This is a genomic window from Geothrix sp. PMB-07 (assembly GCF_030758935.1).
GTDB lineage: Bacteria > Acidobacteriota > Holophagae > Holophagales > Holophagaceae > Geothrix.
Window position 1 is genome coordinate 57672 of the sequence record NZ_CP132333.1, and the last position, 454258, is coordinate 511929.

Here is a 454258-nt window from a genome sequence, read left to right on the forward strand (position 1 = left end):
TCACGGCGCGAATGCGGCGGCTGAGCTTGCGCACAGGCACCACGACCAGGGGGCCCGCGATGAAGAGGGTGAGCGACAGCTTCCAGTTCATCCACATCAGCCAGCCCACCATGGAGGTGGCCACGCAGATTTCGCGCACGGCTTCGGCCAGCTGGTTGCTGGCGATGCCCTGCACGGCGCCCACGTCGGAAATGCAGCGGGTGATGAGTTCGCCCACCGGGTGCTTCTGGAAGAAGCCGGGCTCCTGGGTGAGCAGGTGGGCGAAGAGCCGCTCCCGCAGAGCCTGGGTGGCCCGGATGCCGGAGCGGACCATGAGCAGGGTGCCGCTGTAGGTGAGCAGGCCCTTCAGCAGGAAGAGGCTCACCATCAGCAGGGGAACGAAGCGCGTGCTCTGCTGGAGCGACTCACGCTGCGGCAGATGGGCCATGAGCCAGAGCTTCATGTGCTCGAGCGCGGCGAAGGCGCCCACGGCCTTGGCGCCCGGAGGCGCCATCTGAAGGTTGTCCTTGAAAACGAAGTTGAGGCTGCCGATGAGCAGGCCCTGGCAGAGCCCGGCGGCCAGCAGGAGCAGGGTCCCCCCCAGGATGGCGGGAATGAACCGGAGCAGGTGCTCCTGGTAGAAACGGCGGATGCTGGACATGGACCCTCGGCCTTCCAGCTTAACGGAACAAGGCTATTCGACCGTCACCGTGACCGTGCTCTTGCCGTCATCGAGGCTGAAGAGTTCGGTGCCCTTGGGGGCGTTGAGGGCCTGATCCATGAGCCGTTCCAGGTCGATGCCCTTCTTCTTGGCCTGTTGCAGCTGCTCGTCCGAAAGGTAGCCGCCCACGGCCCGGGCCAGCCCGAGGGCCAACCGGATGGTGAGGGTTTCGGATTTGCCGCGCTCCTTCACCCGTAGCGAGAGGAACCGCCCCTGGGCAGGCCCAGCGGCCTTGGGTTCGACGCCCATGCTTTGGAGCGCCAGGCGGCAGGCTTCGGAGGAGCTGTCCAGGCGCAGGCCGATCTGAAGCACGGGCACCGCCCGCTTGTCCTTGCGCTTGGCCAGTTGCAGGGCGGCCGCCACTCGGACTTCTTCGCGATCATCGGACAGGGCGCTGGCCAGGCCAGCGGTAGCGGTGGGGCTGTCCCATTGGCGGATGCCCCAGCAGCGCACGCGGTTGAGGCGCGCTTCCTTGCCCAGCAGGCGCTGGTCAGGATGCTTGGTGAGGAAGTCGGTGTAGGCCTCGATGGCGTCATCCCAGCGCTGATCCTGTTCCAGGCTGGAGGCCAGCCAGTAGCGGGCGTCGGCGGCGCGCGGCGAGGAGGGGAAGTCCCGCAGGAGAGTCCGGTAGGCCTGGGCCGCGTCGAACCAGCGCTGGGCGTAGCGGAAATCCCGGCCCTGCCGGAACAGGGTTTCGGAAGGGGATTCCAGCGCCACGAGGGGGGCGGGTTCCAGAGCCCCGGGCAGGGTGGGTGTGGAGATCGCCATCAGGAGGGCCAGCATCATGCGCCCTCTCCGCGGAGGCGGCGTTCCATGCGCTCGGACTGGGTTTCCAGGTTGTGGGCCGCGGCCATCTGCCGCAGTTCCTGGGCCCGTTCCACGCTGAGGCAGCTGTCTTCAGAGGCGACTTCAAAGAGCCAGGCATGGAGGCTGGCGCGGATGACCTCGGCCTCCTTGATGGGCGCTCCCTGGGCCGCCAGCTGGTGGCTGGACTCGAGCAGGGCCATGGCCATGTCCCGTTCCTGGCGTCGATCCTCTTCGCCCTTCTTGCAGAGGGCGGGATTCTGCTCGAAGTCCTGAAGCAGGGTGGCGCTCTGTTGGAAGAAGGCGATCCAGGCGCGATCCTGGCTGCGCTTCTGGGCCAGCATCTCGAGGCGAGCCGTGTCCTGGGCCTGGGCCTGAAGGCTCCGGGTGCGCTGCAGGGTGGTGAAGGCGGGCACGAGGGCCACCAGGAGCACCGCAGCGGCGGCCAGGGCCCAGGAGGCCTTCCAACGGGGCGCCGGCGCGGGCGCGAGGCCCTCCGCCAGGTCGCTGGCATGGCTTCCGAGGGCCAAATGCAGTTCGAGCAGGTCCGCCAGTTCGGCCTGGACGGCAGGATCCTCAGGCCAGGCTTCGGGCTGTTCGAGCAGCTCGAAGAAGCGGGCTTCGTCCAGGGAGCTGGAATCGAGGCGCTGGGGGTCGTGGGAGGCGGTCATGGCTGGGGTCCAAGGGTTTTACGGAGTTTCTGGAGGCTTTGGAAGAGGGTGGCTTTGACGGTTCCTTCGGCGCAGTTGAGATCCTGGGCGATGCGTTTCACGGGATGTTCCTGCACGTAGTAGGCCAGGACCATGGCCCGTTGCCGGGGGGTCAGGCCTTCCAGAGCCCCTCTTAGGGCCTGGATCCGCCTGCCTTGGTCCACGGACTCCCAGGGTGAAGGTTGGTGGGGGTCCGGTGCGTCAAAGGTCTCGGGAGGGGGTACCTCTCGCCCTCTTCTACGCAGGTGGTCGGTCGCCGCATTAGCCGCCAATGTAAAAAGCCAGGCGGCCACCGGTCTGCCCTCTTCAAACCGCTGGCAATGCTGGAGGCATTTGAGAAAAACCTCCTGCGCCAGTTCCTGGACCACCCCGGCCTCGCCCTGGAGGCGGCGGTGGAGGAAGGCAAAGAGGGGCCGCTCGAAGCGGGCCATGAGGTGGGCCAGGGCCTCCTCTTTTCCCGCCTTGAGTTGAGCCATCCAGTATTCGGGCGACAGCTCCTCCGGCGCCGGGAAGGCGCCATCGGCCGTCGTGGGAAGGGCCGGGCTCATGCCTTGCGGCCTCCAAGGGCGCGGCTATAGGAGATGCCCGGCTGTCCGAGCTTCTCCATCACCAGTTTGAGCTGTTCCGACGTGAGGGTGCAGCGCAGGCCCACGCGGCGCTTCTCCTGCATCAATTCCGGGGTAGCGCCCGGGGCGGATTGGACGGCATTGGCGGCGGCGACCAGGCGCTGAAGCCATGGCGAGACTTGGTTGATGCCTTCAGGGCTGCCCGCCAGGGCGAGCTCGAAGCGCACAGGCTGATCCTTGTCCTCGCCGGGGGTGATGCTCCAGAACAGGGCCGTGACCCCCTTGGGAAGGTCCTTGATGAAGTCATTTTCAAAATTCCGCTTCAACCCCCCAAGAAGGGCCTCGGGCTGGAGGAAGCCCTGGAAAGGGGCCCGGGGGCTGATCCACTCGGCGGCCAAGGCCGCATCGGGCTGGGTGCTGAGGCTGTTGTGGGCGGCCATGCGGTTGAGGGCTTCGAGGGAGCCGATCCAGACCTGGCCCTTTTCATCACTGGCGGCACGGATATGGGCCTTGGTGCCCTTGGCTTCCATATCGAGGATCACGTAGAGAGGCCAGTCGTGCCCCTGAAGGTGAAGGCTGCCCTCCTGGGGGAAGGATTCCGACAGGGCCCCCACCAGGGCGGCGGGATCCTTGAACTGGTTGAGCTGGATGAGGGCGTGTTCGATGCCCTGCTGGATGCCCTCTTCCCCGCTCTGGGGGAGGCCGACCAGGTGGAAGGTGACCCGGCCTGTTTCGGTGCGGGGGTTGATGTGGGCCTTTTGAAGGAAGAGGTCGAGGGCCCGTTCCACCATGGGATCCCGCGAGATCAGGGACTGGACATCCTTATGGGTGAGCATCCAGCCCGCCTCACCCGAAAAAGCGGCCAGGCTGTCGCCGGGGGCGGCCTGCACCCAGGTGGACACGCGGGCCTTGGGGCGGCAGGACAGGGCCGTGCCGAGGCAGATCAAGGCCACCGCGGCGGGAATCAGGATGGCTGCGGGGCGTCGCATGGGATCTCCTGAAAGGGCTACGGGGTCTTGCCATCCGCGTTTACCGGAGGGCCAGGGTGGCCTCAACCCAGGGCCCGAAGGGCGGCGGGAAGATGGGGGCTGCGGAGCAGTTGTTGCTGCTCCGCCTCAGAAAGCAGGCCCCAGATGCGCATGGAGGCATCCCGGGGGGTTTTGGGGTTAAGCAACAGCTCCGACATGATGGCCGCATGGGCCATGAGCACGGGATGGCCCGCGATCTGTTCCAGCACCGCCCTGGGGGTGAGCTTGTTCCGGGCCAGGCGGAGGAGGATGCCCGGATCCAGCTGCCGGTCCGCCACAAGGCTGCGCAGGGTTTCTTCATCCTGTAGCACTTCCTGGGGCAGATGGCGCAGCAATTCCCCGCCGGAGGAACGAATGGCTGAGATGCGCTCAGACACATCCATGTCCTGGTAGAGGTTGCGAAGGGTCACGAGGGCCTGGCGTTTGACTTCCAGGTGGAGGAGCCGCGGATCGCGAAGCACCTCGATGGCGGGCTTCACCCCCTTCAGCCGCCCCAGGAGCCGGAGGGCTGAGGCTTCGGAGATGAGGGGATGGTGCACCAGGGCCTCGGCCACCAGGGGATCTTCGGACCAGCCCATGTGGGAGGCGATGGTTTCCACGCGATCCCGGTCGAGACCCAGAGCCGTGGCGGCCAGCAGGCGCGGGCTCAGGGCAGGGTTCTCCAGGGCCAATTGGAAGACCTGGGGATTGGGGTCTTTGAGCACAAGGCTGATCTGCTCTTCCTGGGTGGCCTGGGTGGCGAGGAAGACCCGTTCTTCCATGGTGGCCCAGCGGCCCTCTTCGCCCCGCTCGGGCAGCGCCGTGGCGATGCCTGAGCGCTCGCGCTGCAGGCGGTCATAGAAGTACTTCACCACACGCAGCAGGTGCGGCGACTGCCGCTTGGCCCAGTAGGTGATGAACTGGTACTCGCTCTCATCCAGCTGGGTGAAAAAACTCACAATGCGGCGCAGGGCAGCGCGATCAGAGGCACCCTGCTCCAGGGCGGAGACCAGGTGCCCTGAGAGGGCCACCCGACGAGACAGATCCGCCGGACTGCCGGGCGCTTCCTGAAGGCCGGTCCGGATGGGTTCACGGAAGTACCAGCGGGCCTCGGCGTAGACCTCTTCGAAGAAGGCCGACTCGACGCTTTCGGCCAGGGCGCGGCAGATCAGATCCTCGGAGACCAGGGGGTTCTGGAGGGCTGTTTGACGCAGCTCCGCATCCGCGTTCACGAGGAAGGCGAGGAGTTCTTCCGGCTGAGCTGTCTGCCGGGCTCGTTCCAGGCTCCGGGCCCGGTCCAGGCCATCGGTGGGTGGTTGCTGGGGCAGGGCGGCAGGTAAGCTGGCAAGGGCCTCCCAGTCGGGATGCTCCTCGGGCAGCGGCGGCAACTCCAGCGTGCTGCCGGTGGCGGAGACCGTCTTCGCCAGTTGCTTGGCCAGCAGCTTCGCCACGGGCTTCAGGCTCGAGTTCAGCTGTGAGTAAAGGGCCTTCACCGATTCAGAGCGGTCCGCTTTTTCGGCGGCGGGGGCCTGATCCATCTCCCGCATCTGATCGAACAGCGAGACCACCATTTCGAGGTCGCGGCGGATGGCTTCAGGCGTGGATTCGTTTTCCGCCAGGCCCAGCAGGATGGGCCAGTGGGCCAGCCAGTGCGGCGTGCGGGCCATGAGGGTGAGCAGCCTCGGAGAGGCCAGGGACCGGGCCAGCCCCTCGAGCATGTGCACTTGACCTTCGGAGGGCAACTGGGGGCGCACCAAGGCCAGGTGATGAAAATGAATCCGTTCGGATTCCGCGAGGGTCTCCAGGAACGCGGACTCCTCTTCCCTCACGGCTCCTCCCAAATCAGGCGCAGGCGCCCTGGAGGAAGGCGAGAAGCCTGGGTTCCTGCTGGAACAGGAGGGCGTCCACCAGGGCACCCTTGAGGGCAGGGTGGTTCTGGACCGCTTCCAGGTGTTCTGGCGTGGTGATGCTGCCGCCCATGACCATGGGCAGGCCCGTGGCCGCCCCCAATTCCCGGGCAGTCTGGAAATCGGGTTCGGTGGAGCCCTGATCGGGAATGTCGATGAAGAGGAGGCGTTTGAAACCGTAGGCTTTCGCGCGCAGGGCCAGGTCGAGGGCCGTCAGGCCATCGGCATCCACCCAGCCGGAACGGTGCACCTTGCCCGCACGGGCATCAATGGCCGCTGTGAGGAAAGGCTGGAACCGCGCCATGAGCTGCTCGGCCACCATGGGCGACTTGTGGAGAATGGTGCCCGCCACCAGCCAGGTGGCGCCGAGATCGATGAAGTACTGGGCCTGGTCGGAGCTGCGGATGCCGCCGGCGATCTGGACGCAAACCTTGCGTTCCCGGGCATGGCAACGCTGGAGAATCTGGCCGATCAGCTCGCGGTTGTTGCCACGGCCCATGGCCGCATCCACATCCACCAAGGCCAGTCGGGTAGCCCCTTCCTCGATCAGTCGGCCGGCCAACTCCCAGGGTGTCAGCAGGCAGGACTCTCCCATGCCCGCGGTTGAAACCACACGGCCATTCTGGAGATTCAAGGTCGGGTAGATCTTCAAGCGCACATCCCCGTTGAGAGGCAAAGGGGAGTGTAACGCAAGGGTCACCGATCTGTGTGGGTTCCGAGCTGATCCAGCAGCAACTGGGCCGCCGTTCCCTCGGCCCGCTTGCGCGTGGGGCCCTCGGCCTGCGCCGTATGGGTGCCCACGGACACTTGCACCTTGAACCTGGGCGCATGGCCCGGGCCGGTCTGATCCAGCAGGAGATACTCGGGGGCAGGCAGGCCCAGCCGGGCGACGGTTTCCTGAAGGTGGGTCTTGGGATCCGTGCGGGTCCAGCTTTCGGGTTGGGCCTGGCGGATGGTCTCCAGGAACCGGGCCTCCACAAGGGATTGCACGGTCGAGGCGCCGTTCTGGCCGCTGGCCTGGGCATCCAGATAGATGGCGGCCAGGACAGCCTCCAGGGCATCCGCCAGGGGCTTGGGCCCCATGGGCGGCGCCTTGCGGGGGTGCGCGGCCTTGAGGGCCTGGTCGAGCCCCAGGGCCAGGGCCCAGTCGCGCAGAGCGTCCGTGCGGACCAGGACGCCGCGGAACTTGCTCATGGCGCCCTCCTGCCAGTCCCCGCGTTCCCGGTGCAGAACCAGCGCGACGGTGAAGTTCAGCAGGGCATCGCCCAGGAACTCCAGCCGCTGGTTGTCGCGGCCCGCGCCAGCGGACGTGTGCGTGAGCGCCTCCCGCAGAAGGGTTTGGTCTTTGAACGTGTAGGCCAGCCGGGCTTCCAGATCGCCCAGGTCATCCTTGCGTCGGGTCATCATCAATCCGCAAGGTCGGAGGGCAGTTTCCGGTTGAACCGGGCCTGATTGAGCACCGAGCGGAAGCGCACATTGCGTCCAGCCATCTGGCTGAGAATGCCCTGGCGGCGGGCCTCCCGCAGCTCCTGGACAAACTCCTCGTGGCGCCCCCGATCATAGAGCACCACCGCCAGCCAGGCGTGGGCGTTCACGTTGTAAGGGTCGGCCTTCAGCGCCTGCCGGAAGCCCTGGACGGCCTTATCCGGCTGGCTGTCCACCATCTGAATGGCTTCGCTCAGGGAAACATTGCCCAGGTTCTTGCGCTCATGGACTTCCAGCTTGTCGAGCTTCTCGGGCTGGTAGAGCTCCGGCTGGTCAATGGCTTTGGCGTCCACAGGCCTGGGCGGCAGGGGCCGGGATGGCTCGGGCCCGGGATTGCCCTTGGGCTCTGGCCGGGAGGGCAGGTCCACTGAAGGATGCAGGGGGCTGTCGGGTTTCTGAGGCGCGGCGGGCACGCCCTTGGCCGCGGCGACCGCTGTTGGTTGGGCCTTGGTGTCCTTGGGGGCGGGATCCTGATCGTGTGTGGGATCGGCCTTGGCTTCGGCTTGAAGGTTGGGGGCGGGGTTGACCCCGCGATCCTTCAATATCCACCAAGCCGTGCCGCCCACGCCGACCAGCACCAGGGCGGCGAGGCCAATCCAAAGGCCCTTTCCACCACCGCTGGACGGGGCCAGGGGACGGGGGGAGGGGACCGCTGGAGCGGCTGCCACGGGGGGCGCCGGTGGTACCACGGCGGGCCCGGGTGCCGTGATTTCCGGGGCTATGGGGCGCACCTGGGCAGTGGGCGCCGCATGAAGCTGGGTGGTGGCCTCTTCCAGTTGCCCCATCCAGGAAGGATCCTTGGCGGCGCGCAGGGACTTGGCGAGATCCTCGGCGGTCTGGAACCGTTCATCGGGATTCTTGCAGAGGGCGCGGTCCATGACCGAGCGGATGGCGGGGCTGATGCCGCGCAGCTTTTCCGTTTCGATGGGTTCGGGCGCTTCGTTGACAATCTTGTAAAGCACTGTGGGGGTCGTGTCCCCGGCGAAGGGCTTCCGGCCGCTCAGGCACTCATACAGCATCACGCCCACCGCGAAGAGGTCGCTGCGCGGATCGGGTTTGCCGGTGCGGATGTACTCCGGCGCCATGTAGCTCACAGTGCCCATGACCATGCCCGTGGCGGTCATGTCGGAATTGCTGATCTTGGCCACGCCGAAATCCATGACCTTGGCATGGAGGCGCTTGCCGTCCCGCTGGACGCGGACGTTGGTGGGCTTGATGTCCCGGTGCACGATGGCCTGCCGGTGGGCGAAGCCCAGGCCGTCACAGACCTGGGCGAGGATCTCCAGGGCCTCGGAGCGGGTGAGCGACTGCTCTTGGAGCAGTTCGTCCAGATCGTGGCCCCGGACGAACTCCATGGCGATATAGAGCACGCCCTGGTCCTCGCCGAATTCATAGATGGTCACCAGATTCGGGTGGTTCAACACGCCCGCGGCGCGAGCCTCCCGGGCGAAGCGCTCCTTGGCCTCGCCGCCCTGGGCCGCTGAAGGAAGGATGGTCTTGATGGCGACTTCGCGGCCGATGGAAGGATCCACGCCGAGGTAGACCTCGCCCATGGCGCCGTTCCCGAGGACGCGCTTGATCTCGAATTTCCCGAGTTTCTCGAACATGGGCGGACCCTTCCGGGTGCAGGTGATGGACAGTAGGACAGGATAGGTCCAGATGGCCACCTGGCCAAGGATTCGGCCATGGACTTGGGATAATTCGGCATGACCCCCCTGCTTTCAGGGCTGGCGAACTGGGCTGGAACATGCAAACTAGATCCCACCAGCTGGAGTGTCAGTGCCCGAAGTGCGCGTTCACCATTTTCTTCCAGCCCTCATGGGCTCCCTCCATCAGCAGCGGGCGGAGGGTGAGTTGGTGCTGGAGCAGAACGACGGCACCCGCCGCATGTACTGGGTGGAAGGCTCATTGAAGTACCTGCGCAGTGATGCGGTGGGCGAGCAATTCGGCAGCTTCCTGGTGCGCCGGGGCGTACTGGATATGGCCGCCCTGAAGGAACTGCTCGCGGATGGCGACGGGGCACGGGTGGGCGACCGAGTGGTGCAGTGGGGCCTGATGTCCCTGCGTGAGCGCGATGAGCGCCTCCACGAGTTGTTCGGTTCCCTGCTGCTGCATGCCATGGAACATCCCATTCTGAAGCTGACCTGGATTCCCGGTCCCCTCGCTGAAAACTTGGCAGGGGACATGCTGTTTCAGCTGGATCACCGCCGGGTGGTCTGGGAGATCTTCCAGAGCGCACAGGTGGACCAGGAGCTCGTGCAGATGTTCCTGAGCGAGCCGAACTGGCGCTGGGAGGCGGTGCCGAATCTGCTGGACGCGCTCAGCGATCTCCCCCTCACCCCGACCCTGGCTTACGCCCTGTCCCTGCTGGGGACAGAGCCCCTCGGCTGCGACACCATCTCCTCCCTGACGGGCTTGCCCCAGGAAAAGGCCGCCCGTCTGGTCGCGACCCTCTGGGCCCTTGGCGGCATGAACCTGGTCCAGGGCGACCTGCCCTTGGTGGAAAAGGCCGCGCTGGAAGCACCGGGCCCCGTCGCTGTGCCCGACATCGAGATCGAGCTGGAACCCGAACTGGAGCAGGACATTCAACTCGATCTCGGGGTGGATGATCCCATCTCCTCCGAAGGCTTCGGTTCCCAGGAGATCGACATCAGCCAGTCGGTGCAGGGGGCCACGCCAGCTCCAACGCTCGGCTCGGTTCTGGGGATGTCCTCGTCCGGTCCTCACGAGGACGAAGAACCGCCCGTTGGGGAAAGGGCCAGACGCCTGCTGATCAAGGCGAAGTCCTACATGATGCAGGATCGCACCAGTGAGGCCATCCGGGCCCTCGAGCAGGCCATCAAGCTGGATGGGGACACGCCCGGGGCCTATGAAACCTGGATGCTCCTGGGCCGGTTGAGGCTCAGCAATCCCGCTTGGTCCACCCGCGCCATCGAAGCGCTCCAGGTGGCCTCACGCCTGAACCCCCGCGCCGCGGAGCCCTGGGCCCTGATGGGTGAGCTCTATCACCGAAAGGGCTTCCACGCCAACGCCCAGGGCTGCTTTCGCCGGGCCCTGGAATTGGATCCTTCCGTGGCGGTCCCAGTGGGATGGTCGATGGTGGAAGAGACCGATCAGTCTCAAGGGGGCAAGGATGGTCAGGCGGGGCTCATGGGCCGCCTGAAGGGCATGTTTGGACGCGAAAAGGGCTGAGCGAACTCTGCCGGGTCCGACGGGTACGAATCCTGCAAAATTCGGTTTCTTCGACATGCCCTTAAAGGGCTCGAATGCCTTTGCCGGTTCCGCACCGGCTGATCCCACGTAACACCCATGACCTCCGGACGGGAGCAAGCATGAAAACCGATGTTTCAGTGGTCATGACGACCGTTTGTCGGGACTCGGTCTACCGGGCCGCAAGGTCTGTCTTTCAGCAGGACTATGAAGGGACGATCCAACTCATTCTTGGTGTCGATGTCGAGAAGTTCGGGGACTTCTCCGAAATCATTAGAAACCTGGCCGCGGAATGTCCTCCTCGCCGTGTCTTGACCCCCATCAACCTCGGCTATTCGACTTCGGCCCGGCATGGCGGGGTGCACAGCAGCTGGTACGGCGGCTCCTTGCGCACCGCCCTGAGTTTTTTGGCCTCGTCGGAATGGATCGCCTACCTGGATGACGACGACTGGTACGAGCCGCAGCACCTTCGCACCCTGCTGGCAGCCGCGCAGGGCAACAGCTGGGCATTTGCCCTGTCGAACTATGCGGATTCAAACGAAAACAGGATTCTCGGTGTGGACACGATCGAAAGCGTGGGCCCCAATCGCGGCGTGTATCGCGAAAAATTCGGCGGATTTGTGAGGCCATCGGCTTTGATGATCAACAAGATCAAACTCTCCCTCATCCTGCACCTGTGGTCGGTGGCTCCCTTTGCCACGGGCGATGGGGAAGACCGGCTGATCTTCAACGAACTCCGGAAATTCCCCGATTTCGGAGAGACGGGACTTCCAACCGTGAACTGTGCTCTGGATCCGGCGGATGGCATGCATGCGCACCGCCTGGCTTCCTTGTCGGCTCCTGTGGCCGCTTCTGGCCCCAAGCATCAGTCGCTGCGGAACCAGGCCTAGGCGTTTTGCCCTTGCCAACTCTGCGCCAGGCGGGAGCCCCAGGTTCCTCGCAGGCCCTGGATCACCTTTGAATCGGGGCGCACCCAGCTGACCTGCTGGAAGGCGCGGAGGTGTTGCCAAAGATCCGCGGCCTGCTCAACCCACACGATGGATGGAGGAGTGGCCTGCCCCCTTGGCTTCAGGGCCGCGTCGAGGGAGGCGCGGGCAGAAGCCGGATTCGCCAGCAGGAGCAGCGCCACAGGATCGTCTGCGGTAAAGGCCTGCACATAGCTGAGCAGGACGGCTTCCCAATCGGCGGACCCCCTATCCGGTTCGAGCAGGAAGGCTTGGGATTGGGGCGTGGGAGTGGTTCCGGCGACGCCTGGCGCTGTTCCACCGGCAGCATCAGCCAGGGTGTCGTAGGTTCCCAGGGTGGAGGCCCATGCCTGCTTGGCATAGACCGGCCCACTGCCCGTATAGGTCAACCCGGTGTAATGCTCGGGCATGAAGAAGTGGCTGGGGAGCACGGTGAGGTTGGAATAATTCTCGGCGATCCAGGTTTGAGTGAGGTAGAGCGGGCCCACGGACTGCCACGCGTCACGATCGGTGACGGTGGGCTGCTTGCGGAGGCCTTCGATCAGGGTGGCGAGAAAGCGCGTGCCGGGAATGGTTCCGAAATACCCGGCGGCGATCAGCCTGGGGCGGGCCAGTTCGTTTTCCCAGCTGGCGAAGGCTTCGCATTCCAGCAACCAGGCCGGGAGCGGCCGGACACAGCAGCTGTCGGCATCCACCAACACGCCGCCCTCTTCATGCAGGATCTCCCAGCGCATCATGTCCGCGACGCCATTCCATTCGCGCTTGGCCATGGCTTCCATGTGGTGCCCATTGATCCAGCGGCGGCCAGCCAGGTCTTCATTGCCCCAGAGTTTGACTTCCCAGTCGGGGTGGTGATCCACCCAGGTCTGGATGAATCGGTTGGGCCGCTTGGATTCATCCCCGACCCAGATGAGGTGGATGATCTTGGGGATCATGCCCTTCCCCGTTGAAGCAAAGCCCGGTTGAACCGGGCACCCATGGGCCCATCGAGCGGCGCGTCGGCAGAAGGTCCTGAGGCGACCCACTGCGCGTGATCGTAGTTCCGGAGGGTCTCCAGGAGCTCTTCCGGTTGATCGACAAGCACGATGTCCGGGAAGGCTTCGATGCCAGCCTGAGTGGCCAGCTCGAGGATGGCCTGCTGAACCGTTTCCAGCGGGTGGCCATGGGGATCGCTTCCATGCAGAAGCAGAATCAGGGCCACCGGCTCTCCCTGCCGGAAGGTCTCGAAGTAACTCAGGATGACTTCGAGCCATTCATCCCTGTCCCAGGCGGGGTCGTGGATGAATGCCTCGCGAACCGGCTGGATCTGGGGCCCAAGGGTTTTCAGCCAGAAGGAGCAACCGTTCCTTTCAATGCCACGCAGGGGGCCACCGGTCCATATCTCATCGAGAATGGAAATCAGTGGCTGGTCATAAATGATGAATTTACACGGTAAAATGATTTCCAGCTTAGGGCCCTGGGCCAAAAGATAACAAGCTAGACCGTATTGTTCAGAATAATAACGGTTTACCCAATCAGCAGGATAATCATAGGGGAGACAGATATCGTGGAAGTGAACCAGCACACCTGGAGAGAGCATGGGAAGGATGTCCAGGAAGCTGACCGTCGAATCGGAATTCATAAACATGCGGTGCGAGTTGTCGAAGAACAGAATGTCGCCTTCGCCGAGTAGCGAAAACACTTCGAGATCAACCTCCTCGCAACGCTTCCGGATGACCTGATCGCAGAGGGCATCGATCTCGGCCCGCGGATCCGGATCAATGGAGATGATTTTGGTTTTGAGGCCATGGTCTGAGATGGCCTTCCGGGCGAACTTGGTCGAATTTCCGGATCCAACCTCAATGTAATAATTGGGATTGTTTTTTGCGAGAAAGCAATAGAGTGCCATGCTGTCCAGCGGCGGGATCCATCCGTTCTCCCAGTTGGGTTGAGCGGGGGTGTTGGCCGGAGTGACCGGAATTTGCTTGAAATGAGGAATGAGCGATCGAATCTCTTGGAGCCACTTCGCGTACACCTCGCGGTTTTGATTGATGATGGCGTACAGGTGACGATTGGGCTTCTCGACGGGGTACCTGGGCTTGGAAACGAAGGGATAATCCAAAGTGATTTGATACATAACGGGCGGCGCTCCAGGGGCTTCAATGCAATTCATTCAGACATAGGTGGTTATAACAAATGAGGCTTTTCCTCTGTAGAAGTTTATCTAGGCGTGATTTTTCAGGGATTGAGAGAGTTGTTGGCCCAGGATACCCCTCAGGCTTTCGACATTCCACTGACCAGAGCGTACCCAGCTGATGTGGGGGTAGGGCTTGATCTGCTCGAGGATCTCTTCGGGCCGATCCACGAGGACCACTTTGGGAAAGGCTTCCTGGTTCATGCTGGCCATCACTTCGAGTACGGATTGTCCCGCCTCCGCCGGGTCGATCTGTCCGGGTTGGGTAGGATCGATGAGGATGATCAGGGCCACGGGATCGTCTGGGCTGAATGCGGTGAGGTAGCCGTGCAGCACTTCGACCCATTCATAGGCGTTCCACTCGGGCTCGAACAGGAAGGCCTGAGCGGCGGGTTGGGACGCGTGGAAATCTGACGCGCCCGGGGCTGGATGAAGGCGCGCGAGGGCCTGCTTGAAAAAGCGCCGGTAGTCCTCCATGCGCGCGCGCCAATCGAAATGGCCGCAGACGGATTCCCGGGCCCGGGCACCCAGCCTTTGGCGCAGCGCCGGATCATCCCGCAGACGAAGAATGGCCTGGGAGATGGCCTCGAAATCACGGGGCACGATGAGAGCACTGAGACCGTCTTCCAGGAATTCAGGCACCGTGCCCACGTCGGTGGTCACGATGGCCCGGGCCATGGAAGCTGCCTCCATCAAGGAGTTGTTGTGCCCTTCGCTGGCCGATGTGCAGATGTAGACATCGATTGACTCATAGAATCCCCGCATCTCGTCGAGGGTCAGCATGCGGTCGCTGTAGCCGCAGATCTCAAGCTCGACGCCTGGCAGGGTGGCCAGGGGGGCGATGAAGGCGTCATAACCTTTGATGGCCGCAGCCCGGTTGCCGGCCCAGCCCACCCGGAGCTTGCCCGGCGTGGCCTGGGGGGCATGCCGTGAGGAGAAGAACTCCGTGTCCACGCCATGGGGAAGGGCCAGCGCGGCGGGAAGCTCCGGCTGGAAGATGCTCAGCAGGCGCTGCGACACCACGTAGACGCCGCCCTGGTAGAGCTGGTTCAGATGCTGCGCCAGCGCGGAAGGCTCCCAGCCATCCCAGCTCGTATGGGAGCGGATGCCCGCCACCCACTTGGCTGGAGTGCGCACATGTTCCGGATTGACCATGTGCCACTCCAGGGGGTGGATGAGGTCATAGCGCGCCTCGTCTACGGGCTGGCCCCGGAATTTGATGTCCATGCCGTAGGCGATGTCGATGTCGAACTCGTCCGCCAGGCGTTCCTGCATCACGTGGGCGTGGCGGTCGAAGATCCAGTTGGGCACGTCCGCGATGATGAGGAGACGGGGCCGGCGGGGTGGTGGCCCCGGGGGATTCAGGGCCAGCCACTGGGACCCGATGATGCCCGCGGGGGAATGGGGCCACTGCGCTACGAGCTGTCTCAGCCCCCGGCGGGCGGCGCGCAAATCGCCCCTTTCCGCGGCTTTTGTCACGAGATCAGCGGCCTGCACGGGCGTTTCGGCCCTTTCCTCGGCCGGGGCTTTCGAATGGATTTCAGCGGGCTGCGCCTTCGACGGAAGGGGCAGATCCCGGTGCTGGCGCAGCCATTCTTCCAGGAAGAGCAGCAGCCAGAGGGTCGGTGTGGCCGCACCCTCCAGCAGGGTCTTCATGACCGTTGGGCGGAAGTACTCTCTCAGGGAAGAATCCTCGCCCAGCAAGCGCGCCATCAACTTGCTGTAGGCCTCTCCGCCAGGGGCGAGCCACCGCGCCACAGGCATGGCGAAGCCCATCTTGGGGCGGTTGAGGAACGCATCGGGGAAGAAGCGACGGGCCACCCGTTTCAGCATGGCCTTCCGGTTCCAGGAACCGTCTCCGGCTCGGATCATGGAAAAGGAGGAAGGCAGTTTCGCGGCCTCTTCGATCACCCGGAGATCCACGAAGGGCGTCCGGACTTCGAGCCCGTGCATCATGCTGGCGATGTCGACCTTGGTGAGGATGTCGAAAGGCAGGTAGGTGTTGATGTCCATGTACTGCACGCGGGCCAGGCCGGAAAACGATTGGGACTCCGACCACAGCTGCTCGAAAAGCTCCTGGCGCGGCTGGAAGGCGGACTGGAATTCGGGCCGCCACAGGGCGGACCGGACGGGCCCATCGGTGTAGTGGATGCACCGGATCCAGTCGTAGACGTTGGAGGTCGGGTTGGACATCCAGGAGGCCTGGGTTCCATAGCCCGCGAACAGCTCATCGGCGCCATCACCCGAGAGCACCATGGGCACGCTGGCCCGGGCCAGCTTGCACACGTGCCAGGTGGGCAGGGCCGAGCTGTCGCCGAAGGGTTCGCCGTAGTGCTGCACCAGGCTTGGCAGGAGCGACAGTGCATCGCTGCCCATTTCGCCCCGCGTGTGGATCGTTGCGCAGGTTTTGGCGGCGAAGGCCGCATAGCTGGTTTCGTCGAATTCCGATTCCTTGAACCCGATGCTGAAGGTGCGCACGCGGTCGCTGAGGAGTTCGCTCATTTCGGCCACGACAAGGCTGGAATCCACTCCGCCGGACAGGAAGGCGCCGAAGGGCACATCGGACATCAGGTGGGCATCCACCGATTCCTTCACCACGGTGGCAATGCGCTCCTCCCAGTCGGCGGCCGATACGCCGGGTTCGGGGTCGAAGCGCATGGACCAGTAGCGGCGGGGCTTTTCCACCGCTCCGTCGAAACCCACCCGCAGGCGGTGCGCCGGAGGCAGCTTCCGGATCTGGCGATAGGCGCTGCTCGGGGAGGGGATGTATTGCAGCCAGAGGTACTGGTCGATGGCGGTCAAATCCAGGGACCCGTTGAAGCCTGGTGTGAGCAGCAGCGGGCTGATCTCGGAGCCGAAGGAGATGGCCTCCTCGGTCTCGCACCAGACCAGGGGCTTGATGCCGAAGTGATCCCGAGCCAGGAAGACGCAGCCCTGGCGATAATCCGCAATGCCAAAGGCGAACATGCCCCGGAAGCGATCCACGCAGCAGTCGCCCCACTCTTCCCAGGCGTGGATGACCACCTCGGTGTCCGAGCGGGTCTTGAACTGGTGCCCGCGGCTCTGGAGCTGGGTCATCAGTTCCTTGTAGTTGTAGATCTCGCCGTTGAACGTGATCCAGACCGACCCGTCCTCGTTGCTCATGGGCTGGTGCCCGCCGGTGGGATCGATGATGGAGAGGCGGCGATGGCCAAGCCCCACCGGGCCTTCGATGCGAACGCCTTCACCGTCTGGTCCGCGGTGGGCGATCCGGCGGGTCATGTTCCGGAGGATGTCCTCGGGGTAGATTCCGCCCTTGGTGATCAGGCCGACGATTCCACACATATCAGCGCTCCGCCTTCCCGGCTTCGGTCAGCACACGGTCCATGGTCGCCACCAGGACCTGTTGAACGGCCTGGGGGGAGTGGCAGGTTCGGGCGCGCTGGAAGGCCCGGGAGGCCAGGCCATCCAGCCAGGCAGAATCCCGCCGCGCCCGGTTCAGCAAAGCCAGGAACCGGTCCACGTCGCCGTGGGCGCTGGCCGCGCAACCGTGATCGGCGCACCAGCCATCCGGATCGGCGCTGAGAAAGAGGGTGGGGCAGCCCACCATGGCGCCCTGGAGCATCAGGTTTGGAAAGCCTTCCAGGGGGCTCGTGTTGACCATGGCGCGGGAGGAAACCATGAGTGAGCGTAGCTCCTCCTGGCTGCCGAGACGGTCTGACAGGATCACATTCGGGGGCAGGTTGGAGCGCCAGGGCTCTGGAAGGGCCTGGAGCCCTCCGTTGCTGACCATGCGGAACGTGGCGTGTTCCATGTCCCGCGCCAGCTCGAAGAGGATGTCGGGGTTTTTGTCGGCGAGGGGACGGCCCACCCACAGGAAATCGAAGGCTGGATTCCCACTCCGGGCCGGTGCGTCGCGCTCCTGTTCCCAGCCCGCTGGAATGGGATTGGGCACCAGGGTGGCGATCCTGCCCACCTGGCGGTACAGCCGATCCTTCTGCCACTGGGTCTGGGCGAGCACCTCGGTGGCCCGGTGCAGGGCCTCCCAGGCGTGGAATTCCGGAACGAGGTATTCGTTCAGGATCATCGATCCGTTGAAGACCGAGTCGCGCAGGCTCTGGTCCGAAGCGATGCCCACCACGGCGGGAAGCCCCAGCTGCCGGGCCTGCCGGGTCATCTCGTAGGACACCTCGTTCGCGCCCAGCGACACGAAGCAGTCGGCCTGAAAGCCTGCGTACAGGTCTGTGATTTCGGGATTCGCCTGGAGGCTGTGGAAGGCGTGACGGGGGATCTGAAACAGGCCCAGGCCCTCCTTTGAGGTTTCAGGGAAGGGCAGATCCGGTTCGTTCAGCACGGCAAAGGAAACCCTGAAGCGGCCTGAGTCGATCAGCATCCGGGCGAAGGTCAGGGCGCGCACTTCGGCCCCGCCAAACGGCATCTTCGCGCCAGGGGTCAACAGACCCAGGGCGTTGATTTGGACGAAACAGATGCTGGGTTTGCCGGGTGCAGTCATGGGGCGTACCTTGGCGCAGATAGACCCTTTCCGTCAAAAGGACGATGGAGCCCTCAGGAGTTAGCAACCTTCGCGCCACCATGCGGTTCGCAACTGGTCGAAGCAGGCCTGCAAGGCATCTGGGGGGATGGGGTCCTTGGGAAGCCACGTGGCCCAGGGGTGATCCGGCAATTGATCCAGGAGCTCGGAGGGGTGGTCGAGGAGGATCACCACAGGGAATGTCTCTCGGCCCGTTTCGGCCAGCACCTGCATCACGGCCTCCCCCACCTCGGCCGGAGGCGGTGAAGACACCAGGCCGCCTGGATCCGGCACGAGGATCAGGGCCACGGGATCGCTGGGCGCGAAGGTCTCAAGGTAGGCCCGCAGCGTTCGGGTCCATCCGGGGTTCTCCCAGCGTGGCGCATACAGGAGGGCCGTTGAAGTGGGTCTGGGGCCTGCTGGGTGGCCGGTGTCGCAGGCGGCTCGGAACCAGGGGCCTGTGAAAGGGGAACAGAGGTCTTCGCCAGGTGCCGGGGCAGGGGGAACCCAGTGGAGGCACTGAAAGGCTCGGAGGCTTGTCAGCAGGTCGTCGGACCTTTCGAGCAGCGCAACGACGGGTGCCGCGCCTGGTGTCGCGGCACCGATGGCTGAGGCTAAGGCCTGCCCGGCGGCCTCTGCCGTGGGTGTCCCAGGTAGGCTTTCGTCGTGGAGGAGAAAGAGGGCCACCGGTTCCTCCGGATGGAAGGCGTTCAGATAGCCATTCAGTGCAGCCTCCCAAGAAGCGGAGGCCCAGTCAGGGGATAGCAGGAAGGCATCGCCGGTCGGGGGTGCTTCCGCCGTGCGCATCTGGAAAACCACGTCCAGATGGGTCGCGAGGAGTGCTTCATCGGTTGGGAAGATCCGAAGCATGGCCTCCAGCCCCTCCCTGGCGGCATGGAGGTTGTTCTCAGCTAGGGCCTTCCGCGTGGTTTGATCCAGCTCCTCCAGGGTGCGCTTCCTGAGGAAGAGCATCAGGTTGGGGGTTTCCATGATGAGCAGGAAGGTGTTCCAGAACTCGCGGGAATCCTTGATCAGCCTGAGCAGGTAGTGTGTCAGCCCGCCCCGTTCCGCCAGCACGTACTCGACCTGATAGCGTTCGGCGAGGGCGTGGAAATCCCCGCCCGGATAGGGGTAGTTGCCACAGGCTTCGAGCAGCTCGTCCAAAGGCAGCAGCCTTGTGTCGATCATGGCCGCGGTCAGGACGGGATGGGGCGCACGGTGCAGGGCCTGCCAGTAGACGTTGCCCAGCGGCAGCAAAGGGCCCGGCGGAAGCTGGCGAAGGCGGTCAAAGAGGGCTTCGGATTGGTGGTAGTCCTCCTCGACCGGGCGCAGGGCATTCAGGTAGTCGCGCACGAAATAGACCGCGGACAGGACGGAGTAGGCGCCGAGCACCACGAGCAGCCAGGGCGCCGCAGTCCAGGCACCGAGCGTGAACAGCAGCAGGGAAGGAAGGGTGATGGCCTCGAGGTACCGCTCGCCTTCACCCAGGAACAACAGGCCCTTCTGCTTGGTGAGCAGGGCCCAGAGGACGCCGCATCCTGCCCAGACGAGCAGGAATCGCGCGTCGCCGTGAACCAGGTGCTTCCAGGGTGTGAGAAGCGGAAAGAGGACGATCTGGGGAAAGACCGTGACGAGCAGATGCAGGTAGTGCCTCGAGTGAAAGTACCAATCGAGGAAGGCGTGGAACTCCCCGCGGACCAGCTGCCCCACGGCCGTTCGGAGGCCTTCCAGGTAGCTTCGGAACGTCAGGATGTGCGGGTAAAGGAAGATTTTTTGGAGATGGGTGAAGTAGACGGTGGAATGCGCAAGGCGGCCTCGGAGAATGTGCAGCGTCTTTCCGCCGGTTATCAGGGCCGAGGTCAGGAGGCAGGTGGCCATCAAGAGCAGGTGAAGCGGCGATATGAGCAGAGTGAAACCCAGCCCGAAGAGCAGAAACACCTGAGTGGAGAAGGTGGCCGTAAAGAGGAGCACGGCCCCGGCGAGCACGCTCACCCCGAGCCAGGCGGGGTGGCCAGTGGTCCAACCCACATAGGCGGATAGGATGTGGGTGAGGAACAGGGCCTGCCCAGGGACCCGCGCACTGCCGTTGTAGGCTCGGGGGCCGGAGCCGATGCGCAGGAGGGCAGGGGCGAAGGCGTAAAGGCTGGCCGTGGTCAAAGCGACCCAAGGCGCGTTTGAGGCACCACCCCGCGTGGCGAACCACGAGCTGGCGGCGTAGACAATGACGAGAATCAGAGTGTCGAAAACGGCCCCCGTCGCGCGTTCCACCCAGGCCCGGGCGGAGGAAGGGAAGAGCGCGAGAAGGAAGTGGTAGCCGCAGGGATAGGTGTATTCGTTCTTCAGCAGCACGCCCGGGAGGGTGGGGGGAAGGCGGAACCGCCGCGATCGAATGAGCTCTGCACAGTACAGGTGATAGTAGGTATCCGACACGATGGCATTCTGCCGGAAGCACCGGGGGAGGAACCGGATGAGAAAGGTCACCACGGCCAGAAGCGCGAGAAGGCTCAAAGGCATGTGCGCTCCAGGCTGGAACTCAGATCATTCTGTCGCGTCGAGGCTGGCTTCCTGGATGGACTCATCCTGTGGCTCCCTCAAATACGTATCCGGGCTGGCCGCGGAATTCACAGCACTCCCCATCGGCACCCAGGGTCCACGCCGCTCTCACACGCAGGGGGCGGTCTGCGCATTGCACGAGCAGGCCGTTGCCATTGAGGCACGCCAGCAGGGAGCCAGGCTGGATCTCAGAAGGAGGCTCTGGGGTCCACTCGCTGGGACCGATGAACACGGGGATGCCTTGAAGGAGGGTGAAGGCGCCCCGGGTGTACGGCGGTGCCTGGGACCGGATGAAGTTGTGGATGGCCAGGGCCGACCGGTTCCAGTCGATCCTGCCATCCGCCAAGGTCCGCTTGCGAAACCTGGTTGCCTTGGATTCATCCTGGGGGGTGAAGGAAAGTTCGCCCCGGCCGAATTGTGCGAGCGATTCCGGAATCCACGCAGGCAACAGGGCATCGGCCTTCTGAAACACGTCGTTGATGGTTTCATCGAGGCCCACCTGGAAGGCACGCTGGCATAGGATGGGGCCTGCGTCTGGAACGCGGCCCGCGCGGTGCAAGGTGTAGCCCACCTGCGATTCACCATGGATGAGGGCCCAGGTGAAAGCGTGCAGGCCCCGGTAGGCGGGCAGCAGCGAATTGTGGCAGTTGAGGAAGAGCTGCCGGTCCAGCAGCTCGGGTTCGATGAGCTCCGGATAGGACAGCAACAGCACACAGTCGACGGGGGCGCGCGTCAGGAGCAGGGCGGGTGCCGTGTCTCCGGCGCAGCAGGGAACCACTCCCGCCGCCGTGCGAAGGCCCGCCAGACAGGCGTTATCGGTGCAGAGAACATGGCCGAGCTCGACACCGGCACGGCGGATGGCCGCCACGACGGCCGCTGCGGGTCCGCGCCCGGAGGTCCAAACCCCGAACCTCACAGCGCCACCCCGAAGGTGTCGCGGAAATACCCTGAGGCGCCGAAGCTTTCCTTGAACTCGCTGAGGCTGGCGTTGACGACCATCTGGCTCGAGGAGCACCCAAGGTCGAGGTGGGTCCGTCCCGTCTCAAGGCACCACTGGATGGCATCGAGGGTGAGGAGCGTGAGGGCACTGGTATGCGCGTATTCCCGTGGACAGCTGGGATAGAAGGAGGTGATGCAGGTAGGACTGCAAAGGAAGACGTTGGCGGCCACGGGCACCCCTTCCAGCCAGGCGAGATCGACCTTGAGAAAGTTGGGATCGATGGTCCGGATGGCCCTCAAGTCGGCTTCTGAATGGGTGATGCCCTCACGTCCCAGCTGCTGCTTGGCCCGGACCACCAGCGCGTAGGCCGTTTCGAGAGGCGCGTTCCGCTGGAGGGTCACTCCAAGCCTCCGCGCTTTGCGGGCCTGCGTCCGAGTGGATGAGTCGAGAGGGAGGAAGGGGTCGCTCACCCCCCCGAGATTGATGGCGTGGGTGATCTCGCGGTTCCTCAAGGTGAACCCTCGGCTGCAGAGGGCGAACTCTGCAGCATTGGTGTAGGACCTCGCATAGCAGGCAGGGGGCGTGGTGATCAGGCACTCATGAACGCCCTGGTCCCGAAGGTGTTCCATCAATTGATCCACCAGCTCCAGCGCGTATTTGAGCCGCAGCTTGGGGCCGTGCACGAATCCACCGATGCTTGCGCCGAAGGGTGACCGTGCGACCTTCCGACCCTCCTCCAGAAAGATGCCCAGCGGGAGGACGGCGAAGAGGGTGCTTCCCTTCCGCCAGACCAGGTGATGGGCGGTCTCCTTGAATCGAGCACTGTGGTATCCCAGGAAATCCTGCCGGTGGAAGAGTGAACCGTTGACAGCGCCTGCCACGAAGGCATCCCAGGCCTGTGCCTCGCCGGGCGCCAGGCGGCTAAGCGACAGGCCGGCCATGCCGGGCCTCCGTGGGACCGGGAAACCCGGCCATGCCTGCGAAGCGGCTCATGGGCACGACTCCTCGAATGACCCCTCGGTCAATGCACCAAGGCACGTCGGTCGCAGATCCAGATGGGCAGCCTCCTTCAGAAGGGAGAGGAGAAGGTCGCGAACGCCGGGAACAGTGGAGCGGTTGCGGTGATCCAGCAGGGCCTTGGGATTCTGGAAGTGGGGGCGTGCGGTTTCATAGCGGTCGAGGGTTTCGGTGTTCAGGTAGATGTGAATGGGGTGGAAGTTGAGGATGTTCAGCCCCCGGCCGAGATCCAGACCCAGGGCATCGAAGGGCCTGCCGTAGAGGCAGTGCACATCGTCCTCCCAGTTGAAGGGGATGCGGAGCAGTCCGTTCCAGAGCCGCACCGGCGAGAGCGAACGAGCATAGGGGAGCAAGGTGTTGGCCTCGTAGGCCAGGCCCTGCTCTCGGAAGAGGGCGGCGAGACGGGAACTGGAGGTCAGGGAATGGGAACGCACCCCGATTGCGCCGGGGTAGTGGTGCTGGAGCTCTGCGAGAATGCTGGAAGCATGGCCGGTTCCGGCGCCCTCCAGAAGCGGGTTGAAGTTGGGGTGCAGGCCCACTTCGATTCCGGAGGCGGTCCGTTGAAGGAGCGGCGTGGCATGCGTGGCGAATACCGTGCAGAGCACCCCGTGGTGGGCGAAAAGCTCGAGGGTGTCGGCCAGCACGGCATCTGGGGCCCAATCGAGGTCGCAGGTAAAGGCGATCACGGCACCACCTCTGCATCCCACAGGATGACCTTTCGGCCTTCGATAAAGGTGAAGGCCCCTGGGTAGGGACGGGTCTGCGCGCGGATGAAGTTCCGGATCCGCCGGGAATCCCAGGTCCAGTCGATGAGCCCATCCTCCGGGGAGCGCTGGGGCATCCGGAAGGCCTCCTCTTCCCGCTGGACGATGCGCAGTGCGGTCCCTTCCTTGATTCGAGGAAGTGCTTCGGAAAGGAGATCGAGAGACGCGGCTTCAGCGGACTTCAAGACCTCCTTGATGGTGTCACCCTCGCCGATCTCGAAGGACTTTTGGAGGATCAGGTCGCCGTTATCGACGCCTTCTCCGAAATGAAACAGGCTTACCCCGGTCTCACGTTCTCCTTGGATCATCGCCCAGACCAGCGGCGCTCCCCCGCGGTACTTGGGCAAGAGCGAGGCGTGGATGCCGATGCACCCCAGAGGTGCGAGATCCCGCATGGATTTCGGGATCATGTGGTACCAGCCAATGCAGATGATTAGATCCGGGGCCATGTGAGTCAGGTGGGGTTGGCATTCCCGCATCCCGTGCGCGGCTTCAACCACGGGAATCCCGTGTTGGGCGGCCAGCCCATGGAAGTCGGCGTGCAGGACATTGACCACCGGCTTCGAGGAATAGGAGATGTTGAATGCGGCGGGAAGGGTGAAGATGCCCACTATCTCGCCCAGGCCCTGGTCAAGGATGTGGGCGCAGCAGCGCCGCCCCAGTTCGGAAGCTCCGAAAAAGGCGATTCTCATAGCCTTTTCTCCGCAACCATCGTGATGCCCGCCTCCTCCACCGCCACGCGGGCAGGAAAGAGCCCCGCCTCGCAGGTCCAGGCCTCCACCTGCTCTGGGGTTTGCCGATGGCAGTTCAAGGGGCGGAACCAGTCAAAGTTGACATGGTTCATCTCATCCTGCGACCAGTCGGGGCGGAAATAGGCTTTGCAGATGTGCCAATAGAAAAACCGCTGCAGATCCATCCTTCCCTTTCGGATGCCCAAAATGGGGATGTCGGCGGGGATGTCGATTTCCGCTTCCATCTGCCCCAGCGCCATCCCGAGTTGGGTCAGGCCCTGGAGGGCCTCCCAGGCTTCTGCATCCGGCAAGGGACGGAGGTGTTCACGGATCAAGTCGTCGGTGAATTCCCGGATGGGCGCCTTCTTGGCGTAGACATAGAAGAGGAAGCGCCCACCTGGCTTGAGCTTCTTCGCCAGGGCCTTGATGGCCCGTTCGGTGCTGTCGGTGTGGTGGAGCACGCCTTCGGAAAAAATGAGGTCAAAGGTGTCGTCTGGCACGGGTAGATCCATGAGGTCGCAGCGGAGGAAGTCGCCGGGAAGGCCTTGCTCCTGGAATCGCTGCCGACCCACATCTACCGCTGCGGACAGATCCACACCGAGGTAGTCGTGATCCCGCAGGCGTTGGCCGAAAAAGAGAAGGGCCGAATGTCCGGCACCGCAACCGGCATCCAGAATCAGCCGCCGGCCGCTGGCTGGATCCAACCACTGGTCGAGCTGAGTCGCATCACCGCCGCAGTACCGGTCAAACAGCCAGGTCTGGGCGGCTCGTTGGACGGCCTCGCTCTCGTAGGTGTGGCGCTTGGCCCATTTGAATCCGAAGGCCTCTTGGGTTTGTTCCTGATCCCCCGACCGGGGGTTTTCCGGAGCTCTGAGGCGCTCGAGGTGGAGGCGGGCCAGGGCAGACATGCTTCACACCTCCTTGGCCAAGTTGAGCAAGGATTCCACCACGAGGTTGAACTCCCCGTCCGTCATCCCGACGTACAAAGGGAGCGCAATGCTGAGTCGATCAGCGGCGTAGGCCTTCGGGAAATCGGCATCGGCCAGGCCATATCGCGCCTGGTAGTACTCCAGGGTGGGAACCGCGTGGGTGCCCTGCCGGGTGGCGATGCCCAGGGATTCCAGGCGGGCCATCAGGGTGTTGCGACGGCGGTTCAGCCGATCCACGCCAGCGAGGCTCAGCTGATCCACGGCTTCGCCCCCGTGGTAGAGGCAGACGTAGGACTGGTAGCCGTGGACATGGCCGGGAGGAACGAGGGTGGGGCTGAGGGCGCCGCAGCCCTGGAGCGCCGCGTCATAGCGGGCCGCTAGTGTGGTCCTGGCCTCCAGAATCCGCGCGACCTTGCCCATCTGGGCCACCCCGAGGGCACCTTGGAGATCGGTCATACGGTAGTTGTAGCCCCGCGCGGCGAAGCCCGGAAGGAGGGATCCGCCCTCTTCCTGATGGCGCTGAAGGTCGCTCTTCCCAGCGCCGTGATCACGCAACGAGGAGAGGGTGCCAGCTAGGCGGCCATCGGCCGTGGTGACCATGCCGCCCTCGCCCGTGGTGATGCTCTTTCTGGGATGGAAGGAGAAGCATCCGGCATCGCCGAAGGTGCCCGCATGCTGGCCGCCCAGGCGTGCGCCCAGCCCGCAGGCGGCATCCTCCACCACCTTCAGTTGGTAGCGGCGAGCCAGATCCATCACCCGGGGCATGTCCACGCAGAGGCCGAAGAGGTGGACGGGCATGATGGCGCGAATGGTGCGGCCGCCATCCGCTTCCAGCAGGGCCTCGGCCTGGTTCAGGTCGAGGTTGAAGGTCGCGAGGTCGATGTCGCAGAAGGCCACGCGGGCGCCGGTGTATTCCACGGCATTGGCGCTGGCGATGTAGGTGAAGGAAGGTACGATCACGCGATCACCCGGGCCGATGCCCAGGCCTTCCAGGGCCAGGTGCAGGGCCGTGGTGCAGTTGGAGGTGGCCTTGGCGAACGGCGCGCCGGTGAAGGCTCCAAAGAGTCGCTCGAACTCCGCCACATAGGGCCCCTGCACCAGCCATCCGCTTTCCAGGGGCTTCCGCACGAGCTCGAATTCGGTCTCATCGAAGCAGGGGCGGGTGATGGGAATGGGCACGGAGTCTCCCTAGGGCATGAAGGTCTTGAGCCACCATTCGAAACAGAGGAATGACCATATCAGGAGGCGGCGATTCGCCTGGCCGTTGAAATGACCGTTCATCAGTTCCTGGGCGGCGCTGGGCTGGATGTAATCGTAGATGCGCGCCTTGCGGCTGAAGAGGAGTGATCTCACGTAGTCGATGCTCTCTCCCTTGAACCAGCTGGCATCGGGCGCGGAGAACCCCTGCTTGACGCCGTTGGCATACGCATCGGGAACATAGCGGGCGAAGGCCTTGCGGAGAAGGATCTTGCCGTCGCTGGAGGGATCCAGAAAGCGCCGCGATTTCGGGCCCAGTTCATTCTCGTTGATGCCGACCACTTCCTTGAGGTCCCGCAGCTTGTGCCGCACGGGCAAGCGCATGGCGAAATCCACCAGATCGTTGTCCAGGAATGGCACCCGCGTTTCCAGGCCATGGGCCATGCTCAACTTGTCTTCCACGACCAGGAGGCCATGCAGGAAGGTGCGTGCTTCCAGGTACAGCGATTGGTTGACGTAATCTTCTGGTGTGTGCAGCGGGTTGGGGCGATCCGCCAGGATGCCTCCAAAAATGTCCTTGCAGGGGTGTGACTGGATGGCCGGTTGGAGATGCCCCTGGTAGAAGGACGGTTTCAGGCTGTCGGGAATGAGGCGTTGCCAGTAGCGGTAGTACTTATCCGCGTAGTGCTCAGGTCCGTCGTTCACGACCGCCCGGTAGTAGCGCCACGGGTAGCCCGCGAACAGCTCATCGCCCCCGGCGCCCGAGAGCACGACCTTGACGAACTTGCTGGCGAGCCGGGCCACATAGTAGTTGGGGTAGCTCTGGCCGACGCGAGGATCTTCCATGTGCCGGATGAGGTCGGGCATCACCCGTTCCATATCGCCGGCCTTCAACACCACCTCGTAGTGCTCGGTGCGGAAACGGCTGGAGAGGAATTCGGCCTTGGCGCGCTCGTCGAAGCCCAGTTCCAGGCCTGAAGCCGAGGATAGGTCGAAGCCTCCGGTGAAGGATTTCAGATTCGGAAAGTTTCGGGCGGCGATGCAGGTGATGGACCCGGAATCCATGCCGCCGCTCAGGTAGGCCCCCACTTCCACATCGCTGACCAGCTGCCGGTTCACGGCCTGCTCAAAGAGGCGTTCGAGCTCTTCGAGATACTCGCGTTCATCCTTCAATCCGGCATCTTCCTCGAAGGCGAAATCCCAATAGCGCTCCACGCGTGGGGGGGTGGTGCTGTCCAGGTCCAGGGTCATCGTGTGGGCGGCGGGCAAGAGGCGGATGCCTTCGAAGAGCGTGAGATCCGAGAAGACGTTCTGGAAGGAGAAGTACTCGTTCAGGGCCGGGACACACACCCTGACCCCGACATCTGGATGGCGGAGAATGGCCTTGATCTCCGAGGCGAACACCAGTGTGCCGTCCTGGAACCAGTAGTAGAGGGGCTTGATGCCGTAGCGGTCCCGGGCCAGGAAGAGCCGGTTCCGCTGGGTGTCCCAGATGGCGAAGGCGAACATGCCGTTGAAGCGGTGAACACAGTCCGCGCCCCATTCGCGGTAGGCGGCGAGGACCACCTCGGAATCACTGCGGGAACGGAAGGCGTGGCCCCGGGCCTCCAGCTCCACCCGAAGGTTCTGGAAGTTGTAGATCTCGCCGTTGTAGGTGAGGACGCAGGAGCCATCGCGGGTCTGCATGGGCTGGTGCGCGAGGGGCGAGAGGTCGAGGATGGCCAGCCTGCGGTGGCCAAGCCCGATGAAGGAATGGATCCAGGCGCCTTCACCATCAGGGCCCCGGTGGGCGATGGCATCGGTCATGCTCTTGAGCGCCGCCACGGCCACGGAGCGGCCGTCGGTATTGAAGATCCCCGCGATCCCGCACATGGATTCACCCGTGCCGTTCACGGTGGGCGCGGCGCCAGGCGATGAGTTTCTGCAGGCCTTCGCGCAGTCCGATGGTGGTGCGGAAATCCAGATCGCGCTTGGCGCGGTCCGTACTGCCGATGCGGTTGGTGACGAAGGTGGGCCCGGCGGGTTCGTACTGGATGGAGAGGTTCGATCCAGTCAACTCCAGCAACAGTTCGCAGACTTCCTTGATGGAAGTTCGCGTGCCGCTGCCGATGTTGTAGAAGCGGTCACTGGCGTCGCTCTTGAGGGCACACACGTTGGCCCTGCCCACTTCCGAGACGTAGATGAAATCGTAGCTCTGGCTTCCGTCGCCGTAGACGATGGGGGGAAGGCCCTGGTCGATGCGGTCGAGGATTTTCATGATCACGGCGATGTAGGCGCCCTTGTAGTCCTGGCGGGCACCATAGACGTTCATGTAGCGCAGGCCCGCATAGGGGAGGCCATAACGCTCGTTGAAGGCGCGGCACATGGCTTCGCCCGCGATCTTGGTGGCCCCGTAGAAGGTGCGGTTGTTGAAGGGGTGCTCTTCGGTCATGGGGATGTCGACGGCATCGCCGTAGACCGAGGCGGAGGAGCTGTATACCAATCGCTTGATGTGGTGATCGCGGCAGGCCTCCAGCACGTTGAAGGTGCCACGGATGTTCACATCGAAGGCGGAGCGCGGGTATTCGTGGCACTGCAGCAGCCAGAGGGCGGCGAGGTGGATGACGTGGTCGGATTCCTTCATGGCCTGGCCCAGGATGTCGGTCTGCAGGATGTCGCCCCCGATTTCAAAGATGCGCACCCGGGGATCCTTCAAGGCCTCGGCGAGGTTCTCCCGGGTGCCCCGGCAGAAGTTGTCGTACACGATGATCTGGGCGACGTCTTCCTGAAGCAGGGCGTCCACGGCATGGGAGCCGATGAGGCCGGCGCCGCCGACGACCAGTACCCGGGAACCACGGATGTCAGGCACGGTTCACTCCAGCAGAGGTGGAAGCATTGGGATTCAAAGGCTGGTCCTCGGGCCAATCGAGGCAGCGGAGGGTACCGGCCGGCTGCTCCAGGTAGCGCCATCCGCTCAAGGGGCAGTGCCGCACGCCTTCCGCATCAGGATCGGGGAGGCGGGCCCCGTGGCGGCTCATCCAGCCGGCTTGCCGGGCGGGCACACCAAGCATGAGGCCATAGTCGGGCACATCGGAAGCCACCACGGCGCCTGCGCCGATGAAGGCGTAGCGGCCCACGGTGACGCCGCACACCAGGGTGGCGTTGGCGCCGATGGAGGCACCGCGGCGCACAAGGGTGCGGCGGTTGTGCTGGGCTCCACTCTGGGGGAATTCACACCGGGGGTTCGGGATGTTGGTGAACACCATGGAGGGGCCGCAGAAGACGTAATCTTCAAGTTCCACGCCGTTGTAGAGCGACACATTGTTCTGAATCTTGCAGTGATTCCCGATTTTGACATCTGGCCCGGCCATGACGTTCTGGCCCAGGGTGCAGCCCGATCCGATGACCGTTCCGGGCAGGATGTGGCTGAAGTGCCAGATGCGGGTGCCTTCGCCGATGAGGGCACCTTCGTCGATGACCGCGGTGGGATGGATGAATCTGGGCATGGGCGCTCCTTCAACCCAAGTCTTGCCGGAAGCCGACAAGGGCCTTCGCGTCGGAAGCGGCTGGCGTGGCATGGCGGATCCGGTGGGCCAGTTCCACGGATGGGCGGGCGTCTTCTACTCCGTAGCCGCCCCCGGCCAGCACCTCCTGGTAGACGGCCGTGTGCAGGCCCGTGAAGCCGTCCGAAAATTCATACACGTCGCCATCCACGGCCAGGCGCCGGAAGGCCGGTTGGTTGGCTTCGCGCGCTGACGCCGGAAGGTCGTCCGGATCCACGGACAGGAACCAGCGCACCCGGGCCTTCTCCAGATCGAGGTACCCCGCACTCCTCCGGGCATCCTGGAAGTGCACCCGGACCTCCAGCGCCCGGCCGAAGATCCACTGAAGCATGTCGAAGAAATGGACACCGATGTTCATGGCGACACCGCCTGATTTGGACGCGTCGCCCTTCCAGGAAACGTGATACCAGGGGCCGCGTGCTGTGAGATAGGTGAGATCCACCTCATGGATGGTCCCGGGGCCCTCCTGGTCGATGCGTGCCTTCAGGGCCCGGATGGCAGGATGCAGCCGGAGTTGGAGCACGGTGCAGATGCGTCGTCCGCTCTCGGCCTCCAGGGCGGCAAGGGCATCCAGGTTCCAGGGATTGAGGACGAGGGGTTTTTCGCAGATGGCATCGGCCCCGATGCGAAGCGCGAACCGGATGTGGGCATCGTGGAGGTAGTTGGGGGAACACACGCTCACCCAGTGGATCCGGTGATCGGGGTCGCCCCGGCGGAGTTTTTCCGCGTGCCGGTCGAAGCGTTCAAATTCGGTAAAGAAAGCCGCATCCATGAAGTAGCGGTCCAGCACACCCACGGAATCGTTCTTGTCCAGGGCCGCCACCAGCCGATGGCCCGACTCCTGGATCGCCTGAAGGTGCCTGGGCGCAACAAAGCCGCCAGCGCCAATCAGGGCGAAATTCAGAGGCATGTCGGGTCTCCAGGCGTCGGAACAGGGCTTCCCCTCACTGGGGGCAACGAATGAATGGGATGGAGCAGGCATGCATTTTCCATTCCAGGGGGGGCAAAGGGGTAGGGTTTGCGCGAGGAGGCCTCCATCCTCTGCCTATGGCCATCGCCCCTGGGCCAGCCTCAAGGGTGGTCCGCAGTGCCCTGGACCTGGGTCTGCCAATTTCATGGCGCTTCCACGGGGAAAGGTCCTGTGGCGCCGAAAGGGCGTTTCGGTTTCCATGAAGCATCAGATCGACAACCAGGTGCGACGTGACCGAACCGATTTCCGAATCTCTGCCCAGTGCTGGCGCGGTGAACCCTGTTGAGGAGGCGGATCAAGCCGAGCTGGACTTGAGGGAAGCCTGCCGGTGGTTCGACCTGGGGAACCTGCCCCAGGCGGAGCTCTTCGCCCGACGCTGCCTGGCGCGGGATGAAGGGAATCTGGGGGCAGCGGCCCTGATCGAGGCCTTGCGGGAAGCCTATGGCCTCCCCCCGGGATTCAACCTCTCGGAGCGAACCCCTGCACCTGGTACCTGGCCCGACGATACCGAGGAGCGATTCCTGGTCATCAAGGCCTGGGGCTACGGTTTCTGGAGTGAGGGCCACCACCTGGCAGGCCAGCTGTTGCTGGCGGAGCTGACTCAGCGGACGCCGGTGATGCTCTGGGGAACGAACTGCCTGTTCCGCCGGGAGGCGGATATCGATGCCAGCAGGCATTTCTTCGAGGGCCTGTCGAGCGTCAGGGTGGAGGATCTTCCCCGCACCGCCGACCTCTATCCGCCCAAGTGGACCTGGGACAACCTGCTCGAGGAGAATCACCACAAGTGGGAGGGCGAGGGGTCGAGGCTGGCTGCCCAGTTCCTCTTCGCGAGGCCTGAGCAGGTGGTGGTCAGCGATTTCTACTCGACAGTGGCTTCCATCCGGCCGTGGATCGGCCCCACTTCGCGGTTCTTCGGGCTCTCCGACGACGAGATCTATGCGGAGATCTTCCAGAACCGCCTGAGGCCGGTGGCCGCCATCGCCGACCGGGCCGAGGCCTTCCATGAACGCCACATGCAGGGGCGGAACTGGATCGGGGCTCACGTGCGGGGTTCGGACAAGGTGCTCGAGTCACCGTCCCTCCCTAAGACGAACGCGGCCTACTTCGGAATCATCGACCAGATTCGTGAACAGAACCCGGGCCTTGGTGTGCTCCTCCTGACCGACTCCCTGTCTGTGGTGGACGAATATCGGGGTCGGTATGGAGGCGACCTGCTCTTCGCCGAGGCCACCCGCACCGACAGCCAGGTCGGCGTGCATCTGGCGGGTCACGATGGCGTGGCGCTGGGTGAAGAGGTCTACATCGATGCGCTGTTGGCCCTCAAGTGCAGCTTCTTCGTGGGCAATCAGATGTCCAATGTCTCGTTGGCCGTGGCGAGCCTGCGGGACTGGCCGGAAGGCTGCCTCCACCTGTTGGGCGAAACCAACGGGCGCGGTGAGAACGAGTTCCTCCATCGCCGCAAACCCCAGGCTGGTCCTCCCTGCCGTCTCTGCCAGTCCGCGACCGCGGCGGTCTTCTCCCGACTGGTGCTCTCGAGGCATGAAGTCACCTACTTCGAATGCAGCGGCTGCGGCTCCCTGCAGACCGGAGCCCCCCATTGGCTGGAGGAGGCCTACAGCTCCGGGACCGAGCCCTTCGAGGCGGAACGGGCCTCCCGGACCCTCCTGAACTTTCTGGCCCTGCAGCGGCTTTTCGAGCTGATCGGCATCCGGATGGATGATCGTTGTGCCGATTTCGGCGGCCGGGATGGCTTGTTCGCGCGCTACATGCGCGATGCCGGCTACAACTTCTACACCTTCGATCCGCAGGGGGATGGCTCTCTCTGCCGCGGATTCAGCTGGGAGGCCTTCGACAAGCCTCTGAAGCTGGCCACCACCTTTGAACATGCGGAACCCTTCGTGAACCCCACCGTGAAATGGGATGCGTTGTTCGCGACGGATCCCGATTTTGTGGTGGGAACCACCAGCCTCTACCTGGGCCAGGGTGCCGGGTGGGAGGAACTGGCCCCGGAATGTGGCCGCCATCACTTCTTTTACGCCCCCAGCGCCCTGGGGGAGATCGCCTCCCGGTACGGGCGGGATGCCTATCTGTTGGGCGGGTACTTTCTGTTCTCCCGCTTCCCGCTTTCAGAGCGGGCGCTGGCGGATGCCGAGGAATGGGCGCGGAATCCCCGCGGAGCCATGAATGATGGACTCTACGAGTGGATGAAGCGGCCACTGGAGGCCGCCTCGGGGGACAACCAGCACCTGGCATCTCTGGCACAGCTGCGGAAGGCGGGCGTCCGGATCGCCTTGGATGGCGTCTTCTTCCGCTTCACCTCAGGCATCGCCCGTGTATGGAAGAACCTGCTGGCGGAATGGTCGGCCAACGGGTTTGGCGAATTCATCGTGGTGCTCGACCGCGACCACACCGCCCCGCGCTTCTCGGGCATCGCCTACGTCGATGTTCCGCCCCACAGCTACCTGGATCTCGAGGCTGATCGCGCCATGCTGCAGGAGGTCTGCGATAGGGAAGGCATCTCGCTGTTCGCCTCGACCTACTACACGAGGCCCCTCACCACGCGGGCTGCGCTGATGGTTTACGACATGATCCCGGAGGTGATGGGCTTCGACTTGGAAGAGGCCCAGTGGCGGGAGAAGCGCGATGCCATTGGCTACGCCCGCCATTTCCTGTCCATTTCCCATTCGACGACAAGGGATCTTGGGCGCTTCTACCCGAAAGTCGTCCAGGCCGAGGTGGTCACCGCCTACTGTGGAACGGATTTCCGCACCCCTTCGCCGGAAGGGGTCGAGGCCTTTCGGGCGCGCTTCGGCATTGACCGACCCTACTTCCTGATTTCAGGGGTGAAGACGAGCTACAAGAACGCGCTGCTCTTCTTCCAGGCCTTCGAGCGGTTGGGAGACAGCCGGGATGGCTACGCCATCGTCTGCACCAACTCCCGGCCCGTGCTGGAGCCCGAGTTCGCCGCCTGTGTGGGCGGGGCGAAGGTCCACCTGCTGGTCCTGTCCGATGCGGACCTTCAGTGCGCCTACGCGGGGGCGCTCGCCCTCGCCTACCCGTCGCGCTACGAGGGGTTCGGCCTGCCCATTCTGGAGGCCATGGCCTGCTCCTGCCCCGTGATCACCTGCGAGAACAGCTCCATCGGCGAGGTGGCCGGAGATGCGGCGATCTATGTGGAACCGGATGATGTCCAGGCCATGCTCGACGCTCTGATGGCCGTGCAGGATGATGCGGTGCGAGGTGATTTGATTCTTGAAGGGCAGCGGCGGATCGAGGCCTTCTCCTGGCGGGATATGGCTGGGCGGGTCGCGGAGGCATTGACGGGCTGGTCCCTGGATGCGACCGCGGAAGCCGCTGCTCAGGCAGCGCCTCCAGCGATGCCGGTGCCCTCTTCGCTGACAATGCCTCCCCCGGCAGCACAGGTTTCGGCCGAGCCTTCCACCCGGCGGCTGCACATCGGCGGCAAGACGAAGGCGGAGGGGTGGGAAATCCTGGACGCCTTGCCGGGGCCAGCTGTGGACCATGTCTGCAATGCCAACGACCTGTCTCGTTTCGCCGACGGCACCTTCACCGAGGTCTACGCCTCGCACGTGGTCGAGCACTTCGACTACAACGGAGAGCTGGCGAAGGCACTGCAGGAATGGTATCGCGTGCTCAGGCCGGGCGGGCGGGCCTACATCAGTGTTCCCGACCTCGATACCCTCGCGAAGTTGCTGCTGGACAAGGAGGCCTACAGCCTCGAAGAGCGCTTCAAGGTGATGCGCATGCTCTTTGGCGGGCACATTGATCGCTACGACTACCACGTGGTGGGGCTCAACGAGGAATTCCTGGCCTCGTACCTGCTGCGGGCCGGATTCAAGCATCTGAAGCGGGTTCCTGGTTTTGGGCTCTTCCAGGACACCAGCGCCACCACCTTCCATGGCATTCCCATCAGCCTCAATTTTGTGGCGGAGAAATAGCCGCGAAACAGGGCCCCTTTCCTCTCCGTCCTCTTGCAAGGCCTGCCCATGAAACGGTCCATCCTCCTCACCGGCGCCTCAGGGTTCGTGGGCCAGCACATGGCCCGGCTGCTGCTGCGCCGGGGCTTCGAGGTGTCGGCTCTGCAGCGCGGATCTCTGGGAGTTTCGCTTCCGCGCGGGGTCAAGACCATTTACGCCGACTTGATGGATCCGGCCTCCTTGGCGGGGATTCCAAGACGCTGGTACGGGGTGATCCATCTGGCTGGAGCCTCCATACCGGCGTCCTTTCGGACCATGGCGCCGGTGGTGCAGAACGTGGCGATGTCCCTGAACCTGCTGGAGCACCTGGAGGAGGCGAGGATCCTGCTCATCTCCAGCTGCCATGTCTATGCGCCTTCCAACCAGCTGAGGATGGAGGAGGCCGCCCTGTTGCCCCAGGGTCGCTACGGGCTCAGCAAACACCTGGTCGAACAGATGGTGCCGCACTACGCAGGCCGTCTCGACATCCGCGTGGCTCGGCCCTTCAACCACCTTGGACCGCGGCAGCGGCCGGAGCTGGTGATTCCTTCGCTGCTGCGCCGCCTTTCGGCCACTCGGGAGGATGGTTCACCCGTGCTCATGCGAGGCATGGACAGCGTCCGGGATTTCATCGATGTGCGTGATGTGGCGGAGGCCTACCTGGCCATCCTGGGTTTGGAGCCGCAGCGGGGCGCGACCTACAACGTATGCAGCGGCAAGGCTCGGAGCATTGGAGAGCTTGTGGCCACCGTGCTGAGCCTGCTCGGCTCGAAACGGGAGGTGCTGTTCGAGGGAAATCCGAACTCCGCAGACGATATCCCCTGGCTGGTGGGCTCTCCTGAGCGGCTCATGGCGGCCTCGGGCTGGGCCCTCCGTTGGGGCTTGGAGCAGAGTCTTCGGGCCATGCTGGAGTCCCTCCCTGAGGAGGACCAAGCCTGAAGGAGGTTTGTCAGAACTGAATTTGAAGCATCTCTCGATAGGCCTGTTCGAGGCCCTTCGTGAAGCGGGTACGATCGCAAAGCGGCGAGCGGGCCACGCGTCCACGCAAGTTCATCCGCAGGGTGGCGAGTTGATCCAGATCCTCCGAGAGTCCGGCAGCCAATGCCACGTACTCCTCCGCATGGGACACAGCCAGGCCGTCGAGGTCCACCGCGGATAGGATGCTCAGCCCCACCCGCGCGGCATGCAGGTTTCCGACCAGGGAAATGACGGGAACGCCCATCCACAAGGCTTCGCAGGTGGTGGTCGTCCCGTGGTACGGGTAGGTATCGAGGGCGATGTCGACCTTTCCGTAGGCGGAGAGGTGGTCTTGGGCGCCCTCGGTGTGGCCTGCCAACGTCAGTCGGTCGGCGGCGATGCCGCGTTGAGCGAATCGTTGGACGTAGAGTTCACGCACAGCCGCATTGGAAAAGGCGCGGGCCTTGAGAAAGAGGCGTGAATCGGGAACGTCGACGAGCACCTGCGACCAGAGATCCAGGGTGTCCTCGGAGATCTTGGAGGAATGGTTGAAGGAGCCGAAGGTGATGAAGCCACGGTCAAGGGCGGGCAACGGCGCCACGTCAGGACAGACGGGATGAGGGTCGTAGCACAGGAAGGGCTCAGGCAGGCGCACCAGGCGCTCGGAGGAGAAGGGCTCACTGCCTTCTGGATCGGTGAGGCTGTCCACCAGGCGGACATCCATGAAGGGGCATCCCGTGGTGGCCGGGTAGCCCAGGTAGGTGACCTGGATGGGCGCGGGACGGAGCGCGAAAATGTCCAGCCGGTTGCCCGAGGTGTGGCCGCCCAGATCCACGAGAATGTCGATGTGGTCCTTCTCGATGTGGCGGGCGGCTTCCGCAGCGGTGGTGGTTGAAAGGTCGATGAAGTGATCCGCCAGATGGCGGAAGCTTTCGGTGCGCTGGTCGGGCGCATGGGTGGTGGAATAGCAAAACACCTCGAAGGCGCTGCGGTCGTGCGCGTGGATGATCGGAGCCATGAAAAAGGACACGGAATGGCTGCGGAAATCACCCGATACATAGCCGATTCGAATGCGCCTGGAATCCCGGGCGTCAGTCCGTTTTGGTGGAGATGACGGCAGCTGGCCACAAAGCAGGAAATGGATGTGCGCCAGGTCGGCGCCATTCGTGGCGACATAGTTGAGGTGCAGCAGGAGGTTGTCGCGGATGAGGCGATCCTCGGGCGCTAGGGCGAGTGCCTGCTGCAAGGCGTCCAGGCCTTCGGAAACGCGCCCTTGATGGCTGAGGGCCAGGCCCAGATTGGTCCAGGCGGCGTGATCCTCAGGATGCGCTGCGAGGATGAGCCGACAGGCCTGTTCCGCCGCGCAAGGATCACCCAGCCGCAGGTTCGTGCCGGCCAGGTTGTTGAGCGCCTCCAATGAGCTTGGCTGCAGCCTCAGGGCCGCCTCCAGCTGATCACGGGCGGCTTCATAGCGGTTGCAGCGCATGAGCGCCGTGCCGTAGGTGACATGCAGATCGTAGCTGGATTCGCCGAGGGCGCTCAGCGCCGCGAAAGCCTCAGCCGCCTCACGCCAGCGCCCAGCCTTGGCCAGAGCGGTTGCTTCTTCCATGCGGCGCGCATTCCCCGAATTTTCCGGCTCCACCACTTACGTCCCCCTTGTGGAATCACATGGCATGCACGTTTCGGCTGGCCCAAGGGAAGAGGTTCCGCGCCGGGCCCCGCTCAGTCTATTCACTCGGCACTCACACGAGGGTGCCGCGGGACCTTTAGGTCGGGGGCGGTCTCTCGCCTGACCCTGTAAACCGAGGCAAAGGCAAAGGAAGGGAGTTGACGATTTCGAATTTTTAAACATCTTATAATTAATAATTTACAAGTTGCCGAGAAAAAAAGTTAAAGGTTTTCGGAGGCATTTCCGAAAGAGGGAGGGTCGGGGATTTCCCCTACACAACCTGGCAGCACGGATGCTGCCAAACAACATCACGGAGGATGTTATGGTTACCATTCTGAGCAACGTGTCCGCGTTGGCCGCCAGCCGTCAGCTTGGCGTGAGCAAGATCGGACTCAACACCGCCATTGAGCGGCTCACCACTGGTCGTCGTGTCAACCACGCCAACGACGATTCCGCGGCCCTCACGGCCGGCAACACGGCCATGGCCAACTCCCGCAGCGCTGCGGCGAAGGTCTATGCCAACAACGCTGCTTACTTCGCCGCGTTGAATGCTGACGGCGCGAACGCGCAGAAGACCCAGGACGCCTACCGCATGGCCGAAATGGAAGGCGCCGGCACCACCTCTGACGCGGAATATGCCACGCTCCAGACCTCGACTGGCGGCACCACTTCCGCTGCGGCCCTCACGGCCATCGCCGCAAGCCAGGTGACCAATGCCAACGCCATGGCTTCGGCCCTGACGTCTGCGCAGACCAATGGCATCCAGGCTGAAACGTCCCAGGGCATCGCGGATGCGTGGCTGGGCGCTGACATGGGCGCCGAAATGGCGAACCTGACCAAGTACCAGATCCTCATGCAGGCTGGCACCAGCGCTCTGAACAACGCGAACCAGTCCGCGAACTCCGTCCTCGGCCTCTTCCGGTAAGTAGGCAATCTCTAGCTTCTGGAGGGGGCGGATCTGATCTGCCCCCTCCAGTCGTCTGAGTTTGGAAAGGAGGGGTTATGACGAGTCAGGTAAGCGCTGTGGGCGGTTCAATGTCGAGTGTTGTCTTGACCCAGGTGGCTACCGCCCCACCTAATGCTTCCGTCGCGAAACCTGCCCCATCGGTGGCAGGCAATGATCCAATCCAAGCAGGCGAATCCAATCAGCGCGTCTCCGGACCAACCGAGACGGCTTCCGCAGTGGCGCACATCAATCAGCATCTCGGGCAGGCCCAGTCCGACCTGAAGATGCACATGGACCCCGCCTCAGGCCGTCCGGTCTACCAGGTGATTCAGCAGGGCACGGGCCAAGTACTACTTCAGGTTCCTTCCGCGGAAGTGCTGGGCATGTCTCGCCGCATGCGCGACCTGGAAGGCCAAGCGGGTGGCCTCGTCGATAAGCAGGGCTAGGAACGGCACTGTTCCTGCATGGGGTGAGTCATGGCTACGACGAATGCGTCCTCGAATTCTCTGAATGGTGTTGCGACTGGTATCGACACCACGGCTCTGATCAACGCCATGGTGGCCCAGAAGAGCGGCAACCTGAACCGGTTGCAGGCCAAGAAAACCCAGAATGATGCGCGGTCGACCGCGCTGACCGCCATGCGAACCAGCCTGTCTGCGCTGACACTCAGCATGGCGGCGCTGCAGGACAGGCTCAACAACAACGCCGTGGCGAGCACTGACATCAACAACACCTATGTCACCGCCACGGCCAAGGCCTCCCTTGGGGCGGCCTCGGGTTCGTTCGACATCAACGTGGCGAGCGTGGCCACCAAGGCGCGGATCTCCACCACCTCTACGTTTCAGGGTTCGTCCTCGAATCCGGCAGTTCTGACCTACACCAGTTCGACCGCGAAGACGACGACGAGGGCCATCACTTTCAACATCACTGCCAATGATGGCGCTGGCAATGTCGCGGGTACCTTCACGGTCGGTGGCAACACCTACAATTTGACGGGGACCAATGGCACCTTGAGCGGGCAGGCGGGAACGCCATTGGAGGGCCTCAAGGTCTCCGTGACGGGCTCCGCGACCGGTGCCGGGACGCTGACCCTTTCGACGACCACGACCATGGCGGCAAGTGATCCCACCGCGGCCATTTTCAGCGGGGGCAATGGCACGGCCAGCTTTGCCATCAAGGGGACCGATGGCACTGTTACCGCCTTCAACCTGACGGACAACAGCCTCAACGGCCTGCGCTCCGCCATCAATGCCAACAGCAAGACGGTCACTGCCACCATCATCAACACGGGAGCTGGGGCGAACCCCTATCAGCTGGTGCTGACGGCCAAGGATACAGGCACCGGAAAGACCGGTGGTGTCATCACCCTGGCCGATGTCACAGCACCAGGTGGTGCCACCGTGAACGCAAGCCTGGGCATCACCGCGGGAACCCTGACCGGTACGATCAGTGCGCCCACCGGCCTCACAGGGGGCCTTACGTCTGACATGTCCGGCGCCTCGGCGAAGGATGCGGTCTTTACGCTGAACGGCATCCAGCTGACCCGTCAATCGAACGTGGTCAGCGACGCCAGTGATGGCATGACCTTCACCCTGAAGCAGGGTGGACAGACGGGTACGACCACCCTGACCGTGACCCCGGACAAGATCAACGCCACCACGGCCATGCAGGATTTCATCGCCAAGTACAACCAGTTTGTGAAGGACTACAAGGCGGCCTCCCAGGCCACCAAGAACACGGATGGATCGGTGGCTCTGGCGCCGCTGTCGAATGACCCCAGCGCCCGCGCGTTCATGGCAGACCTCAAGGCGGCCTTGGCAAGCACTGCCGCCGGCATCCCGGGCACGGATGGCTACAAAACCTGGGCGAGCCTGGGAGTCACCAACCTGGCGGACGGCAGCCTCATGCTGAACAATGCCACCTTCCAAAATGCACTGACCACCGACCTCACCAATGTCCAGAAGCTTTTCACTTTCTCGGGAACCACCACCAATCCGAATGTGACTTTCAAGAGCGCTGGTCCGAGTACGGTCACGGGACCGGTCGATTTTTCGATCACGAAAGATGGGAACGGAGCTTTGTGGGGGACTTTCACCAGGAACGGCGTGACCAGCTCCCCGGTGCAAGTAAGTTCGGACGGCACCCTTACGGGCACAGGTGACTATGCCGGGCTGGTGCTGAACGTGACGGGAACGGGCACTGGCACTTTGAATTTGGTGCGCGGCCCGGGGCGGACCGCCGTGGACCTGATCAACAAATTCACAAACACGAATGGCACCATCACCACGCTTTTGAATTCAATCACGACGCAGAATGCTGGACTGGCAAAGCAGATCCAGGCGGCGCAATCGTTGGTGGATTCTCAGACAACCCAACTGAAGGCGAAGTTCGCCGAAATGGAACGGGTGGTGGGTCAGATGAAGGCTTCGGCCGGCTCCTTGATTGGTGGCTAAACGCCCGCCGGTACTCACGTTTTGGCGAAATCAGCCGATATGACTTTGTAGGGAGGGCAACTCGTGAACGCTTATGCCAAATCGGCCGATGCCTATCTCGTACAACGCATCATGGGTGCCAGCCCTGAGCAGCAGGCCGCGCTCATCATGGAAGCCGGACAGCTTCACATGGGCCGTGCCATCCATGCCATGGGCCAGAACAACATGTCCGCCGCGTTCAACAGCTTTATCCGGGTTTCTGAGGTCATCATGGAAGCCACGGTCCGCCTTGATCTGGAAGAGGGGGGCGAGCTGGCGCACAATCTGAAAAAGCTCTATGACTGGTGGTCCTGGGAGATCAAAGTAGCCAGCAAGTCCAGGGACCGGGCGCGCCTGGAGGCGGTGGCCCGGGACATGGGCGAGATCCGGATGGCCTGGGAGCAGTACCACACCAAGAAGTCGGCGCTCGACGGGCAATCAGACCTCCTCCTGCGGGACCGGGTGGTATGAGCGATGCAAGGGTTCGCGCCGCCATCGAGCAGATGGAGGCGTGGCTGGATAGCCCTGAATGGGTGCCTGAGGCTCAGTTCCTGGCCGAATGGAAAGCAGGTTTCGATGCGGCGCTCACGCAGGCGGAGAAGGCACCGGGATGGCCGGACATGATGATCCGCGCCCATGCCGCAGGTGAGCGCTTGCTGGAGCGCAGTTTGGTGTTGGAGAAGGAACTGAACCGGCTGAGGCTGGAAATTCAGGCGCAGGAACGTGGAAACCGGGCACTCAAGGGGTATGGCGCGACTGTCCGTTGACCTTCATGCGCCCTGCGAGAGGTCCTCGATGACTTGGCAGATGACAGATGCCCAGTCTCCGTACACCGGTTGCCGGTAGAGATGCAGAGACGGGTACCAGGGACTGTCGCTGCGATCGAGCAGCCAGCGCCAGTCCGGCTGAAAAGGAAGCAGCAGCAGCGTGGGAATGCCCAGGGCTCCGGCGAGATGCGCCACCGAGGTATCCACGGTGATGAGCAGATCCATGCCACTCAGGGCGTAGGCCGTATCCGAGAAATCGCCGAGCAGGGGAGCCAGGTCGATGAGGCCAGGTAAAGGCGGAGCCTCCTGTCCACCCACCTGCAGACTGTACCAAGTCACGCCTTCCAGGGCGCCCAGGGGCGCGAGCGAGGTTGCGGGTATCGACCGCTCGAAATCGCGGCCGTACTCAGGGCGGCCGGCCCACACCAGGCCGATCCTAGCCCTTCCTTCCGCCAGGGCCAGGCGTTCCAGAATTGCCGACTGGTGGGGAACTCGCTCAGGGACGTCGAGGTACGGAATCTCGGCCGGAATGGTGGCGAGGTCCGTCTGGAACACCCTGGGCAAAGACATGAGGGGGAGTTGGATATCGAAGGCTGGCAGCGGCGTGCCTGCCGGGAGGATGGCATCGGCGCCATCGCAGGTGGCCACGAGATGGACAAGAGCCGACTGTGCTTCGAGGATGACCGTTCCGCCCAGAGCCTTCACCATCGGAAGGTACCGCACGAACATCAAGGTATCGCCCAAGCCTTGTTCGGCCCACAGCAGAAGCGTCTTGCCGGCGAAGGGTGCTCCATCCCATGTCGGTGCCGTAAAGGTTCGGGGAGGCTCGGCCCCGAGGGCAAGTTTCAAGCGCGCCTCGTAACGATTCCAGCCGCGGGGCAACTCACCGGAGAGCAGTTCCAGGAAACTGTGTTCATAGTCGGCCTGGGGAGAGGCGGGGTCGACCTTTCGGAACCGCTCGATTTCCGCGAGGTATTCCGCCCAGCGGCCATGCGTGTAGTGGGTTGCCAATACGCTCTTGTGGACGGTGGAATCCTTGGGGGCTTGACGGATGACTTTGGCAATCTCCTGGTCCGCGCGGAGGAGGTCGCTCATTCTGGAAAGGCAGGTGATCCACAGCAATCGGCCCCGTTCCCGGTGCGGGTGCGCCGCGACCAGGCTGCCGAAGACCTTCTCGGCTTCAGTCAGGCGGCCTTCGGCCATTCTGATGGAGCCGAGGTTCGCCTTGGCTGTGAAGTTGCGGGGGTCGATCTGGAGTGCCTTCTCGCAGGCCTGTGCGGCCTGCGAGAAGCGGCGTAATTCGAACATCCCGAGGCTGAGAATGCCCCAAAGCTCCGCGTGGTGGGACTGAAGCGGCCCTTGGATAGGAACCTGCTGTCCAGCGGCTTCCAAGGCGCTTTGGGCCCCATCGAGATCCCGCCTGTAGAGCTTGCACTCCGCCCAGAAAAGCTGGGCATCCAGCCGCTGGCCATCGATCTTCAGGACGGCAGAAAGGTGGTTTTCCGCCTGATCCAGCTGACCCAACTGCATCAAGGCCCGACCCAGATTGGCGCGAGCCGCCAGGTGATTCACGTCGAGACCGAGGGCTGTTTCACACGCTTTTCGGGCGTCATCTGGTCGGCCCAACATCAGACATTTGGCCGCGCAGGCGGACCAGGCATCGGCGTGGTTCGGCTCCCGAGCCAGGAAGGCCTGATAAGCGGCAAGTGCATCACTGGGGGTTCCCGAACGGTCCAGGGCCTGGGCTTTGTGCAGCAGCTTCTGATGGCTCGGATTCACGGATGGCTCCGGTTTCGGCAGGGCGCTCCCTTTGTCTCACGGAATGGCTCCGGGTGGAGGCCTGATCCTCGGGCCATGGGCAGACCTGGCGGCATCAAGTTTCATCGTCGCTTTGCCGATGGGCAGATTGGGAAGCAATGGGGCGATCCCAGGAATTCGTGTCGCCAGGACGATTCTGGAGGGAGAGCCATTTCTGATGACCAACTCAGTCCATGGCGAAGGTTCATCGTTGGCCGAGTCAGGGGCCATCCCCGAACATGTGGTCGTGCTGCTTCTGGAGGCGGCTCAGCGCTTCTTGGTGAAACTGGAAGAGGCACTCCCTGGCGGTGATCCGAGGCCTAGGGAGTACTTCGTCAAGAAGCTCCTGGCCATTCTGGATGCGCTGCACCAGCGGTTGAATCACGAAGCGGGCGGAGAGCTTGTGGGCAATCTGATCCGGCTCTACGCCTGGTGGGGGCACGAGATTATCGAGGCCAGCGACGCCGCGGATGGGCCACGCTTGAAACGGGTCTGTGCCCAGATGGGTGACATCCGTCAAGCTTGGGAAAAGGTGCTCTTCCAAGGCGAAGGCATGTCCGAGGGGCCATCGCTCTTTCTTTAGGTTCCGTGTTCAAGAGTGCATGGCCTTGGGGGCTTGTGGGCGTACAGATGAGGCCCTTGGCTTACATGGATCTAGTGTGGATAGCCTCGGCCCGGCAGGCTATGCGGTGCCGAAGAGCCGATCTCCCGCGTCTCCGAGCCCCGGAAGGATGTAGCCCTTCTCGTTGAGCTGGCGGTCCACTGCGCCCACCCAGATGGTGAGGTCAGGATGATCGCCTTGTAGCCTCTCCAGGCCCTCGGGCGCGGCGAGGAGGGCCACCAGGGTGAGGCTGATGGCACCCGCGCCCTTCAACTGGCGCACGGCCTCGGAGGCACTGCCACCGGTGGCGAGCATGGGATCGAGGATGAACACCGGACGCGCTTCGAGAAGCGGAGGAAAGTTGCGGTAGTAGGGCACCGGCACCAGCGAGTCGTGATCACGGTAGAGGCCAAGGTGACCTACTTTCGCCGTGGGCAGCAGCTGGAGGAAGGGAGGCAAGAGGCCCAGGCCAGCGCGCAGAACCGGCACGAGGACGGGATCGAGGGAGCGGAGGCGCTGGGTGCCCGTGCGTTCGAGGGGCGTTTCCACCACGACGGATTCGGTGGGGAGGGTGCGCGTTGCCTCGGTGGCCAAGATCAATCCAGCTTCCTCGATCAAGGCGCGGAACAGGCTGCCAGGCGTCTTGCGGTCGCGGATCAGGGAAAGTTTGTGGTGGACGAGGGGATGGTCAACGACGTGGATGGTCATGGGGCCTCACGAAGCTTCCGGCAGGTTCCGAGGTACCGTTCGCACGGCGCCGGGGAGCGGAAGGCGCGTGTTGAAGCCTAGCAGGGGAGCGGCCTTCCTGGAGGGGTGAAGGTGGGATGGCGATCCCTCCCGGTGAGGCCTTCCGATGATCGACGCAGCTGATTCTCAATGAACAAACGACAAGGAGTGAATCGTCGCAGATCCTTTGACTGCGCGGATTCGACGGCTGATGACTTCAGTCGTCGCGATGGAGCTTCCTTGCACATCTGCACTCAAGATCGTTCGCATCGAGCCGAAAGGGGTGGAAACGAATGATGGGTTGTGGGAGAGGTAGCGACAAAAAAAATGATGATTTTTGATATTTCTCTGTTGACCTCATCCAGATCGCTGGTTTCATGTTGAATCAGAGGAAAAACGGCCGATCATCTTCCCCATAGGGCCATTAGCGAGGTATCTGAGATTTGGAGCGTGGGAAATGCTAAAGAAAGTCGCCATCTTCAAGGCCCTGGATGTGGAAATCAAGAAGCAGAAGGGCCCCGTGGCGGTAAAAGATGCCTACAAGGGCCATCATTCCTTGAAGGAGGAGCTCAGCCAGCCTGGAATCACCATTTTGGGAGAAGTCGCCGGGGGTGACCCCGGCCGTGGTCAGGTCCGGGACTCTTATAAGGCTTCAACCCACGCCAAGAGCTTGGCGGAGAACGGTGCCCGGGCCCTTTCGGTGGCAACCGATAAGTTCCTCTACTTTGGCGAGGACAAACACCTCTCTGAGGTGCGAAGCCAAGTGAAACTTCCTCTGGTGCGGAGGGAGTTCATCTTCGAGGAGTACCAGGTCGAGGAAAGCAAAATCCTCGGCGCCGATGCCATCTTCCTCATGCCTGCGCTGCTCACCCAGGATCGTTTGCAGACCCTGCTGAAATTCGCCACCAGCAAGGGTTTGGACGTGGTCGTCGAAGTGACCTCCGAGGCTGAACTCGCCCGAGCTGTGGAGGCGGGTGCGGACATCGTCTGCGCCGTGGGTCGCAATCTGGATACCTGGGAAGCGTCCTGGGAGCAGGCAGTGGCACTCGTGAAAAAGGTCCCCAAAAGTTGCCTCAAAATTGTTGAAGGTGGCATTCATAAACTGGATCAAATCAAGCAAATGGAAGTCCTTGGGGTCCATGGTTTGTTGATCGGAGATGCCCTTCTCGATGACTACTATCCCGGCAAGCGTCTGGCCCAGATCCTGGCAGGCGTTGAGCCCCCGAAAAAAGCCGCGAAGCCCAAGGGCAAGACCGGCTCTGCCGCTGATGCGGCGCTAGCCCCCACGGCCGCTCCGGCGACCAAGGAACGCATATCCACCCAGCGTGAAGTCCAGGCCCAATCTGGCGCGAAGGATGCCAAAGGCAAGCCCGCTTCCCGCACGACCCCTTCCAACCCCGCCCAAAAGGGCGTAAAGGAGCCACCCATGGCCGAACTGACCAACCCGGTCGCCACCACCGAAGCCCCCGCCGCCAAGAAGCCGGCGAAGAAGGCTGCCCCCAAGAAGAAGGCTGCTGCGAAGAAGCCCGCCGCGAAGAAGGCCGCGCCGAAGAAGGCTGCTGCGAAGAAGCCCGCCGCGAAGAAGGCCGCCCCCAAGAAGGCCGCCGCGAAGAAGTCGGCTGCGAAGAAGGCCGCCCCCAAGAAGGCTGCCGTGAAGAAGGCTGCCCCCAAGAAGGCCGCCGTGAAGAAGGCTGCCCCCAAGAAGGCCGCCGTGAAGAAGGCCGCCCCCAAGAAGGCCGCTGCCAAGAAGGTCGTGAAGAAGGCCGTGAAGAAGGCCGCGCCGAAGAAGGCCGCTGCCAAGAAGCCGGCGGTGAAGAAGGTTGTGAAGAAGGCCGCGCCGAAGAAGGCCGCTGCCAAGAAGCCGGCCGCCAAGAAGGTTGTGAAGAAGGCCACGAAGAAGTAGGCCCATTCAGGCAACACAACCTGGCTAATATCAGAGAGGCGCGGTGTCGCGCCTCTCTGAGCCGGGTGCTTTTATGAACATCATCGACCGTGTCACCGCTCTTGAAGTACTGGACAGCCGTGGGAATCCCACCGTGCTGGCCCGAGTGCTCCTCTCCGATGGGACGGTTGGCAAAGCCATCGTTCCTTCCGGCGCTTCGACGGGAAGTCGTGAAGCTCTGGAACGCCGCGATGGGGACAAGAAGCGCTACCTGGGCAAGGGTGTGCTCGGCGCCGTGGATGCCATCAATGTCGAACTGGCCGCGGCTCTGCAGGGCATGGACCCGCTGCAGCAGGCCGAACTCGATGAGCTGATGTGCGATCTGGACGGGACCGAGAACAAGGGCCGTTTGGGTGCCAACGCCATCCTCGGCGTGTCCATGGCCCTTGCGGATGCCGCGGCCCAAGCCTCGAAGCTGCCCCTCTACCGCTACCTGGGCGGGGCCACGCCCCGTCTCCTGCCCGTGCCGATGATGAACATCCTCAACGGCGGGGCCCACGCGGACAACAACGTGGATATCCAGGAGTTCATGGTGCTGCCCGTGGGCGCTCCGAACTTCCGGGAGGCCCTCCGCTGGGGCGCCGAGGTCTACCACTCCCTGAAGGGCGTTCTGAAGGCCCGCAAGCTGGCCACTGGGGTGGGTGACGAGGGCGGCTTCGCCCCGAACCTGGCCTCCAATGAAGAGGCCCTGGAGCTCATTGGCGAGGCCATCAAGAAGGCGGGCTACAAGCTGGGCAAGGACGTGTTCCTGGGCCTGGACTGCGCCGCCAGCGAATTCCATGACGGCAAGGGCTACGCCCTGGACGGTGGGAAGAAGACCCCTGCCCAGCTGGTGGAGTACTACCAGGGCCTGGTCTCCCGCCACCCCGTCATCTCCATCGAGGATGGCTTCGCGGAAGGCGATTGGAAGGGCTGGAAGGCCCAGACCGATGCCATGGGCGCCAAGACCCAGCTGGTGGGCGACGACCTCTTCGTGACCAACCCGGCCATTCTGGCCAAGGGCATCACCGAGGGCGTGGCCAACGCCATTCTCATCAAGCTGAACCAGATCGGCACCGTGACCGAGACCCTGCGCGCCGTGGAAATGGCCCACAAGGCCGGCTACCGGGCCATCATCAGCCATCGCAGCGGTGAGACGGAGGATGCCTTCATTGCGGATCTGGCTGTGGCGACCGGGGCCGGGCAGATCAAGACCGGCGCCCCCTGCCGCACCGACCGGGTGGCCAAGTACAACCGTCTGCTCGAAATTGAATGGGAACTGGGCGCCGCGGCCCGCTATGCCGGTCGCGAAGCCTTCGGATCCCGTCTCGCCTAGTAGGAACCCTGGATGAACGCCAACTGGCTCCTGAAGTCCTCCACCCTGTGGGGAGTGCTGGGAGCCTCTGGCTTTTTGTCCCTCCTGGCCGTCCTCTTTTCCCAGGGTGGGCTGCCCGAGCTCCGCAAGCGCGAGGCGGAGCTGCAAACGGCCCGGACCCGGCTGCTGGAGCTGAACCACCGCAACCGCGAGCTGCTGGAGGAAGTCCAGCGGCTCGCGGCCAAGGATCCTGAACTGATGGAGGCCCTGGCCCGGCGCCAGGGCTATGCGCGCAAGGGCGAGACGGTCTACACGTTCCGCAACAGCCGGGAACGGTGACTTGGAGCTCCACCTGGCCTCTGCCTCGGGCAATGTCTTCGGCTACCTCTGGCTGGAGGAGGCTAAAGACTGCCCTTGCGAGGATTATGCTAAATTGCTCTGTCCGAAGGGGCACGGGTTTGGATTAGATGGCCTTTTTTTGATGCAAAGGCCTGGTTCGGGCCCCTGGCGGCTGGAGCACTGGGATACCGATGGGGCTAAGACCTTTTGTTCCAATGGTAGCAGGGCATCCATGGTTATTCCCGGAGCGCCCTCCGAGGCGGAAATCCGGGTGAGCTCCAATGGCGAGGAGATTCTGCTTCGACGTTCGGATGACCACATCGGCATCCGCATGCCTGAAGGAGAAGGCTTCGGTCTGCGCGCCGTACCCATGGCGACGACCTCGCCCGCGGGCTTTGGTTGGATCGGAAATCCGCAGCTGGTGCTGCGCGTACCTTCCGTCTCTGCTGTGGACCTGCCGGTGTTCGCGCCGCCGCTGCGGCATCACGCGGCGCTGCAGGGCGGCACCAACGTGAACGTGGTCGAGGTGCTGGCGCCGGGCGAGGCGCGGATCCGCTCTTGGGAGCGGGGCGTGGAAGGAGAGACCCTCTGCTGCGGTACGGGCTGCGCGGTGGCTGCGGCGTGGCTGGCCAGCACCGAAGGGATCACCACGTGGCAGCTACACACCGCCAGCGGCGAAGTGGTGACGGTGAAGCTGGAGCTGGATGCGAAGGGTGCGTGGCGCAACCTATGGCTCTCCGGTCCTGTCCGAAGACTTGGCGTGGTGCACCCAGATCCAGCGCTGCTGCAGCGGTTGCGGAGCTGATCACAGCGGGCCTCCGCCGTGGAACCCCGACCTGCTAGACTGGCATGTTCCACACCCGAGGGGATGCCGAGATGGTTGGTTCCACCAGCACCTGCGCGATGAAGAGGGCCGCCTGATGCGCGCCCGGGTGGTGGTGTTGGCGAACCAGAAGGGCGGCGTGGGCAAGACCACCACCGCCATCAACCTTGCCGCGTCCCTCGCGATGATGGAGAAGATGGTGCTGCTCGTGGATTTCGATCCCCAGGGCCACAGCACCACCGGTCTTGGCTTTCCCAAGCCGGATCACCGCGCGGGATCCTACGCGCTGATGAAGGGCGCCCCCGCGGAAGCCCTGCTGCTCAGCACGGAAGTGCCCATGATGCAGGTGATCCCGGCGGGCAAGGACTTGGCGCAGTTGGAATTCGAGCTCTTCGAAATGCCCCAGCTCCAGGTGCTCAAGCAGGGGTTGGCGCCGATCATGGACAAGTTCGACTACATCCTCATCGATCCGCCCCCGAGCCTGGGCATGATCACCCTGAACGCGCTGACGGCGGCGGATGAGGTCATCGTCCCCATGCCTTGCGAGTTCTTCGCGCTGGACGGTTTGGCCGAGCTCACCGAAACGCTGCGCCGCATCCAGTCCGGTCCCAACCCCCAGCTTCAGCTGGGCGGCATCCTCCTCACCATGGCGGAGGAACGCACCAACCTGGGCGCGGCCGTCGCCAATGAAGTCCGCCACGCCTTCCCGGGCAAGGTCTTCCAGACGATCATCCCCCGCAACATCCGGCTGGCCGAAGCCCCCAGCCATGGCAAGCCCGTGGCCTTCTATGATCTGCGCTCCAAGGGCGCCCAGGCCTACCTCAGCCTCGCGAAGGAATGGCTGGGCCTGGAACTCCCCGCGAGGAGGGAAGCCTAATGAATCAGTTGAAGCGTCCGGCGCTGGGCCGGGGACTCACGTCGCTCATGAGCCAGATGGCCCCTGAGGATGCCAATCAGCGTGAGCTGCCCCTGGGCAGCATGGTGCCCAACCGCGCTCAGCCCCGCACTCACTTCGACGAGGCGGCGCTGGTGGAGCTGGCCGAAAGCCTGAAGCAGCACGGCATGGTGCAGCCCATCGTGGTGCGGAAGGTGGGCGACAAGTTCGAGATCATCGCCGGCGAGCGGCGTTGGCGGGCCGCCCGCAAGGCGGGCCTGGCCATGGTGCCGGTGATCATCAAGGAAGTGCCCGATGACAAACTGCTCGAGATCGCCCTGGTGGAGAACATTCAACGGCAGGAGCTGAATCCCATCGAAGAGGCCACGGCCTACTGGCAGCTGGGCGAGCACCTGCGGCTCACCCAGGAGCAAGTGGCCGATCGGGTGGGCAAGTCCCGTCCCCAGGTGGCCAACACCCTTCGCCTGCTGAGGTTGCCGGCGGAGCTGAAGGCGGAGGTGGCGGATGGCCGCCTGAGCACGGGCCACGCGAAGGTGCTGCTGGGCGTGCCCGACCTGCGTCTTCAGGAGCAACTGGCCCAGGAAGTGGTGGACCAGCAGCTCAGCGTTCGTGCCCTGGAAGCCCGCATCCAGCAGCTCCAGAAACAGACCAAGGCCAAGTCCAAGAAGAAGCACCCCCAAGAGCTGTTCATCAAGGCGGCCGCCGAGGAACTCACCCAGTCCTGGGGCACCCGCGTCGAGATCAAGGCCAAGGGCAAGACCGGCACCCTGGTGATGCACTACGGCAGCGAAGGTGAACTGGATCGCCTCTTCGAGGCCCTCAAGCACGGTCCGGCGAAGCGCCGCTAGGTCCGGGTTCAAGCAAGGAGTCCCCATGTCGTCATGGTTCGTGAAGAAGCGCCAGCAGAAGACCGCCGTCGAAGAAAAGACTGTCCGGGTGCCCGAGGGCCTCTGGATCAAGTGCGAGGCCTGCAAAGAGCTGATCTACCGGAAAGAGCTCGTCAACACCCACAACGTTTGCCCCAAGTGCGGCTATCACTTCCGCATCGGCGTGGATGAGCGGCTGGAGAACCTCATGGACGAGGGGTGGAAGCCGCTGTTCGGGAACCTGCGCAGCAGCGACCCCCTGGGCTTCGTGGCCATCAAGAGCTACCAGGACCAGCTGAAGAAGCTGGACGAGGCGGGCCAGACCGATGACGCCGTGGTGGTGGTGGAGGGCACCCTCTCGGGCCACCCCGTGGTGACCGCCATCATGAACTTCGACTTCCTGGCCGCCAGCATGGGCAGCGTGGTGGGCGAGAAGCTGCGGCTGGGGGCCGAGCGCGCCCTGGAAAAGCAGTGCGCCTTCATCATCGTCAGCTGCAGCGGTGGCGCCCGCATGCAGGAGGGCACCCTGTCGCTGATGCAGATGGCCAAGGTCAGCGCGGCCCTGGCCAAGCTCGACAAGGCTGGGTTGCCTTATCTCAGCCTGCTGACGGATCCCACCACCGGCGGTGTCAGCGCCAGTTACGCCATGCTGGGCGATCTGAACATCGCCGAGCCCAAGGCCCTCATCGGTTTTGCCGGCCCTCGCGTCATTGAGCAGACCATCAAGCAGAGTCTGCCCGAAGGCTTCCAGCGCTCGGAATTCCTCCAGGCCCACGGCATGGTGGACAAGGTGGTGAACCGCGACCACCTCAAGGATTTCATCGCCGCCTGCCTGGCGTGGATGATGCCCGCAGCCAGGGACTGATGGACGAAGCCTTCACGCCCATCCACATCCCGCGTCTCCAGGAGCGGGGGCACATGGGCATCAAATGCGGCCTGGAAAACATCCGGGCCCTCCTGGGCGCCTTGGGTCGGCCCGATGAGGGCTTTCCCGTGGTGCTCATCGCGGGCACCAACGGCAAGGGCAGCACGGGCGCCTTCCTGGCGCACATGCTCAGGGCCGCGGGGTTCACGGTGGGCTGGACCACCTCGCCCCATCTGGCCGATGTGACCGAGCGCATCTGGGTGGATGGCGAGCCCATCGGCGAAGGGGCCCTCGACCTGCTGCTGGGCGAAGCCTTCGACGCGGAGGCGCGTACGGGCATCCAGGCCACGTACTTTGAATTGATGATCACGGCGGCCCTCCTCGCCTTCCGCATGACCGGCGTGGAAGTGGCGCTGCTGGAGGTGGGCATGGGTGGGCGCTGGGATGCCACCAATGCCACCGAGCCCATCCTCACGGTGCTCACCACCGTAGGGTTGGACCATCAGCAGTACCTGGGCGACACGCGGGAAGCCATCGCCCGGGAGAAACTCTGCACCGCCCGCGACGGCAAGCCGCTGGTGCTCGGCCCTTCCCTTGATCCCGAGTGGATCCGCCCACTGCTCGCCTGCGAGCCCAGCCTGCACGTGGCGCCACGGCTGGGACCGGCGGACATCCGCTGGGATCATTCGCGGGTGGAGGGCAAGCGGGTGGGGCTGGCAGGCCTCCACCAACTGGACAACCTGGCCACGGCCTTTGAAGCAGTGCGGCAACTCCGAGCACAGGGTTTCCCCATTCCCGAGGACCGGCTCTGGGCAGGCGTGGCGCAGGCCCGCTGGCCTGGCCGTCTCTGGCAGGTGCCGGGGCTGGAGGGGGTGTGGATGGATGGCGCGCACAACGTGGATGGTGCCCGCGCCCTGGCTGAGCATGCCCTGGCCTGCGGGGTGCGTCCGCACCTCTACGTGGGGGCCATGGGCGACAAGGATCTGGCCGGCGTGGCGGAGGAACTGAAGCGCATCCGCCCCCTGTCGGTGACCTTCGTGCAAGGGGACGCGCCCCGCTACGCCACGCTGCGTCAGCTCCAGGAGGCTTGGAACCTGGACGCGCCGCTGCTCACACTGCGCCAAGCGGCGACCCACCTGCGGGCCTCGGCCGAGGCTCCTCGCCTGGTCACGGGATCCCTCTACCTGATCGGGGATCTGTTGCGGGAGCTGGGCATCCGGCCATTCTAAGGATTCGGACCCCTTTGGGCCGATGAGGAACCCATGCGGCGGTGTCTTCTCGGTTTCAGCTTGGTCGGCCTCCTCGGTGCTCAGGCGCCCCTCCACATTGTGTCGGTGGAGCGCCGGGGGCTGCCACCCTATGAGGCGACGGACCGGATATACGGGCTCGATGGGGGGCTGCCCCAGGGCCTTCATGTGGGGGACCGTCTTCGGGTGAAACGGGCGGGCGACTACCAATTCATCGGCCGCCTCTGGATCACCGAGCTGCGGGGAGAGCAATCCGCGGCACGCTTCGAGCCGGTGGGAACCTCCTTTCCCATGAAGGGTGACCTGGTGTTTCCGGAGGTGCTGCTGTGGCCGCCGGCGGTGCGGCCCGTGAACCAAGATCCCCTGGCGCTGGTGCAGGCGCCGCTGGCCACCGCCGAAGCCCCGCCTCGGGAAGGCATCATTTATTTCTTGCCCCAGCAAACCGAGGTGAGTCCCGCAGGGGTTCGCAAGCTGGAGGGCTGGGTGAAAGCCTGGGGTGCCTCAGGGCGTTGGTCGGTGCAGGTGCCGTCCACCAAGGCTTTGAGTGCCTCGCTCCTGAAGCAGCGGACGGAATCCCTGCAGGCTGCGCTGCGGGCCTTGGGCATCCAGCAGGTTGGCGTCGAAACCGAGGCCCGGACCCTGGAGAGCAAGTTCGATCCCACTTGGATCCGCCACTGGGACTGAGGCGCTAAGCTGGGCGGATGTCCACCGGATCCACCCGTGCCGTCGCCCTCGCCTTGACCGCCAATGGCGGCATCGCCCTCTCCAAGTTCGCCGTCTTTCTGCTGACGGGCAGCTCCAGCCTCCTGACGGAAGCCATCCACTCGGCCGCCGACTGTGCCAACCAGGTCTTGCTGTTTCTCGGCATGCGCCAGGGCGCAAGGCCCCCCAGCGCGAAGCATCCGCTGGGCCACGGGCAGGCCGCCTTCGTGGCCAGTTTCCTCGTGGCCCTGCTGCTCTTCAGCGTGGGCGGCCTCTATTCACTGGTGGAGGGCCTCCACAAGATCCGGCACCCGGAGCAGCCCCATCACCTGAGCTGGGCTGTGGCACTGCTTCTCTTTGCGGTGGCCTTGGAGGGCTGGTCCCTCCGGGGCGCGCTGCAGGCGGCGGCGACAGAGCGACACGGCCGCTCTCTCCTCCGGTACCTTCGGCAGTCCAGCAGTACCGAGCTGGTGGTGGTGCTGGCAGAGGACATCGCGGCACTGGTCGGCCTGCTGTTCGCGCTGGCGGCGGTGCTGCTGACCATGGCCACGGGGAATCCTGTGTGGGATGGCGTCGGCAGCGTGGCCATCGGCCTTCTGCTCATCGCCGTGGCGGCCTTCGTGGGCGTGGAAGTGACCAGCCTGCTGCTGAACGAGGCGCCACCTCTGGCGTTGCGCGCCCGCATCCGCGCGGCGGTGAACGAGGATCCAGCTGTGAACCACGTGCTGAACCTGGTGGCGGTGATCGTGGGCAGTGATCGACTCATGGTGGCTCTGCAGGTGAAGTTCCATGAGCAGTCCAGTGGCGCGGCCTTGGTGGAGGCCATCAACGCTTTGGAGCGGCGCCTTCACGAGCGCTTCCCCCAGGTCCAGCACCTCTTCGTGGAGCCGGACGAGGGCTGAGGCCTTTCGCATTCAATCCCCATCCCGTGCATCCCCTTCATCCAGGCTAAACATTGTTTTCTTTTGCCAGGATGGAGGGGATGAAGGGGATCTGGATAAGGGTCATTCGGCGGACCCGCCACTTGGCAGCCAGGAATCCCTGTTTATCCGCGTGAATCCGTGGTTGCCCCGTTTCACGGCAGTTCGGAGGGGCCCAGACGGAAGGTCTGGCCCAGGGTTCCGTAGTTGGGCCCGGCCACGGAGGCCAGGCGGGACAGGGGCGTCCACCGGCTCGCATCGGCGCAATCATGCTCCTCGCTCCAAATGCGATCGGCCGCATGGATGCGCACCACGTCCAGCAGGACCAGGGTACTGCCCGGACCCAGCTCAAGCTCACGGTTGAGGCGACATTCCAGGGCCACCGGCGCATCCTGCAAGCGAGGCGGCGCGACGCAATCTGAAGCTTCGATGTCCAGTCCCAGCCGATCCACTTCGCTGATCTCGGGCCCCACTTCGTCGGCACTGGCGTGGAGGGCTTCCAGCAAGGGCAGGTCCGCCAGATGCACCACGGCCTCCTGGTTCTCCCGCAGGTTGCGGTGGGTGTCCTTTAATGATCCATCCCGACGCCGTCCCAGGGTCACAGCCAGCATGGGCGGCCCGAAGATGCCCATGAAGCTGCTGAAGGGCGCCAGGTTCAAATGGCCCTCCGCATCCACGGAGGTGATCCAGGCAATGGGCCGGGGGATGACGAGGCTGGACAGGATGCGGTAGACATCACGCTTGGGCAGGGCACTCAGATCGCGGGTGATCATGTTCAGGCTCCGATGATCTTAATAAGGACGCGCTTGTCGCGGCGACCGTCGAACTCACCATAGAAGATCTGCTCCCAGGTACCGAAATCCAGGCGGCCATTTGTGATCGCGACCACCACTTCGCGGCCCATGATCTGGCGCTTGTGGTGGGCATCGCCGTTATCTTCGCCCGTGCGGTTGTGCAGGTATCCGCCCTGGGCGGGATCGCTGCCCTCGTTGAAAGGCGCCAGCCGCTCCAGCCAGCGGAGGTAGTCCTGCTTCAGGCCGGATTCCTCATCATTGATGAAGATGCTGGAGGTGATGTGCATGCTGTTCACCAGGCAGAGCCCCTCCTTGACGCCGCTTTCATGGACGGCGCGGGCGACTTCCTCGGTGATGTTCACGAAACCGGAGCGTGCGGGAACGTGCAGGGTGAGGACTTTGCGATGGCTTTTCATGGGCGAAGCATAGCCGGGACCGCTCTTCACACCAATTAACAGCTGGGGGCGCCCTGAAGTCACGGCACACTGGAGTCCCCATCAGGACATCCCATGTTCATGCTGCCCGCCCTTGCCTTCCTTCAGGCCCCGGTTCCCGCTCCGGCTCAGGCTCCCAAGCCGGATCCCGTGCCCCCCGCTCGCATCACCCTCACCACGCCCTTCCCGGTACACCTCGGTAAAGTGGGCCCGCGGGAAATCCGGGAAGCGGCCTACGGCATCCGCAGCACCCACGACCGGCCCTTCCACTTTCGAGTGCTGGACCTTTCTCCGGGCGTCACCCTCGACGAAACCCAATTCGCCGAGCCCATGAAGCCGGGGGAATTGCGCACCATCCGGCTCAAGGTGGATCCCTCCGGAATGGTGGGGCACATCAAGGGCGCAGTGCGCCTTGGTACGGATGATCCCACCCAGCCCAGCTACATCTTGCGGTTGGACATGGAGGTGCGGCCGGAAGTGGCGGTGGACAGCGAGCGGAAGAGCCTGGGCGAGGTGGCGCCCCACGAGCGGCCCGAGGCGCGGTTCCATTTCACCCGGGAAGGTGGGGATCCCCTCAAATTGGTGCTGGCCAGTGCGGTTCCCGACTACCTCAGTGCCGACCTGGCCCACGAAGGCACCGCCGCGGACCTGCGCCTGGTCCTGCATCCCGAGCGTCTCAAGCCCGGCGTGGTGGCCGGCCTGGACATCTTCAAGGTGGCCACCAACGGGCCCCAGCAACCCCTCTTCACCCTCTACCTGGATTGGCGTGTGGTGACCCCGGTGATCCCCACGCCCTCGCGCCTGGTGTTCGCCGATCTGGCCACCACCCAGCTGACCGTGGAGCTGGCCGCGCGGGATGGCAAACCCTTCCGCATCACCAAGGCGGACATCCAGGGCAGCGGCTTCGAGCTGGTGGAGGCCCCAGGGCCCGAAGCGGCCAAGCAGGTGTTGAGGGTCCGCCGCGTGGGCCACGATCCCGAGGCCATGCTGGTGCTCACGTGTTCCAACCAGGAGGGGCCCTTGCACATTCCCCTCCGCTTCCTGGATCCCACAGTCAAACCTGCCGATCCAAGTGCCCCTGCGGACCCACGACCTTAGCGGAATATTAACGGTGGTGCGGCTGAGCCCCGGACAGTGGGCCTGTTAACCTGACGCGCCCCTTGGAGGTGCCCTTTGATTCTCTTGGCCGTTCTGCTTCTCGTGGTGGGTGTCCTGGCCTGGCGTTGGAAAACCAAGGTGGGGTTCCCCTTGTCGGCCCGCCTGGCCATCGTGCAGTGGGTGGGCCTGGGCCTGGGCGTCCTTGTCCTGCTGGCCTCCATGGCCGTGGTGGTGCCGCCGGGACAGGCGGGCATCCAGGTGCTGTTCGGCAAGGTGAATTCGGAACCCCTGCCTTCCGGCCTGCACTTCATCAATCCCTTCAGCCAGGTCGTGGAGATGGAGGTCCGCACCCGGAACTACACCATGTCCAACGTGGCGGATGAGGGCCAGCGCAAGGGGGACGATTCCATCGCGGTCATCAGCAGCGACGGCCTCACGGTGAAGCTGGACGCCACCATCTTCTACTCTCTGCAGCAGGCCCGCCTGCCAGAGATCTACCGCACCATCGGTCCGGATGTGGAAGAGCGCATCGTCCGCAGTGAGATCCGCGCCAGCCTCCGCGATGCTGCCGCGGCACTCTCCGCCACGGAACTCTACACCTCCAAGCGCCAGTCCTTCGTGGATCAGGTGACCAAAACCCTGAAGGCCGCCTTCGAGGCTCGCGGCATCAACCTTGAACAGATGCTCCTGCGCAACGTCATCCTGCCCGACCAGATCACCAAGGCCATCAACGACAAGATCAGCGCCGATCAGGACGCCCAGAAGATGGCCTTCGTGCTGCAGAAGGAAAAGCAGGAAGCCGAGCGCAAGCGCATCGAGGCCGAGGGCCAGGCCCGGGCCCAGCAGATCGTGAGCCAGAGCCTCACGCCCCAGATCATCGAGTACCAGCGTATCCAGGCGCTGCGGGACATCGGCGCCAAGGGCAACCTCATCATCACGCCCATGGGCGGCGCCACGCCCATGATCCAGGTGTCCGCCAAGAAGTGATTCAGATGCTGGCGGGCTGGGGTTTAACCGGCTCGCCAGCTTTGGACCCTTTGAGATTGAGCTTCACCTTGATGACCTCTCCACTGCGAAGGACATCGAATTCGATTTCATCCTTGGGGGTCTCCACCTCCAGCATGGCCATGAACTGGCCTTCGCTTTCAATGACGCGGCCCTGATAGGCCAACAGGATGTCACCCATCTCCTTGACCCGGCCCTGGGCATCCACGGAAAGAGGCCGGAGTCCGGCCCGACCCGCCGGAGAGGCTGGATCCACCGATAAGACAAGCAGGCCTTGGGTGATTCCAAGAGACTGTTGAGCAAGGGCGGACGTCATGACCTCGAAGCCCATGCGGGGCGGCTCAAGCCGTGTCCGGGCGATGAGCTTGGGAACGATGTCGTTGAGGGTATCCACGGGAATGGCAAAGCCGACGCCCACGGAGCCCTCCCCTTTGGTGGCCACAATGGCGGTGTTCATGCCCACCAGTCGACCACCGCTATCCAGGAGGGGGCCGCCGGAGTTGCCTGGGTTCACGGCCGCATCGGTCTGAATGGCGTTCAGGATGTGGGTGCTGTAGCCGGTGTCGATCTTCCGGTTTTTCGCGGAGACCACACCCTTGGTCAAGGAATGATCAAGACCGAAGGGGTTTCCGATGGCCATCACGGACTGGCCCACCTGAAGAGATTGGCTGCGGCCGATGGGAATGGGGCGCATGGCTTGGAGGGGGGCGAACACCTGGATGACGGCGATGTCGTAGGCGAAGCTGAACCCAATGACACGGCCTTTGTAGGTTTGCCCATCGGCGAGTGTGACTTCCACCTCCTGGACTTCCGTGATGCGCTGCCCTCCTTCTTCGACCGTGACCACATGATGGTTGGTGACGATGTGCCCCCATTCATCCCAGACGAAGCCTGTGCCTGCTCCGAACGGGATCTTGGCAGAATCCTGTGTTCTGAGATCGTGCCCCTTCAGGATCGCGGATACGAACACCACGCTGGATTTCGCCTCCCTGAAGCGTCGAATGGTGTTCCGTTCCTCGGCACTGAGCGGGGCTTCGGGCGCCACGACCCGGGGCTTGGCGTGGGCCCGGAAGCGTTCAATGGTGGAATCTTCGGTGGGCGTGGCCGGTTTCTGCGCCTTCTGGGCGGCCAAGGGCAGGGACCAGATGGCCAGCAGCGCGATGAGGGTGGCACGAATCATGGGAGCTCCGGGATCGATTATGGGGTCTTGCAACGAAGCCCGCTCCCCATAGCCGTGGACTTGGGTTACCTTGAGCCACATTCCTCCATGGACCCCAGTCATGCCGGACCCCCCAGATCCACGCATGCCCCGCCGCCTCCCCTTGGCTGCGGCCTGCTTGCTGGTGCTGCTGTTGCTGGCAGGGCTGGTCACGGCTTGGCTGCTGAATCGCCGCGGTTTCGGGCAACCCATTCAGGTGCTGCTCGTCCGAGTGGAAACCACCCAGGCCCCGGGGCTCACCCAGGGGGCCCGGCGCACCTTGTGGGATCTCATGACCTGGGATCTCGAAACCCTCGGTCCGGTGTCGGTCACGGACCTCGTCCAATCGCCTGGTTCCGTGCACCTCGAACGCCTGCCGGACACCGCCCTTCTGTTGGAAGTGCTGCCCCGGAAAGAGGGATCCCTTCTGGCCCTGACCATCCGGTCCACTCGGGTGGACCAGCTGAAGTGGAACGGGGACGCCGCTTGGCGCACCACGGAAATCTCGGCCCGCCCACCCGCCGAGGCCTTCAAGGCCATGAGGGGGCGGCTTCCCTTCAGCCTCAGCCCCCCCTTCGATCCGAATCGTTTGCTTCCCGAGGACACCGAGGCGTTCTGGACCCTCCTAGAAGCCATGGAGTGGCGGGAGCATGACGATGGCCTGCTGGGCGCCATGAAGCTGGCCGAGCAGGTCACCAATGCCGAACCCCGGTGCGCCATGGCCTGGATGGCGCGGGGGGACCTGCTCTACCGCCACCTGCTCATCCAGCCCAAAGGCCACCCACAGGGGCAATCCGAAGCGGAACGGTACCTGCGCATTGCCCTGGATCTCGCGCCCAATCACCCGCAGTGTGGATTCCTGCTGGGCCAGCTGAAGACGGATTCCGGCGACCAGCGGGAAGCCTTCTACGTTTTGCAAGGATGCCTCCAGGCCCATCCCCAGAACTCCACGCTTTTCAAGGGACTGGCCTACGCGGCCCGTTGCGCGGGTTTGCTGGATGTGGCGAAGGGAGCCCTCAAGCGCCGGAATCAATTGGTCTTCTCGGAATTCATGCCTGATTCCACGGAGAACACCTATCTCTATTGCGGGGACGTGGCGCATTTCGAGGCGGGATTGGTGGAATTTCCCGGCGATCCCCGGACGGCCCTGGTGCGGTTCTACCGCGGCTACCTGGCCCTGATGCGGGGGGATCGGGCCATGGCGCGGTTCTGGTTCGCCCAAACGCAGTCGCAAAAGGAAGGTTTCACGCAGTTCAAGCAATTGGCGGGCGTGTACGAAGCCATCGCTGAGGGGAACTCAGCCGTGGCCGCTGACCGCCTCAAGAGGCTGGAGGCAGACCGGGTGGGACTGCGCGTGCCCGATGGGGAATTCACCTTCAAGATGGCCGAAGCCTGTGCGCTCATCGGGGATGCGAATCAGGCGATGGGCATGGCATCGCGGGCCTTCAGCCAGGGATTCGGGTGTCTCCGCTGGTACCAGGAGAGTCCGTTCCTCCGGTCCATTCGCGGGACGCCCCGATGGAATGCGCTCATGCAGCACGTGGAGGCGCGGCAGCGCCTGCTGCAAGGCCACTTCTCGCCAGCTCAGTTCGGGATCTACTCCTAGACGCCACAGAGCGTCTTCATTCTACAAGCATGCTTGACCACCATCGGGGGTCTGTGACCGGTTCGACGCGGGTTACCTGATAGGCTTTGACTCGCTTTTGCCCAGCCCGTCCAGTGTTTCGGCGCGGCATGGTGGAGGCCTGTGACGAGATTTTATGCCTCAGCCTGTATCCCGTACCCCTTCCCAGCCCACCAGCCTCCTCCTTGGATTGGCTTTCCTGCTGCTGCTAGGTGGTGGAGGGGCCGTGGCTTGGCTGCTCGCCCGCCAAGGCGTCCGCGCACCTTTGCGCGTGTTGCTGGTGGCACCTGAGGTGGCGGCACCCAGCGGCCTGGATGAGGCTCAGGGCAGAGCCCTGAATGCCATGATCCAGGACCACCTGGAGCACCTGGGCGGATTCGCGGTGACCGTGGTGGGCGAGATGCCTTCGGATGTGAGTCCGCTGCAGGGGCAGGCCCGGACCCTGGTGGTGCAACTGCAGCCACGCCGGCGGGACCAGGCATTGGATCTCTCCTACCGCTTCGTCTGGGGAAGGCGCCTCCAGCCGAAATCGGCTTCGCCGTGGGAGGAGCGCCATGCGAAGGTGCTGCCGCCGGATCGGGCTTTTGAAACCTTCCTAAAAGACTTCCCCCGATCCGTGGACCGGCCTGGGGTCAACCTGGTGCCCAAGACCCCCAGTGTGTTCTGGGATCTGGTGCAGGCCGCCGCCTGGCGGCTGCAGAACCAGCACCTGGAGGAGGCCATGAACCTCGTCGAGAAGACCACCCGCCAGGAACCGGACTGCGCCTCTGCCTGGATTCTCCTGGGGAACCTCCGTTACCGCTGGATGCTCAACAGCACCACGGCCTTCCGACAGGATCAAGTGGACGCCGAGGCCGCCCTGCAGCAGGGGCTGAACCTGGCGCCGGGCCACCCCCGGGGCGTCTTCCTGCTGTCGCTGCTCAAGACGGATATCGGCAACCAGCGCGAGGCCCTCGACCTGCTTCTGCGGACGAGGCACAAACAACCGCACAATCCCACCCTCCTCACCGGCATCGCCTATGCCGCCAGGGGCGCCGGATTGCTGCCTCTGGCCAGGAAGGCCATGGATCTGCGTGACAACCTCGCCTTTGCCAGTCTCCAGCCCCAGGCCGTGGACATCACCTGCCTCTACACAGGTGAAATTTCACGCTTCGAGGCCAGCCTTCAGGAGCAGCCGGGGCATCTTCGGAGTACCTCCGGCGTGCTGCCCTTCTACCGTGGCTACCTGGCCTTGGTGCGCGGCGACCAGGCTCGCGCCCACAAAGAATTCCAGGCGGCAGAGGGATTGGCCAATGGTTACCCGAACATCATGCGCCTCAGCGAGATCTACGATTTGATCCTCCGGGGGGAAAAAGATCAGGCCTGGGTGAAGCTGCGGGAGTACGACCAGGAGCGCATCGGCATGCGCGAACCCGATGGCGAATTCACCATCCGCTTGGCCGAGGCCTATGCCCTCGTGGGTGACCGTGCCAGCGCCATGGAGATGGCCTCTCGTGCGTTTGCCCGGGGCTTCGGCTGTACCGCCTGGTACGAACGCAGTCCCATGCTGGAGCCCCTGCGAACCTTGCCGAAATGGAAGGCTTTGCTGCAGCACCTGAAGGAACGGCAGGCGCTTATGGAGGACCAGTTCCCCCTGGGCCTCCTGGAGGACAACTGACCTTGGGTCAGCCTCTGCTTCGGTTGGAGGGGGATGCCCGGTAGACTTGGACCTCGCCCCACCGGGAGTATCCATGTCCACACATTCGACGGTCAGCGCCGCTGACCATCTGAGCGAAGGCTACGTGCCTCGGCACAAGGTGCGCTTCGTGACCGCCGCCAGCCTGTTTGATGGCCATGACGCCAGCATCAACATCATGCGGCGCATTCTCCAGGCCACAGGCTGCGAAGTGATCCATTTGGGCCACAACCGCGCCGTACAGGACATCGTCGACACCGCCATCCAGGAGGATGCCCAGGGCATCGCGCTGTCGAGCTACCAGGGTGGCCATGTGGAGTATTTCAAGTACATGGTGGACCTGCTGCGGGAGCGCGGTGCGGGTCACATCCAGGTCTTCGGCGGTGGCGGGGGTGTGATCTCCCCGGACGAGATTCGTGAGCTGGAAGCCTACGGTGTGGGTCGCATCTACAGCCCGGAGGACGGCCGCCAGATGGGCCTGCAGGGCATGATCGATGACATGGTGCGCCGCTGCGACATTGATCCCCGCACCACGCCGGAATTCCATCCCCTGGCCCGCCGCATCACGCGCATCGAGCTGGGCGACGTCGCTGCGCTGCCCTCCTCCACCACCTCTCAGCGCATTCCCGTATTGGGTATCACCGGTACCGGCGGCGCGGGCAAGTCCTCGCTCATCGACGAGCTGCTGCGCCGCTTCCTGGTGGACTTCCCCGACAAGCGCGTGGCGGTGCTCAGTGTGGACCCCACCAAGCGCAAGACTGGCGGCGCCCTGTTGGGCGACCGCATTCGCATGAACGCGCTCTACCACCCCGAGCTGCGCGATCGCGTCTTCATGCGCAGTCTGGCCACCCGCAGCGCCGCCCATCGCGCCACCAGCGAGGCCCTGGTGGCCAGCATCGCCGCGGCCAAGGCCGATGGCTTCGACTTGGTGATCGTCGAGACTGCGGGCATTGGCCAGAGTGACAGCGAGATCGCCGACATGGTGGATCTGGCCATGTACGTGATGACCCCTGAGTACGGCGCCGCCAGCCAGCTCGAGAAGATCGACATGCTGGATTTCGCCGATCTGGTGGTGCTGAACAAGGCCGACAAGCGAGGCGCCGAGGATGCGCTGCGCGATGTGCGCAAGCAGTACCAGCGGGCCCACAAGCGCTTCTCGGAACCTGTCGATGAGATGCCGGTCTACGCCACCTGCGCCAGCCAATTCAACGACCCCGCCACCAACTGGCTCTTCGTGAACCTGGTGAAGGTCATCGCCGCGAAGGCCGGTTTGGACTGGGTGCCCAAGCTTGAAGCCGAGGCCGTGAATCCACGCCGTGCCGCCATCATCCCGCCCGAGCGAGTGCGCTATCTGGCAGAGATCGCCGATACCGTGCAGGGCTACAAAGCCTGGGCCCGCCGCCAGGCCGATACCGCTGAGTTGTCCTTCGCGCTCTGGACCAGCCTCAAGGCCCTGGGGGACAAGGTGCCGCCCGCAGGCGCCTTCTACGACAGCAGCCATCTCACCGAGGCGGTGGCGGGGGACCAGGGGGCCGCCATCCTACTGCTTCGCCAGCGCTACCAGGAACACCTGGGCGAACTGAACAACGAAAGCCGTCGCCTCATCCACGACTGGGCCGAGGTGAAGCGCAGCTACGCCGAACCCGAGAACATCTATGTGGTGCGTGGCCGGGAAATTCGAACCGCCAACTACACCACCTCCCTCAGCGGCTCGCTGGTGCCCAAGGTGGCCCTGCCGCCCTATTCCGGCTGGGCCGAGCTGCTGCGCTGGCAGCTGCTGGAGAACCTGCCGGGCCGCTTCCCCTTCACGGCAGGCGTCTTCGAATACAAGCGCGTGGGGGAGGATCCCACCCGCATGTTCGCCGGCGAGGGCACGCCCGAGCGCACCAACAAGCGCTTCCACTACGTAAGCAAGGGTCAGCCTGCCGTGCGGTTGAGCACGGCTTTCGACAGCGTGACCCTCTACGGCGAAGATCCACATGTCCGGCCCGACATCTACGGCAAGGTGGGCAACAGCGGCGTGTCGGTGTGCACCGTGGACGACGCCAAGAAGCTGTACTCGGGCTTCGATCTGCTCTGCCCCACCACCAGCGTGAGCATGACCATCAACGGCCCTGCGCCCACCATGCTGGCCTTCTTCCTCAACGCCGCCATCGACCAGCGGGCCGAGCAGTGGCTGAAGGAGCACGGCCAGTTCGAGGCGGCTCAGGCGAAGATCGATGCCCTCTACGGGGCCAAGGGCCTAAGCCGACCCCGCTATGAAGGCGATCTGCCCGAGGGCAACAACGGCCTGGGGCTGGCCCTGCTGGGCGTGACCTCGGATGAGCTGCTGCCGCCGGAGGTCTACGCCAAACTGCGGGCCGAGGCCCTCCAGACCGTGCGCGGCACCGTGCAGGCCGACATCCTGAAAGAAGACCAGGCCCAGAACACCTGCATCTTCAGCACGGAGTTCAGCCTCAAGGTCATGGGGGACATCCAGGCCACCTTCATCGAGGAGAAGGTCCGCAACTTCTACTCCGTGAGCATCAGCGGCTATCACATTGCCGAGGCGGGGGCGAACCCCATCAGCCAGCTGGCCTTCACCCTGGCCAACGGCTTCACCTTCGTTGAGTACTACCTGTCCCGCGGCATGCACATCGACGACTTCGCGCCGAACCTCAGCTTCTTCTTCAGCAATGGCCTCGACCCCGAATACAGCGTCATCGGCCGCGTGGCCCGCCGCATCTGGGCCGTGGCCATGAAGGAGAAGTACGGTGCCAACGACCGCAGCCAGAAGCTGAAGTACCACATCCAGACCTCAGGCCGCTCCCTGCATGCCCAGGAGATCGACTTCAACGACATCCGCACCACGCTGCAGGCCCTCTACGCCATCTACGACAACTGCAACAGCCTGCACACCAACGCCTACGACGAGGCCATCACCACGCCCACCGAGGAGAGCGTGCGCCGGGCCATCGCCGTGCAGCTCATCATCAACCGCGAGCTGGGTCAGGCGAAGAACGAGAACCCCCTGCAGGGCGCCTTCCTCATCGAGCAGCTGACGGAGCTGGTGGAGGAGGCCGTGCTGTTGGAGTTCCGCCGCATCGCCGACCGCGGCGGCGTGCTGGGCGCCATGGAGACCATGTACCAGCGGGGCAAGATCCAGGAAGAGTCCATGCACTACGAGCACCTCAAGCACAGCGGGGAGCTGCCCATCGTCGGCGTGAACACCTTCCTCAACCCTCAGGCCGCCGAACCCGGCACACCCGAGCTCATCCGCAGCACCGAGGCGGAGAAGCAGCAGCAGATCGCGAACCTCGCGGCCTTCCATGCCCGCAACGCCGACCGCGCCCCGGCGGCCCTGCTGCGGCTGAAGGAGGTCTCCCGCGCCAACGGCAACCTCTTCGAGGCCCTGCTGGACGCCGCCAAGGTATGCAGCCTCGGCCAGATCAGTCAGGCCCTCTACGAGGTGGGCGGGCAGTACCGGAGAAACATGTAGGCGGCCAGCCAACAAAAAACCGGGGCCCGAAGGCCCCGGCCCTGTCGCGCTTCGCGACCTACTTCTTGAGCTTGGCCAGTTCCGCAATGAAGGGCTTGGGGCCGCCCTCCATGTAGCCCAGTTTGCCGACGGGCATGCCGCTGCCTTCCAAGACGAAGATCGTCGGGTAGCCCTTGATGCCGTACTTGGCGGCCAGTTGCTGGTTCGTGGCCTTCTGCTGAGCGCTCATCTCCTTCTTGCGGGGGAAGTCGACTTCCACGAGCACCAGGTTCTTGGCGGCATAGGCCTCGAATTCCGGGGTGTCGAAAACTTCCTTCTTGAGCTTGATGCACCAGCCACACCAGTCGGAACCGGTGAAGTCGAGCACGACGAGTTTGTTTTCGGCCTTGGCCTTGGCAATCGCCTTGGGCACGTCGGTGCCCCATTCGGCCGCGTGGGCGGTGCCGAGGGTGGAAAGGATGATCGCGGCAGTCGCGAGCAGGGACTTCATGGACTTCCTCCTGTGGGTGATCGTCCCTTGCCATCGGTAGCGCCAGGGGGTCTTAGTATTCCATCCCATGCCCCAATCTTCCTACTGGTGTACCCGCTCACACTAAGATTTCCGAGGATCGACCTTGGATCAGCCGTGAGGGATTCCAGCCTCAGGCGCTGCCCTCCTCGGCCGATCCACCCTATGGACGTATCATGGTCCCAGATGCTGCGTCGCGTTCTGATCCTTTCCGCCTCGGTCCTGGCGCTCGCCGGGACGCCGAAGGCCGCGCGGGATTTCCGGAAGCCCCAAGTCACCTACCTCTATACCTACTACGACAAGCAGGGCCGCCTGATCATCAACAACCTGCCGCCCAGCTACATGAAGGGTCAGGGGCTGGTGCTGAAGCATGTGGGCGTGGGCAAGGTGCAGCTGGCCATCACGCCGGCGGAGATGGCGAAGGCCCTGAAGAGCCCCGAACTCATCGCCCTGGTGGATGAGATTGCCCAGGCCGAAGGCGTGGACAACCACCTGGCCCGGGCCATCATCCAGACGGAAAGCGCCTTCAACTACAAGGCCCGCTCCAAGGCCGGGGCCCTGGGACTCATGCAGCTGATGCCCTCCACGGCGGAGCGGTTCGGCGTCATGGATCCCTTCGATCCCCGCCAGAACATCAGCGGGGGTGTGAAGTACCTGAAGTGGCTCCACGACTACTATGCGGGGGATTTGATCCGGGTGGTCGCCGCCTACAACGCGGGTGAAGGGGCCGTGAACCGGCACAAGGGCATCCCACCCTTCCGCGAGACGCAGGCCTATGTGCCCCGCGTGCTGAGCCTCTACCGCAACAAGGCCGTGCAGGCTGATCCCAAGCTGGCGGGCAGCATGGCCCTGCTGCAGAAGGGGCGCGGCGGCTTCACCGTGGATGAGCAGAAGGTGGTGCCCGAACCCACGCCCCAGCAGCGGGCTTCCACGCGCATCTACCAGTGGACCGATGCCAACGGCCGCATCCAGATCAGCGACCAGCCGCCGCCCAAGGGCGCCACGGCGGTGCGGCCCTTCGGGGCGCCCTGACTTCGCTAGCGAAGTTTGGCTGCATAGGCTTCCAGGGCGGCCAGGGAATCCAGGAACAAACGCTCCAGGTCAGCCTGGAGATCCGGGCCCGCCTCCACGGAGCCGCTGCGGCCCAGGGCTTCGATGTCCGCCGCATAGCGGCGCATGGCGGCAGCGCCGAGGGCCCCGGCTCCACCCTTGAGGGCGTGGCCCGCATGGGAGAATTCCAGAGCGTCGCCTTTGGCTGCGGCGGCGAGGATGTCGTGGATGCGCCGGGGGGTGTCCTCCCGGAAGATCTCGATCAATTCCGACAGCAAACCACTACCGCCATCATCGAGCTCCACCAGATTCTGGAGGGTGGCGTGATCCAGCATGTCCTGGGGCAGGTCGCGGGGGGGTAGGGATTCATCCCTGGGGGCTGGGCACATGGGAGGCTCCTGGGTCCAATGCTGGATTACTCGGGCCAATTCGTCCAACCTAAGCGGCTTGGTCAGGTAGTCATCCATGCCTGCGGCCAGACACCGGGCCCGCTCCCCGGCCATGGCATGGGCGGTCAGCGCCACGATGGGAATCCGGGGGGCGCCAGCCTGGGATTCCTGTGAGCGCAGGGCCACTGTGGCTTCAAAGCCGTCCATTTCGGGCATCTGGCAATCCATGAAGATGAGGTCGTAGGGCAGTCGGGCGCAGGCCTCAAGGGCTTCCAGGCCGTTCGCGGCCACATCCACCCGGAAGCCGAGCCGTTCCAGGTAGCGCACTGCCACCTTCTGGTTGACGGGGTTGTCTTCGGCCACCAGCAGCCGCCCCTGACGGGGCATGGCCAGAAGGTCGGCGCTCGGCGTATCCGCAGTCAGAGGCTCGGGCGTGAAGCCCAGGGCCCCGGCCAGGGCTGCCATGAGGGGACGCTGTCGGATGGGCCTGACGAGGGTCGCCCTGTGGGAGGCGTGGCGGGCCGGATGGCTCCAGGGCACCACGTGGATGAAGGGCAGCTGGTCCGTCTCCCAGCCGTCGGGCAGGTCGCCCTGCAGGAGAACGATCTGGAAGGCACGCGGGTCAAGCGCCTTGATGGCATCTGAAGAGGCCACGGTCAGGACCAGACCCATGGCCTGCAGCTGCTCCCGCGTGGTCTCGCGGGTGGCGCTGGGGGGTCCCACCCAGAGGACGGTGGCCCCTTGCAAACGATTCGGGACCGTAATGGCCTCCGGGGCCGTCTCCAGTCGGAGCGAGAAGGTGAAGGTGGAGCCTGACCCCGGGCCGCTGTCCACCTGGATCTCTCCGCCCATCATCGTCACCAGCTGGCGGCAGATGGCCAGGCCAAGCCCGGTGCCGCCGAAGCGGCGGGTCATGGAGCCATCGGCCTGGGAGAAAGATCGGAAGAGGCGCGCCTGAGCCTCCTTGCTGATGCCGATGCCGGTGTCCTTGAGAGAGAACTGGATGTCCACGGCCTCTGCTTCCCGCTGCTGAAGGAAGGCGTGGATGGTGACCGAGCCGGAGGCCGTGAACTTGATGGCGTTGCCCACGAGGTTGATGAGGATCTGGCGGATGCGCCCGGGATCGCCCCGCAGGGGTGAGGGAATGGCCGGATCCAGGAAACAGGCCAGGTCCAGGCCCTTGGCCTCGGCCTGGACCGCGAACATGGCGAGCACTTCGTCGGTGCAGTCCCGCAGATCGAAATCCAGAATTTCCAGATCGAGCATGCCCGCTTCGATTTTGGAAAAATCCAGGATGTCGTTGATGATCTCCAGCAGGCCGCTGGCGCAGGCGTGCACAGTCTCGGCATGTTCGCGCTGTTCGGGATTCAGGGGCGTGTCCAGCAGGAAGCCGGTCATGCCCAGCACACCGTTCATGGGCGTGCGGATTTCATGGCTCATGTTGGCCAGGAAATCGGATTTGGCCCGGGTGGCGGCCTCGGCATCGTCCTTGGCCTTCCGCAGCTCATCCTGCTGCTCCTTGAGGCGGGTGACATCGGTCCGAAGGCTGACGATGCCGCCATCGCTGGTGCGGCGATCACTGATGCGGACCCAGCGATTGCCGATCCGGCGCTCGATGGGCGCGGTGGGGTTCTGGTGCGCGCGGCGCCGGTTCTGGATCCAGGCCTCAGGAGTGAGCCCCGTCCCGAGGTTCACGCCGCTTTGCACATAGCGGGTCAGGAGGGTCTCGTGGGAGGTGCCTGGGACAAGCAGAGGGGCAATCTCCGGATAGAGATCCCGATAGGTCTGGTTGCACTTCACCAGTCGATCCTCGGCATCGAACATGGCAAAACCCGAATCCAGCGATTCGATGGCGTCCTCGAGCTGGCGCTCCTTGGTGTGGGCCTGGTTCTCGGCCTGCTTGCGCTGAGTGATGTCAAGGCTGAACCCCAGCAGCAGGGCCTCATGGCGGGTGTGGGCCTGGATGAGCGTCTTTCCGGCGAGGAACCAGCGGGTTCCCGAGGGACTGTGGTGGGCTTCTTCGCTGGTTCGCAGCTCTCCGGATTCCCACACCCGAAGGTCTTCCTGCCTCAGCTGGGCGGCCAGATCCGGCGGGAATACATCCTCGTCCGTGCGGCCGGTGATGGCTTCCGCGGGCAGCCCCAGGGTGCGACAGGTCTCCTCATTGACGAACAGGAAGCGCCCCTCGGCGTCCTTCAGGTAGATGTTGATGGGCAGGGTGTCCAGGATGCTGGCCAACTGTCGCTGCTGCTTCTGGACCTGTTCCTCGGCCTCCCGCCAGTCGTGGATGTCGTTGAGCGTTCCACTGGCACCGGTCAGCACGCCATCCGCATCCAGCAGGGGCCGCGCATGGACCTCCACCCAGCGGAACCCATCCCTGGTGATGAAGCGCACCGCATGGCGGGACTGCCGGGTGGGGTTGCGCAGCGAGAGGGCCACCTCGGCCAGGGCCGATTCCCGATCTTCGGGCAGCACAGCGTCGAGGTAGTAACTCCCCAGGCTCTCCTCGACGGTGAAGCCTGTCAGCTCCTTCCAGGCGGGATTCAGGAAGACCCACCGGCCCCTCGCGTCTGTGTGGAAGATGACCTCCTGCACGGTCTCCACCACCGAGCGGTAGCGCTGCTCACTTTCGGCGAGGCGGCTTTCCGAGGTGCGCTTCAGTTCCTCGTACAGGGTGCGCATCTCCTCGCTGGACACAGCCAGGCTCCGCTCCAGGGTGTAGCGGTCCTGGTCGGCTTCGGCGTAGGAACGGCTGATCCGCTCGAGCAGGTCCCTCAGGGGACTGCCTTCCGGCAAGGCGTCGGCGTCGAGGCCGGAGCGCTTCAGCTGCCGCTGGAGAAGGGAATGGAGCATCAGGCTTCCTGGAACACCGTCAGCGTCATGGTCTGGTTGTGGAGGCCGCAGGCGCCCGTCGCCTGGGGGCAGAGTTCGCCGTAGGAGTAGAAGCCCAGCTGGAGGGTGCCCAGTGGCAGGGCCTCCAGGGTGGCCTCGACCTCTTCGTCCACCCGTTCACCCAGCACGAGGCGGCGCCCCACACAACTCACGGCCACGGCCAGGGTCGGTGACAACCGTGGATCGCCGAGCCCCTGAGCCGCGGCACCGGCGCCGTCCACGAGTCGGTCGAAGTTGGCCCGCATGAAGTGCACCAGGTGGCCCTCGGGGATATCACCCGCAAAGGTCAGGCTCTGGGCCTCCTCATCCACCGAGAGAATGGTGCGTACGATGTCCTCGTTGCGCCCTTCCGGATCCTGCAGGCTCAGGGGAAACAGAAGCGCCGTGGCGGGCAGGCCCGAGGCGCGCTCACCCAGGTAGCTTTTGTACAGAGGCAGGGCGGGCTTGCCGTCCAGCTCAAAGAGAACGTTGCCTTTGGCCCGGGTCACCTGGCGGGCCGGGCCAAAGGTGTCCCAGCCACCTTTGCTGCCGTGGCAATGCCGGAGGGCGTTGCCATAGAAGCCGACAGCGCAGAAGTGGCCGGACTGGGGGCCCTCTGCGGTCAGGACCCAGGTTCTCTGGAAGCGGGCCCCGTCTCCAGCCAGACCGCCGGTCACGGCGACGCCGGGGCCGAGGTGCTGGCTCAGGGAGCGCGCAAGCTCGCTGCCGTTCACCCGGAGGCCGTCGGAGAGCACCAGCACGGCCCGGAGGCCGGGGCCCCGCAGCTGATCCGCCAATGCGGCTCCGGCAGCCTCCGAGTCCTCCGGTCCTGATACGGCGGTGTCAGCAAAGCGCAGGCGGGTGTTCGCGAACCTGGCCACGGCCACGCTGAGTTGGTGGTCGTGGACCAGGGTGCCGTGGATCTCACCGGCGGTGGAGCAGCCCAGGAGGCAACTGGAGGGGTAGGTGGCCTGCAGATGCCGCAGGGGGCCAGGGGCATCCATGAGCTCGGGACTGCCGAAGGCCAGCACCAGGGTGTCGGGGCCATCCCAGCGGGGCAGCGCGTCGGCTTCCCAGGGGCGGTCAATGGGCTGCAGGAGCGTGGCCAATTCCATGAGCCCTCCCCTGGGCGCGGACATCTGCGATTCCTTCGGCGGAATGGCTGTCCTCCATGAATCCGTGAGGTACGCTGGAACCATGACCGAAGCCGTTCCCATGACCCCCGCAGAGACCGCCCTTTCGCTGTTGTTCCGCAAACTCCATCCGCACCTGGAGGATGCCGCCCACGCGCTGTCCCGCGGCGCCGCCCGGCGGGAGCTGGAGCGCCTGCACTTGAAGCTCATCACCGCGCGGCTCAAGACCGTGGAGCTGCTCGAAGCTGAAGCCGAAGGGCTGCCGGAGGATGCTCCTCTGACGGAAGTGCTGGACACCCTCGCCGCCAACCTCACACCCGTGGGTGAAAGCTACCGGCAGGCGCTCATCCTCACCCAACTATGCCTGGAGGAGGCACCGGCAGACCTGCTGCCCCATGCCCCCGAAGGCTGCGTGGCCGCCTCCAGCTGGGGGCCGCGCATGACGGATTTCCTGGGCCACCTGAAAGACCCCGCCTACCAGGCGCGAAACCGCTGGGAAACCGTGGAAGAAGACATTGGCGAAACGGAAGAGGGCGAATAGGGCTGCGCCCACAGGCCATGCCCCGTCAGCCGCATGGGGGCCAAGGCCCCCGGCGGGCATCAGACCTCGGCGACGAGCTCGATTTCGACCTTCGCGCCCCGCGGCAGCGCGGCCACCTGCACGGTGCTGCGGGCGGGCTTGGCCCCTCCCAGCGCCTTCTCGTAGAGGGCGTTGAAGGCGGCGAAATCGGCCATGTCCGTGAGGAATACCGTGGTCTTCACCACGCGGTCCCAGCTGGTGCTGGCAGCGGCCAGCACGGCGCTGAGGTTCTTCAGCACCTGTTCCGCCTGGGCCTCAATGGGGCCGGTGACCATCTCCATGGTTTCGGGAACGAGGGGGATCTGGCCGGAGGTGTAGAGGTGGTTGCCCGAAATCTGGGCCTGGCTGTAGGGGCCGATGGCGGCGGGGGCGGTCGGGGTCGAAATGGTGCGCATGGTCGCTCCTGGGAACATCATTGTCCTGCTTTTTTGCCCCAGCGTCGCTTCTTGTGTCGCCAGTTGCGGCCGGTCTTCGGGGCGGGCTGAAGCGGTGCGTCGAAGGGAGAAGCGGGCTGTTCGGATTCTCCCTCTTCTTCGCCTTCTTCCAGGCGGCGGGGGCCGTCCTCGATCTGCTGCTGCACCCACTGGGCGGTGCGGTGCATGAGCGCGGCCAGGCAAAGGCTGGTCTCGATGCGGGCGTGGGGAAGGGGCCCCAGCTGCGTGAACACCGAAGGATCGGGAGGGATCATCCGGGGGATGGTGATCTCCGGGAGCGGCATGGGCAGGGCGTCGTAGGCTTCTTCGGGCAGCCGCCGCCAGGGCTCGGGCTCGGGCACCTCGCGGCGCAGCAGGTCGGCCACGGTCTGCTTCTTTTTGGGAGGGCGCCCCCGCTTCTTGGGCGCGGCCACGGCGGCGGCATCCAGCGCGGACTGCAGGGCGGTCAGCACCTCATCGCGGCTCTTGCCGCGCAGATCGAAGAGCAGCCAGGGATCGCGGTCGAGGGCTTCGGCCATGACGTAGCACACGGCGGCCACATGTTTGCAGGGGTTGGCCCAGTCGGGGCAATCGCAGTGGGTCTGCAGCTCCTTGGGCACCCGCGGGTAGAGGCTGGCGCCCGCTTCACGGAAGGTTTCGTCGAGTCCCTGCGGCATCTCACCCGCCAGCAGGGAGGCCACGAAGCGGCTCTCCAGGGCGATGCGGTCGAGGGCCTTTCCCCATTGCGCCGAAGTGAGCGCGGGCAGGCCCAGGGTCACGTTGTAGGTCTTGCGCCCGTGTACGCGGGCCTGGATCTCGCCGGGCTGCACGCTGAAGTGGGAGACATGGCCATCCTCCGCGTATTTCTTGCCGCGGGGCAGGCGGTTTTCGTAGTCATCACCCAGTTTCTCGAGACCTTGAATCCAGAGGCGGCCCCACCAGGTGGCGCCGAAACGGTCGGCGTGGCTGATCATCCTGCCACCTCCTTCGCCTTCCGTTTGACGGGCCTGTGTGCAGGCTCTTCGGCGGCTCCTTCATCCGACTCCATGAGCTCGGCATCGGGATCCAGCGCCACCAGGCGGCGCAGGGCGTCGTCATCCAGTTCTGTGAGCCAGCCTTCGCCCGTGCCCACGACACGGTCGGCGAGGTCGCGCTTGGATTCCAGCAGGGCGTCGATCTTCTCCTCCAGGGTGCCGATGGTGACGAGCTTGTGCACCTGCACGTTCTTGGTCTGGCCGATGCGGTAGGTGCGGTCCGTGGCCTGGTCCTCCACCGCCGGATTCCACCAGCGGTCGAAGTGGAAGACATGCGTGGCGGCCGTAAGGTTGAGGCCCACGCCGCCCGCCTTGAGGCTCAGCAGCAGCACCGGCGAGGACTTGGGATCTTCCTGGAAATTGCGCACCAGTTCGTCGCGGCCTTCGCGGGTGGTGCCGCCGTGGAGGAAGGGCGGCTCGAAGCCGAGGGCCTCCTGCAGGTGAACCTGGAGGCGGTCGCCCATTTCCTTGAACTGGGTGAAGACGATGGCGCGTTCGCCCGCCTCCACCACCTCTTCGAGCATTTCCGTGAGGCGGTCCAGCTTGCCGCTGCGTCCGCGGTAGGGCCCCTGCTGCTTGAGGAACTGGCTGGGGTGGTTGCAGATCTGCTTGAGATGCGTGAGCAGCGCCAGGATGCGGCCCCGCCGCTCGATGCCGGAGACGGCATCCAGTTCCTCATCCATCTTCTCCACGCGGTACTGGTAGAGCTCGGCCTGCTCGCGGGTGAGGGTGGTGAAGACCTTCATCTCGTTCTTTTCGGGCAGGTCCTGGATGATGCTCTTGTCGTTCTTCAGGCGGCGCAGGATGAAGGGCCCGATGCGCTGACGCAGCTCGTTGGCGGCATCGGGATCGCGATACTTTTCGATGGGTGTGGCGAAGCGATCCTTGAACTGGGATTCGCTGCCCAGGTAGCCGGGCAGGCCCGCGCTCATGATGGCCCACAGCTCCGTGAGGCGGTTCTCGATGGGCGTGCCGGTGAGGGCCAGGCGGAAGGCGCCGCGCAGCTTGCGGATGGCCTTGGCCTGGGCGGACCCGGCGTTCTTGATGGCCTGGGCCTCGTCCACCACGATCATGCCCCAGGGCCGGTTGGCGAAGGTGTCCTCCTCGCGGCGCACCACGCCGTAGGTGGTGAGCACCAGGGTGTGTGGCTTAAAGGTGTTGGGCAGGCGATCACGGTTGTTGCCGTGGTGCACGAAGACCGGCACCGTGGGCGCGAACTTGGCCAGCTCGCGCTCCCAGTTGCCCAGCAGCGAGGTGGGGCAGACCAGCAAAGTGGCGGGGCCGAACTCGGGGCTTTCGGTTTGGCGGTGCAGCAGCAGCGCCAGCACCTGAATGGTTTTGCCCAGGCCCATGTCATCGGCGAGGATGCCGCCGAGCCCATGGCGGGACAGGCCTTCCAGCCAGGCGAGGCCCCGCAGCTGGTAGGGCCGCAGCTGGCCGCGGAAGCTGGCGGGCTGCGTGATGGGCTTGTCGGGCAGCACCTTCAGATCTTCCAGGGCGGCGCCGAAATCGCCGGCCACTTCCACTTCAATGGCTTCGCTGACACCGGGAATGCGGGCAGTGCCGGTGAGGGCTGCGGCCAGCGCCTCGCCCTTGGTCATGCTCTCGAAACCGGCACCACGGCTGGCCTGCATGACGGTGGAAATCTGCTTGAGGGTTTCGGGATCCAGCGCCACCCACTTGCCCTTCCAGGCCACCAATGGGTGTTTCAGGCTGGCTATCTGGGCGAAATCTTCCACGCTCAGTGCATCGTCCCCCAGCATGAGCGACCAATCGGCGCTGACGCTGCCTTCCAGACCCACCTGGGCCATGGGGGCGGAATCCAGCACGTTGCGCGCGCCCAGGCGCACCTTGGCACGCAGGCGCTTGGCGCCGCCGAAATCGGCGAGGCCTTCGGGGATGTGAACCAGGAAGCCAGCCTCTTTCAGCTGGGCGGCGCCGCGCGTGAGGAAGCCCCAAGCCTCAGTGGGCCGAAGGACGAGATCCTCGGGCTTCTGCCCGGAGAGGGCCCGCTCCAGGGCGGGGAAGAAGGGAACGGCGCGGGCCAGGCCGCGCAGCAGCACCTGGCGCGCCTGCAGCACCTCTGCCTCGGTGGAGGGCTCCCAGAGCTTGGCCACGCCGATGTCGGCGCCAGCCTCGGTTTCGAGGCCCACCTTGAGGATCCAGCCCTCTTCGGCCAGGCGGTCGGCGTCCTGCACGGCCTGGGTGGCCTTGGGCACGTCCGGTGCCTCCAGGCGCAGGCTGGGCCGCAGCCACTGGGGATGGGCGCCCTCGCTCCACTGGGCCAGCTGCTCGCCCAGGGTGCGCTCGGTGATGCCCGTGGTGGGGAATTCCGGCAGCTGGTGGGAGAGGGCCACCATGATGCGCTCGTCCCAGGGCAGGCGGTCGCGTTTGTGGCCCCGCAGCCGGTGGATGAGGCCCAGGCGGGGATCATCACCCGCCCGCAGGCCGCCGGAAACGAAGCGCATGATGAAATCGGCGCCGTCTTCCAGGAAGGCCGTGAGCACCGCATCCGCGGCGGGGGGCATGGCCAGGTCATCTTCGATGTCGAAGGCATCCAGCTCGCCCAGGGGCACAGTCTTGGTGAAGGCCCAGGTGTCGTTCTCGGGGAAGGCCAGGGCGGCGGGCGGCATGGCCTCCGCCAGCTGGCGCAGGGCCGCACGGTCCGAGGGGCTGGTGAGGCTCACGCCCCAGCGGGCCTTCCAGGGATTGCCGCGGGTATCGAGCTGCGGCAGCACCGCGCCGCGCACCACCAGGGACTGCAGCAGCCGCAGGGCCATGGCCCAGTAGCGCAGGGTGGGCCCCGCGTGGCCTGGATTCAGGGCGAGGGAGGACAGCCAGGGATAGGCCCGCTGCCAGCGCAGGGGCAGGGCGTGCATTTCCACCAGGGTGCCGTCGGCCAGGAAGATCTGGGCCTTGGCGGGGGTCAGGCGCTCCCGGCCCTGGAGTTCCCCGGGCAGGCCGCGGAGGGCGCGCACCCATTCGGCAGGCTCCACCGCCTCGGGCATGCAGAGGAGGAAGCCTCGGTCTTGCGGGCGGTATTGGATGAAGGGATTCAGCATGAGAAGGGGGCAGTCGCTTGGCGGTAGGATGCAGGGTGGGGGGAGTGGCGATGAAGCTCGGTTTCGCAAGCGATCATGCGGGGTTCGACCTGAAGGAACGGCTCAAGGCCTGGGCGCTGGAGCAGGGTCATGAAGCGGTGGATTTCGGCACGGACGGATTGGCCTCGGTGGATTACCCGGATTTCGCGCACCGGGCGGCGGAGGGCAGGGATCAGTGGGAGCGCCTGGTGCTGGTCTGCGGATCGGGCATCGGCATCAGCATCGCGGCCAACCGCCATGCCGGCATCCGCTGCGCGCTAGTGACCTCCCCTGAGCACGCGGCACTGGCTCGACAGCACAATGACGCGAACGCCATCGCTTTCGGCCAGCGGCTAACGGATCCGCTCCAGGCAGAATCCTACCTCAAAACCTTCCTGGAAACACCATTCGAAGGTGGAAGGCACCAGGGACGGGTGGACAAGATTGAAATCAAGGGCTGTTAGCCTGGGCCGCAAGGAAGGCCCGGGCCCTTAAATGAGTCTGAGCCAAAAGCCCACCTCATGGGCCATGCTGCGCAAGGGCGGTTCCGGCAAGGTATCCTTGCCTTTGATCCGAACCATGATTCAGCCGCGACTTTTGGGTGAAACGTTGTCGGCCATTCCAGGTCCCCAGGCCCTTTAGGGTGAACGATGCCGCACCTCTCTTCTCTTGAAATCTGCGCTGGCGCCGGGGGACAGGCCCTTGGCCTGGACATGGCTGGATTCGAGCACGATGCCTTGGTTGAAATCGACCGAGACGCCTGCTCCACGCTCCGGCTGAATCGTCCACACTGGAAGGTCTTCCAGCAGGATCTCAGGGAATTCTCTGGAGGGGACCACAAAGGGTTAGACCTCCTCGCGGGCGGAGTCCCTTGCCCCCCCTTCTCAGTTGCAAGCAAGCAACTGGGTGAGAGTGACGAGCGAAACCTTTTCCCGGAAGCGATCAGGCTGGTGGATGAAACCAGACCCAGGGCGGTGATGCTCGAGAATGTGCGCGGGTTGCTGGATGCGGTCTTTGAAGACTACCGGAAGCACATTGCACAGCAGCTTGGCGCCCTTGGATACGTTACGGATTGGCGGTTGTTGAACGCATCGGATTTCGGCGTGCCGCAGTTGCGCCCGCGGGTGGTCTTTGTGGCAATCCAACGGCATCTCTCGGAGCATTTTGAGTGGCCCATGCCGTTGCTGGTCCCTCCTCCGACCGTGGGGGAGACTCTGGCTGATCTAATGGCGTCTGGTGGTTGGAAAGGTGCCTCGCATTGGGCGCTCAGGGCGGATGGAATCGCGCCGACATTGGTGGGCGGATCGAAGAAGCACGGCGGCCCGGATCTAGGGCCGACTCGATCCCGTAAAGCCTGGGAATCGCTCTGTGTGGACGGAAAGGGCCTTGCGGATGAACCCCCACCTCCCGATTTCCTGGGGATGCCGCGTCTAACGGTTCGCATGGCGGCGAGGATCCAGGGCTTTCCTGATGACTGGCGTCTGGTTGGGGGCAAAACCTCGTCATACCGACAGGTTGGAAACGCCTTCCCCCCGCCTGTAGCTAAAGCGGTGGGTGAGCGAATCGCGGCCTGCTTCCAAGCGGCCAGCAGGCGGCAGGTTGTTGTGGCGGGCCTATGAGCTCCGGAAAGAGGGAAGCGTCCCGGGCGTTGCTGGCCGAGGCAAGGCGCGCGTTTCACGTGGCCCTCCTATCGAGTGTGCTCACCGAGAAAGAAGGTGTCCCCTCCAACGCGGATCGATCCAACGGTCCGAGTGTGGCCATTGCCAAGGCCATCCTGTCGAAGCTGGGCATGGGGCGCGAGTCGGCCAAAGCCGCAGGGCAGACGGCAGGGAATGTGTTCGAGCTTCTATGCAGGGACTTTCTGGGAGTAACTTTTCCTCGCCTTGGCCATCTCCGCCCAGGGATATGGGAGATCCTTCATGGGGAGGGGAGATCCATGGCCATCGAAGGCTATGAGCAATTCGCCCATCTCGGGGATCTGGAAAGGCTCGCCAACAGTCACCCGGAATTGAAAGCCTTTCTGGGAAACGACTACACCATCAAGCCGGACATTCTGGTGATCAGGCACCCTGAAGAGGACGAGGCGATCAACCGCTTCGGAGCGGTTGTCGACGATGCGACCGCCCTGAAGGCCAGCCTGCGGAAAAGCAACAAGGGCCTTCCGATCCTCCACGCGAGCATCAGCTGCAAGTGGACGATGCGGAGCGACCGCGCCCAGAACGCCCGCACCGAAGCGCTGAACTTGATTCGGAACCGGAAGGGTCGGCTGCCCCACATTGTCGTGGTGACCGCCGAGCCAACGCCTTCGCGATTGGCTTCCATCGCCCTCGGCACCGGTGACATTGATTGTGTTTACCATTTCGCCCTGCACGAGCTCGTCGGCGCTGTTGCTGAATCCGCTTCGGATGATTCCAGAGAGCTCCTTCAAACCATGATCGAGGGGAAGCGGCTGCGGGACATTTCGGACCTTCCCCTGGACCTCGCCACCTGAATGGGTTCATTTCGCTTTTGGAGATCCGATGCGTCAGACCGAGGAATTGCGTCCTCTTTCCTTTGAAACCGGCATCCAGCTTCACGCCGCCGGTTCCTGCCTGATCAAGGTGGGCCGCACGCACGTGTTGTGCTCGGCAAGTCTGGAAAACAAGGTGCCCGGCTGGATGAAGGGTCGGGGCACGGGCTGGCTCACGGCAGAGTACGGCATGCTCCCGGCGGCCACTCACACCCGCTCCGACCGTGAAGCGGCGCGGGGCAAGCAACAGGGGCGCACCGTGGAAATCCAGCGTCTCATCGGGCGCAGCCTGCGCCAGGCTGTGGATCTGGCCGCCCTGGGTGAGCGAACCCTGGCGGTGGATTGCGATGTGCTGAATGCGGATGGCGGCACCCGCTGCGCGGCCATCACCGGCGCCTGGGTGGCGGTGGCCCTGGCCCTGAAGTCGCAGGAACTGTCCGCAGCTTTGATCCGCCAGGTGGCGGCGGTGAGCGCAGGCATCGTGGAAACCGGCGATGGCCGCCGGGGCCTCGTGCTGGATCTGGAATATGAGGAAGATCACCTCGCCGCCGTGGACTGCAACCTGGTGGCCGCAAGGCCTATCGTCGTGGGCGGGGCGGGCGGCGAACTGGACCTGGTGGAACTTCAGGGCACGGGAGAAGGCCGTTCCTTCAGTCGAAAAGAGGCCACGGCCCTGATGGACTTGGGCCTGGCGGGCTGCGCAACCCTGATGGCCGCCCAGCTCGCGACCCTGGCCTGAGTGTGCCTGCATGAAGGCGCTTCTCGTCCTGGCGCTGCCAGCCCTGCTGGGGGCCCAGGGCGTGGGGGTTGAAACGTCCGCGCCCACGTCGTCTCGGCGCATCGATGTGACGGTGCTGCCGCCGGACATGGTGTTCCGCTTCAGCCCCCGGGTGGAGATCCCGGGCATGCCGCGGGTGGCCCTGGCCCTTAGCGGGGGCGGGGCCCGGGGCCTCGCCCACATCGGCGTGTTGCAGCGCATCGAGGAGGTGGGCTATCCCCTGGACAGCATCACGGGCACCAGCGCCGGAGCCCTGGTGGGGGCCCTCTACGCCAGCGGCTTCTCGGGGCGGGAGATTGAAGACCTTTTCAACCGGCTGGATCTGACGCGGGCCTTTCTTGAACCCCTGTGGCGCAATCCGGGGGAGACTCTGGGTGAGCAGGAAGACCGCAACGACACCTTCCTGTCCATTGAGCGGCATGACGGCCACGCCACCCTGGCCCAGGGCCTTCGCAGTGGCGTAGAAGTGCAGCACACGTTGCAGGCTTTGCTGGCCCGCGGCGCCTATTTCTCGGGCGGCGATTTCAACCGCTTGCAGCGCCCCCTGCGGGTGCTGGCCACCAATCTGGAAACCGGCCAAGGGCGCGTCTTCGGCAGCGGCGACCTGGTGGAGGCCGTGCGGGCTTCCATGTCCATTCCCGGCGGCTTCCGGCCCGTGGTCATCGAGGGCCAGCAGTACGTGGATGGCGCGTTGGTGGAGAACCTGCCCGTGCAGGTCGCGAAAGAGGCCTTCCGCTCTGACTTGGTGGTCGCCGTGGACATCAGCGCGCCCCTGGAACAGCGGCCTTCCACGAACATCCTGTCGGTGGCGGCCCGCAGCCTGGATCTGGTGGTGGAGCGACGCCAGTGGGAAAGCCGCGCCGCCGCGGACTTCCTCATCCGGCCCAGCATTCATGACGTGCCTTTCCTGGAATACGGCTCCGAGGGGGCCAAGCTGGTGCGCCAGGGGCGAGAGGGTTTCGATGCCCGTCGCGATGCCATGGATGCGCTGCTGCGCAGCCGCATGAGCCAGGAACGGCTGGACGTGGCGCGGGTGGTCTTCGAGTGCCCTGGCGGACTCAGCCCGGCGTTGGCGGGGCTTCTGGCGGAAACCCTGAAGCCCAACGAAGTGGACCTGCGCGTGCAGGACATCCAGATCCTGCTTCAGCAGGCCCTGGTCCATGGCTTGGCGCAGGAGGCCTGGGCCACGGTGGATCCGGAGCGTGTGCTCTCCATCCATCTCCGCCTTTATCCGACGATCAAGACGGTGGACATCCAGGTGCCCGACAACTGGCAACCGGTGGTGAAGGCGGCGGTGGCCGAGGCCATCCAGGTGGGCGAGCGCTTCAACCCCCATACCTTCGGCACCATGATCGGCCACCTGGTCTACCGCTCCCTCATGGCGGGCGGGCCCCTGGTGGATGTGCGGGGGTCGGGTTTCGATCCTGAAGATGGGCTTCTCATCATCTGTGTTCATGAACCTCTGGTGACCAAGGTGGAAGCGCGCATCCCGGCCGGATCTGCGGTGGACGAGGCCCACCTCCTGCGCCTGCTGGGTCAGCTGAAGGGCCGTCCCTTCCGTCCCGACGATCTGCAGAAACGCATCGCCCTGGCCGAGCATCGGCTGCACCTGGCGGAGCTGCGCTACCAGATCCGGCCCGATGGCGAGGGGGGCACGGCGCTCATCCTCATCCCCGTGCCGCAGCAGCGGGAGCGCATGGACATCTCCCTGGGGTATGAATCCACCCTGGGCGGGCAGCTGGGCCTGGCCTACCGGGCCCTGAACCTGGGCTTCAAGGGCACGGAGGTCGAGCTGAGCGCCGCGCGCAACCGCCTGCAGGAGCGGGCAGCCCTGGTGCTGAGAAGCCCCTTCGGATTCGCTCCAGGAACGGGCATGGAACTGGAAGCCAACTACTGGCAGCAGCGCCTTGACATTCCCCTTCCCTGGCAGACCCGCGAATTGCCCGGCGACGGGCTGGATGCCCGCATCAGTGCCTCGGATGTGACCGCGAGGGCCTACTTCCGCTTCAGCAACCTGGGCACCGGCAAGGCGAGCCTGGAGCTGAGCCGCCGCAACTCGGCTTTCCGGGAGTTCGGCCAGCGGATCACCCAGCAGCAGGATGCGGCCTTTCTTTCCAGCGAATGGGACAACTTCGACCGTTACGCCATGCCCCGGGATGGCCTGCTACTGCGGGGCCGCTTCGGCATGGGCCGCACGCACGAGGATGAACTGCCCGGCGCCACCTTCCAGCAGGGCTACTTCCGGGCCCGGGGCGTGAAATCCCTGGGGGAATTCCTCGGCGCGGATCTGGATCTGGAATGGGGCCAGGGCCGTCGCCTGCCCCTGGACCGCTGGTGGGTGCTGGGCGGCCCCTCCTTTGTCATCGGTTCGCGTTCCCTGGGCTTCATGGCGCCGAATTTCGCCGCAGTGCGATTCGGGATTCCCATCCGGTTCTATGTGGGGCTGGGCCTCACGGTGGAGCTGGAGCCCCGCTATGACCTGGCCTGGGTGTCATCTGAGGCCTCCAAGCTGCTCCGCTCGGATGTTTCGCCGCGGGCCCAGGGCACGGGCCTGGTGCTCCGCACCACGCTGTCCAATTTTTATGTGGAGGCCTCGTACGGCTTCCTGAAGGTCCGCAATCCGTTTGAAGCAGGCCGGGCCGTCGGCAGTTTCAATGTGCTCATCGGCACCCAGCCCTTCGACCTCTGGAAGCGGCACTGATGTTGTCCGGGGGTTCCTTGCTCCGCTGCGCTGCGCGCCTCCATGTGACGGGACGCTGAGCGTCCCTCCCACGCGCTGCAGCGCGTGGACATGGAGCCTCCCCCCGGGCCCCCGCACTCGACCCGGCGGAGCCGGGCCTCGCTGAAAGCCTGGCTCCTGACGCTCCGCTGCGCCGAGCGTCCCTCCCACGCGTTGCAGCGCGTGGACATGGAGCCTCCCCCCGGGCCCCCGCGCTCGACCCGGCGGAGCCGGGCCTCGCTTCCTCCCCACGGGGCCCGAGAAGGTGCCCTGAGCTGGTTGGCGGTCTGTGCTGGTGTGGCCTGTGACCCATTGCATATTGGGTTTCCAGGGCTGCCTGATACCCTGGAGCGTTGGCATTTCAACGCTCTTTGCCGAGGCCGCCATGCGCTACCTGCCCTCTTCCTCTGTCGAGGATCAAGCCCTCCTGGACACCATCGGGGTGCCCAACGCTGAAGCGTTGCTGGCGGGCATCCCAGAGCCGCTGCGCCTGCGCCGGGAGCTGGATCTTCCGCCCACGGGCTCTGAGCAGGAGGTGCTCTGGCAGATGATGGGCATCGCCAACAAGAACATGCGCTTCTGTGCGCAGTTCCTGGGCGCCGGTGCCTACGACCACTTCGTGCCCTCGGCCATCGATGCCATGTGCGGCCGTCAGGAGTGGTTCACGGCCTACACGCCCTACCAGCCCGAGATCAGCCAGGGCACCCTGCAGCACATCTTCGAGTACCAGACGCTCATCTGCGACCTCACGGGCCTCGAAGTGACCAATGCCAGCCTCTACGATGGCGGCACCGCCTGCGTGGAAGCCGCCCTCATGGCCGTGCGCGTGGCCAAGAAGCGCAACACCGTGCTGGTGAGCCGCGGCCTGCATCCCATGTACCGCGACGTGCTCAAGACCAACTTCGCGCCCCACGATAACCTCAAGCTGGTGGAAGTGGAGCTCAAGGATGGCGCCACGGACATGGCCGATCTTCAGGCCAAGCTCAACGGCGACGTGGCCGCGGTGCTGGTGGGCTATCCCAACTTCCTGGGCGTGGCCGAGGACCTCACGGCCCTGGCCGGTCCCATTCATGCCGCCGGTGCGTTGCTGGTGAGCGTCACGCAGGAAGTCTTCGCCTTCGGTTGGTTCGAGGCCCCGGGCAAGGTGGGCGCGGACATGGCCTGCGGTGAGGCCATGAGCTTAGGCAACAAGCCCAATTTCGGTGGCCCCTTCCTGGGCTTCCTGGCCGTGAAGGACGCTCACAAGCGTGAGATCCCCGGCCGCGTGGTGGGCCAGACCAAAGATTTGAACGGTGAGACGGGCTACGTGCTGACGCTGACCGCCCGCGAGCAGCACATTCGCCGTGACAAGGCCACTTCCAACATCTGCTCGAATCAAGGTCTCGTGGCTCTGCGCGCCAACATCTTCATGCAGCTGGCGGGCCCCGAGGGCTTCCGCGGCCTGGCCGAACAGAACGCCGCCAAGGCCCAGTACCTGCGCCAGCGCCTGCTGGAACTGCCGGACATGCAGCCCGTGGCCGAGGTGCCCTTCTTCAATGAATTCGTTCTGCGCTACACCGGCGACTACGCGGCGCTGGAAGAGGCCTGCAAGAAGGAGTGCCTGCTGCCGGGCCTCGACCTGGGCCGCTTCTACCCCGAATACAAGGGCTGCATCCTCTGGTGCGCCACTGAACTGCATACCCGCCAGATGATCGAGAGCCTCGTCGAGATTCTCGCCCGCGTTCCGGCCACGGTCTGAGGAGATTCGACATGTTCCTTCGTCAGCGCGAACCCCTCTCCTTCGAGCGTTCCGTCCCCGGCAAGCGGGGCATGGATCTGCCCAAGCTCGATGTCCCGGCCGCCCAGGACACCCGTCCCGCCCACCTCAAGCGCAGCGGCTTTGACGCCCTGCCTGAGCTGAGCGAAGTGGAGGTCATCCGCCACTTCACCCGCCTGTCCAAGTGGAACTACGGCGTGGATGACGGCATGTATCCGCTGGGCTCCTGCACCATGAAGCACAACCCCCGGCTCAACGAAAAGATCGCCGGGCTGCCGGGTTTCACGGACAGCCATCCCATGGCCCCCGACGAGCTGGTGCAGGGCAACCTGGAGATGCTCTACACCCTGCAGGAGTGGCTGAAGGAGATCACGGGCCTGCCCGGCGTCACCCTGCAGCCCAGCGCCGGCGCCGCTGGCGAGCTGACGGGCGTCATGCTCATCCGGGCCTACCACCTGTCCAAGGGCGCCAAGCGCCGCGTCATCCTGATCCCCGACAGCGGCCACGGCACCAACCCCGCCACCGCCGCCATGGCGGGCTACGAGGTGGTGGAACTGCCCTCGCGTCCCGACGGCACCATCAGCTTCGAGGATGTGACCGATCCCGTGACCGGCAAGACCCGCAAGGGCCTGCAGACCCTCGTGGCCGAACTGGGCACCGAGATCGCGGGCGCCATGATCACGAACCCCAACACCGTGGGCGTGTTCGAGTACCGCTTCAAGGAGATCAGCGACCTGCTGCACAGCGTCGATGCTCTGGTCTACATGGACGGCGCCAACATGAACGCCCTGGTGGGCGTGGCGCGCCCCGGCGATTTCGGCGTGGACGTCATGCACCTCAACCTGCACAAGACCATGTCCACCCCCCACGGCGGTGGCGGTCCCGGCGCCGGTCCTGTCTGCTGCGGCGCCAACCTGATGCCCTTCCTGCCCGTGCCCGTCGTGGTGCGTGACACGGTGAAGGTGGGCGAGGGCGAGGTGCCCAGGCACAGCTACCGCATGGACTGGAACCGTCCCCAGAGCATCGGCAAGGTGCACACCTTCTATGGCAACTTCGGCATCCTGGTCCGCGCCCTGACCTACTGCCTGAGCCACGGTGGCGATGGCCTCAAGAACGCCACGCTGCGCGCCATCGTGAACGCCAACTACGTCCGCGCGCGCCTGAAAAATGCCTACGCCTTGCACATCGATTCGCCCAGCCTCCATGAGGTGGTGTTCAGCGACACCAACCAGGCCAAGCACGATGTCCACACCCTCGACATTGCCAAGCGGCTCATTGATCACGGCTACCATCCGCCCACGATCTATTTCCCCCTGATCGTGCCCGGGGCGCTGATGATCGAGCCCACCGAAAGCGAGGACAAGGGTGAGCTGGACGCCTTCTGCGACACCATGCTGGCCATCGCCAAGGAAGCCGAGGAGAACCCGGACGCGCTGCATCAGGCGCCTGTACTCGCCCCCCTTCGCCGCATGGACGAGACCACGGCCGCCCGCAAGCCCGTGCTGCGCTGGACCAAGGGATAGGGACTGCGAACGGTTGAAGGCCCTGGCCCGCTATGGCGCGGCCGGGGCTTTCGCCTTTTCCTGCTTCAGGATCCAGGCCGCGGCCTCCGCCAGGGGGGCTGAGGTGAGATCGTGCCCGCCAACATAGGGCTCGAAGGTGGTGGGCACCCCCGCAGCCTTCCAGTAGTCAAGGCGGGCGGGCAGGTCCCCGAAGGGCACCAGCCGATCATTCCGGCCATGGGACAGGAAATGAGGCAGACCCTTGAGGGCGGCCCGCTCTTCATCACCCAGCAGGGCTTCGGGCTTGCCCGCCCCGAAGGCCAGCACGCCGGCCACCTCGTTGCGGTGGCGGGCCGCGGAGAGGTAGGCCAGGGCGGCACCCTGGGAATGGCCCAACAGGTAGACGCCGCCTAGGCGATACCGCTCCTTCAGGGTGCGAATGGCGCGCTGGATCAGATCCACGGCCTGGGCATCGGTGAAGCGCCAGAGCTTGGGGTCGTCGTAGGCTGGGTACCAGCTGTGGCCAGGCCCAACCGGATAGGCTCCTTCCGGCGCCGCCAGGATGAAGGTGGCCTCTCCGAGCCGGGGCTGCAGGGTCAGCATGGACTCGGCGGAACCGCCGCGCCCATGGAGGAGAATCACAAGCGGATAGGCCCGCGTGGCCTCGTAATCCTTCGGCAGAACCACGCGGAGTGGTGTGAGAATCCGCGCCTCCAGCCACACATCCTGGGCCCGGGCGTCCGCGGGCAGCAGGGCGAGGAGAAGGCTGAAAACCACAGATGATGGGCGCATGGAACCAGCTTGAAGGCGGAGATGGCCGGGTCAAGGTCCGCAGGGACCAACTCCTGTCTCCAAGGGGTCAACGGCCACTGTGGCGCAGGATGCCCCGGCGAACCCTGCCCAGGAGGGAATTCCTCTCCCCAGATGGCGCCCAGGGGTTCCAGAATGAAGGGTTCCAAGGAGCCCCCATGCGCCTTCTCCCAGCCCTCATCCTCGGTGTGCCGCTTCTGGCGCAGGTGACTGCACCCCTGCAGGACCGGGCGGATCGGTTCCTGAAGCTGGTCAACGCGGGCTACCAGTCCCTCACCTACGTCAACCAGCAGGCGACCTGGGTGGCCTCCACGGATGTGAGCCCCGAGCACGATGCGGGCGCCGAGTGGGCGGGCAAGGCCTTCGCGGCCTTTAACGGCAATCCGGCCCTCATCACCGAGGCCCGCGAGCTGCTGCAGCACCGCAAGGAACTGAAGGATGTCACCGTGCGCCAACTGGAGCGGGTGCTGCTCAATGCCGCCGAAGGGCCCATGACCAAGCCCGAGCTGGTGGCCGCCCGTGTGACGGCGGAAACTGCTCAGAACAGCACCATGAACGGCTTCACCTGGAAGCTGGACGGTAAGCCGATCTCCGCGAACGCGATCGACGAGATCCTCGCCAAGAGCACCAACCTGGCTGAGCGGCAGAAGGTTTGGGAAGTCTCGAAAGAGAACGGTCCAGCCCTGAAGGACGGGCTGCTGAAGCTGCGCGACCTGCGGAATGCCTGCGCCAAGGAGCTGGGCTACTCCGACTACTTCTCCCTGCAGGTGGCCAAGTACGGACTGACCACGGACGAGATGCTGGCCTTCAACCGCAAGTTCATGGCCGAACTGAAGCCGCTCTACCTGCAGCTGCACACCTGGGTGAAGTACGAGATGGCGAAGAAGTACGGCCAGCCCGTGCCCAAGGCCATCCCCGCCCACTGGATCAACAACCGCTGGAGCCAGAACTGGACCGGCTTCGTGAACGCCGTGGACTTCGATCCCTACTTCAAGGGCTGGCAGCCCGAGCGCATCGTGAAAACCGCCGAGGCCTTCTACACGGGCCTGGGCTTTGAGCCGCTGCCCGCTTCGTTCTGGGCCAAGTCCGACCTCTATCCCGTGAAGGCGGGCGATCCCCGCAAGAAGAACAGCCACGCCTCCTGCTGGCACCTGGACCTGGACCATGACATCCGCTCGCTCATGAGTGTCGAAGCCAATGCCCAGTGGTTCGAGACCTGCCACCACGAGCTGGGCCACGGCTACTACTTCATCAGCTACACCAACCCGAACGTGCCGCCCCTCCTGCGCGATGGTGCCAACCCCAGCTTCCATGAGGGCGTGGGCGAACTCATCGCCCTGGCCACCCGCCAGATCCCCTACCTCAAGGGTGCGGGCGTGCTGCCCAAGGACTACAAGGTTGACGAGATGCAGGTGCTGCTGAACGACGCGCTGGAGGTCGCCATCCCCTTCATGTTCTGGGCCTGTGGCACGATGCCCGAGTGGGAGGCGGATTTCTACGCGAAGAACATGCCCGCCGATCAGATGAACGCCCGCTGGTGGAAGCAGGTGCGCGACCTGCAGGGTGTGGAGCCCCCGAGTCCGCGCGGCGAGCAGTTCTGCGATGCGCCCACCAAGACCCACATCAACGACAATCCCGCCTACTACTACAGCTACGGCTGGGCCACCGTCTTCAAGTTCCAGATGCACGATCACATCGCCCGGAAGATCCTTCATCAGGATCCCCGTGCCACCAACTACGCGGGCCACAAGGAAGTGGGCGACTTCCTCAAGCAGGTGCTCTCCAAGGGCGCCACGGAGGACTGGCGCAAGGTCCTCAAGGATGCCACCGGCGAGGAACTTTCCACCCGCGCCATGATGGACTATTTCAAACCCCTGATGGCCTGGCTGGAACAGCAGAACAAGGGTCGCCAGATCGGCTGGTAAGGATTCACCACGGAGACACGGAGGACACGGAGAATGAATTGGAAGCGTGTTTCCTCTGTGAACACCTCCGTGCCTCTGTGGTGAAGCATTTTCTTGAAGGAAACCATGAACGAATCCATCCGCCGGGCCCGGGTCATCAAGGCCCTCACAAAGGACCGGCACATTCGCCTGTCCTCGCTGGATGCCAGCCCTCTGTGGGATGGCGTCCGGCGGGGGCACCCGCACCTGGATCCCGAAGCCTGTGCCTGCCTCACGGAGCTGCTCGCGGCCACAGCCTTGCTGCAGGGCCGCACGGTCTTCGAGGAGCGGCTGCAGCTGCTGGTGAAGGGCTCGGGCAAGGCCAGGGCGGTGGTGGCGGACAGCTGGCCCGATGGCACCATCCGCGGGGTGCTGGACCTCGGCGATCCGAACACTGAGGACTGGATCGTTGCCCCCGGTGTGCTGCAGGTCATGCGCTCCAACGTTGCGGGTCAGCCCTACATTGGCAACCTCGAACTCGTGGAAGGCGGCATTCAGACTCAGGTGGAGCACTACCTGCAGAATTCAGAACAGATCCAGGCCAGCCTCAGCCTCTGGTGCGATCCCGGCACCGGCGAGGCCGGTGGCCTGCTGGTGGAACCTCTGCCCGATTGCCCGCCGCTGCGCCTTGCCCGTCTGGTGCAGGCCATCGAAGGTCTCGACGTGGTGCCCTTCTGGGAACGCACCCCGGAATTCCTCGCCAACTGGGTCTCTCAGGGCGAAGGCACCGATGAACTGGCGACCGTGGATTTGGACTACCGCTGCCGCTGCACCCGTGAGGCCCTGCTGGAAACCCTGCGCGGCTTTTCCGAAGCACAGAAGGCGGACCTCTTCCAGACCGAGGGCCCCCTGGAAGTGCGCTGCGACTATTGCGGAACCCTGTATCCCATCACCAAGGCGGACCTGCTGACGGGAGAGGCCTGATGGCGGTCCGCGTGGCCATTGCGGAGCGGGGCCGCCCCCTGGGCTCGCCCCTGTCCGTGTGGTTGAGCTTCCGCATGATGCCCTTTCTGGCGGCGGGGCTGTCCAAGCTGTGGTCCTACACCCTGCGGGTGAAGCGGATCGGCTTTGAGGGCGTGGAAGATCTGGTGGCCCGTGACGAGCGGTTCATCCTCAGCTTCTGGCACCGGCGCCTCTTCATGATGCCGCTCTCCTATCCTTTCATCCGCAAGGAAAGGGGCGTGGCCATCCTCTCCAGCGACAGCAAGGATGGCGAACGCAGCGCCGCCACCTGGCGCTGGTTCGGCATCCACGCCGTGCGCGGCACGGCCAGCGACGATGGCGCCAAGGCCCTGGTGCGCATGATCCAGGCCGTGAAGCAGGGCTGGGATTTCGGCATCACGCCCGATGGCCCCCGCGGGCCGCTCATGGAACTGAAACCTGGCGTCACCGCCCTGGCGCGCAAGACCGGCGCCTGGATTGTGCCCGTCACCCTGGCCTTCGACCAGCAGTTCGAATTGAAAACCTGGGACCGCATGGTGATCCCCATGCCCTTCTCGACCTGCACCATCCGCTACGGAACCCCGTACCGCATTCCACCCAAGGCCGATGATCAGGTTGAAGGCCAGCGGCTTCAACGCGAGATGGATGACCTTGAAGCTTGGGCCGAGGAGATCACCCATGGCTGAACTTGCGGTTGTTTCCCTATCCGGCGGCATGGACAGCTGTGTCACCGCTGCCATCGCCCGCGCCCAGGGGTACGAACTGGCGCTGCTCCACGCGGACTACGGTCAGCTCACCCAGGCCCGGGAGCGCCAGGCCTACCGGGACATTGCGGACTTCTACGAAGTGCCAGCCTCCCGGCGCCTCATCATCGGCTTCGACACCTTGAAGGCCATCGGCGGGTCGGCGCTCACGGATCCCAGCATTGCCCTGCCTGATGGCGATCTGGACAACCCGGGCGTGCCCGTGAGCTATGTGCCCTTCCGCAATGCGCACCTGCTGGCCACCTGCGTGAGCTGGGCCGAGGTGTTGCGGGCGCGGGCCATCTTTGTGGGCTTCGTGGAAGAGGACAGCAGCGGCTACCCGGATTGCCGAGAGGCCTTCCTGCGCAGCTTCGAGCAGACCGCCAACCTGGGCACCAAGCCCGAGACGCAGCTGGCCTTCCACGCCCCCCTCATCCACCTGCGCAAGGCCGAAATCATTCGTCGCGGCCGGGAGCTGGGCGCGCCCCTGCACCTCAGCTGGTCCTGTTACCAGGGCGAAGCCGAGGCCTGCGGCCACTGCGACAGCTGCCACCTGCGCCTGCGCGGATTCAAAGAGGCCGGCTTCCCCGATCCGATTCCCTACGCATTCATCCCTGACCACTTGAAATGAGGGTCCACAGATTCCACCGATTCACACCGATTCAAATGGCTTTCTATCATCTGTGTAATCTGTGAAATCTGTGGATCAAAGAAAAGGACCAAGCCATGGCCACCAAGAAAACCCCCAAAGCCTCCCTCCCTGACCAGTTGCCCAAGTTCGTGGTGACGCGGCCCACGGGCAAGCTCGACACCTTCACGAGCCCGCGACCGGGACGCCCCTTTACCATCACCTTCGAGACGGAGGAGTTCACCTGCCTCTGCCCGCTCACGGGCCAGCCGGACTTCGCGAAGCTCCGCATCGTCTACCAGCCCGACCAGCTCTGCGTGGAATCGAAGTCGCTCAAGCTCTACCTCTGGAGCTTCCGCGACCAGGGTGCCTTCCACGAGGCGGTGACCAACCAGATCCTGGATGACCTGGTGAAGGCCCTTCAGCCCCAGTGGATGCGCATCGAAGGTGACTTCCTCATCCGTGGCGGCATCCGTACGCTGGTGGTGGCTGAACACGGGAAGAAGCATTAGCCGCGGATGAACACCGATGAACTCAGATAAAAAGAACCACGCCTCCATCCGTGTTCATCTGTGTTTATCTGTGGCTTCTTTTAGGGCCTTTCCATGAAAGCCGTCGTTGCCCTTGGCTCGAACCTCGGCGATCGCCGGGCGCATTTGGAGGCGGGATTGGCGGCGCTGCGCATGCTGGGCGCAGTGCTGCCCTCGCCGCTGGTCATGGAGACCGCGGATGAATCAGGACTCGGCCCCGCCTACCTGAATACCGTGGCGATTCTGGTATCGGATGAGACGGATCCCTGTCGCCTGCTGGAGGCCCTGCTTCGATTGGAGCTGGCCGCCGGCCGGGATCGTCAAGCGGGGAAGAATGCGCCTCGCACCTTGGATCTGGACCTCATCACCACCGACGGGCCCGGCGGCCGTTGGACGTGGGAAGCGCCGGCGGATCTGCGGATCCTCGGTCCGGAATTGAGCCTGGAGCTGCCCCATCCCCGCGCCTTCAGCCGTCCCTTCGTGCTGGAACCCTGGAAGGCACTGTCGGATCCGGGCGCCTGTGGGGGTGTGATCCCGAAGGCCTGAATGCATGAGGCCCCCATGGCGGGGGCCTCATGGGCGAATCCAAGTGGGACTACTTCGTCCACTTCTCGCACCAGCCCAGCACGGTCTCGTACCAGAGCTTGCTGTTCTGGGGCTTGGCGACGAAGTGGGCCTCGTCGGGGAAGTAGAGCAGTTGGCTGGGAATGCCGCGCACCTGCAGCGTGTTGTAGAGCTGGAAAGCCTCGGTGACAGGCACGCGGTAGTCCAGTTCGCCGTGGATGACGAGCATGGGCTTGGTCATGTTCGCGATCCCGGTGGTGGGGCTCTGCGACTGCCAGCGGGCCTTGTTGGCGGCGCTTTCCCAGGGCCAGCCCTTGAACTCCCAGTGGGGGAACCACAGCTCCTCCGTGCCCAGCTGCATGGATTCGGTGTTGAAGATGCTGGCGTGGGTGACGAAGGCGGCGAAGCGGTCCGCGTAGTGGCCGGAGATCCAGTTCACGGCGTAGCCGCCGTAGCTGCCACCGGCGGCCACCACGCGCTTGGGATCGGCGTTGGGAACGGCCTTCAGGGAGGCGTCCAGGGTGTTCATGAGGTCGGTCATGACGGCGCCGTTCCAGTCGCCGCTGATGGCATCGCAGTAGGCCTGGCCGAAGCCCGTCGACCCGCGGGGGTTGGGCAGCACCGTGATGAAGCCGCGGCTGGCCCAGGCCTGGGCGTTCCAGCGGGGATGCCAGGCGTTGGCCCAGGCGCCCTGGGGGCCGCCGTGGATGACGAAGGCCACGGGATACGTCTTCTTGGGGTCAAAGCCCAGGGGCTTCACGATGTAGGCGTGGGTTTTCGTCGGCTTGCCGTCCACGGGCAGCGTGTCCACCCAGAGGGGCTCGCCGGCGTTGAGGCCCAGCTCCTGCGCCAGGGCCTCGTTGTGGCGGGAGGCGCGGGTGGCCTGGCCGGTCTTGAAGTCCACGGTGTAGAGGTCCGGCGGGGTGTTCAGGCTGCTGCTCACCACGGTGGCGGCGTTCTGGCTGAGCGCAAACCCTTCGATGTGGAGGCCCGTGCTGAGCTGCTTCAGACCCTTGCCATCCCAGCGGAAGAGCTCGGCCTGGCCCTGCTTCTCGCTGACAGCCACCAGGTCGCTGCCCTGCCATGCGAAGTCGCCGAAGCTCTGGTCGAAGGCCGCGGTGGTGCGCACGACCTTGCCCGTGCTGCGGTCCATGACCCAGAGCTCCCACTTGTCGGCCTCGAAGCCCTCGCGGCGCTGGGCGCGCCAGGCCAGGGATTTGCCATCGGGTGAGTAGCGCGGGCTGTTGTCCATGGCCGGATTGGTTGTGAGCTTCCGGGCGGGACCGCCACTCAGGGCCACTTCGTAGATTTCACCGTTGGTGCTGGTGGCTTTGGGCTGATCGGGGGCGGATTCAAAGGCCAGGGCCTGGCTGTCCGGCGCCCAGGCATAGCCATCGCCCGCAGAGACGCCCGCGTAGTTGGGCACATCGGTGGTGAAGCCCGCGGTGAGATCGCGGGGTGCGGCGCTGCCATCGGCGGGCACCACGAAGAGGTGGCTCACCTGCCGGGCATCCTTCCACTCGTTCCAGTGACGGTAGGTCAGCGTGGTGTAGAGACGGCCCGACACCTTGGAGGCCTCCTTGGCCTTCAGGTAGGCGGCGTTCTCGGCATCGTTGCCGCTGGGCACGGTGGTGCTGAGGAAGGCGATCCACTTGCCGTCGGGGCTCCAGAGCTGGCCTTCGGCGCTGCCACTGAGCTTGGTGAGCTGGCGTTTCTCCTTGGTGGAGAGATCGACGATCCAGATCTGACCGCCGGACTGGTAGGCCAGGCGTTTGCCGTCGGGGCTGAAGCGGGGGCGGGATTGGCTGCCGCTGCCGAGATCGAGTTCCTTGGCCTCGCCGGTGGTCGCCTTGAGCCAGATGCGGTTCACGGTCTTGTTGGCGGCGAAATCCACGGTGCCCACCTGGTAGGCGAGGTCAGCCTGGCTGGAAATCTGCGGATCGCCGACCCGCTTGACCTTGAACAGGTCGTCGACCTGCAGGGGGCGGCTGGCCTGCAGGCTGCTCGCAGCCGCCAGAAGGGAGAAGCCAACAAGGAGGGGTGCGGCGCGTCTCATGGGATGCCTCATGTTTAGAGGCCCCATCCTAACGCAGACCCTCCGGGTGGGGGATCACAGCCGGATCGGCGCGATTTCAGTATTCGGCCAGCAGGTAGCGGGCGATGACGGTGCGTTGGATTTCGCTGGTGCCCTCACCGATGGTGCAGAGCTTCACATCCCGGTAGTACTTCTCCACGGGGTAGTCCTTGATGTAGCCGTAGCCGCCCAGGATCTGCACGGCCTCGTCGGCCACGCGGCAGGCCACTTCGGAACTGTAGAGCTTGGCCATGCTGGCGGCCTTGGCGTAGGGCAGGCCCGCATCCTTCAGCCCGGCGGCGCGGGTGATGAGCAGGCGGGCGGCTTCGATTTCAGTGCCCATGTTCGCCAGCTTGAACTGGATGCCCTGGTGATCGGCCAGGGGACGGCCGAAGGTGTGGCGGATCTTGCTGTAGCGCACGGCCTCCTCGAAGGCGCCCTGGGCCATGCCAAGGCCGAGTGCTCCAATGCTGATGCGCCCGCCATCCAGGGTCTTCATGGCCTGCTTGAAGCCCAGGCCGTCCTCGCCCAGAAGGTTGGCTTCAGGCACTTTCACGTCCTCCAGGATGAGTTCGGAGGTGTCGCTGGCCCGCAGGCCCAGCTTGTTCTCCTGCTTGCCGGGGCGGAAGCCGTTCATGCCCTTTTCCAGAACGAAAGCGCTGATGCCGTCGGCACTGCTGCGGCTCGGCAGGGGCGCGCGGGTGCGGGCCATGACCACGAAGATGTCGCCCACGGTGCCGTGGGTGATGAAGGTCTTCGAGCCGTTGAGGATGTAATGGGACCCCTCCTTCCGGGCTGAGGTTCGCAGCGAACCCGCGTCGCTGCCCGATCCGGGCTCCGTAAGGCCCCAGGCGCCGATGGCCTTGCCGCTGGCCAGGGGCACCAGGTAGGCCTGCTTCTGCCGCTCATCGCCCATGGCAAAGATGTGGTTGCTGCACAGGCTGTTGTGGGCCGCCACGGTGATGCCCACGGAGCCATCCACCCGGGATAGCTCTTCGACCACCACGGCGTACTCCAGATAGCCCATGCCCGCGCCGCCATACTGCTCCGGGAAGATGACGCCCATCATGCCCATCTCGCCCAGTTGTTTCACCACGTCGAAGGGAAAGGTCTTGGCTTCGTCCCAGACCATGACATGGGGGCGGATTTCCTTCTCGGCGAACTTGCGGACTTCCTGGCGCAGGGCTTCCACGTGCTCGGGCAGCGTGACGTCCATGGGGACCTCGCGGGTGGGCTATCGGCTTAGAGGGTTGTTCCCACTGTAGCCGGTGCGCCGCGCGAAAGGAGTTGCTTCTTGTGGAGCAGGGTCTCGGCCTCGGGCATGAGTTCCAGGGCCCGGAGGATCACGGGGTCCTTTTCGCACTGGATCTTGAAGCCGGCCTCGATGCCGTAGGCCACGTTCTGCATCTCGATGGAAATCTGTTCCTGCATGATGTCGTGGTTGGCCTCCCAGTCCTTGTCGGAGATGGTCAGCTTCTGGTCCAGGGCCCAGGCGCGGAAGCGGGCCATGACGACGTCGTCGGCATGCTGACCAGGCTTGATGCCAAAGTGCTCCTTTTCGTGGACGGCGAAGCGGAAGAAGGCCGAATGCTGGAAGCGGAGGCTGATCATGAACTCGTTCAGCTTGGGAACGGTGACCGGGTAGTCGGGGTTGATGCCGCCCCCGCCGTAGACCGTGCGGTTGAGGTCGGTCTTGAAGGCCGGCCCCTGGGGCTTGGCATCCTTTTCGTCCTCGGGGTTGTAGTAGTCGTCCAGTCCGTGGCTGTAGTCACGCTGGATGCTGCGGCCCGAGGGCGTGTAGTAGCGGGCGGTGGTCAGCGCCAGGCCCCGGGAGCGGTTGATGGTGAGCAGGCTCTGGACGAGGCCCTTGCCCCAGCTGGTCTGCCCGACGACCAGGCCCCGGTCGTGGTCCTGCACCGCACCGGTGACAATCTCGCTGGCGCTGGCGGAGCCGCGGTTGATGAGAATGGTGAGCGGGAAGGGGTCGAGCTGCGCGCCCTTGCTGGTGCGGGTCTGGTTTTCCTCGCGCCCGTCGCGGCCCTTCTGGCTGACGATGAGCTGGTCGGGGCCCAGCAGCTGGCGGCAGATGCCGATGGCCGCATCCAGCACACCACCGCCATTGTTGCGGAGGTCGAGGATGAGCTGCTTCATGCCCTGCTTCTTCAGGCTGGCCACGGCCCGCTCGAATTCCTCGGAGGTGGTTTCGCCGAAATCCTTGATGAGGATGAAGCCCGTGGTGGGGTTCAGCATGAAGCTGTAGTAGACGCTGTTGGTGGGCACTTCGGCCCGGGGAATGGAAAAACGCAGCAGGTCGGCGATGCCCGCCCGCTGCACGGCCACTTCCACCAGGGTGCCCTTTTCCCCACGGAGCTTTTGAAGGGCGGCATTGGAGGTCATGCCCTCGGTGCTGGCGCCGTCGATTTCTTTGATGATGTCGCCGGAGCGGATGCCCATGCGCTCGGCGGGGCCGCCCTTCATGGGGCTGATGATGGCGATGCCCTGATCGTGCTGCTGGATGATGGCGCCAATGCCGAAGAACGAGCCCTTCTGCTCTTCGCGCAGGAGGCGGAATTCGCTTTCATCCATGTAGTTGGAGTGGGGATCCAGCGTGTGCAGCATGCCTTGGATGGTGGCGTGGGTGAGCTGCCGCGGGGCCGGGGGTTCCGGCGTCTGCTTCTGCACCAGCTCCATGATTTCGGTCAGGGTATCCAGGGTGCGCTGGCGGGCCACCTCGCCGCTGGAGCGGGCCAGCAGGGGCCCCGCCACGACCACCGTGGCCGTCATGATCATCCACATCCAATTGCGCTTGAAGAAACGGGCCATGAGGCTCCCGGAGAGAGTGCCTCAAGGATACGCCCGGGTGGCCCGGGCGGCGACTGATGGTTCGGGAGGGCAGGGGGCCATCGCCGCCCGCAGGCCGAGGGGCCGAAAGGGAAAGCCCCTGGATGGTTCGCTTCCGAGGGTTTCCCGGGGGGTGCTAGAAGCCTTCCAGAATCCGGTCTGCCACCGGGGTCATGCGCTCTCGGGCCGCGCGCGTGGCGTGGATGATGCTCTCGAATTGCCGGTAGGCGAGCTCCAGGGCGTCGTTGAGGATCAGGTAGTCGTATGTGCGGTAGAGCTCCATCTCGTGCCGGGCATGCTGCATGCGGATGCGGATCTGCTCATCGGTGTCCTTGCCGCGGCTGCGCAGGCGTGCCTCCAGGGCGGCCGCCGAAGGGGGCAGGATGAAGATCATGCGGGCATCGGGGATGGCCTGGCGCAGGTTCTGGGCGCCGGTGGTCTCGATGTCGAGCAGGACATCGCGGCCCGTGGCGAGGACGCCCTCGAGCCACGCTCGGCCCGTGCCGTAGCGGCGGCCGTAGACCTCCACCCATTCCACGAAGCCGTTCTCGCGGACCATGGCGTCGAAGCGTTCGTCGTCGATGAAGAAGTAGTCCTGGCCATCCACTTCGCCGGGGCGGGGTTTCCGGGTGGTGAAGGAGATGGAGAAGATCAGGTCCGGCACGGACCGCACCAGCCTTTGGGCGAGGGTCGACTTGCCCGCGCCCGAGGGCGCAGAGACCACAAACACGTTGCCTGGATGGTGGATCAAGGGGCCCTCCAGGTTCTACTTTACCGGAAGCGCCGGGGCAGCAGATGCCGGGTGGGAGGGCCCTCAGGGTTGGTATTCCTCCGGCTCTGGCGCAGGTTTCGGCATCCGCTTGAAGATGGCGGAGGCACTGCGGCGCCCATCCATGACGATGTGGACGGGTTCTTCCAGGCGGCTGTGGACCAGGCAGCCGGAGCGTGAAATTTCGGGCTGGCTTCGGAGCCAGTCCCAGTCAAGGAGGCTGCTGCCCCGTGGGTAGGGCACGGTGAAGTAGCCGATGTTGAGCGAGGTCACGTTGTGGAAGAAGTGGGAGCCCAGCGAGGCATCCGCCTGGAAGTTCTCCATGGCGTACTCCACGATCACCTGGGCGCAGGAGATCATCGACCAGGTGATGGGGATGCCCAGGTGCCGGTCATGGCTGCCCCAGCGGCCCGGGCCCAGCAGCACGTACTTGCCGCCCTCGGCGCGGAAGCGGTCATTGAGCTGTTCCAGCTGGGCGGCCAGGGCGGGCGTCTCGAACTTGTCGAAGCCTTCGGGATCCACCCAGACCACGTCGCGCAGGCCTTCCACCATGCCGTTGCCCACGCACTTCTCGGAGAACAGAAACAGCTCTTCGGGTTTCAGGTCGGCGGGGGACAGGTTCACTTCGCCGTTGTCCAGAAGCTGGTGCTTGATCTGCAGCAGCGTGAAGGTGGGTTTGCCGTTGTCGGGATCCCTGTTCAGGTTCACGGCGAATTCGATTTCCACCGGCGTTTCCATGGCGTCGCGGATGAGCTCGAGCAGGTGCTGGAGGATCCTCGCCAGGGGGAACTGGTCGTATTTGAGGATGTTCCGGAAGTTCACGATGCGGGGCCCGGGGCTGTCCAGGCCGTCGCGGATGCGGTCATCGTTGTTGTCCCACACCGAGGCGCAGTGCTGGAGGGCTCCGTCCTTCTCAGCCTCCTGGATGTCGAGCACGAGCAGGGTGGCGTCCTCGCCACTGTAGAGGTCGACGGCAGTGCGGCTCATGTCCAAGGCGTAGAAGTTCTTCTGGGTGGTGCGCAGCTGTTCCTTGGGCGGGAGCATGTCCATCTCGGGATAGGGCGGCGCGAAGCGGTAGGTCTTGCCACCCTCCACCACGTACTTGCCCAGCCCCACGGCCAGGTTGGCGATGCCATCCTGAGGCTGGGTGTAGGCCACGGGGTAGTAGTTGAACGACTGGGCCACGCCGGAGATGTGGGGGTAGAAGCGGTCGCCGAAGCGATGGCCCACCACCTCCTGGATGAGGATGGCCATCTGCTCCTCTTCGATCTTGTAGTCGATGGCCTGGAAGTAGGAGCGCGAGCCCTTGGAGTAGACCGAGGCGTAGACCAGCTTGATGGCTTCGATGAGCTGCGATTCCCGCACGCCAGGATTGGGATCGTTGTTGGGCAGGAAGAAGGTGTTGTAGAGCCCTGCGAAGGGGTGCGACAACGCATCTTCCAGCAGGCCGGAGGACCGCACCGCCAGGGGCACCTTGCCCACCTTGGCCAGGAAGAGCTGCAGCTTGGTCATGAGGTCGGGCGACAGCGAGCCCATGAGGAAGCGGCGCTTGATGGCATCGTCATCCACGTCGTTCTGAAGCATCTGGCGCAGGCCGTGGCGGTCGATGTACGAAGTGAACTCCTCGGTGCCGATGATGGCCGAGCGGGGAATGCGGATGTTGGCCTCGGGCAGCAGGCTGGTGAGGTCCATGCGCGAAAGCAGGCTGTGCATGAAGGCCACGCCTCGGCCCTTGCCGCCCATGGAGCCCGGCGCCAGGCGCAGGATGTTGGGCTCGTCCTTGGGCGTGGATTCCGTCAGGGGCACCACCTTGCCCAGGGTCTTCATGCGCTGCACGTAGTCGCCCACGTTGATGAGGAAGGTGCGCATCTCCTCGGGATCGCGGTAGTCGGTGATGCGGAACTTGGCCAGCACCTTGGCCACCTGCACCTCGCCGCGGGCCATGATCCAGGCGGAGAAATGGTTGCGCGAGGCGTGGTAGACCAGGGATTCCACAGGCACGGTGCGCAGCTTGTCCTGCAGATCCTCCATGTCTGTGGCGCGACAGATCTCCACGCCTTCGGCATCACGGAAGATGAAGTCGCCGAAGCCCAGGCTTTCGTAGAAGAAGTTGGAGAGTTCGGCGCCCAGGGTGTAGGAGTTCTTGTTGAGGAAACCGCTCTGGATGGCCGTGGCCCAGGATTCCTTGAAGGGATCAGAGGACTGCAGCAGGGTGGGCAGGTAGGGGTTGCGCTCCTTCACCGCCTTGATGAGCTTGATGCCCGCCTCACGGTCCAGCACGCCGTCCTTGGGATATTTGCGGTCCGTGATGAGGCAGAGCAGGTAGTCCTGGTACTTGTCGCAGAAGGCGATGGCTTCTTCGTAGTTGGTGGCCAGGATCACCTTGGGGCGTACCCGCATGGAGAGGGTGCGGGTCATCCCGTCCATGCTCTGGTCTTTGGCGAGGCGAGTGACCTGCTTGAGGATTTCGGCGTAGAGGATGGGCAGGTACCGCGAGTAGTAGCGGATGCTGTCCTCCACCAGGAGGATGACGCGGGTAAGGCCCACACCCGTGTCGTTCTCCACGTTGGCGCGGTCCTCCATGAACTTCACCATGGCCATGAAGATCTCGGGATTGCCGTTCCACACGAAGATCTGGTCGTAGTGCTTCTGCAGCTCCTGGCGGCGCCGGTCCATGGCGCCCACTTCCACGTTGTCGTTGAGCAGCAGGTAGATGGGGAGGCGCGGCGCGGCCTTCTTCAAGGCCTTGGACAGCTCCACATGGCCACCCTGGCCCAGGCGGCTCATGACGATGATCATGTCGAAGTGGCGGTTGGAGCACTTCTCCAGGGCCTCTTCCACGGTGGAGACATTGGTGACCCGGGGCGGGTTGCTCATGTTCAGCTGGTAGTAGCCGTCGAAGAGGATCTCCGTGAGCAGGCCGTCCTGCTCCAGGGTGAAGGCGTCGAAGGCCGGCGCCACCAGCAGGATCTCGCGGGCCCGCAGGGGCATCAGGTCGTGGAAGATCTCCTTGTCGGAGGCGTACTTCCGGAAGATCTCATTGAATTCGTGGCTGATCATTGTCATGGCCTCATCTTCACGGCAGTGTACTTCCAACACAGAAAAGGGGGCCGTTTGCGGCCCCCTTTTCTGTGCATGCGAAAGGCTGGTGCTTACACGAGGCCCTGATCGATCATCGAATCGGCCACCTTGAGGAAGCCGGCGATGTTCGCGCCGTTCACGTAGTTGCCGGGGGTGCCGAAGCGGGCGGCGGCGTCCACGCAGGACTTGTGGATGTTGATCATGATCTGGTGCAGGCGGGCGTCCACTTCCTCGGCGGTCCAGCCCAGGCGCATGGAGTTCTGGCTCATCTCGAGGCCGGAGGTGGCCACGCCGCCGGCGTTGGAGGCCTTGCCGGGGGAGAAGATGATCTTGTCCGTGTTGGCCTGGAAGAACTCAACGGCGTCCAGGGTGCTGGGCATGTTGGCGCCTTCCACCACGGCCAAGCAGCCGTTGGCGAGCAGGCCCTTGGCCTCGTCGAGGTTCAGTTCGTTCTGGATGGCGCAGGGCAGGGCCACGTCGACCTTCTGCTCCCAGGGGCGCTTGCCAGCGTGGAACTGGGCGCTCTTGAACTTCGCCGCGTAGGGGGCCACGGACATGCGGTCGATGCGGAGCATCTCTTCCATGTACGCGATCTTCTCGCCGCTGATGCCGTCGGCGTCATAGATGTAGCCGTCGGGGCCGGAGATGGTGACCACCTTGGCACCCAGCTGGGTGGCCTTGGTGACGGCGCCCCAGGCGACGTTGCCGAAGCCGGACACGGCCACCCGCTTGCCGGCGATGGTGTTGCCCTTGGTCTTCAGCGCCTCTTCGGCGAAGTAGACCACGCCGAAGCCCGTGGCCTCGGGGCGGATGAGGCTGCCGCCCCAGTACTGGCCCTTGCCGGTGAGCACGCCGGTGAACTCGTTGGCGAGCTTCTTGTACATGCCGAACATGTAGCCCACTTCGCGGCCGCCCACGCCGATGTCGCCGGCCGGCACGTCGGTGTCAGGGCCGATGTGGCGGAAGAGTTCCATCATGAAGGACTGGCAGAAGCGCATGACTTCGGCGTCAGACTTGCCGTTGGGGTCGAAGTTGGAACCGCCCTTGCCGCCGCCCATGGGCAGGCCGGTGAGGCTGTTCTTGAAGATCTGCTCGAAGCCCAGGAACTTCAGGGTGTCGAGGGTGACGTTGGGGTGGAAGCGGATGCCGCCCTTGTAGGGCCCGATGGCGCTGCTGAACTGCACACGCCAGCCTGGATTGACGCGGATGATGCCCTTGTCGTCCACCCAGGGCACACGGAAGCCGATCGCACGCTCGGGCTCGAGGATGCGCTCGAGGATGGCGTGCTTCTTGTACTTGGGCTCCTTCTCGAGGACGGGAGCCAGGGAGTGCAGGATTTCGGTGGCAGCCTGGATGAAGAGGCTCTCCCAGGGAGCCTTCTTCTTGAGGCCCTCAAGGACTTCGTTGACGTACTGGCTCATGGTTCCTCCAGAAAGGAGTGTGTTGAGAAAGAAGGGCGTGGGCCCGGGGTCATCAGGGTGGTCTGGAAAGGTTTGCCGGAAGCCCGTCCCAAGGCTGGATCGGCAGGGTTCAAAGGCCCGAAACAGGACGACATGACTCTAGCCGGAGGAATCCAACGGGGGGAATGCCGTGGGCTCAAGAGGTGATGAGAAGCACTAAAAGGACCCCCATTTGACGGAGGGCCCCATGGTTTGTTGACGAAATGTCAAGTTATTAAATACCGATTCATCAGCTATCAACAGGGGGCGCTCCAGGGTCCCCGAAGGAATCCTGCGACCATGGGGGTCTTTCACTTTGGTTTGGATCCCATGTCCCGAGCCGAACGGCTGCTCCAGCTCATGCAGGTCCTCCGGCGCCACCAGGCCCCGGTGCGCGGCCAGGTGCTGGCGGAGCAACTGGCCGCGCACCCTCTACAGGGATATCGCCTCGCTCCAGGCCCAGGGTGCCCACATCGAAGGGGAGCCTGGCCTGGGCTACCTGCTGCGCCCCGGCTTCCTGCTGCCACCCCTCATGTTCACCGAAGATGAAATCGAGGCCCTGGTGCTCGGCTCACGCTGGGTGGCCGAGCGGGCGGATGCCGATCTCGCCGAGGCGGCGCGCAGCGTGACCGCCAAGGTGGCGGCCGTGATTCCCGCCGAGCTGCGGCGCGAGCTGGAAGCTTCATCCCTGCTGATCGGCCCGACGGAGCGGCCGGCCCTGGGGGATGCTGCTCTGGCCCAGATCCGGCGGGCCATACGGGCGAGCGCAAGCTCACCGTCACGTACCGCGACCTGAAGGGCGACGAGACGGTCCGCACCCTTTGGCCCTTTGCCCTGGGCTTCTTCGAGCGCAGCCGGGTGGTGGTGGCCTGGTGCGAGCTGCGAGACGGCTTCCGCCACTTCCGCACGGACCGCATCCAAAGCCTCACCGTTCACGGCGAGCGCTATCCCCGCAACCGCCGGGCCCTGCTGCAAGCCTGGCGGGAGGCAGAGGGCATCCGCCCCTCGGGTGTGACTGCTGACGGAATCTGACAGGAGGCCGCCCTAGGCTGGGATCAGGAGGTTCCCATGCCGGATCCCATGTTCTTCATCCTCTACGTCGACCAGCCGCAGCGCAGCGCCGAATTCTACGGGAAGCTGTTGGGACGCGCTCCAGTCGAAGCATCGCCCACCTTCGCCCTCTTCGTGCTGCCTTCCGGCCTCAAGCTGGGGCTCTGGTCCAGGCACACGGTAGAGCCGAAGGCCCAGGCCATGGGGGGCGGCGCCGAGCTGGTGTTTACCCTGGACAACCGCGAGGCGGTCGACACGGCGCATGCCAGCTGGCGGAAGGCGGGCCTGCCGATTCTCCAGCCCCCGGTGGCCATGGACTTCGGGTACACCTTTGTGGCCCTGGATCCCGATGGCCATCGCCTGCGGGTGTACGTGCAGGAGGGGGCATGAGCCTGGTCTGGCTCTGAAGCGGGTAGACTGCCCCAAACCAACCTGGGGGTTCCATGGCAGACATGCCTTCGCATGCGGGACATCGTCACGGCTTCGCCTTGCACCGCGTGGAGGGTTTCAGCGACGCGGTGTTCGCCTTCGCGGTCACCTTGCTGGTCGTGTCGCTGGAAGTGCCCAAGTCGGCCCAGGAACTCTTTCACACCCTTTGGGGTTTTCTCGCGTTCGGCATCTGCTTCGCATTCCTGATCCTCATCTGGTTCGATCACCACACCTTCTTCAAGCGCTACCCGCTCACCGATACCACCACGCTGGTGCTCAACATGGCCCTGCTCTTCGTGGTGCTGCTCTACGTCTACCCCATGAAATTCCTCTTCACCCTGCTGGTGAACGGCATGCTGCTGAAGCATTCCATCGAGGGTGTGAAAACGGTCGCTGAAATCAAGACGCTGATGGTGGTCTACGGCGTCGGTTTCCTGACCGTCAACACCGTGCTGTTCCTGATGCACCTGCATGCCTGGCGGAAGCGGGAGGGGCTGAGGCTGTCGCCCGTCCAGCGCCTCGAACTGGGAGAAAGCCTGCGCCGCTTTCTCATCAACGCCCTGGTGGCCCTGCTTTCGATCTTCCTCGCCCGCTTCACCTCGGATACGGGACAGTTTGCGGGCTGGTGCTACGCGCTGCTGGCTCCGGCCCAGACCTTGAATGGTGTGCTCACCCGCCGCCGCCAGCGGGCTGCCGAGACAATCGCTGAGGCGTGATGCCCCGGTGCGTCCAGAGCCACGACCGTGGCGGTATTTCATGAGATGTGGTCGCCGAGTCGATAACGAGCCTGGCCATCGTGGGTATGCCAGGTGGCGATTCCATGGGGTGCGGCCATGTTGACGGGACTCAGCATCGCAAGGCGGCTCAGCCTGGGCTTTGGAGCCATGCTGGCCCTCATCATCCTGGCGGTGGGGGTGGCACACCTGCAGTCGCGCAGGGCCCAGGCGACCCTCAAGGACATTGTCGAAGGCGATCAGCGCACCATGGCACTGGGGGCCCTCATGGGATCGTCAGATGCTTCTGACAGGGCGCTTCATTCGGGCCTACGCGCTGGAGGAAACGGACCAGGCGCGAGCCATCCAGAAAGATAAAATCGCCAAGGCCAAAGCCACTTACGACGATGCCGAGAAGAAGCTGGTGACCCTGCTCGGCTCCGACGATGCCGAAACCCTGGCGATCCTGCAGAGCACAGATCCTCAGCGGCAACAGGCGGAGGTCATCCATGCCCGGTTCATCGAACTGGTGGACCGGGGGCGGAAGGAGGAGGCTGTGCACCTCATTTTTGGGGAGGGGCGCAAAGCCATCACCGCCTGGCAGGACGGCCTGGAGAAACTCCTGGCCCTCCAGGAAAAACAGGCCAACGAAAAGAGCGCGGCGGCTGTCAAAGCAGCGGACCGCGCGGATGTGGTTCTGCTGGCCCTTGGACTGGGGGCAGTGATCGTCGGCATCTGGCTCTCGATGGCCATCTCCCGAAGTGTGGCGGGGCCTGCTGAAGAGATGTGCCAGGCCATCGAACAGGGGTTGGCCCGGGGCGATCTGCGTGTGAATTTGCCTGTTCACTCTCAGGATGAGTTGGGTCGTGTGGCCCTTGCCTTTAATGAGTTTCTTGTGAAACTCCGCGGGATTTGGAGAGGCCTGGCCGATGCCTCCGCGCGCACGGCCAGCGGGTCCATGGAGCTTTCGGCAGGCGCAGAGCAGATGTCTGCCACCACCGATCAGATTGCGAGAAGCACCGAATCCCAGCGCCAGAGCTCTGAACGCCTCGCTGCGGCCGTGACGGAGTTCTCCGCCTCTGTTCAGCAGGTGGCCGGCAATGTCCGGGAGGCGCGCCATCAGGCCGATAGCGCGGTTCAGGCCACGGATCGCGGCCATCGTGCCGGCGATGACACCACGGCAGCCATGCATGAGATCCAGACCGCCACGGAGCAAATTGTCCGGGCCGTCCAGGTCATCCAGGAGATTGCGCGGCAGACCAATCTGCTAAGCCTGAATGCCGCCATCGAGGCGGCCAAGGCCGGAGCCCAGGGCAAAGGCTTCGCCGTGGTCGCCGAGGAAGTTCGGAAACTGGCGGAACGTTCGGGCCTCGCGGCCAAGGAGATCGCCGAACGGATCAACAGCTCCAATGAGGCCGTGGCCGGTGGGCGGGAAACCGTGACGGCCACCGTGACCGCCCTGAACTCCATCCGGGCCAGTGTCACGGGCCTGTCTTCCTTGATCAGCGAAATCGGCAGCGCCACAGAGGAGCAATCCCACACCAGCGATGAGGTGGCTCAGGCCGTGGATGAAGGCGCTCAGCAGGCCACCCAGAATGCCACCGCGACCACGCAACTGGCCCACACGGTGAGCGAAGTGGCGCGTACGGCCAATGATCTTGCCCAGGTGGCGGATGAATTGGCCCAATCGGTGGCGCAGTTCCAAACCTAGGCCTTCGGGAGGCCGGGCACTTTGGCCATGCCCACCAACCTGTAGAGCCGGGGCAGGTGGGTGAGGGTACGAGGTTCCCCGCTCAGGCCCTTCCATGGGGTGGTTCTGGATTCCCTGGCGAGGACCACGGCGATGGTTTTCTTCACCTCGATCACCAGAATTTGGTGCTGCTCAAGGCGGGGATCCTTCATGGCCCACACTTGGCCTGGCTGAACGTGGCGCGCCTCGGCAGGCAATCCATTCCAGGTCGCCAACTCCTTGGCCTCCCTGGCCTGAGCGCGGGCGGTTTCGCGAGCCTGGTGGGCGGCGCGTTTGGCCTTCCGTTGCTCCAGGGCTTGCTGAGCCTCATCCCGGGCTTTCTGCTGGGCCGCCTGATGCTGTTCCCGGAAGGGCTCCTCGGCCCATCTCTGCGCAGCGCCGGGGGTGCGGAAGGGGCCCTTGATGCCCTCGGTGCCCTGGCGGGACGCCCACCAGCCCTTCTTCCCCTTCCAATAGGCCGCTTTGCGCCCCCACTGGAAGATGTCCGCCCCGGCCTGGATCCAGTCGGCGGTGAAGGGGGGTTTCGGCATGGGATCCTCCGCGGCGCATGGACAGTGGATCCATTGTGGCGAAAATGGCTGCTGAAGGCGAAGGCTGGGGGTTGACATGAAGGCTTGTGGGCAGGCATTCCTCTCTGTTCTGCTGCTGTCGGGAGCCTGCGGCCATCTTTTGGCCCAGGACCCGGCCCAGGGCCCGGTTCAGGCGCCGGTTCAGACGTCGCCGCAGGAGACGGTTCCCGCTGGCGCCATCCAGCTCCGCATGGATGCCTCGGAGGCCAAGGCCGTCCTGGACATCCTCGAGGCCCGCGCCTCCGGGAGGCCCCCCACGGAAGCCGATTGGCAGCGCCTCTTCTCGACCGAGCCCTACCTCAGCCTGGAACGGCGCGAGTCGGCCATGCATGTGCCCTTCACGCGGGATGAGTTCAAGGCCTTCGTGCTTTCGGCGGACCTCGCCAAGAGGGCCGAGTCCCTGCGGCTGGCCCTGGAGGCCTGGAAGAAGGCGGACCTGGCCGCCGCGGCGCGGAGAATCCTTCCCTACCTGCCGGCGCGCGCCCGGATCCGCGCGAAGGTCTTTCCCGTGATCAAACCCAAGGCCAACAGTTTCGTCTTCGAGACAGAAACCGATCCGGCCATCTTCCTCTACCTGGATCCGGCGCTGCCCGCCGCCAAGGTGGAGAACACCGTGGCGCACGAGATGCACCACATCGGCTTCGCCAGCCTCGAAGACGAGAATGCCGCCCTGCTGAAGGACCTGTCGCCCGCGGCCAGGGCCGCGGCGGAATGGGTGGGCGCCTTCGGCGAAGGGTTCGCCATGCTCGCGGCGGCGGGGGGGATGGAGGTGCATCCCCATGCGGTCGGTTCCCGCGAGGATCGGGCGCGATGGGACAAGGAGCTCGGGAACTTCAATGCCGACCTGAACGCGCTGGAAACGTTCTTCCTGGAAGTCATCCACCAGAAGCGGAAGACGAAGGCGGAGATTTCGGAAAAGGCCTTCACCTTCTTCGGCGTCCAGGGCCCTTGGTACACCGTGGGCTACCAGATGGCCATCGTCATCGAGCGCCAGTTCGGGCGGGCGGTGCTGGTGGAATGCATGGGCGATCCCCGCAAGCTCCTGCCGACGTTCAACCGCGCCGCCCGGGAGGAAAACAAGCAGCGGAAGAAGCCCCTGGCCCTGTGGTCGCAGGAGCTGGTCGACGCCTTGGCCGGGGCTCCCCCCAAACCCTGAAGCCGAGGGGCCGTCTCCTGCGGAACCGGAGTGGAGAGCGTGCAGGAGGGCATTCCCGAGGTGATTCCCACCGAGGCCTGCTGCCTGGGCTGGCAGGAATCCCTCACGTTGCTGGCTCAGCTCGTCGAGGCCGACATCGCTGGATGGCCAGCCGTCGGAGGCAGGTCGGCGGGATCCCGGTCACGGGACACCGGGCCAGGTGCGGATCGGAACCGTGGAATCTGGCTGGAGACGCGGTCCAGGGGGCTCTGGATGCCCTTCCCGCCGCGGTTGAGCACATGGGTGTAGATCATGGTCGTCTCCACATCCTTGTGGCCCAGAAGCTCCTGGAGGGTTCGGATGTCGGTGCCGGCCTGGAGCAGGTGGGTGGCAAAGGAATGGCGGAGGACATGGGGGGTCACCGGCTTCGACAGGTCGGCACGCCGGGATCCCTCGCGCACGGCCCGCTGAACGCTTTCCGGATAGATGTGATGCCGGCGCGTCACCCCGGCCCTTGGATCCACGGACCGCAGGTGGGAGGGGAACACCCAGTGCCAGGCCCAGGATCGGCCCAGGCCCTTGTACTTGGCCGCAAGCCCCTCGGGAACCCACACCTCTCCCACGCCCTCGGCGAGGTCCCTTTCGTGGAAGGAGCGGGCGCGCCGGAGCTGCAGCCGCATGGGCTGGATCAGAACCTCGGGGAGCAGGGTGACCCGGTCCTTGAACCCCTTCCCCTCCCGGACAATGATCTCGCGCCGTTCGAAGTCGATGTCCTTCACGCGCAGCCGCAGGCCTTCCATGAGCCGCATGCCCGTTCCGTAGAGCAGGTGGGCGATGAGCCCGAGGGTTCCATTCAGCTGGTTGAGCAGGCTGACAACCTCCTCCAGGGTGAGCACCACGGGCAGCCTCCGCGCCCGGCGGGCCTGGGCGATGTCCGAGAGCCAGGGAAGAGGGGCCTCCAATACGTCCTTGTAGAGAAAGAGGAGCGAGGCCTTGGCCTGATTCTGGGTCGAGGGCGAAACCATTCGGTCCATGGCCAGGTGGGACAGGAAGGCTTCGACCTCGCGGGCGCCCATGTCCTTCGGGTGGCGTTTCTCATGGAAGAGGACGAAGCGCTTGATCCAGCGGACGTAGGCCTCTTCGGTCGCCGGGCTCAGGTGCCGCAGGCGGATGGCCTGCCGCACCAGGTCGAGGAGTTTCGGGGAGCGGGTGGCATCGTTGGGATTCATCGGCACGAAGCTAGGTTCGAGGGCCGGGGCAGGCCAGCAACAAGGATGTGAATTCTGGAATACTTGCGGGGCCCTCCCACGCCATCCGCCCGCTGTTCCCGACGCATGCTTTCCTGAACACCCGATCAAGAACCTTTCAAACCCGACAGCCGTTCCCGGAGCCGAACGACATGGGCCCTTCCTTCCATTGGGCTGCGGCGGCGATGAGCGCCGTGACCTTCTGCGTGCATACCTTCGTGGGTGGGCCGCGGGTCGCGGGCCCGCTCCTGGCCGACACCCAACTGCCCAGGGCCTCGAAATGGTTGAATTACTACTGCTGGCACATCACGACCGTGTTCACCTTCGCCATGGGCCTGGGATTCGCCCATGTGGCGGGGCATCCGGACCGGCCCGAGCTGGCGGTGTTCCTCACCCCCCTCACGGCGGCCCTGTCGATCCTGAGCGCGGCCGTGGCGCTGAAGGGCGGTATCCACCCGCTCCGCTTTCCCTCGACATCCCTTTTCGCGGCGGTCGCCCTGCTCGGTTTCCTGGGCCTGGTGGTTCCTTAATCCGTGGGCCAAGACAGTCCCTGCGCGTGCGTTCCAATCCTTCGCGTTTACCCGGCATCACATGACTCTGGAGGGTGACCCATGGTGGCCAAAGCCAAGCCCAGTGGATTGGACATGACGAAGCCCAAAGCCAAAGTTCAGAACAAGACCAAGACCGGGGTTGGGGCTGGATCTGAGGCCGGGGCAGCTTCAAAGAAAGCGACCGGCCCTTCTGCCCGCGTCGACGAAAAGCTTCAGTCCCTCGGCGATTGGCGGGCCCACACGCTGGCGGAGGTGCGCAGGCTCATCCACGAAGCGGTCCCTGACATCGAAGAGGACTGCAAGTGGGTTAAACCCACCAACCCCCTGGGCGTGCCCACCTGGTCGTGCGGCGGGATCGTCTGCACCGGCGAGGCCTACAAGCAGGCGGTCAAACTGACCTTCGCCCGGGGCGCCGCCCTGGAGGATCCCAGCGGCCTCTTCAACGCCAGCCTGGAGGGCGGCACCCGCCGCGCCATCGACCTCCGGGAAGGCGAACGCCTCGAAGCCGCTGCCTTCAAACGCCTGGTACAGGCGGCCGTGGCGGAGAACCGCCGCAAGGGCGCGAAATAGGCGGTCAGGGCGATGGGCCGATTTGGGTACTGCGCCGATGTCGGCTTGTCCGTGCGGTCTTCTCGCCACACGCAAAAGCCCCGCGCGCGGGGCTTTTGGTTGGTGGAGGTGGTGGGAGTCGAACCCACGTCCAAGACATGCCGAATGGCGGCTCTTCCACAGGCTTGGTCCGCTCTTGAATCCTTCCGGCGGGGAACGGACGAGCCGCTCGGAACGAGTGTCCCCTGATCTCGGCTGCCGTCAGGAGACATCGCGGCAACCTATCTGGTGCCTCTGTCAGGCAGGCCGAAGCCACCCCTTCAAAGGTTTAACGAGCTCGGTACCCAGAGATCCCGAGGACTCGCTCGGAACCTAGGTTGCCCTAGGCAGCGAGAGCCAGTTCGAAGTTATCGTTGGCAGTTTGATGTGGGCGGATTGATAAGGGGGCCATCCGTCCAACCCCCGCCTGCACCGTGCACCCGGATCACGACCTGTCGAAACCGGTCACCCCCGTTTGTCTGGTGTCTGCCACGAACGCTTGCGGCTTCTTCCGGCGTGACTCCCTTCCTGTGGGGCCCCACTTCGCAAAGCCCACTGGGCTTTGCTGCGTGACCCACATGGTCGGGACCTGTCGAAACCGGTCACCCCCGTGGCTTGGTGTGCTTCCCGGGGCCCCGCGAGGCCTCGCACGAAGCGGAGATTGAGTATGCAGGGCGGTGCCGCGATGCACAAGTCGAGGGATCAGATTCCCTGCTTGCGCCTGGAGGTGACGCTTTCGCCGCCGATGCCCCAGTTGTCGGTGTCCACCTCATCGATGATCACGACGGTGGTCTTGGGGTTCTTGCCCAGCACGTCCACCAGCAGCTGGGTGGTGCCCTGGATGAGGGCGGCCTTCTGTTCGGCGGTGGCGCCGTCTTTGGTGATGCGGATGTTCACGAAGGGCATGGCGGCTCCGGGGTTCGGCGGATGGCGGTGGCCATTCGACGGCGAGGGTCAGGGCTTCCAGGGTGCCAGATCCGAACGCTTCAAGACGGCGGAACTGTCCCCATCGGCAAAGCGCCAGGGGCGGGCCTGATCCTCGGGGGAGGCGAAGCCGATGCCCAGTCGGGGCCCGGTCACAATCCGCTTGGGGACTTTGGCGGGGGCCAACTCCAGTCCACCGGGGACCAGCAGATCGTGGCCATCGAAGGTCTTGTCCAGGCCCAGGGCCTGAGCCACTTTGCCGGGGCCAGTGCAGAGTTGCGGGGTGACCTTGGTCGCTTTGCGGCGTATGAGGACGGTATCCAAACCCGACAGCACTTCGGCGCCGCGGATGAGCACGGCGGAGGGATGGCCTTCGGGCCCTGTCGTCACGTTCAGCATCCAGTGCATGCCGTAGCAGAAGTAGAGGTAGGCCCGGCCCGGCGGCCCCCACATCGGTGCATTGCGGGAAGTCCGGCCATGCCGCGCGTGGCTGGCCGTATCGTTGGGGCCGTCGTAGGCCTCCACCTCGGTGATGCGCAGAACGACCTCGTCTCTGCGGAGCAGCTGGCCCAGCAGGCTGCGGGCAGCGCGATCCACGGGGGCCTCAAGTTTCATCGGGACAGCTTCATCGGGCGAGGATCCCTCGGCCGCGCAGGAAGGCTTCCAGCTCTGCGTTGGCAGCTGGCTCGAAGGCGCGCTCAGGCACCAGCACCGCCTGGGTGTGGTCCATGCGGAAGATCCAGAAGCCGCTGCGGCGCCGGATTTCGCTGAAGGCCTCCCAGGGCAGTCCACCTTCGCTGACCTCGGTCTCCAGGCGCAGGCCGTCGTCATCCAGCTGCAGCGTGATGGGGGAATAGGGCGCGGAGCCGCGCCGACGACGGCCCCAGCGGAGCACCAGCTCCGGCATGGCGACGAAGAGCAGTCCGTTGAAGATCATGAAAAACCCGAAGGCGGGTGAGCCTTCGGAGGCGACCACGACAAGGCCCAGCAGGGCCACCAGGGCGCCCGAGCCCACGGATACGGCATACCGCAGCCGCTTGAAGGTGCGGGTGCCGCGAAGGGCTTCATCGGGGGTGAGGGTGTATTGGGTGGTGAGGAGCATGGGGATCCAAAACACCAGCATTCCATCAAAAAAGGCCTGCGTTGGGCCCTTTTATCGGGGAGGGCGGCCCCACCTGGTCAGGCCGCTTCCTGGCCAGGTAAGGGGCCCCGCAACCGCTGGGCTGACATCCGGGACAGCAGCAGCAACAACAACAACAGGTCCAAGCCCACGGCCAAAGCGGAGGCCTCGGGCCCGGTCGCCTCGCCCGTGAGCCAGGCAGGCCCGGTGATGGTGGGCCGGATCCAGCCCTGGAGGGCCAGCCCGCTGTTGGCCATGCCCAGCACGCCGTTCATGGTGAAGTTCCAGGAGAAGTGCAGGGCCCAGATGGTCCAGAAGCGATCAGTGCGATCAAAGGCGTAGTACATCACCATGCCGCTGGTGACGATTTCGGCGATGCCCAGCACGCTCTCGTTCGGATTGCCCATGTGGGCCAAGGCAAAGAGCAGGGGTGCCACGACCAGGGCTGGCCGACGGCCGATGCCCTCCCGCAGGGGGCGGAAGAGGATCAGGCAGAAGAAGAAGTCCTCGGAGAAGGATTGCGGGAGATAGAAGATGGCCGCTCTGAGGAGCAGCCAGGGCGAGTGGAAGCCCTCGATACGGTAGGCCCCGGCCAGGGCCAGGATGGCGGTGATGAGCAGCATGGCGCCGCCGCCCAGGAGGAAGCCCAGTCCCACGTGCCAGGGCGTGTTCGGATCCACCTGCGCCTCAAGGGGAACCCGGTGCTCCACGCGGTGGATGAACCAGCGGTAGATGGCGAGGGCACCCAGGATGAGCGCCAGGCCGAGCAGCGCCCTGGCCGCGGGCAGCCAGGGGCTCGGCACATGGCGACGGGCCAGGGTCACGAGCCCGCTGATGGCCACGACGAGGGGCAGCACCCACAGGATCAGCCAAGGGATGCGCCAGCCCGGCCGTAGGATCCGTGTCTCGGGATGGATGAACAGGTTTTTAAAGGTCATGGCACGGCTACGGGGGGCTCACTCAGGTACTTAGTGATGTGTCGAGTGGGCTCGGGCCGCTGCGCGGCCCGAGTTTAGAAAGGGCGTTGATGAAAGAGGGCCCGCTCTGCGGGCCCTTCCAACTCGAATCGAGAAGCGATTCGAGCCTTCATCACACTTCGTCAAAGAAGAAGGGCTTGAGCACCTGGATGCGCTGCTCCCAGTCCTCGGGGTGGATGAAGTGCAGGGCCGCCGACACGCTGGAGAGCAGGCTGTTGCCGTCTTGGGGCGTGAAGCAGAAGCCCACCACGCGGTGGGGGTTGGGCATGGTCATGGTGCTGAGGGGGATCACGGTCTGGTTCATGATGCGACCGTAATGGCCCTGGTCGCGGCCGAAGGAGAACACGGTGTTGGCGTCCTTCTTCTCGGTGATGGCGATGCGGTCGTTGGCCTTCACGCGCAGCTTGAGCGCATCCAGGGTGGTGGCCCGCTTCAGGCGCAGGTCGAACCAGAGGCTGTGCATGTACTGGGTGGGCAGCTTCACGGCGCTGCTGAAGAGGTTCAGCTCCAGGCCCTTGGTTTGGAACAGGTGGTAGGCATCGCGGGCGTGGTGGGTGCCGAAGCGGCCGTCCTTGTGGGTGCCGACCTGGGGGGCGGGGCAGAAGTCCTTCACTTGGCTGATGTCGTTGGCGCGGCGCATGCAAACGAAGCTGCCCTCGACCAGGTTGTCGTCGCCCTCGGCCAGGGCCAGGGTCTGCAGGATGCAGGAGAGGTTGTGGGTGTTGCAGCTGACCACCTGCACGTACTTGTCCTTGCCGGTGAGCACCTCGTCGTTGACGCCCCGGGCGTACATGGTGCCGAAGCCGAACTCGCTGCCCTGGGCGATGAAGCCCAGGGTGTTGTGCTCGTACTTGCGGTAGAGCTGATCCTTCATCTCCAGGCCCTTGGGGCTGCAGTCGATGACGACGCTGGCCTCTTCCAGGGCCTGGTCGTGCAGCATGTGCGGCTCGATGCCCCAGGAGCGGAAACCCTCCACATTGGCGGGATCCACGGAGAGCTTGGCGCCGCGGCGCAGCAGCGCCTTCACCTTGGGGCGGTCGGTGACGCTGTTCTTGTGGAAGGTCACCTCGTCGATGCCCAGTTCCTTCGCGTATTCGATGAGCAGTCCGATGAGGGGTTCGCCGATGGTGCCCGTGCCGACGATGTGGATGACGTTCTTCTTGGCCATGGATCCTCCGCGGCTGGATTGTGTTGGGACGCCCCGCCAGCCGAATCCATAGATTTTTTCAGGCAGTACAATGAAAAGCCATAGGGATTTAAAGAGTCTTCAAGTCCGCTAAGGCCGACCGATCCGCCCATGCACCCAGACATGAAAAGGCCGCGCTGAACAGCGCGGCCTTTGGGGAATCGCTTGGTGCTAGTCCTGCTTCAGGTTCTTGGGGTTGATCTCCCAGCGCAGCAGGGTGACGCCGTAGGTGCCATCGGGCTTCTTGAGGCAGCTGACGGTGAGGATCTTCTGGCCGTCGATGCCGAGGGCCATGTCCTTGATGACCGCCTGAGAGCCGTAGGCGCGGCCAGCGTTGTTATCGGTGATGCCCATGTGGCGCATCTTGCCCCAGGACTTGGCCGTGAGGGCCTTGGTCATGCGGTAGATGCCGGAGTTGAACGCCAGGCGGGCGTCCTTCACCGGGTAGTCATCGGTGGGGCCGCCGGACAGGGTGTCGAGCTTGTCGGCCAGGTGCTCGATGCCGAGGCCCTTGATCTCCTCGGGGGTCAGCGTGAGGCCCAGGGACTTGGCGTCCAGGTGCAGCTGGCGGGCGGAGGGGTAGACCACGTCCGGGGTGATGGGAGCGATGAGGGCGACGTGCTTGTAGTCCTTGCGCACGGCCACGTACTGCAGGTGGTAGAGGATGTCAGCGGGTTCCTTGGCGGCGGCCGGCGCGGTGGTCGGGATGTCATCGCCACCACAGCTGATGAAGGCGGGCACGAGGAGCAGGCTGGCAAGGGACAGCATCAGGGAACGACGCATGGGCATACCTCCGGAGGTTCTGGATGCTATGGATGGTGTCGCCTTCCCGCTGCGCTGCCAAGGGAAATTCATCACAATAGGATCATGTATCCGATTCACCTCCTCGCCTTCGGCCGCCTCCGCCTGGAACCCTGCCGCAGCCTTGAGCGGCATTATCTGGACATGCTGCGCGCCTATGCCCGCATGGAGGTCACCGAATTGCCCGAAGGCAAGGGGGACGCCACCCGCCAGCTGAAAGAGGAGGCCGACCGGTTGCGTCCGAAATTGGCCGCGGTGCGCTGCCCCGTGTTGCTCACCCCGGAGGGCAAGATGCGAGATAGCGAGGGCCTGGCCCAGTGGCTGGTGGAGCGCATGAACCGGGGGGAGAGTCTGGCCTTCGCGCTGGGCAGCAGCCACGGTTTTGATCCGGCCTTGAAAAAAGAGATTCCCGAACAGATGAGTCTGTCGCCCATGACCTTCCCCCACGAGCTGAGTCGGGTCATGTTTCTGGAGCAGCTCTACCGGGCCTTCACCATCATCCGCGGCAAGGACTATCACAAATGACTTGAACCGCGAATGGATGCGAATCGTCCTTCGGGTGCGCGACATTAAGAACGATTTCCCATTTCGGGTCTTTTCATTCGCGTTCATCCGCGCCATGCGCGGTTCAATTCGCCCTTTTTCCGCCTTTGCTCCACACTGGTCGGATGGCGCACCCCATGGACCGCTATTTCGCCCCGGAGGTGGGCCGGATTTTCGCCTGCTTCCCGGGGGCGGAGGATCGGCCTGGGCAGCGGCGCATGGCGGAGCTGGTCTTCAACGCGGTGGCTGATGGCGGGGCCCGTTTTGACCAATGGCGCAACCGCGGCGCAGAACCTGAATCCAAACCCGAGGCGGTGATCCAGGCCGTGGAGGCGGGCACCGGCACGGGCAAGAGCCTGGGCTACCTGATTCCGGCCCTGTCGGCGGGCCGCCACCCCATCCTGGTGGCCACGCGGACGAAGCAGTTGCAAAGGCAGCTCCTGGAGGAGGATGTGCCGAGGGCCGCGGGCATCCTGGGGCGCCCCATCAAGGCCGTGCTCGCCAAGGGCCGGGCCAACTACCTCTGCCGCACAGCCTGGGAGGCGGTGGCCTCCGATCCGCACCTGGAATTCAGCCGCTCGGATCAGCAGCTCTGGCTGGCCCTCCAGCGCTGGACCTTGGAAACCCAGGATGGCGACCGCGAAGGCCTGGGCCGCTTCGGCGAGGGCGAGTCGCCGCTGTGGGACAAGGTCAACGCCCGCGCCGAGCGCTGCACGGGCAGGCAGTGCCCCCGCTTCGAGGATTGCTACCTCACCAAGCTGCGGGCAGAGGTGGCCGAGGCCGATCTCATCATCGTCAATCACGCCCTGCTGCTGGCCGACCGGGTGCTGCGGGAATCGGCCTTCGGCCAGGTACTGCCCGATGCGCCAGTGCTGATCCTGGATGAGGCCCACGACCTGGAGGAGCAGCTCACGGAGAGCTGCGCGGAGAGCTGGTCGAGCCGCGCCATGAATATGCTCTTCACGGATCTGCGGGATGCGGCGGGTCAAACCTCGGGATCAGGCCAGGGGGCGGCCATCGCGGGGCTGCTGGAACCCTGGGAGCAGGCCTGGTCCGAGATCATGACCTGGGTGCCCGTGGAGGGCGGCGTCCTGCCGCTGCTGGCACCGGGCCCCGAGATGAAGGCCCTGGCCGATGCCGTGGGCGCCTGGGTGGAAGCGGGTCATCCCCTCTGGGTGGAGGCCCGGCGCCTGGCGGCAGCCGATCCCGAAAACCCCATCTGGATGCGCCTGGCCGAGCGGGTGGGCACGGCCTTCTCGCGCATGGAGCAGATCTTCGCCCAGCCCGATGGGTGGGTGTCCACCTTGAGCCGCGAAGGGCCGAACCTCGTCCACTTCAAATCAAACCCCGTGGATGTGCGCCCCTTCTTCCACCAGCACGTGCGCCGCGGTTTCGAGTGCGTGGTGATGACCAGCGCCACCCTGCGGGATGGCCGCGGCTTCAACGGCCTGGGCCTGCGTCTGGGCTTGACGAAGCCCGAGGTGGAAGTGGCCGAGCACGTGGAAAGCCCTTTCGACTTCGAGGGCCAGGGCCTCCTCTTCGTGCCGCCGGGCCTGCCGGAGCGCCGACCTGGCGCAGGGGGCGGCGTGGGGGATCCCGCCTGGGTGGAGGCCTCCCTCTCGGCCATGGAACGCATGCTGCGCGCCAGCCGCGGAAGGGCCCTGCTGCTCTTCACCAGCCGCAAGATGCTGGCGGCCTTCCGCCCGCGCCTGGAAACGGCGCTGCCCGAGATCACCTTCTTCGTGCAGGGCGAAGGGCTCTCGCGCACTCAGCTGCTGGACCGGTTCCGCGCGACGCCCTCGGCGGCCCTGCTGGGGCTCGCCAGCTTCTGGCAGGGCGTCGATCTGCCGGGCGACGCACTCAGCCTGGTGGTGGTCTCCGCGCTACCCTTCGCGCCACCGGATGATCCCGTGCTGCAGGCCCGCATCCGCGAGGCCGACGCCCAGCGCGAAGGCCTGGGCTTCATCGGCATCCAGGTGCCCCAGATGACGCTGAAGCTCAAGCAGGGCATCGGCCGCCTCATCCGCACCCGTTCGGATCGCGGCGTGGTGGCGGTGATGGATCCTCGCCTCATGCTGCCTAGCGAGGATCGTCTTGGGAAGCGTTACGCCGCCCAGGTGCGCGCCGCCCTCCCGCCCTTTCCGCTGACGCGGGACTGGGAGCGGGTGGAAGCCTTCCTCGGCAACCTCTAATACGGATTTGAATTCAAATAATAAGGAACACTACCAAGACACCAAGACACCAAGAAAAACCGGAGCCGCATTCATGCAGTTCTTGGTGCCTTGGTGGTGAAGGTTTCTTTTTTGGATTGAACGCAGCTTGATATAACGGCTATTCCGGCGGCAGCACGCGCAGCTTGGCCAGAAAATCCGCCTCGCATTCCGCCACGGCCTTGGCGTAGCCAGCCGGATCCTCGTAGTTCCCCGCCGCGTGCTTTTCCGCCAAGCCGCATTGCGAGGCATGAGCGGCCACCCAGAAGTCGGGCCTGAGGGCCTTCAGGCGCACGAAACTGGTTTCCAGATCCTTCACGATGCTCGGGTACTTCGCGTTGTTCAGGGGCATCACCACGGTGGGCAGGTTGACAAAGAGGAGTGTTTTCTTCTGGCCGTGACCCTGCACGGTCATGAGATAGCTCACGCTACCCGGGGTGTGGCCCGGCGTGGCGATCACGGTGAGCGAGAGGTCGCCCAGGGTGATGACTTCGCCATCCTTCAGTACCCGGTCCACCTTCACAGCCTTGAAGCGGGACAGGCCGCCGGGATCGGAGACGCCGCCATCCCTCAGCAGGGGTGCATCCGCAGCGGTGGCCCAGACCTTCGCACCCGTGAGTTTCTGCATCTCAGCGAAGCCACCCACATGATCGAAGTGGGCCTGGTTGGTCAGCAGCACACGGATGTCTTTGGGAGGGATCTTCAGGGTTCGCAGACTCGCCATGATAAGGGGTGGAGAATCCGCGAGTCCCGTGTTGATGAGGATGTGCCCCTGGGAGCCGGTGATCAGGTAGCAGCCCAGTTCCGCCGTGCCGACATAGCAGACGTTCTCCGCGATGCGGTGGGCCGGGTAGGGCTTGGACCACTCAGCAGGGGTTTCGGCGGCGACCCGTTGAGGAGCCAGCAGAAGGAGTGGGAGCAGATAGCTGGGCTTGAGCACGGAAGGCTTTCCCCGAAGAATCACCACCCAAGGGCCCGCATCGCGGGCCCTTGGGTGGAAGGTCAACTCATAAGCTCGGTGGCGGGGGCGGAGGTGGGGGGGGCGCAGGTGCCGCTGGAGGGGGCGGGGGCGGCACATCGGGCGCGGGTGGTGGGGGTGGGGCCGGAACGGCGGGATGAACAGCCTTGGGTGCCATGGGCGGTTTGGGTGGCTTGGGTGGTTTGGGCGGAGTGGCGATCTGACGTTGCAGCTGATCCAGCCGCGCCTGGAGGGCCTTCAGTTCCGCCTGGATTTCGACCATCTCCATCTTGGCGTCGGCTTCTGTGCCATGGGATGAGGACCGCAGGCGGATCCGGGGAACGTGCAAGGAGGGAATGTTGATGGGCGGGATGTGGATGTCCTGCGCGATATCCAGGTTCATGTCGTCACCCATGTCCCCATCGCCTTCCCGGTCGATGGTGAAGGGGTGCGATTCGCCGGGTTTGTCGCCCTGGTGGGAGTTGAATCGCTTGAGGATTACATCCTGGCCATGGTCATCGTCCCCGCCCTTCAGAATGACTGTGTCTGGTGCGCCATGCCGTCGTCGCACTTCCATCTCGACGCGGTGACCTTCCTTTTCCGCCTTGGCGATGAGTGCCTTCAACTCGGGGTCGTTGCGGAGGCGTTCGGCTTCGATCTTGAGCCGCTCACCCTCGGTCTTGAGCTTGTCGCCTTCGGCTTTCAGCCGCTGCGTCTTCTCCTGCAGCTTGGCGAGATCTTCCGCATTCATGAACTGGCCTTGCCGTTCGAGTTCCCGCATGTTCGCTTCCATGGAGCGGGCCGCTGCCTCCATCGACCGGGAGCGGGCCTCCATCGCACGGCCCCTGTCTTCCGCCTGGCGCATCTTGATTTCCATCGCCCGCTCACGGGCGTGATGACTTCGCTTGACGTTGCGAAGGATGTCCCGGAGCCAGTCGCGGACTTCCTTGTCGATGGGCTTATCCACGCCATCCACGGTGTAGGTCGTCTTGCCTTTGACGGCTGAATAGACGCGCTTCTTGCCGTCCTTCTTCTCCTCGGCCGTGAAGCTGCCATCCCCGTTCACCACCACGGGTTCCGGGGCTTCGCCATTGATCTGGACGTCGCCCTTCATGGACACGTTCAGGTTTCGGTTGTCATCGGTCACGCGGATGCGGGTGGTCTTGTCGGGTTCAGAGCCATCCTTCGGTTTGTCTTGCATGGCGACGCCGGCAGCGCCGAGCAGGGAGGCGGCCAGCACAGCCAGGGCGGTGGCGCGGGCACCGCTGGTGATGGGCAGAGCGGGGTGGAGCAGGTGGCGGACGCGGTGCATGAGAGAACCTCCATTGGCGGCCATGGCCAGAGGGGTGGGAGATGGGGCAAGGGGCTCGCGCAGGGCCTCGAGGTCGGTCAGGGCGCGGGCCAGGATCAAGGGGTCGCCGCAGAGGCCGGCGGCCACGTCATCGCAGCAGAGCTCTCGCTCGGCGCGGATGCGGGCGGACAGCCACCACACGGCGGGATGGTAGAAGAGCAGCACTGCCACCAGGGACTGGAGCAGGTTCACGAGGAAGTCGCCGCGCCGGATGTGGGCCAACTCGTGGGCCAGGATGGCCTCCAGCTGCAGGGGGCTGAGGCCGGCCAGGGCGCAAGCGGGCAGCAGGATCACGGGCCGCAGCCAGCCCAGGGCGGTGGGCACCTCTACCGCCGCGGATTGCAGCAGGCGCACGGTGCGGGATAGCTTCAATTCGCGGCAGAGGCGGGAAAGGACCAGGTGCCATTCTGAGGGCACGGGTGTGGCGCTGCGCCTGCGCAAACGCTGGACGCGCAGCCAACTGCCCAGGAAGCGCAGAGACAGCACCAGCACACCGGCGGCCCAGGTGGTCAGCAGCCAGGGCAAGGAGGGATCCAGGGAAACCTTCACCCGCTGGGCCAGCGAGGCCGAAGGCACCCGCTCGCTGGATGGCTCACTGGCTGGCGGCGTTGTGTCCAGGCCCGGGCGGAGCACGGGCGCCGTCGAGGGCTGGACCTGCAGCACCCGATACGTGGCCAGGGGACTGGCCACCATCAGCACGAGGAAGGCGCAGGCCACGCCGTAACGGGCCCGGGCGCTGCTGCCCCGCATGAGCGCCAGGGTTCCCCAGGCCAGAAGCCCCAAGACGAGGCCCTGCCAGAGGAAGTGGAGCAGCGTCCAGCTCAGGGCCTGGGCCCAGGGCTGCAGCACGAGCGACAGGAGCGTGGTCATCGCTTCCTCCCTTCTGCCTGGTCGAGCATCTTTCGGATTTCCGCCAATTCAGTCTTGCTGGTCTTGCGGGTGGCAAGGGCCTGCATCACCAGGCTCTTGGAGGAACCGCCAAAGGCCTTGTCGAGCAGGTCGTCCAGCAGCGTCTGCTGGGTCTGGGTTTGCGTCTGCGTGGTGGAGAAGGTGTGCACGCGATCCGTGATCTCGCGCTGCACCAGGCCTTTTTCCGTCATGATCTGCAGCATCTTGAGAACGGTGGTATAGCCCAGGTCCTTTTCCTCGGAGAGCACCTCGAAGACCTGCCGGACCGTGCTGGGCCCGCGCTCCCAGAGCACACGCAGAATGGCGAGTTCAGCATCGGTGGGACGGGTCACAGGGGACATCGGCAGGGGCTCCAGATTGAGGGGTGACGAAAAGATACGATAGGTTTCGTAGTAGTCAACGAAAATCTTCGTAATCGGTTTAGCACCCTCTTGTGACATCTCATTCCAAATACTACGAGCCGAGCTACTACAGCCCAACCCACCCATTCCGGATGGGCCGCATCACAGTGCGGGCCTACTCCCCCTATGCGGCTGTGCGCTGGGAGCGGAAGTGGATCGAGGTCGAGGAGGGTGGACTATCGACGATGTTCGAGCAGATTGCTGGGTCCTTGGCCGCACGGCAGGCTCAGTGGCTCACACTCATCGGTCACTCCAGATCTGCCCACCGGATCTGGCACCATCAGGGCATGCGCCGAACCCTCTTCGCTTCCATCCTGGTCCTAAGCTGTCTGGCCCTGACGGCTGGGGAGGACCCGCCACCAGCAGATCTCGCCGCACCTCCGGCAGAAGCATTGAAGGCCCCGAGCGGTCTGGCCCATCGGGTGCTCCGTCCGGGCCAGGGCAGAAGGCACGTGGAGGCCGATGCCCTCGTGGTCGTTCACTTTTCGGGCTGGACCCTGGATGGCAAGCGGGTGCTCCACTCCGAACGGAACGAGGCGCCTCCGCACCTGTTCCTGACCAACCTCATGCCCGGCATGCGGGAGGCCTTGCTGGATATGACTGAAGGGGAACAGCGGCGCCTCTGGATTCCAGAGGCTCTGGCTTTCAATGGGGCCAAGGGCAGGCCGGTGGGCCCCATCACCATGGATCTGGAATTGATCGAAGTGCAGGCGCATCCCAGCAAAGCTCCGCAGGATGTGGCCGCGCCACCGGTTGATGCGCAGCTGTTGAAATCGGGCCTGGCCTACAAAATCCTGCGTCCGGGAACGGGTCGGGAGCATCCCACCCGTTCGCACTGGGTGAACGTCCACTATAGCGGCTGGACCACCGACGGAAAGCTCTTCGACAGCTCTCTGCTGCGGCGGGAATCAGCGGGCTTCAAGGTGGCGGACGTCATCCCCGGTTGGATCGAAGGTCTGCAGCTCATGGTGGCGGGTGAGCGCCGCCGGTTCTGGGTTCCTGAAAAGTTGGCTTATCGGGGCGAACGGGGAAAACCGGCGGGGATGCTCGTCTTCGATGTGGAACTGTTGAGCATGAGCAAGTAGAGACGGTGAGTGGGAGGCCGGATGAGTGCTTGCCCGCGGATGGAAGGGGCTTCAACATCGGTTCCACCCGGGATGTAACCCTTTGGGGTTCTGGGCCGTCTAACAGGATGGAGGTGCTGCAATGAAGCCCTGGGCAGGTATGTTGGCCGTGATCACCACCCTTTCTGGCCTGCAGGTCGGGGCGCAGGAGCCCGGGAATCCCGCACCCCCTTCGGAAAGTCAGGAGCAGGCACCCGCCAAGCCCACGGTGCCCGAACCCAAAACCCCACCGCCCCCGCCTCCGGCAGAGTTGCCCAAACCACCCGCAGGCTCGACGCAGGTGCAGCCGCCCCAGGAGAAGGGCAGCGGCCAATGGGTCTACACCGAGCAGTACGGGTGGGTGTGGATGCCCTACGGCGACCGCTACACCCATGTGCCGCCGGATGGATCGGTGCCGCACATGTACGTGTATGAAGAGGAAACGGGTTGGTGCTGGGTGGCCGCGCCTTGGCTGTGGGGCTGGGGGCCCATGCCCTACTTTGGGGTGTTCGGCCCCCGCTACTACGGCTGGTTCGGCATTGGCCTGGGCCACTGGTATGGATTCAGGCCCCACTACGGCTATCGCAGCTGGGGCGGCCCCCGCTACTGGCGCGGAGGTGGTTGGAGCCATTGGGGAGGGCGTGGCGGCTTCCGCAGCTTTGGCGGCGGCGTCCGCCGCTAGGAGCCGCCTCTGGGACGACTGTCCCGATTCTGGGACGGCTCGAAACGTTGGTAAAATCATAAAATAAATTATAACAAGTCTTAAAACATGGCATGTCTCTGGCTGTGACCGGGCCGGAGACGTTCATGGACATTCCGCTTTCCCAACCCAAGCGCCACTGGAAATACGCATGGATGGGTGGCGTCGCTTTGGGCGTGCTGGCCCTGCTGTTCGGTCTGGGCCGCCTGAAGCCGGCGGCACCGGAGGTGGACCGCCAGAGCCTGCTGCTGGACAAGGTCCAAGAGGGGGCCATGGTGTTCCAGGTGCGGGGCACGGGCATCCTGGTGCCCGTCGACGTGCGCATGATCACCGCCCAGGTGCCCTGCAAGGTGGAGCGCATCCTGCTCTACCCCGGCACGGAGGTCCGCGAGGACAGCATCATCGCCGAGCTCTCCAGCCCCGAGCTGCAGCAGGGGGCGCAGGATGCCTTCTGGAACCTGAAGCGGGCGGAGTCCGACTACAGCGTGGGTGCGCTGAACCAGAAGGGCACGGTGGCCTCCGCCCGCGCCGCCTTCAAGGAGGCCGAAGCCACGCTGAAGGCCTTCCAGCGCTTGTTCAAGGAAGGGCTCCAGTCCGAGAGCGATGTGCTGCGCGCCAATGCCCGCTACGAGGACTGCGCTGCGCGCCTGGCCACCGAAGAGGCCCGCATGGCGCTCTTCGAAGGGAAGGGCGCCGAGCTGGCGCCCGCCCGCGCCGCGCTGGAGCAGGCCCGCGCCCAGTACGCGCTGAAGCAGGCCCAGAGCGCCTCCCTGCATGTGCGGGCGGGCATGGCGGGCATGCTGCAGCAGGTGCCCCTGCAGGTGGGCCAGCAGCTGGCCCCCGGTGCGAACCTGGCGAAGGTGGCCAAGCCCATGCCGCTCAAGGCCGAGCTGAAGGTGAGCGAGACCCAGGCCAAGGACATCCAGATGGGGCAGAGCGTCGCGGTGGACACCCGCAACGGCATCGTGCAGGGCCGCGTCATCCGCATGGATCCCAGCGTGCAGAACGGCACGGTCACGGTGGATGCCAGCCTCGAAGGCGCGCTGCCCAAGGGGGCCCGCCCCGACCTCAGCGTGGAGGGCATCATCGAGCTGGACCGGGCAGAGCACACGCTGCGCGTGGGCCGTCCCGTGCAGGCCCAATCCTTCGCCACCATTTCCCTCTTCAAACTCACACCCGATGGCCGCGAGGCCAACCGCATCAAGGTGAAGCTGGGCCGGGCCTCGGTGAGCACGATCGAGGTGCTCGAGGGCCTCCGCCCCGGCGACCAGGTGATCCTCAGCGACACCAGCGCCTGGGATGGCGTCGATCGCTTGAGGGTGAAATGATCCCCGGCGCCTTCCAGGCGCTTCGCTCACTGCTGCGCCGGCCCTGGTTCTTCGCAGGGACCGTGACCCTGCTGGCCCTGGGCATGGGTGCAGCCCTCGCGCTCTTCACCCTCTTCGATGCGCTGCGCATCCGGCCCCTGCCGGTGGCCGAGCCTGATCGGCTGGTGCTGCTGAGTGTGGAACCGCCCCCCAGGATGGACTTTCCGAAGGGCATGACGCCTCCCACGGCGACGCTGGTCTCCTGGCCGCTCTTCGAGCGCCACCGGCAGGAGAATCCGGTCTTCCAGGGCCTGGCCTACTTCCAGGGGCGTGAAGTGTTCCTGGGGCACGGGGCCGAAGGAGGCCATCAGGTGGCAGGGTTTGCCAGCGGCGACTACCTCCGCACCCTGGGCCTCAAGCCCACACTCGGGCGCTTCTTCGCAGATGCAGAGACCTGGGACGCCGAGCCGAAGGTGGTCCTGAGCCACGCGCTCTGGATCTCGCGCCATGGCGCCGATCCCGGTGTCATCGGGCGGGAAGTCCTGGTGGATGGGCAGCCCTGTGTCGTGGTGGGGATTGCGCCCCGGGGCTTCTTCGGCCTCCTCCCCAAGCGCCCAGAGGCGCTCTGGATCACCCTGGGCGCCCTGATCCGCTACGACCAGCCCGACGAGCCAGGTTTCCGAATCAGTGAACATCCGACCTTCGAGTTCAATGCCGTGGGCCGCCTGCAACCGGGGCTCAGCGTCGCGCAGGCCCAGCGCCAATCCCAGACGGTGACCCGTCGTCACCCGGGGATTCCCGCCATGGCGCGAACCCTGCTCTCGCCTCTCACGCGCAGCCAGGACATGTCCCTCGACGCCTACCTGCCCAGCCCGGGCCTGCTCTTCGCCGCGGTGGGGCTCTGCCTGCTGCTGGCCTGCCTGGTGGTGGCAAACCTGCAGCTGGCCCACCAGGAGCACCAGCGGCGCGAAAGCAGCACCCGCGTGGCTCTGGGGGCCAGTGCCTGGCAGCTGGCCCGCGGCATGTTCATGGAGCACCTCTGGCTCACGGGCCTCGGGGCCGCTCTGGGTTGGGGGTTTGCCCGCCTCGCGCTGCCCTCCCTGCTGGCCTTCGATGGACGGAGTCCCTTCGCCATGCTGGAGATCCCCATCCTGCGGGCTTCCTCGGTGGGCTTCGCCCTGGGTCTGGCCCTGCTGCTGGCCGCCCTCACCACGGCGCTGCCCCTGTTGCGGGCCCTCCGTCAGGCGCCCATGGAGGCCCTGAAGGAAAGCGCTCCCACCGCGGGCCGGCGCAAGCTGCAGGCGGCCCTCGTCGTGGCGCAGGTGGCCCTCTGCCTGTCGCTGCTTGGCCCTGTGGCCAGCGTGGTGCAGTCCCTTCAGCGGGTCCTGTCGATGCGGCTCGGGGTCGGCCGCGAGAATGTGGAAGTCCACGTCACCCTGCCACCGGAGCGCATGGCCCAAGCCCCGGCGCTCCTGACCCGGCTGCTGGAGGAGGCTCGCCACCTGCCCGGCGCCACGGGTGCCGCCATGGGCGGGGATACAGGCGCAGGCAGCATGGGGCCCAGTGGCGTGGCACAAATGGGCGCGGTGGCCACCGAGGACTACTTCCAGGTGCGGAACCGGGTGCTGGTGGCGGGGCGCGGGTTCCTGCCCAGCGATGGACCGCAGCAGATCATTATCAGCGAGGCCATTGCCCGCGCCAACTTCCCGGGCCGGTCGGCCCTGGGCCAGGCGCTGGATGGACGCGAGGTGGTGGGCGTGGAAAAGGATGGGCCGCTGCCTGTGGACCTGCCCATGGGCTACCTCTACACGCGGATGCAGCCCGCGCAGATGGCGGGCCAGCCCCTCTTCATCCGGGCCAGCAGCAAGGCTGAAGCACTCCTGCCTGCTGTGCGCGATCTTGTTCAGCGCGTGCTGCCGGATGCCGCCGATCTGAGGGTGGAGACCCATGCCCAGGCCTTGGCCCGCGAGGCGGCGGCGCCGCTCATGGCCATCTCCCTGCTGGGCTTCCTGGGCGGGCTCTCGCTGATCCTCGCCCTCCTGGGCATCTCCTCCATGCTGGCTTTCACGACCGCCCAGCGCCGCCGCGAGGTGGGCATCCGCATGGCCATGGGCGCCCGTCCCACGGCCATCGTGGGGCAGTTCCTCCGCCAGGGTGGAGCCCTGGTGGTCGGGGGCTTCATCGTCGGCGCCCTGGGCGCCTGGGCCATCCACCGCCTCATGGATCACCTGTTCTTCGCCCTGCCGGCCAGCCGTGCCTATGACCAAGCGCTGGGCGCCAGCCTCCTCCTGCTGGCCAGCCTCATCGCGTGTCTGATCCCAGCGCTTCGCGCCAGCCGGACCGTTCCGGCCGAAGCCCTCCGAACGGAGTGACTGCCATGAACAACGCTATTCGGGACCTCCGCATCGCCCTGCGCAACCTGCTTCGCATGCCCCAGTACACCCTCCCCGTGCTGCTGGTGCTGGCGCTGGGGCTGGGTGCCACCGCCGCCATGGTGGGGGCGCTGCGCACGGTGATGTTCACGGATCTTCCCTATGCGGAGTCCCAGCGCATCCAGCAGATCTGGTGGGCGCCTCAGGATGGAAAGAACTACCGGTTTCCGGCCTCCTGGCCCATGTACGAAGAACTGACACAGCGGCTCCACACGGTCTCCGCGGTGGCTGGCTTTGGTTCGTACCGCATGAATGTGACGGGAGATGGCGAACCGGAGCAGGCTCTGGTGGGCACGGTCACCCCCGGCTTCTTCGACGTCTTCCAGGTTCAACCCCTTTTGGGCACGGTGCATTGGGCTCCGGAATCGCCCCGGGGCGTGGTGCTCACCGAAGGTTTCTGGACCTCCCATTTTGCCCGGGACCCCCAGGTGCTCTCACGGACCCTGCGGCTCAACGGGCTGGATCACCCGGTCCTGGGCGTGCTTCCCGGCAGCGTTTCCCTCAACAAAGTGCAGCTCTTCGCGCCTCTGGTTTTGACCGAAAGCCAGCGGAACGGGCGCTACAACCGCTTCCTTCCGATGTTCGTGCGACTGGCTCCGGGCAGGGGACCCGCCCAATTCCAGGCTGAACTCGCCGCCCTCGGTCAGGCTCTGGCCTCAGAGCATCCGGGCCAGCAGGAGGCCGTCACCCATCTGGTGGGAACGCCGTACACGGAGCTGCTTCGGAATCAGAACAAGATCGTGGGGACCATCCTGGCCCTGGCCACGGGTCTTCTGGTCGCCATCACCCTGGTGAACCTGGGCAACGCCGTGCTGGCCCGGGCCATGGCCGCCGCCGAAGAGACGGCCCTTCGCATGGCCCTCGGCGCCAGCACGTGGACAGCCTTGCGGCCCCGCCTGGCGGAATCCCTGCTGCTCGCCGCAGCCGGTGCCCTGCTGGGCGTGGGCGTGGCGAGTGCCACCCTCGGGATGCTGAAACCGGTGGTGAGTGCGGCTTTCCAGGCAGCCCATCCCCTCGCAGTGGACGCAGGTCTGCTGGCAGGCATGGCGGGCGCATCGGTGCTGGTGGCCCTCCTCATGGCAGGCCTGCCGGGATTGCTGATGTCAAAGCTGCGTCTCAGCATGCTGCTCAACGCCAGCGGGCGCGGCCTGGCCCGAGGCGCTTCGCGGCACCTGCGCGTCACCCTGGTGGTGGCCCAGGTGGCTCTGGCCCTCACGCTGCTGGCCTCCTTCGCCTCGGCCCAGAGTACCCTTCGCCGCTTGTTGGCCACCAACCTGGGCCTGCGCATCGACGGCGTGGCGGTGTTCACCTGCGACACCAGCGTCAAGGACGAGGCGGCCGCGGAGAAGGCCGCCCGCCAAGCCGAAGAACTGGTCGCGCGCCTCAAGACCATTCCTGGTGTGAAGCAGGCCGGCAGCATCGCCATGCTTCCGGTGGATGACTGGGGCTGGAATTTCGGCAGCGAGACCCCGAAGCGTCCCCACCGGGACGACGAGTGGGTGGAGCTGCGCACCATCAGCCCCGAGGCTTTTGAAGTCTTCGGCATCCGCCTTCTCCAAGGCAGGACCTTCAGCCCCTCCGAACGCAAGGGTGAGGATTCCCCCACGGCCCTCATCAGCGAAAGCCTGGCGCGCACCTTCTTCCCCGGCGAATCCCCTTTGGGTCAGACCTTCCGTTACAACGACCGCTGGGTGGAGGTGGTGGGCGTGGTCTCGGACGTGCGCAACGCGGGGCCCGGCAGCGACCAGGCCCAGATGGTGGCCTACTTCCCCTCCTATCTGGGCATGCTCACCACCACCTTCGTGGTGCAGTTCGACTCGACCAGTGTCATGAACCTGAACGCCCTCCGGAAGGTGGCGCGAGAGGTGGCACCCCAGTGGCCGCCCAAGGGCCTTCGTCCCATGCGTGAGGTGGTGAACGAGAGCGTGGAGGGCGTCTCCATCCAGATGCGTCTCATGGGCCTCGCGGGGGGCTTGGCCCTGCTGCTGGCTTTGGCAGGCCTCCACAGCCTGTTGAGTTACATCGTGGCCCAACGCACCAAGGAGTTCGGCATTCGTGTGGCCCTGGGCGCGACGGCGCTGCAGATCTTCCAGCTGGTGCTGCGTCGCGGGGTATTCACCACGGCGCTGGGCGTGCTGATCGGCCTCGGCGCGGCGTTCGCGGCGGGCCGCCTGCTGGCCGCCACCCTGGGGGATGCCCAGCCCGCCGAGCCCACCAGCCTGGTGGGCGGAGCCCTGGTGCTGCTGCTGGGTGCCAGTGCAGCCAGCCTGCTGTCGGCCTTCCGGGCCGCCACCCTTCCCCCCTCCGATTCCCTCCGTCAGTCCTAGCTGAGATCCCATGACACTGCGACGTTTCCTCACCTCCCTGTTCCGCGACCCGCGCACCCTGGTGCCCGCCTTGGTGTTGATGGCCCTGGGCGTGGGCGGCTTCGCGTGGATGCTGGCCCTGCACCGCAGCGTGATGACGCGCAGCTTCGCCGCGCCGAGGCCCGACCGTCTGGTGAGCCTCTGGAACGGCATGGTGTCCGAGCCCCTCCAGCACGGCACCCCCTCGCCCGGCGACCTGCAGCTCATGCGCCAGTTCCCCGATGTCTTCTCCGGTGTGGCGGCCTACTATCCCGGGCACGCCGCGCTGGGCCGGGAGCTTCCCGCCCACGTGGCCCTGGATGACGTGACGGGCAACTACTTCGATGTCCTTCAGGTGCGTCCGGCGCTGGGGCGCAGCTTCACCACCGCCGATGATGCGCCGGGTGCCGCGGCCACGGTGCTGCTCTCCCACCGGGCCTGGGGTACGCATTTCGGCGGCGACCCTTCCGTGGTGGGCCGCAGCCTCTCACTGGATGGCAACCCGGCCGAAGTCATCGGCGTGTTACCTGCCAGCTTCCACACGGCTCACGGCACCGAGGTGTTCCGCCCCTTCCGGTGGAGCGTGGCACGCAGCCAAAGCCACCAGGGCAACTTTCTCCGCGTGGTGGCGCGGCTCCAGGACGGCGCCACCCTGGCACAAGGCCAGGCAGCCATGGATCAGGTGACGGCGCGCATCAAGGTGCTGTTCGCGGGCGAGGCACCCCGGGACATCCTGGATCAGATCCGCTACGGCTTGAACCCGCTGGTGGACGATGTGCTGGGCCAGGGCCTGCGGGTGCTGCGCCTTCTGCGCTGGGCCACCCTGCTGGTGCTGCTGCTGGCGGCCTACAACGCCGCGGCGCTGCTGCTGGCGCGGAGCCTGGGGCGTCGCACGGAGATGGCCGTGCGCAGCGCCCTGGGCGCGGATCCCGCCCAGCTGCGGCGCCAGCTCCTGGCCGAAGGCGCCGTGCTGGGCCTCCTGGGCGCCGGGGCCGGTCTGGCGCTGGCCTGGTTCTGCCTGCCGCCCACGAGCCAGGCCCTGGCCTGGGCGTTTCCCGAGCTGAGCTGGGAAGGCTTGTCCCTGGATGGTGCGGTGGTGGTGGCCTCGCTGGCGCTGGGGCCTGTGCTGGGCGCCCTCTGCGCTCTGGTGGGCCAGCCGGGCGCCAGCCTGTCCGAGCTCCTGCGCAGCGCGGGCCGCCAGCCGGGCCTCGCGGGCCCCGGACGGGCCCGGCGCTGGCTGGTGTCAGCCCAGCTGCTGGTGGGCGCCAGCCTCCTGCTGGGGGCCTTCTCCCTGCAGCACAGCCTGGGCCGCCTGCTCAGCACGGACCTGGGCCTGGACCGGGCCCAGGTGTGGACCTTCCGCCTCCAGTCCCGCGTGAAGCTCGACGAACGCACACGCCTGGCTCAGGCCCTCGCGGAGCGCCTGGCGGCCCTGCCCGGTGTGGTGGCGGCCGGTGCCAGCAACGGCCTGCCCATGAGCGGCTTTCGCAGCGACTTGAATCTGCCTGCGGAGGATGGCCGCCGGGTGGATCCCCAGGCACGGGCCCTCACGCCGGGCCTGGTGAAGGCCCTGGGCCTGCGCCTGCTGCGGGGCCGGGATGTGGCCAGCACCGACACGGCCACCTCCGAGAAGGTGGTGCTGGTGACCCGGGCCCTGGCCCTGGAGGCGTTCCACACCGACGAGGTGGTGGGTCGCCGGTTGGTGGTGGATGACGAACCCCGCACCGTGGTGGGCGTGCTGGCTGACGTGCGGGAGTTCGGCCCCGCCCAGGCGCCGCCGCCCCTCTTCTACCTGCCCATGGCCCAGTCTGGTGCCGTCTGGCACGAGGACCTCTGTCTGGCCTTCCGCGTGGCGGGCCCCGCACCCAGCCCGGGCCAGATTCAGGCGGTGCTGAAGGAGGCGGCGCCGGGGTTGGCCCTGGCCAATTACCAGCCCATGGACGCCCTGCTGCAGTCCCAGCTGGGGCCCCAGCGCATGGCCCGGGCCTTCATGGCCGCCTTCGCGGCCCTGGCCCTGGTGCTGGCCGCCGGCGGCGTGTTCGGCATCATGGCCGCCGCTGTGGCGGCGCGCCGCACCGAGTTCGGCGTGCGCTCGGCCCTGGGCGCCACGCCCCTGGCCATCCTGGGCCAGGTGCTGCGCGAGACGCTGAAGCTGGCCCTGGTGGCGAGTGTGACCGGTTGGTTGCTGGGCCTGGGGCTGGAGCGCCTGGGCCGTGCGACCCTCGGCGCGTTGCCCGAGCCGCCCCTCTATCTGGGCCTCTTCGTGGTGTTCGCCCTCGCCGTTGCTGCCCTTCTGGCTGCCCTCCTGCCCGCCCTGCGGGCCGCCCGCATCCCTCCGGCCGAAGCCCTTCGCCAGGACTGAAAGGAAGTCATCGTGATGCCGATCCGACTGCACTTTCAGAACGCCAACCGCGCTTTGCGCCAGCGACCGGGCTTCACCGTGGCCGCGGTGCTGACGTTGGCTCTGGGCATCGGCGCCACCACGGCCATCTATTCGATGTTTGATCGCATCGTGGTGAACCCCAGCATCATGCCGGAGCCCAGCCGCGTGGTGGCCATCTGGGAGCAGGGGAAGCCCTGTGATGAACGGGACGCCTTCTCCCTCGCCCAGTTCAGGGATCTGCAAGAGCAGAACACCTCTTTTGAAAGCATGAGTCTCTACCGCCGGATACCCCTCTCCCTGGCGGGCGATGGGCCTGCGGAGGCCTATGATGGCGGGCAGGTTTCCTGGAATGTGTTTTCCCTGATGAACGTGAAACCCCTGCTGGGGAGAACGTTCACCCAGGCCGAGGGCACCTTCGGTGGGCCCGATGCCGTGGTATTGGGATACGCCATGTGGAAGCGCCGTTTTGGCTCGGATCCCACGGTGATCGGTCGCCGCCTGCGCCTGAATGGTGTCTCGCGCGAAGTGGTGGGCGTCCTCGGGCCAGAATCGCTGCGCGACATGCTGCTGTTCGAGGTCGATGGCTACATCCCTGTGGCCCCCTCTCCGGCTCAGCTGGCAGATCGCATTGCGCCATTTGGCCTGCTTCTCGCGCGCTTGAAGCCGGGCGTGACCATGGCTTCGGCCCACCAGGACCTCAAGCGTGTGATGGAGGAACTGGGCGCGCGCTTTCCGGTTGCGGTTGGAAAGAAGACGGCTTGGCTCGAACCCATCACCCGTGCCATCACCACCCAGTCTGCAACCCCCATGGCGATCGGGCTGGGCCTCGCGGCCCTGGTGCTGCTCATCGCCTGTGCCAACGTGGCGAGCCTCCTGTTGGCCAAGGGGCTGGAGCGGCAACGCGAGATGGCCACGCGCATCGCTCTGGGCGCCAGTCGCTCGCAGTTGGTCGGACAGATGCTGGCCGAGAGTGCCCTCCTGGCCCTGCTGGGTGCGCTGGGTTCGTTGGGGGTGGCGCGGGCGGTCATGGGCGTATTCCCCGCAGTGATGGCGCCCCTGGGCGATCTGCTCGCCGTCCGCATTGATGGACGGGTGCTGGTCTTCACGATCAGCCTTTCCATCCTGGCGGTCCTGCTCTTCGGCGCGTTGCCCGCCTGGCGGATTGCGCGGCTGGATCCCGGCGCGTTGATGAAAGAGGGAACGAAGGGAAGCGAAGGCCGCACCCATCACCGGCTGCGCCGCGCCCTGGTGGTGCTGGAGGTGGCCATGGCCTCCTGCGTCCTGATCGGCGCCAGTCTATTGCTGCGCAGTCTCTCGAAACTCAATGAGGTGCCTACGGGGCTCCAGCCTGGGGGCCTCCTCACGGCGGCGTTCATCCTGCCGAGCAGCAAGTACGCGGTTCCAGAGGCCAGGCAGGCCTTCCTGGATGTCACCCTGGCCAAAGTGGCCAGCCTCCCGGGTGTCCAAGCCGCAGCCCTCACAACGAATCTGCCCCTGGGGCAACGCGAGGGCGGCAGCTACGACATTGAGGGACAGTCGCTGCCCAAGGGACAGGTGAACAGCGGTGAAGAACGGGGGATCACCCCTGGCTACTTCTCGGCCCTGGGCATTCCTTTGCTCCGGGGCCGGACGTTCATGGATCAGGATGTGAACGGCGTGTGCATCATCAATGAAACCTTGGCTCGGAAGCACTGGCCTGGCGAGGATCCGCTGGGGAAGCGGCTTTCCGTCGAAGGGCCCAGCGGGCCCTGGTTAAGCGTTGTCGGCGTATCCACACCGGTGCGCCAAACGATGGGACAGCCCCTTGTGCCCGAAGTCTTCGTCCCCTTGTCACGCAAGGTTGCGGCTGATGGAACCTACATCGCCCTCCGAACTTCGGGGTCGCCCCAAACCCTCATTCCCGCCCTTCGTGAAGCCATGCGAAGCCTGGATCCGGACCTGGCCCTGCTTCAGGCACGAACGGGAGACGAACTCCTCACCCACAACATGGTGATGATGGTGGGCAGGGTGTCCGGCTACCTCACAGGGGGACTCGGCCTGCTGGCGCTGCTGCTTGCGGGGGGAGGCCTGTACGGCATCCTCAGCTTCCAGGTGGCCATGCGCACCCGGGAGATTGGCATTCGCATGGCCATGGGCGCCACAATCCAGGCGGTGATCCGCATGGTTCTCAGCGATGGCCTTCGCATGGTGGGCTGGGGCCTGGCCCTGGGTGTGCCCGGTGGCTTCGCCCTCGGCTACGCGATCTCCACTCAGCTCTTCGGCATCGTGCCCGCCGACCCCTTGACCTTCATCGCGGTGCCCCTCGTGCTGGCGGCGGTGGCTGTGGCGTCCTGCCTCGGTCCCGCCCGCCGGGCCGCCCACCTCGAACCCTCTGCAGCCTTACGTGAAGGATAAGCATCCTCACCTCTTCCCCACATCACCTGGAGCCATCATGTCTGACCCCATCATCCACCTCGAAGCCATCAAGAAGGTCTTCACCACCGACGAGGTGGAGACGCACGCCCTATCTGAAGTGCACCTCGACATCCGCGAGGGCGAGTTCGTTTCCATCGCAGGCCCTTCGGGCTGCGGCAAGTCCACGCTGCTTTCCATTCTGGGCCTGTTGGACACGCCCACCGGCGGCACCTACATCCTGAACAAGAAGCCGGCGTCGGGCCTGAAGCTCGCCGAACGCGCCCGCATCCGCAACCGCGAGATCGGCTTCATCTTCCAGAGCTTCAACCTCATCGGTGATCTCACGGTGTTTGAGAACGTGGAGCTGCCCCTGGTCTATCGCGGCATGCCCGCCGCGGAACGCCGCACCCGCGCGCTGAACGTGCTCGAGGACGTGGGCATGAGCCACCGCGCGCGCCACCTGCCCAGCCAGCTCAGCGGCGGCCAGCAGCAGCGCGTGGCCGTGGCCCGCGCCCTGGCGGGCAAGCCCAGCATCCTGCTGGCGGACGAGCCCACGGGCAACCTCGACAGCGCCAACGGCGAATCCGTGATGGAACTGCTGAAGGAACTCCACCGCCGCGGCTCGACCATCTGCATGGTGACGCACGACACGCGCTTCGCCGGCGCCGCCGACCGCACCGTGCATCTCTTCGATGGTCGCATCGTCAGCGAAGAAGAGGCCCGGAAGCAGCACACCGCCTAGAGGCGCATCCCCCAAAGCCCTCCCATTCCCCACAGGAATCCCATGAGCGCCTTCCTCTTCAATCTCCGTTGGGCCTTTCGTAGCCTGCTGCGGGCACCGGCCTTCAGTCTGATGGTGGTACTGACGCTGGGTCTTGGCATCGGTGCCAACACCACGGTGTTCAGCCTCATGGAGCGGCGACTTTTCCGCTCAATGACCCTGCCGGATCCCTCGCGGGTGATGGTGGTGACGGAGTTCAAGGATGCGGGCTTCGACAACCTGTCGTGGCCCGACTACCAGGATGTGGCCCGCGAAGTGACCACCTTCTCGGCCACGGCGGCGGTGGCCAGCGGCTCGGTCAACCTCACGGGGGATGGTGAACCGGAGCGCGTCCGCTCGGGGCGGGTGACGTGGCGATTCTTCGAGGTGGCGGGCATCCAGCCCTTCCTGGGGCGGGGGTTCTCGGCCGCGGAGGGTGAGCTGAATGGTCCCAAGGCCGTGGTGCTGACCCACGGTTTCTGGAAGCGCCGTTTTGGCTCGGACGTGAGTCTGGTCGGCCACAGCATCCGCCTGGATGGCGAGGATGTGCCCGTGATCGGCATCCTCCCCGCGACATTCAGGGTGCCCTACCAGGTGGGATCGTCCGAGGTGTTCGTGCCCCTGCGTCTGACTCCCGTCCAGCAGGAACAGCGAGGTTCCCACTTCCTGGGGGGCATCGGCCGCGTGAAGCCCGGGGTCGACCCGCAGGCGGCCCGGCGCGAGGTGGAGGGCATCATCCAGCGTCTGGCTGCGGCCTATCCCGGCACCAATGCGGGCCACCGCGCCAAGGTGGTGCCCATGCAGGAGGAAGCCACCCGCAACGCGCGGCCGCTTCTCCTTGCTTTGACAGGCGCTGTTCTTTTCGTACTGCTCATCGCCTGCGCCAATGTGGCCAACCTGATCATGGCCCGGAGCGCCGCCCGGGAGCGGGAAGTGTCCATCCGGGCGGCACTGGGTGCGGGGCGTTCGCAGCTCGTGGCCCAGATGCTCACAGAGGCGGCGCTCCTGGCGCTGGGTGGGGCTGCGGCGGGCCTGCTGGTGGCCCGCTACGCCATGGTGGCGCTGCAGCGCATCATTCCGCCCTCGCCCCTGGATGGGCCGCCCATGGATGGCACCATGGTGAGCATCAGCCTGGTGACGGCCCTTGTCTCGGTGTTTCTCTTCGCCCTCCTGCCCGCCTGGCAGGCCAGCCGCGTGAACCTGGAATCGAGCCTGCGCGAGGGGGCCAAGGGTACCGGCGCGCAGGCCCAGAAGCGGATGCGCCGCGCGCTGGTCACGGCCGAAGTGGCCTTGGCCACCACCTTGTTGGCCGGCGCGGGGCTTATGATCCGCAGCGTCTCCGTCCTTCAACAAGTGGACCCCGGATTCCGGGCCGAGCGGGTGCTGACCGCCGCCTTCGCGTTGCCGCGGGCCAAGTACGGCACGCCCGAACTTCAGCGGGGTTTCGCTGAACGGCTGCTGCGCCGGGCGAAGGAGACGCCTGGGGTGTTGTCGGCGGCCGTGGTGGATACCCTGCCCCTCGGGGGAAGCACGTCCACATCCACCTACCAGCTGGACGGGCAGGTGTCCTCCGGCGACAGCCCTCATGCCCAAGTGATGGAAATCGGCGGCGAGTACTTCGAGGCCCTGGGCATTCCGCTGCTCCGGGGGCGTTCTTTCCAAGGCCCGGAAGCGGGCTCTGCCGTCGTGTCGGCGGCCTTCGCCAACCGCCACTGGCCCGGACAGGATCCCACAGGCCGAAGGCTCTCCTTCGATGGCACGGGCGGGCCCTGGCTGACCATCATCGGCGTCGCGGGGGATGTGCGGGCGCGGCGCCTGGCAGAAGCGCCCGGGCCGCAGGTCTACCTGCCCATGCAGAATCCAACCGGCGGCAACATCGACTTCTTCACCCTGGTACTGCGAGGTGACGCCGCGCCTGAATCTCTGATCCCTGGGCTCAAGGCGGCCATGCGGGATCTGGATCCGGACTTGCCTGCCTCCCAGGTGCGCAGCATGCCCACCCTCATCGCCCAGGGCATGGATGAATACCGCGCCCAAGGCGTGCTTTTCGGTGCTTTCGGGCTGGTCGCGTTACTGCTCTCGGCGGTGGGCGTGTATGGCGTCACGAGCTTTCTGGTAGCCCAGCGCCGACGGGAGATTGGCATCCGCATGGCCCTTGGTGCCCAGATCCGGGATGTCCTGGCGCTCATCGTTGGCCAGGGGGCTCGCACGCTGGGGCTCGGCCTGCTGATCGGACTGGCCGCGGCCCTGCTGCTGGGGCGGCTGCTGCAGGCGCAGCTCTATGGCGTCACCCCGCAGGATCCGGCCATCCATCTTCTGGTGCTCGCCGTCCTGGGCCTGATCGGCCTCACGGCCTGTCTCATTCCCGCCCTGCGTGCGGCGCGGGTGGACCCCAGCCAGGCGCTGCGCGCGGATTAGGCCACCCATCTGGGAATCGCCTCTCTTTCCAGGACCGCCATGAACCCACTCGTCTCCACGCTCCGGGCCTCCCTCCGCTCCGTCCGACGCAGCCCCGGGTTTGCCCTGTCCGCCATCCTCACCCTGGCCCTCGGCCTTGCCGGGGCCTTGGCCTTGGCCACGGTGGTGCACGGCGTGCTGCTGCGGCCCCTTCCGTACCCAGGTGCTTCCCGCCTGGCCGCAGTCACGGTGCGGCTCGGCGGCGAGTCTCTGGAGGCCGTCAGCCCCACGGACATGCCTGACCTCGAGATGGGATCCCAGGTCTGCGAGGAGCTGCTGCTGTTCGGCAGTTCAAGCACGCTGGAGCTGGAGGCAGGCAGCCGCTTCTGTCTGACCAGCGCTCAGCCCGTGGACATCAACCTGCTCGCGGCGCTGGGTGCGCGGCCGGAGCACGGACGTCTCTTCCAACTCGGGGACGGCCCGGATGTGGTGGTGCTCACCCACGAGGCCTGGCACCGTGAATTCGGAGGCGATCTCCAGCTCGTGGGCCACAGCGTTCAGTTGGATGGACGGCCCCGTCTGGTGGCGGGGATCACGGCGCCGGGTTTCCGGATGCCCGATTCGCAGCCCATGCCGGATGCCTTCCTGGTGCTGGATCGAACGCAGGGGAACCGAGGTGGCTTCATGCTGAAGGCCCTCGCGCGCCTTCGTCCTGGGGTCTCCCTGGCCCAACTCAACGCGGATTTCGCGGCGCGATCCCAGGCCATGGCCCAGGCCCATCCCGACACGAATCAGCAGGTGGTCTACCGGGCCGAGGACCTGCAGACGCACCTGCTGGGCGACCGCTCCAAGAGCCTGCTGCTGGCCCTGGGGCTGGCCGGCCTGCTGCTGCTCATCGCCTGCGTCAATGTGGCTCACCTCTTCCTGACCCGCAGCCTGGAGCGTCGGCAGGAATTGGCCCTGCGCTGGGCCCTGGGGGCGGGTCCCGGGGAGATGCTGCGGCTGCACCTGGCGGAAGGGCTGGTGGTGGGCCTGCCCGCCGCCGCGCTCGGCCTCGCAGGCGCCTGGCTGGCCATGCGCTTGCTGCCGGTGTTCCTGCCTCAGCAGCTGACCCTGCGGGAGGTCCGGCCAGATGGCTGGGAAGTGCTGCTGGCCCTGGTTCTGGTTCTGCTCACGAGCCTGCTGTTCGCCCTGCTTCCCCTCCGCCAGGGGCAGGATCCAGACCTGGGCACCGACCTGCGCAGCGGCACCCGCACCAGCACCCCGGGCGGACGGCGCCTCCGCGGGGTGCTGGTGGCCGCGCAGAGCGCGCTGGCGGTGGTGATGCTGGCCATGGGAGGCCTGTTCACGGCGAGCTTCCTCAGGGCCCTGCGGCGCGAGCCGGGCTACCACCTTCGGGAGGGCGTGGCCTTCACCCTCACCCTGCCCAAGCGCCGCTATTCCACGGCGGCGTCGGTCGAAGCCATGCGATCGAACCTCCAGGCGCGCCTGGAGACGCTTCCGGGTGTGCGCAGCGCGGTCTTCTGCACCGCCCTGCCCAACGGGAGGGGTTTCACCATGATCACCTGTGTCTCGTCGCTGCCGGTTTCGGGCCCCATGGGGGACTGGCCCACGGCCACCATGGTGGGCACGACCCCCGGCTAGTTCGAGCGCATGGGCATTCCGCTGAAGGAGGGGCGTGACCTCCAGGCCTCCGACCGCCCCGGCGCCCCGCTGGTCACGGTGCTGAGCGAGATGGCCGCCCGCCAGCTGTTCCCAGGCCGATCGGCCCTGGGGCAGGTCGTTCAGACCGGCATGGGCTCCGCAGAGCATCCCGACGGCATGGCCTTCGAGGTGGTGGGCGTCTGCGGCGATGTGATCCACGGCGACGTGCGGGAACAGCCCACACCCCACTGCTACTTCCCTGCGGTTCAATCCTCCCGCAGGCGCTACGAGGTGGCGCTGGCGACGGATCAGAGTCCCCAGGCCCTGCGACCCCACCTTCAGGCCCAGTTGAGGGATCTGGATCCGCGGCTCTCGGTGGAGGGTCTCGCGTCGCTGCGGGAGCTGAATCTGAAACGCCTGGCGGATCTGCGCCAGGCGACCTGGCTGTTGGGCCTATTCGCGGGCCTGGGTCTGTTCCTCGGGTTTTCCGGTGTGGCCAGCGTGGTGTCGAGCCAGGTGGCCCGACGCACACACGAGATCGGTCTTCGCATGGCGTTGGGTGCTGGCCTGGCCGCCCTGCTGATGGCGATCCTCAAGCGCCCGCTGGTCCAAGTGCTGGCAGGCTCCCTGGTGGGCGCAGGGGTGGCTGGGATCCTGGGTCGTCTGGTGGCTTCGCGGCTCTTCCAGACCCCGCCTACCGATCCGCTGATCCTGGTGCTGGCCGTCCTGGCCTTCTGCGCCGCCGCGGCCCTGGCCAGCCTCATCCCCGCCCTGCGCGCCGCAGGCCTGGATCCAGCCACGGCCCTTCGTTCGGAGTGATGTCATGTCGAACCTGGCTCCCCTCTTCCGTCAGGCGTTGCGCGCCCTCTACCGTTCACCGGGGTTCACCTGGCCCATCGTGCTGGTGCTCGGCCTGGGCCTGGGCGCCAACGTGGCGTTGCACGCCATCCTCCAGACCGTGCTGCTGAGGCCGCTCCCGGTGGCTGCGCGGGAGGAGCTGGCCACCCTTCGCCTGGAGAAAAAGGGTGAGCGGGGCCTGGAGAACTTCTCCATGCCCCAGGTCGAGGAAGTGGCGGCTTCCGTGACGCCCTTCGCGGGGCTGGTGCCGATCGTGATGGATTCCGATTCCACACTGCCCGCCGGGGAGCGCAAAGTGCCGGTCCGGATTCCCATGGTGGGGGCGGGTTGGCAGTCGCTCCTGGGCCTGCGGATGAGCCTGGGGCGTGGCTTTACGGCGGATGAAGAAGCCTCGGGGGCGCCCGTCATCATTCTTGGCCACCGGCTGTGGAAGACGGCCTTCCATGGGGATCCCGGCGTCGTCGGCCGAGCCCTTCCCATCGGCGAGCAGAACCAGCCGGTCACGGTCGTGGGGATCGTGCCCGCCGGTTTCGAGGGTCTGGAACTGGGCCGTCGGGAGGACTGCTGGATGCCCCTGAAGGCCCTTCCGAGCTTGGCCCCTAATCTGCCGCCGGCCTTCTTCAGCAGCCGCGACATCCCGGCCTTTCAAGCCCTGGTGCGCCTGAAGCCAGGGCTCAACCTGGCCCAGGCGCAGGCCTCCCTGGAAGGCCTCAGCACGCTGCATGCGAAGCTCCACCCCGAGTCCAACTCCGGGCGACGCTATGTGGCGGCGGATCCCGCCCAGGCCGAGCGGGCGTTGCTGGACCGGGTGCTGCCGCAGCGGTCGCTGCTGCTCTTGGCGGCGGGAATGGCGCTGTTCCTGGCCGTGGTGGCGGCCTCCGGGCTGTTCGCGGCCCGCGCGGCGCGGCGTGAACGGGAGCTGGCCACCCGCTGCGCCCTGGGCGCCAGCACGGGCAGCCTGCTGGGCATCCAGTTGCTGGAGGCCTTGCTGCTGGCGCTGCTGGCTGCACCCGTGGCGCTGGGTTCGGGCCTGGTGCTGGCGCGGCGCTTCGTGCTCCAGCCGGGCGAAGCGACTTCACAAGCCCTCCTGCTGCCGCGGCTGGACCTGCGCCTGCTGGCCTTTGGTGTGGGCCTGAGCCTGGCAGCGCTGCTCGTCGCGGCCCTGATTCCGCTGCTGCGGGTGCGGCGTCTGGATCTGACGCGGGTCCTGGCCGGGCAGGGGGGCCGTGGGCACACCCGTCAGGGTGGCGGCTGGTTTGTGGCCGCCCAGGTGGCGCTGTCGCTGCTGCTGCTCGTGGCCTCGAGCATGGCCCTGGGCGCCTTCCGCCGGGCGGCCAAGACCGGCTATCCCACCGCGCACCGCGCCTTGTTGTCCGCAGATGCAGGCGAGGACAAGGGGCTGGGCCTGCGTGTTCTGGCGCGTCTGCGGGCCACGCCCCAGATCACGGCGGCGGCCCGGGGCATCGTGGCGCCCCTCGACGCCAGTGGCCGCGCGACCTTCAGCCTCTCCGGCGGAGACCGGGGGGAAACCCTGTTCCTTCCGGCCTGCCTGGTGGGCTCGGATTGGTTTCAGGCCCTGGGAGTGCCTCTGCTTCAGGGACGGGGGTTTCGGGAGGGTGATGGGCACGATCCCGTGATCCTCAACGAGACACTGGCCCGCCGCTTCTTCCCTGAGGGCGGGGCCATCGGACGGAAGGTGACGAACGGTGCCGACGAGTCCCACGACGTGATCGGTGTGGTGGCGGATCATCGGATGCGGGTGGATCCCGATTTCCACCTGCCGATGATCTGGCTCTCGGACGCCTACCTTGCGGATATCCCCACGGGACACTTCTGGATTCTGGCCTCGGGATCTGGTTCGGGCCATCAGGTGGCGGCGCGGCTTCGCGAGGCGCTTCGCGAAGAGGCACCCAGCCTCGAGCCCGACAAGGTGATCACACTGGAAGATCACGTGGCGGCCACCCTCCATCACGAGAACCAGAGCGTGCGGCTGCTGGGTAGCCTGGGCCTGGGTTCGCTGCTGCTGGCCTGCTTCGGCCTCTGGGCGGCCCTCAACCTGCAGGTGGCGCTGCGCGGTCGGGAACTGGCCATCCGCATGGCCCTCGGCGCCACGGCGCGGCAACTGGCGCAGCGCGTGCTGAGGCTTGGCACCCGGCTGCTGGCCCTGGGCCTGATCTCTGGTGTGGTGCTGATCGCGGTGCTAGCCCGCCTGGCGGCGTCCCATTGGGCCGGGCTTCCGGCTGTGTCGTCTCTGGATCTGCTCGCGGCCATGGGAGTGCTCACCGCCACGGGGCTGCTGGCCTGCCTCATTCCGGCCTTGCGAGCTGCCCGCGTGAACCCGGCGGAAGCCCTGCGCTCGGAGTAGCGTGATGTCGAACCGTTGGCCTCTCCTCCGTCAGACCCTGCGCGCCTTGAGGCGGGCGCCGGGCTATGCCGTGGCGGCCTGTCTCACCCTGGCCGTGGGGCTGGTGGCGGCACTGGCGGCCCTTGCGCCGACCTGGGACCTGCTGGCCATGCCCTTCGAGCTGCGGGATGCGGGCCGCATCGTGAGCCTCTCCGGGGAAGGTGCGGGCGGCGCGAGCTTCCTGAGTCCGGTCTCCTTCCCGGATTTCCAGGATCTCGCCCGGGAGTTGAGGCACGTGGAAGGCCTGGCTGCCTGCCGGGATGCCGGGCCCCTGGTCGACTTCGCCGACGGCCCGCGGCAGGTGCGCACGGGCCTCGTGAGCCCTGGCTTCTTCCAGGTGATGGGCATGCCGCTGCGGTTGGGGCGGGACTTCGAGGCCAGGGAGACCGAAGGCCGAGGGGCACGCGTGCTCATCCTCGAACACGGCTTCTGGCTGCGCCGCTTCGGCGGCGACCCCCAGATTCTGGGGCGGACGCTGGACCTGGACGGCATGCCCTGGCAGATCGTGGGCGTTCTGGCGCCGCAGCAGCGGCTGCCCTTCTTCCTTGATGACGCCATCGCCTTCCAGCCGCTGGTGCTGCAGGGAGGTGACCGGCGCCGCGAGGTGGCCTGCTGCTGGCTGTTCGGGCGGCTGGCCGAGGGATCGAGCTTGGGCCAGCTTCAGGCCGAAGTGGCGCGACTGGTGCCGCAGTTGGGGCCCGCCCGGCCCTCGGGGGATCCAGCTTGGGGTATCCGGGTCCGCGGCCTGGTCGCCTACTGGCGTGGCCGCGTGGCGCCGGAGTTGGCGCTACCTCTCGCAGCAGGTTTGCTGATTCTGCTGCTGGCCTGCGCCAATGTGGCCCACCTGATGTTGGCCCGACACCTGGGCCGCACCCGGGAGTGGGGCTTGCGCGCCGCCCTGGGGGCGGGCCGGGGCGGTCTGAAGGCGCCCCTGCTGATGGAGGCCGCGCTCCTGATCCTGGCCGCTTCGGCGCTGGCAGCGCTCGCCCTTCTGGGGCTCCACCGAAGCGGCGCTCTTCCGGAAGGGATGCTGCGAGGGTCGGTCTGGGTGCCCGTGGCACTGACGCTGGTGGCAGCCCTGGGAGCCACGGCCCTGCTGCCCCTGCGCTGGGCGGGGCGGCTTGATTTGAACGAGGCGCTGAGGGAGGGGGGCGCCGCCTCCGCTTCCCGGGGCAGCAACCGCTTGCGCGGTGGGCTGGCGGTGTTCCAGTTGGCACTCGCCTTCGCATTACTGGTGGGTGCGGGGTTGGGTTTGCAAGCTCTGGAGCGCCTCCAGGGGGTGAACCCGGGCTATGACCTGAAACAGCTTCAGGTGGCCATCCTGCTTCTGGAAATGCGTCCCGGCGAGGACTTCCGTGCGCGCAGCGCCGCCTTCCAACGCCAGGTGTGCCAGAGCCTGGCCCAGGTGCCTGGTGTGGAAGGTGTGGCGCTGTCGAACACGCGGCCCCTGGTCGATCAGGGCAATGGCTGGCAGATCTGGCCCGAAGGGCAAGGGGCGATCCAGGCGGACCAGCACGGGATTTCGCCTGAGTACCTGCGGACCCTGCGCCTGCCCCTGCTGGCCGGACGGAATCTAGAGGACGACGAGGCAGGGGTCTGCCTGGTGAGTGCCAGCCTGGCCCGGCGTTGTTGGGGTGAGGCGTCGCCCCTTGGTCGGCGACTGCGGATCGAGAGCGTCGAGGGTCAGGCGCTCACGGTGGTGGGCGTGGTGGGCGAGGCCCGCATGAGCCGCCTGGCCAAGTTCGCCGTGCCCACCTTCTACACGGCTCTGGCACGGGAGGGCTCATCTTTCCTCACGGTTTATGTGCGCAGTGGAGCCACGATTGAGGCGCTGCGGGCTCACGTGCAGGAGGCCGCGCGGCAGGCGGAGAGCAGCGCGCGGTTTCTGGAGCTTCAAAGCCTGGAGACTCTGGCGGCGCGCGAGCTGGAGGGGCCGCGGGCTCTGCGGCGCATGACGTTGGGTGCAGCCGTGCTGGCGGCCTTCCTGGCGGGCATCGGCCTGGCAGGCACGTTAGCCCAGGCCGCCGCCCGTCAGCGGCGGGAGTGGGCCATCCGCAGCGCATTGGGCGCCAGTCCGCTGGCCCTGGTCGGGCTGGTGTTCCGGCGGGTGCTCAGCCTGCTGGCCCTTGGGCTGACCCTGGGCAGCGGCCTGGCCTGGGTTCTGGGGCGCGTCCTGCAGCAACAGCTCCAGGACGTGAGTCCCGCCGATCCCGGCCTACTGGCCTTCGCGCTGCTGGGTCTCGGCCTCACGGGACTCCTGGCGGGCCTGATCCCCGCCCTCCGAGCCGCGCGGGTGAACCCAGCAGAAGCGTTGCGAAGCGAGTGATACTGGAGCATGCCCGCCCGCATCCTCATTGCCGACGACCAGCCCGATGTGCGGGAGAGCCTGCGGCTGCTCCTGAAATCGGAAGGGTTCAAGGTGGATGCGGTGGCCAGTCCGCCTGCGGCTTTGGCGGCACTGGAGGTGGCACCGCCGGACCTGGTGCTCATGGACATGAACTACGCGAAGGACACCACCTCCGGCCAGGAAGGGCTGGATCTGCTGGAGCGCATCCGGGCCATGGAGCCCACGGTGCCGGTGGTGGTGATGACCGCCTGGGGCAGCGTGGAACTGGCCGTGGAGGCCATGAAGCGTGGGGCCAAGGACTTTGTGCTGAAGCCCTGGGAGAACGCTCGTCTGCTGGCCACGCTGCGCACGCAGCTGGAGCTGGCCTCGGCCCTGAACCGATCCCGACGCCTGGAAGCCGAGAACGCCCTGCTTCGGGGCGAGAGCGCGGCGCCGCTGGTGGCGCGTTCCAAGGCCATGCAGCAGGTGGTGCAGTTGCTGGAACGGCTGGGCCCTTCGGATGCGGGCGTGCTCATCACGGGTGAGAACGGCACGGGTAAGAGCCTGGTGGCCAAGTGCCTGCATGCCGCTTCCAGCCGAGCCGCCCAGCCGCTGCTGACCCTCAATGCGGGTGGCCTCTCCGAGGGCGTGCTGGAATCGGAGCTCTTCGGCCATGTGAAGGGCGCCTTCACGGATGCCCGGGAATCCCGCGCGGGCCGCTTCGAGTTGGCCCACGGCGGGACGTTGTTTCTGGATGAGATCGGCAACGCCCCGCTCAGCCTGCAGGCCAAGCTGCTGCGCGTGCTGGAAACGGGAGAATTCGAGCGCGTCGGCTCCAGTCGTACGCAGAAGGCCGATGTGCGCGTGATCGCGGCCACCAACATCGATCTGGAAGCCGAGATCGCAGCTGGGCGCTTCCGCCAGGATCTGCGCTACCGCCTCAACACCTTCGAGATCCACCTGCTGCCCCTGCGGGAGCGCCGCGAGGACATCGCGCCCTTGGCTTCGCTGTTCCTGGAGAGGCATGCCCAGCGTTATCGCAAGGCCGTTACCGGCATCTCGGAGGCCGCGTTGCGCCTCCTGGAACACCATCCCTGGCCCGGCAACGTGCGGGAGCTGGATCACGCGGTGGAGCGGGCCGTGCTGATGACCACGGGCTCTGCCCTGGGGGCGGCGGATCTGCTGCTGGCGCCCAATGCCGCGCGTCCGACTCTGGATGATCTGGGGCTCGAAGACATGGAGGCCCTGCTGATCCGCAAGGCGCTCACCCGTCACGGCAGCGCCACCCAGGCGGCCGAGGCCCTGGGCCTGAGCCGCAGCGCCATCTACCGCCGCATGCAGAAGCTCGGCATTTCCGGATGAACCACGCCCGCTCGCTCCAGCGCCGGGCCCTGGTGGCGGTGCTGCCGGCCTTTCTGGGCGCCGGGTTGGCCTTTACGCCCCTGCCGCGGTGGGCTATTGGGTTGGGGCTTTTCGCTGCTCTGATCGTGTCGTTGTGGCGCATCCGCAAACTGGGGCCCGCGGCGGAGCGTCCCCTCCAGACGCTCTCCAACCTGCTGGCGGCCATCCGCGAAGGTGACTTCAGTTTCCGCGCCCGCACCCCCACCACGGATGATGCGCTGGGCGATGTGTTCCGGGAGTTGAATACCCTGTCGGAGCTGCTGCAGCAGCAGCGCGCCAAGGCCATGGAGGCCACGGCCCTGCTGCGATCCGTGATGGAGGAGATCGACGTCGCCGTCTTCGCCTTCGACGAGGCGGGTTGCCTGCGGCTGGTGAACCGCGCCGGCGAGGCCTTCCTGGGCCAATCCCAGGAGCAGCTGCTGGGGCTTCCCGCCAGCGATCTGGGCCTGGGCGAGGCGCTGGCGGACGAGGGGCCGCGGTTGATGGACCTCGCGCTGCCCGGACGGGTGGGCCGCTTCGAGCTGCGGCGCAGCGCCTTCCGGCAGGCGGGCCGTCCGCATCAGCTGCTGGTGTTGTCCGACCTCACGCGCCCGTTGCGCGAAGAAGAGCGCCAGGCCTGGCAGCGCCTGATTCGTGTGCTGGGCCACGAGATCAACAATTCGCTGGCGCCGATCCAATCCCTGTCCGGCAGCATCGCCATGTTGCTGGAACGGCAGGGCCCGGAGTGGCAGGAGGACGCCGCCCAGGGGCTGGCCATCATCGAATCCCGGGCCCAGGCCCTGGGCCGCTTCATGGAGTCCTACACGCGACTGGCCCGCCTGCCGGAACCGCGCCTTGGGGCCGTGAATGCGGGCCCTCTGGTCCAAAAGCTGGCGGCGCTGGAGGCACGTCTCTCCGTGCAGGTGGAACCAGGGCCAGAGGTGGTATTCCAGGGGGATTCCGATCAACTGGAGCAGGCCCTCATCAACCTGCTTCGCAACGCGGTGGACGCGGCCTTGGAAACGGGCGGCGGCGTGCGCGTGACTTGGCACCCTTCCGGAAGCTGGGTGGAGTTCCTGGTGGAGGATGAGGGGCCGGGGCTGCCGCACAGCGGCAACCTCTTCGTGCCCTTTTTCACCACCAAACCCGGCGGCAGCGGCATCGGTCTGGTGCTCGCCCGCCAGATTGCCGAGGGCCACCGGGGCTCCCTGCACCTTGCCAACCGCCCCTCAAAGGGCGCTTGCGCGGTGCTGCGTCTGCCTTATTCCGCCTGAGCTACTCGGCGGTCTTTTCTTCGGTCGCGGTCAGTTCCTGCAACTGGGCCTTGATCTTTCGTTTGCCCAGGCCGCGCAAGGTGGCGATGGCGCCCAGCTGCTGCTGGCGGGGCCGCGATTTGCCCGCTTCCCAATTGTAGATGGTCTGGGCGGAGACGTTCAGCAGCAGGCCCATTTCGGCAGCCGAGATGCCGAGCTTCTGCCTCTGTGTGGCCAAGCCCTTGGCGCTGAAGCGCACGCGGAGGCCGCCTTCGGCATCCGTGGGCGCGGCAGCCTTGGAAGCATCCTTCTTGGCGACGTGTTGGAGCTGTTTTTCGAGGCTGGCCGCGCGGCGTTTGAGGGCGGCGATTTCTGAGCGGTACTGCGCCGAAGCCTTCTTTAACCCCTCGGTTTCGTTCCGCACTTCCTTGCGGGCCAGACGGAGGATTTCCTCTTTTAGGACAGATGCGATGTTTGGCATGACAGTGCTCCTATTCAATGAATCGGCATCAACCATCACCATCTGGAATAATGGATTAGCCCCTCAAGGCAGATGGATTGAAACCCTCAGTGCAAGCAAAAAGAGTATCAGGTCTATTATATTGCGCGAACCATCAATTTCCCTTTTAGATCCTGAATACCCGAGGTCAATGCTAACCGTTTCGAGGAAATTCCCGTCGGCATTCTCTGCCTGAAATCTGTCGGGAGGGCAGAACAGGGTTTTGGAAAGACGATGCCTGGCATTCTGACCGCATCAGCCGCTTCTGGAGTTGCATCATGACCCTTAAGTCACTGCCCATTTTCCTGGCCTTCCTGCTGATGGGCGTGGCCGACGCCATGGGGCCGCTCTCCAGTGCCGTATCCGCCAATCCCGTCATGGCGGCCCTCATGCCCTTTTTTGTATTTATCGCTTTTGCGTTTTTCAGCGTTCCCGCGGGGGTGCTGGCCACGCGCATCGGCAAGAAGAAACTGCTTCTTGCCGGGCTGGGCTTGAACGTGGTGGCAGTGGCGGTACCCACCTTCCTGGACCCCCCTTTCCCCTTGTTGCTTTTCTGCATCTTCCTGCTGGGCGTGGGCACCACCCTGCTGCAGGTGGCGGGTAATCCCATCATGCGGGATGTCAGCGCACCCGGGGCCTACAGCCGCAACCTGGCCCTGGCCCAGGGCATCAAGGGGGTGGGTTCGACCGCCTCGGCCTATCTGGTGACCGCCATATCCTCCCTGGCAGTCTTTGCCGCCCTGAGTTGGCGAGCTGCTTTCCCGGTCTTTTTCGCCTTGATGCTGGTGGCCCTCTTGTCGGTGAGCACCCTGCGCATCGAGGAAAGCCCTGCGGAACATCCGCCCAGCGTGGGCAGCTGTCTGGCGCTTCTGAAGGTGCCCGTCTTCGCCCAGGCGGTGCTGGGCATCTTCCTCTACGTGGGCGCCGAAGTCTGCATGGGCACCTTCCTGAAGCCCGCTTTCATTGCCCATGGCTATGCGCCGGACCGCGCCGCCCTGTTGGGGCCTGCGCTCTTCTTCGGGGCGCTCACGGCGGGTCGCCTGGTGGCGGGCCTGCTGAAGGTGAGCGCTCAGACCTTCCTTCGCATCAGCGCCACGTTGGGCACCGTGGGGCTGGCGCTGCTGATGACAGGCCTGAAGGCGGCGCTCCTGCCTGCGGTGGTCTTGGGTGGCCTGGGCTTCGCGAACATCTGGCCCATGCTGTTTGCCCTCACGGTGGAAGAAGATCCAGTACGGGCTTCGGAACTTTCTGGCCTCATGTGCATGGCCATTTCAGGCGGCGCGGTGCTGCCGCTTCTCATGGGCCGACTGGGCGGCGGCGCGTCGCCGCTGGCGTTCATCGTTCCCCTCGGCGGTTTCGCCTTCCTTCTTTTCCTGTCGCTCAAGGGCGGCCGAAGGACGGAGTCCTAGATGAGCCTGACCCAGGATTCGCGCATGGTTCTCACGCTGGATGCGGGGGGAACCAACCTGGTCTTCGGCGCCATGAAGGGTGGCGAGGAACTGCTGGAACCGCTCTCTCTGCCCACCCACGGTGAGGATCTCACACGCTGCCTCGCGACCATCACGGAAGGTTTCGAGCAGAGCCGCTCCCGGCTGGATGGCCCCGCTGCGGCCATCAGCTTCGCCTTTCCGGGGCCCTCGGATTATCCCGCAGGCATCATCGGCGACTTGGCCAACCTTCCCGCCTTTCGGGGCGGCGTGCCCCTGGGGCCCCTGCTGGAGGATCACTTCGGCATTCCGGTGTTCATCAACAACGATGGCGACCTCTTTGCCTACGGCGAGGCCATGGCAGGCCTGCTGCCCGAGGTGAACCTGGCCCTGGAGGAAGTGGGCAGCCCCAAGCGCTACCGCAACCTGCTGGGCGTCACCCTGGGCACGGGCTTCGGCGGCGGCCTGGTGCAGGGTGGCCGACTTTACCGGGGCGACAACGGTGCAGGGGCGGAGATCTGGTCCATGCGGAACAAACTGGATCCCGGCGCTACCGCCGAAGAGGGCATCAGCATCCGTGCGGTGCGCCGGGCCTATGCGGAAGGCGCGGGGCTGTCTCTGGAAGCCTGCCCGGAACCTGCGGCGATCCATCGCATCGCCCGGGGAGAAGGGAAGGGCGATCAGGCGGCCGCCATCGAGGCCTTCCGGCGCCTGGGCGAAGTGCTGGGAGATGCCTTGGCCAACGCCACCACCCTGGTGGATGCCCTGGTGGTGGTGGGCGGCGGCCTTTCCGGCGCGGCGGACTTGATCCTGCCGGCGGCCGTGCGGGAAATGAACAGCGAGCTCCGCTGCGCCGCGGCGACCTTCGGGCCCCGCCTGGAATCGGCGGCCTTCAATCTGGAGGATGCCACCGGGCGCACCGCCTTCCTGCGCGGCGAATCCCGGCTGTTGACGGTGCCCGGCAGCGGGCGGCAAGTGCCCTACGATCCGCTCAAGCGCGTGGGCGTCGGCCTCTCCCGCCTGGGCACCAGCCGAGCCACAGCCCTGGGGGCCTACGCCTTTGCCTTGACGGAACTGGACCGGATCACCTCCGGTCATAGGGACGTTGCAAACCTGGCCTAAACTGGCCATTCATTCCCGCGGAGCAGCCATGGCCGAAGCCCTCGACAAGATTCAGGATGAGGTTTCTGAACACGCCGATGAAAGCCGCTTCAACGGCTACATCGCCCTTTTAGTGGCGGTGGTGGCCACCTTCATGGCCCTGTGCAACGTGAAGGACGGCAACGTGGTGCAGGCCATGCAGCAGTCCCAGGCCAAGGCCATCGATCAGTGGGCCTTCTACCAGAGCAAGAGCACCAAGCAGCACATCGCCGAGAACTCCGCCGACATGCTGCGCACGCAGCTGGAGATGAACCCGGGCCTGAAGCCCGAGGTGAAGGCCAGGGTGGAGGCCAAGATCCAGGCCCAGGAGGTGGCGGCGAAGAAATACGAGAAGGAGAAAGAGCAGATCAAGGGCGAAGCGGTGCAGGCCGCCAAGGACTACGACAGCATGAACATCCACGATGACCAGTTCGATCTGGCCGAGGCCTGCCTGAGTGTCGCTGTGGCTTTGGCGGGCGTCACGGCCCTCACGAAGAAGCGGTGGCTCTTCGCTGTGGCTTGCGTGTTCGCCTCCCTGGGCATGCTCTTCGGCCTGGCGGGCTTCTTCCACTGGAATCTGCACTCCGATCTCATGGCGAAGGTGCTGGGCTAGCTCGGTTGCCCGCAGCCTTGATTCAGTGGGTGCATGAAGAACTGAAATCGCTTCGGGGACTGGACCGGTTGGAGGAACGGGTCCGGGGCTTCCTCATGGCGAAACTGGGCGCCGTCGAGGATGCGGTGGGCTTCAGCGGAGTGGATTTGCGGGAGCTCACGTTGGACAGGCTGCGGATTGCAAGCCTGGCACTGGCCCATCTCGACAGCGGTCTCTACGATCAATTCGATCCGGAAGAGCGGCTGGGGCCATCCGCGAAAAACGGGCCTACCTGCAGGATGCCGGTGCCACCTTTCTGGGGCTGCTGGATCCCCGCAAGAACCATCGCCTGGAGGGGATCGTCATCCTGCTCATTCTTTCCGAGATCCTGCTCTTCATCGGAAAGGACCTGGCCCGGCTCCTGCCTTCCTGGTTGCGGTAACCTCTTAGGCCGAAGGCGACGATATCCCCCGGTGCTGCGGAGCGACCCATGCCAGCCACCCAGACTGCTGAGCAACCCGTATCAAGCGAAGGCTTCGAGGCCTTCCTCACCGAAGTCGAGGCTGGTGTCAGTGACGCCGCCCACGTGCAGTTGTTCCACGGGGCGCGGCTGCGGCTGGAGATCACCCTGCTGAAGCACGAGCGGAATCCCCGCGTGATCTGGGGCCTCAAGGGCCACGAAGATTGGGCCTTCAAAGCCACCCTCCTCCGTTTTGCCAGGGGCGCCGAACCCACCCACCTGGTGCTGGCTGCAGAGCAGAATGGCAGCGCCAAGGTGCGCGGCTGGGAGGTGAGCCGGACCATGGATGCCTTCCGGTCGAAGGCGCTGCCCGAGAGCCAGCTGGCGCAGCTGGGCTGCCCGGTTGGGGAGACGGTTCGGTCTCACTGAGGCTTAGTGCGTGTGCGCCTTTCCCAGCAGGCTCCACCGCCCGCCCAGGCGGGAGCGCAGCAGAGCCACGCATTCGAGGGCGCCCCAAAGCGCAGCGCCACCCAGCGCAAGGATGGGCAGGAGGATGAATCGGGCCGAGGCGGGTCGCAAGGTTCCTCCTTCTGCGGACTCCAAACCATAGACCCCGACCCACCCTCCCGTGTGTCCTGCGGGTGACAGTTGTGTGACTCGATAGAAAACCGCCAAGCGTGGGGATGGCGCGGGCTATGCTGCCCACTGCGCGCCCTTCCTGACCGAATGGAACCATGCCCCGGCTGCCCCTTCTCGAAGACCTGGCCAAGACCATCGATATCGGCGGCGCCCACTTCGAGGCGCGGGTGGTGTGCGAGGTGCTGTGCCGGGAGGAACCCATGCCGGTGCATGTGGTTTCCGTCGGCAACCCCGATCCGGCCCTGCCGGCGGTGGGCTTTTTCGGCGGGGTGCACGGGCTCGAGCGCATCGGCGCAGAGGTGGTGCTGGCCTACCTGCAGAACCTCGCGGGTCGGCTGAAGTGGGACGACACCGTGCATGCGCTGCTGGATTCCGTCCGGCTGGTGTTCATGCCGCTGGTGAATCCAGGCGGCACCTGGCTGGGCACCCGCGCCAATCCCAACGGGGTGGATCTCATGCGCAATGCCCCTGTGGAATCCGCGGAGCGCGTGCCCTGGCTGGTGGGTGGCCAGCGTCTCAGTCCGCGCCTGCCCTGGTTCCGGGGGCACCTGGGACAACCGATGGAAACGGAAAGTCAGGCCCTCTGCGAGGTGGTTCGCAGCGAGTTGCTGACGCGCCGTTTCTGCATCACCGTGGATTGCCATTCGGGCTTCGGCATGGCCGACCGCATCTGGTTCCCCTACGCCCACACCCGGGCGCCCTTCCATAACCTGCCGGACATGCACGCCCTCAAGGACCTGCTGCAGGAGACCCTCTGCAACTACAACTACATCTTCGAGCCGCAGAGCCGCCAGTACCTCACCCACGGCGATCTCTGGGATCACCTCTACGCCGATCCACAGCGGCGGCCCGAGGATGTGTTCCTGCCGTTGACGCTGGAGATGGGCTCCTGGAGCTGGGTCAAGAAGAATCCGCGGCAGTTCTTCTCCCTGTTGGGCAACTTCAATCCCCTGATCGAACACCGCCAGCAGCGGGTGCTGCGGCGCCACGTGCCCTTGCTGGAATTTTTCGCACGGGCCGCCTGCAGTCACGCCCGCTGGCTGCCTTCGGGCGGCGCCCGGCAAGACCACCAGGACCGCGCCCTGGCCCACTGGTACCCCACCTGGCCGCCTGAGGTTCAGCCGTGAGCACCTGGATTCTGCTGCGGGGCCTCACCCGCGAAAGCCGACACTGGGGGGATTTCCCCGGCCAGCTGCAGGCGGCGCTGCCACTGGCCCGCATCCTCGCCGTTGACCTTCCAGGAAACGGCACCTTCCATCAGGAGGCCAGCCCCCTCACCGTGCAGGGCATGGTGGCCCATGCCCGTGCCCAGCTGGTGGAACTGGGAGCCGCACCGCCCTTCCACCTGCTCGCGCTCTCCATGGGCGCGATGGTGGCCACGGCCTGGGCCGAGGCGTTTCCCGGTGAGGTCGCGGGCTGTGTGCTCATCAACACCAGTTTCCGCGGCTTCAGCCCGCCACACCGAAGGCTGCGGCCCCGGGCCTGGCCCAGCCTGCTTCGGATGCCCCTCACGCCTTCGGCCGAGGGGCGGGAGCGTCTGCTGTTCTCACTGACCAGCCGCCGGGAAGCTGGCCCCGTGCCGCCCTGGAAAGCCTGGGTCGAGATCCGTCGTTCTCGCCCAGGTCACCTGCGCAATGCCCTGCGCCAGTTGTTGGCGGCAGCGCGCTTCAAGGCGCCCGCCCAAGCCCCGGCTCCCACCCTGGTGTTGACCAGTGCCGGTGATGGCTTGGTGGCAAGCCGCTGTTCTCTGGATATCTCCCGGCGCTGGGCCTGTGCCCTGGCCATCCACCCATGGGCGGGCCACGATCTGACTCTGGATGATGGGGCCTGGGTGGCCCACCAAATCCGGCAATGGCTGAACGCCGGAGCGGGTTGATTCACAGGGCCAGAGGGCAGGGCCCTCATCTGTTAGGCACAACCGGGCCGGTTCTGGAAGGATGGAGGGTGGGGGTTTTCCATGAAACAGAGCAAGGTCATCGCCCTGGTCGCTCACGATAACCGCAAGCGCGACCTCATCGAATGGGTGTCCTGGAACCACGCCCTGTTGGCCCAGCACAGCCTGGTTTGCACGGGCACCACGGGACGCCTGGTGGAGGAAGCCCTGGTCCGCAAGGCCCGCGAGGCCAAAAGCCTCACGCCCACTTCTCCGATCCGCAAGCTGAAGTCCGGCCCCTTGGGTGGTGATCAGCAACTGGGCGCGTTGATTGCCGAGGGCCACATCGACATCGTGATCTTCTTCTGGGATCCCATGGAACCTCAGCCCCACGACGTGGACGTGAAGGCGCTTCTGCGCATCGCCGTGGTCTACAACATCCCCATGGCCTGCAGCCGGAGCTCTGCGGATTTCCTCATCTCGTCGCCGCTCCTGAACAAGGTGTACAAGCCTGCACTCACCGACTATTCGGGCTACATCAAGCGGAAGGTCGACGGCGATTAATCGCGGAGAACCTGCTTGAAGGCTGATTGAGGCTGTTGGCACAGCCTCTTTCCCGCGTTGTCACAGGTTGGTCGCCGGTGGGTGGGACAGTCAGAACTGCCCCCCACTGCGCAGCCGTCGCGGAGCTCTAGGGAATGACGGCTGTTTTCGTGCTTCGTCTCCTTCTCGGGTTCCCGTGGCTCCCCCGGAAGCGATCAGTGGCCCCGTGCCCTGGAGTTCCCATGTCCGTTCGATCCTGGCGTCCGGTCCTGTTGACCGCCCTCGCCTGCGCCACCATCGCCCAGATCGCCCAGGCCCAGAGCTCCGCGGGCTCCATCCATGGCCGGGTCCGGACCCAGAGCGGGAAAACCATCGCGGGCGCCAATGTGCTGCTGCGGCACTTGGCTGCGGGGCAAACCTACACTCAGGACAGCGACGCCACCGGCCAATTCCGCTTCACGTCGGTTCCCGAAGGCGAGTACGAGATCGTGGTGGTGGCGTCGGGCATGAAGCCCATGAACGGCACACGGGTGAACGTGGCCCCGGGCCAGCCCACGGAAACAGTCATCAGGATGGACCAGGACAACGCCAGCGCGGTGGTGAGCGTGGTGGCTGCGGAAGATACGGTGGCCGCGCGCACGGCGCCTTCCCAAGGCTCCCTCACCGCCCGTTCGGCCCAGTCCGATGTGCGGGACGAGTTCGTCCGCAACTTCACGGCCCCGGTGGTGGACTACACGCAGGTGGTGCAGATGGCCCCCGGCATGTTCAGCTACAGCCCCAACGGGCCAGGTCTCGGCGACACCAAATCCTTCTTCCGGGGCTTCTCGGATGGCGATTACACCATCACCTTCGATGGGATTCCCTTCCAGGACACCAACAGTCCCACGCACCACTCCTGGGCTTTCTTCCCTGGCCAGTTCCTGGGCGGAGCCAACATCGACCGCAGCCCTGGTTCGGCGGCCACCCTTGGGCCCACCAATTTCGGTGGCTCCATCAACCTGCTTTCCCGCATTCTCGAACCTGATCAGCGCATCAGCGCGGAGGGCTCGTTCGGCACCTGGAACACGTCGCTGTACAGCCTGGAATACGAAACAGGGACTCTGGGCCGGTCGAACCTCATGGTCAATGCCCATGAAATGAAATCCGATGGCTACCAGACCTTCAACAAGCAGCACCGGGATGCGGTATCCGCCAAGTACCAGTTCGCCGTATCCGAGAACACCCAGCTTACGGCCTTCGGATCCTACATGGACCTGCGGGCGAACACGCCCAACACCAAGGGCGGCACCCGTGCCCAGATCGCCCAGTTCGGCGACAACTACCTGATTAGCGGTGATCCGACCCAGGCGAACTACTGGGGCTACAACAACTACCACGTCAAATCCGACTTCTCCTACGTGGGTCTGTATTCCAACCTGGGGGACGGCTGGAAGCTGGACGACAAGCTCTACACCTATGCCTACTTCAACAACCAGAACTACAACGGCACCACCATCACCGCCACCAGCGGCACCGACAAGCTGAACAGCTACCGCACCACGGGCAACATCTTCCGTCTGAGTCAGGAATCTGGCGCGGGCACCCTGCGAACGGGCCTCTGGTCTGAAATTGCGAACACCAACCGCTTCCAGACGCCCGCGGATCCCCGTACCTGGGTAGATGCTGTGCTCCCCAATTTCCACGAAAAATTCAAGACGACCCTGCTGCAGCCCTTCGTGGAATACGAAATCAAGATCACCGCCGATCTGAAGCTGACACCGGGCGTGAAGTATTCCTCCTACAAGCAGGATCTCACCCAGTTCGCAGACAACGGCAAGACCGTGGGCAACCTCGGCGGCGCGGCCTCCATCGAGCATTCCGCGACCTACACGGCGGTGTTGCCCTCCCTCGACCTTCACTACCTGGTGCAATCGAACTGGTCCCTCTATGCACAGTTCTCCACCGGTGATGAGATTCCGCCCTCCAACGTGTTCGATGTGAAGAACGCCAATGTCACCGTTCTGCCGAAATCCACCCGGACCAAGACCTTCCAGGCGGGCTCGGTGTTCAAGTCCGATGCCTTCACGCTGGATGTTGATGCCTACCACATCACCTTCGACAACGCCTACTCGTCCACCACCGATCTGGCTGGCAACACCACCTGGTTCGCCAATGGCACCTCGGTGAGCCAGGGGCTCGAAGCTGAAAGCAACCTGGTTCTGGGTGGCGGGTTCAACCTCTATGCCAACGCCACGTTTGGAAGCGCGAAGTACTCTGATTCGGGCAAGTGGATTCAGAACGCTCCGCGGGACACCGAGTCGCTGGGCCTCTACTTCCAGCAGGGCGGGTGGAACGCTGGCCTGCTCGGCAAGCGCGTCGGGAAGATGTTCAACGACAATGGTGCCGTGCATGAAGCCATTGCCATCGATCCCTTCATCATCCCGAACCTCTTCGTGAACTATACGGTGAAGAACCTTACAAGCTGGCTGAAACAGGCCCGGTTCAAGCTCTCCGTCACCAACCTCACGGACAAGCACAGCATCGTGGCCGTGTCGCCCTTCGCCAAGACCACCTCGGCACCGGCTCCAGGCGATGTGCTCACCTTGCTGCCTGCGCGGAGCACCTCGCTCTCGGTGGGCTTCGACTTCTAGCGTTTCCGTTGGATGAATGCGCCGACCCTCCCGGATGGGGTGTCGGCGTGTGGTGGCGCCCTGGCAGACCGCACCTGCCAGGAAAGATCGAACACCACCCCACTCGCCTTCGGGCCGAGAACCCGGCAAAGTGGAGGGAATGCCAACCGTCCCCAGGATTCTCCCCGCATGAACCCCCTTCTCGACTTCAGTCGTTTTCGCTCCAACGATGATCTGGGTTTGGCTCTGAAAACCGGATCGGGACGCAGCGTCAACAAGGACGGCACTTTCAATGTGCGCCGGAAGGGACTGCCGCTGGTGCGCAGCTATGAGCTGTACCACCGCCTGATCACCATGGGTGGGTTCAAGTTCCTGGGCCTGCTGCTGCTGGGCTTCCTGATCGCCAATGCCCTCTTCGCCTCGATCTACCTCTGGATCGGCATGGAGCATTTCGTGCGCCCTGGTGGCGAGGGATTGCTGGATCGCCTGCTGGATGCCTTCTTCTTCAGCACCCAGACGTTGACGACCGTGGGTTATGGGCACATCAGTCCCAAGAGCCATCTGGTGAGCGCGGTGGCAGCCTTCGAGTCACTGTTGGGCCTGCTCAGCTTCGCGCTGGCCACGGGCCTGCTTTATGGCCGCTTCTCGCGGCCCCACGCCCAGATGTGCTTCAGCCACCACGCTCTGATCGCGCCGTACCGGGGGCACACGGGTTTCATGTTTCGCTTCGTCAACCGTCGCAGCAACCAGCTCATCGAGGTCGAAGCCACCGTGGTGTTCACGCTTCTCGATGCCGCCACGGGTAACCGTCAGTACTTCACGCTCCCGCTGGAGCGCAGCAAGATCAACCTGTTTCCCACCAGCTGGACGGTGGTGCACCCCATCGACGAGGCCAGCCCGCTCCACGGCCTCACCGCCGAGGATCTGCGCCAGGCCGAGGCCGAGTTCATCATCCTCATCAAGGCCTTCGACGATACCTTTGCCCAGACCATCTACCAGCGCACGTCGTACATCGCGGACGAGCTGCTCTGGGGCGTCCGCTTCCGGCCCATGACCAGCCCTGCGGCCGACGGGCACCTGGTGATGGAGGTGGGCCTGGTGGATGCGACAGAGCCGGGCTAGCGGAGGCTGACCAACACGGCGCTGGCCGGTGCCACCAAGAGCTTCAGCGTGGTGCCGGTGACGGGCTGACTGGAAGTGGAGGCGGGTGCCCAGGAACCATCGGCACCGATGGGCGCCCCATTGAGCAGGATCCCCGTGGGGCTGTCCAGGCTGGGGCCGCTGAGGGTGGTCAGTGAGGCAGTGCTGGCGGAGGCGCCCAGGCTGGCAGTGACACTGGCCGCCTGCGTGCGATCTTTGTTCACGATCACAAGGTTGGTGCTACCGCTGTCGGCCGCGACGGCATAGGCGCTGACGGCGAGGCCGTTGGCGGCTACGGTGGCGGGGAGGAGGGCCCCGGGTCCCGCCTGGGAGACGATGAATAGGCCGTAATATTCGGGGCGGGCTTCCACCACATGGGTGCCGTCATCGGCGATGGGAGTGTACCCCGTGCCGTTGCCGCCGCCGTGGAAGTTGACGCCGGCCGAGCCATTGAGGGCGTTGGTGAACAGGAAGTCGATGGCCCAGAGCGCCGTACCGAAGGCATCGCTCACATTGGGCGCGCCGCCGTTGTAGAAGGAGTTGGCTTCGGCCAGGCGGAAGCCCCGGGGGAGCGTGGCTGAGGCCTTCTGGAGGGCCTGCAAGGTCGTCGGCAAGGCCGGGTCGGGGGTGAGCAGCAGGTCGATGGTGGAGGTCGCGAGCTGGCCGTTGGCGCGGTAGTAGTGCTGAGTGAGCAGGCTGATGCCTGTGGCCTCATCCTTGGCGAAGGGTACCGTGAAGCCGGCGGTGTTGTAGGCGGAGGCTGGGCCCGTCAGCACGGCCCCGGGCACCTTGGCCTGGATGGCTGCGGCGTAGGCGCGCCACTCCGTCAGGAAATCCGCGTAGGTGAAGGTGGTCGCCCGAAGGCCGTTGGAGTGGTAGAGGTCCACTTCGTTGCCGATCTCGAAGCCGAAGAGGTGCGTGCCGAAGGCCTTGGCAGCGTAGGCGGCCTCGTCGGCCATCTGGGCGGGCGTGTTGGTGGCGTAGTTCATCGCATAGATCACCTGCCAGTTGGCCGCCTTGAGGAAACCAGCGAGCCGATCCACATCCGCCGACGCGACCTTGCCGGGGGTGAGGCCCGGCCCGGTTGGGTCCCAGGTGGTCTTGTCGACGCTGTTGCCCCCCACGCGCAGCACGCCGGGGCCGAGGCGCTTGAAGAGGGTCACCAGTCCAGCGTTCGCACCATCGAAGAGCGGGGAATTGAGCTTGCTCTTTTCATAGCTGAAGCCCACGAACCCGTTCTCAAGGCGAAGGCCCGTGTTGGTGCGCTGAATGGTGACGGCGACGGGGACACCGGTCACGGACGGCGGGGCCGGGGCGCTGGTGGCGGGCGAGCTGGAGCCGCCGCACGCAAGGGTCAGGCAGGCCATGAGGGGCAGGGCACCCCAGGTTAGGAGATGGGGACGAAGGCTCATCAGGGTTCCATTGGAGGGACGGATGCAAACATGGAAGGTTCGGGAGCCATGTCTCGCAGGATCAGACCAGCTCCAGGTCGCGGGTCTTCACGCGCGGGAAAACCTGATTCGCCTGGGCCTCGCTGAGCCCATAGATGCGGCGGAAGAGACCGCCCATGAGTGCTCGGTACTCGTTGAGCACAGGGTAGTCGCGGTCCTGGAATAGGGTCTTGCGCTCGATGGCAATTTGTTCACCCGCCACACGCTTGCCCTTCACACCGCCGCCCAGGATCCAGGCCACGCTGCCGTGGCCGTGGTCGGTGCCGCGGGTGCCGTTCTCGCGGAAGGTGCGGCCGAACTCGGAGATCACCACCACCGTGGTGCGGGCCCATGCGCTGCCCATCTCCTCGGCGAAAGCGGCAAGACCCTTGCCCAGGTTGCCCAGGTTGCCGTTGAGGATGGCCGCCTCGTTGGTGTGGGTGTCCCAGCCGCCGATGTCGAGAAACCCCAGGCCGAAGCGGTCGCGCAGCATGCGGCCCATGCGCCGAGCCTCCAGCTCGAAGCCCTTGGGCGAAATGGCGCTGCGGTTGGCTTCGTTCTGTTCGCGTGCGAAGTCCTGCGCGACCTCCTTGCGGAGCTGCAGCCCCTCCACCACCGATGCCTCCAGGGGATGGCCCTGGTACATCTCCGCCAGGAGGGCCATCTGGCGGTCGTCGAAGGCCGCCTTGCCCACCTGCTTGAGCGAGACGTTGGGCACTGAGAGGCTGCCCTTCATGGCCAGGGGCAGGCCGTCCGTGAAGGCGATGGGATTGGCGTTGCCCAGCACCTCGGCCAGGCGGTTGAGGAATCCGGAGCCGTATTCCTTCGGGCCATCCAGGGGCTCGCCGCCCTCGATGCTGTCCTGGGTTTCAAAGTGGCTGCGCGAGGTGTCGTGGGTGCCCGCAAAGGGCACGAAGGCCACCTGGCCCTGTTTCCACAGGGGCAGGATGGAGTCCTTCAGTGCCGGGTGCAGGCCCCAGGTGCCATCGAGCGCTGCACAGGACTGGGCGTCGGCCGCATCGGGCTTGGCCAGGGCCAGCGTGGGACGGGCTTCGTAGTAGAAGGAGCTGGCGTAGGGCACCAGCACGTTCGCGCAGTCGTAGCCGCCGCGCAGGAAGATCACAAGGACCTTGGGACTGGCGGCGGGCGCGGCGAAGAGTTGCATCCCCTTCAGCGCAAGGCCGGTGGAGGCAAGGCCCAGGAGGAACTGCCGTCGCTGCATGGGAACCTCACCGGGCCATGGATTCGGGGGAAGCCAGCAGGAAGGTGTTCCATTCCTGCTGCGAGGCGGCGTGGTCCAGGGCCTTCCGCGTGGCGGGGGAAAGCAGGGGTTCCACCACCTCGAAGTAGAGGCGCGAGGACAGCTGCGGGAAGCCGGTGACCGGGCCGGGCTTGCCGTCATCGCCATCGAAAAGGCCCGCAGAGCCATTGCCAATGGCACGGGCGATCTCGAAGCGCTTGGCCAGCTGGCCGGGACTGCTCCAGGCCTGCATCGTCAGGGCGTAGCCGTCGGGCGTTCCGTGGCCGTAGAGGGGCTCGCCAAGGGCATTGAGCCAGTTGGCCACGGGTTTCATGTTGAGGGGATGCTTGCCGTCATAGGCGAAGCGGAGGGTGCTCATCACGTAGTGCATGGGATCTCGAAAGCCGTTGCCCAAGCTGTCCGTGAAGGTCTTGGAGCTGAGCAGCACCCTCAGCACGGAGGGAATGTCGCCATGGGTGCGCGTGAACTCGCGGGCCAGCTGGTCCACCAAAGCGGGAGGGGGCGGTCCGCCCAGCCAGTAGGTCGCCAGTTTGCGGCTCACGAACCGGGCGGTGGAGGAGTGGGTTACCAGCAGATCGACGGCGCGTTCCACCTCGGCGAAGCCAGCACCTTGAATGCGGGTGCCCAGCAGCACCTTGTCGCCGAAATCGTGGCGGCCTGGATGGAACTCGAAGGCGCCCTCCTGGCGGTAGAGGGCCTGCCACTCGGGTCGGACCTTGCGGGGCTTGCCGACGTTCACCCCCACACCCGTCAGCACCCGCGCCAGCTCCTGCACGTCCTGCTGGGTGTAGCCGCCGTCGACGCCGAGGGTATGCAGCTCCAGCAGCTCTCGGGCGTAATTCTCATTGACCTTGCCACCGGCGCTCTGGGCGTTGTCGAGGTAGACCAGCATGGCGGGATGGGTGAGGGTGGCCATGACCAGGTCGCGGAAGCGACCCAGCGCGTGGGGCCGGATGGCCCGTTCCTCGTAGTCGCCCACGGTCCAACGCAGGTTGCCCTTGCCTTGAAACACGCTGAAGTGGTTGAGCCAGAACCAGGTCATCTGCTCCTGCAGCTGGGCGGGAGACCACAGGGCGCGCAGCAGGTGGCGGCGCGCGGCCTCCGAGGCCATCTGATTGGCCGCCTGGTTCTGGGCCTGCCGCGCCAATTGCTTCGCCTCTTCGTCCGTCAGCGACTGGATGCGCTTGTTTTCGGCGTCGACGTCCATCAACATCTCGACCAGCGGTTTCCGGGCTTGCGACTGCGCATCGAGCACTTCTCGCACATCGGCTGGCAGGATCAGGCCGCTGGGTTTCAGTTGCTCTTCCAGAAACCGCTTGCGGCCCAGCTGCCGATACCGCTCAACGGTGGCGGCATCCAGGCCGTAGGTGATGCGGTTCAGCCACCGGGCATCCTCAGCGGTGAGGCGAGTCGGCGCTTCGGCGGCAAAGGCCGCCCAGGAAGCCAGGAGGAGGAAAGCCACAATGAGGCCCCAAAGTCGCCAGGGCAGGCGCTGCAGATGGCGGGTTCGTTCCTGGCTTGCCATGGCGACCTCAGGCTAGCGGTGGGAGTTGGCGATGCCTTCTTCCGTGAACCGGATGGCTTCCTTGATGTGCTGGATGGCGCGCTTCTGGAGGCCCCGGGCGAAGTTGTTATCCTCCTCCTCGCGGCAATCCTTCTCGGCCTTGCGCAGCAGCTCCAGGGCGCGGTGGAGCTGGCCGCGGTAGTCAAGCTTCGCGTCGACGGGTGGGTGGTCGTTCAGGTTCTTGCCGTCGTCGATGGAGGCCTCCTTGATTTCGCGGATCGCGGCATCCACTTCGCGGATGGCCGTTTTCTCATCCCACTTCATTTCGGCGTTGCCGCCCCGGCGCTCCAGATGGGCGCGCGCGTGCCGCAGATCGGTGAGCGCATGCAGGTAGGCGGGGTGGTGGCCCGGCTGATCGGCGCGTGCCGCCATGGGGGCGGCCAGTGCGATGCAGACGATGGCCGCGTGGAGGGCGGGGCGGTTCATGGTGGCTCCTGAAAGGCGGGGGGAATCCCCGGAGGTGGAAATCGGATGGCACTGGTGCTTTTAACGCTTCTTCGGATTCAGCTCTGCCTGGGGGCCGTGACGCAGGGAGTGTTTCAGTCCTGGAACAGTCCTTCGTTATGGCCTTTGCTCGGAGGTTTCCCGCGGGTGTGAGGGCTTGGAGAGCAGCCTCCATGCCAGGTCTTAAGTCCTCTGACAGAAGTAGAAAGAAAAGGTTGAAGCGAATGGGTGTGGAACTTTGCCGCAGCCGCCTTGAGGCGACGTCGTGGATTGCCACGCTCTGCGGAAGGGCCATCGCTGCGGGATCTCGTTCGAGGTCGCCAACGCAGCCAGGGGTGCGGCTGGACGGCGCCTCTGGCGCGGCCACACCCCACTTTGAGAACGGGCCCTAGTCCTCGAGGTAGAGCCGGTACCCCACGCCCGGCTCCGTTTTCAGGTAGCGGGGTTTGGAGGGTTCTTCTTCGAGCTTGTGCCGCAGCTGGGTCATGTAGACGCGGAGGTAGAGCGGCTGGGCGCCGACGGCGCCACCCCAGACCTCCTTCAGCAACTGGCGCTGGGTGACCACCTTGCCCGCGTGGCGGATGAGGGTGGTGAAGAGGCTGTATTCGAGAGGGGTGAGGTGGACTTCCTGCCCGTCCACCAGCACCTGGCGCTTGGCGAGATCCACGCGCCAGCGGCCCAGCGTGAACACGGGTTCGGCGGTGGCCTCCGGGCCGCCGTGCCGCAGGGCCACACGGATCCGCGCCAGCAGCTCGCGGGTGCCGAAGGGCTTGGTGAGGTAGTCGTCGGCGCCTGCATCCAGCGCATCCACCTTGTCGGATTCCTGGCCCCGGGCGGAAATGACGATGACGGGCGTGGCGCACCACTCCCGCAGGCGTGCCACCACCTCCAGGCCATCCATGTCGGGCAGGCCCAGGTCCAGCAGGATGGCATCAGGGCGATGCTGGGTGGCCAGGGAGAGTCCTTCCTGCCCGCTGGCTGCCTCCAGGTAACGGTAGCCGCTGCCCTCCAGGGACACCCGCAGGAAGCGGCGCATCTGGGGCTCGTCCTCCACCAGCAAAATCAATGGGCCGGGGCTGCTCCCAGCGCTGCTCATGGCGCCTCCTCAGGCATGTCGGGCGGTGTGCCCAGGGGCAGGGTCACCAGGAATTGCGCGCCGCCCTGCGGATGGTTTACGGCCTGGATGCGACCGCCATGGGCTGTGGCGATCCCCTTGCAGATGGCCAAGCCCAGGCCCGCGCCGGGGCGGTTGGAGGCCGCCTGGCCCCGGGCGAGTTTTTCAAAAATACGGTCTTCTTCACCGGCTGGAATCCCGGGCCCCTGGTCGGAGATGGAGAGCGTCAGCGACTTCCCGGCGGCCCAGGCCTTGATGTCCACCGGCGAGCCGGAGGGCGAGTACTTCAGGGCATTGTCGAGGAGGTTCAGCAGCAGCTGCTCCATGAGCACGCCATCCATGGCCACCAGGGGCAGATCCTCCGGCAGCGAGACCCGCACGCGGTGGACTTCCGCAGCCATCTCCCGGCGGTTGAGGGCGGCGCCCACCACTTCCTCCACCGGTGTCCACTCGGTGCGCAGGTCCAGTGAGCCGGATTCCAGGCGCGTGATGTCCAGCAGGTTGCTGACCAGGCGGTGCAGGCGCTGGGCCTCCTCCTGGGCGGATTGCAGCAGCTCGCGGCGGGCCGGTTCGGACAGATCGGGGGTTTCCAGGGCCGTGCTTACGGCGCCGGTGATGACGCCCAGTGGGGTGCGCAGGTCGTGGGAGACGGAGCTCAGCAGCGCGTTGCGCAGTCGCTCCTCATCGGCCCGGCGGCGATCCACCGCGCTCCGCTCGGCCAGCAGGGCCCGCTCCAGGGCCAGGGCTGTCTGGTTGGCGAAGGCCTCCAGCAGCTGCCGTTGATCGGGCTCCGCCCAGCGCGGGGCGCCCTCGGGAAGCACACCCATCACGCCGATGGCACCTTCGGTACCCTTAAGAGGAAGGTAGGTGGCGCGGGCGCCGGGCAGGGTGAGGGTGCCCAGGCCTGCGGGCTCCGCATGGTCGAAGACCCACTGGGCCACGCCCAGCTCCTGATCGTTGAGGGGGAAGGCCAGCGGGTGGTCGGGGCGCTGCAGGCGCCCGTGCTCGTCGGGTTGCAGCACCACGCCCTGGCCTTGGAACTGCGTGGTCACATTCTGGATGGCCGATGCCACCAGGGCGGCGGAACCGGCGCTGCGCGCCAATTCCTGCCCCAGGCGGTAGAGCGCGTGGGTGCGCTGCTCGCGGCCCCGGGCGAGGCGGGCCTGGGCGCGGATGCGCTCCGTGAGGTTGCCGATGACCACGCCCATGAGCAGCATCACGGCGAAGGTGCCCACGTGCCGGAAATCGCTCACATTGAACGTGAGGTAGGGGGGGATGAAGAGGAAATCCAGGGCCGCCACGCTGAGGATCGAAGCCAGCAGGGAGGGGCCGCGGCCGAACCGCGTGGCCACGACCAGGATGCCCAGCAGGTAGACCATGACAATGTCAGCCAGCTCGGTGCGACGGAATACGAGGCCAGCCGTGCCGCTGGCCAGGACCACCACCAGGCCGCTCAGCAGGTAGTTGCGCGCGGGGCTGGTGATGTTGCGCCGCAGCAGGGGCGCCGCAGGCTCGCGGCCCGGTTCGCCGCTGATGACGTAGACATCGATGTCGCCGCTGTGCCGGATCAGGTCATCCACGGTGGAGCCCAGCAGCAGCTCCATCCAGCGTGGCCGCGAGGGTTTGCCCACGACAATCTTGGTGATGTTCCGGTCCCGGGCGAAGGTGAGGATATCCTCCTCCAACGTCCCTGCCCCTTCGATGACGGCGGTCTCCGCGCCCAGCTTTTCGGCCAGCCGCAGATTGTGTTCGATGCGCGCCCGGTCCTCCTCCGTGAAGCGCAGGTGCTGTCGGGATTCCACGTATAAGGCCATCCAGGGAGCGCCCAGGGAACTGGCCATGCGCCGGGTACCGCGAATGAGCCGCTCCGACAACTCGCCAGGGCTCACGCAGACCAGCAACCGGTCGCCGGCAGCCCAGGTCTTGTGGATGCCTTCAGACGCCATGTAACGCCGCATCTGGGCGTCAACGCTTTCGGCGGTGTGGCGCAGGGCCAGCTCGCGCAGAGCCAGTAGATTGCCCTTGCGGAAGAAGTGCTCCTGCGCGTGGCGGGCCTGTTCAGGCATGTACACCTTGCCTTCGCGCAGGCGCACCAGCAGGTCATCCGGGGGGAGGTCGACCAGCTCCACTTCGTCGGCCCGCTCCAGCACCGTGTCCGGCACGTTCTCGCGCACCAGGACGCCCGTGATCTGGGCCACCACATCCTTGAGGCTTTCCAGGTGCTGCACGTTCAGGGTGGTGTAGACATCAATGCCCGCATCGAGCAATTCGAGGACATCCTGCCAGCGCTTGGCGTGCCGGGAACCCATGACGTTGGAATGGGCCAGTTCGTCCATAAGGATCAGGGCGGGCCTGCGGCGCAACGCCGCATCCAGATCGAACTCGGGGAGGAACTGGCCGGCGTAGGCCAAGTCGATGCGCGGCAGGATCTCCAGCTCCTGGACGAGGGCTGCCGTTTCGCTCCGGCCATGGGTTTCCACCACGCCCACCAGCACGTCGCAGCCTTCCTTCCGGCGCTCCTGGGCTTCGGAAAGCATCGCGAAGGTCTTGCCGACTCCGGGGGCGGCTCCGAAGAAGACCTTCAGCTTGGCCCGCTTGGCTCGCGCTTCCTCCTCCTGCACCTGACGGAGCAAGGGTTCGGGATCGGGGCGCCGGGGTTCACGCATCGCGCCAGCCTAGCGCAGCTTGGTCTGATTTGAAGGCCCGCAAGGGAGTTGGATGAAGTCCTAACGCTTTCTTAACACCTATTCCGGCCACCCTATGAGGTTGGCTCGGGTTCGGGTTGATAATAACCACCAGGGCCATGTTCAACCTCATTGACTGGGCCATGTCCAGCCAGCTCACAGCCCAGGATTCCACAGCCCATGCCCAATTACCGATCATTCCTCCTGGGGCGGCGTCTCTCCAACGAGGAGAGCCATGAAACCCGCATCAGCAACCCCATCGCCCTGGCGGTCTTCAGCTCGGATGCGCTGTCCTCTGTGGCCTATGGCACCCAGGAAATCATGGCGCCCCTCACGGCGGCCATCGCCATCTTCGGCGCGGGCGTGCTGGGCTGGTCCTGGTGGGTGGCGCTGGGCATTGTGGCCCTGCTGCTGGTGCTCAATGTGAGCTACCGGCAGACCATCCACGCCTACCCCAGCGGGGGTGGCGCCTACCTGGTGGCCAAGGACAATCTGGGTGAGGTCGCTGCGCAAACGGCGGGCGCTTCGTTGCTCATCGATTACATCCTCACCGTGGCCGTGTCCATTTCGGCGGGCGTATCGGCCATTGTGTCCGCCTTCCCTGGCTTGGAAGCCCACCGCGTCTTCCTGGCCGAGGGGATCATCGCCTTCATCGCCCTCATGAACCTGCGCGGCGTGAAGGAAAGCGGCCTCGTCTTCTCCCTGCCGACCTATGGCTTCGTCATCTGCATCGTGGGCCTGTTGCTGAAGGGCTTCTGGAATGTGGCCACGGGTCATGAAGTGGTGGTCGCCCACCAGGCCGCGGTCCACATGGAGGGCACCTCGAAGCTGGCGGCCCTGTGGCTGCTGGCCCGGGCCTACAGCGCTGGGTGTACGGCGCTCACCGGGGTGGAGGCCATCAGCAACGGTGTCACGGCCTTCAAGGAACCTGTCTCGCGAAATGCCTCCAAGACCATGACCTGGATGGTGGTGATCCTGGGCTCCATGTTCTTGGGCATCACGTACCTCACCAACCACTACGGGTTGACCTACCATCCCGATGCGCCCGAGACGCTGCTCTCCCAGCTGACCCGGATCATCCTGGGCGGCGCCGAGCATGGTTTCCCCAAGCTGGTCTACCTGACGACCACGGGCTTCACCATGGCCATCCTGGCCCTGGCGGCGAACACCGCCTACGCGGATTTCCCCCGATTGGCAGCGCTGCACGCCCGGGATGGCTTCCTGCCCCGGCAGTTCACCAGCCAGGGTGATCGGCTGGTCTTCTCCAACGGCATCTTCATCCTGTCCCTGGCGGCGGGTTTTCTGGTGCTGCTCTTCGGAGCCAAGGAAGACCATCTGCTGCCGCTCTACGCGGTGGGCGTGTTCCTGGGCTTCACCATCAGCCAGACCGGCATGGTGCGGCGGTGGTTCAGGCTCAAGGGCCGGGGCTGGCAGCTGAAGGCGCTGATCAATGGTCTGGGCGCGGTGACCACCCTCATCGTCATGCTGGTGATCGCCGTGACGCGCTTCGCCCACGGGGCCTGGATCGTCATCGTGCTGGTGCCCATCATGGTGATGACCTTCTTCAACATCCACCGCCATTACATCCGCATCAAATCCATTCTGGCCGCCAGCCGGGTGGATTTCATCGGCCCCCGCCGCAACCGCGTGGTGGTGCTGGTTTCGGGCATTCATGCGGGTGTGGTGCAGGCCCTCAACTACGCGAAGGTCATCGCCGACCACGGCGAGGTGGAGGCCCTCACGGTGGACTTCCCCGATGAGCATGGCCGCGACAGCGCCGCGCTGGAGAAACTGCGGAGCGATTGGCCGCGCTACTGCGAAGGCATTCCCCTTCGCTCCATCCGCAGCCCTTACCGGAAGATCGTCGAACCCATCGTGGACGAGCTGGAGCGCATGCGCCGCGTGGAGCCGGAGTACACCATCACGGTGATCCTGCCCGAATTCATCACCGGCCACTGGTGGGCGAACCTGCTGCACAATCAGACCGCCTGGCGCATCAAGGGCACTCTGCTGCTCATGCCCAAGATCATCGTCATCTCCATTCCGTACCATGTGGAGCCGACGGTCGAGTAGCCCGCCCGACCGGCTGGAGGAATCCGGACTCACGGGAATCACTCCTTCGCGGCCAAGAGCAGGGTTGTTTGTTTCTTTACCTTGTCGCCGTAGTCATAGATGAAATCCTCCGAGGTGCGGGAGGCCACCACCAAGCGCTGGCCCAGGACCTTGAACGTGGTCGTGACGAGGTTCCGGCCGTGGATGCGGCCATAGAGTCGGCTGTGCTTTCCGGTGTAATCGAGCAGGGCGTCCATGGCCAAGGGCGCGCCGTCTTCGCCAATCCAGATTTTCAGGCTGGCCTCAGCCTGCGAGATCCGGCCTTGGAACTGAGGGAGAATCACCGGCTTGCAGACGTAGGTCAGCACGCGGAGGGACTGCCCCTGGCGGGTTTCGCGGCCTTCGGCCTTGAAGTGTGCTCCTTCGACCAGACTGGATAGCGCGCGGGCTTGATCGAGAAGTTGGCCCAGTACGTGGGTGTCGAGATCCTTCATGGCCTCGCCCGACGGCGTCGAACCACGGGATCCAGAGAGGGGGGGTGCTGCGAAAGCAGGCTTCCAATCCACATGCAGACCGGATTCATCTTCACGCACCCGCAATCGCAGCGAATCCTCCCGAACGGCAGATTTCAGGAAGGCGGTTTGTTCCTGCCGGACCGAATAGGCCAGGTCCACGTCGATGGGTGTGCCCCCTTGGAGGCGTTGCAGGCTGGCACGAAGATCTGTCGGCCCATCGGCCCAGACCAGGGTGGACAGCAGAAGAGGGGTGAGGCGTTTTGGTGAGAAGCGCATACGTCAGCATTGGCGAACGGGCGTTAAGGCCGTGTTGGGATGGGGCCTGTCCACGTTAAAAACGCGTGAAGGTCCTCCGCAGAAGTGGGCGGGCGGCGGGACTCGCAATGATTTCTTAACGGGAAGGGGCTTGGTATTAGCGCCGTCCTAACGCACGCCTTGGCGATTCTGTCTGGCTGGCGAATGCTCGCCGGATTCTTGGAGCTCTGATGAAACACCCCCTCCTGCTTCTCCTGCTCGTCGGGCTGCCAGGCCTGGCGCAAACTCCCACAGGGCCTACGGCTACAGCCGCTGCCACCGCACCCCAGGCCGCGCCCGTGAAGGCCGCGGAGCCCTTTGCCTTCGCCGATTTCACCTGGCTCAATGGCAACCCGCGCACCAAGGATTCGGTCCTCGACACCAAGGCATTCACGGGTGAATTCCGTGCCGATGTGAACATGGTGTACGACTTCAATCACCCGCAGGACCACACACTGGTTGGCTCCAGCGAATTGGGCCGCACCAATGAAGTGACCGTTCAGCAGCTGGGCATCGGGGGCGACTTCCACTGGGACAACGTGCGCGGCCGCCTCATGACCCAGTTTGGAATGCTGTCCACCATGACGCCGCGCAACGATGCGAGCCCCTCGCGGGGCCAGTGGCAGACGGACAACGCCTACCGCTACATCTCCGAGGCCTACGGCGGCTACCACTGGGATGTCATGAACGGCGTCAATCTCGACGCCGGCATCTTCATGTCCTACATCGGCCTGGCCAGCTTCTACAATTTCGACAACTGGGCCTACCAGCCCTCCTACGTGTCGTCGAACACGCCTTGGTTCTTCAACGGCCTGCGCCTGCAGGTGTTCCCCAGCGACAAGCTGAAGGTGGAACTGTGGCTCACCAATGGCTGGCAGTCCTACGCCATGTTCAACAACACGCCAGGCGTGGGTGCGTCCTTCAATTGGCGGCCCAACGGCAACATCAATGTCATCTCGAACAACTACATCCTAGGGGCTGATGCGCTGGGCAATCAGAAGCGCACCCGCCGCCACACGGATGACAGCATCCAGGTGAAGTACTACGATCACCCCGGTGCCTTCATCTCCAAGGCGGCCTTCACCTTCACCTTCGACCTGGGGGATGAGCAGGGCGGCGGGGTAAGCCGGAGTGGTAACGACCCCGCCAGCCCCAAGCAGAATTTCACCGGCTGGATGGCCTATCACCGCGTGTGGTTCGCGGAGGAACGGCACGCCATCACCATCGGTGGCGGCGAGATCACCAATCCTGGCCGGTACCTGGTGCTCATGCCTCCCATCAATGGCGCCACCGCGGCTTCAGGAACACCCTATTTCACCGAGAACCCCGGCGACAAGTGGCATTCCTGGGACTACTCCATCACCTACGATTACATGCCCAGCCAGTTCCTCACCATGCGCAGCGAGTTCAATCGCCGCGGGGCCAACGTGCCTTACTTTGCGGGCCCTGGAGGCGTGACACCTCCGGGTGGCAACCAGGGTGCGCCCGGCTCCGTGGTGGCCGGCTGGGCGCCGGACCTGCGTAAGACGGAAAGCCGCCTTACCCTGGCCATGTTGGTGAAGTTTTAGGGCCCTCCGGGGCCCCTCGCCTGGATCAGTTCTTCTGTCACAAACCGAGGCCCCTGGAATCAGGGGCCTCGGTTTGTGCGGTTCCAATTGTGGATGGACGAAGTCCTGGCTATCGGGGGAGCGCCTCCAGAGCCAGGTTGAGCTTCAGCACGTTCACGCGGGCATCGCCCAGAACGCCCAGCTGGGCGCCTTCGGTGTTCGCCGCCACGACATCGCGAACCTTGGCTTCATCCAGGCCGCGGGCCTTGGCCACGCGATGCACCTGGTAGGCGGCGGCGGCGGGGCTGATGTGAGGGTCCAGACCGCTGGCCGAGGCGGTTACCAGGTCGACCGGAACGGGGCCGGTGGCCTCGGGATCGGCGGCGCGCAGGGCGGCGATGCGTTCATCCACGGCCTTCTTCAGATCGGGATTGCTGGGGGCCAGGTTCGAGCCACCGCTGTTGGCGCCGTTGAAGGGCAGGGGCTTGCCGTTGGCATCCACCGTGGCCGAGGGGCGACCCCAGAAGTCTTTGGGTGAGGTGAAGGATTGGCCGATGAGCTCGGAACCGATCACCTTGCCGTCGGCCCGGATCAGGCTGCCCGCCGCCTTATGCGGGAACAGCACCCTGGAGAAGCCCGTGATGACGAATGGGTAGGCGAGGCCCGTGATGACGCTGAGGGCGATGAAGGACACGAGGGCAGGACGGAGTTGCAGGTTCATGGGATTTCCTTAGGCGGCGAGATGCAGGGCGACGAGCAGCCAGTCGATGAGCTTGATGCCAATGAAGGGCACCACCAAGCCGCCCGCGCCGTAGAGCAGCAGGTTGCGTTGGAGCAATTGGGCGGCCCCGACGGCCCTGTATTTGACGCCGCGCAGGGCCAACGGGATGAGCACCACGATGATCAGCGCGTTGAAGATCACAGCCGACAGGATGGCGCTTTCGGGGCTGTGCAGGCCCATGATGTTGAGTGCCCCCAGGGCGGGGTAGGTGGCCACGAAGGCGGCGGGCAGGATGGCGAAGTATTTGGCCACGTCGTTGGCGATGCTGAAGGTGGTCAGCGAACCGCGGGTCATGAGCATCTGCTTGCCGATCTCCACGATCTCGATGAGCTTGGTGGGATTGGAATCCAGATCCACCATGTTCCCGGCCTCCTTGGCCGCCTGGGTGCCGCTGTTCATGGCCACGGCCACATCGGCCTGGGCCAGGGCGGGCGCGTCATTGGTGCCATCGCCGGTCATGGCCACGAGACGGCCGCCGGCCTGGTACTCGCGGATGAGCTTGAGCTTCGCCTCGGGCGTGGCCTGGGCGAGGAAATCATCCACGCCCGCTTCGGCGGCGATGGCAGCGGCGGTGAGCGGGTTGTCGCCGGTGATCATCACGGTCTTGATGCCCATGCCGCGCAGCTCGGCGAAGCGTTCCTTGATGCCGCCCTTCACGATGTCTTTGAGTTGAATGACGCCCAGTGCCTGGGAACCCTCGGCCACCACCAGCGGCGTGCCCCCGGCCATGGCGATCTGATCCACGGTGCGGCGCAGGTCATCGGGGAACTTCCCGCCCCTGGATTGAACGTAATCCTCGATGGCAGAGGCCGCGCCCTTGCGGATCTGACGGTCTCCCAGATTCACGCCGCTCATGCGGGTCTGGGCGGTAAACGGCACGAAGTGGGCATCCAGGGCATGCAGATCCCGCTCACGGAGCCCGTACTGTTCCTTGGCCAGAACCACGATGCTGCGGCCTTCGGGGGTCTCGTCGGAGAGGGAGGAGAGCTGGGCGGCGTCGGCGAGCAGCTGGAGGTCGATGCCCTCGGCCGGTACGAAGGCCACGGCCTGGCGGTTGCCCAGGGTGATGGTGCCGGTCTTGTCCAGCAGCAGCACATCCACATCGCCTGCGGCTTCCACGGCGCGGCCCGAGGTGGCGATGACGTTGGCCTGGATCATGCGATCCATGCCCGCGATGCCGATGGCACTCAGCAGCCCGCCGATGGTGGTGGGGATGAGGCAGACCAGCAGCGAGACGAGCACCGTGAGGCTGACGGGAAGTCCCTGGCCCGCGGCCTTGGTGGCAAAGATGGAGAAGGGCAGCAGGGTGGCCGTGGCCAGGAGGAAGACGATGGTGAGCCCCGCCAGGAGGATGTCCAGGGCGATCTCGTTGGGCGTCTTCTGGCGCTTGGCACCCTCCACCATGGCGATCATGCGATCCAGGAAACTCTCCCCGGGGTTGGATGAAATGCGGATGACCAGCCAGTCGGACAGCACCAGGGTGCCACCCGTGACGGCGGAGCGATCGCCACCACTCTCGCGGATGACGGGCGCGCTTTCGCCGGTGATGGCGCTTTCGTTGACGGAGGCCACGCCTTCCACCACCTCGCCATCACCGGGAATGGTTTCGCCTGCCTCGACCAGCACGAGGTCGTTGATGCGCAGATCCGGGGCATCCACCACCTGATGGGCCCCCAGACGGTCGGTGCCGACGAGCCGCTTGGCTTTCACATCCCGCTTGGATTTTCGCAGCGAATCCGCCTGAGCCTTGCCTCTGCCTTCGGCCATGGCCTCGGCGAAATTGGCGAAGAGCAGGGTGAACCACAGCCAGAGCGAGATGGCCAGGATGAAGGTGGGTCGGCCTTCCCCGTGACCACCCCCACTATTGATCTGGGCCTGGATCCACAGGCCCGTGGTGAAGGCGCTGCAGATCCACACGGTGAACATCACGGGGTTGCGAAGCTGGTGCAGCGGGCTCAGCTTCCGGAAGGAATCGAGCACCGCGCGGCGCACGATATTGGGTTCGAAAAGGGGGCGGGCTTGGGCATCCTGCCTGGAATGGGAAACCATGAATGGCCTCGCTGAAGGAGCGTGTGAGCTAGCGGGTGAGGGATATTCCGAGGAGAAGCAGCAGGACTGGTACAGCCATGACCACGAGCAGGCGGGCCCAGGGATGGCGAAGGTTGGGATGACCCTCCGCGGGCTGGAGGTCTGTTTCAGGGCAAGACAGCGAAGCGGGCATGGTCCACCTCAGCGCAGGGCCAATTGTTCGGCGATGGGTCCCAGGGCAAGGGCGGGCAGATAGGTGAGGGCGCCCACCAGCAGGACCACGCCCACCAGAACCGCCACGAAGAGCGGGGTGTGCGTGGGCAGGGTGCCCAGGCCTTCAGGTGTGTGCTTCTTGCGGCCCAGGGAACCCGCGATGGCCAGCACGGGGAAGATGACGCCGAAGCGGCCCACCAGCATGGCCAGGGCCAGGCCGTAGTTGTAGAAGGGGATGTTCACATTGAGGCCGCCGAAGGCGCTGCCGTTGTTCTGGGCGCAGCTGCTGAAGGCGTACAGGATCTGGGTGAAGCCGTGGGGGCCCGGATTAGAGACCGAGGCCGAGGCCGTGGCGGAGAGCACGGCGGCCGCGGTGCCGATGAGGATGGCCGCCGAGGGCAGCAGGATGGCGATGGAGGCCATCTTCATCTCGAAGGCCTCGATCTTCTTGCCCAGGTACTCCGGCGTGCGCCCCACCATGAGGCCGCCGATGAAGACGCCGACGAGGGCAAAGAGCAGCATGCCGTAGAGCCCTGAGCCCACACCGCCGAATACCACTTCGCCCAGCTGGATGAGCCACAAGGGTACGAGCCCACCCAGAGGGGTGAAGGAGTCGTGCATGCCGTTGACGGCACCGCAGGAAGCCGAAGTGGTGATGGTGGCGAAGAGGCTGGTGGCACCAGTGCCGAAGCGGACTTCCTTGCCTTCCATGTTGCCGCCGCCCTGTTGCAGGGTGGCGACCTGATCCACGGGAAGGCTTTTCAGGCCGGCATTGCCTTTGGCCTCGGCCCATGTGGTGACGGATAGGGCCATCACGAAGATCACTGTCATGGCGGCCAGCACGGCCCAGCCCTGACGGCGATCTTTCACCATCTTGCCGAAGGTGAGGCAGAGGGCCGCAGGAATGGCAAAGATGGCCAGCATGTGAATGAGGTTGCTGAGGGCCGTGGGGTTTTCAAAGGGATGGGCCGAGTTCGCGTTGAAGAAGCCGCCGCCATTGGTGCCCAGCATCTTGATGGCCACCTGGGAGGCCACGGGGCCCATGGCGATGAGTTGTCCGGAGGCGGTGTGGACATAGGCCGACAGGTTCTGGATCGCGCCCTGCGATACCAGCAGCAGGGCAATGACGGCGCTGAGAGGCAGCAGCACGTACAGGGTGCTGCGGATCAGGTCGGCCCAGGCATTGCCGATGCCGTTGGCCGTGCGCCGGACCAGCCCCCGGATGAGGGCCACCAGCACAGCGATGCCCGTGGCGGCGGACAGGAAGTTCTGCACCGTGAGGCCCAGCATCTGGGTCAGGTAGCTCATGGTGCTTTCACCGCCGTAGGCCTGCCAGTTGGTGTTGGTGATGAAGCTGACCGCGGTGTTGATGGACAAATCCGTGGGCAGTTTGCCCATGGCTTCCGGATTCAGGGGCAGGACGCCCTGAGCCTTTTGCAGGGCGAAGACCGCCGCAAAGCCCAGCAGGTTGAAGAAGGCGATGGCCCAGGCATAGGTTTTCCACCCCATGTCCTCTTGGCCCGTGATGCCCATAAGGCGATACAACACCCTTTCTACGGGGCCGAACACCGGGTGGAGGAAGGTGCGCTCCCCCTCCATGACCTTCGCGATGAAGGGCCCAAGCGGGAGGGCGATGCCCAGCAGCAGGGCGAGGAAGAGGAGGTTCTGGATCCAGGCATGGCTCATTGGAACTTCTCCGGCTTGAGCAAGGCAAAGGTGAGGTAGCCAAGCAGGCCCAGGGCCAGCAGGGTTGCGATCAGTAGGGTCGAACTCATGAGAGGCTCCGGGAAAGCGAAAGCAGGTAAGCCAGGATCCAAGCCACCAGGGGGCTCCAGCACAGGACCAGCATGGTGAACGAATCACCCCTGCTGCCACGACTGGAGCGGATGTGCAGGGCGGTCCGGGTGCCGAACCAGCCCACGGCCAGGGCCGGAGGGAGGAAGAGGAACCATCTCAGCGGCATGGCCACTCCAAAAAGCCGGCTGAACGAACCGGCTTCAAAGAATGGCCATGATGTCCGTTAAGGCGGCGTTAGGAGATGCCCCGGCGACGTTAAACCTTCGTTGTCGGGGGCAGGCGGCCCAGGGATGGCAGCCTGGCTCCGGGGCATCGAGTGGGAGGCCCTGCGACATCTCGTCGCATTCCCTGATTCCCGGCGATGCCTATGATCAACCGCACGGCACCGAGTGCACGCAGGGGATCGGGGGAATCGTGGCACACACCATTGCAGAGAAAGGATGGAATCCCATGCATCCGGGGGTCAGCTGGGAAGATCAGGTGCTGGACCTGGAGGCAGCGGCCTGGTTGGCCGGACCGGGCCCCTCCGGCGATTCCTGCACCAACCGCCACTTCCTGGCCGTTTTCGCGGTCTACCTGGTGAAACAGTTTCGTGAAGAGGAAGCCCTGCTGCGCCGAGCGAATCGGTCGGCCTGGATCTGCCGACGCCGCGCCAACCAGCGTCTGGCCCAGTGGCTGCGCGCCCTGATGGTGGAGGTGGACCTGGGGCTGGATGCGACCGCGGGCATTCGCGCCTTCCTGGATGCCTGGCAGGCACACCGGCCGCCGACCGGCCCGGTTGGAGCCGAGGAGGGATGCGGCTGGCACTGAGGACGGACGGCTGCGACATTTTGTCGCAGGGGCCTAGGGCATAGAAAACGTTAAGGTCAACTGGTTCTCTGGAGCTGGAACCATGATCCTGTCGCGCCTCTGCATCCGCCTGTCCCTGGTCTGCGCCCTGCCCGTGGCGGCGGCCGAAGCGGATGATCCGGCCAAGAAGCCCGCCCCTAAGCCGGAACCCGCCGCCGTGGTGGAAGTGACCGCGCCGCTGCCCACGGAGCCCCTGGTGACGGTGCTCGATGCGAAGGCGCCCCGCCAGCCCGTTCCTGCCCACGACGGCGCCGAGTACCTGAAGACCATTCCCGGCTTCTCGGTGATCCGCAAGGGCGGCACCGATGGCGACCCTGTACTGCGGGGCATGGCGGGCTCCAGGCTCATCATGCTTCTGGACGGGGAGCAGATCCTGGGTGGGTGCGGTATGCGCATGGATCCCCCCACCGCCTACATTTTCCCCGAGTCCTATGACCGCATCACCGTGGTGAAGGGCCCCCAGACCGTGCTCTACGGCCCTGGCAACTCCGCGGGTACCGTGCGCTTTGAACGTTCCAACGCGCGCTTCCAGCAGCCTGGCTTCGAAGGCTTCGCCAGCCTCATGGGTGGCAGCTTCGGCCGGCACGACGAGGTGTTCGATGCCCGGGTCGGCACCTCCGATGTCTATGTGCGCGGCATCGGTACGCGCTCCCACTCGGACGACTACGAAGACGGCAAGGGCACGTCCATCCACTCGAAGTACACGCGGTGGAGCGCCAACGCCGCCTTCGGCTGGACCCCCAACGACAACACCCTCCTCGAGGTCACGGGCGCCCGCAGCAACGGCGAGGCCGCATATGCGGATCGCACCATGGATGGCGCCAAGTTTCTGCGCGAGAACCTGGGCCTCAAGGGCCAATTCCGCCACCTCTCCACCCTGGTGGAGAAGGTTGAATTCCAGGCCTACCGCAACTACGCCGACCACATCATGGACAACTACTCGGTTAGGACCTTCACCCCGACCATGATGTCCTCGCAACCCTCTGCCATGAACCCCGACCGCACCACCAAGGGCGGGCGCCTGGCGGCGGACCTGCGGGTGGCCTCCACAACCCTCCTGGAATTGGGTTTCGATGCCCAGACCAACGAGCACACCGGCCGCATGAGCATGATGCAGTGGTCCATGCCCGAGGAGGCCAAGCCCAGGGTTCCGGATGCCCGCTTCCGCAACATGGGCCTCTTCGCCGAGGTGAATCACGCCTTCACCACCCAAGATCGCCTCGTCGGCGGCCTGCGCGCCGACCGCTGGCACGCGGAGGATCCCCGCGCCACCGTGGCGCTCACGATGATGTCCACGGTGCCCAATCCCACGGCCGACCAGCAACGAGACGAAACCCTCACCAGCGGCTTCCTGCGGTACGAGCGCGAGGCGGGAATCGGGAGTACCTGGTATGCAGGGGTGGGCCACGCCGAGCGCTTCCCTGACTACTGGGAGGCCATCACGAAGGAGAGTCGAACGGGGGTCAGCGCCTTCAACACCCGGCCCGAGCGCACCACGCAGCTGGACATCGGATGGATCCAGCAGACTGGCACCGTCCAGGCCTCTGTCTCCGCCTTCTATGGCAAGGTGGGCGACTTCATCCTCATCGAATCCAATGTGGCGAAGCCCGCGGGCATGATGGGCACGCGGCTCACCACCGTCACGCGCAACGTGGACGCCACCACCTGGGGCGGCGAGGTCGGCGCCACCACGAAGCTGGCCGGCTTCCTGAAGGTGGACGCCACCTTGGCCTACACCCACGGCCAGAACGACACCGATGCCAAGCCCCTGGCCCAGATCGCGCCCCTGGAGGCCCGTCTGGGGCTGGGATATGAAGTAGACGCCTGGTCCGTCGGCCTGCTGCTCCGCGGGGTGGCGCGCCAGGATCGCTTCGCCCTCAACCAGGGCAACATCGTGGGTCAGGATCTGGGCGCCACGGGGGGCTTCGGCATCGTCTCCTTCCACGGCGGCTGGAAGCCCGCCCATGGCTGGCTGGTCAGCGCCGGGGTGGACAACCTGTTCAACCGCCTCTACGCCGAACACATCAGCCGGGGCACCAGCGTCCTGCCAGGCTACGTGGTGCAGTCCCTGCGGGTGAACGAGCCAGGCCGCATGGCCTGGCTGAAGGCCTCATTCACCTTTGGCCGCTGAACCTCGGGTGGAGGGGTTCCATGGATAATGGCACGACCATGACCCCTCGCGGCTTCGGCCTCTCCCTCACTTGGCTTGTGCGTCTGCGCTGGATCACGGCGCTGGGGCAGGGCTTGGCCATCCTCGTGGCCAAGCGGTTGCTCCCGGACGAACTGACCGCCTGGCCGCTGCTCTGCCTGGTGGCCTTCGGCGCTCTCAGCAACCTGGCGCTCATGGCCCGGCTGCGCCAACCCGAGCCGGTGCAGCCTGCTCTGCCAGGCCTGATCCTGGGCCTGGACGTGCTTCTGCTGACGGGCCTGCTCTACGGCAGCGGTGGCGCGGCGAATCCCTTCACGGCCATCTACCTGGTGCACATCACCCTCGCCGCCGTGGTCATGCGCGGTCTCTGGGCCTGGTCCCTGGGGGCGCTGTCCCTGGCGGGCTTCGGCATCCTCTTCGTGTGGAACGTGCACATCCACTCGCTGAGCCACATGGATCACGGTGGTGGCGATGGCATCTCGCTCCATCTGGTGGGTATGTGGGTGGCCTTCGCCATAAGCGCCGCCCTCATTGCGGCCTTCGTGGGCCTGATCACCGAGGCGCTGCGCCAACGGGACGAGGAGTTGGCGGCCCTGCGCGACCTCACGGCGCGCCAGGCGCGGCTCGCGGCCCTCACCACTCTGGCCGCGGGAGTCGCTCACGAGCTGGGCACGCCGCTGGGTACCATCGCCATCGCCGCCAAGGAACTGCTTCGCAGCACGGAGGCCATGGGCCTACAGGGCTCCAGCCTGGCCCTGGACGCAGCCCTGATCCGCGAGGAGGTGGGCCGGTGCCGCCGCATCCTCGATCAGATGGCGGGTCCCACGGGTACCACCCAAGGCGAGCCCTTCCAATCCCTCGATTGGGCGGACCTGGAGGCCGACCTGCTGGAGGGACTGGGCGCGGAGGACCGGGATCGCTTGACCTTTCACTGGCCTTCCAGTCCCGGCGGGACGCTGCCACGGAAGGGGCTGGCCCGCACCTTGAGGGCCCTGGTGTCGAATGCGCTCGAGGCCACGGCCCGACCCGGCAAGGTCCAGGTGTCGGCCCGGCTTGAAGGCGGATCCTGGACCCTGGGCGTGGCCGACGAGGGCATCGGCATGACGCCGGAGGTGCTGGCCCGGGTGGGTGAGCCCTTTTTCAGCACCAAGCCCACTGGTTCTGGCATGGGTCTGGGCCTCTTCCTGGCGCGCACCTTCGCCGAGCAGCTGGGCGGGGAGCTCTGCGTGGACTCCCAGCCTGGGCGTGGCACCCGGGTGCAGCTGACCTGGCCGCAGGTGGCTCATGGCTGAGGCGCTGCCCTCCCTCCTGCTGGTGGACGACGACGCCACCTACCGCGAGCGGCTCGCCAAGGCCATCGCCGCGCGAGGCTTCGAGGTGCGGACCGCCGAGGATGCCGAAGCCGCCGTGGCCCTGGCCGATGCCGACAGCCCTGAATACGCGGTGCTGGATCTCCGCATGCCCGGCGAGTCGGGCCTCGACCTGCTGCGCCGCCTCATGGCCATCGACCCCACCACCAAGGTGCTCATGCTCACGGGCTATGGCAGCATCGCCACGGCTCTGGAGGCGGTGCGCCTGGGCGCCGTGAACTACCTGACCAAGCCCGCCGATGTCGATGACATCCTCGCTGCCTTTTCGCCGGAGCGGCCCGTATCCGAGACCAGCCCGGATTTGGAGACGCCCTCCCTGGCCCGGGTGGAGTGGGAGCACATCCAACGGGTGCTTCAGGACTGCGACGGCAACCTGTCGGAGGCGGCGCGCCGCCTGGGCATGCACCGCCGCAGCCTGCAGCGGAAGGCGGCCCGAAGGCGGCCCTCCCGTTAGGTCTTCCAGGGGCGGGTTAGGCAGCGCTTCCGCAGGCTCGTGAAAATGGTCTGGGGCATCAGCGACATCTTGTCGCATGGGAACGCTGGAAATCTAAAGCTAGATTGAGGGAATGGACTTTCCGATTTTCCACCTCGATTTCCTCGGCAACAGGTTGCTCGTCGCCATGACGGCCATCCTCCATGTGCTGATCAACCATCCCCTGGCGGTGGGCGCCTATCCGCTCATCACCCTGCTGGAATGGCAGGGCCTGCGAAGGTCGGAACCCGCCTGGGATGGCCTGGCCTACCGGGTGGCGAGGGTTGTCTTCATCATCACGACCACCGTTGGCGCGCTGACGGGGGTCGGGATCTGGCTCACCACCGCCCTGGTGGCCCCGGCGGCGATTGGGAGCCTGCTCAGGGTCTTCTTCTGGGCCTGGTTCACGGAGTGGTTGGTCTTCATCACCGAAGTCGGCCTCATCATGGCCTACTACCTCACCTGGAAACGCTTTGCATCCCCGAGGCTCAAGCGCTTGCACGTGGCCCTCGGCGCAGCCTTGAGCCTGTTCTCCTGGCTGACCATGGCGCTCATCGTGGCGATCCTGGGCTTCATGATGAACAGCGGTGCGTGGAAGGAAGGGCAGGATTTCCTTTCGGCGGTCTTCAACCCGCTCTACCTTCCGCAGCTGGCCTTCCGGACCACCTTTGCGATGACCACGGCCGGCCTCTTCGTCTGGTTCTGCCTTTTCTTCGTGACGCGTCGGGAAGATCCCATTCGAAGCGACGCCACGCGGCTCACGGCGCGATGGACGCTGGCGTGGCTGCCCCTCTGTGGCTTGGCATCGCTCTGGTACTGGAAGCAGGTGCCTGCGGCCATGCAAGCCCATGCGCACGTGGCGCTGCTCACCCAGGCGTTCAGCCACTGGCACCGCGCCTTTCTGGGCATCCTCGGCCTCACCGTGCTGGTCATCGGCCTGTTCGCCCTTCTGGGCGCCTCGCGGCCACGCTGGCTGCCCGCCTGGGCCCTGGTGGTGCCCTTCATCCTTTCCAGCTGGCTCCTCAGCCACTTTGAACGGGTGAGGGAGTTCATCCGGAAACCCTATGTGATCGCCGACTACATGTACGCGAATGGCGTGAGGGTATCCGCCCTGCCGGTCTACCAGCGCGATGGCATGCTCCCCTACGCCACGTATGCGACCGTCAAGGAAGCCACGGCCAGCAATGCCGCCACCGCCGGAAAAGATGTCTTCATGCTGGCCTGCTCACGATGCCACACCACGCGGGGCGTCAATGGCGTCGTGGCGCACTTTCAGCGCATCCAGGGAACGAGGCCCTGGGATGAGGAAGCCCTCACCGACTTCATCCAGGGCATGCACCTCACACGAACCTACATGCCGCCTTTCCCTGGCAATGCGGCCGAGGCCCATGCCCTCGCCGTGTATCTCAAGAGCCTTCAGCCGGGCCCGGACACGAAGTGATGACGTTGCATTCCCTCCTTCCCTCTCAGCCTTTTCTCCTATCGTTGCTGTCACCCGGGGATGTACCGATACCCCACGACCTCGACCTGCCCCTCCCGGTCCCGATCGTGGCGCTCAGGGTGCTGATCGTGCCCCTCTTCCTGCTCCACATCCTCTTCGTGAACCTCATGGTGGGCGGATCCCTCCTGACCTTCATCTGTGAGGTCGTGGGATTCTGGCACCCGCGCTTCGACCGGCTGGCGGAGCGCATTGCGGCGACGGTGACGGTCAACAAAAGCCTGGCGGTGGTCCTTGGCATCGGGCCGCTGCTTGTGATCAACCTGCTGTACACCACGCACTGGTACTCGGCGAACGCGCTCACGGGCCATGCCTGGGTCCTGCTCATCCCGCTGGTCTCCCTGGCATTCCTGTTGGCTTACCTGCACAAGTTCACCTGGGATACCTGGACGGGACCCCGCAAGTGGCGCCACGCCGCCATCGGGGGCGCCAGCGCGGCCCTCCTCCTCTTCATCCCGCTGCTCTTCCTGGTGCAGGTCAACACGATGCTGTACCCCAGCGTGTGGTCCCAGGTGGGTGGGTTCTTCTCGGCGCTGCAGTTCGGCAACGTCTTCCCGCGCTATTTCCACTTTCTCGCAGCCTCGCTGGCCGTCTCAGGCCTTTTCCTGGCCGGGTGGTTTGGCCGACCCGGCTTTCCGGTGGAGGCCCTGCTCCCCGAGTTTGGTCGGGCCGAATTGCGACGGCATTTCTACCGGTGGGCTTTCTGGGTGTCCTGTGTCCAGTTCGCCTTCGGTCCCCTCGTGCTGCTCACCCTTCCCTTCCACATCCTCGACAGGACTGTCGTGGCGTGGATCCTCGGGGCGGCCAGCCTGGCGGGGCTGATGCTCACCCTCCTGTGGAAAGAGATCAAGGCTCCGGACACAGACATCGGACGGTGGTTCGCGGGCATCGGCCTGCTCTTCACGGCCGTGGCCCTCGGGATGGGCCAAGGACGCCACCTGTTCCGCGAAGCGGCCCTCGAACCGCACCGTCAGGCCATCGCCGAGAAGACGGTGGATTTCCGTGCCATCGAGATGGCCACCCAATTCAGCATCAGGGCAGGAAAGGGCGCGGGTGAGGCCCTGACGGCACCGGCCACGGGACGCCAACTCTTCCGCCAGACCTGCGGCGTCTGTCATGTTCCGGATGCCTCCCTCACCGCCCCGTCGCTCATGGAGATCGCCCAGATCTACCAGGACAATCCGGCGGGAATCGTGACCTGGGCCAAGGCCCCCGGCAAGAAGCGGCCGCAATTCTCTGCGATGCCCTCCATGGGACACCTCGGGGAGGAAACCCTCGCGAAGGTGGCCGCGTACATGCTGGAAGAGGGGGCCAAGGCCCGCGCATCCAAGGCGGGAGCCTCTGGCCGCTAAGGTGGGGCCGGACTCAGACAAGGGGGACGCTTACCAAACGTGCCCGTCGGCGTCCGTTCCGGGTGGAGAAGTGCCCGATTCGTTTCGACATCACCTGATTTGGAGGCATGCATGAACCACATGGACCGCCTGTTCCGCTTCGTCCTGCCCCTCGGGATGGTGGCGCTGCTGGGAACGGTGCTGACCGTGGGCTGGTTCACCCAGCCGAGTCGATTCGTGAAGGGGTACGAACCTGAGCAGCCTCTTCCGTTCAGCCACAAGCTCCATGCGGGAACCATGAAAATCCCCTGTCTCTACTGCCACGCGGGTGCGGATCGGTCGAGGGTCGCCGGAGTGCCGGATGTGGCCACTTGCATGGGCTGCCACCGCGTCACCAAGACGGACCGACCGGTGATTCAGGCTTTGGCAAAGGCCCTCGAGCTCAACCAGCCCATTCCATGGAAGCGGGTTCACGAACTGCCGGACCATGTGTTCTTCGACCATCGCCCCCATGTGAACGCGGGGATCGCCTGCCAGTCCTGTCATGGCGAGGTTCAAGAGATGACCGTGCTCTCCCGGCAGCTCGGGATGCGCATGGGCGATTGCCTGAGCTGCCATCGGAATCCAAAGGCCGCCCTCCCGCCCAAGAGCCCCATTCTCCGGGGCCCCGAGCACTGCTCCGCCTGTCATCGCTAGGGCCAGACTTGGGCCATTCGGAAGAGGCTCGGTGTCCGGAAAGTGCTTCGGTCTTCTTGATTCCGGGCCACGCCTTCCGGCCAATCTTGGCCGGAGCCCGCGCCAAGGTTGGCGGAAGGGTGCTCTGCAAGACGCGACTGCGTCAATTTGACGCAGGAATGACGGGAACCTTTGACCACAATATGAAGGGCACCCCCGCCCTGAAGCTCCGCCCACTCCCGGCCAGGGAGCCTGCGGTTGCCGGGGCTGGTTTGGAGGTTCCATGTCCCATGTCCGCATCGCTCTGGTCACCAGCTTCATCGCGGCTGCTCTCGTGGCCCAGGAGCCCAGCTTCGACTTCAGCCTCCCCCCCCAGCCCGTCAGCCAGATCCTGGCCGCGCTGGCCAAGCAGACGGGACTGCAGTTGGCTTTTCCGAGGGAGGCGGTGCAGGGATTGCAAAGCCCTGGCGTGGTGGGACGGCACAGCCTCCCGGAAGCGTTGGCCCTCGCGCTGAAGGGCACCGGCCTCACCTATGAATTCACCGGGGACAAGGCCGTGCGGGTGCAGGCCGTCGCGGGGGCCACGGTGGTGGTGACGGGCCGTCCGGAGGCGGCCTCCATGCTGGACGGCGCCGTGGTTTCCGGGGAGAGCCTGGCGACCCAGCGCACCGCGACCAGCGACAGCGCGCGGCTGCTGGAGGGGCTCCCGGGCCTCAGCTTCTACGCGGGTGGCGGCGTGTCCAGCCTGCCCGTGATCGACGGGCTGGCCGATGATCGGCTGCGGCTCCTGGTGGATGGCCTCAGCATCACCTCCTCTTGTCCCAACCACATGAACCCGGCCCTTTCCTATCTGGATCCAGGGGCCGTGGCCAGCGTCAGTGTGTTTGCGGGCATCGCCCCTGTGAGCGTGGGCGGGGACAGCATCGGCGGCACCATCGTCCTCCGGTCTGCCGATCCGGTCTTCGCGGAGCCGGGCTCCGGCTCCCTTGCCTCCGGCCGGCTCTCGGCCTTCTTCCGCAGCAACGGGAACGTCGCCGGGGCCAACGCCCGCGGCAGCTTCGCCAGCGACAGCCTGAGCATCGCCTACGTGGGCTCCACGGTGAAAGCCGGTGACTACAAGGATGGCAGCGGCGAGCTGGTGCGGTCCACGGAATACAAGGCCGTGAACCACCAGGTGACGCTCGCCACGCGGTTCGGCCAGCACCTGTTGAGTCTGGATGTGGGCGCTCAGGACATCCCCTACCAGGGCTACGCGAACCAGTTCATGGACATGACCAGCAACAAGAGCGTGTCTCTGAATGCGCGCTACCTCGGCGATTTCGCCTGGGGCCAGTTCGAGGCCCGCGCCTTCCGGCAGCGGGTGCGCCACAAGATGGACATGCTCACCGACAAGGCCAATCTCGGCGTGCTGACCAATGGGATGCCCTACGTCATGCCCATGGACACCGAGGGCATAGACGCTGGCTACTCGCTGCAGGCCAACGTCCGGTTGTCGCCGAAGGATGTCATCCGCCTCGGCCAGGAATACCATCGCTACACCCTGGACGACTGGTGGCCGCCGGTTGCCGGGATGGAGGGGATGATGGGCCCCAATACCTTCTGGAACATCCATGGGGGCAAGCGGGAGCGTCTGGCCGTCTTTGGCGAGTGGGAGGCCCGCTTCGGTGCCTGGAGCACGCAGTTGGGGGCGCGGGTCGAGCATGTGGCCATGGACACCGGGGCCGTGCAGGGCTACTACAGCACGATGGATCTGATGGGGATGGCCCCGGATGGCTCCATCTACCAGGTCGATGCCGATGCCTTCAATGCCCGGGACCACAAGCGCAACGACACGAACCTGGACCTCACGGCTGTGTCCCGCTACGAGCCGGATGCCACCAGCGCCTATGAGTTCGGCGCGGCCCAGAAGACCCGCTCCCCGAACCTCTATGAGCGTTATGCGTGGTCGAACGAGGCGGGCATGGCGGGCGCGATGATCTCCTGGTTCGGCGACCTCAATGCCTATGTGGGCAACCTCGACCTCAAGCCGGAGGTTGCCCATACCTTCCGGGCCTCCGCCGATTGGCACGACAGCGCCCGGCAGGACTGGCAGCTGAAAGTGGCTCCGTTCTACACGAGGGTTCGCGACTTCATCAATGTCGAACCGAATCTGGCCACCACCTACCCGGCGCCTTCAGGTCGGGTGGCCCTCCGCTTCGTGAACCGCGATGCGAAACTCTATGGGGTGGACCTGTCCGCCCGCAAGCGGCTGGGAGAAGCCGCCGGGGAGTGGGCCCTCCGTCTGGTTGGAAGCTCGGTCCGCGGGCAGGATGTGGATGGCGGCCACGACCTGTACAACATCATGCCGCTCAACGGCCGCCTGGGGTTGGAGCACAGTCTGGGTGGCTGGTCCAGCAGCCTCGAGTGGCAATCCGTGGCCGCCAAGGACCGCGTGGACACGGTGCGCCAGGAATTCAAGACGCCGGGCTATTCGATCCTGAACTTCCGCACCCGCTATGTCTGGGGCCATGCGCGGCTGGATGCGGGCATCGACAACCTGCTCAACAAGCAGTACGGCCTGCCCCTGGGCGGCATGGATTTCTACGTCTACAACTACCTGTCCCCAGCCACTCAGGGCCATCTCGCCGTCGTGAGGGGCATGGGGCGCTCGGTGAGCGTCGGCCTGACCGTCAGCTACTGATCCGCCCCGCCCAGCCCCGGCCGCCCTCCGCTCATCTCCTGCGCCTGCGGATTCGCGCGGGCGCGGTGGTGAGCTCCTTCGAGTCCCTTGCAGAAGCCCGGACTTCCTTCCTACTCCTTGTGGCACGGCGCTGATTCTCAGGAGGAGCGGGAAAGGTGCCTCCCGCGTGGCGATGCCAGGGGGTGGCGGTGCTTGCCGCTCCTGCGGGCGCGGGTGCGACAACTTGACGCAGGTAGAAGGGTTTCTGGTAGCCGCAGACTGTGGAGTTCCAGTCAAAAGGAGTTCCTACATGCGTCGATGCGCTGGCCCCGCCACCCTTTCCCTGCTGCTGGCCGCGGCCGCAGCGCCTTCTGCGCAGGCCTGCGGCGCCTGCGGCTGCACGCTGAACTCCGATTGGGCCAGTCAGGGCTATGCCGCCAAGCCGGGCCTTCGCTTCGATCTTCGGTACGACTATTTCAACCAGGACCAGCTGCGCTCGGGCACGAAGGCTGTGGACCGGGGCGGCTTCGAGATCCCCAATGAAATGGAGCTCCAGGAAAAGACCCTGAACCGCAACCTGACGGCCACCTTGGATTACAGTCCCAGCGCCGACTGGGGCCTCAGCCTTCAGGTTCCCGTCTTCAACCGGTACCATGTGACCCTGGCCGAAGGGGACACGGATCCGTCGTTTTCGAAGGCCAACGGCCTGGGCGATGTCCGCGTGCTGGGCCGCTACCAGGGCTTTTCAGACGATCATTCATTTGGCGTTCAGTTCGGTGTGAAGCTGCCCACGGGGGGAACCAAGCAGACCTTCCATGCGGGTGCTCAGGCGGGTGAGCCGCTGGACCGCGGCCTGCAATTGGGTTCGGGCACCACGGATCTGCTGCTGGGCTGCTATGCCTACGGGAGCCTGGCCCCGGACTGGGGTGTCTTCGGCCAGGTTCTGTTCCAGAAGCCGCTGGCGGAGAAGGACGGCTTCCGCCCTGGAGACGGGGTCAATGCCAACTTCGGCGTGCGTTACACAGGCTTCGCGGGGATCACCCCGCATCTGCAGGTGAACATCCGTGCTGAGGGCCGTGAGGCGGGTCTGAACGCCGACATCGACAACAGCGGCGCCACCCTGGCTTACCTGAGTCCGGGCCTGACCTTTGACCTGCGTCCCGGTTTCCAGGTCTACGCTTTCGCGCAGGTGCCCATCGCCCAGCGTGTGACGGGCCTGCAGATCGAGCCCAGATCCAGCTTCTCCGTGGGCCTGCACTGGGCCTTCTAGCCCGTCACGGAAAAAGCCTAGCTGGCTGTCAGGTGGAAGAAATCCCGGTCGGTTTTGAGCATGTGCTGGGCCACCACGTCATGGGCCAGGAACTGGAAGAGCGCGCCCAAGGCGAGGGTGCCATCCTCGAAGGCCTGGCGCAGCTCCTGGCCGCGGGCCAGAAGCTGCGTGTGCACATCAGCGTGCTCGCGCAGCCCGGCATACCCCAGGCGACGCAGCAGGGTTTCCTCGTCGTGGAAGTGCTGGGAAACGTCGCTGAGGAGATTTGTCACAAGGGATTGCACCTCATCCGCCGGTCGTTCCGACAGCATGGCATCGAGCAGATCGTTGGCCTGCTGGAACAACCGTTCATGCTGCGAGTCGATGAGCTCATTGCCGCAGCGGTAGATGGGGCTCCAGACCAGTTTTAGAAAGGTGCTTTCGACATGGTCCGTCGAGGTGCTTCCGCGATGGCGCTGGGGATCGAATTCCACCCGATTGCGTCCCTTGCGCTTGGCCCGGTACATGGCCTGGTCGGCGCGTTCCAACCAGGATTCCAGCCCCGTCGAAGGCAGGTGCTCGGCCAGGCCGATGCTGGCAGTGATCCGGCCCACGCGTTCAAAGAGATGCTCTTCGATGTTCACGCGGATGCGTTCAGCCAGGTATCTGGCACTTGGGAGACCCGTGTTGGGCAGGAGGACGATGAATTCTTCACCCCCCCAGCGGGTGAGGGAATCGGAGATGCGGATGGCTGAGCGGATGCAGTCGGCGACCTCGAGGAGCACATGATCCCCTTCGGCGTGGCCATGGGTGTCGTTGACCCGTTTGAAGTGGTCGATGTCCAGCAGAAGGAGGGTGAGGGGATGTCCGTACCGTTCGGAGCGGTGCGTCTCGCCTTCAACCATCTCGCCGAAGTGGCGGCGGTTCCACGCCTTGGTCAGAGGGTCGGTGCTGGCCTGCTCTTCTAGGGAGTGCAGCGCGTGGCGAAGCCGTTGTTCGGAGTGTCGCCGTTCCGTGATGTCCCGGCTGATGCCGAGGACCGAGGCCAGTTGCCCTGTGGCGTCGGCGTGGAGCGTGGTCACCACTTCGGTGGGGATGAGGCGTCCATCTTTATGGGGCTGGTCCAGCTCCAGGGTTTTGGGTTCCATCGGCCGACCGGCCTTCCATTCGGCGATGGACTTCACGAGGACGGCGCGCACCTGGGCCGCTGATTCGGGCGTGAGGGCTTCCTCGGCCGGGCGGGCCATGATCTCCTCGGGGGTGTAGCCCCGGAGCTGCTGAACGGAAGGGCTCACATAGGTGAACCTCCCGCTGGCGAGATCCAGGGTCCAGATGACATCGGCCGCATGCTCGGCAATGAAACGGAATCGCTGCTCGTTTCCCTGGATGACGGCACCCAATTCGGCTTGCATGCGGTTCGCCCGCCGGAGGCGGCGATTCACAAACAGGAACACCAAGGCCGCGGCACCCAATAGAACGATGGTGGACAGCGCCCAGATCGGTTGCCCTCCGGGCAGAAGCCATAGGAACTCCGGCGGCCCGGCCGCGGGAAGGCCATGGATGAATACCGTGGGGATCGCATTCATGAGGGGGCTCGGCGATGGATAACCTTTCCATCGGCTATACCCTGGCCAAGTGGGAGTTTCGGCGGTTCTGCGCAGTCGCCGAGGCCCCGGGCCTCCTCCAGGGGACTGCAGCGGCGCGGTTTTCCTTGTAGAATCAAGGGTTCTGCCGGAGTCCACCATGCCCTTCCAGCCCCTGACCCAGGAACCCGAGATCCAGCGCCGCTGGCTCGAGTCCGGCGCCTTCCGCGCCAAGCGGTCGGCGGAGCTGCTGCCGGGCTCCAAGACCTTCTACATGCTCGTCATGCTGCCCTACCCCAGCGGCCGCATCCACATGGGCCACGTGCGCAACTACACCCTGGGTGATGTCACGGCCCGATTCCGCCGCATGCGGGGCTACGAGGTGATGCACCCGCTCGGCTGGGACAGCTTCGGCCTGCCCGCCGAGAACGCCGCCATCAAGCACGGCATCCACCCCGCCATCTGGACCCGCAAGAACATCGAGGAGATGAAGGGGCAGATCCAGAAGATGGGCATCAGCTACGACTGGGATCGCGAGATCGCCAGCTTCCAGGACGACTACTACCGCTGGAACCAGTGGCTGTTCCTGAAGATGTGGGAACAGGGCGATGTCTTTCGTGCCAACCGCACCGTGAACTGGTGCGAGGAGCTGGGCACCGTGCTCGCCAACGAGCAGGTGGTCGACGGCAAGGACGAGCGCACGGGCTTCCCCGTGGTGCAGAAACCGCTGGAGCAGTATTTCTTCAAGACGACGAAGTACGCGGACGAGTTGCTGGAGTGCCTCGACGGCCTGGACTGGCCCGAGAACGTGAAGACCATGCAGCGGAACTGGATCGGCCGCTCCGAGGGTGCGCGCCTGGCCTTTGACCTGGAGATTGGCGGTCAGATCGAGGTCTTCACCACGCGCCTCGACACCTTGTTTGGCGTCACCTTCATGGCGCTCAGCACCGAGCATCCCGTCATCGAAAAGGCCGCGGAAACCGACGCGGCCCTGAAGGCCTTCTGCGACCAGGTGGCTGCCGTGAGCCGCGAGGAGCGCATGACCAGCGACGTGAAGCTGGGCCACCGCACCGCGCTGTCAGTGATCCATCCCTTCACCGGCGAGAAAGTGCCCGTATTCGCGGCGAACTATGTGCTGATGGACTACGGCACGGGCGCCGTCATGGGCGTGCCTGCGCATGATGAGCGGGACCACGAGTTCGCGACGAAGTACTGCCTGCCCATCCCTCAGGTGATCGAATCTGAGAGCGAGTGGGATCTCGGCACGCTCATCAACAGCGGTGAGTTCACGGGGATGAAGAGCGAAGATGCCGTCACGGCCATGGTGGCCAAGCTGGGCGGTCGCGCTGAGAAGACCACCACGTACAAGCTGAAGGATTGGGGCCTCAGCCGCCAGCGCTACTGGGGCACGCCCATCCCCACCGTGCACTGCGACACCTGCGGCGTGGTGCCCGAGAAGGCCGAGAACCTGCCCGTGCGTCTGCCCGAAGATGTGGCCTTCACGGGCGTGGGCCCTTCGCCTCTCACCACGTCTTCTTCCTTCTTGGACACGAAGTGTCCAAGCTGCGGCGCGAAGGCCCGGCGTGAAACCGACACCATGGACACCTTCGTGGACAGCAGCTGGTACTGGCTGCGCTACCTGGATCCCAAGAACACGGAGCTGCCCTTCGCGAAGGCGGAGAGCGATGCTTGGATGCCCGTGGATCTTTATGTGGGCGGCATCGAGCACGCCACCATGCACCTCATCTACGCCCGCTTCTTCTACAAAGTGCTGCGTGACCTGGGTCTGGCCTCGGGGCCGGAACCCTTCCAGAAGCTCATCTGCCAGGGCATGGTGCTGAAGGACGGCTCGAAGATGAGCAAGTCCAAGGGCAACATCGTGGACCCCGACGAAGTCATCTCGAAGTACGGCGCCGACGCCCTGCGCCTCTTCATGATCTTCGCGGCGCCCATCGAGAAGGAGATCGACTGGACGGGCTTCGAGGGCATCGAGGGCGCCAGCCGCTTCCTGAAGCGCGTCACGCGCATGGTGGAGGACCATGCCGTCACCGCTGCGCAGCTGCCCGCGAAGGATCAGCTCAGCGCCGAGGAAAAGGCCCTTCTCATCAAGCTCAACCAGACCCTGGCCCGCCTCACGGATGATCTGGAACGCCGCTATCAGTTCAACACGGTGGTCTCGGGCCTCATGGAACTCTCCAATGCCCTGAGCGATCTGCCGACGGACGCCCCCCATCGCGGCGCCGTGATGCAGCACGCGCTGGATGCCTTCGTGCGTCTGATGTCGCCCGTGGCGCCCCACCTCGCCGAACAGCTCTGGAATCAGCTGGGCCATCAGGGGCTTTGCATGGAGGCCGCCTGGCCCGAGGCGGACCCCCAGTACCTCGAGGCTGATGAGGTGCTCGTGGTGGTGCAGGTGAACGGCAAGGTGCGCGGGCGCATCACCGTGCCCGCCTCGGCCACCGAGGACCAGCGCCGCGAGGCTGCCCTGGCTTGCTCCGAAGCCCAGTCCCATCTGGCGGGCAAGGAGATCGTCAAGGTCGTGCTGCCCCCCGGCGGTAAGCTGGTGAGCATCGTGGTGAAGGGCTGAGGCGCCCGCTTTGTCCAGGCTGCACGCCGCTCTGACGCTTCCGGATCCAGCCCTGCGTGGTGCGGATCCGGAGCGGGTGGGGATGCGCGTACAGACGTTGATGGAACCGGAATCACTCCAGCCTGGCGACGTCGTGTTGCTGGGCCTCTGCAACGAGCAGGGCGTCATCGCCAATGGCGGCAGACCCGGCGCCGCTCAGGGGCCCAAGGCCTTCCGCAAGGCCTTCTTCCGCCTCGATGCGGCGTGCCTGGGCCCTCGCCGTCTTTGGGACGCAGGCGATGTGCCTTCGGATGCACCCTACGAAGCCTTTCTTGAGGCGGCTGCGGCCACCGTTTCGGCCTGCCTCAAACAAGGCGCCCTGCCCATCGTGGTGGGCGGTGGCCACGATTGCAGTTACGGCAACTACCTGGGACTGAGCGATGCCCTTGGGAGTGCTCCCGCAGTGATCGCCGTGGATGCTCATCTGGACATGCGTCCCACCCATGCACCTTCCAGTGGCAATCCCTTTTTCCGGATGCTGGAGCATGGCCTTCCTGGCGATCAACTGGTGGAGGTGGGCCTCATCCCCTGGGTGAACGCGACACAGCACCGCCAGTTCGGCGAGAACAGGGGCGCCCATCTGCATTTCCTGGAACCAGGCCAGGCGCAGGTGCCCGTGGATCAGGCGAGCCAGGCCCTGCGACGATTCGAGACCCAAGGAAAGCGTGTGCTGGCCACCTTCGACCTGGATGCCTTCGAGGCGGCGCACACACCTGGCGTGTCGGCGGTGAACCCCTGGGGCCTTACGGCCGATGCGGGACTGGCCATGGCGCGGGCTTTCGGCGCCTGCCCGTCGGTGGCCTGCCTCGATCTCATGGAGTTGGCACCTCCGTTGGATCCAGATGGACGGACCTCCCGGTTCGCGGCCTTTTTGGTGGCGGCCTTCCTGGAGGCGCGCCTGCGGGCGCAGTAGAATCAGAGAGCGGAGATTTCAGTACGGCGACGATTCTCCATACCGCCGCACGCACGGCATGTCCAAGCATTCCCTGGCTGATTTGGAGCTGCAATGACCCTTTCCTCCCGAGACCTCGCTGGTTGTCTTCTGCAGGCGGGGGCGGTGCGCCTGCAGCCGTCCGATCCCTTCACATGGGCCAGCGGTTTGAAGTCCCCGATCTATTGCGACAACCGTCAGCTCTTGGGCCTGCCGGACGTGAGGGATCAGATCATCACGGCCCTGGCCGCAGGTTCGTCGGGCCTTCAGCCCACCCTCATCACAGGAGCCGCCACGGCCGGCGTCCCCTGGGCTGCCATGGTGGCGGACCGCCTGAAGCTGCCCATGGCCTATGTCCGCCCCACGCCCAAGAACCACGGCATGGGTCGCCAAGTCGAAGGCCCCCTGGCCAAGGGGCACCGGGCTGTGCTCATCGAGGATTTGATTTCCACTGGCATGTCCAGTCTCAAATGCGCTGACGCGCTGCGAGCGGAAGGTGCGGAGGTGTCTGCGGTGCTGGCGCTATTCAGCTACGGCCTGCCTCAGGCGGATGCGGCCTTCACCGCCGCGGGCATCGGCCTCACGGTGCTGAGCTCCTTCGAGGTGCTCGTGACCGAAGCCGAGGCCCGGGGAATTCTCGACGCGGCTGGATTGGTCGCCTTGAAGGCCTGGCGCTCGGATACCGTGGCTTGGAGCCGCGCCCATGGCGGGGCCCAGCCAGCATCCACGAGGTCTGAATGAAGCTCTACACGCGCACGGGTGACGATGGTTCCTCAGGCCTCTTCGGAGGTGACCGGGTGAGCAAGTCGCATCTGCGGCTGGTAGCCTTCGGCACGCTCGATGAGTTGAACAGCGTTGTGGGCCTGCTGCGTCTTCATGCGACTCCTGGTTGTGCGAACGAGGCGGTTCTCCAACGCATTCAGCACGACCTCTTCGTGCTGGGGGCCATTCTGGCCACGCCCGCGGCGCGCCAGGAGCTGCTGGGCTCCCACATGAACCGGCCCACCTGGAATCTCGAGGACATGGAAGCCGACATCGACCGTTTAACCGCGATGGCGCCACCCATGACTGCTTTCGTCCTGCCGGGAGGAACCTCTGCTTCCGCCCATGCGCATCTCGCCCGCACCTTTTGCCGTCGCGCGGAACGCGAAGTGGTGGCGCTCACCCACGAAGAGCCCATGGATCCCGCCGTGCTCACCTACCTGAACCGTCTGAGCGACTGGTTTTTCGCCCTGGCCCGTGCCGAGAATGCTGGAGCGGGTGTGGCGGATATTGTGTGGGTGGCGAAGGACGAGTGAGGGCTCTGGTTCGTTCGTCATGAGGCATTCAAGCCCCGGGGGCGAATCGGCGATCCGTTAGCTTTAGCACAGAGTGCGGTTCAACCCGCCTTCGGCCCGATTTCAGAGCAATGAGAACGGCGAACCCTCATTCCGCAGGAGTGACTCTGATGGCACTCAACAGTTCGGGCCTAATCTGGACTTGGGCTTGGTTGGCCCGTGCGAGCCAAGCCTTTGCCTGAGCCAGTTCATGACGCTCCAGGCATAGGCCGATGAGGTTGTTCCATGCAGGTTCCAGTGATGGGTTTGATTCAATGGCAGTCTGATAGTTGGCCTTGGCCTCACCAAATTGTTTCAGCCGATAGTGGCAATTCCCAAGCAATAGGAACAGCTCTGCTGGAACGCCGATTGTTTCAACGGTATCGCCGCGTGTCTCACCCCGCTGCCGCTGGTCATTCAGGTTGTGTTCTCTTGCAATGTAGAGTCCGCCGGAGCAACCACGAGGATCGACGCCGACTTGCTCGAGCTCAGCCAGGCTTGCCTGGAGCGTGGCCTCCAGAGCGGCTGCCTGAGCTGCTGCGGCCGCGCGCTCTTGCCGCTGTATTCGCTCAACATGGGCATAGCCTTGCTGCGATGCCTGAATGTGAGCCAGACAGGCTTGGTAGCGCCGTTCTTGATAGGCCATCTGGGCCAGCAGGAAGTGCGCTTCTGGATGGTCAGGAATGACTTCCAAGCAGGGTTCCAGCTTGAGTGTTGCATCCCGGAAACGATTTTGATCCATGAGCTGTTTCGTCTGCTGGAGGGTTCGATTGAACCCGACGTACCGTCGGAGCAGGAAGGCGTCGTCAGGGGAAGAAGGAGGTTTTTGCAGCACCGACTGGACCGGTGGCGCCCCACCGTGAAGAAACGGTGGGGCAATCAGGAGGGAGATGGCTAGGCAAATCACGGCCGCTCCTTCATCACAATCCACAGGGTAGGCACCTTTCCTTCAATGTGAAGGCCGAGTAAAGGAAAAGGCCCCGGTGAGGGGCCTTTTCCTTTACGGTTGGAACAGGGCAAGGCTAGAAAACAAGCTTGACCCCGAAGCGCATGGCCCGTCCAGTCTGCCAGGAGTTGGGAGACTGCCAAGCCGGGTTCAAGTTGCCCGTGGCGTCCGTGGCCTGTTGGATCTCGGTCAGCTCTTTGCGGGAATTGGCCAGATTGAAGATGTCAATGGACGGAACAATCTTCAGCTTTCCAGACTTGAACTGAAGGTCCGCATGAACGTCGATGTTCTGGATACCAGGTGTCCGGCCGTACTGGCCCATTTTCCCATTGGCGGGCGTGGCGTTGCCGTAATTGCCCATGTCGAGGGGAATGTTGCCGGAACCAAGGGTTCCCGGGGCAAGGCCCATGGTGGTGGAACCCTCGTCGAAGAGGCTGATGGGAGTCCCGGACTGGAAGCTGTAGTTCCAGCCGAGGTTCAAATCGGCAAAGCCCAGCGCAAACCGGTAGGAGCCGTAGACCTTCACCACACTGGTGCGGTCATTGGGCAGCAGGCCATAGCCCACATAGGGGTAGTAGTCGAAGGAGGCGGTGATGTTGTTATCCGCCTGACCGTTCGAACTGGAGACCAGCCCCTCGTAATTGCCTTCCAGACGGCTCCAGGTGTAGCTCGCCCCAAAGGTCAGGCGATCACCCTTGTAGTCGAGGGTGAGGTCGACGGACTTGTAGGTGTTGCCGGCTTCCGGATAGAGCGAATTGCCGGTGACAGGGACACTGCCGTTGTAGGGCGATGTGCGGTAGGACACCTGGCCGGGGTGGGGATTCCACAGGATTGCGGACCCGCCAGAGACATCCCCATGCAGTTCGTTGCCAAGCGCATCCGTGATGACGGAATCCTCGATGGGATTGACCATCTTGCGGTAGCGACCATGAATGCCGGCGGTCACGTATTTGGCGAAGTTCCAATCCAGACCCAGGGTGTACTCACGACGCTCGGGCAGCTTGGTGCCATCGGCGATGGGATCAAAGCTGAAGGGTGTGGCGTAATCGGTGACACCGTTGTTGGGACCGGACGGGTTGTAGGTGAACCCTGCGGTGGTGAAGTTGTAGTTGAAGCTGCCAGGGTTCGGGACCCCGTGTGAATCAACCGACGTGGGGCTGTTGTAGCGAGTGCGGGTGTAAATCTCGTTGGCGAACACCCGGATGCCCAGGCGCTGAGGAATGGACTCAAAGTAGCGGGCCACACTGCCGGCCAGCTTTATTGTCCCGTCCTTCTTGATGTCCCACGTGAAGCCCAGGCGGGGCTGAACCAGGTCACTGAAGTTGTCGAACTTCAGGTAGGTCTTGCCTTGGTAATCCTTCAGCTCCTGCTTCTCGTAGCGGAACCCATACATCAAACGGAAACCGCTGTCAGAAAGGCTCCACGAATCCTGGGCGTAGAAGGCCGTGAAGGCATTCTCGACCGTGGCATCCGTCCAGTTGTACTGGTCGAGCATGTAGATGCCCGCAGGAGATGCCCCGCGAATGCGGTGCCAGTTGCCGCCCGTGGTGGCCTGCTTGTCCTGGTACTTGGAATCAAGGTAGGACACACCGAACTTGAGGTTGTGGTCTCCAAGGAAGTAGGAGAGGTCAATTTTGAATTGAGTGGTGTCGTTCTTCGAGAGGCTGTCATAGACACCGTAACCACCGCTCTGCCACCGGGGTGCGCGAGAGGTGCCGAAGAAGGGGATGCCGTATTGATTGCCCGCGAGGAAACCCGGGCCCGTGCGGTACCAGTTGCCGTTGTCGATGCCGGCGCTCTGATCTTCAGGGGTGAGATCATCCTTCAGTTCGGTCTTGCCGAGCTTCACGGACAGGAACAGGGCCGGGCTGATGGTCCAGTCGTAGTTCAGCGCAAGATTGTTGGTGGTGCTGTGCAGGCTAGCGCCCCAGTTCGCATCGCCATCCAGCGGGCGAGCCTGCGGGGTATCCCGCTTGTGGTCATTGACGTTCACGAAGAAGGTGAACTGCTGGTCCAGGGTGAGGTACCAGTTGAGTTTGCCCACAAACTGCAGCTGCTTGTCCTGAATACCGCCGTCGGCCGCCAGATTGCGGTTGGTGTCGCCGGGAGCCTTCGAGTCGATGTAGCTGAGGCCAACGAAATAGAAAAGCTTGTCCTTCTGAAGCGCGCCCCCCAACTGGGCACCGATATCGTACCGGTCATCCGTGGGGCTCTGTTTGGCATAGAGGCCCTTCTTGCGGTCAGCCTTCAGAGAGCGGGGATCGATGTTCAACCAGGAGGAGCCCTTGAAATCGTTAGAGCCCGACTTGGTGACGGCGTTGAAGACGCCGCCGAGCGCGCTGAACTCAGGCTTGTAGCCGCCGGTCTGCACTTCGTATTGGTCGATGAAGTCGGTGGCGAGGTTCTGGCCCTGGAAACCACGACGGAAATCCGTGGTGTTCAGGCCATCCACGATGTAGGTGTTCTCGGCGGCAGAACCGCCACCCACGGAGGGATCACTGCCGAAGCCCGAGGATATGACGCCGGGTGTAAAGAAAGCCAGGCTGTTGAAATCACGCCCGGTGGGCAGCGAGGAAATGCTTTCTGCAGTGAGCGTTTGGCCCTGGGTGGTCGAGGTGGTATCGATTGAGGCGGAAGAGGCGACGACCTCCACCGTGGCCTTGGCTTCAGTGGCCATCTTGACGTTGATGGGCTGGTTCTGATTGGTCAGAACACTCACGTACTGCTTCGAGGTGCTGAGCCCGGTCTTCGAGAAGGTGATGCTCCATTGGCCAGGATTGAGGAGGCCCAAACGGAAAGATCCGTCCGCGGCTGTGACCACGAATCGGGAAATCTGCGCAGAAGTAGCCGTCACAGCCACACCGGAAACAGGGTTTCCCGTGGCGTCGGTGACGATGCCACTGACGCTGCCTGTCGTGCTGCTCTGGGCGTGCAGCACCGTGCCGCTGCCAGCGACCAAGGCGGCGGCGGTGAACCCGAGCCGGGTGAAAATGCGATGCATAGGTACTCCTATAGGAGAGAGGGCGGCGGAGGGGGCCGCAAAAAGCGTTATGAGGTCTGGCCAATCCCAAGTGAAAAATCCCCGGCAATGAAATGCCAAGGTTTTAACGAGAGAACGACCAAAGATCGGGGAAGTGTCGAAAGGATAGAACAAGTTTCCCATTCGCGATCAATAATTTTCGGATTAGGTCGTCCTGAGTATCAATAAACGAGGCTTTAATGGGATATAAATATCGCCTTACATGGCCTCATAAGGGAATTGCATATCCTTTCTACAGTCAGTCTCTCTTTGAGGTTGCATCGGACAGAAATAAACAGGCTGCTGCTTTTCATAAAATCTTGAGGCCATGGACGAATACCTAAGGGGGGCTGGATGCCTTCGGAGCCGACTTCATGATTGGATGAGTCGGCGTTCCAGACCCTATCACCATATTTTTGTGGGTGGGAGTGAAGCAGAAGGTTCGGCCTTCATAACCCTCTATCCTCTATCCATTGAATCCATTCTCTAGATGTACCTGCCATAGAGGTTGTTCATCCGGACTGAGCTGGGAGGCTGTTGTTGCGACGCAGCAGCCTTCGAGGAGACAGCCCGGATGAACCTTCACAGTTCAGCAAAGACATGCCCATTTAGTTGAGGGGTTTTGGTCCGGAGGGTCCGTCGGCTTGGTTGGACGGTCAAACAGGCGGCCCAGGCCGCGGGCATCAGCGTTCGGACGGCCTACAAGTGGCTGGCCCGGCGGTTCGGGATGCCCCGATCCACCGTGGGCCTCATCCTTCGCCGAAAGGGACTCTCCCGGTGGTCGGCGCTGGAGAAAAAGGAACCACCCAGGCGCTACGAGATCGCCGAGCCAGTCGGCCTCCTTCACCTCGACATCAAGAAGCTTGAGAGGATCCAGGGCGTGGGACACCGGATCCATGGCGACCGTCGCACCCGCCAGCGGGGCATTGGCTGGGAGCATTTGCACATCGCCATCAATGCCCATTCTCGAAGCAGCTACGACGAAGTGCTCCCGGACGAAAGGAAGGAGACCACGGCCGCCTTTCTCCAGAGGGCGCTTTTCCACTACGCCAGCCAGGGCGTCCAGGAGTTTATCACTCCTCACACTCCCGAGCATAATGGTCTCTGCGAACGCATCATCCGCACGCTCAAAGAACAGGCATCCACCATTACCGCTTCGAATCCATCCAGCACGCTTCCCGCGTCGTTGGCGACTGGACTCACTTCTATAACCACGGGCGGCCTCACCAAGCCCCCGGCATGAAGACGCCTCGACAAACCTACCTGCTTAACCAGCAACCTTGAGCAGTTTTTGATGGGTCAGTACATCTCCAGCCTGACCCACCCGCATAATGTGAGGACCTATCCTGAATGGGCCCACCCGCTCCCAAGTCCGATAACACTTGCCAAACGCCCCCCGGGAAAGGTCAGAATTGCCACATCTGAACTGCAACTGAAAACCCGGGCAAATCACTGCTGAGGTTATCCAATTACGATTGACTACGGTTATATTGAATACGACTTTGAATGGCGAAGGTTTTCCCGTCCTGTGAAGTTTCAACAATCTCTACAAAGGCATTCGGAGAGATAACTTCTATAGTTTCCCTTACCTTCCATGTTACAGAAACACCTGTTGGCGGTTCCATCTCAAAAACAAGCTTAGCTGGTACGCTATGTGTTTTGGAAAGAGTGAATACACCAGTTCGATAAATTTGGTCATCCTGCCGAAACAATCGAATGTTACCAGTTCGATCTTTCGCAAAGAAACTAGCCTGAGTTGTTACAGAACCGTTGGGATAGAGAGCCTGTGGAGGAAAATTGTAGGTACTTTGTTCCTGTAAATACTCACCACTAAGAATTAATCGATAGCGGCGGATCACTGAACCTTTTCCTTGATCCCCTTGGATGGACCCACGCCATTCACCGAGGAGGAATTGAACCTGAGACCATCGCGCACTTGCCGATTGTTGACATAGTGCAAAGGGTGCAAATCCGACGATGCAAAGCAGTGATTGAGTAAATTTCATCATGACGCCCTCAATGTACACAAAAATACGACAACTAGTCTCGGGTGGGTTGGATGCCCGATCGCTTATTTATAGTCCATCACCTATCGAAATGGAAGCGTTCACTAGCTGTAAGTGCCAATCAGGTTGTTCATCCGAGTTGATGTGGAAAGCTGAAAGCGCCAACCAACAGCTTTCAAAGGAACTCGAATGAACCTTCACGGTCAAGCAAAGTCCTGCCCATTCAGTCGAGCGTTATTTGTGGAACAGGTTCTATCGGAGATGACGGTGATCCAGGCATCCGAGATGGCTGGGTTCAGTGAACGGACCGGCCACAAGTGGCTCAAACGCTTTCGGGAAGAGGAAAAACCGGGCCTTCGGGATCGCAGCAGCCAGCCCAGGCAACTGGCCCGAAGCCACGAGCTTGGCCTCGTCGTTGAGGCCGTAGGAAGGCTCCATGTCCGTGAGTCAATGGCGAACGGGAGTTGCCAGATCCACCTTGGGCTTCTGGCTCTGGAAGGCCGGGATTTCGCGGCCCTCTGCTCTGCAAGTAAAAGAACCGCCGAACCGATATGGGCACGGAGCCCCAGGCGACTTGCTGCACCTCGACACGAGAAACTCGCCAGATCTCATGAGGTAGGCCATCGCGCCACGGGTATTCGCCACGGCAAGAACCGGAAGGCAGGCTATCAGGTGCTTCCTGTCTGCAACGACGACCACTCGCGGGCCTGCTACATGGAGGTTCTCCCGGACGAGAAGAAGGGCACGGAGGTCGCATTCCTCCTGAGGGCGCTTTTACATGCCCAGGCCCAAGGCGTCCCGGTCCGCAAGCTGCTGACGGACAATGATTCGCCCAACCATTCCAAGGAATTCAAGGCCATGCGAGAGGCCTTTGGCCTCAAGCACGCCCGCACCCAACCATGCCGCCCGGGAACCAACGGCAAGGCCGAGCGTCTCATCCAGACTGCTCTGCGTGACTGGGCATACGGCTCCACTTGGCAGAGTTCAGACGGAAGAAGCCAGGCGGTTAGCGCCTGGCTCCACTCCTACAATCACCATAGGCCCCACTCGGCCATAGGTGGTCAGCCCCGTCACTAGGCTGAACAACCTCGTTGGCACCGACATCTAGGGCCTGTTTTCAAAGTCAAGAAAGGCAAATGGACGTAAGGGGTTGTACAAATTGCCTAACTGCGGTACCTCATGGGTATGACGTTGAGGTAGAGCGTGGCGAGAACTTTTCTGACTGAACGAATGTGGGCCAGGCTAGAGCCTCTGCTGCCGAGCGAGCAGGGTGGAATGGGGCGCCCTCGCCTGGACAATCGCCCCATCGTTGAAGCGATCCTCTGGAAGCACAGAACGGGAGCGCCCTGGAGAGATTTGCCTGAATCCTTCGGACCTTGGAACACGGTCTTCACGCGCTTCAATCGGTGGAATCGGAGCGGAGTCTGGCAGCGGGTCCTCGAAGCCCTTCGAGGTGAAGCGGATTGCGAATGGGTCATGGTCGACGGAACCGTTATCCGCGCCCATCAGCATGCGGCTGGTGCAAAAGGGGGACCTACATCCAAGGGCTTGGCCGCTCGCGCGGCGGTTTCTCGACCAAAGTCCACCTGATCGGGGATGCCCACGGCAACCCCGTCGATTTCGTGCTGACACCAGGCCAGTCGCACGAGAGCAAGCAACTCGGAAGCCTATTAATGGGCCGGGAGGCCGGGGCTGTTCTCGGTGATCGTGCCTACGACGGAAAGTCCTGCCGGGATCAGATCGCGTCTATTGGAGCAGAGGCAGTTGTTCCACCTCATCCATGCAGGAAGGATCCAGCCGCCTTCGATAAGCATTTCTACAAGGCCCGCCACGCCGTCGAGAACCTGTTCGCGAAGCTCAAACAATACCGAAGCCTCGCTACCCGTTACGACAAAACCATGCGCAACTACAGCGCCATGGTCGCCATTGCCTGTGTCCTTACCTGGCTCCGACTTTGAAAACACACCCTAGCTCTTTGACCATTGACGAGGCCCTAAAAGACGAGGCCCGAAAGGGCCTCGTCTTTTAGGGCAACAATGTTTTGGGATTCAGAAGCGGAATCCCACGGCGAGATTAAGTGCGCGAGCAGCAATGTAATTAGACGAGGAAGTTGCCTTGCCGAAAGAACTGCTACCCGCCTTAAAGGGCAAGGTGTAGTTGGTTGCGTAGCTGGAATTGGCAGCCGTGGCCTGAGTGAGGGTGTATGTACCCCCAGTCGTGTTCCAATTCAGCAGTTCCTGAGTGTTGAAGAAATTGGTGATGTTTAGACGTGCGAAGGCGGAAAGCTTGTTATACACCGGGTAGTCATATGAAATCTGGACATCCGTGCGGTAGGTTTCCGGGAAATGGAAAGTTCCGCGGCCATCCGTGTAGTTTGTGAAAGTTCCGGAATAATAGCTGGGAGCTCCAGCGGGATTCGCCAGAGAAGGCGACGTGACCGTCTTCGAGTAGGGGGCTCCACTGGTGTAGAACTGCAAAGCGGACAGGGAGAAATGACCCTTGCCCAGGGCCGTCTTGTAGGTCATGTTGCCAATGAACTGAATCGGCTGATCCGCTGCAAGGACGCCGTATGGGTTCAGGCGTTCCGAGGGGATGTTTGTGGGCCCGTAATTATTTGTCTGAGCGGATGCACCGGCCTGGCCGCCTTCAAAATTACCCTTCAGGGAGCTGAAGGTAAGGTTGAACCCGTAGCTGAAACTGGAATTCAGCACGCGCTGATAGGTGGTTTCAACGCTCCAATAATCGCGGGTGAGGGTGGGATCATTTTTATTGGTAATGGTGGCCTGCCCAGAAACAGGATCGCCGGCCGTGTAGAAGTCATCAACAAATCGGTCCCACTTGCGCTTTGAGAAGGCGATGCTCCAAACCGTTCCCTCCAAGTCGTCGTGTCGGAGGCTGGCGATGTGCTCGCGCATCCGAGGGGTTTTGAGATTGGGGTCCGTCTTGAAATACGGACGGAACAGGCTTGGGTCGGAAGCGAAGAAGGGTGTGTTCGACCAGCTGGCGCGCAGCAGTGGATCGCCACCGAGATATGCGTATTTGTATTCGGCGGGGTTGCCAACGACCGAGGAACTATCGGTGGCGCCTTGCACGACCTGTCCGACATAAACGCTGTAGTTGTAAGAAACAACCCAGCGATTGTCACCGTAAATGTCATAGGTCGCCGAGAGGCGAGGCGAAAGATCCTTGAAGTCGAAATTGTTTACGCCCAAATCGTTCTGCGACTTGAAGGTGTCCAGGCGCAAGCCGAGGTTGAATGCCCAATTTTTGTTAACCTTCCACTTATCGTTAATGAAGTACCCATCGATCCGGTTTTTGGTGGTGGCGCCAAAGACCGGTACCCAGACATCCAGGAAAGTCTGGCCGCCGGTGGTGTCGTTCGGGGTCAGAGCTCGATTCGAGATGGCCGTGCTGTGGTTGTTTGGGTCAACGAAGCCGTTGAAATAGATGAACGTGTTGGTGGGGCTCTGAGAGTTGGCAGCGTTGTGCTGCGACTCAAACAACTGAGCGCCTACCTTGATCTCGTGCGAACCGGCGGCTTCTAGGAAATAGGTTGCATCGATGTTGGCGGTGCGAATGGGTCTGGAGTCGGAATCGCTACCGAAGAAACCATTGTCAAACATGGTGCCCGACTGGGTATCGATCCAGGGGATAGCCTTGCCGCCCTGGCCACCACTGCCAGGGCCACCCAGGGATTCCTTCTTATGATTGAACCGGGCATTCAGGTAAAGAGAGGGAGTTATCTGGCCAAGGTAGCCAAAAGTGACATAGCTGAACGTATCATTCTGAGATGATAGAACCTCTGTACCGCTGCTGCCGCCCGCAAAAGTTGTGGCGTAGTCGACGTTCTTGCGCTTAGATTCGGTCTTATTATACTGCCAGAAGACCTTGTGATCAGTGCTGATCTGCCAATCCAGCTTGATATCCTTGCGCTCTTCAACGCGGGTGGCGAAGAATGACTTATTGATGCCATCGCCGGCACCATCAACACCAGTGGTCGCATTAGGTGTGGAAGTCATCGGGGAAGTGGTGCGATAGCCGACCACGAAGAAGATGCGATCCTTGAGGACCGGACCGGAAACCACATATTGCTGAACCGTACTGTTGGCTCCGGCCAAGGGCTTCTGGAGAGGGGCAAGGGCATTCCACTTGCCAGGGTTGGTGATATCCCAACGGAACACACCAGAGAATTCATTGGTGCCGGACTTGGTTGTGGTATTAACCACACCACCCGTGAACCGACCATATTCAGCGGAGGCGCCACCCGTGACGACTTGGACTTCTTCCAGCATTTCTTCGTTGAGGCGAACAGAAGGGCCGCCGGTCACGGGATCCATGACGTCCGCGCCATCAACCAGGAATTGAACCTGGGTGGCCTGGGATCCACGGATGGTGATGCCGTTGCTATCGCTGCTAACGCCTGGGGTTAAAGAGGCGATAGCCCTAATCTCTCGGTTGTTGATAGGAAGCGAGTTGACGCTTTCCAAAGCGAAGTTCTGACCAGTTTTGGTATCTCCAGGTTCGGCGACGGCCGTGGCGGCCGTGACAACCACCGTTGCGCCGGTTTCCTGGATGGGCTTCAGAACTACATCGTAGGCGGCTGCTTTATCGATGTTGATACGGAGCAGGATGCTTGCCGACACATGGTTGGGGGCGGAAATGACCAGTTTCGCGTCATTCGGAGGAAGCTGCTGAAAGCGGAAGGAGCCATTGAGATCGCTGACGGTCTGCTTATCGCCTTGAGGGGTCTTAAGGACGATTGTGGCGCCGGGAATAAACTTTCCGGTGGCTGAATCCTTGACGGTTCCGATCACCGATCCTGTCTGGACGCCCTGAGCGACGAGCATCAGACCGCCTGAGGCAAGGAGCGCCGTGAGTCGGCCAAGCCGGTGGTTCAAAAGATGCATAGCATCCTCCAAAATGAAAATCGGGACGTATTTGGGGGGTCCCGAGGGGGGGAAGAAAACCACTCCGCATCACAACTGAAAGTTGCGCCCAGTCCACGATGGATTGGGCGGCTACCAAGAGTTAAGTGATGGGAGGCAGAAAAGAGCAAGAGTACAGGTGAGTAACCTTAGCAGGTTCGGCGGACAAACCAGGAGAAAATGTGAACCCTAGGGAACTCTAGATTCCAATCCGGCATCTAGCTAAGTTGTAAATCACAAGGCCTACTGGATAATATGGCTCAATAGATATGGGGTGATAGGCGGTGCAGTCTCAGTGAGTTGAAGGGTGTCAAGGTATAAACGGGAAAAAATGTTGTCGGCAGCCTTTGCGTAGACTCGAAAAACAACATCTCCCATCCGCACGTATTTCCCGACCTGAGCCATAACCCGAATGCCCACACCAAGATCGAGCACATCGTTCTGGTTTTTCCGGCCTGCACCTAATTCCATGGCAAGCAGGCCCAGGCCCCGGCCGTCGATGGCGGTGATGTAACCATCGCGGTCGGCCAGGATGTCGACCACTTTCCCAGCCTGGGGCAGCAGGCTGAAATCGTCCAGTGCGCGCACATCACCACCGTTGAGGGCGACGAAGCGGCGCAGCGTCTCAATGGCCGCGCCGCTTTGGATGCTGGCCTGCACCTTGGCCTGGGCCTCGGGCAGGGTTTGGGCCGCGCCGCCCATGATCAGCATTTCGGCGGCCAGGCGGAAGCTCATCTCCGCCAGCTCGGAATCGCCATGCTCGCCGCGAAGGATTTCCACGGACTCCATCACTTCGAGTGCATTGCCAATGGCCCAGCCCAGGGGCGCGTCCATGCGGGTGATGAGCGCGCGGATCTGCATGCCGTGGGCGGTGCCCACATCGACCATGCTTTGAGCGAGGCCGCGTGCTTCTTCCAGGGTCTTCATGAACGCGGTGGGACCGCACTTCACGTCCAGCACCAGTGCGTCGGCCCCGCCGGCGAGCTTCTTGGACATGATGCTGGCCGTGATGAGGGGAATGCTTTCGACAGTGGCTGTCACATCACGAAGGGCGTATAGCTTCTTGTCGGCGGGGGCGATGTTACCGGTCTGGGCGGAATTGGCAAACCCGGTTTCCGCGAGGCTGCGGATGAATTCGGCCTCGCTCAGTTCGACCTTCAGGCCGGGAATGGCCGCGAATTTGTCCACCGTGCCGCCGGTGTGGCCGAGGCCCCGGCCGCTGAACATGGGGCAGGGCACGCCGCAGGCCGCCACAATGGGGCCCAGGATGAGGGTGGTCTTGTCCCCCACGCCGCCGGTGCTGTGCTTATCCACCTTGAGGCCGGGCACTGAGGAGAGATCCAGCCGCTTGCCCGAATCCCGCATGACCAGGGTGAGGGCGAGGGTTTCTTCGGTGCTCATGCCGCGCCAGCAGATGGCCATGAGCAGGGCGCTGCTCTGCTCATCGGGAATGCTGCCATCGGCGGCTCCCTTCACCCAGAAGGCGATCTGCTCTGGGGACAGGGCTCCGCCCAGCTTCTTGGTATAGATCAGGTCGTACATCCGCATGGGATGACTCCTCGGCAAATTGGTCTTCAGATGCTGCGAACGAGGTTCTCGATGGCGGACGCGTCGCCGCGGCCCTTGTAGCGGGCCTTGTAGTCGGCGAGATCCTTCAGGCCTTGCGCGCGGTCGCCCGCGAGACGGTCCACATCCACTTGGCTGGTCCAGAAGGCTTCGCCCCAGGCTTCGTCCGGCTGAGCCTTGGTGCGCAGGGGATCCAACTGGGCCCGGGCTTCCTGAACCTGCCCCAAGGCGAGGGCGCGCTGCGCGAGGCGGATTCGGCCCCAGGCGTCCTCCGCCTTGGCAGGCGCCTGACCCTTGCCATCCAGGGCCAGGCGCCAGGTGGCCAGAAGGCCTTCCGTGGCGGCCTTGCGGGAGGAGGGCGCAGCCTGGGTCAGGGCCTCGAGGCGGCCGAGGCGTTCTCGCATCCGCTTCTCCACCTCGGCCGCGGGCAGCGGCGTGACGCCATCTCCTTCCACTTCCATTTGGAGCGCGGAAAGCGCTGCTTCATGCTTCTCGGCCACCGAGGTGCGCCAGAGGTTCCACCCGCCGAAGAGCAGGCCCAGGATCAGCAGGGAGGCGGCACCGATGAGAATGGGTTTCAGCAACCCGGCGTCCTCTTCCTGTCCCTGGCTGAACTTGGTCTGGAAATGGGCCAGGCTTTGGGCGGGTTTCTGGACTTGGATTTCGCGGATCTTATCGGGGCGGGCCATGACGAACCTCTTCGGATGAAACATCAATCAGACCCTTGAGGATGCACCAATCCCCTCACTTCTGGCACTTGAAAATGCGCCCCCGGCTGGTATCCTGATCATTCCTGCCTGGGTAGCTCAGTTGGTAGAGCAATGGATTGAAAATCCATGTGTCGGCGGTTCGATTCCGTCTCCAGGCACCAGTGAAACCCCTGACCCTTCAACGGTTCGGGGGTTTTTCGCGTGTGGGGATGCTGTCTCAAAGAGCCCGATGTGATGCCCTAATTCTAACATTTGCGGGGCTGATTCCCTACAAAATCCCTACATCGGATCAGAGCAGAAACCCGCGCCGATGCTGGATTTTCCTGCACCAATGGCAGGCGAAGTCCAGGATGCCCCGTCCTGAAGCGCTGATGCCCCTACACGTCCTCGAAGCGCCCCACAGGGACGGGAGGGGTTTTATCTGATTTCGCCCCTCCTGCGCCTGACAAGGCAGGGGTGGTCAACATTCCAACGGAACCCGCATGATGAAGTCCCCGGGTTCTGCCCCACCACCGGGCAGTCAATCAAAGGCGATCGGATCTCTTCAATCGCCGGGCTCCCCCTCGAACCGCCCATGGGAATCGCCGTAGACCTCCCCATGTGCCTCATAAATCTTGGCGGGCAGGTCATCGACCCCGGACATGCCAGCAAGCTCATTCGATGCCATCAGACCGAGCGTACCTGATGAGCGAAGGCAGACTACAACATCCTTTGGGTGGAAGTTCGCACCGATCTCATTCCTTGTTACATAGGCACTCACGGCGATTTTCCCGCCATGAGTGAAGTCATGCAGCATGTTGATCGTGTCACTCAACCTTGAAAAAGTGCCGCCGTTGTAGCGCTCCACACTCTCAACATCATTAATCAACTGCTCGTAGCGGATCGGCGGGATGTTCTTCGCATACTCCTTTTCTGAAAACTCTTTGATCTGCTCGTCTGTCGCTTTCTCCAAGAACCAGACTCCACGCACAAAGGCGTCCAGTTGAGACCGCAGAAGCGCCTTCCCAGGGGCGATCATCTGCGCATCCATCAAAAGGAGGATCCCAATTTGATGCTCCATCGAAATAAGAAACAATGCCGCTGCGATCTTGTTCCGTGGGGTCGCATCGACTGAAATGGCGTCTGTCAACTCACGCGAGCGTCGGACCCACTCCTTCGCCATTGCGATCTCGGCATGAACCTCAGGCTGATCTCGTAGCTCCATACTCCCCCCACCTGGGACGCCGATCCCCACCACGATTACTTTCGCAATGGAGGATAAAGCGTTTACTGTCTACACCCTATACCGTGGGGACCTGGCGCGTAATGAGCAAGGTCCCCAGACCGTGCGCCCTCACCCTTCCCCCTCAGAGAACGCGAAGGTCCTCATTCGGCTCATGGGGTCCCTTGGAGGGAGATCCATGTCAGCAAGCTGACAGAAGATTGCCGCATTAGTGATCCCCATCGCTTCACGAACTCGTCCCCACTTACTCCAGTCCGCCGTGAGTACAACTCGCATCGTTTGCCCGATGCCGTCAGGAGGCACGAGTCGATCCACCGCCCAAATATGGTGTTCGATTTTCTCGATGCTCCTGCTGTCAAATGCCCTGAGAAGATTGTGGAAGGCGTGCGCCCCCGCCCGCTTGCTCAAGAACACGGCTTCAAACGCCGCATCACCCATATCCCCGAATAAAAACTTGTTCTTATTCTGCTGGTCGATGGCGAGGGCGTACAGGTGCCCCAGGAGCTCCTCGGAAAGGGCATGAACTTGTTTGAGGCGCACAAGGATGTCCTCCTTGGTTGCTTTCTGGAGGTGAAACAGGATCTCGGCTTTCAGGCGGTCGGGCACAAGGTCGGGCATGATCTCCTCCGGGTTGGTGGAGAGAGTGCCTGAAGGGGGACCCCCTAGCGCAAGACCCGGGGTCGTGATATAAAATATTGATAATAGGCTACATTGACAGAGTCATGCTCGCCTTGCGATCAGGCGTTCCCAAACAGGTCTGGTGCTTGCCTCATCCAAAAACGGAGCGTGAAAAGCCGGAATCCCCAGCAACATATACGATAGGGGGGGGTGAGTGACTGTGGGGTGAGTGTGAGGGAGCCTCTAAGCAGCTAACGAATTAACTCTGCTCCCTTCAGCGCAAAGTCCGACTCCCACGAAGTAGTACCCGCCGCGATCCTTCTTCCGCTCCACTCCCGATGGGAAGCGTGCTGTCATCGCTTCACGGATGATCGCCCCGAACACCCCTCGGTGCTCCGAAACCCAGGGCGCAGCACTGCGGAACCTCACCCAGAGGTCGCCGACCGTAACACGCTGTTCTTCCCCCTTCTCACAATGCTCCACCAAGAAGTTCTGGAGGTCGTCCCACATCCCGTTCCGGATGTCCGCTCGCTTCTCAGAGCGGCGCTTGGACGACTTCTTGCTCTTTGCACTCTCCCTCTCGTGTGCCTTCCCATATGGGCGGTTCAAATCGCCGTTGTCTTTCATGTGCGAAGCGGCTTCCCGGATCGCTTTTACCCCATCGAAGTTATTTTGCTGTTCGAAGAACTGCACAATATCTTCCGTGATGGCGTCACCCCATTTCACTGCAAGCCCACGTTCCTGCACGGAAACGCCTGATTCCCAATACGCAAGTTCATAAAGGCGCTGACTCACGCCGAGCAGAACTCCCATGCTTGGAGCGGAACCTTGGTGCGCCTCCCAAAATTCGCAAACCTCCCGGAACGTCTTCCCTTCTACCTTCGATCTCACTTCATCGAGGGTCATGGGAACAAGGGCACCAGTCCCCACCTGCTCGTGGGTGAGATTTACGAGATCCATCATCCTCTGGAAGTAATCCACCGTCTTGGTCTTCACGCGCTCAAGATCGAGCGCCAACTTCCAATCCTCTTCATTCACAAATCGCGGGGCACCATCCCGTTCAAGAGTGTCATGGTCGATCTTGAATGGGGATCCGTCGCTACCAACCAAGAACCACATCGCAAGGTGGTATTCGAGCGGCGCTAAAAGGTCCTCACCGCCCTTCCCCTTAACCTGGAGAGGCGTATCCAGTGCGCGAGTCACTGCGTTCTGGATGTTCTCGATTCCCGCCACATGATTGTCCCCCCAGCCCGTTTCTGCTTCATTGAGCTTCGTCCGCTGAGTTCGAAGTATGCGACTTGCGACTTCACCCCCCCACTTTCCAGCAACAATGGTGTGGAAAATGAACAACTGATACTGAATTAGGCAACCTTTCCAGAATTGCTTCGCCTCCTCGGGGGCACCATCTCCTAGCGCGTCCCAACCGTCAAACGGAGATTCGTTCTTTCGAATCAACTCAAATGGCAGCATGGAAAATGCCTGCTCGGAGAACTCGAACTTGGTTGGAGCATGTTGTTTTTTTGCAAACAATGACTTCACGCCATCAAGCAAGCCCATAACAGACTCTCCGTGGTCTCCCGCCATTTCAGGTTATACCAGCACGGTCAGAGTGAAGTGCCCCCACATGGTCTGACAAGATCAAACACGCTTGATCGCTTTAAGCCCCCGAACCTGGTTGCGAAGCCTCCACGCCCCTCCGCCATGCCTTCATCGCGTCCCCCCCCGGTGGGGGGGAGCCGTGAACCCCACCGCATTAGTTAGCGCTGTGTCCCACACGACCGGCATCCAGATCACGACCCCCAACGGCAAGCGGGTGTATTTGGGCTTCTCCCTGACGAGGCGAGTCGGGGCATTCCCGGGAAGCATGTCGAAGCGGCGTAGGCGGTGAGCTACTTGGGACCGGGGTTGTTGATGACCTTGAACTCACCCTTTTCCAGCTTCGGTCCCCAGAACTGAATCACCGATTCTGCGTCCTCCGGCTTGCTGGCAGCTTCCCGGAGGATGGTCTGGACGGGTCCCCAGGGAAGACCAAGCCGCTGAGGGTGCCCTTGGGCATGGTGGATAGGGCGTCCCACACCCATGAAGGGATGGGCAGCACCCGCGCCTCCTTGCCCTTTGCGCGTCCCACGGTGTAGGTCCGCTGCTCCAGGTCCATCCAGTCCCAGCGCATCCCGGCGACCTCGCTGGAGCGCAGTCCCAATCCCAGCATGACGCGCACCATCACCCGCACCTGGGGGTTCTTCGTGGCGTGGTCAAAGGCGGCGAGGAAATCCGACACACGACTGGCGGGGACGGTGGGGCGGGGCTTCCGCTGCACCCTCAGCAACTCCACCTTAAGGGCTTTCCGCAGCCTTCCGCGCTTCACGGCGAAGTTGAGGAGGGTCCGCAGGGAGATGAGGACATTGTTCGTATAGACGGGGGACCGCCCTGCCACCAGGAGGTCGTTCCTCAACTGGTCGACCATAGCTGCGTCGATGCGATCCACGGGGGTCTTGCCCAGGCGAGGGGCGATCCACACCCGCCAGTGCGCGGTGGCAGAGGTGATGTAGCGGGGACTCGCAGAAGGGGTCTTGGACGCCAGGAACTCCAGGTGGACTTCCTCCAGCAGTAGGGTTCGGCGGGTGTCCTTGAGGGCGAGCTTGCCCCGGGCGATGTCCAGGCGAAGCTGACTCAGGAACAGGGTGGCGGTCTTCAGGTCCGTGGTCTTGGTCGATCCCTGGTAGCGGACCGCATCCACCACGATGTCGTAGTTCCAGACAGACCCGCCCCGCTGGGTGAGTCCTGGGGTCTTGCTGCGTGTCATGGCGTCCTCCGAAGTGGAGGCGCTTCAAGACAGCGGAGGGACCATTCCCTACATTTCCCCTACATGGGGCGAAGGTGCTGGGCGTGGGATCTATGACCAGGGTCGCAAGTGTTGCAACCGGGTATCCTGATCCTTCCTGCCTGGGTAGCTCAGTTGGTAGAGCAATGGATTGAAAATCCATGTGTCGGCGGTTCGATTCCGTCTCCAGGCACCACGTCGAGGCCCCCGGTTGGGGGCCTTGATGTTTGTGGGTAGGCTCCGGTCATCGGTGAAATCTGATCGGAACCATGCCTGGCCGTTGGCGGGCTTAGATGACGCCGCCTGCTTTCAGCTCGAGGTAGCGGTTCACCAGGGCGGTGGGGAGTTTGGCGGGGCTCACGTCCAGCACGCCGACGCCCTGGTGGTGGATGTGCTGGAAGAGGGCTCGGCGCCGGGCCATGTAGTCGTGGGCGGCGGCGTGGTCGAGGGCGGCCTCCACATCGTGGACGGGCTGGGCCAGCAGGCCATCGACCACGCCTTCCCGCAGGTTGGCGAGCATCACCAGGTGGCGACCTCGGAGCAGCTTCAACGCGGGCAGAAGGGTGGCGTCCTCCTCATCGCGCAGGTTGGTGATGAACACCACCAGGCTGCGTTTGCGGAACTGCTTCAGGAAGCGCTCCGCCGCCGCGAGGTAGTCCGGCGCGTGGGTGGTGGGCTGCACATCGAAGAGCTCCTGGAACAGTCTCTCCAGCGTAGCCAGGCTCTTGTGGGGCGCCACGGTGCGCGGATGGTCTTCGGCAAAGGTGGTCACGCCCACGGCGTCGCCCTGCTTCAGAGCCACGTAGCTGAGGAGGAACAGCGCGTTGAGGGCCTGGTCGAAGTGGCCCAGTTCGGTGCCATCCAGCTCGTCGAGGGGTTTCATGCGCCGCCCGCAGTCGAGCAGAAACACCACCTGCTGATCGCGCTCGTCCTGGTACTCGCGGCTGATGAGCTTGCGGCTTCGGGCGCTGGCCTTCCAGTCCACCTGGCGCAGGGTGTCGCCCTGCCGGAATTCCCGCAGCTGGTGGAAATCCAAGCCCTCACCGCGGCGGGGGCGTTTGAGGATGCCGAGCATGGACAGCCGCTGGTCCGTGGCCAGCAAGGCGTAGCGGGCGACGGCGGCAAAATCAGGGAAGACGCGCACGGGAAGGGGAGCGGGCAGGCTCAGGAGGCGGGCCCAGAGGCCGAGGCTGGTGCGAAGGCGCACCTGGATGGGGCCGAAGGCGCGCTGGCCCCGGGCCGTGGGGCGCACCTGGTAAGGCTGCTCAAGGAATCCCTGCGCCGGAAGATGGTGCTCGCTCGGCAGGCCCCGGCTGTCGAAATCCGAAGGGTGGTGGTCGAACAGCTCCACGTGCAGAGGGAACCGAGAGGGGTTGCGCAGGCGCACACGGATCTCCCGCCACTCGCCCAGGGCCAGGCTGGATGGGGCTTCCCGCGCTCCGCTGAGCTGCTTGGGCCAGAGGGTGAGGAGGAGGTCCAGCAGGAGGAACCCCAGCAACACCCAGCCGCAGATGCGCCAGACCGGCATCAGGCGCGCCCACACCGAGGCCGCCAGACCCAGCAGGGTCCAGGCGGCCAGGAGGCGGAGCAGGGGGAGGGTGGGGATCATGCGCGGGGGGCCGGCACCTTGGCCAGGATGGCCCGCAGCAGGTCGTCCGAACCCAGGCCCTCGATTTCGGTTTCGGGGCTGCGCTGCAGGCGGTGGCGCAGGGCGGGAAGGGCCAGGGCCTTCACGTCGTCAGGGGTGGTGAAGTCCCGGCCTTCGAGGAGGGCATGGGCCCGCACCACGCGGACCAGGGCGATGGCACCGCGAGGCCCGGCGCCGATGGCGATGCCGGGCCACTCGCGGGTGGCGCGCACGATGCGCACGGCGTAGTCCAGTACCGCCTCGTCCACGCGCACGCTGGCGGCCAGGGCCTGCAGCTCCAGCACCTCGGTGGCGCTCATGAGGGGGCGCACCTCGTCCACCCGCAGCGCATCGCCGACAGTGCCGGTGGTGACCTGGCGGACCAGGGCCACTTCCTCGTGAACCTCTGGATAGCCCATGTGGACCTTGAGGAGGAAGCGGTCCAGCTGGGCCTCGGGCAGCGGATAGGTGCCCTCCTGCTCGATGGGATTCTGGGTGGCCAGCACCATGAAGGGGGCCTGCACGGGCAGGGTGCGGCCCTCCAGGCTGACCTGTTGCTCCTGCATCACTTCCAGCAGGGCCGCCTGAGTCTTGGCCGGGGCGCGGTTCACTTCATCGGCCAGCAGCAGGTTCGTGAAGACCGGGCCGCGACGCAGATGGAACTGCTCGCTCTTCATGTCCCACAGGGCGTGTCCCATGACGTCGCTCGGCATCAAGTCCGGCGTGAACTGAATGCGGGCGAAGGCGCCGCGAAAGGTGGTGGCCAGGGCCCGCACCAGCAGCGTCTTCCCCAGGCCCGGAACGCCTTCGAGCAGCACATGGCCTCCGGCGAGGAAGGCCGCCAGCACCTGGCCCACCACGGCCTCCTGGCCCACGAGGGCGCGGTGGATTTCCGTGCGAAGGGCCTCGGCCTGTTCGGCGGCCCACTGGATGCGGGCGGGATCGGGGAGTGGCGTGGGGGTCGAGGTTGTCATGAGGCGGTCCCGTGAAGATGCTTGGTCAGTGGGCGATCAGAGGCGTTGCCGGAGGCGTTCGAGGGTGAGGAGATCCTGGGCCAGCTGATGGGAGGATCGGCCCGGCCGAGCATCCAGCGCAGCGCCGATGGCATCGGCGTTGCCGCCCGCGGTCTGGGCCAACCAGGCGGCGCGGGCGCCGAGGTCCATGGATTCGTAGGCGGGGTTCAGGCGTTGGGCCCGGCGCTCCAGAGCTTCGCGGGTGCAGGCCACCAGGTGGGGTGCGGCGCCGCCATGCCAGAGCAGACGCGCGCTGGCGCTGAGGTGCTCCAGCAGGGAACGCCGCTGCGGCTTGGCCTCGGGCAGCATGGGGCCGAAGCGGGGCCAGCCCTTCCACACCCAGGCGCCCACGAGCGCCAGCAGGGCCAGCAGCGGCGCCCGCGCGTGCTCCCACACCCAACTGAAGAGGGACAGCTCCACGGGGCGCGACCAGATCACCACCGGAGCACATCCCGACTGCAGGGCCAGAAGCCGCTGCACGTAGGCTGCGTGATCCAGTTGCCCCAGGGAATCGCGGTAGACGAAGTTGAGATCCGGCGTGAGGGTGATGCGCCCCTTGCCTTCGACGCGGGTGAGCAGCACCTCCAGGCCCTTGTCGCCCAGGCTGTAGCTCCACGCCTTGGCATCCTCGGGTACCAGGCGCCACCGCGCCGTGCGGCGCACCCGGTAGGGCTGTTCTCCGTCGTGGAAGGTGTCCGTGTCCTCCTGCTGCTTTGCCTCCGTCAGGTTCGGCTCACCGGCCTGCTTGTTCTGAAGGGTGACGCCCAGGGTCTGGTGCAGCAGGGCCAGGCCTCGGTCATCGTTGAAGGGTGCGGCGGTGCCATCGGTCAGCAGGTGGCCACCGCGGCGCACCCAAGCCAGCAGGGTGTCCACCTCGGTTTGCGTCAGAGGCTGGCTCAGGTGGAGCAGCAACACAACGGCCCCTTCGGGCAGTTCCGGGGCCACTACTTCGCCGCCCTTCCGCTGCACGAGGCGGCCTTCGGCCTCCAGCCACTTCTGCAGCAGGAGGGTGGGGTTCTCCAGGGCCTCGCCGCGCAGCCCCACCTCGATGCTCTGGGGCGCTCGGCGGAAGGAATGGCGGCTCAGCCACACCAGTGTGGCGCACCCCGCGAGGAAGGCCATCAGGAGGGTGAACAAAAGTCGCCGCATCGCGCTCGGGCCGGAACTCATGGCTGCCCCTGGAAGGCGGCGGGCCAAGAGGCGCAGAGGTGATCGAAGGATTCCTCTGAGGGGCGTTCATCCTTGTAAGCGAGACGCAGCCAGCTGGTGGTGAGGTCGTGGAACGTGGCGGCAGAATCCGCTTCCAGTCGGCTTCCGGCCGCCCGCAGGCAATCGCCTTCGGTGGCGCTGGCGGGAATCTCCATCCCGCGGCGATGGACCAGCTCGGCCAGAGCGCCCCGATAGAGCAGGGCCAGCGCGGCCCGGGCTTCACCGTTGGCAAAGAGAAGACGCGCCGCGGCGGGTACATCCGGCGGCAGGCTTTCCGGCCGGATATCCAGTCCCGCGATGGCCTCGGGGGCCTCCCAGGCCTGGGCCTTCGCCCCGGGCAGGCCGAGACGGTGCCGAAAACGATAGATCAACCACAGTAGGAAGACGAGCAGGCTGCCCACGAGCAGGATCTTGCCCACCATGGCCAGCACATCGAAGAGGGCCTTCAGGAAATCCAGGTTGCGGGGCGCGGTGGGTTTGGCGGGCTCCTTCTTGGCGAAGAAGAAATCCAGAAGGCTGCGCAGCCATTTCGGCTCACTGCCCGTGGGATCGTAGCGGAGGGTCCGAATCTCTTCGGTGCGCTTGAAGGCGGGATCCTCCTTCAGAATGCGCTGGGCGCGGAAGCGGGCCTCCTCCCCGGGACGGATGGGCCCCTTGTTCGGGGTGGGCGATGGGGTGGGGGCGCCTTCGGTTTGGGCGGGTGCTGGCGTGGCTGGGGGCTCCTGAGCGCGGAGCCCCAGCCCGCCCAGAATCAGGAGGAGGGCCACGCTGAGGCGGGCGGCCATGCGGCGGAAAGCCTGCTCCAGATCCCAGCCTTCGAGATGCGTGCGCCGGTTCAGGTAGAGGCCGAAACCCCCGGCCACGAACAGAGGCTCCGTGAGGGTGAGCACCAGCAGCGCCACACCGACCAGGAACCACTGAAAGCCTGTGTTCATGGCACCGAAACCTTCCCACAGCTGCAGGCGGCTGCCGGGCGGCAGCATGGCCTGAAGGAGGGCGATGACGCCCACCAGGCTGAGCAGGGTGAAGACCCACCCCGAGCAGGTGAGCAGAAAGGCAGTGCCGCCGCCCTGCCGCGTCAGCACCCGCGCACGCTGGCGGTAGGCGAGGCCGCGCAGGCCTTCCAGCTGGAAGATCGGCAGCACGTAGCTGCGCATGGGCGAAAAGCGCCGCCAGAGCAGCCCCGCCACAAGGCCGCAGCGGTGAAGGTTCCGCCATTCACCCAGGGCGTCCCACAGGGAGGTGGGCTGGCCGAATACGGCGCGGCTGAGCACGAAGAGCACGCCCCGATCCAGCCAGGGCTTGAGCCACCACAGGAGGAGCAGGATCCACAGCGGTCGTGCGTATAGAAAGGGCAGGCAGAGCGCCAGCACCAGGCCCAGCTGGAGGATCCACAGGGCGGCAACGGGCTTCCAGTGGGCCTGGAGCAGGCTGAGGCCCAGGTCCACGGCCTCCAGGGTCGAGCGGGTGCGGGGCACGAAGCCCATGCCCGCCTGTTTCGCGGCGGCGGGCTTCACGGGCGCCTCCGGCCTGCGAGGAGCAGCCAGAGGCAGAGCAGCACCCAGAACAGGAGACCCAGGGCCACCTTGGCCTTCCAGGGCACCAGGGTGTTGGCGGACCAGAAGCCCTCGAAGCAGGCGGCGATGAAGGTGAGGATGGCCGCGCCGAACAGCAGCCGGGAGCCACGCCTGGCGCCGTCCTTCAACGCAGCGAGGCGAGAGCGGCGGCCCGGGTGCATGAAGGCGATGCCCATGCGCAGGCCGCCGGTGCCGCTGAGCACGACGCCGATGAGCTCGAAGGAGCTGTGGCCGCTGATGAAGCCGTAGAACGTGGCCGTCAACCCGTGGTTGGTGAGGTGCGCCATCACCGTGCCGCCGTGGAGGCCGTTGAAGGGCAGGAAGAACAGCGGCCCCACGCCCGCCAGCAGGCCCGAGGCGAACACTTGGAAATCGATGCCGATGTTGTTGAGGATGTAGTAGCCGAACATCATGACGTCGCGGGTCGCCCCGGTGGCGCCAGCCACGGGGGTTTTCGGATCGTACATCTGCACGTATTTGGCGGCCTCGTCCGGGCTCAGCAGCAAGTGCACCAGGTTGGGATGGGCCCGCACCAGCAGGAAGGCCGCGATCCAGGTGCCGAAGAAGAGCAGGCTGGACACGGCCACCAGCCGCCATTCCTCCCGCACCTGCCGGGGCAGGTCGTGCCACAGGAAACGCCAGGCGCTCAGCAGGCCCTCGCCGCGCTCGCCGTAAAGCTTCTGGTGAACGCGCAGGGCCAGCTGCTGAAGCCGCTCCACCAGCGCCGGGCTGTAGTGCCGCTCCCGGGCCACGGCCAGGTGATGGCAGAGCTGCCGGTAGGAGGATGGCGCATCCTCGACGCCGAGGGTCGGCCGGTCTTCCACCCAGCCCAGCAGGTTCTCCCACAAGGGCCGGTGCTGCTGCTCGAAGAGCTGCTGCCTCATGAGCCGCCCCACAGGTAGCGGGCCATGCCCAGCAGGTGGGCCAGGCCCTTGGCGCCTCTCGCGCCGCTGAGGGGGACGAGCACGTTGGCCAGTTCTTCGCTGCGCGCCGGGGTGAGGCGCGTGCTGCGTTCTGCGAAGGAGATGAGGGCCGATTGCTCCTCCAGCGTGAGGGGATGGGATGGCGCCATGGGCTCGGCCATGGGCAGCCGGGGCGCCTGGATGCTGGCTTCCACGTGCACCACGAGGGTGCCGGCCACGAGGTCGCCGATGCGCTGGAAATCCCGCGTCAGCAGGAGGCTGATCAGGCCCACCGTGTAGGCGCCCGGCAGCCCATCCACCACCCGCAACAGGTTCCGGATGAGGCTGGGGCTCCAGCCCACGGGGCGGCCATCGGCCATGAGCACGCGGAGTCCGACCCAGCGCTTGCCCAGGGTCCGGCCCCCACCCAGCACCTCGAAGAACACCGGATAGAGCCACTGGGCGAAGAAGGCGAGGATGAGCCACAGGCCCAGACCCAGGGGCCCGAGAAAGGCCAGCCCGATGCCCACGACCATCAAGGCGATCCAGACCAGGGCCTGATCCGCGGCAAAGGCCCAGAGCCGCGCCACGGGGCCGGCGGGACGGAGCTGCAGCTCCACGCCCTCCGGCGTCTCGATGGTTCGCACCGTATCGACGACGGTCAGGGATGGGCTTGGGCCGGACAAGGCTAGGCTTGGGCCGCGACCACGAGGGGTCGGCCCGTGGGGTCGGAGAAGCCGCGCTCCGCGTCGGGCGCAGCCGGGGCTTCAGAGGGAGGGGGGGCGGTCATAGGGGTCCCGGGGGCGTTCCATGGTAACGGGATCGGACCCACGACCTCTGTGGTTATGCAGGGCTGTATCCCCGCGGTGATTCGGCGTGGGGTGCTGCCCAGGCGTAAACGGGTGCGGTGGCTCCGCGTAGAGCTAGCCACAGCACCGGAGGTGGCCATGTGGAAATCCCTTGTCCTTTGGGCGGGTCTCACAGGAGCCTCCCTGTTTGCCCAGGCTCCAATGGACGGCCACGGCATGAGCCGCACCTTGCAGGATCTCGGGCAACCTGTGGGGAACGTGCTTTCGCTGGATTCAGAGGCGGCGGGTCTCACCATCCTCCCCAGCGAGGATGGCCATGTGCGGGTGCGTTTCACAGGTGCCAAGGAGCTGGATCTCGCTCATCTGCGGGTGCGCTTCGAGCCATCGGGGCATCCGGCCCGGCTGCGAGTGACGGACACGCCCCACCATGATTTCCAGTACGAGGTCCAGGTTCCCCGCAGCATCAACCTGATTCTCCGGATGTCCGCGGGCGAGGTGAAGATCCATGGCGTGGAGGGCGACAAGGATCTGCGCCTCCATGCGGGCGAGGTGGTGGTTCAGGTGGGAGATGCCAGCGCCTACGGATCGGTGTCCGCTTCGGTCTGGGCCGGCGAGATCCACCCCGGCCCCTTCGGCGGCGACAAAGAGGGCCTGTTCCGCAGTTTCCACCGGGAAGGCCAGGGCCGCTACAGCCTGCTGGTCAAGGTGAAGGCGGGCGAAGTCACTTTCCAGAAGTGAACGGGGCTCCCGTTTGGGAGCCCCGTTCACGACAGCGCTGTTGCGCGGGCTATTCCCCGGCGGGGCGGTAGTCATCGGCGAGGGTGACGGGCACCTTGGCCTTGATTTCCTTCTGGATGTCCTGGCTGATGGTGGCCATGCGCTGCTGCTTGTAGCCCTGGGCCACCTGGGCTTTCACAGCCTCGAAGGGGGGTACCGTGGCGCCGCCCTGGGCCTTCATGCGTTCGACCTGCTCCTTGTAGAAGGCGAGCAGCTGTTCGTCGGTGGGTTCGGCGGCACCCATGCGCTTCTTGGCCAGGGCCTGGAAGTAGACGTTGGCCTGCTGCTGTTCCAGCTGGCGCTGGACGCTGGGATCCTTGTCCAGGCCCGTCTGCTTGGCGTAGGAGGTGATGGCGCGGGACATGGCGATGCGGTTGGCCAGCTGGGCGCGCTCTTCGCGGGCTGCGGGGTCGGTCAGGAAGGTCTGGGCCTCCTTGGGATCCGCTGAAAGGGTGGTGACCACATCGCGGAACTCGGCCTCGGTGATCTTCTCGCCGCCCACATTGGCGATGACGCGACTGGTGTCGGGCTTGCTGGGCTTGCAGGCCAGCGAAAGCAGAAGCGCCGAACCTGCGAGGAGGGCGGCATGGCGGATCATCTTGGACATGGAAGCTCCCCAAAAGGCATCAAAGGATCCAGAATGACAGGTCCCGGGAGATCCCATGAGTCGAATTGAGGAGCTGGCCAGCTTGGATCTGGCGGTCTACAGCGCCACCTGGTGCCCGGACTGCCGTCGTCTGGAGGCCTGGCTGGCGGAGCATCAGATCGCCCACCGGAAAGTGGACATCGAAAACGAGGACGGGGCCGCGGAAAAGCTGGAAACCGAGACCGGAAAGCGGGCCATTCCCTACATCCTGGTGGATGGGAAGCGCTGGGTCCGGGGCTATCACAAGGAACTGCCCCAGCGCCTGGATGGGGACCTGCTGGTGGAGGAGCTGCTGGCGGGCAAGGGCTGACCCTCGCGTTCGTGATTCCCTCCCTGTGGGGCCCCGCTTTGCAGGCTGCACAGCAGCCTGCTCCGCGACCCACATGGTCGGGACAGCGGTTGGACGGGGACCTGCTGGTGGAGGAGCTGCTGGCGGCGAAGGGCTGAATGCCTGGATTTCCTGCCAGTGGTGGCCGTTGCGTCCGGTTCGTGGCACCCTAAGAGGTTCTCCGGGAGTCCTCTGTGGCCAGTATTTTTTCCAGCCAGTTCTGGTCCAACCTGTTCAATTCGGACCTGGCCATCGACCTGGGCACGGCGTCGACCCTGATCCACACGAAACAGGCTGGGCGCATTGTCATCTATGAACCTTCCATCGTCGCCGTGAACACGCTCACCCACGAGGTGGAAGCGGTGGGTGATGAAGCCAAGCAGCTGCTGGGTCGCGCCCCTCAGGGCGTGCGCACCATCCGGCCCATGAAGGACGGCATGATCTTCGAGGTGGATGCCGCCGAGAAGATGCTGGCCCAGTTCATCGCGAAGGCGCGCCCCAACCGCGGCATCGCCCGCACGCGCATCGTCGTCAGCGTGCCGCCCCGGGCCCATCAGGTGGCCCGCCGCGCCGTGAAGCAGGTCTGCTACGACGCCAAGGCCGGTGAAGTCTTCCTCGTCGATCAGACCATGGTGGCCGCCATCGGCGCCGGTCTCGCCATCAACGAAAAGCGCGGCTGCATGATCGTCGACATCGGCGGCGGCACCACGGACGTGGCCGTCATCAGCTACAACGGCAAGGTGTTCTCGGATTCCATCCTCATCGCCGGCGACGAGATGGACGAGGCCGTGATCAAGTACATCCGCGAAAAGTACAACGTGCTGATCTCTGAAGCCTCCGCTGAGGAAGTGAAGTGGACTCTGGGTTCCGCCTCGCCCTCGGAACTGACGCGCACCATGGAAGTGAGTGGCCGCGACCAGTTCGAAGGCCTGCCTAAGACACTCACCCTCAACGACGCCGAAATCCGCGAAGCCCTGGCCGAGCCCATCAACGCCATCATCGATCTGGTGCGCAAGGCGCTGAACGAGACCCCGCCCCAGCTGGCGGCGGATCTCATCGACCGCGGCATCTGCCTCACGGGCGGCGGCTCGCTCATCCAGGGCCTGGACGAGCGCCTGCGCAAGGAAACCCATCTGCCGGTTTTCCGCGCAGAGGATCCCCAGACCGCCGTGGTGCGGGGCACCGCGCTGCTGCTGGAGAACATTCCCCTCCTGCGCCGCATCCAGATCCTCGACTAGAGGAGCCTTTTCATGGCGTTCCGCGCTGCCAGGTGGGGTTGGAGCCGCACGGGTTGGCAACGCCTCGTCGTGCTGCTGCTCTGGCTGGGCCATGGTGTGTGGGTGTTCCTGGGGCCTCATCCCGGCCGCCACTGGGCCGCCGTCGCTGGTGCCGTGTCGCGACCCACCCAAGGGCTGGCCGCCCGCTGGACCGATTGGCGTATCAATCGGCGCGATGCCGGCCGCACCTTGGCCCAACTCCGCGCTGAGAACGCCCAGCTATCCGCTGAATTGGCCCAGCTGAAGGTGCAGGACGCCCAGAACGCGCCGCGGGTGGCGGAAGCCGACGAGGCTGTGCGCCTTCTCGCCCTGAAGAAGCAGATTCCCCTGGAACTGGCCTCGGCGCGGGTGATCTTCGCCACCCGCCCGGCCACCTTCGGCGGCCTCATCCTGGACCGGGGGCAGGATGCGGGGCTGGTACCCGATCAGGGTGTGCTCGTGCCGGAAGGCATCGTGGGGCGGCTCTGGTCTGTCAACGCCACGCAGTCCAAGGTGCTTCCCGCCGATGCCCCGAATGCCTCCGTGGCGGTCATGCTCATGCGCAGCCGGGCGACGGGAGTCTTGCAGGGCCTCGGTTCCGGCAGGGCGCTCATCCGCTACGTGAGCAACCAGGAAGTCGTGCAGGTGGGTGAGGCGGTGCTGACCAGCGGCCTGGACCGTGTCTTTTCCCGGGGCCTGCTGGTGGGTTACGTGGCTGAAGTGGCCCAGGGCGATCTGGAGCTGCGGGTCATCGTCAATCTGGCGGCGCCGCTGGATCGCGTGAGCCATGTGCTGCTGCTGCCGCCGCAGCCGCCGCTCGAAGTCCAGCCACCCTTCATCGAACCCGATCAGAAACCCCAGCGGAAGCGAGGTGCGCCATGAGGCTGGCCGCGCCCTCCATCACCCGCCAGAACCTCTTCTGCGCGTTGCTGCTGGGCCTGCTGTTGCTCTGCGCGCCCTTTCCGCGGCTTCAGCTCATCCTTCACGCCATGCTGGTGCTGGCCCTCGCGCCACGGGCGGGCGCTCCCCTGCCCACGGCGCTTTGGGCGCTGGCCGCGGGTTGGGCGCTGGAGGGTTCCCTTCGTCTCTACCCTCACCTGGGCGGCACCGCCTGGGCGGATATGAGCGTGGCCTTGCTGGCAGGCTGGATGGCCGGACGCTGGCCCCTGGAGGGTCTGAAGGGCTGGCTGGCGCGCCTCGCGGCCTTCTGCCTTCTGCAGACCCTGCTGGTGCACGCCGCCGTGCGCCTGGCGACGGTGGCCCATCCCTGGGGTTGGGGCTGGCTCCTGGTTCTCGTGACCCTGCCGCTATGGGGCTGGCTCGCCTGGCGCATGCTCCACGCCGGGGCTGGGCGGCGCTGAGCCATGGATCCCCGGCACCGTCCCGTTCTGCGCCGGAGGCTCGGAGTCTTCCGGGGCCTGACCTGGTGCCTGGTGGCGCTGCTGGTGCTCATCTATGCCTGGCTGCAGCTGGTGCGACATTCGGAGTTCAAGTCGCTGGCCATGCAGCAGGCGGTGAAGGTGCGGCCGATTCCCGCGCCCCGGGGCCTGGTGTTGGATCGCAACGGCCACCGCCTGGTGGACAACCGCCGTGCCCTGCACCTGGTGGTCCAGCGTGAGGACCTGCCCACCAAGCCCGAGGTGATCGCCTCGCTGGCCGCGGCCCTGGAGCTGGATCCCGCCGCCCTCACTCGGAAGATCCAGAGCTACCGTTTCGCGGGAAAGGGCCGCCCCCTGGTGCTGAAAGAGAACCTGGACGAGGCGGGCATCGCCATCGCCGAGCGGATTCGCGCCCGCTATCCCTTCCTCAGCGTGGAAGTGGCGCCCCGGCGGGTCTACCTGGGCGACGAGTTGGCGGGGCACGTGCTGGGTTATGTGGGTGAAGTCGATGAACTGATGATGAAAGTCAAGCCTGACCTCTACCGTCTGGGCGAAACCATCGGCAAGGAGGGCTTCGAGGCCAGCGGCAATGACAAGCTCAAAGGCGTGGATGGCCAGAAGCGCATCCTGGTGGATCAGCTCGGTACCGAAGTTGCGAATTTCGGGCAGAACGACGCGGTGACGGGGCGCAGCCTCTTTCTCACCCTGGATGCGGGCCTGCAGAAGGTGGCCCAGGACGCCATGGGGGAGGAATCCGGCGCCGTGGTGGTGCTGGATCTGCGCGATGGCGGCGTGCTGGCCCTGTATTCCAGCCCCTCGTACGATCCAAACCTCTTCCTGAACCGTCTCAGCCAGGACATGGTGGACCGCTACCTGGCCAACAGCGTGACGCGGCCCATGGTGAACCGGGCCACTCAGGGCATCTACGCGCCGGGTTCGACTTTCAAGCTGCTGGTGGCCCTGGCGGCCCTGGAACGCGGCATCATCTCGCCCCAGACGCCCATCTACTGCGCCGGGAAGAAGAATTTCTACGGCCGTGATTACCGCTGCGACAAGCCCACGGGCCACGGCAGCCTCTCCATGATTCAGGCCATCGCGCAGAGCTGCGACGTCTACTTCTACGAGCTGGCCTCCCGCATGGATGTCGACGACATCTACGCCACGGCGGAGAAGTACGGCCTCACGGAGCGCACGGGTATCGATCTGCCCCAGGAAAAACGCACCCGCATTCCCAGCCGTGAGTGGAAGCGAGCGGCAAGGCCGAAGGATCCCAAGTGGTTCGCGGGCGAAACCATCAGCGTGGGTATCGGCCAGGGGGCCGTGGGTGTCACGCCCATTGGGTTGGCAAGGTTCTACGCGCTGCTGGCGACCAAGGGCAAGCTCCTCACCCCCCACCTCTTTTACGGCTTCCGCGACGATCAGAAAAACAGTCTGGAACCGGCTCCGGTTCCTCCCATGAAGGACACGCCGCTGGATGAGAAACACTGGGCGATCCTGGATGAGGGTCTGCGGGAAGTGGTGCTGAACGGAACCGCCGCTGCCAATCCCTTCATCCGCGAAATCGCCAAGGGGACGCCCTTTTCGGGCAAGACGGGCACCGCGCAGGTGGCCACCTTCGTGGACAAGGCCCACTACGCGCGCCAGGCCAAGAAACTCAAGGACCATGCCCTCTTTGCGGGCTACGCGCCGCAAGAGCACCCTCAGATCGCTTTCGCTGTGGTGGTGGAGAACGCTGGTTTCGGCTCCACCGCGGCAGCTCCGGTGGCGGCCAAACTGGTGAAGTACTGGTTTGCGGATCGCCTCAGCAATCCCATTCCGCCGCCCCGCGGCAAGATGGTGGATCCCTTCGCGCCCCAGCAGACCCAACCCCAGGAGGCGCCCGAATGAAGGAGCGCTTCCGGGCCCTGGACCCGCGTCTGCTCTGGGTGCTGATGGCCCTCATCGCCCTGGGCACGCTCACGCTCTTCTCGGCGGGACGCCAAACGCCCCAGGCCACCATCTGGCTTCGGCAGAGCGTGTGGAACCTGCTGGGCCTGACCTTTATGCTGCTGCTGGCCACCACGGATCCGCGGCGCATTTTCCGCTACAGCTTCGCCTCCTACCTCATCGGCCTGGTGGCTCTGGCGGCAGTGCTGGTGGTGGGCAAGAAGATCGGCGGATCCACGCGGTGGTTCGTCATCGCTGGGCAGACCTTCCAGCCCTCCGAGCTGATGAAGTGGGTGACGCTGCTCTATGTCTCCCAGCGCCTGGGTTCCCGCAACGCAGAGCACGTCAGCCGTCTGGAACTGTTCGGCGCCGTGGGCCTGGTGGTGTTCCCCATGCTGCTCATCCAGCGCCAGCCGGACCTGGGCATGGCCCTCAGCTACCTGCCGATTCTTCTCATCATCCCCCTCATGAAAGGACTGCGGGCCCGCTGGGTGGTGGCCCTGCTGCTGCTGATCGGCGTGGGCGGCTTTGGCGCCTGGAAGTTCGCCCTGAAGCCCTACCAGAAACAGCGGGTGATGATCTTTCTCGATCCCTCCAGCGACCTGCAGGGCAAGGGCTACCAGGTGAACCAGAGCCGCATCGCCATCGGCTCCGGCGGCCTCATCGGGAAGGGCTTCACCAGCGGTTCCCAAACGCAGCTGAATTTCCTCCCGGTTAAGACGACGGACTTTGCCTTCAGTGTGTGGGCGGAAGAACGCGGCTTCCTCGGCGTGCTGCTGGCCCTGGGCCTCTTCGGCCTGCTGCTAAGCCGCATCCTGGATGCGGCCCGGGTCGCCCACACCAATGCCGAGGCCTACTTCTGTGCGGGCGCGGCGGGCATCTTTTCCCTGCACTTGCTGGTGAACGTGGGCATGGTGGCGGGAGCCCTGCCCAACAAGGGCATGGTGCTGCCTTTCTTCAGCGCGGGTGGCAGCAGTACCCTGAGCTTCTTCCTGGCCCTGGGCATCATCATGGGCATCCTCCACCGGTCGAGGGTGAAGTGATGGCGGTTCTGTGTTCCGCTTTTCCGGCCCGAATCTCCCGGAAGTGCCAACGTCAGCCGAGGGTGAGATGAGCGACATGCGGCAACGCCTGAAGGATCTGGCCGATCAGGTGCGACAGCACCGCCACCGCTACTACGTGCTGGATCAGCCCACGGTCTCAGATGCCGAGTACGATGCGCTGGAACGGGAGCTGCGGGCCCTGGAAGAGGCCCACCCCGATCTGGCGGACCCCAACAGTCCCACGCGGCGCGTCGGCGCACCGCCGGTGGAAGCCTTCGCGAAGCGCCGCCACCAGACACCCATGCTGAGCCTCGACAACGCCTATTCGGAAGAGGAGCTGCGGGACTGGGAAGTGAAGTGGCGGAAGCTGGCGCCCGAGGCTGAGCCCCGCTATGCCGTGGAGCTGAAGGTGGATGGCCTTTCCCTGTCGCTGAAGTACGTGGGCCGGGAGTTGGTGGAGGCCCTCACCCGGGGCGATGGCGAAACGGGGGAGCTGGTCACCGAGAACGCTCGGACCATCGCCGACATTCCGCTGAGGCTGCCTGAAGGCGCCCCCGAACAGCTGGAAGTTCGTGGCGAAGTCTTCCTCTCCCGCAAACGCTGGGAGGAACTGAACCAGCAGCGAGATGCACGCGGCGAAGCCCGCTTCGCCAACCCCCGCAACGCGGCCAGCGGCACCATGAAGCTGCTGGACAGCCGCGAAGTGGCCGCTCGTCGGCTTTCTTTCCTGCCCTGGCAGGCCCTCTGGCCTGAGGGCGAGGGCGCGAATCATGCCCAGGGCATGGCGCGGCTCGGCGCTTGGGGATTCGGAGTGATGCCGGCCCATGCTGAAGGCGATCTGGAGGCGGTAATGGCCTTCATCCGAGGTCAAGCGGAAGCGCGGCTGGCCTTGCCCTTCGATACGGATGGTGTGGTGCTGAAGGTGCTCGATCCGGCCATGCAGCAGCGGCTCGGCGCCACGGATCGCGTGCCCCGCTGGGCCGTGGCCTTCAAGTTCCCCTCGACGCAAGTGACCACCACGGTGCTGGGCATCACCTGGCAGGTGGGCCGCTCGGGCAAGCTGACCCCGGTGGCTGAACTGGAGGCAGTCGAGGTGGGCGGTTCCACCGTGCGCCGTGCCACCCTGCACAACGCCGACGAGCTGGCGCGATTGGGGCTGAGAATTGGCCACCGCGTCTTCATCGAAAAGGGCGGGGAAGTGATCCCCAAGGTGGTGGCCCTGGTGCCCGGCGAGGAATCGCGGGACCTGCCCGCGCCGGACATCCCGGCCCGCTGCCCCGAATGTGCGGGCCCCGTGGGCAAGACGGACGACGAGGAGGTGGCCATCCGTTGCCTCAATCCCGAATGCCCCGCGAAGCTGGTGGGCCGCGTGTTGCACTTCGGCGGCCGCTCGGCCCTGGACATCGAGGGCATGGGCGAGGCGCTGGTGGAGCAGGTGGTGGCCTCCGGTCGCTTCCAGCAGCCCTGGGAGCTGTTCAGCCTGCTGCAGGACCCGCGTTCCGGGCTGGCCTATTTCTCTAGCCTTGAGCGGATGGCGGAGAGATCGGCTCAGAACCTGATCGCGGCCCTGGATGGGGCTCGCGTGAAACCGCTGTCCCGCTGGATCCACGCCCTGGGCATTCCCATGGTGGGGGCCCGTACGGCGGAACTGCTGGCGGAGGCCCATCCTTCACTTGAGGCGCTATGGGCTGCCGACGAGCATCGTCTTCAGGCTGTGGAAGAAGTGGGCCCCAAGGTGGCCGCCGCAGTTCGGGCCTTCGTCCAACTGCATCCGGAATTGCCCGCTCGCCTGGCGGAGCTGGGCATTCAGCCCACCCCTCCGGTACCCAGGGATCTCTCTGCGCTGCCCCTCGCAGGCGAGGTCGCGGTGGTGACGGGCACGTTGCCGAGCCTGGGCCGGGAGGAGGCTGAAGCCCTGCTGAAGCGCCTGGGGGCCAAGGTGACGGGAAGTGTCAGCGCGAAGACCACCCTGTTGCTGGCCGGTGACAAGGCGGGATCCAAGCTCGCCAAAGCCGAGGCCCTGGGCATTCCCGTGCGCGATGAGGCCTGGCTCCGGGGGCTGGAGGGATGATGGGTGGGGCCCCTTCCTCCTTCCAAAAAGGCCTGGACGGAGTCGGACGCGCATCCGATGATCGGATTTTGAACGTCCGGAACCCCCCGTGCTGACGCGCCTTGGCAAGTTCGAGATCATCCGCCTGCTGGCCCAGGGCAGCATGGGCGAAGTCTACGTGGGCCGCGATCCCATCATTGGCCGCGAGGTGGCCATCAAGGTGATCCATACCTCCGCCGGGATGGGCCCCCAGGCCCGGGAGCGCTTCGCCACGGAAGCCCGCGCCGCGGGCGTGCTGAACCACCCGAACATCGTGACCGTCCACGAACTGGGTGAGGATCAGGGCGTGCTCTACCTGGCCATGGAGCTGGTGAAGGGCGAGGACCTGGGCACGCTGATCCGCGCGGGCACGCTGAGCCCCCGCGACACCCTGGAGGTGCTGGCCCAGGTCTGTGACGGCCTGGCCGTGGCGCACCGGCACCAGATCCTGCACCGCGACATCAAGCCCTCGAACATCCGCGTGGTGTGGGATGGCAAGAGCCTGCAGGCCAAGGTGCTGGATTTCGGCGTGGCCAAGGTCATCAACTCCGATACGACCGACGAGGGCACGGTGTTCGGCACCGTGAACTACATGGCGCCGGAGTACCTCCAGAGCGGGCGCCCGGATTCCCGCAGCGACCTCTTCGCCGTGGGCGTGATCCTCTATGAATCCCTGGCGGGGATCCCGCCCTTCGATGGGCCCAGTCCGGGTTCCGTCATCTACCGCCTGCTGCACGAGACGCCCGGCCCGCTGCCGCCCACGGCCTTCCACGGCATCAGCAGGGACGTGCAGGGCATCCTGCAGCACGCGCTGGCGAAGGATCCGGGCAACCGCTTCCAGACCGCCGAGGATCTGGCCACCGTGCTTCGCGCCGCCAAGGACACAGGCTGGCGCTGGGATCAGGAGCGTCCCACCACGGTGCTGAAGGTCAAGCGGCCCCCGATTGAACACGTGCAGAAGGCGCCCACGCCGCCCCGGGGGTTCGGAGGCATTCCCTCCGCGCTGCGTTCGCTGCCCCCCGTCAAGCCGAACCCCGGAGGTTCGGGGTCCCTCATCCTGCCGACCAAGCTCCCCAGGCCCACGGTGCGGGAGGTGCAGGCCACGGCCAGCTCGGGGCCACACGGCCGGACCGAGGTGCGCCGGGATGTGTTGGAGACCACCCGCCTTCAGCTGACCCAGGCTCTGGAACTGGATCCCACCAATGCCAAGGCCTACGCCATGCTGTTGGTGACCCACTACCGGTTGGGGCGCATGGATGCGCTCATGCAGACCCTTCGGCAGGCCAAACTCCACGGCATCCATCCCAACCAGCTGAAGGCCGTTCCCCGCTGCGAGCAGGTGGTGCAGGAGGAGATGGCGACCTGCCGTCTGCCCTTGGATCTTCACGCTGAATTCATGGAGTACCTCGGTCTTTGAGGTTTTGAGGCATTCAACCGACAAGGGGACTTTGGGATCCATCGTTACAAACGGGGTTTCCAGGTGGTGAGATGCAGCAGAAACTGGGACGGTTCGAGATCCTCCGACGGCTGGGGCAGGGGGCCATGGGTGAGGTGTTTCTGGGCCGCGATCCCGCCATCGGCCGCGAAGTCGCCCTCAAGACCATCCGCCAGGACGCGGCCCAGGGCGATGAAGCCCGGGAGCGCTTCGTCCGCGAAGCCCGGGCCGCCGGGACGCTGAACCATCCCAACCTGGTCACCATCCACGAATTCGGCGAAGACGAGGGCCTGCTCTACCTGGCCATGGAGTACGTGCCTGGTGTGGATCTGGAGGCCATGTTGCGGGACCGTGTGCTGGCGCCGGTGCAGGTGCTCGATCTGCTGGCCCAGGTCTGCGACGGCTTGGCTCACGCCCACCAGAAGGGCGTGTTGCACCGCGACATCAAGCCCAGCAATGTGCGGGTGCGCCGGGAAGGGGATCAGCTCCACGCCAAGGTGATGGATTTCGGCATCGCGCGGGTGGCTGGCTCCGACATGACAGGCACAGGCACTTTGATGGGCACCTTCGGTTACATGGCACCGGAATACATCCGGACCGGCGTGCCGGATGCGCGCAGCGACCTGTTCGCCGTGGGGGTGATTCTCTACGAAGCGCTGGCCGGCCGCCGTCCCTTCGAGGGCGACACCACCGCCACGGTGCTCTATCGCGTGGTGAACGAGGAACCGGCCCCCCTGGCCGCTTCGGATATCCGCGGCATCAGCCCCCAGATCGGCCGCCTGCTGGCCAAGGCCCTGGCCAAGGATCCCGACCATCGCTTCCAGAGCGCCGAGGCCATGGCCCGCACCCTGCGCGAGGCCATGAACCCCGCCTGGACAGGCGCAGCGTTCGGTGCGCCCACCCGAACCATCGCGCGGCCCCCGGTTCCCACGGCCCAGCCCCGTTCCGCTTCGAGGGGCCGGAGCCTCTGGTCCTTGGCGGCGGTCCTCATGATCGTGGGCGGCGGGGGCTTCGGCCTCTGGTTCTGGTGGCAGCATCGGCCGCCCCGCCTCATCACGATGCCAGAGCCTGCGCTGCCTTCCTCCCAGCTCGCCCTTCAGGCCACGGCATCTCCGGAACCCACCTCGACTCGGCCTGCCCCCAAACCGCATTCGACGGTGAAGGCCCCCGCTCGCATGACGGAACTGGAGGCTTCCGCGCTGCTCAACGAGGCGGCCAAGGGCCTGGTGGATCAGCCCCAGGGCAGCCTCGCGTTGTGTGATCGCGTGATCCGCGACCATCCGCTGAATCCCCGCGCTTACGCGCTGAAGATGACGGCCCTTTACGGCTTGGGGCGCTACCAGGAGATGCCCGGCGTGCTGGATGCGGGCAAGGAACAAGGCATCACACCGGCCCAGTTCCTGGCCTTCGGCCACTTCACCGCCATGCTGCGGGAAGAGCGGCGGGAGCGGCGCCTGCCGCCCGAAGTGCGGGAATCCCTTGTGGCGGAGCTGCCCCTGGGGGCGCTGAAGCCAGGGCAGGGCGGCCGGCGGCGGGCTCAGCGGCCGTCGAGGGACTGAAGCTCCACCAGGTTCCAGTCGCTTCCGCTTCGAGCCCAGCGCAGGCTGAAGCTGCGATGGGAGGCGTCCTGGGGCAGCAGGCCCCCGCTGCGTCCCGTCAGGATGAGATCCACTTCCTGGAACGCCTGGTTCCCGCGAACGGTCACTCGGTTGTCCACCACGGTGACTCCCACCTTCTCCTGGCGCAGCATGCCCATCAGGAAGAGCCTCGCCGTCGCCTTGTCCATGCCCTCGGGGCCCCGGAAGGCGGCATCCAGGGCTTCGGATGCTGTGGCGGCATCGCCCTTCTCCACGGCGGCGCGACAGGCCTCGAAACGCCGTTTGACCTGATCTTCCGGCTTGTCAGAGTGGCATGCCAGCAAGGCAAAGATCGCAAAAAGGGTGACAATGCTTTTCCCCACGGCGGCACCTCTTCCCACTGAACCTCACGTGGAGGATAGCGCCTTGGATCATGAAGCCCGTTTCGAGATCCTTCGCATCCGCGTGGGGCTGGCCTCAACGACTGTTCGCTGCGCCTCAGTGTGGGCGTGAAATGAGGAGCAGGATCTTCCCGAGGATCTGGAGCGGGTGCTGCCGGTCTTGAATCACCCGCCGACCACAGGAACACCGAGAAGGGCAGCAGGGCGATTCTCGGTGGCCCTCTGGGTTTTCTGTGTTCCTGTTTTTGCCGCTTCAGCCCAGCCCATGCGTCCGGTACAGCTCCGGGTAGCTGCGCGGTTCTGCGCGGTCCGGCGCGAGCCCGAGGCCCTCCATGGCCGCACGGATGGCCTGGGGGTCGCCTTCCAGCTCCAGGTAGCAGCCGAAGGGCGTTTCATCGAGGCAGGCTTCCAGCTCTTCCCGCTCCCACACGGCCCGCACCTTCTCCATGCGCATGACGGGCTCAAAACCCAGGGCCCTGAGAATGGCCTCCAGGGCGGCGGCATCGGCGATTCCGGTTTCGTGTTCAGGGCGGATCTTCAGGATGGGGTCGGGCACCTTGGGCCCCTTCCAGGTGAGGCGGGCGTGCCCTGCATACGAGCGGGTGCGCAGGGCGGAGCCCGCTGCACGCAGCTGGCCATCGCGATCCCAGAGCACGCTGATTTCGGCCTGGGCCGGTGTCACTTCATGAAAGCCCAGGGCCTCCAGCAGCGGGCGGTAGGGGCCCGTGGCGGGGATGCGAAGTTTCAATTCCGTTTCCAGGGCGGGCTTGTGCTTCATGGCGGCGCAACTCCGATGAGTCATGATGGTGGTGTCTCAGCGGATCCATCGTGATTCCCCAACGGTACATCATCGCCACCCTCTTCATCGCCGCCATGCTGCTGCTCTTCGCGGTGGTGCAGGCGCCGCGTCCGGTCAGCGCCGGGGGCGTCACGGCGGTGGAATCGCCAGCGGTCATGAACCTGGGCGGCTATGAAACGCTGGCGGAATTCCGCCTCGCGGATGGCTGGGCGCCGCGTTTCCAGGGTGCCCTGGATCCCGATCAGTCCGAGGCCTGGCCCTTCGAGGGGGGCTTTGGCACGCCCTGGGAGCCGGCCTCGCCCTACCTTGCGGACCAGGGTTTGGCCCTGAACGGCCCAGGGGGGCGGAGCGAGGTCGTTCTCTGGCGCGGGCTCGAATGGCGCCATTACCGCTTCGATGCCCCGCTCTGTTCGGCACGGCTGGATCCCGCCAAGGGCAACCGGCTGCTGGTGACGCTCCAGATGGGCGCCGCCCGTTTTGAAACCCGGCTGCTTGAAGTGCCTGAAGGGCGCGTCATTTGGTCCGCCCAGTCCGGCCCCTGGAGCCGGTTCAGCTGGGATGGCCGGGCCGCGCTGATCGGCTTCTTTGAACCAGGAGAGGGCCGCAGTGATCCCAGGCTGCTTCTCAGCACCTTGCCCTGCGACCAGGAGCCGGGCGAAGCCACCCTGGCGGCCTGGGGTGAGCCCGACCTTCCCGCCGCGCCCCGGGGAACGGCGACCAAAGCTGAAGCCCTCACCGAGGATGGCCGCGACCTGCCGGGTCAGCGGGTGGAGCTTCCCTGGCATGCGGGTGACCGCTTTTGGCTCCCGAGGTCGGATCGCCTGTGGCATGGGGGGCAGCACGGATGGACTGCCTGGGGGCTCGAGGCGGGCCAATGGCGCCGCCTGGCGACGGGCGGTGGCCTGTTGACCGCCCAGCCCCCGCAGCGCATGGCCCTGGTGGAACCTCTTCCGGAAGAAGGCATGATCCGGAAGACCAGCCCCCTCACGAAGGCCGAGTGGACCGAGGTCGCTCCCGATGCTTTGGGCTGGCCCGCCTGGGATGCGGCCTGGGCCTGGCGGGCCGAGGGATCGGGCTGGGGCGCCTTCGATGCCTGGGACCAGCGCTGGAACGAAAGCGCCTTGCCGCCCGAACGCCAGCGCCAGACCCTCTTCGAGTCCTACCGGTCCGAGTGGCGATCCGCCTGCGGCCTGCGGCTCTCCGTGAAGGGCTGGCTGCCGCGGGGGCCGGAAATCGCCCTGCGGGAGCCACTGGGCACCGCCTGGATCTGGGTGGGAGACCGGGCTCTGTTGGTACGCCTGGTGGAGGTCGAGCGGGTCCGAATAATCAGGAAGCTGCTGCGCTGAACCGATCCATTGATACCGAAGTGCACATTTCTGGTAGCGTTGTGCCCAGCCACTCTTTCCTTTTCCCGGCTTCCCGAGGTTCCCGATGCCGCGTCTCCTCCTCGTGGACGACAATCCCAGCATCCACCGAATTGCCGAATCCCTCCTGGCTCCCACGGATGTGGAACTGACCTGCGTGGATTCGGCCGCCGAAGCTCTGGATCGCCTGGGACGCGGCGATACCTTTGATGTGGCGCTGGTGGATACGGCCATGCCGGGCATGGATGGCTGGACCCTCCTCAGCCGGCTTCGAGCCATGGATGCCACGGCCCGGATGCCCATCGCCCTCATGGCGGGCGTGCTCGATCCGGTGGATCCCGCCAAGCTGGCAAAAGCGCCCATTCAGGGCTTCCTGAAGAAACCCATCGAGCTGCGCGAATTGGGCGACCGCGTGAAGGCCCTGCTTGCCACCTCCGTGGCTCCCAGTCCATCCCCCTTCAGCACCGTGCCGGCCACCCCAGCCCAGGATCTGGTGAAGAAGGCGGAGGAGGCGCTGCCGGAACTGCGTCCGGCCGAAGCCCCGGAGTCCATCCTGAGCATGGACCTGGATCTGACGGCACCCGAAGACGACCTGCTGGTGTTGACCGCCGAAGATCTCTGGCCGGAGGAGAGCACCCTGCGCACGGTGCCGGAACCTCCCTTCAACCCGTTGCCGGATGTTCACCTTGAACTTGAGGAGTTGGACCTGGACAGCCTCCAGGACCTCGCGGAAGAAGCGCCCGTGGCTCCCGCCCCGGCCCCCGTTCCTGCCCTGGACCTGGAGGCCCTGCTGCCTGAGGCCGGGGATGAGGATGACGAACTGGTCACCCTCTCGGGCCTGGATGATCTGGGCGATGTGCATGTGGCCCCGCCCGCATTTCAACCGCCACCCCAATCCATTCCCGAGCCGCCACCGGAACCTTCTGCGCCAAGCCATGCGCTGGAAGCCGCTGCCATGGTTGGATCAGCCGCTGTGGTCGGGCTGACGGCCCAGTCTTTCCTGGCCAAGGAACACGAGCCTGCGCCCGTGGAAGAGACGCTGCCCCACAGCAGCCCTGCCGCAGGTGGGCAGGCCCTTGCCGTGTCCGGGCAGTCCGAGGCTGGCGCAACCGCCCACGCGGCTCCGGCTTCCGCCCCGGTTCCCGCGCCCTCCGAATCCAATGCCGTCTCCTCAGAGCAGGGCCGGGCCTTGGTGCAGGCTCTCTTGGCCGACCCCGTGCTGGTGGATGCCCTGGTCAAGGCCGTGGTGGCCCGCATGGGCGACCAGGTGCTGCGCGAAATCGCCTGGGAGCTTATGCCGGATGTGGCGGGAAGATTGCAAAGGTAGGTGGATGGTCCGCCCCGCTCCTTTTCCCACGACGCCGCTCCGCAGGTTCCTCCCATGATCACTGGCTACAACACTGATGTGCGCCATGGGAACCGGATCTTCCATGTCCAGACCGAAGACAAGGGCGTGGCGAACCCCCGCATCGAGACCCTCATCTATGTCGGGGGCGAGATTCTGGACAGCTACCGCGCCTCCTATGAGGATCTGCTGGCCGCAGCGCCATTGGCGGAATCGGCGGTCCAGGGGCGCATGGACGAGCAGCATCGCGCCATCATCCGTGACATCAAGAACGGAAAGTACGACCTGACGCCCCCGGACCTCATGGAGCAGCAGGCCTTCAATGACCGGCCGCTGGACCAGGCCATTCTGGAGTTCCTGCAGCAGGAAGGGGATGTGGACACCCTGGAGTTGGTGCTCGATCAGCCGCTGAAACCCGCCTTCGGTGGCTTGTTTCGGGTGCAAGTCCGGGCGCGGCTCTGCCAAAGCCAGAACCCCGTGCCCGGCGCCGAGGTGACGGTCAAGCTGGTCTCCAGCCTCAAGAAGGCCACGGGCCTCCTCTCGGGCCGCACCGGTGCCGATGGCCAGTTCTACGGTGAAGTGCAACTGCCGCCCAGCCAGCCGGGCCAATGCGCCGTGGTGGTGAGCTGTGCCAGTGACCACGGTTTCGACGAGATGAAGGCCGTGGTGGTGGCTGTTTAATTGTTGAAATTAAAAATTAGACAATCTATTCGCGGCGTTTATCCTGGTTTCCATCGAGAGGGGAGCCATGGGCAAGGTCGAGCCTGAATTGCTGAGCATCGGAGACATCTGCTCGGAGACCGGCTTGTCTGCTGACGTGGTACGGGTTTGGGAGCGCCGCTACGGTTTTCCTGTGCCCGTGCGTCTGCCCTCGGGCCATCGGCGCTACCGGCGGGAGGATCTTCACCGGCTTCGCCTCATGGCCGAGGCGGTGGCCCAGGGGCATCGGCCTTCCGTGGTGGCGCGGTCGACTGAGCCAGGCCTGAAGCGGCTGTTGATGCCCGAGGAGAATCCCCAAGTGGAGGCCCTCTTCCAGGCCGTTCAGGCCATGGATTCGGATGGCATCCGTCGCTTGCTCGGCGAGGCGCTCCAGCAGCTGGGCTGGAATGCTTTTCTGCAGCAGGTGATCCCGCTGCTGTTGGATCGGGTGGGCCTGGCCTGGGCCGATGGCAGCATCGGGATCCACCACGAGCATCTCGTGACGGAAGTCCTGGAGGATTTCCTCCGGCAGCTGCGCTTGGAATGCCGCACAGTGCCTGGCCGCGGATGTGTGCTGCTCTGCACCCTTCCGGGGGAACGCCACCGCCTGGGCCTGCTCCTGGCGGCCCTGGCCTATGCCTCGCGGGGCGTTCGCACGGAGCTTTTAGGTGTAGACCTGCCGGTGTCGAGCATCGCCCAGGCGGCGAGGACGCTGAAGGCGGATCGTGTGGCCGTGAGTCTTTCCATCCAGAGCGCCGGGGAACCGACGCGCAAGCTGCTCATGGACCTGCGGGATCGCCTTCCTGTAGGCTGCCGCCTGCTGGTGGGCGGACAAGGGGCCATGCGCACGCGGAAGGTCGATGGGGTGGAGCGGACGAACGGGCTGGAAGGGCTCTGAGCCTAGGCGGGCAGATCGCTGCTCCACTGTTTGCGGATCCGCCTCAGCAGCAGACGCAGCTCCAGCAGCAGGGGGCGCGCTGCGAGGAAGCAAAGAAAGCCGGCGAGGGGCACGGTCACCTTGAAGCCGACGTGGCGGAAGCCCAGGGCGCCGACGACGCCACCACCCAGGAACGACATCAGGATCAGCAGAAGCAGGGTGAGCTTCTGCCGGTTGGCGACAATGCGCTCGCGCCCATGCCGGTTGTGGAGATTCACATAGGTGAGTCGGCTCAGCTCGATGCCGATGTCGGTCACGGTGCCCGTCAGGTGCGTGGTGCGCACGGCGGCGCCCGAGATGATGGAGGTCACCGCATTGTGCAGGCCCATGATGAAGCAGAGCAGCATGACGGTGATGGGCAGGGTGAACTTGATCTCCTGCTGCAGGCGGTTGCCCATGAAGCCGAAGATCAGCATCAGCACCGCTTCCAGCGCCAAGGTCAGCGCATAGCGGCTGCGCATGCGGTGCCGCTGGCCGAAGCTGATGAGGGTGGTGCAGACGAAGGCGCCGCTGAGGAAGCTCAGCATCATGGCCAGGGCCGCCAGCGCGGTGTTGAGGTCGCCGTCCGCGAGTTCGTCGGCCATGGAGGACACCACACCAGTCATGTGGGAGGTGTAGTGACTCACGGCCAGGAAGCCGCCGGCATTGACGGCGCCCGCCACGAAAGCCATGGCCCAGGCCAGCTGCCGGTTGAGCGTTTCCGAGCGGAGGGCCCCTTCCCGAACCAGCAGCTTTTCCTGGATGGGCAGGGTGGCCAGGGTCGCTTCCACGGCGGCCTGTAGCTGCTGGCCATCCAGGCGGTTCCTGAGCAGCCGCCGGAGGTAGCGGGCCACGATGAGCTGGATGGTGCGGGGAATGCGGCGCATGGGGAGGGCTTTCCGCTTCAGTCTACGGCAGGGTCCGGGGGGCTCCGGTCATAAGACGGGCGATTCACCAAGTGTCAAGGCTGGGAAGTTGGAACCGTGTCCGCAGGGTGAGATCAGTACACTGGCGCCATGCGACGCATTCTGCTCCTCCATACCGGCGGCACCCTGGGCATGACCCCCAGCGGCGATCCTGCGGCCTTGGCGCCGGGACGCTTCCTCGACCACCTGCAGGAGCAGGTGCCCGAACTGGGGCGGATGGCGGAGCTTTCGGTGGAAGTGCCCTTCAACCAGGATTCCGCCTGTGTCGAGCCCTCCCATGTGTTGCTGCTGGCCCGGCGCATCCGAGAAGCTGCCGCCCGCTTCGATGGCTTCGTGATCATCCATGGCACCGACACCATGGCTTTCACGGCCTCGATGCTGGGCTTCCTGCTGGCGGATCTGGGCAAGCCCGTGGTGCTCACCGGCAGCCAGCGCCCCCTGGCCTTCGTTCGCAGTGATGCCCGAAGCAACCTGGTCAATGCTGTCGATCTGGCCTGCCGCGCCATCCCCGAAGTCGGCATCTGCTTCGGCACCCATTGGTTGCGGGGCGTGGGCTCGGACAAGCAGAGCGTCCACCAGTTCGAGGCCTTCCACAGCCCCAACCTGCCGCCCTTGGCGGAGATCGGCGCCGAAATCCGCCTGCATGGCGAGGCGGGCCAGTTCCCTCGCCAGTTGCCTGCCGGTCTTGGCGCGGCCCTCGACCTCACGATCTGCACCGTGACACCCCATCCGGGCATGGCCTGGTTCCCCGTCCCCGAGGGCGCCAAGGCCGTGCTCATCCAGGCCTTCGGTGCGGGCACCTTGCCCATGGAGCGCCCCGACCTGAAGGCTTTCCTGGAAGTGTGCCGCCAGCGGCAGCTGCCCGTGGTGGTGACCTCGCAGTGCCCCTTTGGCGGGGTGGATCTCTCCGCCTACGAGATGGGACGGAAGATCGAAGCCATGGGCGCCATCTCCGGAGGTCTCCACACCCGCTGGGCGGCCCTGGCCAAGTTGGGCATCGTCCTGGGTGCTGGTGGTGGCATCGAACAAGCGCGCACGGCCTTTGCCACCTCGTGGGCTGGCGAGCCCATGCCCGGGGCGGCCTGGCCGCAGGCCTGAGGCAGGGTACCCGCTGGGTTACTCCCGATAGAGGCAGGGTGGGGTAAGGTTGCTTGTTGTAAGAAAATGTTGATTTTTAACAATACTCACAATAGCAACGCCTTAGATTGATTGGTGTGGGTTCATCATGGATTTGCAAAGTGCGGTTATTTTGGAAAAGGTTCTAATCAAAGCGTTGGAATTCTCCCCAAAAGATTCAGACCCGGGCATAATCTTTAGTGCCTCAGCATTTGAGGGGTTTACCCGGCTCCCCCAACATCCCCAATAGGAGGTAGGAGGAATGTCCAAATGAACATCAACCTAAAGCACATCGCTTTGCTCGCCTCGTTATCGGCAGGATTGCCGATGGGTCTTCACGCCCAGGAACTTCACTACGGAGTCAAGTTTGGTGGCGGCGCTGTGGTGGGCGCCATCGGTCCCCAGGCTTCGCGAGCCACCATGAATGCGGCCTTCATTGCTGAATACCCCCTCGGTAAGGACAAGGAAGTATTCGGTGAGGTGAATTACCGAGTGTTTCGCTCTGTGGACCACGAGGTAACCCCTATCGGGCAGCTCGCCTATACTCCCACCAACACCACGGGCCTGCTGTATGCCGCGACCTCCGTGGACATTCGCAAGGACAACCTCGAGGGCTATTCCTTGAGTGCCGGCTACCGCCAGCAGATCGCCGCCTCGGCTTTCTGGTGGCAGGCTGGCCTCTCCCTCAATAACATGAATTCCCAGCAGGAGGTTACCGGGCAGCTTGTGGCCGGCGTGGCCACGCCGGGCGCCGTAACCAACGCCAACCATGAGGGCCTCAATTTCACCCCGGGGAAGACCTCCTTGCGCCCGGGCTTGTTTATCGGCGCCCAGGCCAAGGTTTCCCCGAGCTTTTTTGTTGAGGCCAATTTGAATGGCATTGGCTACCAGTGGGTGAACTACACGCCCCACGCCTACACCGGGCAGGCCTCCCATGTAGAGACGAACAATAAGTTCAAGCTTTCGCTCGACATCAACGTCGGATTCCGCTTCTAGCCGCAGCCCAACCCCACATTTTGGATCTATTTGGAGGTATGAATATGAAAACGCTACAGCGGCTGACGGCGCTGGGCGCGGTGCTGGTCGGCACCTCGCTCATGGCGCAGGAAAGCGTCGGTACTATCGTTGGTGTTGTCCGGGATGCCAAGGGGGCTCCTGTTGCTGGTGCGCGTCTTGAGCTTACCGGCCCGAAGTTGATCGGCCAGCGTGGGACCACAACCAATGAAAAGGGCGAGTACCGCCTGCCTCTGGTGCTGCCTGGTGAATATTTCCTGGCAGTCCGTAAGGAAGGTTTTATCGGATCGAAGGGCGAAATTCGCCTCAGCGCTGGCCAGACTCTTCGTCAGGAATTTGAGGTCAAGCCCATCGCCACTGCCTCCGCAGAGGTTGAAGTTGTGGCCACCGCCGCCGCGGCCGTAGATAAAACAGAGACCAAGACTGCCACCAGCATCACGGCCGATACCCTTCAGTCCCTGCCTGCCGTGTCTCTGAATTCCTACGGTGCCTTGCAGCTTGCGCCGGGTGTGGTGGGTAACACAGGTTACCCAGTTGTGCGCGGTGGTGTGACGGGCCAGACCCAGTTCACTGTTAATGGCATCAGTGTCCGCGATAGCGTGGTGCGTCAGGGGCGCCAGTCTGAAGTGGTGATCGATGATCTCATCGAAGACATCACCGTGATTCAGAGCCCGATGAATGCAAAGTACGGCATGCCTCCGGCGGCATCGTCAACGCCGTGACCAAGACTGGCGGCAATGAATTCGGTGGAAGCCTCCGCGTCAAGCTGTACAAGGGTTCCTGGTCCAGCCTGAATGGTCCTGTGCTTGGGCGCGATGGTTCCAGCTGGCTGTCGAACCGTTCCGTTCAGTCCGATGACCTCGGCAAAACCTATGAGTTCACGATCACCGGTCCAATCATCAAGGACGTGCTGACCTTCACGTACGCAGGTCGCATTAACCCTGTCAACTTCCCGACGGCCACCAGCATCAACATTGTAGACAGCGGGCGCAATTTCCTCCCGGTGTTCTCGGGAACTGGCGCCGCGACTCCCACTGCCTGGACCTATGGCGCTTCTGCTGGCAACCCGGCCGTGGGTACCGGCCCGCAGAAGACCAGCACCAACCAGTACAAATTGTTCTGGCAGGCGGCTCAGGGCCACCAATTGGAAGTGTTCTACACCGACGATAAACTCGGCCCCTACTTCGATACGCAGTACAGCAACCTTGACCAAGCAAACCAAGGTCTGGCTGCTTCCAACCAGACCTCCAAGAGGCCATTCTACGGCATCAACTACCGTGGCATTGTCGGGTCGAACAGCGTCGTGGATGTGAAATACGGGAAGAAGCGCTCGGAAGTCATGTTCTCTTCCGGCCCGCTGGACCCTGTGAACGTTCGTGTGTGGACCAATGCTGCCACGACGTTTTTCGGCACCACCGGCACCCCCACGACCTATCTGACCAACGGCGATCCCTACCGCGCTACGGCCGAAATCCGACAGGCTGAGACCGCCAACGCCAACTACAACTGGTTCAGTGGTGAGCACAACATTGATGTTGGCGTGGAATTGCTGAAGGAGACGTCGTTCCTGCCTGAAGCCAGCGGCATCGGCCGCCGGGTGCTCTACATGCCCGGTCGGGCCTTGAATGGCAACTACGTGGTTTACAACTACGTAGGATCCACCGCGCAGACCATGGCTTCGGCTACTCTGCGCAATGGCGCAGCTTACATCCCTGAAATGCGCACCTATCAGGATGGTGGCACCGGCGATGTGAACAACTACGACACCACTCAGTCGATCTATGTGAATGACCTCTGGACGATCAACAACCAGTGGAGCCTCATGGGCGGTCTGCGTTTCGACCGCTGGGAAGACAAGGACCGTGCGGGCGTTAACATCAAGTCCAGCGCCGTCTCACCTCGTCTTGAGTTGAAATACGACGTTCAGGGCAACAACCAGCACCTGATGAACTTCTCCTACGCTGAATTCCGGGGCACCATCGGCCAGGGCAACCTCGGTGGCCTCTTCGCCCACCGTCCCGGCAACCAAGTGGCCCGCCGTTTCTGGAACGTGGGCAGCACCACCCCGGCAGCAACCGCCACGCTGGCGGACATCACTAACCCTGCAAACTACGGTTATGTATACACGGTGCAGGACAATGATGCCCTCTACACCGTCAACCATGGTCTCAAACCCGAAGCCAGGCACGAATTCCAGCTGGGCTACCGCCGTGCTTTCAGTGGTGGTGGTTTCTTCCGTGCAACCGCGGTCTACGCCTGGTTCACGGAGCTCTGGTATCGCACGGCCTTTGATGCCGTAGTGAACATTCCGGATTTCACCGGTCAGGCTGCGGTTCAGCCCACGGGCTACCTGAGCAAGCTGGACAACGACCCTCAGGGCAAGCGCCGCTTCCGCAGTCTGGAAACGGAATGGCAGTACCCCATCGTGAAGGGATCGACCGCGTCCCTGGACTTCGGGGGCAACTGGACCTTCAGTCGCCTCTACTCGACCGAGACCTGGCGTGAAGGCAATGTGGCCAGCTCCACGGCACGCTTCATCGACAAGTACAATGCGTTCGGCATTCCTCAGGAATCCTACAACCCGTATGGCCCACTGGAAGGTCTGAGCACGGCCAACGCTGTGAAGGCCTGGCTGACGGCCACCATCCTTTCCAAACGCGGCATTAAGAGCGAGATCAGCCTGTTGGGTACCTACACCAGCGGTGTCCCCTACAGCCTCTCCATGACCCAGTCGCTCCCAACGGGCTTCTTCACCAGCGGGGCCACTGGTCTTCCGACCACCATGCCGGAATACCTGAATGGCCGTGGCCGCTTCACGAACCCGGATTTCTTCCAGTGTGACCTGCAGTGGAACATCACCGTTCCCATGAAGGGCAAGCTGCAGTTCTTCACCTATGTGAGCATGTACAACATCTTCAACACCATCATGCCCAACTACACGACCTCGGGTCCGGCCAACGGCATCTACCGGGATACCTCCAGCACGGTCCAGGCTTATCCGAATGCCAATCCCACCTTGCAGGTCGCCACTCCGTCGGGTTTCGGCCTTCCCAACAACCTGAGTGGCCGCCGGTCCTTCACGGTGGACATGGGCCTCAAGTTCTAATCCAACCAGCTGAAATCCCTAGGAGGATGATGTGAATATGAAACTCTCAGGATGCCTGCTGGCTGGCCTTGCGTCCGTCAGCGCCTTCGCCCAGGATACGAGCGCCAAGCCGATTTACCTTGGTGCGACGTACGTCTTCAACGAAGGAGATCTCCGGAAATTTGCAGGCGGCAAGGTCATGTCCTACGCCTTTGAAACGGGCTATGAGCTTGTTCCCGCGGATGAAGCGATCGGTTCGCGAATTTACGCCCGTTACATGAGGACTTTCGGCGACCGCCGATTGGGAAGCGAATTTCCCGCGGGTGGCACCAAACTGCATGTGGATGCCTGGACAGGGGGGCTCGATCTCACTTTCGCGACCCCGGTCAAGGGATTGGTCCCCTACGCTGGCATGAATGTGACCTTCTACGATGGAAGCAAGTCAGAATCCTTCCAGGCGCCGAAGTTCTCCTTCGAGGATTCCAAGCCAAAGTTCGGCATCAGGCTTGGTGTGGAATACCAGATCAACACCACTTGGTCCGCCTCGGTGGATTACACCTTCACTGAATGGCGATCCGCCAGCAAGGAAGCCCGGATCCAAGGCGTCAACCCCTTGAACCCAAGCTGGGTCGGCGTGACGGCGCGCTACCACTTTGCTTACTGATTGAAATCAGGTGCACCAAGGAAAAGGGCCCATTCGTGGGCCCTTTTCCTTGGTTCCGCCGAGTTCTCGGGCCTCCGCTAGAATGAAGGTTTCCGGGAAACCCACACCATGCTTGACGCCAACCTCCTCCGCAACGACCTCGACGCTGTGGCGGCGCGCCTGTCTGAACGGGGCTACACGCTGGACCGGGCGGCCTACCAGGCGCTGGATCAGCGGCGCCGCGCCATCCTCCAGGAGGCGGAGGCGCTGAAGGCTGAGCGCAACCGCGTGAGCGACGAGGTGGGGCGCCTCAAGCGGGCCAAGGAGAACGCGGATCACCTCATCGCCCAGCAGCGGGAAGTGGGCGACAAGCTGAAGGCCTTGGAGGCCGCCGAGCGCGAGGTGGAAGCGGCCTTCAAGGACTTCCTGTCGGGCATTCCCAATCCGCCCCACGCCAGCGTGCCCGCGGGCCGCGACGAACACGCCAATGTCGAGGTCAAACGTTGGGGCCAGATTCCCGCCATCGGGGCCCCGAAGGATCATGTGGAGCTGGGCACGTCCCTGGGCATCCTTGATCTGGACCGGGCGGCCAAGCTCAGCGGCGCGCGCTTTGCCGTGCTGAAGGGGCAGGGCGCCAAGCTGGAGCGGGCCCTCATCACTTTCATGCTGGATCGCCAGACCGGCGCGGGTTACACCGAAGTGATTCCGCCCTACCTGGTGAACGCCGAGAGCATGTACGGCACGGGCCAGCTGCCCAAGTTCGAGCAGGACCTCTTCAAGATGCCCCATGGCGAAAGTTCGCTCTACCTCATTCCCACCGCCGAGGTGCCCGTCACCAACCTCTACCGGGATGAGATCCTGCCTGCCGAAGCGCTGCCCATGCGGCACTGCGCCTTCACGCCCTGCTTCCGCAGTGAGGCTGGCAGCTACGGTCGAGACACCAAGGGCATCATCCGACAGCACCAGTTCCACAAGGTGGAGCTGGTGACCTTCGCCGCGGCGGATCAGGCCGAGGTGGAGTTGGAGAAGCTCACCGCCGATGCGGAAGCCATCCTCGAAGCGCTGGAGCTGCCCTACCGCCGGGTGCTGCTCTGCACGGGCGACATGGGCTTCAGCAGCCAGAAAACCTACGACCTGGAGGTGTGGCTGCCCTCGCAGAACACCTACCGCGAAATCAGCTCCTGCAGCTGGTTCGGCGACTTCCAGGCCCGCCGCGCCAACATCCGCGCCAAGGGCAGGGAAGGCAAGCCCGTCTTCGCCCACACCCTCAACGGCAGCGGCCTGGCCGTGGGCCGCACCTGGGTGGCCATTCTGGAGAACTACCAGCAGCCCGATGGCAGCATCCGCGTGCCTGCGGTGCTGCGGCCCTACGTGGGCGCCGAGGTGATCCGCTGAAGCCAGCTCCTCTGCTGAGCGTTGAAGGCCTGGGCCTTCAACGCGGCGGAAGGGACTGCCTGCGCCAGGTTTCGTTTGCCATGGCCCCTGGTGAAGCCTGGTGCATCGCAGGAGAAAGCGGTTCAGGCAAGAGCACGCTGCTGAGCCTGGTGCTGGGCTTGGAGGACCCCTCTCAAGGGCGGATTCTGCTGAAAGGTGAGCCCTGGTCTCCGTTGCCAGAACGTGCTCGCCGTTCGCGGCGCCCCCTGGTACAGGCGGTCTTCCAGGATGCTTTGGCCAGCCTTCCGCCCCACCTCAGCGGCTGGGAGATTCTTCAGGAACCGCTGGAAGTGTGGCGGCGGGGCGATGCCGTTGCCCGGCGCGAAGCCGCAGCCCGCATGGCGGCGCGGGTGTCCTTCCCGGAACGGGCTTTGGATCAGCGTCCGGCTGCGTGGTCTGGTGGCCTGGCGCAGCGCCTGTGCCTGGGCCGGGCCCTCATGTTGGCGCCGGAACTGCTCGTGCTGGACGAGCCCTTCTCAGCCTTGGATCCCACGTTGGGGGGCTACCTGCTCTCCCTGTTGCTGGCCCTGAAGGCAGAGGGCACCGCGCTGCTCCTTGCATGCCATGACTTGGCCGCAGCCGGACGATGCTGCGATCACCTGCTGCTGCTAAAAGAAGGGGCCCCGGTGTGCCAGGGCCCCTTTGAACCGTTGGTGTCAAATCCACCGCATCCCCACCTGCAAGCGCTGCTGGACGCGGCGCCGAGGCTGGAGGGCCGTTAGTCTTCCAACGGGACTTGGACGGCGCTGGTGTTGATGTAGATGCCGCCGAAGTGGCCCCAGAGGCTGCTGAAGCCGGGGCGCAGGCGGCCCTGCTGATCAAGCGCCTGCATTTCGGTGGAGAGCAGCTTCTGAGCCTCGCCGGTCTGCAGATCCTGAATGAGGCTGCGGCGGGTTTCGAAGGTGAGGGCCGGGGCGGGTTCCCTTGAGGTGATCTTGGCCACCCAGAGCTTGCCGTCCTGCGTCCAGAGCACGGGCGTGGTCTGGCCCACGGCGGTGTCCAGGAGCGCCTTGCGGATGCCGGGATGGGCCACCAGCTCACGCAGCCCGCTGAGGGGGCCAGAGGCCTGATCGGTGACCGTTCCCACAGCCTGGAGGCCACCCTCCTTCAGGGCCTGCTGGGCCTTGGCCACGGCGGCCTTCCGGGCCTCTTCCAGGCGGTAGGCGGTCAGCGCCTTGGCACGGACTTCCTTGAAGGGGGGCACGGCCTCGGGCAGTTCGGACTGGACGCGGAACAGCAGGTACCGCTCGCCGAAGGCCATGGGCTTGGAGACCTCGCCCACCTTCAGGCGGAAAGCCTCGTTGACCAGCTGGGGCAGTTCAGGAAGCCCCTCCGACTGGGCGCCGGGCTCGTTGCTGAAGGGCTGAGTGAGCTGGGCGGGGCTGCCCAGGCTCTTGGCCGCGGCGGCCAGGTCGCCGCCGTTGGCGCGCTTGCGCACCTGCTCCAGGCGCTCCTGGGCGCGGGAGGCGAAGCGGCTTTCGGAAAGCTCCCGGGCCAGGCTGTCCTTCACGTCCTCGAAGGTCTTTTCGCGGCGGCCTTCGAGTTTGATGAGGTGGATGCCGAACTGGGTGCGCACTGGCTGGCTGATCTCGCCCACCTTCATGGCGGCGGCGGCATCGGAGAAGGGCTTGACCATCTTGGAAGCGTTGAACCAGCCCAGATCGCCGCCGTTGCCCTTGGCGGTGGGATCTTCGCTCTGCTCCTCGGCGGTTTTGCCGAAGTCGAGGCCCTTCAGGAGTCGTTCGCGCAGGAGGTTGGCCTTGGCCAGGGCCTCCTGGATCTGGGCCTCGCCCTCGGCCTTGAACAGGATGTGGCGGGCTTTGAACTCAGTGTTGTCGGCCTTGCGAGAGGCGTAGGCGGCCTTGAGGGCGGCCTCATCCACTTGCACGTCCTTGCCCAGGGCCGCGCGGTCCACGGCGACGAATTGGAGGATGCGGCGGGGCGGTTGGAGGAAGCGGTCGCCGCCGGCCTTGTAGAAGGGCTCCAGCGTGGCATCGCCGGGATCGGCCACCGAGGCGGGATCCACGGTCAGGCTGGCCTGCTGGAAGGCGACTTTTTCGTTGCGGAGGCGGTTCTCGAGGTTCACCCAGGCTTCGTCCACGGGCACCTGGAGGGCGGCCTGCTGGATGAGCTTAGTGCGCATCAGCTCTGAGCGGAGCATGCGCTCCTGCATGGCCGGGTTGAAACCGACCTCCTGGAAGATCTGCTTCAGCTCGGCGGTGGATTTCAGATCGCCCTTGGCATCCTTGAAGATGGGGTACTGGCGCAGGAAGGCCCGAAGTCGGGCACCCACCTCCTCATCCGTCACCACCACGTGGTGCCGGTCGGCCAGCTCCTCCATGAGCTTCTGGTTGGTGAGGTCCCGCAGGGCCTGGGATTGGACGAAGGGCTTGAGGGCTTCGGGGCTGGCCTGCTTGCCATAGCGCTGGTAGAGCTCCTGCATGTGCTCGCCGAGTTCCCGCATGGTCACTTCGTGGCCATAGATGCGGGCCACCACGGTATCCGCAGACACCGCCCCGCCTGAGGGCGCCAGGTAGGCCACCAGCCCCAGGAGCACGACGATCATCACCGCCGCCATGGGCGTACGGTTGGATTTGAAGACCTGGCGGAAGGAACGAAGCATGCGTGGCTCCAGACGGACCTCCCAGATTACCAAGGGATGGGCGTTGGATTACACTGGAATGCTGGAGAGGTTGAATGGCTGTTTTGCCCGTGCTCACGTGGGGGGATCCCCGCCTCAAGAAGAACAGCGAGGATGTCGGGGCCTGGACCCCCGAGCTGGAACAGCTCGTGGCCGACATGTTCGAGACCGCCCTGGACGAAGAAGGGGTGGGCCTGGCCGCGCCCCAGGTGGGTGTGAACCTGAACCTGGCGGTCATTGACTGTTCCTGCGGGGAGAATCCCGAGGAGCAGATCGTGCTCATCAATCCCGAGATCATCCATGAAGAGGGCACCCAGGTGGGCCCCGAGGGCTGCCTGTCCATCCCCGGCATCCGCGAGGTGCTGGAGCGGCCCCAGAAGGTCACCCTGCGCAACCGCGGCAAGGATGGCACCTGGCACGAGCTCACCGGCGAGGATCTGCTGGCCCGGGCCTTCTGCCATGAGATCGACCACCTGCGCGGCCGCCTCTTCGTGGAGTATTTCGGGCCCGTGAAGCGGCAGGTGCTGCAGCGGAAATACCAGAAGCAGATGAAGGGGTAGGGCCTGTTTTCGGAATGGGGTGTGGCCGCGCAAGGGGCACCGCCCAAGTGAGACAAGGAAGGCGGCGATGGCAATAGCGGCACGATTGACGAGGCGCTTGACGCAGTATCGCGCCGGGCGCTGCCCCTTGCCCTCCGGGACGGGGCCAGCCACGCGCCCAGCGGCGTCTGCGGCCTTGAACGACGACCCACGTCGCCCTGCGGCCACATCCTTGCTGGATCACGTGGCTGGACCCGTCGCGGCTCGCATCCATTTCGAAAGCAGGCCCTAACATGGTCCGCATCGCCTTCCTTGGCACCCCCCGCGCCGCTGTTCCGGTGCTGCGGGCCCTGGCCGAGGAGGGGGTCGAGGCGGTGTTCTGCAATCCTGATCGGCCCGCCGGCCGGGGACGCCATTTGGAGGCTCCGCCGGTGAAGGTGGCGGCGCAGGAGCTGGGTCTGCCGCTGCACCAGCCCCTGAGCTGGAAGGCCCCGGAAACCCGCGAACTGTGGGAGAGCCTCCGCATCGACCTGGCGGTGGTGGTGGCCTACGGCCACATCCTGCCGCGGTGGATGCTGGATTCCTGTGCTCTGGGCACCTGGAACCTGCACTTCTCCCTGCTGCCCCGCTGGCGCGGCGCGGCGCCGGTCAATCACGCCCTGCTGGCCGGAGACGAGGAAACCGGTGTCAGTCTCATGCGCATCACGCCGGGGCTGGACGAAGGGCCCGTGCTCTCCCAGAGCCACCGCGACATCACCCAGCAGGACACGGCCGAATCCCTGCTGACGGAGCTCTCCAGCGACGCGGCGGAGCTGCTCATGGATCAGCTGCCCCTGCTGCTCTCCGGCAGCGGCCAGCCCAAGGAACAGGCGCACGACCGTGCCACCTACGCCGCCAAACTCCGCAAGGACATGGGCCACCTGGATTGGCGGCGCCCCGCATCAGTGCTGCATCGTCAGGTCCGCGCCCTGTGGCCCTGGCCCGGCAGCGAGGTGCAGGTGGACGGTCAGACCCTCAAGGTCTGTGGGGTCGGGTCGCTGCGCCCTGTGTGCTACCGCGATCCAGGCCAGCTCCTGTGGGGCAAGGAGGAAGGCGCCTGGCTGGTGACTTCCGAAGGGGCCCTGGAACTCACGCACCTCCAACGCCCAGGCAAGCCGGTTCAGCCCGCCCTGCAGGCCCTCCAGCCCTGGGGCGTTTCCGGAAGCCGACCGCTGGCCTGACGTCTTTCACGCAGGAGGGGTCATGTACCAGCCCATCAACCTGGCCGAGAAACTGGCGCGCTTCCAGGACCACTGGGCCCCGCGCGTCATCGCCGAGATGAACGACTACCAGTTCAAGCTGGTGAAGCTCGAAGGTGAGTTCGTCTGGCATGCCCACGAGGACACGGATGAAGCCTTCCTGGTGCTCCGGGGCGAGATGGAGATCGCCTTCAGGGACGGTGCCGTGACCCTGCGGGCGGGCGAGTTGTTCGTGGTGCCGAAGGGCCGTGAGCACATCACCCGAGCCACGGCGGAATGCCAGGCCCTGATCCTGGAGCCCCGCGGCGTCGTCAACACCGGCGATGCGGGCGGCAACTTGACCGCCGCGCAAGACGCCTGGATCTGACTGCTTCGAGCCCTGCTCAGGCCAATCGCGCCGCCACGTCCCGGTAGTCGGGATCCATCTCGTGGACGGCTTTGAATTCTTCGGCGGCCATGGCGGTCTTGCCTTGCTGGAGGTAGATCTCGGCGAGATCGTAGCGCAGACCGATGCTGTCTTCCGGGGGGAAGCCGGGAGCTGTGATGCCCTGGCGCAGCCATTCCACGGCGGCATCCAGATCGCCCCGGGCCTGCTCGCAGATGCTCAGCATGGAACAGCATTCCAGCGTGCGCTCGGGATCGCCCATGGCGATCTTGAACTCCTCGATGCCGGGCTCGATGAGCATCATCTCCTTGTAGGCGATGCCCAGGTTGTAGTGGGTGTCGTAGTCGTCGCCCTTGACCTGCTTTTCCACGCCCTCGCGGAAGGCGCTGAACAGTTCGTCGACACTCTGAATCTTCTCCACGACGTGGGTGGCATCGTGCATTTCCTCGCCTTCGCCGGTGTCCATGAGGGCGGTGCCCAGCACATCGGTGAGGTCGAAGAAGGAGTTGGCGAAATCGCTCTCTTCGAGGGCACTGGCCTTGTGGATGTGGCCCAGTTTCTGGAGAGCGGCTTCGGCGCGGTCCAGGCGGGATTCCAACTCTGGGTGCGCGGGAAACTGTTTCAGGGCGGCCAGAATCTCGATCTTGGCTTCTTCGGGGCTGCCGTAATCCAGCTGGAAATCAATGTCGCCCAGCAAGTTGTCAAGTTCTTCGGAATGGGGCGCAGGGGCGGGAATGGTGACGGGCGCCGCCGGTTCGGGCTCCAGTTCAGGCAGCGTGGAGAGGGCCTCGAGCACCTCGGGTTCCAGTTGCCGCGTGGGGATGGGAGGCAGGGGCGTGGTGGGGGCTGAGGCGCTGACCGGTTCCGCTTCAGGCTCGGGCACGAAGTCCGTGAGGGTGGTGTCCATCCAACTGAGGTCAGACGGGGCCAGGGCCGGGGGCTCGGCTGGCGAGGCGGGTAAAGCTGCGGCCGGAGGCGGGGGGACTGGGGGCAGGGGTGCCGGAGGCTCCGGTAGGAACGGATCCCGGCGCAATTCTGGCGGCGCGAAGGGATCGAGCGGAAGCTCCTCGATCTCGGGCAGCAGAGGCAGGCTTTCGCTCGCAGCGGAGGGCGGCGCTACCGGGGGCAGTGGCGTCCGGGTGGGCGGCGCGGCCTCGTGGGGCAGGTCCAGGGCGATGACCATGTCCACATCGCTGGGGGGCGGCGGCAGGGCGATGGCGGGTGAGGTGGCCTTGGCGACCGGGGCCCGGGAGGGCGGCGGCGGCAGCACGCCGGGTTCCGGAAGGCCCAGCGCACGGCGGTGGATACGCGTAGACCCGGGGAAGAGCTGTTCGGCCAGATCCAGCAGGTGGGCGGCCTCGCGCTTCTTGCCCATCCCCACCAGGGCCTGGGCGCTCTGCACGTACTGCATCTGCACCTGGGTGAGCCGACCCGTGGTGCGGTGCACGGCCACGATGGATTCGATGATGGTGAGATCCGCGGGATCCAGCTCCAGGGCCTTCTTGTAGGTCTCGATGGCCCGCTCGTGGCTGCCGCCGCGCAGCAGGCTCTCCGCTTCGCGGGCGAACTGCTCGATGCGCATGCGGCGGAGGGGGTCTGTCTCCGTTTCACCGCCGGCACGCGCGCTGTCCATGGTCTCCGTGGCCAGGAAGGCCGCCGCAGGGGAAGGGAACACCGGCGAGGGCGGGGCCACAGCGCCGGGGACCGCGCCCAGGGCCTGCAGCTGACCCGCCAGCTGGAGGATGAGGTTCTGGTCGTTGTTCTGATAGGCCATGCCATAGGCGCTTTGCAGGGCCTGGACCTGTTCGGCGCGGTTGCCGCTCTGGTGGGCGATCTCGGCGAGCAGAAGCCAGGCCTCGATGCCGATGTGGCCCTGCAGAGCGCTGCGCAGGCAGCGGCCGACCACATCGCCGGATCCCCGGCGGGCCATTTCCCTGGCGATGGGGGCGAAGAGCCGGAGCCCCTCCTCGCCGCGGTCGGCGTTCACGAGGTTGCGCAAGGCCTTCTCGCAGACCGGAAGTGATTTTTCGGGAAGCTGCGGGATGTCCGCCATGGCCTCCAGGGCCCGGTCAGGGTGGCCGCTGCGCAGCTCGATCTCGGCCAGGGCTTCCAGCAGTTCCATGTTGCGGGGGTTGGTGACCAGGCCCTCGCGCAGGTGCTGCGCGGCGGACGTGTAGTCGCCCTGGATCACGCCCAGGCGGCTTTGGGTCAGGTAGACCTGGGGCGTGGAGATCATGGCCTTGGCGCGGTCGAGAATCTGCCCGGCCTCGGCGTGCATCTGCTCCATGGCCAGCGACTCGGCCACCTCGAGGTAGATGCCGGCGGCGCGGTCCTTCATGCCCTCTTTGTTGTAGAGGTCCGCCAGCTTGACCTTCATCTTCAGGTTCTTGGGATCGAGGTCGACGACCTTGTTGAACTCCTCCAGGGCCCGCTTGATGAGGCCCTTTTTCTGGAAGTGCTCGGCCACCTGGAGGTGGACCTTTACGGCGTCGCCGGTCTTGTTCATCTGGCGGTAGAGATCCGCCAGCCGCTGGGCCGCGTCGATGTCATCGGGGGCGTTGCGCACCACCTTCTGGAAGATGGCGGCGGCGCGGGCGTGGAAGCCGTCGCGCTCATAGGCGCTGCCCAGGCGCTTGTGGATCTCCACGCCTTCTTTCACACGGCCGATCTGCACACAGAGGTCGCCGATCTGGTTCAGGGTGTTGTAGTCCTTGGGATTGTCATCGACGAGTTTTTGAAATTCGTCGATGGCCCGTTCGACCTTGCCCGCCGTCAAGAACTTGTCGGCTTCCTTCTTGACTTTGACGCGATCAATGGCCATTCAGATGCCTCGGGATGCCTGGCGGGAGTTCGGAAAGTGTAGGCGGCGGCGCTTGTCTTGAATAGGGTTACCGGAAATGTCCGCCGGTGAAGCTGTGGGGCAGAAGCTGCTCCAGGCGATGGAGCTGGCGGCCGTGGCGGTTGGCCAGCAGCACGGGCAGCTCCCCGGCGAACTCCACCAGGGCCTGGCGGCAGGCCCCGCAGGGCGGGGTCAGTTCGGCCACATCGGTCACCACCACGGCAGCCACCAAGCCGCCGGGCTTGAGGCCCGCGGCCACGGCCGCGCTGAGGGCACCCCGTTCCGCGCAGAGGCAGACCGGGTAGGCGGCGTTCTCCACGTTGCAGCCGCCAAAGACGGTGCCCTGGCGGGTGAGCAGGGCCGCCCCCACCTGGAAGTTGGAATAGGGGGCGTGGGCGTGCTCCCGGGCCTGCCAGGCTGCCTCCAGAAGGGGGGTCCAGGCTGGGGATTGGGGATCGTTGAACACCATGGCCTCCAGGACCTTTCAGCTTAGCGGAGCTTCGCCCGGGGCGCCTTCCCCGGTTCCCACGGCCTCTGCCAGGGCCAGGGCCCGCCAGCAGGGGGTGTGGCCGCGGACTTCCCGGATGCCCTCGGGGCCCTGCAGTTCCAGGCTGATGTCGCGCTTCTGGAGCCGGGCCTGGAGGATGGCCCCTGACAGCCGCTCCAGCTCCCGCTCGAAGGGACGGCCTGGCCCCCAGAGGGTGAGGTCGAGGCGGAGGTGCAGGCCCAGGGGCCGCTCCTCCTCGAAGGTGCGCACCCAGGGTTGGCTGCGCTGGGCGGTGCGTTTCCAGTGGACCCGGCCGGGGGCGTCGCCCAGGCGCAGGGGCCGGGCCCCCTCGGGGCTGCTGGTGCCTTCCTGGGCGAGGGTGCGGTGCCCCTCGCCCCGCCAGCTGGCTGGTGCGGCGGGGGGGGTGCGGGGGTGGGGAAGCACCAGGACCTCCCGCTCCAGGTCCAAGAACCTGGATTTCTCCAGCAGACCGAAGGGGAACCGGGTGCGGAATTCGAGGGCGCGGATCCGAGTCCAGCCGCGATGGGCGGCCCGGGCCTGGAACACCACCAGCGTGTCGACCGAGCGGCTGGCCGCGCTGAGGAAGCTGGGCTCCACGCTGCCCTCTTCCAGGGCGAGGTGCAGCTCCAGGCCCCGGATCCGTCCCTTCCCGGCGTCCTGGAGGTGCAGGCGGATGCCGCCGCGCACCCGGGCGAAGAGGTTGCCTTCCTCGATGCCCGTGACCCGGAGTCCCTGCAGGGCACGGCGGCTGAGGATGCCCGACACCAGGAAGAGCCCCAGCATGAGGGAGAACACCAGGTAGAGCAGGTTGTTGCCGGTATTGACCACGAAGGCGCCCACGGCCAGCAGGGCGATCAGGTACTGGATCCCCAGCCCGGTGAGGGACAGGCGCAGGTGCCGATCATTCCAGAGCCGCATGGCCTCCAGACTAGCCCCAGGAGCGCCTCGGCGCCCCTGCTAGCATGGACCTTCCCCCCGAAGGTGCCCATGCTCACGCGATTCTTCCGCACCAAGTCCCTGGAGCAGCTCCGTGCCAGCGCCGATGAGCCTGAGCATCAGCTGAAGAAAAATCTGGGCGCCTTCGACCTCACCATGTTCGGTATCGGCGCCATCATCGGCGCCGGCATTTTTTCCAGCATCGGCACCGCCGCCGCCGGAAACATGGCCGATGGCCGTCTGCCCGCCGGGCCCAGCCTGGTGATCTCCATTCTGGTGGTGGCCCTCATCTGCGGGTTCACGGCCCTGGCCTACGCCGAAATGGCCTCGATGATCCCGGTCTCGGGCAGCGCCTACACCTACGCCTACGCGACCCTGGGTGAGCTGATGGCCTGGATCATCGGCTGGGACCTGCTGCTGGAATACGCCATTTCCAATGTGGCCGTGGCCATCTCCTGGGGCGACTACGCCCGCAGCTTCCTGTCCAGCGTGCTGCATGTGGACATCCCCGGCTGGCTGGGCATGGATCCCCGCAGCGCGCTGAAGCTGGCCCAGGGCGTTCCCGCAATGAACTTCAGCGCCAAGCTCCACGCCCTGGCCCAGGCCAAGGCGGGCCTCCTCAACGGCGCTGCCACCTTCGCCAACTGGGATGTGGTGAAGGCCGCACCGACAGTGGCGGGCTGTCCCATCACCATCAACCTGCTGGCGGTCATCATCACGGGCCTCATCACCTGGCTCTGCTACATCGGCATCAAGGAGAGCGCGCGGGTCAACAGCGTCATGGTGGTGGTCAAGGTGATCATCCTGCTGGCGGTGGTGGGCCTGGGCATCAAATTCATCAGCCCGGCCAACTGGCACCCCTTCGTGCCCCACGGCTGGCCCGGCATCCAGTCCGGCGCCGCCATCATTTTCTTCGCGTTCATCGGCTTCGATGCGGTGAGCACCACGGCGGAGGAATGCCGCAATCCAGGGCGGGATCTGCCCCGGGGCATCCTCTGGTCCCTGCTCATCTGCACAGTCATCTACGCCGCCGTCGCCCTGGTGGTGACGGGGATGATCCACTACACGCGCCTGGGCGGCATCGCCGATCCGCTGGCCTACATCTTCACCGAGCACAAGATGGCGGGCATCGCGGGCGTCATCAGCTTCGGCGCCGTCATCGCCACCACCGCCGCGCTGCTTGTGTATCAGGTGGGCCAGCCCCGCATCTTCATGAGCATGAGCCGTGACGGCCTGCTGGGGCCCTGGTTCGGCAAGGTGCACGACCGCTTCAAGACGCCCTCCCACGCCACCGTGCTCACAGGCTTCCTGGTGGCCATCCCCGCGGCGCTGCTCAACATCGACGAGGTGGTGGAACTGGCCAACATCGGCACCCTCTTCGCCTTCGTCATCGTCTGCGCTGCGGTGCTCATCCTGCGTCAGCGCCGCCCGGAGGCGCCCCGCAAGTTCATCATGCCCATGGCGTGGCTCATCGCACCCCTGGGCATCCTGGGCTGCGTGTGGATCGCCAAGGGCCTGCCCGCCCTCACCTGGTACCGCTTCTTCGTGTGGCTGGCCATCGGGCTGGTGATCTACCTGGTGTTCGGTTCCCGGCACAGCCGCCTGGAGACGCCAACTGCGTCATGATGAAGGCCGGGGAGGGGGAATCACACGCATGTTCACCGGACTGATCCGACACCTCGGCACCCTGGAAGCCCGCTCCTCCCGTCCGGGCGGCGCCCGCCTTCGCATCGCCGCGCCCGCGGACCTGCTGGCCCGAGCCGAGCTGGGCGCCAGCATCGCCGTGAATGGCGCCTGCCTCACCAGTGTGGCCGTGGATGGCCGCGCCTGGGAGGCGGACCTCAGCGAGGAAACGCTCGAGAAGACCACGTTGGGCCGGCTTTCCCTTGGAGCCACCCTGCATCTGGAACCGGCCTTGCGGGTGGGTGATCCGCTGGACGGGCACCTGGTGGCGGGCCACGTGGATGGCATCGGACAGTTGTTGTCGAGGCCCCAGGGTCAAGGCGGGGTGGATGAGGGCATTTGGCGTTTCGCCATGCCCGCCCACCTCGCGCCCATGACTGCGGCCAAGGGTTCCGTGGCGGTGGATGGCATCTCGCTCACGGTGGTGGATTGCGGCAGCGATTGGTTTACGGTGGCCCTCATCCCTGAGACGGTGCGGAACACCGCCTTGAATGGCATGCGCCCCGGCGACCCCGTCAACCTCGAGGCCGATCCCATCGGCCGCTTCGTGGCCCGCGCCCTGACCCTTCGGGGCAGCGATGAGAAGCTGGCGGCCTTCGCCCAGCGGGGCTGGGGCGGACAGGGCTGAACCCGGGACCGAGTCCCTGGATCAGGCGCTCGGCTGAGAGGCCCGTTCGTCAGAGACGCCGAGGTGGCGCAATGAGGGCAGGGCGAGGCAGGACAGGGCGATGGCGGTGAGGATCAGGCCGGCCCCCGCGAACATCGTCGTCAATGGGAGGATCTTCAGCAGGGCGCCCGCAGCGGCTGCGGAAATGGGGCCCACACCCATGAAGATGAAAAAGAGGATGCTCATGGTGCGGCCCATCATGGCCATGGGCACGCGCCGCTGGATCCAGCTCATGAGGCCCACCTGCGCCACGCCCGCGAAGGCGCCCATGACCACCAGCAGGAAGGCTGCGAGCCAGGTGGCCCGGGTCAGGGGCAGGGCCGCCAGCAGCAGGCCTGCGAGGCTGTCGAAGATGAGGATGAGGAGGCCCAGGCGTCCGCCGGAGAGCCGAAGGCCCGGACGCGAGGCGACGTTGCCCAGGAGGATGCCGCCGCCATAGGCGGTCATGAGGATGCCCAGGGAGGCCGCGCCGTGGTGGAGGCGAGTATCCGCCAGCAGCGGCAATCCCACCTGCACAGGCCCGCCCACGAAAACCGAAACCAGGGCCACGTAGAGGATGAAGGCCCGCATCTGCGTGTCCGCCCAGAGGTGGCGGATGCCCTTCGCCACATCCGCCAGTACGCCGCCTTCGGGCCGGGACGGATGGTCATCGCTGTGGAGGCGGATCATGAAGAGCGAGATGAGAGAGACGAGGAAGCTCAGGGCGTCGATGCCGAAAGCCAGGCCCATGCCCTTGGCATCCGCCAGCCCCGAAGGATTCGCGGAAGCGGGCGCGGCGGTGCCAGTGATGAGCAGGCCCGCCAGCACGGGGCCCACCAGCATGCTCACCTGGCGCAGGCCCATGACCAGTCCGTTGGCGGCCTGGAGCTGGTCTGGTTCCACCAGCTGGGGCAGGATGGCCGACCCGGCGGGAAAGGCGAAGGCGGTGGAAAGCCCGATGCCCGCGGCGATCACATAGAGCATCCACATCTGGATGGTGCCGAAGAACACCAGCACGGCCAACAACGTCACGAAGGCGGCGTTGACGGTGCGAGAGACCAGCAGCACGCGGCGGGGCGAGATGCGATCCACCACCGCGCCGCCGATGAGCATGAAGGCCGCGCGCGGCAGCGCCATCACCGCCAGCACCAGACCCAGGGCGCCTGGATTGCTGCTGAGTTTGAGCACCAGCCAGGGCAGCGCCACCAGCGTGAACTGATCGCCGATGGCGGAAACGCTGCTGCCGCCGAAGAGCAGGGTGAAGTCCCGGTTGGCGAAGAGGGAAGGGCGTTGGCTGTCGGTTGACATGCGAGGGGTTGGCTCCAGAATCCTGATGATTTACTCGCGGGCTCCCTTGCGGATGCGGTCCATCTCACGCTTCTGTTCGCGCTCCTTCAGGGCCTCGCGCTTGTCGCTGTGGGCCTTGCCTTCGGCCAGCGCCACCTTCACCTTGATCATGCCCTGGTCGTTCAGATAGATGGCCAGGGGGATGATGGTCAGACCCTTGCGCACCACCTTGGCGGTGATCTTGGTGATCTCGGCCTTGTGCAGCAGCAGCTTGCGGGCCCGCAGCGGCTCGTGGTTGGCATAGGTGCCGAACTCGTAGGGCGAGATGTGGGCCTGCTTGAGCCAAAGTTCGCCGCCCACGGCGTCCACATAGGCGTCCTGCAGTTGGCCCAGGCCCGCGCGCAGCGCCTTCACTTCGGTGCCCTGCAGGGCGATGCCCGCCTCCCAGGTTTCAAGCACATGGTAGTTGTGCAGGGCTTTGCGGTTGCGGACCAGATCCTCACTCATACCTCCAGTGTATCCGCCGTTAGACTTGTCCTTTTGGGATGGACCGATGCTGCAGAAGATCCTCGCCCCCATCGTCGCCTGGATGGTGGCCCTCATGGCTGCCATGGGCCCCTTGGGCGTCATGCTGCTCATGGCCATCGAAAGCGCCTGCATCCCCCTGCCCAGCGAGGTGATCATGCCGTTCGCAGGCTACCTGGCCTTCAAGGGGCAGCTCACCTTCTTCGGCCTGGGCGCCGGCAATCCCGTGGCGCAGATCTGGATCGCGGGCCTCTTCGGTGCCCTGGGCTGCAACCTGGGCAGCATCCCCGCCTACGAGGTGGGCGCCTGGGGCGGGCGCCGCGCCGTGGAGAAGTACGGCCGCTACATCTGGCTGCACACCGGTCACCTCGATCAGGCGCACCGCTTCTTTGAGCGCTTCGGCGCCTGGGCCATCTTCATCGGCCGCCTGCTGCCCGTGGTGCGCACCTTCATTGCCCTGCCCGCGGGCATCGCGAAGATGGATCGCACCCGCTTCCACCTCTTCACATTCGTGGGCAGCCTGCCCTGGTGCCTGGCCCTGGCCTGGATCGGCTACAAGCTGGGCGAGAAGTGGAACACCCTCGGCATCTACTTCCACAAGCTGGATGCGGTCATCGGTGTGCTGCTGCTGGCGGGCGCGGGGTGGTTCATCTACGACCATGTGAAGCACCGGGCCAAGGGCTGAGCGCCCCGCGCCGAGGTTGAAGGAAGTTCACGCCGGGCAGGGCGGCCTTCGCGCTAGCCTTGGGGAGACCTTTCCTCCCAGTGCCAGCCTTGCGATAGGAGTGATCATCATGCCCCTCAGGTGCCTCGCGATCGCCGGCCTCGTCACCAGCTTCCCGTTCGCTTGGGCCCAGCCGGCCCGCCCTGCCGATGCGGAGCTTTTCGCCGCCCTGGCCAAGCGGGATGCCGCTCAACTCCAGGCGTTGCTGGCCAAAGGTGGCAACCCCGATGCGAAGGATGCCAAGGGCGTGTCCCTGGTCTGGATGGCCGTCCTGACGGGGCAGCCTCAGGCCCTGGAGCAGGTGTTGGCCGCGGGCTCCCATGGTCGCGACGAGGTCAACCCACTGGATCCACGGCACCCTTGGACGCCCTTGCGGATGGCCGCGGTGCGCAGCGACGCGGCTTGCATGCGAGTCCTCCTGGGGCACGGCGCCAGGGTGGGAGAAGTCTCGGAGGGGCTTAGCCTGCTGGCGGCGCTGGCCACGATCCCGCCCAAGCCTGAGACGTCGGCCTGCGTGAATCTGCTCCTGGAGGCGGGCGCAGACATCGGGTGGCGGGATGCCCTTGGGATGACGGCCCTGCATTATGCGGCCCGGAAGAGCAACGCCGAGGTGACGGGGGTCTTGCTGGCGGGCCACCTGGATCCCGATGCCCGCTCCTACACGGGGCTCACCCCCTTGATGATGGCGGTGGGCAGTGGCCGGGAGGATCTGGTGGACCTGCTGCTTCAGCGAGGCGCATCCCCACATCCCATCACGGGCGATGGGCAAGGCATTCTCTCCGTGGCCGCGGCTGTGGTCCCCGATCCCGCAGTGAAAGCCAGGCTCTTGGCCCGGTTGCGGGCAGGCGGCGCTCCCGAGGGCGACCAGAACCGGCCCGTGGACTCCCAGTTCCTGGATGCGGTGGCGAAGGGGGATGTGGCCATGGCCGAGCAATTGCTGGGGCGAGGTGCGGACCTTTGGGCGCGGCGGGCCGGCACCTTCGGCCTTGGGCACGACGCCCTCACCGAGGCGGTTCGCCACCCCGCCATGCTGAAGTTCCTCCTGGGGCGGAACCTTCCGGCGCGGCTCGCGGGCCACAATGGATTCACACCTCTGCACACGGCGGCCTATTTGGGAGACGTGGAAAGTGTCCGCCTGCTGGTGGCGGCAGGTGCCGACGTGAATGCCGTGAGCGCCTTCGGCACCACGCCCCTCACGCGAGCGGTGGACCGGAATCCCAAGGATGCGGCCGCCATGGTGACGCTGCTGCTGAGCCTCGGTGCAGATCCCGCCCGCCACCGGACCGCGGATCGGGAATCCCTGGTGGACTACGCTCGTCGGAAAGGTCGGACCGAACTGGTGACCTTGCTCCAGCCGGTGGCGACGCGCTGATCTCAGGGCTATTGCGGGGCGACGCCATCCAGATGCTGCCGGAGGGCCGTCATGCTGAAAGGCTTGGCCAGCAGCTTCACCTTCGCGAAGGCGCGGGTCAAAGCCTCAGAGGCTTCGTCCACGCAGCCCGTGGCGAGAAGCACGGGGACGTCGGGCTGAAGCTCGCGCAGGCGGGGCAGGGTGCCTTGGCCTCCGAGACCCGGCATGTTCAGATCCAGGATCACCACCTGGGGGCGGTAGCCGGACTCCAGCTGTTTCAGGGCCTGCTCACCGGAGCGGGCCAGACTCACCCGATGGCCCAGACATTCGATGACCGGCGCCTGGGTCGCGAGGATCAGCTCATCGTCATCCACCAGCAGGATGTCGAGACCTCGGTGTCCCGTTTCCTGAATGGGGGCCTGAGAGCTGACTGCCCTGGGTGGGATGGCAGGGAATGCTGGTAGCCGCAGCCGCACCAGGGTGCCGTGCCCTCGCTCGCTTTGGAGTTCCACCGTGCCCTGGTGTGCCTTGATCGTGCTGTACACGATGGAGAGGCCCAGCCCCGTGCCTTTGCCGACAGGCTTCGTGGTGAAGAAGGGATCCATGGCCCTTTCCATGACCTCCTGGGACATGCCGGTGCCGGTGTCCTCCACATCGAGCTCCACCCAATCCGGTGAGGCATTGCGAGTACGGAGGGTCAGGCAGCCGCCCATGGGCATGGCGTCGATGGCGTTGAGCGAGAGGTTCATGAGCACATGCACCAAGGCCGTGGCGTCGCCCAGAATGGGCCGCAACTCAGGATCCAGCTCGGAGGCGAACGATACCTGGGCAAGGGTGGTGCGTTCCAGCAGCTGCATTTCTTCCTGAATCAGAAGGTTCAGATCCACAGACGCCACTTCCGCCAGGCTCTGGCGGGAGAAATCAAGCAGACGGCGCACGACACCACCGCCGCGGATGCTGGCCTTGGTGATGATGGAAAAGGCGTGGTGAACGGCCGTGCCAGGCGGCTGGATTTCCTGGTGCATGGAAGCCATGCCGAGGATGGAAGCCAGCACGTTGTTCATCTCGTGGGCCACGCCGCCCGCCAGGCTGCCGAGGCTCTCCATCTTCTGGGATCGGTGCAGGAGCCGCTCCAACTGCAAGCGCTGCTCCTCGGCGGCTTTCAGGCTGGTGATATCGATGTGGGATGCCACCAGGCAGGCGGGCTCCGCGCCCTGAATCCGGGTGAGGTGGACTCGGAACCAACGCACCCCTTCCTCAAAGAGGGTGGAGCATTCGAACGTGAAGAGGTGGCGCTCACCACGGAGGACGGCCTCAAGACCTTCCGTCATGGCCGGGAGCTGGCAGGGCTCCAATCCACCGACCTGTTCGAAGGCTTCAAGGTAGTTGGCCCCGCCCCTGAAGACGTCCGATCCTCCTTTCGCGCGGGCGAAATCACGCCAGGCCTGATTCACCTTCAGGATGCGGCCCTGGCCATCCAGCACCGCCAGGATGTCGGGCAAGGTGTCGATGATGCGATCTGCGAATTGTTCAGAAGCCTGCAGGGCCGCCTGGGCTTTCCTCCGTTCCGAAATATCCCGGGAGTTGACCACGATGGCTCGAACCGAGGGGTTCTCAAGCAGGTTGACGGCCACGGCCTCCATCCAGATCCAGGAGCCATCCCGGCAGGCATAGCGGTATTCTACGCGAACGGGTTGGCCAGGCTGGTGCAGGCAGGCCTGGAAGACCTCCGTTACTTTCGGTACGTCTTCCGGATGGAAGAATTCGAAGGTGTTCCGGTCCGCCATTTCCTCCGGCGTGAAGCCATGCAGATGCTGGGCTGCAGGGGAGTTGTAGATGAGCCTGCCCTCGTGGTCCAGCAGGCTGAGGATGTCCCAGGAATGGTCCAACAGCGCCTGCACCCGCTCCGGAGTCACAGCCTCCAAGGCGGCCTCTCCCCGCATGGCCATTCCCCCTGATTCCGGCATGGCTCCACCCTCTGGGGCAAGACTATAGCGGTAGCCTGAGCCCATTGGGACTGGATTCTCGTGGTTGTGAATGAGCCTGGGTTTCAGCCTGCGAAGCGATCCGTGGCCGCCACGAGGGCGCGGGAAATGCCAGCGTCATAGGCGCTGTGGCCGGCGTCTGGCACGATGACCAGATCAGCCTCTGGCCAGGCCTTGGACAGGGCCCAGGCGCTTTCGATGGGGCACACCATGTCGTAGCGGCCCTGGATGATGGCGCCGGGAATGCCTTGGAGCCGCGAGGCGTCGCGCAGCAGCTGGGCCTCCTCCATCCAGCCCTTGTTCAGGAAGTAGTGGCACTCGATGCGGGCGAAGGCGAGCGTGGTGGCCTCGTCGCCGTAGGAGGCGATGAAATCGGGATCGGGAATGAGCTTGCTGGTGGCGCCTTCCCAGATGCTCCAGGCCTTCGCGGCGGGCAGGTTCACAGCCGGATCGTCGCTCAGCAGGCGCTTGGCGTAGGCCTGCAGGAAGTCGCCGCGCTCGGCCTCGGGGATGGCGTCGCGGTAGGGCTCCCAGGCATCGGGGAAGATGCGGCTCGCGCCCTCCTGGTAGAGCCAATCCACCTCGCGCTGCCGCAGCAGGAAGATGCCGCGGAGCAGCAGCTCCGTCACGCGCTCGGGGTGCTTTTCCGCATAGGCCAATCCCAGCGTGGCACCCCAGGAACCTCCGAAGACCATCCAGCGTTCGATGCCCAGGTGCTCACGGATGCGCTCGATATCGGCCACCAGGTCCCAGGTGGTGTTCTCCCGCACCTCGGCGTAGGGCGTGCTCTGGCCGCAGCCGCGCTGATCGAAGAGGATGATGCGGTACTTCTCCGGATCGAAGTAGCGTCGGTGCTTGGGGCTGGTGCCACCGCCGGGACCTCCATGGAGGAAGATCACGGGTTTGCCCTCGGGGTTGCCGCTCTCCTCTACGTGCAGCTCGTGGAGATCCGAGACCTTCAGGCGATGCACGCGGTAGGGCTCAAAGGCGGGATAGAGCCAGCTGACGGGATCCTTGCGAAGCGGCATGGGGGACTCCTACACGAAGAAGAGCGCAGCGGCGCCAGCCAGGGCCAGCAGGGTGCCCAGGATGGCATGACCGCTCACCTTCTCCTTGAAGATGAAATGGGACACGGGCAGCAGGATGACCGGCGACAGCGACATGAGGGTGGCCGCCACGCCCATGGAGGACCGTGCGATGGCGATGAGGGAGAGCACCACGCCCAGCACGGGGCCGGTGACGGCGCCCAGACCGATGAAGGCGGTGGCGCGGCCATCCCGCAGGGCGCCCAGGGTGCGGCGGAGCTGGCCGGTGGCGGCGAAGTAGAGCAGCAGGGCTGCCACGCCCGCCGTGGCCCGGATGAGGTTGGCGGAAATGGGCGGGAAGTTGCCCGCCAGGCCGAACTTGCTGAAGACGAGTCCGATGGACTGGCCCAGGGCGCCGCCGATGCCCAGCAGAATGCCGCGCCAGAGGTGGGGGTGGTCTTCGTGCTCGCCGCCGCCCCACACCACCCAGCCGATGCCGCCGAGGGTGACCGCCATGGCCAGGACCTTGGGCAGGCTCAGGTTCTGGCCCAGGAACAGCCACGCCAGCAGGGCGCTGAAGAGCGGAGAAAGCGTCATGAGCAGCATGGACAGGCGGGCGCCGATGAGCACGAAGGCCTCGAACAGCACCGCGTCGCCCAGGGCGAAGCCGATGAGCCCCGATACCCCCAGCCAGCCGATGCGCGCCGCGCCCGCCTGCATGGGAAAGGGGCTTCCGTAGAAGAGGAGGTGCACCAGCACCAGCGTGGCCCAGGCCATGAGCAGACGGCCCAGGTTCACCGAGGCCGAACCCACACGGCGGCCCGCCACGGTGAAGCACACAGAGTTCAACGACCAGCAGACGGCCGTGAGAAGGGCAGCGCTTTCGCCAAGGTAGGGCAAGGGGACTCCGCGGGTTCCCCATCCATGGGGTGAGCACGCCCCAGTGTCGCAGCGGAGCGACAGTATGTCCTCGTGTCACGAGGCTCAGGTTTGGGCGTCTTGCACCCGCAACAACCCTTCGGATTCCGCCGTGACCCGCTGCAGCGCCGCCAGCCCGGCCGTCAGCAGCAGAAAACCGAGACCCCAGATCCACCAGGGTTGAAAACGGGAATCGGACAGGTAGGGAATGTGGAAGGTGTGGGTGAGAGAAGCTGACAGATTGTTCAGGAAATGGGCGAAGACCGCGGGCCAGAGGGAGCCGGTTCTCACCGTGAGCCAGCCGAAGAGGAGGCCTGCCAGGCACCCAATGGGAAACTGCCAGGGGTTCATGTGAAAGAGGGCGAACAAAAGGGCCGAACCGATGATGGCTTTGCGCGGTCCGTAGCGCAGCAGGAAGCCGCTCAGGATCAGGCCCCGGAACAGAGGCTCTTCGGACAGGGGCGCGCCCAACACGAGGCTGGGCCAACCCATGTCTTGAAACAGCCGCTCGAACCAGGTCGGCGGAGGGAGCGCATGAGCCACCCAGGCATCCACGCCATTGCAGACAAGGAGGAGGCCCGCCGTGGCGAGTGGCACGAGGGGCCAGACGAGACCAGATACCGGCCGGTGTGGAAAGAAGTCGGCCCACGCTCTTCGGCCGAGGCGGCGACCGACAAGCAAGGTCAACCAGGTTCCGCTCAACTGGGCCAGCACCGTGGCCCATGCGGCCCAGCGGTGAAGTTTCAGGGCGGCCAGTAACGCGGCAGGAATGCTCGTCAAGGTGCCGAACAGGAAGAAGAGGAGCAGAACAAGCAGGGCTTGGGCGAAGCCAGGATAGGGCTTCTGCAAAGGCGCAGCCGTCTCCGGTTCAGTCATGGGGAATCCTTTGGGGGGAATTCCAGGGTACTACTGCAGCCTCAGACGAACATCTGCAGAATGCCGTTGCTCATGAGCATGCCGCGGCTGCTGAGGCGCACGTGATCGCCGTCCCAAATGACCAACCCTTCGCTGGCCAGGGCGCGCAGGCGGGTCTCCCAGGCATCGCACAGGGGCCGGAGGTTGAGCTGCTCGGCCTGTTCGCGCAGGTGGTTCCAACCAATGCCGCGATGCAGGCGCAGGCCCAGCAAGGGGATCTCCGAAAGGGCTTCGGCGCCATCGAGCTCCTGGATTTCCAACGCGCCGCGGCCCTCGGTCCAGGCCGGAATGACACTTGACTCCGTCCAGCGGCAGGCGCCCATCTGGGAGGCAGCGCTGGGGCCGAGGCCCAGGTAGGGGCGGCGCTCCCAGTAGCGCGTGTTGTGGATGGATTCCCCGCCGGGTTGAGCGTAGTTGCTGATCTCGTAGGGCTGGAGGCCCAGGCGGGGAAGCTCCAGTTGCAGGGCCTCGAAGGCGTCGGCCACCTCATCTTCGGTGGGAAGGGTGAGGCGGCCCGCGTCGATGTCGGCGCGCAAGGGGCAGGCCTTGTCCAGGTCGAGCAGGTAGATGCTGAGGTGTTCCAGTCCAGTGGCAGCCAGGGTGCGGGCATCCTCGATCACTTTGGACAGCGACTGTCCAGGGATACCCACCATGAGATCCGCGCTGCGGCGCTGGAAGCCCGCCGCCCGGGCCAGCTCGAGGGATTCCATCGCCTGCACGGAGCCATGGATGCGCCCCAGGCGGCCCAGCAGGTCATCATCCAGGGCCTGCACGCCCAGGCTGATGCGATCCCAGCCCAGTTCGCGCGCTAAGCCCAGCCAGGCCGCATCCACGGTGCCGGGGTTGGCCTCCAGGGTGGCTTCGGCCAGAGGAGTCAGGTCGAAGGCTGCGCGCACTGCGGCCGTGAGTTCGGTCAGTTCTTCGGCGCTGAGCAGGGAGGGTGTGCCACCGCCCAGGTAGAGGGTATCCACGGGCGGGCGGCCCAACGCTGCACCCCAGTGTCTGACCTCGTGGATGAGCCGCCGGATGGTGTCCGGCTGGAGGGCGCGGTCCCGGGTGGTGGCGAAGGAGCAGTAGGTGCAGCGGTCCAGACAAAATGGCACATGAAGGTAGAGGCCCATGGGCGCGGCATGGGCCTCCTGTCGGAAAACAGGAAGGCGGCGGCTGAGTTCAGGGTTCAACCACCACCCGCTTCATGGTGTCGCGCAGCGCCCGCACTTCCGCGGGAAAGCGCCAGGGCGCCTGGAAGGGCTCGGCGGCCTGGTCCAGGGCGAGATAGCGCTGCTGAAGGCGTTTCTGCTGCTCGGCGCGAAGGGGTTGCCCGGTGCCCAGGTGGGCTTCCAGCAGCTCGAGGTTCTGGTGGAGCCGAGCCGCCTGGGGAGTGTAGAGGAACACGCTCAAAAGGAGTTGGCCCAGGGCCAAACCCAAGAGCAGGAATCCCCCCACCAAGGGAAACCTCGGGCCGGAGCCCAGCCCCAAAGCCAGCCACCAGCCCAGCAAACCCATGAGGGCCACCGCGAGGACCGGCGCCGCAGGCAGGAACCAGAGGCCGTTGCCCCAGAGGCAGTCGTGGATGAGGGAATCGGTCACGGCCTCCAGGGTCCGGCGGTTGCCAGCGGCGCGGGCTTTGGCCAGGTGCTGGTCGAGCGCGTCCCAGGCCGCCTGTTGGGCCGGGTTGAGGTTGGGCGCCAGGCGCTTGCCGTCCGGCGCGGTTCTTGGGCGGACCACCACGCCCTTCTGGACGGCCTTCTCGGGCTCCATGGCCGGGGGCGCGGGCGGCTCCAGGATCTCCGCGTCCGCAGGTGGCGGGAGGTTGGTGATATGCGTTTGTCCAGCGGTGTCCCGCCAATAGTAGGTGCGCTGCTGCGGCTGGCCGAGGAGGGCCAGGAAGGCCAGCCCGAGGGCCGCGATCACCGGCAGGTCCTAGAAATGGGCATCAAGGGCCTCGCACCAGAAGTGGTAGATCATCTGGTGGATTTCCTGGATGCGGGCTGTGACCGTGCTGGGCACCACCAGTGCGTCGTCCATGAGCCCCGCCAGCTGGCCGCCGTCCCGGCCCAGGAGACCGAGGGTGCGGACACCGAGTTCTTTCGCAGAAGCCACGGCGCGGATGACGTTGGCACTGTTGCCGCTGGTGCTGATGCCGATGAGCAGGTCGCCCGGTCGTCCCAGGGCTTCCACTTGGCGGGAGAAGACCTGATCGAAACCATAGTCATTGCCGATGGCCGTGAGGGCAGAGGTGTCGGTGGTGAGCGCAATGCCAGCGAGGGCCCGGCGCTCCTTCACGTAGCGGCCGCTGAGCTCGGCGGCCAAATGCTGGGCATCCGCCGCGCTGCCGCCATTGCCGCAGACCAGGATCCGGCCCCCACGGCGCAGCCGTTCGGCCATGTCATCGGCCTGGGCGACGATGCGGTCCATCTCGCGCTCGAAGAAGGTCTGCTTCAGCTGGATGGAAGATTGGACATGCTGGAGGAGGATCTGTTTCATGTTCCTAAATATGACAGGAATTCCACTCCCCAGTTTCGATGCGGGCTGGCAGACTGCGGTAAGTATTGCCTCGACAGGTAAGGGACCCAATGGATTGGATTGCCCTCAAACACGCGCTGTTGTCCCATCTTCCGGTGGCCGCGGGCCTGTTGCTGCCCTGGCCCCTGTTCGCCGCACAGCGGCCCGGGCGCGGCATCCGCCCCTGGTGGACAGTGACCCGCTATCTGGGTTGGATGGGCCTTCTGGGCAGTCTGGCATCCCTGGTCAGCGGCCTGGCCTCGGGCCGCCTCCTGGGGCTCTTGCCGGCCCACCGGCTCCTGCCTGCGCCCGCCACTGGGCAGGGGCCTGAGGCGCTCCTGTTCCGCCACGCAGCGCTCGGTGGCCTCTCTCTGCTGGTGGGCCTTGCCGCCATCTGGGCCATGAACCGCTCGCGGAAGGATCATCAAAGCCTTGGCTTCGTGGCCCTAGTGCTGGGGCTGGGCTGGTCGGCGCTGCTGCTGATGGCGGGCGATGCCGGCTACCGGCTGGCCCATGCGCGCGCGGCCAAGCCCGTGGTGGTGGAGGCTCCGCCCCTCGTTCCCAAAGCGGTCCTTCCACAAACCGTGACCTCCACCGGAATTTCGGCCACGGCGGACGCCGAGGAAAAAGCCCCGGTCCGCGCCCTGGACTATGCCGCGTTGGAAGCCATTCACAGTGAGCCCGTGAAGTCCCCGGCCCACGGTGGCCGCTGGATCCGAGTCTGGGCCAGCCCTGAAGCTGCTGCGGCCTACCGGGCTGGTCAGCCCCTGCCTGAAGGCGCCCTGGTGGTGCTGAGTTCGATGGAGGACCGCTATGGCCGCCCCGGCTCCGAGAATGGTCCCCTCTACGCCCTGGAGATGAAGCCTTCGGGCCCCACGTTCACATTCTATTGGGCCCGCATTCCCATGGAGCAGCGCCGGGCCTTCGGAGGCGAGGCCAAGGCCTACTGGCGCGGAACAGATACCCACCTGGAAGGCTGTCGCAGCTGCCATGCCACCGGCATGGCCGACCCCGCCGCACGCAGCCGCTGGCGCCTCAAGCGAATCACCTCAGCGGATTAGTCGGCTGTTTCCTCATGTCCGACCTGTTTGGGTTGGCCACAGCCCTCCCGTTGGTCACGCACCGTGGTCGAAGGCGAACCCGTATCAGGCCCGCCTTCATCCGTGTGAATCCGTGGCTTCATACGGAATTGAGTTCAAAAGATAAGGAACACCACCAAGGCGCCAAGACACCAAGAAAACCAGAGCCGCTATTCATGCAGTTCTTGGTGCCTTGGTGCCTTGGTGGTGAAAGTCTTTTTGGATTGGATTGAACGCAACTTGGTATCAAAGCCCTTTCCTCGACCAGGACGGACCTCGCGTCACTCGTCCTGGACGAGCACTTCCCGTGGCTTTCCGGCGCCCCGATCCGGACCGACGATTCCCTCATCTTCCATCCGGTCGATGAGGCGGGCGGCGCGGCCGTAGCCCAGGTTCAGCTTGCGCTGCAGCAGACTGGTGCTGGCCTTGCGCTCGCGCTTCACCACGGCCAGGGCGCGGACGTAGATGTCATCCACTCCGGCCATGTCGGCTTCGTCGAAGAGGCCTGTCTCCTCTTCTGTCTCCATGGCGCTGACCAGGGATTGGTTGTAGTCGGGCCGGCCCCGCTCGCGCAGCCAGGTGACGAGGCGCAGCGTCTCCTCTTCGCTGAGGAAGGGGGCATGGATGCGCTTGGGATGACTCGCGCCGTTGGGCAGGAAGAGGGCATCGCCCGCGCCCAGCAATTGTTCGCCGCCGCCGCAGTCGAGGATGGTGCGGCTGTCGATCTTGGTGCGCACGCGGTAGCTGAGGCGGCTGGGCAGGTTGGCCTTGATGACGCCGGTGACCACGTCCACGGAGGGACGCTGGGTGGCCAGGATGAGGTGGATGCCCACGGCGCGGGCCTTCTGGGCGATGCGGGCGATGCTGTCTTCCACCTCGCTGCGGGCCACCATCATGAGGTCCGCCAGCTCGTCGATGACCACCAGCACGTAGGGCAGGTGCTCGAGGAGGGAGGGCCGGTCGGGCCAGCGGGGATTCGGCGTGCGATCCGTGAGATCGATGCAGCCTCCAGCTTCGGCGATCTTGGCGTTGAAGCCCTTGAGGTCGCGCACGCTCAGCAGGGCCAGGCGCCGGTAGCGGTCCTCCATCTGGGCCACCACCCACTTGAGGACGCGGCCCGCCTCCTTCATGTCCGTGACCACCGGGGCCCAAAGGTGGGGGATGTCCTCGTAGACACCCAGCTCCACCATCTTGGGGTCCACCAGGATGAGCTTCACTTCGTTGGGCAGGGCCCGCACCAGGCAAGAGCAGATCATGGCGTTCACACCCACGCTCTTGCCGCTGCCGGTGCTGCCGCCGATGAGCAGGTGGGGCATCTTGTTGAGGTCCGCCACCACGGGCCGCCCCGCGATGTCCTTGCCGAGCGCCAGGTGCAGCAGGCCCCCTGCATCACGGAAGGCGGGACTATCGATGACTTCGCGGAAGGTGATGATCTCGCGCTTGGGATTGGGCACCTCGATCCCCACCAGGTTCTTGCCGGGGATGCGGTCCATGCGCACGGCCTCGGCCTGGAGGGCCAGGGCGAGGTCTTCTTCCATGCCCAGGATGCGGGAAAGGGGAATGCCCGCATCGGGCTGGAACTCGAAGACGGTGACCACGGGCCCGGGTTGCATGCCGGTGACTGCTCCCTTGATCTTGAATTCGGACAGTTTCTGTCCAATTAATTCCTTGATGTGCTCCAGCATGCCCAGATCCACCTTGGCGTGCTGGCCCGGAGGATCAAAGAGGCGGCGGGGCGGCAGGCTTTCCCGATCCGTGACGGAAGGTTCCGGTGGTGGCGGAGGCGGCAGGGGCGGTAGCGGCCGGGCCGGGGTGGGCTCACTGAGGGGCAGGGGCGGCTGGACGATTTCGCGGCCGAAGCGGTCCTTGGCCACTTGGGCCTTGGCCACAGTGGGCTTGGGTTTGGGCGGGGCTGGCGCCTCGGCCAGCAGCCTGGTGCGGAAGGGCGCGGAGGCTCCAGGCGTCGGGGCCGGTTCGGTGACGGGACCTGCGGGAGGAAGGGGCTGGGCTTCGAGGACGGTGGATGCCGCGTCCAGGTTGATCGAATGAATGGGCGGGAGCAGATCCTCGGCGCGGATGAGGGGCTGCTTGCGCCTGGCCTCGGCGGTATCCAGCTCGGCTTTCAGCAGGGCCTCGCGCTGGTCCTCGAGGGCCTTCTGGCGCAGGGCCACGGCCTGCAGGGCGGCCACGTCATTGGCATCGATGTCTGCCTGCTGTGGGTTTCGCCCGCGGAGGAAGGGCCGTTTCACCATGCTGATAAAACCCTGGAAGCCCTTGGAAGGCATGGGCTTCACCCAGGGCCAGGCCTTCTCGCCCAGCCAGCGGTGGAGCAGCCGACCCGCGGCGCGGGTGAGGGCAGGGGCCAGCACCAGGGCGCAGGCGAGCACCACCAGGGCCAGGAGCAGGGGGAGCCCCACGGGGCCCAGCACCCGCCGGCCCACGGGCCAAAGGGCGCTGCCCAGCCAGCCGCCCCAGCGCAGCTGGAGGGTTCCGATTTCCGCGGGGCCCACCCAGGCCCGGTTGCCGAAGGCGCCCAGGGCGGTCCAGCTCGCCAGGGCCAGGACCGGCCAGGCCACGCGGCCAGGCCAGCGGTGGCCTTCACGGGGCCAGGCTTCCCAAAGCAGGTAGGGCGGCACGATCCAGGCGCCCAGGCCCACCAGGGTTTGCAGCAGGCCCGCCAGGGCGGCGCCCACGGTTCCGCAGAGGTTCTGAACGGCGGCCACCGTGGCTCCCTGGGTGAAGGGATGCGGGTCGGGCGGATAGTAGCTGCCCAGGGATAGCAGCAGCACCAGGGCCGTGAAACCCAGCACGGCCCTCAGCATCCAGCGCCCAATCCCCTGCAATGCGCCTCCCCGCGGTGATCTCACAGTGTAGCCGAGGGCCTGTGAATCAGCGGGCAGCAGCGGCCGAACCGCTCAGCAGGGACAGCCGCTGATGGGGGTCCCAGGCGGGTTTACCCAGATCGTGGAGGAAGGTTCCTGCGGAGACAAAGGTCCAGCCTTCCTGACGGGCACGATCCATGAAGGCGCCCAGGCCATCGGTGGGGCGGTCACCCATGGCGCGCGCCGAGCCCAGGTGCATGAGTACGATGATGCCGTCGCCATCGCGGTTCAGGCGCTGCTGGAGCCGTTGCACGATGGCATCACCGCTGCGGTACAGGCGGCGGTCCTTGGGCGTGGCCCAGTCCAGCGTGTCGGCGCCTTCGCTCCAGCCCACATGGCGGTAGCCCAGCTCTTCGGCCCACTTGCGAATTTCAGCGGTGTGCTCGCCGTAAGGTGCGCGCCAGAACGGGTCCATGGGGCGGCCCAGCAGCTTCACGAGGGCGGCATCGGCATCCAGCAGCTCGCGTTGAATGCGCTCCTTCGTCCACTTGGGATCGCGCTTCATGCCCGGCGCGAAGTGGGGATGGTTCATGGTGTGGTTGCCCAACTCATGGCCTTCCGCGGCCATGCGCTTCACCAGGGCCGGGAAGCGGTGGATGAAGGCGCCCGTGAGGAAGAGGGTGGTGTGCACCCCCCGGGCCTTGAGGAGATCGAGCACCTCGGTGGCCACCTCGGCGCTGGAGCCGCCATCGAAGCTGAGGAGGATGCGCTTGTGGCCACCCGGACCGCGGGTGAGGTTGAGGCCTTCGCCCATGCCGGGCCAGAGGGCCGGGCCCTTGGGCGGAATGGCGAGCGGAGTCACCAGGGATGCGGGAGGCGTCGCGGGTTTGGCGGATGGAGGTGGCTCCAGGTCGGGCGTCACCGGGACAAAGGCGGCGCTTCGGATGGGCTCTGCGGCGGGAATGGTGCCTGCGGTGGGAATGGATGAAGCGGACCGTTCGGGGATCGCGGGGACTGGGGTGCTCTTGAGGCGGGCTTCGGCCCTGGTTTTGGCGGTTTCCGCCGCCGGTTCGGGTCGGGAGAAGAGCCGCTGCAACCAGGATTGGGGGCGCGGCTTGGTGTCAGCGGCCTCGGGCACCTGCGCCAGTTCCGGCACCTTTACAGGCTTTCGCTCGGGAAGCGGTGGTAAGGTCCCGCCGCGCAGCTGGGCCTCTGGGCGGGCCTTGGAAGCGGGTGGCTCCGTGGGGGTTTGGCGGGCCAGTCTGGTTGGGGGTTCGGCGCGCCGCGGAGCGGCTTTGGAGAAGGTGAAGCGTGCCAGCTCCCGGCCGTCCAAAGTGCGCAGCACAGCCTCTTCGCCTTCGGGTGGGCGGAACAGTTCCCAGCGCACGGGGCCCGGCTCGGCGGCCCGCCGTTCCTTGATGGAGCGGCCCTCCAGCACCAGCTCGGTGGGCTCCCCCACTTCGCCTTCGATGACCACCAGTCCGCCGAGGGGGTGCCAGGACCAGGCGCTGGTCACGGGAAGAGAGGCCGACTGCTCGGGCAGGGCGGCCTCCTGGGGCTCCTTGCGCCCGCAGGCCAGCACCGTCAACAGCAGCAGCGCGGCGGGCCCCAGCCTCATGCGCCCTCACTGGCGCGGCACAGGGCCCAGTAGTTGCTTTTCTCGCGGATGCGCACCCAGCGGGGCCTCAGGGTCGCCTTCCGCAAGTGGAGGAAGGCCTGCTCTGCGAGGAGCTCGGCGGTGGGATTGCGGCCCGCCAGTTCGGGCCGGTCGTTCAGCAGCCGGTAGTCGATGGCGGCCACCCAGGCATCCAGTGCATCCGAAAAGGCAGGTTCATCGGCTTCACGATCCAGCTCAACCGCGGCTTCCACTTCCCAGTTGTGTCCGTGCCGGTCTTCCTGGAAGCCGGGCAGGTCGTGGAAGTGGTCGGCCACGAAGGCGCGGCGGAGGGAGAGGACAAATGCCATGGCCGAGTATAGCCCTTAAGATCTAACTGGCGGGGCGGGCAGATCATGGCCCAGTTCAGCGCGCAGGGCCTCCAGGTAGGCCAGCATGGTGCGTTCGCGCTGAATGGCGCGGCGCTGGCCGGCGGCGGTCTTCATGCCTGCGGCCAGCTTGAGCAGCTTCTTCTCGAAGTGATCGAGGCTCCAGGCCTTGTCATCCAGCTCGCGGTTTTCCGCCCAGGGATCCAGCGGGTGCCAGAGGCCCGCGCCGAAGCTGGCGCCCGTGGCGAAGACCCGAGCCACGCCGATGGCACCCAGGGCTTCCAGGCGGTCGGCATCCTGCACCACGGAGGCCTCCAGGGTGGCGGGGGTGCCGCCGCCGCTCCAGCTGTGGCTTTCCACGGTGGAGGCCACGGCCTCGGCGCGGTGCTCCAGGCCCCCGGTCTCCCGGCACCACTGGGGCACCAGCTCTGCGGCCATCTGGGCGGTGAGCGGCGATTCGGGATGGTTCTTGGGCCGGTAGACGAGGTCATGCAGCAGGGCCGCGGCCACGCAGGTTTCCACGTCGGCGCCCTCCTCCTCGGCCATTCTTTCGGCCAACCGGGCCGTGCGCAGGATGTGGCCCAGGTCGTGCGCCGCGTCCCGGGCGAAGGGTTCGGTGGCCAGATGCTCGCGCAAGCGCGCCAGCAGCGGCTTGAACCAGGGGAAGGGGAAAGCGTGCGACATGCTTCCAGGCTACCGGCTCCAGAGAGCGGATGCATGTATCGTCATACGAGCTAGACTAGGGGATTCCGGCCTGGAGGCCCCATGCGTGCCCTCAATTCGTTTCTGCTGAGCCTTACCCTAGCCGTGACGGCCTGGGCCCAGCGGGCGGATCCTTCCTTTGACCCTGTGAAGGATGTCTCTCTGCGCTTCGAGAAGGGCTCCGTGGTGGTCGGCGTACCTTCGGGGGCACACCTGAAGGCGGCCTTCATGGAGGTGGTGAAGAAGGAAGGGTCCGGCACATTGAAGATGGGCAAGCTGCCGCCCACCACGGCCAAGGATGAAATCGGCGATGGCATCTGGCATGGCCAGGTGAAGGTGCCTGTGAGCGGGGAGGGCCTCTCCGGCGCAGTCAAGCTGCAGGTGACTTACCAGCCCTGCACCGAAGGCGAAGGCGGCGTCTGCTACCCGCCCACCACGCGGACCTTGGAGGTGAAGGCCGCGGACATCCCGGGGCCCAAAGCTGCGGTGCTGCCTGCGGGGAACACGCCGGAAGCCGCCAAGGCCGAGGCGCAGCCAGCACCGGTGTCTGCGACCGTCAGCGGAGTGCCCCCTTCGCCTGCGCCGGGAACACCCACGCCTGCTTCGCCCTCGCACCCAGGCCTGATCTGGTCCCTGCTGCTGGTGTTCCTCGCGGGCATGGGTGCTTCGCTCACGCCCTGTGTCTATCCCATGATCCCCATCACCATGGCCATCGTCGGCGCCAAGGGCGGCGGCAAGGCCCGGGGCTTTGCGCTCTCCGCGGTGCTTGTCCTGGGCATGGCGGTGACCTACACCACCCTGGGCGTGCTGGCGGCCAAGAGCGGCGCGGCCTTTGGCGCCTTCGCCCAGAAACCGGCCTTCCTCATTCCCGTGTCGCTGCTCTTCGCGGCCTTTGCCCTTTCCCTGTTCGGGGCCTTTGAAATCGCGCTGCCGCCCAGCCTCGCCATGAAGCTGCAGGGCGACGGCTCCCGCAAGGGCTTCGGCGGCGCCTTTCTCATGGGTCTGGTGCTGGGGCCGCTGTCGGCGCCCTGCGTGGGGCCCGTCATCGGCGCGGTGCTGGTGGGCATCGCGCAGCAGGGCATCGTGTGGCTCGGCGGCCTTCAGCTCTTCGTGTTCTCCCTGGGCATGGGCGTGCTGTTCCTGGCGGTGGGCACCTTCTCTGCGGGCCTGCCCAAGAGCGGCGAGTGGCTCACCCGGTTCAAGCAGATCATGGGCCTGATCGTGCTGGGCTTCGCGGCCTGGAATGTGCGACTCATCGTGCCCGCCTGGGCCAACGACGCCATGTGGACCTTCGTGATGCTGGCGGGCTCGGCGGTTTTCGGACTCTTCGAGGCTGCGGACGACATGGTGGGCCAGTTCCGGAAAGCGCTGGCCATCCTGATGCTGGTGCTAGGCGCCCTGCTGTCGGTCCGCATGGTCGAGAGCTTCCTCTCGGTGGAGCTGCTGCCGCGTGGGGGTGCTGCCGCTGCCGCCAAGGAAGAGCACGGCGGTTGGATGGAACAGGATCTGGAAGGCGCTCTGGCCAAGGCCAAGGCCGAGCACAAGGTGGTGCTGGTGGACATCTACGCGGAGTGGTGTGCCCAGTGCAAGGAACTGGATGAGAAGACCTGGCCCGAGGCGGGCGTCAAACAGTGGCTGGCCCAGAACGCCGTAGCCATCCGCATCGACACCGACGCCAAGCGGAAGGACCTGGCCGCGAAGCTGCAGATCCGCAGCTACCCCACCGTCATCCTTCTGGATGGCGAGGGGAGGGAACTGCGCCGGAGCCTGGGCTTCCAGAAACCCGAGACCATGAAGGCCTTTCTTCAAGGAAATGCCGAAGCCGCTCGATAGAACCTCCTCCGGCCCGACCGGGAGGACGGAGTTCGCCATGCTATCCATCAAGGTTCCTCCGGAGATCGAACCCTATTACCGGGCCTGGCAGCAGGAGGACCTGGATGCCCTCGCCGCCTGCTTCACCGAAGATGTCGAATTGCGGGCCAACACGCATCCCGATCCCATCCGGGGCCGTGGCGGCCTCCGCGCCTATCACGTGGATCTGCTCCCCAGCGTCCTGGAAACACGTATCCTCCGGCACCGCTTCATTTCAATGCCCGGTAGCACCGCGGTATCCACAGAGATGACAGTGCGGCTTCCGGACCGTGGTCTCGGACGTTACTTGGTGACCTCCATCATGGTGTTCGAGTTCAATGCCGAGGGGCTCATCTCAAGGCTGCTGGTGTTCGTGGACCGCGAAGGCATCGTGCCCATGGATTGAGCGAGGTCGATGGGTCTCCAAACGAAAAGGGCCCGCAAAAGCGGGCCCTCTCTGAATCCGCGCAGCGGATTCAGTTCCCCAGAACCTTCGCCAGCGTCTTCTCCAGGTTGGCGCCGCGCAGCTGGGCGCCGCTGGCAACAATCTTCCCGTCTGGCCCGATGAGGAGGGCCTTGGGGATGCTCTTCACGCCGAAGGCCTCGGCCAGCGGGCTCTGGAATCCCTCCTCGATGAAGGCGTGCTTCCAGGGCATGGGTGTGGCGGCCTGCTGGCGGAAGGGCGCGATGTGTTCCACCCGGCGGTCGAAGGACAGCGACAGGAAATCCAGCGAGGCCGACTGGTGCTTGGCCCAGGCGGCGTGCAGGGCGGGCAGTTCGACGCGGCAGTCGGGGCACCAGGTGGCCCAGAAATCGATGAGCACGTAGCGGCCTTTGAAGCTGTCGAGCGTGTACGTGGTCTTGGGATCGCCCAGCGCCTTCACGGTGAAGGCGGGAGCAGGCTTGCCCGGAGCCGTCTTGGCTTCGGCATCCAGGAAGGCCTGGGCGCGTTCAGCCAGGGGCGGGAATTGGGCTTTGATGTCGGCCATGGCCGCCTGCCAGCCCGCTTCATCACCGGCATCCAGGCGGCCCAGGAACTGCTCGAAGAGCAGGGTGCGGCGCAGGCCCGCATCCGGATGTTTGGCGCGGGCTTCCGCGACATAGGGGCCCCAGGTCCGGGGATCCTTCTCAGCGCGGGTCGCCAGCAGACCCGCATCGAGGGTCCAGCAGGACGAGGTGGACGGAACTTCGCGGAGTGTCTGGTCCAGTTGTTCCGCGGTCGGGGTGCCCTTGGCGAGTTGAAGGTGGAAGAGGCGGCTCACCAGCAGGGCCTGTCGGACCTCAGGCCGCTTCTCGGCGGCCAGGCGCGCCTCCAGGTCGGTCAGCTCCTTGGAGCAATCGCCCTTGAAATCTTTCGTGTTGCCGCCGGATTTGACGAAGGCGGCCCGAGCCTCGCTCACAGACTTGGCCTTGGCGCGGGCCGCATCCAGCACGGCCTGAGGCGCCGGAACGGGCGCAGGCGCCTGGAGCGTCGGAAGGCAGAGCAGGAGGGTGGGCAGGGCGAGCAGCATGGGAGCTCCGAGGGAGGTTCCGGCAAGGCTTGAGGATACCTCAAGTGCCGATGCCCATGCCCGCTTCGGTTACCCGTGTAGGCTCTCCACCAAATCCAACCCTTCTTCCGTGCGGCTCAGATACCAGGTCAGGGTCTGCCCATCCACCAGGTGGACGAGGGCCTTGGGGAAGCGCTTCTTCAGGTCGGCCTGGTGGCGGCGGTTGAAGCGGTAGGGCTCCGTGGGCAGGAGGATCACCTGCGGCGCCAGCTGTTCCAGTTCCTCGTCCGACAGCACGGGATAGCGGTCGGGGCCGATGGGCGTGAGTCCACCCTGGCGCAGCAGATCGCCGATGTAGGTATCCGGGCCCGAGGTCATCCAGGGATCCTTCCAGATCATGGCGATGGCCCGGGCGCCCTTGCGGCGGCGCCCCTTCAGGCGAGCCTCCAATGCGGCAGCGCGGGCTTCACCCAGATCAGGTACGCCGAGGCGTTCGCCGAGCTGGCGCAGGCCTGCGATGCAGTCCTTCACGGTGCGGATTTCCAGGGCCAGCCAGGGCAGGCCCAGGGTGGTCAGCGCCTCGGCCACGGCCTTGGGGTTCTCGTCCCGTTCAAGGATCACCAGATCCGGCGCCAGATCGCGGATGCGCTCCAGGTCGGGATCTTTGGTTCCGCCCACGGTGGGCACGGTGTTGCGGATCCAGCGCGGCTCGATGCAGTAGCGGGTGCGACCCACCAGGCGGGCGCCGAGGCCCCACTGCACCAGCAGTTCCGTAACCGAGGGCACCAGGCTCACGATGCGCTGAGGGCCGTCGGTGCTGGGCGTCTGCTGCGTGAACGCGGTGGTGGGCAGATGCGGCGCGACCACGTCGAGCTTCACGCCTGTGTGCGGATCTTTGATTTTGCCCAATCCCGTGGGACAGAGGTCGAGCAGGGAGCAGCCAGCGCAGTCTGGGCGGCGGGCATCGCAGACGCGGCGGCCGTGGAAGATGAGCTGATGGTGGAGCTCGATCCAGTCCTCGCGCGGAAAGAGGCGGCAGAGGTCCGCTTCCACCTTCTCGGGGGTGGTGGCCTTGGACAGGCCCAGGCGCCGTGCTACGCGGAAGATGTGGGTGTCGACGGCCAAGGCGGGCACACCAAAGGCGTTGGCCAGCACCACGTTCGCGGTCTTCTGACCGACGCCCGGGAGGGCACCCAGTTCGGCGGGATCGGAGGGGACTTTGCCGCCGTGCCGCGCCATCAGCGCCTGGCCCAGGCCGAGCAGGTTCTTGGCCTTGTTGTGGTAGAAGCCTGTGGAGCGGATGAGGGCTTCGATCTCCTCCACCCGGGCATTCGCGAGGCTGGCCGCATCCGGGAAGCGGGCGAACAGGGCCGGGGTGGTGAGGTTCACCCGGGCATCCGTGCACTGGGCGCTGAGGATGGTGGCCACCACCAGCTGGAAGGGATCCTGGTGATCCAGGGCGCAGCGGGCGTCGGGGTAGGCGGCCCGCAGCAGCCGCTGGAGATCGCCCGTCTTGAGGCTGGACTTGGACTTGGCTGGGCTCATGGAATCAGCATAAGAGAGCCCCATGCCGATGAGTTGAGCAGGATTCGATAGACTACGAAATTGAGGTGATTCATGCCCACGACGCTGTCCGGGAAGCTCGACTGCCAGGAAACCGCCCGCCACTACCTGGATCTGGTGCGCACCAACATCAAGAAGCTGGGCTTCGCGCCGGGCCTGGGCGTCATCCTCGGCAGCGAGGATGCAGGCAGCGTCACCTACCAGCGCTGGCTCATGAAGGATTGCGAGGATGTGGGCATCAACGCGGCGGATCTCCGTGTGGAGAACGGCATGCAGATGGTGAAGCTCGTGGCGCGGCTCAACCAGGACGAGAAAACCCATGGGGTATTCATCTTCTATCCTCTGCGCTACGCCGAGATCAAGGATGACGAGGTCATGGACCTGGTGGATCCGGGTAAGGACATCGAGGGCCTGCACGCCATCAACATCGGCTTCCTGAACAAGTACCGGAAGCGCATGGACGATGGCACCCAGCACCGCTGCATGACGCCTTGCACGGCGCGGGCCATCGTGAAGACGCTGAAGCGCGGCTTCGGCGAGGCCTGGCTGGCGGGCAAGACCGTGCTGGTGATCAACGACAGCCTGCGCATCGGGCGTCCCCTCACGGCCATGGTGGCCAACCTCAAGGGCACCCCCATCCTCTGCCACGCGGCCACCAACAAGGAGCACCTGGAAGGCTTCATCCGCATGGCCGATGTCATCGTCAGCGCCGTGCCCGCGCCGGGCTACCAGATCAACACCAACTGGATCAAGAACGGAGCCCTCTGCTTCGACCTCAGCGGCGACGGCAACTTCGACTACGAGGCCCTCGAGGCCCGCGGCATCCCCTACACCGACACCACCAAGAACAGCGTGGGCAAGGTCACCCGCGCCATGGCCCTGCTGAACCTCACCTACGCGGCGGGCCTGGGCTGAGTCCGTTCCCAAAGGAAAGCCCGGTAGCCGAGGGCAGGTCCTTAGTTCTCCACTGCGTCGACGACTTCCTGAATGAGGTCGTTGACGCGGATGGCCGTGGGCAGTTCGTCATAGGCCCCAGCGGTGGTGACCACACTCAGATCGAGGGCGGGAACGACGTAGAGGCGCTGCCCGCCGTTGCCGAACCCAGCGTGCCAATCGATGCGCTGGCCATGCCAGGTGGCGGTGCCGTGCCACCACTGGTAGGCATAGCGATAATCGCGCACATCCGTGTCAAAGCGCGGCGTCATCGACTGGGCGATCCAGGCCTGCGGCACGAGCTGGCGGCCCTGCCAGGCTCCGTGGTTCAGCATCAGGCGACCGACCTTGAGCAGGTCGCGGGGCCGCAGGCGCAGCCCATTGAAGGCCATGGCGCGTCCGTGCACATCAGGTACCCAGGCCCAATCCTCGATCTGCAGGGGGCGGAACAGCATCTCGTCGGCGTACTGCTCCAGGGACTGCCCGGTGCCCCGTCGGATGAGCTCCGCCAGCAGCGCGGTGCCGCCGCCGTTGTAGTTGAAGCAGGTGTTCGGCACGGCGGCCTGGGGGTGGCTCAGGACAAAATCCACAAGGTCGCTTTTCCAAAACAGTCGCAGCTCATCGTTGGGGCCCGGCTTGCCTTCCTGCCACTGCAGGCCGCTGGTCATGTTCAGGAGGTCCTCGATGCGGATGGCCTGGTTGGCGGCGGTCCTGCGGTTGCCGTGTTCCGGGAAGGCCGCCCACACGGTCGTCTCGACGGCAGGTACCTTCCCTTGCTCGCGTGCCAGGCCGTAGAGGAGGCTCGTGATGCTTTTGCCGATGGAGCGGACATCCTGCTTGTCGCGGGGCCCGAAACGGTGCCGGGAGGGCAGCAGGGAGTACACCGACTTGTCGGTGCCGCCCTGGTAGTACTCGGCCGCCAGGCAGCCGTGGCGCTCGATGAGCAGGCTGTGCACATTCAGCCTCTTCTCGAACAGGCGATTGGCCACCTGCGTAAGCTGCGCTGGGTTGAGGCCTGCCTGCTGCAGGCTGCCGAGGCTCCAGCCATCCGCAACGGCCGCAGGGGCAGGCCCCACGCGCGGAGATATCGGCCGCAGCAGGCAAACCCACAGGAGCCAAAGCCCCACGCAGGCCAGGGCCAGCCGGAGGAAACGTCGAACGCCTCTGCGCGCGGGTTGGGTCATGCCTGATGATCCTTGAATGGCCTTCACCTGTCCCGGCGATTCTCTGGACGGTCATTCAGGTGGTGTTTAAAACCGGGCTGTGAGCGCCAGCCCCAGGTTGCTGCGGCGCCGTGGTGTCAGACCGCTGGCGAAGGGCTTCTCCAGGTGCTCGCCTTCGACGCTGAGGGCCCAGTTGGGGTGGAAGGCCCAGCCTACGCGCAGCCGGGGGCCGATGTAGGCGCCATCCCCCGAAGGCACTTCGGCCACGGCGCCCAGGGCGATGAAGGTCTTATCGGCCGTGGCATTGGCATCGGCGATGAAGCGGAAGGCGTTGCTGCCGTCATCCCAGTGGCGCAGGCCCAGACCGACGCCCACATGAATACGGGAAAGGTCGCCGGGGTTCTTCAGTTCGATCTCGGTGATGGGTGTGGTGAATTCCGCAGCGGTGGCCTTGGGCTGGCGGATCACCGAGACCATGGCCGCCTGGGCGGATAGGGACATCGCGCAGAGGGGCAGGGCGGACAGAAGGAGCAGGGGCTGGAGGCGTCGCATGGCCTGGTCTACCGCGTTCTGCGGAAAGCGGTTTAGCGGGCCCGCCATTCTGAAGCCAGAAGTCCATAGACCGCGTGATCCACGAAGCGGTCGCCCAGGCGCTCGGTCTGCCGGAGGGTGCCCTCGTGGCGGAAGCCCAGGCGCAAGGGGATGGCCCGGCTGCGGCGGTTGCGGACGCCCGCGCGGATTTCGATGCGGTTGAGCTTCAGGGTGCGGAAGCCGTGGCGGAGCAGGGCCGATACCGAGGCGGTCATGAGACCGTGCCCCTCTGCTTCCTGGTCCAGCCAGTAGCCGATGGCGGCGCTGCGATTCGCGGAATCGATCCAGACAAATCCCGCAATGCCCACCAGCCGCTCCTTCCACCAGAGGCCGAAGGATTGGGCTGCGCCCAGCCGGGCCTGGGCCCGCACCCGGAGGATGAAGGCCCGGGAGTCGAGCACGCTGCGGTTGGCATCGGGCCAGGGCAGCCAGCGTCGCAGCCGCTCGCGATTGGTCTCCACCAAGGCAAAGAGGGCCCGCGCATCACGCAGGTTGAGCGGACGCAGTTCCAGGCCGCGGCCAGCCTTGAGGACTTCGGCCATGGCCCCTCCTACTTGCCCGCGGCATCCTGCAGCGCCGCGGCACGGCCCGCGCGCCACAGCACGAGGAGCTGGTCGAGGAGGCCGCCGAACTCTTCCAGCCGCATGGCATTGGGCCCATCGCTGTGGGCCTTCTCGGGGCACTCGTGCACCTCGAAGAAGAAGCCATCAACGACCGTCGAGGCAGCCCGGGCCAGGGTGGGAATCATCTCCCGGGCGCCGCCGGTGGCGTTGCCGAGGGCGCCGGGTTTCTGCACGCTGTGGGTGGCGTCGAAGATCACCGGGCAGCCGGTCTTGCGCAGGTGAGGGAAGCTCTGGAAATCCACCACCAAGTTGCCGTAGCCGAAGCTGGAGCCGCGCTCGGTGACCCACACCGGGCCATGGCCGGGGACGGACTGGAGTTTCTCCACGCCGTGCTTGAGGTCCCAGGGCGCCAGGAACTGGCCCTTCTTCAGGTTCACGGTGCGGCCCGTGGCGGCGGCGGCCACAAGCAGATCCGTCTGGCGGCAGAGGAAAGCGGGGATCTGGAGCACGTCCACGGCTTCAGCAGCGGGGGCGCACTGGTCGCTCTCATGCACGTCGGTAAGCACAGGCACACCGTAGCGGCTGCGCACCTCGGCGAGGATGTCGAGGCCGTCGGCCATGCCGGGGCCGCGGTGGCTGCCGCCACTGGTGCGGTTGGCCTTGTCGAAGCTGGATTTGTAGATGAAAGGAATGCCCCGGGCCTCGGCCAGGTCCCGCAGGCTCGAAGCCATGAGGTGGGCGTGCTCCCGGCTCTCGATGACACAGGGCCCGGCAATGAGGAAGAAACTCTGGTCAGTGAAGGGGCGGGCGAAATCCATGGTTACCTCGGTCACAAGTTTAACCCCCGTTGGGCCCATTGACGGGTTGTCACCGGTGTTCGGTGTTCCGCTGTCATAATGTGCAAAGGGGATCCCCCGCCTTTTGCCTGGAGCCACTCATGGCGAAGCTGCTGATGGAAGACGACCTCAACCGGCGGTTGGTGGCCCTGCTCCAGCAAGAGGGCCGCATGAGCCATGCGGAACTGGCCGAGCGCCTGGGCGTGAGCCGCCCCACCATCATCGACCGCGTGAAGCGCCTGGAGGCCGATGGCGTGCTGGGCGGCTACGCGGCGCGGGTGACGCCCGCTTCCGTGAACAAACCCACGGTGGCCTTCGTCGCGGTGCGCTACAAGGACAACAACGAGGGTATCGAGCAACGCTTCATCAAGGCCCTCGAAGACGAACCGGACATCCTGGAGGCCCACACCATCGCGGGCGAGGATGCGCTGTTGCTGAAGATCGTGGCGGATACTCCGGCGGGCATCGCCGAGCGCCTGCGCCGCATCCGCGTGCTGGGCCCCATGGTCACCACCCGCACCACCATGGTGCTGGAGACCCACTGGGAGAAGGCCGGGCCGAGCCCCTTCCCCATTGAGAACGCTGCGAAGAAGATCAAGAAGTGATCGCGGCCATCCTGCAACGACCCTCCCGCGCCGTGATTTTTGCGGGCCCCGACGTGGAGCTTGAGCGCGCCCTGGACGGGGCCTGATGCTGGCCTGGCTGGCCTACCTGACAGTGGCTGTGGTGTGGGGTTCCACCTATTTCGCCATCGCGCTGGGGCTGGAATCCTTCACACCCTATGGCATGGTGGCCGTTCGTTTCACGGTGGCTTCGGTGCTGGCCCTGGGCCTGGGCCGGGTGCGCCGCGAACCGCTGCCGCCACTCCGTGAGGTGGGCCATCTCATGGTGGTGGGTGCCCTGTTGCTGGGCGGCTCCAACGCCCTGGTTTCCTACGCGGAGCTGCATGTTTCGACGGGCCCCGTGGCGGTCATGGCGGCGCTGGTGCCGCTCTGGCTCGCCGTGTTCACCATGGCCAAAGAGCCCCTCGGCCCCAAGGGCTGGGTGGGCATTGCGCTGGGCATCGCGGGAGTGGCAGTGTTGGTGTGGCCCAGCAGCGGCGTGCGCATCCACACGGGCGGCCTGGTGGCCATGGTGGCCGCGCCGCTCATCTGGTCCTGGGGCACGCTCCACGGCAAGCACTTCGTCCACGGCGGCGGGCTGATGACCAACGTGGGCATCCAGATGGCCACGGCCGCGGTCATCGGCCTTCTGGTGGCGCCGCTCACGGGCGGGTTCCTGCGGGGGCCTCTCATCCACAAGGCGCTTTACGCAGTGGGCTACCTGGCACTGTTTGGTTCCATGCTCGCCTTCTCCGCCTACATCTACCTGGCCAAGGCCTGGCCCCCGGCGAAGATGGGCACCTATGCCTACCTGAATCCCCTGGTGGCGGTCCTGCTCGGCACGGCGATCCTCCACGAACCCTTCGGGCTGCGCGAGGCCGTTGGCATGGCCGTCATCTTCGCGGCTGTGGCGCTGGTGCAGTTCAGGGCGAGGGTGGCCGTTCCGGTTGAGTAGACGCGTCAGCGGGGCAAGGGCACGTCGGCGATGAGGAAGTTTGCGGGGGCCGGATGGGGGAGCTTCTCTTCAAGGAGTGTGATCTGGCTGTTGACGATGAAGCGGAAGGCCGTCCCCACAACGGCGCCGGTGGTGGGGATCCCACGCAGGCCGGGATGGCCCGCCGCCAGCACCTTGATTGAGCGCAACGCGGTTTCGCCTTCGTTCAGGTCCAGGAGCGCAACGCGTCCCGGAGCGAGACCGTTCTGCACGCCCACCAGCTTGTGGCCGTACCGGCTGAGTCCGTCGATGCCCTGGAGATGCAGGCCCGGAGGAATCTGGATGTCGATGAGACCGCGGTCCGCCAGGGAGAGCCGGTACAGCCCGGGCCCCTGGGCGCCCACCAGCAGGCCCTGGCCATCGCGGGTGAGCACGATCCCATTGGGGTACCCGAGGGTTCCGGGCGGCAGCAGCGCCTCCAGCAGATCCTGCTCCGGCGGCAGCCGGAGCACGGTGCCCGCTTCGGAATCCGTGACATAGACGGTCCCGTCCTCCGCCAAGGCCATGTCGTTGAAGAGGTGCTTGCCCGGGGCGGTGCAGGGCACGCGGCGCACCACGCGGCCCGTGTCCAGGTCGGCCGCGAGGAGCGCAGAGTGTTCGGCGGCGCCCGGCTCCAGTCCGCCGCGGCCCGGTGTGCCTTGGGAGGCGATCCACAGCAGCCGCCGAGTGGAATCAATCTTCAAACCCAAGGTGCTCCAGGGGCCGGCGGGGTCAGGTTCGAGAAACCAGCGGTAGGCGCCGCTGCGCTCCAGGACCAGCACCCCTCCGTGCAGAAGGCTGCTCAGGAAGGTGCGCCCCGTGGTCGGATCCACGGCCACGCCTTCGGGGAAAAGATCCGGCAGGGGCAGGCTCGCCGCGATTCGGATGGAACCCACCACAGGCCGTCGTTGGAGCTTCAGGTGCAGGGCCTTGAAGGCGGGGTCGGTGGCGGCCTCGAAGCCGGGGTCCATGGCCTCTAATTTCCTGAGGCATGTGGTGGCCTGCGATCTGCGGCCTGCCTGTGTCAGGGCCATGGCCTTGAGATACAGCAGGCCCGGATCCTTTTGGACCACCGCTGTGTGCTGCTCGAGCAGTGCCAGTGCCGCCTGGGGATCAGGCTCATCCAGTGCCCTCGAAATGGCGGCGTAGACGGACCGGAATGCTTCTTTGGTCGGCGCGGTGGCCTGGCCCCAGGCTGTCTCGGCTCCCAGGAGGAACAGGGCCACGAGGAGCGCCCGCTTCCCTGGAGCCCTGAGCATCACTTTGCCTCTTCCTGCTGGAACAACCGCCACGCGACACCACCCAGGATCAGCAGCGCCAATCCGGCCACCCAGGGCATCCAGGGCCTGGCGCGTTGATCGGCGCCTTCCCGGTGGGGGATGCCCTGGTCGTCGGGTTGGCTGGGGCCGAGGGCGAGCGGTGTGGTGGCAGCGAGGGTGCGGATGGATGGCAGGGCGCCGAGGCTGCCGGGTGCGGGCTTGATCTCGCCGCCCAGATGCAGCGCGTAGGCCTGTCCTGCTTCGGCAGGGAAAAGGAGGGTCTGCCGCCGCACGAGCACCCGCACGCTGAGAGGCGTGGCGCCCTCGGGCAGGGTGAGCGTGAGCGTCTTCGCCTCCACGGGCTGCAGGGCGATGCGGCTGGACCGCGTGTTGAGGGCCGGAAGGTTCCACACCAGGTCACTGCCATACCAGGTGCGGAATTCCTCCGGGCCTTCGCCGATGCGAATCTCGGGCTGCAAGGGCGCGACGGGTGGCGCGAGCTGGAGTTCGAGGCCGACGATGCGCTCGCTCTCAGGCAGATTCAGGCGCCAGGTGTGGGGCTTGCCGGGTTCTGGTGCGAGGGCGCCCTCCAGGGCCAGTTCGGTTTCAAGGGCTTCGGGCCGGGTTTCGGCGCGGGCTGTGAGACCGCGGATGTGAGGCGCTTCGCCCTGTGAGGCCAGCAGGGTCAGGCGGTAGCGGTGGCCATCCCAGGGCAGGTCCAACTGACGCCGACTGCCGGAGGGCGACAGGTCGTAGAGGTGCAGCGGCGAAGGGGGATCGTAGGCGATGAAGCCACCGCCGTCGCGCTGCCTTTCGGCCTTCACCTGGGCCACCCAGGGAGCGGTGCCTTGAAGATCCCATTCCAGGCGCAGGTTTTCCCGTTCACCCACCTGCCAGCCCTCGGGCAGCTTCAGCGAGAATTCGGCCGTGGGGCGGCCCATGGAATCCTTGCCGAGCAGCAGGTGCTCCAGGGGCAGCGAGCGGGATTCCCAAAGACCTTCGCGGGCGATGAGGAAGGGCACGCTGCGTCCGGCCGCATCGCCGATCCAGGCCTCCTTGATTTGCCGCTGGGCCCCGGCATCCAGGGACAGGCGGGCCCAGCCACTGGCGGGCGCGGGACCGATGGGGCGGCGGTGCAAGGCGGCCCGGTCCTCGCGGACACAGGCCAGGCTGGCCAGGAGCAGCAGCGCAGCGGCGGGTCTCATGAGGCGCTCCCGGGCTGCTTGCGGTTGGCGACGATGGCGGCGGCCATGCCGATGGCGCCCACGCCCAGGAAGGCCAGGGCGCGCAGGGGCGTGTTGGCCGTGGAGAGATCGGCAGCAATGAGCTTGAAGCTGGCGATGCCCATCCACACATAGCCTGCGGCCATGAGTGCGCGGCGGGCGCTGCCTTCCATGCGCAGGCCGCGGATCCACTGCCAGGCGCCGGACAGCGCCCACACCAGCGTCATGGCGATGGAGGCCGCCCGCGTGGGCCCGTAGCTGTAGCCCAGCGAAACATCCGGGGTTTGGAGTTGTAGGACCAGGCGGCTGGCCTCGAAGGCCAGGGTGATGTTGGCGGTGACTTCCAGGGCCAGGAAGGCGAGCACACCCAGGGCACCGCCGCGCCGCGCAAGCAGGAACCAGGCAGCAGAAGCCAGGGCACCCTCGGCGAAGACAGTGTTGAGGAAGGGGGTGAGGGGCCGGTAGCTGAAGAAGAGGACATCGCCGCCGTGGAAGGCCCAGCGGCAGGTGGTGGCCAGCGCCAGGGCCGCGGCCAGCCAGCGCAGGGCCGCGGCTTCCTCGGCGAAGTCGCTGTCCTCGGCCTTGAGTGAGGCCCAGGCCAGACCCAGGGCGAAGGCGCCCCAGAGCGGCCCGACCCAGCGCCAGGCCAGGGCCACGGGCACGGCCAGGGCCAGGTGACCCACCGTCAGGGCCAGCAGGCCCCAGTCGGCGCGGCGTCCATCCAGCCGCTCGCGCAGCGGTTTCACCAGGGCCAGGTTGAGGGCTGCCACGCCGAGGATGGGCAGGGCGAAGGTTTCCGCCGTGAGGTCCATCCGTTTCCATATGAGCCAGCCGTAGGTGGTGGCCAGGATGGAGGCCACCAGCCACAGCACCGTGGGGGTTCCGGGCGTTTCTTCGGTGCGAGGCAGCCAGGCCCAGAGCCCCGCCAGCAGAAGGTGGAGGACGAGCAGCAGGGCCAGCAGGGCAGCATCAGGCTTGAGGACTTCGGCGCAGGTCGGGAGCAGGAGCAGCCACACGCCCAGCAGAGCCGTCCAGCGTGCGCCGTGCCAGGTGCCGCCCCTGCGGGCCAGGTAGGGCACCGCCAGAGTGGCGGCCATGAGCACCGCGAGGTAGATGGCCAGGGCCACCTCGTGGTGGCCGCCCTGGCTGAAGACGATGGGCGCGATGAGACCCGAGACCAGCGCCACGGTGAGGGCGCCGCCGCTGCGGCCCCGCGCGGCCAGGGCACCGGCCACCAGCGTGACCAGGGCCGTGGCTGCGAGGCCTATGGGCGCCGCATAGAAGTGGTATTCCATCGCCCCGGCCCGGAAGGTGAACTGCAGGGTACCCAGGCCCGCCAGCAGCAGGGAGATGCCCAGGCGGCGGCTGTCGCCCAGGATCAGCTTCGCGGCGAAGGCGCTGATGCCGCCGCCCACCAGCAGGCCCAGGACAAAGCGGATCTCCGGTCCCACCCAGCCCTGCTGGATGGCCCAGCGGAAGAAGAAGATGGCCCCCAGCAGGAAGATGGAGGCGCCGATGCCCGCGATCCACACCACGGGAGAAATCTCCTTGCGCGGTGTGGCGGGGCGCACCACCGGACGGGGCTGCGGCGCGCGGGATGCGGCGTTGGGCGCGGCGGGTTGCGGTGCGGCCTGAGGTGCCACGGCGGCTTGCTGCCGTTGGAGCAGCCATGCGACCTGAGCCTCCAGCCGGGCGACCCGATCTGTCAGGTCTGGAGGAAGGGCCGGATCCTGGGGATCTTGGGATTCCATGGGAACTCCATACGGAAGCGTATGGAATCATCCAGCCAGGGCCAAGTCCCTGTCAAGGGCGTTCCACCATTCGTGGTTTCAGCCGCAGACGCGGTTGCGTCCCTCGGCCTTGGCCTTGTAGAGGGCCAGATCGGCGCGGGCCATCAGGCGTTCAATCGTGTCCTCTGGGCCTTCCCACATGGCTAGGCCGATGCTCAGCGTCATTCGATCATGGTCAGGCAGCCCGGGAATGGGATCCATCATCACCTGCTCGCGCAGGCGATCCGCCAGGGCCCGGGCCCCGTCCAGGTCGGTCTGCGGGCAGTAGGCCAGGAATTCCTCGCCGCCGATGCGCCCGAGCTGATCGACCTTGCGCAGCCCGAAGGCCATGCGCTGGGCCATGACGCTGAGCACCTGATCGCCAGCGGCGTGGCCGAAGCGGTCATTGACTGCCTTGAAGTGGTCGAGGTCCATGAGCATGATGGACACGCCCTGTCCAAACCGGCCGCATTGGTTCAGCTCCATGCCCAGCATGTCGAGGATGTGGCGGCGGTTGTAGAGGCCGGTGAGCGGATCGCGGATGGCCTGGTGGTAGAGGCGCAGCCGGGAATCCTCCAGGCTCAACAGGCGGCCCAGTTCCTCGGCGGCGATCTCGAAGAGGCGTTCAAATTCCTCGGCGGCGCGCCGCTCGGTGATGAACGCAAGGGAACCCACAGACGGGTAGCCGGGCGTGGCCGCGGAGAAGTGGCGGAGCACGGGGTCACGCAGGCTCCGGCGGCGGTCATCATCATCCGCCACGTGTTCCCAGTGACAGCCTCTGGGCGGCTGAAAGAGCCCCTGCTCGGCCACATGCTTCTCCAGAGCCCCCCGATCCTCCTCAGAGGTGGAGGACCCATGCACCCCCTGGCACCACAGACCCTCTTCGCCCAGGTAGGCCACGATGAGCGCGCCCGGCAGGACCAGCTCCTGCAGGATCTCGATGAAGCCCTGGATGAGGCGCTGGGTGTCGTGGTCCGAGGTGTAGAGGCGGGCGATGGAGTCGCGCAGGGCCGTTTCCACGAGGCGCTGTTCCAGGGCCTGGGACAGGCGCCGTTGAATGGCATCCACCCCGAAGTTCTCCTGGGCCAGCTTGGGCGTGGCGTGGGCGGTCCGGGGACGACTGGAAAGGCGGGCCAGGGATTCGGCCACTTCCACCACGTGATCGAGATCCCGCCCCTTCACCAGGAAGCGGTCGGCGCCGCAGGTCTTGGCCCAGAACCGCGCCAGGCCGGTGCCCTGAGCTGTGAGCAACAGGACAGGCAGGTGCCGCGTTGCGCGGTCATCCTTCACCAGACGACAGAACTGGTAGCCATCCAGCAGCGGCATGACGCAGTCGCTCACCACCACATCCGGGAACTCCGTGGCCAGCACGATGAGGGCCTCCGCGCCGTTGCGGGCCTCGATGGTGGTGTGTCCATGGCGCTGGAAGAGGTGCCGGAGCAGGCTCAGCTGGATGGGGTTGTCATCCACCAGGAGGACCTGGAGGGATGGGCGACCATTCGCGGCGGCGTTTGTCATAGACTCCACGTTATCGATCCAAGAGGTGTCGCCCATGAGATCAGCGGGCCCTCGAGGGAATGCCATGCCCGTGGGATGCTGGGGCAGGAGGAGCCTCCATCATGACCGCGGGCATCGAAAAGCGACAGGGGACGCGACTTTGAGCGCAGGGAATCGCTAGCCATGGAAGCGCCGCTGCTGCTGGCGTTGGCTCGCGCCTGGGGGCGGGAGCGGGGCGACTTGCCGTTGGATGGTGTCTGGGCCTCCAGCCGCGCTGTGGGTTTGAGGTGGGCTGGCCGGAAACAGGCCGAGGGCTGGGTGCTGCTGTTGCAGCCCAAACCGGAGCTGTGGCTCTTGGCGGTGGAGCACCCGGCCTGGAAGCGCCTGCAGGCCGAGGCGCCCAAGGACAGCGCCAAACTTTGGGGCCCCTGGTTCCAGGGGGCCCGTCTTCGCGAGGTCCAGGGTGATCCGCGGGAGCGCTGGCTGGGCCTGGTCTTCCAGCGCCGCGCCATCACCGGTCGGCTCGAAACCCTGCGCCTGGCTTTCCAGGCCATTCCAGGCCGCCCCGGCATCCGTGTGGATGGATTGGATACCCAAGTGCCGCGCCTGGGCCTGGGTTCACCTTTTCCCTCCGCCGCGCCCGAGCCCGTGGAAGACACGCCACCCTTCCGCCGCTGGCGGGAACGCTGGGCCGACAGGCTCGACATGGCCCTGGCGGGCCTGGAGCCGGAAGTGCTGGAAGGCGAAGGGGGCCTTCTGGAGCGGCACCGGGCCTGGTCTGAAGCTCGCGCGGAGTCGCTGATCCTGGGTCCCGCCCTGGCGGCGGCGGAGCGCAAACGGCAGGTGGAATCCGCGCGGCTGGATCGCCTGGGCCAGGCCTTGGGCCGAGACCGGGCCAAGCACGAAGCGCAGATCCCGCTCAAGGATCTGGCCCGCAGGGTGTCCGCGGAGCTCTACCGTTTGAAGGGCGCCACCCGGGAAGTGCAGTTGCTTGAGGGGGAGCGAGTCGCCCTGCCCGAGGGGGCTTCCGCAGAACACGCAGTGCAGGGCTGGTTCACCGCCGCCAAGAAGGCCGAGCGCGGATTGGCGCGGGTGGCTGAGTTAGAGGCCGAGTTGGCACGGGAACGGGCCGCCTGGGCCGCACGGGCCCCGCTGGAGGCCGAGGGCCTTGCGCCGGAGCTGTCTGCTGCGCGACAAACAAAGGAGAAGGCGAAGGGGAAGGCCCCGGCCAAGGAGAAGGGGGCGAAACGGATGCAGGCGGACGGCGGCAAGCGCAAGGATGGCAAGGGCACGGCGTTCCGCAGTGTCATGGTGGATGGCTTTGAGGTGCTCATCGGCAAGGGTGATGCGGAGAACGATCAGCTCACCTTCAAGGTGGCCGACAACCTCGACTTCTGGCTGCACGTGGCCAGCGTCCCGGGCAGCCACGTGGTGATCCGCAATCCAGACAAGCTGAGCGAGCTGCCGCGCACCGTCATCGAGCGTGCCGCCGAACTGGCCGCCTACCACAGCAAGGCCCGTGATGGCGGCAAGGTGGAAGTGCACCTCGCCCGCATCGCCGATATCAGCAAACCGCGCGGCTACGCAGCCGGAAAAGTCATCCTCAAAAAGTGGACGGGGATTCGTGTGTACCCCAAGCCCTGATAGGGGTTTGACTTCAAAAGCTAAGGAACACCACCAAGGCGCCAAGACACCAAGAAAACCAGAGCCGCTATTCATGCAGTTCTTGGCGCCTTGGTGGTGAAAGTCCATTTCTGTTGGATTGAACGCAACCTGGTATGAGGGCAATCCGCGGCATTCGCGGTTAACCCTTTTTTCGTGGTTACTCCGCTTTCACGGCGAAGGGTTTGAAGCCGGCCTTCTTCAGCTTCTCGGTGGCCTTGTCGATGGTGGCGCGGTCGGCGGGCTTGGCCAGGCGCACCTTCAGCTGGCCTTTGTCCTTCACGGTGGTGGTGGCGAAACCGGCGGCCTTGGCTTTGTCGGCGGCCTTCTTGGCCTCGGCGGCATCGGCGGTGGCCACGAGCTGGAGGGTCCAGGTGTCCGCTTCGGCAGGTTTTTCAGGGGCCGCAGCCTCAGGTTTGGCCGGTTCCTTCGCGGCGGTGGCATCCACCTTCTGGGTGGGCACCAGCTTGTCGGGACCATCGCCCTCGAAAACCTTGAGCTGATCCAGGAGGGGCTCGGGCAGATCCTTCAGTTCCTCCTCCACACCTTTCTGCGCGGGGCGTCGCAGCGCCGCACTCTGCTTGCCCACCTGCACGCCGAGCACGAAGGCCAGCGTGAGCAGGCCTACGCCTACGCCCGCCACCCAGAGGATGGACTGGCTGCCGATGCTGATCTGGTCGCGGTGGTTCATCACGGACACAGCCTAACGCCTTCGAGCAAGGCCACGAACTGGGCACCGCTGCTGGCAGGGGCGCTCACCAGCACCTGGGCGGCTGGTTCCAGCAGGGCCGCGGCCAGCAGCTGGCCGCCGGAGCCCCCGAACTCGCCCCATAGCAGCTTGGGGTGGTGGGCGGTGGGCCAATGGGGCTGGGTTTCTGCGAGGCCCGCCTCCAGGGCATCGAGGCGGGGAGAGCCGCTGGCACCGCCGACGCGGCGCTCTGGCTGGCAGGGCCCGAGGAGGGCGGCCGCCTTTTGCAGGGCAGACAGGCCATCCGCTTTGGTGGGATTGGCGCCAGAGCGGGAGGCCAGGCTGCGCAGCAGGGCCCGGGGCCTGGCCCCGCGGGCTTCCGCGTGACTCCGGGATTCCAGCAGGAAGGCCTGGGCTCCCTCGCCGGGGAGGAAGCCCCGGCCTGAACCAAGTTCGGGGTGGCCTTGCCGATCCAGCAGCCGTGCGCCTCCGCAGAGATCGAGCAGCAGCGGGAAGAGGCCGTCGGCGCCCACCACCAGGGCCACATCCGCCATGCCCGCATGGATCCAGCGTGCGGCTTGTTCCAGGGCGGAGAAGGTGGCGTTCTCCCGGTCCACGAAGGTGGCGCTGGGCCCCTTCAGGCCGAAGGCCAGGGCCAGGTGGCCGCTGGCGGCATTGGCCACGGTGTTGGGGAAGACCATGGGCGAGGCGCCTTCGGGGCCCCGTTGGAGGTAGGGCCGCATGAAGGTTTCGCTGGCCTCGCTGCCGCCCGTGAGGGTGCCCACGGCCACGGCGACGCGTGTGTCTCTGCCATTCGCATCGGCCTTGGGATCGAATCCCGCGTCGGCGAAGGCCTGGTGGGCGGCCACCCAGGCGAAGCGGCTGGGGCGATCCAGGCGCCGCAGCTGCATGGGCGGGATGATGCCCGCCGCGCTGAAGCCGGTGCAGGCCGCACCGCGACCCTGACCCAGGGATTCAGGAAGGTCGGCGAAGCAGGATGTCCCAGAGGCGAGACCGGCGCGTGCGGCCTCCACGCCGTCGCCGCAGGGCAACACCAGGCCCAGGCCTGTGATGACGAGTTCGTCGGGGGCGCTCATGCACCCTCCCAGCGGGCGAGGAGCAGGCTCACGTTGTTGCCCCCGAAGGCGAACGCGTTCACCAGGGCTGCCCGCACCCGGCGTTCTTTGGCCTGGAGGGGTGTGCAGTCCAAATCGCAGATGGGATCAGGATCCTCCAGCCGCAGGGTGGGGCTCACCACCTGGTCGCGCAGGGCCAGGATGGCCGCGGCGGCGCCGAAGGCTCCGGCGGAGCCCAGGGTGTGGCCGAACTGGCTCTTCGTGCTGGTGACCGACACGGCCTCGGCTGCCGCGCCCAGGGCCCGGCGGATGGCCAGGCATTCGGCGCCGTCATTGGCCGGGGTGGCGGTGCCATGGGCGGAGACCAGATCCACGGCTTCGGCCTCGCGACGGCCCGTGCGCAGGGCCATGCCCATGGCCCGGGCGGCACCCTCGCCCTCGGGATGCGGGGCCGTGGGGTGGTGGGCGTCCATGCTGGCGCCGTAGCCCAGCACTTCGGCATAGATGGTGGCGCCTCGGGCCCGGGCGCTCTCCAGGGTTTCCAGCAGGATCTGCACGGCGCCTTCGCCCAGATTCAGGCCTGCGCGGTCGCGGCTGAAGGGACGGCACTTCTGCGCATCCACGGCCTTGAGACAGGAGAAGCCCGCGTAGGTGGTGCGGCAAAGGCTTTCAGCGCCCCCGGCCACCGCCAGATCCAGCTCCCCGGCAGCGAGGCGCTCCCAGGCCTGGCCCAGGGCCAGGAGGCTGGAGGAGCAGGCGTTCATGATGGTGCTGCGGGGGCCCTCGGCGCCCAGGCGGCAGGCCAGGGCATCGGTGACCACGCAGGGGCTCTGGTAGGCGGGCTCCGCCGCCTGGCCCCGGCGACCGGCGAGTCGGGCTTCCAAGTAGGCCTCGGCCACCGGCAGGCCGCTGGTGCCCGCCCCCTGGAACACGCCCACCCGGGCGGGATCGCCCAGGAATCGGTAGCCCTCCAGGGCCTCCTCCAGTGCCTTCAGGGCCATGTGTTCGCAGAGGGTCTGGTGGCGCAGAGGCGCCAAGCCTATCTCGTCGGCCACCTGGCCCGCCACCTGGGCGGGTTCCAGGGGCAGGGTCAACCGGGTGAGGGGCCCCAGGCCATCCTTGCCTTTCAGCATGGCGGCCCAGGTGGCTTCCCGCTCTGGGGCCAGGGAGGACAGCAGCCCCAGGCCGGTGACGACGACGCGGTGAGAAGGCTGCATCATAGGCGCTTCACCAGCAGGGAGGCGGTGCAGAGCTCGCGCCCCTCGCAGCTCACGGTGCCTCGGAGCTTCATGAGGCCCGCGAAGGCGCCCTCGGCCTGGACTTCCAGGCGCAGGCGGTCACCGGGTAGGGCTGGGGCCTTGAAGCGGGCGTCCTGCACTCCGGCCAGGAAGATGGCGGCGCCATGGAGGGATTCGGCCTCCAGGAAGCCGCCGGCCTGGGCCAGCATCTCCAGCAGCAGCACGCCCGGCACCAGGGGGTGGCCCTGGAAGTGCCCCTGCAGGTAGGGTTCGCCTTGGGTGACGAGCTTTTCCGCCACCACGCGGACCCCGGGTTCCCGCTCCAGGACACGGTCCACCAGCAGGAAGGGGTAGCGGTGCGGCAGGTGGGCCGGGATGTCGGTCATCTGGATTCAGGCCTTGCTGTGCTCGGCGATGAAATCCGTGAGCGATTGCACGGATTTGAAGGCCTTGAGGCCCGCGGCCTCGTCCTCGATCTTCACGCCGAACACCTGCTCGATGCCCAGCACCAGCTCCAGGGCGTCGATGGAATCCAGGCCCAGGCCCTCGCCAAACAGGGGGGCGTCGTCATCGATCTGGTCGGGGGTCATGCCCTCGAGCTTGAGGCGCTCGATGATCATCTCTTTGACGCGCAGTTTCAGATCGCTCATGGGTTTCCCGGCAGAAGGGTGGAAGGGGCCATTCTAGCCTGGAGTGGGGCTGGCTGGTTCCAAGTGATCTTGACAGCGCCCGGCTGCCGCCAAAGGGCGCTAAGCTGTTTCTTCGCGGAATCCTCCGCCCGAGAGCGCCATGGCCCATCCCGCATCGCCCTTCCTGTCGGTCCTGATCCTGATGTTGGTCGCCGCCGTGACCGCGGTTGCCATCCTGGTTCTGTCGGGCTGGCTGCTGCCCATGCTGAAGCCGAACAATCCCAAGGAAGCCAAGATGCGGCCCTACGAGTGCGGCGTGCCGCCCATTCAAACGGGCGCCCGGCACAAATACTCGGTGAAGTTCTACCTCACGGCCATGCTCTTCATCCTGTTCGATGTGGAAGCGGCCTTCCTGCTGCCCTGGGCGGTGAACTTCAAAGCCGCCCTCTGGACCTTCGGAGCCATGCTGAGCTTCATGGCCACCCTACTGGTGGGCTTCATCTACGCCTGGGGCAAGGGCGCCTTCGAGTGGGAGCGCTAGACATGGCCGAGATGAACATCAACGATGCCGTGATGACCACTCGCCTGGATGCGGTGGTCAACTGGGGCCGCAAGAACAGCCTGTGGCCCATGCCCTTCGGCGTGGCCTGCTGCGCCATCGAGTTCATGAGCATGATGTCGTCGAAGTACGACCTCAGCCGCTTCGGTGCCGAGGCCATGCGCTTCAGCCCCCGCCAGAGCGACATGATGCTGATCCTGGGCACCATCACCAACAAGATGGCGCCGGTGCTGCGCACCATCTACGCCCAGATGGCCGAGCCCAAGTGGGTGATCAGCGTGGGCGTCTGCGCCTCCTCGGGCGGCATGTACCGCACCTACGCCACCCTGCAGGGCGTGGACCGGGTCATCCCTGTGGACGTTTACGTCCCCGGCTGCCCGCCCCGGCCCGAGAGCATCATCTATGGCGTCATGAAGCTGCAGGAGAAGATCGAGAAGGAATCCCTCTCCATGCGCAAGGATCATATCGAGCGCTTCTACGAGAGCCTGGCGCGGCAGGAATCCCTGCAGGCCGAGAAGGGCCTCACCAGCCAGCAGACCATCCGGGAGATGCTGATGGATGTCGGCGAGCGCGGCGTGGGCACGATTTTCTAGGCGGGGCGCACATGATCCAAACCACGATCATCGAACACATCGACGCACAGCTGCCTGGCACCGTCACCGACCGGCATGATTTCCGCGGCGACCAGACCATCGTCATCGCCAAGGAGAACCTCCTGGCCGTAGTCGACCTGCTGCACCGCGAGGGCTTTCAGCTGCTGGTGGACATCACCGCCGTGGACTGGCCCGAGCGTGAGGAGCGTTTCGATGTTGTCTACCACTGGCTGAACCTGGCCAGCCAGGAGCGCCTCCGCGTGAAGGTGCCCGTGGCCGATGGCCAGTCGCTGCCCACCTTGGCCACCCAGTTCAAGACCGCCAACTGGTTCGAGCGCGAGGTCTTCGACCTTTTCGGCATCCGCTTCGAGGGCCATCCCGACCTGCGGCGCCTGCTGACCTGGGACGACTTCCAGGGCCACGCCCTGCGCAAGGACTTCCCCCTGGATGGCGGCGATGTCTTCTGCATGGAAGGCTGCACGGCCCCCTATAACAACGGCGAACGGAACTAGGGAGCGATGACCATGGAATCCATCGCCATGACCCGGCAGATGCTCGACGGCGACAAGATGATCGTCAACATGGGGCCGTCGCACCCCACCACCCACGGCACCTTGCGCATCGTGCTCGAACTCCAGGGCGAGACCATCACCAAGGCCACGCCGGAGATGGGCTACCTGCACCGCGGCGTCGAGAAGCTGGGCGAGAGCCTCAGCTACCAGCAGTTCATTCCCCTCACCGACCGCCTGAACTACTGCAGCGCCATCATGAACAACGTGGGCTACGCCTGCGCGGTGGAGAAGCTGCTGGACATCCAGATCCCCAAGCGCGCTCAGCAGATTCGCGTGCTCGTTTCGGAGCTGGCCCGCGTGGCCGACCACATCGTGTGCATCGGCGTGAACGCGGTGGACATCGGCGCCTTCACGGCCTTCTTCTACCTCTTCAAGCAGCGCGAGACGGTCTACGACCTCTTCGAGATGGCGGCAGGCCAGCGCCTGCACACCAGCTTCACCCGCATCGGCGGCCTCTTCCGCGACATTCCCGAAGGCTTCGTGTCGGCCACGGAGCGCTTCCTGGTGGAGTGCACTGCCGCCATCGACGAGATGGAGCGCCTGCTCACCCGCAACCCCATTTGGCATGACCGCACCAAGGGCATCGGCGTCATCAGTGCTGAGGATGCCGTGAGCTGGGGCTACACGGGCCCCTGTCTCCGCGCGGCGGGTGTCCCGCAGGACCTCCGCAAGGCCCAGCCCTACCTGGGCTACGAGACCTACGACTTCGACATCCCCGTGGGCACCACGGGCGATGTGTTCGACCGCTACCTGGTGCGCGCCGAGGAGATGCGCCAGAGCCTGCGCATCATCCGGCAGGTGCTGGATCGCCTCGAGCCCGGCCCCGTCATGGTGGACGATCCTAAGGTGGCTCTGCCCTCCAAGGAGAAGGTCTACACCCGGATGGAAAGCCTCATCCACCACTTCAAGCTCATCATGCACGGCATGGACATGCCCGTTGGCGAGGTCTACAGCGCCACCGAAGCCGCCAACGGCGAGCTGGGCTTCTACATCGTCAGCGATGGCGGCAAGAACCCCTACCGCATCCGGGTCCGTCCCCCCTGCCTCCCCATCTTCAGCAGCTTCGAGGAGCAGGTGAAGGGCGGGCTGATCGCCGACGCCGTCGCCGTCCTCGGCGCCATGAACATCATCGCGGGTGAGCTGGATCGCTGAGGCGCCGAGGGCGGCGTGCGGGCGAAGCCCGCGGCCGGGCTTGGTGACATGAGCACGAAGCAGGAGCGAAGTGCGACTTTGCCGAAGGCGAAGCCCGAAGGGCGCCGCACAGGAAGTGCGGCGTCAGCATCATCGCGGGTGAGCTGGATCGCTGAGGCGCCGAGGGCGGCGTGCGATCGAAGCCAGCGGCCGGGCTTGGTGACATGAGCACGAAGCAGGAGCGACGTGCGACTTTGCCGAAGGCGAAGCCCGAAGGGCGCCGCACAGGAAGTGCGGCGTCAGCATCATCGCGGGTGAGCTGGATCGCTGAGGCGCCGAGGGCGGCGTGCGGGCGAAGCCAGCGGCCGGGCTTGGTGACATGAGCACGAAGCAGGAGCGACGTGCGACTTTGCCGAAGGCGAAGCCCGAAGGGCGCCGCACAGGAAGTGCGGCGTCAGCATCATCGCGGGTGAGCTGGATCGCGAGGCTCCAGCCTGAGGTGCACAGCCTTTCGGCGAACGAAACGCGCAAGAGCTGGGGGTGCGCCCCTGTGCCCCGCCTGTGTGCACGGTTTTTATTTCTATCGCGTATCCACAAACAAGCCGATGGCAGCATCGTACCAATGGAACCCGCCCCACCATGACCAGACCACCTGATCTCCGCCAAGTGATCCACACCCTCTCCGACGCCCTGGATCTGGTGGGCGTGGATGACGTGGGTCATGGCAAACGGGTGGGTCTCATGGCCGCGGAGTGCGGAAGGGCGGCAGGGCTGGGGACCGAGGAGATAGCCCGCCTCTTCGACCTGGGCATGCTCCACGACATCGGGGTGTCCTCCACCCAGACCCGGCACAACCTCCTCACCACCTTCTCCTCGCCCGATGTCCAGGCGCACTGCGACATCGGCTCCGGACTGCTCTCCGGTTTTCCGCCTCTGGCCTCCTTGGCCCCAGGCGTGAAGCGCCATCACACGCCCTGGGTCCAGCTCGTCAAGGAGAGGGAAGATCCCACCGTGGCCTGGCAGGCCAACCTGGTCTTCTTGGTGGATCGAGTGGATTCCATGGCCATCCCCCACCTGAACGAGGGCAACACGCTCCTGCCCACGGCCGAACTCCGGGAGCGGATCCGGCAGCGCTCCGGCCTCGACTTCAACCCCGAGCTGGTGGCGCTCTTCCTGGAGGCTTCCCGATCCGATGCGTTCTGGTTCGCCCTGGAACCTGGCCACGGGCAGGCACTGCTGGAGGAACTCCGGGACCACCGCCTGACCTACGGAGCCACCCTGGATGACCTGAGGCGGCTGGCGGAGCTCTTCGCGAGGATCGTCGACGCCAAGAGCCCCTTCACCGCAGAGCACTCCCTGGGCGTGGCCGGGTTGGCGAGCCTGCTGGCCGAGAAGCTTGAGCTCGGGGAGACCAGCCGCGCCAAGCTGGAAATCGCCGGGCTGCTGCACGATGTGGGCAAGCTCCGCGTGCCGAACCACATCCTGGACAAGCCCGGCGAGCTGGATGCCGCCGAGCGCGAGATCATCAACACCCACAGCTTCGAGACCTTCCAGCTGCTCCGCCACCTCCATGGCCTAGAGGACATCGCGGTGTGGGCGGCCCATCACCATGAGGAACCGGGTGGCGGCGGTTACCCCTTCCAGGTGGATGCCAGCACGCTGCCGCTGGAAGCGCGTATTCTCCGCATCGCCGACATCTTCCAAGCCATGGTGCAGGACCGTCCCTACCACCGGGGTCTGGACAAGGCCCAGGCCTTCGCCTTCATGGCGGATCTGGCGGCCAGGGGCCTGGCGGAAGCCCGTATCGTGGATCAGCTGGCAGCCAGTCCGGACGAGGCGATGGCCGCCGCCCGGGCGGGCCTGCAGCGGGTTGGCAACTGAAGGGGTGCTTCGGCCCAGGAGCGGTCAAGGGTCGGTACTGGGGTTCGTTCGGACGGACATACCTCCGTCGCGGTGGGTGCCCGCCGACCTCAGGGGTTCTGAATCGCCTCCAGTTGTGCCCGATGGTCGTTGCGCAGGCGCTCCAGCAGGCTGAGCAGGGTATCCCGCTCCTCGACGCTGAGGCAGCGGTCCACCTGCTGGCACAGGCCGTTGTGGCGGCCGAACATCTTGGCCTCCAGGGCCAGTCCTTTGGGGGTGATCTGCACGCGGCTGCCGCGCCGGTCGGCAGGGTTCTCGCAGCGCTTCACCAGGCCTCGGTCCTCCAGGCGGTTCACCAGGCGGGGCACATCTGCGAAGCGGTAGATCATGCGGCAGCGGATGTCTTTCACCAGGTAGCCATCTTTGGGGCCGCCCTTGAGGATGCGGAGCACATTGAACTGCTGATCAGAAATGCCCTCGGGCTCGTAGAGGCCCTCGTCGAAGAGCCGTGCCACGTACTCGCGGGTGAGCAGCAGCGCCAAGGCCACTTCGTGGCCCGGCTCCAGCGGCTTGGTGATCTGGAGTTCTTCGCGGATGTGCATGACCAGCTCCTGCATCCAAAGGATGACAGAAAAGACCCAAAAAAGGTGTTGCAACTCTCGAAAAGGGGCCTAGACTTCGATTCATGCCTAAACACCTTTCTTATGGAGGCCCCATGCGCCACTCCTTCCGCACCGTTCTTGCTGTCCTCGCCCTGGCGGCTCTGCCCGCTCTGGCCGCCGAGGATACCTACAAGATCGACCCCGTCCACAGCGAGATCAGCTTCAAGATCCGCCACCTGCTGGCCAAGACCAGCGGTCGCTTCACCAAGTTCAGCGGTACCGTGAAGGTCGACACCGCCGACATCAGCAAGTCCAGCGTGGAGGTCACCATTGAGGCCGCCAGCATCAATACCGACAACGAGGGTCGGGACAAGCACCTGAAGGGCGCGGATTTCTTCGATGTGGAGAAGTTCCCCAACATCACGTTCAAGAGCACCTCGGTGAAGGAAGTGGCCAAGGGCAAGCTGGAAGTCACCGGTTCCTTCACCCTGCACGGCGTGACCAAGACGATCACCTTCCCCATCACCAATGCGGGCACCCAGCCCGGCATGCAGCCCGGTGTCACCGTGGCTGGCTTCATTGACGGCGCCGTGACCATCAACCGCAACGACTATGGCATCAAGACCTACCCCGGCGCCCTGGGCGACGACGTGGCCATCGCGCTGAACATCGAAGCCGCCAAGAAGTAAGAGGCTCCCGTGAGCGAAGGCTTCCCCAAAGTGGCCGCCGAGCAGCCAGCCGTGCTCGACCTGGAGCCCGGGAGCTATTTCTGGTGCACCTGCGGCCTCAGCGCCAAGCAGCCCTTCTGCGACGGGGCCCACAAGGCCTGCGACATGCGCCCTCTGAAGGTGGAGATCCAGGGGGCCGGGAAGAAGGCCTTCTGCCAGTGCAAGCACACCAAGACGGCGCCGTTCTGCGACGGAAGCCACTGCGACCTCTGAACGAGGCCGGTCCTGGCTGGGGGGCACCGGGTTTAGCCCGGCGCCCCCCAGCCTTTTCGAGATAAACTGGCCCCTCATGCGAGTGCGCCCATGAACCATCCCCAGCCCCCCGAGACGTCGAACGAGCCCCTGGCCCCCGGCCAGCGGTTGCCCGAATCCGAGCGGAAAGAGCTCAGCCCCGAGGCCGTGGCCGAGATCCAGGCCATCATGGCCCGGTATCCCGACAAGCTCGCGGCCACGCTGCCGGCCTTGCACATCGCCCAGCGGGAGTTCGGTTTCGTGAGCCTTTCGGCCATGAAGGCCGTGGCCAAGACCATCGGCATTCCCGAAGGCCATGTCTTCGGCGTCGCCACCTTCTACACCATGTATCAGAAGGCGCCTGTCGGGAAATACCACTTCTCGGTGTGCACCAACATCAGCTGCGCCCTGCGCGGGGCCGCCCAGCTGCTGGAGAAGGTTTGCGAGAAGACCGGCGTGAAGCCGGGCGAAGGCCCCAGCGCCGATGGCATGTGGAGCGTGGAGGAAGTGGAGTGCCTGGCGGGCTGCGGCGTGGCCCCCTGCATCCAGGTGAACCACGACGTCTATGACGAGCTGGTGGATGAAGCCAAGCTGATCGAAGTTATGGAAGCTTGCAAACGCGGCGAATACAGGCCCTGGGCCCAGTGAGCGGAGACGAGACATGGTAGCCATCCGCACCAAGCCTGATCACCACACCTACACCTTCCCCGGCTTTGGCTCGGAGAAGTTCCCGAACCTGATGCTCCGAGGCGCGGGCGACCTGAACAACTGGCACCTGAAGGTCTACGAGCAGCAGCACGAAGGCTACGCGGCCATGAAGAAGGCCCTGAAGATGGAGCCCGTGGCTGTCACTGACGAAGTGAAGGCTTCCGGCCTCCGTGGGCGTGGCGGAGCGGGTTTCCCAGCAGGGCTCAAGTGGTCCTTCATGCCCAAGGACACGGCGGAGCGCAAGTTCACCCGCTACCTGGTGTGCAACGCGGACGAAGGCGAGCCCGGCACCTTCAAGGACCGCGTCATCCTCGAGTACAACCCGCACCAGCTGATCGAGGGCATGATCATCGGCGGCTGGGCCATGCAGTGCCAGACCGGCTACATCTATGTCCGCGGTGAGTTCCTCTGGCTCATTGAGAAGCTCGAAGCCGCCATCCAGGAAGCCCGCGATGCCGGCTACCTTGGCAAGAACATCCTCGGCACCGGCTGGGACTACGACCTCCTCGTGCACCGCGGTGCGGGCGCCTACATCTGCGGCGAAGAGACGGCCCTGCTCAATTCGCTGGAGGGTCGCCGTGGCGAGCCCCGCGTGAAGCCGCCCTTCCCAGCGGCCAAGGGCGCCTTCGGCCAGCCCACCACCATCAACAACGTGGAGACCCTCGCCGCCGTGCCCCCCATCATGCGCATGGGCGGCGCCGAGTACGCCAAGATCGGCTCACCCAAGAACTCCGGCACCCGCATCTTCGGGGTGAGCGGCCATGTGAAGCGCCCCGGCATCTACGAGCTGCCCATGGGCACGCCCATGAACTTCCTGGTGGAGGAGCTCTGCGGCGGCACTAGCACCGGCAAGAAGATCAAGGCCATCATCCCCGGCGGCGCCAGCTGCCCCATGCTCGACGAGAAGGACTTCGACGTTCCGATGGACTTCGACAACCTGAAGGCCCGGGGCTCCATGGGCGGTTCTGGCGGCCTCATCGTTATGGATGAGAGCGTCTGCATGGTGCAGGCCACCCTGCGCCTCATCAAGTTCTACGCCCACGAGAGCTGCGGCCAGTGCACCCCCTGCCGCGAAGGCTGCAACTGGCTGGAGATGATCCTCTACCGCATCGAGCACGGCGAAGGAAAGATGGAGGATCTCGACCTGATCACCAGCCTCACGCCCCGCATCGGCATGCGCACGTTGTGCCCCCTGGGCGACGCCGCCTGCGGTCCCGTGGACTCGGCCCTGCAGAAGTTCCGCCACGAGTTCGAGCATCACATCACCCACAAGACTTGCTACGCCAGCGGCTCCCGGCTGCTGTCCACGGTGGGTGTGCACTAGCTGTCGGTGCCAACGAGGTTGACCAGCCGGGTAACCGGGGGCTGACCACCTAAGGCCTTGTGGGGCCTGTGGTGATTGTAGAAGTGGAGCCAGGCGCCGAGCGCCTGGTTTCTTTCGTCTGAGCTCTGCCAGGTGGGACCGTAGGCCCACTCTCGCAGGGCGGTCTGGATGAGGCGCTCGGCCTTGCCGTTGGTCCGTGGGCGGTAGGGGCGGGTGCGGCTGTGCGTGAGGCCGAAGGCTTCGCGCATGGCCTTGAACGCCTTGGACCGGTAGGGCGAGCCGTTGTCGGTCAGCAGCTTGCGGGCGGTGACGCCCCGGGCCTGGAAGTGCAACAGCGCCCTCTGGAGGAATGAGGCAGTGGTCTCCTTCTTCTCGTCCGGGAGCACTTCCATGTAGCAGGCCCGCGAGTGGTCGTCCGAGCAGACATGGAGCACCTGGTAGCCCGCATCGCGGTTCTTGTGGTGGCGGATGCCTGTGGCGCGGTGGCCCACTTCGTGGAAGTTGGCGAGCTTCTTGGTGTCCAGGTGGAGGAGGTCGCCGGGGGCCGCGTGTTCGTAGCGGTTGTCGGGTTCCTTGGGCTGGAGGTCCGAAGCCTTGGAGATGCGCGCCTTGTGGAGCCAGAAGCCCACGGTGGAACGGGGCACGCCCAGTTCCGAGGCAATCCGGATCGCCGCCTGGCCCCGCCGCCTTCGACCTACGGCCTCGACGACGAGGCCAAGCTCGTGGCTTCGCGCCAGGCGATGCGGCTGGCTGGAGCGATCCAGGAGCCCGATCGGACCCTCTGTTTTGAACCGAGCGAGCCATCGGTAGGCCCTGCGCCTGCTGATTCCTATGGATTCAGCCGCATCCCGGACCGTCCAGTCCTCCTCCAGAACGCGCTTCACCATTAATGCTCGACTGGCGGGGCAAGACTTTGCTGAACTGTGGAGGTTCACCCGAGGCTCCGAGAAAGCTGTTTGTTGGCGCTTTCAGCTTCCCAGATCTCGGGTGAACAACCTGATTGGCACTTACAACTAGGGCCTGTTTTCAAAGTCAAGAAAGGCAAATGGACGTAAGGGGTTGTACAAATTGCCTAACTGCGGTACCTCATGGGTATGACGTTGAGGTAGAGCGTGGCGAGAACTTTTCTGACTGAACGAATGTGGGCCAGGCTAGAGCCTCTGCTGCCGAGCGAGCAGGGTGGAATGGGGCGCCCTCGCCTGGACAATCGCCCCATCGTTGAAGCGATCCTCTGGAAGCACAGAACGGGAGCGCCCTGGAGAGATTTGCCTGAATCCTTCGGACCTTGGAACACGGTCTTCACGCGCTTCAATCGGTGGAATCGGAGCGGAGTCTGGCAGCGGGTCCTCGAAGCCCTTCGAGGTGAAGCGGATTGCGAATGGGTCATGGTCGACGGAACCGTTATCCGCGCCCATCAGCATGCGGCTGGTGCAAAAGGGGGACCTACATCCAAGGGCTTGGCCGCTCGCGCGGCGGTTTCTCGACCAAAGTCCACCTGATCGGGGATGCCACGGCAACCCCGTCGATTTCGTGCTGACACCAGGCCAGTCGCACGAGAGCAAGCAACTCGGAAGCCTATTAATGGGCCGGGAGGCCGGGGCTGTTCTCGGTGATCGTGCCTACGACGGAAAGTCCTGCCGGGATCAGATCGCGTCTATTGGAGCAGAGGCAGTTGTTCCACCTCATCCATGCAGGAAGGATCCAGCCGCCTTCGATAAGCATTTCTACAAGGCCCGCCGCGCCGTCGAGAACCTGTTCGCGAAGCTCAAACAATACCGAAGCCTCGCTACCCGTTACGACAAAACCATGCGCAACTACAGCGCCATGGTCGCCATTGCCTGTGTCCTTACCTGGCTCCGACTTTGAAAACACACCCTAGCACGCCTACGCCAAGCTGCAAAAGGGGGCGCCGATGGCGCCCCCTTTTGCAGCTTGGTGCGGGCCGATCAGAGTCTACCGTTTTCCCGAAGCCAGCGAGTAAGCGTGGATTTTGTGGTTCTTCATTTCGAAGATCCAGGTGTCGGTCCAGATGGCTTCGGTTTGGACTTTGACGCGGGTGCGCAGCGTGCCTTGGACCTGCTTCAGGGGCTCCGCCTCCACCCGGAGGTTCGCATGCTTCTGAAAGGACACGCGGAAGAAGTCGCGGATCTGGGGTTTGGTGAGAGGGGTGCCGGAGCCGCGAAACACGGCGTCCTCATCGAGGTACCCCATCATGCCGTCGAGGTCCTTGCGGCCGTAAGCCTCGAGGAAACCCCGCACCGCCTTGGCATCCGCCGCGTCGATGCCGGGGTCCGTAGTGGCCGTGGATGGCACGGGCTGCGTACCGGGCTGCGCCACTGGACCGGGGTGGCAGGCTGCCAGAAGCAGGGCCGGGGGGAGGATCAGGAGCCGAGCCGGGGTCTTCATGGGGCCTCCGGAGAGGGCGGGCTGATGACGCCTAGCGTCCGAAGCTGATGCTGTAGGTCAGCGGCTTGGGCAGCTGAGGACTCTTGATGGTGGCGCTCATGGTGAGCGTTTTGCCGTCGGGGCTCAGCTTGAACACATTGGTGCGCTCGCCCTCGTCGTTCTTGAAGGTCTGGATGAGCTGATCCTTGCCCACCTGCGCCGCCACCATGAACTTGTCGCCGTCTTCCCGGGTCCAGGGCGCGGAAGCGCCGCCGGGGGGCATGTGGATGGCGTCACGCTCGTCGAACTTGATGAGCGTCTCCTTGTCGGAGATGGCGATGACCACCTTCTTGTAGGCGGGGTTCAGCTTGGTGAGGCGGCCCCGGGCGATGGGCCGCTTGATGAAGTTCATGTCGGCCACGGTGGTGTTGATGGCGGCGGCGATGTCATCGGCCTTCACCTGATTCCAGGTGCCCGAGAAGGCCGACTCCTGGGCGGCGAGTGAGAAGGCCGCGAGTACAGGGACAAGGAACAGCCGGGCTGCGCGCATGGAATCTCCGTGGGAAGGTGGATCCAACCTTAGCAGATGGGGTGGGGCTGCAAGGTTGGGTCGTTCGGTGTGCCCCTACAATCGGGGTGGCGGTGGCCCGATGCATACGATCCGAACCTTTCTGATGACCTCGCTGGTAGCTGGATGGGGATGTGGCCTGCCATTGCGCGCCCAGCCGGGAACCGAGATTTCACATCTGATCCAGACCTTGTCCGACCCCGAGCCCAAGGTGCGAGAGGCGGCCGCGGCGGCTCTGGGTCGCCAGGGAGTGGGTGCGCGGGCCGCTGTGGAGCCCCTGGTGTCAGTCCTCGGGCACGAGGATGCCTACCTGCGGGGGGTCGCTGCAGATGCCCTCAGCCAGATCGGCGAAGCGGCTGTGCCGGCCCTGACCCGATCCCTCGGCCACGACAACCCCAAGGTGCGCCACTCCGCGGCCATCGCCCTGGGCCGCATGGGTGCCGCGGGCCGGGCAGCCGCCCCGGAGCTGATGCGGAGCCTGTCCGACTCCGACGGGATGATCCGGTACGCCGCCGTGGTCGCCCTGGGGGAGTTTGGTCCTTCGGCCCGGGAGGCGGGCCCCGCGCTGACCCAGCTCCTGAGCGATCGGGAGGAGGCGGTGCGCCGCGCCGCCACCCAGGCCCTGGACCGAGTGGCACCGGACAGTCGGCGGTCCCAGCTCACCCTTCCGGCCCTCGCAGCCACCCTCGACCGCCTCGTCCCCCTGCTCATGGGGGAGACGCATGTGCCCGGCGTGTCCATCGCGATCATCCAGGATCGGCAGGTGACCTGGTCCAAGGGCTACGGCGTGCGCCGCGCGGGCTCCCGGGAGCCGGTCACCCGGGACACCGTGTTCGAAGCCGCCTCCATGAGCAAACCGATCTTCGGCCTCGTGGCGATGCAGTTGGTGGATCAGCAGCGGCTGGAGCTGGATCGGCCGCTGGTGGCGTACGGGGAGGAGCGGTTCGTGCCTGACGTGCCGGAGAAGCGACGGGTGACGGCCCGGATGGTCCTGTCCCATACCTCCGGCTTTCCCAACTGGCGGCCCGGCGGAGAAGAGCTGGAGGGGCCCATCCCTCTGCTGTTCCAGCCCGGGTCGCGCTTCACCTATTCCGGGGAGGGGATCTTCTACCTCCAGCGGCGCATCGAATACCTCACCGGCCAGCCTCTGGATCAGTGGGCGGAGCGAAGCCTCTTTGGCCCGCTCGGTCTGACCTCCACCGGGTATGCCTGGACGCCGGCCCTCGGCAGCCGACTCGCTTCGGGCCATCGGGACGACGGCAGCGTGCTTACGACCTCAGCGTATCGGCATCCGAACGCGGCCTACACGCTCTACACCACGGCCGAGGAGTATGCGCGGCTGCTGGTCGAGATGCTGCGGGCGGAACAGGGCCGCTCCTCCCTCCTGTCCCGGCAGGCCGCTCAGGAGATGCTCAAGCACCAGGTCGCGGTGGGCTCCCGCGAGCCGATGGAGCGCCCCGGGGTCGCGCAGGGGCTCCAGGTGTACTGGGGGCTTGGCTGGTCCCTCAACACCACCGCGCAGGGCGACATCGCCCACCACAGCGGGGCCAACAGCACCGGGTTCCGGTGCTTCTCGCAGTTCTCACCGTCCCGGGGTACGGGCCTCGTCATCCTGACCAACGGCACCCAGGGGGGTGAGCTGTGGACCCGTCTCATCGCGGCCATCGGCGATCTGTGAGTCTGCACGTCCGGACATGAAGCGGCCCCGCCGGAGCGGGGCCGCAGTCGGGTCGTACGTTCTCAGCCGATGGTGGCGACCATCACGGCCTTGATGGTGTGCATGCGGTTCTCGGCCTCGTCGAAGACCACGCTGTGGCGGCTGCGGAAGACCTCGTCGGTGACCTCGCGGATGTCGTGGCCCAGGGCCTTCTGCTCCTTGGCCAGCTTGGTCTCGAAGTCGTGGAAGGCGGGCAGGCAGTGGAGGAACTTCACGTCGGGGTTGCCGGTCTTCTGCACCATCTCCATGGTGACCTTGAAGGGCGTGAGCAGGCGCACGCGCTCGGGGATCTGGTCCTCCTCGCCCATGCTGGCCCACACGTCGGTGTAGAGCACGTCGGCATCCTTCACGGCGGCGGCCACGTCATCGGTCACTTCGATGGTGGCGCCGGTCTCCTCGGCGGCCTTGCGGGCGGCTGCCAGCACGGCCGGATCAGGCGCCAGCTCCTTGGGCCCGAGGGCCACCATGTGCATGCCGGTCTTGGCGGCGCCGTACATCAGGGCGTAGCTCATGTTGTTGCGGATGTCACCGCAGAAGACGAGCTTCACCTTGTTGAGGGGCTTGGCGACATGCTCTTCGATGGTGAGGAAGTCGGCCAGGATCTGGGTGGGGTGATCGGTGTCGGTGAGGCCATTCCACACGGGCACGCCGCTGTGCTTGGCCAGGGCTTCCACCACTTCCTGCTTGTAGCCGCGGTACTCGATGCCGTCGTAGAAGCGGCCCAGCACCTTGGCGCTGTCCTCGATGGATTCCTTCTTGCCCACCTGGGAGCTGGCGGAATCCAGGAAGGTCACGTGGGCGCCTTCTTCCAGCGCACCGACTTCAAACGCGCAGCGGGTGCGGGTGCTGGTCTTCTCGAAGAGCAGCACGATGTTCTTGCCCTTGAGCAGGTAGTTGAAGACGCCCATGCGCTTCTTCGCCTTCAGGTCCTTGGACAGGTCCAGGAGGTAGCGCACCTCCAGCGGCGTGAAATCCATCAGCGTGAGAAAACTGCGACCCTTGAGGTTGACGGCCATGGAAGCCTCCCGAATGTGTCTTACGAAGGGTACTCATGCCGCAAAGATGTCCACAAGAACAAGCGGAATGAGGGCATGAAACATTGACGATGTGTAAGTCGTAAGGGATGCCGCCGACCTATTTCCGCCGCCAGGGGTCGAAGGGGCGGGCGCCCAGCAGGAAGGAGACGCGGTGTTCGCGCTGGGAGGACGGCCCAAGGTAGAGGTGCACCCAGCCTGCGGACAGCTCCACATAGAAATCCCGCAGCACCGTGCGGGCCACCAGGCCCAGGCCTTCGATGCGCAGGCCGTCCCGCAGCGTGGAGGGCTGATCCGACCCGCGACCGAGGTCGTAGCGGGGGCCGATCTGCCAGCCCGTGCCCAGAATGGTGGCCTGGGTGTAGGGCAGCCCGATCTTGAGGGCGGCCATGTTGGGCATGAGGTAGGCGGCGCTGCGGGTGCCGATGAAGGAATCGCTGCCGCCGCCGATCCACCACAGATCGGGCGGGGCCTTGTCAGCCAGGGCCACTTCGGCGTCCAGCATCAGGCCCCAGGCCGAGCCCAGGGGCTGCTGCCGCTGGAAGCGGGTGTAGCTGCGCCAGTAGGGTTCGGACTGGCCTTCCACTGAGAGGCTGCGGTCCACGGAAAGCCGCAGGAGGCTGCCCTCCGTGGGCAGGGTGTGGAAGTCGAGGTTGTCCCATTCCAGCCAGGCGCGGGCCACGGTGGCCTTGGGCGTGTTGCTGCGGGTCTCGGCCATCGTGAATGTGCCCTGCTGCTGCAGCGCGGCGAAGCCCAGGCGGCCGCGGTCCTCGCGGCCCCACCGCAGGATGGCTTCCAGGCCCAGCTCTTTGCGGGTGAAGCGCAGGGCCAGATCCGCGGTGGCTTCCAGGAAGAGCACTCCGCCGCGCACATCGTGCTGCGACCAGCTGCCGAAGGCGCCCAGGGACAACGCGGGCAGGGCGTTGAGGCTCCAGCCCACGTGGCCATCCAAGTGTTTCTGCAGGCTGTCTGCCGCGGCCTCGATGGAACCGCCCACGCCGGTGCCGAAGAGGTTGCGGCCGCGCACCAGCACGCCGCCATGTATGCCCCAATCGCTTTCGTAGGCCAGGGTGATGTTCACGAGCGTGGGCTGGCTGCCCACGGGGCGGAGCCTGAGGACGAGCCCCTCGTCCCGCTCCTCCAACCGGGTTTCCAGCCGCTGAAAGCCCAGGCGGTCACGGGTGCGGCCCAGCACTTCCTCCAGTTCGGAGGCTCGCAGCACCTGGTCTTCCAGTTCGCGCGTGGCGGCATGGGTCTGGGCCGCCAGGGGACCGGGCTCCACCTCCACGCGCACGAGCTTGGGCTCCTGCACGGTGAGGGTGAGCACGCCTTCGGCGAAGCCGCTGCCTCGCAGATCGAGCACCGCGGCGCCCTTGCCGATGCCCTCCGCGATGAGTTCCTGCTCCAGCCTTCCGAACTGGGTGGGGTGGAAGGGGTGGCCTGCTTCCAGCCCCCGCTCTCGCAGCCCTTGGGCCACCCGCGCTTTGATGGCCGCGTCCCAGCCGCCGGGCAGCTCCAGCACCACGTGCTGGATGAGGGCGGTGGCTTCCCAGTGGAAGGTGGCCTCGCCCTGGACCGAGGCGGGCAGGTCCACCCAGGCCCGGGCCAGGGGCAGGCGCCGATGGGCGCGGCGCAGCAGCCGCCAGAGGTCCGCACGGCGCCAGGGGCCCTGCGCGGGACGGGTTTCGGCCACCAGCGCATCGAGCAGCGGGTGGGGCGGCCCTTCCACCCTCAGGCCGTTCGCGGCCGGCGCTTCGGACCCGGCCATCAGCAGGGTCTCCAGCTTGGGCAGGGCGCCATCCAGGGCCTTGGCGCCGGCCTCGAAGAGCAGGGATTCCTGCCCCCGATAGGCGAACTCATCCACCTGATCGGTTTCGGGGCGGATGACCAGATCTGAATCCGCTTCACTGCGCGATTCGGTGACCCGCATGGAGAGGTCGAGGCTGCGGTTGAGCAGGCTCAGCAGGTCCGTGGGTGGGGTGGCATCCCAGGTGCGGCCGATGTTCACGCCGAGGATGCGCGCTCCGGGAAAGGCCGCGCGCGCAGCCATGGCGGGCAGGTTCTCCACGAGGCCACCGTCCACCAGCCGTTCGTCGCCGATGGCCACGGGCGCCAGCAGCCCGGGGATGGACATGGAGGCTTTCACAGAGTCCACCAGATCGCCCGAGGCCAGCACGCGCGCCTCGCCACGGGTGAGGCTGGAGGTGACGACCCTCAGCTTTGTGCCCAGGCGGTCGAAGTCTGAACCACCCAGGGCCTGGGCCCGGGCCAGGGTCTCGAAGAGGGCGATGCGCAGGCGCCGGGCGCGATCCTCACCGGGCACCAGCACCAGCCGCCCACGGGCAAAGGACAGGCCCATCAGGGTTCCGTGGGAATCTTCGTCCTCCGAGGCGCTGAGGCCGGGCGTGCGCCGCCGGTCATCCAGCACCAGGGAGAAGTCGCGCCGCTCGAATACCCGCTCGGCGCCAGCGCCTCCGAATCCGGCCGCATAGAGCGTCGCCGCGAAGCTGCCTGCGCTGGTGCCCACCAGACCGGAAGGATGCCAGCCCTCTTCTTCGAGGCGCCGCAGCACCCCAGCGTGGGCCAGGCCCTTGGCGCTGCCGCCCCGCAGGGCCAGCACCAACGGCCGCTCGCCCGGCGCGTGTAATTCGGACAGGAAGTGGAAGCGCTGGTCCGGCGGGCGGACCTCCAGGGTCAAACGTTCCTGGGCCTGGGCGAGGGCCCCCAGGCAGAACCCCAGGATCGGCAGGGCCAGATGACGTCGCATGATGGGGGTCAGCATAGCCCAGGCAGGCCCTGAGTTGGATCAAGCCCAGCCGCTATTCGTACGAGGCTGGAAGCACGCCTTGGCGCTCGAGGCCGAGGATGTCCGCATCGCCATCGTCGAACAGGCGCTCCCAGTTCTCCGGGCGGTAGCCCAGGCTCCGCGCTGCGGAAATCAGCAGGCTCTGGCCGGGAGAAGGGCGCTGGGGCACCAGGCTGTAGACGAAGTCCTGGTAGGCCGCTTCGGGGGTGGTGAAGGTCCACCCCAAATCCTTGAACTGCCAGATGGCGTCTTCGAGGAAGAGGGCGTTGATGAGGTTGTGGTGCAGCAGCAACACCTGGGGAATGTCGCGGCCGAAGAGGCGGCGGGACAGGTCGCGGTAGGCTTCCGCCCGCTGGCGGAGGTGGGCCAGGTAGGCGGCACGGAAGGGCTTCAGATCCGCGTCGGGCTGCTTGGCGAGCACCGATACCAGAGCTGCATCCAGGCGCCAGTCGGACGTGTCCAGGCTCACGTAGGCATTGAAGAGGTTGTGCGCTTTGAGAAAGGCCTTCATGCCATCGCGCTTCTCGGGCGTATCGCCCTCCCTCAGGAAGGTGAACCGGAACCAGGGCTTGAAGCCGGGCAGGGGGCGGATCACCCGATCACAGGCCAGCACCTCATCCTCGTACTGCTTCAGGGTGACGGCCTTCTCATTGAGATCCAGGTGGGTCACGGTGTGGTTGCCGAGGGCGTGGCCCGCCTCGCCCCAGGCCCGGGCGAAGGCGAGGCCTTCGGGCTGGTCGGCCCCGTTGTTCAGCGTGACGAACAGGGCAGCCTTGACGTGGTGCTTGGCCAGGGCGGCCAGCAGCGCCCCGTTGCGCTCCGCCGGGCTGAGGCGCGGTGTGGCAGCAAGTCGGGGGCCGTCGTCGAAGGTGAAGGCCACGGACTGGGCGAAGCCGAGGGCGCTCAGGCCCAGTCCGGTGCAGAGGGTTTTGAGGAAGGTCATGGGGCGCATGGCGGGCCTCTTCGGGAAGAGCGATTCGCTTGGCTGGGGGAGCCGGGATCAAAAGTATACAATCTTGTGTATTTCTGGAAACCCAATGATGCGCCCTGTCGCTTCACCCCTGGATCGCCTCAATGTCTAGCGGAATTCCGCCAGCAACTGGCCCTTGGTCACGGTGTCGCCGGGGGTGACATGGATGGTGTCGAGGGTGAGAGCATCGTGGGCCACGATGCGGTTCTGCATCTTCATGGCCTCCAGCACCAGCAGGCTTTGGCCAGGCCGCACGGTGTCACCGGGGCGCACCAGGACTTCCAGAATAAGGCCAGGAATGACGGCCGTGAGGCGCCGGGGATCCTTCGGCGTGTAGGGCTTCCGGTTCGCGTACTTCTTGGTGAAGGTGGTCTCGTAGACGGTGTCGTTCAGTCGGATGATCTGTCGGACGTGCTTCTTTGCTGAATTCATGGCACCTCACACATCAAGGTCATGCTGCGCGCATCGCGGGACGGGGGCGGCTCAGAAGGGCGGAATGCCATGCTTCCGGTCGGGCCGCAGTTCCGCCTTGCCCTCGGAGATCTCAAGGGCGTGGAGGAGGAAATCCCGGGTCTGGTGCGGGGCGATGACGGCATCCACGTGCCCGTTGGCGGCGGCCACGTAGGGGCTGGCGAACTTCTCGGTGTACTCCTTCACCTTTTCTTTGCGGAACGCTTCGGGGTCCGCGGCAGCGGCGATTTCGCCCTTGAAGATGATGTTGGCGGCACCCTCGGGGCCCATGACGGCGATCTCGGCGCAGGGCCAGGCGAACACGAAGTCGGCCCCAAGATGCCGCGAGCACATGGCGATGTAGCCGCCACCGTAGGCCTTGCGCAGGATCACGGTGATCTTGGGCACGGTGGCTTCGCTGTAGGCATAGAGCAGCTTGGCGCCGTGGCGGATGACACCGGCGTGTTCCTGATCGATGCCCGGCAGGTAGCCCGGCAGATCCACGAAAGTGACCAGGGGGATCTGGAAGGCGTCGCAGAAGCGGATGAAGCGGGCCGCCTTGTCGGAGCTGTCCACGTCCAGCACACCCGCCAGCACCATGGGCTGATTGGCGACCATGCCCACGGTACGGCCATCCATGCGGGCAAAGCCCACCACGATGTTGGAGGCCCAGAGGGCCTGCACTTCCATGAAATCAGAGCCGTCACATACAGCCTTGATCACGTCCCGAACATCGTAGGGCTTGTTGGATTCCGCCGGAATGATGCTTTCCAAGCCGATCTCGCTGCGGGAAGGGATGACACTGAAGGTGTCGGCCTTCTTGCGGTTGTTCCAGGGGATGTACGTGACGAGGCGCTTCACCTGCTCGAAGCACTCGGCCTCGCTCTGGGCGTAGAAATGGGCATTGCCGGTCATTTCGGCCTGCACCCGGGCGCCGCCCAGGTTTTCCATGGAGATTTCCTCACCCAGCACCGTCTTGATGACTTCGGGGCCTGTGATGAACATCTTGGAAATCTTGTCCACCACGAAGACGAAATCCGTGAGGGCGGGCGAGTACACCGCACCACCGGCGCAGGGGCCCAGGATGATGGACAGCTGGGGGATGACACCGGAGGCCAAGGTGTTGCGATAGAAGATCTCGCCGTAGCCCGCCAGGGAGTTCACGCCCTCCTGGATGCGGGCCCCACCGGAGTCGTTGATGCCGATGAGGGGAATGCCCAGCTTGATGGCGTGATCCATGATCTTGGTGATCTTGCGGGCGTGGGCCAGGCCCAGGGAGCCGCCCGCCACCGTGAAATCCTGGGCGAAGATGGCCACGGGGTGGCCCATGATGGTGCCCGTTCCGGTGATCACCCCATCGCCGGGCAGCTGCTTCTTCTCCATGCCGAAGTCGAAGCACTTGTGCTCCACGAAGAGGTCGTATTCGTGGAAGGAATCCGCATCCAGGATGGCGGTGATGCGTTCCCGGGCCAGCAGCTTGCCCTGGGCCGCCTGCTTGGCGGCCGCCGCTGGATGGGGCTCCGTGGCTTCGGCGTGCTTGGTGGCGTGATCCTTCATCTTCTTCGGCAGGGACATGGAAAATCCTCGGGGGGCGTTTTAAGTAAACGCTAGGTCTGGCTTGAAGATAATAAGACGACTTTTGCGTCTTGAATAAGAAATGCCAGGGGCAGTTGAGGCATTCATCACGGATGGGGTGGACTTGGTCTCGGATTCACCCTGGCGGGATTTCGGCTTCGCCGTATAGTCATGACCACGACTCTCATCGCCAAATCCATCCTTTAATCCCATTGTCGACCCGGACAAGCAGAGGAGGCTCCCATGCGGCCACTGAAGCAGCTGATCGAAGGCAAACCATCAACCGTAGCGGTGGGGCCTGATGATACCGTGCTGGCGGCCCTCACCCTGCTGGCCCAGTTCGACATCGGCGCCCTCCTGGTGCTGGAGCACGGCAAGCTGGTGGGCATCTTCTCCGAACGCGACTATGCCCGCAAGATCGTCCTCAAGGGGAAGGCCTCCAAGGACACTCCGGTGCGGGACATCATGAGTGACAAGGTGAGCTGCGTCACCCTGGACCAGAGTGTCGAAGAGTGCATGGCCCTCATGACCGACAAGCACATCCGCCACCTGCCCGTCATCGGCGCCCACAACGAGGTGTTGGGCATCGTCTCCATCGGCGACCTGGTGAAGGAAACCATCTCCGACCAGAAATTCACCATCGAGCAGCTGGTGTCGTACATCCAGAATTGAGAACAGCGGCGATTTGAGCCGCAGAAGGCCGGAACGGGCTGGTTTCTGGGCGCATAATCAGGGAGATTTCCCGGGAGTGTCCATGAAGCGACTCGCTCTGCGTTCAGCACTGCTTCTGGCCTTGGCCATCGCGCCTGCCCAGGCGCAAGTCCACGTCCAGATCGAACTGGGCCTGCCGGTGGCGCCGCCCCTGGTGGTGATTCAGCCAGGCGTTCAGGTGGTGGAGGGCTTCGACGATGAGGTGTTCTTCCATGGAGGCTGGTACTGGTGCCGCCGCCACGATGGCTGGTACCGTGCGCGTTCGCCCCGCGCTCGTTTTGGCTGGGTGGAGGAACGGCGGGTGCCGCGTCTGCTGGTCGAGGTGCCCAGGGGCCACTATCGGAACTGGCACCACGACCGGGATCTCCGCCACACGGAACGCCGTGATGAACGGCGCCGAGAGGAATGGAGGGAAGAACGACGTGATGACCGTCGTGAACTGCGCCGGGAAGATCGCCGTGAGGAGCGCCATGACGACCGTGAGAGAGACCGGGAACGGGAACGTCGCCGGGACCATTAGCCAGAGCCGGAGGCCACTTTGACCATGTTCACCAGGGGCATCGGAGCTTGGGCCGCAGCGGCCTTGCTGGCGGCGCCCCTGGCCGCTCAGGAGAAGAAGCCCGTGGCTGCCGAAATGATCTGGCGCTATGAGGCGCCTCGGGGCTTTCGCCTGCCGGAGCCCGCCTATCGCTTTCCCACCCAGATCAAGCAGGCGCTGGTGGACTACGTGCAGCCATCGCCAGACCTGGTGCGAGCCTACGCGGACGTGTGCGGCGACAAACACCGCTTTGCCCAGTGGCTGCAGGGCCTGCTGCTGGAGCGCAAGAAGGGCATGGCCTCTGCTGCGGATGGAGGAGGCGCCACGGTGCTTTCCAGTCATCCCGCACGGATGGCGCCGGGACGTGGCGCCATCGTCCGTTCCACAGCCCGTGCCCCCCAGGGGCGGACCCGGGTGGCGCAGGAACTGGAAGCCATCGAGGACTATTTGATGGTGCTGAAACTCTGGGATCCCGAGTAGGTCAGCCCTTGGCCTTGCTGGCTTCGCGCCAGGCGGCGATGAGCTTGGCCTCCTGCTCGGCACTGGGGCCTGCCAGCTTGTTGCGGCCCTTCTCCACCTTCTCCTGGGTCTTGAACCAGGTCAGGGTGTCCTTGACAGTGTCGAGGGCCGGGCGGAACTTCAAGCCCGCCTTCACGGCGCGGTCATTGCGCCAGGTGTGGAAGCCCTTGGTCTCGCCCGCATAGGGCGCCCAGATCGGGAACTCCAGGCCTTCCTGCTTGGCGACGAAGTCGGCTGGAATCCACAGGGGCTTGGCGTTCGGGTTGCCGACCTTCTGGCAGGCCTCCACCAGGGTGCCCCAGGCCAGGCGCTTTTCGGGGCCGCAGGCGTTGAAGACGCCGGTGGTGCCCTGTTCCACCAGGTGCACCAGCCAGGCGGCCAGGTCGCGCACGTCGATGATCTCCACGGGGTCGCTGGGCGCGCCGGGCACGGCGAGTTCACTGCCCTTGTCGAAGCGCACGGGCCAGTAGGTGAAGCGGCCGGTGGGATCGTCGGGCCCCACGATGTAGCCGGGGCGGATGATGGTGGCGCGGCCGGGCATGGCCTTCTGGGCGGCCTGTTCGCACAGGGCCTTGAGGCCGCCGTAGTTCTGGAATTCCTTCCCCATATCTTCCACGGTGGGATCGGCCAGCGTGGCGAGCGGCGCATCCTCAGTGCCGTTCTCGGGGTTGGGCTCCTTGTAGGCGCTGATGCTGGAGATGTAGATGTACTGCTTGGCGAAGGGGGCCACCAGGGCCGCCGAGGCGCCGACCATGCGCGGGTAGTAGCCGCTGTTGTCGATGACGGCGTCCCACTTGCCGCCCTCCAGCGCCTTCAGTCCCTCGCCCTTCTTGGGGTCGCGGTCGCCGTGCAGTTTCTCGACACCGGGAAAGAGGTCGGGCCGCGTCTTCCCGCGGTTGAACATGGTCACCTGGTGGCCGTGCGCCTGGGCGATCTCGATGGTGGCGGGGCCCAGGAAGCCGGTGCCGCCCAGAATGAGGATCTTCTTGGGGGCCACCTTGGCGGGTGCTGCGGAAAGGTCCAGGCCCGTGGCGGCCAGGGCGGTGGCTGCGGCGGACCACTGCATGAATTCACGACGGGACACGTTCATGAGACCTCCCTTGGTGGCCAGGGTGTTGATGATGGACCTGGATTGATACCTCGTGAATTGATATATACTCCATTCCGGCCCCTCCGCAACCTCTTTCTGGATCACCCATGACACCTGCCCGCCTGCTCCGTCGCCTGGTGCTGCTCGAGGAGGGCGAAGCCCCGGGGCTGCTCTGGTCCACCCTGTATTTCTTTCTTCTGTTCTTCGGCTTCTACCTGGTGCGCCCGGTGCGCGAAGCCATCGGCATCGCCCGGGGCGCGGACAAGCTGCCTTGGCTCATGACGGGCACCCTGCTGGCCATGGTGTTGGCCAATCCGGCCTTCGCCACCCTGGTGTCGAAGCTGCCGCGGCGGCGCTTCATCCCGCTGGCCTACCGCTTCTTCGCGGTGAACATGCTGGCGCTCTTCCTGGCCTTCCGTTTCCTGCCCAACCATGGCGGCGCCATCCTGGGCTACGGCTTCTACATCTGGCTCAGTGTCTTCAACCTCTTCGTGGTGTCGGTGTTCTGGGGCCTCATGTCCGATGTGTGGGCCGAAGGCCAGGGCAAGCGGCTCTTCGGCTTCATCGCCACCGGTGGCACCTTGGGCGCCATCGCGGGCGCGGCGCTCACGGGGGTGCTGACCAAGGGTTTCGTCGTCGCCAGCTTTAAGGTGAAGGTGGATCCACTGTCGCTGCTGCTGGTTTCGGCGCTGACGCTGGAGGCGGCGGTGTTCTGCGTGAAACGGTTGATGGCCATCTTCCATGTGGGGGAAGAGACGCAAGGCACGAGGGAGCCGGGCCCCGGCCCTCTGGAAGGCCTGCGGCTCATCGCCACCTCGCGCTACCTCCAACTCATCTGCCTCTACATCCTGCTCTTCACCATCACCAGCACCCTGCTCTACCTGCAGCAGGGCAGCATCGTGGAGCGCACCTTTGCGGGCACTGCCGCCCGCACAGCGGCCTTCGCCCGCATCGATCTCTGGGTGAACGTGCTCACGTTGGTGACGCAGGTGCTGCTCACGGGCCGCCTCATCACGGCCCTGGGCATTCCCGTGGTGCTGTCCATCCTGCCGGTGCTCACCCTCGTGGGCTTCGGCGCTCTTTGGATCTGGCCCACCTTCGCCGTCATGGCCCTGATCCAGGTGCTGCGCCGCGGTCTTCACTACGCGTTGGACCGTCCGGCCCGCGAGGTGCTCTACATTCCGCTGGGACCTGAGGAGCGCTACAAGGCAAAGCCCTTCATCGACACCTTCATCTACCGCGGCGGCGACCTGCTGGGTGTCTGGGCTCCCACGGCGCTGGTGGCGTTGGCGATTCCCGTGGGTTTGGCCTCGCTGGGATGTTCAGGCCTGTGGTGGGCCAGCAGCCTGGCTTTGGGGCGCCGGGTGCGATTGGGAGGTTGACCTTTTTTCCACCATCCCGGATGATGGCGGACATGCGCTTTCCGTCGAACAGCTTCGCCATCGCCTCGCAGATCCCTGCGGTGGACGGCCTGCGCTCCTTCGGTATTACCTCCGGTACCACCACGACCAATACGGTCGCGCGGGGCACCTGACCTGATCAGCACACTCAGACTCAGCCCCGCGCCTCACACCGCGGGGCTTTTTCGTTTCGACCCAACCGTTGCCGGAGCGCTTCAGATGCCTTCATCTTCCAGTCGGCCCCTCCCATCCATCCGCGTCATGAAATTCGGCGGCACCAGCCTCGCCGATGCGAATCGTTTCCGCAACGTGGCCGATCTGGTGGCCCAGGCCTGCGGCGATCACCGCATCTGCGTGGTGGCCTCGGCCATGGCGGGCGTCACCAACCTGCTGCTGCACGGTGGCCACGTGCCGAACCGCGAGGAAGCCGATCGGCTGCTGCTGGCCTTTCATGATCGCCATGCCCAGGTGGTGGCGGATCTGGCTGAGGCTCTGGGCGCGGAGATCGATGCGGTACGGGCCGAGCTGGAAACGCTGGAAACCGTGGGCCGCCGCCTGCTCCACGGCATGGCGCTGCTGGAGGAGGGCCCGCCCTCGGTGTTGGCCCAGGTCTCCAGCCTTGGCGAGCGGGCCTCCTGTGCCATTCTCACGGGCCTGTTGAAGGCCCGCGGACTGCAGCCACGGTTCCTGGACCCCACAGAGCATGTGCGCGTGGAGGGGGATCCCCTGCAGGCGCGGCCCCGCATGGCGGACATCGAGGCGCGCTTCGCCGAGGTGAAGGCCGGGCCGGAGAATCTCTGGGTGCTGCCGGGCTTCTTCGGCGGCGACGGCCAGGGCCGCATCCTCTCCCTGGGCCGCGGCGGGTCCGACCATAGCGCCGCCCTGGCCGCGGCGGCCCTGGGTGCCGACCTGCTGGAGATCTGGACGGATGTGGCGGGCCTCTACAGCGCCGACCCCTCCCTGGTCCCCGACGCCTTCCCGCTGCCCGAAGCCAGTTTCGAGGAAGCCATGGAGCTTTCCTACTTCGGCGCCAAGGTGCTTCACCCGAAGACCATTCCGCCGGTGCGCGAGCGGGGCATTCCCGTGCGGGTGTGCAGCAGCTTCGATCCCCAGCACCCCGGCACGGTGATCCGCGAGGCGGTGCCGCCGCCGCCCAGCGGCGTGCGCGGCCTCTCCTTTCTGCGCGACCTCTCGGTGGTGAACCTCACGGGCCCGGGCATGCCCGGTGTGCCGGGCATCGCGGGCCGCGTGTTCGGCGCCCTGGCCCGCAAGGGCATCTCCGTGGTGCTCATCACCCAGAGCTCGTCGGAGCTCTCCATCTGCTTTGCCGTGCGGCGGGCGGATGGCCCAGCCGCGGTGGAGGCCATTCAGGAAGCCTTCCCCGCGGAGTTGTCCGCAGGCTTCATCGATCCCGTGGACCTGCGCCCAGGTTTGGCTGTGCTTAGCATTGTGGGCGACGGCATGCGCACCCGGCCCGGCATCGCGGGCACCTTCTTCGATGCCCTTTCGGAAGTGGGCTGCAACGTGGTGGCCATCGCCCAGGGCGCCAGCGAGCGCATCATTTCCGCCGTGGTGGACGAGGCCGACGGCGCCCGCGCCATGGCCCACATCCACCGCCGTTTCTTCCAGGCCAGGGTGCTGCTGGACGTCCACCTGTTGGGCGCAGGCAACGTGGGCGGCAGCCTACTGGGGCAGATCCAGCGCCAACACGCCAACCTGCTGGCCCAGGGGTTGGATCTGCGCGTGGCCACCGTGGCCACCAGCCGCCGCATGCACATCGACACCCACGGCATCGACCTCGAACATTGGCGCGAAGCCCTGGCCCAGGGCGGGCCGACCGATTTGGACCACCTGCTGGACAGGGTCCGCAGTGGCCCGCCGTCCATGTCTGTTCTGGTGGATTGCAGCACCAGCGGGGATCTCGCCGCCCGCTATCTCGACATCTTCGACGCGGGTTTCCACGTGGTGGCCGCCAACAAGAAGGCCAACAGCAGCACCCAGGCTTTCCATCATGCGCTGCGGGAACACGCCACCCGCAAAGGCCTGCGCTTCCTCTACGAAGCCAACGTGGGCGCGGGCCTGCCCATCATCGACACGGTGAAGAACCTGGTCATGACCGGTGACCGCGTGCTGCGGGCCGAGGGCATTCTATCGGGCTCCATGTCGTACATCCTGGGCCTGCTGGGCGAAGGCGTGGCGCTTTCGGAAGCGGTGAACCGGGCCAAGGAAAGCGGCTTCACGGAGCCCGATCCCCGCGACGATCTGAGCGGCATGGACGTGGCGCGCAAGCTGCTCATCCTGGCCCGGGAGATGGGCATGGAACTCGAACTGGAGGACGTGGTGGTGGAGGGTCTGCTGCCGCCGGATTTTGATGCCACCGGCAGCATCGATGCCTTCATGGCCCGGTTGCCCCAGCTGGATGCGCCCTTCCAGGCGCGGCTGGCGGCGCTGAAGGCCGAAGGGAAAACCCTGCGCTACGTGGGTTCGCTTTCAGACAGTGGTTGTCGCGTGGGCCTGCTGCCCGTGGACGCGGAGCATCCCCTGCTGGTCATCAAGGGCGGCGAGAACGCCCTCACCCTGCTCACGGAGCGCTACCAGCCCCATCCCATGGTCATTCGCGGCTACGGCGCCGGGGCCGAAGTCACCGCCGCGGGGGTGCTGGCGGACATCCTGCGCCTGGTGCCCCCCGGGGCCCGGCCCGCGAGGAGGCTGTGATGGCGGGCCTTTCGGAGGAAGCTTCAAAGGGGCTGGTGGCCTATGCCCCCGCCAGCATCGGCAACGTGGCCGCGGGTTTCGACCTGCTGGGCGCGGCGCTGGCGCCCCTGGACGGCACGCTGCTGGGCGATCTGGTGCAGGTGGTTCCTGCCGAAGCGAACAGCTTCACCATGACCGGCCCCTTCGCCTCCGCCCTGGCCGATGACAGCCGCCCCAACCTGGCGCTGCGGGCCCGGGATCTGTTCATCGAAGCGGTGCAGGCCGGTGGCGGCGAGGTGGGTTCCTTCGCCATCACCCTGGAAAAGCGGCTGCCCGTGGCCAGCGGCCTGGGCTCCAGCGCCAGTTCCATCGTGGCCACCCTTGTGGCCCTGCAGGCCCTTTGCGGTGATCCCCTGAGTGGATCGGACCTGCTGGACCTGGCGGGCAGGGCTGAGGGCCTGACCAGCGGCGGACGGCACCTGGACAACGTCGCGCCCTCCTTGCTGGGTGGGCTGCAGCTCTTGGTGCCGGGCCGCGAGGGCGCGCCCGCCACGCGGCGCCTGCCCTGGCCCTCGGAGCTGCTGCTGGTGGTGGTGCACCCGGAATTCTGGCTGTCCACGGCGCAGAGCCGCGGTGTGCTGCCGGAGCGACCGGGCTGGTCCGAAGCCATCGATTTCGCGGGCAACCTCGCCAGCCTGGTGCAGGCCCTGCACAGCGGCGACCGGGCCCTGCTGGCCCGCTGCCTGCGCGATCCCATCGTGGAGGCCCATCGTGCGCCCTTGGTGCCGGGCTTTGGCACGGTGAAGGCCGCGGCCCTCGGACTCGGCGCCCTGGGCTGCAGCCTGTCGGGTTCGGGCCCCTCGGTGTTCGCGGTGGCGGAGGACGAGGCCCAGGCCGAAGCCCTCCGCGATGCCATGCGCGCCGCCTTCGCGAAGGCCGGTTTGGAGAGCCAGGGCTGGGTTTGCGCCCTGGATCCCGAAGGAGCCCGCGTGCTCACCCCTGGTTCACGACACCCCTGGCGGGAGGCCCATCCATGAAGCTCGTCAGCACACGCACGCCAACCCTTAGCGCCACCTTCCAGGAGGCGGTCCAGGCCGGTCTGGCCCCAGATGGCGGGCTCTTCGTCCCGGTGACCCCCCCCCATTTCGATGATGTCCCCGATTTGCTAAGGGCTGACTTTGCTTCGCGTTCCGTGGAAATCCTCTATCGGCTACTGGGTGACGAGCTCTCCCGGTCGGTGGTTGAAGATCTGACGCGATCCGCCTTTACCTTCCCGGCCCCGCTGGTGAGGGTGGATGGGCGGATCTCCGCGCTGGAGCTGTTCCACGGTCCCACCCTGGCCTTCAAGGATTTTGGCGCCCGCTTCCTGGCGCGGGTGCTGGCCCTGGGCGCAGGTGGTCAGCCGCGCACCGTGCTGACGGCCACCTCGGGCGATACCGGCGCCGCCGTGGCCAGCGCCTTCCATGGCCTGCCCGGCGTGCAGGTGGTGGTGCTCTACCCGGCCGGGCGCGTGTCGCCCATGCAGGAGCGGCAATTCGCCACCTGCGGCGGCAACGTCCTGGCCTTGGCCGTGGAGGGCGCCTTCGATGATTGCCAGCGCCTGGTGAAGGGGGCCTTCGAGGATGTCGAGCTGGTGGCGCGGCTGGGACTCACCTCCGCCAACAGCATCAACATCGCCCGCCTGCTGGCCCAGACCCTCTACTACTTCGAGGCCGCAGCCCAGGCGGAACCGGGCCAGCCACTGGTGGTGTCGGTGCCCAGCGGCAATTTCGGCAACCTCACCGCGGGCCTCTGGGCCCAGAGAATGGGCGCGCCCATCCAGGCCTTCGTGGCGGCCACCAACGCCAACCGCGTGGTGCCCGACTACCTGGACTCCGGCACCTACCAGCCGCGGCCCTCGGTGGCCACGCTCTCCAACGCCATGGATGTGGGTTCGCCCAGCAACTGGGAACGCATTTTCGCGTTGTTCAGGGGCGATCACGGCGCCATGGCCGCGGCGCTGCGCTGGGGCAGCTGCACCGACGCGGAAACCGAACAGGTGGTCATCGACCTCGACCGCACGGGCTACCTGGCGGATCCCCACGGTGCCGTGGCCTACCAGGTGCTGCGGTCCAACCTGCGCGAGGGGGAGCAGGGCATCTTCCTGGCCACGGCCCATCCGGCCAAGTTCCGCGAATCCCTGGCCCCGGCCCTGGGCCGCGAGATCCCGCTGCCGAAGGCCCTCCGCGATCTGGAGGCGCTGCCCCTGCTTAATGAATCTCTGGCGGTGGATCAGGCAGCGCTGAGGCGGCGGCTGCTGTGAACCAGGGGGCTTCCTCATGACCCCTCGCGATCTGGTGACCGCCTGGGTGGCGGCCTTCAACCGGGCCGATGCGGAAGCCCTGGCCGCCTTCTATGCCGAGGACGCCATCAACCACCAGGTGGCAGAAGGCCCTGTGCAGGGCAGGACGGCCATCCATGCCATGTTCGAGCAGGGTTTCGCCGCCGCCAAGATGGTCTGCCTCGTGGAAAACCTCTTCGAGGACGGCGAGTGGGTCATCCTCGAATGGCGTGACCCGCTTGGGCTGCGGGGCTGTGGCTTCTTCCGCGTCGTAGGAGGAAAGATCATCTTCCAGCGGGGCTACTGGGACAAGCTCAGCTTCCTGCGCCAGCAAGGCCTTCCCATCCCGCCCGAGTAGGCGGGAAGGATGTCTAGATGCTATCCGCGATGAGCACGGCCGGGGTGAAGGGCAGGCCCGCGGCTTCGGCCGGGGTGGCCATGCCCCACAGGGCCAGGCGCTGGGCGTAGGGGGCCCACAGCTCGGGCCGGGCCTTCACGGCCTTGAGGGGCGGGTGCAGCCACAGGGCCTCGGGCAGGTCGGCCAGTTCTTCGGCGCTGAGGTCCATGGCTTCGTCGGTTTCCCAAAGGAAGCCGCAGCGGGCGGTTTCGCAGGCAGCCCAGAGCTGCAGCACCTCGCTGTGCTCGAAGCTGCTGAAGAGCACGCGGTCCAGGGCCTCGGCGGCCTCCACGGTGGCCAGGGCCTGCTGCCAGCCCGGCTCGCCCTTCAGTTCGACGTTGATGAGCTTGGCGGGCAGGTCGAGCACGTCCGCCAGGCGGGGCAGGGGTTCTCCGTTCTTCAGGGCGGGCAATTCCGCGGCCTTCATCTGGCGGAGGAGGCCGCTGCCGTTGGCGGTGCGGCCCAGATCCTCGTCGTGCAGTACCAGGCACACGCCATCGCGGGTGGGCTGCACGTCCAGCTCGAAGCCGTCCATGCCCGCGGTCAGGGCGGCCCGGAAAGCCTCCATGGAATTCTCCAGGTGTTTCGCCGACAGGCCGCGGTGGCCGAGCAGAAGGGAACGGGCGGCGGACATGGGGTCTCCCAGGTGAAACCTTGATTCTGACTGGAATCGGGCCCGCCGAGGGGCGCCCGACCACAGGACTCGACTTTTCGGCCAAGGGACCGATACAAGGGGCCTGTGGCCTAACAGCCTGGTGGAGGCAGACGACATGCGGGTTCTGCTGGTGGATGGAAACGGAGAGCTGCTGCAGGAGCTGCGGCGGGCTTTCTGGAAGCGCCATCGTCAGTGGGAGGTGGTCCTCGCCCAGAGCGGCGCCGAGGCCCTCCAGGCCCTCACGCGGGATCCCGTGGACATCGTGGTGGTGGATCTGGCGCTGACCGACATGGACAGCACCGCCCTGATCCACCAGGTTCGCGAAGTGCAGCCAGGGGCGGTGCGGATCGCCCTGGCCGACCGCGCCCAGGCCCAGTGGCAGGAGGAGGTGGAGGGCGACCTGCACCGGCTCTTCCTCAAGCCCGTGGAGGCCGAATTCCTCATTGGCGCCATTGAAAGTCTGGACATCGAGGATGACGAAACGAACGTGCGGGCCATCCGGGCCTTCGTAGGAGGACTCGGGCGCATCCCCAGCCTGCCCAGCCTCTACTCGGAGCTGGTGGCCCTGCTGCAGCGGGAAGACGCCGGGATGGGCGAGGTGGCCCGGCTCATCCGCCACGACCTCGGGGTGGCCAGCCAGGTGCTCAAGCTGGCCAATTCCGTGCACAGCGGATCGAACCGGCCCGTGTCAGAGCTGGGCCAGGCCGTGGCCATGCTGGGGGTGGATTCCCTGCGCTCGCTGGTGCTCTTCCGGGGGCTGATCTCTGGCTTCAACACGCCCAAGCCTCAGGGATTGGACCTGGAGATGCTGTGGCTGCACTCCTTCCATGTGGCCACGGGCGTGCGCAAACTGGCGGTGCTCGAAGGAGAGACGCGACTGGCAGACCTGGCCTTCTCCGCCGGGCTGTTGCACGACGTGGGCATGGTGGTGTTCGCCACGGATCCGGCGGGCCGCTACCACGCGGTGCTGGACCAGGCCCAGCACAGCCGCGTGCCCCTGTCGGTGCTGGAACACGAGGTCTATGGCGTGGATCACGCGCAGGTGGGCGCCCACCTGCTGAGCCTCTGGGGCCTGCCGCCGGTCTTCTGCCGCCCCGTGCGCGAGCATCATGCGCCTCCCGCGGGCGGTGAGGGGTTCCCCCTTTCCGTGGCGCTGCACTTCTCCGATGCCCGCCATGGCGGTGGCGCGCTGGCCGGCATCTTCGCCGATGGACGCTGGGGGCTGCATCCCCGGGCCCTTGAGGACCCGGAGCGTCTCGCCCGCTGGAAGGCCTGCCTGGATGACGGCAGTGAATCTGGTCCGAACGCATAGAGCAATCGCAACAGCTGACCGCGAAAAGCGGGGATGACCTGGATTCCACCTCGCCTTCTGCAGGGCCTTATCGACGTGGATGAACGCCTGATGCATTTTGATCCGTGTCCATCTGCGTTCATCCGTGGCGAACCCGCTGTTGCGGTCCCCCGGGGTTCAGATCACTTTGCCGGGATTGAAGATTCCCTGCGGATCCATGGCCTGCTTGAGGGCACGGAGGGCGTGGATGTGCGCGGGGTCGCTGAGGGCGAGGAAGGCGTCGCGCTTGGCGAGGCCAATGCCGTGCTCGCCGCTGAGGGTGCCGCCCAGGCTCACGGAAAGGCGGAACAGCTCCATGACCTGGCGTTCCAGCAGGGCCGGTTCCGTTTCACCGGCCGCCAAGAGGTTCACATGCAGGTTGCCGTCGCCCAGATGGCCGTAGGTCACGGTGGGGCCGCCGAGTTTGTCGAGCCCTGCAAAGAATTCCCGCAATCGGCTGCGGGGCACGACGATGTCTTCGCTCACCTTTTTCGGGTGTCGCTCCTTGAGGAAGGCGCTGGTCATGCGCCGCACGGCCCAGATGTTCTCGCGCTGTCGCTCGTCGGAGGCCAGTTCAAGCCCCTCGGCCACGGGCCCCAGCAGGTCCAGCAGGCCTTCGAGAAAGGTTTCGGAGGCGCAGCCCCGTTCGTCGAACTCGAGGATGGCCAGGGCCTCGCCGGGCAGGCGCCGCGCCGTTTCCGGCCCGTGGGCGCGGAGTTCCGCCAGCACTGCCGGATCGAAGAACTCGAAGGCGCTGGGCAGGTAGCCCGCGCCGCAGAGGCGGCCGGGCAGATCCAGAAGATCCTCCCAGCGCTTCACGGGCAGCAGCAGGGTGGTGTGTTCCCGGGGCATGGGCGTGAGCCGCAGCGTGGCACCCACGATGAACCCGAAGAGGCCCTCGCTGCCGATGAACAGCTGGCCGAGGGCCGGGCCCGCGTTGGCCTTCACACTGCTGATGCCGAAGCGGTGGATGTCGCCATCCTCCAGGAGGACATCCACGGCCAGCACCCAGTGGCGGGTCATGCCGTACTTGCAGGCATTGGGCCCGCCCGCATTGGTGGCCAGGGTGCCGCCCAGGGCGCAGCTCTCCCAGGAGTTGGGGTCCGGCGGATAGAACAGCCCCTGGGCCGCAGCCGCCGCTTTGACCTCGCGCAGCGGCGCGCTCACCGGGGCGCTGAGGCAGAGATCCTGGGGCGAAACCTGAATCTCGCCGGGCCACTGGGAGAAGTCCACCACCACGCTGCGCGCCGTGGGCAGGCAGCCGCCGGCCTTGCCGGTGCCCGCGCCCCGGGGGACGAGGCCGAAGCCCTCGGCCTTGGCCAGCCGCACCAGCTCCCGCAGGGCCACCGGGCCGTGGGGTTTCACCACGGCCAGGGGCGGGCGGCCCACCACATGGGATTCGTCGCGGAGGAAGGGCTCCAGGTCGCTGGGGTCGTGGATGACGGTGGCTTCGGGCAGGCCCTTGAGTGCGTCCATGGTTCCAGTGTGACGGAAGGCGGCTCACCCAGGTAAGCTGGCCACCATGCCTCCGTCCCAGCCACAGTCCCCCCGGGCCCGCCGGAGAAAGATGTTCCACCTGCTTGGCCATGCCGCGCCCTGGATGGTGCTCTTCCTGGGCCTCGCCGGCACCCTCTGGGCCTGGCGCGCCCTGGATCTGCAGGAACAGGCCTTCCGCGCGGGCCGCCTGGACGGGGCCATGGCCCAGACGCGCGAGGCAGTGGATCACCGCGTCGAGGAACAGACCAAGCTGCTGATTGCGGCCAAGGGGTTCGTTCTGGGCCGGTCGCGGGTGACCTCGGAGGACTGGCGGATCTTCAACGCGGGCCTGGAGCCGCGGCGGCTGTCGCCCGGAACCCGCGTGATGGGCTATCTCTCCCGGGAGGTGTTGGAAGGGCGCAAGGACGCGCTGCCGCTGCTGGAGCCCGAAATCGACGCTTCGTTGCTGGGACCCCAAGGGAGCGGCCTCCTGCGCCATCCGGCTTTCCTCGATGCGGCGACCCGCGCCCGGGACCGGGGCGAATTCGCTGTGAGCGGCTGTCTGGTGCTCCCCGGGGAGCAGGCGCCCTCTGTGGCCTTCCTGCTCCCGGTCTTCCGGGAGGGCCTGGTTCCCAATACCACGGCCGCCCGCCAAGGGGCCTTCCAGGGGCTGGTGCTTCTGCTCGCCGGTGGGAAGGACTTGTTCCGCACCATGTATGGGGCCATCCCCATCGCGGATCTGGACGTGGAGATCTACGACGATCCCTCCTGCCGGGAGGATGGCCTGATCTATGATCGTGCGCTCTGCCATGCGGGCAGGGGCCCGGCCATGGCGGTGCGCCACGAGGGTCGGCACATGCCCTTGAGGGTTGGGGGACGCCAGTGGGATCTGGTGGCGGGTTTTGTCCCGGGGGTGGCGGGCTTTCGGGAAAGCAGACCGACCATGGTGGCTCTGGGCGGCGCGGCCTTGAGCCTGCTGGCCTTTGGACTGACCCTCTTCTTGGCCTACAGCCGCTCTCGACTTGAGGCCATGGCCCACCAGCTGCGCGAAAGCGAGGCGCGGTTCCGATCCGTGGCCGAGACCGCCTCCTGCGCCATCTTCATCTATGCCGATCACATCGAGTACATGAACGAGGCAGGCACACGCATCACCGGTTTCTCCCTGGAGGAGATCCTCGGCCACTCGCTGCTGAACCTGGTGCACCCCGATGACCGAGAACTGGTGCGCTCCCGGGCACGGGCGCGGCTCCGCGGAGATACCGTGCCTTTGCGCTACGAGTTCCGCCTCCAGACCAAGAGCGGCGAAGTGCGCTGGATTGACTTCGCTGCCGGAACGGTGGTGCTGGGAGATAGGGTGCTTGGGCTGGGCACGGCCTTCGATGTGACGGAGCGGGTGAAGGCCAACGAGGCGCGCCTGAAGGCGGAGCGCAAGCTGATGGGCGCGCAGAAGCTCGAGAGCCTGGGACTGCTCGCCGGTGGCGTGGCCCACGACTTCAACAACCTGCTCACGGTCATCCAGGGAAACGCAGGCATGCTGCGCGATGCCATGGATGAGCCGGAGATGGCCCAGACCTGCCTGCGCAACATCGAGGAGACCTGCCGCCGGGCCGCGGGTCTGGTGGGCCAGATGCTCGCCTATTCAGGCCGGGGCAGGGGCCAGGTCCACCTGCTGGACTTGAACCGGCTCATCCAGGAAATCGCGCAACTGTTGAGCGTCTCCATTCCGAAGGCCATCAGCATCCAGTACCGGCTGACGGACCCCCTACCTCCCATCCTGGGTGACCCGGCCCAGCTCCAACAGGTGGTGATGAATCTGGTGACCAATGCGGCCGAGGCCATTGGCGAGACGGAAGGCCGCATCACCCTGGGCTCCGGTTTCCAGGTGTTGGGCGAGACGGACGCGACGGGTCTCCGCGTGGCCGAGGGCCTGGATTCCGGCCCCTTCGTGTTCTTCGAAGTGGAGGATACCGGCGCCGGCATGGATGCAGCCACCTTGGCCCGGATCTTCGATCCGTTCTTCACCACCAAGTTCACGGGCCGGGGCCTTGGTCTTGCGGCCATGCAGGGCATCGTGCGGGGGCACGGCGGGGGCGTGGAAATCCAGAGCAGCCCAGGCGTGGGCACCACTTTCCGTGTCTACCTGCCCGCCCGCAGCGGCAGCGTCCTGCCTGGTGCCGACGAACCTCGGGGCGCGGCCCTGCCGTTGAGCGGCGAGGGCCTGGTGCTGGTGGCGGATGATGAGCCGGGCATCCGTGACTTCGTGCAACAGGTCATGGTGCGCGCAGGCTTCGAGGTGATCGTGGCGGCGGATGGGGTGGATGCCGTCGAGCAGGTGCGAGCGCATCATCGGGAACTGCGGCTGGTGCTGCTGGATCTCACCATGCCGCGCTTGGGAGGGGACGAGGCCCTGGTGGATATCCGGGCACTGGGCTACAGCGGCCCCGTCATCCGCTGGAGCGGGTACGCGCTGACGGACGCCACGCCCGATCCCCGCGCCGCCTTCCTGCGTAAACCCTTCAGTGCGGAAGAACTGCTTGCCCTGGTCGCCAAGGCCCTCAGCCCATCGGTCAGTTGACGAGCGTGCCCACGGCCTCGCCGTTGACGGCGGCCACGAGGTTGCCGGGCTTGTTCATGTCGAAGACCAGGATGGGCAGCTTGTTGTCCATGCAGAGCGCAATCGCCGGAGCATCCATGACCTTCAGCCCCTTCTCGAGCACATCCTGGAAGCTGATGTGGTCGAAGCGGGTGGCGCTGGGATCCTTCTTGGGATCGGCGGTGTAGATGCCATCGACATTGGTGGCCTTCATGACCACCTCAGCGTTGATCTCGTTGCCGCGCAGGGCCGCGGCGGTGTCGGTGCTGAAGTAGGGATTGCCGGTGCCAGCGCCGAAGATGACCACGCGGCCCTTCTCCAGGTGGCGGGTGGCGCGGCGGCGGATGTAGGTCTCGGTGACCTTGGGCATTTCGAGGCCGGACAGGGTGCGGGTGTGCACGCCCTTGTGCTCCAGGGCGTCCTGCAGGGCCAGGGCGTTGATCATGGTGGCCAGCATGCCCATGTGGTCGGCGGTGGTGCGATCCATGCCCTTGGTGGCGCCCGCGACGCCGCGGAAGATGTTGCCGCCGCCGATGACGAGGGCCACTTCCACGCCCATCTCCCGGATGGCCTTCACCTGATCGGCGATCATGGACACCACGGCGGGATCGATGCCGCCCTTCTGCTCGCCCATGAGGGCTTCGCCGGAGAGTTTCAGGAGGATGCGCTTGAACTTCATGGGGACCTCGGGGCGGTAGGAACAGGCTAGCGTGCGGACTTAAAAAAGGGGCGGCACGAATGCCGCCCCTGTTCAGAAGGTGGAAACCTTACTTGGCGGCGGCCACTTCGGCAGCGAAGTTCTCGCTGCGCTTCTCGAGGCCCTCTCCCATGATGTACTTGGTGAAGCGGCGGATGCTCAGCTTCTCGCCGATCTCCGCGGTCTTCTGGGACAGGTACTGCTGGATGGTGAGGTCGGGGTTCATGATGAAGGGCTGCTCAAGAAGGCAGACCTCCTTGAAGATGCTGTTCATCTTCCCTTCGACGATGCGCTCGACGATGTTGGCGGGCTTGCCGGTGGCCAGGGCCTGCTCGGTGGCGATGCGCTTCTCGGTGTCGAGGAAGTCCTGGGTGACCTCTTCCTTGGTGACGAAGCGGGGCGCGGGGTCAGCGGCCGCGATGTGCATCGCGATCTCTTTCACGAGGCGCTGGAAGGCCTCGTTGCGGGCCACGAAGTCGGTCTCGGAGTTCACTTCCACCAGCACGCCGACGCGGCCGCCGGGGTGGATGTAGGCTTCCACGATGCCTTCAGCGGCGATGCGGTCAGCCTTCTTGGCGGAAGCGGCGAGGCCCTTCTTGCGCAGCCACTCGTTGGCGGCTTCCATGTCGCCGTTGCTCTCTTCCAGGGCCTTCTTGCAGTCCATCATGCCGAGGCCGGTCTTCTCGCGCAGGGTCTTCACGTCTTGGGCGGTAAATGCCATGGGTCATCTCCTGAATCATGGGGGATTCAAACCATCAGCCATCAGCGGGCGGACCACTGATGGCTGACGAATGGTGTGAAAGGGTCTAGCCTTCGACTTCCATCTTTTCGGCCATCATCTTCTTCATGTCCTCGCTGTCGCCCTTGTCGCGGAAGGACTGGCGGCCCTCGAGGATCGAGTCGGCCACGCGCTCGGAGAAGAGCAGGATGGAGCGGATCGCGTCGTCATTGGCGGGGATCACGTAATCCACCATGTCGGGATCGCAGTTGGTGTCGACGATGCCGACGACCTTGATGCCGAGCTTCTTGGCCTCGGTGACGGCGATGTCTTCGCGATGGGGATCGATGACGAAGATGACATCGGGCAGCGCGCGCATGTCGCGGATGCCGTGGAAGCTGGCTTCCAGCTTCAGGCGGGTGCGGTTCAGCGTGAGCAGTTCCTTCTTGGAGAGCAGGGCCGTGCGGGCGGGATCCGCCAGGGTGGCTTCGATCTCGCGGAACTTCTCGAGGCTCTTCTTGATGGTGGAGAAGTTGGTCAGCATGCCGCCCAGCCAGCGGTTGTTGACGTAGAAGGCGCCGCAGCGGCCGGCCTGCTCGGCGATGAGCTCCTGGGCCTGGGGCTTGGTGGCCACGAAGAGGAAGTTCTTGCCTTCGCCAGCGGCCTTCGTGAGGAAATTGGCGGCGGTGTTCCAGAGGCGCAGGGTCTTCTGGAGGTCGATGATGTAGATGCTGTTGCGGGCGCCGAAGATGAACTTCTTCATCTTCGGGTTCCAACGCTTGGTCTGGTGTCCGAAGTGGGCACCGGCTTCAAGAAGTTCCTTCATCTGGATGGCAGCCATGCTGGCCTCCCTGGTCAAGCGGCGAATCGAAGGTGCCGCGGGTGGGATGAAAGGCTTGGGGTTGGTTCCCTTCGCCCGAATCGTCCACGGAGTCCCGTGGACCGGAAAAACAGAAGGGGGAACCGAGTGGTTCCCCCTTCCAGAGACAGACTAGCGCTTGCTGAACTGGAAGCGACGACGGGCGGCCTTGCGACCGGGCTTCTTGCGTTCCTTCATGCGGGGATCGCGGGTCAGGAGGCCGGCGCCGCGCAGGAGGGACTTCAGCTGCTCGTTGTAGCCCAGCAGCGCACGGGAGATGCCCATGCGGATGGCCGAGGCCTGGCCGGCGGGGCCGCCACCAGTGACGCTGATGACCATGTCGAACTTGCCGTCGAGATCGGCCAGCACCAGGGGCTGGTGGACCATCATGCGGAGCACGGCATTGGGGAAGTAGCTTTCGAGGCTGCGACCGTTGACGGTGATCTTGCCGGTGCCGGGGCGCAGGAAGGCGCGAGCGGCCGCGCTCTTGCGGCGACCGGTTCCGTAGTTCTGGGAAATGGCCATGGGGTCCTCGCCTCTACTTCTGGATGGTCAGGATCTGGGGCTGCTGGGCGGACTGCTCGTGCTCGGGGCCCGCGTAGACCTTGAGCTTGCGATACATCGCCCGGCCGAGGGGGCCCTTGGGCAGCATGCCCTTGACGGCGCTCTCGATGATGCGCTCGGGGAAGGTGGCCTGCATCACTTCGGCGCGGACTTCCTTCATGGAGCCGGGCTGGGTGGTGGTGCGGCGGTAGAACTTCTGCACGCCCTTCTTGCCGGTGAGGATGGCCTTCTCGGCGTTGATGACGACGACGTGATCGCCGGTGTCGAGGAAGGGGGTCCAGGTCGGCTTGTTCTTGCCGGAGAGGACATCCGCGACGGCGGTGCTCAGGCGGCCCACGGGAATCCCGGTGGCGTCCACCAGGAACCACTGGCGCTTGAGATCATTGGCTTTCGGGAAGTACGTGCTCATGGCCTGCTCCGGAATCACAATCGCGCAGCAAAGACACCACCCCAGGGGCGGCGAATTCACAGAAGGGAAAGCTTATCGTTGAGCGGCCGGGGGGTCAAGCCGGGATTTCAGAAAGCCGCCACAACTCCTGGGCAATGCGCGAGGCCGCCATGCCATCCACCAGGGCCATGCCGTCGCGGACCTGCTCCTGGCGGTTGTCCTGGCCCTCCGGGCCCAGCCATTGGGCGAGGGCCTCCCGCGTCATCACCAGATCCGCCTCGGGGCCTTCGCCCAGGTCGAAGCAGCCGTTGGCCAGGGCCAGGTCGGCCAGCAGGCCGTGCTGGCGCTCGTTCTGCCCCCACACTGCGGCAGGGATGCCCATGCACAGCGCTTCGGCCAGCGTGACGCCCGCAGAGCACCAGAGCGCGTCGAAATCCGGCATGCGGCGGGTGAGAGCCGGCAGCCCGCGAAGCACAGTGCAACCGGGGAAGGGCTCGCCCTGGATGCCATTGGGCGCCAGCAGGGTGCAGCTGCCGCGCCAGCGGTCTTCGGCCACCAGGGCCGCCAGCGCATCGAAGGCCTTCTGGGCCAGGTTGGGACCATCGCTGCCGCCGAAGGTGACCAGCAGCTTGTGCACCGCCAGCGGCTGGAGGGGCATGCGCTTGGGCCGCAGGTCCAGAGCCGTTTTGTCGACCACGATGAAGTTCGAACCGCGGAGCACACGGCAGGCACCGGAAGTGGTCTCGAAGGGCCGCACCTTGTGGCCGTTCACCACCTTCACCGGATGGTCGGGCCACCTCACGCCTTCCAGGTAGGGCTGGAAGAGGAGGTCGGCCGTTTCGTGGGCGTCGGTGTCGTCCTCCATGACCGCCACTTTGAGGGGGCGCAGGGCCTGAAGGAAGGCGGTGGTGGTGTCCCACTGATCGACGAGCACCAGGGCGGCGCGGGAGGCGAGCTCCTTCGGCAACGGCGTGTGCAGGTCGGCACCGAGATAGGCGGCCTCGCAGGGCAGGGCCTGGTCCAGGAAGGGATGGGTGCCGCCGCCCACCCGGCGGGCGCGGTCATCCCCGGAGATGGCGATGCAGGCCTGGCCGCCCAGGGCGCGCCAGGCTTCTTGAAGGGCCAGGGCCCGGGCGACATGGCCCAGCCCAAGACGCAGATCGGCGTGAACGCGGAGAATCAGCAGCGGGGACATGATCGGGAAAGTCTACCCGTCCCCGCAAGCCATGGGGAGGGGGGATGATCATGGCGGATTCTCCCGGGTCTGTGGAATCCTGATTCCCTACCCGGGAGTGAACATGTCCGATCCATATCTGTCACAGGCGCCAGGCGGCCTGATTCCGGCACCGGGCGCGAAGGCCGCCAAGGTCTGCGGCATCCTCGCCATCGTGTTGGCACTCACCTGCGCGGGCATTCCCATTGCCATCATCCTGGGGATCGTGGCCCTGGTGCAGCAGGGCAAGGCCAAGCGCCTGGCCAAGGCCCAGCCCGAAGTCTATGCGCCCGTGTCAGCCACGGGCCTGGTGACGGGCATCATCGGCCTGGTGCTGCCCGTGCTGATGATTCCCTTTGTGGGTATCGTCAGCGCCGTGGCCATTCCGGCCCTGCTGGTGCAGCGTGAGCGCGCCCGTGAGGTGGCGGTGCAGTCGAACCTGAACGTGGCCCGTGCCCGGGCCGAGGCCGCCTTGCAGGCCATCCACGCCAAGGCCCCCGGACAGGTGCCCTCCCAGGACGCGATCATTCAGGCTCTGGCCCAGGATCCCCTCGTCCAGGCCCTCAAGAACCCCCTGACGCCGGGCGCTCCAGCCCTGCAGCGCGGCACCACGGGCCCTCTCGGCACGGTGATGGTCTTCAGCGACCAGGAGCAAGAAGGCGGCGTCACCACCTGGACCCTGCAGTTCCGCGCCACGGTCAAGCTGGCCGGGCAGGAAAAGATCCTGCAGGAGGAACTGGTGACCCACACCCAGGAGCAGGTGCAGGGCCGCACGGAGGATGGCTGGGAGGTGGTGCAGCCGGCGCCGGAAGCCCCCGCGCCGACGCCCGCCCCTCAACAGTAGGCCTCAGGGATAGGGATGCCCCTCGGCGAAGCCAGGCCGGGGGGCATCGATCACCGGTGCTTCGGCCACGGGCCAGCCATCGGCGAAGTAGGCCTCTTTGTAGCGGACGTAGCGGGTCCAGACACTGGCCGCCAGTTCACGTTGCTTGTCGCTGAGAGGCCCCTTCACGTGGGCGGGCCAACCGGCCACGAGGCTGTGGGGCGGGGCCTTGAAGCCCTCGCGCACCAGGCTGCCCGCGGCCACGAGGCAGCCCTCGCCGATCTCGGCGCCATCCATGATGGTGGTGCTCATGCCGATGAGGGCATTCCTGCGGATGGTGCAGCCATGCAGCATCACGTTGTGGGCGATGCTCACCTCCTCCTCGATGAGCAGGGGATGCTTCTCGTTGGTGACATGCAGGCAGCAGGCATCCTGGATGTTGGTGCGCGCGCCGATGCGGATCCAGTTCACGTCGCCGCGGATGGCGCAGTTGAACCAGATGCTGGCGTCGTCGCCGATCGCGACGTCGCCGAGGATCAGCGCGCTGTCCGGCACGAACACGCGGGAACCGATCCTGGGAACCATGCCTTGGAAGGGGCGGATCATGGGCATCTCCAGCGGGTGAGTCTACCTCACAGGGAGCGGGCCCACCGCGAGCAGGCCGAGCTTCACGGCGCCCCAGCCCAGGGACCCGGCCATCAGCCAGAGCAGCAGGCCCTGGAAGAAGGGGCGGGGGCCGACCTCACGCAAAGCCTCGCGGCTGAGGCTGGCGCCGATGAGGAACAGGGTCAGCACCAGCGCCCGCCGGGCGGCGAAGGCGACGACGTGGCCTGAAGCCCGCAGCGAAGGGATGAAGGTCACCAAGGCAGCGGCGACCAGGAAACCGACGATGAACCAGGGCCGCTTCACGGGCGGCGCGTCGGGGTTGGCTTCGCCCCGTCGTGCCGCCAGCCAGCCGATGCCCAAAGTGAGGGGCACGATCCAGAGCGCCCGGGCCAGCTTCACCGTGGTGGCCACTTCCAGGGCCCGCGGCCCATAGGCCAGGCCCGCACCCACCACGGAGCTGGTGTCATGGATGGCCAGGGCCGACCAGAGGCCGAAGGCCTCCTGCCCCAATCCAGTGGCGTGGCCGATGGCTGGGAAAATCACCAGGGCCACGGCATTGAGGAGGAACACCGTGGCCAAGGCCACCGAGATCTCGTGTTCCTTGCTGCGCAGCACCGGCGCCACGGCGGCGATGGCGCTGCCGCCGCAGATGGCGGTGCCCACGGAGATGAGCAGACCCGTGTCCCGGGGCACTTTCAGCAGGCGGGCGAGGCTCCAGCCCAGGGCCAGCACGATGGCGATGCTGAGGGCGGTGTAGCCCAGTCCGTGCTGGCCGGCCCGCGCCACGGCGCGCAGATCCATGTCGGCCCCCAGGCCCACCACGGACAGCGGCAGCAGCCGGTGGGTCCAGGTTTGGACCTGCCTGGGCCAGGGTTGGCCCAGGGCCAGGGCCAGCAGAGCGCCAACCACCAGGGCCGCGGCGGAGGAGGTGAAGGGTGCCAGAGCGAACAGGGCGCCGAGGATCAGCAGGACCTTTGAAATTCGCTGGAGGGGCGCGGACGTGCTCATGGCTTCAGGGTACCCTGGAAGAATGACCGCCCAGCTCATTCCCACCCGACGCAGCTTTCCGGCGGATGATCCCATCTTCGCCCTCAACGCCGAAGCCAACACCCGGAAGGCGGCGGGTGAATCCGTGCTGAATGCCACCGTGGGCGCGCTGCTGGATGAATCCGGGCAGTTGGTGGTGCTGGATTCCGTCATGGAGCTTTGGCGTGGGCTGGGCACCATGGAGGTGGCACCTTATGCGCCCATCGCAGGCGATCCCGCCTTCCTGAAAGCCCTGGTGCGGCGCCACTGGCCGCAGCTTGCTGCGGCAGGCGCCGCGTGCACCACACCGGGTGGCAGTGGGGCCCTGGCCCTGTCCCTGCGGAACTTTCTGGAACCCGGTCAGAGCCTGCTCACCACGGCACCGTTCTGGGGGCCCTACGCCACCCTGGCGGCGGAGAATGGCATGGGGCTGGTGACGGCGCCCTGGCCCGGAGTGGGTGAGCCCTTGAATGCCGCAGCCTGGGACGGAGCCTTGCGCCACCTCATGACGCGCCAGGGCCGTGTGCTGCTGTGGCTCAACGACCCCTGCCACAACCCCACGGGACGCAGCCTCAGCGCAGCGGACCGCGCGGTTCTCCTGGATCTGCTGCGCCAGGTTTCGGCCCTGGGCCCGGTCACGCTGCTGCTGGATTTCGCCTACCTGGACTACACGCGGGAACCAGAGGCGGTGGAAGCGGCGCTGCGGGATTACGCGGCCTTCGGCACCGAGGGGCGGGTGCTGGTGGGGGCCTCCCTGTCGCTCTCGAAATCCATGACGCTCTACGGCGCACGCTGCGGCGCCATCGCCTTTCCGTGGTGTGCCGAACCGGCCCTGCAGGCCGCGCTGACCCAGTCCTGCCGCGGCACCTGGTCCAACTGCGCCAAGGCGCCGCAATCCCTCCTGCTGAGGCTGGAGCAGGACGGCAAGGCCCAGGCCAGGTTGACGGCGGAGCACCGGCACTGGTCGGAGGTGCTCTCCGCCCGCGCCCAGGCGCTGGATGCCGCCCTGGTGGCCGAGGGCATGAAGCCGTTGCACTGGCAGGGTGGCTTCTTTGTGACCGTCGCCACCGCCGAGCCCGAAGCGGTTTGTGTGCGATTGAAGGCCGAAGGCGTGTTCACGGTGCCCCTGCCGGAAGGGCTGCGGGTGGGCATCTGCGGCATGCGGGCGGCCGATGCGCCACGGTTCGCCCAGGCGTTGCACCGGGTTCTGGCCCGCCCCTGATTCAGGCTTGGAAAAGCCCCGATCCTGAGGTATTCTGTTCGACCGCGGGCGTATAACTCAGCGGTAGAGTGCTACCTTCACACGGTAGAAGTCCCAGGTTCGAATCCTGGTACGCCCACCACTCCAAGCCAAGGCCCTGATCGTGATCGGGGCCTTTTCTTCTTCAGAACCTTCCCCTTCCCTCCGGGAGTTTCCCATGCCCTTCATCAACGCCACCCAGGTTCGCGCCGGGATGATCGTCAACTTCGAGAACGAGCTCTGCCGCGTCATCAGCGTCGAGCACCAGACGCCCGGCAACCTGCCGGCCCGCGTGGTGGTGAAGATGAAGCGCCTGAAAGACGGCATCAACCGTGAGAACCGCTTCGGCAGCGCCGACAAGGTGGACAAGGCCAGCCTTGAGCAGCACATGCTCGAGTACCTCTATGAGGATGGCAACAACCTCGTCTTCATGAACAACGAGACCTACGAACAACTGGAAGTGAACAAAGAAATCCTGGGCGACGACCTGGTCTTCCTCGAGCCCAACATGCAGGTCGAGATCGAGTTCTACGAGGGCCAGGCCATGAGCGCCACCCTGCCTCCCAGCGTGGTGCTGGAGATCGTTGAGACCGATCCCGTCATGAAGAATGCCAATGCCACCGGTTCCTACAAGCCCGCCAAGCTCGACAACGGCATCACCGTGGGCGTGCCCCCCTACATGGAAGCAGGCCAGAAGATCCGGGTGAACACGGTGGATCGAACCTTCATGGAGCGGGTGAAGTAGGCAGGCCCTGAGGTCCGTTCCTGGGGGCGTTTCAGCGGACATCGAGAGGGTCTGTCTGGATGTCCAGATTCTTTCAATGGCACGCCTGGGACAAACTTCACGATCCGCGAATCAATACCGATGAAACCCCGGTAGGCAGATGCCGCCGGGGTCTTGTCTTGCGTGAATTCCGCCAGACGAAATTCCAACCTCGCGGTAAAGTACTGGTCGCTAGGTTCCCGGGTGCGTGACCGAGGTCACAAGAAACGGGAAACATGAGATAACAGTCCCAATCTCTCCGGTGGAGCCCCATGCCTCAAGCAGTCCTCAATCTGAGACGGATCGAGTTCCTGGCCGGGCTGCCAATGAACGCAGCCGAAGAATTGGCCAGCATCGCGGAACTTCGACGTTTCCCCGATGGGGCCCGCGTCTACACGCAGGGCGATTCCATTCCCGGGGTCTACGTCGTGGTGAAGGGCGGCCTCAAGGTCTTCCGCACCGATGGGCGGGGCCGTGTTCAGGTGCTCCAGTTCCTCAAGGTGGGCGACTGCGTGGGCGAAGTGTCCGTCTTCGACGGCGCCTCCTCTGCCTCCAGCGCGGAATCCCACGGCGAGACCGAGTGCTGGATGATCCCCTCCGCGCCCCTGCGCCAGATCGTCCATCGCCACCCGGAAGTGGCCGAGATGATCATCCATCACTTCACGGCCAAGGTGCGCCACCTGGTGACCCTGGTGGAGACCCTCAGCCTGCACAGCGTGCCTGAGCGCGTGGCGCAGCTGCTGCTTGAGGCCCACGAAGCCAATCCCATGCGCTCCCTGGTGGAGTTCCAGGAGACGCAGGAAGACCTGGCCCAGTGCATTGGCGCCAGCCGCGAAGCCTTCAGCCGCGCCCTGCGCCTGCTCACCGACCTCGGGCTCATCCAGAGCACCTTCCCGGTGGTGCGCATCCTCGACCTGGGTAAGCTGCAGCGCTACGCCAAGGGGTGATCTCTTCACTTCCATTGAACGCCCCCGGAGGCCCCGGGGGCGTTTTATTTGGAGGGCTCCGGATCCGTCTCCCAGTGGATGGGGCCTGGAAGTGAGCTGATGACGGGCAGCAGGCCCTGTGCCACCAGCTCTGCCAGTCGCGCGGGCAGATCGTTGGGCGGCATGTCCGGCAGGTTGACCGCATCAGCCACGATGCCCACCCAGGCATTGCGCCCGTTGCGCTTGGCGGCATAGAGGCAGGCGTCGGCCACGGCGACCACGTGCTCCCAGGCGAAGCCCTCCACGTTGTTGCGAATGAAGGGGAAGGCGCTGAAGCCGATGGAGCCGGTTTTGAACAGCGGTTCCGGCTTGTCCACATCAAAGGGATGGGCCTCGATGGCCGTGCGGATGCGTTCCGGCAGGATCGCCGCATCGGCCCTGGCGGTATTCCGGGTCACGATGAGGAATTCCTCTCCGCCCCAGCGCACCACCGTGTCGGAGGTGCGCACGACCCTGCGCAGGATGTCGCCCACCTGCTCCAGCACACGGTCGCCGGCATGGTGGCCATGGACATCGTTGACCTGCTTGAAGAAATCCAGGTCGACCATGATGAAGAGCATGTCGATGTTGGCCACGTTGCGGGTGGCCCTGCCCTGGGCGATGTCATGCTGCATCCGCGCCACCTGGGCGACATCCTTGGGCAGGCTTTCCGCGAGGAAACGCCGGTTCCTGAGCCCCGTCAGGGGGTCCGTCAGGCTCATGTTCCGGACTTCCTCCATGGCCTCGGCCAGCTCGGTGGTGCGCCGCTGGACCATGTGCTCGAGCAGCGCATTCCGTGTCTTCAGGGCCGCCAGGCGGAGCCGGACAATGGTGAGGGCGAGGCCACCGAGGGTGAGCCCGAGGAAGGTGGTGAACCACCAGGTTTTGTACCAGGGCGGCAGCACGCGGATGGGGATGGAGAGGCCCGCGGCGTTCTGCTGGCCATCGCAGTTGGAACCGCGGATCCTCAAGACGTACGACCCTGGCGGCAGGGTGGTGTAGGTGATGAACCGCCGATTCCCATTGGCGTGCCAGTCCGTGTCCAGCCCTTCCAGCTTGTAGCTGTATTCGTTCTTGTCCGGAGCCACAAAATGCAGGGCTGCGAACTCGAAGGACACCATGGTGTCTTTGGGGCGAAGCTGCAATTCTCCCCGCGAGTCCATCCGTTCATGCAAAGGAAGAGGGGTTCCAGCGATCTGGAAATCGGTGAGGACAATGGGCGGCAGGGCGGTGTTGTAGGACAGTTTGTCCGGGGCGAACAGGTAGAACCCGTTGTTGCTGCCGAAGAGCAGCTCGCCGCTGCCGCAGAGAAAGGCCGAATTCTTGACGAACTCCGGCTTCCGGAGGGATTCCTGCCACGCGAAGGGTGAAGCGATGCCGACCTTCGGATCGAAGCGGCACAGACCACGGTTCGTGCTGATCCAGAACTGGCCATGGCTGTCTTCGACGATGGCGTTCACCGTGTTGCTGGGGAGGCCATGGCGGACGTCGTAGCGCGTGAAGCGGGGCGCCGCATCCCAGGACGGAACCTCGCAACGGTAGAGCCCGCCTGCATCCGTGCCCACCCAAAGGGTCTTGGCGGAATCCAGGAAGAGGGTGCGGATGAGGCCGTCTCCCAGCTTTTCAGGGCCTCCCGGAAAGAAGCTCTGCACCTTGCCCGTGCCAGGATTGATCCGGTTCAGGCCGTCCAGGGTGCCCACCCAGACCATGTCGTACGCGTCCATGGCCAGGCAGAAAATGTTGCCGCTGCTGAGGCCGTTCGCGCCTGGACGGTAGCTCTTCACCACCTTGCCCGTGGCCGGATCGAATACATCCAGGCCGCCGCCATCATCGTGGCCGAGCCACAACCTGTGGGCGCGGTCTTCCCGGATGGCCCAGATGAAATTGTTCCGCAGGCTGGTGGTGTCCTTCGGGTCATGGCGGAAATGCCTGAAGCGCGGGGTTCCCGCCGGGCTGTCCTGCTCCACCCGCACCAGCCCACCCTGGTAGGTGCCGAACCAGAGGCGCTGGGCGCTGTCCCGGAACGCGGTGGTGATGACATCGTCCTGAAGGCTGCCTGCGACGCCTGGTTGGTGGCGGAACGCTTCAAAGTGCAGGGGCTGGCCAGGCTTCCCTGGGCGCAGTGCGCGATCCAGGCCATGCCCGTCGGTGCCGATCCACAGGTTTCCGAAGCGATCCTCCACGAAGGCGTTCACCACGTTGCCGCTGAGGCTGTCGGCCACGGCCACGTTGTGCTGGTAGTGGAAGAGGGCCGACGTTTCACGCGAGACGGCCTTGGCGGGATTGAGCACCAGCTTGTTCAAGCCCATCTGGTAGCTGGACACCCACAACACGCCGGAGGTGTCCTCGTAGAGCGCTTCGATGGCGTCGCTCGAGAGGCTGTTGGGATCTCTGGGGTCGCTGCGGATGCGGCGGAAGCGCGGAGCATTCTCCTCTCCTCCGGGAAGCATGAGGCTGAGGCCGCCCCCATCGTGCCCCACCCATAGCGCGCCGGTCCGGTCGAGGTAGAGCCGGTACACCAGCCCTTCCGCCAGGCTGGAGGGATCTTTGCGCTGATGCGTGAAGGTGCGGATCAGGCCGTTGGAGGGGAGGCAGGTGAGCCCTGAGGGGCTGGCCATCCACAGGCGGCTGCTGCGATCCTGCACCATGGCCGTGACGCCGCCAGGGCCGCCGGGGACGGGCTCGAAGAGCGGCGCCTGCCAGGGCGCATAGTGATCGACACGGCGGATGGCCGCCTCTCGCATGCCGATCCAGGAGGCGCCGCGCGCATCGACGAAAAGGGAGGCGATGGCGCTGTTGGGAAGGCCCTTGGGATCCCTCGGCGTGGCGGGAACCCGGTGGAAGCGTGGGTTCTCCTTGCCGGTCTCCGCGGCGGGCAGCACGATCAATCCGCCGCCCTCGACGGCGATCCAGAGGTTTCCGGCCCGGTCTTCTGCCAGGGTATTGAGCACATCCGAAGTGAGGGAATCTTGCCGGGCCGAGGCCCTGAAGGTCCGCAGCTTCCCGGATGGATCCATGCGGCTGAGGCCGCCGCCATTGGTGCCGATCCAGATGCGTCCCTCACGGTCTTCCAGCAAACTCGTGATCCAGTTGGATCGGAGGGCGTTTGGGTCGGAGGCATCCGGGCGGAGCACCTTGAAGCGCTGGCCGTCGTACCGGTTCAGCCCGCCTTCGGTGCCGAACCAGAGGAATCCATTCCGGTCCTGGAGGATGGCGTGGACGATGCTCTGGGAGAGGCCCTGATCCACGGAGATGTGCTCGAACACTGGCGGATTGGCGCTCTCCGTCCAGTGGGTCGGGCCTTCCCCGGATCGGGTTCCGCCTGCACGCAGCGTGGCCATGCTCAGGCAAAGTCCGAGGAGGGCCAGGGCTCGTCCCAAGCCGCGAGCTGAGCGGGCGGGGGAGCGTTGCGGCAGGGAAAGGCTCGGGGCGGAGGTTGCGGGGGCTCTCATCCCTTGGGGCTCCCTTGGATGGGGGGTGCGCTTTCTTGGGAGCTAGTGTGCAGTAAATTCCCTGTACGGTCATGCCCGGGTCGCACGCTTTCCTGCTGCGAAGGTCGACCTTGGGACTTGGATGCGAGGCGAGGGTTTACAGAATCGCCAAGTACCTCGTTTTGGCGCCTGTCTCCAGCCCGCCCTGATCGATCCAGGCGAAGGCATCGGCATGGCCCAGGGTGACCAGGTCGGCGGAGCCTTTGCCCGGCAGGGGTTCCAGGCGGCCCTCCACCAGGCGACAGGGGTGCAGCAGGGGACGGTCACCTTTGTTCTTCACGGGCCCCAGCAGGCGGCCGCGTCGCCAGGGATCGGGTGCGGCTCGCCCCTCCAGGCGGGCCAGGGCCTGCGAAAGGAAGAGCAGCCCATTGACGTAGGCGGAAACCGGGTTGCCGGGCAGGCCCAGGATGAGCAGGTCGCCCAGCAGGGCCGCCAGCATGGGCTTGCCAGGTTTGAGGCGGATCTTGTGGAAGAGGATGGTGGCGCCCAGCTCCCGCAGCACCGCAGGCAGATGGTCGTGATCGCCCATGCTCACGCCGCCGGAAGTGAGGAGGATGCGGATGCCCTGGGTGCTCTGCAGGGCCGCTGCCAGGGCCGGCGGATCGTCGGGCAGGGCCGGGCGCAAGGTGGCCTCGGCGCCGAGCGAGTGAGCCAGGGCGGCGAGCATGGGGCCGTTGGAATCGCGGATCTGGTGCGGCGCGGGATCGGCGACCAGTTCATCGCCCGTGGACGCGATGCCCACGCGGATGCGCGTCAGCGGGGGAACCGGGGCCCCCTCCTGTGCCCGCAGGCCCATGCGCGCGGCGCTGAGGGGCGTTCCCGCAGGCAGCAGCAGGTCGCCGCGCCGGGCCTGGTCGCCTCGCACGCGAACGTGATCACCCGCCTCGGGAGTCGCCGTGGGGCGCACAGTGGTTTCAGCGGTCTCCAGTTGTTCCACGGGCACGATGGCGTCGGCCCCCGCAGGCAGCGCCGCACCCGTCATGATGCGCACGGCGGTGCCGGGCAGCACCGTGAAGGCCGCCGGATCGCTGCCGGCATAGAGGGTGCCCAGCAGCTGGCGCGGGGAGCGACCCTCCGCGGCCCGCAAGGCCACACCGTCCATGCTGGCCCGGTCCGTGGCGGGGTCATCACGATCAGCCCGCAGTTCAGGCAGGCTTGGCGCAGGCAGGGCGTCCCAGAGGCGGCGCAGGGCCTCTTCCAGGGGCAGCAGGTCGGGGTGGTCGCAGCTCATGGCCATGCTCGATGCTACGCCGGTCAGCCTAACTTCAAAGGCGCTTCGCGCCAGGCGTTCAGAAGCGCTTCGCGCCAGGCCTTCAAAGGCGCTTTGCACCGCGCCCTTCGGCTTCCTTCAAATGGCGGATGTCCATGAGCTGCAGGTCGCGGATGGTGGCTTCGGTCATGGAACTGGTCACCTGCGTTTTCACGGCGCCCCAGGCGTCGTGCAGGGGGCAGGGATGGTCGCCGCCGCAGCTAGGGAAGCCCATGATGCAGCCCTCCATGGCATCGGGGCCTTCCAGGGCCGTGACCACCTCGCCCACGGTGATTCGATGGGAGGGCCGCGTGAGGCGGAAGCCACCCTTGGGGCCGCGAACGGATTCAAGAATGTCGCCCTGCACCAGGCCCTGGAGGATCTTCGCCAGGTACGGGCCCGGGAGGTTCAGCTTCGAGGACAGATCCTTCGCCAGGCTGTAGCTCCCGTCCTCGGGGAGGGCCGCGAGGGCGCGAAGCGCATAACCGGTGGCAGTGGAGAAGAGCATTCCAGAATCCTTTGCAGGTTTTAGAATCAGGCCCGAGGATTTCGGAGTCCAGCCCCATTGTGACCAATGTGGGGTGGTCGGCTTCAGAGCAGGGCGCGCCAGAGCAGGACCAGGCCAAGGACGCTCAGGGCCCCTTCCCGCCAACCCAGGCGGCGGGCGGGCATGGGCCGATAGGGCGCCAGGGCCCGCAGGTAGAGCAGGAACGTCCAGGCTGTCCACAGGGCTCCGGCCTGGTTCCGTGTGGCCAAAAGCAGGAAGGAGGCCACGAGCAGCAGAAGGTGGAGGACATGGACAGGGATGCGCCGCTGTCGCAGCTCCGCGGCAGACATGCCGTGCGCCTGGGCCAGGAAGCGCCGCACGTAAGCCAGGTTGGCCGCGCCCACCAGGGTGACGAGGAGCCAGGCACGGCCTGCGGAGGCCAAGGTATCGCCCCCCGCCGCGAGCATGGATGCCGCCAGCCCGGCGAAGGCGCCCTGGGCCGCGATCTCCACGGACAGGGATCGCACCGCGCGGTCCAGATCCGCCCTCAGAGCCAGGAAAACCAAGGGTGAAATGCCGCTCAAAGGAATCAGGAATTTAAAATCTGAAAAAATCCAGGTGGCTATTCCCATCCCGAGCGCCAGGCTTCCCAGCAGCAGGAGGGCCCGAAGCTGCGCGGGATCCTTCTGGCCATTCAATACCCGCCGGAGGGCCGGGCGGCTCAGGAAGAAGGCCGCCGCCGCCAGGCCCAGGCACAGGCTGGCGATGCTGGGCCTCAGCAGAAGCCCAAGCACCAACGGGAAGCCCAGCATGAACCAGGTTCCGTGCTCGGCAGGCAGCAGGGTGCGCAGGGGTGGCAGGAGTCGGGTCATTTCGGTATCCAAAGTCCGAAATAGAGTCTGACCCGGTTCCGAACCTCACGCCATGCGCTGGATCACACCTCGGAGGCGATGAGGCGCAGGCCTTCCAGGGCTTCTTCCATGGTGAGGAAGACGGGCAGGTTGGCGGCGCGGAGGCCCTGGCGGTAGAGGTCGAAGAGGGGACCACCCTCCACGGCGACACCCACCCACTTGCCCGAGGCCTGGGCCAGCCGTGACAGCTCGGTGGCGAAGGCGGTGATGGCCTCGAGATCCGTGGTGTTGAGGCGCACGGTGAGGGGCACCAGGCCCACGACCACCGCATCGGCTTCCGAGGCCAGCAGCAGCTTGGCCGTGGCCAAGTAGGCCGCTTCGTTGGCCATGGGCGTGAGATCGAGGGGCAGACGGGCGCTCACAAGGCCCGTGAGCCCTTGCGCCTCGATGGTGGCGGCCAGGGCGGTGGTTTCGGCTTCCGTCAGCTTCGAGCCGCGGAAGGGACCGGTGAGGAGGTCCGCCGAGGCCACGGACTCAAAGCCCGCGTTGGTCATGATGGCCACGGTCTTGGGGGAGCCGCTGGGGTAGGCACCCAGCCAGGCCAGGGCCGCGTCGAAGGTCTCCATGCGCTCGGCGAGCAGCACACCGGCCTGGCGCAGCACCGCGGCCTGCAGCGCGTGGTCGCCCGCGAGGGCGCCCGTGTGGCTGCTGGCGGCGGCCATGCCCTCCTGGCTGCGGCCACCCTTATAAAGGAGCACGCGGCGGCCGGAGGCGCGCAGGGTCTTGGCGGCTTCCGCCGTGGCTTTCAGATCCCCGGGGGCGAAGCCCTCCAGGTAGGCGCCCACCACTTTCACGGCGGGATCGGAGGCGAACCCGCGGAAGAAGTCCGAGCAGCGCAAATCCATCTGGTTGCCGATGGCGACCGCGGCCCGCAGGCCCAGCTCGGCGCGGCGGCTGAGGCGCGTGATAAGGAAGGCGCCGCTCTGGCTCACCAGGGCCAGGTGGCCGGGCTTGGCGGTGAGGGGCAGCTTCACGCCGGGGATGAAGAGCGTGTTCAGCGCCTGGTCGGGGCTGAAGAGGCCCAGGCCGTTGGGACCCACGATGGCGGGCGTCCACTTGCCCGCGCGGCGGTGTTCGTCCAGGCAGGCCACGAGACGCTTGCCCAGGCCTTCGGTGTCGGCACCATCGCCCAGGCCACCGGCCACGAGGTAGACCACCGTGGCGCCGCCGCCCTGGCGGCAGAGCTGCTCGACGACTTCGAGCGTCTGCGGTGCGGGCAGCGAAAGGATGAGCTGATCCGCCGGAGCGGACGCCAGCTCTGCGACGGACGCGAGGCAGGGCAGGCCCAGGAACTCCGCGGACCCCGGCTTGATGAGGCGCAGCGAGGTTTCGGGCAGCTTCGACTTCCGCACGTTCTCGAGGATGATGCGGCCCACGGTGCCTTCACGGCTCGAGACCCCCGCGATGACGAGCTGCTGGGGGTTCACCAGGGCCTGGTACCAGGCGGGGTCCGGCGAAGCCACCGGCGCTGAGGTGTCAGCGGCCAGGGTGCCCACACCATCCAGGGCCGTGGGCAGGCCCTCGCTGTCGAGGACGATGGGATTGAGCTCCAGCAGCGTCACGCCTTCGCGCTCCAGCCCTGCCACGGCCCGCCAGAGGCCCTGCAGGAAGGCCAGGAGCTTGGTTTCGTCGGTGAGCGCCTCGGTGCCCCGCTGGTGACCCAACCAGGTCCGGCCCAGCCAGTGGGCGCGCAGATCCGCGAGGGCCTGCTCGGGCGAGATGAGGGCGATGGGCCAGATCATGGGCGGCGCCATGGGGGCCCAGGCATCCGCCTGCAGACCGCCGATGCCGAAGACGATGAGCCAGCCCGCATCGGGATCACGCTTGAGGGAGACCAGCGCTTCCGTGGGCAGGCCCGAGAGCTTCTTGAAGGCGACCTTCTCGCAGACGAGGCCGCCGATCCAAGGATGCTCGGGCACCCGCCGCTTCATGGCCGCGGCTTCTGCCTTGAGAGCCTCGACATCGAAGGTGCCGAAATGCACGGCGCCTTTGTCGGACTTGTGCCACAGCTCGTCGGCGATGCCTTTCAGCACGATGGGCTCGCCGGGCGCAAAGGGCAGGCTGCCGTTCCCGCTGAGGGCTCCATCGATGAAGGCATGGCGAGGCACGCGAAGGCCCGCGGCGGCGAGCAGGCCGTAGGCCCGCCCCTCGTGGAGGAATCCCGTTGTGGCGCTCATATCAAACTCCAACCGATTCCTGGACGAGGCCGCGACCCGCCTGGAAGGCTTCAATGTTCTTCTCGGTGACGGCAGCGCCCTTGGTTTCAAAACGCTGGCGGATGACGTCGAACCAGACCTCGTCGGAGACGGGCAGGAACTTGGAGGCCATGCCCAGGAGGGCCATGCCACCGGCCTGCTTGTGCTTGAGCTTGCGCGCCAGATCCTCCGTGTCGATCAGGTGGGCGCCGCGCACGGCCTTGAGGGCCGCATAAACATCCTCGATGGGCGGGTAGGCCTCCATGTTCACCTGGGGCTCCTCGGACACCACCAGGTGGCCGTCCATGCGCAGCATGGAGACGTAGCGCAGGGCCTCGAGGGGCTCGAGGGCGATGAGCAGGTCGGCCGACCCCTCGTCGATGATGGGCGAGGTGAGCGGCACCTGCGAGAAGCAGACCATGGCGTGGACGCTGCCGCCCCGTTGGCTCATGCCGTGAATTTCGGATTGCAGGGCATGGAGGCCACTGCGGCGCAGGGCTTCGAGGACGATCTGGGCGAGGGAGAGCACGCCCTGCCCGCCGACGCCGGACAGGACGATGCCGTGGATGCGGCTATTGGTGCGGGGATCGCTCATGGGCGGGCCTCCGAAGTGGCGCTGGCGGTTTCGCTGCAGCAGGCCTGCTCCGCGCAGGCTTTGAGTTCACGGTCATGTTCCTTCAGAACGCCCCGGCGCATGGACTGGATGCATTCGCGCCGGAAGATGACCACCGAGGGGCCCTGATGTTGTAGGGCGTGTTCCATGGCTTTGACGTTGGCGTCGTGGAGCCGGGGCAGGGGCGTGAGCATCTGGACCTGGCTTTCGGGGATGCCCATGCCCAGCACCATGCGCTCCACCTGGTCGAGAGCCTTGCTGGGCTGCTGGCCGGTCATGCCCACCACACGGTTGTCGAGGATGATGACCGTGACGTTCACGTTGGAATCGGCGGCGGTGAGCAGGGCGGGCAGACCGCTGTGACCGAAGGTGGAATCGCCGATGACGGCCACGGAGGGCGTCTGGCCCGCCATGGCGGCGCCCACGGCCATGCTGATGCTGGCGCCCATCTCCACCACGGCGTGGATGGCGCCCATGGGCTCCTGGGCGGCCAGGGTGTAGCAGCCGATGTCGCCGAAGACGCGAGCTTCGGGCACGCCGACATTCCTGAGAGCTTCCTGCATGGCCTCGTAGGCATCCACGTGTCCGCAACCTTCACAGAAGCGGGGGGCCCGGGGCGGCAGGTCGAGGGTGATGGCCTCCTTGCTTTCAGAAGCGATGAGGCTCAGGGCGTTCTTGAGCTGACGGGGAGTCAGTTCGCCGGTGCGGGGCACGGCGCCATCCAGGCGCCCGTGCACCTTGGCGGTGCCGCGCAGGCTCAGCCGCTCTTCCAGCACCGGGTAGTCCTCTTCAAAGACGAAGACTTCATCGACCTGGGCCAGGAAGGCCAGTTCCAGCTGAGGGTCCACCGGGTAGGCGGCCACTTCCAGGCGGGGCAGGGTGGTCAGAGCCGGGTATTCCAGCAGCAACTGGTCGAAGTAGGCGCGGCCCATGCCGGCCACGGCCACGCCCTGGCGGCTGGTGCCGGGGACGAGCCGGTTCATGGCGGAGAGATCCTCGACCAGGCGCGGTTGCTTGGCCAGGAGATCCAGGTAACGGCGGCGGGCGTTGGAGGGGATCAGCACCCAGTCCTGGATGGTGTTCTTCGGCGCGACGCCCAGGCCCGTGGGGGCCAGGATCGGGCGGCGGCGCAGGGCGGCGCGGCAGTGGGCCAGGCGGGTCACCAGACGGATCATCACCGGCACCTGCAGGGCCTCGGACAGCTCGAAGGCCTTCCAGGTGAAGTCGTAGCACTCCTGGACGGTGCTGGGTTCCAAGCAGGGCAGCCAGGCGAATTCGGCCAGCTTGCGACTGTCCTGCTCGTTCTGGCTGCTGTGCATGCCAGGGTCGTCGGCCACGAGCAACACCAGGCCGCCGCGAACCCCAGTCAGGGCCGAGTTGGCATAGGCGTCCATGGCCACGTTCAGGCCCACATGCTTCATGGTGACGAGGGTGCGGTGTCCGGCGTAGCTGACGCCCATGGCCAGGTCGTAGGCCACCTTCTCATTGGCGGCCCAGTGGGCCACCCGGCCTTCCGGCGCCGCATGGATCATGGCTTCGACGAACTCGAATCCCTCGGTGGATGGCGTGCCGGGATACCCGAACGCCCCCTTGATGCCCGCGTCGAAGGCGGCGCAGCCGATCGCCTCCACCCCGAGGGCCAACGTGCTCTGATCCATGTCAAACCTCCAGCCATGCCAAGCCGGAAGTATGGTGGCCACGGGCAGTGGCAGGGATCACACGGGGGGCTTTTGCTGGCCGGTGTGCGCCCAGTCACAGGCGGGCCGGTCCAGGGAAAAAAACCGGGAATGTTCCGGGAACCTTTTGCAGTGCCCCAAGTCACAAGTTTGTCTGAACTGGGACTTTTTGAAGAGATCAATATTTTCATCAATGCCTTATTTTTACACTTAAACTCAAACATAAAATATGAAAATAAGATTGATACAAAACCAACCCAATTGTCACGAATAAGTACATTCCGTGTTCTCATCAATCATTCGAACGTGTGGACTTGTGCATTCTCTCTCTTGAGGTCAGCTAATTTCGGGCCTAGTGTCGTTCCTGACTCAAGCATCAGATGTTCGCTTTCGATGCCATTCCCATCACCTGCCTTCAGGAGGTTCCGCATGACCCCAAGCGACACCGGTAGGAATCCCCGACACGGCTCCCCAGCACCACTCGTCTTCTAATACGGCCCAGCGCACAGCGCATTGCGAGATGAGGCGAAACATGAAACGACACACCTATGTGGCCCTGCTTGCCACCCTGATGTCTGCCTCCGCCTGGGGCCAGGAGGTCAGCCTTTATGGCACGACCATGGCCCAGATGTGGAAGCAGGAGACCCCGGGGTTCGACAAGAGCACCTACACGCCGGCGACCCAGTACCTGGGCATCGACGCCACGAAGCTGGGCAGTGACAACCTGTCGCTGCATCTCTTCGGGTGGGGCCGGACCGATTTGAGCGACGCCAGCAACTTCGATGGCTCGAAGTCCTCCGGCTACCTCAACTACGGCTACCTCCAGTACCGGTTCAACCAGGCCAATGCCGAGATCAAGGCGGGCCGGTTCACCACGAACCAGAGCACCGGTTTCGAGCAGATCGACGGTGTCAGCGTCCGCACCGATCTCCGCGGTGGCTTCACTTTCTCCGCCTTCGGCGGCAAGCCGGTCCTCTACAAGGTGGTGGATCCCCGCGACCAGTACGACCTCGATTTCCAGCAGGACATGATCTTCGGCACCCGCTTCGGCTGGCGCATGCCCAAGGTGGGCGAGATCGGCGTGAGCTACCTCCAGGACGGCTCCAAAGCCGCCAAGGACCTGACCATTCCCATGCCGGTGGACTACACCCGCAAGCAGGTGGGCATGGACATCCTCATCGCCCCTGTTTCAGCCTTCAACCTGTCGGGCCGCACGGTGCTCGATGTGGCGAAGCACCCTGATCAGGCCCCTGGTTCGCCTTCGCGTTCCAAGATCGCCGAGCACGATTACACCGCCACGGTGAAGGTGAACGATCAGGTGAGCGTGTCGGGCAATTTCGCCGAGCGGAACTTCTTCGCCTACTTCGCCGGGACCAACCTGCCTTCCCTGTTCCGCCAGAACGACAACGACATGTTCAAGGGCTGGGGCGGAAACGTCACGTGGAACACCACGGCCTCCTTCCAGCTGGTGGCCGACTACCGCCACATGCACCGCGAAACCTTCGGCGACGTGAACCGCGCCGGTGGCGAGATGCGCTGGTCCTTCAACGACAAGGCCGTGCTGCTGGGCGTGGGCGCCCACTGGGCGAACGCGCTGGACACCAAGTTCGTGGATCCCGCCGCGCCTTCCCGCAGCCTGAGCCACAAGGAAGCCCGCATCTGGACCATGGCCACCAAGGGCAAGTTCACGGCGAGCCTGGATGGCATCCTGCAGCGCTACGAAAGCGGGAACCCCTACCTGGCCGGCATGCGCAACGTCTGGGAGACCGTGGCCTCGCTCGGCTACCAGGCCACCAACAACATCAAGGTGTCCGGCGACGTGAGCTACGGCAGCACCCCCATCGCCAAGCATGAAACGCGGGCACTGCTGCGGGCCGAATATCGCTTTGGCTTCGCTAAGAAGGGAGGCAAGTAATGGTCCGGAAGTCCGTTCTGCAGATTCTTGGCGCCGTGCTGGGTCTTGGGATGCTCATGGCCTGCGGCCTGGTCTCTCCCGAGGCGAGCTTCGCGGCGACCCATCCTGATGGTGTCGGCGCTGGCCGCCCCGTGTGCTCCGAGTGCCACAGCAATGATGTGGCCAAGGGCGCCCTCAAGCCCTACGCGTCCTTCGACCACACGCCCACCTTCGTGAAGGACCACAAGTTCCAGGCGAACCAGGATCGCAACACCTGCGCCTCCTGCCACGCCCCGTCCTTCTGCGTGGACTGCCACGGTGGCAAGGTGCCCGTGAAGCCCGCCACCCGGCTGAGCGACAGCCCGGATCGGCTGGCCCCCCACCGCGGCGATTTCATGACCCTGCACCGCATCGAAGGCAAGCTGGATCCCTCCAGCTGCTATGCGTGCCACGGCCGCGCCAACAACGACAAGTGCCGCGCTTGTCATCGGTAGTCATCCGCTGAATGTCGAAGGGGAACACCATGAGCAAACTCAAATGGATGGCGGGTAGCTGCTTCGCGATGGCCCTCGGGCTCCTCGCCATTGGCTGCGCCGGGAAGGCCGGGGATGCCGTTTCCCTGAGCCCCTCCAAGGCCCAGCACGCAGCTGACTGGGTGCCGACCCACTACGCCGAATACGTGAAGAAGCCGGATCAGTGCCTCAGCTGCCATGGCTCCACCAGTGATCCCGCCCAGGCAGGTGGCATCTCGAAGGTGAGCTGCTTTGACTGCCACACGGCGGTCAACCATCCGGCCAACTGGGCCGATCCCGCGCAGCATGGCCGCCTGGGTGCCCAGCTTCCGCCCAGCGCAGATCCCAAGGCCATGGCTGGCTTCGCCCACTGCGCCAAGTGCCACGGGGATGATTACTCCGGCGGCATCGCCAAGGTCTCCTGCACAGGCTGTCACACCAAGGCACCGCACCCCGACAAGCCCTGGCATGGAACCACGGCGAGCAAGACGAACCACACCGCCGCCAACTACAACAACGCCCCCGAGTGCTACAAGTGCCACAAGGATGGCGCCAACTCGACCGTCAAGCCCCTCGCGGCGCCCGCCGCCGGAGCACAGCCTGGCTGCTTCAACAACACCATGTGCCACGCCTCATAGTGCCTTGCCTGGGCCCGCTCACTTCAGGGCGGGCTCTGGCAGCCAGGACATCACACAGGAGGTGGATATCTGGCGAACCGAACCCACTCTTATCCTCCACAGCCCTCAAACGCTTCACCCACTAACCATGGAGATTGGAATATGAAGCATCGTCCTCTGAAACAGCTCTGCGGGCTATTAGCCTCCGCAGCGATCGCCCTGGTGCTGATCGGTTGTAACGGGAAGGCCGGCCAGAACGGCACGAACGGAACAAACGGCACCCCGGGCACGCCTGGCGCCAGCTACGCCGCTGACATCACCACGTATTCGGCGGATGACTGGGCCGCTCTCACCCTCAAGGGCACCATCACCAAGGTCACCACGGGCGCTCAGACCGTCGTGAACTTCACGGTCACCGATGGCCACAACGTGCCCGTCAAGGGCTTCGGCCAGTGGACTTCCAAAGCCAGCACGGCGCTGTATGCCAGCTACCCGAACCTTGGCTTCTCCATTGCGAAGCTGGTTCCCGGAACGGCCAACAGCCCCGACCGCTGGGTCAACTACATCGTGACCACGGTTCCCACGGTTGCAGCCCCCACCGCCTGGAACCCCACCAAGCCCACCACCGACAACACCGGCACCCTGGTGGACAACGGCGATGGCACCTACGTCTACACCTTCCGCCACGACATCACCCAGGCCACGGCCCAGCTGGCCGCCTATGCCTACACGGGCAACAACGTGCAGGCCGACCTGGATGACGTGAGCTATCAGCCCACCCTCACCCACCGGGTCACCTTGTATGTGGGTGGTGTGGCCCGCAACACCGGTTCCGCCCTCGCCGGCGACCGCTCCTTCAACACCGCCGATGGTTCCGACAGCGGCGTGGGTGGCGTCTACATCCTCAACCCCGCCAACGACGTCTATGACTTTGTCCCGGGCACCACTGGCGCCGGGGCGGAATTGGCCACGTCCGGTAAGGAAATCACCTCCGTCGACAAGTGCTTCACCTGCCATGCGAAGTTCGAGTTCCATGCGGGCGGTCGCCAGGACACCCGCTACTGCGTGGTCTGCCATACCGACCAGCGCAAGTACGGCATCAAGGATGCCACCGTCACCGTGACAGCCGGTGCCGCTGCTGACCACTCCCAGGACACCATCACCACCATCGTGTCTGGCAAGTCCACCGAGAGTGGCAAGTTCCGCGGTCGTGCCACGGGCGACTTCACCAGCTTCATCCACCGCCTCCACCGGGGCGAGGATCTGGCTGTCACGGGCTATGGATACGCCAGCCTCGCCTTTGATGCCACGTATCCCCAGGATCAGCGCAACTGCGTGAAGTGCCACACCAATTCCACCGCCACCCCCCAGGGTGACAACTGGTTCAACAAGCCCAGCCGCATGGCCTGTGGCGGCTGCCACGACAAGATCGACTTCGCGACCGGCTACGGTCACTGGGCCGGCACTGGCGGCGCTGCGGCTCCCCAGGTCGATGACACCAACTGTGCGGGCTGCCACTCGGCCGCCTACATCAAGGCCGACCACGTGCCCTTGGTCGCCCCCAACCCCAACAACTCTTGGTTGGTGAGCGGCGGCAACGCCAACACCAACGCTTCCTTCGTGGCTGCTTTCCCCAATGCCCTGCCGGCCCCGGCCAAGTACATCACCTGGGACCTCAGCAGCGTGACCATCAACGCCAGCCAGCAGCCGGTCATCAAGTTCCGGTTCATGGACAGCACGCCCACTCTCGCTGCCACCCCTGGCCCCGCTGTGCCCATCGTTTTCAACGCCCAGCCTGCGGCTGCTGACAACACAGTGGAACTCTTCACTCTGCCTGACGGTACCCAGTTCGTGGGCGGCCCTAGCCTCTACCTTTCCTTCGCCATGCCCCAGGATGGCATCGCCACCCCGGCGGATCCGAACGCCACGGTCAGCATCTACCTCCGCAATGCTTGGAATAAGACGGCTACTGCGCCTGGTGTCGCCACGTTCACTTTCGATGCAGCCTCCGGCTACTACACCGCTACGTTGACCGGCTATAAGATCCCGACCAACGCCAGCCTGATTTCCGGTGGCATCGGCTACACCTATGGCTTGACCAGCACCCAGCCCCTCACCCAGATCAGCAACCTCAGTGCCGGGTTGCCGCCCTGGATGACCCACATGTTTGACTACATCCCCAAGACCGCGGCCCTCGGCACCGGCCAGGGTGGACTCTCTGTGCCTCCGCCCAATGTCTGGAAAGTCATCGCCAGCCTGCCCACAGGCTTCCCTCAGACGGGTGTTGATTCCAAGAATAATCCCGTGGGTCCGGCGAATACTCCCCGTCGCAAGATCGTGGATGATGCCAAGTGCAACGCCTGCCACGGCAAGCTCGGTGTGTTTACCTCCAAGGTCTTCCACGCGGGTCAGCGCAACAACTCCGACACCTGCGTCTGGTGCCACAACACTGACCGCGTCAACAGCGGTTGGGGCGTGAACATCAAGGATGCTGTGCACGCGATTCACGGCGCCGGCAAGCGGATGAACAAGTACTCATGGGAAGCCACCGCTGGGGATAAGTACTGGAACACGACCTACCCCAGCCCGCTCAACAACTGCGAAATCTGCCACGTGGCCGGGTCCTACGACTTTGCCAACGCTCTGGTCGGTTCCACCAACGGCCTGCCCGCGGTTCTGCCCAACCTGCTCTGGACCACCGTTGCAACGTCGGACAATGTCAACCTGCTCCCCAACAGCACCACTCTGAACATGGCTGCTGGCAAGGCTCCCGTTGGCTACCCTGCACTGAGCGCCACGACCTATGTCATCAAGACGGGGAATGAGACTGTGCTCCCGACCGACAAGGTTCTGTCGCCCTTCGTGACCCCTGGCACTGACTATGGCATTGGCTTCATCGCCAACTACGCCGCAGCGAATGTCACAGCGGTAACCGTTCAGGCTGCCGGAACCACGCTGGTGAACTCGCCCTACGTGGGCGCCTGCACCGGTTGCCACGACAGCAACGTCGCTCTGGACCACATGCGCGCCATGGGTGGTTCCTTCTACGTCACCCGTAGCTCTGTCATCGACCCTGCCACCAGCACCTTCGATGTCAAGAAGCAGGAACAGTGCTTCATCTGCCACGGTTCCGGCAAGGTTGCGGATGTGCAGAAGGTCCACATGAACTTCAAGTGATGTCTCCTCCAGAGCGCGGTTCGCCGCGCACTGGAACGCTCTGAACAGAAGTACGAAACGACCCCGATGCCTCTGGTGCCGGGGTCGTTTTCTTGGGGCTCCAGGTTGCCATTCACATGTGACGGGAGTGGCGAAGCCCTGTGCGAACATGAATGATGCTGAACATGAAGGAACCATTGACGAGGTGCATGATGTCCCGCTTCCCCATCAAGCCCATCCTGGTGATGGCGACCCTGCTGCTGGCTTCTGGCCACGGGCTGTGGGCCCAGGAATCCAAGCAAACGGAGGGGCTCCCCAAGGCGGCGCCCCAGGACGCTAAGCCCAAGAAGGCGGCCAAAGAGACTCCGGCTTCGAGCAAGGGCTCGAAAGCCACAGACAAGAAACCGGCTAAGCCCAAGGCGAATTACAACGTGGGTGAGGCACCGGCGCCCGTGAAGCCCGCGCCCAAGGAAGCCAAGCCCGCAACCAGGCCGCGCAGGCCCTCCGCCAAGCCCCCTATGGGCCAGCGTGTGGACATCAACACTGCCAGCAAAGAAGAACTGATGAAGCTTCCGGGTATTTTTGAGGCCGAAGCGAACAAGATCATCGCCCACCGTCCGTACCGGAGCAAAGCGGGCCTTCTGGTGGATGCGGGTTTGACCGGGGCCCAGTATTTTGGGATCAAGGACCGTGTCCTGGCGGGTGGAGCGGTGCCTCCAAAGAAGTAAGGGCCATCATTTCTATTCGTAAAACAAACATTGGGAAGCCCCTGTGGGGGCTTTCTTTTTTACCAGCGGACACGACTTTAGCCCTGGCATGGTGACGCGCATCACAAGGCGGTTGACTCGTTAGATTACCGGAGCATCTTCATTGATAAGCTTTGTCATGGCTTGATCTTTCATGGAGGTTTCGATGCTCCCACTGTCCCAGACCACGGGCTATGCAGTGCGAGCTTTGCGCTGCCTCCAGGAGCCTGGCGGCCACCCTGTGCTGGTGGAGGAAGTGGCCGAATACACGGGCATTCCCCGCTCGTATCTGTCGAAGCTCATCCACAAGCTGGCCAAGAGGGGCCTGGTGGTGGCCCGGCGTGGGCACCATGGCGGGGTGGTGCTGGCGCGGCCTTCCACGGAAATCACCCTGGAGGATCTTTCGGAGGCCATCGATGGTGTGGCGTGGCGCAAGCGCTGCCTCATGGGCCTGCTGGGCTGCACGGACCACACGCCCTGTGTGCTGCACGAGTTCTGGCACGAGACGCTGGAGCAGATCCTGGCCCGGCTGCGCTCGGTGTCGTTGGCGGACCTGGCGCAGAACCCGGATCCCGGCGTGGAACGGTTCCGCACCGATCATGGCCTCCTGAACCGAAAGTACCCGGCGGTCGAAGAACGCATGCACGCTGGCGTGAACTGAAGGCTGATCGATGAAAAGCCAAGAGGCCGCCTTCGGGCGGCCTCTTGGCGTCTGGAAGGGCCTTTAAAGGACCTTCTTGACGGGGGCCTTTCTGGGGGCGGCGGGCTTCTTGGCAGCGGGTTTGGCGGCCTTCTTGGCCCGGGGCTTGGCCTTCCGCTCGGGCAGGGCATCGGCCAGGCGCCAGGTGCGGCTGTTCTGCTCGAAGGTGCGGATCTCTTCGAGGGAGATATCCTTCAAGCAGCGGTGGATGTGGTCGCGCTCAGCTTTCCAGAAGGTGTGCGAGGGGCAGGCGCGCTCATCGGAGCAGTCCTTGAAGCCGAGCAGACACTGGTTGCGCCACTCAGAGCCATCCACGGCCTCGGCGATGAGATCGAGCGTGATCTCCTTGGCGGCCAAGGCCAGCACCACGCCGCCCTTGTTGCCGCGCTTCGCCATGACCAGACCGACTTTCGCGAGCTTGTGGATCATCTTTGAAAGATAGGGCCGGGGGAAACCGGTGCGGGCGGCCACGTCAACCACGAGTGTGGGTTTGCCGCCTGGATCTTCGAGGCAGCTCATGGCCAGAACCGCATAACCGGAGGACTGGGACAATGGAAGCATGGTCACCTGCACAGATGGATTTAGGGGGATAGTTGCTACAAATGATAGACGATCGTCAGGTCAATCACATCCAAAGACTGTGATTTCACGCACAATAAGCAAGACCCCCAGTCGCCCGGGGGTCTTGTGTGAAAAAAAAGCGTGTCAGGGCTTCCATCCGTTGAGGATCCGCATGTAGTTGGCGCGGGTGAAGGCCTGGGGGTTGGGGGACTTCAAAAGGCTCATGCTGCCCTTGGCCTGGGCCAGGGATTCGTACTCATGCTCTTCCAGCCACTCGGTGAGGGTGGCGAGGGTCTGAGCGAGACGCTCGGGCCCGTGGATCAGCAGCGCCGACACCATCTGCACGGCATCCGCACCGGCCATCACAGCCTTGAGCGCGCCGATGCCATCATGCACGCCGCCGGTGACGGCGAGGCTGCCCTTGACGTGGCCGTGCAGCACCGCCAACCAGCGCAGGCGGAGCAGCAGGTCCGAGGGGCCGGACAGCTGCAGGCTGGGCTCAGCCAGCAGCTCTTCCACGTTGATGTCGGGCTGGAAGAAGCGGTTGAAGAGCACCAGGCCATCGGCGCCCGCCGCTTCCAGCTCCACGGCGAAATGCGCCAGGGCGGAGAAGAAGGGCGAGAGCTTCACGGCGACGGGAATCTTCACTTCGGACTTCACGGCCTTGACGATGTCGAGCGTGTGCTTTTCCACGTCGGCGGCGGATTCCTTCGCCTCGGTGGGGATGTAGTAGACGTTGAGCTCGAGGGCGTCGGCGCCGGCATCCTGCAGGAGCTTGGCGTAGTGCAGCCAGCCGCCGGGTGTGGTGCCGTTCAGCGAGGCGATGACGGGCACCGCCACCGCCTGCTTGATGCGGCGGACCTGCTCCAGATACTTGTCCGGGCCCAGGCGGAAATCATCGGGGGCGGGGAAGTAGGAGAGGGCCTCGGCGCTGGTGTTGGAAGACAGCGCCATGTCCATGATGGTGCCCTGCTCTTCGCGGGTGATCTGCTCCTCGAAGAGGCTGTGCATGACGATGGCTGAGGCGCCGGCGTCTTCGAGGCGCTTCACCATGCCCATGTCGTCAACCATGGGGGAGGCGCCCGCCATCAGGGGGTGCTTGAGCTTGAGGCCGAGGTAGGTGGTCGAGAGTTTCATGGTCGTCACCTTCAGCTTCACTTGGCCGTCACGGACAGCTTGGCGAGCTGTTCGTAGACGGAGTAACGGTTGGTGGTGTCGAGCTGGGCCTGATCCATGAGCTTCTTGAAGTGCTCGGGGTTCTGCTGCTCGATCATGCGGTAGCGGGTCTCGTTGCGGACGTACTGGAGCATGGGCACCTTGGGCGCGCCGGAATCCATCTGCAGGGGCACTTCGCCCTTCTCCAGGCGGCGGGGGTCAAAGCGGAACAGCGGCCAGTGGCCGGAGTCGACGGCCAGCTTCTGCTGGTCGCAGCCGTGGGCGAGATCGTAGCCGTGGGCAATGCAGTGGCTGTAGGCCAGGATGAGGCTGGGCCCGTTGTAGGACTCGGCTTCCTGGAAGGCCTTCACCGTCTGCGCGTCGCGGAAGCCGAAGGCCACCTTGGCGACGTAGATGCCGCCGTAGGACATGGCGATCATGCCCAGATCCTTCTTGGGCATGTGCTTGCCGGCCATGGCGAACTTGGCGCCCGCGCCCATGGGCGTGGACTTGGAGGCCTGGCCGCCGGTGTTGGAGTAGACCTCGGTGTCGAGGACCAGGACGTTCACGTTGCGGCCAGAGGCCAGCACGTGATCCAGGCCGCCGTAGCCGATGTCATAGGCCCAGCCGTCGCCGCCGATGATCCAGACGCTCTTGTTCACCAGGTAGTCGGCCAGGTCGTGGAGCATCTTGGCTTCGGGCTGGTTGATGCCCGCCAGCTTCTGCTTGAGGATGTCGACCCGCTCGCGCTGGGCCTTGATGCCGGCCTCGGTGGTCTGGTCGGCGGTGGCGATGCCGGCGACCAGTTCATCACCGAGCTTGGCGCCCAGGCGGTGCATCAGCTCGAGGCCGAACTCCTGGTGCTTGTCGACCGAGAGCCGCAGGCCCAGGCCGAATTCCGCGTTGTCCTCGAAGAGGCTGTTGGCCCAGGCGGGACCGCGGCCATCCTTGTTGGTGGTGTAGGGCGTCGTCGGCAGGTTGCCGCCGTAGATGCTGGAGCAGCCTGTGGCGTTGGCGATGAGGGTGCGGTCGCCGAAGAGCTGGGTGAGCAGCTTGATGTAGGGCGTCTCGCCGCAGCCCGAGCAGGCGCCGCTGTATTCGAAGAGGGGCTCGAGGAACTGCGTGCCCTTCACGTCCAGCTTCACCGTGGTGCGGTCGACCTCAGGCAGATCGAGGAAGAACTTGAAGTTGGCCACTTCCGCATCGCGCAGGGGCGCCTGGGCGACCATGTCGATGGCCTTGTGCTTGGGGTTGCTCTTGTCCTTGGCGGGGCAGACTTCCACGCAAAGGGTGCAGCCCGTGCAATCCTCGGGAGCCACCTGGATGGTGTACTTCTGGCCCTTGTATTCGGGGCCCTTGTAGTCCACGGCCTTGAAGGTGCCAGGGGCGCCAGCCAGGGCGCTGGGCTCGTAGACCTTGGCGCGGATGGCGGCGTGGGGGCAAACCATCGCGCACTTGTTGCACTGGATGCAGATGGAGCTGTCCCACTCGGGGATCTCCAGCGCGATGTTGCGCTTCTCCCACTTGGTGGTGCCCACGGGCCAGGTGCCGTCGATGGGGAAGGCGCTCACGGGCAGCAGGTCGCCCTTGCCTTCCATCATCACGGCGCTGACACGCTTGACGAAGTCCGGTGCCTCGTCGGCCACCATGGGCGGACGCTTGCGGGTGGCGGTGACCGTGGCGGGCACCTTCACTTCATGGAGGTGGGCCAGGGTTTCATCCACGGCCACGAAGTTCTTCTGGACGATGGCGTCGCCCTTCTTGCCGTAGGTCTTCTTGATGGCCTTCTTGATCTGCTCGATGGCCTCCTCGCGGGGCAGCACGCCAGAAATGGCGAAGAAGCAGGTCTGCATGATGGTGTTGATGCGCACGCCCATGCCCGTGTTCTTGCCCACCTCGTAGGCGTCGATCACGTAGAACTTGAGCTTCTTCTCGACGATGGCTTCCTGCACTTCGCGCGGCAGCGTATCCCACACAGTGTCCTTGTCGTGGGGCGTGTTCAGCAGGAAAGTGGCGCCGGGAACGGCGGTTTCCAGCATCTCGTATTTGTCGAGGAAGCTGGTCTGGTGGCAGGCGATGAAGTTGGACTTGGTCACCAGGTAGGCGCTCTTGATGGGGCGGGGCCCGAAGCGCAGGTGGCTGATGGTGATGGCGCCGGACTTCTTGGAGTCATAGACGAAGTAGCCCTGACCGTAGTTGGGGGTCTCCTCGGCGATGATCTTGATGGAGTTCTTGTTGGCGCCCACGGTGCCGTCCGCGCCCAGGCCGTAGAACAGCGCGCGGGTCACATCGGAGGGCTCCACGTCGAAGCTGGCGTCGTAGGGCAGGGAGCTGTGGCTCACGTCGTCCACGATGCCGATGGTGAAGTGGTTCTTCGGCGTGTCCTTGGCCAGGTTCTCGTAGACAGCCTGGACCATGGCGGGGGTGAATTCCTTGGAGGAGAGACCGTAGCGGCCACCCACCACCACGGGGTTGAGGGTGGTGTGGCCCTCTTCGCGGCCCTCACGCAGCGCGGCGAGCACATCCAGGTGCATGGGATCTGCAGGCGAGCCGGGCTCCTTGCAGCGATCCATGACGGCGATCTTCTTGGTGGTGGCGGGCAGGGCGCGGACGAACTCTTCGATGGCGAAAGGCCTGAACAGGCGGACCTTGAGGACGCCCACCTTCTGGCCCTGCTTCATGGCCCAATCCACGTATTCGTGGGTGACGTCGCAACCGGAGCCCATGATGACGACCACGCGCTCGGCCTCGGGGTGGCCGTAGTAGTCGTAGAGGCGGTACTGGCGACCGGTGAGGGCGGCGAAGCGGTCCATCTCCTGCTGCACGATGGCCGGGAAGGCCTTGTAGTAGGGGGTGCAGGCCTCACGGGCCTGGAAGAAGGTGTCGGGGTTCTGGGCGGTGCCGCGGATGACCGGCTGATCGGGCGTCAGGGCCATCTTGCGGAAGTTGGCCACCAGCTCGTCGGGCACCATGTGCCGCAGGTCCTCGTCGTTGAGGATCTCGATCTTGGCGACTTCGTGGCTGGTGCGGAAGCCATCGAAGAAATGCAGGATGGGCAGACGGCTGCGCAACGTCGCGGCGTGGCTGATGGCCGCGAAGTCGTGGGCGTGCTGCACGCTTTCGGAGCTCAGCATGGCGAAGCCGGTCATGCGACAGGACATCACGTCGGAGTGGTCGCCGAAGATGCTGAGGGCGTGCGTGGCCAGAGTGCGGGCGCTGACGTGCATGCAGAAGGGCGTCAGTTCGCCGGCGATCTTGTACATGTTGGGAATCATGAGCAGCAGGCCCTGGGACGCCGTGAAGGTCGTCGTGAGGCTGCCGGCCTGGAGGGCGCCGTGGACGGCGCCCGCGGCGCCGCCCTCGGACTGCATCTCGATCACCGAGGGGATGGTCTTCCAGACGTTGGTCTTGCCCTGGGAGCTCCACTCATCCGCCCACTCGCCCATGTTGGAAGAAGGCGTGATCGGATAGATGGCGATGACCTCGCTGAGGCGATGGGCCACCGAGGCGGTGGCCTCGTTCCCATCAAGGGTCTTCATCACTCTCTGGCTCATGGTTCACTCCTTCCGGGGATCCTCGGGACCTTGCCGGCAATGGGCATCAGGGCAGGAAACACGTCAATACATGATACGGGATGGTCGGGTCACTTTCGTCACAAGGCGGGCCAGTGGTCAGACCACCGGCTGGGCTTCGCCCATGAGGCGCTGGTGGATGGCGGCGGCGGCCCGGCGGCCCTGACCCATGGCCAGAATGACCGTGGCGCCGCCCGTGATGACATCGCCCCCGGCAAAAACGCCCGGGATGGAGGTCTCGCCCGTTTCGTTGTCCACCACAACCACCCCGCCCTTGAGGGTCTTCAGGCCTTTGTCGGTCATGGCGATGAGGGGGTTCACGTCGAAGCCCAGGGCGACCACGAGGGTGTCGCAGGGGATCATGATGCGCTCGTCGGTCATCTTGGGGCTGCGGCGACCATCGGGGCCCGGTTCGCCCAGCTCCATGACGGCGCACTCGGCGTGCGTCATCCAGCCCTTGTCATTGCCGTGCAGCTGGACGGGCGTGCAGAGGAACTTGAACTCCACGCCCTCCTCGTGGGCGTGCTCCAGCTCCTCCTTGCGGGCCGTGGATTCCTTGATGGTGCGCCGGTAGACCACGGTCACATGCTCCGCGCCCATGCGGCGGGCGGCGCGGGCGGCATCCATGGCCGTGTTGCCCGCGCCCACGATGATGACGTGCTTGCCGACGGTCACCGGGGTGCCGTAGTTGGGGAAGAGGTCGGCGCGCATGAGGTTGATGCGGGTGAGGAATTCATTGGCGGTGTAGACGCCCTTGTACTCCTCGCCGGGAATGCCCATCATCTTGGGCAGGCCGGCGCCGGTGCCCATGAAGATGGCATCGTTCTCCTTGCGCAGATCCTCCAGCGTCATGCTGCGGCCCACGAGGGTGTTCATGACGAAGGTGACGCCCAGGCCGCGCAGGGTGGAGACTTCCTGATCCACGATGGCGTTGGGCAGGCGGAACTCGGGGATGCCGTAGAGCATCACGCCGCCGGGCTTGTGGAAGGCGTCGTAGACCGTGACCTGGTGGCCCTTCTTCACCAGCTCGCCCGCCACGGTGAGGCCTGCGGGGCCCGCGCCGATGACGGCCACCTTCTTGCCTGTGGCGGCTTCCACGGGAGGCAGTTCGTCAGAGCCCAGCATCGAGTCGCTGGCGTAGCGCTCCAGGCGGCCGATGGAGACGGGCAGGCCCTTGATGCCCACCACGCACTTGATCTCGCACTGCTTCTCCTGGGGGCAGACGCGGCCGCAGACCGAGCCCAGCGAGGAGCTCTCCTTGATGATGCGGGCGGCGGCCTTGGGGTCGTCGTTGACGATCTGCTGGAGGAATGCCGGGATGTTGATGCTCACCGGGCAGCCCTCGATGCAGGCCGGATGCTTGCACATGATGCAGCGGGCGGCCTCCAGCTTGGCCTGCTCGGGCGAGAGGCCCAGGCTCACCTCGTCGAAGTTGCACACGCGCAGGTCGGGCGGCTGGCAGGCCATCTCCTGGCGGGGGATCTTCATCTTCTGGCTGGGCTTGATGGCGCCCAGGTCGAGGGTCTGCCAGTCGGCCAGGTCGGTGACGGGGGCGTTCAGGTACTGCGAGTAGTCCACGGGGCCCGTGGCGGCCACACGGCCGATCTTGCACTCGCTCGGATCGCACTGCTCTTCGGCCTTGTACCAGTCGGAGCGCATGCGCAGCATGTTGAAGTCCACCTGGTGGCCGTCGAAGTCGGGGCCGTCGAAGCAGGCGAACTTGGTCTGGCCGCCCACGGTGACGCGGCAGCCGCCGCACATGCCGGTGCCGTCCACCATGAGGGCATTGAGGCTCACCAGGGTGAAGATGCCGTGCGGTTTCGTCAGGTCGGAGACGGCGCGCATCATGGGCAGGGGGCCCACGGCGACCACTTCAGCGATGGGCTCGCGGGCGATGACATCCTTGAGGGCGTCGGTCACCAGGCCCTTGCGGCCCAGGGTGCCGTCATCGGTGGTGACGATCAGCTCGGCGGACGCCGCGCCCAGCTCGTCGGCCAGCAGCACGCGCTCCTTGCTGCGGCCGCCCAGGATGGTGATGACGCGGCGGCCCTTGGCGTGCAGCTCCTCGGCGGCGGGCAGGATGGCGGCGCTGCCATAGCCGCCAGCCATCAGCACGATGGTGCCTTCCTCCACCAGCTCCGTCGGCGTGCCCATGGGGCCGGCCACGGCGTAGAGTCGATCCCCCGCACTGAGCTTGCCCATGGCCTGGGTGGTGGCGCCCACTTCCTGCATGATGAAGTGGATGTAGCCCTTGCGCGCGTCACCGCCCGCCAGCGTGAGGGGGATGCGCTCACTCTCGGGGAAGGGGGCCACCATGAAGAACTGGCCCGGCTTGCGGCCGCGGGCCACCTGGGGCGCCTGTACGATGAAGGACCAGGTTTCGGGCGCGATGAGCTTCTTCTCGAGGATGAGGTAGCCGTCCTGGGTCTCGGCATCGGAGGCATAGAGCGACTTGCCCTTGAGCAGGGGCAGCATGAGGTGCTCTTCCGCCTCGATGTGATCGCGGATGAGATCCACCAGGCGCTGGCCCAGCAGGGTGAGTGAACGCGGTGCGCGCACTTGTCCTTCAGTGATCTCCGCCAGCAGTTGCAGCGTGAGATCCCACATCTGGCGGTGGTCCTCATGCAGCCGCTGGTGGAGGGCCTCGGCGCCGATCTCTTCCAGCAGGGGGAACAGTTCGCGCTCCTCGGCCTCGTTGTGGGGGCGCAGCACCTCGTAAATCCACTTGGCGCCGAGATCCACACCTTTCCAGTCACCGGTGCCGAGGGCTTCGGCCATCCGCGTCAGCCGACTCTGGGCCTCCTCGTGGGTGGCGTGCCAGTTCGGCGTGGGCAGATTGCCGGAGCTGATCAGCGGTGTGATCGAATCGGACATGGATGCCTCCAGATCCGTTCAGCATGCTCTGGAGATGGCCTGAATTCTGTGTCTAAAAACCTAAATGGGACCAGTTGTGATCCATGCCACAGGACGTTGGCATCGCAAGGACTTAGCTAAAGTTTTTTATATTCCATGTTGTTTATTTGGTCGTGAATTTGTCATTCGAATCACGCAGAATGTCCCGCACCCGGGTGATGAGCTCCCGGACGCGGAAGGGCTTTTGCAGGAAGCCGTCCGGAGGCAGATCCGACAGGGATTCGAGGGACTCCTTCTGGGTGTAGCCGCTGGTCAGCAGAACCTTCACTTGGGGGGCCAGGGCGCGGATGCGGCGGAAGGCCTCGGCGCCTCCCATGCGCGGCATGGTCATATCCAGCAGCACCAGATGGATACGCTCCTTGTTCTCCTCGAAGCGCTCTACGGCCTCCAGCCCATCCCGGGCTTCCAGCACCCGGAAGCCAGCATTCTCGAGGGCGGTGCGGGCCAGATCGCGGATGATGCCTTCGTCATCCACGACGAGAATGGTGCCCGTCATCGGCTGCAGCGGCTGAGCCTCAGGCGCCAGCTGGGCCACGGAGGCCTCGGAGGCCGGGAAGAGCAGAATGAAGGTGGTGCCCTTGCCGGGCGTGCTTTCCACGCGGATGCCTGCGCGATGTCCGCGGACGATGCCCAGCATGGCCGACAGGCCCAGGCCCCGGCCCGTGAATTTGGTGGTGAAGAATGGATCGAAGATGCGGCCGATGGTTTCCGCATCCATGCCGCAGCCATCGTCCTCCACCTCCATGCGCACGAAGAGGCCGGGTTCCAGTACCTGGCCCGGGAAGGCGGCGGAAAGATCCTCGCGTCGGTATTCCACGGCCCGGGTGCGGAGGGTGATGACGCCGGTGTGGTCGCCAATGGCTTCAGAGGCGTTGATGACCAGGTTCATCACCACCTGCTGGAACTGCGCACTGTCCGCATCCACCGGCGGCAGGTCCGGCTGCAGATCCATGCGGATGCCCACCATCTTGGAGATGGACACGGAGAGCAGATCCCCCATTTCGATGAGGGTGGCGTTCAGATCCAGCGGGCGCACGGCGAAGTGGGCTTTGCCGGCGTAGGCCAGGAGTTGCCGCGCCAGGTCGGAGCCGCGTTGCGTGGCGGCCTCGATGCGCTGGATGGCGCTACGCAGGGCCGGATCATCGGGGATGCGTTCCAGGGCCACCTCGGTGTTGCCCAGGATGGCCGTGAGCAGGTTGTTGAAGTCGTGGGCGATGCCCCCGGCGAGCACGCCCAGGCTTTCCAGTTTCTGGGCCTGGCGCAGGGCGCCCTCCACCCGTCGGCGGTCGGTGATGTCGTCGGCGAGGAAGATGGCGCCGATGAACTCGCCGTGTTCGTTCCGGACCGCCGCGTTGTACCAATCGCACTGAATGCGCTGGCCCGTGCGGGTGACATTCTCCATGGTGGCGCGGGTGCCGCTCTCACTCTTCAGCAGGGCCTCGCGGCGGGGAAGCACCTCGGCTTGGCCGTCCTCGGGAACGAGCAGGCGCGGATCCTGGCCGAGCATGTCTTCCCGGCTGTAACCGAACATGCGCTCTGCGGCGTCGTTCCATTCCGTGATGCGGAAGTGGGCGTCCATCTCCAGGACGGCCAAGGGGGTGTAGGCGAGGTGGCTCCGATTCCGCTGCAGGGCGCCATGAAGGGAGGCATTCATGGACCGCGCCAAGTCAAGGGCCCGGCGGCGGGTGCCTGCAAGGGACCAGACGACCGCGGAAAGGCAAAGGCTCACGATCACGCCCCCCACGAGGATGATCAGGGGCTGGTTCCGTCCTTCCGCCTTGTAGAAGGCAGGGCGGATGGCATATCGCAACTGCCAGCCGCGTCCCCCCACATCCAGCATCCGGAGGGTGTCCGGGGTGGCGCCCTTGGGCCAGTCCGGGCTGGCGTAGAGCCATTGGGGCCCCTGGGAGGCGAAGGCGTCCACCACCTCGAAGGCCACGCCCGTGTCTTCGCCGCGCAGGATGTCCTCGATGAGGGGCTTGAGGAGGATGCCTGCGGAGATCCAGCCCTTGAAGGCCTGGCGGCGGGCCTCAAGGGAATCCACTGGCCTGGAATACTCAGGCACGAGCAGCACCACCGCGTCTTCGCGGCCCGTGGGGCGCGTGAAGTACACCAGGCCGGACAGGGCTGGCAGGCCCGTGTCCCGGGCGCGCTCGGCGGCCACTCGCTGGGTGTGACTCGTGCCCACGTCCAGGCCCAGGGCCAGGGTGGCACGCCCACCGGGTTCGCAGAGTTCGATGATGAGGTGGTTGCCATCCTGACCGGGGTCGCGCAGGGGGGCCGGGTCCGCGATGGGCCGGTGGTAGCGTCCCCGCAGCTGAGGCCGCGCGTTCATGAAGGCTGCAAGGTCCGCGGGCTCGACAGGCGTGATGATGGCCAGGCTGGTGAGGCCCGGGTGCCGCGTGGTCAGATCCAGGCCATCGACATAGGCCCGCCACTTCTCCAGAGACAAGGGCCGGGATTCCTCGGCGAAGAAGCCTTTGGCCCCTCGGGCGATGTCTTCATAGCGGCCCAGTCGGTTCTGCAGGCTCTGTTCCGTTCGGCTCACGAAGCGGTTGAGCCGGTTGAGGTCCCTCTGGTACTGGCTCTGCCGGGCGGTGTGCCATGCCAGTCCGGTGATGCCAAGGCTCAAACCCAAGACCACCAGGGCCAGGACCCAGGGCCGACGCGAGGGCGCAGGCTCAATGGGGGGCGCGTCTGAGAATGGGGACATCTGTGGGCTCGGAATCCTTTTATGGTAACGGTCTTTGACCGCTTCCGGGAGGAAGGCCGGAGGTGCCCCGAATTCTGGCCTGCGGTAGGGTGAAGGAAGCCGGAGGATGCCGCTTGGAACAGATCGAGGAATTTCTGCCCTATGCCCAGAGCTGCCTGCGCCATCCCTCGGAGCGGGCGCGGCTGGCGGCCATCCTCAACCTCTGGGCGGCCAAGTGGAAGGGCAAGCACCGACTCTTCGACTATTCCCGCAGCCACCATGGTGCCTTCCTCCATTTCAACCAGCTCATGGATGGGAAGTGGGTGCAGGCCTTCACCTTCGTGGCCACGAAGCGGGAGGGCGTCTGCCTGCGCGGTCCCGAGCCTGACCGCGTGCGCAAAGCCCACAAGTTCCGCCACAACCCCCTCGATTCCGCGCCCTTGGATGCCCTCTTTGAAGCCTGGTCGGCGCATCCCGAACACCGGCCCTGCGGCCATGCCGTGGAATTCTTCCTGGAAGAAACGCCCGACGACACCTGGGCCGCCTGCCTGCAGGAAGTGCTGATTCACCTGGGCGCCTGACGACCGCAAAACGTGAACCGCGAATGTCGCGATTGCACGCGAATAAAAAACAAGAGCTCGGTGGGTGTTCATTCGCGGTTAGCTGTTTTCACAACCCTCTTGCGGAAGCGCTCGGGTTCAGGCATGGTTTCAGGACTGCCATGCTGACCTCCCGCTTCTATTTCGCCTTTAGCTTTCGCACCTCGGGTGCGAGGGTAGGCGGCGTCTAGATCCGGAACCGCTTCGACCATCGCCCCCGAGACCTTACGGCTCGGGGGTTTTCGCATGTAGGAGAACCCATGACTCAGACGGATCCGACCCCACTCGCGCAGCTGCGCCAGGGCATCGATGCGGTGGATGACCAGGTGCTGGCCCTGCTCAACCGGCGCGCGGCCCTGGCCGCCGAAGTGGGGAGGCTGAAGGCGGAGGTGGCGCCCTCGGCGCTGTTCCATGTGCCCAAGCGGGAGCGGGAAATCCTGGCCCGGCTGGAAGCGGCCAACGCCGGTCCCTTTCCGGATGCCGCCGTGCGCACCATCTTCCAGGAAATCATGAGCGCCTGCCTCAGCCTGGAGAAGCCGCTGCGCGTGGCCTTCCTGGGGCCCGAAGGCACCTTCACGCACTTGGCGGCCCGGCAGCAGTTCGGCGGCTCCAGTCAGGCGCTGCCCCAGGGCACCATCCAGGCCGTGTTCCAGGCGGTGGAGCGGGCCCGGGCGGACTACGGCGTGGTGCCCGTGGAAAACGCCACGGAAGGCGCGGTGGATTCCACCCTGGATGCCTTCCTCGACAGCCCCCTGCGCATCTGCGCGGAGATCCTGCTGCCCGTGGATCAGGCCCTGCTCCTGAGGCCCGAGCTGGATCTGGGCGGCGTTCGGCGCGTGTACTCACATCCCCAGGCCCTGGGCCAATGCCGCAAGTGGCTGGAAGTCCACCTCCCCGGGGCGGATCGCATCGAGGCGCCCTCCACTTCGGAGGCTGCGCGGCTGGCGCGTGAGGATGCCGAGGGTGCCGCCATCGCTTCCGAACTGGCGGCGGAACTCTTCGGCCTGCGCGTGGCCGAGGCGCGCATCCAGGATCTGGCCGCCAACGCCACCCGCTTCGTGGTGCTGGGCCCTAAGGCCGCCGAGCCCACGGGCCGCGACCGCACCACCTTGGTGGCCATGGCTCAGGATGGCCCGGGCGCGCTGCTGCGGTTGCTCGAGCCCCTGGCCCGCCGCGGCCTGAACCTGAGCCGCATCCAGAGCCGCCCCACGCGGCGCAAGCTCTGGGAGTATGCCTTCTTCCTGGATGTGGAAGGCCACGCCGAGGATCCAGCCATGGCCGAGGCCCTGGTCGAACTTCAATCCGCCTGCGCCTCGCTGAAGGTGCTGGGCAGCTACCCGCAAGCAAGCATGGAAGGTGCGCGATGAAGGCCATCATGAACACCACGTTGAACACTTGGCAGCCCAACTCCTGGCGGAATCTTCCCGCGGCTCAGCAGCCCGTCTACCGAGACGCGGCGGCGGTCAACACGGTGTTGGCCGAGCTGGCCGAACTGCCGCCCCTGGTGGTGGCCGAAGAGGTGGATTCCCTGCAACACCTGCTGGCGGAGGCTGCCGAGGGCAAGCGCTTCCTGCTGCAGGGCGGGGACTGCGCCGAGGCCTTCGCCGATTGTCGCGGCGCCATCATCCAGGACAAGCTGCGCGTGCTGCTGCAGATGTCCGTGCTCATCACCCACGGCGGCCGTACCGGTGTCATCCACCTGGGGCGCATCGCAGGCCAGTACGCCAAGCCCCGCAGTGGCACCACGGAGCGCATCGATGGCCGCGAGGTGCCGGTCTACCGCGGCGACCTCATCAATGGCCTCGCACCCGATCAACGCGAAGCCGATCCGAATCGTTTATTGGAGGCCTACCACCGCGCCGCCGCCACCCTGAACCACCTGCGGGCCCTGGTGGATGGTGGGTTTGCGGACCTTCAGCATCCCGAACACTGGGATCTCAGCTGGAGCCGTGAGGATGCGGGCCACTACCTCGAAACCCTCGACCAGGTGCAGAACTCCCTGAACTTCGTCCAGCGCCTGGGCGGGCTGCCCGAACACCTGCGCACAGGCGAACTCTTCACCAGCCACGAGGCGCTGCACCTCCCCTTCGAGACCGCGCTCACGCGTTTCGTGCCCGAGTACAACCGCCACTACAACCTGGGCGCCCATTTCCTGTGGGTGGGGGAACGCACCCGTCAGTTGGATGGCGCCCACCTGGAGTACCTCCGCGGCATCGCCAATCCCATCGGCCTGAAGGTGGGTGCCTCCATGACGCCGGACACCCTGCGCCAGGTGCTGTCCAAGCTGGATCCAGAGCGTCGTCCCGGGCGCCTCACCCTCATCACGCGCTTCGGCGCCGACAAGGCCGAGGCGGTGTTGCCTGCCCTGATCGAAGCGGCTCGGGCCGAAGGCCATCCCGTGCTCTGGAGCTGCGACCCCATGCACGGCAACGGCCGCACGGCGGCAGGCGGGATTAAGACCCGCGCCTTCGGGGACATCCTCCAGGAGCTGCAGGAAGTGGCGGCCCTCCACCGCGCCCATGGTTCCCGCATGGGCGCCGTCCACTTCGAGCTCACCGGCGAACCCGTGACCGAATGCACCGGCGGCATGGAGGGGCTGGATGAAGCCAGCCTGCAGCGGGCCTACCGCAGCGGCTGCGACCCCCGCCTCAACCGCAGCCAGAGTCTGGAGATGGCGTTTCTCATCGCACAGATGATCCGCTGACTTCCGGCGGCTGAATCCTCATGGCGTCGGCAGGCTCGTCGAAAGGAGGGGAGGAGCCGTCATGCGTCGCCGGGATGTCGTTTCACTGTGCCTGATCTGGGGCCTCGTGCTGGCGGCCCTGGCCTGGGCCCTGTCCACGCAGTTCCGCTGGGTGCAGGAAGCCAAGCCCATTCAGGTGCAGCGGCCATCGGCACCGGAGAAGGGCGAGGGGGCGGAACCTCCACCGGCCTCGGCCACCGGTGTCATCGGCACCATCGACGACGACACCCGGGCGGCGTTGGCGAAGGGACTGGGCGGAGTGCCCGCGGAACCTCCGAAGGTCAAGCCCTCCGGCACGAAGAAGGGGCGCTGATCGCCTACTTCGCCACGCTCCAGGCCATCTGGTGGCGGTAGTCCTTCACGAAGGCTTTCTGCTCGGCGGAGTAGTTGCAGCCGCCGCCTGTGCTGTCGGGGCCCACGGCCACAATGCCCAGATCGATGCGCGCGGGAAAGGCCGCCAGGGCCCGATCCACGGCCTTCTGCGCAGAATAGCCTTTGGCCAGCAGGTCGTAGGTGGTTTTGGCCACCAGGTGCTTGACGATGTCCTCGCCGTTGCCGGTGCAGGCCACGGCGCCCTTGGGCCCGGCGTAGATGCCCGCGCCGTACATGGGCACGTCGCCCACGCGGCCGTAGAAGGTGATGGTGGTGCCGCCGGTGCTGATGGCGGCGGCGAAGCGGCCCTTGGCGTCCCGCGTGACGCAGCCCACGGTGTCGGGGGTGCCCAGGGCCTCCTTGAGCGGCGTGGGGAAGTTCCAGCCCTTCTTCCAGTCGTAGCGCTTCCAGGCTTCGATCTGGCGGGGATCCTCGCCCTTGAGGATGCTCTGCACCTTCTGGAAGCGGGCCAGGTTCTCGGCGCAGGTGGGATCGTAATCGGCGAAGCCCATGGCCCGGGCGAAACGGGTGGCCCCTTCGCCCACGATGAGGATGTGGGGGGTGTCCATGACCTTCCGGGCCACCAGCACGGGGTTCTTCACGCGCTCGATGGCGGCCACGGCGCCGAAGCCTCCGGTGGCGCCATCCATGCAGGCGGCGTCCATCTGGATGGTCTTGCCGTCGAGGCGGATGTTGGCGCCGGTGCCCGCGTTGAAGCGCGGGTCATCTTCCATGACCACCACCCCCGCCAGGGCCGCCTCCAGGGCCTCGGCCCCGGTGCTGAGTGTGGCCAGGGCCTTGGCCGCGGCCTTGTCGGTGCCATCCATGCGGCTGCGGGGGCTGCCGGCGCCGCCGTGGACCACCGCTGCGGGTGGGGCGGGCTGGGCGGCGGAAAGCCCGGCGGCCAGGGTGAGCAGCAGGAGGGAAAGGATGCGGTTTATGCGGTTCATGGGACTCCTCGGATCAACCGCCGATGTGGGACATCTCCACCTTGGGCAGGCCGGGCGTGTCAGCGCGCCGCAGTTCGGAGTAGCGGTCTTCGCGGCGCTTCCAGTGCGAAGCCAGCAGCGAGGCCAGGTCGGCGTCGCTGTGGCCCGCCCGCAGGAAGGCCTTGAGATCGAGGCCCTGCCCGGCGAAGAGGCAGGTGTAGAGGTGGCCGTCGGCGGACAGCCGCGCCCGGTCGCAGTCGCGGCAGAAGGGCATCGTGACCGAGGCGATGAGTCCCACGCCGCCCTTGCCGTCGACGTAGCGCCAATCGCGGGCCACGGCCCCGGCCGAAGCCGGGACGGGCTCCAGGGGCCACTGGCCATGGAGGATGCGGTGCACTTCGTCGGCGGGCACCACGGCCTCCAGGCGCCAGCCATTGGTGGTGCCCACGTCCATGAATTCGATGAAGCGCAAGGTGTGGCCCGCTTCCCGGGCGAAGGCCGCCAGATCGAGGATCTCGTCCTCGTTGACGCCCCGCTGCAGCACACAGTTGAGCTTGAGGGGGCCGTAGCCTGCGGCGCGGGCGGCTTCGATGCCTGCAAGCACATGGGACAGTGGCAGCTCCGTGTCGCTGAGGGCGCGGAAGCGATCCGGACGAAGGGTGTCCAGGCTCACGGTCATCCGCTTCAAACCCGCTTCCCGCAGGGCCGGAGCCTGCTCAGGAAGCAGCACGCCGTTGGTGGTGAGGGCCAGATCCTCCAGGCCGGGGAGCGCGGCCAGCATGCGGACAAGGGCTGGCAGCTCCCGGCGGAGCAGGGGCTCGCCGCCGGTGAGGCGCACCTTGCTGACGCCCAGGCCGGTGAAGATCCGCACCAGTCGCGTGAGTTCCTCGAAGGTGAGCAGGGCCTCCCGCGGCAGGAAGGGGTGGTCAGGCCCGAAGACCTCCTTGGGCATGCAGTAGCCGCAGCGGAAGTTGCACCGGTCGGTGACCGAAATGCGGAGGGCCTTGAGGGGCCGGGCCAAGGTGTCGGACGGCTGCATATCCCACAAGCATAATTGCCTCCGAGCGGTCACAATGGATTGTTTGGATGGACTAGCAGATATGGGCTTTTTTGACCGATTCCGCTCCCGCGCCGACGAGGCGCCCCTGCCGAGCCTTGCGGCCCTGCTGGAAGCCCGGGGCCTGTCCCCGGATCTGCCGGGCCTGAAGGCACTGGAGCCGGGCTTCGAAGCGCACCGCAAAGCGGACGAGCGGGAAGCCTGGGCGGATGCGGTGGCCGAGACCGTGGCCCTGGGGCTGGCACTGCCCGAACCCTGGCTTGATGCTCAGGACCATGTGCTGCCGGAGGTCGTGCCCACCTGGCAGTCCGAGCGGGAAGGCCGCTGGAGCCGCGGCTTCATCGATGGTCTGAACCAACGCATCCGCGTGGGCCGCGCTGCAGACCAGGCAGGAGACAGCGTGGTGATGCCCGCCGCCTGGCTGAAGCTCTGGGATCAGACCGCCGACGAAGTGCTGGATCTGGCCCTGGACCATCTGCGCCACCGCAGCGAAGGCGCCTTCGAGCGGTTGCCCTCCGGTGCCTACCGAAGCCCCTGGCGCGATGGGGCCGACGCGGCCCGTCTGCTGCTGCCCGAGGTGTGGCAGGGCCTCTTCAAGGACCAGCACCCCTTCCTGGCCATTCCCTCCGCCGACACCCTGCTGGCGGCGCCCCAGATTCTGCTGCCCAAGCTCATGGAAGAGGTGGGTCGCAGCGTGCAATCCGGTGGACGGCCTCTGCAGCTCGCAGTCATCGAGCGTATCGGCGAGAAGCTGATGACCGCCCGGCTGCAGGATCCGCATCCCATGGCTGCGCCCCAGAAAGAGATGAAGCACATGGATCTCCTGGAGGCCCTGCGGCATCAGGAGAAGGACCTCGATCCCGCCCTTGGCCTCGCCGCCACCGTGAGCCTGGTGAAGACCAACCAGGGCAAGCCGCTGACCCTGGCCCTGTGGACTGAAGGGGCCCCGGTGCTATTGCCCGAGACGGATCTCATCGCCTTCTCAGCCCGGAATGGCGAGGCCCTGGGCATCTTCGCCCGCCAGACACTGCCCCGCATCCATGAGCTGCGCAGCGAATCCGTATCCATCTGGGGCCCCCGCCGGGTGCGGTACGACGGCTTCCCCACCGCCGAGCAGTTGTCTCGACTGGAGCGCTTCGCCACGGCAGAGCAGATGAAAGCCTTGCAGGCCCCCTCGGCACCTCGGCCCCCGGCCCCCAGGCCTGCCGCGGGCGCGCCCTTCAACGCGCAGGGTGCGGCGCCCCTGCCGCGTCACCTTCAGGGCGCGGGATTGGGTGTGCAGGACGCCGAATGATTTCCCTGGGATGGTCGCTGCTGCTGATGTTTCAGAGCGCGCCCGCCCAGGAAGCTGTTTCACCCCTGCCCAGGATCCAGGCCTCCGTGGTCCTGGTGCGCGGCGCCACCGAAGGCCGTCCCGGGCGACAGGGCAGCGGCGTGGTGGTGGCTCCCCGCATCGTGGCCACCAACGCCCATGTGATCGAATCCTCCCAGGGCCTTACGGTGCGCCAGGGCGCCACGGTTTGGCCCGCCACCGTGCTGCGCGTGGATCAGAGTCGGGACCTCTGCCTGTTGTCGGTTCCGGGCCTCATGGTGGCGCCCGTGGTGCTGGCACCGGAGCCCTCTGAACCTGGCCAGCCCGTGGTGGCGGCAGGCTTCCCTGGTGGCCAGGGTCCCACCCTTTCCAAGGGGCACTTGCGCGGCATTTGGCACCAGGGCGAGAACCTGCTGCTCCAGAGCGATGCGCTCACTTCGCCGGGGAGCAGTGGTGGCGGACTCTTCGACGAGGAGGGCCGTCTGCTCGGCCTGACCACCATGACCTTCACGCCCGATGTGCGCATGAACTTCTCCATTCCCGCGGCTTGGGTTGAGGCTCTGGCCCTAGCGCCGCCAGGCGAACCCGTGTCTGCGCTGGGTTGGGACATGGATCTTAACGGCGCGGGGCTGCTGGAAAAGCTGGCCCGCGATCCCCGCAACTGGCCCGCCTGGGAAGTGGCTTCCCGCCAGTGGGTGCAGGACCTGCCCCAGGACCCCGATGCCTGGTTGGCCCTGGGGCTGGCCCTGGATCAGGCGGCCCGGAGCGCCAAACTGGATCAGAGCGGCCCCGTGCTGCTGCAGGCGGTGGAGGCCTATCGGCGCTCCTTGGCCCTGAGACGGGATGCCAAGACCCTCAACAATCTTGGGGTGGCTCTGGATTCGCTTAACCGCTTCGACGAGGCCGAGCAGGTCCTCTCGGAAGCGGTGGAACGGGAACCGGCCTATGCCGTCGCCTGGTTGAACCGGGCCGCTACCCATTTCAACGCAGGGCGGTTTGATCAGGCGGCCGAAGCCTTCCGGTCGGCCCTCGCCCTGCGTCCAGATGAAGTGGATGCCTGGGCTCGTCTGGCCTTCTGCCAGAGAAGGCTGGGGCAGGGTGAGGCCGCCGTGGCGTCCTTGCGCATCGCTCTGCGGTACCGCCCTTTGGCTGCAGAGATGTGGCTGGAACTTGGTTTGCTGCTGGTGGATCTGGTGCGCTTCGAGGACGCCAGGGTGGTGCATGAACGACTCGAGGCTTTGAATCCGGAGCTGGCCACGCGGCTGCAGGCCGCCCTGAACCGGGACAAGGCTCTGCGGAAGGGCCGGTCCACCAAGGGTTGATGGCTCTGTGCCATCTTGGCTCCCCCTTGCTCGTGGCCTCCAGAGCAAAAAAAAACGGCGGCGACCCTTTCGGACCGCCGCCATCTGCCGACCCCTTCCAAGGGCGCGCAGCTGATGCTTGCTAAACCTCCACGGCACCCTTCATGCCGAGGCGCTCGCGGATGAGGCCTTCCACCTCGTCCGCCAATTCCGGATTGTCGTTGAAGAGCTTCTTCACGTTCTCGGCGCCCTGGCCCAGGCGGCTGTCCTTGTAGCTGTACCAGGAGCCGCTCTTCTGGATGATCTCCAGCTGGGTGCCCAGCTCCACCAGCTCGCTGGTGCGGCTGATGCCTTCGCCATACATGATGTCGAAGGTGGCGACCTTGAGGGGCGGCGCGACCTTGTTCTTCACGACCTTGACCTTGGTCTTCTTGCCGATGACGGAGGAATCCTCGTCCTTGGTGGCCACCAGGGGATCGCCGGTGTTGCCCTTGATGCTTTGGATGCTGCGCACATCCAGGCGCACGGAGGCGTAGAACTTGAGCGCGTTCCCGCCGGTGGTGGTCTCGGGGTTGCCGAACATCACACCGATCTTCATGCGGATCTGGTTGATGAAGACCACACAGGTGTGGGTCTTGCTGATGGTGCCGGTCATCTTGCGCAGGGCCTGGCTCATGAGGCGGGCCTGCAGGCCCACATGGCTGTCGCCCATCTCGCCGTCGATTTCGGCCTTGGGCACCAGGGCGGCCACGGAGTCCACCACGATGATGTCGAGGGCGCCGCTGCGCACCAGCTGGTCGCAGATTTCCAGAGCCTGCTCGCCGCTGTCGGGCTGGCTGATGAAGAGGTTGGCCACGTCCACGCCCAGCTTCTGGGCGTATTCGGGGTCGAGGGCGTGCTCGGCGTCGATGTAGGCGGCCAGGCCGCCCTTCTTCTGGGCCTGGGCCACCATGTGCAGGGCCAGGGTGGTCTTGCCGCTGGCTTCCGGCCCATAGACTTCGACCACGCGGCCCTTGGGCACGCCGCCCACGCCCAGGGCGCTGTCCAGGGAGATGGAGCCGGTGCTGATGACCTCGATGCCCTCGGCGCCGCTCATGCGGTCGCCCAATTTCATGATGGAACCCTTGCCGAAGGCCCGTTCGATGTCGGCCACGGTTCGGGTGAGGGCTTTGAGGCGATCGTCTTGCTCGGCCGCGGCCATGGGTCCTCCAAGGGGGTGCTTTCCAGAATGAGGCAAAAAGCGAAAAAAACAAGAAATCTTTTTTCACGCTCGGGCCCAGACTGGCCGAAGAAGGAAGGGCATGTCGACCGAGACCCCGGCCTCCCAAACCCCTGCATCCGCTTCCGAACTGGAGGCGAGATTGGCCGCCGCCCAGGCCGAAGCCGACCGCTATCGCGCCTTGGTAGAGGATTTGAAGGAAGTTATTTTCCAAATCGACCGTCAGGGGCAATGGTCCTTTCTCAACCCGGCCTGGTCCGAACTCACCGGATTCCCGCTGGAGGAGTGCCTGGGCCGCCCCTTCCTGGAATACCTGCACCCGGCCGACACGCCCCGCTACCTGAACCTGCTCACCTATGCGGTGGACACGGGACAGGCCGTCTTCGAGGGCGAGTTCCGCATTCCCACCAAGGATGGCGAGGTGAAATGGGTGGAGGCGCATCAGCGCATCGCTTTTGATGAAGCTGGTGTGGTGCTGGGCGTGTCGGGCACCCTGGGCGACATCACCGAGCGGAAGCACACGGAGATCGTTCTCCGGGTGGCCACCAGTCGGCTGCGCGCCCTCATCGAAAACATGCAGGCGGGCATCCTGGTCGAAACCGAAGGCCGCAAGATCGCCCTGCTGAACGAGACCTTCTGCCGCATGTTCCATGTGCCCGTGCCCGCGCACGTGCTGGTGGAGAGCGACACCCGAGATCTGCTGGAGGAATGCCTGCCCCTGTTGGTGGATCAGCAGGCCTTCCTTGCGCGGATCGAGGCCATGGCCAAGGCCCGCACGCCGGTTCAGGCCGAGGAATTCACCCTCACCGATGGCCGCATCATGGCCATGGATTTCATTCCCATCGTGGTGGGCGAGGAGTATCTGGGCCACCTCTGGCAGTTCCACGACATCACCGAGCGCCGCCGGGCGGAGATCAAGCTGGAGGAAGCCGCCGAAGAGCTGGAGTGGAAGAACTGGGAACTGGCCGAAGCCCGGGACCGGGCCTTGGAATTGTCGGGCCTCAAGAGCGAATTCCTGGCCAACATGAGCCACGAGATCCGCACACCCATGAACGGGATCATCGGCATGACGGGCCTGCTGCTGGATACGCCCCTGGGTGAAGAGCAGCGGCAGTACGCGGAAACCGTCCGCTCCTGCGGCGACGCGCTGCTCACCCTCATCAATGACATTCTGGATTTCTCCAAGATCGAAGCCGGGAAGCTGGTTTTCGAGACTCTGGATTTCGATTTGCTGTCGGTGGTGGAGGACGTGCAGGCGGTGCTGGCCGTCAAAGCCGAAGCCAAGAACGTGGAGCTGGGCATCTTTGTGGATCCCGCCACCCCCCTGGCGGTGGTGGGCGATCCCACGCGGCTGCGTCAGGTGCTCACCAACCTCATGGACAACGCCCTGAAGTTCACGCACCAGGGCTCAGTGGAAGTGCGCCTGCGGCCGGAATCGGTGGAGGAAGGCCAGGTGCTGCTCCGCGTCGAAATCCAGGACACCGGCATCGGCATGAAGCCCGAAGTGGTGGATCGCCTCTTCACCTCCTTCTTCCAGGGGGACAGCTCCACCACGCGCAAATACGGCGGAACGGGCCTGGGGCTCACCATCTGCAAGCGGCTGGCCGAGCTCATGGGCGGCAGCATCGGTGTCACCAGTACGCCAGGAGCGGGCAGCACCTTCTGGTTCACCCTCCGTCTCGCCACGCGGGGAGGCCCAAAGCCCGTGCATCCCGCATCGTCTTCCATTCTGCTGGTGGGCCTACCCCCGCTGGCGAACCGGCTCATCACGGAGCAGCTGCAGGCCTGGGGGGTGCGACCCGAGGCCCTGCCGCCGGATGCGGATCCCGTGGCCTGGCTCAAGCAGGCACGTCAGCCCGGCTCCTTGATTCTGGTGGGTCCCGAATGCCTCGGCGAGGCAGTGGTGGGAGAACATGCCGAGGCCATGGTCCTTGCCAGTCCGCTCTACCGCCCTGAGCTGCGGGAGGATGCGGCCCGCCGCGGCATCCAGGCCTTCCTCACCTTGCCCGCGCGGCCCAGCCACCTGCGCAGCCTGCTGGAACCGCGGGGCCTGAGCGCCACCGGCTCCGCCACCGTGGCACCAATGCTGGCCCTGGAAGGACAGGCCAAGGTGCGCGTGCTGCTGGCGGAAGACAATTTGGTGAATCAGAAAGTGGCGCTGATCATGCTCAAGAAATTCGGCATCGAGGCTGACGTGGTGGCCACGGGCATTGAAGCGTTGGACGCCCTCGTGGGCGTGTCGTACGATCTGGTGCTGATGGATTGCCAGATGCCGGAGATGGACGGGTTCGAGGCCACGCAGCGCATTCGTGAGCGGGAGCGGGGCAGCCGCCGCCTGCCGGTGGTGGCCATGACCGCCAACGCCATGGTGGGAGACCGGGAGAAGTGCCTCGAAGCGGGCATGGACGATCACATTCCCAAGCCCGTGCGCATGGACGAACTGCACCGGACGCTCACCCGCTGGCTTCCTGCGGGGACGCTGCCACCACTCGGCGGAGGGGCCTGACATGGGCAAATCCTCTGCGCTCCTCGAAGACGCCACCGGCATCCGCATGGCCCTGCAGCGGCTTTGCGTCGCCGGCAGCCGCCTGGAAGTGGCCTACAAATCCCAGCGGGCCTCGTACCCCATCCTCACCGAAGATGGCGAGCGGCTGGCCTTCCGCATGTCCTTCGACGACATCGGCACCTGGGGCCTCAAGCCTGGCGAGAACCTCGCCCTGAAGCTCAAGGACCGCGGCCTGGAATACGAATGCGTGGTGGCCCATGCGGGGCAGGAGGTCATCGAAGGCGTGGAGACCTGCCTGGCCACCATCCCCCGCGTGTTGCGCCGCTCGGACTTGCACCGCTTGGCGGATTTCATTCCCGACCGTGCCCCGGCTCAGGCCCACGCGGCCACCTTCACCAACACCCGCAACGCCCTTCTCGATGGCACGGTGCAGAGCTTTGGCGAAGAAGGGCTGGAACTGGTGCTCCGCAACACCAAGCAGGACATCCGCGAGCTGTTGCGCATGGGAGAGGAATCGTTGCTGGACGTGCCCCTGGATGGCGGCCTGCGCCTGCGGGCGCCCACCACGGTGGCCTACTTCGGTGACAACCTGGTGGGCCTGCGCTTCACCAAACAGGCCGACGCCAAGATGCTGGATCAATACCGCACCTGGATCCAGGATCAGCAGCTGGTCCAGGCCCAGCAGGACCGGGATGAATTCATTCCCAGGGGCTTCCAGGAAGCCACGGCGCGCATCAACCGGGCCGCGGCCCTGCCCACGGTGAAGGTCATCGTGGACCGCGATCCCATGATCCTGCTGCTGACGGAGAAAGAAGACTTCGCCCGGCGCCTGGGCGAGGCGCTGAGCCGCAAGTTCGGCCTGGCCATGCTCGACCACATCAAGGGCCCCGTGAAATCGCAGCTCAAGGGCATCGAGGCCGAGGGCCAAGCTGGAAGCCCGGATTGGGGACGGGCCCGCATGGTGGTGATCCACAACCAGCTGCGGCTCACCAGCCCCCTGGAACTCTGCCGCCAGCTGGTGGAGCAGGAGGGCTGCCCCGTGCCCGTGATCCTGGCGGGCACCGAAGAGGACGAAGCCAAAAAGCGCCATCACGCCGTGGCCGCCGGCGGCGTGGACTACGTGGTGGTGGAGCCCTTCCGCATCCTGGCCATCCTGCGCCGACTGGATGAAACCCTCAGCCTCTTTGAAGGCGTTTGAGGCACCTGCCCTTCAGTCTGCGCGGGTGCCTTCAAAAGCCGCGACGGTGGCCACGAGAGCTGGCACCACCAGGGCCGCCTGGCCGGTGGTTTCCGCAAGGAAGACCACAGGCACGAGCAGCGTGCGATGTACCGCGCCCGCGAAGGCGCTGGCGCCCACCAGGGCGAAAAGGCCCGGCTGTCCCAGACCCGCCCAGACATCGAACACCGCGCCCACGGCGGCGCCCATGGCCACCGAAGGCAGCCAGGTTCCGCCCACGCCGCCCCCGGCGAAGGTCAGCGCCGTGGCCGCGAGCTTGAGGGCGAGGAAGGCCAGCGCCGCGGAAGGCAGGGTGTCGCCGCGGATGAGGTGGGCCACCAGGTCCAGGCCACTGCCCTGAGTGATCGGAAGGCCCGGCCACAGCCAGGCTCCGGGAAGCGCCAGGAGCACGAGCCCGAGCCCTGCCAGGGCGCCCCGCGCCGGCAGAGAGAAGCGGCGCAGGTGGTGGCGGCCGAACCGGAGCAGACGGCGGAAGAGGGAGGCGGCGACGGCGCAGGTCAGGCCCAGGGGCAGGGCCCAGAAGATCTCCCGAACCTGCAGGTGGTACGTGGCTGGAGTGCCGAGCAGGGGGGCGTTCCCGCGCAAGGCGACGAACGCGAGGTAGCCCGTGGCCGAGGCCACCAGCGCGGGCGCGGCCTGCACTGCGTTGAGTTCGCCTTCGTGCTCCACCGCCAGCAACGCGCCCGAAAGCGGGGCCCGGAAGATGGCGGCCAGAGCGGCAGCGGAGCCCGCGGTCACCACGACTCCCGGCTGGGCAAGGAACCGCCGCAGTTGGGGGAAGCGGCGCGCAAGGCTGCGCATCCAGCGGTGGAACTGGGCCCCCACCGCCGCGCCCAGCCACTTCGCGGGGCCTTCGGTGCCGGCGCTGCCGCCGAAGCCGATGGTGAGTCCGCAGGCCATCACTTTGGCGAGGCTGGGCCCGAGCTGGAAGGTGGTGAGCGGATGCGTGCGGGCCTGCACGAGGTCCCGGACCAGGGAGACCTCTCCGACCCGGGTCACCCGCAGCCAGAGGCCCGCCAGCAGGAGCCCCAGAAAAGGCATGCCCACCAGCGCAAGGCCCCGCCAGTGTTGGCCCGAGAGCAGGTGTTCCAGCCTTTGGAGGCCTGAGAGGGCCAGGGCCGCGACCACGCCGATGACGGCGCCCATGGGCAGCACGGCCAGGGCCAGCCGTCGCGCCTGGGCCACCATGCGCAGGGCTCGCAGGCGGGAGGGCAGTGCGAGGGGCCGTCCTCCACCCAATGGCTCCAAAGCCGGTTTGTCTGTCATGGCTCCAGTGTGGGCGTCTCTTGTCGGCTCCGTCTACCTCATCACTGGGATTGGCTTCGGCGGTGGTTTAATGGCCCATGCCCTTCGCCTTCCTGATGCACGATCCCCTGGCCGGCACCCTCATGCTGCTGGCTCTGCTGTGGCTGTCCGCCAAAGTGGGTGGCGAGTTGGCGGTGCGACTCAAACTGCCAGCCGTCACGGGCGAGCTGGCCGTGGGACTGGCGCTCACGGCCCTGCACCGGGCCTGGCCCAGACTGCCCGAGGTGGCCGCCTCGCCCGGCGCGGAGCTGCTGGGTGGCCTGGGCGTGGTGGTGCTCATGTTCGCGGTGGGCCTGGAATCCACCGTGCCGCAGATGCTGAAGGTGGGAATGGCCTCGCTGCGCGTGGCCCTCATCGGCGTGGTGATGCCCATGGCCGCAGGCCTCGCGGGCGCGTGGCTGCTGCTGCCCAAGGACGCGCCGTTCGTGCTGGATCTCTTCATCGGCGCCTGCCTGTGTGCCACCAGCATCGGCATCTCCGCCCAGGTGCTGCGCGAAAAGGGCGCCTCGGATTCCCTGGAGGGCCGCATCATTGTGGGCGCCGCCGTGGTGGATGATGTGCTGGGCCTGCTGGTGCTGGTGGCGGTTTCGGGCCTCGTGGGCGCCGCCTCGGGCGGAGCGGCCCTGGGGCCGCAGCTGGCGAAGACCTTGGGCCTGGCCCTGGGTTTCCTGGCCGCCGCGCTCACCCTGGGCCGCCTCGCCACGCCGAGGCTGTTTCAGCTGGCCAGCCGCTTCCGGGGCGAGCAGGTGCTGCTGCCCCTGGGCCTGGGCTTCGCCTTCCTGCTGGCCTGGCTGGGCAACCTCGCGGGACTGGCCTCCATTGTGGGCGCCTACGCCGCGGGCCTCATCCTGGAACCGGCCCACATCGTGGATCTGGAGCGCCGCGAACAGCACACCCTGGAAGAGCTGATCCATCCCCTCGTGACCGTGCTCTCGCCCCTCTTCTTTGTGCTCATGGGTGCCAAGGTGGATCCTGCCGCCCTCTTCAAGCCCGCGACGCTCGGTTTCGCGGCGCTGCTGGCCCTGCTCGGCATCATCGGGAAATACTTCGCCGGCTACGGCGGCGGCAAAGGCACTCGCGTGGCGGTGGTGGGCTGGGGCATGGTGCCCCGGGGTGAAGTGGGCCTCATCTTCGTGGCGGCCGGTGCGCAGCTGCACCTGAACGGCGTGCCCCTGCTCAGCCCTGACATCCAGGCAGGCATCATCGGCGCCCTGCTGCTCACCACCGTCGCCGGGCCCGTGGGGCTGGGCTGGGTGCTGCGGCGGTCTTGAGCTGGACGCGCTGCTTCAACCGAGAACCTTCAGCACTGTGATGAAGTGGCTGGCCGTTCCGCCCAGCACAAAGAGGTGCCAGATGCCATGGGCATGGCGCAGGCGGCGGCCGAGCAGGTAGAACACCAGGCCGATGGAATAGCAGAGGCAGCCGGCCAGCAGCGACAGCGATCCCTGGCTACCGAGTTTCCGGACAAGGGGTCCAGCCGCGGCGAGGCCACACCAGCCCATGAGAAGGTAGAGGGGCACTGCAGGCAGGGCGTGGCGATCCCACCAGAGTTCCTTGCCGATGCCGAGCGTGGCGAGACACCAGACGAAGCCAAGCAGGCTCCAGCCCAAGGGCCCATGCAGGGTGACGAGCGTGAAGGGCGTGTAGGTGCCCGCGATCAACACGTAGATGGCGCAGTGGTCGGCCTTGGCCCAGCGCTCCTTGGCGGGGCCGCGAAGGCCATGGAACACCGTCGAAGCGGCATACAAGGCGATCATGGCGAACCCAAACACGCTGGCGCTGAGGATCCTGAGGAGCTCTCCCCCCTGGGCCGCGCGGGTGATCAGAAAGGCGGAGGCCCCAAGGGCCAAGGCCAACCCGGCCAGATGAGTCAGGGTGTTCAGCCGCTCCCCTTCAGGGAGGTCCGAAATCCCAGGTCTAGGTGCGGCGAGCGCCTGCAGGGAAGGATCCGATGTCAGCTGCAGGTCCATGCGCCGCCCTCCTGGTTGTGTCAACTCTAGGGTGGGTGAAGCACATGACAGCCCTGTGAAAGCGCTGCTGATTCGGGGCGGCTTCATACCAAGTTGCGTTCAATCCAATCGAAAAGGGGGTTCACCACCAAGGCACCAGCGCACCAGGACACCAAGAACTGCATGAAGAGCGGCTCTGGTTTCCCTTGGTGTCTTGGCGCCTTGGTGGTGTTCCTTATCTTTTGAACTCAAATCCGCATCAGGCCTCTGTTTTGTGTAACTGCCCCTGCAACCACCGCGCCGTGTCGAGAAAACTGGGGCCGTCGTGGATGATGTTGCGGCCCTTGGTGATGTCGGAGGAGATGATGCGGGGGCCCCAGGACCAGCCGCGTCCGGCCAGCGTGGCGGCGGCATCCACCGGGTATTCAGGCTCCTGGAAGAAGAGGATGGCCTGGGGCCGGAGGGCCGCCACCAGTTCCAGATCGGGTACCGGGTAGGCTTCGGAACGCACGGTGGGCACCGCGACACCGCCCGCCAGCTCCACCAGGTCGTGGATGAAGGAAAGACCCCCGATGCCGCGCAGGTGGCGACCGCACCACATCTCGATGAACACGGTGGGGCGCAGCGGTGGGGTGGAAGCGATCAGCTCCGCGAAACCCGCTTCCATGCGGGTGCAGAGGGCCCGAGCCTCGGCCACACAGTGCATGAGGCCGCCCAGGGCGATCTGGTTTTCCAGGATGCCGAAGCGGCTGGCAGGCAGGGGCAGGGCGTGGACCGGCAGCCCCGCCTCAGTGAGGCGCTTGGCGAAGGCGGTCTGGATGCCCGAGGTCACCAGCACCAGGTCCGGCTCCAGGCTGCGCAGGTGGTCGATGTCGGCCTTGAGGTAGTCCCCTGCGATGGGCACGCCGAGGTTGGGTACGTAGCGGCCGCAGTAGGGCGTGACGCCCACCAGGGCCTCGCCGCAGCCCAGCGCGAAGAGGGTTTCCGTGGCGCTGGAAACGAAGCTGATGACGCGGCGGGGCGCTTGTAGGGGGATCTGGTTCTGGGTCAAGGCAGCTCCGGGACAAGGCTTTCGACGAAGGTGGCTTCCACCTGGAAGACCTCGCGGATGAGCGCCGCCGTGAGCACCTCGTGGGGCGGGCCGTTGCCCACCAGGCGCCCCTGATCCAGCACCAGCACCCGATCGAAGCGGTAGGCGGCGCGCAGATCGTGGAGGCTCACCACCACGGTGCCGCCGCCATCCGCCAGCCGCCTTGCCAGTCGCAGCACCTCCAGGGCGTGGCGCACATCCAGCTGGGCCACGGGTTCATCCCAGAGCTGGATGGGAGCCTCCGTGGCCAGGGCCCGCGCCAGACCCACGCGGTGCCGCTCGCCGCCGGAGAGCCGCGTCACGGGGCGTTCCGCGAGGTGGGTGAGATCCAGCTGCGCCAAGGCTTCATCCACGCCGCCGAGGTCATCGCCCCAGGCGTAGCGACCCTGGGCCACGACCTCGCGCACGGGGAAGGCGAACTCGAACTGGGCTTCCTGGCCCACCCAGGCCAGCTGGCGGCCGCGCTCCTGGATGGCGATGCGCGACAGCGACTGTCCATTCCAGCGGATGAGCCCCTCGGCGGGAAGCAGGCCCGCCAGCGCCTGCACCAGGGTGGATTTCCCGGCCCCGTTGGGGCCCACCATGGCCACCAGCTCGCCAGGGCCCAGGCTCAGCGACACGGCCTCCAAACGGCCGGGCACAGCGAGGTCGAGGGCCTGAAGGGCACTGTTTCCCGAGGCCGTCATCGGGGCCTCCGCAGGAGCCACAGGAAGAAGGGACCGCCGATGAGGGAGGTGACCACGCCCAGGCGCAGGCCCAGGGGGAAGGTGCGGGTCACCAGGTCGCAGGCCAGGAGGAAGATGGCCCCGCCCAGCATGGAATAGGGCAGCATGCGGCGGTGGTTGGGCCCGAAGGCCAGGCGCAGCACGTGGGGGACCACCAGCCCCACGAAACTCACAATGCCCGCCACGGCCGTGGCCAGGGCCGTCAGCACCGTGGAGAGGATGATGAGCTGGCGGCGGAGGCGGCGCACGTCCACGCCGAGGCTTTGCGCGCTCTGTTCGCCCAGGCTCAGCAGATCCATGGCACGGCCCAGGGGCAGCAGCAGGGCGCAGGCCACCAGGATGCCTGGAACGCCCATCCATACGTGCTCCCAGCTGCGGCTCTCCAGCCCGCCCATGAGCCAGAAGAGGATCTGCGCGTTCACCTCGAAGTGCCCCGCAGTGGTGGTGAGCAGGAAGCTGGTGCCCGCGCCCAGCAGGGCGTTGAGCGCCACGCCGGACAGCAGCAGCCGCTCGGTGCCCGCGCCTCGCTGGGCCAGCAGCAGCACGGCGCCGGTGGCGGCGAAGGCGCCCGCCACCGAGGCCAGGGGCAGGGCCCACATGGCGACAGCGGTGAAACCGAGCAGGGGCCCCATGGCCAGCACGCCCACGGCGCCCAGGGCCCCGCCGCTGCTGACGCCCAGCAGGCCGGGGCTGGCCAGGGAATTGCGGAAGAAGGCCTGCATCACCACGCCGCTGGCGCCCAGCGCGGCACCCACTGCCATGCCCACCAGGGCCCGGGGCAACCGGAAGTCACGCACCACCGTGCGGGCCACCTCATCGCCATGCCCTGCGATCGCCGAGACCACCTGTCCGAAGCTCAGCCGCAGTTCACCGAAGGCCAGAGAGGCCAGGAAGGTGAGCACCAGCAGGGCCAGCAGCAGGGGGATGGCGAGGCGAGTCTTCACCGGAAGCGTTCCGGATGCAGGGCCCGCGCGAGCGTCTCATAGGCTTCAACACGGTGGTGCGAGACGCTCGACATGACGGAACCGGGGAGGGTCACCACACGGCCGGCCTTGAACGCCGGGAGGGCGCGGTAGTGGGGGATGCCCGCCAGCAGGGCCTTCGTGCCTTCGTCGCCGGAGCCCACCAGCGCCTCGATGTTCCAGACCAGCAGCTTCTCTGATGGCGTGGGTGCATGGCCCTTGAGTCCGGCCTCGGTGGCCACGTTCAGGGCCCCGGCGTGATCGCAGAGGTCCTGGAAGGTGGTGCCGGCCCCGGACGTGAAGGGGTAGATGCCGGCGCTGACCACGCGCACGGGCCTGACGCCCTTCAGCCGCGCGGCGAGGGCTTCGACGCGGCCCTTGGTTTGCGCAATGACAGCCTCGGCCCGGGCCTCCTGGCCCAGTTCTTTGCCGAGCAGGCGCAGGCTGGCGTAGACATCCTCCATGGTTTCGTAGCGGTCCATCACCACCAGCCGGACCCCGGCCCGCTTGAGCAGGGCCAGGGTCTCGGGGCGGGTGAAGCCCGCGGCCAGCACCAGGTCGGGGTGGTGGCGCAGCACGCTTTCCGCATCGCTGTCCTTGATGGCGGGATAGCGCTTGGCCTCCTCAGCCACGGGGCTGAAGCGGCCATCGCGGCTGATGTGGCTGAGGGCGGCAATCTGGCCGGGATCGGCCAGGGCCAGCAGCAGCTCGTCCGTGCCCACGGCCTGGCTGACCACGCGCTGGGGTTTGGCTGCCAGCAGGGGCAGGGCGACCACCAGCAGGCAGGGCAGGATGCGGGCCAAGCTGTGGGACAGGAACGAGCGAACCATCACCACCTCCAGGTTGCGGCCAGGGACCAGCGGGGGCCCGGGGCGGGGAAGCCGTAGACCAGGGCAGCGTCGCCGTTCTGATCGTAGCGTCCGCTGAGCCAATCCTGGACCGATTGCTTGGGCTGCAGCAGGTGCTCACCCCGCAGGGCCACCGTGAGGTTCTTCACGGGCTCGTGCGACAGGCCCAGGCTGAGGTTTCGGTAGGGCTTGGCGGCGATCACCTTGTAGCTGGTGTCGTTGAGGTCGTAGCGCGAGCCCACGCGGTCGAAGCGCAGGTCGGCGCGCCAGGTCCTGGTCTGGGCGAAGGCAGACAGGGCACCGGTGAAGAAGGGATGCCGCACGATGGCGGTGTTCTGCTGGCCGTAGCGCTGGCCGTCGCTGTTGTGGTCGAGGTCGCGGGTGTCCTGGCTGCGCAGGATCACATCCCAGCCGCAGGCCACCTCCGATCCGCCGCGCCAGCCCAGGGCCCCTTCGAGGCTCTGTGCCTGGATGGAACCCAGGTTCGAGTAATGGGATGTGAACAGGGGCGGGAAGGCGAAGCTGGTGTCGTAGACGTAGGCCAGCAGGTCGTTGATGCGGGTGCGCTGGGCTTCCAGCCGGTATTCCCAGTGGCCCGCCAGCAGGCCCGTGGCGCCTAACTGGAAGGTGCGGCTGCGCTCGGGCAGGATGGCGTAGGCCTTCTTGTCCTGGGCTTCGGCCTGGGCGTTGAGGGCGAACTCGGTGGTGTTGGGCATGCGGAACCCCTGGCCCGCGCTGGCGTAGAGGCGCAGCTCCGGCGTCACGGTCCAGTTGAGACCCGAGCGCCAGGTGCCGGCTTCGGCTTCGCCCGCGCGGCTGCGCTCGCCCGTGCTCAGGCGCGTGAGGTCACGGTGGCCTGCGTCGCGGCGCACGCCCGCCACCCAGTCGAGGCCCTCGAGAAGGGTCCAGCGGCTTTCCAGAGCGCCCGCCAGGTCCCGGCCTTCGCCCCGGTAGAGCACGGCGGCGTAGGTGGAGGGGTCGTAGTAGTTCTTCGCGTGGCTGGTGTCTTCGCGGCCTTCAAGGCGGCCCGACAGACGGAAGGCGGTGGAGGGGGTCCAGTGCAGGGTGAGCTGATCCTCCACCCGGCGGAAATCACGGTCCGTCTGCTGACGCAGCGGCCCGTTGGGATCGCTGGTGTTGCCGGAGAGGGCCTGCAGGGTGTTCTCCAGCACCAGGCCAGGGGCCAGCGGCCACTTCAGGCTGGCGCCCCAGTTTTCCTGGCGGGCCTTGGTCTCGCGGCCCGGCTGGTAGGCGCGGGTGGTGGCGAAGGTCGGAGGCGGGGCCACAGTGGTGAAAGGCACAGAAGCTGTCTGGCCGCTGTTGCGGTAGAAGCCCATGAGATCGGCGCTGCCCAGCTTGGTGCCCAGCCGCAGGAAACCGCCGGCCTGGCGGAAGGCGTCATTGGGGAAGCCGTTGTCCTGTTTCGTGGCTTCGCCGCCCGCGGCGAGCCAGCCCTGGGCTCCCGCCAGCTGCACCTGGGCCGTGGCGCTTCGCAGGTTGTCCGTGCCCGCCTTCAGGCCCGTCTGGCCGTGGAAACCGTCGCCGCCGCGACCTGCGCTGGTGAGCGCGATGACGCCGCCGATGGCATCGCTGCCGTAGAGCACGGAGGATGGGCCCAGCACCAGCTCCACGCGGCTGATGCCCACGAGGCTGAGGGTACCGAGATCGGCGCTCACGGCGGTGGGATCGTTGAGGCGCAGGCCATCCAGGAGCACCACCACATTGCGGCTGAGGGTGCCATTGAGGAAGGCCGAAGCAGTGGCGCCAGGGCCGCCGCTGGGCATGACCGCGCCGGGCTGCAGGACTTCCAGCAGCTCCGCCAGGGTGCGGCTGCCCAGACGGGCCAGTTCGTCGGCTTCGACGATGCGCACGGGGGCCGGGGTGCGGGTGACCTCCACCGGTTGCGCCTCGGCGCTGACGGTGACCGTGGCCTCGCCGGGCTTGCGGTCGGGTTCGGCGCTGGCCCCGGCGCTGACTCCGGCGCCGGCGGCATGGGAAAGGACAGACAGGGCTGCCAGGGAGAAGAGAACGCGGGAATGACCCATCATGCCTCCACGCATGACGTCGCGGCGGCGGGGCGGATCTCCCCGGAGGGGACATGGCCCAGCCCGTTCCCGCGACGGGGGGTGAGGTGGTGGACCGGTCTCCGGGCTCGCACGCGACAGGGGCCTTGCAGCTCCCCTCGAGCCTTCCCGGGACGATTCCCAGTGACTCGAGCTTGAGGTCTCACGCCGGACTGGCTTGGCCTGAAGTTGGCCTGGCGTGGTGCATACCGTTGCGGGGCAGCGCAGGAATCTCACCTGCTTCCCGAACATCCAACACGTGAATTGTCAGAACCTCAAGGGAAGCACAGCGGAACGGCCTTCGGCAAGTACAATGGCCCCATGCGAGCACCCATCGGCATCATTGGCGGCAGTGGTCTCTACCGGATGGAGGGCCTGGCCCTCGATCAGGCGGTGGATGTGGATACGCCTTTTGGCGAACCGTCCGGGCCCGTGCACCTCGGTACCTTGGATGGCGCACACGTGGCCTTCCTGGCGCGGCATGGTGAGGGGCACCGCTTCACGCCCAGCGAAGTGAACTACCGCGCCAACCTCTGGGCCCTGAAATCCCTGGGCGTCGAGCGTCTCATCTCGGTCTCCGCCGTGGGCAGCCTGCAGGCCCGCCACAAGCCCGGAGAGCTGCGGCTGGTCGGGCAGTTCATCGACAAGACCCGGCATCGCAAAGACACCTTTTTCGGCGAGGGGCTGGTGGCCCACGTGAGCTTTGCGGAACCCACCTGCGCCCACACGACGAAGACGCTGCTGGACACGGGTCGAGCACTGGCCCTGCCCATCGAGAGCGATGCGCTGTATGTGTGCATGGAAGGCCCCGCCTTTTCCACCCGGGCCGAAAGCCGTCTGCATCAGAGCTGGGGCGCCGACCTCATCGGCATGACCCAGGTGACCGAGGCGCGCCTGGCCCGCGAGGCGGAGCTTTGCTATGCCTGCATCGCCCTGGTGACCGACTACGATGCCTGGCGCGAAGAGGAGGAAGGCGTGGACGCGACGTCAGTGCTGGAAGTGATGCACGCCAACGTCGACAAGGCCCAGCGTCTGCTTCGCAAGGTGGTGCCGCAGCTCTCGGGCTCAGCGCGCTCCTGCGCCTGCGGGCAGGCCCTGAAGGCCGCCCTCTTCTCGGCGCCCGAGGCCGTTACCCCCGAAGCCCGCCAGCGGCTGGACCTGCTGGTGGCGAAGTATGGATTCGGCGTGGTGGGCTGATGGCCAAGCCCCAGGGGCCCGCACAGCCCAGCGCCAAGCTGCAGGCGCTGCTGAAGGACTTCCAGCAGATCGCCAGCATGTCGGGTTACCTCAACCATTCTTTTGATCCGCCGCAGCTGCGCCTCTTCTTCACGCTCTACGGCCGGGTGATGCTGGAATCCCCAGTGGAGGGCCTGGTCCTCACGCCGCAGCTGCAGGCCTGGTGCGAGGCCCTTTCCAACCGTCTGCGTGAGGGCAGTTCCGGCACCATCATGCAGCCCCAGGTGCAGGTGAGCGCCCCGCAGGTCATGCCCGATGGCCGTGACTACCTGGTGGCCACCCTCACCTTCAACACGAAGGTCACCGAAACCTCGTACCTCCGCATCCGCACAGCCATCCTGGCGGCCTACAAGGATGCGGTGCGGATGCGGGAGGTGGGATTTTCCGCACTGGCCGAAGGCGATGAACCCATCCCCAACGAGGAACCCCCAACTGAGTACCCGGGCGCTTCGGCGGAGTCGGAGCCGTAAGATCCTTCCGGGTTCGCAGCGCGGGATCCCTGAAGCCTAAATGGCCTGGTTCAGTGAAAGATGCTCGACGCCCCAGGTGCGCAGTGCCCGCAGAATGGGCTCCAGCGTGCGTCCGCGAGGCGTGAGGGAATACTCCACCTTGGGAGGAACCACCGGGTACACCTCGCGGTGGATGAGGCCATCTGCTTCGAGTTCCCGCAGCTGCAAGGTGAGCATCCGCTGAGTGACACCGTGGAGCCGACGCTGCACCTCGTTGAATCGCAGCGGGCCTTCCAGCAGGTGGAAGAGCACAAGGCCCTTCCATTTGCCTCCGATGAGATCGAGGGCGGCGCGCACCGGACAGATCGCTTCGCGGTCGGCAGGTGGCAGGTCCATGGCGACTCCAGTGGAAGCCCTCAGTATACAAATGGGAACCACCTATCAAAAATGTGCGTACTTGTTCAGTTGCCTGGGCCTTCGCAAGCTTCCAGAACCGCGCATCCGGGGCTTTCCGCCCCGTCCCCATTCCGGGGAGCGCGATTTGCTGAGGAGCTCTCATGTCCCGGGAATCCACCCTGCCAGCGGCGGCGAAAGAACGGAGGGCGGCCTATGCCATCCTCCGTCTGAGCCTCGGCGTGAATATCCTGTTGCACGGTTTGGTCAGGCTTCCCCACCCGCAGGCCTTCGCTCGAACCATCGCTTCACAATTCGCCGGCACACCGGTTCCAGAATTCGCGGCCCTGGGGTTCAGTCTGGCCCTTCCGTTTCTGGAGAGCGGCATCGGGCTGCTGCTGGTGCTTGGTTGGCAGACCCGGTGGGCCCTGAGGGCAGGTTCGCTGGTGATGGTCGCGCTTGTGGCGGGGACCGCTCTGCGCAGCGATTGGCACACCCTGGGTGTCCAAGTGGTCTATTCGATCTTCTACTACCTGCTGCACCGAGACATCTCGGACAACGGCTATGCCCTTGACGTCTCGCGCCGCCGCAAAGCGGTCTGACGGTTCGCAGCAGCCGTCCAACTCCCACCACCACTCGCATGAGGAGCTTTTCCATGGCCTTGTCTCTGCGCGCCCTGGCGCGTCCCTTCCAATCCGCCACCCTGGCCCTTTCCGCATTCCTGCCCCTCGTCGCCGGTGCCGTTCCCGCGGGACCTGAACGCCCCTGGCCCAACGGCGCCCGGCTGGTCATTTCCTTCTCCATGCAGTTTGAATCGGGAGGCCAACCCGAAGGCGCAGAGAGCCCCTTTCCGAAGGTGCAGATGCCACCCGGGCAATCCGATCTGGTGGCCCGCAGCTGGTATGCCTATGGGTACAAGCAGGGCATTGCCCGGATGCTGGATCTGTGGGACGAGCACCAGATCAAGGTGACCTCCCATGTGGTGGGAGAGGCCGCCGTGCAGCATCCGGAAGTCGCCCGAGCCATCGCGGAGCGGGGCCACGAAATTGCCGCGCATGGCATGCGCTGGGATAGCCAATTCAACATGCCCTACGAGGAGGAGAAGAGGTTCGTGGAGGATGGGGTGGTCGCCGTGGCCAAGGCGACTGGACAGCGGGCGGTGGGGTACAACTGCAATTGGCTTCGCCGTGGACCGAACACCCTGAAGGTGCTTCAAGATCTGGGCTTCACCTATCACATCGATGACCTCAGCCGCGATGAGCCTTTCGTGACCTTGGTGCGGGGAAAGAAATTCGCCGTGGTTCCCTACACCCTGCGCTGCAACGACATCATGCTCGTGGAAGGAAGGCATTTCTCCGCGGACCAGTTTCTGGCCCAGCTGACATTGGAATTCGACCGCCTCTACCGCGAAGGGGCATCCGCGCGGCGGATGATGTCCGTGAGCCTCCATGACCGGATCGGGGGCAGCCCCGCCATGGTGCAGGCGGTGGATCAATTCATCCGGTACGCCAAGGCGCACGCCGGAGTGCGGTTCATGCGCAAGGACGAGATTGCCAAGGTCGTCCTGGAAGAACCGCATCCACTGATCGACACGACTGAAGCCCCGTTCAATGAAGGCAGCGGGCGCCCCTGACGGGATGGGAAAGGCGGATGACGTCTTAAGCCGCATGGCCAGGCGTGCGTAGTCTGGCCATGCGCTCCCGTTGGATCCGACTCCCGCTTCTGGTGCTGGCCGCCTGGGCGGTGGCCAGTGTGGCCCTTGGCTGGTGGGTGCTGCCGGGTCTGTTGCTGAACCCACCGCTGCCCCAGCGCACGGAAGCGCAACGCGCTTCGATTCGCCAGATGCTTCAGGGAAAGGATGGATCCTTCACCTCGGTCCGAGTGCCGGGAGGTCAAGGGGCGCCGCTGGAACTCTGGCACCTGCGTCGGGCCGCGCCTCGTGGGGCGGTGATCTACCTGCACGGCTTCGGGGACGATGTGTGGGGAACCCTGGGTAGAGCGCGTTCGTTGCCTGAGTGGGACGCCGTGGGCTTCACCTTCCGAGGTCGGGATCGGAACCCTTCAACTCCATGCACCATGGGTGGCTGGGAGCGGCAGGATGTGGTCGCCGCCTTCCGCTACCTGGAGGCCGCTGGATTCCCGGCTGAACGGATCGTCATCGCCGGCTGGAGCATGGGTGCCGGGGTGGGGCTGCTGGCCCTTGAGGATCTGGAACGCGAGGGAAAGCGGCCCGGCGGGGCTTTGCTGGAGTGCCCCTTCCAGGATCTCCATCGCGCCGCCCGGGATCATATTCGGGGAACCCTGGGACACCTCGAGCCTCTCGCCACCCTCGCCGAGCGGGTCGCCCTTTGGGCTTCCGCGCGGCAGGCGCACTTCGATCCCGCGTCGGTCTCGCCACTGCGTTCAGCAGAGCGGATCGGGTGCCGAATCGCCTTGATCACAGGCGATGCGGATCCGGAAACGCCTGTGGACGGGGTGCGGGGCATCGCACGCTTCCATCCGGATCTGACGATCATCCACGGTGCCGGTCACTGCGAAGCCAGCAACCGCTTCGAGGGTGGGTGGGGAGGCTGGGCCCAAAGCCGGATAAAGACCTGGGGTTTATGAGACATGACTTCGGGGCAGACTTATACTCTTTATGGATCTCATTCGATGGTTGAACGCCCCTCTTGTGATGGAGGAACGCCCATGGGTCAGTCTGAAGATTCACTGGTTCCACCGGAATGGCGTTCCGGAGAGTTGAAGTGCTCCCGGTTAGGGAAGTGGTTGTGGCTTCCCCTGTACGGCGCTGTGGTCCTCGGGCTTCTGTGCTGGCGGGTGGACCTGTCGGTGCCACCCTCGTTGCCTGCGGTGGTGGGGGTGTCCCTGGCCTCCTTCGAGCCGCCGGAGTTCCGCCCCCTTCCTGGCCCCGCGCCCGGACCGCCTGGTGGAAGCAACCGGAAGGGAAATGACGCCATTGATGCGCGCCTGCTGACGCTCCCGGCCCTGGACGTGATCGAGGCGCCTCCCACGCGGGTTCTTCCAGTCGTTGAGCCCGAGTTCCAGCCCTCAGCTCCACCCCTCATCGTGGATAAGAGCCTGCCGGTCGTACCCGGTGGCAATGGGGTTCCTCGCGGAGATGGATTGGGTTTCGGGCGGGGGCATGGCGATGGGGTGGGAAACGGTACGGGACAGGGGGGCCGAGGAATCCTGAAGCTGGTTAAATCGGTCGCACCGGACTACAGCCATGACCCCGCCTTGTCACCCATCGATGGGCAGCGCGTGAAAGTCTGCCTCCAGGTGGGGAAGGATGGGGTTCCCTTCGATGCACGGGTGGTGTCCGCGGCGGGTTATGAGCCCAGCTTCCCAGCGACCCTGAAGGTGGCTCTGGCATGGCGGTTCCAGGTACCCAAGGGGTTTGCAAGCCGCGCCCCCTTTGAAGTATTCGTGGACTTTACCTACCGGCAAGATCAGGCCAAAGCCAAACGCCCTGGGCGCAGCACCCAGGTGTCCGAGGTCGCGCCCATTGTGGTTGAGTGAGGCCGTCTGCCGCAGGCAGCGCGCCTGAACGCGGAGAGGTGAAGGCTTCACGTCGATGGACGTGCACGCCACTTCCGGGTAAGAGTTCTTCATGAATCGAATTGCCGCGAAGCTTGGCTTGTTCTCCTTGGGGGTCATCGGATCCGCTTCGGCTTGGGCGGGGGTGGCTTCTCTCCCCTTCAAGCCCTCCCCCGTCCCCGGCGGCGTGGCGGTGGTGGCTGTCGCCGGAAAGGAGGCGCCGCCGAAGGTCACCTACCGTGGTGAGCCGGTGCTGACGCGAAAAGGTGACCGAGGTTGGGTGGCCGTGGTGGGGATTCCCCTCAGCGCGAAGGCGGGTCAGGACACGATCGAGGTGGATGGCCGACCCGTGCCCTTCACCATCAAGCCCAAGCAGTATCCCGAGCAGCGGGTGAAATTGAAGAATCAGCGCCAGGTCACTCCGAGCGAGGAGGACGAAGCGCGCATCGCCAAAGAGCAGCTGCTCATGGGGCCAGCCTGGAAGGCCTGGCCCGAGGGACTGACCGCCTCACTGAACCTGCGCCAGCCCACGCCGGGCAGCCTCACGGCCTCCTTTGGGATGCGGCGCATCTTCAACGGCGTGCCCCGTTCGCCGCACTCGGGCCTGGATATTCGCTCGCCTCAAGGCCAGGCGGTGCGGGCGCCTGCGGGCGGGGTGGTGGTGCTGACGGGCGATTTCTTCTACAGCGGCAACGCGGTGTTCGTGGCCCACGGCGAAGGCGTGGTGAGCCTGCTCTGCCACCTCTCGAAGATCACGGTGAAGGAAGGCCAGAAGGTCCAGGCTGGTGATCTGCTGGGCGAGGTGGGCATGACGGGGCGGGCGACGGGGCCGCACCTGCACTGGTCCCTCAGTCTCAACAATGCGCGGGTGGATCCGCGGCTGTTCCTGTAGCGGCACAGGGCATCGCCCTGAAAGCTGGCCATCAGACCTGGAATTGTTCGGATTCGGTGCGCAGATCCTCCGAGATCCGGGCGAGCTCACTGGCGGTTCGGGCCACTTCCCGGCTGGTGGCGGCCAGCTGGGTGCTGGCCGACGCGGTTCGCGCATTCTCTTCCGCGACCTGGGTGACCACCCGCGCCACCTCATCGGCGGTGCGGGCCTGTTCGGTGCTGGCCTGGGCGATCTGAAGCACCGTTTCCGCAGCGCGCTCGGCCTGCGTCTTGATTCCCTCCAGGTGCGCGACGACCGCGCTGACGCTGCGTTCACCTTCGGCGACCGCAGATTGGGACGTTGCGATGAAATCCTCGATTTCCCTGGCGGAGGCCTGGGAACGCTCGGCGAGTTTCCGCACTTCTTCGGCGACAACGGCAAAGCCCTTGCCCAGGCTTCCAGCCGTGGCTGCTTCGATCGCCGCATTGAGAGAGAGCAGGTTGGTCTGGTTCGCAATGTCCCGAATGACGCCGATGGCTTCAACCATCCGGTGCGTGCTTTCCCGGACTGCGGACATGGCCTGGGCGGTTTCCTCGCCCACGCGGGTGCCCGCCGTGGCGGCCTCTGCTGTGAGTTGCGACACTTCCCGAGAACTGTTGGCGTTCTGAGAAACCGTTTCGATGGAAGCTGTCAGCTCGGTGATGGCGCTGGCCATCTGCTCCGTGCGGCTGCGCTGCACTTCGATGCCGCGGTCCAGTTCATCGGTCGTCGCGGAGAGCTGATCTGAGGTGGCCGAAAGCTCGGTGCTGCCGCTGGCCACCTGAAGGGACTGGTCGCGGAATTGCCGCAAGGCCCCGCGGAGTTGCCCGTTGTAGCGGTTGAACGCCTTGGCGAGGGCCCGGATTTCGTCATCCCCTTGTTCTTCCAGGACCAGGGTGAGATCCGAACGCTCCATCCCCGCCACCATCCGGGCGAGGGGCAGGCTGATCTTGTTGGCCAGGTACAACATCGTGAAGTAGGCCGCCAGCAGGGCCAGGAGCGTGATTCCGGCAGCGACCCAGAGAAGGGTGTAGAAGGTGCTGAAATACTCACTCTTCTTGACGCCGACATAGAAGACGCCGATCACGTTTCCGGTCGCATCCCGGATCGGGTCATAGGCGGTGAAGTAGGCTTCGCCGAGGATGGTCGCCTCGCCCCGGTAGCCCAGGCCCTTTCCGAGGACTGCGTCCCGGGCTGGGCCTTGCAGCTTGGTGCCTATGGCCCGCTTTCCGTTGGCTCCCATCACATTGGTAGAGATGCGTGTATCACCCAGGAAGACGGTCGCCGTGCCTCCGCACAGCTCCTTCACTTTGTCGGGGATTTCAAAGTTGTCGTTGAAGGCGTAATCGCCGACGAACAGCTGGTTGTTGGCCACCCTGAACCCACTTCCCTTGTGGTTGGCCAACTCCCAGAGGGTCTTGATGCGACTCTCCTGCATCGTGATCGCCTGTTTCTCTAGGGAGGCGTAGACCATCAGCAGGCAGACGGCCGTCACCATCACGGTGGTGAGGGCGATCAGGGCCCCGCTTGATAGTGAGATTTTCTTGCCGATCTTCATGGCGCCCTCGAAAGCTTTGTGACTGCTTCTTTTCGGGAGGCCGGCTGGGTATCAGTACTTTTACTCCGCCGGTGGCGTGGGCCGTCGGGCTGCTTACAGGCGATGGGGTCCGGCTCTGATTCAACGGGGGCTGGCGGAGGTGGGCCAAACCCAGGCCCTTGGTATGCTCACCGTGGAGCAACCCATGATTCGAAGGCACGCCGAATTCATCGAAGAACCCAAGCAGAACATCCGCGGCGGGCTGGGAACCGGGCGCAGTGTGGAGCTGCTGAAGAACGGCGACATGGCGCACATCCTGAGCCTTGGACGCACCACGCTGGAGCCCGGGGCCTCCATCGGGGAGCACGCCCATCCCAACACGGAGGATCTCTATCTGATTCTGGAGGGCCGCGGCACGGGCATCCTCAATGGCGAGCGCTTCCCCGTGGAGGCGGGGGATCTGTTCCTGGTGAAGGCCGGTGGCGATCACGGCCTCATCAACGATTCAGACAGCCCGCTCACGTTCCTGGGCGTGCTCACGCGGGAGGCGGGGAGCCTCTAGGTGCTGCCCCCGGGTCTGCACGAGGATCACGCCGAGGATGGCGATGGCGCCGCCCACGAGGGTGAGAAAGGCGGGGACTTCCCCCAGCCACACCCAGGCAATGAAGCAGGCGATGACCGGCGAGAGATACAGAAAGCTCGAGAGCAGCGACGCAGGCATGCGCGAGAGGGCGTAGTTCCACAGCACGTAGGCGATGGCTGCCGGGAAGATGCCCAGATACATCACGGCGAAGGTGGCCGCCGGGGCGGCGGTGGGAGCGCGGTGGAGCAGGCCCGGCAGGAAGACCAGCATGGGCAGGGTCCCGGCCCAGATGGAGTAGCAGGTGAATTCGATGGCCCGGTAGCGCCGCAGGCTCTGCTTGGACAGGATGGAATAGATGGCCGCCACCGCCGCTGATAGCAGGATGAGCAGGGCCCCTGGTGTGAAGCGCAGTCCCTTGCCGCCACTGAGCGCGATGAGCGAAACGCCGACGAAGGCCAGGAAGATGCCGCTCCAGCCCAGGCGGGTGAGGCGCTCGTTCAGGAACAGCGCGGAGAGCAGGGCCGTGAAGACGGGTCCCGCGGAGATGAGCATGGAAGCGGCGCCTGCATTGACCGTGACCTCGCCGAAATTGAGGGCCACATGGTAGACGCTGATGCCCAGGAAGCCCGCGAGGCCGATGCGGGGCAGATCCGCGCGCTCGGGCAGTCGCATGCGGGTGGCCATGGCGAAGATGCCGAGGGCGATGGAAGCGGTTCCGAATCGCAGCAGGGCGAGTTCGCCTGGGCCGTAGCCATCAGCTCCGGGGGTTCCCGTTGAAGAGAGGCGCAACCCGGCGCGAATGCCTGCAAAGGCCGAGGCCCACAGCAGCAGCACGCCCGCGATGGCCAGCCAGGTTCGGGGTTCCCGTTTCCACGTCATGGCTTCCAACATACCAGCGGCCATCTGCGGGCTTCGTCGCCAGGGGCCGCCTGTTCGGGATTCCGGCCCTTGGATAGCATGTCTGACCGTTCCGCCCGCTGCGGAGGGTTTTGGGGGATATGCCTTGAACACCGAGTCCAGACCTCTTGTCATCACGGGTTCTGACGGATTTCTGGCCTCCCGGCTGGTCCGGCATTTGGAGCGGCGCTTTCCCGTGGTGGGACTGGGCCGCCGCGAGCTGGACATCACTTCCGAAGGTGCGGTCCAGAACACCTTGGAGAGGCTCCAGCCGCGCCTCGTGATCCATGCGGCGGCGGTGTCGGATACCGGAGCCTGCGAGCGGGATCCGGCGGGAACCCACCTTGTCAACGTGGAGGGTTCTCGTCACGTGGCCAGGGCCTGCGGCGGGGTTGGCGCCAAGCTGATCTTCCTCAGCTCAGATCAAGTGTTCAACGGCAACCCCGAGCCCGGCGCCTACCCCGAGGACCGCCAACCCGTGCCCAACACGGCCTATGGCCGCCAGAAGCGGGAGGCCGAGGGGGTGGTGCAGACATTGGCTCCGGATGCGGTGGTGCTGCGCCTCACGTGGCTCTTCGACTGTCCACAGCGGCTTCTGCGAACCAATGCCAACCTGGTTTGGAACGTGCTCCGGGCTGCGCTGCGGAACCAGCCGCTGACCCTGCCGACTCGGGAGTTCCGGGGCCTGACCTATGTCCACGATCTGGTGGAGCGCTTCGATGGGTTGCTCGACCTGCCCGGAGGAACCTATCACGCGGGCAGCGAGAATGACCTTTCCACCTATGAGGCAGGTGCCCTCGTTCTGGAGGAACTGGGGCTGAGCCATCGCCTTTCCGAGCTGCTGGTGGCGGATGATGAGCGCTTCCGGAACGCGCCCCGCGACTTGCGGATCTCCAGTGAGCGATTGGCCTTCCCCACGGCAGCCGAAGGCATCCGCCGTTGCGTTCAGGAGCATCTGGGGCGGTTGTAGCGGGAGGGCTAAGCCAGGCGCTCTTTCAGCGCAGCGCAGGCACGGGCGCGGTGGCTGAGGCTGTGCTTGATGTCCGAGGGCAGCTCGCCGAAGGTGCGGGTGTGGCCTTGGGGGATGAAGATGGGATCGTAACCGAAGCCGCCTTCGCCCCGGTGTTCCTGGGCCAGGCTCCCTTCCACCGAGCCGCTGACGGTGAAGGGCGGACCGCTGCTGGGCAGGTAGGCCAGCACGCACACGAAGCGTGCCCCGCGGTCGGCCACCTCGGGCAGCAGGCTCAGCAGGCGTTGGTTCTTGAGGCGGTAGTCGGACAGATCCGGCGCGAAGCGCGCACTGAGCACGCCCGGGCCACCCCAGAGGGCATCTACGCAGAGGCCTGAATCATCCGCCAACACGCCGTCTACGGGTTCCGTGCCGTGCTCGTTCCACCAGGCGCGTGCACCCTCAGCCTTCTGCAAGGCATTGTCCTGAAAAAAGGCGCCGGTCTCCGGAAGCTCCGGCGCGTCCTTGGGCCAGAGCACGAACTGGAGGTGAGGCAGCAACTCGGAGAACTCCCGGAGCTTGCCGGCGTTGCGGGAGGCGAGCAGAACTTTCAACATGAAGGCATCACCTGTGCGTCAGAGATCAGGAATTCTGAAAGCTGAGGAAAGCGGAGGGGCGGAGGATAGCGGAAAAATCAGTCCTCAGCATCCCACCACCTCGGTGTACCAGCTGCGGGCGCGTGTTTCGATGTTGACCCTCATGAGCTCAAGATCTCATGGCTGGAGGTTTTCGGCCTCGAAGGCCAGCAAGTCACCCGGCTGGCAATTGAGGGCCTTGCAGAGGGACTCTAGCGTCGAGAAGCGGATGGCCTTCGCCTTGCCCGTTTTAAGGATGGAGAGGTTGGCCAGCGTGAGATCCACGCGCCCTGCGAGTTCAGTGAGGCGCATCTTTCGGCGCGCCAGCATCACGTCGAGGTTCACAGTGATTGGCATGGCTAGACCACCAGATCCTGTTCGTCCTGCAATTGCCGGGCGTCGTCCATGATCCTGGCGAGCACCAGGAGAGCGAGCCCAACCAGCAGGTAAAGCAACTTCGGACCCAGATGGACAATCATTGTCGGCACGATAGCCAGAATTGAGTGCTTAGGAGCATAGGCAAGTATGCACCCCACGGGAAAGGCCCCCATCCACACTGCCGCTAGGAGTCGAAAACTCCGTAGGGAGGCGGTTCGGAAGGCTTCGCCTCGTGCGTGGGCCCTGAAGATGCCACGGCAAGCCCAGAACCCCAGCAACCAGAGGGTGCCCCAAAGCGTTAGGGCCAGCAGGAGCAAGGGGTGTCCGTTCATGCCCGTCAGGCGTGCCAGCCAGGATCGGTCGTAGCGCGTAAAGATGAGGATCCGAGCCACCTTGTATGGCTCGGCAAAAGCGACCAAGCAAATGATCAGGACGACGATTGTTTGTCCTGCTGTGCAGAGATGCTGGAGCCAGCGGCTGAGGGCCTGGAGACGGGACATGAGACCTCCGGAGAGGTATCCAGTATTGCATATTTTATTGTTTATCAATGTTTTTTTATCGAGTATAGGCGAAAAACCCTGATGGCCCCGCAATGCCAACCCCTCACCGAATCACCAGCGATTGGATATCTGCGGTTCAATTTCCCCTCAGCATCCCACCACCTCGGTGTACCAGCTGCGGGCGCGCTCGGGTGTCATGGGGCCGTGCACGAGGGCGCGGCCATCGGCGAAGAGGGTGATTTCGTCATCGCCTTCGCGGCCCTTGAGCATGAGACCCGCTTGTTTCCAGGGGCTGCGGGTGCGGGTTTCGAGGCGTTGCTTCAGGGTGGCGAGATCCAGCTTGCCGGGCGGGTTGACGCGGATCTGCACACCCTCCAGCCCGCAGAGGGCGCTGGCCTTGATGCTCCAGCGGGCATCCAGGAATTCGGTGATCTTTTCCGTGCAGAAGCGGCAGCGGGACTTGGGGGATTTGAGGAACTGGCGTTCGTTGTTCCAGAAATCGAAGCGGGCCAGGTCACCGTGGGGGGGCTTGCCCGTGAGCACCTTGAGGGCCTCCATGGCCGCCCAGCTGCCGATGATGCCCACGGTGGGACCCAGCACGCCCGCGCTGTCGCAGGTGTCCACGTCGCCGCCTGCCGGGGGTTCTTCGATGAGGCAGCGCAGGCAGGGAGTGTGAGGCGGGTTCAGGGGCCAGATGACGCCTTCACCGCCGATGGCGCCCGCGTAGATCCAGGGCGTGCCGGTGAGGATGGCCACATCGTTGATGAGGAAGCGGGCCTCGAAGTTGTCGGTGCCGTCGCAGATGAGATCGAAGCCGGAGAGCAGCTCCCGGGCGTTGCCGCTGGTGAGATCGGCCACCACGGGTTCCAATTCGATGCTCGAATTGGCGTCGGCAAGGCGTTCCCTGGCCACTTCGGCCTTGGGCCGTCCCAGGTCGGATTCGCCGTAGAGGATCTGGCGCTGGAGGTTGGAGGCTTCCACCAGGTCGCGGTCGATGAGGGTGAGATGCCCCACCCCGGCCCGGGCCAGCCAGGGCGCGATGACCGAACCCGTTGCGCCCAGGCCCAGGACGGCCACCCGCTTGGCGCGCAAGGATTCATCGGCGTCGCGGCCGAGAAAGATGCGTTGCTTGGCATAGCGGTTGAACATGGACCGTCCCCTGACTTTCAGCCCCCAGTCTAAGCCGCGGTCGCAAAACCATTCATGCCTGCCTCCCGAGGGCGGCATAAGGGGCCGTCACGGAAGGGGTTCACGGGCACGGGCATTCCGTAACGGGCCCAAAAAGCAACGCGGCGCCCGGGTGGGCGCCGCGCACAGAAAAGAAAGGGAAGCCTTAGTTGCCGCCCTGACCGGCCTCGGCCATGGCCTTCTCGTATTCGGCCTGGAGGCGGCTGGCATCGGAGATGGCGAACTTGTAGACGTACTCGAAGCGGTCGGCACCCTTGGTCAGGGCGATGATCACTTCGTAGACGCCCTCGGCGGTCACTTCAAAGGGGCTGGCGATGACGTTGAAGGTGCCTTCCTTGGCGCCGTCGGGAATCTGCACGTCGCTGTCGCGGATCACGTCCTTGCGGTCGCCGGTGGGGCTCACGATGGAGAAGCCGAACTTGAACTGGCCATCCATGCGGGAGAAGCGGGTGTAGAAACACACCTTGGGCAGGGTGAAGGGCACCTGGGGCACCACGATGTGATGGTCGTAGAGGCCCATCAGCGAGGTCTTGCCACCCATTTCCTGGCGGATGTCGTCGCACAGCAGCGTGAATTCGTGCTTGGGGGCCTTGATCTGGACTTCTTGCATGGGGGCTCCAAAAAGAGGGGGCATCCTTGGGTGAAGGGAAAGTTTACCCTTGAACTGCCCCCCTTCCAACCACGGGTTGGCCGGGACACCTTGGAGTCCGCATGCGGCATTGGTTCTGGATCCTGTTGATCACCTTGGGGCTGCAGGCCCAAGACGCCCGGATTCAGATCCTTGGAACCACAGACATGCACGGCCATGTCATGGATGAGGACACCTTCAGCCTCCAGCCCGCGAACCAGGGTTGGGCAAAGATCACAACCCTGATTCGTCGCCAGAAGGCGCTGAACCCCAACACCATCCTGGTGGATTGTGGCGACACCCTGCAGGGGGAGCCCATCAACTACGTGCGCAGCGCGCTCCGGCGGGACCTGCCGGAGCCCAGCGTGGCCATCATGAACGCCTTGGGCTTTTCCGCCATGGCCATGGGCAACCACGATTTCGATTTCGGCGGCGAGGTTTTGCGCGAGGTGGAGAAGCAGGCCGCCTTCCCCTTCCTCTCTGCGAACACGGTGGATGCGAAGGGCCATGCTGCCTTCACCACCCATGCCTTCGTCACGGTGGCGGGGGTCCGCGTGGCACTGGTGGGCTTCACCACGCCAGGCGTCCCTTCGATGACCGAGCCGGGGAACTACGCGGGGCTGTCCTTTCAGGACATCGTGGAGAGCGCCAAGGCCCTGATCCCCCGCCTGCGGGAGAAAGAGAAGGCCGACCTGGTGATCGTGCTCATGCATTCCGGGCTGGGGGCCCTCACGGGCCGTGTGGGCGACGAGAACGCCGCCCTTAGGCTGGCGGACCAGGTGCCGGGCATCGATGCCATCTTCACGGGACATACGCACCAGGCGATCCAGACGGAGTACAAGGGCATCCCCATCTTCCAGGCGCAGTGTTTTGGCCGGGCCCTGGCCGTGCTGGAACTGGATGTGCATCAGGACAAGGGGCGCTGGCGGGTGATCGCCAGCACCGGGCGCTTGATCAAGCCTGACGAATCGACCGCCTCCGATGCGGAGGTGCTGAAGCTCACAACAGACCTGCGCGCCATCACGGATCAGTACCTCGACACGGCCGCCACCAACCTCCTGGTGGACCTCGACAGCCGCTGGTCGCGCATGGAAGATACGCCGCTCATGCAGCTCATCCATCAGATGCAGCGGCAGGCGACGGGCGCCCAGTTGTCGGCGGCGGCTTCACCCGGTCCCAAACTCTTCATCCCCAAGGGACCCACCAGCGTGCGCCAGTTCTACGCGCTGGCACCCTATGAAAGCCAGCTGGCGAAGATCCGCATCAACGGCGATCAGTTGAGGCGCTACCTGGAGCACGGGGCGCGGCACTACACCCGCAGCTGGGAGCCGGAGCTGTACAACCGCGACGTGCCCTTCTACAACTACGACATGGTGGATGGCGTGTCCTACGCCCTCGACTTGGGCAAGCCCGCGGGCAGCCGCATCATGAATCTCAGCTTCCAGGGGCAGCCTGTGAAACCCGAGCAGACCTTCACCCTGGCCCTCAGCACCTACCGGTTGCGGGGCGGCGGTGGCTACATGGCGGCCATCGGATTTACCGGCGCGCCGGAGTTGATCACGAAGGCTTCACAGCGGAACCTACTCTTGGATTGGGTGCTGACCCATCCCAGCCTGAATCCCGCTCCGACCCACACCTGGCGAACCATTCCCTACCTGGACCGGGAGCGGGTGATGAGCCTGGCCCGCTAAGGCAAACCCGCCTGATTACTTGATTCTCACCAGCAGCAGCCCGCCCTTGGGGCTGGAGAAGATGGCATCGGTGTCCAGCAGGCCCACCAGCAGGTGGCCTTCGTCGAGGCCCGTGGGGAGGAACTCCAGGCGAGATTGGGCGAACTCAATGCGGGCGAGGACGAGGCCCTGCAAGTCAGCCCTCTGCGCCGCGGGAAGCTGCGAGGCTTTCACCGCCACGAAGATGACGCCCTTACCTGGCCAGATGGCCAGGGGGCCGCGATCCGTGGCGACGCCTTCCAGTGCGGGGGCGGGCTGCCCGTTGGCGAGGCGGAGGGTTGTCTCCGTGAGCTTCCGGCCAGTGTTGCCATCGAGAATGGATAGGTTCAGCGAATTGCCATCTGCCATCAGGAGGTTGCCCGAGTCGTCCACCACAAGGGTGCGGCGGTATTGAGGGGCGGCATCCTCCCGGCTGGGCTTGGCTCCGAAGGCCCAGATCACGGCGCCTTTGTAATCCCGTTTCTCGAGGTAGGGCTCACGCGTGCGGTAGGAGATGGTGAAGCCCTTGGCGTCCCAGCAGATATCACCGGCTTCCGCGGGCAGTTTGAAGTTGGTGGTGATGCGACCTGTGCGGTCGATCTGGGATAGCGTGGTGCCGTGGGCGACCCAGGCGCTGTTCCGCGGATCCAGCACCCAGCGGTCAGGCGAATCCTCCAGCTTGCCGAGAGGGACGCTGCCGAGGAGGCCGCCCTCGCGCATCCAGGTGAGGAGTGATCGCGTGCCCGGGTCAAAGAAGGTGAAGGAATCATCCTTGTCCTGCTTGGCCCAGCCCCGGGCCTGGCTCGCGGCATCCCAGGCCTGGGCGTTCAGTACCATGGCCGAGCAGCCGATCAGGACCGTTAGCAGGGTTGAGCGGATGCGGCCGTTCCTCACGAAATGTCCTCGGGGCGTGATTCACCAATGGGGGGTACCCAACCATAGGAAATCCCGGGAAGGTTCGCAAGTTTTTACTTAGATTTGCTTGGCAAAACCCCGAAGGCGTTGCAAGAGGATGGCCGGGCTGAGGCCCTCTTCTTCCAACAATCGCTTTGGATCACCATGGTGGACGAGGTGGTCCGGTACGGCGCAACGGAGCAGCGGTTTGAGGATGCCCGCGTCCGCCAGCGATTCAGCCACGGCGCCGCTGAAACCGCCGGGATCGCAGCCTTCCTCCAGGGTGACCACGCCCCTGCAGCGCTTGGCCCAGGGATGGATGAGGGCCTCGTCCAGCGGCTTGACGAAGCGGGCGTTGATGACGGCGCAGGAGAGGCCCTCCTCGGCCAGGGACTCGGCCAAGGCCTGGGCCGGTGCCACCATGGCGCCCAGGGCGCAAAGCAGCAGATCCTCGCCTTCCCGCAGCAGCTCGCCCTTGCCGATGGGCAGGGCCGTGACGGGCCCGTCGAGGGACACGCCCAGGCCGTTGCCGCGGGGGTAGCGCAGCGCGGCCGGGTGGCCGCAGTAGATGGAGGTCATGAGCATCTGGCGCAGCTCGTTCTCATCCTTGGGGGCCATCAGCAGGATGTTGGGCAGGCAGCGCAGGTAGGCCAGGTCGTAGAGGCCGTGGTGGGTGGGGCCGTCGGCGCCGACGATGCCTGCGCGATCCAGAGCGAAGGTCACCGGCAGATCCTGGATGCACACGTCGTGGGCCACCTGGTCGAAGCCGCGCTGCAGGAAGGTGCTGTAGATGGCGCAGACGGGCCGCATGCCCTGGGCCGCGAGGCCCGCGGCGAAGGTCACCGCGTGCTGTTCGGCGATGCCCACATCAAAGCAGCGGTCCGGGAAGGCCTTCTGGAAGAGGTTCATGCCGGTGCCATCCAGCATGGCTGCGGTGATGCCCACGATCTTGGCGTCGGTCTTCGCCAGTTCCACCAGGCTTTTGCCGAAGACGCTGGTATAGCTGGGCGGGGCGGGCTTGTTGGGATCGGCGGTGACCTTGATGATCTCGCCGGCTTCCGCATCAAAGGCGGTGACGCCGTGCCATTTCAGGGGATCCTGCACCGCGGGCTCGTAGCCGTAGCCCTTCTTGGTCTGCACGTGCAGCAGCACCGGGCCGTCCTTCATCTTCTCCTTGGCCTCGGCCAGGGCCTTGGAGGTGGCGTTCACATCGTGGCCGTTGACAGGGCCCATGTAGCGGAAGCCCAGATCCTCGAAGAGCAGCCCCGGCACCATGAGGCGCTTGAAGCTCTCTTCGCTCCACTTGGCGGCCTTGGCCACGCCCTTGCTGAGGCCTTCGAGGGGGATGGCCTTGATGGCGTGCTCGATGCGGTCGCGCCAGCGGTGGTAGTACTGCCCCGACATGATCTGGTTCAGGTAGCCCTGCAGCGATCCCACATTGGGATTGATGCTCATGTCGTTGTCGTTGAGGATCACCAGGAAGTTCTTCGTCTCCAGGTAGCCCGCCTGGTTCAGGGCCTCGAAGGCCATGCCCGCGGTCATGGAGCCATCGCCGATCACGGCGATGCAGGTGTGATCCTGCTTCTGGAGATCCCGCGCCTTGGCCATGCCCAGGGCTGCGGAGATGCTGGTGCTGGCGTGCCCGGCGCCAAAGTGATCGTAGGGGCTTTCATCGCGCTTGAGGAAGCCCGAGAGGCCGTGATGCTGGCGCAGGGTGGGGAAACGGTCCTTGCGGCCCGTGAGGATCTTGTGGGGGTAGGACTGGTGGCCCACGTCCCAGACGATGCGGTCCTGCAGGAAATCGAAGTGATGGAACAAGGCCACCGTGAGTTCCACCGTGCCCAGGTTGGAGCTGAAGTGGCCACCGGTTTCCGACACGGAAGCGATGAGGAAGGCGCGCACTTCGGAGGCCAGTTGTTCCAGTTGAGCTGGCGTGAAGTGGCGTACCTGCTGAGGCGAAGCCAGGGAGTCGAGCAGAGGGTAGGGGCTGGTGGGCGCTGTCACGCGGGAACCTACTTGGCCCGCTGGGCCAGGTAGTGAGCCCAGGCTGCCAAGGAATTCCGGTTGGGAAGGGATGCTAGATGACATAGGGCAGTCTCGGTGGCTTCACTCAGGGCTTTGCGGGCGCCTTCCAGGCCCAGGAGGGAGGGGTAGGTGATCTTACCCCTGCCCGCATCCTTTCCGGCGCGTTTGCCCAGTTCAGCGTCGGTGGCGGTGGCATCCAGGATGTCGTCCTGGATCTGGAAGGCCAGGCCGATGGCCTCGCCGTAGGCCCGCAGGGCCGCCCGCTCGGCGGGGCTGGCACCGCCCAGTACGGCGCCGATCTCGAGGGATGTCCGCAGCAGGGCGCCGGTCTTCAGGCGGTGGATGAGCTGCAGGTGTGCCAGGTCATAGGTGGCGAGCTTCTCCCCTTCCAGGTCGAGGGCCTGGCCACCGGCCATGCCGCGCCAACCGGCGCCTTCGGCCAGCAGGGACAGCGCCTCGGCCCTGCGGGCTGGATCCAGATCCGCCGAGGCCAGCACGGCGAAGGCCTCGGTCAACAGTCCATCGCCGGCCAGGATGGCGTGCCCTTCGCCGTAGACTTTGTGATTGGTGGGGCGGCCGCGCCGGAGGTCGTCATCGTCCATGGCGGGCAGGTCGTCATGGATCAGCGAATAGGTGTGGACATATTCCAGGGCCAGGGCGCCCGGCAGGGCCTGGGCCACGGTCCCGCCCACGGCTTCGCAGGCCAGAAGGCAAAGCACGGGTCGCACGCGCTTGCCGCCGGCCTCCAGGCTGTAGCGCATGGCCTCGCCCAGCCGTTGGGCTTCACCCTGCTGAAACGGCGTGGTGAGCGCAACATCCAGCACCGGAATGAGCCGGTCCAGGTCGGCCTTGACCTGCGCGGAGGAATCGCTCATCGGGACCCCTTGGCATCATCCAGGGGCTCGGCGCGGTACTCGCCGCCCAGGCCGGCCTTGAGGACTTCCACCCGTCGCTGGGCTTCGGCCAGCTGTTTCTGAAGGGCCTGGCTCAGTTGCACGCCCTCTTCAAAGCGGGCCAGGGCCTCCTCCAGGCTGAGGTTGCCGGATTCGAGTTGCTGCACCAGCGACTCCAGCCGGTCGAGGCCATCATCGAAGGAAGGTTGGGCGCTCATGGGGAATCCAAGGGAAGGGGCCCCGAAGGGCCCCAACCAGTCTAGGTGAAATGACAGGGTAGTGCTTGATTCCCGGGTCTCAGCGGCCTTTGGCCATGCTCTCCCGCATCTTCTTCCCCGTGTCTTCCACCTTGTAGTCGGCCGGAAGGTCGAAGGTGGAAGCGGGGATGGGGCCTTCCTTGATCGCGGTGGCCACGGTTGTGAAATCGCCCACGATGGGCAGGACTGTGTGGGTCCTCAGCGCGAGGCCCTGCACTTTGGCGAGTTCCTCCCCCACCTTCAGCGCAGAGGAGGCGCCGGGGCCCATCTGGCCCAGGGCGTTCTGGAGCCGGAGGAAGCGCTTGTAGGAACCCTGGGGCGTGGGCGGTTTGAGGCTGGGATCGTTGCTGGTCTCGAGAACCATCTTGCCCATGGTGATCTTCCACTTTTTACAGGTGCGGCCAAGGATGGTTTCGGTCCCTTGCGGTTCGGCGGTGACGGTGTTGTCCCCGCCGCCCATCATCTTCTGGGCGAAGAGGGGCAGATCCTTCATCTTGTCTGCCATGGCCTCCAGGGAGGCTTCGAGGTCGTCCCAGCTGATCTGCTGGATGAGCTTCTTCTTGTGGTTGATGGTGTACGACACGCCCTTCTCGAAATCCACCATGGAGTCGATCTGGCTGGCGCCGTGATTGGTCCGCATGAATTTGGAAGACCAGTACTGGGTCTGCTCACCCTCATGGCCCTTGCCGGTGCCTGACATGGTGATGCTGAGATCGCCAGCAAGCAGGGTGGCGCTGTAGAAAACAAGGGCAAGGGCTGTTGCCAAAAGCGTTCGCATGGGAATTCTCCGTGATGGTTGCCCCAGAGCATACGCCTGATGGTCGCGGTTTGGGATACCTTCAGATGAGGGGGACCCATGGCCCGTGTTCTGGTGGTGGATGACAGCAAGGAGACCTGCGAGTTCCTGGAGGAGCTGCTGGGAGGGATGGGTTTGGAAGTCACCAAGGCCACCCACCCGGACAAGGCCATTGATCTGCTCCACAAGGAAGCTTTCGATCTGCTGCTCTCGGACATCAATCTGGAGGCGAAGAAGGACGGCCTGGATCTGCTGCGCGAGGCCAAACCCCTGGGTGTCGACACCATCCTGCTGTCCGGGTTCGGCACGCTCGAGACGGCCATCGAGGCCGTGCGTGAAGGCGCCTTCGACTTCCTGAGCAAGCCCTGGAACAACGAGGAGCTGAAGGCCCTGGTGACACGGGCTCTGGCACGGCGCCAATCCGCCGGGCATGGCGCCGCCCAGAGCGCCTCACCCAAGGGGAAGCGGAGCCTGATGATCGGCTCCAGCCCGAAGATGATGGCGGTCTACAAGACCATTGCCAGCCTTCAGAACAGTCGCGCCACGGTGCTCATCACCGGGGAGAGCGGCACGGGCAAGGAGCTGGTGGCTCGCAGCATCCACCTTTCCAGCGACCGCCGCGACCGGGCGTTCGTGGCCGTGAACTGCGGCGCCCTCACGGAGACGCTGCTGGAATCCGAACTTTTCGGGCACGTGAAGGGCTCCTTCACCGGCGCCATCGGCGAGAAACCCGGCCTCTTCGAAGAGGCCTCCGGCGGCACCATCTTCCTCGACGAAATCGGGGAAACCAGCCCGAGTTTCCAGGTGCGCCTGCTGCGGGTGCTGCAGGAGCAGGAAATCCGCCGGGTGGGCGGCAACAAGACCATCAAGGTGGATTCCCGCGTCATCGCCGCCACGAACCGCGATCTGCAGGTGATGGTCAAGGCGGGCACCTTCCGGGAGGACCTCTACTACCGTTTGGGTGTGGTGGAACTGGCCGTGCCATCCCTGCGGGAGCGCCGGGAGGACATACCGGCCCTGCTGGATCATTTCCTTTCGGAGTTCGGGCAGAAGGATGGCCAGAGCTACCAGCTGCACCCCGAGGCCCGGCGGGTGCTCGAAGCCTACTCCTGGCCGGGCAACGTGCGGGAGCTGAGCAATGTGGTGGAGAACCTGACCCAGCTCAGTCGGGGCCTGGAGATCACCGTGGATGATCTGCCGACCAAAATCCAGGCGGACGTGCTCAAGAAGGCCCTGCGCCGACCCGAAGCCGGGGATGACCTTCCGGCCCTGATCGAGGATTGGCCTTCGCTGGATGAGCTGGAGCGTCGGTACATCCAGGTGCTGATTGGTCGCCACAAAGAAAAACAGCGCATCGCGGAAATCCTCGAAGTGGACCGGACCACGCTCTATCGCAAGCTCAAGCGCTATGGTTTCCACGACGGTGATTAGGAGACCCGCGAGGGGGCAATTCGTCGCAGGCTGCCACAAGTTGCAGAACGCAACGCTTGTTTGAGAAGTCGAATTAATTTAAATATATTTATTTCAATATTTAAAATTTGGCCCAAAGCCTGCTTAATGACCTGCACTTCCGGCCGTGCCGGATCACCCCAGGGAGAACCCCCATGAAGAAGCTTGCTGCGCTGCTCGTCGCCGCCGCTCTGATCAGCCCCGTCTTCGCCGACGAAGCCAAGAAGCCCGAGGCCCCCAAGGTCGAGAAGAAGGCCGAGAAGAAGGCTGAGAAGAAGGCCGAGCCCAAGAAGGAAGAGGCCAAGAAGGCCCTGACCGCCGAGGAGAAGAAGGCCGAGCCCAAGAAGGAAGAGAAGAAGGTCGAGAAGAAGGCCGAGAAGAAGGCCGAGAAGAAGGCTGAGCCCAAGAAGGAAGAGGCCAAGAAGGCCCTGACCGCCGAAGAGAAGAAGGCTGAAGCTGCCCCCAAGGCCGAGAAGAAGGCCAAGAAGGCGAAGAAGGCTGCCAAGGCTGAGAAGGCCGAGCCCAAGAAGGAAGAGGCCAAGAAGGCCCTGACCGCCGAAGAGAAGAAGGCTGAAGCTGCCCCCAAGGCCGAGAAGAAGGCCAAGAAGGCGAAGAAGGCTGCCAAGGCTGAAAAGGCCGAGAAGAAGGAAGAGGCCAAGAAGGCCCTGACCGCCGAAGAAAAGAAGGCCGAAGCTGCCCCCAAGGCCGAGAAGAAGGCCAAGAAGGCGAAGAAGGCTGCCAAGGCTGAGAAGGCCGAGAAGAAGGAAGAAGCCAAGAAGTAGTCGGCTTCGTGGATTCAGAAAAAGCGGGCTTCGGCCCGCTTTTTCGTGTCTGCCTTTTCGTGCAACCCCAGCGCGGCCATGATGGAACCATGATCGATCCACTGCTTGACCTCACCTCGGAGATCCGCACCCGGGCTCCCCAATCCCCCAAGGAGGGTGTGACCCAGCTGCTGGGGTGTACCGAGGGCTATGGCCTCTTCCGGGATGCCCACGGCCTCCATCACCGCGCCCTTGCCCAGATCGCCCCGACCGAGGGTCCCTGGGATTTGTCCCCCCTTATCGACCACACCCTTCTCAAGGCGGACGCCAAGGGGTCCCAGGTGGAGGTCCTGTGTTCCGAGGCCCTCGCCCATGGATTTGCCTCGGTGTGCGTGAACCCCCTCTGGGTGCCCCTGGCGGCCTCCCTGCTCAAGGGGAGCTCCGTGCGTACCTGCACCGTGGTGGGCTTCCCCCTCGGTGCCATGGCCTTTCGGGCCAAAGCCCTGGAAGCTGAGCTGGCCCTGAAAGAAGGTGCCCAGGAAGTGGACATGGTGCTGGCCGTGGGCTGCGCCAAGGCCGGGGATTGGGATGCGGTTCGCAGGGACATGGAAGGCCTGCGGGCTGCCGTTCCGGCTCCGGCCACGCTCAAGGTGATTCTGGAAACCTGCCTTCTTGACGATGCCGAGAAGCGCCGTGTCTGTGAATTGGCGGCGGAGGTCGGCCTGGATTTCGTGAAAACATCCACGGGTTTCTCCACCGGCGGGGCCACCGAGGCGGACGTGGCGCTCATGCGCCGCATCGCGGGTTCCTCCATGGGGGTGAAAGCCTCTGGCGGCATCCGGACCTATGAGGTTGCCCTGCAGATGGTCTTGGCCGGGGCCACGCGGTTGGGCCTATCCGCCTCCGTGGCCGTGGTCCAGGGCCGCACGGGCTCCGGTGCCTACTGAAAAGTGCGGTATCCTCCAGCATTGAGTCCTCCCGGAGGCGGTCGTGGCGAAGCTTGATCTCATGTTGTTTGAGGAGGAGTACAAGCTCCTCCAGGAGATCATTGGCCGCTTGGAAAAGGACGCTTCCGCCAAGGTGGTTTTCCTGGTGGACAAGAACGGTCAGCAGATTGCAGCCGCCGGAGATGTAAAGAGCATCGATGCCACCAGCCTGGCCTCGCTCACGGCGGGTAACGTGGCCGCCACGGATGGGCTGGCGAAGCTCATCGGCGAGAAGGAATTCAGCCTGCTCTTCCATGAAGGCGAGAAGGACAACCTGCACATCTCCATCGTGGGCAAGCGCGGCATCCTGGTGGTGATATTCGACCAGAACTCCAGCCTCGCGCTGGTGCGGCTCCGAGTGAAGAAGGCCAGCAAGGAACTCCAGGAGATCTTCGATCAGGTGGAACAGCGCGCGCAGAAAGAATCTGACGCAGGCAGCCGCTTCGAGAGCCCCTTCTCGGAGATCACCGACGAAGACATCGACCGCCTCTTCGGCGATTGAGCCACAGGGCGCGCCATGACCTTCATCAACTACGCGTCCCGCGAGATCAACTGCAAGATCGTCTATTACGGTCCGGGTCTTTGCGGCAAGACCACGAACATCCAGTGGATCTACGAGCAGGCCAACCCCGACAAGCGGGGCAAGCTCGTCAGCCTCGCCACGGAAACCGACCGCACCCTGTTCTTCGACTTCCTGCCGCTGGATATGGGCACCGTCAAGGGCTTCAAGGTCCGCTTCCACCTCTACACCGTGCCTGGGCAGGTCTTCTACGACGCCAGCCGGAAGCTGATCCTGCGTGGCTGCGACGGCATCATCTTCGTGGCCGATAGTCAGAAGGCGCGCATGGAAGCCAACATCGAATCCATTGCGAACCTGGCCACCAACCTCAAGGAGAACGGTTTCGACATCCGTTCCATTCCCTACGTTCTGCAGTTGAATAAGCGGGACATGCCCTCCGCGGCGACCGTGGGTGAAATGGAACGCCTCCTCCGTTTCCGCAGCGAACCGATGATCGAAGCCGTGGCCAACAAGGGCACCGGCGTCATCGAAACCCTCAAGGCCTCCGCGCGGCAGATCCTCATGGAGCTGCAGCGGGCCTGAGGGCCGCATGGGTGGGGCGACGGGGATCACAGGTGTGAGAGCCTCCCGCTTGAATCCTCCGCGCCATCCGGTAGAATGGACCTTCGCCCTTCCGGAGTAGCTCAGGGGTCAGAGCGGGTGACTGTTAATCACTAGGTCGGGGGTTCAAATCCCTCCTCCGGAGCCAAAAGAACGCCCCGCGCATGCGGGGCTTTTTTTCGGGTAGGGCCAAGGGAGGCAACATGGGCAGGATCAGTCTCGTGGCGACCATCGGATTTGAGGCGGAGTCGAAAGAGGCCATCCTCCGGGCCCTCATCGACCACCGGGCGCGCTGCCTGCGAGATGAACCCGGCACCCTTCAATTTGAAGTGATGGTTCCTTCAGAAGACCCCTGCAAGCTGGTGCTCTTCGAGCTGTACGAGGATGCAGCGGCCCTGGCGGCACACGCCCAGGGGGAAAGCATCGGGCAGTACCGAAAAGAAGTCGCAGGCAAAATCACAACATCGCTCAAATACACCTGCACAATGGGAGCTGAATCCGTTCCGAGGTGAGACATGCAGCGAAGAGCCCTGGGCCTGGCCATTCTGATCGCGAGTCTTCCGCTTGTAGGCGCCGATGGCCCGCAGCCTGTCCCTGGCGCGAAGCAGGCTTCCAAGAAAAAGACTTCCAAGAAGGCGGCCGAGCCCGCACCGAAGGGACCCGACATGATCACGACCCCCTCTGGACTGAAATACGTGGACACGGTGGTGGGCACCGGTGACACGCCTCAGAAAGGGCAGAAGTGCCTGGTCCACTACACCGGCTGGCTGGACAACGGCAAGGGCGAGCGCGGCAAGAAGTTCGACAGTTCCGTGGATCGCGGCGAGCCCCTGCCCATTCCCATCGGTGTGGGCCGCGTGATCAAGGGTTGGGACGAGGGCGTCATCAGCATGAAGGTCGGCGGCAAGCGCACCCTCTACATCCCGGCACCCCTGGGCTACGGCGCGAGGGGCGCGGGCGGAGACATCCCGCCCAACGCCAACCTGATCTTTGATGTGGAACTGATCAGCATCAAGTAACGGCCAACGGTTTTCAGCAGACAAACCAACGGCGAATTGGCCACAAAGAACACAAACAACGCAGAGCGGTCAGGCGTGGATCGTTGACTTTTCTCTGTGTCTTTTGCGTTCTTTGTTGCTGGTTTTCATTCCGGACCTAACTCAGGGCCTGCGCCAGATCCGCACGCAGATCCTGCACGTCCTCCAGGCCAATGGAGAGGCGGATGAGGCCGTCGCTGATGCCTGCGTTCTTGCGGGCTTCCGGCGTCATGGAGGCGTGGGTCATGGAGGCGGGATGCGCCACCAGGGATTCCACGCCGCCCAGACTTTCGGCCAGGGTGAACCAGCGCAGCCGCCGCAGCACGTGGTTCAGGCGCTCGCTGCCGCCCTCCTTCAGCTCGAAGCTGAGCATGGCGCCGAAGCCCCGCTGCTGGCGCTTGGCCAGCTCGTGCTGGGGATGGCTGGGCAGGCCCGGGAAGTGCACTTTGCCCACGGCGGGATGGGCCGCCAGGTATTCGGCCAGCACCTGGGCCGTGGCCTCGTGCTGCCGCATGCGCAGGGGCAGCGTCTTCAGGCCCCGCAGCACCAGGAAGCAGTCGTGAGGCGACTGGGAGGTGCCCAGCAGGTTGTTGACGCTCTGGATCTGCTGGGCGAGGGGCTGGCGGCCAGGGCCGGCCACCACCACGCCTCCCACCACGTCGCTGTGGCCGTTGAGATACTTCGTGGTGGAGTGGATGACCAGGTCGGCGCCCAGATCGAAGGGCCGCTGCAGGTAGGGCGAGAGGAAGGTGTTGTCCACGGCCACCAGGCAGTTGGGTTGGCGGTGGCCGATCTCCGTCACCGCGGCGATGTCCGTCAGCCGCAGCAGGGGGTTGGAGGGCGTCTCCACCCAGATCATGCGGGTGTTGGGCCGGATGGCGGCCTTCAGGGCCTCGAGGTCGGCCAGGTTCAGGTAGGTGACCTCCAGGCCGTAGAACTTCTTGGCGTGCTCCAGCAGGCGGAAGGTGCCACCGTAGCAATCCACGGTGGCGATGAGGTGGCTGCCGTGCTCCAGCAGGTTCAGGGCCACCAGGATGGCGCTCATGCCGGTGCTGGTGCAGGTGGCGCCTTGGCCGCCTTCCAGCAACGCGATGGCCTCCTCCAGCGCCGCGCGGGTGGGGTTGCCGCTGCGGGTGTAGTCGTAGCCCGCGTTGGTGCAGATGTCCTTGAAGGCGAAGGTCGATGACAGGTAGAGCGGCGGCATCACGGCGCCGTAGGCCGGATCGGGCTGCACGCCCGCGTGCACGCACTGGGTGGACACGGCGGCATCGGGCACCAGCTCGGGCCGATGGATCCACCCGGCGTTGCCCTCCCGCACCGGCGGCTGGATGGTGAAGTGGTAGGCGGGATTGCCCGGCACGTTGGTGTCTAGGAACTGCTCGCTCATCAGAGCCTCCAAAAATGGAGGATCCTCATCGTTTCATGGCGATCCAAAAAGAGAAGGGGCCCGATCTCTCGGGCCCCTTCTCATGTCAGTCCATGACACTTCAGCATCTCTCCGCAATGACTTGCGGCAGGAATTGGCACCTTGCTTTCGCAGGTTGCCAAGGTTTCATAGGGCCCGTCCCTCCACCTTTCTGGATATCGCGTGATGAAACTGACAAAGATCCTGCTGCCCTTCCAGTATCCGATGGATCCATTGAGCTGCCAAGGAAATTCAATGCCTCAGATGGTGTAATCCTGGCCCTGGGGGCGATCCAGGATGGTCCGCGCCAGGTCCAGGTACTGCTGGGCTCCCGCCACGGCATCCGCCAGGTCGAGGAACTCGCCTTCGGTGTGGGCCACCCGGATGGAACCGGGCCCGGTCATCACCACGAAGCGATCGCGCACCAGGTTTCTCAGGGTGTGCGCATCGGAGCCGAAGGGAACCGGCGCCATGGGAAAGCCCTCCAGGCGGGGAAACACCTCGGGGCCCTTCTCGAAGAGCACGTCCACCTCGCCCAGCTCAGGCCGCAGCCTCAGCACGTCCTGCACGAAGGTGCTGCCGGCCACGGTGCGCGCAAAGAGACGCGCCTCGGCTTCATCGGGCACCACGTTGATGGCGCGGCCCGCTTGCAGGGTGCCCAGGTTCCAGACCTCGGGCCCGAGGATGGGGTCGAGGCGTTCCGGCAGGCGCCGCAGCTCGCCGATCCAATCGAACATGGGGAAGGCGGCGTTGATGCCTTCCTCCGGCGTGCCGCTGTGGGCGGCTTTGCCGCGGCAGCGCAGGCAGAGGTGGGCAGATCCCCGTTGGCCCGTGGCCAGGATGTTGCCGGTGGGCTCGCCGTTGATGACGCCCTGCAGGTTCGGCAGGTTGGCCTTCAGATCCAGGGCGATGCGGGCGCCGAGGCTGTCGGTTTCTTCGCCCACCACGCCCAGAAAGGCCAGGTCGCGGCGGCCTTCCGCCAGCAGCAGGCGGATGGTTTCCATCATGGTGGCCAGGATGCCTTTGGCGTCGCAGGTGCCGCGGCCCCAGAGACGGCCGCCCTCCAGCCGGGGCGGAAGGTAGGGGGGCACCGTGTCGAGGTGGGTGGTGAAGAGCAGTCGCGGCTGACCCCAGGTGGCCAGCAGGTTGCAGCGGCCGCCTTCGACGCTCTGCCACTGCAGGCGGGCACCAAGGTTGCGGAACATCCCGGTGAGCAGGGGGATCATGCGGGCTTCGTGCCCGGTGGTGGAATCCACCTGGCAGAGCTGGAGGGTCCATTGGGCGATGCGCTCGGCGTCCGGCGTCGGCTGCGTCATGGCACCCAGCCTGCGTTGAGGCGGCCTTCATAAACCGACAGCACGGGGCCGGTCATGAGGATGCGTCCCTGCTCCGTGAAAACGATGTCGATGGCGCCGCCAGGCATGAGCACCTGGAGTTGGTCGTCCACCAGGCCCAGGCGTCGGCTGGCCGCCGCGGCGGCACAGCTGCTGCTGCCGGAGGCCAAGGTGTAGCCCGCGCCCCGTTCCCAGATTTCGAGGCGGATGCGCTTGCGGTCGAGCACCTCGACGAATTGCACATTCACCCGATTGGGGAAATCGGGGTGTTTCTCGATGCGGGGCCCGAGGCGCTGGGCCTCCGCGGGTGACACGATCCCGGGGAACACCACGCAGTGGGGGTTCCCGACGCTGAGGGCCGTGATGGTCACCGGGCCCGAGGGGAGGAAGAGGGGCGTCTCGATCACTTCCTGCTGGGGCGGAATCGCCGTGAAGGGGATGTCTCCGGCCAGGAAGCTGGGTTTGCCCATGTCCACCTGCACCTTGCTTCCATCCGCCGCCAGGTACGAGATCTCAGCGAGGCCGCCGGTGGTCTTGATGCGGCAGCGCTCCCTCTTCACGTGCCCCGCTTCCAGGAGGTAGCGGGCGAAGATGCGCAGGCCGTTGCCGCTCTTCTCGGATTCGCTGCCGTCCGGATTGAAGACGCGCAGGCCAAAGGCCTCGGCATCGCCGGGAACGGGGAAGGGTCCCAGGAGGATGCCGTCGGAGCCGATGCCGCGATGGCGGTCACAGAGCGACTGGACGAGCTTGGGCGTGGGGTCGAAGACGGTCCGCGTGGGGTCGATGACGATGTAGTCATTCCCGAGCGCTTGGAATTTGAAAAAGGCGAAGTCATTCGACATGGGGTCTCGTCCTGAAGCTCATGCACGGTGTGAAAGCTGACATCCAGAGGGCCTCAGGCCCCCCGACGGCATCAGCGACAACACATCCGACAAGTCATGCGAGCCCTTCCCAAGATGAAGCAGGCTATCACTGGGACGGGCTCGCAGCAACCGGTGGGAGGGAAATCAGAGGGTGATGCGCGTGCCCAGCACCTGCAGGAACTGCGCGATCCAGGCCGGGTGGGCGGGCCAGGCGGGCGCGGTCACCAGGTTGCCATCGGTGACCGCGCCATCGATGGCGATCTCCGCGTACTTGCCATGGGCCACTTCCACTTCAGCGCGGCAGGCGGGATAGGCCGAGCAGGTGCGGCCCTCCAGCACGCCCGCCGCCGCCAGCAGCTGGGCGCCGTGGCAGATGGCCGCCACGGGCTTTTTTACGGTGAAGAAATGGCGCACCAGCTCCAGCACCCTGGGGTTGAGGCGCAGATACTCCGGCGCCCGGCCGCCGGGGATCACCAGGGCGTCATAGTCCTCGGCCTTGATGTCGGCGAAGCTGGCGTTGAGGGTGAAGCGATGACCGGGCTTTTCGGAGTAGGTCTGGTGCCCCTCGAAGTCATGGATGGCCGTGGCGACGTAATCGCCCGCCTGCTTGTCGGGGCAGACCGCGTGGACCGTGTGCCCCACGGCCAGCAGGGCCTGGAAGGGCACCATGATTTCGTAGTCCTCGCCGAAATCCCCGACGAGCATGAGGATGCGCTTCGCGGCCATGTCTGCCTCCTGAGGGTGGATGGAACCGCCCCGATGATACGCGCCTCCTGAGCCCAAATGCCGGCCGTCACGAAAAAGTCCCGCCGGAGCGGGACTTTTCAGCGGGCAGAGAGGCCTCAGACCTGGTGGAGGTAGACTTCGGAACCCTTCTGCACGAAGGTTTCGGCCATCTCCTCCATGCCCTTCTTCAGGGCTTCTTCCTCGTTGTAGCCATGGCTTTCGGCGTACTGGCGCACATCGTCGGAGATCTTCATGGAGCAGAAGTGGGGGCCGCACATGGAGCAGAAATGGGCGCTCTTGGCGCCCTCGGCGGGCAGGGTCTCGTCGTGGAATTCCCGGGCTGTATCGGGATCCAGGGCCAGGTTGAACTGATCCTCCCAGCGGAATTCGAAGCGGGCTTTGCTCATGGCGTCATCCCAGATGCGTGCGCCGGGGTGGCCCTTGGCCAGGTCGGCAGCATGGGCAGCGATCTTGTAGGCGATGACGCCGTCCTTCACGTCCTTCTTGTTGGGCAGGCCCAGGTGTTCTTTGGGCGTCACGTAGCAAAGCATCGCGCAGCCGAACCAGCCGATCATGGCGGCGCCGATGGCGCTGGTGATGTGGTCGTAACCTGGAGCGATGTCCGTGGTGAGGGGGCCCAGGGTGTAGAAGGGGGCCTCGTCGCAAACGGCCAGCTGCTTGGTCATGTTCTCCTGGATGAGGTGCATGGGGACATGCCCGGGGCCCTCGATCATGACCTGCACATCATGCTTCCAGGCGATCTTGGTGAGCTCGCCCAGGGTTTCCAGCTCGCCGAACTGGGCCTCGTCGTTGGCGTCGGCGGTGCTGCCAGGGCGCAGGCCATCGCCCAGCGAGAAGGCCACGTCGTAGGCCTTCATGATCTCGCAGATGTCCTCGAAGTGCGTGTAGAGGAAGTTCTCCTGGTGGTGCGCCAGGCACCACTTGGCCATGATGCTGCCGCCGCGGCTCACGATGCCCGTGACGCGCTTGGCGGTGAGGGGCACATAGCGCAGCAGCACGCCCGCGTGGATGGTGAAGTAGTCCACGCCCTGTTCGGCCTGCTCGATGAGCGTGTCGCGGAAGATCTCCCAGGTGAGCTCCTCGGCCTTGCCGTTCACCTTCTCCAGGGCCTGGTAGATGGGCACGGTGCCGATGGGCACGGGGCTGTTGCGGAGAATCCACTCGCGGGTCTCGTGGATGTTCGAGCCGGTGCTGAGGTCCATCACCGTGTCGGCGCCCCAGCGGATGGACCAGGCCATCTTCTCAACCTCTTCCTCGATGCTGGAAGCCACCGCGGAGTTGCCGATGTTGGCGTTGATCTTCACCAGGAAGTTGCGGCCGATGATCATGGGCTCGGTTTCCGGGTGGTTGATGTTGGCGGGGATGATGGCGCGGCCCCGGGCCACTTCATCGCGCACGAACTCGGGCGTGATGCGGCTCTTGATGCCGGCGGCCTCCCGGCCCAGGTTCTCGCGGATGGCGATGAATTCCATCTCAGGGGTGACAATGCCCTGCTTGGCGTAGTGCATCTGGCTGACGTTGCGGCCGGGCTTGGCGCGCAGGGGTTTGCGGTCGGCCACGAAACGGATGGCGTCCAGATCCTTGTCCCGCTCCCGCAGCTTGCGGTAGAGGCTGGTGGCACCGGGCAGCTCTTCCACATCGCCCCGGCCCTGGATCCACTCCTGACGGAGGGGCTTGAGGCCCTTGGCCACATCGATGGTCACGGCGGGATCGGTGTAGGGGCCTGAGGTGTCGTACAGCACCACGGGCTCGTTCTCGGTGAGCTGGTCCTTGAAGTCGCGGGTGGGGTGGAGCTGGATCTGCCGGAAGGGCACCCGCACGCCGGGTTGGGTGCCGGTCACATGGATCTTGGTGGAGGCGGGGAAGGGCTTGAGGCAGGCCGCCAGAACGGTCCCATCCATAGGCCCCGGGGCGGGATTTGACTGCATGGTCATGGAAACTCCAGACTTGGGCAAATCGGGGCAGAATTGATCCCGAATTAGAAAGTTTATCGCGAGGGGGCAAGCGCGACGAATTCAAAGATTGTTCGCGACTGGCCGATAGAAGGTTCACGGAGCCCACCCATGCCGGAAAAGCCCCAAGACAATAGCCAAGCCATCCCCGATCAGCTGATGCAGATCGCCCAGGAACAAGAGGGCGGCGCCGAGCGGGTGCTTGGCCAGATCGAGGTGGTGCAGCACAGCTTCGAGGAAATCCAGTCGCTGGCCAAGGAGTGCCAGGAGATCCTGCGGAATATCGAGGTTCCGTCCGAGCACCTCGAAACCCTTACCTCCAAGTTGGAAGAGATCGGCTTCCACGCCGACAACGGGGCCTACAACATCCAAGGGGCTTTCGACCTGTACCAGTACCAGGATGTGGTGCGGCAGAAACTGGAACGGGTGGGACGGAGCCTCATTGAGGTGTCCCACTACGTGTTGATGCGTCTGCAGCCGACCGAGGACCATCTGCCGAAGATGGCGCCTTCGGGTCGGGACATCCTTCACCGCGAGCCGCAGATGGCGGACGTGACCAAGGCGGATGCGGATTCGGTGGTGGCCGAATTCTTTGCCAAAGCCTTGAAGGAAAAGGCTGCGAAGAAGACCGAGGGCTGAAACGCGCGCTGTAACTGTGGATAATCGATCCCTGGAGGGATCATGTCCCGTCGCGTCCTGATCATCAGCAGCCTGGCTTTGGGCTTGGCTGCATCGAGTCTGCCCCAGGAAGATCCGGTTCTGCGGGCCCGGGCCCAGCGGGCCGCGGCCCAGGGCGTTGCGGACGGGGACCTGCCTCCGGTGCCCAAAGGAATCGTGGAGCCGCCGCCGCTCCCCCCTCCCGAGGCCCACGTGAAGGACACCCGCAAGGGGCGGAAAGTCAAAGGCAAGGCCAAGGCGGGAAAGCCGGGCACCAAGAAAAAAAGCGCGAAGGCCGGTTCAAAGAAGCAGGCCAAGGGGAAAGCCAAATGAAAATCGGAATCCTGACTTCCGGCGGCGACGCGCCGGGCATGAATGCGGCCATCCGCGCAGCGGTGCGGCAGGCCGACGCCCAGGGCCATGAGGCCTGGGGCATCTACCGCGGCTACCAGGGCCTGCTGGAAGGGGATATGGAGCCGCTGCCCAGCCGCTCCTGCGCCAACATCCTGCAGCGGGGCGGCACCATCCTGCACACCGCCCGCTGCCTCGAATTCCACGATCCGGTCTATCGCGCCAAGGCAGCCGCGAACCTGAAGGCTGCGGGCATCGAAGCCCTGGTGGTGATCGGCGGTGACGGCAGCTTCCACGCGGCCGAGCTGCTGCTCCGTGAGCACGACGTGGCCTGCGCGGGCATTCCGGGAACCATCGACAACGACCTGCCCGGCACCGAGCGGACCCTGGGCTTCGACACGGCCCTCAACACCGCGGTGGAAGCCATCGACCGCATCCGCGACACCGCCTCCAGCCACGGCCGCCTCTTCCTGGTGGAAGTCATGGGCCGCAGTTCCGGCATGCTGGCCGTGCACACGGCCATCGCCTGCGGGGCCGAGGCAGTGCTCTATCCCGAATCCCCCGATGACAGCTATGAAGCCCTGGTCACCCAGTTGAACGCCAACTGGCTGCGCGGCAAGCGCAGCTCCGTGGTGGTGGTGGCTGAAGGCGACGCCACCGGCGGCCGGGCCATGGCGGTGGGCGAGCGCTTGAAGCGGGACCACACATTGGATCTGCGGGTGGTGGTATTGGGGCATGTGCAGCGGGGCGGCAGCCCCTCGGCCCTCGACCGCATCTGGGGCAGCCGCTGGGGTGCCGAGGCCGTGCGCCGCCTCGACCGTGGCGAGCGGGGCTTCTACCTCGGCGAAGTGGCCGGTGCCCTCGTGGCCCAGCCCCTGTCTCGCATCCTCGAGCCTCAGCCAGTTCCGCCCAGTGACCTGGGTCGGCTGGTATCCATCCTGGCCCGTTAAGATTCGGTGCGTGAGTGAACAGAATGGGCCCAGGCCTTCACCTGGGCCAACCGGCACGGAGGTGCGCGATGTCTGACAATCACAAGGATTCCCTGGTCGCCGTGGTGATGGCCGGCGGCCGTGGCACCCGCTTCTGGCCCCGCAGCCGCAACGCCCGGCCCAAGCAGTTCCTCTCCATCGTGGGCACCGAAACCCTGCTGCACCAGACCGTGCGCCGCCTGGACGGCCACGTGGCCCCCGACCGCATCTTCGTGGTGACCACGGAGGATCTGGCAGAGGAAACCCGCAACATGTTGCCGGAGCTTCCCCCGGAGAACGTGCTCGTCGAGCCCGAGGGGCGCAACACCGCGCCCTGCCTGGCCCTGGCCCTGGTGCAGATCGAGAAGAAGTTCCCCCATGGGGTCATGGCGGTGCTCTCCGCGGACCACTGGATCGGTGACCGTGAGATCTTCCTGGAGGATCTGGATCTGGCCGTGAAGCATGCCGCCTGGGCCCATGAACTGGTCACCTTCGGCATCCGGCCCACCTATCCCGAAACAGGCTATGGCTACATCGAATCCGAAGGCCACGGTCCCGTGCTCCAGGTGAAGGCCTTCCGGGAGAAACCGCCGGTGGAAGTGGCCGTGCGGTACCTCGAATCGGGCCGCCACTACTGGAATGCCGGCATGTTCGTGTGGACCTTGGCGGATTTCCGCGAAGGCCTCCACAAACATGCGCCCGAGGTGCTGGCGCCCCTGGATGCCTGGGTCAAGGCTGGTTCCCAGCCTTCCGCCCTGGCCGGGGCCTACCGCCAGCTGCCCAAGCTGGCCATCGACGTGGCCCTCATGGAGAAGGCGGAAACAGTGGCCGTGGTGCCGACGCGGTTCCGCTGGTCCGATGTGGGTTCCTGGCCTGCCGCCATTGAATTCCAGGAGACGGACGCCGAAGGCAATGTCAGCGTGGGTGAAACCCTGTTGCTGGACACCCGCAACAGCGCCTTCTTCGGAGGCAAGCGGCTCATCGCCGCCAGCGGCGTGGACGACCTCATTGTGGTAGATTCCGACGATGCCCTGCTCGTCTGCCGCCGGGACCGCGCCCAGACCGTCAAGCAGATCGTTGAACGCCTCAAGGCCGAGGGCCGTGAGGATTTGCTCTAACCAATCCCCAATCCCGAAGCTTGAAAGGCTGAGACCCCATCATGCAAAAACCCGAAACCCTCCACGTCGAAAAACCCTGGGGCTCCTTCGATCAGTACGCCCTGAACACGAATTGCACGGTGAAGATCCTGACCTGCAACCCGGGCCAGAAGCTCAGTCTGCAGCGCCACAGCCACCGCGGGGAACTCTGGGTGGCTCTGGATCCCGGCGTGGTGGTGGATCGCGATGGCGCCGAACTCCGTCCCGCCGTAGGCGAGGAAATCTGGCTGCCTCTGGGCAGCACCCATCGCCTTCGCTGCGATGCGACTACGGCCCACCCCGTGCGCGTGCTGGAAGTGAGCCTGGGCATCTTCGACGAGGCCGACATCGAGCGGCTGCAGGATGACTACGGCCGGAACTGATGCGGCTCGATCTGCGCTTCGCTTGGCTGCTGCCTGGGCTTTCTCTGATGGCCCAGAGCGGCGAGGAGATCCTGGCCCGCGTGGATCGGCTGCGGCATCCCTGGCCCGCCTTCACGGTGGAGCTGAGCCTCAAGGCGGGATCGACTTCTCAGCAGTGGCGGGTCTCGGCACGGGAGAACGGCGATGCCCGTTTGGACGGTCTGTCGCCCAAGGAGAAGGGCCGATCGGTGCTCATGAAGGGGGACCAGATGTGGCTGCTGGTTCCGGGTTCTAAGCGTCCGGTCAAGGTGACGCCCCAGCAGCGCATGATGGGACCCGCCGCAGGGGGAGACGTGGCCCGCACGCGGTTTCGGGAGGATTACACCGTGACCTCGCTCGGGGAAGAGAGCCTCGATGGACGCGACTGCTGGAAGCTGGAACTCGCTGCCAAACGTCCGGTCACGAGCGCCCGCCAGGTGCTGCTGTGGGTGGCGCGGGAAGGCTCTCTGCCGCTTCGGGCGGAGTTCCGTTTGGCTTCGGGTAAGTTGGCCCGCACGGCGAGCTTTGGCCCGCCGATCCAAGCCCAGGGACAGGCGGTGCTGTCGCGCATGAGCCTGGAGGAGCCGGGCGGCGCCACCGCGGAGCTGCTGTTCAGTCACTGGGCCAAGGGCGGGGTGGAGGCCAGCGCCTTTGACTTGCCGAATGGGGATCGGTGATAGACTCGACGGCGAGGTACCCGCAAGGGCTTCCCGCCACCACTCATCCCACCACTTGACACCAGTCCCTCTGCGGGACTCCCGCTTTCAAGCCCCACCACTCGAAACCCTGCCAAACCTACCCTCTCGAAGCGCCCGCACCTCCGGGCGCTTCTTTTTTGGGCGTTCAGGAGTGAAGGGAGACGGCCGGTTTTTCTCCGTGCCCCCTGTGTTCCAGCCTTTTCAGTGCTTCGGAGCCTCGGCCTCAGCCTTCTTGTCCTTCTCTCGGGGCTGGGCCTTCTGGTGCTTGGATTCGGCGGCTTCGGTGGCGGCGGAGATCACCACGATGGAGATGCGGCGATTCTGGGGGTCCATGGGGTCCTTGCCTTCGAGTGGAATGGTGTCGGCATAGCCCGTGATTCGCCGCACCTGGCCTGGGCGAAGGCCGCCGGCGGCGCCCTCCATCACCCGGCGGGCTGCATTGGCCCGCTCTGCGCTGAGTTCCCAGTTCGTGCGGGCCTTGCCGGGGTATTGCTGGCTGTCGGTGTGGCCGCCGATGACCACACGGTTGGGCAGCTTGCCCAGCTCCTTGGCGATCTCCTTGAGGATCGACATGGTGTAGCTCTTCAGGGTGGCGCTGCCCGAATCGAAGAGCACCTGGGCGGCCTTGTCCTGGATCTGCACGCGCAGGCCTTCATCGGTGAAGTCCATGCTGATCTGGTCCTGGAAGGCCTGGAGCAGTTCATCCTGCTGGAAGGCCTTCTCGATGGCCTCGGCGGTGGCCTCCATGACCTTGTGTTCTTCCTGTGCCGCACCGGGATTCTCGGCGGCGGTGTCCACGCCACCATCCCCATCGGGGCCCGGTGCCATGCCCCGGCCTCCGGGGAGAATGCCCTTGCCGTGATTGGCGAGGATCTCCTTGCCGCGCTCAGTGTTGAAGAAATTCGCATCCTGGAACATGCCCGCGATGCCTGCCTTGGTGTTGGCGTTGGCGCTGCTGAGCAGCCACATCAAAAGGAAGAAGGCCATCATGGCCGTCACCAGATCGGCGTAGGCCACCTTCCAGGCCCCGCCGTGGGCGGCCGCGTGGCCGCCCTTTTTCTTGACGAACTTGACCTTGACCTCGGGCTGTTGCTGTTGCTCGGCCATTCCCCATTACCTCGGCTTGATCTGCCGTACCACTTCTTCCAATTCTCCGGATCCGGGTCGCTCGGTGGAGGGGATGTTGCGCCGGGCGAATTCCACGGCGGTGATGGGGGCCGCGCCGTTGCCGAAGCTGGTGAGGCCGGAGCGGATGCAGTTGAAGTAGTAGGCCTCGACGGCGTTCACGGCATCAATGTTCTTGGCCAGGGGCTGGAACACGCCGTAGGCCAGCAGGATGCCGAGGAAGGTTCCCACCAGGGCCGCGCCCACCTTGGCGCCGATGATGTTGGGCGGCTGGTCCAGGAAGCCCATGGTGATCACCACGCCCATGACGCAGGCCACGATGCCGAAGGCGGGGAAGGCGTCGGCGAGGTTGCCCATGGCCGTGCCCGGCGCGGCGTTCTCCGCGTGGTGCACATCCAGTTCCGCGTCCATCACCAGGTCGATCTCATCCATCTTGGCGCTGCCGTTGATGAGCAGCTTCATCGAATCGCAGAAGAAATCCATGGCGTGGTGGTTGTGGGTGAAGGTGGGGTATTTCTTGAAGATGGCGGAATTGTGGGGGTCGTTGACGTCCTGCTCCAGGGCCAGCAGGCCGCCCTTCTTGATGTTCACGTAGACCTCGTACTGCATCATGAGGACTTCCATGTACACGGCCTTGGTGTAGGGGCTGCCCTTGAGCGGCTTGGCGATGTCGCCCGCCACCCGCTTGATCACGTTCATGGGGTTCGCGGCCAGGAAGGAACCGACACCCGCCCCGAAGATGATGAGACCTTCCGCGGGCAGAGGATGGAGCAGCGTGGGTATGCTTCCGCCCTCCATCAGGTAGCCCCCGATGACCGCGCCAAAGACCACCACCAAGCCGATGATGAAGAACATGCTGCAACTCCTGCCGTTTTCATCGGTCCGGAAACGCCTGGGCTGAATTCTGGACTCGGACCGGGCCCAGGGCGCTGTCACAATGAAAGGATTCGGAGGATTTATGGCACCTTCCACTCCTACTCTCGGGCCTGTCGGCAGCTATGTGAAGCACCATTTCAGGCATTTCAATGCCGCGGCCCTGGTGGACGCCGCCGAAGGCTACCGGGCCTACTTGGCCCAGGGCGGCAAGATGATGGTGACCCTGGCGGGGGCCATGAGCACGGCGGAATTGGGCCTTTCCTTCGCCGAGATGATCCGGCAGGACAAGGTGCATCTCATCGTGTGTACCGGCGCCAACCTGGAAGAGGACATCTTCAATCTGGTGGCCCACGATTTCTATGAGCGGGTGCCCCACTACCGCGACCTCACCCCCCAGGACGAGGCGGAGCTCCTTGGTCGCCACATGAACCGGGTGACGGACACCTGCATCCCCGAGATGGAAGCCATGCGTCGCATGGAGAAGGCCATGCTCGAGGTGTGGATGGAGGCCGATGCCAAGGGTGAGCGCTACTTCCCCCACGAGTTCTTCCAGAAGGTGCTCAAGAGCGGGAAATACAAGGAGCACTACCAGATCGACCCCAAGCATTCCTGGATGCTGGCCGCCCTTGAAAAGAACGTGCCCATCGTCGTTCCCGGCTGGGAGGACAGCACCCTGGGCAACATGTACGCCGCCGCCGTCATCCGGGGCGACGTGAAGAATGTCCATACCGTGCGCACGGGCATCGAGTACATGACCTGGCTGGCCAAGCACTACCAGGAAGTGACCAAGACCTCGACCCTGGGCATGTTCCAGATCGGCGGCGGCATCGCCGGCGATTTCCCCATCTGCGTGGTGCCCATGCTGCACCAGGATCTGGAACTGACCGACGTGCCGCTCTGGGGCTACTTCTGCCAGATCAGCGACAGCACCACCAGCTACGGGTCCTACTCCGGCGCCGTGCCCAACGAAAAGATCACCTGGGGCAAGCTGGGCATCGACACGCCCAAGTTCATCGTGGAAAGTGATGCCACCATCGTCGCCCCGCTGATTTTTGCTTACCTGTTGGGTTGGTAGAAAAGATCACCACCAAGGCACCAAGACACCAAGAACTGCAAAGCCAAGTTCCTTGGTTTTTCTTGGTGTCTTGGTGGTAAATCAGTTTCTTTGTCTTCAGAGATCAAACACCAGTAGCTTCGCCCCATCGCGCCCCGCCACGGGGACCACGCGGTGGGGCGTTTCAAAGGGTACCTCGAAGCTGTGGCTGATGAAGCGTGAGCCGGGCTTCATCTCGCGGCGCGCCTTGGCCCAGAGGCCGGGCATGGGCACCGGCGACAGAAAGGCGTAAGCCACGTCGACATCGGCCAAGTTCGCGCGCCAGAGGCTGCCCAGGCGGATGTGTGCGTTGGCATGGGGCAGGCAGCGCAGCCAGGCCACCAGCCAGGTGAGGGGAGAGGCTTCGATGCCCAGGAAGGTGCCGTCCGGGCGCGCCTTGGCAAGGTGCGCCACGGGTCCGCCGAAGCCGCAGCCCAGATCCACGAAATGCAAGCCCGGCTGCGCCGGCAGCAGCCCTGCCAGCTTCTCCCAGGCGTCCTGGCTGGCGTGGTACAGCGGCACCCGCGTGAAGAGCCCACCTCCGAAGACCAGGGCCAAGCCCAGGAAGAGGGCGAGGTAGACCCAACCCGGGATGGGCGCGTTCCAAAGGGCCCGCACCAGGAAGGGGAGGGCGGCCTGCATGAACACCCAGCGGGGGCCAAGGTCCATCCATCGGGAGAGGAACACCGCCAGCACCGCCTGCAGCAGCACCCAGATCAACGGCGTGAAGCGCAGTCCCAGTCGCGCCAGGGCCACCAGAATCGTGAAAGCCAGGGCCTGCGCCAGCAGGGCGCGCAGCACCGGGGGCAGGCGGCGGATCAGCGACATGCTCTTATGCTAGTGCGAATGAGCATCACGGGCCGCTTCGCCCCTTCACCCACCGGCATCCTGCACCTGGGGAACCTGCGCACGGCGCTGGCCTCCTGGCTTTCCGTCCGCAAGGCGGGGGGCCGTTGGCTCATCCGCGTGGAGGATGTGGACGGTCCCCGCTGCCATCGCGATCTGGGCGACGCCCAGCTGAGGGATCTCGAACGCCTGGGGCTGGTCTCCGATGAACCCGTGGTTTGGCAGTCCGAACGGAGCGCCCACTACCGTGAGGCCCTGGCCTCGCTCCATCGGGCCCACCTTCTGTATCCCTGCGCATGCACGCGCAAGGACCTGCAGCTGCTGGCTTCGGCCCCCCATGCGGAGGACGGCCTGCGTCCATATCCGGGGCGCTGCCGATTCAGGGCCTGGGAGGGTTTCGAGAGGGCCCTGCGCTTCCAGCTTTCCGATGGGGTCATCCTCTGGGAGGACCGCTTGTTGGGGGCGCAATCAGATGATCCGGCCCTCCTCACGGGCGATCCGCTGCTCTTCCGCCGCGATGGCTGCTTCGCCTACCACTTGGCGGTGGTGGTGGATGACGGCGCCCAGGGTGTGGACGAGGTGGTGCGGGGGGCGGACCTTCGCCCCGTGACGGCCACTCAGATCCGGTTGCAGGAAGCTCTGGGCCTCCCAACACCGGCCTACGCCCATCTGGGCATGGTGCTGGCGCCGGATGGGGGCCGCCTGGGGAAACGGGCTGGGGCCTTGGGCATCGAAGCCTTGGCTGACAGGGGTGTGGCTGTGCCGGATCTGCTCGGCTGGCTGGGCTGGAGCCTGGGTTGTTTGAGCGAGGCGAAGCCCTGCCAGGTGGAAGAACTCATTGCCGGTTTCGATTGGAGCCGGGTCCCGAAGGGCGACGTGCGGGTGCCGCCGGTCTGGGGTTAGCGCTCAGTGCTCGTCCATCACCCAGGCGAAGAGCACGCCTTCCTGGAACTCCCAGAGCAGGCTCCGCTTCACCTGGGCGCCGCCCTTGTTCCAAAGGAAGCTGATGCGGCCCTTGCCTTTGGCGCGCGCATCCAGAGCTTCCTTGATGAAGGCACGGCCAGTGGCGTCCTTGACGTTGCTCATGTTGGCCCCGATGTACTTGGAGGATTCTCCGTGGATGAGCGTCTTGCCGGACTCATCCAGCACCATCAGGTAGCCCGCGGGGGAATCGTGGAATTTACCGGAATTGGCTTCCTTGATGAGGGCCATGGCGCCGTTGGCGTAGTAGTAGGCCATGGCGTCTTTCAGCATGGCCGCGCCATCGGCGGACAAAGGCAGCCCGAGCATCAGGCAGGGAAGGGCTCGAAGAAACAACCGCATGAAACCTCCAAGACTCTGCTCTATCGGGGCGGGGGCGTGAGGTCTTGATCACAGCTCAGATCAGGGGCCGCACGCGGGAAATGCTACCAATTAGAGCAAAGCCCATCCAACGCGAAAATCTTCTGATCCATCAATGGAATGCCCCGGGACCGGCCGAAAAGGGGCAACGCAAAGGACCCGGTTGCCCGGGTCCTTTGCATGAGAGAGAGGCCGAACTAGGCCAGCTTGTTGACCTTGGCGGCCAGGCGGGACTTGGTGCGGTCCGCAGCATTCTTGTGCATGACGCCCTTGCGGCAGGCCTTGTCGACCAGACCCTGGGTGGCGGGCAGGAGCTTGGCGGCCTCATCCTTCTTGCCACCGGCGATCAGGGCCAGGAAGCTCTTGACGGCGGTCTTCAGGGTCGAGCGATTGCTGCGGTTGCGCAGGCGCGCCTCGGCATCGCGACGGGCCTTCTTGGCAGCGGACTTGTGATTGGCCATGTTCGATTCTCCAGCTTCCGGAGCAGTCCCCCGTACAGGGGCATGGGGAAGCGCGAAAGACCATCCTATCGCAAACAGCCTTTAGGTCAAGGGCAAAAGCCTGGGCCCAAGGCTGATTCGACCCCTTCCTGCGGGGGCCTCGCCAGGGCATCCTAGTCGGAGGCGATGGGCCTCCCGGGAAGGATGGGGTCATGCCGCAGCAGAAATTGGAGTCCGTCGTGGATTTGGCGGCGAAGGCGAAAGCCCTTCGCAAGGATGTGCTGCTGCAGGTCTACAAGGCCCAGAGCGGCCACCCCGGCGGCAGCCTGAGCTGGATCGACCTCGGCGTGGCGCTCTACTACCACGAAATGAGGGTGTTCCCGGAGGATCCAACCAATCCCAAACGGGATCGCTTCGTGCTCTCCAAGGGCCATGCCTGCCCCAGCCAGTACGCCATCCTCGCCGACCAGGGCTTTTTCCCCCATGCCTGGCTGGAGACCTTCCGCCAGTACCCCACCAAGCTCCAGGGCCATGCCGAAAACCACTACACCCCGGGCGTGGAAGTGACCACCGGCAGCCTGGGCCAGGGCCTGCCCCAGGCCGTGGGCATCGCCATCGGTCTGAAGGTGCAGAAATCCGACAGCCGCGTCTACTGTGTGGTGGGCGATGGCGAAAGCCAGGAAGGCATCATCTGGGAAGCGGCCATGGCGGCGCCCCACCACAAGCTCGACAACCTGTGCGTGTTCCATGACCTCAATGGCCTGCAGATCGACGGCGACGTGAAGAAAGTGATGAACATCAACCCCATCACCGACAAGTGGAAAGCCTTCGGTTGGGCCGTGAAGGAAATCGACGGCCACGACTTCACCCAGATCCTGGAGGCCCTGGCCTGGGCCCGCACGATCAAAGGGCAACCTGCGATGATCTGCGCCCGCACCGTGAAGGGCAAGGGCGTGAGCTTCATGGAGAACCAGGCCGGCTGGCACGGCGTTCCGCCCAAGACCGAAGACTACGAAAAGGCCCTGGCCGAGCTGGCGAATTAAGGATTGATGGAATGGATGCCCTGCGACACACCTTCGAACAGCGGCTGGCGGCGGCCCTGCCTGGCGTGGACATCGCGCTGGAGCGGCCCAAGTCCGGCGAGCTGGGCGACCTGGCCTACCCCTGTTTCCGTGCGGCCAAGCAGCTGGGCAAGAATCCGGCGCAGCTTGCGCAGGAACTGGCCGGTGCCATTGCCATCGAGGGCGCCACGCTGGTGGCCGCCGGTCCGTACCTGAACCTGAAACTGGCGCCGGAGACCCGCGCCCAGGCGGTGCTGGGCGCCATTCTCGCGGCGCCTGAAGGGCGGCCCTTTGGCTTCCGCCCGGCCAACGGCAAGAAGGTGATCGTCGAGTACAGTTCACCGAACATCGCCAAGCTCTTCACCATCGGCCACCTTCGTTCCACCATGATCGGCCACGCCCTGGCCCAGACCCACCAGGCCCTGGGTTACGACGTGATCCGCCTCAACCACCTGGGCGATTGGGGCACCCAGTTCGGCACGCTGCTGGCGGCCTACACCCGCTGGGCTCAGGACGGAAACGCCGACCTGGAGCAGGATTTCGACTGGGCTGAGCCGGCTCCTGACAAGCGCCGCACACCCCTCTTCCGTCTGTTCCAGCTGTATGTGCGGTTCCATGCTGAAGAAGAGAACGATCCGGCCATGCGCGACGAGGCCCGCGGCTGGTTCAAGCGGCTGGAAGCCGGTGACGCCGAGGCCCGCCGCCTCTGGAGCTGGTTCCGCGAGATCTCGCTGAAGGAATTCCAGCGCATCTACGACCGTCTCGGCGTCAGCTTCGACACGCTATCCCAGGGCGAAGCGTTTTACGAGGACCGCCTCGTCCCCACCATGGATCGGCTCGCGACCGCGGGGCTGCTGGTGGAAGGCGACAAGGGCGCCCGCATCATCAACCTGGAGGACGTGGGCATCAGCACGCCCTGCCTCGTGCAGAAGGGCGATGGCACCAGCATCTACGCCACCCGCGATCTCGCTGCGGCGCTGTATCGCAAAGAAGCCTACGCCTTCGACCGCTGCCTCTACGTGGTGGGCACGGATCAGGTGCTGCACTTCCAGCAGATCTTCGCGGTGCTCGACAAGCTGGATCCCTGGTTCAAGGGCCGCATGCTGCACACGCCCTTCGGCATGGTGAAGCTGCCCGAAGGCAAGATGAGCACCCGCAAGGGCAATGTCATCTTCCTCGAGGATGTGCTCGACGAGGCCCGTGAGCGCGTGGCCGCCATCATCGACGAGAAGAACCCCGACCTGGCGAACAAGGCCGAGGTGGCCGAGATGCTGGGCATGGGCGCCGTGGTGTTCTTCGACGCCATGAACGACCGCGTGAAGCCCATCACCTTCACCTGGGACCGCGTGATCGCCCTCGATGGCGACACGGGCCCCTACGTGCAGTACGCCCACGCCCGCATCATGAGCGTGCTGAGAAAAGCCGGTGGCGATTGGGCGGCCAAGGCCCAGGCTGGAACGCCGGTGGGCCCCGTGGTGCCCTTCGCTTCTGCGCCACCGCCTGCGGATCTGGGCGGTCTTCAGGCGCCTGAAGCACAAGCCCTGCTCTTCGAGTTGGCCGGTTTGCCCGGTGCCATCGCCGCCGTGGCGGAAGGCTGCATGGCCACCCCGCTGGCGCGTCAGCTGGTGTCGGTCGCCAGGTCGTTCAGCGGCTACTACACGAACTGTCCCATTCTTGCCCCAGAGAACACGCCCGCCGTGCGCGACGCCCGCCTCGCCCTGTGCGTGGCGACGGCCCGCGCGCTGCGCCAGGGCCTGTTCCTCATGGGCATCCAGGCCCCGGAGGAGATGTGAATCCGGAACCCGGAAAAGATCACCACCAAGACACGAAGACACCAAGAAAGAACCTCTCACCTCAAGAAGAGAGGATTGCCTCCTTGATTGTGGATGCCGCCATTAAGGTTCATCCCGCCTTGGGTCCCGGGCTATTAGAAAGCGTGTACGAAACGTGTCTTTCGCATGAGCTTCGTCATCGTGGGCTGCAAGTGGAAGCGCAAGTCCCAGTGCCGATCCGTTATGAAGGATTGACCCTGGATGGCGGATTCCGCCTCGACCTCCTTGTGGAAGGGCTCGCGGTCATTGAGCTCAAGGCTTTGGAGAAACTCCTGCCGGTCCATGACGCCCAACTTCTTACCTGCTTGAAGCTGTCCGGCCGAAGGCTCGGCTTTCTCCTCAATTTCAATGTCCCCGTTATGAAGAACGGAATTTCAAGATTCGTTCTCTAAGCCTTTTTGCAGTTCTTGGTGCCTTGGTGTCTTGGTGGTGATCAGTTCAAGGAGTAGGCGATGACTAAGTATGTGTTCGTCACCGGCGGTGTGCTTTCGAGCCTGGGCAAGGGCATTGCCGCGGCGAGCCTGGGCGCCCTGCTGGAGGCCCGCGGGCTGAAGGTGACGCTCATGAAGATGGATCCCTACCTGAACGTGGATCCGGGCACCATGTCGCCCTTCCAGCACGGCGAGGTGTTCGTCACCGATGACGGTGCCGAGACCGATCTGGACCTGGGCCACTACGAGCGCTTCACCTCGGTGCCCACCACCCAGAACCACACCATCACCACGGGCCGCATCTACAACACCGTGATCCAGAAGGAGCGCCGCGGCGACTACCTGGGCAAGACCGTGCAGGTGATCCCCCACATCACGGACGAGATCAAGGGCGTGATGAAGAAGGTGGCCAAGGACATGGACGTGGTGATCGTGGAGATCGGCGGCACCGTGGGCGACATCGAGAGCCAGCCCTTCCTCGAGGCCATCCGGCAGTTCAAGCTGGAAGCGGGCCTCGGCAACGCCATCAACATGCACCTCACCTACGTGCCCTTCATCAAGGCCGCGGGCGAGCTGAAATCCAAGCCCACCCAGCACAGCGTCAAGGAACTGCGCGCCCTGGGCATCCAGCCCGACGTCCTGCTCTGCCGCGCCGAGCAGGACATCCCCCGCGACTTGAAGGACAAGATCGCCTTGTTCTGCTCCGTGACCCAGGACGCGGTCTTCAGCGCCCGCGATGCCCACTCCATCTACGAGGTGCCCCTCAACCTGCACCAGGAGGGCCTCGATGCCAAGGTGGCCGTGCTGCTGGGGCTGGGCGAAAAGCAGCCGGATCTCAGCGCCTGGCAGAACCTGTTGCACCGCATCCGCAACCCCAAGGGCAGCGTGCGCATCGGCGTGGTGGGCAAGTACGTGGAGTTCAAGGAGAGCTACAAGAGCCTCATCGAGGCCCTGCACCACGCAGGCTACGGACTGGAAACCCACGTGGACCTCAAGTGGATCGAGGCAGAAGAACTGGAGAACCAGGATCCTGCCGCCTTCCTGCAGGATTGCCACGGCGTGCTGGTGCCCGGCGGCTTCGGCGTGCGCGGCACCCGCGGCATGATCAAGTCCATCCAGTACGCCCGCGAGCACAAGATCCCCTTCTTCGGCATCTGCCTCGGCATGCAGATGGCCTCCGTGGAGTTCGCCCGCAACGTGGTGGGTCTGGAAGGCGCCGATTCCACCGAGTTCGACGACGCCCCCAAGCATCGCGTGATCTTCAAGCTGCGCGAACTGGTCGATGTGGAAGAACTGGGCGGGACCATGCGACTGGGCGCCTATCCCTGCCGCCTCGCGCCGGCCAGCCAGGCGGCCAAGGCCTACGCCAGCACCGACATCAGCGAACGCCACCGCCACCGCTACGAGTTCAACCACGAATACAAGAAGGCGCTGGAGGAGAAGGGTCTCGTGTTCACGGGCATGAGCCCCGATGGCGTCTTCGTGGAGATCGTGGAGCTGAAGGACCACCCCTACTACCTGGCCTGTCAGTTCCACCCCGAGTTCAAGAGCCGCCCCCTGAACCCGCACCCCTTGTTCACGGCCTTCGTGAAGGCGAGCGCCATCAATCGGGGCTGATGTCAGGCGGATGAACAAGGAACGGGGCGGGAATTCCCGCCCTGTTCTATTGTGGGGCCCAGCCGCGGCCGAAAAGCACCCATGGCACCCTCAGAGCACCACCGAGACCTCCAGGCGGGGTTGTGACCCTTGACCGCCCCTAGGTTCTGGTCTTGAAAGACGATGTAAGTATCATTTATGTGGACTCGGACCCGCATCCAGGCAGGTTGGTGTTCCAGTTCATTGCCAGAAAGAACGGGGAGGGATCATGCAACTTTCGGGCTTGCGGTACGGCTCCAAGCTTCTGCAGCTGGTTGAATTTCCCGTGGCGGAGTTCATTGATGGATCGGCCACGAACCAGGAGATCCAGCAGTTCCTCGAGAAGCACAAGAAGCTGGTGGTGAAGCCGGCCTTCTACGGCGGTGTGGGAAAAAAGGGCAAGGCGGGGCTGGTGCGGGTGGTGAGCACGCTGCAGGAGGCCCTGCAGGCCAAGCGCGATCTGTTCTTCGCCCAGCATGTCTACGGCAACAAGACGGTCACGGCCAATGGGGTGACCATGGAGGCCTTCGTCCCCTCCGATCTGGAAGTCTATTTCAGCATCTCCAGTTCCAGCGTGCACCGCGGCCCTGTGTTCACCATCACGCCGTGGGGCGGTGTGGACATCGAAGAGCTTCCGGCCGAGAAGAAGGCCGTGGTGGAGATCGATCCCTTCATCGGTATCAATGCCTTCGAGATCACCAACGCGCTGACGGATACAGGCTGTCCCGAGGCCTTCATCTCGGCCCTGGTGCAGCACCTGCCCAAGCTTTGGGACCTCTATGATGGCTACGGCCTCACCACCATCGAGCTCAATCCCATCCGGGTGCAGCGCCGGAACAACCAGATCCTGCCGGTGGCCTGCGACGTGAAGGCGAGCTTCGATCAGGACAACCCGGCCTGGAAGCGCATCGGTTTGCCCGATGTCCTCTTCCAGACGGAAACCACCCCCTTCGAGGCGGACATCAACGAGCTGCGCACCTACCAGGGCCAGAGCGACGTGCTGGAGATGAATCCCAACGGCAGCATCATTCCCTTCATGTTCGGCGGCGGCGCCAACAGCGCGGGCACGGAAACGCTGGGCGAGGCGGCCATCTTCTCCTCGGATTTCGGCGGCAATCCTCCCTACGAAAAGATCTACGAGATCAGCCGCATCGCCTTCGATCACTGGTACAAGCAGGCCAGCATGCTGCTGCTCATCGGCGGCAAGGCCAACAACACGGACATCTACGTGACCTTCAAGGGCGTCTTCGATGCCCTGCGCGACCACGTTTCAAAAGCGGGCTGGAAGCCGCTCTACGTGGTGATCGGACGGGGCGGGCCCAACGTGGTGAAGGGCATGTTCTACGCCAAGGACATCCTCGACCGCCTGCGGCTGCCCTACAAGGTGTTCGGCCACGACACGTCCATGATCCTCACGCTGGAATATGCGAAGAAGGTGGACGAGTGGTGGCGGGCCGAAGGGGCCGAAGCCTACCGCAAGCAGGTTGAAACGCAGGTCCGGGCCTAGGAGATAGCGATGCGACGACTGAAGACACGTCCCTTCCCCTACTACGTCGGCCTCCACTCCCTCGAAGAATTGGTGACCCGCGAACACCGCGTCTGCGTCATGAACATCCTGGGTAGCGAAAGCCGCAAGGTGACGCCGGTGTCGCACGAGTACAGCGGCGGCAACGTGGTGGCTGGTGTTCAGTATGGGCGCCGGGGCAGCCTCGAGACGAAGATCGGCGCGATCCCCGTCTACCGGAGCATCCGCGAAGTCATGGAGCATGGCATCGCCTTCGACATGGGCGTGGTCTACATTCCGCCCCAGGGTGTGTGCAAGGCTGTTTCAGAACTGGTGACCCACAACGAGGCCCTCAAACGCATCGTCATCGTCACGGAGAAGGTGCCCGCGCGGGATTCCCGCAACATCCGCGCCCTCTGCCAGGAAGCCGGCGTCGACGTCATCGGCGCCAACTGCCTGGGCATGGCCAATGCCTGGGATCGGGTGCGCATCGGCGGCAGCCTGGGTGGTGATCACCCCGAAGAAACGCTGGTGAAGGGCTCCATCGCCATCCACTCCAACTCTGGCAACTTCACCACCACCATGGCGGAGTATCTCCGCACGGCGGGCTTCGGCATCAGCACGGCGGTATCGAGCGGCAAGGATGTCTACATCCACTTCGCCCTGCCGGAATTCCTCTATGCGGCGCAGAACGATCCGCGCACCAAAGCGGTGGTGGTCTACGTTGAGCCCGGTGGCTACTACGAAAAGATGGCCCTGGATTGGATCAAGGACCGCACCTTCGGCTTCACCAAGCCGATCATCGCCTGCGTCACCGGGCGCTGGAAGAAGAACATCACCCGGGCTTGCGGCCATGCCGGCGCGCTGTCCGGCAGCGGCGACGATGCAGAGAGCAAGGAACGCTGGTTTGACGAGTACTTCGGGGTGGATGTCTTTGACCCCAAGACCAGCGAGGTGAGCAAGCGCGGTGTGCGCGTTTCCAGCATCCAGTACATCCCCGATGCAGTGCGCGCCGTCTACGAGAAGATCGGCGAAAAGCCCGACTTCGCCACCACGGGCGATCTGTCCCTCAAGCTCTGGCTGGGCGACACCATGGTGAAGCTGCCTCCGGCCCTGGATCTGCCTCTGACCAAGCCGCCCGCACCCTACGACCGCCAGGTGGTGGAGGTGATCAAGCAGGTGGGTGCCCACTACCTGCGCCAGAACATGGCCGACAAATCCGGCGCCTCCCGCATGAGCCCGGAGACCCAGGTCTCCGAATTGCATGGAAAATCGGTGCTGGACCTGTCGCGCCGCACGCTGGAAGAGAACCTGTTCTTCTCCCTTGCGAAGGTGATGCCGGATAAGGTGGACATCCCCACGCTGAACCTGATCCTCAACCTGTTCCTGAAAATTGATGAACGCCGCATGGCGGCCATCGACGTGGCGCGGGACAACGGGTGCACGCCCAATGCCTACCTGGCCTCTCAGATCGCCTTGGTGGGCGACAAGGGCCTGCTGGCGAAATCGCGGGAACACGCCCGCTTCATCATCGACCTCATCCGCGAGTTTGGCCTGGATGAGCACACGGAGGCGCTGCCGCCCGAACTGGACGCCTATGTGGAGAAGCACCTCCTGAGCGCCGAACCCTCGCGCAAGACGGATGTCTCCAACCTGCTCTTCAAGGAAGTCAAAAAGTCGAAGAAGTCCTGTGTGGCCCTCCGGGTCTGCCAGCACATCATCGACATGGCGGAGAAGAAGAAGCTGGAGATCCGCGACACCTACGAGTTTCTGCTGGCCACCATCGCCGTGTGCGTGCTGTGGAATCCCATGCTGGAGAAGCGCATCAGCCGCCAGTTGGTGGAGGATTCGGTCACCTACTTCTACCTGCTGGCGCGCATCGTGGCCTATTCGGTGGTGGACCGGGAGCACAACCCCCACTGGAAGAAGCTGGTGGACAAGAAGCTGTCGAACCTGAACCTCAGCTTCACGGAGAACGCCTTCAAGGTGCTGTTCGGCCGGGTGCCCGGGGCCTCGGAGTTGCTCGAATTCCAGACGCTCCTCGGGCTCACCATTACCAACGGCCCGGGCACCCTGTCAGCCAAGGGCGCCAAGGAGAGTGTCAGCGCCCGCAACGACATCTCCATGTCCTTCGTGGGTTTCCTCTCGAACACGGGCCGTGCGCATGGTGGCAACGGCTATGAGTCCATCAACTTCCTGATGGAGCAGTTCAAGGATGCGGGGCTGAAGGATCCAGGCGATCCCAACCACGGCCTCGATCTGAAGGCCATGGCCAACAAGGCCGCCAAGGCCTACGGGGCCTACAAGAAGAAGGCGCAGGAAACCGAGGATGGGGCGGTGAAGCCCATCCCCTGCATCAACCACCCGGTGTTCCGCGGCAACAAGATCAACGTGGATCCCAGGGAGCAGTTCGTGTCGGGCATGCTGACGGAGAAGGGTATTTATAACGCCTTCTGGGAGTTCTACCACCATCTGGTGAAAGAGCTGTACGCCGAAGGCGTGACCAAGAATGTCTTCTGCGTGAATGTGGACGCGGTGCTCGCCGTGATCGCGCTCAAGCTGGTGTGGAAGGATCTTCAGGCCGGACGTCTCAGCCTTCGCCAGGTCCAGGAAGTGGCCTTCACGCTCTTCCTCTTCGGCCGCAGCGTGGGGGTCTCTGCTGAGATCGCCGATCACCGCGACCGCGGGCTGGACATGGATTGCCGCACGCCGGAAAACGAGTTGACCTTCATCCTGTAGTTGTCGTTTCGCCAAAAAGGGGCGGGCCATTGGGCCCGCCCCTTTTTTGGATGTGTGGGAGCTACTTCCGTCCGCCCTTGGCGGCCCACTCTTCGAGCATGTCGGTGGTGACCGACTTGGGGCGCTCCAGGGGGTAGTTCAGGGCGCGGTCCCAGGTGATGTTGGCGAGCACGCCCAGGGCACGACCGACGCCGAAGAGCACGGTGTAGAAATCGTATTCGCGCAGGCCGTAGTACCACTGGATGACACCGCTCTGGGCATCGACGTTGGGCCAGGGGTTCTTGGTCTTGCCCTGCTCGGTGAGCACGCCGGGCGCCACCTTGTAGATCATGTTGACCAGCTTGAAGAGCGGATCGTTGGGCAGGTTCTTCAGGCAGAACTCCATCTGCGCGGTGTAGCGGGGATCGGTCTTGCGCAGGATGGCGTGGCCGTAACCGGCGATGACTTGGCCGGAGTTGAGGGTGTCCCAGAGGGCCTTGCGGATGTTCTCTTCGGTGGGCTCGGCGCCATCCAGCTGTTTCTGGAATTTCAGCAGCCAGTCCAGCACTTCCTGGTTTGCGAGGCCGTGCAGGGGGCCCGCCAGGCCATTGAGACCGGCGCTGAAGCTGTAGTAGGCATCGGACAGGGCGGAGGCCACCAGGTGTGTGGTGTGGGCGCTGACGTTGCCGCTCTCGTGGTCGCTGTGCAGGATGAAGTACATGCGGGCCACATCGTCATAGGGTTTGGCGATGCCCATCATGTGGGCGAAGTTGGCGCCCATGTCCAGGCCGGGCTTGGCGGGGATGATGTCGCCGTTCTTGTACTTCCAGCGGTAGATGAATGCGGCGATCTGGGGCAGGCGCGCCACGAGATCGGAGGCGTCTTCGAACATGGTGTCCCAGTGCTGGTCTTTCTTCATGCCGTGGTAGGCGGCGGCGAACTTGCTGTCCTTCTGCATGGAGAGCACGGCGGCGGAGAGCATCACCATGGGGTGGCTGTCCTTGGGCAGGGCGCGGATGACGTCGAAGACGTAGGCCGGCACCTTGGCCCGTTCCTGGAAATCGGCCACCAGCTCTTCGGTGTCCTTGGCCGTGGGGACTTCCCCCGTGAGCAGGAAATACCAGAAGGATTCCACCGTGGGGTATTCACCGCCGGGGGCCTTGGGCAGGGCCGCAAAGGTTTCGGGAATGTTCTTGCCGCGGAATCGGATGCCCTCCTGGTAGTCGAGGTAGGAGATGTCCGTGACCAGGGCGTGGATGTCGCGGGCGCCGCCCAGGGCCTGGCTGATGGTGACCTGGTCGATCACCACATCGCCGAATTCCTTGTTAAGACGCTGGGTGCGCGGGCGGTGCTCTAGGATCTTCTCCAGAAGGCGGGCTTTGAGATGGGTCATGGGAGCGGCTCCTGTGAAGAAAAGTTAGGGGAGAACGAGATCGGATGGTTGAGGACAATTATGCTTGCCTCTTCCATCGAAGGCATTGCAGTCCTTCATGAATATTCAAGAAACCGCGCTGGCTGGGCTGGGAGCGTCAGGGCAGAGTGTTACCTGTATGAAAAGGATCTTCCGTGACCTCCATCAATCTACCCCTCCGGGTCCATAGAGTTCTAGCAGGACCTGTGGGGGCGCTGATCTTGGGGATTTCAACGGTTCGCCTCGCTGCCCAGGAAACGCCCAGGCCCAACCGTGTGGCCTGGTTCGAAGGGTTTCCCGAGCCACTGCCGGAAGGCGTGAATGAGATCGCCCTGGAAGCCACCAGCCAGATGCTGCGGCCGGACTTGGAGCACAGCTCGGATTTGCGCACCTTCGCCCGCCTGGACGGGGAGGAATGGCAGCTCACCGGAGACTGGGCCACGCGGCTGGGCTCCACCCGAATGAATGTGCGGGCCCGCTTGGCCTCGCGCTCGGGGGGGATCGCCGATCAGGCCATGTGGAATTGGCATCAGATGTTCAGCCTTCCGCAGGGCGGGCGCGAGGATGCCCCCAAGAACCGCCTTGCCTACCACCTGGAACGGGATGGCAAAGTGGTGGGCGACCTCTCCCGGCCGGGGCTGCGGCTCATGGATCTGGACGTGGCCTGGATCCGGCCCTTCGGCACGGCGGATTCCGGTGGCCGCGTGGGTGTCTCCGTCCAGCTGCCCACGGGCAAGCAGGCGGATTTCTCCGGGGACGGCGGCACGGACGGGCTGTTCGGCGGGGCCCTCTGGCAGCGCTACGGCCACTGGAAGGTGTTCGGCCAGCTAGAACGGGTGGTGCTGGGCCTGCCCAAGGACAGTCCCCTGCGCACGGTCATGGACAAGACCTCCTTCAGCCGCGCCTGGGCCAGCCTGGCCTGGCAGGGCGAGGGGCCGGGTCTGCTCTCGGGCTTGGGTATCGAAGTGGCCCTGGGCTATGCGGGCAGCCCCTACCGGGTGGGCCTGTCCCGGCTGGATCGGGCCGGCTGGCAGCAGCACTGGACCTTCCACCACACCCGTCTCCCCCGCTGGCGCTTTGGCTTCAGCGAAGAGGCCGGCACCTTCGTGGCCCCGGATGTATCGGCCTTCGTGGCCTATCGCTTAGCGGCCGTTGCGAAATAGCCAGCGTCCTTCTGGTTCTTTCGTGACGGCCCCTTAGGCCGCCCGCTCTTTGGAGGCGAAAGGACTGTAATACGCCAGCGGCTTCGGAGAACGCTGAGGGTTTCGGTAAACTAGATGGTTCGTGCCGGAGTTCCCATGCAGCCCAACCAGTACCGCGACGTGCGCCTCGAGAAGCTCCAGAAGCTGAAGGACCTGGGCGTGGAACCCTGGCCCCGGAAGGCGAAGCGGTCCCATGGCATCGCGGAATTGGCGGCGACCTATGCGGATGCGGAGACTTGGACCAACGAGAAGCTGGAGGGCCTTGGGCTCACGGTATCGGTCATGGGTCGCATTCTCACCATCCGCGAGATGGGCAAGAGCGTGTTCGCCCACCTCACCGAGAACGGCGAGAAGGTGCAGGGCTTCTTCCGCATGAACGACCTTTCGGAAGCTCACTGGGAGCTCATCAAGCTCCTGGACATGGGCGATTTCATCAGCATCACGGGCCCCCTCATGCGCACCAAGACGGGTGAGCTGAGCGTGCGCGTGAAGGAGATCCAGTTCCTGAGCAAGGCGCTGCTGCCGCTCCCCGAGAAGTGGCATGGCCTGCAGGACAAGGAGCAGCGGTATCGCCAGCGGTACCTGGATCTCGTCTCCAACGGCGACGTGCTGAAGACCTTCCAGACCCGTTCGCGCATCGTAAGCGCCGTGCGGCGCTTCATGGAAGGACAGGGCTACCTGGAGGTGGAAACGCCCATGATGCAGCCCATCCCAGGTGGCGCCACGGCCCGGCCCTTCATCACGCACCACAATGCCCTGGACATGGACCTCTACCTTCGGATCGCGCCGGAACTGTATCTGAAGCGTCTCATCGTGGGCGGCTTCGAGAAGGTGTTCGAGATCAATCGCAGCTTCCGCAACGAAGGCATCAGCGTCCGGCATAATCCCGAATTCACCATGATGGAAATGTACGAGGCGGGCAGCGACCTGCGCGACATGATGGCCCTCACGGAGAAGCTGTTCGAGACCGTCACCCGTGATGTCATGGGTTCCCAGCAGCTGCCCTGGGGCGAGGCGATGATCTCCTACGCCGCACCCTTCCGGCGCCTCACCATGAAAGATGCCATCGCGGAGTACGGCGGCATCGAGCGGCGTCTCCTGGAGGATGGGGATTGCGTGCGCAGCCTGGCCAAGGCCGTGCACATCGAGGACGTGGACAAGAAGACCGTGGGCACCCTGCTGGGCGACCTCTTCGAGCACCACGCCGAGAAGCAGCTCATCCAGCCCACCTTCATCACCGACTACCCCATCGAGCTGTCGCCCCTGACCAAGACACTGGAAGGCGACGACCGCTTCGTGGACCGCTTCGAGCTGTTCATCGGCGGCATGGAACTGGCCAACGCCTACTCAGAGTTGAACGATCCCGTCGACCAGATGGGCCGCTTCCAGGCCCAGATGGATGAACGGGAGGCAGGCAACGACGAAGCCATGCTGCTGGATCAGGACTTTGTCACCAGCCTGGAGCATGGCCTGCCCCCCACCGGTGGTGAAGGCATCGGCATCGATCGCCTGGTCATGCTGCTCACCAACAGCGCCAGCATCCGCGACGTCATCCTGTTCCCGCTCATGCGGCCCATGAAACCCAGCGAAACGCCTGACGCGGAAGATTGAACTGCTCACCACCAAAGTCTTGGTGGTGAGCCTTTTATCCCTGGTGCTCGTTCGTGCCGATGTGACGGAATCTCGCTTGACCCGCTGGCATACTTGAACACCGAATTTGGAGGCACCCATGCCTGTCCCGATGCTTGAGCTCGCCCCGCAGAACGCCGCCGTCAAGACGAAGGTGCTGGAGGGCCTCACGGGCCTCATCGATCGCTCGGCCTTCATCCTCGGTGAGAATGTCAAGGGCCTGGAGGCGGAGATCTCCGCCTACGCGGGCGCAGCCCATGCGGTGGCCATGTCCAGCGGCACCGATGCCCAGCTCGTGGCCCTCATGGCCCTGGGTGTGGGACACGGCGACGAGGTGATTGTTCCCAGCTTCACCTTCTTCGCCACGGCGGGTGTGGTGTCGCGCTTGGGTGCCAAGCCGGTCTTCATCGATCTGGAACCAGCGACTTTCAACGCCACGGGCGCCCTGGTGGAGGCGGCCATCACGCCCCGCACGAAGGCCATCATGCCCGTGCACCTCTTCGGGCAGCTGGCGGACATGCCGAGCATTCTGGCCGTGGCCCAGAAGCACGGCATCCCGGTGGTGGAGGACGCCTGTCAGAGCCTGGGCGCCAAGGGCTGGGGCAAGTCCGCCGGGCAGTTCGGTGATCTGACGGCCTACAGTTTCTATCCCACCAAGAACCTGGGCGCTTTCGGTGATGCAGGCATGACCGCCATCCGCGATGACGCGGCGCTGGCGAGCCGGGTGCGCCGCATGCGCGTGCACGGCATGGAACCCGTCTATGTGCACCATGAGGTGGGCATGAACGGGCGCATGGACGAATTCCAGGCCCTGGTGCTCCGCGCCAAGCTGCCCATGCTCGATGGTTGGCATGAGGGCCGCCGCGCCCACGCCAAGTGGTACCTCGAGCGCATGAAGGGCCTGACCGCCGATGAGGTGCTGCTGCCCCTGGAGGTGGTGCCCGATGGCCGCCACATCTACAACCAGTTCACCATCCGCGTGAAGGGCGGCAAGCGTGATGCGCTGCAGGCCCACCTCAAGGAGCGCGGCATCGGCAGTGCCATCTACTACCCCATCTGCCTGCACGAGCAGCCCTGCTTCAAGGATCTGGGTTACAAGGCCGGCCAGCTGCCGGAATCCGAGCGAGCCGCCAAGGAAGTGCTGAGTCTGCCTGTCTACCCCGAGATGACGGAGGCCATGCGGGAGGAAGTGGCCGCGGCGATCTTGGGCTTCTTCGGCAAGAAGTAGCGTCCTTCTGTCCAAGGCCCGGCCTCTCAAGGCCGGGCCTTCGCTTGCAATCAGAAGCCGCCCTTTCCGGTCCGTGGTGAAATGGGGGATCTCCAGGAACCCGCCATGACCAAGCCCACCCAGCAGGCCGCCACCATCCGCATCCGCATCGCCTATGGAGAGAACATCGCCATCGGGCAAGGCAAGGCGGATCTGCTTGAAGCCATCAGCCGCGTGGGTTCCATTTCCGCAGCCGCCCGCGAACTGGACATGAGCTACCGCAAGGCGTGGATGCTCGTGGACGAGATGAATCAGAGTTTCAAGTCACCGGTGGTGGTGGCAGTCAAGGGCGGGCTACAGGGCGGCGGCGCCCAGGTGACGCCTTTGGGCCAGGAGGCCCTGGCCCGGTTCCGGGTCATCCAGGCCAAGGCCTCTGAAGCCATCGCTGAGGATGTGAAGGCGTTCCGGAAACGCCTCTTCTCCTGATGTGACATTCCGCAAAACAAATCACACCGTTTAACACTCACCGTTGTGTTCCTGCAAAACTATCGACCGGAGGTCAACATGCAGCGATCCACGCTCAAACGCTGGAGCATTTCCCTGGCCTCCGCCATGGCGTCGCTCCTTCTGGCTGCCGCACCGCCGACCCAGGCGAAGGTCGCCCAGCCCACAGTGATCCTGGCCACCACCACCAGCACTCAGGATTCGGGCCTGCTGGATGAACTCATCCCACTCTTCGAGAAGCAGACGGGCTACCAGATCAAGACCATCGCGGTGGGCTCTGGCCAGGCCATCGCCATGGGCAAGCGCGGTGAGGCCGATGTGCTGCTGGTCCATTCCCCCGACGCCGAAAAGGGCCTGGTGGCCGATGGTGCGGGCATCAACCGCCGCATCGTCATGCACAACGATTTCGTGCTGCTCGGCACTCCCGCCGATCCCGCAGGCGTGGCCAAACACACCGCCCAGGAGAGCTTTCAGCGCATCGCTGCCGCGAAGGCGCTCTTCATCTCCCGTGGCGACAACTCCGGCACCCACGCCATGGAGCTGAAGCTCTGGAAGGCCGCAGGCGTCGCCGTGGAGGGCCAGGCCTGGTACCAGCAGACGGGCCAGGGCATGGGGCAGACCCTGGCCGTGGCCGCGGAAAAGAAGGCTTACACATTGTCAGATCGGGGCACTTTTCTCGCCCTGCGAAAAAACCTTGGGCTAGCCATTCTGCATGAAGGCGATCCCTCCCTCAGGAATGTCTACCATGTCATCGAGCTAAACCCGACGCGCTTCCCCAAGGTGAACAGCGCCGGAGGCCGCGCCTTTGCTGACTTCCTGGTGTCAAAAGCTGTCCAGGCACGGATCAAAGAATTCGGAATCAAGCTTTATGGATCGCCGTTATTCTTTCCCGATGCCGACGTTCCGGAAGTGGACGCCGGAAGGAGATAGAACCCATGTCAAACGCGATCTTCAGCCTGCCCGAGTCCCATAACGAGGCGATCCTGTCCTACGCGCCGGGATCGAAAGAGCGGGCGCTCCTCAAGGCTGAGCTGGAGCGGCAGTTCAATCAGGAAATCGAGATCCCGCTCATCATCGGCGGCAAGGAAGTGCGGACGGGCAAGATCCAGAAGGCCGTCTGCCCCCACGACCACCAGCACGTGCTGGCCCGCTACCACGAGGCGGGCGAGGCGGAGATCCGCCTGGCCATCGACGCCGCCCTGGCCGCGAAAAAGGACTGGGAGGCCACGCCCTGGCAGGATCGCGCCGCCATCTTCCACAAGATGGCCAGCCTGATTTCCGGCAAGTACCGCTACATCCTGAACGCTGCCACCATGCTCAACCAGTCGAAGAGTGCCTACCAGGCCGAGATCGACGCCACCTGCGAGACCGCCGACTTCCTCCGCTTCAATGCGAAGTTCATGGAGGACATCTATAAGCAGCAGCCCATCTCTGATCCCCATGTGTGGAACCGCGTGGACTATCGGCCGCTGGAAGGCTTCGTGCTCGCCGTGACGCCTTTCAACTTCACGGCCATCGGCGCCAACCTGGCCACGGCGCCCGCCATCATGGGCAACACGGTGGTGTGGAAGCCCGCGTCCACCTCGGTGCTCTCCAACTACTACCTCATGCAGCTCTTCAAGGAGGCGGGCCTGCCGGATGGCGTGATCAACTTCATCCCCGGCCGAGGCTCCGTGATCGGCAAGATCGTGCTGGATGATCCGAACTTCGCGGGCCTGCACTTCACGGGTTCCACCGGCGTGTTCAACAGCATGTGGAAGACCATCGGCGATAATCTCTCCCGCTACAAGAGCTATCCCCGCCTCGTGGGCGAGACCGGTGGCAAGGACTACATCTTCATGCACGCCTCCGCCGACTTGGAGGAGACCACCGCGGCCATCGTCCGCGCGGGTTTTGAATACCAGGGCCAGAAGTGCTCGGCCTGTTCCCGCGTCTACATTCCGGCCTCCCGCTGGGCCGAGGTGAAGGAGCGCATCCTGGCCCTCCTGGCCGAGATCAAGATGGGTGACGTGCGCGACTTCCGCAATTTCTTCAACGCCGTCATCGACGAGGCCGCGTTTGATCAGACCATGAAGTACATCGAGCTGGCCAGGAACGCCAAGGACGCCGAGATCATTGCCGGCGGCAAGGGCGACAAGAGCAAGGGCTACTTCATCGAACCCACGGTGGTCGTCACCACGGACCCCAAGTTCGTGACCATGGAGGAGGAGATCTTCGCGCCCGTCGTCACCATCTACGTCTACGACGACGCCAAACTGGAAGAGACGCTGCAGCTGCTGGACCAAACCTCGCCCTACGCCCTCACTGGCGCCATCTTCGCCCGGGACCGCTACACCATCAACCAGCTGACGAAGGCCTTGGCGAACACCGCCGGGAACTTCTACATCAATGACAAGTGCACCGGCGCGGTGGTGGGCCATCAGCCCTTCGGCGGCGCCCGCGCTTCCGGAACCAACGACAAGGCGGGCAGCCTGCTGAACTTGATCCGCTGGACGTCGCCGCGCACCATCAAGGAAAGCTTCACGCCGCCGCGGGACATCAAGTTCCCCTTCCTTGAAGCTGAGTAGCCTTAGCAAACCCACCACGGAGACACGGAGTGCACAGAGACATACACGGAGGAGGGCACAGGGGGAATCCTCCGCGGAGCAAGATGGCTCCGTGCTTTTCTCTAAGTGTGATCTCTGGGACTTCCGTGTCTCCGTGGTGAATTCTTTTTGAATGGCCGCTAAATGGATCTGATCTGGGAGGGCTTGAGGAAGGCGATTGATCTGCTGCTCACGCTGGATCCTGAGGTCCTCCGGATCACCCTGCTCTCGCTGAAGGTATCGGGCATCGCGACCGCTTTGAGCGTCATCCTCGGGTTGGGTTTGGCCCTGGGGGTGGCGCTCAATGAGTTTCCCGGCAAACGCCTGGTCATCGCCCTGGTGAACACAGGCATGGGGCTGCCGCCCGTGGTGGTGGGCTTGTTTGTCACTGTCATGCTTTGGCGCAACGGGCCCTTCGGCTTCCTTGGCATCCTCTACACGCCCGCCGCCATCATCCTGGCCCAGGCCGTGATTGCCACGCCGATCATCGCGGGGCTGGGCCTGGCGGCGCTGCAGCACCTGCCACCGGGACTGCGCCTGCAGATCCTCTCCCTGGGCGCCAGCCGTCCGCAGATGATCTGGCTGCTGTTGCGGGAGGCGCGGCTCCCCCTGCTGGCAGCGGTCATGGCGGGCTTCGGCGGGGTCATCTCCGAAGTGGGCGCCTCCATCATGGTGGGCGGCAACCTCAAAGGCAGCACCCGAGTGCTGACCACGGCCACGGTGATGGAAACCAGCCGCGGCAACTTCGACGTGGCCTTCGCCCTCAGCTTCATCCTGCTGCTCCTGGCCCTTGGCGTGAACGCGCTGCTCACCCATCTGCAGCAGCGGAGCCGCCCACGATGAGCCGCCCTTCGGTCCTTCAAGCA

At 65.3% G+C, this 454258-nt stretch carries 390 protein-coding genes, 4 tRNA genes, 1 other RNA gene, 4 pseudogenes and 2 riboswitches (2 of these 401 only partly in view); of the genes and pseudogenes, 211 read left to right on the forward strand and 188 right to left on the reverse strand.

Features of this window, described 5'->3' with window-relative positions; genetic code table 11:
• The 9 genes from Q9293_RS00295 to Q9293_RS00335 form a co-directional block, all read right to left on the reverse strand.
• Positions 1 to 640, reverse strand: partial view of an ABC transporter ATP-binding protein gene (locus Q9293_RS00295; protein WP_306249169.1) — the start only. The gene continues 1172 nt to the left of window position 1, outside the view; the window shows 640 of its 1812 coding nt (coding positions 1-640); its start codon is at positions 638 to 640; its stop codon lies off the left edge, out of view.
• Positions 641 to 673: 33 nt separating this feature from the next.
• On the reverse strand, positions 674 to 1486 hold the full coding sequence (locus tag Q9293_RS00300) for a tetratricopeptide repeat protein (RefSeq protein WP_306249170.1): 813 nt from the start codon (positions 1484 to 1486) through the stop codon (positions 674 to 676).
• Positions 1483 to 2175 carry a hypothetical protein gene (locus tag Q9293_RS00305; protein ID WP_306249171.1) on the reverse strand — a complete coding sequence of 231 codons (693 nt, stop codon included), beginning with the start codon at positions 2173 to 2175 and terminating at the stop codon, positions 1483 to 1485. Before Q9293_RS00305 ends, Q9293_RS00300 begins: the two co-directional genes overlap by 4 nt.
• Positions 2172 to 2762 (reverse strand): RNA polymerase sigma factor, encoded by a 591-nt coding sequence (locus Q9293_RS00310; RefSeq protein ID WP_306249172.1) that lies wholly within the window; start codon positions 2760 to 2762, stop codon positions 2172 to 2174. Before Q9293_RS00310 ends, Q9293_RS00305 begins: the two co-directional genes overlap by 4 nt.
• A complete protein-coding gene (locus Q9293_RS00315; RefSeq protein WP_306249173.1) occupies positions 2759 to 3769 on the reverse strand; it encodes a hypothetical protein in 1011 nt (336 codons plus the stop codon). The genes Q9293_RS00310 and Q9293_RS00315 overlap by 4 nt, the downstream gene beginning before the upstream one ends.
• A 62-nt stretch (positions 3770 to 3831) precedes the next feature.
• Positions 3832 to 5616 (reverse strand): hypothetical protein, encoded by a 1785-nt coding sequence (locus Q9293_RS00320; RefSeq protein WP_306249174.1) that lies wholly within the window; start codon positions 5614 to 5616, stop codon positions 3832 to 3834.
• 13 nt (positions 5617 to 5629) lie between these two features.
• Positions 5630 to 6346 carry a HisA/HisF-related TIM barrel protein gene (locus tag Q9293_RS00325; RefSeq protein WP_306249175.1) on the reverse strand — a complete coding sequence of 239 codons (717 nt, stop codon included), beginning with the start codon at positions 6344 to 6346 and terminating at the stop codon, positions 5630 to 5632.
• Between the two features lie 44 nt (positions 6347 to 6390).
• The gene (locus Q9293_RS00330) at positions 6391 to 7101 is read right to left on the reverse strand and encodes a ribonuclease III family protein (protein ID WP_306249176.1); all 711 of its coding nucleotides are present in this window, start codon (positions 7099 to 7101) and stop codon (positions 6391 to 6393) included.
• Entirely contained in the window at positions 7101 to 8786 is a 1686-nt protein-coding gene (locus Q9293_RS00335) for a serine/threonine-protein kinase (protein ID WP_306249177.1), read from the reverse strand. Before Q9293_RS00335 ends, Q9293_RS00330 begins: the two co-directional genes overlap by 1 nt.
• Positions 8787 to 8958: 172 nt before the next feature.
• On the opposite strand from Q9293_RS00335, the gene Q9293_RS00340 reads away from it, so the two are divergent.
• Both Q9293_RS00340 and Q9293_RS00345 read left to right on the forward strand, forming a co-directional pair.
• Positions 8959 to 10371, forward strand: a complete 1413-nt coding sequence (locus Q9293_RS00340) for a tetratricopeptide repeat protein (protein ID WP_306249178.1) — start codon at positions 8959 to 8961, stop codon at positions 10369 to 10371.
• 140 nt (positions 10372 to 10511) lie between these two features.
• A complete protein-coding gene (locus Q9293_RS00345) occupies positions 10512 to 11279 on the forward strand; it encodes a glycosyltransferase (protein WP_306249179.1) in 768 nt (255 codons plus the stop codon).
• Here the strand turns inward: Q9293_RS00345 and Q9293_RS00350 are convergent.
• From Q9293_RS00350 to Q9293_RS00420, 15 genes are all read right to left on the reverse strand, one after another.
• Positions 11276 to 12289, reverse strand: a complete 1014-nt coding sequence (locus Q9293_RS00350) for a glycosyltransferase family 32 protein (protein ID WP_306249180.1) — start codon at positions 12287 to 12289, stop codon at positions 11276 to 11278. The two genes, Q9293_RS00345 and Q9293_RS00350, sit on opposite strands and share 4 nt — an antisense overlap.
• Positions 12286 to 13470, reverse strand: a complete 1185-nt coding sequence (locus tag Q9293_RS00355; RefSeq protein WP_306249181.1) for a class I SAM-dependent methyltransferase — start codon at positions 13468 to 13470, stop codon at positions 12286 to 12288. The genes Q9293_RS00350 and Q9293_RS00355 overlap by 4 nt, the downstream gene beginning before the upstream one ends.
• Positions 13471 to 13557: 87 nt before the next feature.
• Positions 13558 to 16851: an asparagine synthase (glutamine-hydrolyzing) gene (asnB, locus tag Q9293_RS00360; protein WP_306249182.1), complete on the reverse strand. Its 3294-nt coding sequence runs from the start codon at positions 16849 to 16851 to the stop codon at positions 13558 to 13560.
• A 1-nt stretch (position 16852) separates the two neighbouring features.
• Positions 16853 to 18019 (reverse strand): glycosyltransferase family 4 protein, encoded by a 1167-nt coding sequence (locus Q9293_RS00365; protein ID WP_306249183.1) that lies wholly within the window; start codon positions 18017 to 18019, stop codon positions 16853 to 16855.
• 60 nt (positions 18020 to 18079) lie between these two features.
• The gene (locus Q9293_RS00370; RefSeq protein ID WP_306249184.1) at positions 18080 to 20551 is read right to left on the reverse strand and encodes a hypothetical protein; all 2472 of its coding nucleotides are present in this window, start codon (positions 20549 to 20551) and stop codon (positions 18080 to 18082) included.
• A 61-nt stretch (positions 20552 to 20612) separates the two neighbouring features.
• Complete coding sequence (locus tag Q9293_RS00375; protein ID WP_306249185.1) at positions 20613 to 21506, reverse strand: methionyl-tRNA formyltransferase; 894 nt, start codon at positions 21504 to 21506, stop codon at positions 20613 to 20615.
• Positions 21503 to 22471, reverse strand: a complete 969-nt coding sequence (locus tag Q9293_RS00380) for a GNAT family N-acetyltransferase (RefSeq protein WP_306249186.1) — start codon at positions 22469 to 22471, stop codon at positions 21503 to 21505. The genes Q9293_RS00375 and Q9293_RS00380 overlap by 4 nt, the downstream gene beginning before the upstream one ends.
• Before the next feature lie 48 nt (positions 22472 to 22519).
• Positions 22520 to 23233, reverse strand: coding sequence for a hypothetical protein (locus Q9293_RS00385; RefSeq protein ID WP_306249187.1), 714 nt, complete (start codon positions 23231 to 23233; stop codon positions 22520 to 22522).
• Positions 23230 to 24003, reverse strand: coding sequence for a methionyl-tRNA formyltransferase (locus tag Q9293_RS00390; protein WP_306249188.1), 774 nt, complete (start codon positions 24001 to 24003; stop codon positions 23230 to 23232). Before Q9293_RS00390 ends, Q9293_RS00385 begins: the two co-directional genes overlap by 4 nt.
• Positions 24000 to 24950, reverse strand: coding sequence for a class I SAM-dependent methyltransferase (locus Q9293_RS00395; RefSeq protein ID WP_306249189.1), 951 nt, complete (start codon positions 24948 to 24950; stop codon positions 24000 to 24002). Before Q9293_RS00395 ends, Q9293_RS00390 begins: the two co-directional genes overlap by 4 nt.
• 3 nt (positions 24951 to 24953) lie before the next feature.
• Positions 24954 to 26150, reverse strand: coding sequence for a DegT/DnrJ/EryC1/StrS aminotransferase family protein (locus Q9293_RS00400; protein WP_306249190.1), 1197 nt, complete (start codon positions 26148 to 26150; stop codon positions 24954 to 24956).
• Positions 26151 to 26159: 9 nt separating this feature from the next.
• Positions 26160 to 28040, reverse strand: coding sequence for an asparagine synthase (glutamine-hydrolyzing) (gene asnB / locus Q9293_RS00405; protein WP_306249191.1), 1881 nt, complete (start codon positions 28038 to 28040; stop codon positions 26160 to 26162).
• A 4-nt stretch (positions 28041 to 28044) separates the two neighbouring features.
• Positions 28045 to 29016: an NAD-dependent epimerase/dehydratase family protein gene (locus Q9293_RS00410; RefSeq protein WP_306249192.1), complete on the reverse strand. Its 972-nt coding sequence runs from the start codon at positions 29014 to 29016 to the stop codon at positions 28045 to 28047.
• Positions 29009 to 29653, reverse strand: a complete 645-nt coding sequence (locus Q9293_RS00415; protein ID WP_306249193.1) for an acyltransferase — start codon at positions 29651 to 29653, stop codon at positions 29009 to 29011. The genes Q9293_RS00410 and Q9293_RS00415 overlap by 8 nt, the downstream gene beginning before the upstream one ends.
• Before the next feature lie 10 nt (positions 29654 to 29663).
• On the reverse strand, positions 29664 to 30620 hold the full coding sequence (locus tag Q9293_RS00420; RefSeq protein WP_306249194.1) for a Gfo/Idh/MocA family protein: 957 nt from the start codon (positions 30618 to 30620) through the stop codon (positions 29664 to 29666).
• A gap of 290 nt (positions 30621 to 30910) precedes the next feature.
• Here Q9293_RS00420 and Q9293_RS00425 point away from each other — a divergent pair, with 290 nt between their 5' ends.
• Entirely contained in the window at positions 30911 to 34639 is a 3729-nt protein-coding gene (locus Q9293_RS00425; protein ID WP_306249195.1) for a glycosyltransferase, read from the forward strand.
• A gap of 48 nt (positions 34640 to 34687) precedes the next feature.
• Positions 34688 to 35596 (forward strand): NAD(P)-dependent oxidoreductase, encoded by a 909-nt coding sequence (locus Q9293_RS00430; protein WP_306249196.1) that lies wholly within the window; start codon positions 34688 to 34690, stop codon positions 35594 to 35596.
• 10 nt (positions 35597 to 35606) lie between these two features.
• Here Q9293_RS00430 and Q9293_RS00435 read toward each other — a convergent pair whose 3' ends face one another.
• On the reverse strand, positions 35607 to 37223 hold the full coding sequence (locus Q9293_RS00435) for a tetratricopeptide repeat protein (protein ID WP_306249197.1): 1617 nt from the start codon (positions 37221 to 37223) through the stop codon (positions 35607 to 35609).
• A 382-nt stretch (positions 37224 to 37605) separates the two neighbouring features.
• Between Q9293_RS00435 and Q9293_RS00440 the strand changes: the two genes are divergently transcribed.
• From Q9293_RS00440 to Q9293_RS00460, 5 genes are all read left to right on the forward strand, one after another.
• Complete coding sequence (locus Q9293_RS00440; protein ID WP_306249198.1) at positions 37606 to 38208, forward strand: flagellin; 603 nt, start codon at positions 37606 to 37608, stop codon at positions 38206 to 38208.
• 110 nt (positions 38209 to 38318) lie between these two features.
• Positions 38319 to 38675: a flagellar protein FlaG gene (locus tag Q9293_RS00445; protein ID WP_306252397.1), complete on the forward strand. Its 357-nt coding sequence runs from the start codon at positions 38319 to 38321 to the stop codon at positions 38673 to 38675.
• A gap of 30 nt (positions 38676 to 38705) precedes the next feature.
• The gene (fliD, locus tag Q9293_RS00450; RefSeq protein WP_306249199.1) at positions 38706 to 40682 is read left to right on the forward strand and encodes a flagellar filament capping protein FliD; all 1977 of its coding nucleotides are present in this window, start codon (positions 38706 to 38708) and stop codon (positions 40680 to 40682) included.
• 63 nt (positions 40683 to 40745) lie between these two features.
• On the forward strand, positions 40746 to 41171 hold the full coding sequence (fliS, locus tag Q9293_RS00455; RefSeq protein WP_306249200.1) for a flagellar export chaperone FliS: 426 nt from the start codon (positions 40746 to 40748) through the stop codon (positions 41169 to 41171).
• A 32-nt stretch (positions 41172 to 41203) separates the two neighbouring features.
• On the forward strand, positions 41204 to 41467 hold the full coding sequence (locus tag Q9293_RS00460; RefSeq protein WP_306249201.1) for a hypothetical protein: 264 nt from the start codon (positions 41204 to 41206) through the stop codon (positions 41465 to 41467).
• A 3-nt stretch (positions 41468 to 41470) separates the two neighbouring features.
• Here Q9293_RS00460 and Q9293_RS00465 read toward each other — a convergent pair whose 3' ends face one another.
• Entirely contained in the window at positions 41471 to 43246 is a 1776-nt protein-coding gene (locus tag Q9293_RS00465) for a tetratricopeptide repeat protein (protein WP_306249202.1), read from the reverse strand.
• Between the two features lie 196 nt (positions 43247 to 43442).
• On the opposite strand from Q9293_RS00465, the gene fliS (Q9293_RS00470) reads away from it, so the two are divergent.
• Positions 43443 to 43847, forward strand: a complete 405-nt coding sequence (fliS, locus tag Q9293_RS00470; protein ID WP_306249203.1) for a flagellar export chaperone FliS — start codon at positions 43443 to 43445, stop codon at positions 43845 to 43847.
• Positions 43848 to 43946: 99 nt separating this feature from the next.
• On the opposite strand, the gene upp is transcribed toward fliS (Q9293_RS00470), so the two are convergent.
• Positions 43947 to 44573, reverse strand: a complete 627-nt coding sequence (gene upp, locus Q9293_RS00475) for a uracil phosphoribosyltransferase (protein ID WP_306249204.1) — start codon at positions 44571 to 44573, stop codon at positions 43947 to 43949.
• Positions 44574 to 45048: 475 nt separating this feature from the next.
• Here upp and Q9293_RS00480 point away from each other — a divergent pair, with 475 nt between their 5' ends.
• The 10 genes from Q9293_RS00480 (at position 45049) to Q9293_RS00525 (ending at position 54466) form a co-directional block, all read left to right on the forward strand.
• Positions 45049 to 46494: an indole-3-glycerol-phosphate synthase gene (locus Q9293_RS00480; RefSeq protein WP_306249205.1), complete on the forward strand. Its 1446-nt coding sequence runs from the start codon at positions 45049 to 45051 to the stop codon at positions 46492 to 46494.
• A 73-nt stretch (positions 46495 to 46567) separates the two neighbouring features.
• A complete protein-coding gene (gene eno / locus Q9293_RS00485; RefSeq protein WP_306249206.1) occupies positions 46568 to 47848 on the forward strand; it encodes a phosphopyruvate hydratase in 1281 nt (426 codons plus the stop codon).
• Positions 47849 to 47860: 12 nt separating this feature from the next.
• Positions 47861 to 48166, forward strand: a complete 306-nt coding sequence (locus tag Q9293_RS00490; protein WP_306249207.1) for a septum formation initiator family protein — start codon at positions 47861 to 47863, stop codon at positions 48164 to 48166.
• A 232-nt stretch (positions 48167 to 48398) separates the two neighbouring features.
• Entirely contained in the window at positions 48399 to 48971 is a 573-nt protein-coding gene (locus tag Q9293_RS00495) for a hypothetical protein (RefSeq protein WP_306249208.1), read from the forward strand.
• A gap of 115 nt (positions 48972 to 49086) precedes the next feature.
• Entirely contained in the window at positions 49087 to 49866 is a 780-nt protein-coding gene (locus Q9293_RS00500; protein WP_306249209.1) for a ParA family protein, read from the forward strand.
• The gene (locus Q9293_RS00505; RefSeq protein ID WP_306249210.1) at positions 49866 to 50732 is read left to right on the forward strand and encodes a ParB/RepB/Spo0J family partition protein; all 867 of its coding nucleotides are present in this window, start codon (positions 49866 to 49868) and stop codon (positions 50730 to 50732) included. The genes Q9293_RS00500 and Q9293_RS00505 overlap by 1 nt, the downstream gene beginning before the upstream one ends.
• Before the next feature lie 25 nt (positions 50733 to 50757).
• Positions 50758 to 51615, forward strand: coding sequence for an acetyl-CoA carboxylase, carboxyltransferase subunit beta (accD, locus tag Q9293_RS00510; protein ID WP_306249211.1), 858 nt, complete (start codon positions 50758 to 50760; stop codon positions 51613 to 51615).
• Positions 51615 to 52844 carry a folylpolyglutamate synthase/dihydrofolate synthase family protein gene (locus Q9293_RS00515; RefSeq protein ID WP_306249212.1) on the forward strand — a complete coding sequence of 410 codons (1230 nt, stop codon included), beginning with the start codon at positions 51615 to 51617 and terminating at the stop codon, positions 52842 to 52844. The genes accD and Q9293_RS00515 overlap by 1 nt, the downstream gene beginning before the upstream one ends.
• 33 nt (positions 52845 to 52877) lie before the next feature.
• Positions 52878 to 53546, forward strand: coding sequence for a hypothetical protein (locus Q9293_RS00520; RefSeq protein ID WP_306249213.1), 669 nt, complete (start codon positions 52878 to 52880; stop codon positions 53544 to 53546).
• 17 nt (positions 53547 to 53563) lie between these two features.
• Positions 53564 to 54466, forward strand: coding sequence for a cation diffusion facilitator family transporter (locus Q9293_RS00525; protein WP_306249214.1), 903 nt, complete (start codon positions 53564 to 53566; stop codon positions 54464 to 54466).
• 173 nt (positions 54467 to 54639) lie between these two features.
• Here Q9293_RS00525 and Q9293_RS00530 read toward each other — a convergent pair whose 3' ends face one another.
• A complete protein-coding gene (locus tag Q9293_RS00530) occupies positions 54640 to 55257 on the reverse strand; it encodes a flavin reductase family protein (RefSeq protein ID WP_306249215.1) in 618 nt (205 codons plus the stop codon).
• 2 nt (positions 55258 to 55259) lie between these two features.
• On the reverse strand, positions 55260 to 55694 hold the full coding sequence (locus Q9293_RS00535) for a secondary thiamine-phosphate synthase enzyme YjbQ (protein ID WP_306249216.1): 435 nt from the start codon (positions 55692 to 55694) through the stop codon (positions 55260 to 55262).
• A gap of 93 nt (positions 55695 to 55787) precedes the next feature.
• On the opposite strand from Q9293_RS00535, the gene Q9293_RS00540 reads away from it, so the two are divergent.
• On the forward strand, positions 55788 to 56810 hold the full coding sequence (locus Q9293_RS00540) for a hypothetical protein (RefSeq protein ID WP_306249217.1): 1023 nt from the start codon (positions 55788 to 55790) through the stop codon (positions 56808 to 56810).
• 75 nt (positions 56811 to 56885) lie between these two features.
• Positions 56886 to 57797, forward strand: a complete 912-nt coding sequence (locus Q9293_RS00545; RefSeq protein ID WP_306249218.1) for a prohibitin family protein — start codon at positions 56886 to 56888, stop codon at positions 57795 to 57797.
• Between the two features lies 1 nt (position 57798).
• Here Q9293_RS00545 and Q9293_RS00550 read toward each other — a convergent pair whose 3' ends face one another.
• Positions 57799 to 58995, reverse strand: a complete 1197-nt coding sequence (locus Q9293_RS00550; protein ID WP_306249219.1) for a S1C family serine protease — start codon at positions 58993 to 58995, stop codon at positions 57799 to 57801.
• 124 nt (positions 58996 to 59119) lie between these two features.
• On the opposite strand from Q9293_RS00550, the gene Q9293_RS00555 reads away from it, so the two are divergent.
• The 3 genes from Q9293_RS00555 (at position 59120) to Q9293_RS00565 (ending at position 65790) form a co-directional block, all read left to right on the forward strand.
• Positions 59120 to 60619 (forward strand): hypothetical protein, encoded by a 1500-nt coding sequence (locus Q9293_RS00555; RefSeq protein ID WP_306249220.1) that lies wholly within the window; start codon positions 59120 to 59122, stop codon positions 60617 to 60619.
• Positions 60620 to 60863: 244 nt separating this feature from the next.
• Positions 60864 to 62294: a hypothetical protein gene (locus tag Q9293_RS00560; RefSeq protein WP_306249221.1), complete on the forward strand. Its 1431-nt coding sequence runs from the start codon at positions 60864 to 60866 to the stop codon at positions 62292 to 62294.
• Positions 62295 to 62367: 73 nt separating this feature from the next.
• Positions 62368 to 65790 (forward strand): methylmalonyl-CoA mutase family protein, encoded by a 3423-nt coding sequence (locus Q9293_RS00565; protein WP_306249222.1) that lies wholly within the window; start codon positions 62368 to 62370, stop codon positions 65788 to 65790.
• Between the two features lie 58 nt (positions 65791 to 65848).
• On the opposite strand, the gene Q9293_RS00570 is transcribed toward Q9293_RS00565, so the two are convergent.
• On the reverse strand, positions 65849 to 66280 hold the full coding sequence (locus tag Q9293_RS00570; RefSeq protein ID WP_306249223.1) for a thioredoxin family protein: 432 nt from the start codon (positions 66278 to 66280) through the stop codon (positions 65849 to 65851).
• Positions 66281 to 66484: 204 nt separating this feature from the next.
• Here Q9293_RS00570 and Q9293_RS00575 point away from each other — a divergent pair, with 204 nt between their 5' ends.
• Positions 66485 to 67330 (forward strand): transglycosylase SLT domain-containing protein, encoded by an 846-nt coding sequence (locus Q9293_RS00575; RefSeq protein ID WP_306249224.1) that lies wholly within the window; start codon positions 66485 to 66487, stop codon positions 67328 to 67330.
• A 5-nt stretch (positions 67331 to 67335) separates the two neighbouring features.
• On the opposite strand, the gene Q9293_RS00580 is transcribed toward Q9293_RS00575, so the two are convergent.
• Together Q9293_RS00580 and Q9293_RS00585 are read right to left on the reverse strand one after the other, a co-directional pair.
• Positions 67336 to 70590, reverse strand: coding sequence for a PAS domain S-box protein (locus Q9293_RS00580; RefSeq protein ID WP_306249225.1), 3255 nt, complete (start codon positions 70588 to 70590; stop codon positions 67336 to 67338).
• A complete protein-coding gene (locus Q9293_RS00585; RefSeq protein WP_306249226.1) occupies positions 70590 to 71723 on the reverse strand; it encodes an FIST signal transduction protein in 1134 nt (377 codons plus the stop codon). The genes Q9293_RS00580 and Q9293_RS00585 overlap by 1 nt, the downstream gene beginning before the upstream one ends.
• On the opposite strand from Q9293_RS00585, the gene Q9293_RS00590 reads away from it, so the two are divergent.
• Entirely contained in the window at positions 71722 to 72282 is a 561-nt protein-coding gene (locus Q9293_RS00590) for a hypothetical protein (RefSeq protein ID WP_306249227.1), read from the forward strand. The genes Q9293_RS00585 and Q9293_RS00590 overlap by 2 nt on opposite strands.
• A gap of 59 nt (positions 72283 to 72341) precedes the next feature.
• Here Q9293_RS00590 and Q9293_RS00595 read toward each other — a convergent pair whose 3' ends face one another.
• Genes Q9293_RS00595 through Q9293_RS00605 form a run of 3 tightly spaced genes read right to left on the reverse strand, consistent with a single transcriptional unit; the run spans position 72342 to position 76830 of the window.
• A complete protein-coding gene (locus Q9293_RS00595) occupies positions 72342 to 72716 on the reverse strand; it encodes a RidA family protein (RefSeq protein ID WP_306249228.1) in 375 nt (124 codons plus the stop codon).
• Between the two features lie 17 nt (positions 72717 to 72733).
• A complete protein-coding gene (locus Q9293_RS00600; protein ID WP_306249229.1) occupies positions 72734 to 73708 on the reverse strand; it encodes an SWIM zinc finger family protein in 975 nt (324 codons plus the stop codon).
• Positions 73705 to 76830 (reverse strand): DEAD/DEAH box helicase, encoded by a 3126-nt coding sequence (locus tag Q9293_RS00605; RefSeq protein WP_306249230.1) that lies wholly within the window; start codon positions 76828 to 76830, stop codon positions 73705 to 73707. The genes Q9293_RS00600 and Q9293_RS00605 overlap by 4 nt, the downstream gene beginning before the upstream one ends.
• Positions 76831 to 76880: 50 nt before the next feature.
• Here Q9293_RS00605 and Q9293_RS00610 point away from each other — a divergent pair, with 50 nt between their 5' ends.
• The 7 genes from Q9293_RS00610 to gcvPB all read left to right on the forward strand — a co-directional run bounded on the left by Q9293_RS00610 (position 76881) and on the right by gcvPB (position 86133).
• Positions 76881 to 77312 carry an RpiB/LacA/LacB family sugar-phosphate isomerase gene (locus Q9293_RS00610; protein WP_306252399.1) on the forward strand — a complete coding sequence of 144 codons (432 nt, stop codon included), beginning with the start codon at positions 76881 to 76883 and terminating at the stop codon, positions 77310 to 77312.
• Positions 77313 to 77498: 186 nt separating this feature from the next.
• Positions 77499 to 78467, forward strand: a complete 969-nt coding sequence (locus Q9293_RS00615; RefSeq protein WP_306249231.1) for a DNA cytosine methyltransferase — start codon at positions 77499 to 77501, stop codon at positions 78465 to 78467.
• Positions 78464 to 79339, forward strand: a complete 876-nt coding sequence (locus Q9293_RS00620) for an NgoMIV family type II restriction endonuclease (protein ID WP_306249232.1) — start codon at positions 78464 to 78466, stop codon at positions 79337 to 79339. The genes Q9293_RS00615 and Q9293_RS00620 overlap by 4 nt, the downstream gene beginning before the upstream one ends.
• Positions 79340 to 79367: 28 nt before the next feature.
• Positions 79368 to 80096, forward strand: a complete 729-nt coding sequence (rph, locus tag Q9293_RS00625) for a ribonuclease PH (protein ID WP_306249233.1) — start codon at positions 79368 to 79370, stop codon at positions 80094 to 80096.
• 10 nt (positions 80097 to 80106) lie between these two features.
• Positions 80107 to 82836, forward strand: a complete 2730-nt coding sequence (locus Q9293_RS00630) for a patatin-like phospholipase family protein (RefSeq protein WP_306249234.1) — start codon at positions 80107 to 80109, stop codon at positions 82834 to 82836.
• A 403-nt stretch (positions 82837 to 83239) separates the two neighbouring features.
• Entirely contained in the window at positions 83240 to 84592 is a 1353-nt protein-coding gene (gene gcvPA / locus Q9293_RS00635; RefSeq protein ID WP_306249235.1) for an aminomethyl-transferring glycine dehydrogenase subunit GcvPA, read from the forward strand.
• 11 nt (positions 84593 to 84603) lie between these two features.
• Positions 84604 to 86133, forward strand: a complete 1530-nt coding sequence (gcvPB, locus tag Q9293_RS00640) for an aminomethyl-transferring glycine dehydrogenase subunit GcvPB (RefSeq protein ID WP_306249236.1) — start codon at positions 84604 to 84606, stop codon at positions 86131 to 86133.
• 30 nt (positions 86134 to 86163) lie between these two features.
• Here the strand turns inward: gcvPB and Q9293_RS00645 are convergent, their stop codons facing one another.
• Positions 86164 to 86904 carry an alpha/beta hydrolase gene (locus Q9293_RS00645; RefSeq protein ID WP_306249237.1) on the reverse strand — a complete coding sequence of 247 codons (741 nt, stop codon included), beginning with the start codon at positions 86902 to 86904 and terminating at the stop codon, positions 86164 to 86166.
• A 176-nt stretch (positions 86905 to 87080) separates the two neighbouring features.
• On the opposite strand from Q9293_RS00645, the gene Q9293_RS00650 reads away from it, so the two are divergent.
• The 6 genes from Q9293_RS00650 to folK all read left to right on the forward strand — a co-directional run bounded on the left by Q9293_RS00650 (position 87081) and on the right by folK (position 92254).
• Positions 87081 to 88847 (forward strand): M2 family metallopeptidase, encoded by a 1767-nt coding sequence (locus Q9293_RS00650; protein ID WP_306249238.1) that lies wholly within the window; start codon positions 87081 to 87083, stop codon positions 88845 to 88847.
• 105 nt (positions 88848 to 88952) lie between these two features.
• A complete protein-coding gene (locus Q9293_RS00655; protein ID WP_306249239.1) occupies positions 88953 to 89789 on the forward strand; it encodes an Hsp33 family molecular chaperone HslO in 837 nt (278 codons plus the stop codon).
• Positions 89789 to 90493, forward strand: a complete 705-nt coding sequence (locus Q9293_RS00660; protein WP_306249240.1) for a lysophospholipid acyltransferase family protein — start codon at positions 89789 to 89791, stop codon at positions 90491 to 90493. The genes Q9293_RS00655 and Q9293_RS00660 overlap by 1 nt, the downstream gene beginning before the upstream one ends.
• A complete protein-coding gene (gene queC, locus Q9293_RS00665; RefSeq protein ID WP_306249241.1) occupies positions 90486 to 91181 on the forward strand; it encodes a 7-cyano-7-deazaguanine synthase QueC in 696 nt (231 codons plus the stop codon). The genes Q9293_RS00660 and queC overlap by 8 nt, the downstream gene beginning before the upstream one ends.
• Before the next feature lie 149 nt (positions 91182 to 91330).
• Entirely contained in the window at positions 91331 to 91690 is a 360-nt protein-coding gene (gene queF / locus Q9293_RS00670; RefSeq protein ID WP_372342183.1) for a preQ(1) synthase, read from the forward strand.
• A gap of 93 nt (positions 91691 to 91783) precedes the next feature.
• Positions 91784 to 92254 carry a 2-amino-4-hydroxy-6-hydroxymethyldihydropteridine diphosphokinase gene (gene folK, locus Q9293_RS00675; RefSeq protein WP_306249243.1) on the forward strand — a complete coding sequence of 157 codons (471 nt, stop codon included), beginning with the start codon at positions 91784 to 91786 and terminating at the stop codon, positions 92252 to 92254.
• A gap of 49 nt (positions 92255 to 92303) precedes the next feature.
• Here the strand turns inward: folK and Q9293_RS00680 are convergent, their stop codons facing one another.
• From Q9293_RS00680 to gdhA, 6 genes are all read right to left on the reverse strand, one after another.
• The gene (locus Q9293_RS00680) at positions 92304 to 94328 is read right to left on the reverse strand and encodes a S9 family peptidase (protein WP_306249244.1); all 2025 of its coding nucleotides are present in this window, start codon (positions 94326 to 94328) and stop codon (positions 92304 to 92306) included.
• Between the two features lie 76 nt (positions 94329 to 94404).
• Positions 94405 to 95562, reverse strand: a complete 1158-nt coding sequence (locus Q9293_RS00685; RefSeq protein ID WP_306249245.1) for an acyl-CoA dehydrogenase family protein — start codon at positions 95560 to 95562, stop codon at positions 94405 to 94407.
• Positions 95563 to 95588: 26 nt separating this feature from the next.
• On the reverse strand, positions 95589 to 97169 hold the full coding sequence (locus Q9293_RS00690; protein ID WP_306249246.1) for a S41 family peptidase: 1581 nt from the start codon (positions 97167 to 97169) through the stop codon (positions 95589 to 95591).
• Positions 97170 to 97323: 154 nt separating this feature from the next.
• On the reverse strand, positions 97324 to 97938 hold the full coding sequence (gmk, locus tag Q9293_RS00695; protein WP_306249247.1) for a guanylate kinase: 615 nt from the start codon (positions 97936 to 97938) through the stop codon (positions 97324 to 97326).
• 63 nt (positions 97939 to 98001) lie between these two features.
• Positions 98002 to 101022, reverse strand: a complete 3021-nt coding sequence (locus Q9293_RS00700) for a PEP/pyruvate-binding domain-containing protein (RefSeq protein WP_306249248.1) — start codon at positions 101020 to 101022, stop codon at positions 98002 to 98004.
• A gap of 86 nt (positions 101023 to 101108) precedes the next feature.
• Positions 101109 to 102458, reverse strand: a complete 1350-nt coding sequence (gene gdhA, locus Q9293_RS00705; RefSeq protein ID WP_306249249.1) for an NADP-specific glutamate dehydrogenase — start codon at positions 102456 to 102458, stop codon at positions 101109 to 101111.
• Between the two features lie 348 nt (positions 102459 to 102806).
• Between gdhA and Q9293_RS18600 the strand changes: the two are divergent.
• The 4 genes and pseudogenes from Q9293_RS18600 (at position 102807) to Q9293_RS00730 (ending at position 106379) form a co-directional block, all read left to right on the forward strand.
• Positions 102807 to 103508, forward strand: a pseudogene (locus Q9293_RS18600) (helix-turn-helix transcriptional regulator).
• A 36-nt stretch (positions 103509 to 103544) separates the two neighbouring features.
• Entirely contained in the window at positions 103545 to 103916 is a 372-nt protein-coding gene (locus Q9293_RS00720) for a VOC family protein (RefSeq protein ID WP_306249251.1), read from the forward strand.
• 53 nt (positions 103917 to 103969) lie between these two features.
• On the forward strand, positions 103970 to 104671 hold the full coding sequence (locus tag Q9293_RS00725) for a TMEM175 family protein (protein WP_306249252.1): 702 nt from the start codon (positions 103970 to 103972) through the stop codon (positions 104669 to 104671).
• 298 nt (positions 104672 to 104969) lie between these two features.
• Entirely contained in the window at positions 104970 to 106379 is a 1410-nt protein-coding gene (locus Q9293_RS00730; protein WP_306249253.1) for a methyl-accepting chemotaxis protein, read from the forward strand.
• On the opposite strand, the gene Q9293_RS00735 is transcribed toward Q9293_RS00730, so the two are convergent.
• On the reverse strand, positions 106376 to 106948 hold the full coding sequence (locus Q9293_RS00735; RefSeq protein WP_306249254.1) for a hypothetical protein: 573 nt from the start codon (positions 106946 to 106948) through the stop codon (positions 106376 to 106378). The genes Q9293_RS00730 and Q9293_RS00735 overlap by 4 nt on opposite strands.
• Positions 106949 to 107024: 76 nt before the next feature.
• Here Q9293_RS00735 and Q9293_RS00740 point away from each other — a divergent pair, with 76 nt between their 5' ends.
• Together Q9293_RS00740 and Q9293_RS18605 are read left to right on the forward strand one after the other, a co-directional pair.
• Positions 107025 to 108143 carry a DUF5700 domain-containing putative Zn-dependent protease gene (locus Q9293_RS00740; RefSeq protein ID WP_306249255.1) on the forward strand — a complete coding sequence of 373 codons (1119 nt, stop codon included), beginning with the start codon at positions 107025 to 107027 and terminating at the stop codon, positions 108141 to 108143.
• A 12-nt stretch (positions 108144 to 108155) separates the two neighbouring features.
• Positions 108156 to 108287 (forward strand): annotated as a pseudogene (locus Q9293_RS18605) (polyketide cyclase); the annotation flags it as partial.
• On the opposite strand, the gene Q9293_RS00745 reads toward Q9293_RS18605, so the two are convergent.
• On the reverse strand, positions 108260 to 109351 hold the full coding sequence (locus Q9293_RS00745) for an integron integrase (protein ID WP_372342184.1): 1092 nt from the start codon (positions 109349 to 109351) through the stop codon (positions 108260 to 108262). The pseudogene Q9293_RS18605 and the gene Q9293_RS00745 overlap by 28 nt on opposite strands.
• 170 nt (positions 109352 to 109521) lie before the next feature.
• On the opposite strand from Q9293_RS00745, the gene Q9293_RS00750 reads away from it, so the two are divergent.
• Together Q9293_RS00750 and Q9293_RS00755 are read left to right on the forward strand one after the other, a co-directional pair.
• Positions 109522 to 109899 carry a hypothetical protein gene (locus tag Q9293_RS00750; protein ID WP_306249256.1) on the forward strand — a complete coding sequence of 126 codons (378 nt, stop codon included), beginning with the start codon at positions 109522 to 109524 and terminating at the stop codon, positions 109897 to 109899.
• A gap of 114 nt (positions 109900 to 110013) precedes the next feature.
• On the forward strand, positions 110014 to 110490 hold the full coding sequence (locus Q9293_RS00755) for a DUF1801 domain-containing protein (RefSeq protein WP_306249257.1): 477 nt from the start codon (positions 110014 to 110016) through the stop codon (positions 110488 to 110490).
• A gap of 100 nt (positions 110491 to 110590) precedes the next feature.
• Here Q9293_RS00755 and ssrA read toward each other — a convergent pair.
• The 7 genes from ssrA to Q9293_RS00790 all read right to left on the reverse strand — a co-directional run bounded on the left by ssrA (position 110591) and on the right by Q9293_RS00790 (position 115498).
• Positions 110591 to 110981, reverse strand: a transfer-messenger RNA (tmRNA) gene (gene ssrA, locus Q9293_RS00760).
• Positions 110982 to 111210: 229 nt separating this feature from the next.
• A complete protein-coding gene (locus tag Q9293_RS00765; protein ID WP_306249258.1) occupies positions 111211 to 111414 on the reverse strand; it encodes a 4-oxalocrotonate tautomerase family protein in 204 nt (67 codons plus the stop codon).
• Between the two features lie 48 nt (positions 111415 to 111462).
• Positions 111463 to 112047 carry a DNA-3-methyladenine glycosylase gene (locus Q9293_RS00770; RefSeq protein WP_306249259.1) on the reverse strand — a complete coding sequence of 195 codons (585 nt, stop codon included), beginning with the start codon at positions 112045 to 112047 and terminating at the stop codon, positions 111463 to 111465.
• A 10-nt stretch (positions 112048 to 112057) separates the two neighbouring features.
• Positions 112058 to 112534: a YcxB family protein gene (locus tag Q9293_RS00775; RefSeq protein ID WP_306249260.1), complete on the reverse strand. Its 477-nt coding sequence runs from the start codon at positions 112532 to 112534 to the stop codon at positions 112058 to 112060.
• A gap of 77 nt (positions 112535 to 112611) precedes the next feature.
• Entirely contained in the window at positions 112612 to 113490 is an 879-nt protein-coding gene (locus Q9293_RS00780; protein ID WP_306249261.1) for a CPBP family intramembrane glutamic endopeptidase, read from the reverse strand.
• Positions 113491 to 113641: 151 nt separating this feature from the next.
• Positions 113642 to 114697: a hypothetical protein gene (locus tag Q9293_RS00785; RefSeq protein WP_306249262.1), complete on the reverse strand. Its 1056-nt coding sequence runs from the start codon at positions 114695 to 114697 to the stop codon at positions 113642 to 113644.
• Between the two features lie 189 nt (positions 114698 to 114886).
• A complete protein-coding gene (locus Q9293_RS00790) occupies positions 114887 to 115498 on the reverse strand; it encodes a hypothetical protein (RefSeq protein WP_306249263.1) in 612 nt (203 codons plus the stop codon).
• A gap of 84 nt (positions 115499 to 115582) precedes the next feature.
• Between Q9293_RS00790 and Q9293_RS00795 the strand changes: the two genes are divergently transcribed.
• Both Q9293_RS00795 and Q9293_RS00800 read left to right on the forward strand, forming a co-directional pair.
• Entirely contained in the window at positions 115583 to 116041 is a 459-nt protein-coding gene (locus Q9293_RS00795) for a 23S rRNA (pseudouridine(1915)-N(3))-methyltransferase RlmH (protein ID WP_306249264.1), read from the forward strand.
• A 155-nt stretch (positions 116042 to 116196) separates the two neighbouring features.
• Complete coding sequence (locus Q9293_RS00800; RefSeq protein ID WP_306249265.1) at positions 116197 to 118251, forward strand: ATP-dependent DNA helicase; 2055 nt, start codon at positions 116197 to 116199, stop codon at positions 118249 to 118251.
• A 139-nt stretch (positions 118252 to 118390) separates the two neighbouring features.
• On the opposite strand, the gene bla is transcribed toward Q9293_RS00800, so the two are convergent.
• From bla to Q9293_RS00815, 3 genes are all read right to left on the reverse strand, one after another.
• Positions 118391 to 119209: a subclass B3 metallo-beta-lactamase gene (bla, locus tag Q9293_RS00805; RefSeq protein WP_306249266.1), complete on the reverse strand. Its 819-nt coding sequence runs from the start codon at positions 119207 to 119209 to the stop codon at positions 118391 to 118393.
• Positions 119210 to 119276: 67 nt separating this feature from the next.
• A complete protein-coding gene (locus Q9293_RS00810) occupies positions 119277 to 121448 on the reverse strand; it encodes a M56 family metallopeptidase (protein WP_306249267.1) in 2172 nt (723 codons plus the stop codon).
• A complete protein-coding gene (locus Q9293_RS00815) occupies positions 121445 to 121828 on the reverse strand; it encodes a BlaI/MecI/CopY family transcriptional regulator (RefSeq protein WP_306249268.1) in 384 nt (127 codons plus the stop codon). The genes Q9293_RS00810 and Q9293_RS00815 overlap by 4 nt, the downstream gene beginning before the upstream one ends.
• 152 nt (positions 121829 to 121980) lie before the next feature.
• Between Q9293_RS00815 and Q9293_RS00820 the strand changes: the two genes are divergently transcribed.
• The 15 genes from Q9293_RS00820 (at position 121981) to Q9293_RS00890 (ending at position 147595) form a co-directional block, all read left to right on the forward strand.
• Positions 121981 to 122973 (forward strand): FKBP-type peptidyl-prolyl cis-trans isomerase, encoded by a 993-nt coding sequence (locus tag Q9293_RS00820; protein ID WP_306249269.1) that lies wholly within the window; start codon positions 121981 to 121983, stop codon positions 122971 to 122973.
• A gap of 139 nt (positions 122974 to 123112) precedes the next feature.
• Complete coding sequence (locus tag Q9293_RS00825) at positions 123113 to 123673, forward strand: hypothetical protein (protein WP_306249270.1); 561 nt, start codon at positions 123113 to 123115, stop codon at positions 123671 to 123673.
• Positions 123674 to 123798: 125 nt separating this feature from the next.
• Positions 123799 to 125019 carry an efflux RND transporter periplasmic adaptor subunit gene (locus Q9293_RS00830; RefSeq protein ID WP_306249271.1) on the forward strand — a complete coding sequence of 407 codons (1221 nt, stop codon included), beginning with the start codon at positions 123799 to 123801 and terminating at the stop codon, positions 125017 to 125019.
• Entirely contained in the window at positions 125016 to 127370 is a 2355-nt protein-coding gene (locus Q9293_RS00835; RefSeq protein ID WP_306249272.1) for an ABC transporter permease, read from the forward strand. Before Q9293_RS00830 ends, Q9293_RS00835 begins: the two co-directional genes overlap by 4 nt.
• Before the next feature lie 5 nt (positions 127371 to 127375).
• The gene (locus Q9293_RS00840; RefSeq protein ID WP_306249273.1) at positions 127376 to 129757 is read left to right on the forward strand and encodes an ABC transporter permease; all 2382 of its coding nucleotides are present in this window, start codon (positions 127376 to 127378) and stop codon (positions 129755 to 129757) included.
• Between the two features lie 10 nt (positions 129758 to 129767).
• Positions 129768 to 132137 (forward strand): ABC transporter permease, encoded by a 2370-nt coding sequence (locus Q9293_RS00845; RefSeq protein ID WP_306249274.1) that lies wholly within the window; start codon positions 129768 to 129770, stop codon positions 132135 to 132137.
• Positions 132138 to 132152: 15 nt separating this feature from the next.
• Positions 132153 to 134552 (forward strand): ABC transporter permease, encoded by a 2400-nt coding sequence (locus Q9293_RS00850; RefSeq protein ID WP_306252403.1) that lies wholly within the window; start codon positions 132153 to 132155, stop codon positions 134550 to 134552.
• A gap of 37 nt (positions 134553 to 134589) precedes the next feature.
• Complete coding sequence (locus Q9293_RS00855) at positions 134590 to 135294, forward strand: ABC transporter ATP-binding protein (RefSeq protein WP_306249275.1); 705 nt, start codon at positions 134590 to 134592, stop codon at positions 135292 to 135294.
• A gap of 42 nt (positions 135295 to 135336) precedes the next feature.
• Positions 135337 to 137730 (forward strand): ABC transporter permease, encoded by a 2394-nt coding sequence (locus Q9293_RS00860; RefSeq protein ID WP_306249276.1) that lies wholly within the window; start codon positions 135337 to 135339, stop codon positions 137728 to 137730.
• A gap of 39 nt (positions 137731 to 137769) precedes the next feature.
• Complete coding sequence (locus tag Q9293_RS00865; RefSeq protein WP_306249277.1) at positions 137770 to 139353, forward strand: FtsX-like permease family protein; 1584 nt, start codon at positions 137770 to 137772, stop codon at positions 139351 to 139353.
• Positions 139354 to 139362: 9 nt separating this feature from the next.
• Positions 139363 to 140172 (forward strand): FtsX-like permease family protein, encoded by an 810-nt coding sequence (locus Q9293_RS00870; RefSeq protein WP_306249278.1) that lies wholly within the window; start codon positions 139363 to 139365, stop codon positions 140170 to 140172.
• Between the two features lie 4 nt (positions 140173 to 140176).
• The gene (locus Q9293_RS00875) at positions 140177 to 142576 is read left to right on the forward strand and encodes an ABC transporter permease (protein WP_306249279.1); all 2400 of its coding nucleotides are present in this window, start codon (positions 140177 to 140179) and stop codon (positions 142574 to 142576) included.
• A gap of 4 nt (positions 142577 to 142580) precedes the next feature.
• Positions 142581 to 144941: an ABC transporter permease gene (locus tag Q9293_RS00880; protein WP_306249280.1), complete on the forward strand. Its 2361-nt coding sequence runs from the start codon at positions 142581 to 142583 to the stop codon at positions 144939 to 144941.
• 9 nt (positions 144942 to 144950) lie between these two features.
• Entirely contained in the window at positions 144951 to 146303 is a 1353-nt protein-coding gene (locus Q9293_RS00885) for a sigma-54 dependent transcriptional regulator (RefSeq protein ID WP_306249281.1), read from the forward strand.
• Positions 146300 to 147595 carry a PAS domain-containing sensor histidine kinase gene (locus Q9293_RS00890; protein WP_306249282.1) on the forward strand — a complete coding sequence of 432 codons (1296 nt, stop codon included), beginning with the start codon at positions 146300 to 146302 and terminating at the stop codon, positions 147593 to 147595. The genes Q9293_RS00885 and Q9293_RS00890 overlap by 4 nt, the downstream gene beginning before the upstream one ends.
• Position 147596: 1 nt before the next feature.
• Here Q9293_RS00890 and Q9293_RS00895 read toward each other — a convergent pair whose 3' ends face one another.
• The gene (locus Q9293_RS00895; RefSeq protein WP_306249283.1) at positions 147597 to 148055 is read right to left on the reverse strand and encodes a DNA-binding transcriptional regulator; all 459 of its coding nucleotides are present in this window, start codon (positions 148053 to 148055) and stop codon (positions 147597 to 147599) included.
• Positions 148056 to 148351: 296 nt separating this feature from the next.
• Here Q9293_RS00895 and Q9293_RS00900 point away from each other — a divergent pair, with 296 nt between their 5' ends.
• The 4 genes from Q9293_RS00900 (at position 148352) to Q9293_RS00915 (ending at position 152121) form a co-directional block, all read left to right on the forward strand.
• On the forward strand, positions 148352 to 149482 hold the full coding sequence (locus Q9293_RS00900; protein ID WP_306249284.1) for a sugar MFS transporter: 1131 nt from the start codon (positions 148352 to 148354) through the stop codon (positions 149480 to 149482).
• The gene (locus Q9293_RS00905) at positions 149483 to 150622 is read left to right on the forward strand and encodes an ROK family protein (RefSeq protein WP_306249285.1); all 1140 of its coding nucleotides are present in this window, start codon (positions 149483 to 149485) and stop codon (positions 150620 to 150622) included.
• Positions 150623 to 150650: 28 nt separating this feature from the next.
• Positions 150651 to 151253 carry a DUF4337 domain-containing protein gene (locus Q9293_RS00910; protein ID WP_306249286.1) on the forward strand — a complete coding sequence of 201 codons (603 nt, stop codon included), beginning with the start codon at positions 150651 to 150653 and terminating at the stop codon, positions 151251 to 151253.
• A gap of 469 nt (positions 151254 to 151722) precedes the next feature.
• Positions 151723 to 152121 (forward strand): hypothetical protein, encoded by a 399-nt coding sequence (locus tag Q9293_RS00915; protein ID WP_306249287.1) that lies wholly within the window; start codon positions 151723 to 151725, stop codon positions 152119 to 152121.
• 3 nt (positions 152122 to 152124) lie between these two features.
• Here Q9293_RS00915 and Q9293_RS00920 read toward each other — a convergent pair whose 3' ends face one another.
• Positions 152125 to 152271, reverse strand: coding sequence for a hypothetical protein (locus tag Q9293_RS00920; RefSeq protein ID WP_306249288.1), 147 nt, complete (start codon positions 152269 to 152271; stop codon positions 152125 to 152127).
• A gap of 155 nt (positions 152272 to 152426) precedes the next feature.
• On the opposite strand from Q9293_RS00920, the gene Q9293_RS00925 reads away from it, so the two are divergent.
• From Q9293_RS00925 to Q9293_RS00945, 5 genes are all read left to right on the forward strand, one after another.
• On the forward strand, positions 152427 to 153458 hold the full coding sequence (locus Q9293_RS00925) for a M14 family zinc carboxypeptidase (RefSeq protein WP_306249289.1): 1032 nt from the start codon (positions 152427 to 152429) through the stop codon (positions 153456 to 153458).
• Entirely contained in the window at positions 153455 to 154207 is a 753-nt protein-coding gene (locus tag Q9293_RS00930; RefSeq protein WP_306249290.1) for an alpha/beta fold hydrolase, read from the forward strand. Before Q9293_RS00925 ends, Q9293_RS00930 begins: the two co-directional genes overlap by 4 nt.
• 81 nt (positions 154208 to 154288) lie before the next feature.
• Entirely contained in the window at positions 154289 to 154768 is a 480-nt protein-coding gene (locus tag Q9293_RS00935; protein ID WP_306249291.1) for a methylglyoxal synthase, read from the forward strand.
• A 221-nt stretch (positions 154769 to 154989) separates the two neighbouring features.
• Complete coding sequence (locus tag Q9293_RS00940; protein WP_306249292.1) at positions 154990 to 157377, forward strand: TonB-dependent receptor; 2388 nt, start codon at positions 154990 to 154992, stop codon at positions 157375 to 157377.
• A 168-nt stretch (positions 157378 to 157545) separates the two neighbouring features.
• Complete coding sequence (locus Q9293_RS00945; protein WP_306249293.1) at positions 157546 to 158478, forward strand: ion channel; 933 nt, start codon at positions 157546 to 157548, stop codon at positions 158476 to 158478.
• Here Q9293_RS00945 and Q9293_RS00950 read toward each other — a convergent pair.
• From Q9293_RS00950 to Q9293_RS00975, 6 genes are all read right to left on the reverse strand, one after another.
• Positions 158475 to 159908, reverse strand: coding sequence for a hypothetical protein (locus Q9293_RS00950; protein WP_306249294.1), 1434 nt, complete (start codon positions 159906 to 159908; stop codon positions 158475 to 158477). The genes Q9293_RS00945 and Q9293_RS00950 overlap by 4 nt on opposite strands.
• 61 nt (positions 159909 to 159969) lie before the next feature.
• Positions 159970 to 161148: a DUF1501 domain-containing protein gene (locus Q9293_RS00955; RefSeq protein WP_306249295.1), complete on the reverse strand. Its 1179-nt coding sequence runs from the start codon at positions 161146 to 161148 to the stop codon at positions 159970 to 159972.
• Positions 161149 to 161155: 7 nt separating this feature from the next.
• Entirely contained in the window at positions 161156 to 162712 is a 1557-nt protein-coding gene (locus Q9293_RS00960) for a DUF1800 domain-containing protein (protein WP_306249296.1), read from the reverse strand.
• 12 nt (positions 162713 to 162724) lie between these two features.
• Positions 162725 to 163177 (reverse strand): hypothetical protein, encoded by a 453-nt coding sequence (locus Q9293_RS00965; protein WP_306249297.1) that lies wholly within the window; start codon positions 163175 to 163177, stop codon positions 162725 to 162727.
• 406 nt (positions 163178 to 163583) lie between these two features.
• The gene (locus tag Q9293_RS00970) at positions 163584 to 164291 is read right to left on the reverse strand and encodes a response regulator (RefSeq protein WP_306249298.1); all 708 of its coding nucleotides are present in this window, start codon (positions 164289 to 164291) and stop codon (positions 163584 to 163586) included.
• Positions 164288 to 166975: a sensor histidine kinase KdpD gene (locus Q9293_RS00975; RefSeq protein ID WP_306249299.1), complete on the reverse strand. Its 2688-nt coding sequence runs from the start codon at positions 166973 to 166975 to the stop codon at positions 164288 to 164290. Before Q9293_RS00975 ends, Q9293_RS00970 begins: the two co-directional genes overlap by 4 nt.
• Before the next feature lie 198 nt (positions 166976 to 167173).
• Between Q9293_RS00975 and Q9293_RS00980 the strand changes: the two genes are divergently transcribed.
• On the forward strand, positions 167174 to 169066 hold the full coding sequence (locus Q9293_RS00980) for an APC family permease (protein ID WP_306249300.1): 1893 nt from the start codon (positions 167174 to 167176) through the stop codon (positions 169064 to 169066).
• Between the two features lie 38 nt (positions 169067 to 169104).
• On the opposite strand, the gene Q9293_RS00985 is transcribed toward Q9293_RS00980, so the two are convergent.
• Positions 169105 to 169836: a hypothetical protein gene (locus tag Q9293_RS00985; protein ID WP_306249301.1), complete on the reverse strand. Its 732-nt coding sequence runs from the start codon at positions 169834 to 169836 to the stop codon at positions 169105 to 169107.
• Positions 169837 to 170045: 209 nt separating this feature from the next.
• Here Q9293_RS00985 and Q9293_RS00990 point away from each other — a divergent pair, with 209 nt between their 5' ends.
• Positions 170046 to 171422: an outer membrane beta-barrel protein gene (locus tag Q9293_RS00990; protein WP_306249302.1), complete on the forward strand. Its 1377-nt coding sequence runs from the start codon at positions 170046 to 170048 to the stop codon at positions 171420 to 171422.
• A 109-nt stretch (positions 171423 to 171531) separates the two neighbouring features.
• On the opposite strand, the gene kdpC is transcribed toward Q9293_RS00990, so the two are convergent.
• The 5 genes from kdpC to Q9293_RS01015 all read right to left on the reverse strand — a co-directional run bounded on the left by kdpC (position 171532) and on the right by Q9293_RS01015 (position 176386).
• On the reverse strand, positions 171532 to 172122 hold the full coding sequence (gene kdpC, locus Q9293_RS00995) for a potassium-transporting ATPase subunit KdpC (protein WP_306249303.1): 591 nt from the start codon (positions 172120 to 172122) through the stop codon (positions 171532 to 171534).
• Positions 172123 to 172131: 9 nt separating this feature from the next.
• Positions 172132 to 174231 carry a potassium-transporting ATPase subunit KdpB gene (gene kdpB / locus Q9293_RS01000; protein ID WP_306249304.1) on the reverse strand — a complete coding sequence of 700 codons (2100 nt, stop codon included), beginning with the start codon at positions 174229 to 174231 and terminating at the stop codon, positions 172132 to 172134.
• Between the two features lie 180 nt (positions 174232 to 174411).
• Positions 174412 to 176109 (reverse strand): potassium-transporting ATPase subunit KdpA, encoded by a 1698-nt coding sequence (gene kdpA, locus Q9293_RS01005; RefSeq protein ID WP_306249305.1) that lies wholly within the window; start codon positions 176107 to 176109, stop codon positions 174412 to 174414.
• Positions 176106 to 176198 carry a K(+)-transporting ATPase subunit F gene (gene kdpF / locus Q9293_RS01010; protein WP_306249306.1) on the reverse strand — a complete coding sequence of 31 codons (93 nt, stop codon included), beginning with the start codon at positions 176196 to 176198 and terminating at the stop codon, positions 176106 to 176108. Before kdpF ends, kdpA begins: the two co-directional genes overlap by 4 nt.
• The gene (locus Q9293_RS01015; protein WP_306249307.1) at positions 176195 to 176386 is read right to left on the reverse strand and encodes a hypothetical protein; all 192 of its coding nucleotides are present in this window, start codon (positions 176384 to 176386) and stop codon (positions 176195 to 176197) included. Before Q9293_RS01015 ends, kdpF begins: the two co-directional genes overlap by 4 nt.
• Before the next feature lie 284 nt (positions 176387 to 176670).
• On the opposite strand from Q9293_RS01015, the gene Q9293_RS01020 reads away from it, so the two are divergent.
• The 9 genes from Q9293_RS01020 (at position 176671) to Q9293_RS01060 (ending at position 188493) form a co-directional block, all read left to right on the forward strand.
• Positions 176671 to 177030 (forward strand): hypothetical protein, encoded by a 360-nt coding sequence (locus tag Q9293_RS01020; protein WP_306249308.1) that lies wholly within the window; start codon positions 176671 to 176673, stop codon positions 177028 to 177030.
• Between the two features lie 82 nt (positions 177031 to 177112).
• Positions 177113 to 179200 (forward strand): TonB-dependent copper receptor, encoded by a 2088-nt coding sequence (locus tag Q9293_RS01025; protein ID WP_306249309.1) that lies wholly within the window; start codon positions 177113 to 177115, stop codon positions 179198 to 179200.
• 20 nt (positions 179201 to 179220) lie between these two features.
• Positions 179221 to 180510 carry an ATP-binding protein gene (locus Q9293_RS01030; RefSeq protein WP_306249310.1) on the forward strand — a complete coding sequence of 430 codons (1290 nt, stop codon included), beginning with the start codon at positions 179221 to 179223 and terminating at the stop codon, positions 180508 to 180510.
• Positions 180503 to 181042: a response regulator transcription factor gene (locus Q9293_RS01035; RefSeq protein ID WP_306249311.1), complete on the forward strand. Its 540-nt coding sequence runs from the start codon at positions 180503 to 180505 to the stop codon at positions 181040 to 181042. The genes Q9293_RS01030 and Q9293_RS01035 overlap by 8 nt, the downstream gene beginning before the upstream one ends.
• Before the next feature lie 112 nt (positions 181043 to 181154).
• Positions 181155 to 182501 carry a c-type cytochrome gene (locus Q9293_RS01040; RefSeq protein WP_306249312.1) on the forward strand — a complete coding sequence of 449 codons (1347 nt, stop codon included), beginning with the start codon at positions 181155 to 181157 and terminating at the stop codon, positions 182499 to 182501.
• 119 nt (positions 182502 to 182620) lie between these two features.
• Positions 182621 to 183910 (forward strand): cytochrome c, encoded by a 1290-nt coding sequence (locus Q9293_RS01045; RefSeq protein ID WP_306249313.1) that lies wholly within the window; start codon positions 182621 to 182623, stop codon positions 183908 to 183910.
• A gap of 111 nt (positions 183911 to 184021) precedes the next feature.
• Complete coding sequence (locus tag Q9293_RS01050) at positions 184022 to 184585, forward strand: cytochrome c3 family protein (protein WP_306249314.1); 564 nt, start codon at positions 184022 to 184024, stop codon at positions 184583 to 184585.
• A gap of 262 nt (positions 184586 to 184847) precedes the next feature.
• Positions 184848 to 187244: a TonB-dependent receptor gene (locus Q9293_RS01055; RefSeq protein WP_306249315.1), complete on the forward strand. Its 2397-nt coding sequence runs from the start codon at positions 184848 to 184850 to the stop codon at positions 187242 to 187244.
• 289 nt (positions 187245 to 187533) lie between these two features.
• The gene (locus tag Q9293_RS01060) at positions 187534 to 188493 is read left to right on the forward strand and encodes a TonB-dependent receptor (RefSeq protein WP_306249316.1); all 960 of its coding nucleotides are present in this window, start codon (positions 187534 to 187536) and stop codon (positions 188491 to 188493) included.
• A 17-nt stretch (positions 188494 to 188510) separates the two neighbouring features.
• Here the strand turns inward: Q9293_RS01060 and Q9293_RS01065 are convergent, their stop codons facing one another.
• Positions 188511 to 190058, reverse strand: a complete 1548-nt coding sequence (locus Q9293_RS01065) for a diguanylate cyclase (protein ID WP_306249317.1) — start codon at positions 190056 to 190058, stop codon at positions 188511 to 188513.
• A 157-nt stretch (positions 190059 to 190215) separates the two neighbouring features.
• On the opposite strand from Q9293_RS01065, the gene leuS reads away from it, so the two are divergent.
• The 4 genes from leuS to Q9293_RS01085 all read left to right on the forward strand — a co-directional run bounded on the left by leuS (position 190216) and on the right by Q9293_RS01085 (position 194910).
• Entirely contained in the window at positions 190216 to 192642 is a 2427-nt protein-coding gene (gene leuS / locus Q9293_RS01070; protein WP_306249318.1) for a leucine--tRNA ligase, read from the forward strand.
• Positions 192643 to 192724: 82 nt separating this feature from the next.
• Positions 192725 to 193594, forward strand: a complete 870-nt coding sequence (locus Q9293_RS01075) for a formimidoylglutamase (protein WP_306249319.1) — start codon at positions 192725 to 192727, stop codon at positions 193592 to 193594.
• 93 nt (positions 193595 to 193687) lie between these two features.
• The gene (pyrE, locus tag Q9293_RS01080) at positions 193688 to 194353 is read left to right on the forward strand and encodes an orotate phosphoribosyltransferase (RefSeq protein WP_306249320.1); all 666 of its coding nucleotides are present in this window, start codon (positions 193688 to 193690) and stop codon (positions 194351 to 194353) included.
• On the forward strand, positions 194350 to 194910 hold the full coding sequence (locus tag Q9293_RS01085; RefSeq protein WP_306249321.1) for a cob(I)yrinic acid a,c-diamide adenosyltransferase: 561 nt from the start codon (positions 194350 to 194352) through the stop codon (positions 194908 to 194910). Before pyrE ends, Q9293_RS01085 begins: the two co-directional genes overlap by 4 nt.
• Positions 194911 to 195037: 127 nt before the next feature.
• Here Q9293_RS01085 and Q9293_RS01090 read toward each other — a convergent pair whose 3' ends face one another.
• Both Q9293_RS01090 and Q9293_RS01095 read right to left on the reverse strand, forming a co-directional pair.
• A complete protein-coding gene (locus tag Q9293_RS01090) occupies positions 195038 to 195835 on the reverse strand; it encodes a tetratricopeptide repeat protein (protein ID WP_306249322.1) in 798 nt (265 codons plus the stop codon).
• Positions 195836 to 195950: 115 nt separating this feature from the next.
• Complete coding sequence (locus tag Q9293_RS01095; RefSeq protein WP_306249323.1) at positions 195951 to 198875, reverse strand: carboxypeptidase regulatory-like domain-containing protein; 2925 nt, start codon at positions 198873 to 198875, stop codon at positions 195951 to 195953.
• A 640-nt stretch (positions 198876 to 199515) separates the two neighbouring features.
• Between Q9293_RS01095 and Q9293_RS18610 the strand changes: the two are divergent.
• Positions 199516 to 199569: pseudogene (locus Q9293_RS18610) on the forward strand (hypothetical protein); the annotation flags it as partial.
• A 488-nt stretch (positions 199570 to 200057) separates the two neighbouring features.
• Positions 200058 to 200177 carry an integrase core domain-containing protein gene (locus tag Q9293_RS18615; RefSeq protein ID WP_372342185.1) on the forward strand — a complete coding sequence of 40 codons (120 nt, stop codon included), beginning with the start codon at positions 200058 to 200060 and terminating at the stop codon, positions 200175 to 200177.
• 185 nt (positions 200178 to 200362) lie between these two features.
• Here Q9293_RS18615 and Q9293_RS01105 read toward each other — a convergent pair whose 3' ends face one another.
• On the reverse strand, positions 200363 to 200902 hold the full coding sequence (locus Q9293_RS01105) for a hypothetical protein (protein WP_306249325.1): 540 nt from the start codon (positions 200900 to 200902) through the stop codon (positions 200363 to 200365).
• A gap of 186 nt (positions 200903 to 201088) precedes the next feature.
• Here Q9293_RS01105 and Q9293_RS01110 point away from each other — a divergent pair, with 186 nt between their 5' ends.
• Positions 201089 to 201976, forward strand: coding sequence for an integrase core domain-containing protein (locus Q9293_RS01110; protein ID WP_306249326.1), 888 nt, complete (start codon positions 201089 to 201091; stop codon positions 201974 to 201976).
• A 126-nt stretch (positions 201977 to 202102) separates the two neighbouring features.
• Positions 202103 to 202857 (forward strand): IS5 family transposase gene (locus Q9293_RS01115; protein WP_372342157.1). Its coding sequence is split into 2 segments (ribosomal slippage): positions 202103 to 202439 and positions 202439 to 202857, totalling 756 coding nucleotides; the frame shifts between segments, so codons are not numbered across the junction.
• Positions 202858 to 202947: 90 nt separating this feature from the next.
• On the opposite strand, the gene Q9293_RS01120 is transcribed toward Q9293_RS01115, so the two are convergent.
• The 3 genes from Q9293_RS01120 to Q9293_RS01130 all read right to left on the reverse strand — a co-directional run bounded on the left by Q9293_RS01120 (position 202948) and on the right by Q9293_RS01130 (position 208079).
• Positions 202948 to 205806: a TonB-dependent receptor gene (locus tag Q9293_RS01120; protein WP_306249327.1), complete on the reverse strand. Its 2859-nt coding sequence runs from the start codon at positions 205804 to 205806 to the stop codon at positions 202948 to 202950.
• Positions 205807 to 206067: 261 nt separating this feature from the next.
• Positions 206068 to 207372, reverse strand: a complete 1305-nt coding sequence (locus tag Q9293_RS01125; RefSeq protein WP_306249328.1) for a thymidine phosphorylase — start codon at positions 207370 to 207372, stop codon at positions 206068 to 206070.
• A gap of 26 nt (positions 207373 to 207398) precedes the next feature.
• A complete protein-coding gene (locus Q9293_RS01130) occupies positions 207399 to 208079 on the reverse strand; it encodes a hypothetical protein (RefSeq protein WP_306249329.1) in 681 nt (226 codons plus the stop codon).
• A 106-nt stretch (positions 208080 to 208185) separates the two neighbouring features.
• Between Q9293_RS01130 and Q9293_RS01135 the strand changes: the two genes are divergently transcribed.
• Positions 208186 to 208261: transfer RNA gene (locus Q9293_RS01135), tRNA-Phe, on the forward strand.
• A 383-nt stretch (positions 208262 to 208644) separates the two neighbouring features.
• Here the strand turns inward: Q9293_RS01135 and Q9293_RS01140 are convergent.
• From Q9293_RS01140 to Q9293_RS01155, 4 genes are all read right to left on the reverse strand, one after another.
• On the reverse strand, positions 208645 to 209304 hold the full coding sequence (locus Q9293_RS01140; protein WP_306249330.1) for a hypothetical protein: 660 nt from the start codon (positions 209302 to 209304) through the stop codon (positions 208645 to 208647).
• 129 nt (positions 209305 to 209433) lie between these two features.
• Positions 209434 to 209940, reverse strand: coding sequence for a hypothetical protein (locus Q9293_RS01145; RefSeq protein WP_306249331.1), 507 nt, complete (start codon positions 209938 to 209940; stop codon positions 209434 to 209436).
• A gap of 243 nt (positions 209941 to 210183) precedes the next feature.
• Entirely contained in the window at positions 210184 to 211497 is a 1314-nt protein-coding gene (locus tag Q9293_RS01150; RefSeq protein WP_306249332.1) for a hypothetical protein, read from the reverse strand.
• A 400-nt stretch (positions 211498 to 211897) separates the two neighbouring features.
• Positions 211898 to 212743, reverse strand: coding sequence for a tyrosine-type recombinase/integrase (locus tag Q9293_RS01155; protein ID WP_306249333.1), 846 nt, complete (start codon positions 212741 to 212743; stop codon positions 211898 to 211900).
• Positions 212744 to 212881: 138 nt separating this feature from the next.
• On the opposite strand from Q9293_RS01155, the gene Q9293_RS01160 reads away from it, so the two are divergent.
• A tRNA-Phe gene (locus Q9293_RS01160) sits at positions 212882 to 212957 on the forward strand.
• Between the two features lie 93 nt (positions 212958 to 213050).
• On the opposite strand, the gene Q9293_RS01165 is transcribed toward Q9293_RS01160, so the two are convergent.
• From Q9293_RS01165 to Q9293_RS01190, 6 genes are read right to left on the reverse strand one after another with little or no spacing between them, the layout of a single operon-like run.
• A complete protein-coding gene (locus Q9293_RS01165; RefSeq protein WP_306249334.1) occupies positions 213051 to 214370 on the reverse strand; it encodes a DUF58 domain-containing protein in 1320 nt (439 codons plus the stop codon).
• Complete coding sequence (locus Q9293_RS01170; RefSeq protein WP_306249335.1) at positions 214367 to 215362, reverse strand: MoxR family ATPase; 996 nt, start codon at positions 215360 to 215362, stop codon at positions 214367 to 214369. Before Q9293_RS01170 ends, Q9293_RS01165 begins: the two co-directional genes overlap by 4 nt.
• 36 nt (positions 215363 to 215398) lie before the next feature.
• Positions 215399 to 216550: a DUF4350 domain-containing protein gene (locus Q9293_RS01175; RefSeq protein WP_306249336.1), complete on the reverse strand. Its 1152-nt coding sequence runs from the start codon at positions 216548 to 216550 to the stop codon at positions 215399 to 215401.
• A 17-nt stretch (positions 216551 to 216567) separates the two neighbouring features.
• On the reverse strand, positions 216568 to 218127 hold the full coding sequence (locus Q9293_RS01180; protein ID WP_306249337.1) for a DUF4129 domain-containing protein: 1560 nt from the start codon (positions 218125 to 218127) through the stop codon (positions 216568 to 216570).
• Positions 218124 to 219071 (reverse strand): stage II sporulation protein M, encoded by a 948-nt coding sequence (locus Q9293_RS01185; protein WP_306249338.1) that lies wholly within the window; start codon positions 219069 to 219071, stop codon positions 218124 to 218126. The genes Q9293_RS01180 and Q9293_RS01185 overlap by 4 nt, the downstream gene beginning before the upstream one ends.
• Complete coding sequence (locus tag Q9293_RS01190) at positions 219068 to 219775, reverse strand: RDD family protein (RefSeq protein WP_306249339.1); 708 nt, start codon at positions 219773 to 219775, stop codon at positions 219068 to 219070. Before Q9293_RS01190 ends, Q9293_RS01185 begins: the two co-directional genes overlap by 4 nt.
• Before the next feature lie 261 nt (positions 219776 to 220036).
• Here Q9293_RS01190 and Q9293_RS01195 point away from each other — a divergent pair, with 261 nt between their 5' ends.
• Positions 220037 to 220636: a hypothetical protein gene (locus Q9293_RS01195; protein WP_306249340.1), complete on the forward strand. Its 600-nt coding sequence runs from the start codon at positions 220037 to 220039 to the stop codon at positions 220634 to 220636.
• Positions 220637 to 220685: 49 nt separating this feature from the next.
• Here the strand turns inward: Q9293_RS01195 and Q9293_RS01200 are convergent, their stop codons facing one another.
• Positions 220686 to 221282, reverse strand: a complete 597-nt coding sequence (locus Q9293_RS01200) for a hypothetical protein (protein ID WP_306249341.1) — start codon at positions 221280 to 221282, stop codon at positions 220686 to 220688.
• Positions 221283 to 221337: 55 nt separating this feature from the next.
• Between Q9293_RS01200 and Q9293_RS01205 the strand changes: the two genes are divergently transcribed.
• The 9 genes from Q9293_RS01205 to Q9293_RS01245 all read left to right on the forward strand — a co-directional run bounded on the left by Q9293_RS01205 (position 221338) and on the right by Q9293_RS01245 (position 232336).
• Positions 221338 to 221631 (forward strand): glutaredoxin family protein, encoded by a 294-nt coding sequence (locus tag Q9293_RS01205; protein WP_306249342.1) that lies wholly within the window; start codon positions 221338 to 221340, stop codon positions 221629 to 221631.
• Between the two features lie 212 nt (positions 221632 to 221843).
• On the forward strand, positions 221844 to 222887 hold the full coding sequence (locus tag Q9293_RS01210) for a rod shape-determining protein (protein WP_306249343.1): 1044 nt from the start codon (positions 221844 to 221846) through the stop codon (positions 222885 to 222887).
• Positions 222888 to 222899: 12 nt separating this feature from the next.
• Positions 222900 to 223787 carry a rod shape-determining protein MreC gene (gene mreC / locus Q9293_RS01215; protein ID WP_306249344.1) on the forward strand — a complete coding sequence of 296 codons (888 nt, stop codon included), beginning with the start codon at positions 222900 to 222902 and terminating at the stop codon, positions 223785 to 223787.
• Positions 223784 to 224266, forward strand: a complete 483-nt coding sequence (locus Q9293_RS01220) for a hypothetical protein (protein ID WP_306249345.1) — start codon at positions 223784 to 223786, stop codon at positions 224264 to 224266. The genes mreC and Q9293_RS01220 overlap by 4 nt, the downstream gene beginning before the upstream one ends.
• A 3-nt stretch (positions 224267 to 224269) precedes the next feature.
• On the forward strand, positions 224270 to 226171 hold the full coding sequence (gene mrdA / locus Q9293_RS01225) for a penicillin-binding protein 2 (protein ID WP_306249346.1): 1902 nt from the start codon (positions 224270 to 224272) through the stop codon (positions 226169 to 226171).
• Positions 226168 to 227253, forward strand: coding sequence for a rod shape-determining protein RodA (gene rodA / locus Q9293_RS01230; protein WP_306249347.1), 1086 nt, complete (start codon positions 226168 to 226170; stop codon positions 227251 to 227253). The genes mrdA and rodA overlap by 4 nt, the downstream gene beginning before the upstream one ends.
• Positions 227254 to 227320: 67 nt before the next feature.
• Complete coding sequence (ligA, locus tag Q9293_RS01235) at positions 227321 to 229324, forward strand: NAD-dependent DNA ligase LigA (protein ID WP_306249348.1); 2004 nt, start codon at positions 227321 to 227323, stop codon at positions 229322 to 229324.
• Between the two features lie 88 nt (positions 229325 to 229412).
• The gene (locus tag Q9293_RS01240) at positions 229413 to 230759 is read left to right on the forward strand and encodes a serine/threonine-protein kinase (RefSeq protein ID WP_306249349.1); all 1347 of its coding nucleotides are present in this window, start codon (positions 229413 to 229415) and stop codon (positions 230757 to 230759) included.
• Positions 230760 to 230830: 71 nt separating this feature from the next.
• Positions 230831 to 232336: a serine/threonine-protein kinase gene (locus Q9293_RS01245; protein ID WP_306249350.1), complete on the forward strand. Its 1506-nt coding sequence runs from the start codon at positions 230831 to 230833 to the stop codon at positions 232334 to 232336.
• Here the strand turns inward: Q9293_RS01245 and Q9293_RS01250 are convergent.
• Entirely contained in the window at positions 232315 to 232737 is a 423-nt protein-coding gene (locus Q9293_RS01250; protein WP_306249351.1) for a hypothetical protein, read from the reverse strand. The two genes, Q9293_RS01245 and Q9293_RS01250, sit on opposite strands and share 22 nt — an antisense overlap.
• Before the next feature lie 271 nt (positions 232738 to 233008).
• A complete protein-coding gene (locus tag Q9293_RS01255) occupies positions 233009 to 233533 on the reverse strand; it encodes a class IV adenylate cyclase (protein ID WP_306249352.1) in 525 nt (174 codons plus the stop codon).
• A gap of 50 nt (positions 233534 to 233583) precedes the next feature.
• Between Q9293_RS01255 and Q9293_RS01260 the strand changes: the two genes are divergently transcribed.
• The 4 genes from Q9293_RS01260 to Q9293_RS01275 all read left to right on the forward strand — a co-directional run bounded on the left by Q9293_RS01260 (position 233584) and on the right by Q9293_RS01275 (position 237860).
• Entirely contained in the window at positions 233584 to 234900 is a 1317-nt protein-coding gene (locus Q9293_RS01260) for a hypothetical protein (RefSeq protein ID WP_306249353.1), read from the forward strand.
• 85 nt (positions 234901 to 234985) lie between these two features.
• Positions 234986 to 236245, forward strand: coding sequence for a response regulator (locus Q9293_RS01265; protein WP_306249354.1), 1260 nt, complete (start codon positions 234986 to 234988; stop codon positions 236243 to 236245).
• Between the two features lie 54 nt (positions 236246 to 236299).
• Positions 236300 to 236944, forward strand: a complete 645-nt coding sequence (locus tag Q9293_RS01270) for a hypothetical protein (protein WP_306249355.1) — start codon at positions 236300 to 236302, stop codon at positions 236942 to 236944.
• 67 nt (positions 236945 to 237011) lie between these two features.
• The gene (locus tag Q9293_RS01275; protein ID WP_306249356.1) at positions 237012 to 237860 is read left to right on the forward strand and encodes a MerR family transcriptional regulator; all 849 of its coding nucleotides are present in this window, start codon (positions 237012 to 237014) and stop codon (positions 237858 to 237860) included.
• A 2-nt stretch (positions 237861 to 237862) separates the two neighbouring features.
• Here the strand turns inward: Q9293_RS01275 and Q9293_RS01280 are convergent, their stop codons facing one another.
• Positions 237863 to 238765, reverse strand: a complete 903-nt coding sequence (locus tag Q9293_RS01280) for a YoaK family protein (RefSeq protein WP_306249357.1) — start codon at positions 238763 to 238765, stop codon at positions 237863 to 237865.
• Between the two features lie 129 nt (positions 238766 to 238894).
• Here Q9293_RS01280 and Q9293_RS01285 point away from each other — a divergent pair, with 129 nt between their 5' ends.
• The 7 genes from Q9293_RS01285 to Q9293_RS01315 all read left to right on the forward strand — a co-directional run bounded on the left by Q9293_RS01285 (position 238895) and on the right by Q9293_RS01315 (position 246818).
• On the forward strand, positions 238895 to 239902 hold the full coding sequence (locus tag Q9293_RS01285) for an asparaginase (protein ID WP_306249358.1): 1008 nt from the start codon (positions 238895 to 238897) through the stop codon (positions 239900 to 239902).
• A 288-nt stretch (positions 239903 to 240190) separates the two neighbouring features.
• Positions 240191 to 240916 carry a hypothetical protein gene (locus Q9293_RS01290; protein ID WP_306249359.1) on the forward strand — a complete coding sequence of 242 codons (726 nt, stop codon included), beginning with the start codon at positions 240191 to 240193 and terminating at the stop codon, positions 240914 to 240916.
• Between the two features lie 38 nt (positions 240917 to 240954).
• Positions 240955 to 241656 (forward strand): carboxypeptidase-like regulatory domain-containing protein, encoded by a 702-nt coding sequence (locus Q9293_RS01295; protein WP_306249360.1) that lies wholly within the window; start codon positions 240955 to 240957, stop codon positions 241654 to 241656.
• Complete coding sequence (locus tag Q9293_RS01300) at positions 241653 to 244040, forward strand: hypothetical protein (protein WP_306249361.1); 2388 nt, start codon at positions 241653 to 241655, stop codon at positions 244038 to 244040. The genes Q9293_RS01295 and Q9293_RS01300 overlap by 4 nt, the downstream gene beginning before the upstream one ends.
• A gap of 37 nt (positions 244041 to 244077) precedes the next feature.
• Positions 244078 to 244683: an outer membrane beta-barrel protein gene (locus Q9293_RS01305; RefSeq protein WP_306252405.1), complete on the forward strand. Its 606-nt coding sequence runs from the start codon at positions 244078 to 244080 to the stop codon at positions 244681 to 244683.
• A gap of 108 nt (positions 244684 to 244791) precedes the next feature.
• Positions 244792 to 246057, forward strand: coding sequence for a serine--tRNA ligase (gene serS / locus Q9293_RS01310; protein ID WP_306249362.1), 1266 nt, complete (start codon positions 244792 to 244794; stop codon positions 246055 to 246057).
• An 80-nt stretch (positions 246058 to 246137) separates the two neighbouring features.
• Positions 246138 to 246818 (forward strand): ABC transporter ATP-binding protein, encoded by a 681-nt coding sequence (locus Q9293_RS01315; protein ID WP_306249363.1) that lies wholly within the window; start codon positions 246138 to 246140, stop codon positions 246816 to 246818.
• Here the strand turns inward: Q9293_RS01315 and Q9293_RS01320 are convergent.
• Positions 246815 to 248719, reverse strand: a complete 1905-nt coding sequence (locus Q9293_RS01320) for a peptidylprolyl isomerase (RefSeq protein WP_306249364.1) — start codon at positions 248717 to 248719, stop codon at positions 246815 to 246817. The two genes, Q9293_RS01315 and Q9293_RS01320, sit on opposite strands and share 4 nt — an antisense overlap.
• Positions 248720 to 248793: 74 nt before the next feature.
• Here Q9293_RS01320 and def point away from each other — a divergent pair, with 74 nt between their 5' ends.
• The 3 genes from def to Q9293_RS01335 all read left to right on the forward strand — a co-directional run bounded on the left by def (position 248794) and on the right by Q9293_RS01335 (position 250881).
• Positions 248794 to 249297 (forward strand): peptide deformylase, encoded by a 504-nt coding sequence (gene def / locus Q9293_RS01325; protein WP_306249365.1) that lies wholly within the window; start codon positions 248794 to 248796, stop codon positions 249295 to 249297.
• 272 nt (positions 249298 to 249569) lie between these two features.
• Complete coding sequence (fmt, locus tag Q9293_RS01330) at positions 249570 to 250496, forward strand: methionyl-tRNA formyltransferase (protein WP_306249366.1); 927 nt, start codon at positions 249570 to 249572, stop codon at positions 250494 to 250496.
• 22 nt (positions 250497 to 250518) lie between these two features.
• Positions 250519 to 250881 carry a cupin domain-containing protein gene (locus Q9293_RS01335; RefSeq protein WP_306249367.1) on the forward strand — a complete coding sequence of 121 codons (363 nt, stop codon included), beginning with the start codon at positions 250519 to 250521 and terminating at the stop codon, positions 250879 to 250881.
• A 16-nt stretch (positions 250882 to 250897) separates the two neighbouring features.
• Here Q9293_RS01335 and Q9293_RS01340 read toward each other — a convergent pair whose 3' ends face one another.
• The 3 genes from Q9293_RS01340 to Q9293_RS01350 all read right to left on the reverse strand — a co-directional run bounded on the left by Q9293_RS01340 (position 250898) and on the right by Q9293_RS01350 (position 255164).
• Positions 250898 to 253720: a tetratricopeptide repeat protein gene (locus Q9293_RS01340; RefSeq protein WP_306249368.1), complete on the reverse strand. Its 2823-nt coding sequence runs from the start codon at positions 253718 to 253720 to the stop codon at positions 250898 to 250900.
• Positions 253721 to 253787: 67 nt separating this feature from the next.
• The gene (locus tag Q9293_RS01345; RefSeq protein ID WP_306249369.1) at positions 253788 to 254207 is read right to left on the reverse strand and encodes a cytidine deaminase; all 420 of its coding nucleotides are present in this window, start codon (positions 254205 to 254207) and stop codon (positions 253788 to 253790) included.
• A gap of 15 nt (positions 254208 to 254222) precedes the next feature.
• Entirely contained in the window at positions 254223 to 255164 is a 942-nt protein-coding gene (locus tag Q9293_RS01350) for a DUF58 domain-containing protein (protein WP_306249370.1), read from the reverse strand.
• Positions 255165 to 255233: 69 nt separating this feature from the next.
• Here Q9293_RS01350 and Q9293_RS01355 point away from each other — a divergent pair, with 69 nt between their 5' ends.
• Both Q9293_RS01355 and Q9293_RS01360 read left to right on the forward strand, forming a co-directional pair.
• Positions 255234 to 256808, forward strand: coding sequence for an amino acid permease (locus tag Q9293_RS01355; RefSeq protein WP_306249371.1), 1575 nt, complete (start codon positions 255234 to 255236; stop codon positions 256806 to 256808).
• Positions 256809 to 256836: 28 nt separating this feature from the next.
• The gene (locus Q9293_RS01360; protein ID WP_306249372.1) at positions 256837 to 257493 is read left to right on the forward strand and encodes a riboflavin synthase; all 657 of its coding nucleotides are present in this window, start codon (positions 256837 to 256839) and stop codon (positions 257491 to 257493) included.
• 21 nt (positions 257494 to 257514) lie between these two features.
• On the opposite strand, the gene Q9293_RS01365 is transcribed toward Q9293_RS01360, so the two are convergent.
• Entirely contained in the window at positions 257515 to 258819 is a 1305-nt protein-coding gene (locus tag Q9293_RS01365) for an MFS transporter (protein WP_306249373.1), read from the reverse strand.
• Between the two features lie 30 nt (positions 258820 to 258849).
• A complete protein-coding gene (gene smpB / locus Q9293_RS01370) occupies positions 258850 to 259305 on the reverse strand; it encodes an SsrA-binding protein SmpB (protein WP_306249374.1) in 456 nt (151 codons plus the stop codon).
• Between the two features lie 46 nt (positions 259306 to 259351).
• Between smpB and Q9293_RS01375 the strand changes: the two genes are divergently transcribed.
• Together Q9293_RS01375 and Q9293_RS01380 are read left to right on the forward strand one after the other, a co-directional pair.
• Positions 259352 to 260008, forward strand: coding sequence for a DedA family protein (locus Q9293_RS01375; RefSeq protein ID WP_306249375.1), 657 nt, complete (start codon positions 259352 to 259354; stop codon positions 260006 to 260008).
• Positions 260009 to 260117: 109 nt separating this feature from the next.
• Entirely contained in the window at positions 260118 to 261419 is a 1302-nt protein-coding gene (locus Q9293_RS01380; protein WP_306249376.1) for an ankyrin repeat domain-containing protein, read from the forward strand.
• An 8-nt stretch (positions 261420 to 261427) separates the two neighbouring features.
• Here the strand turns inward: Q9293_RS01380 and Q9293_RS01385 are convergent, their stop codons facing one another.
• The 7 genes from Q9293_RS01385 to gmhA all read right to left on the reverse strand — a co-directional run bounded on the left by Q9293_RS01385 (position 261428) and on the right by gmhA (position 268728).
• Entirely contained in the window at positions 261428 to 263365 is a 1938-nt protein-coding gene (locus tag Q9293_RS01385; protein ID WP_306249377.1) for a PAS domain S-box protein, read from the reverse strand.
• A gap of 83 nt (positions 263366 to 263448) precedes the next feature.
• Positions 263449 to 264411 (reverse strand): prolyl aminopeptidase, encoded by a 963-nt coding sequence (gene pip / locus Q9293_RS01390; RefSeq protein ID WP_306249378.1) that lies wholly within the window; start codon positions 264409 to 264411, stop codon positions 263449 to 263451.
• A 9-nt stretch (positions 264412 to 264420) separates the two neighbouring features.
• Positions 264421 to 265308, reverse strand: a complete 888-nt coding sequence (locus tag Q9293_RS01395; RefSeq protein WP_306249379.1) for a DMT family transporter — start codon at positions 265306 to 265308, stop codon at positions 264421 to 264423.
• A gap of 84 nt (positions 265309 to 265392) precedes the next feature.
• Positions 265393 to 266202 carry a CPBP family intramembrane glutamic endopeptidase gene (locus Q9293_RS01400; protein WP_306249380.1) on the reverse strand — a complete coding sequence of 270 codons (810 nt, stop codon included), beginning with the start codon at positions 266200 to 266202 and terminating at the stop codon, positions 265393 to 265395.
• 41 nt (positions 266203 to 266243) lie between these two features.
• Positions 266244 to 267422 (reverse strand): radical SAM family heme chaperone HemW, encoded by a 1179-nt coding sequence (gene hemW / locus Q9293_RS01405; protein WP_306249381.1) that lies wholly within the window; start codon positions 267420 to 267422, stop codon positions 266244 to 266246.
• The gene (locus Q9293_RS01410; protein WP_306249382.1) at positions 267412 to 268155 is read right to left on the reverse strand and encodes a DUF4124 domain-containing protein; all 744 of its coding nucleotides are present in this window, start codon (positions 268153 to 268155) and stop codon (positions 267412 to 267414) included. The genes hemW and Q9293_RS01410 overlap by 11 nt, the downstream gene beginning before the upstream one ends.
• A 9-nt stretch (positions 268156 to 268164) precedes the next feature.
• Positions 268165 to 268728 carry a D-sedoheptulose 7-phosphate isomerase gene (gene gmhA, locus Q9293_RS01415; RefSeq protein ID WP_306249383.1) on the reverse strand — a complete coding sequence of 188 codons (564 nt, stop codon included), beginning with the start codon at positions 268726 to 268728 and terminating at the stop codon, positions 268165 to 268167.
• Between the two features lie 89 nt (positions 268729 to 268817).
• Here gmhA and Q9293_RS01420 point away from each other — a divergent pair, with 89 nt between their 5' ends.
• Positions 268818 to 269807, forward strand: a complete 990-nt coding sequence (locus Q9293_RS01420) for a hypothetical protein (protein ID WP_306249384.1) — start codon at positions 268818 to 268820, stop codon at positions 269805 to 269807.
• Between the two features lie 299 nt (positions 269808 to 270106).
• Here the strand turns inward: Q9293_RS01420 and Q9293_RS01425 are convergent, their stop codons facing one another.
• From Q9293_RS01425 to Q9293_RS01440, 4 genes are read right to left on the reverse strand one after another with little or no spacing between them, the layout of a single operon-like run.
• Positions 270107 to 272668 (reverse strand): DNA translocase FtsK 4TM domain-containing protein, encoded by a 2562-nt coding sequence (locus Q9293_RS01425; RefSeq protein ID WP_306249385.1) that lies wholly within the window; start codon positions 272666 to 272668, stop codon positions 270107 to 270109.
• Between the two features lie 46 nt (positions 272669 to 272714).
• A complete protein-coding gene (locus Q9293_RS01430) occupies positions 272715 to 274265 on the reverse strand; it encodes a polysaccharide deacetylase family protein (RefSeq protein WP_306249386.1) in 1551 nt (516 codons plus the stop codon).
• Entirely contained in the window at positions 274262 to 274612 is a 351-nt protein-coding gene (locus Q9293_RS01435; protein ID WP_306249387.1) for a 6-carboxytetrahydropterin synthase, read from the reverse strand. Before Q9293_RS01435 ends, Q9293_RS01430 begins: the two co-directional genes overlap by 4 nt.
• A 15-nt stretch (positions 274613 to 274627) precedes the next feature.
• A complete protein-coding gene (locus tag Q9293_RS01440) occupies positions 274628 to 275314 on the reverse strand; it encodes an HD domain-containing protein (RefSeq protein ID WP_306249388.1) in 687 nt (228 codons plus the stop codon).
• Between the two features lie 81 nt (positions 275315 to 275395).
• On the opposite strand from Q9293_RS01440, the gene Q9293_RS01445 reads away from it, so the two are divergent.
• Complete coding sequence (locus tag Q9293_RS01445; protein WP_306249389.1) at positions 275396 to 277165, forward strand: cytochrome c biogenesis protein CcdA; 1770 nt, start codon at positions 275396 to 275398, stop codon at positions 277163 to 277165.
• A 37-nt stretch (positions 277166 to 277202) separates the two neighbouring features.
• Positions 277203 to 277589 (forward strand): nuclear transport factor 2 family protein, encoded by a 387-nt coding sequence (locus tag Q9293_RS01450; protein WP_306249390.1) that lies wholly within the window; start codon positions 277203 to 277205, stop codon positions 277587 to 277589.
• Positions 277590 to 277659: 70 nt separating this feature from the next.
• Here the strand turns inward: Q9293_RS01450 and Q9293_RS01455 are convergent, their stop codons facing one another.
• Both Q9293_RS01455 and nth read right to left on the reverse strand, forming a co-directional pair.
• Positions 277660 to 278694: a TlpA disulfide reductase family protein gene (locus Q9293_RS01455; RefSeq protein WP_306249391.1), complete on the reverse strand. Its 1035-nt coding sequence runs from the start codon at positions 278692 to 278694 to the stop codon at positions 277660 to 277662.
• 69 nt (positions 278695 to 278763) lie between these two features.
• Positions 278764 to 280218, reverse strand: a complete 1455-nt coding sequence (gene nth, locus Q9293_RS01460) for an endonuclease III (RefSeq protein WP_306249392.1) — start codon at positions 280216 to 280218, stop codon at positions 278764 to 278766.
• A 72-nt stretch (positions 280219 to 280290) separates the two neighbouring features.
• Here nth and Q9293_RS01465 point away from each other — a divergent pair, with 72 nt between their 5' ends.
• Positions 280291 to 281151, forward strand: a complete 861-nt coding sequence (locus Q9293_RS01465) for a bifunctional 5,10-methylenetetrahydrofolate dehydrogenase/5,10-methenyltetrahydrofolate cyclohydrolase (RefSeq protein WP_306249393.1) — start codon at positions 280291 to 280293, stop codon at positions 281149 to 281151.
• Between the two features lie 41 nt (positions 281152 to 281192).
• Here Q9293_RS01465 and Q9293_RS01470 read toward each other — a convergent pair whose 3' ends face one another.
• The 4 genes from Q9293_RS01470 to kdsA form a co-directional block, all read right to left on the reverse strand.
• Positions 281193 to 282353 carry a serine hydrolase gene (locus tag Q9293_RS01470; protein ID WP_306249394.1) on the reverse strand — a complete coding sequence of 387 codons (1161 nt, stop codon included), beginning with the start codon at positions 282351 to 282353 and terminating at the stop codon, positions 281193 to 281195.
• 66 nt (positions 282354 to 282419) lie between these two features.
• Positions 282420 to 282884: a hypothetical protein gene (locus Q9293_RS01475; protein WP_306249395.1), complete on the reverse strand. Its 465-nt coding sequence runs from the start codon at positions 282882 to 282884 to the stop codon at positions 282420 to 282422.
• A gap of 32 nt (positions 282885 to 282916) precedes the next feature.
• On the reverse strand, positions 282917 to 283465 hold the full coding sequence (locus Q9293_RS01480) for a GNAT family N-acetyltransferase (RefSeq protein ID WP_306249396.1): 549 nt from the start codon (positions 283463 to 283465) through the stop codon (positions 282917 to 282919).
• A gap of 8 nt (positions 283466 to 283473) precedes the next feature.
• A complete protein-coding gene (gene kdsA / locus Q9293_RS01485) occupies positions 283474 to 284304 on the reverse strand; it encodes a 3-deoxy-8-phosphooctulonate synthase (protein WP_306249397.1) in 831 nt (276 codons plus the stop codon).
• Positions 284305 to 284423: 119 nt separating this feature from the next.
• On the opposite strand from kdsA, the gene Q9293_RS01490 reads away from it, so the two are divergent.
• Positions 284424 to 284927 (forward strand): Lrp/AsnC family transcriptional regulator, encoded by a 504-nt coding sequence (locus tag Q9293_RS01490; protein WP_306249398.1) that lies wholly within the window; start codon positions 284424 to 284426, stop codon positions 284925 to 284927.
• 85 nt (positions 284928 to 285012) lie between these two features.
• A complete protein-coding gene (locus tag Q9293_RS01495) occupies positions 285013 to 285879 on the forward strand; it encodes an EamA family transporter (RefSeq protein WP_306249399.1) in 867 nt (288 codons plus the stop codon).
• Positions 285880 to 285884: 5 nt separating this feature from the next.
• On the opposite strand, the gene Q9293_RS01500 is transcribed toward Q9293_RS01495, so the two are convergent.
• From Q9293_RS01500 to Q9293_RS01515, 4 genes are all read right to left on the reverse strand, one after another.
• Positions 285885 to 287159 carry a hypothetical protein gene (locus tag Q9293_RS01500; protein ID WP_306249400.1) on the reverse strand — a complete coding sequence of 425 codons (1275 nt, stop codon included), beginning with the start codon at positions 287157 to 287159 and terminating at the stop codon, positions 285885 to 285887.
• Entirely contained in the window at positions 287156 to 288361 is a 1206-nt protein-coding gene (locus Q9293_RS01505) for a hypothetical protein (RefSeq protein WP_306249401.1), read from the reverse strand. Before Q9293_RS01505 ends, Q9293_RS01500 begins: the two co-directional genes overlap by 4 nt.
• Entirely contained in the window at positions 288358 to 290130 is a 1773-nt protein-coding gene (locus Q9293_RS01510; RefSeq protein WP_306249402.1) for a DUF2339 domain-containing protein, read from the reverse strand. The genes Q9293_RS01505 and Q9293_RS01510 overlap by 4 nt, the downstream gene beginning before the upstream one ends.
• 78 nt (positions 290131 to 290208) lie before the next feature.
• Complete coding sequence (locus Q9293_RS01515) at positions 290209 to 291666, reverse strand: diguanylate cyclase (protein WP_306249403.1); 1458 nt, start codon at positions 291664 to 291666, stop codon at positions 290209 to 290211.
• A gap of 162 nt (positions 291667 to 291828) precedes the next feature.
• Here Q9293_RS01515 and Q9293_RS01520 point away from each other — a divergent pair, with 162 nt between their 5' ends.
• Positions 291829 to 293289 (forward strand): NFACT RNA binding domain-containing protein, encoded by a 1461-nt coding sequence (locus tag Q9293_RS01520; RefSeq protein WP_306249404.1) that lies wholly within the window; start codon positions 291829 to 291831, stop codon positions 293287 to 293289.
• A gap of 178 nt (positions 293290 to 293467) precedes the next feature.
• On the opposite strand, the gene Q9293_RS01525 is transcribed toward Q9293_RS01520, so the two are convergent.
• The 5 genes from Q9293_RS01525 to Q9293_RS01545 are packed head-to-tail and all read right to left on the reverse strand — an operon-like array spanning position 293468 to position 296959.
• The gene (locus Q9293_RS01525) at positions 293468 to 293998 is read right to left on the reverse strand and encodes an SPOR domain-containing protein (RefSeq protein WP_306249405.1); all 531 of its coding nucleotides are present in this window, start codon (positions 293996 to 293998) and stop codon (positions 293468 to 293470) included.
• Entirely contained in the window at positions 293998 to 295092 is a 1095-nt protein-coding gene (locus Q9293_RS01530; protein WP_306249406.1) for a beta-ketoacyl synthase N-terminal-like domain-containing protein, read from the reverse strand. Before Q9293_RS01530 ends, Q9293_RS01525 begins: the two co-directional genes overlap by 1 nt.
• On the reverse strand, positions 295089 to 296291 hold the full coding sequence (locus Q9293_RS01535) for a beta-ketoacyl synthase (protein WP_306249407.1): 1203 nt from the start codon (positions 296289 to 296291) through the stop codon (positions 295089 to 295091). Before Q9293_RS01535 ends, Q9293_RS01530 begins: the two co-directional genes overlap by 4 nt.
• Positions 296288 to 296695, reverse strand: a complete 408-nt coding sequence (gene fabZ / locus Q9293_RS01540; RefSeq protein ID WP_306249408.1) for a 3-hydroxyacyl-ACP dehydratase FabZ — start codon at positions 296693 to 296695, stop codon at positions 296288 to 296290. Before fabZ ends, Q9293_RS01535 begins: the two co-directional genes overlap by 4 nt.
• A 6-nt stretch (positions 296696 to 296701) precedes the next feature.
• Positions 296702 to 296959: a phosphopantetheine-binding protein gene (locus tag Q9293_RS01545; RefSeq protein ID WP_306249409.1), complete on the reverse strand. Its 258-nt coding sequence runs from the start codon at positions 296957 to 296959 to the stop codon at positions 296702 to 296704.
• 139 nt (positions 296960 to 297098) lie between these two features.
• Here Q9293_RS01545 and Q9293_RS01550 point away from each other — a divergent pair, with 139 nt between their 5' ends.
• The 5 genes from Q9293_RS01550 to Q9293_RS01570 all read left to right on the forward strand — a co-directional run bounded on the left by Q9293_RS01550 (position 297099) and on the right by Q9293_RS01570 (position 301674).
• On the forward strand, positions 297099 to 297479 hold the full coding sequence (locus tag Q9293_RS01550; protein ID WP_306249410.1) for an NADH-quinone oxidoreductase subunit A: 381 nt from the start codon (positions 297099 to 297101) through the stop codon (positions 297477 to 297479).
• Positions 297480 to 297481: 2 nt separating this feature from the next.
• A complete protein-coding gene (locus Q9293_RS01555; RefSeq protein ID WP_372342172.1) occupies positions 297482 to 298090 on the forward strand; it encodes an NADH-quinone oxidoreductase subunit B in 609 nt (202 codons plus the stop codon).
• Positions 298091 to 298101: 11 nt separating this feature from the next.
• Complete coding sequence (locus Q9293_RS01560) at positions 298102 to 298602, forward strand: NADH-quinone oxidoreductase subunit C (protein WP_306249411.1); 501 nt, start codon at positions 298102 to 298104, stop codon at positions 298600 to 298602.
• Between the two features lie 39 nt (positions 298603 to 298641).
• Positions 298642 to 299814, forward strand: coding sequence for an NADH dehydrogenase (quinone) subunit D (nuoD, locus tag Q9293_RS01565; protein WP_372342186.1), 1173 nt, complete (start codon positions 298642 to 298644; stop codon positions 299812 to 299814).
• 618 nt (positions 299815 to 300432) lie between these two features.
• Positions 300433 to 301674, forward strand: a complete 1242-nt coding sequence (locus Q9293_RS01570) for an HD-GYP domain-containing protein (RefSeq protein ID WP_306249413.1) — start codon at positions 300433 to 300435, stop codon at positions 301672 to 301674.
• Positions 301675 to 301763: 89 nt separating this feature from the next.
• Here Q9293_RS01570 and Q9293_RS01575 read toward each other — a convergent pair whose 3' ends face one another.
• Positions 301764 to 302255: a MarR family winged helix-turn-helix transcriptional regulator gene (locus Q9293_RS01575; protein WP_306249414.1), complete on the reverse strand. Its 492-nt coding sequence runs from the start codon at positions 302253 to 302255 to the stop codon at positions 301764 to 301766.
• A gap of 113 nt (positions 302256 to 302368) precedes the next feature.
• Between Q9293_RS01575 and Q9293_RS01580 the strand changes: the two genes are divergently transcribed.
• From Q9293_RS01580 to nuoF, 4 genes are all read left to right on the forward strand, one after another.
• Positions 302369 to 302944 (forward strand): YceI family protein, encoded by a 576-nt coding sequence (locus Q9293_RS01580; RefSeq protein WP_306249415.1) that lies wholly within the window; start codon positions 302369 to 302371, stop codon positions 302942 to 302944.
• A 9-nt stretch (positions 302945 to 302953) separates the two neighbouring features.
• A complete protein-coding gene (locus Q9293_RS01585; protein WP_306249416.1) occupies positions 302954 to 303196 on the forward strand; it encodes a CDGSH iron-sulfur domain-containing protein in 243 nt (80 codons plus the stop codon).
• Between the two features lie 90 nt (positions 303197 to 303286).
• Positions 303287 to 303862: an NAD(P)H-dependent oxidoreductase subunit E gene (nuoE, locus tag Q9293_RS01590; protein WP_306249417.1), complete on the forward strand. Its 576-nt coding sequence runs from the start codon at positions 303287 to 303289 to the stop codon at positions 303860 to 303862.
• A gap of 13 nt (positions 303863 to 303875) precedes the next feature.
• The gene (gene nuoF, locus Q9293_RS01595) at positions 303876 to 305246 is read left to right on the forward strand and encodes an NADH-quinone oxidoreductase subunit NuoF (RefSeq protein ID WP_306249418.1); all 1371 of its coding nucleotides are present in this window, start codon (positions 303876 to 303878) and stop codon (positions 305244 to 305246) included.
• Here nuoF and Q9293_RS01600 read toward each other — a convergent pair.
• A complete protein-coding gene (locus tag Q9293_RS01600) occupies positions 305243 to 306133 on the reverse strand; it encodes an IS481 family transposase (protein ID WP_306249419.1) in 891 nt (296 codons plus the stop codon). The genes nuoF and Q9293_RS01600 overlap by 4 nt on opposite strands.
• Before the next feature lie 225 nt (positions 306134 to 306358).
• Between Q9293_RS01600 and Q9293_RS01605 the strand changes: the two are divergent.
• A pseudogene (locus Q9293_RS01605) lies at positions 306359 to 307112 on the forward strand (IS5 family transposase).
• A gap of 87 nt (positions 307113 to 307199) precedes the next feature.
• On the opposite strand, the gene Q9293_RS01610 reads toward Q9293_RS01605, so the two are convergent.
• A complete protein-coding gene (locus tag Q9293_RS01610) occupies positions 307200 to 307652 on the reverse strand; it encodes a nuclear transport factor 2 family protein (RefSeq protein WP_306249420.1) in 453 nt (150 codons plus the stop codon).
• Between the two features lie 31 nt (positions 307653 to 307683).
• A complete protein-coding gene (locus tag Q9293_RS01615; protein WP_306249421.1) occupies positions 307684 to 308181 on the reverse strand; it encodes a hypothetical protein in 498 nt (165 codons plus the stop codon).
• A gap of 208 nt (positions 308182 to 308389) precedes the next feature.
• On the opposite strand from Q9293_RS01615, the gene Q9293_RS01620 reads away from it, so the two are divergent.
• Positions 308390 to 309877 (forward strand): serine hydrolase, encoded by a 1488-nt coding sequence (locus Q9293_RS01620; RefSeq protein ID WP_306249422.1) that lies wholly within the window; start codon positions 308390 to 308392, stop codon positions 309875 to 309877.
• Between the two features lie 62 nt (positions 309878 to 309939).
• On the opposite strand, the gene argF is transcribed toward Q9293_RS01620, so the two are convergent.
• From argF to Q9293_RS01645, 5 genes are all read right to left on the reverse strand, one after another.
• On the reverse strand, positions 309940 to 310932 hold the full coding sequence (gene argF, locus Q9293_RS01625) for an ornithine carbamoyltransferase (protein ID WP_306249423.1): 993 nt from the start codon (positions 310930 to 310932) through the stop codon (positions 309940 to 309942).
• 118 nt (positions 310933 to 311050) lie between these two features.
• Positions 311051 to 313717: a patatin-like phospholipase family protein gene (locus Q9293_RS01630; protein WP_306249424.1), complete on the reverse strand. Its 2667-nt coding sequence runs from the start codon at positions 313715 to 313717 to the stop codon at positions 311051 to 311053.
• A 52-nt stretch (positions 313718 to 313769) separates the two neighbouring features.
• Positions 313770 to 314708 (reverse strand): polysaccharide deacetylase family protein, encoded by a 939-nt coding sequence (locus Q9293_RS01635; protein ID WP_306249425.1) that lies wholly within the window; start codon positions 314706 to 314708, stop codon positions 313770 to 313772.
• A gap of 126 nt (positions 314709 to 314834) precedes the next feature.
• Positions 314835 to 315158, reverse strand: coding sequence for an acetyl-CoA carboxylase biotin carboxyl carrier protein subunit (locus tag Q9293_RS01640; protein ID WP_306249426.1), 324 nt, complete (start codon positions 315156 to 315158; stop codon positions 314835 to 314837).
• Between the two features lie 51 nt (positions 315159 to 315209).
• Positions 315210 to 316733: an acyl-CoA carboxylase subunit beta gene (locus Q9293_RS01645; RefSeq protein ID WP_372342187.1), complete on the reverse strand. Its 1524-nt coding sequence runs from the start codon at positions 316731 to 316733 to the stop codon at positions 315210 to 315212.
• A 261-nt stretch (positions 316734 to 316994) separates the two neighbouring features.
• Between Q9293_RS01645 and Q9293_RS01650 the strand changes: the two genes are divergently transcribed.
• The 3 genes from Q9293_RS01650 (at position 316995) to Q9293_RS01660 (ending at position 318480) form a co-directional block, all read left to right on the forward strand.
• Positions 316995 to 317423 carry a CBS domain-containing protein gene (locus Q9293_RS01650; protein WP_306249428.1) on the forward strand — a complete coding sequence of 143 codons (429 nt, stop codon included), beginning with the start codon at positions 316995 to 316997 and terminating at the stop codon, positions 317421 to 317423.
• 82 nt (positions 317424 to 317505) lie between these two features.
• A complete protein-coding gene (locus Q9293_RS01655; RefSeq protein WP_306249429.1) occupies positions 317506 to 317982 on the forward strand; it encodes a hypothetical protein in 477 nt (158 codons plus the stop codon).
• Between the two features lie 18 nt (positions 317983 to 318000).
• Positions 318001 to 318480, forward strand: coding sequence for a hypothetical protein (locus Q9293_RS01660; protein ID WP_306249430.1), 480 nt, complete (start codon positions 318001 to 318003; stop codon positions 318478 to 318480).
• 1 nt (position 318481) lies between these two features.
• On the opposite strand, the gene Q9293_RS01665 is transcribed toward Q9293_RS01660, so the two are convergent.
• Positions 318482 to 319609 carry an NAD-dependent epimerase/dehydratase family protein gene (locus Q9293_RS01665; RefSeq protein ID WP_306249431.1) on the reverse strand — a complete coding sequence of 376 codons (1128 nt, stop codon included), beginning with the start codon at positions 319607 to 319609 and terminating at the stop codon, positions 318482 to 318484.
• Positions 319610 to 319716: 107 nt separating this feature from the next.
• Here Q9293_RS01665 and Q9293_RS01670 point away from each other — a divergent pair, with 107 nt between their 5' ends.
• The 5 genes from Q9293_RS01670 (at position 319717) to Q9293_RS01690 (ending at position 326381) form a co-directional block, all read left to right on the forward strand.
• A complete protein-coding gene (locus tag Q9293_RS01670) occupies positions 319717 to 320991 on the forward strand; it encodes an NTP/NDP exchange transporter (RefSeq protein ID WP_306249432.1) in 1275 nt (424 codons plus the stop codon).
• Between the two features lie 237 nt (positions 320992 to 321228).
• Positions 321229 to 323724, forward strand: coding sequence for a bifunctional aspartate kinase/homoserine dehydrogenase I (gene thrA, locus Q9293_RS01675; protein ID WP_306249433.1), 2496 nt, complete (start codon positions 321229 to 321231; stop codon positions 323722 to 323724).
• A complete protein-coding gene (locus tag Q9293_RS01680) occupies positions 323724 to 324740 on the forward strand; it encodes a homoserine kinase (RefSeq protein ID WP_306249434.1) in 1017 nt (338 codons plus the stop codon). The genes thrA and Q9293_RS01680 overlap by 1 nt, the downstream gene beginning before the upstream one ends.
• Entirely contained in the window at positions 324737 to 326005 is a 1269-nt protein-coding gene (gene thrC / locus Q9293_RS01685) for a threonine synthase (RefSeq protein ID WP_306249435.1), read from the forward strand. The genes Q9293_RS01680 and thrC overlap by 4 nt, the downstream gene beginning before the upstream one ends.
• A 16-nt stretch (positions 326006 to 326021) precedes the next feature.
• Positions 326022 to 326381: a nuclear transport factor 2 family protein gene (locus tag Q9293_RS01690; protein WP_306249436.1), complete on the forward strand. Its 360-nt coding sequence runs from the start codon at positions 326022 to 326024 to the stop codon at positions 326379 to 326381.
• Between the two features lie 13 nt (positions 326382 to 326394).
• On the opposite strand, the gene Q9293_RS01695 is transcribed toward Q9293_RS01690, so the two are convergent.
• On the reverse strand, positions 326395 to 327054 hold the full coding sequence (locus Q9293_RS01695) for a glycerophosphodiester phosphodiesterase family protein (protein ID WP_306249437.1): 660 nt from the start codon (positions 327052 to 327054) through the stop codon (positions 326395 to 326397).
• 136 nt (positions 327055 to 327190) lie between these two features.
• Between Q9293_RS01695 and Q9293_RS01700 the strand changes: the two genes are divergently transcribed.
• Positions 327191 to 328387 (forward strand): response regulator, encoded by a 1197-nt coding sequence (locus Q9293_RS01700; protein ID WP_306249438.1) that lies wholly within the window; start codon positions 327191 to 327193, stop codon positions 328385 to 328387.
• Between the two features lie 156 nt (positions 328388 to 328543).
• Here Q9293_RS01700 and Q9293_RS01705 read toward each other — a convergent pair whose 3' ends face one another.
• Entirely contained in the window at positions 328544 to 329881 is a 1338-nt protein-coding gene (locus Q9293_RS01705; protein ID WP_306249439.1) for an FAD-binding oxidoreductase, read from the reverse strand.
• Positions 329882 to 329972: 91 nt separating this feature from the next.
• On the opposite strand from Q9293_RS01705, the gene Q9293_RS01710 reads away from it, so the two are divergent.
• Complete coding sequence (locus tag Q9293_RS01710; RefSeq protein ID WP_306249440.1) at positions 329973 to 332456, forward strand: PAS domain S-box protein; 2484 nt, start codon at positions 329973 to 329975, stop codon at positions 332454 to 332456.
• Here the strand turns inward: Q9293_RS01710 and pyrH are convergent.
• From pyrH to Q9293_RS01740, 6 genes are all read right to left on the reverse strand, one after another.
• Complete coding sequence (gene pyrH, locus Q9293_RS01715; protein WP_306249441.1) at positions 332449 to 333153, reverse strand: UMP kinase; 705 nt, start codon at positions 333151 to 333153, stop codon at positions 332449 to 332451. The two genes, Q9293_RS01710 and pyrH, sit on opposite strands and share 8 nt — an antisense overlap.
• 88 nt (positions 333154 to 333241) lie before the next feature.
• Complete coding sequence (gene tsf, locus Q9293_RS01720) at positions 333242 to 333892, reverse strand: translation elongation factor Ts (RefSeq protein WP_306249442.1); 651 nt, start codon at positions 333890 to 333892, stop codon at positions 333242 to 333244.
• Positions 333893 to 333977: 85 nt separating this feature from the next.
• A complete protein-coding gene (rpsB, locus tag Q9293_RS01725) occupies positions 333978 to 334730 on the reverse strand; it encodes a 30S ribosomal protein S2 (RefSeq protein ID WP_306249443.1) in 753 nt (250 codons plus the stop codon).
• 150 nt (positions 334731 to 334880) lie between these two features.
• Positions 334881 to 335273, reverse strand: coding sequence for a 30S ribosomal protein S9 (rpsI, locus tag Q9293_RS01730; RefSeq protein WP_026852539.1), 393 nt, complete (start codon positions 335271 to 335273; stop codon positions 334881 to 334883).
• Between the two features lie 13 nt (positions 335274 to 335286).
• Complete coding sequence (rplM, locus tag Q9293_RS01735; RefSeq protein ID WP_306249444.1) at positions 335287 to 335721, reverse strand: 50S ribosomal protein L13; 435 nt, start codon at positions 335719 to 335721, stop codon at positions 335287 to 335289.
• Positions 335722 to 335815: 94 nt separating this feature from the next.
• Complete coding sequence (locus tag Q9293_RS01740) at positions 335816 to 336895, reverse strand: hypothetical protein (protein ID WP_306249445.1); 1080 nt, start codon at positions 336893 to 336895, stop codon at positions 335816 to 335818.
• A gap of 103 nt (positions 336896 to 336998) precedes the next feature.
• On the opposite strand from Q9293_RS01740, the gene Q9293_RS01745 reads away from it, so the two are divergent.
• Positions 336999 to 337757: a hypothetical protein gene (locus Q9293_RS01745; protein ID WP_306249446.1), complete on the forward strand. Its 759-nt coding sequence runs from the start codon at positions 336999 to 337001 to the stop codon at positions 337755 to 337757.
• Between the two features lie 3 nt (positions 337758 to 337760).
• On the opposite strand, the gene Q9293_RS01750 is transcribed toward Q9293_RS01745, so the two are convergent.
• Both Q9293_RS01750 and Q9293_RS01755 read right to left on the reverse strand, forming a co-directional pair.
• On the reverse strand, positions 337761 to 338342 hold the full coding sequence (locus Q9293_RS01750) for a gamma carbonic anhydrase family protein (RefSeq protein ID WP_306249447.1): 582 nt from the start codon (positions 338340 to 338342) through the stop codon (positions 337761 to 337763).
• Between the two features lie 21 nt (positions 338343 to 338363).
• Positions 338364 to 339350, reverse strand: coding sequence for a YeiH family protein (locus tag Q9293_RS01755; RefSeq protein WP_306249448.1), 987 nt, complete (start codon positions 339348 to 339350; stop codon positions 338364 to 338366).
• 22 nt (positions 339351 to 339372) lie between these two features.
• Here Q9293_RS01755 and Q9293_RS01760 point away from each other — a divergent pair, with 22 nt between their 5' ends.
• The 4 genes from Q9293_RS01760 to Q9293_RS01775 all read left to right on the forward strand — a co-directional run bounded on the left by Q9293_RS01760 (position 339373) and on the right by Q9293_RS01775 (position 342318).
• The gene (locus Q9293_RS01760) at positions 339373 to 340590 is read left to right on the forward strand and encodes a pyridoxal phosphate-dependent aminotransferase (protein ID WP_306249449.1); all 1218 of its coding nucleotides are present in this window, start codon (positions 339373 to 339375) and stop codon (positions 340588 to 340590) included.
• Between the two features lie 46 nt (positions 340591 to 340636).
• A tRNA-Val gene (locus Q9293_RS01765) sits at positions 340637 to 340711 on the forward strand.
• Between the two features lie 75 nt (positions 340712 to 340786).
• The gene (gene efp, locus Q9293_RS01770) at positions 340787 to 341353 is read left to right on the forward strand and encodes an elongation factor P (protein WP_306249450.1); all 567 of its coding nucleotides are present in this window, start codon (positions 340787 to 340789) and stop codon (positions 341351 to 341353) included.
• 290 nt (positions 341354 to 341643) lie between these two features.
• Positions 341644 to 342318, forward strand: a complete 675-nt coding sequence (locus Q9293_RS01775; protein WP_306249451.1) for a Crp/Fnr family transcriptional regulator — start codon at positions 341644 to 341646, stop codon at positions 342316 to 342318.
• Positions 342319 to 342362: 44 nt separating this feature from the next.
• Here the strand turns inward: Q9293_RS01775 and Q9293_RS01780 are convergent, their stop codons facing one another.
• From Q9293_RS01780 to Q9293_RS01810, 7 genes are all read right to left on the reverse strand, one after another.
• On the reverse strand, positions 342363 to 345677 hold the full coding sequence (locus tag Q9293_RS01780) for a two-component regulator propeller domain-containing protein (protein ID WP_306249452.1): 3315 nt from the start codon (positions 345675 to 345677) through the stop codon (positions 342363 to 342365).
• A 247-nt stretch (positions 345678 to 345924) separates the two neighbouring features.
• Entirely contained in the window at positions 345925 to 347157 is a 1233-nt protein-coding gene (locus Q9293_RS01785) for a molybdopterin molybdotransferase MoeA (RefSeq protein ID WP_306249453.1), read from the reverse strand.
• On the reverse strand, positions 347141 to 347584 hold the full coding sequence (locus tag Q9293_RS01790) for an Rrf2 family transcriptional regulator (protein WP_306249454.1): 444 nt from the start codon (positions 347582 to 347584) through the stop codon (positions 347141 to 347143). Before Q9293_RS01790 ends, Q9293_RS01785 begins: the two co-directional genes overlap by 17 nt.
• 83 nt (positions 347585 to 347667) lie before the next feature.
• Complete coding sequence (locus Q9293_RS01795) at positions 347668 to 348435, reverse strand: YwiC-like family protein (protein WP_306249455.1); 768 nt, start codon at positions 348433 to 348435, stop codon at positions 347668 to 347670.
• A gap of 62 nt (positions 348436 to 348497) precedes the next feature.
• Positions 348498 to 350651, reverse strand: coding sequence for an acetate--CoA ligase family protein (locus Q9293_RS01800; protein ID WP_306249456.1), 2154 nt, complete (start codon positions 350649 to 350651; stop codon positions 348498 to 348500).
• Position 350652: 1 nt separating this feature from the next.
• Complete coding sequence (locus Q9293_RS01805) at positions 350653 to 351264, reverse strand: indolepyruvate oxidoreductase subunit beta (RefSeq protein WP_306249457.1); 612 nt, start codon at positions 351262 to 351264, stop codon at positions 350653 to 350655.
• Complete coding sequence (locus Q9293_RS01810; protein ID WP_306249458.1) at positions 351261 to 352940, reverse strand: thiamine pyrophosphate-dependent enzyme; 1680 nt, start codon at positions 352938 to 352940, stop codon at positions 351261 to 351263. Before Q9293_RS01810 ends, Q9293_RS01805 begins: the two co-directional genes overlap by 4 nt.
• Before the next feature lie 550 nt (positions 352941 to 353490).
• On the opposite strand from Q9293_RS01810, the gene Q9293_RS01815 reads away from it, so the two are divergent.
• The 6 genes from Q9293_RS01815 (at position 353491) to Q9293_RS01840 (ending at position 360544) form a co-directional block, all read left to right on the forward strand.
• Positions 353491 to 354873 carry a hypothetical protein gene (locus tag Q9293_RS01815; RefSeq protein WP_306249459.1) on the forward strand — a complete coding sequence of 461 codons (1383 nt, stop codon included), beginning with the start codon at positions 353491 to 353493 and terminating at the stop codon, positions 354871 to 354873.
• A complete protein-coding gene (locus Q9293_RS01820; RefSeq protein WP_306249460.1) occupies positions 354873 to 355346 on the forward strand; it encodes a hypothetical protein in 474 nt (157 codons plus the stop codon). Before Q9293_RS01815 ends, Q9293_RS01820 begins: the two co-directional genes overlap by 1 nt.
• 29 nt (positions 355347 to 355375) lie before the next feature.
• Positions 355376 to 356002 (forward strand): hypothetical protein, encoded by a 627-nt coding sequence (locus Q9293_RS01825; RefSeq protein ID WP_306249461.1) that lies wholly within the window; start codon positions 355376 to 355378, stop codon positions 356000 to 356002.
• A 141-nt stretch (positions 356003 to 356143) separates the two neighbouring features.
• Complete coding sequence (locus tag Q9293_RS01830) at positions 356144 to 359158, forward strand: OmcA/MtrC family decaheme c-type cytochrome (RefSeq protein ID WP_306249462.1); 3015 nt, start codon at positions 356144 to 356146, stop codon at positions 359156 to 359158.
• A 188-nt stretch (positions 359159 to 359346) separates the two neighbouring features.
• Positions 359347 to 359865 carry a ComEA family DNA-binding protein gene (locus Q9293_RS01835; RefSeq protein ID WP_306249463.1) on the forward strand — a complete coding sequence of 173 codons (519 nt, stop codon included), beginning with the start codon at positions 359347 to 359349 and terminating at the stop codon, positions 359863 to 359865.
• A 184-nt stretch (positions 359866 to 360049) separates the two neighbouring features.
• Positions 360050 to 360544 (forward strand): Rrf2 family transcriptional regulator, encoded by a 495-nt coding sequence (locus Q9293_RS01840; protein ID WP_306249464.1) that lies wholly within the window; start codon positions 360050 to 360052, stop codon positions 360542 to 360544.
• Positions 360545 to 360607: 63 nt separating this feature from the next.
• On the opposite strand, the gene Q9293_RS01845 is transcribed toward Q9293_RS01840, so the two are convergent.
• The 5 genes from Q9293_RS01845 to Q9293_RS01865 form a co-directional block, all read right to left on the reverse strand.
• Entirely contained in the window at positions 360608 to 361144 is a 537-nt protein-coding gene (locus Q9293_RS01845; RefSeq protein ID WP_306249465.1) for an Rrf2 family transcriptional regulator, read from the reverse strand.
• Between the two features lie 144 nt (positions 361145 to 361288).
• On the reverse strand, positions 361289 to 362281 hold the full coding sequence (locus tag Q9293_RS01850) for a dihydroorotate dehydrogenase-like protein (protein WP_306249466.1): 993 nt from the start codon (positions 362279 to 362281) through the stop codon (positions 361289 to 361291).
• 17 nt (positions 362282 to 362298) lie between these two features.
• On the reverse strand, positions 362299 to 365853 hold the full coding sequence (gene nifJ / locus Q9293_RS01855; RefSeq protein ID WP_306249467.1) for a pyruvate:ferredoxin (flavodoxin) oxidoreductase: 3555 nt from the start codon (positions 365851 to 365853) through the stop codon (positions 362299 to 362301).
• 117 nt (positions 365854 to 365970) lie between these two features.
• Positions 365971 to 368745, reverse strand: a complete 2775-nt coding sequence (gene gltA, locus Q9293_RS01860) for an NADPH-dependent glutamate synthase (protein ID WP_306249468.1) — start codon at positions 368743 to 368745, stop codon at positions 365971 to 365973.
• Between the two features lie 142 nt (positions 368746 to 368887).
• Positions 368888 to 371497, reverse strand: coding sequence for a CHASE domain-containing protein (locus Q9293_RS01865; protein WP_306249469.1), 2610 nt, complete (start codon positions 371495 to 371497; stop codon positions 368888 to 368890).
• A 113-nt stretch (positions 371498 to 371610) separates the two neighbouring features.
• Here Q9293_RS01865 and Q9293_RS01870 point away from each other — a divergent pair, with 113 nt between their 5' ends.
• The 4 genes from Q9293_RS01870 to Q9293_RS01885 all read left to right on the forward strand — a co-directional run bounded on the left by Q9293_RS01870 (position 371611) and on the right by Q9293_RS01885 (position 375131).
• Positions 371611 to 372057, forward strand: coding sequence for a hypothetical protein (locus tag Q9293_RS01870; protein WP_306249470.1), 447 nt, complete (start codon positions 371611 to 371613; stop codon positions 372055 to 372057).
• Positions 372058 to 372335: 278 nt separating this feature from the next.
• On the forward strand, positions 372336 to 373442 hold the full coding sequence (gene pheA / locus Q9293_RS01875) for a prephenate dehydratase (RefSeq protein ID WP_306249471.1): 1107 nt from the start codon (positions 372336 to 372338) through the stop codon (positions 373440 to 373442).
• An 8-nt stretch (positions 373443 to 373450) separates the two neighbouring features.
• Positions 373451 to 374779 (forward strand): 3-deoxy-7-phosphoheptulonate synthase class II, encoded by a 1329-nt coding sequence (locus Q9293_RS01880; protein WP_306249472.1) that lies wholly within the window; start codon positions 373451 to 373453, stop codon positions 374777 to 374779.
• Positions 374780 to 374840: 61 nt separating this feature from the next.
• Positions 374841 to 375131: a hypothetical protein gene (locus Q9293_RS01885; RefSeq protein WP_306249473.1), complete on the forward strand. Its 291-nt coding sequence runs from the start codon at positions 374841 to 374843 to the stop codon at positions 375129 to 375131.
• A 4-nt stretch (positions 375132 to 375135) separates the two neighbouring features.
• Here Q9293_RS01885 and Q9293_RS01890 read toward each other — a convergent pair whose 3' ends face one another.
• Complete coding sequence (locus Q9293_RS01890) at positions 375136 to 376140, reverse strand: isoaspartyl peptidase/L-asparaginase (protein ID WP_306249474.1); 1005 nt, start codon at positions 376138 to 376140, stop codon at positions 375136 to 375138.
• 13 nt (positions 376141 to 376153) lie between these two features.
• Positions 376154 to 377158 carry a GTP 3',8-cyclase MoaA gene (gene moaA / locus Q9293_RS01895; RefSeq protein ID WP_306249475.1) on the reverse strand — a complete coding sequence of 335 codons (1005 nt, stop codon included), beginning with the start codon at positions 377156 to 377158 and terminating at the stop codon, positions 376154 to 376156.
• A 61-nt stretch (positions 377159 to 377219) separates the two neighbouring features.
• Between moaA and Q9293_RS01900 the strand changes: the two genes are divergently transcribed.
• Positions 377220 to 378470, forward strand: coding sequence for a hypothetical protein (locus Q9293_RS01900; protein ID WP_306249476.1), 1251 nt, complete (start codon positions 377220 to 377222; stop codon positions 378468 to 378470).
• Entirely contained in the window at positions 378467 to 379810 is a 1344-nt protein-coding gene (locus Q9293_RS01905; RefSeq protein WP_306249477.1) for a tetratricopeptide repeat-containing serine protease family protein, read from the forward strand. Before Q9293_RS01900 ends, Q9293_RS01905 begins: the two co-directional genes overlap by 4 nt.
• Positions 379811 to 379931: 121 nt before the next feature.
• Here Q9293_RS01905 and recA read toward each other — a convergent pair whose 3' ends face one another.
• A complete protein-coding gene (recA, locus tag Q9293_RS01910) occupies positions 379932 to 380990 on the reverse strand; it encodes a recombinase RecA (RefSeq protein ID WP_306249478.1) in 1059 nt (352 codons plus the stop codon).
• Positions 380991 to 381090: 100 nt separating this feature from the next.
• Between recA and Q9293_RS01915 the strand changes: the two genes are divergently transcribed.
• On the forward strand, positions 381091 to 383514 hold the full coding sequence (locus Q9293_RS01915) for an ATP-binding protein (RefSeq protein ID WP_306249479.1): 2424 nt from the start codon (positions 381091 to 381093) through the stop codon (positions 383512 to 383514).
• Position 383515: 1 nt separating this feature from the next.
• Positions 383516 to 384712 (forward strand): hypothetical protein, encoded by a 1197-nt coding sequence (locus tag Q9293_RS01920; protein WP_306249480.1) that lies wholly within the window; start codon positions 383516 to 383518, stop codon positions 384710 to 384712.
• Between the two features lie 12 nt (positions 384713 to 384724).
• On the opposite strand, the gene Q9293_RS01925 is transcribed toward Q9293_RS01920, so the two are convergent.
• Complete coding sequence (locus tag Q9293_RS01925) at positions 384725 to 386017, reverse strand: chloride channel protein (protein WP_306249481.1); 1293 nt, start codon at positions 386015 to 386017, stop codon at positions 384725 to 384727.
• Between the two features lie 77 nt (positions 386018 to 386094).
• Between Q9293_RS01925 and Q9293_RS01930 the strand changes: the two genes are divergently transcribed.
• Positions 386095 to 387327, forward strand: coding sequence for a cation:proton antiporter (locus Q9293_RS01930; protein ID WP_306249482.1), 1233 nt, complete (start codon positions 386095 to 386097; stop codon positions 387325 to 387327).
• A gap of 15 nt (positions 387328 to 387342) precedes the next feature.
• Here Q9293_RS01930 and Q9293_RS01935 read toward each other — a convergent pair whose 3' ends face one another.
• The 6 genes from Q9293_RS01935 to Q9293_RS01960 all read right to left on the reverse strand — a co-directional run bounded on the left by Q9293_RS01935 (position 387343) and on the right by Q9293_RS01960 (position 393678).
• Positions 387343 to 388026, reverse strand: a complete 684-nt coding sequence (locus tag Q9293_RS01935; RefSeq protein ID WP_306249483.1) for a hemolysin III family protein — start codon at positions 388024 to 388026, stop codon at positions 387343 to 387345.
• Between the two features lie 238 nt (positions 388027 to 388264).
• Positions 388265 to 389056: an ABC transporter substrate-binding protein gene (locus Q9293_RS01940; protein ID WP_306249484.1), complete on the reverse strand. Its 792-nt coding sequence runs from the start codon at positions 389054 to 389056 to the stop codon at positions 388265 to 388267.
• Complete coding sequence (locus tag Q9293_RS01945) at positions 389053 to 389781, reverse strand: ABC transporter ATP-binding protein (protein ID WP_306249485.1); 729 nt, start codon at positions 389779 to 389781, stop codon at positions 389053 to 389055. The genes Q9293_RS01940 and Q9293_RS01945 overlap by 4 nt, the downstream gene beginning before the upstream one ends.
• Entirely contained in the window at positions 389778 to 390764 is a 987-nt protein-coding gene (locus tag Q9293_RS01950; protein WP_306249486.1) for an iron ABC transporter permease, read from the reverse strand. The genes Q9293_RS01945 and Q9293_RS01950 overlap by 4 nt, the downstream gene beginning before the upstream one ends.
• Positions 390761 to 391612 (reverse strand): ABC transporter substrate-binding protein, encoded by an 852-nt coding sequence (locus tag Q9293_RS01955; protein WP_306249487.1) that lies wholly within the window; start codon positions 391610 to 391612, stop codon positions 390761 to 390763. Before Q9293_RS01955 ends, Q9293_RS01950 begins: the two co-directional genes overlap by 4 nt.
• A complete protein-coding gene (locus Q9293_RS01960; protein ID WP_306249488.1) occupies positions 391612 to 393678 on the reverse strand; it encodes a TonB-dependent receptor in 2067 nt (688 codons plus the stop codon). The genes Q9293_RS01955 and Q9293_RS01960 overlap by 1 nt, the downstream gene beginning before the upstream one ends.
• Before the next feature lie 71 nt (positions 393679 to 393749).
• A riboswitch (cobalamin riboswitch) is annotated at positions 393750 to 393977 on the reverse strand.
• Between the two features lie 37 nt (positions 393978 to 394014).
• Between Q9293_RS01960 and mtnP the strand changes: the two genes are divergently transcribed.
• Positions 394015 to 394890 carry an S-methyl-5'-thioadenosine phosphorylase gene (gene mtnP, locus Q9293_RS01965; protein WP_306249489.1) on the forward strand — a complete coding sequence of 292 codons (876 nt, stop codon included), beginning with the start codon at positions 394015 to 394017 and terminating at the stop codon, positions 394888 to 394890.
• The gene (locus Q9293_RS01970; RefSeq protein ID WP_306249490.1) at positions 394890 to 395399 is read left to right on the forward strand and encodes a hypothetical protein; all 510 of its coding nucleotides are present in this window, start codon (positions 394890 to 394892) and stop codon (positions 395397 to 395399) included. Before mtnP ends, Q9293_RS01970 begins: the two co-directional genes overlap by 1 nt.
• Positions 395400 to 395435: 36 nt before the next feature.
• On the opposite strand, the gene Q9293_RS01975 is transcribed toward Q9293_RS01970, so the two are convergent.
• Positions 395436 to 395774 carry a helix-turn-helix domain-containing protein gene (locus Q9293_RS01975; protein WP_306249491.1) on the reverse strand — a complete coding sequence of 113 codons (339 nt, stop codon included), beginning with the start codon at positions 395772 to 395774 and terminating at the stop codon, positions 395436 to 395438.
• A gap of 161 nt (positions 395775 to 395935) precedes the next feature.
• On the opposite strand from Q9293_RS01975, the gene Q9293_RS01980 reads away from it, so the two are divergent.
• The 5 genes from Q9293_RS01980 (at position 395936) to Q9293_RS02000 (ending at position 400200) form a co-directional block, all read left to right on the forward strand.
• On the forward strand, positions 395936 to 396373 hold the full coding sequence (locus Q9293_RS01980; protein WP_306249492.1) for a DoxX family protein: 438 nt from the start codon (positions 395936 to 395938) through the stop codon (positions 396371 to 396373).
• 53 nt (positions 396374 to 396426) lie between these two features.
• The gene (locus Q9293_RS01985; RefSeq protein WP_306249494.1) at positions 396427 to 397404 is read left to right on the forward strand and encodes a polysaccharide deacetylase family protein; all 978 of its coding nucleotides are present in this window, start codon (positions 396427 to 396429) and stop codon (positions 397402 to 397404) included.
• 59 nt (positions 397405 to 397463) lie between these two features.
• On the forward strand, positions 397464 to 398378 hold the full coding sequence (locus Q9293_RS01990) for an alpha/beta hydrolase (RefSeq protein WP_306249496.1): 915 nt from the start codon (positions 397464 to 397466) through the stop codon (positions 398376 to 398378).
• Between the two features lie 159 nt (positions 398379 to 398537).
• Positions 398538 to 399290 carry a hypothetical protein gene (locus Q9293_RS01995; protein WP_306249498.1) on the forward strand — a complete coding sequence of 251 codons (753 nt, stop codon included), beginning with the start codon at positions 398538 to 398540 and terminating at the stop codon, positions 399288 to 399290.
• Positions 399291 to 399381: 91 nt separating this feature from the next.
• The gene (locus tag Q9293_RS02000) at positions 399382 to 400200 is read left to right on the forward strand and encodes a peptidoglycan DD-metalloendopeptidase family protein (RefSeq protein WP_306249499.1); all 819 of its coding nucleotides are present in this window, start codon (positions 399382 to 399384) and stop codon (positions 400198 to 400200) included.
• 31 nt (positions 400201 to 400231) lie between these two features.
• Here the strand turns inward: Q9293_RS02000 and Q9293_RS02005 are convergent, their stop codons facing one another.
• Positions 400232 to 401776, reverse strand: coding sequence for a methyl-accepting chemotaxis protein (locus tag Q9293_RS02005; RefSeq protein WP_306249501.1), 1545 nt, complete (start codon positions 401774 to 401776; stop codon positions 400232 to 400234).
• Positions 401777 to 401960: 184 nt separating this feature from the next.
• Here Q9293_RS02005 and Q9293_RS02010 point away from each other — a divergent pair, with 184 nt between their 5' ends.
• Positions 401961 to 402317 (forward strand): cupin domain-containing protein, encoded by a 357-nt coding sequence (locus Q9293_RS02010; RefSeq protein WP_306249503.1) that lies wholly within the window; start codon positions 401961 to 401963, stop codon positions 402315 to 402317.
• On the opposite strand, the gene Q9293_RS02015 is transcribed toward Q9293_RS02010, so the two are convergent.
• On the reverse strand, positions 402261 to 403217 hold the full coding sequence (locus tag Q9293_RS02015; protein WP_306249505.1) for a DMT family transporter: 957 nt from the start codon (positions 403215 to 403217) through the stop codon (positions 402261 to 402263). The genes Q9293_RS02010 and Q9293_RS02015 overlap by 57 nt on opposite strands.
• Before the next feature lie 124 nt (positions 403218 to 403341).
• On the opposite strand from Q9293_RS02015, the gene Q9293_RS02020 reads away from it, so the two are divergent.
• Complete coding sequence (locus tag Q9293_RS02020; protein WP_306249508.1) at positions 403342 to 404205, forward strand: sugar nucleotide-binding protein; 864 nt, start codon at positions 403342 to 403344, stop codon at positions 404203 to 404205.
• A gap of 8 nt (positions 404206 to 404213) precedes the next feature.
• Here Q9293_RS02020 and rdgB read toward each other — a convergent pair whose 3' ends face one another.
• The 5 genes from rdgB to Q9293_RS02045 form a co-directional block, all read right to left on the reverse strand.
• Entirely contained in the window at positions 404214 to 404801 is a 588-nt protein-coding gene (gene rdgB / locus Q9293_RS02025; RefSeq protein ID WP_306249510.1) for an RdgB/HAM1 family non-canonical purine NTP pyrophosphatase, read from the reverse strand.
• Positions 404802 to 404957: 156 nt separating this feature from the next.
• Entirely contained in the window at positions 404958 to 405176 is a 219-nt protein-coding gene (locus tag Q9293_RS02030; protein WP_306249512.1) for a helix-turn-helix transcriptional regulator, read from the reverse strand.
• A 2-nt stretch (positions 405177 to 405178) separates the two neighbouring features.
• A complete protein-coding gene (locus Q9293_RS02035; protein ID WP_306249514.1) occupies positions 405179 to 405697 on the reverse strand; it encodes a DUF2975 domain-containing protein in 519 nt (172 codons plus the stop codon).
• A gap of 147 nt (positions 405698 to 405844) precedes the next feature.
• The gene (locus Q9293_RS02040) at positions 405845 to 406846 is read right to left on the reverse strand and encodes a ThiF family adenylyltransferase (RefSeq protein ID WP_306249516.1); all 1002 of its coding nucleotides are present in this window, start codon (positions 406844 to 406846) and stop codon (positions 405845 to 405847) included.
• Positions 406847 to 407030: 184 nt separating this feature from the next.
• Positions 407031 to 407495 carry a hypothetical protein gene (locus Q9293_RS02045; protein ID WP_306249518.1) on the reverse strand — a complete coding sequence of 155 codons (465 nt, stop codon included), beginning with the start codon at positions 407493 to 407495 and terminating at the stop codon, positions 407031 to 407033.
• Positions 407496 to 407596: 101 nt separating this feature from the next.
• Here Q9293_RS02045 and Q9293_RS02050 point away from each other — a divergent pair, with 101 nt between their 5' ends.
• The gene (locus Q9293_RS02050; RefSeq protein WP_306249520.1) at positions 407597 to 409204 is read left to right on the forward strand and encodes a bifunctional UDP-sugar hydrolase/5'-nucleotidase; all 1608 of its coding nucleotides are present in this window, start codon (positions 407597 to 407599) and stop codon (positions 409202 to 409204) included.
• A gap of 15 nt (positions 409205 to 409219) precedes the next feature.
• Here the strand turns inward: Q9293_RS02050 and Q9293_RS02055 are convergent, their stop codons facing one another.
• The 5 genes from Q9293_RS02055 to Q9293_RS02075 all read right to left on the reverse strand — a co-directional run bounded on the left by Q9293_RS02055 (position 409220) and on the right by Q9293_RS02075 (position 414069).
• On the reverse strand, positions 409220 to 410116 hold the full coding sequence (locus tag Q9293_RS02055; RefSeq protein ID WP_306249522.1) for a hypothetical protein: 897 nt from the start codon (positions 410114 to 410116) through the stop codon (positions 409220 to 409222).
• Between the two features lie 78 nt (positions 410117 to 410194).
• Positions 410195 to 412120, reverse strand: a complete 1926-nt coding sequence (gene dxs / locus Q9293_RS02060; RefSeq protein ID WP_306249524.1) for a 1-deoxy-D-xylulose-5-phosphate synthase — start codon at positions 412118 to 412120, stop codon at positions 410195 to 410197.
• Between the two features lie 8 nt (positions 412121 to 412128).
• A complete protein-coding gene (locus tag Q9293_RS02065) occupies positions 412129 to 413016 on the reverse strand; it encodes a polyprenyl synthetase family protein (RefSeq protein WP_306249526.1) in 888 nt (295 codons plus the stop codon).
• Positions 413013 to 413252: an exodeoxyribonuclease VII small subunit gene (xseB, locus tag Q9293_RS02070; protein WP_306249528.1), complete on the reverse strand. Its 240-nt coding sequence runs from the start codon at positions 413250 to 413252 to the stop codon at positions 413013 to 413015. Before xseB ends, Q9293_RS02065 begins: the two co-directional genes overlap by 4 nt.
• Positions 413253 to 413331: 79 nt before the next feature.
• Positions 413332 to 414069 (reverse strand): DUF4412 domain-containing protein, encoded by a 738-nt coding sequence (locus Q9293_RS02075; RefSeq protein WP_306249530.1) that lies wholly within the window; start codon positions 414067 to 414069, stop codon positions 413332 to 413334.
• 78 nt (positions 414070 to 414147) lie between these two features.
• On the opposite strand from Q9293_RS02075, the gene Q9293_RS02080 reads away from it, so the two are divergent.
• The 8 genes from Q9293_RS02080 (at position 414148) to Q9293_RS02115 (ending at position 419422) form a co-directional block, all read left to right on the forward strand.
• Entirely contained in the window at positions 414148 to 415518 is a 1371-nt protein-coding gene (locus Q9293_RS02080) for a sigma-54 dependent transcriptional regulator (RefSeq protein ID WP_306249532.1), read from the forward strand.
• A gap of 173 nt (positions 415519 to 415691) precedes the next feature.
• Positions 415692 to 416318, forward strand: coding sequence for a hypothetical protein (locus Q9293_RS02085; RefSeq protein ID WP_306249534.1), 627 nt, complete (start codon positions 415692 to 415694; stop codon positions 416316 to 416318).
• Positions 416319 to 416407: 89 nt separating this feature from the next.
• The gene (gene deoC / locus Q9293_RS02090; RefSeq protein ID WP_306249535.1) at positions 416408 to 417244 is read left to right on the forward strand and encodes a deoxyribose-phosphate aldolase; all 837 of its coding nucleotides are present in this window, start codon (positions 416408 to 416410) and stop codon (positions 417242 to 417244) included.
• 43 nt (positions 417245 to 417287) lie between these two features.
• Positions 417288 to 417785, forward strand: a complete 498-nt coding sequence (locus tag Q9293_RS02095; protein ID WP_285578021.1) for a roadblock/LC7 domain-containing protein — start codon at positions 417288 to 417290, stop codon at positions 417783 to 417785.
• A 15-nt stretch (positions 417786 to 417800) separates the two neighbouring features.
• Positions 417801 to 418385, forward strand: a complete 585-nt coding sequence (locus tag Q9293_RS02100; RefSeq protein ID WP_306249539.1) for an ATP/GTP-binding protein — start codon at positions 417801 to 417803, stop codon at positions 418383 to 418385.
• 90 nt (positions 418386 to 418475) lie between these two features.
• Positions 418476 to 418551: transfer RNA gene (locus Q9293_RS02105), tRNA-Asn, on the forward strand.
• A gap of 55 nt (positions 418552 to 418606) precedes the next feature.
• Positions 418607 to 418915, forward strand: coding sequence for a putative quinol monooxygenase (locus Q9293_RS02110; protein ID WP_306249541.1), 309 nt, complete (start codon positions 418607 to 418609; stop codon positions 418913 to 418915).
• Positions 418916 to 418918: 3 nt separating this feature from the next.
• The gene (locus Q9293_RS02115) at positions 418919 to 419422 is read left to right on the forward strand and encodes an FKBP-type peptidyl-prolyl cis-trans isomerase (RefSeq protein ID WP_306249543.1); all 504 of its coding nucleotides are present in this window, start codon (positions 418919 to 418921) and stop codon (positions 419420 to 419422) included.
• A 136-nt stretch (positions 419423 to 419558) separates the two neighbouring features.
• On the opposite strand, the gene Q9293_RS02120 is transcribed toward Q9293_RS02115, so the two are convergent.
• The 5 genes from Q9293_RS02120 to thiC form a co-directional block, all read right to left on the reverse strand.
• A complete protein-coding gene (locus Q9293_RS02120) occupies positions 419559 to 420827 on the reverse strand; it encodes a PLP-dependent aspartate aminotransferase family protein (RefSeq protein WP_306249545.1) in 1269 nt (422 codons plus the stop codon).
• 100 nt (positions 420828 to 420927) lie between these two features.
• Positions 420928 to 421028, reverse strand: a riboswitch (SAM riboswitch).
• A gap of 77 nt (positions 421029 to 421105) precedes the next feature.
• Positions 421106 to 422161, reverse strand: a complete 1056-nt coding sequence (locus tag Q9293_RS02125) for a M20 family metallopeptidase (RefSeq protein ID WP_306249547.1) — start codon at positions 422159 to 422161, stop codon at positions 421106 to 421108.
• Complete coding sequence (gene dapF, locus Q9293_RS02130; RefSeq protein ID WP_306249549.1) at positions 422158 to 423021, reverse strand: diaminopimelate epimerase; 864 nt, start codon at positions 423019 to 423021, stop codon at positions 422158 to 422160. Before dapF ends, Q9293_RS02125 begins: the two co-directional genes overlap by 4 nt.
• Before the next feature lie 165 nt (positions 423022 to 423186).
• Entirely contained in the window at positions 423187 to 423768 is a 582-nt protein-coding gene (locus Q9293_RS02135) for a DJ-1/PfpI family protein (RefSeq protein ID WP_306249552.1), read from the reverse strand.
• A gap of 116 nt (positions 423769 to 423884) precedes the next feature.
• Positions 423885 to 425717 (reverse strand): phosphomethylpyrimidine synthase ThiC, encoded by a 1833-nt coding sequence (gene thiC / locus Q9293_RS02140; RefSeq protein ID WP_372342188.1) that lies wholly within the window; start codon positions 425715 to 425717, stop codon positions 423885 to 423887.
• Between the two features lie 135 nt (positions 425718 to 425852).
• Between thiC and Q9293_RS02145 the strand changes: the two genes are divergently transcribed.
• The 6 genes from Q9293_RS02145 to Q9293_RS02170 all read left to right on the forward strand — a co-directional run bounded on the left by Q9293_RS02145 (position 425853) and on the right by Q9293_RS02170 (position 429931).
• Positions 425853 to 426380: a hypothetical protein gene (locus tag Q9293_RS02145; protein ID WP_306249556.1), complete on the forward strand. Its 528-nt coding sequence runs from the start codon at positions 425853 to 425855 to the stop codon at positions 426378 to 426380.
• Positions 426381 to 426422: 42 nt separating this feature from the next.
• The gene (locus Q9293_RS02150) at positions 426423 to 426731 is read left to right on the forward strand and encodes a hypothetical protein (protein ID WP_306249558.1); all 309 of its coding nucleotides are present in this window, start codon (positions 426423 to 426425) and stop codon (positions 426729 to 426731) included.
• Positions 426728 to 427699, forward strand: coding sequence for a 6-phosphofructokinase (gene pfkA / locus Q9293_RS02155; protein WP_306249560.1), 972 nt, complete (start codon positions 426728 to 426730; stop codon positions 427697 to 427699). The genes Q9293_RS02150 and pfkA overlap by 4 nt, the downstream gene beginning before the upstream one ends.
• Positions 427700 to 427767: 68 nt before the next feature.
• Positions 427768 to 428835 (forward strand): mannose-1-phosphate guanylyltransferase, encoded by a 1068-nt coding sequence (locus tag Q9293_RS02160; protein WP_306249562.1) that lies wholly within the window; start codon positions 427768 to 427770, stop codon positions 428833 to 428835.
• Positions 428836 to 428876: 41 nt separating this feature from the next.
• The gene (locus Q9293_RS02165; RefSeq protein WP_306249564.1) at positions 428877 to 429236 is read left to right on the forward strand and encodes a phosphomannose isomerase type II C-terminal cupin domain; all 360 of its coding nucleotides are present in this window, start codon (positions 428877 to 428879) and stop codon (positions 429234 to 429236) included.
• A complete protein-coding gene (locus Q9293_RS02170; RefSeq protein WP_306249566.1) occupies positions 429236 to 429931 on the forward strand; it encodes an outer membrane lipoprotein-sorting protein in 696 nt (231 codons plus the stop codon). Before Q9293_RS02165 ends, Q9293_RS02170 begins: the two co-directional genes overlap by 1 nt.
• Positions 429932 to 430153: 222 nt before the next feature.
• On the opposite strand, the gene Q9293_RS02175 is transcribed toward Q9293_RS02170, so the two are convergent.
• Both Q9293_RS02175 and motA read right to left on the reverse strand, forming a co-directional pair.
• On the reverse strand, positions 430154 to 431059 hold the full coding sequence (locus Q9293_RS02175) for a flagellar motor protein MotB (RefSeq protein WP_306249568.1): 906 nt from the start codon (positions 431057 to 431059) through the stop codon (positions 430154 to 430156).
• 6 nt (positions 431060 to 431065) lie between these two features.
• Complete coding sequence (gene motA / locus Q9293_RS02180; protein WP_306249570.1) at positions 431066 to 431932, reverse strand: flagellar motor stator protein MotA; 867 nt, start codon at positions 431930 to 431932, stop codon at positions 431066 to 431068.
• Between the two features lie 103 nt (positions 431933 to 432035).
• Here motA and Q9293_RS02185 point away from each other — a divergent pair, with 103 nt between their 5' ends.
• The gene (locus Q9293_RS02185) at positions 432036 to 433028 is read left to right on the forward strand and encodes a deoxyhypusine synthase family protein (RefSeq protein WP_306249572.1); all 993 of its coding nucleotides are present in this window, start codon (positions 432036 to 432038) and stop codon (positions 433026 to 433028) included.
• 96 nt (positions 433029 to 433124) lie between these two features.
• Here the strand turns inward: Q9293_RS02185 and Q9293_RS02190 are convergent, their stop codons facing one another.
• On the reverse strand, positions 433125 to 433874 hold the full coding sequence (locus tag Q9293_RS02190; protein ID WP_306249574.1) for a class I SAM-dependent methyltransferase: 750 nt from the start codon (positions 433872 to 433874) through the stop codon (positions 433125 to 433127).
• A gap of 18 nt (positions 433875 to 433892) precedes the next feature.
• Between Q9293_RS02190 and gluQRS the strand changes: the two genes are divergently transcribed.
• On the forward strand, positions 433893 to 434795 hold the full coding sequence (gene gluQRS, locus Q9293_RS02195; protein ID WP_306249576.1) for a tRNA glutamyl-Q(34) synthetase GluQRS: 903 nt from the start codon (positions 433893 to 433895) through the stop codon (positions 434793 to 434795).
• A gap of 3 nt (positions 434796 to 434798) precedes the next feature.
• Here gluQRS and Q9293_RS02200 read toward each other — a convergent pair whose 3' ends face one another.
• Both Q9293_RS02200 and rpsT read right to left on the reverse strand, forming a co-directional pair.
• Positions 434799 to 435215 carry a cache domain-containing protein gene (locus Q9293_RS02200; protein WP_306249577.1) on the reverse strand — a complete coding sequence of 139 codons (417 nt, stop codon included), beginning with the start codon at positions 435213 to 435215 and terminating at the stop codon, positions 434799 to 434801.
• Between the two features lie 215 nt (positions 435216 to 435430).
• Complete coding sequence (rpsT, locus tag Q9293_RS02205; RefSeq protein ID WP_306249579.1) at positions 435431 to 435694, reverse strand: 30S ribosomal protein S20; 264 nt, start codon at positions 435692 to 435694, stop codon at positions 435431 to 435433.
• A 191-nt stretch (positions 435695 to 435885) separates the two neighbouring features.
• On the opposite strand from rpsT, the gene Q9293_RS02210 reads away from it, so the two are divergent.
• The 6 genes from Q9293_RS02210 to Q9293_RS02235 all read left to right on the forward strand — a co-directional run bounded on the left by Q9293_RS02210 (position 435886) and on the right by Q9293_RS02235 (position 444875).
• On the forward strand, positions 435886 to 436716 hold the full coding sequence (locus Q9293_RS02210) for a transketolase (protein ID WP_306249581.1): 831 nt from the start codon (positions 435886 to 435888) through the stop codon (positions 436714 to 436716).
• A gap of 11 nt (positions 436717 to 436727) precedes the next feature.
• On the forward strand, positions 436728 to 438527 hold the full coding sequence (gene argS / locus Q9293_RS02215; RefSeq protein ID WP_306249583.1) for an arginine--tRNA ligase: 1800 nt from the start codon (positions 436728 to 436730) through the stop codon (positions 438525 to 438527).
• The gene (locus Q9293_RS02220; protein WP_306249585.1) at positions 438524 to 438958 is read left to right on the forward strand and encodes a GxxExxY protein; all 435 of its coding nucleotides are present in this window, start codon (positions 438524 to 438526) and stop codon (positions 438956 to 438958) included. The genes argS and Q9293_RS02220 overlap by 4 nt, the downstream gene beginning before the upstream one ends.
• 60 nt (positions 438959 to 439018) lie before the next feature.
• Positions 439019 to 440614, forward strand: coding sequence for a CTP synthase (locus Q9293_RS02225; RefSeq protein WP_306249587.1), 1596 nt, complete (start codon positions 439019 to 439021; stop codon positions 440612 to 440614).
• 247 nt (positions 440615 to 440861) lie between these two features.
• The gene (locus Q9293_RS02230; protein ID WP_306249589.1) at positions 440862 to 442139 is read left to right on the forward strand and encodes an ATP citrate lyase citrate-binding domain-containing protein; all 1278 of its coding nucleotides are present in this window, start codon (positions 440862 to 440864) and stop codon (positions 442137 to 442139) included.
• Between the two features lie 9 nt (positions 442140 to 442148).
• On the forward strand, positions 442149 to 444875 hold the full coding sequence (locus Q9293_RS02235) for a hypothetical protein (RefSeq protein WP_306249591.1): 2727 nt from the start codon (positions 442149 to 442151) through the stop codon (positions 444873 to 444875).
• 61 nt (positions 444876 to 444936) lie between these two features.
• Here the strand turns inward: Q9293_RS02235 and Q9293_RS02240 are convergent, their stop codons facing one another.
• The gene (locus tag Q9293_RS02240; RefSeq protein ID WP_306249593.1) at positions 444937 to 446247 is read right to left on the reverse strand and encodes a citrate (Si)-synthase; all 1311 of its coding nucleotides are present in this window, start codon (positions 446245 to 446247) and stop codon (positions 444937 to 444939) included.
• A gap of 239 nt (positions 446248 to 446486) precedes the next feature.
• On the opposite strand from Q9293_RS02240, the gene Q9293_RS02245 reads away from it, so the two are divergent.
• The 8 genes from Q9293_RS02245 to Q9293_RS02280 form a co-directional block, all read left to right on the forward strand.
• A complete protein-coding gene (locus tag Q9293_RS02245) occupies positions 446487 to 447428 on the forward strand; it encodes a DUF3187 family protein (protein ID WP_306249595.1) in 942 nt (313 codons plus the stop codon).
• 135 nt (positions 447429 to 447563) lie between these two features.
• A complete protein-coding gene (lysS, locus tag Q9293_RS02250) occupies positions 447564 to 449078 on the forward strand; it encodes a lysine--tRNA ligase (protein WP_306249598.1) in 1515 nt (504 codons plus the stop codon).
• Between the two features lie 118 nt (positions 449079 to 449196).
• On the forward strand, positions 449197 to 450324 hold the full coding sequence (locus tag Q9293_RS02255; protein ID WP_306249600.1) for a DegT/DnrJ/EryC1/StrS aminotransferase family protein: 1128 nt from the start codon (positions 449197 to 449199) through the stop codon (positions 450322 to 450324).
• A 105-nt stretch (positions 450325 to 450429) separates the two neighbouring features.
• Positions 450430 to 450789, forward strand: coding sequence for a winged helix-turn-helix domain-containing protein (locus tag Q9293_RS02260; protein WP_306249601.1), 360 nt, complete (start codon positions 450430 to 450432; stop codon positions 450787 to 450789).
• Between the two features lie 78 nt (positions 450790 to 450867).
• Entirely contained in the window at positions 450868 to 451737 is an 870-nt protein-coding gene (locus Q9293_RS02265; protein ID WP_306249603.1) for a substrate-binding domain-containing protein, read from the forward strand.
• A 5-nt stretch (positions 451738 to 451742) separates the two neighbouring features.
• On the forward strand, positions 451743 to 453374 hold the full coding sequence (pruA, locus tag Q9293_RS02270; protein WP_306249605.1) for an L-glutamate gamma-semialdehyde dehydrogenase: 1632 nt from the start codon (positions 451743 to 451745) through the stop codon (positions 453372 to 453374).
• A gap of 162 nt (positions 453375 to 453536) precedes the next feature.
• Positions 453537 to 454235, forward strand: coding sequence for an ABC transporter permease (locus tag Q9293_RS02275; RefSeq protein WP_372342173.1), 699 nt, complete (start codon positions 453537 to 453539; stop codon positions 454233 to 454235).
• On the forward strand, positions 454232 to 454258 hold the beginning of the coding sequence (locus tag Q9293_RS02280) for an ABC transporter ATP-binding protein (protein ID WP_306249609.1). It continues 1092 nt past the right edge of the window; 27 of the gene's 1119 nt are visible here — the first part of the coding sequence; it begins with the start codon at positions 454232 to 454234; its stop codon lies off the right edge, out of view. Before Q9293_RS02275 ends, Q9293_RS02280 begins: the two co-directional genes overlap by 4 nt.

Bases quoted from the DNA above. Each gene is read 5' to 3' on its own strand.
- Q9293_RS02230 (WP_306249589.1), top strand. From the start codon at position 440,862: ATGCAACTTTCGGGCTTGCGGTACGGCTCCAAGCTTCTGCAGCTGGTT.
- pruA (WP_306249605.1), top strand. From the start codon at position 451,743: ATGTCAAACGCGATCTTCAGCCTGCCCGAGTCCCATAACGAGGCGATC.
- deoC (WP_306249535.1), top strand. From the start codon at position 416,408: ATGATCGATCCACTGCTTGACCTCACCTCGGAGATCCGCACCCGGGCT.
- Q9293_RS02210 (WP_306249581.1), top strand. From the start codon at position 435,886: ATGCCGCAGCAGAAATTGGAGTCCGTCGTGGATTTGGCGGCGAAGGCG.
- Q9293_RS01270 (WP_306249355.1), top strand. From the start codon at position 236,300: ATGATCACTGGCTACAACACTGATGTGCGCCATGGGAACCGGATCTTC.
- Q9293_RS02005 (WP_306249501.1), bottom strand. From the start codon at position 401,776: ATGAAGATCGGCAAGAAAATCTCACTATCAAGCGGGGCCCTGATCGCC.
- Q9293_RS00690 (WP_306249246.1), bottom strand. From the start codon at position 97,169: ATGGCCCGTTTCTTCAAGCGCAATTGGATGTGGATGATCATGACGGCC.
- upp (WP_306249204.1), bottom strand. From the start codon at position 44,573: ATGACCATCCACGTCGTTGACCATCCCCTCGTCCACCACAAACTTTCC.
- Q9293_RS01205 (WP_306249342.1), top strand. From the start codon at position 221,338: ATGAGTCGAATTGAGGAGCTGGCCAGCTTGGATCTGGCGGTCTACAGC.
- Q9293_RS00350 (WP_306249180.1), bottom strand. From the start codon at position 12,289: ATGATCCCCAAGATCATCCACCTCATCTGGGTCGGGGATGAATCCAAG.
- Q9293_RS01560 (WP_306249411.1), top strand. From the start codon at position 298,102: ATGATCCAAACCACGATCATCGAACACATCGACGCACAGCTGCCTGGC.
- recA (WP_306249478.1), bottom strand. From the start codon at position 380,990: ATGGCCGCGGCCGAGCAAGACGATCGCCTCAAAGCCCTCACCCGAACC.
- gcvPA (WP_306249235.1), top strand. From the start codon at position 83,240: ATGCGCTACCTGCCCTCTTCCTCTGTCGAGGATCAAGCCCTCCTGGAC.
- Q9293_RS00335 (WP_306249177.1), bottom strand. From the start codon at position 8,786: ATGTTCGAGAAACTCGGGAAATTCGAGATCAAGCGCGTCCTCGGGAAC.
- Q9293_RS01575 (WP_306249414.1), bottom strand. From the start codon at position 302,255: ATGCACATCCGCGAAGAACTCCAGATCACCAAGCCGCTGGAGCCGGGC.
- Q9293_RS00790 (WP_306249263.1), bottom strand. From the start codon at position 115,498: ATGCGTCGTTCCCTGATGCTGTCCCTTGCCAGCCTGCTCCTCGTGCCC.
- Q9293_RS00390 (WP_306249188.1), bottom strand. From the start codon at position 24,003: ATGAGAATCGCCTTTTTCGGAGCTTCCGAACTGGGGCGGCGCTGCTGC.
- Q9293_RS00745 (WP_372342184.1), bottom strand. From the start codon at position 109,351: ATGAATCCCAACGATGCCACCCGCTCCCCGAAACTCCTCGACCTGGTG.
- Q9293_RS00815 (WP_306249268.1), bottom strand. From the start codon at position 121,828: ATGTCCCCTGTGACCCGTCCCACCGATGCTGAACTCGCCATTCTGCGT.
- kdpB (WP_306249304.1), bottom strand. From the start codon at position 174,231: ATGGTTTCCCATTCCAGGCAGGATGCCCAAGCCCGCCCCCTTTTCGAA.
- mreC (WP_306249344.1), top strand. From the start codon at position 222,900: ATGGCGTTCCGCGCTGCCAGGTGGGGTTGGAGCCGCACGGGTTGGCAA.
- Q9293_RS01150 (WP_306249332.1), bottom strand. From the start codon at position 211,497: ATGGGCTTGCTTGATGGCGTGAAGTCATTGTTTGCAAAAAAACAACAT.
- Q9293_RS01420 (WP_306249384.1), top strand. From the start codon at position 268,818: ATGGATTGGATTGCCCTCAAACACGCGCTGTTGTCCCATCTTCCGGTG.
- Q9293_RS01220 (WP_306249345.1), top strand. From the start codon at position 223,784: ATGAGGCTGGCCGCGCCCTCCATCACCCGCCAGAACCTCTTCTGCGCG.
- Q9293_RS00765 (WP_306249258.1), bottom strand. From the start codon at position 111,414: ATGCCCTTCGTGAACATCCGCATCACCAAAGACGGCGCCACCGCCGAA.
- Q9293_RS01655 (WP_306249429.1), top strand. From the start codon at position 317,506: ATGAAGCGACTCGCTCTGCGTTCAGCACTGCTTCTGGCCTTGGCCATC.
- Q9293_RS01285 (WP_306249358.1), top strand. From the start codon at position 238,895: ATGCGACGCATTCTGCTCCTCCATACCGGCGGCACCCTGGGCATGACC.
- Q9293_RS00875 (WP_306249279.1), top strand. From the start codon at position 140,177: ATGTCGAACCTGGCTCCCCTCTTCCGTCAGGCGTTGCGCGCCCTCTAC.
- Q9293_RS01530 (WP_306249406.1), bottom strand. From the start codon at position 295,092: ATGAGCGCCCCCGACGAACTCGTCATCACAGGCCTGGGCCTGGTGTTG.
- Q9293_RS00310 (WP_306249172.1), bottom strand. From the start codon at position 2,762: ATGAGCCCGGCCCTTCCCACGACGGCCGATGGCGCCTTCCCGGCGCCG.
- Q9293_RS00775 (WP_306249260.1), bottom strand. From the start codon at position 112,534: ATGCTCCTCACCACCCAATACACCCTCACCCCCGATGAAGCCCTTCGC.
- Q9293_RS00460 (WP_306249201.1), top strand. From the start codon at position 41,204: ATGGAGGCGTGGCTGGATAGCCCTGAATGGGTGCCTGAGGCTCAGTTC.
- Q9293_RS01635 (WP_306249425.1), bottom strand. From the start codon at position 314,708: ATGCGCCCCATGACCTTCCTCAAAACCCTCTGCACCGGACTGGGCCTG.
- Q9293_RS00490 (WP_306249207.1), top strand. From the start codon at position 47,861: ATGAACGCCAACTGGCTCCTGAAGTCCTCCACCCTGTGGGGAGTGCTG.
- Q9293_RS01050 (WP_306249314.1), top strand. From the start codon at position 184,022: ATGAACCACATGGACCGCCTGTTCCGCTTCGTCCTGCCCCTCGGGATG.
- efp (WP_306249450.1), top strand. From the start codon at position 340,787: ATGCCCTTCATCAACGCCACCCAGGTTCGCGCCGGGATGATCGTCAAC.
- Q9293_RS02065 (WP_306249526.1), bottom strand. From the start codon at position 413,016: ATGAGCGATTCCTCCGCGCAGGTCAAGGCCGACCTGGACCGGCTCATT.
- fabZ (WP_306249408.1), bottom strand. From the start codon at position 296,695: ATGACCGACATCCCGGCCCACCTGCCGCACCGCTACCCCTTCCTGCTG.
- Q9293_RS01245 (WP_306249350.1), top strand. From the start codon at position 230,831: ATGCAGCAGAAACTGGGACGGTTCGAGATCCTCCGACGGCTGGGGCAG.
- Q9293_RS00890 (WP_306249282.1), top strand. From the start codon at position 146,300: ATGAACCACGCCCGCTCGCTCCAGCGCCGGGCCCTGGTGGCGGTGCTG.
- Q9293_RS00965 (WP_306249297.1), bottom strand. From the start codon at position 163,177: ATGAACCGCCCCGCCCTCCACGCGGCCATCGTCTGCATCGCACTGGCC.
- Q9293_RS02125 (WP_306249547.1), bottom strand. From the start codon at position 422,161: ATGACGCAGCCGACGCCGGACGCCGAGCGCATCGCCCAATGGACCCTC.
- Q9293_RS01925 (WP_306249481.1), bottom strand. From the start codon at position 386,017: ATGACAGACAAACCGGCTTTGGAGCCATTGGGTGGAGGACGGCCCCTC.
- serS (WP_306249362.1), top strand. From the start codon at position 244,792: ATGCTTGACGCCAACCTCCTCCGCAACGACCTCGACGCTGTGGCGGCG.
- Q9293_RS02235 (WP_306249591.1), top strand. From the start codon at position 442,149: ATGCGACGACTGAAGACACGTCCCTTCCCCTACTACGTCGGCCTCCAC.
- Q9293_RS00430 (WP_306249196.1), top strand. From the start codon at position 34,688: ATGAAACGGTCCATCCTCCTCACCGGCGCCTCAGGGTTCGTGGGCCAG.
- Q9293_RS00445 (WP_306252397.1), top strand. From the start codon at position 38,319: ATGTCGAGTGTTGTCTTGACCCAGGTGGCTACCGCCCCACCTAATGCT.
- Q9293_RS00945 (WP_306249293.1), top strand. From the start codon at position 157,546: ATGAACCCCCTTCTCGACTTCAGTCGTTTTCGCTCCAACGATGATCTG.
- Q9293_RS01810 (WP_306249458.1), bottom strand. From the start codon at position 352,940: ATGGATCAGAGCACGTTGGCCCTCGGGGTGGAGGCGATCGGCTGCGCC.
- Q9293_RS01760 (WP_306249449.1), top strand. From the start codon at position 339,373: ATGACCGCCCAGCTCATTCCCACCCGACGCAGCTTTCCGGCGGATGAT.
- Q9293_RS00740 (WP_306249255.1), top strand. From the start codon at position 107,025: ATGAAGGCTTGTGGGCAGGCATTCCTCTCTGTTCTGCTGCTGTCGGGA.
- gmhA (WP_306249383.1), bottom strand. From the start codon at position 268,728: ATGAAACAGATCCTCCTCCAGCATGTCCAATCTTCCATCCAGCTGAAG.
- rplM (WP_306249444.1), bottom strand. From the start codon at position 335,721: ATGAGCACGTACTTCCCGAAAGCCAATGATCTCAAGCGCCAGTGGTTC.
- Q9293_RS01320 (WP_306249364.1), bottom strand. From the start codon at position 248,719: ATGCTTCGTTCCTTCCGCCAGGTCTTCAAATCCAACCGTACGCCCATG.
- tsf (WP_306249442.1), bottom strand. From the start codon at position 333,892: ATGGCATTTACCGCCCAAGACGTGAAGACCCTGCGCGAGAAGACCGGC.
- Q9293_RS01025 (WP_306249309.1), top strand. From the start codon at position 177,113: ATGATCCTGTCGCGCCTCTGCATCCGCCTGTCCCTGGTCTGCGCCCTG.
- Q9293_RS01615 (WP_306249421.1), bottom strand. From the start codon at position 308,181: ATGCGCGCAGCCCGGCTGTTCCTTGTCCCTGTACTCGCGGCCTTCTCA.
- Q9293_RS02190 (WP_306249574.1), bottom strand. From the start codon at position 433,874: ATGTCGCTGATCCGCCGCCTGCCCCCGGTGCTGCGCGCCCTGCTGGCG.
- argS (WP_306249583.1), top strand. From the start codon at position 436,728: ATGGATGCCCTGCGACACACCTTCGAACAGCGGCTGGCGGCGGCCCTG.
- Q9293_RS00830 (WP_306249271.1), top strand. From the start codon at position 123,799: ATGGACATTCCGCTTTCCCAACCCAAGCGCCACTGGAAATACGCATGG.
- Q9293_RS01280 (WP_306249357.1), bottom strand. From the start codon at position 238,765: ATGCGCCGCATTCCCCGCACCATCCAGCTCATCGTGGCCCGCTACCTC.
- Q9293_RS01265 (WP_306249354.1), top strand. From the start codon at position 234,986: ATGCCGCGTCTCCTCCTCGTGGACGACAATCCCAGCATCCACCGAATT.
- Q9293_RS02145 (WP_306249556.1), top strand. From the start codon at position 425,853: ATGCCGGAAAAGCCCCAAGACAATAGCCAAGCCATCCCCGATCAGCTG.
- Q9293_RS02000 (WP_306249499.1), top strand. From the start codon at position 399,382: ATGAATCGAATTGCCGCGAAGCTTGGCTTGTTCTCCTTGGGGGTCATC.
- Q9293_RS01375 (WP_306249375.1), top strand. From the start codon at position 259,352: ATGCTGCAGAAGATCCTCGCCCCCATCGTCGCCTGGATGGTGGCCCTC.
- Q9293_RS02035 (WP_306249514.1), bottom strand. From the start codon at position 405,697: ATGTCCCGTCTCCAGGCCCTCAGCCGCTGGCTCCAGCATCTCTGCACA.
- Q9293_RS00615 (WP_306249231.1), top strand. From the start codon at position 77,499: ATGCCGCACCTCTCTTCTCTTGAAATCTGCGCTGGCGCCGGGGGACAG.
- kdpC (WP_306249303.1), bottom strand. From the start codon at position 172,122: ATGAACCTGCAACTCCGTCCTGCCCTCGTGTCCTTCATCGCCCTCAGC.
- Q9293_RS02010 (WP_306249503.1), top strand. From the start codon at position 401,961: ATGATTCGAAGGCACGCCGAATTCATCGAAGAACCCAAGCAGAACATC.
- Q9293_RS01385 (WP_306249377.1), bottom strand. From the start codon at position 263,365: ATGCCGGAATCAGGGGGAATGGCCATGCGGGGAGAGGCCGCCTTGGAG.
- Q9293_RS01305 (WP_306252405.1), top strand. From the start codon at position 244,078: ATGAAACTCTCAGGATGCCTGCTGGCTGGCCTTGCGTCCGTCAGCGCC.
- Q9293_RS00610 (WP_306252399.1), top strand. From the start codon at position 76,881: ATGAAGCTCGGTTTCGCAAGCGATCATGCGGGGTTCGACCTGAAGGAA.
- Q9293_RS01445 (WP_306249389.1), top strand. From the start codon at position 275,396: ATGCGTGCCCTCAATTCGTTTCTGCTGAGCCTTACCCTAGCCGTGACG.
- Q9293_RS00835 (WP_306249272.1), top strand. From the start codon at position 125,016: ATGATCCCCGGCGCCTTCCAGGCGCTTCGCTCACTGCTGCGCCGGCCC.
- Q9293_RS01145 (WP_306249331.1), bottom strand. From the start codon at position 209,940: ATGCCCGACCTTGTGCCCGACCGCCTGAAAGCCGAGATCCTGTTTCAC.
- Q9293_RS01400 (WP_306249380.1), bottom strand. From the start codon at position 266,202: ATGACTGAACCGGAGACGGCTGCGCCTTTGCAGAAGCCCTATCCTGGC.
- thrC (WP_306249435.1), top strand. From the start codon at position 324,737: ATGAAGCTCGTCAGCACACGCACGCCAACCCTTAGCGCCACCTTCCAG.
- Q9293_RS02135 (WP_306249552.1), bottom strand. From the start codon at position 423,768: ATGGCCGCGAAGCGCATCCTCATGCTCGTCGGGGATTTCGGCGAGGAC.
- rpsI (WP_026852539.1), bottom strand. From the start codon at position 335,273: ATGGCCATTTCCCAGAACTACGGAACCGGTCGCCGCAAGAGCGCGGCC.
- Q9293_RS00330 (WP_306249176.1), bottom strand. From the start codon at position 7,101: ATGATGACCCGACGCAAGGATGACCTGGGCGATCTGGAAGCCCGGCTG.
- Q9293_RS00940 (WP_306249292.1), top strand. From the start codon at position 154,990: ATGTCCGTTCGATCCTGGCGTCCGGTCCTGTTGACCGCCCTCGCCTGC.
- rdgB (WP_306249510.1), bottom strand. From the start codon at position 404,801: ATGTTGAAAGTTCTGCTCGCCTCCCGCAACGCCGGCAAGCTCCGGGAG.
- rph (WP_306249233.1), top strand. From the start codon at position 79,368: ATGCGTCAGACCGAGGAATTGCGTCCTCTTTCCTTTGAAACCGGCATC.
- Q9293_RS00480 (WP_306249205.1), top strand. From the start codon at position 45,049: ATGCTAAAGAAAGTCGCCATCTTCAAGGCCCTGGATGTGGAAATCAAG.
- Q9293_RS00985 (WP_306249301.1), bottom strand. From the start codon at position 169,836: ATGCGCTTCTCACCAAAACGCCTCACCCCTCTTCTGCTGTCCACCCTG.
- Q9293_RS01030 (WP_306249310.1), top strand. From the start codon at position 179,221: ATGGATAATGGCACGACCATGACCCCTCGCGGCTTCGGCCTCTCCCTC.
- Q9293_RS02255 (WP_306249600.1), top strand. From the start codon at position 449,197: ATGCCTGTCCCGATGCTTGAGCTCGCCCCGCAGAACGCCGCCGTCAAG.
- Q9293_RS01290 (WP_306249359.1), top strand. From the start codon at position 240,191: ATGAACATCAACCTAAAGCACATCGCTTTGCTCGCCTCGTTATCGGCA.
- Q9293_RS01510 (WP_306249402.1), bottom strand. From the start codon at position 290,130: ATGGAATCCCAAGATCCCCAGGATCCGGCCCTTCCTCCAGACCTGACA.
- Q9293_RS01435 (WP_306249387.1), bottom strand. From the start codon at position 274,612: ATGGCATTTGTCCTCTCCCTCCGCCGCGCCTTCGTGGCCGACCACTTC.
- Q9293_RS00535 (WP_306249216.1), bottom strand. From the start codon at position 55,694: ATGAAAAGCCATCGCAAAGTCCTCACCCTGCACGTTCCCGCACGCTCC.
- Q9293_RS01335 (WP_306249367.1), top strand. From the start codon at position 250,519: ATGTACCAGCCCATCAACCTGGCCGAGAAACTGGCGCGCTTCCAGGAC.
- Q9293_RS01580 (WP_306249415.1), top strand. From the start codon at position 302,369: ATGCGCCACTCCTTCCGCACCGTTCTTGCTGTCCTCGCCCTGGCGGCT.
- Q9293_RS01930 (WP_306249482.1), top strand. From the start codon at position 386,095: ATGCCCTTCGCCTTCCTGATGCACGATCCCCTGGCCGGCACCCTCATG.
- Q9293_RS00595 (WP_306249228.1), bottom strand. From the start codon at position 72,716: ATGCGCACCATTTCGACCCCGACCGCCCCCGCCGCCATCGGCCCCTAC.
- Q9293_RS01980 (WP_306249492.1), top strand. From the start codon at position 395,936: ATGTCCCGGGAATCCACCCTGCCAGCGGCGGCGAAAGAACGGAGGGCG.
- Q9293_RS01640 (WP_306249426.1), bottom strand. From the start codon at position 315,158: ATGAATTCAGCAAAGAAGCACGTCCGACAGATCATCCGACTGAACGAC.
- Q9293_RS02240 (WP_306249593.1), bottom strand. From the start codon at position 446,247: ATGACCCATCTCAAAGCCCGCCTTCTGGAGAAGATCCTAGAGCACCGC.
- Q9293_RS01935 (WP_306249483.1), bottom strand. From the start codon at position 388,026: ATGGACCTGCAGCTGACATCGGATCCTTCCCTGCAGGCGCTCGCCGCA.
- queC (WP_306249241.1), top strand. From the start codon at position 90,486: ATGGCTGAACTTGCGGTTGTTTCCCTATCCGGCGGCATGGACAGCTGT.
- fliD (WP_306249199.1), top strand. From the start codon at position 38,706: ATGGCTACGACGAATGCGTCCTCGAATTCTCTGAATGGTGTTGCGACT.
- Q9293_RS00795 (WP_306249264.1), top strand. From the start codon at position 115,583: ATGTATCCGATTCACCTCCTCGCCTTCGGCCGCCTCCGCCTGGAACCC.
- Q9293_RS01700 (WP_306249438.1), top strand. From the start codon at position 327,191: ATGCGGGTTCTGCTGGTGGATGGAAACGGAGAGCTGCTGCAGGAGCTG.
- Q9293_RS01970 (WP_306249490.1), top strand. From the start codon at position 394,890: ATGGCCAAGCCCCAGGGGCCCGCACAGCCCAGCGCCAAGCTGCAGGCG.
- Q9293_RS02080 (WP_306249532.1), top strand. From the start codon at position 414,148: ATGGCCCGTGTTCTGGTGGTGGATGACAGCAAGGAGACCTGCGAGTTC.
- ligA (WP_306249348.1), top strand. From the start codon at position 227,321: ATGAGCGACATGCGGCAACGCCTGAAGGATCTGGCCGATCAGGTGCGA.
- Q9293_RS01845 (WP_306249465.1), bottom strand. From the start codon at position 361,144: ATGCTTCCATTGTCCCAGTCCTCCGGTTATGCGGTTCTGGCCATGAGC.
- Q9293_RS01170 (WP_306249335.1), bottom strand. From the start codon at position 215,362: ATGACAACCTCGACCCCCACGCCACTCCCCGATCCCGCCCGCATCCAG.
- Q9293_RS00900 (WP_306249284.1), top strand. From the start codon at position 148,352: ATGACCCTTAAGTCACTGCCCATTTTCCTGGCCTTCCTGCTGATGGGC.
- accD (WP_306249211.1), top strand. From the start codon at position 50,758: ATGTCGTCATGGTTCGTGAAGAAGCGCCAGCAGAAGACCGCCGTCGAA.
- Q9293_RS02170 (WP_306249566.1), top strand. From the start codon at position 429,236: ATGCGGCTCGATCTGCGCTTCGCTTGGCTGCTGCCTGGGCTTTCTCTG.
- Q9293_RS01455 (WP_306249391.1), bottom strand. From the start codon at position 278,694: ATGCTGCTCGCCCTGCCCACCCTCCTGCTCTGCCTTCCGACGCTCCAG.
- Q9293_RS01525 (WP_306249405.1), bottom strand. From the start codon at position 293,998: ATGAACCACCGCGACCAGATCAGCATCGGCAGCCAGTCCATCCTCTGG.
- Q9293_RS01275 (WP_306249356.1), top strand. From the start codon at position 237,012: ATGGGCAAGGTCGAGCCTGAATTGCTGAGCATCGGAGACATCTGCTCG.
- Q9293_RS01355 (WP_306249371.1), top strand. From the start codon at position 255,234: ATGCTCACGCGATTCTTCCGCACCAAGTCCCTGGAGCAGCTCCGTGCC.
- Q9293_RS00580 (WP_306249225.1), bottom strand. From the start codon at position 70,590: ATGCTCCATTCCCTTCTCCAGCGGCAGCTGAAGCGCTCCGGCCTCGAC.
- Q9293_RS01350 (WP_306249370.1), bottom strand. From the start codon at position 255,164: ATGCGGCTCTGGAATGATCGGCACCTGCGCCTGTCCCTCACCGGGCTG.
- Q9293_RS00910 (WP_306249286.1), top strand. From the start codon at position 150,651: ATGGCCGAAGCCCTCGACAAGATTCAGGATGAGGTTTCTGAACACGCC.
- Q9293_RS01830 (WP_306249462.1), top strand. From the start codon at position 356,144: ATGAAGCATCGTCCTCTGAAACAGCTCTGCGGGCTATTAGCCTCCGCA.
- Q9293_RS00845 (WP_306249274.1), top strand. From the start codon at position 129,768: ATGACACTGCGACGTTTCCTCACCTCCCTGTTCCGCGACCCGCGCACC.
- Q9293_RS01650 (WP_306249428.1), top strand. From the start codon at position 316,995: ATGCGGCCACTGAAGCAGCTGATCGAAGGCAAACCATCAACCGTAGCG.
- Q9293_RS00525 (WP_306249214.1), top strand. From the start codon at position 53,564: ATGTCCACCGGATCCACCCGTGCCGTCGCCCTCGCCTTGACCGCCAAT.
- gcvPB (WP_306249236.1), top strand. From the start codon at position 84,604: ATGTTCCTTCGTCAGCGCGAACCCCTCTCCTTCGAGCGTTCCGTCCCC.
- pyrE (WP_306249320.1), top strand. From the start codon at position 193,688: ATGACCCTTTCCTCCCGAGACCTCGCTGGTTGTCTTCTGCAGGCGGGG.
- Q9293_RS00570 (WP_306249223.1), bottom strand. From the start codon at position 66,280: ATGAAGTCCCTGCTCGCGACTGCCGCGATCATCCTTTCCACCCTCGGC.
- kdsA (WP_306249397.1), bottom strand. From the start codon at position 284,304: ATGGATTTCGCCCGCCCCTTCACTGACCAGAGTTTCTTCCTCATTGCC.
- Q9293_RS00620 (WP_306249232.1), top strand. From the start codon at position 78,464: ATGAGCTCCGGAAAGAGGGAAGCGTCCCGGGCGTTGCTGGCCGAGGCA.
- xseB (WP_306249528.1), bottom strand. From the start codon at position 413,252: ATGAGCGCCCAACCTTCCTTCGATGATGGCCTCGACCGGCTGGAGTCG.
- Q9293_RS01065 (WP_306249317.1), bottom strand. From the start codon at position 190,058: ATGAATGCGATCCCCACGGTATTCATCCATGGCCTTCCCGCGGCCGGG.
- Q9293_RS01015 (WP_306249307.1), bottom strand. From the start codon at position 176,386: ATGCCGCTGAGATGGTTCCTCTTCCTCCCTCCGGCCCTGGCCGTGGGC.
- Q9293_RS01850 (WP_306249466.1), bottom strand. From the start codon at position 362,281: ATGAAACTCTCGACCACCTACCTCGGCCTCAAGCTCAAGCACCCCCTG.
- pfkA (WP_306249560.1), top strand. From the start codon at position 426,728: ATGAAAATCGGAATCCTGACTTCCGGCGGCGACGCGCCGGGCATGAAT.
- Q9293_RS01480 (WP_306249396.1), bottom strand. From the start codon at position 283,465: ATGGCCGAAGTCCTCAAGGCTGGCCGCGGCCTGGAACTGCGTCCGCTC.
- Q9293_RS01745 (WP_306249446.1), top strand. From the start codon at position 336,999: ATGTCCGATCCATATCTGTCACAGGCGCCAGGCGGCCTGATTCCGGCA.
- Q9293_RS00515 (WP_306249212.1), top strand. From the start codon at position 51,615: ATGGACGAAGCCTTCACGCCCATCCACATCCCGCGTCTCCAGGAGCGG.
- Q9293_RS00590 (WP_306249227.1), top strand. From the start codon at position 71,722: ATGAGCCCTCCCCTGGGCGCGGACATCTGCGATTCCTTCGGCGGAATG.
- Q9293_RS01060 (WP_306249316.1), top strand. From the start codon at position 187,534: ATGCGTCGATGCGCTGGCCCCGCCACCCTTTCCCTGCTGCTGGCCGCG.
- thiC (WP_372342188.1), bottom strand. From the start codon at position 425,717: ATGCAGTCAAATCCCGCCCCGGGGCCTATGGATGGGACCGTTCTGGCG.
- Q9293_RS00770 (WP_306249259.1), bottom strand. From the start codon at position 112,047: ATGAAACTTGAGGCCCCCGTGGATCGCGCTGCCCGCAGCCTGCTGGGC.
- Q9293_RS02165 (WP_306249564.1), top strand. From the start codon at position 428,877: ATGCAAAAACCCGAAACCCTCCACGTCGAAAAACCCTGGGGCTCCTTC.
- Q9293_RS00660 (WP_306249240.1), top strand. From the start codon at position 89,789: ATGGCGGTCCGCGTGGCCATTGCGGAGCGGGGCCGCCCCCTGGGCTCG.
- motA (WP_306249570.1), bottom strand. From the start codon at position 431,932: ATGTTCTTCATCATCGGCTTGGTGGTGGTCTTTGGCGCGGTCATCGGG.
- Q9293_RS00300 (WP_306249170.1), bottom strand. From the start codon at position 1,486: ATGATGCTGGCCCTCCTGATGGCGATCTCCACACCCACCCTGCCCGGG.
- Q9293_RS00730 (WP_306249253.1), top strand. From the start codon at position 104,970: ATGCTTCTGACAGGGCGCTTCATTCGGGCCTACGCGCTGGAGGAAACG.
- Q9293_RS01515 (WP_306249403.1), bottom strand. From the start codon at position 291,666: ATGACAAACGCCGCCGCGAATGGTCGCCCATCCCTCCAGGTCCTCCTG.
- Q9293_RS01890 (WP_306249474.1), bottom strand. From the start codon at position 376,140: ATGAACCGCATAAACCGCATCCTTTCCCTCCTGCTGCTCACCCTGGCC.
- Q9293_RS01840 (WP_306249464.1), top strand. From the start codon at position 360,050: ATGCTCCCACTGTCCCAGACCACGGGCTATGCAGTGCGAGCTTTGCGC.
- Q9293_RS01380 (WP_306249376.1), top strand. From the start codon at position 260,118: ATGCCCCTCAGGTGCCTCGCGATCGCCGGCCTCGTCACCAGCTTCCCG.
- Q9293_RS00785 (WP_306249262.1), bottom strand. From the start codon at position 114,697: ATGGCCAAGAAGAACGTCATCCACATCGTCGGCACGGGCACCATCGGC.
- Q9293_RS02200 (WP_306249577.1), bottom strand. From the start codon at position 435,215: ATGCGGTTGTTTCTTCGAGCCCTTCCCTGCCTGATGCTCGGGCTGCCT.
- Q9293_RS02015 (WP_306249505.1), bottom strand. From the start codon at position 403,217: ATGACGTGGAAACGGGAACCCCGAACCTGGCTGGCCATCGCGGGCGTG.
- Q9293_RS01790 (WP_306249454.1), bottom strand. From the start codon at position 347,584: ATGCTCTTCTCCACTGCCACCGGTTATGCGCTTCGCGCCCTCGCGGCC.
- Q9293_RS00800 (WP_306249265.1), top strand. From the start codon at position 116,197: ATGGACCGCTATTTCGCCCCGGAGGTGGGCCGGATTTTCGCCTGCTTC.
- Q9293_RS01505 (WP_306249401.1), bottom strand. From the start codon at position 288,361: ATGAGACCCGCCGCTGCGCTGCTGCTCCTGGCCAGCCTGGCCTGTGTC.
- Q9293_RS01185 (WP_306249338.1), bottom strand. From the start codon at position 219,071: ATGAGGCAGCAGCTCTTCGAGCAGCAGCACCGGCCCTTGTGGGAGAAC.
- Q9293_RS01450 (WP_306249390.1), top strand. From the start codon at position 277,203: ATGCTATCCATCAAGGTTCCTCCGGAGATCGAACCCTATTACCGGGCC.
- rodA (WP_306249347.1), top strand. From the start codon at position 226,168: ATGAAGGAGCGCTTCCGGGCCCTGGACCCGCGTCTGCTCTGGGTGCTG.
- Q9293_RS01315 (WP_306249363.1), top strand. From the start codon at position 246,138: ATGGCCCCTGGTGAAGCCTGGTGCATCGCAGGAGAAAGCGGTTCAGGC.
- Q9293_RS01125 (WP_306249328.1), bottom strand. From the start codon at position 207,372: ATGCGGATGTACGACCTGATCTATACCAAGAAGCTGGGCGGAGCCCTG.
- Q9293_RS00700 (WP_306249248.1), bottom strand. From the start codon at position 101,022: ATGACAATGATCAGCCACGAATTCAATGAGATCTTCCGGAAGTACGCC.
- Q9293_RS00825 (WP_306249270.1), top strand. From the start codon at position 123,113: ATGTTGGCCGTGATCACCACCCTTTCTGGCCTGCAGGTCGGGGCGCAG.
- Q9293_RS00345 (WP_306249179.1), top strand. From the start codon at position 10,512: ATGAAAACCGATGTTTCAGTGGTCATGACGACCGTTTGTCGGGACTCG.
- kdpF (WP_306249306.1), bottom strand. From the start codon at position 176,198: ATGAGTTCGACCCTACTGATCGCAACCCTGCTGGCCCTGGGCCTGCTT.
- Q9293_RS01105 (WP_306249325.1), bottom strand. From the start codon at position 200,902: ATGATGAAATTTACTCAATCACTGCTTTGCATCGTCGGATTTGCACCC.
- Q9293_RS01110 (WP_306249326.1), top strand. From the start codon at position 201,089: ATGAACCTTCACGGTCAAGCAAAGTCCTGCCCATTCAGTCGAGCGTTA.
- Q9293_RS01920 (WP_306249480.1), top strand. From the start codon at position 383,516: ATGGGCAAATCCTCTGCGCTCCTCGAAGACGCCACCGGCATCCGCATG.
- Q9293_RS00530 (WP_306249215.1), bottom strand. From the start codon at position 55,257: ATGATCACCCGCGATCTGAGTGCCCTGCCCAAGCGTGATGTCTACCGC.
- nifJ (WP_306249467.1), bottom strand. From the start codon at position 365,853: ATGAGCCAGAGAGTGATGAAGACCCTTGATGGGAACGAGGCCACCGCC.
- Q9293_RS00370 (WP_306249184.1), bottom strand. From the start codon at position 20,551: ATGCCTTTGAGCCTTCTCGCGCTTCTGGCCGTGGTGACCTTTCTCATC.
- Q9293_RS00500 (WP_306249209.1), top strand. From the start codon at position 49,087: ATGCGCGCCCGGGTGGTGGTGTTGGCGAACCAGAAGGGCGGCGTGGGC.
- Q9293_RS00505 (WP_306249210.1), top strand. From the start codon at position 49,866: ATGAATCAGTTGAAGCGTCCGGCGCTGGGCCGGGGACTCACGTCGCTC.
- Q9293_RS01295 (WP_306249360.1), top strand. From the start codon at position 240,955: ATGAATATGAAAACGCTACAGCGGCTGACGGCGCTGGGCGCGGTGCTG.
- rpsB (WP_306249443.1), bottom strand. From the start codon at position 334,730: ATGGCTGCCATCCAGATGAAGGAACTTCTTGAAGCCGGTGCCCACTTC.
- Q9293_RS02075 (WP_306249530.1), bottom strand. From the start codon at position 414,069: ATGCGAACGCTTTTGGCAACAGCCCTTGCCCTTGTTTTCTACAGCGCC.
- Q9293_RS00540 (WP_306249217.1), top strand. From the start codon at position 55,788: ATGTTCATGCTGCCCGCCCTTGCCTTCCTTCAGGCCCCGGTTCCCGCT.
- Q9293_RS00550 (WP_306249219.1), bottom strand. From the start codon at position 58,995: ATGATTCGTGCCACCCTCATCGCGCTGCTGGCCATCTGGTCCCTGCCC.
- Q9293_RS01120 (WP_306249327.1), bottom strand. From the start codon at position 205,806: ATGCATCTTTTGAACCACCGGCTTGGCCGACTCACGGCGCTCCTTGCC.
- Q9293_RS01975 (WP_306249491.1), bottom strand. From the start codon at position 395,774: ATGGACCTGCCACCTGCCGACCGCGAAGCGATCTGTCCGGTGCGCGCC.
- nuoF (WP_306249418.1), top strand. From the start codon at position 303,876: ATGGTAGCCATCCGCACCAAGCCTGATCACCACACCTACACCTTCCCC.
- Q9293_RS01130 (WP_306249329.1), bottom strand. From the start codon at position 208,079: ATGGCCCGCCCCGATAAGATCCGCGAAATCCAAGTCCAGAAACCCGCC.
- Q9293_RS00585 (WP_306249226.1), bottom strand. From the start codon at position 71,723: ATGGAATTGGCCACGCTCCTGCAGCCCATTGACCGCCCCTGGGAAGCC.
- Q9293_RS01945 (WP_306249485.1), bottom strand. From the start codon at position 389,781: ATGACGGCCTCGGGAAACAGTGCCCTTCAGGCCCTCGACCTCGCTGTG.
- Q9293_RS00630 (WP_306249234.1), top strand. From the start codon at position 80,107: ATGAAGGCGCTTCTCGTCCTGGCGCTGCCAGCCCTGCTGGGGGCCCAG.
- Q9293_RS02050 (WP_306249520.1), top strand. From the start codon at position 407,597: ATGCGGCATTGGTTCTGGATCCTGTTGATCACCTTGGGGCTGCAGGCC.
- Q9293_RS01960 (WP_306249488.1), bottom strand. From the start codon at position 393,678: ATGATGGGTCATTCCCGCGTTCTCTTCTCCCTGGCAGCCCTGTCTGTC.
- fliS (WP_306249203.1), top strand. From the start codon at position 43,443: ATGACCAACTCAGTCCATGGCGAAGGTTCATCGTTGGCCGAGTCAGGG.
- Q9293_RS00970 (WP_306249298.1), bottom strand. From the start codon at position 164,291: ATGAGCAGCGCTGGGAGCAGCCCCGGCCCATTGATTTTGCTGGTGGAG.
- Q9293_RS01825 (WP_306249461.1), top strand. From the start codon at position 355,376: ATGAGCAAACTCAAATGGATGGCGGGTAGCTGCTTCGCGATGGCCCTC.
- Q9293_RS01955 (WP_306249487.1), bottom strand. From the start codon at position 391,612: ATGGTTCGCTCGTTCCTGTCCCACAGCTTGGCCCGCATCCTGCCCTGC.
- Q9293_RS01085 (WP_306249321.1), top strand. From the start codon at position 194,350: ATGAAGCTCTACACGCGCACGGGTGACGATGGTTCCTCAGGCCTCTTC.
- Q9293_RS00850 (WP_306252403.1), top strand. From the start codon at position 132,153: ATGCCGATCCGACTGCACTTTCAGAACGCCAACCGCGCTTTGCGCCAG.
- Q9293_RS01985 (WP_306249494.1), top strand. From the start codon at position 396,427: ATGGCCTTGTCTCTGCGCGCCCTGGCGCGTCCCTTCCAATCCGCCACC.
- gdhA (WP_306249249.1), bottom strand. From the start codon at position 102,458: ATGAGCCAGTACGTCAACGAAGTCCTTGAGGGCCTCAAGAAGAAGGCT.
- Q9293_RS01470 (WP_306249394.1), bottom strand. From the start codon at position 282,353: ATGACCCAACCCGCGCGCAGAGGCGTTCGACGTTTCCTCCGGCTGGCC.
- Q9293_RS00655 (WP_306249239.1), top strand. From the start codon at position 88,953: ATGAACGAATCCATCCGCCGGGCCCGGGTCATCAAGGCCCTCACAAAG.
- Q9293_RS01465 (WP_306249393.1), top strand. From the start codon at position 280,291: ATGCCCACGACGCTGTCCGGGAAGCTCGACTGCCAGGAAACCGCCCGC.
- Q9293_RS00820 (WP_306249269.1), top strand. From the start codon at position 121,981: ATGGGCCGCATCACAGTGCGGGCCTACTCCCCCTATGCGGCTGTGCGC.
- Q9293_RS01600 (WP_306249419.1), bottom strand. From the start codon at position 306,133: ATGGTGAAGCGCGTTCTGGAGGAGGACTGGACGGTCCGGGATGCGGCT.
- Q9293_RS01555 (WP_372342172.1), top strand. From the start codon at position 297,482: ATGGCCGAGATGAACATCAACGATGCCGTGATGACCACTCGCCTGGAT.
- moaA (WP_306249475.1), bottom strand. From the start codon at position 377,158: ATGCAGCCGTCCGACACCTTGGCCCGGCCCCTCAAGGCCCTCCGCATT.
- gltA (WP_306249468.1), bottom strand. From the start codon at position 368,745: ATGTCCGATTCGATCACACCGCTGATCAGCTCCGGCAATCTGCCCACG.
- Q9293_RS01710 (WP_306249440.1), top strand. From the start codon at position 329,973: ATGTTCCACCTGCTTGGCCATGCCGCGCCCTGGATGGTGCTCTTCCTG.
- folK (WP_306249243.1), top strand. From the start codon at position 91,784: ATGAAAGCCGTCGTTGCCCTTGGCTCGAACCTCGGCGATCGCCGGGCG.
- Q9293_RS02260 (WP_306249601.1), top strand. From the start codon at position 450,430: ATGACCAAGCCCACCCAGCAGGCCGCCACCATCCGCATCCGCATCGCC.
- Q9293_RS00365 (WP_306249183.1), bottom strand. From the start codon at position 18,019: ATGACTGCACCCGGCAAACCCAGCATCTGTTTCGTCCAAATCAACGCC.
- Q9293_RS00880 (WP_306249280.1), top strand. From the start codon at position 142,581: ATGTCGAACCGTTGGCCTCTCCTCCGTCAGACCCTGCGCGCCTTGAGG.
- gluQRS (WP_306249576.1), top strand. From the start codon at position 433,893: ATGAGCATCACGGGCCGCTTCGCCCCTTCACCCACCGGCATCCTGCAC.
- Q9293_RS00305 (WP_306249171.1), bottom strand. From the start codon at position 2,175: ATGACCGCCTCCCACGACCCCCAGCGCCTCGATTCCAGCTCCCTGGAC.
- Q9293_RS01430 (WP_306249386.1), bottom strand. From the start codon at position 274,265: ATGAGGCTGGGGCCCGCCGCGCTGCTGCTGTTGACGGTGCTGGCCTGC.
- Q9293_RS00905 (WP_306249285.1), top strand. From the start codon at position 149,483: ATGAGCCTGACCCAGGATTCGCGCATGGTTCTCACGCTGGATGCGGGG.
- Q9293_RS01915 (WP_306249479.1), top strand. From the start codon at position 381,091: ATGTCGACCGAGACCCCGGCCTCCCAAACCCCTGCATCCGCTTCCGAA.
- Q9293_RS01740 (WP_306249445.1), bottom strand. From the start codon at position 336,895: ATGTCCCCGCTGCTGATTCTCCGCGTTCACGCCGATCTGCGTCTTGGG.
- Q9293_RS02120 (WP_306249545.1), bottom strand. From the start codon at position 420,827: ATGAGCGAGCAGTTCCTAGACACCAACGTGCCGGGCAATCCCGCCTAC.
- Q9293_RS01885 (WP_306249473.1), top strand. From the start codon at position 374,841: ATGCGTCGCCGGGATGTCGTTTCACTGTGCCTGATCTGGGGCCTCGTG.
- Q9293_RS01040 (WP_306249312.1), top strand. From the start codon at position 181,155: ATGGACTTTCCGATTTTCCACCTCGATTTCCTCGGCAACAGGTTGCTC.
- Q9293_RS01670 (WP_306249432.1), top strand. From the start codon at position 319,717: ATGACACCTGCCCGCCTGCTCCGTCGCCTGGTGCTGCTCGAGGAGGGC.
- Q9293_RS01475 (WP_306249395.1), bottom strand. From the start codon at position 282,884: ATGCGACGCCTCCAGCCCCTGCTCCTTCTGTCCGCCCTGCCCCTCTGC.
- Q9293_RS00870 (WP_306249278.1), top strand. From the start codon at position 139,363: ATGGGCATTCCGCTGAAGGAGGGGCGTGACCTCCAGGCCTCCGACCGC.
- Q9293_RS02160 (WP_306249562.1), top strand. From the start codon at position 427,768: ATGTCTGACAATCACAAGGATTCCCTGGTCGCCGTGGTGATGGCCGGC.
- Q9293_RS01535 (WP_306249407.1), bottom strand. From the start codon at position 296,291: ATGATGCAGCCTTCTCACCGCGTCGTCGTCACCGGCCTGGGGCTGCTG.
- Q9293_RS01905 (WP_306249477.1), top strand. From the start codon at position 378,467: ATGATTTCCCTGGGATGGTCGCTGCTGCTGATGTTTCAGAGCGCGCCC.
- Q9293_RS00380 (WP_306249186.1), bottom strand. From the start codon at position 22,471: ATGGCCGGCCTGTCGCTTAGCCGCCTGGCGCCCGGCGAGGCACAGGCC.
- Q9293_RS00780 (WP_306249261.1), bottom strand. From the start codon at position 113,490: ATGACCTTTAAAAACCTGTTCATCCATCCCGAGACACGGATCCTACGG.
- pheA (WP_306249471.1), top strand. From the start codon at position 372,336: ATGACTCAGACGGATCCGACCCCACTCGCGCAGCTGCGCCAGGGCATC.
- Q9293_RS01175 (WP_306249336.1), bottom strand. From the start codon at position 216,550: ATGCGGCGACTTTTGTTCACCCTCCTGATGGCCTTCCTCGCGGGGTGC.
- Q9293_RS00810 (WP_306249267.1), bottom strand. From the start codon at position 121,448: ATGACCACGCTCCTGTCGCTCGTGCTGCAGCCCTGGGCCCAGGCCCTG.
- pyrH (WP_306249441.1), bottom strand. From the start codon at position 333,153: ATGAAGTTCAAGCGCATCCTCCTGAAACTCTCCGGCGAAGCCCTCATG.
- Q9293_RS01865 (WP_306249469.1), bottom strand. From the start codon at position 371,497: ATGTCCCCATTCTCAGACGCGCCCCCCATTGAGCCTGCGCCCTCGCGT.
- Q9293_RS01495 (WP_306249399.1), top strand. From the start codon at position 285,013: ATGCTGGCCTGGCTGGCCTACCTGACAGTGGCTGTGGTGTGGGGTTCC.
- Q9293_RS00885 (WP_306249281.1), top strand. From the start codon at position 144,951: ATGCCCGCCCGCATCCTCATTGCCGACGACCAGCCCGATGTGCGGGAG.
- Q9293_RS00600 (WP_306249229.1), bottom strand. From the start codon at position 73,708: ATGATCAGCCACGCCGACCGTTTCGGCGCCACCTGGTGGGGCCGCCTC.
- Q9293_RS00645 (WP_306249237.1), bottom strand. From the start codon at position 86,904: ATGCGCCCATCATCTGTGGTTTTCAGCCTTCTCCTCGCCCTGCTGCCC.
- Q9293_RS01570 (WP_306249413.1), top strand. From the start codon at position 300,433: ATGACCAGACCACCTGATCTCCGCCAAGTGATCCACACCCTCTCCGAC.
- Q9293_RS02150 (WP_306249558.1), top strand. From the start codon at position 426,423: ATGTCCCGTCGCGTCCTGATCATCAGCAGCCTGGCTTTGGGCTTGGCT.
- Q9293_RS00860 (WP_306249276.1), top strand. From the start codon at position 135,337: ATGAGCGCCTTCCTCTTCAATCTCCGTTGGGCCTTTCGTAGCCTGCTG.
- Q9293_RS00955 (WP_306249295.1), bottom strand. From the start codon at position 161,148: ATGCAGCGACGGCAGTTCCTCCTGGGCCTTGCCTCCACCGGCCTTGCG.
- Q9293_RS02110 (WP_306249541.1), top strand. From the start codon at position 418,607: ATGGGCAGGATCAGTCTCGTGGCGACCATCGGATTTGAGGCGGAGTCG.
- pip (WP_306249378.1), bottom strand. From the start codon at position 264,411: ATGCCGCTTCGCAAGGATCCCGTCAGCTGGCTCTATCCCGCCTTTGAG.
- Q9293_RS00720 (WP_306249251.1), top strand. From the start codon at position 103,545: ATGCCGGATCCCATGTTCTTCATCCTCTACGTCGACCAGCCGCAGCGC.
- Q9293_RS00855 (WP_306249275.1), top strand. From the start codon at position 134,590: ATGTCTGACCCCATCATCCACCTCGAAGCCATCAAGAAGGTCTTCACC.
- Q9293_RS01990 (WP_306249496.1), top strand. From the start codon at position 397,464: ATGCGCTCCCGTTGGATCCGACTCCCGCTTCTGGTGCTGGCCGCCTGG.
- Q9293_RS01880 (WP_306249472.1), top strand. From the start codon at position 373,451: ATGAACACCACGTTGAACACTTGGCAGCCCAACTCCTGGCGGAATCTT.
- kdpA (WP_306249305.1), bottom strand. From the start codon at position 176,109: ATGAGCCATGCCTGGATCCAGAACCTCCTCTTCCTCGCCCTGCTGCTG.
- Q9293_RS00420 (WP_306249194.1), bottom strand. From the start codon at position 30,620: ATGCCTCTGAATTTCGCCCTGATTGGCGCTGGCGGCTTTGTTGCGCCC.
- nuoD (WP_372342186.1), top strand. From the start codon at position 298,642: ATGCTCGACGGCGACAAGATGATCGTCAACATGGGGCCGTCGCACCCC.
- Q9293_RS00495 (WP_306249208.1), top strand. From the start codon at position 48,399: ATGGTTATTCCCGGAGCGCCCTCCGAGGCGGAAATCCGGGTGAGCTCC.
- Q9293_RS01680 (WP_306249434.1), top strand. From the start codon at position 323,724: ATGGCGGGCCTTTCGGAGGAAGCTTCAAAGGGGCTGGTGGCCTATGCC.
- Q9293_RS00990 (WP_306249302.1), top strand. From the start codon at position 170,046: ATGAAACACCCCCTCCTGCTTCTCCTGCTCGTCGGGCTGCCAGGCCTG.
- Q9293_RS01805 (WP_306249457.1), bottom strand. From the start codon at position 351,264: ATGAGCGATCCCCGCACCAATAGCCGCATCCACGGCATCGTCCTGTCC.
- Q9293_RS02100 (WP_306249539.1), top strand. From the start codon at position 417,801: ATGACCTTCATCAACTACGCGTCCCGCGAGATCAACTGCAAGATCGTC.
- Q9293_RS00315 (WP_306249173.1), bottom strand. From the start codon at position 3,769: ATGCGACGCCCCGCAGCCATCCTGATTCCCGCCGCGGTGGCCTTGATC.
- Q9293_RS01775 (WP_306249451.1), top strand. From the start codon at position 341,644: ATGCCTCAAGCAGTCCTCAATCTGAGACGGATCGAGTTCCTGGCCGGG.
- Q9293_RS02030 (WP_306249512.1), bottom strand. From the start codon at position 405,176: ATGCCAATCACTGTGAACCTCGACGTGATGCTGGCGCGCCGAAAGATG.
- Q9293_RS00435 (WP_306249197.1), bottom strand. From the start codon at position 37,223: ATGGAAGAAGCAACCGCTCTGGCCAAGGCTGGGCGCTGGCGTGAGGCG.
- Q9293_RS01345 (WP_306249369.1), bottom strand. From the start codon at position 254,207: ATGGTGTTCAACGATCCCCAATCCCCAGCCTGGACCCCCCTTCTGGAG.
- Q9293_RS00750 (WP_306249256.1), top strand. From the start codon at position 109,522: ATGGGCCCTTCCTTCCATTGGGCTGCGGCGGCGATGAGCGCCGTGACC.
- nth (WP_306249392.1), bottom strand. From the start codon at position 280,218: ATGAGCCCAGCCAAGTCCAAGTCCAGCCTCAAGACGGGCGATCTCCAG.
- Q9293_RS01755 (WP_306249448.1), bottom strand. From the start codon at position 339,350: ATGAGCACGTCCGCGCCCCTCCAGCGAATTTCAAAGGTCCTGCTGATC.
- Q9293_RS01690 (WP_306249436.1), top strand. From the start codon at position 326,022: ATGACCCCTCGCGATCTGGTGACCGCCTGGGTGGCGGCCTTCAACCGG.
- Q9293_RS01820 (WP_306249460.1), top strand. From the start codon at position 354,873: ATGGTCCGGAAGTCCGTTCTGCAGATTCTTGGCGCCGTGCTGGGTCTT.
- Q9293_RS00950 (WP_306249294.1), bottom strand. From the start codon at position 159,908: ATGAGCCTTCGTCCCCATCTCCTAACCTGGGGTGCCCTGCCCCTCATG.
- def (WP_306249365.1), top strand. From the start codon at position 248,794: ATGGCTGTTTTGCCCGTGCTCACGTGGGGGGATCCCCGCCTCAAGAAG.
- fmt (WP_306249366.1), top strand. From the start codon at position 249,570: ATGGTCCGCATCGCCTTCCTTGGCACCCCCCGCGCCGCTGTTCCGGTG.
- Q9293_RS01035 (WP_306249311.1), top strand. From the start codon at position 180,503: ATGGCTGAGGCGCTGCCCTCCCTCCTGCTGGTGGACGACGACGCCACC.
- argF (WP_306249423.1), bottom strand. From the start codon at position 310,932: ATGGCCGTCAACCTCAAGGGTCGCAGTTTTCTCACGCTGATGGATTTC.
- Q9293_RS01075 (WP_306249319.1), top strand. From the start codon at position 192,725: ATGCGCGTACAGACGTTGATGGAACCGGAATCACTCCAGCCTGGCGAC.
- Q9293_RS01055 (WP_306249315.1), top strand. From the start codon at position 184,848: ATGTCCCATGTCCGCATCGCTCTGGTCACCAGCTTCATCGCGGCTGCT.
- Q9293_RS01630 (WP_306249424.1), bottom strand. From the start codon at position 313,717: ATGCGACGTCATCTGGCCCTGCCGATCCTGGGGTTCTGCCTGGGGGCC.
- eno (WP_306249206.1), top strand. From the start codon at position 46,568: ATGAACATCATCGACCGTGTCACCGCTCTTGAAGTACTGGACAGCCGT.
- Q9293_RS01520 (WP_306249404.1), top strand. From the start codon at position 291,829: ATGGAAGCGCCGCTGCTGCTGGCGTTGGCTCGCGCCTGGGGGCGGGAG.
- Q9293_RS00755 (WP_306249257.1), top strand. From the start codon at position 110,014: ATGACGAAGCCCAAAGCCAAAGTTCAGAACAAGACCAAGACCGGGGTT.
- Q9293_RS01165 (WP_306249334.1), bottom strand. From the start codon at position 214,370: ATGATCCCCACCCTCCCCCTGCTCCGCCTCCTGGCCGCCTGGACCCTG.
- Q9293_RS00895 (WP_306249283.1), bottom strand. From the start codon at position 148,055: ATGCCAAACATCGCATCTGTCCTAAAAGAGGAAATCCTCCGTCTGGCC.
- Q9293_RS00865 (WP_306249277.1), top strand. From the start codon at position 137,770: ATGAACCCACTCGTCTCCACGCTCCGGGCCTCCCTCCGCTCCGTCCGA.
- rpsT (WP_306249579.1), bottom strand. From the start codon at position 435,694: ATGGCCAATCACAAGTCCGCTGCCAAGAAGGCCCGTCGCGATGCCGAG.
- Q9293_RS00440 (WP_306249198.1), top strand. From the start codon at position 37,606: ATGGTTACCATTCTGAGCAACGTGTCCGCGTTGGCCGCCAGCCGTCAG.
- Q9293_RS00840 (WP_306249273.1), top strand. From the start codon at position 127,376: ATGAACAACGCTATTCGGGACCTCCGCATCGCCCTGCGCAACCTGCTT.
- Q9293_RS00725 (WP_306249252.1), top strand. From the start codon at position 103,970: ATGGCAGACATGCCTTCGCATGCGGGACATCGTCACGGCTTCGCCTTG.
- thrA (WP_306249433.1), top strand. From the start codon at position 321,229: ATGCCTTCATCTTCCAGTCGGCCCCTCCCATCCATCCGCGTCATGAAA.
- Q9293_RS01140 (WP_306249330.1), bottom strand. From the start codon at position 209,304: ATGGAGCTACGAGATCAGCCTGAGGTTCATGCCGAGATCGCAATGGCG.
- Q9293_RS00975 (WP_306249299.1), bottom strand. From the start codon at position 166,975: ATGCGTGAACCCCGGCGCCCCGATCCCGAACCCTTGCTCCGTCAGGTG.
- Q9293_RS01255 (WP_306249352.1), bottom strand. From the start codon at position 233,533: ATGAAGCACAAGCCCGCCCTGGAAACGGAATTGAAACTTCGCATCCCC.
- Q9293_RS02085 (WP_306249534.1), top strand. From the start codon at position 415,692: ATGAAGAAGCTTGCTGCGCTGCTCGTCGCCGCCGCTCTGATCAGCCCC.
- Q9293_RS00395 (WP_306249189.1), bottom strand. From the start codon at position 24,950: ATGTCTGCCCTGGCCCGCCTCCACCTCGAGCGCCTCAGAGCTCCGGAA.
- Q9293_RS02265 (WP_306249603.1), top strand. From the start codon at position 450,868: ATGCAGCGATCCACGCTCAAACGCTGGAGCATTTCCCTGGCCTCCGCC.
- Q9293_RS00650 (WP_306249238.1), top strand. From the start codon at position 87,081: ATGCGCCTTCTCCCAGCCCTCATCCTCGGTGTGCCGCTTCTGGCGCAG.
- Q9293_RS01195 (WP_306249340.1), top strand. From the start codon at position 220,037: ATGTGGAAATCCCTTGTCCTTTGGGCGGGTCTCACAGGAGCCTCCCTG.
- lysS (WP_306249598.1), top strand. From the start codon at position 447,564: ATGCAGCCCAACCAGTACCGCGACGTGCGCCTCGAGAAGCTCCAGAAG.
- mtnP (WP_306249489.1), top strand. From the start codon at position 394,015: ATGCGAGCACCCATCGGCATCATTGGCGGCAGTGGTCTCTACCGGATG.
- Q9293_RS01780 (WP_306249452.1), bottom strand. From the start codon at position 345,677: ATGGCCACGCTGCGTGCAGGCGGAACCCGATCCGGGGAAGGCCCGACC.
- Q9293_RS01610 (WP_306249420.1), bottom strand. From the start codon at position 307,652: ATGAAGACCCCGGCTCGGCTCCTGATCCTCCCCCCGGCCCTGCTTCTG.
- Q9293_RS00685 (WP_306249245.1), bottom strand. From the start codon at position 95,562: ATGGACGTCACGCTGCCCGAGCACGTGGAAGCCCTGCGCCAGGAAGTC.
- Q9293_RS02115 (WP_306249543.1), top strand. From the start codon at position 418,919: ATGCAGCGAAGAGCCCTGGGCCTGGCCATTCTGATCGCGAGTCTTCCG.
- leuS (WP_306249318.1), top strand. From the start codon at position 190,216: ATGCCCTTCCAGCCCCTGACCCAGGAACCCGAGATCCAGCGCCGCTGG.
- Q9293_RS01645 (WP_372342187.1), bottom strand. From the start codon at position 316,733: ATGAAGGATCACGCCACCAAGCACGCCGAAGCCACGGAGCCCCATCCA.
- Q9293_RS01360 (WP_306249372.1), top strand. From the start codon at position 256,837: ATGTTCACCGGACTGATCCGACACCTCGGCACCCTGGAAGCCCGCTCC.
- Q9293_RS01800 (WP_306249456.1), bottom strand. From the start codon at position 350,651: ATGAGCGCCACAACGGGATTCCTCCACGAGGGGCGGGCCTACGGCCTG.
- Q9293_RS00915 (WP_306249287.1), top strand. From the start codon at position 151,723: ATGCCAGCCACCCAGACTGCTGAGCAACCCGTATCAAGCGAAGGCTTC.
- Q9293_RS01550 (WP_306249410.1), top strand. From the start codon at position 297,099: ATGGCCCATCCCGCATCGCCCTTCCTGTCGGTCCTGATCCTGATGTTG.
- Q9293_RS01665 (WP_306249431.1), bottom strand. From the start codon at position 319,609: ATGAACGTGTCCCGTCGTGAATTCATGCAGTGGTCCGCCGCAGCCACC.
- smpB (WP_306249374.1), bottom strand. From the start codon at position 259,305: ATGAGTGAGGATCTGGTCCGCAACCGCAAAGCCCTGCACAACTACCAT.
- dapF (WP_306249549.1), bottom strand. From the start codon at position 423,021: ATGTCGAATGACTTCGCCTTTTTCAAATTCCAAGCGCTCGGGAATGAC.
- Q9293_RS01795 (WP_306249455.1), bottom strand. From the start codon at position 348,435: ATGACCCGACTCCTGCCACCCCTGCGCACCCTGCTGCCTGCCGAGCAC.
- Q9293_RS02185 (WP_306249572.1), top strand. From the start codon at position 432,036: ATGGCACCTTCCACTCCTACTCTCGGGCCTGTCGGCAGCTATGTGAAG.
- asnB (WP_306249182.1), bottom strand. From the start codon at position 16,851: ATGTGTGGAATCGTCGGCCTGATCACCAAGGGCGGAATCTACCCCGAG.
- Q9293_RS00680 (WP_306249244.1), bottom strand. From the start codon at position 94,328: ATGAGACGCGCCGCACCCCTCCTTGTTGGCTTCTCCCTTCTGGCGGCT.
- Q9293_RS00565 (WP_306249222.1), top strand. From the start codon at position 62,368: ATGTCCACACATTCGACGGTCAGCGCCGCTGACCATCTGAGCGAAGGC.
- Q9293_RS01835 (WP_306249463.1), top strand. From the start codon at position 359,347: ATGATGTCCCGCTTCCCCATCAAGCCCATCCTGGTGATGGCGACCCTG.
- Q9293_RS02275 (WP_372342173.1), top strand. From the start codon at position 453,537: ATGGATCTGATCTGGGAGGGCTTGAGGAAGGCGATTGATCTGCTGCTC.
- nuoE (WP_306249417.1), top strand. From the start codon at position 303,287: ATGAACCATCCCCAGCCCCCCGAGACGTCGAACGAGCCCCTGGCCCCC.
- Q9293_RS00520 (WP_306249213.1), top strand. From the start codon at position 52,878: ATGCGGCGGTGTCTTCTCGGTTTCAGCTTGGTCGGCCTCCTCGGTGCT.
- asnB (WP_306249191.1), bottom strand. From the start codon at position 28,040: ATGTGCGGGATCGCGGGGATCTTCAATACCGACGGCCGCTCCGTGGCC.
- Q9293_RS01815 (WP_306249459.1), top strand. From the start codon at position 353,491: ATGAAACGACACACCTATGTGGCCCTGCTTGCCACCCTGATGTCTGCC.
- Q9293_RS00935 (WP_306249291.1), top strand. From the start codon at position 154,289: ATGAAACAGAGCAAGGTCATCGCCCTGGTCGCTCACGATAACCGCAAG.
- Q9293_RS01020 (WP_306249308.1), top strand. From the start codon at position 176,671: ATGCATCCGGGGGTCAGCTGGGAAGATCAGGTGCTGGACCTGGAGGCA.
- Q9293_RS00575 (WP_306249224.1), top strand. From the start codon at position 66,485: ATGCTGCGTCGCGTTCTGATCCTTTCCGCCTCGGTCCTGGCGCTCGCC.
- Q9293_RS01900 (WP_306249476.1), top strand. From the start codon at position 377,220: ATGGGCTTTTTTGACCGATTCCGCTCCCGCGCCGACGAGGCGCCCCTG.
- Q9293_RS01490 (WP_306249398.1), top strand. From the start codon at position 284,424: ATGGCGAAGCTGCTGATGGAAGACGACCTCAACCGGCGGTTGGTGGCC.
- Q9293_RS01095 (WP_306249323.1), bottom strand. From the start codon at position 198,875: ATGCATCGCATTTTCACCCGGCTCGGGTTCACCGCCGCCGCCTTGGTC.
- Q9293_RS00735 (WP_306249254.1), bottom strand. From the start codon at position 106,948: ATGCCGAAACCCCCCTTCACCGCCGACTGGATCCAGGCCGGGGCGGAC.
- Q9293_RS01340 (WP_306249368.1), bottom strand. From the start codon at position 253,720: ATGGCCATTGATCGCGTCAAAGTCAAGAAGGAAGCCGACAAGTTCTTG.
- Q9293_RS01440 (WP_306249388.1), bottom strand. From the start codon at position 275,314: ATGTCGCACGCTTTCCCCTTCCCCTGGTTCAAGCCGCTGCTGGCGCGC.
- Q9293_RS00980 (WP_306249300.1), top strand. From the start codon at position 167,174: ATGCCCAATTACCGATCATTCCTCCTGGGGCGGCGTCTCTCCAACGAG.
- Q9293_RS01155 (WP_306249333.1), bottom strand. From the start codon at position 212,743: ATGACACGCAGCAAGACCCCAGGACTCACCCAGCGGGGCGGGTCTGTC.
- Q9293_RS00925 (WP_306249289.1), top strand. From the start codon at position 152,427: ATGCCCCGGCTGCCCCTTCTCGAAGACCTGGCCAAGACCATCGATATC.
- Q9293_RS01200 (WP_306249341.1), bottom strand. From the start codon at position 221,282: ATGTCCAAGATGATCCGCCATGCCGCCCTCCTCGCAGGTTCGGCGCTT.
- Q9293_RS02040 (WP_306249516.1), bottom strand. From the start codon at position 406,846: ATGTTCAACCGCTATGCCAAGCAACGCATCTTTCTCGGCCGCGACGCC.
- Q9293_RS00355 (WP_306249181.1), bottom strand. From the start codon at position 13,470: ATGTATCAAATCACTTTGGATTATCCCTTCGTTTCCAAGCCCAGGTAC.
- Q9293_RS01705 (WP_306249439.1), bottom strand. From the start codon at position 329,881: ATGGACGCACTCAAGGGCCTGCCCGAAGCCACCGTCATCCACGACCCC.
- Q9293_RS02045 (WP_306249518.1), bottom strand. From the start codon at position 407,495: ATGCAAGAAGTCCAGATCAAGGCCCCCAAGCACGAATTCACGCTGCTG.
- Q9293_RS01695 (WP_306249437.1), bottom strand. From the start codon at position 327,054: ATGTCCGCCGCCCGTTCCCTTCTGCTCGGCCACCGCGGCCTGTCGGCG.
- Q9293_RS00555 (WP_306249220.1), top strand. From the start codon at position 59,120: ATGCCCCGCCGCCTCCCCTTGGCTGCGGCCTGCTTGCTGGTGCTGCTG.
- Q9293_RS01365 (WP_306249373.1), bottom strand. From the start codon at position 258,819: ATGTCAACCGACAGCCAACGCCCTTCCCTCTTCGCCAACCGGGACTTC.
- Q9293_RS01750 (WP_306249447.1), bottom strand. From the start codon at position 338,342: ATGATCCGCCCCTTCCAAGGCATGGTTCCCAGGATCGGTTCCCGCGTG.
- Q9293_RS00415 (WP_306249193.1), bottom strand. From the start codon at position 29,653: ATGCCCAGATTCATCCATCCCACCGCGGTCATCGACGAAGGTGCCCTC.
- Q9293_RS02175 (WP_306249568.1), bottom strand. From the start codon at position 431,059: ATGGCCGAGCAACAGCAACAGCCCGAGGTCAAGGTCAAGTTCGTCAAG.
- Q9293_RS02225 (WP_306249587.1), top strand. From the start codon at position 439,019: ATGACTAAGTATGTGTTCGTCACCGGCGGTGTGCTTTCGAGCCTGGGC.
- Q9293_RS00960 (WP_306249296.1), bottom strand. From the start codon at position 162,712: ATGGCAAGCCAGGAACGAACCCGCCATCTGCAGCGCCTGCCCTGGCGA.
- Q9293_RS00605 (WP_306249230.1), bottom strand. From the start codon at position 76,830: ATGCTGAATCCCTTCATCCAATACCGCCCGCAAGACCGAGGCTTCCTC.
- Q9293_RS01545 (WP_306249409.1), bottom strand. From the start codon at position 296,959: ATGAGCGATCTGAAACTGCGCGTCAAAGAGATGATCATCGAGCGCCTC.
- mrdA (WP_306249346.1), top strand. From the start codon at position 224,270: ATGGATCCCCGGCACCGTCCCGTTCTGCGCCGGAGGCTCGGAGTCTTC.